The organism is Streptomyces endophytica, assembly GCF_026153355.1.
GTDB lineage: Bacteria > Actinomycetota > Actinomycetes > Streptomycetales > Streptomycetaceae > Streptomyces > Streptomyces endophytica.
The window spans coordinates 692058-1153430 of the sequence record NZ_CP110636.1 but is presented as its reverse complement, the minus strand read 5'-3'; the positions used below and the strand labels follow the sequence as shown (position 1 = coordinate 1153430).

At 72.4% G+C, this 461373-nt stretch carries 353 protein-coding genes, 2 tRNA genes, 82 pseudogenes and 2 riboswitches (1 of these 439 cut by a window edge); of the genes and pseudogenes, 241 read left to right on the top strand and 196 right to left on the bottom strand.

The annotated features are described in order from the left end of the window. From OJ254_RS05230 to OJ254_RS05210, 5 genes are all read left to right on the top strand, one after another. On the top strand, positions 1-102 hold the final stretch of the coding sequence (locus OJ254_RS05230; RefSeq protein WP_265361438.1) for a helix-turn-helix domain-containing protein. Its footprint begins 810 nt before the window's first position; 102 of the gene's 912 nt are visible here — the last part of the coding sequence; its start codon lies off the left edge, out of view; the stop codon is at positions 100-102. Further along, positions 44-178, top strand: a complete 135-nt coding sequence (locus tag OJ254_RS05225; RefSeq protein WP_265365055.1) for a DUF397 domain-containing protein — start codon at positions 44-46, stop codon at positions 176-178. The genes OJ254_RS05230 and OJ254_RS05225 overlap by 59 nt, the downstream gene beginning before the upstream one ends. A 76-nt stretch (positions 179-254) precedes the next feature. Then, on the top strand, positions 255-2045 hold the full coding sequence (locus OJ254_RS05220; protein WP_265361437.1) for a hypothetical protein: 1791 nt from the start codon (positions 255-257) through the stop codon (positions 2043-2045). Beyond that, the gene (locus OJ254_RS05215; RefSeq protein ID WP_265361436.1) at positions 2032-2406 is read left to right on the top strand and encodes a hypothetical protein; all 375 of its coding nucleotides are present in this window, start codon (positions 2032-2034) and stop codon (positions 2404-2406) included. Before OJ254_RS05220 ends, OJ254_RS05215 begins: the two co-directional genes overlap by 14 nt. 349 nt (positions 2407-2755) lie before the next feature. Further along, a complete protein-coding gene (locus OJ254_RS05210; RefSeq protein ID WP_265361435.1) occupies positions 2756-3331 on the top strand; it encodes a hypothetical protein in 576 nt (191 codons plus the stop codon). Positions 3332-3365: 34 nt separating this feature from the next. Here the strand turns inward: OJ254_RS05210 and OJ254_RS05205 are convergent, their stop codons facing one another. The 3 genes from OJ254_RS05205 to OJ254_RS05195 form a co-directional block, all read right to left on the bottom strand. Further along, a complete protein-coding gene (locus OJ254_RS05205; protein ID WP_261956089.1) occupies positions 3366-3575 on the bottom strand; it encodes a DUF5988 family protein in 210 nt (69 codons plus the stop codon). A gap of 43 nt (positions 3576-3618) precedes the next feature. Next, the gene (locus OJ254_RS05200; RefSeq protein ID WP_265361434.1) at positions 3619-4233 is read right to left on the bottom strand and encodes a Uma2 family endonuclease; all 615 of its coding nucleotides are present in this window, start codon (positions 4231-4233) and stop codon (positions 3619-3621) included. Between the two features lie 95 nt (positions 4234-4328). Continuing rightward, positions 4329-5129 carry a hypothetical protein gene (locus tag OJ254_RS05195; protein ID WP_265361433.1) on the bottom strand — a complete coding sequence of 267 codons (801 nt, stop codon included), beginning with the start codon at positions 5127-5129 and terminating at the stop codon, positions 4329-4331. A 276-nt stretch (positions 5130-5405) separates the two neighbouring features. On the opposite strand from OJ254_RS05195, the gene OJ254_RS05190 reads away from it, so the two are divergent. From OJ254_RS05190 to OJ254_RS05165, 6 genes are all read left to right on the top strand, one after another. Continuing rightward, positions 5406-6914, top strand: coding sequence for an aldehyde dehydrogenase family protein (locus tag OJ254_RS05190; protein ID WP_261956086.1), 1509 nt, complete (start codon positions 5406-5408; stop codon positions 6912-6914). 76 nt (positions 6915-6990) lie between these two features. Beyond that, positions 6991-8532: a GMC family oxidoreductase gene (locus OJ254_RS05185; protein ID WP_265361432.1), complete on the top strand. Its 1542-nt coding sequence runs from the start codon at positions 6991-6993 to the stop codon at positions 8530-8532. Further along, positions 8532-9653 carry a quaternary amine ABC transporter ATP-binding protein gene (locus OJ254_RS05180; protein WP_265361431.1) on the top strand — a complete coding sequence of 374 codons (1122 nt, stop codon included), beginning with the start codon at positions 8532-8534 and terminating at the stop codon, positions 9651-9653. The genes OJ254_RS05185 and OJ254_RS05180 overlap by 1 nt, the downstream gene beginning before the upstream one ends. Beyond that, positions 9653-9826 carry a hypothetical protein gene (locus OJ254_RS05175; RefSeq protein WP_261956083.1) on the top strand — a complete coding sequence of 58 codons (174 nt, stop codon included), beginning with the start codon at positions 9653-9655 and terminating at the stop codon, positions 9824-9826. The genes OJ254_RS05180 and OJ254_RS05175 overlap by 1 nt, the downstream gene beginning before the upstream one ends. After that, positions 9823-11832 carry an ABC transporter permease gene (locus OJ254_RS05170; protein ID WP_265361430.1) on the top strand — a complete coding sequence of 670 codons (2010 nt, stop codon included), beginning with the start codon at positions 9823-9825 and terminating at the stop codon, positions 11830-11832. The genes OJ254_RS05175 and OJ254_RS05170 overlap by 4 nt, the downstream gene beginning before the upstream one ends. A 2-nt stretch (positions 11833-11834) precedes the next feature. Beyond that, positions 11835-12830 (top strand): ABC transporter substrate-binding protein, encoded by a 996-nt coding sequence (locus OJ254_RS05165; RefSeq protein WP_265361429.1) that lies wholly within the window; start codon positions 11835-11837, stop codon positions 12828-12830. 84 nt (positions 12831-12914) lie between these two features. On the opposite strand, the gene OJ254_RS05160 is transcribed toward OJ254_RS05165, so the two are convergent. Together OJ254_RS05160 and OJ254_RS05155 are read right to left on the bottom strand one after the other, a co-directional pair. Further along, on the bottom strand, positions 12915-13874 hold the full coding sequence (locus OJ254_RS05160) for a hypothetical protein (RefSeq protein ID WP_265361428.1): 960 nt from the start codon (positions 13872-13874) through the stop codon (positions 12915-12917). A gap of 423 nt (positions 13875-14297) precedes the next feature. Then, entirely contained in the window at positions 14298-15035 is a 738-nt protein-coding gene (locus OJ254_RS05155) for a hypothetical protein (protein WP_265361427.1), read from the bottom strand. A gap of 482 nt (positions 15036-15517) precedes the next feature. Between OJ254_RS05155 and OJ254_RS05150 the strand changes: the two genes are divergently transcribed. The 3 genes from OJ254_RS05150 to OJ254_RS05140 all read left to right on the top strand — a co-directional run bounded on the left by OJ254_RS05150 (position 15518) and on the right by OJ254_RS05140 (position 17949). Further along, on the top strand, positions 15518-15799 hold the full coding sequence (locus OJ254_RS05150) for a response regulator transcription factor (protein WP_261956078.1): 282 nt from the start codon (positions 15518-15520) through the stop codon (positions 15797-15799). Positions 15800-16036: 237 nt separating this feature from the next. Then, entirely contained in the window at positions 16037-16462 is a 426-nt protein-coding gene (locus tag OJ254_RS05145; protein WP_265361426.1) for a hypothetical protein, read from the top strand. Between the two features lie 320 nt (positions 16463-16782). Next, the gene (locus tag OJ254_RS05140; protein WP_265361425.1) at positions 16783-17949 is read left to right on the top strand and encodes a trypsin-like serine peptidase; all 1167 of its coding nucleotides are present in this window, start codon (positions 16783-16785) and stop codon (positions 17947-17949) included. A gap of 35 nt (positions 17950-17984) precedes the next feature. On the opposite strand, the pseudogene pdxR (OJ254_RS05135) reads toward OJ254_RS05140, so the two are convergent. Further along, positions 17985-19411, bottom strand: a pseudogene (pdxR, locus tag OJ254_RS05135) (MocR-like pyridoxine biosynthesis transcription factor PdxR). A gap of 46 nt (positions 19412-19457) precedes the next feature. On the opposite strand from pdxR (OJ254_RS05135), the gene OJ254_RS05130 reads away from it, so the two are divergent. Beyond that, a complete protein-coding gene (locus OJ254_RS05130; protein WP_265361424.1) occupies positions 19458-19979 on the top strand; it encodes a carboxymuconolactone decarboxylase family protein in 522 nt (173 codons plus the stop codon). A gap of 100 nt (positions 19980-20079) precedes the next feature. On the opposite strand, the gene OJ254_RS05125 is transcribed toward OJ254_RS05130, so the two are convergent. The 3 genes from OJ254_RS05125 to OJ254_RS05115 are packed head-to-tail and all read right to left on the bottom strand — an operon-like array spanning position 20080 to position 21732. After that, entirely contained in the window at positions 20080-20823 is a 744-nt protein-coding gene (locus OJ254_RS05125) for an isocitrate lyase/PEP mutase family protein (RefSeq protein WP_265361423.1), read from the bottom strand. Then, positions 20820-21269, bottom strand: coding sequence for a carboxymuconolactone decarboxylase family protein (locus OJ254_RS05120; protein WP_265361422.1), 450 nt, complete (start codon positions 21267-21269; stop codon positions 20820-20822). The genes OJ254_RS05125 and OJ254_RS05120 overlap by 4 nt, the downstream gene beginning before the upstream one ends. Positions 21270-21273: 4 nt before the next feature. Continuing rightward, a complete protein-coding gene (locus tag OJ254_RS05115; protein WP_265361421.1) occupies positions 21274-21732 on the bottom strand; it encodes a carboxymuconolactone decarboxylase family protein in 459 nt (152 codons plus the stop codon). A gap of 47 nt (positions 21733-21779) precedes the next feature. Here OJ254_RS05115 and pdxR (OJ254_RS05110) point away from each other — a divergent pair. Continuing rightward, a pseudogene (gene pdxR / locus OJ254_RS05110) lies at positions 21780-23192 on the top strand (MocR-like pyridoxine biosynthesis transcription factor PdxR). A 45-nt stretch (positions 23193-23237) separates the two neighbouring features. Here the strand turns inward: pdxR (OJ254_RS05110) and OJ254_RS31410 are convergent. The 5 genes and pseudogenes from OJ254_RS31410 to OJ254_RS05090 form a co-directional block, all read right to left on the bottom strand. Then, positions 23238-23519 (bottom strand): CPCC family cysteine-rich protein, encoded by a 282-nt coding sequence (locus OJ254_RS31410; protein WP_423835832.1) that lies wholly within the window; start codon positions 23517-23519, stop codon positions 23238-23240. Between the two features lie 96 nt (positions 23520-23615). Next, on the bottom strand, positions 23616-24044 hold the full coding sequence (locus OJ254_RS05105; protein WP_265361420.1) for a hypothetical protein: 429 nt from the start codon (positions 24042-24044) through the stop codon (positions 23616-23618). A gap of 352 nt (positions 24045-24396) precedes the next feature. Beyond that, positions 24397-24579, bottom strand: a pseudogene (locus OJ254_RS31405) (RHS repeat-associated core domain-containing protein); the annotation flags it as partial. A 68-nt stretch (positions 24580-24647) separates the two neighbouring features. Continuing rightward, positions 24648-25190, bottom strand: a complete 543-nt coding sequence (locus OJ254_RS05095) for a GNAT family N-acetyltransferase (protein ID WP_265361419.1) — start codon at positions 25188-25190, stop codon at positions 24648-24650. A gap of 68 nt (positions 25191-25258) precedes the next feature. Beyond that, complete coding sequence (locus OJ254_RS05090) at positions 25259-26131, bottom strand: hypothetical protein (RefSeq protein WP_265361418.1); 873 nt, start codon at positions 26129-26131, stop codon at positions 25259-25261. Positions 26132-26283: 152 nt separating this feature from the next. On the opposite strand from OJ254_RS05090, the gene OJ254_RS05085 reads away from it, so the two are divergent. After that, positions 26284-26688: a hypothetical protein gene (locus tag OJ254_RS05085; RefSeq protein WP_265361417.1), complete on the top strand. Its 405-nt coding sequence runs from the start codon at positions 26284-26286 to the stop codon at positions 26686-26688. Positions 26689-26705: 17 nt separating this feature from the next. After that, positions 26706-27894, top strand: a pseudogene (locus tag OJ254_RS05080) (glutathionylspermidine synthase family protein). A 230-nt stretch (positions 27895-28124) separates the two neighbouring features. Here OJ254_RS05080 and rocD read toward each other — a convergent pair. After that, a pseudogene (gene rocD, locus OJ254_RS05075) lies at positions 28125-29392 on the bottom strand (ornithine--oxo-acid transaminase). Positions 29393-29589: 197 nt separating this feature from the next. Continuing rightward, a riboswitch (ZMP/ZTP riboswitch) is annotated at positions 29590-29681 on the top strand. Between the two features lie 41 nt (positions 29682-29722). On the opposite strand from rocD, the pseudogene OJ254_RS05070 reads away from it, so the two are divergent. From OJ254_RS05070 to OJ254_RS05055, 4 genes and pseudogenes are all read left to right on the top strand, one after another. Next, positions 29723-31008 (top strand): annotated as a pseudogene (locus OJ254_RS05070) (serine hydroxymethyltransferase). 246 nt (positions 31009-31254) lie between these two features. Beyond that, positions 31255-32268, top strand: a complete 1014-nt coding sequence (gene trpS / locus OJ254_RS05065; RefSeq protein WP_265361416.1) for a tryptophan--tRNA ligase — start codon at positions 31255-31257, stop codon at positions 32266-32268. Between the two features lie 184 nt (positions 32269-32452). Beyond that, complete coding sequence (locus OJ254_RS05060) at positions 32453-33118, top strand: 2'-5' RNA ligase family protein (protein ID WP_265361415.1); 666 nt, start codon at positions 32453-32455, stop codon at positions 33116-33118. Between the two features lie 56 nt (positions 33119-33174). Continuing rightward, complete coding sequence (locus tag OJ254_RS05055; protein ID WP_265361414.1) at positions 33175-34095, top strand: YihY/virulence factor BrkB family protein; 921 nt, start codon at positions 33175-33177, stop codon at positions 34093-34095. 14 nt (positions 34096-34109) lie between these two features. On the opposite strand, the pseudogene OJ254_RS05050 reads toward OJ254_RS05055, so the two are convergent. Then, a pseudogene (locus OJ254_RS05050) lies at positions 34110-35633 on the bottom strand (D-alanyl-D-alanine carboxypeptidase family protein). A gap of 10 nt (positions 35634-35643) precedes the next feature. On the opposite strand from OJ254_RS05050, the gene OJ254_RS05045 reads away from it, so the two are divergent. The 9 genes and pseudogenes from OJ254_RS05045 (at position 35644) to OJ254_RS05005 (ending at position 43191) form a co-directional block, all read left to right on the top strand. Then, positions 35644-35895: an SCO4848 family membrane protein gene (locus OJ254_RS05045; protein ID WP_261956059.1), complete on the top strand. Its 252-nt coding sequence runs from the start codon at positions 35644-35646 to the stop codon at positions 35893-35895. 356 nt (positions 35896-36251) lie between these two features. Continuing rightward, the gene (gene gntA, locus OJ254_RS05040) at positions 36252-36971 is read left to right on the top strand and encodes a guanitoxin biosynthesis heme-dependent pre-guanitoxin N-hydroxylase GntA (RefSeq protein ID WP_265361413.1); all 720 of its coding nucleotides are present in this window, start codon (positions 36252-36254) and stop codon (positions 36969-36971) included. A gap of 322 nt (positions 36972-37293) precedes the next feature. Then, positions 37294-38657 (top strand): annotated as a pseudogene (locus OJ254_RS05035) (metallophosphoesterase). Between the two features lie 222 nt (positions 38658-38879). Further along, the gene (locus OJ254_RS05030; RefSeq protein WP_030417123.1) at positions 38880-39191 is read left to right on the top strand and encodes a hypothetical protein; all 312 of its coding nucleotides are present in this window, start codon (positions 38880-38882) and stop codon (positions 39189-39191) included. 56 nt (positions 39192-39247) lie between these two features. Next, complete coding sequence (locus tag OJ254_RS05025) at positions 39248-40660, top strand: hypothetical protein (protein ID WP_265361412.1); 1413 nt, start codon at positions 39248-39250, stop codon at positions 40658-40660. Between the two features lie 114 nt (positions 40661-40774). Next, positions 40775-41638 (top strand): annotated as a pseudogene (locus OJ254_RS05020) (S8 family serine peptidase); the annotation flags it as partial. A gap of 125 nt (positions 41639-41763) precedes the next feature. Further along, positions 41764-41955, top strand: a complete 192-nt coding sequence (locus tag OJ254_RS05015; RefSeq protein WP_265365390.1) for a hypothetical protein — start codon at positions 41764-41766, stop codon at positions 41953-41955. Positions 41956-42276: 321 nt separating this feature from the next. Then, positions 42277-42621, top strand: coding sequence for a hypothetical protein (locus tag OJ254_RS05010; protein ID WP_265365389.1), 345 nt, complete (start codon positions 42277-42279; stop codon positions 42619-42621). A 69-nt stretch (positions 42622-42690) separates the two neighbouring features. Then, a complete protein-coding gene (locus OJ254_RS05005) occupies positions 42691-43191 on the top strand; it encodes an FBP domain-containing protein (RefSeq protein ID WP_265361411.1) in 501 nt (166 codons plus the stop codon). A 61-nt stretch (positions 43192-43252) separates the two neighbouring features. Here OJ254_RS05005 and OJ254_RS05000 read toward each other — a convergent pair. After that, a pseudogene (locus tag OJ254_RS05000) lies at positions 43253-44477 on the bottom strand (alpha/beta hydrolase family protein). Positions 44478-44706: 229 nt separating this feature from the next. Next, positions 44707-45519 (bottom strand): alpha/beta fold hydrolase, encoded by an 813-nt coding sequence (locus OJ254_RS04995; protein ID WP_265361410.1) that lies wholly within the window; start codon positions 45517-45519, stop codon positions 44707-44709. 147 nt (positions 45520-45666) lie between these two features. Between OJ254_RS04995 and OJ254_RS04990 the strand changes: the two genes are divergently transcribed. Beyond that, on the top strand, positions 45667-46065 hold the full coding sequence (locus OJ254_RS04990) for a MerR family transcriptional regulator (RefSeq protein WP_265361409.1): 399 nt from the start codon (positions 45667-45669) through the stop codon (positions 46063-46065). 307 nt (positions 46066-46372) lie between these two features. After that, a complete protein-coding gene (locus OJ254_RS04985) occupies positions 46373-47221 on the top strand; it encodes a hypothetical protein (protein ID WP_265361408.1) in 849 nt (282 codons plus the stop codon). Positions 47222-47230: 9 nt separating this feature from the next. Here OJ254_RS04985 and OJ254_RS04980 read toward each other — a convergent pair whose 3' ends face one another. The 5 genes and pseudogenes from OJ254_RS04980 to OJ254_RS04960 form a co-directional block, all read right to left on the bottom strand. Further along, positions 47231-48007 carry a succinate dehydrogenase iron-sulfur subunit gene (locus tag OJ254_RS04980; protein WP_265361407.1) on the bottom strand — a complete coding sequence of 259 codons (777 nt, stop codon included), beginning with the start codon at positions 48005-48007 and terminating at the stop codon, positions 47231-47233. Further along, a pseudogene (gene sdhA, locus OJ254_RS04975) lies at positions 48007-49760 on the bottom strand (succinate dehydrogenase flavoprotein subunit). The gene OJ254_RS04980 and the pseudogene sdhA overlap by 1 nt, the downstream one beginning before the upstream one ends. Before the next feature lie 20 nt (positions 49761-49780). Continuing rightward, positions 49781-50257 (bottom strand): succinate dehydrogenase hydrophobic membrane anchor subunit, encoded by a 477-nt coding sequence (locus OJ254_RS04970; protein WP_261956048.1) that lies wholly within the window; start codon positions 50255-50257, stop codon positions 49781-49783. Between the two features lie 6 nt (positions 50258-50263). Further along, positions 50264-50644 (bottom strand): succinate dehydrogenase, cytochrome b556 subunit, encoded by a 381-nt coding sequence (gene sdhC / locus OJ254_RS04965; protein ID WP_261956047.1) that lies wholly within the window; start codon positions 50642-50644, stop codon positions 50264-50266. 244 nt (positions 50645-50888) lie between these two features. Beyond that, the gene (locus OJ254_RS04960) at positions 50889-51377 is read right to left on the bottom strand and encodes a 2-oxo-4-hydroxy-4-carboxy-5-ureidoimidazoline decarboxylase (protein WP_265361406.1); all 489 of its coding nucleotides are present in this window, start codon (positions 51375-51377) and stop codon (positions 50889-50891) included. Between the two features lie 425 nt (positions 51378-51802). On the opposite strand from OJ254_RS04960, the gene OJ254_RS04955 reads away from it, so the two are divergent. The 3 genes from OJ254_RS04955 to OJ254_RS04945 all read left to right on the top strand — a co-directional run bounded on the left by OJ254_RS04955 (position 51803) and on the right by OJ254_RS04945 (position 55653). Then, positions 51803-53464: a beta-N-acetylhexosaminidase gene (locus OJ254_RS04955; protein ID WP_265361405.1), complete on the top strand. Its 1662-nt coding sequence runs from the start codon at positions 51803-51805 to the stop codon at positions 53462-53464. Positions 53465-53939: 475 nt separating this feature from the next. Continuing rightward, positions 53940-54611, top strand: coding sequence for an RNA polymerase sigma factor (locus tag OJ254_RS04950; RefSeq protein WP_423835830.1), 672 nt, complete (start codon positions 53940-53942; stop codon positions 54609-54611). A 442-nt stretch (positions 54612-55053) separates the two neighbouring features. Continuing rightward, complete coding sequence (locus OJ254_RS04945; RefSeq protein WP_265361404.1) at positions 55054-55653, top strand: hypothetical protein; 600 nt, start codon at positions 55054-55056, stop codon at positions 55651-55653. Positions 55654-55824: 171 nt separating this feature from the next. Here the strand turns inward: OJ254_RS04945 and OJ254_RS04940 are convergent, their stop codons facing one another. Beyond that, positions 55825-56439, bottom strand: coding sequence for a L,D-transpeptidase family protein (locus OJ254_RS04940; protein ID WP_423835829.1), 615 nt, complete (start codon positions 56437-56439; stop codon positions 55825-55827). A 5-nt stretch (positions 56440-56444) separates the two neighbouring features. After that, positions 56445-56696 carry a hypothetical protein gene (locus tag OJ254_RS04935; protein ID WP_265361403.1) on the bottom strand — a complete coding sequence of 84 codons (252 nt, stop codon included), beginning with the start codon at positions 56694-56696 and terminating at the stop codon, positions 56445-56447. Between the two features lie 172 nt (positions 56697-56868). On the opposite strand from OJ254_RS04935, the gene OJ254_RS04930 reads away from it, so the two are divergent. After that, on the top strand, positions 56869-58467 hold the full coding sequence (locus OJ254_RS04930; RefSeq protein ID WP_265361402.1) for an acyl-CoA mutase large subunit family protein: 1599 nt from the start codon (positions 56869-56871) through the stop codon (positions 58465-58467). Positions 58468-58560: 93 nt separating this feature from the next. Next, positions 58561-58773, top strand: a complete 213-nt coding sequence (locus OJ254_RS04925) for a hypothetical protein (protein ID WP_265361401.1) — start codon at positions 58561-58563, stop codon at positions 58771-58773. 52 nt (positions 58774-58825) lie between these two features. On the opposite strand, the gene OJ254_RS04920 is transcribed toward OJ254_RS04925, so the two are convergent. Next, entirely contained in the window at positions 58826-59527 is a 702-nt protein-coding gene (locus tag OJ254_RS04920) for a FadR/GntR family transcriptional regulator (RefSeq protein WP_265361400.1), read from the bottom strand. A gap of 132 nt (positions 59528-59659) precedes the next feature. Here OJ254_RS04920 and OJ254_RS04915 point away from each other — a divergent pair, with 132 nt between their 5' ends. Beyond that, complete coding sequence (locus OJ254_RS04915; protein ID WP_265361399.1) at positions 59660-60190, top strand: gluconokinase; 531 nt, start codon at positions 59660-59662, stop codon at positions 60188-60190. Positions 60191-60250: 60 nt separating this feature from the next. Next, positions 60251-61647: pseudogene (locus tag OJ254_RS04910) on the top strand (GntT/GntP/DsdX family permease). Between the two features lie 136 nt (positions 61648-61783). Here OJ254_RS04910 and OJ254_RS04905 read toward each other — a convergent pair. Beyond that, a pseudogene (locus tag OJ254_RS04905) lies at positions 61784-63360 on the bottom strand (FAD-dependent monooxygenase). 38 nt (positions 63361-63398) lie between these two features. Between OJ254_RS04905 and OJ254_RS04900 the strand changes: the two are divergent. Next, entirely contained in the window at positions 63399-64082 is a 684-nt protein-coding gene (locus OJ254_RS04900) for a TetR/AcrR family transcriptional regulator C-terminal domain-containing protein (protein WP_265361398.1), read from the top strand. Here OJ254_RS04900 and OJ254_RS04895 read toward each other — a convergent pair whose 3' ends face one another. From OJ254_RS04895 to OJ254_RS04885, 3 genes are read right to left on the bottom strand one after another with little or no spacing between them, the layout of a single operon-like run. Then, positions 64083-65246: an acyltransferase family protein gene (locus tag OJ254_RS04895; RefSeq protein WP_265361397.1), complete on the bottom strand. Its 1164-nt coding sequence runs from the start codon at positions 65244-65246 to the stop codon at positions 64083-64085. It lies immediately after the preceding gene. Further along, a complete protein-coding gene (locus tag OJ254_RS04890; RefSeq protein WP_265361396.1) occupies positions 65243-66598 on the bottom strand; it encodes an alpha-2,8-polysialyltransferase family protein in 1356 nt (451 codons plus the stop codon). Before OJ254_RS04890 ends, OJ254_RS04895 begins: the two co-directional genes overlap by 4 nt. Then, positions 66598-67575, bottom strand: a complete 978-nt coding sequence (locus OJ254_RS04885) for a glycosyltransferase family 2 protein (RefSeq protein WP_265361395.1) — start codon at positions 67573-67575, stop codon at positions 66598-66600. Before OJ254_RS04885 ends, OJ254_RS04890 begins: the two co-directional genes overlap by 1 nt. A 187-nt stretch (positions 67576-67762) precedes the next feature. Here OJ254_RS04885 and OJ254_RS04880 point away from each other — a divergent pair, with 187 nt between their 5' ends. The 12 genes and pseudogenes from OJ254_RS04880 (at position 67763) to OJ254_RS04825 (ending at position 80596) form a co-directional block, all read left to right on the top strand. After that, positions 67763-69082 carry a DUF6716 putative glycosyltransferase gene (locus OJ254_RS04880; protein WP_423835828.1) on the top strand — a complete coding sequence of 440 codons (1320 nt, stop codon included), beginning with the start codon at positions 67763-67765 and terminating at the stop codon, positions 69080-69082. Positions 69083-69120: 38 nt separating this feature from the next. Continuing rightward, a complete protein-coding gene (locus OJ254_RS04875) occupies positions 69121-70323 on the top strand; it encodes an acylneuraminate cytidylyltransferase (RefSeq protein ID WP_265361394.1) in 1203 nt (400 codons plus the stop codon). Between the two features lie 64 nt (positions 70324-70387). Further along, positions 70388-71319: pseudogene (locus tag OJ254_RS04870) on the top strand (N-acetylneuraminate synthase family protein). Positions 71320-71348: 29 nt separating this feature from the next. Beyond that, positions 71349-72680: a hypothetical protein gene (locus tag OJ254_RS04865; protein ID WP_423835827.1), complete on the top strand. Its 1332-nt coding sequence runs from the start codon at positions 71349-71351 to the stop codon at positions 72678-72680. Between the two features lie 174 nt (positions 72681-72854). Next, positions 72855-74096 (top strand): amidohydrolase, encoded by a 1242-nt coding sequence (locus OJ254_RS04860; RefSeq protein ID WP_265361393.1) that lies wholly within the window; start codon positions 72855-72857, stop codon positions 74094-74096. Between the two features lie 189 nt (positions 74097-74285). Further along, positions 74286-75320: a BMP family lipoprotein gene (locus OJ254_RS04855; RefSeq protein WP_265361392.1), complete on the top strand. Its 1035-nt coding sequence runs from the start codon at positions 74286-74288 to the stop codon at positions 75318-75320. 237 nt (positions 75321-75557) lie between these two features. Further along, positions 75558-77130 (top strand): annotated as a pseudogene (locus tag OJ254_RS04850) (ABC transporter ATP-binding protein). Further along, a pseudogene (locus OJ254_RS04845) lies at positions 77127-78232 on the top strand (ABC transporter permease). The pseudogenes OJ254_RS04850 and OJ254_RS04845 overlap by 4 nt, the downstream one beginning before the upstream one ends. After that, positions 78229-79518 carry an ABC transporter permease gene (locus OJ254_RS04840; protein WP_265361391.1) on the top strand — a complete coding sequence of 430 codons (1290 nt, stop codon included), beginning with the start codon at positions 78229-78231 and terminating at the stop codon, positions 79516-79518. The pseudogene OJ254_RS04845 and the gene OJ254_RS04840 overlap by 4 nt, the downstream one beginning before the upstream one ends. Then, a pseudogene (locus tag OJ254_RS04835) lies at positions 79515-79909 on the top strand (cytidine deaminase). Before OJ254_RS04840 ends, OJ254_RS04835 begins: the two are co-directional and overlap by 4 nt. A gap of 56 nt (positions 79910-79965) precedes the next feature. Next, positions 79966-80222: pseudogene (locus OJ254_RS04830) on the top strand (hypothetical protein). Between the two features lie 5 nt (positions 80223-80227). Then, positions 80228-80596 carry a PIN domain-containing protein gene (locus tag OJ254_RS04825; RefSeq protein WP_265365051.1) on the top strand — a complete coding sequence of 123 codons (369 nt, stop codon included), beginning with the start codon at positions 80228-80230 and terminating at the stop codon, positions 80594-80596. A gap of 389 nt (positions 80597-80985) precedes the next feature. Here OJ254_RS04825 and OJ254_RS04820 read toward each other — a convergent pair whose 3' ends face one another. Both OJ254_RS04820 and OJ254_RS04815 read right to left on the bottom strand, forming a co-directional pair. Beyond that, entirely contained in the window at positions 80986-81519 is a 534-nt protein-coding gene (locus OJ254_RS04820) for an NUDIX domain-containing protein (RefSeq protein WP_265365050.1), read from the bottom strand. A gap of 1 nt (position 81520) precedes the next feature. Continuing rightward, entirely contained in the window at positions 81521-82894 is a 1374-nt protein-coding gene (locus tag OJ254_RS04815; RefSeq protein ID WP_423835826.1) for an NsdA family TPR-like regulatory protein, read from the bottom strand. Between the two features lie 632 nt (positions 82895-83526). On the opposite strand from OJ254_RS04815, the gene OJ254_RS04810 reads away from it, so the two are divergent. From OJ254_RS04810 to OJ254_RS04785, 6 genes and pseudogenes are all read left to right on the top strand, one after another. After that, positions 83527-83889 (top strand): hypothetical protein, encoded by a 363-nt coding sequence (locus OJ254_RS04810; RefSeq protein WP_265361389.1) that lies wholly within the window; start codon positions 83527-83529, stop codon positions 83887-83889. A gap of 255 nt (positions 83890-84144) precedes the next feature. Continuing rightward, positions 84145-84480 carry a hypothetical protein gene (locus OJ254_RS04805; RefSeq protein WP_265361388.1) on the top strand — a complete coding sequence of 112 codons (336 nt, stop codon included), beginning with the start codon at positions 84145-84147 and terminating at the stop codon, positions 84478-84480. After that, entirely contained in the window at positions 84480-85448 is a 969-nt protein-coding gene (gene tgmB, locus OJ254_RS04800; RefSeq protein ID WP_265361387.1) for an ATP-grasp ribosomal peptide maturase, read from the top strand. The genes OJ254_RS04805 and tgmB overlap by 1 nt, the downstream gene beginning before the upstream one ends. Continuing rightward, complete coding sequence (locus OJ254_RS04795) at positions 85445-86620, top strand: methyltransferase domain-containing protein (protein WP_265361386.1); 1176 nt, start codon at positions 85445-85447, stop codon at positions 86618-86620. The genes tgmB and OJ254_RS04795 overlap by 4 nt, the downstream gene beginning before the upstream one ends. Positions 86621-86767: 147 nt before the next feature. Next, positions 86768-88044: pseudogene (locus tag OJ254_RS04790) on the top strand (thymidine phosphorylase). A 97-nt stretch (positions 88045-88141) separates the two neighbouring features. Next, entirely contained in the window at positions 88142-88735 is a 594-nt protein-coding gene (locus OJ254_RS04785) for a Uma2 family endonuclease (protein WP_265361385.1), read from the top strand. Positions 88736-88837: 102 nt separating this feature from the next. Here OJ254_RS04785 and OJ254_RS04780 read toward each other — a convergent pair whose 3' ends face one another. Next, positions 88838-90157 (bottom strand): MFS transporter, encoded by a 1320-nt coding sequence (locus OJ254_RS04780; protein WP_265361384.1) that lies wholly within the window; start codon positions 90155-90157, stop codon positions 88838-88840. A gap of 35 nt (positions 90158-90192) precedes the next feature. Between OJ254_RS04780 and OJ254_RS04775 the strand changes: the two are divergent. Continuing rightward, positions 90193-91274: pseudogene (locus tag OJ254_RS04775) on the top strand (LysR family transcriptional regulator). Positions 91275-91280: 6 nt separating this feature from the next. Here OJ254_RS04775 and OJ254_RS04770 read toward each other — a convergent pair. From OJ254_RS04770 to OJ254_RS04755, 4 genes are all read right to left on the bottom strand, one after another. Further along, positions 91281-92297 (bottom strand): aminoglycoside phosphotransferase family protein, encoded by a 1017-nt coding sequence (locus tag OJ254_RS04770; RefSeq protein ID WP_265361383.1) that lies wholly within the window; start codon positions 92295-92297, stop codon positions 91281-91283. 19 nt (positions 92298-92316) lie between these two features. After that, entirely contained in the window at positions 92317-93324 is a 1008-nt protein-coding gene (locus tag OJ254_RS04765; protein ID WP_265361382.1) for a phosphotransferase family protein, read from the bottom strand. After that, positions 93321-95810 carry a hypothetical protein gene (locus OJ254_RS04760; protein ID WP_265361381.1) on the bottom strand — a complete coding sequence of 830 codons (2490 nt, stop codon included), beginning with the start codon at positions 95808-95810 and terminating at the stop codon, positions 93321-93323. The genes OJ254_RS04765 and OJ254_RS04760 overlap by 4 nt, the downstream gene beginning before the upstream one ends. An 82-nt stretch (positions 95811-95892) precedes the next feature. Next, positions 95893-96708: an alpha/beta hydrolase gene (locus OJ254_RS04755; RefSeq protein WP_265361380.1), complete on the bottom strand. Its 816-nt coding sequence runs from the start codon at positions 96706-96708 to the stop codon at positions 95893-95895. A 103-nt stretch (positions 96709-96811) separates the two neighbouring features. Here OJ254_RS04755 and OJ254_RS04750 point away from each other — a divergent pair, with 103 nt between their 5' ends. Both OJ254_RS04750 and OJ254_RS04745 read left to right on the top strand, forming a co-directional pair. After that, complete coding sequence (locus tag OJ254_RS04750) at positions 96812-97936, top strand: adenosine deaminase (RefSeq protein ID WP_265361379.1); 1125 nt, start codon at positions 96812-96814, stop codon at positions 97934-97936. A gap of 180 nt (positions 97937-98116) precedes the next feature. Then, positions 98117-98404 (top strand): hypothetical protein, encoded by a 288-nt coding sequence (locus OJ254_RS04745; RefSeq protein WP_265361378.1) that lies wholly within the window; start codon positions 98117-98119, stop codon positions 98402-98404. 168 nt (positions 98405-98572) lie between these two features. On the opposite strand, the gene OJ254_RS04740 is transcribed toward OJ254_RS04745, so the two are convergent. The 5 genes from OJ254_RS04740 to afsQ1 all read right to left on the bottom strand — a co-directional run bounded on the left by OJ254_RS04740 (position 98573) and on the right by afsQ1 (position 103242). Further along, entirely contained in the window at positions 98573-98797 is a 225-nt protein-coding gene (locus OJ254_RS04740) for a PspC domain-containing protein (RefSeq protein WP_265361377.1), read from the bottom strand. A 45-nt stretch (positions 98798-98842) separates the two neighbouring features. Then, positions 98843-99358 (bottom strand): VanZ family protein, encoded by a 516-nt coding sequence (locus OJ254_RS04735; protein WP_265361376.1) that lies wholly within the window; start codon positions 99356-99358, stop codon positions 98843-98845. Between the two features lie 538 nt (positions 99359-99896). Continuing rightward, the gene (locus OJ254_RS04730; RefSeq protein WP_265361375.1) at positions 99897-100646 is read right to left on the bottom strand and encodes a hypothetical protein; all 750 of its coding nucleotides are present in this window, start codon (positions 100644-100646) and stop codon (positions 99897-99899) included. An 86-nt stretch (positions 100647-100732) separates the two neighbouring features. Next, a complete protein-coding gene (locus OJ254_RS04725; protein ID WP_279349825.1) occupies positions 100733-102568 on the bottom strand; it encodes an ATP-binding protein in 1836 nt (611 codons plus the stop codon). Beyond that, on the bottom strand, positions 102565-103242 hold the full coding sequence (afsQ1, locus tag OJ254_RS04720) for a two-component system response regulator AfsQ1 (protein ID WP_026169550.1): 678 nt from the start codon (positions 103240-103242) through the stop codon (positions 102565-102567). The genes OJ254_RS04725 and afsQ1 overlap by 4 nt, the downstream gene beginning before the upstream one ends. Before the next feature lie 342 nt (positions 103243-103584). On the opposite strand from afsQ1, the gene OJ254_RS04715 reads away from it, so the two are divergent. After that, positions 103585-104286 (top strand): SigE family RNA polymerase sigma factor, encoded by a 702-nt coding sequence (locus OJ254_RS04715; protein WP_265361374.1) that lies wholly within the window; start codon positions 103585-103587, stop codon positions 104284-104286. Between the two features lie 206 nt (positions 104287-104492). Here the strand turns inward: OJ254_RS04715 and OJ254_RS04710 are convergent, their stop codons facing one another. Together OJ254_RS04710 and OJ254_RS04705 are read right to left on the bottom strand one after the other, a co-directional pair. Then, positions 104493-104969 carry an OsmC family protein gene (locus OJ254_RS04710; RefSeq protein ID WP_265361373.1) on the bottom strand — a complete coding sequence of 159 codons (477 nt, stop codon included), beginning with the start codon at positions 104967-104969 and terminating at the stop codon, positions 104493-104495. Between the two features lie 51 nt (positions 104970-105020). Further along, entirely contained in the window at positions 105021-105629 is a 609-nt protein-coding gene (locus OJ254_RS04705) for a nucleoside/nucleotide kinase family protein (protein ID WP_265365048.1), read from the bottom strand. Between the two features lie 245 nt (positions 105630-105874). On the opposite strand from OJ254_RS04705, the gene OJ254_RS04700 reads away from it, so the two are divergent. Beyond that, positions 105875-106327, top strand: coding sequence for a hypothetical protein (locus OJ254_RS04700; protein ID WP_423835825.1), 453 nt, complete (start codon positions 105875-105877; stop codon positions 106325-106327). 90 nt (positions 106328-106417) lie between these two features. On the opposite strand, the gene OJ254_RS04695 is transcribed toward OJ254_RS04700, so the two are convergent. The 3 genes and pseudogenes from OJ254_RS04695 to deoC all read right to left on the bottom strand — a co-directional run bounded on the left by OJ254_RS04695 (position 106418) and on the right by deoC (position 109706). After that, positions 106418-107281 carry an aldehyde dehydrogenase family protein gene (locus OJ254_RS04695; protein ID WP_265361372.1) on the bottom strand — a complete coding sequence of 288 codons (864 nt, stop codon included), beginning with the start codon at positions 107279-107281 and terminating at the stop codon, positions 106418-106420. Next, positions 107274-108704 carry an aldehyde dehydrogenase family protein gene (locus tag OJ254_RS04690; RefSeq protein WP_265361371.1) on the bottom strand — a complete coding sequence of 477 codons (1431 nt, stop codon included), beginning with the start codon at positions 108702-108704 and terminating at the stop codon, positions 107274-107276. Before OJ254_RS04690 ends, OJ254_RS04695 begins: the two co-directional genes overlap by 8 nt. A 7-nt stretch (positions 108705-108711) precedes the next feature. Further along, positions 108712-109706, bottom strand: a pseudogene (deoC, locus tag OJ254_RS04685) (deoxyribose-phosphate aldolase). A 131-nt stretch (positions 109707-109837) separates the two neighbouring features. On the opposite strand from deoC, the gene OJ254_RS04680 reads away from it, so the two are divergent. Then, the gene (locus OJ254_RS04680; protein ID WP_265361370.1) at positions 109838-110464 is read left to right on the top strand and encodes a PH domain-containing protein; all 627 of its coding nucleotides are present in this window, start codon (positions 109838-109840) and stop codon (positions 110462-110464) included. Between the two features lie 147 nt (positions 110465-110611). Here the strand turns inward: OJ254_RS04680 and OJ254_RS04675 are convergent, their stop codons facing one another. From OJ254_RS04675 to OJ254_RS04665, 3 genes are all read right to left on the bottom strand, one after another. After that, positions 110612-112291 carry a phospho-sugar mutase gene (locus OJ254_RS04675; protein WP_265361369.1) on the bottom strand — a complete coding sequence of 560 codons (1680 nt, stop codon included), beginning with the start codon at positions 112289-112291 and terminating at the stop codon, positions 110612-110614. 126 nt (positions 112292-112417) lie between these two features. After that, positions 112418-113239: a purine-nucleoside phosphorylase gene (locus OJ254_RS04670; RefSeq protein ID WP_265361368.1), complete on the bottom strand. Its 822-nt coding sequence runs from the start codon at positions 113237-113239 to the stop codon at positions 112418-112420. Positions 113240-113395: 156 nt separating this feature from the next. Beyond that, positions 113396-113833, bottom strand: a complete 438-nt coding sequence (locus OJ254_RS04665; protein ID WP_261956004.1) for a gamma-glutamylcyclotransferase family protein — start codon at positions 113831-113833, stop codon at positions 113396-113398. 138 nt (positions 113834-113971) lie between these two features. On the opposite strand from OJ254_RS04665, the gene OJ254_RS04660 reads away from it, so the two are divergent. Together OJ254_RS04660 and OJ254_RS04655 are read left to right on the top strand one after the other, a co-directional pair. Beyond that, complete coding sequence (locus tag OJ254_RS04660; protein WP_265361367.1) at positions 113972-115417, top strand: NAD(P)H-quinone dehydrogenase; 1446 nt, start codon at positions 113972-113974, stop codon at positions 115415-115417. A 380-nt stretch (positions 115418-115797) separates the two neighbouring features. Next, positions 115798-116741, top strand: a pseudogene (locus OJ254_RS04655) (DeoR/GlpR family DNA-binding transcription regulator). 45 nt (positions 116742-116786) lie between these two features. Here OJ254_RS04655 and OJ254_RS04650 read toward each other — a convergent pair. After that, positions 116787-117332 (bottom strand): TetR/AcrR family transcriptional regulator, encoded by a 546-nt coding sequence (locus tag OJ254_RS04650; protein WP_265365047.1) that lies wholly within the window; start codon positions 117330-117332, stop codon positions 116787-116789. A gap of 490 nt (positions 117333-117822) precedes the next feature. Between OJ254_RS04650 and OJ254_RS04645 the strand changes: the two genes are divergently transcribed. Further along, entirely contained in the window at positions 117823-119007 is a 1185-nt protein-coding gene (locus OJ254_RS04645; RefSeq protein WP_265361366.1) for an alpha/beta hydrolase, read from the top strand. 80 nt (positions 119008-119087) lie between these two features. Here the strand turns inward: OJ254_RS04645 and OJ254_RS04640 are convergent, their stop codons facing one another. Then, positions 119088-120857 (bottom strand): acetyl/propionyl/methylcrotonyl-CoA carboxylase subunit alpha, encoded by a 1770-nt coding sequence (locus OJ254_RS04640; RefSeq protein WP_265361365.1) that lies wholly within the window; start codon positions 120855-120857, stop codon positions 119088-119090. Between the two features lie 476 nt (positions 120858-121333). On the opposite strand from OJ254_RS04640, the gene OJ254_RS04635 reads away from it, so the two are divergent. From OJ254_RS04635 to OJ254_RS04615, 5 genes are all read left to right on the top strand, one after another. Then, a complete protein-coding gene (locus tag OJ254_RS04635; RefSeq protein ID WP_265361364.1) occupies positions 121334-121813 on the top strand; it encodes a hypothetical protein in 480 nt (159 codons plus the stop codon). A gap of 107 nt (positions 121814-121920) precedes the next feature. Continuing rightward, positions 121921-122901 carry a protein kinase family protein gene (locus OJ254_RS04630; protein ID WP_265361363.1) on the top strand — a complete coding sequence of 327 codons (981 nt, stop codon included), beginning with the start codon at positions 121921-121923 and terminating at the stop codon, positions 122899-122901. 7 nt (positions 122902-122908) lie between these two features. Continuing rightward, complete coding sequence (locus OJ254_RS04625) at positions 122909-125134, top strand: protein kinase domain-containing protein (RefSeq protein WP_265361362.1); 2226 nt, start codon at positions 122909-122911, stop codon at positions 125132-125134. A gap of 37 nt (positions 125135-125171) precedes the next feature. Then, positions 125172-127289, top strand: coding sequence for a protein kinase domain-containing protein (locus tag OJ254_RS04620; RefSeq protein ID WP_265361361.1), 2118 nt, complete (start codon positions 125172-125174; stop codon positions 127287-127289). A 65-nt stretch (positions 127290-127354) separates the two neighbouring features. Further along, positions 127355-127714, top strand: a complete 360-nt coding sequence (locus tag OJ254_RS04615) for an SH3 domain-containing protein (RefSeq protein ID WP_265361360.1) — start codon at positions 127355-127357, stop codon at positions 127712-127714. 129 nt (positions 127715-127843) lie between these two features. Here OJ254_RS04615 and OJ254_RS04610 read toward each other — a convergent pair. From OJ254_RS04610 to OJ254_RS04580, 7 genes and pseudogenes are all read right to left on the bottom strand, one after another. After that, positions 127844-128409 (bottom strand): annotated as a pseudogene (locus OJ254_RS04610) (DJ-1/PfpI family protein). Positions 128410-128466: 57 nt separating this feature from the next. Next, positions 128467-129297: an MOSC domain-containing protein gene (locus OJ254_RS04605; protein WP_265361359.1), complete on the bottom strand. Its 831-nt coding sequence runs from the start codon at positions 129295-129297 to the stop codon at positions 128467-128469. 99 nt (positions 129298-129396) lie between these two features. Continuing rightward, complete coding sequence (locus OJ254_RS04600; protein WP_265361358.1) at positions 129397-130011, bottom strand: nucleoside triphosphate pyrophosphatase; 615 nt, start codon at positions 130009-130011, stop codon at positions 129397-129399. Positions 130012-130054: 43 nt separating this feature from the next. Next, entirely contained in the window at positions 130055-131539 is a 1485-nt protein-coding gene (locus OJ254_RS04595) for a peptidoglycan D,D-transpeptidase FtsI family protein (RefSeq protein WP_265361357.1), read from the bottom strand. Between the two features lie 161 nt (positions 131540-131700). Next, complete coding sequence (mmpB, locus tag OJ254_RS04590; RefSeq protein WP_265361356.1) at positions 131701-131829, bottom strand: morphogenic membrane protein MmpB; 129 nt, start codon at positions 131827-131829, stop codon at positions 131701-131703. A gap of 135 nt (positions 131830-131964) precedes the next feature. Beyond that, positions 131965-132180, bottom strand: a complete 216-nt coding sequence (locus OJ254_RS04585; RefSeq protein WP_261955989.1) for an acyl-CoA carboxylase epsilon subunit — start codon at positions 132178-132180, stop codon at positions 131965-131967. 62 nt (positions 132181-132242) lie between these two features. Next, positions 132243-133831 (bottom strand): annotated as a pseudogene (locus OJ254_RS04580) (acyl-CoA carboxylase subunit beta). A 131-nt stretch (positions 133832-133962) separates the two neighbouring features. Between OJ254_RS04580 and OJ254_RS04575 the strand changes: the two are divergent. The 5 genes and pseudogenes from OJ254_RS04575 (at position 133963) to hutH (ending at position 140232) form a co-directional block, all read left to right on the top strand. Then, positions 133963-134873: pseudogene (locus OJ254_RS04575) on the top strand (biotin--[acetyl-CoA-carboxylase] ligase). 228 nt (positions 134874-135101) lie between these two features. Further along, positions 135102-136268, top strand: a complete 1167-nt coding sequence (locus OJ254_RS04570) for an adenylate/guanylate cyclase domain-containing protein (protein WP_265361355.1) — start codon at positions 135102-135104, stop codon at positions 136266-136268. Between the two features lie 142 nt (positions 136269-136410). Next, positions 136411-137223: an enoyl-CoA hydratase/isomerase family protein gene (locus OJ254_RS04565; protein WP_265361354.1), complete on the top strand. Its 813-nt coding sequence runs from the start codon at positions 136411-136413 to the stop codon at positions 137221-137223. 233 nt (positions 137224-137456) lie between these two features. After that, complete coding sequence (locus tag OJ254_RS04560; RefSeq protein WP_265365046.1) at positions 137457-138563, top strand: GGDEF domain-containing protein; 1107 nt, start codon at positions 137457-137459, stop codon at positions 138561-138563. Between the two features lie 130 nt (positions 138564-138693). Beyond that, positions 138694-140232, top strand: coding sequence for a histidine ammonia-lyase (gene hutH, locus OJ254_RS04555; RefSeq protein WP_265365045.1), 1539 nt, complete (start codon positions 138694-138696; stop codon positions 140230-140232). Between the two features lie 72 nt (positions 140233-140304). Here the strand turns inward: hutH and OJ254_RS04550 are convergent, their stop codons facing one another. After that, positions 140305-140655, bottom strand: a complete 351-nt coding sequence (locus tag OJ254_RS04550; protein WP_265361353.1) for a hypothetical protein — start codon at positions 140653-140655, stop codon at positions 140305-140307. A gap of 110 nt (positions 140656-140765) precedes the next feature. Between OJ254_RS04550 and OJ254_RS04545 the strand changes: the two genes are divergently transcribed. Then, positions 140766-141104, top strand: coding sequence for a hypothetical protein (locus OJ254_RS04545; protein WP_265361352.1), 339 nt, complete (start codon positions 140766-140768; stop codon positions 141102-141104). Between the two features lie 315 nt (positions 141105-141419). Beyond that, positions 141420-142688, top strand: a complete 1269-nt coding sequence (locus tag OJ254_RS04540) for a L,D-transpeptidase (protein ID WP_265361351.1) — start codon at positions 141420-141422, stop codon at positions 142686-142688. A 122-nt stretch (positions 142689-142810) separates the two neighbouring features. Here the strand turns inward: OJ254_RS04540 and OJ254_RS04535 are convergent, their stop codons facing one another. Then, the gene (locus OJ254_RS04535) at positions 142811-143230 is read right to left on the bottom strand and encodes a YybH family protein (RefSeq protein ID WP_265361350.1); all 420 of its coding nucleotides are present in this window, start codon (positions 143228-143230) and stop codon (positions 142811-142813) included. Positions 143231-143476: 246 nt separating this feature from the next. On the opposite strand from OJ254_RS04535, the gene OJ254_RS04530 reads away from it, so the two are divergent. Next, the gene (locus OJ254_RS04530) at positions 143477-143881 is read left to right on the top strand and encodes a winged helix-turn-helix transcriptional regulator (protein ID WP_265361349.1); all 405 of its coding nucleotides are present in this window, start codon (positions 143477-143479) and stop codon (positions 143879-143881) included. Between the two features lie 73 nt (positions 143882-143954). Next, positions 143955-145346: a DUF2786 domain-containing protein gene (locus OJ254_RS04525; protein ID WP_423835999.1), complete on the top strand. Its 1392-nt coding sequence runs from the start codon at positions 143955-143957 to the stop codon at positions 145344-145346. A gap of 128 nt (positions 145347-145474) precedes the next feature. Here OJ254_RS04525 and OJ254_RS04520 read toward each other — a convergent pair whose 3' ends face one another. Then, positions 145475-146380, bottom strand: coding sequence for a phosphorothioated DNA-binding restriction endonuclease (locus OJ254_RS04520; protein WP_265361347.1), 906 nt, complete (start codon positions 146378-146380; stop codon positions 145475-145477). 161 nt (positions 146381-146541) lie between these two features. Continuing rightward, entirely contained in the window at positions 146542-147279 is a 738-nt protein-coding gene (locus tag OJ254_RS04515) for an SDR family oxidoreductase (protein ID WP_265361346.1), read from the bottom strand. Between the two features lie 389 nt (positions 147280-147668). On the opposite strand from OJ254_RS04515, the gene OJ254_RS04510 reads away from it, so the two are divergent. From OJ254_RS04510 to OJ254_RS04500, 3 genes are all read left to right on the top strand, one after another. Beyond that, a complete protein-coding gene (locus OJ254_RS04510) occupies positions 147669-148508 on the top strand; it encodes a helix-turn-helix transcriptional regulator (RefSeq protein ID WP_265361345.1) in 840 nt (279 codons plus the stop codon). 203 nt (positions 148509-148711) lie between these two features. Then, the gene (locus tag OJ254_RS04505; RefSeq protein ID WP_265361344.1) at positions 148712-149365 is read left to right on the top strand and encodes a maleylpyruvate isomerase N-terminal domain-containing protein; all 654 of its coding nucleotides are present in this window, start codon (positions 148712-148714) and stop codon (positions 149363-149365) included. A gap of 234 nt (positions 149366-149599) precedes the next feature. Beyond that, a complete protein-coding gene (locus OJ254_RS04500) occupies positions 149600-149794 on the top strand; it encodes a DUF5958 family protein (RefSeq protein WP_341483563.1) in 195 nt (64 codons plus the stop codon). A 107-nt stretch (positions 149795-149901) separates the two neighbouring features. Here the strand turns inward: OJ254_RS04500 and OJ254_RS04495 are convergent, their stop codons facing one another. From OJ254_RS04495 to OJ254_RS04455, 9 genes are all read right to left on the bottom strand, one after another. Continuing rightward, positions 149902-150174, bottom strand: coding sequence for a hypothetical protein (locus tag OJ254_RS04495; protein ID WP_265361343.1), 273 nt, complete (start codon positions 150172-150174; stop codon positions 149902-149904). Then, positions 150171-150524 (bottom strand): DUF6247 family protein, encoded by a 354-nt coding sequence (locus OJ254_RS04490; RefSeq protein WP_265365043.1) that lies wholly within the window; start codon positions 150522-150524, stop codon positions 150171-150173. The genes OJ254_RS04495 and OJ254_RS04490 overlap by 4 nt, the downstream gene beginning before the upstream one ends. Before the next feature lie 366 nt (positions 150525-150890). Further along, on the bottom strand, positions 150891-151145 hold the full coding sequence (locus tag OJ254_RS04485; RefSeq protein ID WP_423835998.1) for a DUF7683 domain-containing protein: 255 nt from the start codon (positions 151143-151145) through the stop codon (positions 150891-150893). After that, complete coding sequence (locus tag OJ254_RS04480; protein ID WP_265361341.1) at positions 151145-151723, bottom strand: colicin E3/pyocin S6 family cytotoxin; 579 nt, start codon at positions 151721-151723, stop codon at positions 151145-151147. Before OJ254_RS04480 ends, OJ254_RS04485 begins: the two co-directional genes overlap by 1 nt. 83 nt (positions 151724-151806) lie before the next feature. After that, positions 151807-152478 (bottom strand): hypothetical protein, encoded by a 672-nt coding sequence (locus tag OJ254_RS04475; protein WP_265361340.1) that lies wholly within the window; start codon positions 152476-152478, stop codon positions 151807-151809. Then, positions 152475-152759 (bottom strand): WXG100 family type VII secretion target, encoded by a 285-nt coding sequence (locus tag OJ254_RS04470; RefSeq protein ID WP_265361339.1) that lies wholly within the window; start codon positions 152757-152759, stop codon positions 152475-152477. The genes OJ254_RS04475 and OJ254_RS04470 overlap by 4 nt, the downstream gene beginning before the upstream one ends. A 539-nt stretch (positions 152760-153298) precedes the next feature. After that, a complete protein-coding gene (locus tag OJ254_RS04465) occupies positions 153299-153892 on the bottom strand; it encodes a DUF3885 domain-containing protein (RefSeq protein ID WP_265361338.1) in 594 nt (197 codons plus the stop codon). Further along, complete coding sequence (msrA, locus tag OJ254_RS04460; RefSeq protein ID WP_265361337.1) at positions 153889-154557, bottom strand: peptide-methionine (S)-S-oxide reductase MsrA; 669 nt, start codon at positions 154555-154557, stop codon at positions 153889-153891. The genes OJ254_RS04465 and msrA overlap by 4 nt, the downstream gene beginning before the upstream one ends. A gap of 271 nt (positions 154558-154828) precedes the next feature. Continuing rightward, positions 154829-155959, bottom strand: coding sequence for a hypothetical protein (locus tag OJ254_RS04455; protein ID WP_265361336.1), 1131 nt, complete (start codon positions 155957-155959; stop codon positions 154829-154831). 216 nt (positions 155960-156175) lie between these two features. Here OJ254_RS04455 and OJ254_RS04450 point away from each other — a divergent pair, with 216 nt between their 5' ends. Continuing rightward, on the top strand, positions 156176-157336 hold the full coding sequence (locus OJ254_RS04450) for a cystathionine gamma-synthase (protein WP_261955972.1): 1161 nt from the start codon (positions 156176-156178) through the stop codon (positions 157334-157336). 48 nt (positions 157337-157384) lie between these two features. Here the strand turns inward: OJ254_RS04450 and OJ254_RS04445 are convergent, their stop codons facing one another. From OJ254_RS04445 to OJ254_RS04435, 3 genes are all read right to left on the bottom strand, one after another. Continuing rightward, the gene (locus tag OJ254_RS04445; RefSeq protein WP_265361335.1) at positions 157385-157669 is read right to left on the bottom strand and encodes a hypothetical protein; all 285 of its coding nucleotides are present in this window, start codon (positions 157667-157669) and stop codon (positions 157385-157387) included. Then, entirely contained in the window at positions 157666-158139 is a 474-nt protein-coding gene (locus OJ254_RS04440; RefSeq protein ID WP_265361334.1) for a sigma factor-like helix-turn-helix DNA-binding protein, read from the bottom strand. The genes OJ254_RS04445 and OJ254_RS04440 overlap by 4 nt, the downstream gene beginning before the upstream one ends. Before the next feature lie 202 nt (positions 158140-158341). Next, positions 158342-158842, bottom strand: a complete 501-nt coding sequence (locus OJ254_RS04435; RefSeq protein WP_265361333.1) for a MarR family winged helix-turn-helix transcriptional regulator — start codon at positions 158840-158842, stop codon at positions 158342-158344. Positions 158843-159006: 164 nt separating this feature from the next. Between OJ254_RS04435 and ilvA the strand changes: the two genes are divergently transcribed. The 3 genes from ilvA to OJ254_RS04420 all read left to right on the top strand — a co-directional run bounded on the left by ilvA (position 159007) and on the right by OJ254_RS04420 (position 162507). Further along, entirely contained in the window at positions 159007-160311 is a 1305-nt protein-coding gene (ilvA, locus tag OJ254_RS04430) for a threonine ammonia-lyase (RefSeq protein ID WP_423835824.1), read from the top strand. Between the two features lie 235 nt (positions 160312-160546). Next, a complete protein-coding gene (locus OJ254_RS04425; protein ID WP_265361332.1) occupies positions 160547-161614 on the top strand; it encodes an ATP-binding cassette domain-containing protein in 1068 nt (355 codons plus the stop codon). Then, positions 161611-162507, top strand: a complete 897-nt coding sequence (locus OJ254_RS04420; protein WP_265361331.1) for an ABC transporter permease — start codon at positions 161611-161613, stop codon at positions 162505-162507. Before OJ254_RS04425 ends, OJ254_RS04420 begins: the two co-directional genes overlap by 4 nt. A 128-nt stretch (positions 162508-162635) precedes the next feature. Here OJ254_RS04420 and greA read toward each other — a convergent pair whose 3' ends face one another. Together greA and OJ254_RS04410 are read right to left on the bottom strand one after the other, a co-directional pair. Beyond that, on the bottom strand, positions 162636-163133 hold the full coding sequence (gene greA / locus OJ254_RS04415) for a transcription elongation factor GreA (RefSeq protein WP_030414702.1): 498 nt from the start codon (positions 163131-163133) through the stop codon (positions 162636-162638). Between the two features lie 336 nt (positions 163134-163469). Next, the gene (locus OJ254_RS04410) at positions 163470-163889 is read right to left on the bottom strand and encodes a DUF4307 domain-containing protein (protein WP_265361330.1); all 420 of its coding nucleotides are present in this window, start codon (positions 163887-163889) and stop codon (positions 163470-163472) included. Between the two features lie 138 nt (positions 163890-164027). Between OJ254_RS04410 and mca the strand changes: the two genes are divergently transcribed. Beyond that, positions 164028-164900 carry a mycothiol conjugate amidase Mca gene (mca, locus tag OJ254_RS04405; protein ID WP_265361329.1) on the top strand — a complete coding sequence of 291 codons (873 nt, stop codon included), beginning with the start codon at positions 164028-164030 and terminating at the stop codon, positions 164898-164900. A 4-nt stretch (positions 164901-164904) separates the two neighbouring features. After that, a complete protein-coding gene (locus tag OJ254_RS04400) occupies positions 164905-165156 on the top strand; it encodes an RAMP4 family protein (RefSeq protein WP_261955964.1) in 252 nt (83 codons plus the stop codon). 209 nt (positions 165157-165365) lie between these two features. On the opposite strand, the gene OJ254_RS04395 is transcribed toward OJ254_RS04400, so the two are convergent. Beyond that, a complete protein-coding gene (locus OJ254_RS04395; protein ID WP_265361328.1) occupies positions 165366-168689 on the bottom strand; it encodes a tetratricopeptide repeat protein in 3324 nt (1107 codons plus the stop codon). A 145-nt stretch (positions 168690-168834) separates the two neighbouring features. Between OJ254_RS04395 and OJ254_RS04390 the strand changes: the two genes are divergently transcribed. The 4 genes and pseudogenes from OJ254_RS04390 to OJ254_RS04375 all read left to right on the top strand — a co-directional run bounded on the left by OJ254_RS04390 (position 168835) and on the right by OJ254_RS04375 (position 173991). Next, positions 168835-170880, top strand: coding sequence for a thioredoxin domain-containing protein (locus OJ254_RS04390; protein ID WP_265361327.1), 2046 nt, complete (start codon positions 168835-168837; stop codon positions 170878-170880). Positions 170881-171016: 136 nt separating this feature from the next. Next, positions 171017-172024: an MDR family NADP-dependent oxidoreductase gene (locus OJ254_RS04385; RefSeq protein WP_265361326.1), complete on the top strand. Its 1008-nt coding sequence runs from the start codon at positions 171017-171019 to the stop codon at positions 172022-172024. A gap of 85 nt (positions 172025-172109) precedes the next feature. Beyond that, positions 172110-173473: pseudogene (locus tag OJ254_RS04380) on the top strand (amidase). 89 nt (positions 173474-173562) lie between these two features. Beyond that, positions 173563-173991: a MerR family transcriptional regulator gene (locus tag OJ254_RS04375; RefSeq protein ID WP_265361325.1), complete on the top strand. Its 429-nt coding sequence runs from the start codon at positions 173563-173565 to the stop codon at positions 173989-173991. Here OJ254_RS04375 and OJ254_RS04370 read toward each other — a convergent pair. Together OJ254_RS04370 and trhA are read right to left on the bottom strand one after the other, a co-directional pair. Next, positions 173981-174649: a TetR/AcrR family transcriptional regulator gene (locus OJ254_RS04370; RefSeq protein ID WP_265361324.1), complete on the bottom strand. Its 669-nt coding sequence runs from the start codon at positions 174647-174649 to the stop codon at positions 173981-173983. The two genes, OJ254_RS04375 and OJ254_RS04370, sit on opposite strands and share 11 nt — an antisense overlap. 196 nt (positions 174650-174845) lie before the next feature. Next, positions 174846-175562, bottom strand: a complete 717-nt coding sequence (gene trhA, locus OJ254_RS04365; protein WP_265361323.1) for a PAQR family membrane homeostasis protein TrhA — start codon at positions 175560-175562, stop codon at positions 174846-174848. A 238-nt stretch (positions 175563-175800) separates the two neighbouring features. On the opposite strand from trhA, the gene OJ254_RS04360 reads away from it, so the two are divergent. After that, complete coding sequence (locus OJ254_RS04360) at positions 175801-177630, top strand: phosphoenolpyruvate carboxykinase (GTP) (protein ID WP_265361322.1); 1830 nt, start codon at positions 175801-175803, stop codon at positions 177628-177630. A 239-nt stretch (positions 177631-177869) separates the two neighbouring features. On the opposite strand, the gene OJ254_RS04355 is transcribed toward OJ254_RS04360, so the two are convergent. Together OJ254_RS04355 and OJ254_RS04350 are read right to left on the bottom strand one after the other, a co-directional pair. Then, positions 177870-178331, bottom strand: a complete 462-nt coding sequence (locus tag OJ254_RS04355; RefSeq protein WP_265361321.1) for an SCO4983 family protein — start codon at positions 178329-178331, stop codon at positions 177870-177872. 85 nt (positions 178332-178416) lie between these two features. Beyond that, positions 178417-179628, bottom strand: a complete 1212-nt coding sequence (locus tag OJ254_RS04350) for a pyridoxal phosphate-dependent aminotransferase (protein ID WP_030414689.1) — start codon at positions 179626-179628, stop codon at positions 178417-178419. Positions 179629-179838: 210 nt separating this feature from the next. On the opposite strand from OJ254_RS04350, the gene OJ254_RS04345 reads away from it, so the two are divergent. Beyond that, complete coding sequence (locus tag OJ254_RS04345) at positions 179839-182061, top strand: P-loop NTPase fold protein (protein ID WP_265361320.1); 2223 nt, start codon at positions 179839-179841, stop codon at positions 182059-182061. On the opposite strand, the gene OJ254_RS04340 is transcribed toward OJ254_RS04345, so the two are convergent. Both OJ254_RS04340 and OJ254_RS04335 read right to left on the bottom strand, forming a co-directional pair. Further along, positions 181957-183576, bottom strand: a complete 1620-nt coding sequence (locus tag OJ254_RS04340) for an N-acyl-D-amino-acid deacylase family protein (RefSeq protein WP_265361319.1) — start codon at positions 183574-183576, stop codon at positions 181957-181959. The two genes, OJ254_RS04345 and OJ254_RS04340, sit on opposite strands and share 105 nt — an antisense overlap. Before the next feature lie 57 nt (positions 183577-183633). Beyond that, on the bottom strand, positions 183634-184923 hold the full coding sequence (locus OJ254_RS04335) for an amino acid deaminase (protein WP_265361318.1): 1290 nt from the start codon (positions 184921-184923) through the stop codon (positions 183634-183636). A gap of 223 nt (positions 184924-185146) precedes the next feature. Between OJ254_RS04335 and OJ254_RS04330 the strand changes: the two genes are divergently transcribed. The 4 genes from OJ254_RS04330 to OJ254_RS04315 all read left to right on the top strand — a co-directional run bounded on the left by OJ254_RS04330 (position 185147) and on the right by OJ254_RS04315 (position 189160). Continuing rightward, complete coding sequence (locus OJ254_RS04330) at positions 185147-186316, top strand: sugar kinase (RefSeq protein ID WP_265361317.1); 1170 nt, start codon at positions 185147-185149, stop codon at positions 186314-186316. Positions 186317-186389: 73 nt separating this feature from the next. Further along, positions 186390-187148 (top strand): IclR family transcriptional regulator, encoded by a 759-nt coding sequence (locus OJ254_RS04325; protein WP_265361316.1) that lies wholly within the window; start codon positions 186390-186392, stop codon positions 187146-187148. A gap of 2 nt (positions 187149-187150) precedes the next feature. Next, the gene (locus OJ254_RS04320; protein WP_265361315.1) at positions 187151-187561 is read left to right on the top strand and encodes a RidA family protein; all 411 of its coding nucleotides are present in this window, start codon (positions 187151-187153) and stop codon (positions 187559-187561) included. A 114-nt stretch (positions 187562-187675) separates the two neighbouring features. Then, entirely contained in the window at positions 187676-189160 is a 1485-nt protein-coding gene (locus OJ254_RS04315) for a GntP family permease (protein ID WP_265361314.1), read from the top strand. A gap of 83 nt (positions 189161-189243) precedes the next feature. On the opposite strand, the gene OJ254_RS04310 is transcribed toward OJ254_RS04315, so the two are convergent. Next, the gene (locus tag OJ254_RS04310; protein WP_265361313.1) at positions 189244-190608 is read right to left on the bottom strand and encodes a M14 family metallopeptidase; all 1365 of its coding nucleotides are present in this window, start codon (positions 190606-190608) and stop codon (positions 189244-189246) included. A 245-nt stretch (positions 190609-190853) separates the two neighbouring features. Between OJ254_RS04310 and OJ254_RS04305 the strand changes: the two genes are divergently transcribed. Next, positions 190854-191729: a S1 family peptidase gene (locus tag OJ254_RS04305; RefSeq protein WP_265361312.1), complete on the top strand. Its 876-nt coding sequence runs from the start codon at positions 190854-190856 to the stop codon at positions 191727-191729. Between the two features lie 124 nt (positions 191730-191853). On the opposite strand, the pseudogene OJ254_RS04300 reads toward OJ254_RS04305, so the two are convergent. Then, positions 191854-192866, bottom strand: a pseudogene (locus OJ254_RS04300) (chitinase). Between the two features lie 198 nt (positions 192867-193064). Beyond that, positions 193065-193205, bottom strand: coding sequence for a hypothetical protein (locus tag OJ254_RS04295; protein WP_265361311.1), 141 nt, complete (start codon positions 193203-193205; stop codon positions 193065-193067). A 186-nt stretch (positions 193206-193391) separates the two neighbouring features. Here OJ254_RS04295 and OJ254_RS30910 point away from each other — a divergent pair, with 186 nt between their 5' ends. The 13 genes and pseudogenes from OJ254_RS30910 (at position 193392) to OJ254_RS04235 (ending at position 203876) form a co-directional block, all read left to right on the top strand. Continuing rightward, positions 193392-193817 carry a hypothetical protein gene (locus tag OJ254_RS30910; protein WP_341483562.1) on the top strand — a complete coding sequence of 142 codons (426 nt, stop codon included), beginning with the start codon at positions 193392-193394 and terminating at the stop codon, positions 193815-193817. After that, a complete protein-coding gene (locus tag OJ254_RS30905; protein ID WP_341483561.1) occupies positions 193814-194806 on the top strand; it encodes a hypothetical protein in 993 nt (330 codons plus the stop codon). The genes OJ254_RS30910 and OJ254_RS30905 overlap by 4 nt, the downstream gene beginning before the upstream one ends. A gap of 131 nt (positions 194807-194937) precedes the next feature. Beyond that, positions 194938-195656: pseudogene (cpaB, locus tag OJ254_RS04285) on the top strand (Flp pilus assembly protein CpaB). Between the two features lie 63 nt (positions 195657-195719). Further along, a complete protein-coding gene (locus OJ254_RS04280; protein WP_423835823.1) occupies positions 195720-196913 on the top strand; it encodes a CpaE/TadZ family protein in 1194 nt (397 codons plus the stop codon). A 196-nt stretch (positions 196914-197109) separates the two neighbouring features. Next, positions 197110-197208, top strand: a pseudogene (locus OJ254_RS31400) (pilus assembly protein); the annotation flags it as partial. 307 nt (positions 197209-197515) lie between these two features. Then, on the top strand, positions 197516-197995 hold the full coding sequence (locus OJ254_RS04270) for a TadE family protein (protein ID WP_265361310.1): 480 nt from the start codon (positions 197516-197518) through the stop codon (positions 197993-197995). Beyond that, positions 197992-199314: pseudogene (locus OJ254_RS04265) on the top strand (TadA family conjugal transfer-associated ATPase); the annotation flags it as partial. The gene OJ254_RS04270 and the pseudogene OJ254_RS04265, both read left to right, overlap by 4 nt. A gap of 98 nt (positions 199315-199412) precedes the next feature. Beyond that, the gene (locus OJ254_RS04260; protein ID WP_265365041.1) at positions 199413-200315 is read left to right on the top strand and encodes a type II secretion system F family protein; all 903 of its coding nucleotides are present in this window, start codon (positions 199413-199415) and stop codon (positions 200313-200315) included. Between the two features lie 19 nt (positions 200316-200334). Next, positions 200335-201228 (top strand): DUF5936 domain-containing protein, encoded by an 894-nt coding sequence (locus OJ254_RS04255; RefSeq protein WP_265361309.1) that lies wholly within the window; start codon positions 200335-200337, stop codon positions 201226-201228. Between the two features lie 448 nt (positions 201229-201676). After that, positions 201677-201841 (top strand): hypothetical protein, encoded by a 165-nt coding sequence (locus tag OJ254_RS04250; protein ID WP_006603411.1) that lies wholly within the window; start codon positions 201677-201679, stop codon positions 201839-201841. Between the two features lie 20 nt (positions 201842-201861). Next, positions 201862-202530, top strand: coding sequence for a pilus assembly protein TadG-related protein (locus OJ254_RS04245; protein ID WP_265361308.1), 669 nt, complete (start codon positions 201862-201864; stop codon positions 202528-202530). A 111-nt stretch (positions 202531-202641) separates the two neighbouring features. Continuing rightward, on the top strand, positions 202642-203226 hold the full coding sequence (locus tag OJ254_RS04240) for a hypothetical protein (protein ID WP_261955934.1): 585 nt from the start codon (positions 202642-202644) through the stop codon (positions 203224-203226). Next, positions 203223-203876 (top strand): OmpA family protein, encoded by a 654-nt coding sequence (locus OJ254_RS04235; RefSeq protein WP_265365040.1) that lies wholly within the window; start codon positions 203223-203225, stop codon positions 203874-203876. Before OJ254_RS04240 ends, OJ254_RS04235 begins: the two co-directional genes overlap by 4 nt. On the opposite strand, the gene OJ254_RS04230 is transcribed toward OJ254_RS04235, so the two are convergent. After that, positions 203851-204411, bottom strand: a complete 561-nt coding sequence (locus OJ254_RS04230) for an RDD family protein (RefSeq protein WP_265361307.1) — start codon at positions 204409-204411, stop codon at positions 203851-203853. The genes OJ254_RS04235 and OJ254_RS04230 overlap by 26 nt on opposite strands. 102 nt (positions 204412-204513) lie before the next feature. On the opposite strand from OJ254_RS04230, the gene OJ254_RS04225 reads away from it, so the two are divergent. After that, complete coding sequence (locus OJ254_RS04225) at positions 204514-205095, top strand: TetR/AcrR family transcriptional regulator (RefSeq protein ID WP_265361306.1); 582 nt, start codon at positions 204514-204516, stop codon at positions 205093-205095. Between the two features lie 49 nt (positions 205096-205144). On the opposite strand, the gene OJ254_RS04220 is transcribed toward OJ254_RS04225, so the two are convergent. Further along, positions 205145-206392: an MFS transporter gene (locus OJ254_RS04220; protein ID WP_265361305.1), complete on the bottom strand. Its 1248-nt coding sequence runs from the start codon at positions 206390-206392 to the stop codon at positions 205145-205147. A gap of 175 nt (positions 206393-206567) precedes the next feature. Here OJ254_RS04220 and OJ254_RS04215 point away from each other — a divergent pair, with 175 nt between their 5' ends. After that, on the top strand, positions 206568-206939 hold the full coding sequence (locus OJ254_RS04215) for a helix-turn-helix domain-containing protein (RefSeq protein ID WP_265361304.1): 372 nt from the start codon (positions 206568-206570) through the stop codon (positions 206937-206939). A 15-nt stretch (positions 206940-206954) separates the two neighbouring features. On the opposite strand, the gene OJ254_RS04210 is transcribed toward OJ254_RS04215, so the two are convergent. Beyond that, entirely contained in the window at positions 206955-207329 is a 375-nt protein-coding gene (locus tag OJ254_RS04210) for a DUF192 domain-containing protein (RefSeq protein WP_265361303.1), read from the bottom strand. A gap of 67 nt (positions 207330-207396) precedes the next feature. On the opposite strand from OJ254_RS04210, the gene OJ254_RS04205 reads away from it, so the two are divergent. Further along, complete coding sequence (locus tag OJ254_RS04205; RefSeq protein WP_423835997.1) at positions 207397-208122, top strand: prepilin peptidase; 726 nt, start codon at positions 207397-207399, stop codon at positions 208120-208122. Between the two features lie 266 nt (positions 208123-208388). Here OJ254_RS04205 and mgrA read toward each other — a convergent pair whose 3' ends face one another. Continuing rightward, positions 208389-209423: an L-glyceraldehyde 3-phosphate reductase gene (gene mgrA, locus OJ254_RS04200; protein WP_265361301.1), complete on the bottom strand. Its 1035-nt coding sequence runs from the start codon at positions 209421-209423 to the stop codon at positions 208389-208391. Between the two features lie 141 nt (positions 209424-209564). Here mgrA and OJ254_RS04195 point away from each other — a divergent pair, with 141 nt between their 5' ends. The 4 genes and pseudogenes from OJ254_RS04195 (at position 209565) to OJ254_RS04180 (ending at position 214960) form a co-directional block, all read left to right on the top strand. Next, positions 209565-210344 carry an isoprenyl transferase gene (locus tag OJ254_RS04195; protein WP_265365039.1) on the top strand — a complete coding sequence of 260 codons (780 nt, stop codon included), beginning with the start codon at positions 209565-209567 and terminating at the stop codon, positions 210342-210344. Positions 210345-210847: 503 nt separating this feature from the next. Next, positions 210848-212184, top strand: a pseudogene (locus OJ254_RS04190) (PhoH family protein). A gap of 452 nt (positions 212185-212636) precedes the next feature. Then, positions 212637-213335 carry an aggregation-promoting factor C-terminal-like domain-containing protein gene (locus OJ254_RS04185; RefSeq protein ID WP_265361300.1) on the top strand — a complete coding sequence of 233 codons (699 nt, stop codon included), beginning with the start codon at positions 212637-212639 and terminating at the stop codon, positions 213333-213335. A 123-nt stretch (positions 213336-213458) separates the two neighbouring features. After that, positions 213459-214960, top strand: a pseudogene (locus OJ254_RS04180) (AI-2E family transporter). Between the two features lie 80 nt (positions 214961-215040). Here the strand turns inward: OJ254_RS04180 and OJ254_RS04175 are convergent. Both OJ254_RS04175 and OJ254_RS04170 read right to left on the bottom strand, forming a co-directional pair. Further along, positions 215041-215574, bottom strand: a complete 534-nt coding sequence (locus OJ254_RS04175) for an alkyl hydroperoxide reductase (protein ID WP_265361299.1) — start codon at positions 215572-215574, stop codon at positions 215041-215043. A 5-nt stretch (positions 215575-215579) separates the two neighbouring features. Beyond that, on the bottom strand, positions 215580-216134 hold the full coding sequence (locus OJ254_RS04170; RefSeq protein WP_265361298.1) for a peroxiredoxin: 555 nt from the start codon (positions 216132-216134) through the stop codon (positions 215580-215582). Between the two features lie 132 nt (positions 216135-216266). Between OJ254_RS04170 and OJ254_RS04165 the strand changes: the two genes are divergently transcribed. Then, positions 216267-217226 carry a hydrogen peroxide-inducible genes activator gene (locus OJ254_RS04165; RefSeq protein ID WP_265361297.1) on the top strand — a complete coding sequence of 320 codons (960 nt, stop codon included), beginning with the start codon at positions 216267-216269 and terminating at the stop codon, positions 217224-217226. 3 nt (positions 217227-217229) lie between these two features. Here the strand turns inward: OJ254_RS04165 and OJ254_RS04160 are convergent, their stop codons facing one another. From OJ254_RS04160 to OJ254_RS04140, 5 genes and pseudogenes are all read right to left on the bottom strand, one after another. Next, positions 217230-217856, bottom strand: coding sequence for a Uma2 family endonuclease (locus tag OJ254_RS04160; protein ID WP_265361296.1), 627 nt, complete (start codon positions 217854-217856; stop codon positions 217230-217232). 166 nt (positions 217857-218022) lie between these two features. Continuing rightward, positions 218023-218196, bottom strand: a pseudogene (locus OJ254_RS04155) (ATP-binding cassette domain-containing protein); the annotation flags it as partial. Next, complete coding sequence (locus OJ254_RS04150; protein ID WP_265361295.1) at positions 218193-218717, bottom strand: PadR family transcriptional regulator; 525 nt, start codon at positions 218715-218717, stop codon at positions 218193-218195. The pseudogene OJ254_RS04155 and the gene OJ254_RS04150, both read right to left, overlap by 4 nt. An 88-nt stretch (positions 218718-218805) precedes the next feature. Next, a pseudogene (locus tag OJ254_RS04145) lies at positions 218806-219074 on the bottom strand (type II toxin-antitoxin system antitoxin). Further along, a complete protein-coding gene (locus OJ254_RS04140) occupies positions 219071-220048 on the bottom strand; it encodes an SPFH domain-containing protein (RefSeq protein ID WP_265361294.1) in 978 nt (325 codons plus the stop codon). The pseudogene OJ254_RS04145 and the gene OJ254_RS04140 overlap by 4 nt, the downstream one beginning before the upstream one ends. A gap of 309 nt (positions 220049-220357) precedes the next feature. Here OJ254_RS04140 and OJ254_RS04135 point away from each other — a divergent pair. Beyond that, positions 220358-222650, top strand: a pseudogene (locus OJ254_RS04135) (transglycosylase domain-containing protein). Here the strand turns inward: OJ254_RS04135 and OJ254_RS04130 are convergent. From OJ254_RS04130 to OJ254_RS04110, 5 genes and pseudogenes are all read right to left on the bottom strand, one after another. Next, positions 222643-224680, bottom strand: a pseudogene (locus OJ254_RS04130) (SpoIIE family protein phosphatase). The pseudogenes OJ254_RS04135 and OJ254_RS04130 overlap by 8 nt on opposite strands. A 624-nt stretch (positions 224681-225304) precedes the next feature. Then, positions 225305-225984: pseudogene (locus tag OJ254_RS04125) on the bottom strand (class I SAM-dependent DNA methyltransferase). A gap of 221 nt (positions 225985-226205) precedes the next feature. Continuing rightward, positions 226206-226874, bottom strand: coding sequence for a cytidylyl-2-hydroxypropylphosphonate hydrolase (gene fomD, locus OJ254_RS04120; RefSeq protein WP_265361293.1), 669 nt, complete (start codon positions 226872-226874; stop codon positions 226206-226208). Positions 226875-227080: 206 nt separating this feature from the next. Further along, positions 227081-228492: pseudogene (locus OJ254_RS04115) on the bottom strand (class II fumarate hydratase). A gap of 111 nt (positions 228493-228603) precedes the next feature. Beyond that, positions 228604-230277: a fumarate hydratase gene (locus OJ254_RS04110; RefSeq protein ID WP_265361292.1), complete on the bottom strand. Its 1674-nt coding sequence runs from the start codon at positions 230275-230277 to the stop codon at positions 228604-228606. A gap of 263 nt (positions 230278-230540) precedes the next feature. On the opposite strand from OJ254_RS04110, the gene OJ254_RS04105 reads away from it, so the two are divergent. Then, on the top strand, positions 230541-231329 hold the full coding sequence (locus OJ254_RS04105) for a DUF1707 SHOCT-like domain-containing protein (RefSeq protein WP_423835996.1): 789 nt from the start codon (positions 230541-230543) through the stop codon (positions 231327-231329). Positions 231330-231537: 208 nt separating this feature from the next. Continuing rightward, on the top strand, positions 231538-231897 hold the full coding sequence (locus tag OJ254_RS04100) for a WhiB family transcriptional regulator (RefSeq protein ID WP_261955911.1): 360 nt from the start codon (positions 231538-231540) through the stop codon (positions 231895-231897). An 87-nt stretch (positions 231898-231984) separates the two neighbouring features. On the opposite strand, the gene glpX is transcribed toward OJ254_RS04100, so the two are convergent. Further along, positions 231985-233016: a class II fructose-bisphosphatase gene (gene glpX / locus OJ254_RS04095; RefSeq protein ID WP_265361291.1), complete on the bottom strand. Its 1032-nt coding sequence runs from the start codon at positions 233014-233016 to the stop codon at positions 231985-231987. A gap of 235 nt (positions 233017-233251) precedes the next feature. Between glpX and OJ254_RS04090 the strand changes: the two genes are divergently transcribed. Further along, positions 233252-233782 (top strand): DUF4245 domain-containing protein, encoded by a 531-nt coding sequence (locus OJ254_RS04090; protein ID WP_265365037.1) that lies wholly within the window; start codon positions 233252-233254, stop codon positions 233780-233782. Between the two features lie 78 nt (positions 233783-233860). Here OJ254_RS04090 and OJ254_RS04085 read toward each other — a convergent pair whose 3' ends face one another. The 4 genes and pseudogenes from OJ254_RS04085 to OJ254_RS04070 form a co-directional block, all read right to left on the bottom strand. Then, on the bottom strand, positions 233861-234454 hold the full coding sequence (locus OJ254_RS04085; RefSeq protein ID WP_265361290.1) for a malonic semialdehyde reductase: 594 nt from the start codon (positions 234452-234454) through the stop codon (positions 233861-233863). Positions 234455-234709: 255 nt separating this feature from the next. Continuing rightward, on the bottom strand, positions 234710-234913 hold the full coding sequence (locus OJ254_RS04080) for an exodeoxyribonuclease VII small subunit (protein WP_265365036.1): 204 nt from the start codon (positions 234911-234913) through the stop codon (positions 234710-234712). Between the two features lie 169 nt (positions 234914-235082). Next, positions 235083-236318, bottom strand: a complete 1236-nt coding sequence (gene xseA, locus OJ254_RS04075) for an exodeoxyribonuclease VII large subunit (RefSeq protein ID WP_265361289.1) — start codon at positions 236316-236318, stop codon at positions 235083-235085. 47 nt (positions 236319-236365) lie between these two features. Continuing rightward, positions 236366-237663: pseudogene (locus OJ254_RS04070) on the bottom strand (APC family permease). Between the two features lie 195 nt (positions 237664-237858). Between OJ254_RS04070 and OJ254_RS04065 the strand changes: the two are divergent. Both OJ254_RS04065 and ppgK read left to right on the top strand, forming a co-directional pair. Further along, positions 237859-238903: pseudogene (locus OJ254_RS04065) on the top strand (4-hydroxy-3-methylbut-2-enyl diphosphate reductase). Positions 238904-239002: 99 nt separating this feature from the next. Next, positions 239003-239896: a polyphosphate--glucose phosphotransferase gene (gene ppgK / locus OJ254_RS04060; protein WP_265361288.1), complete on the top strand. Its 894-nt coding sequence runs from the start codon at positions 239003-239005 to the stop codon at positions 239894-239896. A 61-nt stretch (positions 239897-239957) separates the two neighbouring features. Here the strand turns inward: ppgK and OJ254_RS30900 are convergent. After that, a pseudogene (locus OJ254_RS30900) lies at positions 239958-240248 on the bottom strand (DUF6542 domain-containing protein); the annotation flags it as partial. A 632-nt stretch (positions 240249-240880) separates the two neighbouring features. Between OJ254_RS30900 and ychF the strand changes: the two are divergent. Then, a complete protein-coding gene (gene ychF, locus OJ254_RS04050; protein WP_261955904.1) occupies positions 240881-241969 on the top strand; it encodes a redox-regulated ATPase YchF in 1089 nt (362 codons plus the stop codon). A 143-nt stretch (positions 241970-242112) separates the two neighbouring features. Here ychF and glpK read toward each other — a convergent pair whose 3' ends face one another. After that, the gene (glpK, locus tag OJ254_RS04045) at positions 242113-243627 is read right to left on the bottom strand and encodes a glycerol kinase GlpK (protein WP_265361286.1); all 1515 of its coding nucleotides are present in this window, start codon (positions 243625-243627) and stop codon (positions 242113-242115) included. A 37-nt stretch (positions 243628-243664) separates the two neighbouring features. Continuing rightward, positions 243665-244432, bottom strand: coding sequence for an IclR family transcriptional regulator (locus tag OJ254_RS04040; RefSeq protein ID WP_261955894.1), 768 nt, complete (start codon positions 244430-244432; stop codon positions 243665-243667). Between the two features lie 164 nt (positions 244433-244596). Here OJ254_RS04040 and OJ254_RS04035 point away from each other — a divergent pair, with 164 nt between their 5' ends. Both OJ254_RS04035 and OJ254_RS04030 read left to right on the top strand, forming a co-directional pair. Next, positions 244597-245016: an ATP-binding protein gene (locus OJ254_RS04035; RefSeq protein ID WP_265361285.1), complete on the top strand. Its 420-nt coding sequence runs from the start codon at positions 244597-244599 to the stop codon at positions 245014-245016. 207 nt (positions 245017-245223) lie between these two features. Then, positions 245224-246168, top strand: coding sequence for an alpha/beta fold hydrolase (locus OJ254_RS04030; protein ID WP_265361284.1), 945 nt, complete (start codon positions 245224-245226; stop codon positions 246166-246168). 48 nt (positions 246169-246216) lie between these two features. On the opposite strand, the gene OJ254_RS04025 is transcribed toward OJ254_RS04030, so the two are convergent. Next, entirely contained in the window at positions 246217-246966 is a 750-nt protein-coding gene (locus tag OJ254_RS04025; RefSeq protein WP_265361283.1) for a PIG-L deacetylase family protein, read from the bottom strand. Between the two features lie 441 nt (positions 246967-247407). Between OJ254_RS04025 and OJ254_RS04020 the strand changes: the two genes are divergently transcribed. The 6 genes and pseudogenes from OJ254_RS04020 to OJ254_RS03995 all read left to right on the top strand — a co-directional run bounded on the left by OJ254_RS04020 (position 247408) and on the right by OJ254_RS03995 (position 254981). Then, complete coding sequence (locus tag OJ254_RS04020; protein ID WP_265361282.1) at positions 247408-248160, top strand: GntR family transcriptional regulator; 753 nt, start codon at positions 247408-247410, stop codon at positions 248158-248160. A 589-nt stretch (positions 248161-248749) separates the two neighbouring features. Beyond that, positions 248750-250465, top strand: a complete 1716-nt coding sequence (locus OJ254_RS04015) for an APC family permease (protein WP_265361281.1) — start codon at positions 248750-248752, stop codon at positions 250463-250465. A 263-nt stretch (positions 250466-250728) separates the two neighbouring features. Beyond that, positions 250729-250908: an SPOR domain-containing protein gene (locus OJ254_RS04010; protein ID WP_265361280.1), complete on the top strand. Its 180-nt coding sequence runs from the start codon at positions 250729-250731 to the stop codon at positions 250906-250908. Positions 250909-250958: 50 nt separating this feature from the next. Next, positions 250959-251383, top strand: a pseudogene (locus OJ254_RS04005) ((deoxy)nucleoside triphosphate pyrophosphohydrolase). 291 nt (positions 251384-251674) lie between these two features. Then, a complete protein-coding gene (locus tag OJ254_RS04000) occupies positions 251675-252136 on the top strand; it encodes an ATP-binding protein (protein ID WP_423835822.1) in 462 nt (153 codons plus the stop codon). A 171-nt stretch (positions 252137-252307) separates the two neighbouring features. Next, positions 252308-254981, top strand: a pseudogene (locus OJ254_RS03995) (SpoIIE family protein phosphatase). Positions 254982-255034: 53 nt separating this feature from the next. Here the strand turns inward: OJ254_RS03995 and OJ254_RS03990 are convergent. The 5 genes from OJ254_RS03990 to OJ254_RS03970 form a co-directional block, all read right to left on the bottom strand. Next, a complete protein-coding gene (locus tag OJ254_RS03990) occupies positions 255035-256468 on the bottom strand; it encodes an amidohydrolase family protein (protein WP_265361279.1) in 1434 nt (477 codons plus the stop codon). 139 nt (positions 256469-256607) lie between these two features. Next, complete coding sequence (locus OJ254_RS03985; protein ID WP_423835821.1) at positions 256608-257426, bottom strand: succinate dehydrogenase/fumarate reductase iron-sulfur subunit; 819 nt, start codon at positions 257424-257426, stop codon at positions 256608-256610. Then, positions 257423-259390 carry a fumarate reductase/succinate dehydrogenase flavoprotein subunit gene (locus tag OJ254_RS03980; RefSeq protein ID WP_265361278.1) on the bottom strand — a complete coding sequence of 656 codons (1968 nt, stop codon included), beginning with the start codon at positions 259388-259390 and terminating at the stop codon, positions 257423-257425. Before OJ254_RS03980 ends, OJ254_RS03985 begins: the two co-directional genes overlap by 4 nt. 91 nt (positions 259391-259481) lie before the next feature. Further along, a complete protein-coding gene (locus OJ254_RS03975) occupies positions 259482-260309 on the bottom strand; it encodes a hypothetical protein (protein WP_265361277.1) in 828 nt (275 codons plus the stop codon). 101 nt (positions 260310-260410) lie between these two features. Beyond that, positions 260411-260710, bottom strand: coding sequence for a hypothetical protein (locus tag OJ254_RS03970; RefSeq protein ID WP_261955882.1), 300 nt, complete (start codon positions 260708-260710; stop codon positions 260411-260413). 407 nt (positions 260711-261117) lie between these two features. Here OJ254_RS03970 and OJ254_RS03965 point away from each other — a divergent pair, with 407 nt between their 5' ends. The 7 genes and pseudogenes from OJ254_RS03965 (at position 261118) to OJ254_RS03935 (ending at position 271517) form a co-directional block, all read left to right on the top strand. After that, positions 261118-263514, top strand: a complete 2397-nt coding sequence (locus tag OJ254_RS03965; RefSeq protein WP_265361276.1) for an ABC transporter family substrate-binding protein — start codon at positions 261118-261120, stop codon at positions 263512-263514. A gap of 183 nt (positions 263515-263697) precedes the next feature. Then, a complete protein-coding gene (gene typA, locus OJ254_RS03960; RefSeq protein ID WP_265361275.1) occupies positions 263698-265602 on the top strand; it encodes a translational GTPase TypA in 1905 nt (634 codons plus the stop codon). A gap of 311 nt (positions 265603-265913) precedes the next feature. After that, entirely contained in the window at positions 265914-267536 is a 1623-nt protein-coding gene (locus tag OJ254_RS03955; RefSeq protein ID WP_265361274.1) for a peptide ABC transporter substrate-binding protein, read from the top strand. A 24-nt stretch (positions 267537-267560) separates the two neighbouring features. Beyond that, on the top strand, positions 267561-268484 hold the full coding sequence (locus OJ254_RS03950; protein WP_265361273.1) for an ABC transporter permease: 924 nt from the start codon (positions 267561-267563) through the stop codon (positions 268482-268484). Continuing rightward, a pseudogene (locus OJ254_RS03945) lies at positions 268477-269465 on the top strand (ABC transporter permease). The gene OJ254_RS03950 and the pseudogene OJ254_RS03945 overlap by 8 nt, the downstream one beginning before the upstream one ends. A gap of 11 nt (positions 269466-269476) precedes the next feature. Next, on the top strand, positions 269477-270496 hold the full coding sequence (locus OJ254_RS03940; RefSeq protein ID WP_265361272.1) for an ABC transporter ATP-binding protein: 1020 nt from the start codon (positions 269477-269479) through the stop codon (positions 270494-270496). Beyond that, positions 270483-271517 carry an ABC transporter ATP-binding protein gene (locus tag OJ254_RS03935; protein ID WP_265361271.1) on the top strand — a complete coding sequence of 345 codons (1035 nt, stop codon included), beginning with the start codon at positions 270483-270485 and terminating at the stop codon, positions 271515-271517. The genes OJ254_RS03940 and OJ254_RS03935 overlap by 14 nt, the downstream gene beginning before the upstream one ends. 8 nt (positions 271518-271525) lie before the next feature. On the opposite strand, the pseudogene OJ254_RS03930 reads toward OJ254_RS03935, so the two are convergent. The 6 genes and pseudogenes from OJ254_RS03930 to OJ254_RS03905 form a co-directional block, all read right to left on the bottom strand. Then, positions 271526-271893, bottom strand: a pseudogene (locus OJ254_RS03930) (MerR family transcriptional regulator). A gap of 84 nt (positions 271894-271977) precedes the next feature. Beyond that, positions 271978-273111, bottom strand: coding sequence for an ABC transporter ATP-binding protein (locus OJ254_RS03925; protein ID WP_265361270.1), 1134 nt, complete (start codon positions 273109-273111; stop codon positions 271978-271980). Between the two features lie 12 nt (positions 273112-273123). Continuing rightward, positions 273124-274185, bottom strand: a complete 1062-nt coding sequence (locus tag OJ254_RS03920; RefSeq protein WP_265361269.1) for an ABC transporter ATP-binding protein — start codon at positions 274183-274185, stop codon at positions 273124-273126. A gap of 11 nt (positions 274186-274196) precedes the next feature. Further along, positions 274197-275168: an ABC transporter permease gene (locus OJ254_RS03915; RefSeq protein WP_265361268.1), complete on the bottom strand. Its 972-nt coding sequence runs from the start codon at positions 275166-275168 to the stop codon at positions 274197-274199. A gap of 141 nt (positions 275169-275309) precedes the next feature. Then, positions 275310-277109 carry an ABC transporter substrate-binding protein gene (locus OJ254_RS03910; protein WP_265361267.1) on the bottom strand — a complete coding sequence of 600 codons (1800 nt, stop codon included), beginning with the start codon at positions 277107-277109 and terminating at the stop codon, positions 275310-275312. A gap of 109 nt (positions 277110-277218) precedes the next feature. Continuing rightward, entirely contained in the window at positions 277219-278253 is a 1035-nt protein-coding gene (locus tag OJ254_RS03905; protein WP_261955869.1) for an ABC transporter permease, read from the bottom strand. 506 nt (positions 278254-278759) lie between these two features. Here OJ254_RS03905 and OJ254_RS03900 point away from each other — a divergent pair. After that, positions 278760-279881 carry a hypothetical protein gene (locus OJ254_RS03900; protein WP_265361266.1) on the top strand — a complete coding sequence of 374 codons (1122 nt, stop codon included), beginning with the start codon at positions 278760-278762 and terminating at the stop codon, positions 279879-279881. Between the two features lie 157 nt (positions 279882-280038). On the opposite strand, the gene OJ254_RS03895 is transcribed toward OJ254_RS03900, so the two are convergent. Next, positions 280039-282207, bottom strand: a complete 2169-nt coding sequence (locus OJ254_RS03895; protein ID WP_265361265.1) for a S9 family peptidase — start codon at positions 282205-282207, stop codon at positions 280039-280041. A 268-nt stretch (positions 282208-282475) separates the two neighbouring features. On the opposite strand from OJ254_RS03895, the gene OJ254_RS03890 reads away from it, so the two are divergent. From OJ254_RS03890 to OJ254_RS03850, 9 genes and pseudogenes are all read left to right on the top strand, one after another. Further along, positions 282476-282670, top strand: a complete 195-nt coding sequence (locus tag OJ254_RS03890) for a hypothetical protein (RefSeq protein WP_030804865.1) — start codon at positions 282476-282478, stop codon at positions 282668-282670. A 122-nt stretch (positions 282671-282792) separates the two neighbouring features. Further along, positions 282793-283734 carry an N-acetyl-1-D-myo-inositol-2-amino-2-deoxy-alpha-D-glucopyranoside deacetylase gene (gene mshB / locus OJ254_RS03885; RefSeq protein WP_265361264.1) on the top strand — a complete coding sequence of 314 codons (942 nt, stop codon included), beginning with the start codon at positions 282793-282795 and terminating at the stop codon, positions 283732-283734. Further along, positions 283731-284276: a DUF6113 family protein gene (locus OJ254_RS03880; RefSeq protein WP_265361263.1), complete on the top strand. Its 546-nt coding sequence runs from the start codon at positions 283731-283733 to the stop codon at positions 284274-284276. The genes mshB and OJ254_RS03880 overlap by 4 nt, the downstream gene beginning before the upstream one ends. A 217-nt stretch (positions 284277-284493) precedes the next feature. Continuing rightward, on the top strand, positions 284494-286638 hold the full coding sequence (locus OJ254_RS03875; RefSeq protein ID WP_265361262.1) for a hypothetical protein: 2145 nt from the start codon (positions 284494-284496) through the stop codon (positions 286636-286638). A 159-nt stretch (positions 286639-286797) separates the two neighbouring features. Beyond that, positions 286798-287792 (top strand): annotated as a pseudogene (locus tag OJ254_RS03870) (ABC transporter ATP-binding protein). Beyond that, positions 287789-288526 carry an ABC transporter permease gene (locus tag OJ254_RS03865; protein WP_265361261.1) on the top strand — a complete coding sequence of 246 codons (738 nt, stop codon included), beginning with the start codon at positions 287789-287791 and terminating at the stop codon, positions 288524-288526. The pseudogene OJ254_RS03870 and the gene OJ254_RS03865 overlap by 4 nt, the downstream one beginning before the upstream one ends. Further along, positions 288523-289764 carry a sensor histidine kinase gene (locus tag OJ254_RS03860; protein WP_265361260.1) on the top strand — a complete coding sequence of 414 codons (1242 nt, stop codon included), beginning with the start codon at positions 288523-288525 and terminating at the stop codon, positions 289762-289764. Before OJ254_RS03865 ends, OJ254_RS03860 begins: the two co-directional genes overlap by 4 nt. 54 nt (positions 289765-289818) lie before the next feature. Next, positions 289819-290424 (top strand): response regulator transcription factor, encoded by a 606-nt coding sequence (locus OJ254_RS03855; protein WP_265361259.1) that lies wholly within the window; start codon positions 289819-289821, stop codon positions 290422-290424. Positions 290425-290504: 80 nt separating this feature from the next. Then, positions 290505-291638 (top strand): PP2C family protein-serine/threonine phosphatase, encoded by a 1134-nt coding sequence (locus OJ254_RS03850; RefSeq protein WP_265361258.1) that lies wholly within the window; start codon positions 290505-290507, stop codon positions 291636-291638. Here the strand turns inward: OJ254_RS03850 and OJ254_RS03845 are convergent. Next, on the bottom strand, positions 291605-292474 hold the full coding sequence (locus tag OJ254_RS03845; RefSeq protein ID WP_265361257.1) for a transglutaminase-like domain-containing protein: 870 nt from the start codon (positions 292472-292474) through the stop codon (positions 291605-291607). The genes OJ254_RS03850 and OJ254_RS03845 overlap by 34 nt on opposite strands. Before the next feature lie 18 nt (positions 292475-292492). Then, positions 292493-293562, bottom strand: a pseudogene (locus tag OJ254_RS03840) (GNAT family N-acetyltransferase). Between the two features lie 140 nt (positions 293563-293702). Between OJ254_RS03840 and fdxA the strand changes: the two are divergent. Both fdxA and OJ254_RS03830 read left to right on the top strand, forming a co-directional pair. Next, positions 293703-294023 carry a ferredoxin gene (gene fdxA, locus OJ254_RS03835; protein ID WP_018089397.1) on the top strand — a complete coding sequence of 107 codons (321 nt, stop codon included), beginning with the start codon at positions 293703-293705 and terminating at the stop codon, positions 294021-294023. A 156-nt stretch (positions 294024-294179) separates the two neighbouring features. After that, positions 294180-295315, top strand: a pseudogene (locus OJ254_RS03830) (bifunctional succinyldiaminopimelate transaminase/glutamate-prephenate aminotransferase). 78 nt (positions 295316-295393) lie between these two features. On the opposite strand, the gene OJ254_RS03825 reads toward OJ254_RS03830, so the two are convergent. Together OJ254_RS03825 and OJ254_RS03820 are read right to left on the bottom strand one after the other, a co-directional pair. Further along, positions 295394-295975: an ATP-binding protein gene (locus OJ254_RS03825; RefSeq protein ID WP_265361256.1), complete on the bottom strand. Its 582-nt coding sequence runs from the start codon at positions 295973-295975 to the stop codon at positions 295394-295396. Positions 295976-296293: 318 nt separating this feature from the next. Continuing rightward, a pseudogene (locus OJ254_RS03820) lies at positions 296294-297227 on the bottom strand (VldE C-terminal domain-containing protein). Between the two features lie 40 nt (positions 297228-297267). Here OJ254_RS03820 and dapE point away from each other — a divergent pair. Together dapE and OJ254_RS03810 are read left to right on the top strand one after the other, a co-directional pair. Further along, a complete protein-coding gene (dapE, locus tag OJ254_RS03815; RefSeq protein WP_265361255.1) occupies positions 297268-298359 on the top strand; it encodes a succinyl-diaminopimelate desuccinylase in 1092 nt (363 codons plus the stop codon). A 124-nt stretch (positions 298360-298483) separates the two neighbouring features. Further along, positions 298484-299239, top strand: coding sequence for an LOG family protein (locus OJ254_RS03810; RefSeq protein WP_265361254.1), 756 nt, complete (start codon positions 298484-298486; stop codon positions 299237-299239). Positions 299240-299291: 52 nt separating this feature from the next. On the opposite strand, the pseudogene folP reads toward OJ254_RS03810, so the two are convergent. Next, positions 299292-300151, bottom strand: a pseudogene (gene folP / locus OJ254_RS03805) (dihydropteroate synthase). A gap of 90 nt (positions 300152-300241) precedes the next feature. Between folP and OJ254_RS03800 the strand changes: the two are divergent. Both OJ254_RS03800 and OJ254_RS03795 read left to right on the top strand, forming a co-directional pair. Beyond that, positions 300242-300681 (top strand): annotated as a pseudogene (locus tag OJ254_RS03800) (DivIVA domain-containing protein). Continuing rightward, positions 300678-301283 (top strand): DNA-3-methyladenine glycosylase I, encoded by a 606-nt coding sequence (locus OJ254_RS03795; protein WP_279349754.1) that lies wholly within the window; start codon positions 300678-300680, stop codon positions 301281-301283. The pseudogene OJ254_RS03800 and the gene OJ254_RS03795 overlap by 4 nt, the downstream one beginning before the upstream one ends. A 57-nt stretch (positions 301284-301340) precedes the next feature. Here the strand turns inward: OJ254_RS03795 and chcB are convergent, their stop codons facing one another. Next, positions 301341-302141 (bottom strand): 2-cyclohexenylcarbonyl CoA isomerase, encoded by an 801-nt coding sequence (gene chcB / locus OJ254_RS03790; protein ID WP_261955848.1) that lies wholly within the window; start codon positions 302139-302141, stop codon positions 301341-301343. A gap of 326 nt (positions 302142-302467) precedes the next feature. On the opposite strand from chcB, the gene OJ254_RS03785 reads away from it, so the two are divergent. Then, complete coding sequence (locus OJ254_RS03785) at positions 302468-302635, top strand: DUF3117 domain-containing protein (RefSeq protein WP_003985072.1); 168 nt, start codon at positions 302468-302470, stop codon at positions 302633-302635. Positions 302636-302875: 240 nt separating this feature from the next. Here the strand turns inward: OJ254_RS03785 and OJ254_RS03780 are convergent, their stop codons facing one another. Beyond that, entirely contained in the window at positions 302876-303559 is a 684-nt protein-coding gene (locus OJ254_RS03780; protein WP_261955847.1) for an O-methyltransferase, read from the bottom strand. A 175-nt stretch (positions 303560-303734) separates the two neighbouring features. Here OJ254_RS03780 and sigE point away from each other — a divergent pair, with 175 nt between their 5' ends. The 5 genes from sigE (at position 303735) to OJ254_RS03755 (ending at position 309190) form a co-directional block, all read left to right on the top strand. Further along, positions 303735-304502, top strand: a complete 768-nt coding sequence (sigE, locus tag OJ254_RS03775; RefSeq protein WP_261955846.1) for an RNA polymerase sigma factor SigE — start codon at positions 303735-303737, stop codon at positions 304500-304502. Further along, the gene (locus tag OJ254_RS03770; RefSeq protein WP_265361253.1) at positions 304499-305440 is read left to right on the top strand and encodes a zf-HC2 domain-containing protein; all 942 of its coding nucleotides are present in this window, start codon (positions 304499-304501) and stop codon (positions 305438-305440) included. The genes sigE and OJ254_RS03770 overlap by 4 nt, the downstream gene beginning before the upstream one ends. Before the next feature lie 250 nt (positions 305441-305690). Then, positions 305691-307826, top strand: coding sequence for a S1C family serine protease (locus tag OJ254_RS03765; RefSeq protein WP_265361252.1), 2136 nt, complete (start codon positions 305691-305693; stop codon positions 307824-307826). Positions 307827-307942: 116 nt separating this feature from the next. After that, the gene (locus tag OJ254_RS03760) at positions 307943-308425 is read left to right on the top strand and encodes a sec-independent translocase (protein WP_265361251.1); all 483 of its coding nucleotides are present in this window, start codon (positions 307943-307945) and stop codon (positions 308423-308425) included. A gap of 120 nt (positions 308426-308545) precedes the next feature. After that, complete coding sequence (locus tag OJ254_RS03755; RefSeq protein WP_265361250.1) at positions 308546-309190, top strand: hypothetical protein; 645 nt, start codon at positions 308546-308548, stop codon at positions 309188-309190. Positions 309191-309302: 112 nt separating this feature from the next. Here OJ254_RS03755 and OJ254_RS03750 read toward each other — a convergent pair. The 3 genes and pseudogenes from OJ254_RS03750 to OJ254_RS03740 form a co-directional block, all read right to left on the bottom strand. Beyond that, a pseudogene (locus OJ254_RS03750) lies at positions 309303-310459 on the bottom strand (Mrp/NBP35 family ATP-binding protein). Between the two features lie 58 nt (positions 310460-310517). Beyond that, positions 310518-311084 carry a DUF1003 domain-containing protein gene (locus OJ254_RS03745; protein WP_261955840.1) on the bottom strand — a complete coding sequence of 189 codons (567 nt, stop codon included), beginning with the start codon at positions 311082-311084 and terminating at the stop codon, positions 310518-310520. Then, positions 311074-312387, bottom strand: coding sequence for a magnesium transporter MgtE N-terminal domain-containing protein (locus OJ254_RS03740; protein WP_265361248.1), 1314 nt, complete (start codon positions 312385-312387; stop codon positions 311074-311076). Before OJ254_RS03740 ends, OJ254_RS03745 begins: the two co-directional genes overlap by 11 nt. Positions 312388-312621: 234 nt before the next feature. Here OJ254_RS03740 and OJ254_RS03735 point away from each other — a divergent pair, with 234 nt between their 5' ends. After that, entirely contained in the window at positions 312622-313356 is a 735-nt protein-coding gene (locus OJ254_RS03735; protein ID WP_265365033.1) for a hypothetical protein, read from the top strand. A 35-nt stretch (positions 313357-313391) separates the two neighbouring features. Here OJ254_RS03735 and OJ254_RS03730 read toward each other — a convergent pair. Together OJ254_RS03730 and OJ254_RS03725 are read right to left on the bottom strand one after the other, a co-directional pair. Further along, positions 313392-313933, bottom strand: a pseudogene (locus tag OJ254_RS03730) (hypothetical protein). A 177-nt stretch (positions 313934-314110) separates the two neighbouring features. Further along, positions 314111-315238, bottom strand: a complete 1128-nt coding sequence (locus OJ254_RS03725) for a magnesium and cobalt transport protein CorA (RefSeq protein ID WP_265361246.1) — start codon at positions 315236-315238, stop codon at positions 314111-314113. Between the two features lie 488 nt (positions 315239-315726). Between OJ254_RS03725 and OJ254_RS03720 the strand changes: the two genes are divergently transcribed. After that, positions 315727-316311, top strand: coding sequence for a suppressor of fused domain protein (locus OJ254_RS03720; protein ID WP_265361245.1), 585 nt, complete (start codon positions 315727-315729; stop codon positions 316309-316311). A gap of 140 nt (positions 316312-316451) precedes the next feature. Here OJ254_RS03720 and OJ254_RS03715 read toward each other — a convergent pair whose 3' ends face one another. After that, positions 316452-317762: an RNA-guided endonuclease InsQ/TnpB family protein gene (locus tag OJ254_RS03715; protein WP_265361243.1), complete on the bottom strand. Its 1311-nt coding sequence runs from the start codon at positions 317760-317762 to the stop codon at positions 316452-316454. Between the two features lie 146 nt (positions 317763-317908). Between OJ254_RS03715 and OJ254_RS03710 the strand changes: the two are divergent. The 3 pseudogenes from OJ254_RS03710 (at position 317909) to OJ254_RS03700 (ending at position 320319) form a co-directional block, all read left to right on the top strand. Then, positions 317909-318547: pseudogene (locus tag OJ254_RS03710) on the top strand (DUF6758 family protein). A gap of 115 nt (positions 318548-318662) precedes the next feature. Continuing rightward, positions 318663-319511 (top strand): annotated as a pseudogene (locus tag OJ254_RS03705) (PHP domain-containing protein). A 203-nt stretch (positions 319512-319714) separates the two neighbouring features. After that, positions 319715-320319 (top strand): annotated as a pseudogene (locus OJ254_RS03700) (MarC family protein). 63 nt (positions 320320-320382) lie between these two features. On the opposite strand, the gene OJ254_RS03695 reads toward OJ254_RS03700, so the two are convergent. Next, positions 320383-320613, bottom strand: coding sequence for a hypothetical protein (locus OJ254_RS03695; RefSeq protein WP_265365388.1), 231 nt, complete (start codon positions 320611-320613; stop codon positions 320383-320385). 203 nt (positions 320614-320816) lie between these two features. On the opposite strand from OJ254_RS03695, the pseudogene OJ254_RS03690 reads away from it, so the two are divergent. After that, positions 320817-321739, top strand: a pseudogene (locus OJ254_RS03690) (NYN domain-containing protein). A gap of 44 nt (positions 321740-321783) precedes the next feature. On the opposite strand, the gene OJ254_RS03685 reads toward OJ254_RS03690, so the two are convergent. From OJ254_RS03685 to OJ254_RS03675, 3 genes and pseudogenes are all read right to left on the bottom strand, one after another. After that, complete coding sequence (locus OJ254_RS03685) at positions 321784-322245, bottom strand: SRPBCC family protein (RefSeq protein WP_265361241.1); 462 nt, start codon at positions 322243-322245, stop codon at positions 321784-321786. A 108-nt stretch (positions 322246-322353) separates the two neighbouring features. Next, positions 322354-323219, bottom strand: a pseudogene (locus tag OJ254_RS03680) (alpha/beta fold hydrolase). A 107-nt stretch (positions 323220-323326) separates the two neighbouring features. After that, entirely contained in the window at positions 323327-325696 is a 2370-nt protein-coding gene (locus OJ254_RS03675) for a DEAD/DEAH box helicase (RefSeq protein ID WP_341483560.1), read from the bottom strand. Positions 325697-325865: 169 nt separating this feature from the next. Here OJ254_RS03675 and OJ254_RS03670 point away from each other — a divergent pair, with 169 nt between their 5' ends. Then, a complete protein-coding gene (locus OJ254_RS03670; protein WP_261955829.1) occupies positions 325866-326603 on the top strand; it encodes a ferritin-like fold-containing protein in 738 nt (245 codons plus the stop codon). A 43-nt stretch (positions 326604-326646) separates the two neighbouring features. Here the strand turns inward: OJ254_RS03670 and OJ254_RS03665 are convergent, their stop codons facing one another. From OJ254_RS03665 to OJ254_RS03650, 4 genes and pseudogenes are all read right to left on the bottom strand, one after another. Further along, complete coding sequence (locus tag OJ254_RS03665) at positions 326647-326937, bottom strand: hypothetical protein (protein ID WP_261955828.1); 291 nt, start codon at positions 326935-326937, stop codon at positions 326647-326649. A gap of 269 nt (positions 326938-327206) precedes the next feature. Next, positions 327207-327433, bottom strand: a pseudogene (locus OJ254_RS03660) (DUF3107 domain-containing protein). A 140-nt stretch (positions 327434-327573) separates the two neighbouring features. Next, the gene (locus OJ254_RS03655) at positions 327574-328215 is read right to left on the bottom strand and encodes a TetR/AcrR family transcriptional regulator (protein ID WP_265361239.1); all 642 of its coding nucleotides are present in this window, start codon (positions 328213-328215) and stop codon (positions 327574-327576) included. A 147-nt stretch (positions 328216-328362) separates the two neighbouring features. Beyond that, the gene (locus OJ254_RS03650) at positions 328363-328581 is read right to left on the bottom strand and encodes a hypothetical protein (RefSeq protein ID WP_265361238.1); all 219 of its coding nucleotides are present in this window, start codon (positions 328579-328581) and stop codon (positions 328363-328365) included. A gap of 181 nt (positions 328582-328762) precedes the next feature. Here OJ254_RS03650 and OJ254_RS31395 point away from each other — a divergent pair, with 181 nt between their 5' ends. The 13 genes and pseudogenes from OJ254_RS31395 (at position 328763) to moeZ (ending at position 344013) form a co-directional block, all read left to right on the top strand. After that, positions 328763-329410, top strand: coding sequence for an alpha/beta fold hydrolase (locus OJ254_RS31395; RefSeq protein ID WP_423835818.1), 648 nt, complete (start codon positions 328763-328765; stop codon positions 329408-329410). Then, positions 329346-329678, top strand: a pseudogene (locus tag OJ254_RS31390) (hypothetical protein); the annotation flags it as partial. The gene OJ254_RS31395 and the pseudogene OJ254_RS31390, both read left to right, overlap by 65 nt. Before the next feature lie 415 nt (positions 329679-330093). Further along, positions 330094-331239, top strand: a complete 1146-nt coding sequence (locus OJ254_RS03640) for a DUF3152 domain-containing protein (protein ID WP_341483559.1) — start codon at positions 330094-330096, stop codon at positions 331237-331239. Positions 331240-331350: 111 nt separating this feature from the next. Further along, entirely contained in the window at positions 331351-331443 is a 93-nt protein-coding gene (locus OJ254_RS30895; protein WP_341483558.1) for an Ms4533A family Cys-rich leader peptide, read from the top strand. A 241-nt stretch (positions 331444-331684) separates the two neighbouring features. Then, the gene (locus OJ254_RS03635; protein ID WP_265361235.1) at positions 331685-332176 is read left to right on the top strand and encodes an ABC transporter substrate-binding protein; all 492 of its coding nucleotides are present in this window, start codon (positions 331685-331687) and stop codon (positions 332174-332176) included. Positions 332177-332233: 57 nt separating this feature from the next. Then, entirely contained in the window at positions 332234-333373 is a 1140-nt protein-coding gene (locus tag OJ254_RS03630) for an ABC transporter substrate-binding protein (RefSeq protein ID WP_265361234.1), read from the top strand. Continuing rightward, positions 333370-334358: pseudogene (locus tag OJ254_RS03625) on the top strand (ABC transporter permease). Before OJ254_RS03630 ends, OJ254_RS03625 begins: the two are co-directional and overlap by 4 nt. Next, complete coding sequence (locus OJ254_RS03620; protein ID WP_265361232.1) at positions 334355-335353, top strand: ABC transporter permease; 999 nt, start codon at positions 334355-334357, stop codon at positions 335351-335353. The pseudogene OJ254_RS03625 and the gene OJ254_RS03620 overlap by 4 nt, the downstream one beginning before the upstream one ends. Then, positions 335350-337022: pseudogene (locus OJ254_RS03615) on the top strand (dipeptide ABC transporter ATP-binding protein). Before OJ254_RS03620 ends, OJ254_RS03615 begins: the two are co-directional and overlap by 4 nt. 183 nt (positions 337023-337205) lie before the next feature. Continuing rightward, the gene (locus OJ254_RS03610) at positions 337206-338912 is read left to right on the top strand and encodes a DUF3492 domain-containing protein (RefSeq protein ID WP_265361230.1); all 1707 of its coding nucleotides are present in this window, start codon (positions 337206-337208) and stop codon (positions 338910-338912) included. A 300-nt stretch (positions 338913-339212) separates the two neighbouring features. After that, positions 339213-339554: pseudogene (locus tag OJ254_RS03605) on the top strand (hypothetical protein); the annotation flags it as partial. A gap of 1502 nt (positions 339555-341056) precedes the next feature. Continuing rightward, positions 341057-342012: pseudogene (locus tag OJ254_RS03600) on the top strand (NAD-dependent epimerase/dehydratase family protein). A 55-nt stretch (positions 342013-342067) separates the two neighbouring features. Continuing rightward, positions 342068-344013, top strand: a pseudogene (moeZ, locus tag OJ254_RS30890) (adenylyltransferase/sulfurtransferase MoeZ). 144 nt (positions 344014-344157) lie between these two features. Here moeZ and OJ254_RS31385 read toward each other — a convergent pair. Continuing rightward, positions 344158-345939 carry a lysylphosphatidylglycerol synthase transmembrane domain-containing protein gene (locus tag OJ254_RS31385; protein ID WP_423835817.1) on the bottom strand — a complete coding sequence of 594 codons (1782 nt, stop codon included), beginning with the start codon at positions 345937-345939 and terminating at the stop codon, positions 344158-344160. 1357 nt (positions 345940-347296) lie between these two features. On the opposite strand from OJ254_RS31385, the pseudogene OJ254_RS03580 reads away from it, so the two are divergent. The 6 genes and pseudogenes from OJ254_RS03580 (at position 347297) to nudC (ending at position 357945) form a co-directional block, all read left to right on the top strand. Continuing rightward, positions 347297-347685: pseudogene (locus OJ254_RS03580) on the top strand (MGMT family protein). 359 nt (positions 347686-348044) lie between these two features. Then, a pseudogene (locus OJ254_RS03575) lies at positions 348045-351314 on the top strand (ATP-dependent helicase). 545 nt (positions 351315-351859) lie between these two features. After that, entirely contained in the window at positions 351860-355207 is a 3348-nt protein-coding gene (locus OJ254_RS03570) for an ATP-dependent helicase (protein ID WP_423835816.1), read from the top strand. Positions 355208-355221: 14 nt separating this feature from the next. Next, the gene (locus tag OJ254_RS31380) at positions 355222-355515 is read left to right on the top strand and encodes a PD-(D/E)XK nuclease family protein (RefSeq protein ID WP_423835815.1); all 294 of its coding nucleotides are present in this window, start codon (positions 355222-355224) and stop codon (positions 355513-355515) included. Between the two features lie 10 nt (positions 355516-355525). Beyond that, complete coding sequence (locus tag OJ254_RS03565) at positions 355526-356932, top strand: dipeptidase (RefSeq protein ID WP_265361229.1); 1407 nt, start codon at positions 355526-355528, stop codon at positions 356930-356932. A 77-nt stretch (positions 356933-357009) separates the two neighbouring features. Continuing rightward, the gene (gene nudC / locus OJ254_RS03560; RefSeq protein WP_261955810.1) at positions 357010-357945 is read left to right on the top strand and encodes an NAD(+) diphosphatase; all 936 of its coding nucleotides are present in this window, start codon (positions 357010-357012) and stop codon (positions 357943-357945) included. A gap of 327 nt (positions 357946-358272) precedes the next feature. On the opposite strand, the gene OJ254_RS03555 is transcribed toward nudC, so the two are convergent. Continuing rightward, positions 358273-358518, bottom strand: coding sequence for a mycoredoxin (locus OJ254_RS03555; protein WP_030417138.1), 246 nt, complete (start codon positions 358516-358518; stop codon positions 358273-358275). Positions 358519-359152: 634 nt separating this feature from the next. Here OJ254_RS03555 and OJ254_RS03550 point away from each other — a divergent pair. The 5 genes from OJ254_RS03550 (at position 359153) to OJ254_RS03530 (ending at position 362967) form a co-directional block, all read left to right on the top strand. Continuing rightward, a complete protein-coding gene (locus OJ254_RS03550) occupies positions 359153-361381 on the top strand; it encodes an ATP-dependent DNA helicase UvrD2 (RefSeq protein WP_265361227.1) in 2229 nt (742 codons plus the stop codon). A gap of 145 nt (positions 361382-361526) precedes the next feature. Further along, on the top strand, positions 361527-361856 hold the full coding sequence (locus tag OJ254_RS03545) for a hypothetical protein (RefSeq protein ID WP_265361225.1): 330 nt from the start codon (positions 361527-361529) through the stop codon (positions 361854-361856). A 116-nt stretch (positions 361857-361972) separates the two neighbouring features. Continuing rightward, the gene (locus OJ254_RS03540; protein WP_265361224.1) at positions 361973-362326 is read left to right on the top strand and encodes a WhiB family transcriptional regulator; all 354 of its coding nucleotides are present in this window, start codon (positions 361973-361975) and stop codon (positions 362324-362326) included. Beyond that, positions 362323-362640 (top strand): hypothetical protein, encoded by a 318-nt coding sequence (locus tag OJ254_RS03535; protein ID WP_265361222.1) that lies wholly within the window; start codon positions 362323-362325, stop codon positions 362638-362640. Before OJ254_RS03540 ends, OJ254_RS03535 begins: the two co-directional genes overlap by 4 nt. A 126-nt stretch (positions 362641-362766) precedes the next feature. Continuing rightward, entirely contained in the window at positions 362767-362967 is a 201-nt protein-coding gene (locus tag OJ254_RS03530; protein ID WP_265361220.1) for a hypothetical protein, read from the top strand. A gap of 18 nt (positions 362968-362985) precedes the next feature. Here the strand turns inward: OJ254_RS03530 and OJ254_RS03525 are convergent, their stop codons facing one another. Together OJ254_RS03525 and OJ254_RS03520 are read right to left on the bottom strand one after the other, a co-directional pair. After that, a complete protein-coding gene (locus OJ254_RS03525) occupies positions 362986-364434 on the bottom strand; it encodes an ABC1 kinase family protein (protein WP_265361219.1) in 1449 nt (482 codons plus the stop codon). A 56-nt stretch (positions 364435-364490) separates the two neighbouring features. Beyond that, positions 364491-365609 (bottom strand): ThiF family adenylyltransferase, encoded by a 1119-nt coding sequence (locus OJ254_RS03520; protein WP_265365032.1) that lies wholly within the window; start codon positions 365607-365609, stop codon positions 364491-364493. A gap of 193 nt (positions 365610-365802) precedes the next feature. On the opposite strand from OJ254_RS03520, the gene OJ254_RS03515 reads away from it, so the two are divergent. The 4 genes from OJ254_RS03515 to OJ254_RS03500 all read left to right on the top strand — a co-directional run bounded on the left by OJ254_RS03515 (position 365803) and on the right by OJ254_RS03500 (position 369734). Further along, the gene (locus tag OJ254_RS03515; protein ID WP_265361218.1) at positions 365803-366429 is read left to right on the top strand and encodes a M48 metallopeptidase family protein; all 627 of its coding nucleotides are present in this window, start codon (positions 365803-365805) and stop codon (positions 366427-366429) included. 111 nt (positions 366430-366540) lie between these two features. Next, positions 366541-368256, top strand: a complete 1716-nt coding sequence (locus OJ254_RS03510; RefSeq protein ID WP_265361217.1) for a TerD family protein — start codon at positions 366541-366543, stop codon at positions 368254-368256. A gap of 15 nt (positions 368257-368271) precedes the next feature. Continuing rightward, positions 368272-368955: an AIM24 family protein gene (locus OJ254_RS03505; protein ID WP_030806226.1), complete on the top strand. Its 684-nt coding sequence runs from the start codon at positions 368272-368274 to the stop codon at positions 368953-368955. A 20-nt stretch (positions 368956-368975) separates the two neighbouring features. Further along, positions 368976-369734, top strand: a complete 759-nt coding sequence (locus OJ254_RS03500; protein ID WP_265361215.1) for an AIM24 family protein — start codon at positions 368976-368978, stop codon at positions 369732-369734. Positions 369735-369806: 72 nt separating this feature from the next. Here the strand turns inward: OJ254_RS03500 and OJ254_RS03495 are convergent, their stop codons facing one another. Further along, a complete protein-coding gene (locus OJ254_RS03495) occupies positions 369807-370337 on the bottom strand; it encodes an NUDIX hydrolase (protein ID WP_265361214.1) in 531 nt (176 codons plus the stop codon). Beyond that, positions 370334-371797, bottom strand: coding sequence for a zinc-dependent metalloprotease (locus tag OJ254_RS03490; protein ID WP_265361212.1), 1464 nt, complete (start codon positions 371795-371797; stop codon positions 370334-370336). The genes OJ254_RS03495 and OJ254_RS03490 overlap by 4 nt, the downstream gene beginning before the upstream one ends. Positions 371798-371989: 192 nt before the next feature. On the opposite strand from OJ254_RS03490, the gene OJ254_RS03485 reads away from it, so the two are divergent. The 4 genes from OJ254_RS03485 (at position 371990) to OJ254_RS03470 (ending at position 375303) form a co-directional block, all read left to right on the top strand. Beyond that, a complete protein-coding gene (locus OJ254_RS03485; RefSeq protein WP_265361211.1) occupies positions 371990-373141 on the top strand; it encodes an SDR family oxidoreductase in 1152 nt (383 codons plus the stop codon). 109 nt (positions 373142-373250) lie between these two features. Beyond that, complete coding sequence (locus tag OJ254_RS03480; RefSeq protein WP_261955798.1) at positions 373251-373733, top strand: molybdenum cofactor biosynthesis protein MoaE; 483 nt, start codon at positions 373251-373253, stop codon at positions 373731-373733. Between the two features lie 155 nt (positions 373734-373888). Then, positions 373889-374080 carry a hypothetical protein gene (locus OJ254_RS03475; protein WP_265361210.1) on the top strand — a complete coding sequence of 64 codons (192 nt, stop codon included), beginning with the start codon at positions 373889-373891 and terminating at the stop codon, positions 374078-374080. Between the two features lie 125 nt (positions 374081-374205). Further along, positions 374206-375303 carry a YlbL family protein gene (locus OJ254_RS03470; RefSeq protein WP_265361208.1) on the top strand — a complete coding sequence of 366 codons (1098 nt, stop codon included), beginning with the start codon at positions 374206-374208 and terminating at the stop codon, positions 375301-375303. Between the two features lie 28 nt (positions 375304-375331). Here OJ254_RS03470 and OJ254_RS03465 read toward each other — a convergent pair whose 3' ends face one another. Further along, complete coding sequence (locus tag OJ254_RS03465) at positions 375332-375904, bottom strand: PPA1309 family protein (protein WP_423835814.1); 573 nt, start codon at positions 375902-375904, stop codon at positions 375332-375334. Between the two features lie 128 nt (positions 375905-376032). On the opposite strand from OJ254_RS03465, the gene OJ254_RS03460 reads away from it, so the two are divergent. The 4 genes from OJ254_RS03460 to OJ254_RS03445 all read left to right on the top strand — a co-directional run bounded on the left by OJ254_RS03460 (position 376033) and on the right by OJ254_RS03445 (position 381340). Further along, positions 376033-378924 (top strand): UPF0182 family membrane protein, encoded by a 2892-nt coding sequence (locus tag OJ254_RS03460; RefSeq protein ID WP_265365031.1) that lies wholly within the window; start codon positions 376033-376035, stop codon positions 378922-378924. Positions 378925-379046: 122 nt separating this feature from the next. After that, positions 379047-379120, top strand: a tRNA-Met gene (locus OJ254_RS03455). 209 nt (positions 379121-379329) lie between these two features. Further along, on the top strand, positions 379330-381180 hold the full coding sequence (locus OJ254_RS03450; protein ID WP_265361206.1) for a tetratricopeptide repeat protein: 1851 nt from the start codon (positions 379330-379332) through the stop codon (positions 381178-381180). 86 nt (positions 381181-381266) lie between these two features. Further along, positions 381267-381340: transfer RNA gene (locus OJ254_RS03445), tRNA-Met, on the top strand. 113 nt (positions 381341-381453) lie between these two features. On the opposite strand, the gene OJ254_RS03440 is transcribed toward OJ254_RS03445, so the two are convergent. Then, positions 381454-381876: a Fur family transcriptional regulator gene (locus OJ254_RS03440; protein WP_265361205.1), complete on the bottom strand. Its 423-nt coding sequence runs from the start codon at positions 381874-381876 to the stop codon at positions 381454-381456. A gap of 159 nt (positions 381877-382035) precedes the next feature. Between OJ254_RS03440 and OJ254_RS03435 the strand changes: the two genes are divergently transcribed. Beyond that, on the top strand, positions 382036-383499 hold the full coding sequence (locus tag OJ254_RS03435) for a catalase (RefSeq protein WP_265361204.1): 1464 nt from the start codon (positions 382036-382038) through the stop codon (positions 383497-383499). Positions 383500-383637: 138 nt separating this feature from the next. On the opposite strand, the gene OJ254_RS03430 is transcribed toward OJ254_RS03435, so the two are convergent. Together OJ254_RS03430 and hisN are read right to left on the bottom strand one after the other, a co-directional pair. Continuing rightward, entirely contained in the window at positions 383638-384039 is a 402-nt protein-coding gene (locus OJ254_RS03430) for a CBS domain-containing protein (RefSeq protein WP_265365030.1), read from the bottom strand. 219 nt (positions 384040-384258) lie between these two features. Beyond that, positions 384259-385062: a histidinol-phosphatase gene (gene hisN, locus OJ254_RS03425; RefSeq protein WP_265361203.1), complete on the bottom strand. Its 804-nt coding sequence runs from the start codon at positions 385060-385062 to the stop codon at positions 384259-384261. 231 nt (positions 385063-385293) lie between these two features. On the opposite strand from hisN, the gene OJ254_RS03420 reads away from it, so the two are divergent. After that, positions 385294-385968 carry a TetR/AcrR family transcriptional regulator gene (locus OJ254_RS03420; RefSeq protein WP_265361202.1) on the top strand — a complete coding sequence of 225 codons (675 nt, stop codon included), beginning with the start codon at positions 385294-385296 and terminating at the stop codon, positions 385966-385968. A 24-nt stretch (positions 385969-385992) separates the two neighbouring features. Here OJ254_RS03420 and OJ254_RS03415 read toward each other — a convergent pair whose 3' ends face one another. The 4 genes from OJ254_RS03415 to OJ254_RS03400 form a co-directional block, all read right to left on the bottom strand. Further along, a complete protein-coding gene (locus tag OJ254_RS03415) occupies positions 385993-386316 on the bottom strand; it encodes a DMT family transporter (RefSeq protein WP_265361201.1) in 324 nt (107 codons plus the stop codon). Between the two features lie 151 nt (positions 386317-386467). Continuing rightward, entirely contained in the window at positions 386468-387475 is a 1008-nt protein-coding gene (gene rsgA, locus OJ254_RS03410; protein ID WP_265361200.1) for a ribosome small subunit-dependent GTPase A, read from the bottom strand. A 13-nt stretch (positions 387476-387488) separates the two neighbouring features. Next, positions 387489-388862, bottom strand: coding sequence for a 3-phosphoshikimate 1-carboxyvinyltransferase (aroA, locus tag OJ254_RS03405; protein ID WP_265361199.1), 1374 nt, complete (start codon positions 388860-388862; stop codon positions 387489-387491). Positions 388863-389073: 211 nt separating this feature from the next. Next, positions 389074-389787, bottom strand: coding sequence for a M50 family metallopeptidase (locus tag OJ254_RS03400; RefSeq protein WP_265361197.1), 714 nt, complete (start codon positions 389785-389787; stop codon positions 389074-389076). Between the two features lie 35 nt (positions 389788-389822). On the opposite strand from OJ254_RS03400, the gene OJ254_RS03395 reads away from it, so the two are divergent. Then, positions 389823-390644 (top strand): SOS response-associated peptidase, encoded by an 822-nt coding sequence (locus OJ254_RS03395; RefSeq protein ID WP_265361195.1) that lies wholly within the window; start codon positions 389823-389825, stop codon positions 390642-390644. A gap of 91 nt (positions 390645-390735) precedes the next feature. Further along, positions 390736-391382: pseudogene (locus OJ254_RS03390) on the top strand (alpha/beta hydrolase family protein). Positions 391383-391442: 60 nt separating this feature from the next. Here OJ254_RS03390 and OJ254_RS03385 read toward each other — a convergent pair. Then, positions 391443-391994, bottom strand: coding sequence for a helix-turn-helix domain-containing protein (locus OJ254_RS03385; RefSeq protein ID WP_265365029.1), 552 nt, complete (start codon positions 391992-391994; stop codon positions 391443-391445). 438 nt (positions 391995-392432) lie between these two features. On the opposite strand from OJ254_RS03385, the gene OJ254_RS03380 reads away from it, so the two are divergent. The 6 genes from OJ254_RS03380 (at position 392433) to def (ending at position 398642) form a co-directional block, all read left to right on the top strand. Continuing rightward, entirely contained in the window at positions 392433-393137 is a 705-nt protein-coding gene (locus OJ254_RS03380; protein ID WP_265361194.1) for a sigma-70 family RNA polymerase sigma factor, read from the top strand. Then, the gene (rsrA, locus tag OJ254_RS03375; RefSeq protein ID WP_265361193.1) at positions 393134-393523 is read left to right on the top strand and encodes a mycothiol system anti-sigma-R factor; all 390 of its coding nucleotides are present in this window, start codon (positions 393134-393136) and stop codon (positions 393521-393523) included. Before OJ254_RS03380 ends, rsrA begins: the two co-directional genes overlap by 4 nt. Before the next feature lie 278 nt (positions 393524-393801). After that, complete coding sequence (locus OJ254_RS03370; RefSeq protein WP_265361192.1) at positions 393802-395274, top strand: HD-GYP domain-containing protein; 1473 nt, start codon at positions 393802-393804, stop codon at positions 395272-395274. 151 nt (positions 395275-395425) lie between these two features. After that, positions 395426-396640, top strand: coding sequence for an HD-GYP domain-containing protein (locus OJ254_RS03365; RefSeq protein WP_265365028.1), 1215 nt, complete (start codon positions 395426-395428; stop codon positions 396638-396640). A 319-nt stretch (positions 396641-396959) separates the two neighbouring features. Continuing rightward, positions 396960-397946: a tetratricopeptide repeat protein gene (locus OJ254_RS03360; protein ID WP_265361191.1), complete on the top strand. Its 987-nt coding sequence runs from the start codon at positions 396960-396962 to the stop codon at positions 397944-397946. 66 nt (positions 397947-398012) lie between these two features. Then, entirely contained in the window at positions 398013-398642 is a 630-nt protein-coding gene (def, locus tag OJ254_RS03355) for a peptide deformylase (RefSeq protein WP_265361189.1), read from the top strand. Positions 398643-398738: 96 nt separating this feature from the next. On the opposite strand, the pseudogene OJ254_RS31375 reads toward def, so the two are convergent. From OJ254_RS31375 to OJ254_RS03325, 6 genes and pseudogenes are all read right to left on the bottom strand, one after another. Next, positions 398739-400711: pseudogene (locus OJ254_RS31375) on the bottom strand (transglycosylase domain-containing protein). Positions 400712-400821: 110 nt separating this feature from the next. Then, complete coding sequence (locus tag OJ254_RS03345; protein WP_265361187.1) at positions 400822-401844, bottom strand: ribonucleotide-diphosphate reductase subunit beta; 1023 nt, start codon at positions 401842-401844, stop codon at positions 400822-400824. Then, a pseudogene (locus OJ254_RS03340) lies at positions 401844-404273 on the bottom strand (ribonucleoside-diphosphate reductase subunit alpha). The gene OJ254_RS03345 and the pseudogene OJ254_RS03340 overlap by 1 nt, the downstream one beginning before the upstream one ends. Before the next feature lie 182 nt (positions 404274-404455). Then, a riboswitch (cobalamin riboswitch) is annotated at positions 404456-404554 on the bottom strand. A gap of 244 nt (positions 404555-404798) precedes the next feature. Beyond that, a complete protein-coding gene (gene mctP, locus OJ254_RS03335) occupies positions 404799-406475 on the bottom strand; it encodes a monocarboxylate uptake permease MctP (protein WP_423835995.1) in 1677 nt (558 codons plus the stop codon). Between the two features lie 8 nt (positions 406476-406483). Continuing rightward, on the bottom strand, positions 406484-406741 hold the full coding sequence (locus OJ254_RS03330) for a DUF3311 domain-containing protein (RefSeq protein WP_265361186.1): 258 nt from the start codon (positions 406739-406741) through the stop codon (positions 406484-406486). Positions 406742-406969: 228 nt separating this feature from the next. Further along, positions 406970-407728 carry a GntR family transcriptional regulator gene (locus tag OJ254_RS03325; RefSeq protein WP_261957438.1) on the bottom strand — a complete coding sequence of 253 codons (759 nt, stop codon included), beginning with the start codon at positions 407726-407728 and terminating at the stop codon, positions 406970-406972. 241 nt (positions 407729-407969) lie between these two features. Between OJ254_RS03325 and OJ254_RS03320 the strand changes: the two genes are divergently transcribed. The 4 genes and pseudogenes from OJ254_RS03320 (at position 407970) to OJ254_RS03305 (ending at position 412821) form a co-directional block, all read left to right on the top strand. Next, the gene (locus OJ254_RS03320; protein WP_265361185.1) at positions 407970-409238 is read left to right on the top strand and encodes an extracellular solute-binding protein; all 1269 of its coding nucleotides are present in this window, start codon (positions 407970-407972) and stop codon (positions 409236-409238) included. 109 nt (positions 409239-409347) lie between these two features. Next, positions 409348-410409 carry a carbohydrate ABC transporter permease gene (locus OJ254_RS03315; RefSeq protein WP_265361184.1) on the top strand — a complete coding sequence of 354 codons (1062 nt, stop codon included), beginning with the start codon at positions 409348-409350 and terminating at the stop codon, positions 410407-410409. After that, positions 410406-411245, top strand: coding sequence for a carbohydrate ABC transporter permease (locus OJ254_RS03310; protein WP_265361182.1), 840 nt, complete (start codon positions 410406-410408; stop codon positions 411243-411245). Before OJ254_RS03315 ends, OJ254_RS03310 begins: the two co-directional genes overlap by 4 nt. Before the next feature lie 8 nt (positions 411246-411253). Next, positions 411254-412821 (top strand): annotated as a pseudogene (locus OJ254_RS03305) (glycoside hydrolase family 3 protein). A 206-nt stretch (positions 412822-413027) separates the two neighbouring features. On the opposite strand, the gene nagB reads toward OJ254_RS03305, so the two are convergent. Together nagB and OJ254_RS03295 are read right to left on the bottom strand one after the other, a co-directional pair. After that, positions 413028-413810 carry a glucosamine-6-phosphate deaminase gene (nagB, locus tag OJ254_RS03300; protein ID WP_265361181.1) on the bottom strand — a complete coding sequence of 261 codons (783 nt, stop codon included), beginning with the start codon at positions 413808-413810 and terminating at the stop codon, positions 413028-413030. A gap of 143 nt (positions 413811-413953) precedes the next feature. Next, positions 413954-414727: an SDR family oxidoreductase gene (locus OJ254_RS03295; RefSeq protein ID WP_265361179.1), complete on the bottom strand. Its 774-nt coding sequence runs from the start codon at positions 414725-414727 to the stop codon at positions 413954-413956. A 516-nt stretch (positions 414728-415243) separates the two neighbouring features. Here OJ254_RS03295 and OJ254_RS03290 point away from each other — a divergent pair. Beyond that, positions 415244-416710: a sensor histidine kinase gene (locus OJ254_RS03290; RefSeq protein WP_265365026.1), complete on the top strand. Its 1467-nt coding sequence runs from the start codon at positions 415244-415246 to the stop codon at positions 416708-416710. Positions 416711-416983: 273 nt separating this feature from the next. Here the strand turns inward: OJ254_RS03290 and OJ254_RS03285 are convergent, their stop codons facing one another. Beyond that, positions 416984-417241 (bottom strand): WhiB family transcriptional regulator, encoded by a 258-nt coding sequence (locus OJ254_RS03285; protein WP_003983230.1) that lies wholly within the window; start codon positions 417239-417241, stop codon positions 416984-416986. Positions 417242-417560: 319 nt separating this feature from the next. Beyond that, positions 417561-418552: pseudogene (locus tag OJ254_RS03280) on the bottom strand (diacylglycerol/lipid kinase family protein). Between the two features lie 96 nt (positions 418553-418648). Between OJ254_RS03280 and OJ254_RS03275 the strand changes: the two are divergent. Beyond that, entirely contained in the window at positions 418649-419104 is a 456-nt protein-coding gene (locus OJ254_RS03275; RefSeq protein WP_265361172.1) for a hypothetical protein, read from the top strand. A 423-nt stretch (positions 419105-419527) separates the two neighbouring features. On the opposite strand, the gene OJ254_RS03270 is transcribed toward OJ254_RS03275, so the two are convergent. From OJ254_RS03270 to OJ254_RS03255, 4 genes are all read right to left on the bottom strand, one after another. Beyond that, the gene (locus tag OJ254_RS03270; RefSeq protein WP_261957436.1) at positions 419528-420487 is read right to left on the bottom strand and encodes an RNA polymerase sigma factor SigF; all 960 of its coding nucleotides are present in this window, start codon (positions 420485-420487) and stop codon (positions 419528-419530) included. 43 nt (positions 420488-420530) lie between these two features. Then, positions 420531-420944 carry an ATP-binding protein gene (locus OJ254_RS03265; protein WP_030413515.1) on the bottom strand — a complete coding sequence of 138 codons (414 nt, stop codon included), beginning with the start codon at positions 420942-420944 and terminating at the stop codon, positions 420531-420533. Positions 420945-421235: 291 nt separating this feature from the next. Continuing rightward, positions 421236-421724, bottom strand: a complete 489-nt coding sequence (locus tag OJ254_RS03260) for a GNAT family N-acetyltransferase (protein WP_265361170.1) — start codon at positions 421722-421724, stop codon at positions 421236-421238. A 64-nt stretch (positions 421725-421788) separates the two neighbouring features. After that, positions 421789-422049, bottom strand: coding sequence for a UBP-type zinc finger domain-containing protein (locus OJ254_RS03255; RefSeq protein ID WP_265361169.1), 261 nt, complete (start codon positions 422047-422049; stop codon positions 421789-421791). A gap of 59 nt (positions 422050-422108) precedes the next feature. Here OJ254_RS03255 and OJ254_RS03250 point away from each other — a divergent pair, with 59 nt between their 5' ends. Continuing rightward, the gene (locus OJ254_RS03250) at positions 422109-423710 is read left to right on the top strand and encodes a Na+/H+ antiporter (protein ID WP_265361168.1); all 1602 of its coding nucleotides are present in this window, start codon (positions 422109-422111) and stop codon (positions 423708-423710) included. 19 nt (positions 423711-423729) lie between these two features. Here OJ254_RS03250 and OJ254_RS03245 read toward each other — a convergent pair. The 3 genes and pseudogenes from OJ254_RS03245 to OJ254_RS03235 form a co-directional block, all read right to left on the bottom strand. Then, positions 423730-424660: pseudogene (locus OJ254_RS03245) on the bottom strand (1-aminocyclopropane-1-carboxylate deaminase/D-cysteine desulfhydrase). 87 nt (positions 424661-424747) lie between these two features. Then, positions 424748-425337: pseudogene (locus OJ254_RS03240) on the bottom strand (N-acetylmuramoyl-L-alanine amidase). Between the two features lie 239 nt (positions 425338-425576). Beyond that, positions 425577-425810: a hypothetical protein gene (locus OJ254_RS03235; protein ID WP_265361167.1), complete on the bottom strand. Its 234-nt coding sequence runs from the start codon at positions 425808-425810 to the stop codon at positions 425577-425579. 176 nt (positions 425811-425986) lie between these two features. Between OJ254_RS03235 and OJ254_RS03230 the strand changes: the two are divergent. The 3 genes and pseudogenes from OJ254_RS03230 (at position 425987) to OJ254_RS03220 (ending at position 428022) form a co-directional block, all read left to right on the top strand. Further along, positions 425987-426675 (top strand): annotated as a pseudogene (locus tag OJ254_RS03230) (helix-turn-helix transcriptional regulator). 9 nt (positions 426676-426684) lie between these two features. Then, the gene (locus OJ254_RS03225; RefSeq protein ID WP_265361166.1) at positions 426685-427683 is read left to right on the top strand and encodes a glutaminase; all 999 of its coding nucleotides are present in this window, start codon (positions 426685-426687) and stop codon (positions 427681-427683) included. A gap of 111 nt (positions 427684-427794) precedes the next feature. Beyond that, positions 427795-428022 (top strand): hypothetical protein, encoded by a 228-nt coding sequence (locus tag OJ254_RS03220; RefSeq protein ID WP_261955759.1) that lies wholly within the window; start codon positions 427795-427797, stop codon positions 428020-428022. A gap of 16 nt (positions 428023-428038) precedes the next feature. Here the strand turns inward: OJ254_RS03220 and OJ254_RS03215 are convergent, their stop codons facing one another. The 4 genes from OJ254_RS03215 to OJ254_RS03200 form a co-directional block, all read right to left on the bottom strand. Further along, positions 428039-428431, bottom strand: a complete 393-nt coding sequence (locus OJ254_RS03215; protein WP_265361164.1) for a VOC family protein — start codon at positions 428429-428431, stop codon at positions 428039-428041. 151 nt (positions 428432-428582) lie between these two features. Further along, positions 428583-429521, bottom strand: coding sequence for a beta-ketoacyl-ACP synthase III (locus OJ254_RS03210; protein WP_265361162.1), 939 nt, complete (start codon positions 429519-429521; stop codon positions 428583-428585). Positions 429522-429788: 267 nt separating this feature from the next. Next, positions 429789-432086 (bottom strand): heavy metal translocating P-type ATPase, encoded by a 2298-nt coding sequence (locus OJ254_RS03205; RefSeq protein WP_265361161.1) that lies wholly within the window; start codon positions 432084-432086, stop codon positions 429789-429791. 97 nt (positions 432087-432183) lie between these two features. After that, positions 432184-433215, bottom strand: coding sequence for a helix-turn-helix transcriptional regulator (locus OJ254_RS03200; RefSeq protein ID WP_265361160.1), 1032 nt, complete (start codon positions 433213-433215; stop codon positions 432184-432186). 124 nt (positions 433216-433339) lie between these two features. Here OJ254_RS03200 and OJ254_RS03195 point away from each other — a divergent pair. After that, a pseudogene (locus OJ254_RS03195) lies at positions 433340-434861 on the top strand (MFS transporter). Positions 434862-434957: 96 nt separating this feature from the next. Continuing rightward, positions 434958-436043 (top strand): magnesium and cobalt transport protein CorA, encoded by a 1086-nt coding sequence (locus OJ254_RS03190; protein WP_265365025.1) that lies wholly within the window; start codon positions 434958-434960, stop codon positions 436041-436043. A gap of 198 nt (positions 436044-436241) precedes the next feature. Here OJ254_RS03190 and OJ254_RS03185 read toward each other — a convergent pair whose 3' ends face one another. The 4 genes from OJ254_RS03185 to snpA all read right to left on the bottom strand — a co-directional run bounded on the left by OJ254_RS03185 (position 436242) and on the right by snpA (position 439302). Then, positions 436242-437033, bottom strand: coding sequence for an MFS transporter (locus OJ254_RS03185; protein ID WP_265361159.1), 792 nt, complete (start codon positions 437031-437033; stop codon positions 436242-436244). A 32-nt stretch (positions 437034-437065) separates the two neighbouring features. Then, positions 437066-437491 (bottom strand): MFS transporter, encoded by a 426-nt coding sequence (locus tag OJ254_RS03180; RefSeq protein WP_265361157.1) that lies wholly within the window; start codon positions 437489-437491, stop codon positions 437066-437068. Continuing rightward, on the bottom strand, positions 437488-438216 hold the full coding sequence (locus OJ254_RS03175) for a FadR/GntR family transcriptional regulator (RefSeq protein ID WP_265361156.1): 729 nt from the start codon (positions 438214-438216) through the stop codon (positions 437488-437490). The genes OJ254_RS03180 and OJ254_RS03175 overlap by 4 nt, the downstream gene beginning before the upstream one ends. Before the next feature lie 417 nt (positions 438217-438633). Continuing rightward, positions 438634-439302 (bottom strand): snapalysin, encoded by a 669-nt coding sequence (snpA, locus tag OJ254_RS03170; RefSeq protein ID WP_265361155.1) that lies wholly within the window; start codon positions 439300-439302, stop codon positions 438634-438636. A gap of 218 nt (positions 439303-439520) precedes the next feature. On the opposite strand from snpA, the gene OJ254_RS03165 reads away from it, so the two are divergent. After that, the gene (locus tag OJ254_RS03165) at positions 439521-440480 is read left to right on the top strand and encodes a LysR family transcriptional regulator (RefSeq protein WP_265361154.1); all 960 of its coding nucleotides are present in this window, start codon (positions 439521-439523) and stop codon (positions 440478-440480) included. Positions 440481-440496: 16 nt separating this feature from the next. On the opposite strand, the gene OJ254_RS03160 is transcribed toward OJ254_RS03165, so the two are convergent. Then, a complete protein-coding gene (locus OJ254_RS03160; RefSeq protein ID WP_265361153.1) occupies positions 440497-440865 on the bottom strand; it encodes a YciI family protein in 369 nt (122 codons plus the stop codon). Between the two features lie 255 nt (positions 440866-441120). Continuing rightward, positions 441121-441516, bottom strand: coding sequence for a superoxide dismutase, Ni (gene sodN, locus OJ254_RS03155; protein ID WP_265361152.1), 396 nt, complete (start codon positions 441514-441516; stop codon positions 441121-441123). A gap of 203 nt (positions 441517-441719) precedes the next feature. Here sodN and sodX point away from each other — a divergent pair, with 203 nt between their 5' ends. Beyond that, entirely contained in the window at positions 441720-442190 is a 471-nt protein-coding gene (gene sodX / locus OJ254_RS03150) for a nickel-type superoxide dismutase maturation protease (RefSeq protein WP_265361151.1), read from the top strand. On the opposite strand, the gene OJ254_RS03145 is transcribed toward sodX, so the two are convergent. Then, on the bottom strand, positions 442094-442723 hold the full coding sequence (locus OJ254_RS03145; protein ID WP_265361150.1) for a CGNR zinc finger domain-containing protein: 630 nt from the start codon (positions 442721-442723) through the stop codon (positions 442094-442096). The genes sodX and OJ254_RS03145 overlap by 97 nt on opposite strands. Positions 442724-442817: 94 nt before the next feature. Here OJ254_RS03145 and OJ254_RS03140 point away from each other — a divergent pair. Further along, positions 442818-443578: pseudogene (locus OJ254_RS03140) on the top strand (class I SAM-dependent methyltransferase). Between the two features lie 81 nt (positions 443579-443659). Here OJ254_RS03140 and OJ254_RS03135 read toward each other — a convergent pair. The 3 genes and pseudogenes from OJ254_RS03135 to OJ254_RS03125 all read right to left on the bottom strand — a co-directional run bounded on the left by OJ254_RS03135 (position 443660) and on the right by OJ254_RS03125 (position 446430). Next, positions 443660-444409, bottom strand: a pseudogene (locus OJ254_RS03135) (amino acid ABC transporter ATP-binding protein). A 44-nt stretch (positions 444410-444453) separates the two neighbouring features. Beyond that, a complete protein-coding gene (locus OJ254_RS03130; protein ID WP_030811320.1) occupies positions 444454-445395 on the bottom strand; it encodes an amino acid ABC transporter permease in 942 nt (313 codons plus the stop codon). Positions 445396-445455: 60 nt separating this feature from the next. After that, entirely contained in the window at positions 445456-446430 is a 975-nt protein-coding gene (locus OJ254_RS03125) for an ABC transporter substrate-binding protein (RefSeq protein ID WP_265361149.1), read from the bottom strand. 539 nt (positions 446431-446969) lie between these two features. On the opposite strand from OJ254_RS03125, the pseudogene OJ254_RS03120 reads away from it, so the two are divergent. Next, positions 446970-448198, top strand: a pseudogene (locus tag OJ254_RS03120) (NAD(P)-dependent malic enzyme). A gap of 192 nt (positions 448199-448390) precedes the next feature. Beyond that, positions 448391-449352 (top strand): annotated as a pseudogene (locus tag OJ254_RS03115) (zinc-binding dehydrogenase). Between the two features lie 513 nt (positions 449353-449865). Here OJ254_RS03115 and OJ254_RS03110 read toward each other — a convergent pair. The 4 genes and pseudogenes from OJ254_RS03110 to OJ254_RS03095 form a co-directional block, all read right to left on the bottom strand. After that, complete coding sequence (locus OJ254_RS03110) at positions 449866-450702, bottom strand: SCO6745 family protein (protein WP_265361148.1); 837 nt, start codon at positions 450700-450702, stop codon at positions 449866-449868. A gap of 371 nt (positions 450703-451073) precedes the next feature. Continuing rightward, on the bottom strand, positions 451074-452228 hold the full coding sequence (locus OJ254_RS03105; protein ID WP_265361147.1) for a PadR family transcriptional regulator: 1155 nt from the start codon (positions 452226-452228) through the stop codon (positions 451074-451076). 2 nt (positions 452229-452230) lie between these two features. Then, positions 452231-453105, bottom strand: a pseudogene (locus OJ254_RS03100) (DUF4097 family beta strand repeat-containing protein). A gap of 262 nt (positions 453106-453367) precedes the next feature. After that, positions 453368-453547 carry a DUF6104 family protein gene (locus OJ254_RS03095; RefSeq protein WP_030415955.1) on the bottom strand — a complete coding sequence of 60 codons (180 nt, stop codon included), beginning with the start codon at positions 453545-453547 and terminating at the stop codon, positions 453368-453370. A 152-nt stretch (positions 453548-453699) separates the two neighbouring features. Here OJ254_RS03095 and OJ254_RS03090 point away from each other — a divergent pair, with 152 nt between their 5' ends. From OJ254_RS03090 to OJ254_RS03080, 3 genes and pseudogenes are all read left to right on the top strand, one after another. Further along, positions 453700-454161: a CU044_2847 family protein gene (locus OJ254_RS03090; protein ID WP_265361146.1), complete on the top strand. Its 462-nt coding sequence runs from the start codon at positions 453700-453702 to the stop codon at positions 454159-454161. Further along, entirely contained in the window at positions 454161-456341 is a 2181-nt protein-coding gene (locus OJ254_RS03085) for a VMAP-C domain-containing protein (RefSeq protein ID WP_265361145.1), read from the top strand. Before OJ254_RS03090 ends, OJ254_RS03085 begins: the two co-directional genes overlap by 1 nt. Before the next feature lie 324 nt (positions 456342-456665). Beyond that, a pseudogene (locus OJ254_RS03080) lies at positions 456666-457728 on the top strand (AAA family ATPase). 269 nt (positions 457729-457997) lie between these two features. On the opposite strand, the gene OJ254_RS03075 reads toward OJ254_RS03080, so the two are convergent. Beyond that, the gene (locus OJ254_RS03075; RefSeq protein WP_265365387.1) at positions 457998-458495 is read right to left on the bottom strand and encodes a hypothetical protein; all 498 of its coding nucleotides are present in this window, start codon (positions 458493-458495) and stop codon (positions 457998-458000) included. Here OJ254_RS03075 and OJ254_RS03070 point away from each other — a divergent pair. Next, positions 458408-461269 (top strand): SAV_2336 N-terminal domain-related protein, encoded by a 2862-nt coding sequence (locus tag OJ254_RS03070; protein ID WP_265361144.1) that lies wholly within the window; start codon positions 458408-458410, stop codon positions 461267-461269. The two genes, OJ254_RS03075 and OJ254_RS03070, sit on opposite strands and share 88 nt — an antisense overlap. Positions 461270-461373: the final 104 nt, after the last annotated feature.

The window sequence follows — 461373 nt, the reverse complement described above, 5'->3', positions numbered from 1 at the left end:
CTGGATCAAGAGCAGCCACAGCGGCGACAACGGCGGCAACTGCATCGAAGTAGCCCCCGGTATCCCCGGCGTCGTCCCCGTCCGGGACAGCAAGGACGCTGACGGGCCCGTGCTGTTCTTCCCGGTGGGTGACTGGTCGTCCTTTGTGACTGCCGTCAAGAAAATGACCCTGTCGTGACCTTGCGTTAACTCCCTGACACGGAGTGCTTCCCTGGCCTATGCTGCGGCTTCCGCGAGGCTTTTGGGGGAGGCCGATGGACCGGACGAACGTACCCGCGCAGTTCACGAAGCCCGCACCGCTCACTCCCGTCCCGCCCGGTGCCAGTGAGGCCACCAGGCTGCTGTGCGCCGGGACGTACCTGGACGAGGGGTTCCGGGACGCGGTCATCGACGAGCTCTACGTCCACGAAGAACGGTTCGCCGCGCCCTCGTTGGGCATCGACGCGGCCCGGGTGCTGGCGCACGCGCTGCGTGCCCGGTGGCTGGAGCTGGGCTGGGCGGCGGCGATCCTCGGCTTATGGATCGTGGCGATCCCGCTGTCCGGCGGGATGGTGACGTTCTACATCCTGCCCGTCGTCCTCATCGGACTGTCCCGCCTGGTCCGCCGGGCGCCCCTGCCGCAGTGGCTGGCCCGCTCGGCGTCCTTCGTGCTCCGTTGGTACGGCCGGCTGTCCCTGATCTTCTTCATGCTGGGGATGCTGGCCGCCGGATTCGCGGTCAGCCTCTGGTCGTCGCTGATCGGCCCACTGATCCCCAACCTGCTGTCCTTCGTCCTGCCCGGCAGCGGCGGGAGCGACAGCGGCGACTGGGGCGGCTCCTCGTACGGCTCCTCCTACGACAGTGGCAGCGACTCCGGCGTTTCGTCGGCCCTCGCGGCCTTCCCGTTCTGGGTCACGCTGCTGCTGCCGGTCGCGCTGGCCGTCCTGGTCGGGTTGCAGCGCGGGCAGTTCGCCCGTTCGCTGGCCCGGGAACTGTCCAAGGAGCGGTTCCCCGACGTGATGGCCGATCCGGCGGAGCGGGCCGAGGGCTTCCGGTTCCGGCGGCTGCGGGACCGGGTGCGGATCGAGCAGCACGGGCCGCTGGTGATGTACCGCGCGGCCAACCCGTTCTGCGGCGCCGGGTACCCGTACAAGACCTGGTCGCTGTCGGTGGAGCTGGTCCCGCATCCGGACCGGGAGACCGAGCCGCTGGACAACGGCGCGATCCTGGCCCGGATCGTGCCGCTGGTGGAGGCGCTGCGGGAGCCGTCGCCGCACGGCTCACCGCAGGCGGCGGCCGCGGTCCGCGACCGGCTGCGCGCCCTGGAACTCGACGAGTGCGTCTTCCTGCCGGCCGAGGGGCTGCCCGACCGGGCCGCGGCGCCGTACGCGCCGGAGGCGTTCGAGGCGCACCGGGCGGCCTCGGTCGAGGAGGGCGGCGAGACCCGGCGGCACTTCCTGCGGATCCGGGTCGGCGGCTGGAACGAGGGCATCGTCACCACGGTCTTCGTCCGGGTCCACACCCAGGGCGGGATGCTGATGCTGGAGGTCGCGCCGCACGTGCTGTGGCCGCTGCGGCAGCTCTTCCAGGACGCCGACCGGCTCGCCCACCAGTACCGGCACCACCACCACTTCGGCAAGGCGGTCTGGGCGCTGGCCCAGACGCCGCGCTCGGCCGGGAACGCGCTGCTCACCCTGGGGCGCGGGCTGCGCTCCGCGTGGCGGCTGGCCACCGCCGGGAACGGGGCGGCGCTCCCGGAGGGCCCCGGCGTCTCCGTCCGCGAACTGGGGTCGTACGGCGAGGCGTCGCTGTTCCAGGACATGGACGTGGCGCGGTACCTGAAGACCGTGCAGCAGCGGGTGACGGCCGGGGTGACCACCGCGCTGCGCGAGGCCGGTTACCAGACCGACGAGTTCGAGCAGCGCATCGTGCACGTCGCCGAGGGCGGCGTCTACGTGGAGTCCGCCCAGGGGGCCGTCGGCATCGGCGACCACAACACGATCACGCAGAACACCACCGCGGGTGGCACCGCCCCGAAGGGAAGGAAGAACAGTGGCAACGGCTGACGCGCGCGGCAACGGCATCCACATCGGCAGCGTCCGGGGAGCCTTCGCCATCGGCGACCACAACACCGTGACGCAGAACGAAGGCGGCGGCGCACCGGCCGCCGATCCGGCGCAGGAGGAACTGCTGCGTGCGGTACGGGAGTTGCGGGCCGATCTGGCCCGGGCGGTGCAAAGTCCCGAGGTGACCGCCCTGGACGAGGAACTCGCCGGAACGGAAGGCGAGATCGCCGAGGGCGGGGCGGCCGGGCCCGGGCGGCTGGCGCGGCTGCGTACGGCGCTGACCGACGCCGGCGCGGTGGTCGGGCTGCTGGCGTCCGGTGCCGCGGTGACCCAGGCGGTCGCGGCCCTGGTGGGTGGGTGACGATGCCGCGCGGCGGGCCGGCCCGCTGGAACGACGAGACGCAGAGCTGGGAGGACGGCAGGCCGGCGCCCGCCCCGTACAGCGGCCCGATGCCGCCCCGGCCGACCTTCGCCCCGAGCGCGGGCGCACCACCGCAGCCGCCCTTCGGCCCGTTACCCGACGCCTCCCTCACCGTCCCCGGTTCCGCACCCGGTCCCGGTCCCGCACCAGGTCCCTTCACCGGCGTCCCCGGTGCCGCACCCGGTGCCGCACCCGGTGCCGGCCCCGGTCCCCGGCGCCGTACCGCTGCCCTGATCGCCGGGGCGGCCGTGGTGGTGATCGCCGCCGGGGCCGGCGGCGGCTATCTGCTGTGGGGCCGCGACGGCGACGCGCCGCCCGCCGCCCGTACCCGGGCCTCCGCCCCGCACACGCCCACCGCCGCCACCACCCCGTCCGGCGTCGACAGCACGCCGCCCATGGACCCGGCCTCGTCGCCCGCCGTGCCCGCCGGCTACCGCCTCGTCCACGACGCCAAGGGCTTCACCCTCGCGGTGCCGGACGGCTGGGAGCGCAGCGAGCGCAAGACCGGGGTGTTCTACACCGCGCCGGACGACCGCGGGCTGCTGCAGATCTTCGAGATCACCGAACCGGACATCGCGCCGCGCGAGGCGCTGGAACAGGCGTCGAAGGGCTGGCCGGCAACCCCGGCTTCGAGCAGATCAGCCTCGGCGCGTTCGACGGCCCGGCGCCGGGCTCGGACGCCGCCCAACTGGTCTACGCCTATGACAGCGAGCGGCTCGGGACCCGCGTCAAGGTCGTCGACTGCGCCTTCACCACCGACGACGGCCGGCAGTTCGCCGTCCTGGTCCTGGGCACCGAGGCCGACTGGCCGCTCCAGCAGGAGACCCAGCGGATCGCCCTCCAGGCGTTCTCCCCGGAAGGCTGACGGCGCGCCCGCCCCGCCTGCTCGCCCGTCCCGCCTACTCGGCGATCTCGGTGCGCTCCCACCACTCGTACACCGGCAGCGCCCCCTCGGGGGTGTACTGCTGGCGGGTGGTGGGCCGGAAGTGTTCGTAGCCGCCGCGGAAGGGGATCTTCAGCTCGCTGCCGTGCGGATCGGCCGGCACGATCCGCTCGGGCAGTTCCGCGGGACCGCCCTCAAGCACTGCTTTCGCCGCTGTCTGCACCATGTCTGCATTCTCACTCCGCGGGGTGCGTCGCGCGCGCCGCGGATCAGTCGCGGGGGAAATTCTCCGTGGAGATGCTGAAACCGGGGAATGCGTGTGTGAGGTCGACCGGCTCGCCGTACTTGAGGGTGAGATCGCGCAGGTACTCGCCGTCCTGGGGGTGCGTGAAGACCCGGCAGCGGCCGAGATAGGGATCGGCGATGACATAGACCGGAATACCGGCTTCGGCGTAGATCGCCTTCTTCGGGCCGTAGTCGTTCACGGCGGTCCCCTGGGAGATGACCTCGGCGATGAGCTCGATGTCCTGATACCGCCAGCGTCCCAGTGCGTTCTTCTTGGCGCCGTCGGCGAATTTGGCGATGTCGGGGCAGAAGCCGTTCTCCTTGCCGGGGAAATCGATCCGGACGTCCGACAGCACCAGGACGTCCACCCCGAAGCGGTCCTCCAGCGCCCGCAAGAGCTGGCGGATGGTCAGCCAATGCGCGTCCCGCTGCGGCGACATGAAGATTGTCCCCCCGATGATCTCGGTCTTGTAGCCCTCGGGGGAGGCTCCCTCCAGCCGCGCGAACAGGTCGTCCAAGCGCTGTTGGTTTTCGGTGGGCTCTGCCATCTCCATCCCGTCGGTCGCGATCGCTTCGGTCCGCTCAAGGCTGATGGTCATCGTGGCGCTCCTCCCCGCTGCCACGTCGTACGGGCAGCCGCACGGTCCAACGATAGGGACCCGAGCCGGTCACGCGCTGTAGCGGCATATGCCATTCACGCGGTGTGTGTCCCCTGGAACAGGTCCTCCAGTGCCGAGATGTCGACGGTGTCGCCGGGGGGCGGGGTCGTGGTGGGGACCGGGGTGCCGTAGTTGCTCAGGAGGACGGTGCCCTTCTGGTCGTCGGCCTCGGCGGTGAGCTTGAGGGGGTAGTGGGTGCCCTTGATCGCGACGTAGAGGGTCTCGGTGACGCCGTCGGTGTGTTTGACGACGGGGAGGACGGGGGTGCCCTCGTGGGTCGTGGGGTGGCCCTTGGTGAGCTTGGCGGTGGGGGTGGGCTCGCCGGACGGGGGCGGCTCGCCGGGGCCGGCGGCGGACTCCTGGAAGGCGCTGAGGTCGCAGGCCGTGGCGAGGTTCTTCAGGAAGGCGTCGTGGTCGGCGGTGCCGTGCAGGAACGTGTTGCGGTACTTCGCGGCCGCCCGGGCGCCCTCCTCGCCGGGCAGCTGGCTCTTCCAGAACGCCGCGTCCGGCTTCATCCACACCTGGTTGCCGCGCTTGATGATCTCCACGCGGCCGAGCGCGCCCTTGCTGATCGCGCCGGCGCAGTTGCCGGCCTTGTCGAGGGTGATGTCGAGCTTGGTGGGGTCGGCGGTGGTCTCGGTGCGCAGCCGCAGGGACTTCGCGGTCACGAGCTGGTGCAGGGCGTCGTCGGAGATCTGCTGGGCCGATTTCCCCGCGAGGTCGCCCTCACCGTCGGGATCGCCGGCCGCCGCGGCGCCCGTACAGGCGGCCCCGGCGAGCAGGGCCGCTCCGCAGCCCAGGGCGGTGGCGGTGACGGCACGCCGTCTGGTGGTCATCTCGATACCTCCGGGCGGAGGGGGCGGAGGGGCGTATGAGGGACGGCCGCACGGACCACCTGCTGCCGGCGGGACGTACGGCACGATCTTCCCGCTTGGACATACGGCTATTCAGGTTACGTTCTGGGACATTTCTCTGCACGACGAGTGAGTCGGCTCACTTTCCGCGAATGTTTGGGCATAGGTGGGGCGCTTCCGGGGAGGGGTCCCCGTTGCTGGTGACGCCACTGGTTGCACCAGTGGGAACACAACGAAGACCGGAAGGCAGAAAAAATCGTGTCGGCAAGCGAGACCATTCACGTAGACGGGGTGTGGCGGGACGCCGCGTCCGGGGCCACCCGAGAGGTCCTCGACCCCGCCGACGCGACGACCCTCCAGGTGGTGGCCGAGGGCGGTGCCGAGGACGCGGACGCCGCGGTCGCGGCCGCCGCCCGGGCCTTCGACGGCGGCGCGGGCGCCTGGCCCCGTACGCCGGTCGCCGAGCGCTCCGCGCTGCTGCGCCGGGTCGCCGACCTGCTCCAGCGCGACCGCGAGGAGATCGCGCTCATCGAGAGCCGGGACACCGGCAAGACCCTGGAGGAGGGCCGGGTCGACGTCGACGACGTCACCAACGCCTTCCGGTACTTCGCCGACGTGGTGATGAACGAGAGCGGCGGCCGGGTCGTCGACGCCGGTTCCGCCGACGTGCACAGCGTGGTCGTGCACGAGCCGGTCGGCGTCTGCGCGCTCATCACGCCGTGGAACTACCCGCTGCTGCAGGCCAGTTGGAAGATCGCGCCGGCCCTCGCGGCCGGCAACACTTTTGTGATCAAGCCCAGCGAGGTCACCCCGCTGTCGACCGTGCACCTGGTCAAGCTGCTCGTCGAGGCCGGGCTGCCGGCCGGGGTCGCCAACATCGTCACCGGCGCCGGTCTGCCGGTCGGCCAGCGGCTGGCCGAGCACCCGGACGTCGACCTGTTCTCCTTCACCGGTGGCCTGGTCAGCGGCACGAAGGCCGGTGCGGCCGCGGTCTCCGGCGCCAAGAAGATCGCGCTGGAGCTCGGCGGCAAGAACCCGAACGTGGTCTTCGCCGACGCCTGCGCCACCGAGGAGGGCTTCGACACCGCCGTCGACCAGGCGCTCAACGCCGCGTTCATCCACAGCGGGCAGGTCTGCTCCGCCGGCGCCCGGCTGATCATCGAGGAGTCGGTGCGCGACCGCTTCGTGGCCGAACTCGCCCGCCGCGCCGAGCGGATCAAGCTCGGCCGGGGCACCGAGGACGGCGTGGAGTGCGGCCCCCTGGTCTCCCAGCAGCAGCTCGACAAGGTCGAGGCGTACGTCGCCTCCGCGCTGGCCGAGGGTGCCCAGCTGCGGTGCGGCGGGGCCCGGCCCGAGCCGTCCGCCGTCCGCCCGGCCACCGGCTACTTCTACGCGCCGACCGTGCTGGACGGCTGCCACCGCGAGATGAAGGTCGTCCGCGAGGAGACCTTCGGGCCGATCCTCACGGTCGAGACCTTCGGCACCGAGGACGAGGCCGTCGCGCTCGCCAACGACACCGAGTACGGCCTGGCCGGCGCGGTCTTCTCCGCCGACACCGCGCGCGCCCGCCGGGTCGCCGCGCGGCTGCGGCACGGCACGGTCTGGATCAACGACTACCACCCCTACCTCCCGCAGGCGGAGTGGGGCGGCTTCGGCAAGTCCGGCATCGGGCGGGAACTCGGCCCCACGGGTCTGGACGAGTACCGCGAGAGCAAGCACATTTACGAGAACCTCCGGCCCGAGCCGGTGCGGTGGTTCGCGGGCTGACCGGTCCCCCACCGGACCGCCCGCCTCCCCTCAACCCCCGCACCACCTGAGAACGTTGCAAGAAGGAGCACCCTCCATGCCCGTGTACGACTACGTCGTGGTCGGCGGTGGTACCGCCGGTTCCGTCATCGCCTCCCGCCTCACCGAGGACCCGGACGTCACGGTCGCCGTCATCGAGGGCGGCCCGTCCGACATCGACCGCGAGGACGTGCTGACGCTGCGCAAGTGGCTCGGCCTCCTCGGCGGCGAGCTGGACTACGAGTACACGACCACCGAGCAGCCCCGCGGCAACTCGCACATCCTGCACAGCCGGGCCAAGGTGCTCGGCGGCTGCTCGTCGCACAACACCCTGATCTCCTTCAAGCCGCTGCCGTCCGACTGGGACGAGTGGGAGGCGGCCGGCGCCACCGGCTGGGGTGCGAAGGAGATGGACCCCTACTTCGGCAAGCTGCGCAACAACATCGTGCGGGTGGCGAAGAAGGACCAGAACCAGATCGCCACGGACTGGATCGAGGCCGCCAAGACGGCGCTCGGCGTCCCGGAGGTCGTCGGGTTCAACGACCAGCCCTTCGACGAGGGCGTCGGCTTCTTCGACCTCTCCTACCACCCCGAGAACAACAAGCGGTCGTCCGCCTCGGTCGCCTACCTGCACCCGCACATCGAGGCCGGCGACCGGCCGAACCTCACGCTGATGCTGGAGACCTGGGCGCACAAGCTGGAGCTGGACGGCACCACCGCCAAGGGCGTCCACGTCCGCACGAAGGACGGCGCCGAGGTCTACGTCGAGGCCGCCCGCGAGGTGCTGGTGTGCGCCGGCGCCGTCGACACCCCGCGGCTGCTGATGCACTCCGGCATCGGGCCGAAGAAGGACCTGGAGGCGCTCGGCATCCCCGTCGTGCACGACCTGCCGGGCGTCGGCGAGAACCTGATCGACCACCCCGAGTCGGTGATCGTCTGGGAGACCAACGGGCCGATCCCGGGCAACTCCGCGATGGACTCGGACGCGGGTCTGTTCGTCAAGCGGGACCCGGAGCACAAGGGCCCCGACCTGATGTTCCACTTCTACCAGATCCCGTTCACCGACAACCCCGAGCGGCTGGGCTACGAGCGTCCCGAACACGGCGTCTCGATGACCCCGAACATCCCCAAGTCCCGCTCCCGCGGCCGCCTCTACCTCACCTCCGCGGACCCCGAGGTCAAGCCCGCCCTCGACTTCAAGTACTTCGAGGACGAGGACGACTACGACGGGCAGACCCTCGTCGACGGCATCAAGCTGGCCCGCGAGGTCGCCCAGGCGGAGCCGTTCAAGAAGTGGCTCAAGCGCGAGGTCTTCCCCGGTCCCCACGTGACCGACGACGCGGAGATCAGCGAGCTGGTGCGCAAGGCCGCGCACACCGTCTACCACCCCGCCGGCACCTGCAAGATGGGTGCCCCCAATGATGAACTCGCCGTCGTCGACCCGGAGTTGAAGATCCGCGGTCTGCACGGCATCCGGATCGCCGACGCCTCGGTCTTCCCGACGATGCCGGCCGTCAACCCGATGCTGGGCGTGCTCATGGTGGGGGAGAAGTGCGCCGAACTGCTCCACAAGGCTCCTACCAAGGGAGGTGATGCGTGATGGCTACCACCTCCGCCGGCGCATCCGAGATACCCAACGCCCGTAAAGCCGCCGACGCCGCGGAGGACGCCCGCGAGGTCGTCTTCTCCGTCCGGCACCTGTGGAAGGTCTTCGGCCCCAAGGCCGACAAGATCCCCGACGACACCTCCGTCACCGGACTGAGCGCCCAGGAACTGCGCGAGCAGACCGGCTGCACCGCCGCCGTCCGCGACGTCTCCTTCGACGTCCACAAGGGCGAGGTCTTCGTCGTCATGGGCCTGTCCGGCTCCGGCAAGTCCACCCTCGTCCGGTGCCTGACCCGGCTGATCGAACCGACCGCCGGCGACCTGGAGATGGACGGCGAGGACGTCCGCGCCATGGACCGCACCGCACTGCGCGAACTGCGCCGCCGCCGCGCCGCCATGGTCTTCCAGCACTTCGGCCTGCTGCCGCACCGCACCGTCGTCGACAACGTCGCCTACGGCCTGGAGATCCAGGGCGTCGGCAAGACCGAACGGCGCGAGAAGGCCAACGAGATGGTCGACAAGGTGGGCCTGGCCGGACTGGAGAAGCGCCGCCCCGGGCAGCTCTCCGGCGGTCAGCAGCAGCGCGTCGGACTCGCCCGCGCGCTCGCCGTCGACCCCGAGGTCCTGCTCTTCGACGAGCCGTTCAGCGCGCTCGACCCGCTCATCCGCCGCGACATGCAGGAAGAGGTCGTTCGCCTGCACCGCGAGGAGGGCCGCACCATGGTCTTCATCACCCACGACCTCGCCGAGGCGCTGCGGGTCGGCGACCGGATCGCCCTGATGCGCGACGGCGAGATCGTCCAGCTCGGCACCCCCGAGGAGATCGTCGGCTCCCCGGCCGACGACTACGTCCGCGACTTCGTCCGGGACGTCCCCCGCGAGCAGGTGCTGACCGTCCGCCGCGCGATGCGCCCGGCCGAGGACGGCGAGGCCGACCAGGGTCCGGCGCTGGCCGCCGACACCCTGATCTCGGACGCCATCGAGGCGGTGGCCCGCTCCGGCGGCGCCGCCCGGGTCGTCGACGGCGGCCGCTGCCTGGGCGTCGTCGACCACGCCTGCCTGCTCAACGTGGTCGCCCGGATCGACGAGGACCGGCCCGGCGAGGTGGCTGCCTGATGATGTACGCCGCCACCCCCCGCCACGGCGCCGTCCGCGCCGTCGGCTCCAGAGCCCCCGTCGCCTCCCGCCGCTCCCGGCTGCGCGCCGCGCTGCTGCGCCGCTGGCGCGAGGCCCAGCGCGCCGCCGCCCTGGGCGTGCCGACCGGCACCGTGAAGCGGGGGCGCGCATGAGTACCGCGTCCGCACCCCCCGCCACTCAGCGCGGCCTCGGCGCCGACGCACCCAAGGCCAACCCGGCCCGCGCCCTGCTGGCCCGCCGCGGCGTCGCCAAGCTCCTGCTGCTCGCCGTCGCCGCGGCCGTCCTGGTCCCCGTGGTGCACGCCGCCTGGCCCGGCGCCGCCTGGCCGTCCGCGCTCACCGTCGACCTGTCCGGGCCGCTCGGCAAGACCAGCGACTGGATCATCAACAACCGCGACAACCACTGGCTGTTCGTCTACTTCCTCGGCCACCTCTCCAACGCCGTGGTCATCTCCGTCCGCGCGGTCTATCTGCTGCTGCTCGCCCTCGGCTGGGCCGGCGTGACCACCGGCGTCACGCTGATCGCCTGGCGGGTGGCCGGCTGGCGGATCGCCGCCACTGCGCTGGTCTCCCTCCTCGTCAGCGGGGCGCTCGGGATGTGGGTCCCGACCATGCAGACGCTGGCGCTGATGGTCGTGGCGGTCGCCGTCTCGGTCGCCGTCGGCGCCCTGCTCGGACTGGGCGCCGGCCTCTCCGAGCGGCTGTTCCGGATCCTGCGCCCGGTCCTCGACACCATGCAGGTGCTGCCGGCCTTCGCCTATCTGCTGCCCGTCGTGCTGATCTTCGGCATCGGCGTGCCCGCCGCGCTGCTGGCCACCGTCATCTACGCGGCCCCGCCGATGGCCCGGCTCACCGCGCTCGGACTGCGCGGCGCCGACCCCGGCGTACTGGAGGCGGTCTCCTCGCTCGGTGCCACCGGACGGCAGCGGCTGCTGACCGCCCGCCTTCCGCTGGCCCGCAAGGAACTGCTGCTCGGCGTCAACCAGACGATCATGATGGCGCTGTCCATGGCCGTGATCGCCTCGGTGATCGGCGCGGCCGGCCTCGGTGACCGCGTCTACCAGGCGCTCGCCTCCGTCGACGTCGGCGCCGCGCTCTCCGCCGCCATCCCGATCGTGCTGCTGGCCATCGTCATGGACCGCACCACCGCCGCGGCCGGCGCCCGGATCGGCGCGGCCGACAACACCGCCACCGCCGGCCCGGCGTGGCTGCGCGGCTGGCAGGTCTGGACCGGCGTGGCCGCGCTCACCGCCCTGCTGGCCCTGGCCGGCCGGCTGACCGGCTCCGCGGTCTGGCCCGGTGCCTGGTCCGTGGACATCGCCCACCCGGTCAACGACTTCAAGGAGTGGATGGTCAACCACCTCTACTCCGGCGTCCCGCTCATCGGCGGTACCGCCGACTGGGCCGCGCACTTCACCAACTGGGTGCTCAACCCGCTGCGCGACGGCCTGACCGCGCTGCCCTGGTACGGCACGCTGCTCATCGTCGCCGCGCTGGCCTGGCTCATCGGCACCTGGCGCACCGCCCTGACCGCCGTCCTCGCGATGGCCGCCATCGGTGTGCTGGGCGTGTGGAAGCCGTCCATGAACACCCTCTCCCAGGTGCTCGCCGCCCTGATCGTGACCCTGGTACTGGGCTTCGGCACCGGTGTCCTGGCGGCCGGCAGCAAGCGGTTCGAGGCGATCCTCCGCCCGGTCCTGGACGTCATGCAGACCATGCCGCAGTTCGTGTACCTGATCCCGGTCGTCGCCCTGTTCGCCGTGGGCCGCGCCCCGGCCGCCGCGGCCGCGGTCGTCTACGCGCTGCCCGCGGTCATCCGCATCACCACCCAGGGCCTGCGCCAGGTCGACCCCGCCGCGATGGAGTCGGCCCGCTCGCTGGGCGCCACCCGCTGGCAGATGCTCCGCCAGGTGCAGCTGCCGCTGGCCCGGCCGGCCCTGCTGCTCGCCGTCAACCAGGGCGTGGTCCTGGTCCTCGCCGTGGTCATCATCGGCGGCCTGGTCGGCGGCGGTGCCCTCGGCTACGACGTGGTCACCGGCCTGGCCACCGGAGACCTGGCCCTCGGCCTGGTCGCGGGCGTGGCCATCGTGTGCCTGGGCCTGATGCTCGACCGGGTCACCCAGCCCACGGAACGCCGTACGACGGGGAAGGGAGCCTGATCATGTCCCGTACGCGCAAAGCCTTCCTCGGTACGACCGTGCTCGCCGGCACGGTGGCGCTCTCGCTGTCCCTGTCCGCCTGCGGCAAGGCCGACATGACCAAGCAGACCTCGCCGTTCGCCGCGGCCAAGGGCTCGAAGTCGGTCACACTGTCCGTGCAGACCTGGGTCGGCGCGCAGTCCAATGTGGCCGTCGCCAAGTACCTGCTGGAACACCAGCTGGGCTACCACGTCGACACCGTCCAGGTGGACGAGATCCCCGCCTGGGACGCCCTCAGCCAGGGCCGGGTCGACGCGATCCTGGAGGACTGGGGCCACCCGGACCAGGAGAAGCGGTACGTCAAGGACAAGAAGACGATCACCGCGGGCGGCGGCAACGGTGTCACCGGCCACATCGGCTGGTACGTCCCCAAGTACTGGGCCGACAAGCACCCCGAGGTCACCAACTGGAAGAACCTCAACAAGTTCGCCAAGCAGCTGCGCACGTCCGAGAGCGGCAACAAGGGCCAGCTGATGGACGGTTCGCCGTCCTACGTCACCAACGACAAGGCGCTGGTGAAGAACCTCCACCTCAACTACGAGGTGGTGTTCGCCGGCTCCGAGGCGGCCCAGATCACCCAGATCCAGCAGTTCGCCAAGGAGAAGAAGCCCTTCCTCACGTACTGGTACGAGCCGCAGTGGCTCTTCAACCAGGTGCCGATGGTGGAGGTCAAGCTCCCCAAGTACACCGACGCCTGTGCGGAGAAGGGCACCAAGGACCCGCAGTCCATCGACTGCGCGTACCCCACCACCCCGCTCCAGAAGTACTTCAACACCAACTTCGCCAAGAGCGGCGGCAGCGCCGCGGCGTTCCTGAAGAACTTCAAGTGGACCAAGGACGACCAGAACGAGGTCTCCGAATCCATCGCCTCAAGCGGCCTGTCCGCCGATGAGGCGGCCAAGCGGTGGGTGGACAAGCACCCGGACGTCTGGAAGGCCTGGCTGCCGAAGAAGAAGTAGGCGGTCGCCGGCCGGACGTCGGACGAAGGGGGTGCGGGCCCGTGGGCCCGCACCCCCTTTCTCGTGCGCCGGGCGGGCCCTTGCCTACGGGCCGTCCGGGCGGCACAGCCGCACGGTGCGTTCCGGCTCGGTCCGGTACGAGTGGTCGAGCCGCCACCCCTGCTCGGCGGCCACCCGCAGCACCGTCTGGGCGCCGGCCGCGCGGTAGTGCCGGCTGCTGACGGTGACCCGGCGCAGGATCCGGCCGTCGTCGTCGGCGGTGTAGTGGCCGCGCCGGTCGCGGGCCTGCTCCGTGGCGAACCGCTTGGCCAGATACTTCCGCAGAGGGGCCGCGTACGCCTCCGGGTCGCGGCGCAGCTCCAGCGTGCGCAGCCGCGGCAGGAAGACGAACGTCAGCAGCGGCATCGCGAGCCGGGCGGGCAGCGGCCCCCAGGGCGCGCCGGGCGGCGCCGGCGGGCCGTGCGGGTCGGGCACCCCGGTGTGCGCCGGGGGCGGCAGCAGCCGGAAGAGGTGCACCTTCTGCGTGCCGGCGCGGTGCCGGGACCAGTCCACCGACCAGCCGTGGCGCCGGGCCAGTTGCTCGACGCCGCCCGCGCCCAGTCCGCGGTAGTGGCGCAGCGGCAGCTGTGCGGTGGCCCGCCGGACGCCGCTCGGCGGGAGCAGGGCCGGCGCCCAGCCGCTGTTCTCCTCCGCCTTGGCGAACCGTTCCCGCAGCAGTTCCTCGGTGAACGGCGCCCAGTCCTCGGCCCGGCCGTGCCACTCGATGCGCAGCCGCCGCCAGGAGAGCGCGGCCTTCGAGAAGCTGAACACCCCCGGCGGCGGGCCGACATTGGCGTTGCCGGCGCCGTCGAGCCAGATCGCGAGGACGACCAGCCCGACCGCGACCAGGACCCACAGCGGGAGGTAGACGAACTGCAGCACGAACTGCGCCACCAGCCCGGTCCGGGACCGCCGCGGCGCCGGCCCGGCACCGCGCCCGGGCCCCTGCGGCGGCTTGCTGAACGACGGGGCCGCGGGCCCGGGTCCGGGGCCGGGTGGGGACATGGGTCTCCTCATCGGATGGCGCGTGGCGGGGTGTTGTCCGAAAGGAGCCTAGAACCCATCGGACCGGCCCTGCTGCGCCGGGTGGGGGCTCACCCGTTCGGATGGTGGCCGGGAGGTTCGGCCCGGCGCACGGGCCGGGACGCCCGAGGATGCCACCATGCCGCTTCCCCCGAAATGCCCACGACCGACTGTGACGACTGGTTGTGGAAGGACACCACCCAGACCAGTACCGACTGGGACAACTGGCGCTGGTGGTGCTGCCGTTGCCAGAAACAGTGGTACCCCACGGCGGAACAACTCGGGGAGTTCCGCCATGGGGCATCAGGAGGACCGGGCGGACCGGGACGGCAGCCGCGCGCCGCCGCGTACCGGGACCCGAGGGTGCCCGCCGCCCGTCCGTGACGCGCGGCGGTCCGCACCGGCTCAGGCGTTGTGCAGGCTCGCCCGCCAGTAGCCCTGCACACCGGCGTCGAGGGCCTGGAGCTTGTCGATCCCCTTGCCGAAGGAGGCGTGGCGCGGGGTGGCCTTCCAGGTGGCGGAGAGGGTGGCCGCCCCACGGACCAGGCGCGGCGTGCCGCCGCCCTTGATGTCCACCGCCGCGTTGACGTTGGTCACCGTCGCGCCGCCGCCCTTGAGCTGGGTGGCCCGGCCGCCCTTGGCCAGGTACTGCACCCACACCTTCTCGGTGGTGACCGGGATGCCGAAGATCTCCTCCGACATCGCGAAGCCGACCCGGGTGTTCACCGCACCGGCGACCTTTCCCTTGGCCTCGACCCGCACCTCCTTCACGAAGGACACATCCGGGTTGTACGGAGTGGCCCTGCGCAGGCCGCCGGGCCGGGTGGTGCCCTTCAGCGACGCGGTGAGCGCCTGGTAGACCTTGCGGTTCTGCAGGTAGCCGACGAACTTCTGCTGCTTGGCCTTCGGCAGCGCGCGGAACGCCGTGAGGGTCCGCTTCGCCTCGGGGGTGTGCCGGGACGCCAGGTACTGCAGGTAGCCCGTGACCGTCAGCTTGCTCATGAGCGAGTGCTGCACGGCGCCCACGGGCGCCGGCGGCGCCGGCCGGCCGGCGGCCGAGGCCGTGGGTGCCAGCACCGCGAGCGCCGCCGCGCCGGCCACGGCGGCTGACCCGATCCGGCGCATGGTGGAACCGCTGCTCATGAAATCTCCTCTTGCTCAGTTCCGGGGTACGGAGGGGAGACCGAGCGTACGAACGGGGCCGCCGGGGCGGTATTGACCCTTTGGCCGGTGCCCCTCGGGACAGGCCGGGGCCGGGGAGATCCACTTCCCAAACACGTACCGGCGGTTTAGGAACCCTTTAAGATCTGCGGTAAGTGCTCTTTCCGGCCATGTGGCCTCGCTTTGCTGGGCAGTTACCGACCGTGACGCCGCTCATGCCGGGCCGAGGTCGCGTCGGGCGGTCACCGCGCCCGCCTCCCGGAATGCCGGGGCGGACCGCGGACCGCAGCGCACGATGACCGCACGCCCATGTTCGTCCGCCGGAACCCCGACTCGACCAACCGGGGAGAAAGCGGGTCGACCGTGCCCAGCAGGACTCATAAGCAGAATACGGGGAAGGTAGAACTGCTTTGCCTCAGAGTCATACGTGCAACAAAAGTGACCTATCGGCTGCGCGGATAACCGTGGCGTACCCCACGAGCCCGCGCCCGACACCGGGAGACCCCTCCAGAATCCCTCATCTGACGCCGCGCGAACGCCAAGTGCTCATCCTCATCGGGAAAGCCGCGTCCAATCGGGAGATCGGGCAGCAACTCGGCATCACCGAACGCACCGTCAAGGCTCACCTGGCCAATCTCATGACCAAGATTGAGGTGGCCACCCGTATCGAAGCGGCCATCTTCGCCTACGCGCACCATCACGACATCAGCCCGCCGGACGGCAGTCTCCCGGTGGACCGTTCGTAATCCCGGCAGGCCGCCGGAAACCTCCTCGCCCTCGGGACGGGCGAGGAGGTTCCTTTACCTTCGGCCGAAATCCTCAATTCCCCTCGGTGGCCGTCCCTTTCGGTCAATGGCCGGAAGTCCGTTGGCCATCCGTCCGATGCCCGAAGAGGCAATAGCGGAATGCCGGGCGGCGGCGGAAGACTCTTTCCGGGCGATCACCGACAACCGGTGCGCCGCGAGAGAGAGAAGAGGAGTTCCATGCGCAAGACGATGCGGATGGCCGCCACCGCCCTCGCCGCCGCGGTCACGCTGGGTGTCGCGGCACCCATGGCCAGTGCGGCCCAGCACTCCCGGACGCCGGTCGTCTCCTCGGTCCAGGTGGGCGCGGTCCGCTCGGCCGGTGACGTGAACACCCTCACCGCGGTGACCTACGCGGCCGGCCTCGACAAGGCCCAGGCGCCGGGCATTTCGGGCAAGGACGCCAAGGACCGCGCCAAGGCGATCGTGAAGTTCCTCAAGAAGGTGCTCGGCAAGCACTACAAGGAGGCCAGGGCCGCCGCGAAGAAGGGCGTCGCCGCCTTCCGGAAGTGGGTGAAGACCCTCAAGCCGTCGAGCCCGGTCCGGATCGTCCTGGAGAAGGTCGACAAGTACGTGCTGGAGCTGATCGTCAAGCTCCTGCGGTAACCACCCGCCACCGGCCCACCTCCAGGAGAGGCTCAGGACCACCCCCGAGGTCCTGGGCCTCTCCGTCTTTCGTCCCCCGACCGCTGCCTGCCTCCTGTGGGGGGAGCGTGGGCGGCACTCGGCCCCGCACCGCTGCCGCCGGTGCGGGGCCGTCCGACGTGCGGTGACCCCTCCCGTTATGTCCCCGGGCCTCTCGGCCCTGGCCGTCTCCCGGGCCCTGAGGGGCGGCATAGTAGGGCGCAGTCCGAGACGGGACATGACACAGCACACCATGGCGCCGCGTGCCGCGGCCGCCACGCACCGGGGGGACTTCCGCTTCCATGCCTGCCATCCGCCGTTCCACCGCCGCGGCCGTCGCCGTGGCCGCTTTGCTCGCGGTCACCGCCACCGGGTGCGGCCCCAGCGACGACAAGGCCGCCGCGCCCGGCAGTTCGGCCGCCGCCGACCAGAAGGGCCCGGGCGACGGGGGCCTGAAGCTGCCCAAGGGCATGCCGACCAGCATCGACGGCCTGAAGAAGTGGAAGGACGGCGGCTGGAACGACTGGGGTGACTGGGCCCGCAAGGCCTCGGACTTCGCCAACCCGATCATCAAGGACCACTGGAAGGCCGACCGGCTGGCCAAGGCCAAGGCCGCCCCGGAGATCGGGGTGAACGCCACCGGCGCGGGCAGCGGATCCGCCTCCGACCCCGAGCCGCGGCCGGTCACCGCCGAGCAGGTCGCCCGCCCGTACCACCAGCACATGGCGCCGGTCGGCAAGATCTTCTTCGACAGCCCCAAGGGCCCGATGGTCTGCTCCGGCACGATCGTCGAGGACCCCGCGCACCCGGGGAAGTCCAACCTGGTGTGGACCGCCGGCCACTGCGTGCACTCCGGCAAGCAGGGCGGCTGGATGCGCAACATCGTCTTCGTCCCGTCGTACAACGACAACGGCGTCCCGATGAACCAGGTCGGCGCCACCCCCGCCCAGCAGGTCACCCCCTACGGCCGCTTCTGGGCGGACTGGATCACCACGTCCGGTGAGTGGATCAACATGGGCAGCGAGGAGACCGGCAACGGCGGCTCGGCCTACGACTTCGCGGTGCTGCACGTGAAGCCGGAGAACGGCAGCGGCAAGTCGCTCCAGGAGACCGTCGGCGCCGCCGCCCAGGTGTGGTTCAACGCCCCCTCCGCCGACGGCATCAGCTCGCTCGACGCGTTCGGCTACCCGGCCGCGCCCCCGTACGACGGCGCGCGGATGATGAACTGCCCGGCCCGCCCCGGCCGGCTGGTCATGCAGCAGGGCACGCCCGCCATGCACCGCATCGGCTGCACGATGACCGGCGGCACCTCCGGCGGCGGCTGGTTCGTCAACCGCGGTGGCAAGCTGACCCTGGTCTCCAACACCTCCATCAGCTCCAACGCGCACACCTGGCTGGCCGGCCCGCACCTCGGCCCCGAGGCGCAGCGGGTCTTCGACGGCATCAGCCGCAAGTTCGCCGGCCAGTAGCCGGCCCCGCCCGCTCCCTGCGGCGGAACGTCCTCCTACGGCCCCGGCGGCAGCGCCCGGCACAGCGCCGCCAGGGCCGCCGGGAAGGCACTCTCGGACGGGGTGGCATAGCCGACGACCAGGCCGTGCCGGGGCGGCGTCGATGCCTCCGGATGGCGGTACTCCGACAGTCCGTCGAGGGCCAGGCCCTGCCAGCGGGCGGCCCGCAGCGCGGCCCGCTCGTCCGACTCGCCCGAACCGTCCGGGAGTTGGAGGACGGCGTGCAGCCCGGCGGCGATGCCGGTGACGCGCAGCCCCGGCGCATGGCCGGCCACCGCGTCGACCAGCTGGTCCCGGCGCCGCCGGTAGCGCTGCCGCATCCGGCGGACGTGCCGGTCGTAGGCGCCGGACGTCAGGAACTCCGCGAGGGTGAGCTGGTCGGTGACCCCGGCCCAGGCCTCCCGTTCGCCCTTGGCCGCGAGGACCGCGTCGACCAGCCGGCCGGGCAGCACCATCCAGCCCAGCCGCACCGCGGGCGACAGGCTCTTGCTGACCGAGCCGAGGTGGATCACCCGCTTCGGGTCCAGGCCCTGCAGGGCGCCGACCGGCCGGCGGTCATAGCGGAACTCGCCGTCGTAGTCGTCCTCGATGACGTAACCACCGCCGGACCGCGCCCAGTTGATGGCGGCGGCCCGGCGGTCGGGGTGCAGCGGGACGCCGGTGGGGAACTGGTGGGCCGGCGTGAGCAGCACCGCCCGCACCTCGTCCAGGTCGGCCAACTCCCGGTGTCCGCGCCGAGTTCGTCGACCGCCAGGGGGCGGGTGAGCGTGCCGGCCGCGGCCAGGAGCTGCCGGTGGAAGGGCAGGCCGTACGACTCGACGGCGAGCGGGCCGGGCAGGACGGCCGGGAACAGCAGCCGCAGGGCGTGCGCGAAACCGGAGCAGATGACGATCCGGCCGGGGTCGGTGCGGACGCCGCGGGTGCGCGCCAGATAGTCGGTCAGCGCGCGGCGCAGTTCCGGGCGGCCGCGCGGATCACCGGGCCCGAACGCGTCGTCGGGGGCGGCGGTCAGCGCCCGGCGGGCGGCGGCGACCCAGGCCGTGCGGGGGAACGCGGCGGCGTCCGGCTGCCCCTGGAGGAGGTTGTGCCGGGGGCGGGCCGCCGGGACGCGGTGGGCCGGGGCCCGGGTGGGCGTCAGCGGCTGCGCCCGGTGTGCCACACGGGTGCCGGAGCCCTGGCGGGCGGTGAGCCAGCCCTCCGCGACGAGTTCGGCGTAGGCGTCGGCGACGGTGTTGCGGGCGAGGCCCAGGTCCGCGGCGAGCGAGCGGTACGGCGGCAGGCGGGTGCCGGGGGCCAGTCGCCCGGACCGTACGGCCTCGCGGAGCGCGCCGAGCAGGGCGGCGCGGCGGCCGCCCGGACCGGTCAGTTCCAGATGCAGATCGGCGCCCAGCCCCGTGGCGGAATTGACCCATGATTCCGGCATGGAAATGCACCCTACAGCCGGTCGCCCGGACTCATAGATTCACAGCATGACGAACACCGCAGGGCATGAGACGACGAACACCGCAGCCGCCCACGAAGCAACCGGAGCCACCGAACTCCGCGCCCCCCGGGTCAATTTCGCCAAGGCCGCTCCCAAGGCCTTCCGGGCGCTGATCGGCTTCGACGCCGCGGCTCGCGAGGGGCTGGACCCGGCCCTGGTCGAACTGGTCCAGATCCGGTCCTCGCAGCTCAACAAGTGTGCCTACTGCCTGCACATGCACACCACCGACGCCCGCAAGGCGGGGGAGAGCGAGGAGCGGCTGCACATGGTCGCCGTCTGGGAGGAGGCGGCGCACTTCTTCACCGACCGGGAGCGGGCGGCGCTGGCGCTCACCGAGGCCGTCACGCTGGTCGCGCACGGCGGGGTGCCGGACGCGGTGTACGAGCGGGCCGCCCGGCACTTCGCGGAGGACGAGCTGGCCCGGCTGCTGGCGCTGATCTTCACCATCAACACCTGGAACCGGATCGCGCTCAGCACCGGCAAGGTCGCCGGGACCGACGAACGCTGACGCTGACGCGGGGCCGGGCGGGGCCGACGAACGCTGACGCGGGGCCGGGCGGGGCGGGCGACCCCTGTACGCCCGCCCCACCGCGTCCCGTCCGTGGCGGCTAGCCCTCCGCGGGCCGCCCGCCCCGCAGCCGTTCGGCCACCTCCGCCAGCGTCGCCATCGCCGCGCGCTGCAGCCCGCCGCCGAAGGTGATCCGGGCCGCGCCCAGCGCGCCCAGCTCCTCCGGGTCGGGCCCGCCGGGCACCGCGAGGGCGTTCACCGGGCGGCCGATGGCGGCGGCCAGAGCGGACAGCAGCGCGGGCGGGGCGAGGATCGGGTAGACGCAGTCGGCGCCCGCCGCCGCGTAGAGCAGACCGCGGCGCACCGTCTCCGCCGTCTCCCGCTCGCCCTCGACGCCCCGCAGGTACGTGTCGATCCGCGCATTGATCACCAGCGCGTCACCGGCCTCGGCCCGTACCTCCGCCAGCCAGGCGGCCTGCTCCTCGGCGTCGCGCAGGGCGCCGGCGGCGTGGTCGCTGTCCTCCAGATTGCAGCCGGCCGCCCCGGCGTCCAGCAGCCGGCCCACCAGTTCCCTCGCGGACAGCCCGTACCCGGCCTCCACGTCCGCCGTGACGGGCACGTCCACCGCCCGTACGATCCGGGCGATCGCGGCGAACATCTCGGCCGGCGGCGTCCGGCCGTCCTCGTGGCCGAGGGCGGCGGCGATGCCCGCGCTGGGCGTGGCCAGCGCCGGGAAGCCGGCGTCGGCGAAGACCCGGGCGGCGGCCGCGTCCCACGGGCCGGGCAGGACCAGCGGCAGCCGCGGGCCGTGGTGCAGCGCGCGCAGCGTCGCGGCCGCGCTCACAGCTCCTGCCCCGGCGGCTGGCGGACCGTGACGTTGACCCGGTTCCAGTTGTTGATCGCGACGATCACCGCGAGCAGATGGGCCAGTTCGCGCTCGTCGAAGTGGGCCGCGGCCCGCTCGTAGACCGCGTCCGGGACGTGGCCCTCGGTCAGGACGGTGACGGCCTCGGTGAACGCCAGCGCGGCCCGTTCCCGCGCCGAGTAGAGGTCACCCGCCTCCTCCCACGCCGGCAACAGATCGATCCGCTGCCGGCTCACCCCGGCCTGACGCAGGTTCTTCACATGCATGTCGATGCAGAACGCGCACCGGTTGAGCTGCGAGGCGCGCAGCACCACCAGCTCGGCCAGGACCGGGTCGCCCAGGCCCTTCTTGGCGGCCGTGGTCAGTGCCAGCTGCGCCTGGTAGAAGGCGGGCTGCCGGCCCCAGAACTTCATACGGGCGGACATCGGTTCAGGCCCTCCCCGGGGTCATGCGGGTGGTCACGCCGAAGCGGTTCCAGGCGTTGATGGTGGTGATCAGGGCGATCAGCTGGGCGAGCTCGGGCTCCTCGAAGTGGGCCGCGGCCCGCTCGTACACCTCGTCCGGGACGAAGCCCTCGGTCACCACGGTCACGGCCTCGGTCAGCGCCAGCGCCGCCCGCTCCTTGCCGGTGTAGTACTCCTCGGCCTCCGCCCAGGCGCCGAGCAGGTAGATCCGCTCCTCGGTCTCCCCGGCCTCGCGGGCGTCCCTGATGTGCATGTCGAGGCAGAAGGCGCACTTGTTGAGCTGGGACGCCCGGATCTTGACCAGCTCGACCAGCACCGGGTCCAGGTCCTTCTTCGCCGCCGCGTCCAGCGCGATCATGGCCTTGTAGACCTCGGGCGCGAGCTTGGCCCAGTGCATCCGGGGGCCGGTTGATGTCGTCGTCATGGCCACGACGCTACGACCGTAATGGCGCACCGGTATGGTCCACTTCCATGGGGAATTCATGGGCCACTTTCGGCCGTGACCTGCATCTGGACCTCACCGGCCCCGGCGGGCTGCGGGCCGCCCTGATCCGCGCGCTGCGGGACGCCGTACGGACCGGACGGCTGACCCCGGCACCCGGCTGCCCTCCTCCCGCTCGCTCGCCGCGGACCTCGGCATCGCCCGCAACACCGTCGCCGACGCCTACGCCGAACTCGTCGCGGAGGGCTGGCTGAGCGCCCGCCAGGGCTCCGGCACCCGGGTCGCCGACCGCGTACTGCCGCGCACCGCCCCGCCGTGCGCCGCCCGCCCGGCCCGGCCGCCCGCCCCGGCCGGCCGCGCTTCGACCTCACCCCGGGCACCCCGGACGTCTCCGCCTTCCCCCGCACCGCCTGGCTCGCCGCCGCCGCCGCGCGCTGACCGCCGCGCCCAGCGAGGCGTTCGGCTACGGCGACCCGGCCGGCCGCCCCGAACTGCGCACCGTCCTCGCCGACTACCTCGCCCGCGCCCGCGGGGTCCGCGCCGACCCCGACCGGATCGTCGTCTGCACCGGCTTCATGCAGGGCCTGGCGCTGCTCGCCCGCACCCTGGGCACCGGCCGGCTGGCCGTCGAGTCGTACGGGCTGGACTTCCACCGCGACGTCCTCACCCGCGCGGGGCTGCGCACCGTCCCGCTCGTCGTCGACGCGCACGGCGCCCGCACCGAGGATTTGGCCGGGCTCGACGACGTCCGCGCGGCCCTGCTCACCCCCGCCCACCAGTTCCCCACCGGCGTCCCGCTGCACCCCGACCGGCGCGCCGCCGCCGTCAACTGGGCCCGGGCCACCGGCGGTTACGTCCTGGAGGACGACTACGACGGCGAGTTCCGCTACGACCGGCAGCCCGTCGGCGCCCTCCAGGGCCTCGACCCCGACCACGTGGTCTACCTGGGCACCGCCAGCAAGAGCCTGGCCCCCGCCCTGCGGCTGGCCTGGATGGTGCTGCCGGACCGCCTCGTCGACCCGCTGCTGGCCGTCAAGCGCACCGGCGAATGGCAGTCCGGCCAGCTGGAGCAGCTCACCCTCGCCGAGTTCCTCTCCTCCGGCGCCTACGACCGGCATCTGCGCGGGATGCGGCTGCGCTACCGGCGCCGCCGCGACCAGCTCGTCGCGGCCCTCGCCGAACGGGCACCCCACGTCCACGTCTCCGGCATCGCCGCCGGCCTGCACGCCGTCCTCGAACTCCCGCCCGGCACCGAGCAGTCCATCATCCAGGCCGCCCGCTGGCAGGCCCTCGCCCTCGAAGGCCTCACCCGCTTCCACGACCCCACCGCCCCCGACACCCCACGCGACGGCCTGGTGGTCGCTTACGGCACACCGCCGGAGCACGCGTTCGCGAGCACGCTGGACGCGCTGCTGGCGGTGTTGCCCGAGCCTCAGGGCTGAGGTCCGGCCCGGTCCGCCGTAGTGCCGGTGCGCCGGCGCGCCGTTCTACTGCGAGGACTTGTTCGGGAACTCCTCCGGGCGGGGAGGGCGCACTCGCTGACGGTCCCTTTCCTCCGCGGCGCCGAAACTCGCGTAATTCCTTCGAGCTTCCGTCAACGAGACGCGATTGGGTCCGCCAATGTACTCGTCTGCGTTGTGGTCGTCCTGTCCGTCGTCCTCCCATCCGCAGACCGGGCAAATCTCATAGAATCCTCTTTGCTCCAGGGTGAGAAATCCACAACAAGGGCAGGGGAGTTTTCCCGATGCGAACTCCTGACTGTCCTCCACAGCCCTTCCTTCATGGTGCTTCTTGATTCCCGTCGAGGGGATGTTGATTCCGCCGTGGTCCTCACCATCGGACTCGTCAGGTTTGCACTCGACCGACTACGTGGACACGGAACGCAGCGGATCGTTGATATCCACCGTGATCGACACACCGGAAGTGGAATTGAACACGGCGATATCTCCTGACACCTGAACCTCAGTGAAGGGGTTTGAGACTTGGAAGAAGATTACCCAGACGAGCGTGAGATCCGCATTCAGCCTTGCGCAGAAGCCATTGGATCCATGGGCTCCCTCGCCTCCCCAGAGAACCCCACCGTCCGTCAAAGGAACCGATCGCTGCCCGTCGACCGGGGTGACCCAGCCCGGTTCCTCCTCCAGAAACTCTTCGAGATCGAAAGCCTCCACGAGCTTCATTCCGCTGGGCGCAGCGGAGTCCATCTCCACCTCGTAAGAGCGGCCGTCCGGAAAGTGCAACGCATCCAGGGTCGGCAGGTTGTAATCCGTCCAGAGGCGTTCGATCGCACTCATTTATTCTTGCATCCCTTCCGCCTCCTCCGCTTTGCCACGTACGTATGCGGCGGCCGCTCCGTAAGGCCCTGGAGAGGAACAGGATTTCCGCGGCTATCCCTATTTTCCGACTTGGTCCTGCGGCGTTCGAACTCTTCGCCCCAGGTGCGACCAGTGGTCGAGGCCGGGTAGAGATCATTTGGATTGACCCGGTTGATGGTAACAGGCTCCCCATTTCACGCGCCGCATCAAGCCTTCGGTTGTCATGGCTGATGAGCTGACCGTCGACTTCCATCACTGAGCGCTGCCCCGGCCGTTTCCAATCCCATTCCCCGGCCCGCATTCTATCGGCGTAGTCGTGGGGGGAAACCGAACGCTGAGAGAAATTGATATCCGCTGGGTCAGCCCATTCGTGCTCACTCTCCGGGGAGAGTCCGAGTGGGTCGGCCCAGGTGAGCGGGTTGACGACGTAGGCCGCCGGGTGGGGCGCAGCTTCGAGCCCGAGTGGGTCCGGGGTGAGGAAGCGGCCGGTCTCGGGATCGTAGGCCCTGAAGTGGTACGTCTACTGGGCGGGATTGGCCGGAAATCGCCCTCTGTCGCCAACTGTCATGAGGGATACGGGAGTTACAGCTCCCGCAGGAACGAGACCCGGTCCAGTCCCGGGCCGTCGTAGTCCGTGTGGACCGGGGTGCCGTGCTCGTCGGAGTGATCGCCCGGCTCCAGGTGGAAACCCATGCGGGTGTGGTACGCGAGGGAGGCGCGGTTGTTGGGGCTGGTGATGCAGCGGACCCGGGTGCGGCCGGCCTCGTGCGCGAGGGCGAAGAAGCGTTCGTACAGGGCCCTGCCCACGCCGCCCCGCTTGCCGTCCGGGCAGACGCCGGCGAAGTGGATGTACGCCGTCGCCGGGTCGGTCTGGGAGAGGAAGCCGATCAGGAAGGCGTGCAGGGTGCCGTCGGGGCGTTCGACGAGGAAGCTGGTGTCGGCGAAGTGCTGCAGGAAGAGGCGGGGGACGAGCAACTTCCGTTGCAGTGCGCCGGCTTCACCGCCCAGGCCGCCCCACCAGTCGGCGAGTGCCGTCTGGAGGCGGGGGTGGTCCGGCGGTACGGGGTGGCGCAGCGACAGGTCCCCGGGGAGCGGGGCGGGAGAGGGGCGGCCGGCCTGCGTCATGGGTGCGTCATCCTTCGAACGGAGCGGAGGCGGTGAACTCACCCTAGGCACGCCGTGGTTGTCGCGCCCTAGCAGTCGGCCGCCGGCACCGCTTCCGGGGCCCGGTCCCGTTCCGCCGGCGCCTCCCCGAAGCGGGTCAGGAGGAGTGCGCCGGCGATGGCCAGGGCGAAACCCAGCACCGCCAGCGGGGCCAGGCCCTCGCGGGTGCGGTCGCCGAGCCAGGCGACGCCGACCAGGGCCGGGCCGATCGTCTCGCCGATCACCATGCCCGCGGTGGCGGTGGTCACCGAGCCGCGCTGGAAGGCGGTGGTCAGCAGCAGGAACGCCGCGCCGCCGCCGATCAGCAGGGCGTACGCGGCGGGGTTGGTGAGCAGGGCGAGCGGCGCGAAGTCGTCCAGCAGGCGGACCGCGACCTCCACCACGCCGAAACCGAAACCGGCGCCCAGACCGAGCGCCGCGGCCCGGGACCGTTCCGGCAACCGCCCCGCCAGCGCGCCGGCCGCCAGCAGCGCCACCGCGAACACCAGCGTCGCGATCCGCAGGCCCGGGGTGCCCCGCAGATGGCCCTCCGCGCCGGAGGCCAGCGCCAGCATCGCCAGCCCGCCGCAGACCACCGCCACCGCGGCCCACTCGCCGGGGCGCAGCCGGGTGTGCAGCACCGGCGCGGCGACCACGGCCGTCACCGCGAGGGTCGCCGCGAGCGCCGCCCCGACCGTGTAGATCGGCAGTGCCCGCAGCGCGACCAGCTCCAGCACGAAGCCCAGCCCGTCCAGGGCCAGACCGGCCAGATACCGCCACTGCCCGAGCACCCGCAGCAGCAGCCGCGGATCGACGCCGGAGTCCGTACCCGGCGCGGTGGAGCGCGCGGCGACGGCCTGGAAGACGGAGGCGGTGCCGAAGCACACCGCGGAGGCGAGGGCACAGACCATCCCAAGGAGCATGAAGCGACTGTAGGGGGCCAAGCCGGGAACCGGACGGGGGCCCTCCCGGACAGCGGGCGGGCCCCTTCTAGGCTGACGGGCGCACAGCACGTTCGTTCCCGTTGACGCGCACACCTGAGTCCGTCCACGGGAGATCACGGGGGAGACGGAAAATGGCCGAGAAAGCACGCCGCCGACTGCGGTCGAGCACGGTGATCCTGGGCGGCATGGGCGCCCTGGCCGCCGCCCTGACGTCCTGCGGCTCGGACCCGGACAAGCGCTGCGTGGACCGCAACAGCTACGACGTCGTCAAGGGCTACCGCGTCGTCGACGCCAAGAACTGCTCGGCGGGCGGCGGCTCGTCCACCGGCGGCTCGGGGACCGGCGGCGCCGGATCCGGTACGTCGGGCCGCGGCAAGCGCCCGGCCGACGCCCAGTGGTACTACGACCCGGACAGCGGCGGCGGCAAGTACGCCGACAACGGCACCTTCAGCCGGACCACGGCCGTCAACCGCGGCGGCTTCGGCTGCTCGGGAGGCCACGGCGGGCACGGGGGCCACGGCTCCTTCGGCGGCTGACCGGACACCGTACGGCCATGGAACGCCACACCATCGAGCCCCGCCCCGGCTGGCAGCAGACCGTCGAGGCGCAGGGCCTGATCTACCCCCTCACCCGCTACCCGGACGACTCGCTGCGCCCTACTGGGACGAGAGCGCGTACTACTCCTTCACCCTCCCGGAGATCGAGGCGCTGGAGGAGGTCGTCGAGGAGCTGCACGGCATGTGCCTGGCCGCCGCCGAGCACATCGTCGCCGCGACCGCTTCGCCGACCTCGGGATCACCGACCCCCGCCTGGCCGCGCTGGTCGCCGAGTCCTGGCGCCGGCGCGCCGAACTCCCCTCCCTCTACGGGCGGTTCGACCTGCACTACGACGGCACCGGCCCGGCCAAGATGCTGGAGTACAACGCCGATACGCCGACCTCGCTGGTCGAGGCCGCCAGCCCCCAGTGGTTCTGGATGGAGGAGCGCTTCCCCGGCGCCGACCAGTGGAACTCGCTGCACGAGCGGCTGGTCGCGGCCTGGAAGCGGCAGGCCCCGCTGCTGCCGCCCGGCGCTCCGGTGCACTTCGCGCACTCCGCGGGCGACGAGCTCGGCGAGGACCTGATGACCGTCGCCTACCTGGAGGAGACGGCCCAGCAGGCGGGCCTTCCGACCGTCAGCATCCCCGTGGAGGAGATCGGCTGGGACCGGCTCTCGGGCCGGTTCGTCGACCAGCGGCTGCGCTTCGTGCGGGCCTGCTTCAAGCTCTACCCGTGGGAGTGGCTGGCCACCGACGACTTCGGCCCGCACGTCCTGGACACCCTCGACAACGGCGGCGGCACCGGCTCCACCCTCTGGATCGAACCCGCCTGGAAGATGCTGCTCTCCAACAAGGCGCTGCTGGCGATCCTGTGGGAGCTCTACCCCGGCCACCCGAACCTGCTGCCCGCCTACCTGGACGGGCCGCGCGAGCTGGCGCACACCCGCGGCTACGCCGCCAAACCGCTGCTGGGCCGGGAGGGCGCCGGCGTAACCCTGCACCGGCCGGGCGACGAGCCGGCGCCGCGCGGCCCCGACGACCCGTGCTGCTACCAGGAGTTGGCGCCGCTGCCGGACTTCGACGGCAACCGGGTGGTGCTGGGCGCCTGGGTCGTCGAGGACGAGGCGGCCGGCCTCGGCATCCGCGAGTCGGCGGGACCGGTCACGGACGAGTACGCCCGTTTCCTCCCGCATGTGATCCGCTGACCCCGGCTGACCCCGGCTGACCCCGGCTGACCCGGGCTGACCCCGGCTGACCCCGGCTGACCCCGGCTGACCCGGGCGGATCCCGGCGGACGGGATGCGTACGGGTACGCGGACGTACGCGGTACGGGGCTGGCACAGCGGGCGGCCAGGGCCTCGCACCCGCCGCCGGCCGCCCGCTGCACGTCCGCGGCCCCCGTACGCCCCCGGCGAGCCGCCCGCACGCCCGCTTCTCACCCCTCCAGGACGTCCCTCAGCCGTTCCAGCCCCCAGTCCAGGTCCTCCTTGCTGATCATCAGGGGCGGCGCGAGCCGGATCGTCGCGCCGTGGGTGTCCTTGACCAGGACGCCGCGTGTCATCAGCTGCTCGGAGACCGCGCGTCCGGTGCCGCGGGACGGATTGACGTCCACCCCGCCCACAGTCCGCGGCCGCGCACCGCGTCCACCGTCCCGCCGCCCACCAGAAGCCCCAGCTCGCTGTGCAGATGCTCGCCCAACTCCGTTGCCCGCTGCTGGTATTCGCCGGTCCGCAGCATCGCGATGACCTCCAGCGCCACCGCGCAGGCGAGCGGGTTCCCGCCGAAGGTCGAGCCGTGCTCGCCCGGCGCGAAGACGCCCAGCACCTCGCGCGAGGACACCACCGCCGACACCGGCACCACCCCGCCGCCCAGCGCCTTGCCGAGCACGTACACGTCCGGGACCACGCCCTCGTGCTCGCAGGCGAAGGTCCGGCCCGTGCGGCCCAGCCCGGACTGGATCTCGTCAGCGACGAACAGCACGTTCCGGCGCCGGGTCAGCTCCCGCACGCCCGCCAGATAGCCGGGCGGCGGCACCCGTACGCCCGCCTCGCCCTGGATCGGCTCCAGCAGGACCGCGACGGTCCGCTCGTCGACCGCCGCCTCCATCGCGGCCAGGTCGCCGTAGGGGACGACCTCGAAACCGGGGGTGTACGGGCCGAAGCCGGCGCGGGCCTCGGGGTCGGTGGAGAACGAGACGATGGTGGTGGTCCGGCCGTGGAAGTTGCCGTCCGCGACGACGATCTTCGCCCGGCCGTCCGGGACGCCCTTGACCTGGTAGCCCCACTTGCGGGCGGTCTTCAGCGCGGTCTCCACGGCCTCGGCGCCGGTGTTCATCGGCAGCACCAGTTCCATCCCGCACAGCTCGGCCAGCTGGGCGCAGAAGTCGGCGAACCGGTCGTGGTGGAAGGCGCGGGAGGTGAGGGTGACCCGTTCCAGCTGGGCCCGGGCGGCCGCCAGCAGCCGCGGGTGGCCGTGCCCGAAGTTCAGCGCGGAGTACCCGGCGAGCATGTCCAGGTAGCGCCGGCCCGTCACATCCGTCATCCAGGCGCCCTCGGCGGTCGCCACGACCACGGGGAGCGGGTGGTAGTTGTGCGCGCTGTGGGCCTCGGCGGCGGCGAGGGCGGCTGCGATGCCGGGTTCCGTGGACGTCACCGTGACTCCGTTCCGGTAGACCGTACGGGGCGTGTGGAGTGAGGTGCCCATATGCCCCTCTATATTGCTCCTCAGGTCGTTCGTCCGGAAGCCGCCGGGGTGACCGGGGCGGCCGGGCGGTGCGGGCAGCGGGCCGTGAGGCGTTCCCGGCGCCGGGCCGTAGGGCGGAACGGGCGTTCCCGGCGCCGCGCGGTGGGACGGAACGGGTGTTCCCGGCACCGGGCCGCGCGCGGCCGTCTAGACTCGGCGGTGCGCATCGCGACTGGCGTACGGGGAAACGACCCCGAGGGAGCGCTGCGTGGCCACCACCACGAGGTGTCGCCCCGCCTGGGCACCCCGGGACCACGACCGGACCACCGATCGACCGCCCCGGAGGACGCCATGTCACTTCCGCAGTCCGCATCCCTCTCCCATCCCGCGCTGAGCGCCGCCGACCCCGAACTGGCCGCGCTGGTCGGCGCCGAGGAGCAGCTCCAGGCCGACACGCTGCGACTGATCCCCAGCGAGAACTACGTCTCCGCCGCCGTCCTGGAAGCCACCGGCACGGTCCTGCAGAACAAGTACAGCGAGGGATACCCGGGCCGTCGCTACTACGAAGGCCAGCAGAACATCGACCGCGTCGAGACCCTGGCCGTCGAGCGCGCCAAGGCCGTCTTCGGCGTCGAACACGCCAATGTCCAGCCGTACTCGGGCTCGCCGGCCAACCTCGCCGCCTACCTCGCGTTCGCCGAACCGGGCGACACCGTGCTCGGCATGGCGCTGCCGATGGGCGGCCACCTCACGCACGGCTGGGGCGTCTCGGCGACCGGCACGTGGTTCCGCGGGGTCCAGTACGGGGTGCGCGCCGACACCGCGCTCATCGACTTCGACGAGGTGCGCGAGCTCGCCCGCAAGGAACGCCCGAAGATCATCTTCTGTGGCGGTACGGCCGTCCCGCGCACCATCGACTTCGCCGCGTTCGGCGAGATCGCCCGCGAGGTCGACGCCGTCCTCGTCGCGGACATCGCGCACATCGCCGGGCTGGTCGCGGGCGGCGCCCACCCGTCGCCCGTCCCGCACGCGGACGTCATCTCCACCACCACGCACAAGACCCTGCGCGGCCGCGCGGCGCGATGCTGATGTCCCGGGCGAGCCACGCCAAGGCCGTCGACAAGGCGGTCTTCCCCGGTCTGCAGGGCGGCCCGCACAACCACACCACGGCCGCCATCGCGGTCGCCCTGCACGAGGCCGCCGCCCCGTCCTTCCGGGAGTACGCGCAGGCCGTCGTCGCCAACGCCAAGGCGCTCGCCGAGGCGCTGCTGGCCCGCGGCTACGACCTGGTCTCCGGCGGCACCGACAACCACCTGGTGCTGATCGACCTCACCTCGAAGGACGTCCCCGGCAAGGTCGCGGCCAAGGCCCTGGACCGGGCCGGCATCGTCGTCAACTACAACACGGTCCCCTTCGACCCCCGTAAGCCCTTCGACCCCTCCGGCATCCGCATCGGCACCCCCGCCCTCACCTCCCGGGGCCTGGGCACGGACCGGATGCCGCAGGTCGCGGAGTGGATCGACCGCGGCGTCCGGGCCGCGGCGAAGGGCGACGAGGACGCCCTCACGATGATCCGCAACGAGGTCGCCGAGCTGATGGCCGCCTACCCGGCGCCGGGGCTGGCTGTCGGGGAATAGCGGCCCCCACCTGCACGTTGTGGCCCCGCAGGGGGCCTCGCCATCCCCTACGGGATGCGTTCGACCACCCCCTGCGGGCCACCGCCCACGTGCCCCCGCCCCGCCCGACGCCGCGGGGGTCCCCCGCACGCCGCGGGGCTTTGCCCCGGCCCCCTGGTGCCCCCGCCCCGGCCCCTGGCGCCCCCGCCCCGCCCTCCCCACCCACCGGACGCCCTACCGCCCCCCGCGACCTGAGACAATCGGTCCATGGCTCTCGATCGTCCTCGTGTGCTCTCCGGTATCCAGCCCACCGCCGGCTCCTTCCACCTCGGCAACTACCTCGGCGCGGTGCGCCAGTGGGTGGACCTCCAGGAGTCCCACGACGCCTTCTACATGGTCGTCGACCTCCACGCGATCACCGTTCCGCAGGACCCGGCGGAACTGCGCCGCAACACCCGGATCGCGGCCGCCCAGCTGCTCGCGGCCGGCCTCGACCCGGAGCGCTGCACACTCTTCGTCCAGAGCCATGTGCCCGAGCACGCCCAGCTCGCCTGGGTCATGAACTGCGTCACCGGCTTCGGTGAGGCCTCCCGGATGACCCAGTTCAAGGACAAGTCGGCCAAGCAGGGCGCCGACCGCACCACCGTCGGCCTGTTCACCTACCCCGTGCTGATGGTGGCCGACATCCTCCTCTACCAGGCCGATCAGGTCCCGGTCGGCGAGGACCAGCGCCAGCACCTGGAGCTGACCCGCGACCTCGCGGACCGCTTCAACACCCGCTACGGCGACACCTTCGCCATCCCCAACCCGTACATCCTCAAGGAGACGGCGAAGATCTTCGATCTTCAGGACCCGTCGATCAAGATGAGCAAGTCGGCGTCCTCGCCCAAGGGCATCATCGACCTGCTCGACGACCCCAAGGTCACCGCGAAGAAGGTCAAGAGCGCCGTGACGGACACCGACACGGTGATCCGCTTCGACCGCGAGGCCAAGCCCGGTGTCAGCAACCTCCTCAGCATCCTCTCCACCCTCACCGGCACCTCCGTCCCGGACCTGGAGAAGTCCTACGAGGGCAAGATGTACGGCGCCCTCAAGACGGATCTCGCCGAGGTGATGGTCGATTTCGTCACACCGTTCCGGGACCGTACGCGGGAATTCCTCGACGACCCCGAGACGCTGGACTCCCTGCTGGCCAAGGGCGCGGAGAAGGCCCGCGCGGTCGCCGCGGAGACCCTCGCCACCACCTACGACCGGCTCGGACTCCTGCCGGCCAAGCACTGACGGAACGGTCCGCGCGGCCCGCCCCGGCTGGCCGCGCGGGCCCCGCCAGGGCCGCCGCCCCCACTCACGTGGGCACAACGGCCCGGCCGTCCGAGGGCCGGGGACGCTCCCCGTCCGGGGTGCGCACCCGGCACACTAAGAGGGTGCGCGAGCGCGCCGCACACACGTCAGGAGGGAGAAGCCAGTGGGGACCGTAACGCTGGGCGTTTCGATCGCGGTCCCGGAGCCGTACGGCAGCTTCCTCCAGCGGAAGCGCGCGAGCTTCGGGGACCCCGCCGCACACGGCATCCCCACCCACATCACCCTCCTCCCGCCCACGGAGGTCCAGGCCGACGCGCTGCCCGCCATCGAGCGCCACCTGGCCGGCGTCGCGGCCTCCTCCCGCGCCTTCCCGCTCCGGCTGGAGGGCACCGACACCTTCCGCCCGCTCTCCCCGGTCGTCTTCGTGAAGGTCACCGAGGGCGCGGCCGGCTGCACCGCCCTCCAGGCACGGGTCCGCGTCCCCTCCGGCCCGTGCGCCCGCGACCTGCAGTTCCCGTACCACCCGCATGTGACGGTCGCGCACGGCATCGCCGAGGACGCCATGGACCGTGCCCGGGCCGAGCTCGCGGACTTCTCCGCGACCTGGACGATCGCCGGGTTCGCCCTCTACCAGCAGGGCGCGGACGCCGTCTGGCGCCTGGAGCGCGAGTACCCCTTCGGCCCGCAGCCCCCCGCCGTCCCCCGCCAGGCCGCCGACCTCTCCCGCCCCCGGCCCCTTCCTGCTGATCCCGGCGCACGGGCCGCGGCCGGCCGTCCCCTTGGTGTGAGGCGGCCATCGTCCGGATGTCCGGAGGCCGTTACGGGGTAGTCGGACCTTAGGGTTCCGGATCACCGGGCGACCGACTGCCGTACGAGGGGAGCGCCGTGGACTGGTTGAGGAAACTGCCGGTGGTCGGGCCGGCCGTCGGCTGGCTGATGACCACTCACCTCTGGCACGCCTATGAACGCATGCTCCGGGTGCACTGGACCCGGCTCGCCGCCGCGATCACCTTCACCAGCTTCGTCGCCCTCTTCCCGCTGCTCACCGTGGCCGCCGCGATCGGCGCCGCCCTGCTCAGCGACCGCGACCTGCACAAGCTGCAGAGCAAGTTCGCCGAGCAGATCCCCGGCATCTCCGGGCAGCTCGATCTCGCCGGGCTCGTCGAGAACGCCGCCACGATCGGGCTGGTGGCCGGTGCCGCGCTGCTGCTCACCGGCATCGGCTGGGTCGACTCGCTGCGCGACTGCCTGCGCGCCGTATGGGAGAAGGGCGACGAGGACACCAACTTCCTCCTCGGCAAGCTCCGGGACGGCGCGCTGCTGCTGGGACTCGGCGGGGTCGCGCTGCTCTCGTTCGCCTGCTCGGCCTTCGCGTCCGCGGCGGTCGGCAAGGCGGCACACGCGCTCGGCCTGGCGGAGGGCGGCATCGGCACCGTCCTGCTGTCCGCCGCCGGCTTCTGCACCGCCGTCCTCGCGGACTTCCTGCTCCTCGTCTACGTCCTGACGAAACTGCCCGGTGCCCACCCGCCGCGCAGCGCCGTGGTGATCGCCGGCCTCCTCGGCGCGATCGGCTTCGAAGTGCTGAAGCTGCTGCTCAGCGGCTATCTCCAGGGCGTCGCCTCGCGCAGCATGTACGGCGCCTTCGGCACCCCGATCGCGCTGCTGTTGTGGATCAACTTCACCGCGAAGCTGCTGGTGTACTGCGCCTCGTGGACCGCCACGGCGGGGGAGGAGAGGACGAACGGGGCGGAGGAGACCGGCGCCGCGGGGCCCGGGACCGCCGAAGCGGGGGCGGAGGCCACCTAGCCCCCGCCCCCGCCTCACCCGCCGTCCCGTGCGGCCGCCGCCCGGTTCACTCGCCGTCCCGTGCGGCCGCCGCCCGGTTCACTTCGCGGCGCGGCGCCGGCGTAGCACCAGTGCCACCGCGCCCAGCACCACCACCGCACCGCCGGTGATCCCCACCGCGGTCCAGGTGCCGCCCGAGCCGGTGCTGTCCAGCGCCGCCTGGGTGCTGCCGTGCCCGCCCTTGTGGCGCTTGCCCTGGGCGGCCACCGCGCCGGTGCCGTCGTCCTCGCTGCGCGGCCCGACCAGCCGGCCGACCGGCTCGACCTTGTCGGCCGCCGCGAAACCCCAGTCGAGCAGCTTGGCGGCCTCGCGGTAGGCCTCGTTGTGCACCTTCTTCTCCGGGTTCATGACCGTGACCAGCAGCTTGCGGTCACCGCGCTGCGCCAGCCCGGTGAAGGTCGACCCGGCGTTGGTGGTCGAGCCGTTCTTCACGCCCTCGATCCCGGGATACGGCTTCATGTCGTAGTCCCCGCTCAGCAGGCGGTTGGTGTTCTGGATCCCGAACGTCGCCCGCTTGCCGTCCTTGCCCTTGTCCCCGGGGAACTGGGCGCTCGCGGTCGAGCAGTACTCGCGGAAGTCGGGGTTCTGCAGCCCGGCCCGGGCGAACAGGCTCAGGTCGTACGCGCTGGAGACCTGCCCGGCGCGTCGTAGCCGTCCGGCGTGACGACGTGCGTGTCGTTGGCGTTCAGTTCCTTCGCGTGCCGCTGCATCTGCGTGACGGTGGCCTTCGTCCCGCCGTTCATCGCGGAGAGCGTGTGCACCGCGTCGTTCCCGGAGCGCAGGAACACCCCGAGCCACAGGTCGTGGACCGTGTAGGTCAGGTTCTCCTTTATCCCGACCAGGCTGCTGCCCACGCCCATGCCCGCGAGGTCGGCGGGCTTGACCGTGTGCTTCTGGTTCTTCGGGAACTTCGGCATGACGGTGTCCGCGAACAGCATCTTCAGCGTGCTGGCGGGCGCCAGCTGCCAGTGCGGGTTCTTCGCGGCCAGCACCTTGCCGGACGCGGCGTCCGAGATGATCCAGGACCGGGCGGTCAGCGCGTCCGGCCCCGGCAGCTTCGGCGCACCGGGCTTCGGCTGCACGTGGACGCCGGGCGCGCCCAGCAGCTCCCCGCCGATCTGCGACATCTTGGCCGGCGGCGCGGGGGCCTTGGGGTCCTTCTGGTCGGCGTACGCGGTGCCGGCCAGCAGCGGGGAGGCCAGCAGCCCGGAGACGGCCAGTGCGGCGGCGGCCGACAGGGACCGGCCGCGACGCAGCGCCGCGCGCCCGGCAGCACCGGCGGCACGGGATGCTCCGGCGGCGCCGGCCGGACCGGACGTGCCGGACGCCTCAAGAGCGTCCGGGGCGCCGGGGGACGTGGAGGGGCGGGCAGGGACGGAAGCCGTGAAAGCACTGAAGGTCGTCGGCACGTCGCTGAACGTACCCCTCTTCGCCCCGGTCGCCGACATCACCCCACGGAAGAGTGCCCCTCCCGACGGCCGGATGGAGCCGCTGCCCATACTGGAACCCATGAAGCTCTCTCGCCCCGTGTCCTGGTTCCTGCTCGCCTTCGGGGTCTGGAGCTGGTTCATCTGGATCACTTTCGTCAAAAACCTCTGCAAGGACGGGAGCGGTCTGGCCTTCAACGACGCCGGCGACCCGACGGCGTACTTCTGGGTCCATCTGCTGCTGGCCGTGACGTCCTTTCTCTTGGGGACGGCAATCGGCGTGATCGGGTTCCGTGGCGTGCGGGCCCTGCGCCGCGAGGCGGCGGACAAGTAACGGACGAGCGGCGGCCGGCCAACGGGCGGGCAGGGGGCGGTCCGCGGCCCTGGGCGGGAAGCGGCCCCGCCCCGCGGGCTTCCTCACCCTCCGTGAACCGCCGTAATCGTCCCGGATTGTGAGCGATTCGTCGCGAGGAATTTTGCTGCGGGGTTTTCCCAGATCCGCTTCGGCCGGTCACAATCACCGAGCGACTTCCCCCGTCCTTCCGCGGACCCGGCGCTGCCCGGGTGCGGTCACGGCTGCCGTGTGCCGTCCCCGGCCCCGGGTGCCGTCGGAGCGGGGTGGGTGCTATCGGATGCGTGAAGGAGATGATCTCCCGTCGAGGAGGCATGTAGGTGGAAGGAAGGCTGACCATGACGTCAAACGCGCGTGGTGAGGTCGAGGCGTTCATCCTGGGAGACCGGTTCTCCTGTCTGGCGGGCCGTTCGGCCTGGCGCCAGGGCGGCATCACACACCGGCACTACGACGTGCTGGGGAGCGAGGAGGCCGCCCGGCTGATGGCGCTCGATCTCGCGGAATTCGTCGGCTCGGCGGATTGGAGCGCCCGGTCCTTCACCAGTTTCATCGCCACCTTTGAGCAACCCCGCGGCGTGGACGAACTGCGCTTCGAGGAACTCCTCTGGCAGCAGCTCCAGCTCCTCCACGAACAGGACGCGGAGAACCACCAGTGGGCGACGGGCTACGCCTCGGACCCGCAGGCCCAGGAATTCGCATACAGCGTGGCCGGGCACCCGTTCTTCGTGATCGGCCTGCACGAGACCCACCGCCGCTGGGGCCGCCGCCCGCCTTTCCCGATGCTCGCCTTCAACTCCCACGAGCAGTTCACCCGGATCAAGGGCGCCGGAATGTGGGACCGCCTGGCGGAGAAGATACGCAAGCAGGACATCAAGCTGCAGGGCGACATCAATCCGAATCTGCAGGAATACGAGGAGCTTTCCGAGGCCCGCCGCTATTCCGGCCGCCCCAAGCCCGCCGAATGGCAGTGCCCGTTCGTCCCCGTCCCCGCGAAGCGGGCCAGGACGGCGGAGGGGAGCGGGAACTGGACCGGGAGCGGGACCTGGACCGGGCACTGACCCCCTCGGGGGCCTGAGCGAAGCGTGCGGGGGCGGGCCGCCGGATATCCGGTCGGCCCGCCCCCACCGCTGAGCGCCGCGTTCCCGTCCCGCCCCCACCGCCGGGCGCCGCTTCCCTCTCTCTGGCCGCCCGCCCGATAGCGTGCTCGTCCGGGACTTCTGGAGCTCCCGGGACTTCCGGGGCTCCCGGGACACCTGGAGCTTTCGGGACGTCGGGAGCTGTCAGAACGCCTGGAGCTGTCGGAACACCTGGAGCTGCCAGGACGTCAGGAACTCCTGGGACACCTGAAGTTCCCGGTACAACTGGAGCTAGGGAGACGCGGTGGTCTTTGCCCTGATCGCGGTGCCGGTCCTCGGCCTGTTCTTCGGCGTGCACCGCTACGTCTGGTGCCGCCTGGTCCGCGACACCACGGCACGCGGCAGCCGCACCCGCCGCGCCGGCACCGTCGCCGCCTTCGCCCTCCCGCTGCTCTCCCTCGGCGCCCTCCTCGCCGGGCGGGCCGGCGTCCCGTTCGTGCTCCAGCAGGTGCTGGCCTGGCCCGGGTACCTCTGGCTGGCCCTGCTGCTGTACCTCGTCCTGGCACTGCTGGCCGGCGAGGTCGTACGAGCGGTGGCCCTGCGGCTCCTCCGGGAACGGGAGGCACCGGCGACTCCGGCCCCCGCCACGCTCCCGGTCCCGTCCCCCTCCCGCTCACCGGAAGGGCCCGCAGGACCCGAAGGCGCCGCAGGACCCGAAGGGCCCGAGGGCCGCGCTGCCCCCGACGGCCCCCGCGGGGCCACCCCGTCGCCCCCCGTACCCACCCCGTCCTCCGCCCCCACCCTCCTGCCGCCCCGCACCCCGCGCTGCCCCCGCTCCCCACCCCGCCCCGGCGGCTCTTCCTCGCCCGGGCGGTGGCCGCCGGGGCGTCCCTGGCCGCCACGGCCGCCGTCGGGTACGGGACCGCGACCACCTTCCGCGGCCCGTCCGTGAAGCGCGTGACCGTGCCGCTGGCCAAACTGCCGCGGGCGGCCCACGGCTTCCGCATCGCCGTGGTCAGCGACATCCACCTGGGTCCGATCCTCGGCCGCGCCCACACCCGGCGCGTCGTCGACACGGTCAACCGGACCTCTCCGGACCTGATCGCCGTCGTCGGCGACCTGGTCGACGGCAGCGTCGCCGACCTCGGCCCGGCCGCGGAGCCCCTGCGCGAGCTGCGCGCCCGCCACGGCGCGTACTTCGTCACCGGCAACCACGAGTACTACTCGGGCGCCGCCCAATGGGTGGATCACGTAAGGGAGTTGGGCATCCACCCGCTGGAGAACGCGCGGACCGCGCTGCCCGGCTTCGACCTCGCGGGCGTCAACGACCTCGCCGGTGCGACCGAACACGCCGGTCCCGACTACGACCTGGCGCTGGGCGACCGCGACCCGGCCCGCGCCGTCGTCCTCCTGGCGCACCAGCCGGTCACCATCCACGACACCGTGCGGTACGGGGTGGACCTCCAGCTCTCCGGCCACACCCACGGCGGCCAGATGTGGCCCTTCACGTACGTCGCCGAGGCCACGAACCCGACCATCGCGGGCCTGGAACGCTACGGCGACACCCAGCTGTACGTGACCCGCGGCGCGGGTGCCTGGGGGCCGCCCGTACGGCTGGGCGCGCCCCCGGACGTCACGGTGGTCGAACTCGCCTCCCTGCGCGCATGATCGCCTTAGGGTAGGGGACGAGCAGGTTGCGCCCGCAGGTAACAACCCCTCTACAAAGTGCGGCACCATCCTGCGCTAAATCGGACAGATCATGACTTTCGATCTTGCATCGAAGGTGCCCAACTCCCTAGTATTTATTGACTTTATGTTGCCCTTACCGACGGCTTCACGGGGCGGTGCGTGGGGGAACGGGCCGGGGCAGACGGGGAACGGGGAGAAGGAATGAGCGAGCGCTTCAGGGTCGATCTCGACGAACTGGACAGCGTGGTGCGCCAACTCCGCCACCTTCGCGGCGACATGGACGAACCCAGCCAGAAGGTGAAATACAGCACGACCATTCCGAAGTCGGCCTTCGGCGTCAATTTCCTTGAGGCGGGCGACCTCGCGAAGGCCCATGACGACATGCAGTCGTACATGTCGCAGGTCATCGACGCGCTCCAGGACCTCATCCACAAGTTCGGCGAGAAGACGGAAGCCAGCCGCGGTGCGTACGAGGACCAGGAGCACCAGACGAAGACCTCGATGAATGGCTGAGCACCACACGGCGACGCGCGCACGAAGGGCGGAGATGGAGATGAAGGGGGGCCTGCATGGTTGACGCCAAGCAGGAGTACGACAGCGCCAAGGCGATGGAGCAGCAGCGCAAGAACCATGAGCGGGAAGAGCGGCTGAAGTCGTTCAAGGGCCAGCACCTCACCCCTCGGTCTGCGTCCGACTTCCATCACCACGGCCTCAATGCCCTCCGGGCGATGATCGAGCACGCCAGCCCAGAGGCGGTTGAGACCTCCGGCCACCACTGGCGCGCCTCCGCCGACCGCCTGGGCGGCGAGGACGGCCGTGGCGGCATCCGCAAGGCCTTCATGGATGCGGTCGACCATGCCTCCGCGCACTGGGAGGGCTCGGCGGCGCAGGCGTTCCGCAGGGAAGCCGGCAAGGTGCTGGAGAAGATCGACAAGACGTACCAGCACTCGCGAAACGTCGAGTCCACGCTGATCGGTACTCGTTCCTCGGGGCCGGAGGCCGGCGTCGCGCACAATCTCCGCGAGGCCAAGAAGGCCATGTCGAAGATCCACGACCCGGGAGTCGTGGACCGGGCGACCGACGAGAGCGGCGACGACAGCCAGTTCAAGCGGGACATGGCGAACCCCAAGATGGACACTCGCATGGCCCTGGAGCTCAACAGGGACAGCCTGTCCCTGACCAAGGAGCGTCAGGTCGAAGCGGTCATCGTGATGGACGAGTTGGCCGCTCACTACAACGGGCAGGGCAAGCGGCTCCGTGAAGGGACCGGGCCGGGTACCGGGGGCGGCGACTGGCCCGTGGACCCGTCGACCACCCCGCCTCCGCCTCCGGTGCGCATGCCCGTGACGGGCGGCACCCATCCCCACCAGTCCACCGCACCGAAGATGCCGAACGGTGCGGGCGGTGGCGCCGTACCGGAAGGGTTCGACGCCCCCAAGCTGCACCGTCCCGACCTGCCCGTGACCACCGGTCTCGACAGCGTGCAGGGCGGCACCCTCGCCCCGCCGACGGGCGGCGGCACCTTCAGCGGCGGGACGACCGGTGGCAGCCACGGCGTGACCGGCGGCACGGGGGGCTTCCCCGGGGGCGCGGTCCCGCCCGGTGTCATCGGCATGCCCGGTGGCATGGGCGGATCCCGGGGCGCCGGTGGTGCCGGCGGGATGCGCGGCGGCATGCCGGGCGCCGGAGCGGCCGGCAAGGCAGGCGGTGTCAAGGGCGCGGCCGGGCGCAGCGGTCCGCAGGCGCGTACCCGCGGCGGACTGGTCGGCAAGCCGGGCGGCCCCGCGGGCGGTGCGAAGCAGGGCGGCTCGGGCCTGCACCGCAGCCGCGGCGGCAAGCAGGCGGGCATGATGGGCGCCGCCGGAGCGAAGGGCAAGGGCAAGGAGAAGGAGCGCACCACAGGGCAGCGCCCCGACTACCTCGTCGAGGACGAGGAGACCTGGAACCCGCAACGTAACGTTGCCCCTCGCGTCATCGAGTAGGCCGACGATAACGTCGCATGCGGCCAATGAGGAAAGGCCCCGCACTCTCATGTGTGCGGGGCCTTTCCTCAGGCGGAAAAGGCCGCCGGACAGCACGGCAAGAAGGAGCGAAGGATGAGGGTCACCCGAACACTGCGCGCGACGGTGGGTGCTGCGCTGACCGGAGCACTGCTGCTGTCCGCGGGCGGCACCGCCTCCGCGGACCAGGTGCGGAAGGCCGAGTGGCCGCTGGAGGCGTTCGGGGCCCAGCAGCTCTGGAAGGAGGCCACCGGCAAGGGCGTGACGGTCGCCGTGCTCGACAGTGGTTTCCGTACGACCCACCAGGACCTGACAGGGCAGTTCCTTCCCGGGCCGGACTTCGGAAAGGCGACGGAGGCCGAGGGCGCCAAGTACCTCAAGCCGAACGAGGACATCCGCGACCACGGCACCGCGATGGCCGGGATCATCGCGGGGCACGGCCACGGGCCGGGCGGCTCCGAAGGCGTCAAGGGCCTCGCGCCCGACGCCAAGATCCTCCCCGTTCCCGAGTACAAGAACAGCGGGCAGGCCACGCGTTGGGCGGTGGAGCACGGCGCGGACGTGATCAACATGTCCTACGGCGGCGACCTGGAGGGCGACACCTGCGAATCCATCCACTACGCCCTCGACAAGGGTGTGGTGGTCGTGGCTGCCATGGGCAACGACGGCCTGACTCGCAGGACGTATCCGGTGGGCTGCCCCGGTGTCATCGGGGTCGGCTCGGTCGACCAGTACGGCAAGGCGGCCGACGCCAACGACTACAACGCGGACACCGACCTGCTCGCGCCCGGTGAGAAGGTCGCCGTCGCCATGGGCAAGAGCGACCACGACTACGACACCGCAGCGAACGGCAGTTCCGCCGCCACCGCCTACGTGTCCGCCGCCGCGGCCCTGCTCAAGCAGAAGTTCCCCGATCTCACCCCCGGCCAGATCGCCAACCGCCTGGTGAAGACCGCCGGTCTCGCGCAGACCGAGAAGGACAAGCACCTCAAGCTCCCGGACGCCCACTACGGCTACGGTTTCATCCAGCCGGGCCCCGCCCTGCGCCGTGACATCGCGGCAGGTCCGGCGGCCGGCCGCTGCCGATGCCGAAGGGCAAGTACTCCGACACGGCCGCCGACAAGGGCTCCGACCCCAACCCGCCCATGGGCGCCAAGGACAAGGCCCTGCTCATCGGTGGCATCGCCCTCGGCGTGCTGGTCGTCGCCGGCATCATCATCGGCGTCGTCGTCGCGACCCGCCGTCGCAACAACCGCGGCAACCAGGCTTGGGGCTGAGCCGAGCCCTGCCGGCGGACGGGCTGACGGACGGGCTGACGGACGGGCCGGCGGACGGTGCAGTGGACGTGGCGCGGGTGGTGAGGCGCACCTACGCGGCTCTCGTACGGCTGCTCGTGCTGCGTCTCGTGCTCGCCCTCGGGCTGTGCGCGCTGCCCGTAGTGCTGGTCCGTCTCGGTGTCCCGAACGTCTTCGCCGTGTGGCTGTTGACGGTCGCCGGGATGTTCGTGGCCGCCTTCACTTTCTACCGGGTCGGGTATGGAATTCGGGTCACCCGTTGCGCGCGCGTACTGCGCCACTACCCCTCGAATTCCATACCGGGTGTCCAAGAAGGGCGAGAAATGGACCCGGTACGGCACTGTCTTCACCGTGCGGGTCTCCACCCGGGGCCGGCACGGGGCGCCCTTGATGAAGGCCGTCAACGCGGCGGGGCGGCGCCGCTGGCCGCAGGGGCTGGACGGTGGTGTCTGGGTCGCCGGTGATCTGCCGTTCGGTGGCGTCATGGTGGCGCCCGACGGTGGTGCGATGCTGTTCCTGAAGCCGGCGGACTGGGACAAGCTGGCGCCGCAGCGTGCGCAGGCCGGTGCCGAACGGGCGGGGCGGGCGGAGCGGGCCGGGCTCGCGCGGAAGACGACCCGGGCGTGGATGATGAGGCCGGGGGCCTGATCGTCATCTGCTCGCGCGGCAAGAAATTCGGGCGACGGGACCGGACCACCGCTGTTAACTTCGGGCGTTATGGACCCCGTAGGTGAAAAAGCGATACGTGCCTCCTTTGTGAATTGCTCGAAGGGGGAGGCGAGTCGGATCAATCTGCCGGTGGGGCTGGCCGGGCTGCCGTGGGAGGACCTGGACTTTCTGGGGTGGCGGGACCCCGGGGCGCCGGACCGGAGCTATCTGGTGGCGCCGCGGGGCGACGGGCTCGTCGGCGTCACTCTCAGGGTGCCCCAGGGGGTGCGGCGGAGTTTCACCAAGACGACGGTCTGCTCGGTCTGCATGACCGGGCACCCGGGGTCGGGGGTCAGTCTGCTGGCCGCGCGGCGGGCCGGGCCGTCCGGGCGGCAGGGAAACACCGTCGGGACGTACCTCTGCGCCGACCTCGCGTGTTCGCTGTACGTACGCGGGCGCAAGCAGTCCCAGCTCGCCGGGCGGCACGAGGAGACGCTGCCGGTGGAGGCGCGGATCGAGCGCACGGTGCGGAACCTGGACGAGTTTCTCGACAAGGTGCTGGAAGGCTGAGCGCGGGACGAGCGAGGGCGTGTGAGGGGCTGGCCCCTCGCGCGCCCTCGCGTCATTTTCCTCACGGGTTCTGGAACAGCACCTCCGGGTCGGCCGCGGACGGGCCGTCCAGCAGCGGGCGCGGGAGGCCGCGCAGGTGCTGGTCGAAGAAGGCGGTGACGTAGTCGCGGGTGATCTCGCCGGAGCGCTTGCCGGGGAGCGGGGCGGTGGGGTCGGTGACGCCGAGCTGGCCGCCCAGGACCGGGATGTCGATGAAGCTGAAGTGACCGGCGTCGCGGACCGTGAGCCAGCGCTTCCAGCCGTCCAGCCGCCGCCAGTCGCGCAGCCAGCTGGTGTCCTCGTCGTGCGGTGAGTGGCCGTTGAGCGCGCCGAGCATCAGGAACGGGCGGCCGTCGAGCCCGCCGCGGGGGACGGGTGCGAAGAACGTGCCGTCCATGTTGATGCCGGCGCGGATACGGGGATCGGCCGCCATGGCGGCCGCGGCGCTGTTGCCGCCGATGGAGTGCCCGGCGACGCCGATCCGCCGGGTGTCGATCACGGCGGAGTACCGCCAGGCGGGGTGCGTCCCGCGGAGCTCGTGCTTCCCGTGCCGACCCGTCCTCGTCAGGGCGTCGAGGACGAAGCGGATGTCGGCGGCGCGGCCGGTGGCGACCTTGGCCATCAGCCGCCTCCGTACGTCCCCTGGTGCCTTCTCGACCGTGTCGCAGGCGACGCAGGTGAGGGTGCGGCCGCCGGGGAAGGCCGTGCCGAAGGATTCGTAGGCGTGGTCGAGGAGGGCGACCACGTAGCCGTGCGAGGCGAGTTCCTCGGAGAGCAGGGAGAGCGTGGCGCGATTGAGGGAGAAGCCGGGGAGAGCACCACCAGCGGGTGCCTGCCGGGGGCCGGCCGGGCGTCGGTGCGGGCGTGGGTACGGGTGGCGGCGAGCATCTCGGCCGGCAGATTGGCGCGGTGGATGCCCTGGAGGAGGAGCTGGGCCTCCCTGGTGTTCATGTACGGGGCGCGGTGGTGGCCGGTGCCGGGCGGGCCGGGTAGTACAGCGAGGCCATCACCTCCCGTGCGCCCGCGGAGGGCACCCAGGGGTCCCGGCGCTGCGGGTCGGTGAGGTGCAGGGTGTCGCGCCCGATGGCGTAGGGGCCGGTGGGGCGCGGGAGGTGGAGCGTGGTGGCCGCCGGGGGAGGCGGGGGAGCCGGGGCGACGGCCGGCGCCGCCTGGGCCGCCTGGGTCGCCTGGGCCGCCTGGGTCGCCTGGGGGGCGGCGAGGGCGGCGCCGGCGAGCGGCAGCGGCAACGTAGCGGCGAGGACTAACGCGACCGCACCGCGGCGGAGTTGATCCCGGAAGTGCTTCACGTGCTTCACGTGCTGAACATGCTTCACGCGCTTCACGGCTGTCGTGGCTGTCGTGGCTGTCGTGGCTGTCGTGGGTGTCATAGGGGCGAGCGTAAGCAGGGCGGTGTGCGGGCGGTACTGACGAACGTCAGGGGACGACGGAGACGTTCGTCAGTACCGGACCGCCGCCTCACAGCCCGTGCTTGGCCAGGAAGGTGTGGATCAACTCCTGCCACTCCTCCGGCCGTTCGACGAACGGGAGGTGACCGGTGGCGATCTCCGCGTACTCGGCGCCGGGGATGTGGTCGGCCAGGTAACGGGAGTGGGACGGGTGCAGCAGGGTGTCCAGAGTGGTGGCGATGACCAGCGTGGGCACGGTGAGGGTGGGCAGGTCGGCGGTGGTGTCCAGGACGCGTACCAGCGCGGCCTGTTCGGCGGAGCCGGCGGGCGGCAGGGACGGGTCGGGGTCCAGGACGGCCGCGCGCTCGGCGGGGGAGAGGGCGTTGAACCTCTCGGGGGCCAGGCCGCCGAGGGCCCGCACCTGGGCGAAGCCGACGTGATCCCCGCGCTCCAGGAGGCGCAGCCAGAGGTCGAGCCAGACCGTGGTCCGGGCGTCCGCCTTGGCGAGACCGGCGGTCAGGATCAGGCCACGGGCCCGCTCGGGGTGCCGGGCCGCGGCCCGTACGGCCACGGCGGTGCCCATGGAGTAGCCGATCAGGGTGAAGGTGTCCATGCCGGCCGCGGTGGCCTCGGCGACCAGGGCGTCGGCCAGGGCGTCCAGCTCCAACGGGCCGGTTGCGCGCGGGGTGTTGCCGGAGCCGGGGTAGTCGGGGGCCACGACGTGGTGGCCGGTGGCGGTCAGGGTCGGTATGAGGCCGCCGTAGTTGCTGACGACGCTGCCGGTCGCGCCGTGGGCCAGCAGGAGGCCGGGCCCGGCGGGGTCACCGGCGACGGTGGTGGCCAGCTTCGGAAGGGTGGTCGAGGATGCGGGAATCTGCGTCATGCGGAAGAGGTTGCAGTGTGACACCGGTGTCAGGGTCAAGTCGGCAGCCAGTGACGGAAGGTGGTGGCCGGCGCGGGCCGCTGGGCCGGTACGCGGATGCGGTACGAGCATTCGTACGAGGATTCGGCACGAAGAGGGGTCGGTCGGATGCGGATCGGTGAGCTGGCGCGGCGTACGGGGGTCAGTGCGCGGGTGCTGCGCTACTACGAGCAGCAGGGGTTGCTGAGTGCCGAGCGGGATGCGAACGGCTATCGGCGCTATTGCGGCGAGGAGGCGGTGGAGAGCGTCCGGCGGGTCCGGGAGATGCTCGCCGCGGGGCTGAACACCGACGAGATCCGCGGCCTGCTGCCCTGCGCCCAGGGCGGCCCCGGGCTGGTGCCGTGCACCCACTCCAACGGGGTGGTGCAGCGCCGGATGGCCCAACTCGACGCGGAGATAGGTGAGTTGGTGCGACGCAGGGCCGCCCTGGAGGCGTACGCACGGACCATGCAGCAGCGGCGGGCCGAGGACGAGGCGCTGGCGTCCCTGGCCCTGCGCTCGGCCTGAGCACCCGCCCCGGACGGCGGCCGGCGCCCCGCGCCCGCCCCACACGGCCCGTTCGCCCACCCACACGGCGAAGGAGCACCCGCCCACCCGCCAAGGACGCGCCCGTCCACCCGCCAACGACGCGCCCGTCCACCTCCGACGACGCGCCCGCCCACCTCCGACGACGCACCCGTCCACACCGCGATGACGCGCCCGCCCCAAGAAGGCCGTAAAGCTTCTTGCGCTTTCCGCTTGCCATGACCCGCCCACCCGGCCGATCCTCTTGTGCACGCCGTTCGGGGGAGCGGTGGGGGAGCAGGGGGCTGCCGTGTTACGAGTGCACTTCACCGGGCAGGATCTGGCGCGTACCAGGGTGGCGGAGGGCGCCGACCCGCTCTGGGAGACCGCGCTGAGCCTGCAGATCCTGCGGGAGGACCGCGGCGAGCCGGCGCTGGCCGCCTGGCGCCAGCATGCGGTGCGGCACGGCCCCGGGCCGGTGCGGACCCTGTTCCCGCTGGTGCCGCTGCGCGGCTACTTCCCGGATTTCCTCACGCCCTACGCGGCGCTGGAGGGCGTCGAACCGGGGCTGGAAGCGGTGATGCGCACCCCGCGCGCGCGGCTGCGCGCCGAGGTGGCGCTGCTGGCCGGGCACCGGGCGCTGCCGGGCGAGGCGCGCGGCATCGGGGAGGGCGAACCGGCCGCGCTGCGCCAACTGGCGCGCAGCCTGCGGACGTACCACCACCTGGCGGTCGCGCCGGCCTGGCCGCGGATCGCCGGGCGGGTGGGCGCGGACCGGGCGTTGCGGGTGCACGCCCTGGCGCAGTCCGGGGCGGAGGCGATGCTGCGGACGTTCGGGCCGGTGATGCGCTGGCGGCCGCCGGTGCTGGAGGTGGCGTACCCGGTGGAGCGCGAGCTGTTCCTCCAGGGGCGGGGGCTGGTGTTCGTGCCCTCGTACTTCTGCCGGGGCGTGCCCATCGCGCTGGTGGACGACGCGCTGCCGCCGGTGCTGGTCTACCCGGCGGCGGAACGGGAGCCGGCCGGGGCCGCCGGAGGGCCCCGCTCCGCGGGCGGGCACGCCGAAGGGCCCCGCTCCCGTGCGTACGGGGGCGGGGCCCTCGGGGACGTTCCGGTCCCGGCCGGCGTCCGGGCCACGGCCCGGGCCGCCGTCCGGCGCTGAACGGCGGTACTAGAAGCGCCGCGTGATCAGCGCCCGCTTGACCTCCTGGATGGCCTTGGTGACCTCGATGCCACGCGGGCACGCCTCGGAGCAGTTGAAGGTCGTCCGGCAGCGCCAGACGCCGTCCTTGTCGTTGAGGATCTCCAGGCGCTGCTCGCCGCCCTCGTCGCGCGAGTCGAAGATGAAGCGGTGCGCGTTGACGATCGCCGCCGGGCCGAAGTACTGGCCGTCGTTCCAGAACACCGGGCACGAGGACGTGCAGGCGGCGCACAGGATGCACTTGGTGGTGTCGTCGAAGCGCTCGCGGTCCTCGGCGGACTGCCGGCGCTCACGGGTCGGCTCGTTGCCGGTCGTGATGAGGAACGGCATCACGTCCCGGTACGCCTGGAAGAAGGGCTCCATGTCGACGACAAGGTCCTTCAGCACCGTCAGGCCCTTGATGGCCTCGACCGTGATCGGCTTCTCCGGGTTGATGTCCTTGATCAGCGTCTTGCAGGCGAGACGGTTGCGGCCGTTGATCCGCATGGCGTCCGAACCGCAGATGCCGTGGGCGCAGGAACGGCGGAAGGTCAGCGACCCGTCCAGCTCCCACTTGATCTTGTGGAGGGCGTCCAGGACGCGCTCCTTGGGGTCGATCTCCAGCTGGAAGTCCTGCCAGCTGGCCTCCTCGGAGACCTCCGGGTTGAACCGGCGGATCCGGAAGGTGACCGTGATGTACGGGGAGTCGGCGAAGCCGGGCTCGGGCTGGCCGGCCTCGGCCGCCTTCTCCAGGGTCGGGGTAGCCATCAGTACTTACGCTCCATCGGCTGGTAGCGGGTCTGCACGACCGGCTTGTAGTCGAGACGGATCGACTCGGCGCCGTCGTCGCCCACCTCGCGGTACGCCATGGTGTGCCGCATGAAGTTGACGTCGTCGCGGTTGGGGTAGTCCTCGCGGTAGTGACCGCCGCGGGACTCCTTGCGGGCCAGCGCGGACACGGCCATGACCTCGGCCAGGTCGAGCAGGTTGCCCAGCTCGATGGCCTCCAGCAGGTCGGTGTTGAACCGCTTGCCCTTGTCCTGGATGGACACGTTCAGGTACCGCTCGCGCAGCTCGCCGATCTTCTCGACCGCGGTCTTGATCGTCTGCTCGGTGCGGAACACCATCACGTTGGCGTCCATGGTCTCCTGCAGCTCCTTGCGGATCTCGGTGACCCGCTCGCTGCCGGTGGCCGCGCGCAGCCGCTCGACCTGCTCCTGGACCAGCTTCGCCGGGTCCTCGGGGAGCTCGACGTACTCGGCGGTGGCCGAGTACTCCGCCGCCGCGATGCCGGCCCGGCGGCCGAAGACGTTGATGTCCAGCAGCGAGTTGGTGCCGAGGCGGTTGGCGCCGTGCACGGAGACGCAGGCGACCTCGCCGGCCGCGTACAGGCCCGGGACGACCGTGGTGTTGTCCGCCAGGACCTCACCCTCGACGTTGGTCGGGATGCCGCCCATGGCGTAGTGCGCGGTGGGCTGGATCGGGATCGGGTCCGTGTAGGGCTCGATGCCGAGGTACGTGCGCGCGAACTCGGTGATGTCCGGGAGCTTGGCGTCCAGCTGCTCCGGCGGAAGGTGCGTCAGGTCGAGGTAGACGTGGTCGCCCTCGGGACCGCAGCCGCGGCCCTCGCGGATCTCGGTGTAGATGGAGCGCGAGACGACGTCACGGGACGCGAGGTCCTTCATGACCGGCGCGTACTTCTCCATGAAGCGCTCGCCGTCCTTGTTGCGGAGGATGCCGCCCTCACCGCGGGCGCCCTCCGTCAGCAGGATGCCCATCCGCCAGATGCCGGTCGGGTGGAACTGGAAGAACTCCATGTCCTCCAGCGGCAGCCCGCGGCGGTAGACGGCGGCCTGGCCGTCACCGGTCAGGGTGTGCGCGTTGGAGGTCACCTTGAAGAACTTGCCGCAGCCGCCGGAGGCGTAGATGACGGCCTTCGCCTGGAAGACGTGGATCTCGCCGGTGGCGAGCTCGTACGCCACCACACCGGCCGACTTCTTGACGCCATCGACCTCGGTGATCAGCTGGTCCAGGACGTAGAACTCGTTGAAGAACTCCACGCCCTCCTTGACGCAGTTCTGGTACAGCGTCTGGAGGATCATGTGGCCGGTGCGGTCCGCGGCGTAGCAGGACCGGCGGACCGGGGCTCACCGTGGTTGCGGGAGTGACCGCCGAAGCGGCGCTGGTCGATCGTGCCGTCCGGCGTGCGGTTGAACGGCAGGCCCATCTTCTCCAGGTCGAGGACCGAGTCGATGGCCTCCTTCGCCAGGATCTCGGCGGCGTCCTGGTCGACCAGGTAGTCACCGCCCTTGACCGTGTCGAAGGTGTGCCACTCCCAGTTGTCCTCCTCGACGTTCGCGAGGGCGGCGGCCATACCGCCCTGGGCGGCGCCGGTGTGGGAGCGGGTCGGGTAGAGCTTCGTCAGGACCGCGGTGCGGCTGCGCTTGGTCGCCTCGATGGCGGCACGCATGCCCGCGCCGCCGGCGCCGACGATGACGGTGTCGTACTTGTGGATCTTCATGGTTCCAGTCAGCCCCGGCTTCAGGAGATGTTCGGGTCGAAGGTGAAGATCACCAGCGTGCCCAGCAGGACGGTGAACACCGTCGCGGTGTACAGCAGCATCTTCAGCCAGAAGCGGGTGTTGTCCCGCTGCGCGTAGTCGTTGATGACGGTGCGCAGGCCGTTGGCGCCGTGCAGCATGGCCAGCCACAGCATCAGCAGGTCCCAGACCTGCCAGAACGGCGAGGCCCAGCGGCCGGCGACGAAGGCGAAGCCGATCTTGGAGACACCGCCGTCGAGCACGAGCTGGATCAGCAGGTGGCCCAGGACCAGGACGACCAGCACGATGCCGGACAGCCGCATGAACAGCCAGGCCTGCATCTCGAAGTTGCCCCGGGAGGCGCGACCGGTCTTCTTGGTGCGCTTGCGCGGCGGCTCGATGACCGGGGCCGGGTTGTCCACGTCGTAGAGGCGGACGTCGCTCGCGGTGGCGTCTGCGGAAGTGGTTTCAGCGGACATCTCGCGTCAGCTCCCGAACAGCGTGCGCAGCGTGTGCTGCAGCACGGGGTAGAAGGCACCGGCCATCAGCACGACCCAGACACCCACGACGGTCCACAGCATCTGCTTCTGGTACCTCGGGCCCTTCGACCAGAAGTCGACCAGGACGACCCGCAGGCCGTTGAGAGCGTGGAAGAGGATGGCGGCCACCAGGCCGTACTCCATCACATTGACGATCGGCGTCTTGTAGGTCGCAACGACGTTGTCGTACGCGTCGGGAGAGACGCGGACGAGAGCGGTGTCGAGGACGTGTACGAACAGGAAGAAGAAGATGAGGACGCCGGTGACTCGGTGAGCCACCCAGGACCACATGCCTTCCCGGCCGCGGTACAGCGTTCCAGCCGGCACGGAAAAACCCTCCGGGAGCGGGGATTGGGGCGCCAGCCGGCTTCTCTGTCGGTCGGGCCCGGCCGGGTACGGTCCACCGGCCGCTCGTCATCGTATCGACGAGCTGTCGGTTCCTCGCGCGGGGGTCCTTAGGTGTGATCAAACAGGCACCAACGGGCTATCACACAAGGACGAACCGGGGCCTTACGGGTCGTACGGCGTGATTGCTGCGAGCTCGGGCCCGTGCCGGTGGCGGGCGCCGGTCTCAGGCCGCCAGGCGGCGCAGCCGGCCGCGGGCCACCCGCCGGAGCTGCTCCGCGGTGGCCGCCCGCTCCTCGTCCGGGCCGTTGCCCAGCCGTATGCGGATGCCGAAAAGGATCTGGTCGAGCGCCTCCTCCTCCCGGCAGCCGTCCAGGCAGATCACGAAAGCGTGACGGAAGCGCTGCTCGTATGCGGCGTATGCGGCATTCAGGGCGGTACGGGCGGTCGGTGTGCCGGCTCCGTGGGCGCCGGCCGGGGGCCGCGGCGGGGACTCGGCGGCGAGTGCCTCGTCCAGGCCGGCCGCCGGGAGGCCGGCGAACGCCCGGTCGGCGGCGGCGAGCAGGGCCTCCGGATCCCGGTACGGGCGCCGGTCGGCGACCTGGCCGGCCCACTCGCGGCTGCCGCAGCAGCGCAGCAGCGCGGCCAGGGCACCGTCCCGGTCCAGGGCGTTGAGGCGGCGCAGCCCCGTGCCGTCGGGGCGGGGTCGCGGCACGGCGGCGGAGGGGACCTGTGAAGGTATGCCGCACCGTGCGGGCTGGGGGCGCAGCGTCGGCCGGGCGGCCGGGGTGTCACCGGACAGCGTGGGCTCCTCGGACGGATGCGATCGGGTCTGTTCGACAGGTGCGGGGCGGGCGACTGACGGAAGCTGAGGGAAGCGGACCGACGCCGGGACGCGGAACGAAGCGGCGACGGGTGTGGCGGTGGTGCGTGGAACACGACACCCCGGCGGTATCCGGTGGTTCCAGGAGAGCCCTGGGAAAGGGGTGACGAACGAGGACGCCACGCTAACGACGCCTGTCGACAGCTGTCCGACGGATGCGCGAATTTCACTCGGAGGGGAGAGCCCCAGCGCATCCGGTGGACGACCGGCCCCGCACACCTGGCAATGCCTTCGCCCCGAAAAGTGAGGATTGCACGATGTCGAACCCGATGCGGCCGTCGCGCGCCGCGCTGCCGGCCGCGGCGCTCACCGGCGCGCTGCTGCTCACCGGCTGCTCCCACTCCGCCGAGACCGAGTCCCCCGGCAGCACCAGCGCCAAGGTGAACCCCGCAGTGACCCCCAGTTGGGCGCCGGTCACGGGAACGCCGCAGGTCATCCCGGCCGTACGCGATTTCCGCCGGGCCGAGGGGCCCGGCTGGCGCCCCTCCAAGGGAGCCCGGGTGGTGGTCCCGGCCGGCAAGGGGAGCAACGTCGCCGACGAGGCCGCCCTGATGGCCCGTGACCTGGGCGGCCTGACCGTTGTCTACGGCGACGAGCCGGTACGCCCCGGAGACATCGAGGTGAAGCTCTCCGGGAAGAACGGCGGAAAACAGGGCAACAACCTGCCCGTCCAGGGTGCCGCCGACGAGGCCTACACCCTCACCGCCAAAGGGACCCGGCTCACTCTCACGGCCCCCACCGACGCCGGAATTTTCTACGGCACCCGCACGATCAAGCAGGCCGTCCGCGCCGCCGGCGGGCTCCCCGAGGGCACCGTCAACGACCGCCCGGGCCGGCCGCAGCGCGGCATGTCGCTGGACAACGCGCGCAAGCCGTTCACCGAGGACTGGATCAACGCCCGGCTGCGGGAGATCGCCGACCTCAAGCTCAACCAGTTCCAGCTGCACTTCTCCGACGACCAGGGCTTCCGCATCCAGAGCGACACCCACCCCGAGGTGGTCTCCGCCGACCACCTCACCAAGGCCCAGGTCCGCCGGATCATCGCGCTCGCCCGGAGCCTGCACATCTCCGTCGTCCCGGAACTGGACTCGCCCGGCCACCTCGGCGCCGTGCTGGACCACTATCCCGACCTCCAGCTGCGCAACGCCTCGGGCCGGGTGATCCGGGGCGCGATCGACATCTCCAACCCCAAGGCCGGTCCGCTGATCGACTCGCTGCTGCGCGAGATGAGCCAGCTGTTCACCAACCCCAAGGGCGCCCCCGCCTACTGGCACCTGGGCGGTGACGAGTACCAGGCGCTGATGTCGTCCTCGCCGTCCACCTCGTACCCGCAGCTGGCCCGGGCCGCGCGGGAGAAGTACGGGAACAACGGCACCATCGAGGACCTGACCACCGGCTGGCTCAACGACCGGCAGAAGACCGTCGAGGGCCAGGGCAAGAACCGGATCGAGGCCTGGAACGACGGCTTCTTCACCGGCGGGGTGGTCTCCGCCGACAAGAACCGGACGGTCGCGTACTGGACCGGCAAGGAGATCGGCAAGCGGCCCCCCGAGGCCTTCCTGAAGGAGGGCCGCAACGTGCTGAACTTCAACGACGAGTACCTCTATTACGTCCTCGGCCAGCCCAACCAGTTCACCTATCCCACCGGCGAGCGCATCTACCGGGACTGGACGCCGATGGTCATCCGTGGAACGAGGGCGGTGAACGTCCCCGCCGCCATGACCGGCCCGGACCGGATCCCCGGCGCGCGCTTCGCGATCTGGTGCGACCGGTCCCAGGCGCAGACCGCGCCGCAGGTGGCCGCCGGGATCCGGATGCCGCTGGCGGCACTGGCGCAGAAGACCTGGGACCCGCGGACGCCGGCCCTGTCCTGGACGGCCTTCACGGCCCTGGCCAAGAAGGCGGGGTTGTCCGGTTGATGAGGAACGCGGCCGCCGAGCGGGCCGCCACCCGGTAAGAAACGGGTGAGAGAACTCAGCCTCCGTAACGGGACGGCCTGAGTCCACGAGGACGGCCGGGGCCGCCACCCCCCACAGGAGAGGCCCCGGCCGTCGTTCGTGGAGGGCCGTGTCGGCCCTCTATCCGGTACAGCGCCGGACGGCCCGAAAGCGTCACACGGGGTGCGGGCGGTGGTACGGCCAGTGGTCTGGACGCGGGCCCGGCCAGGCCCGTAACGTGCGCATCCGCGCCGGTGGGCGCACGGTCTCCCGTTTTCCGGTCCCGTGCGGCCCGCATTCCGGCCCGGGTGCGGAGCGGGTGTGCGCACGGGTTACGGTCAGCAGGAACGGCGGGGTTACCGGGGTTTTCCCCCCAGCGCCCCGATCGACGGCGAAGCGAAGCACTGAACCAGCAAGGACCGGGCGGCGGACATTCCACGTGCGACAGGATGGACCCGTGCGAGGGGACGACATTCAGCCGGACGACCGCCGGCTGACGGTGGCCGTACAGGCGGCGCAGGACGGCGACGAGGCAGCGTTCCGTACCGTCTACCGCGCCGTACACCCCCGACTTCTGGGGTATGTGCGGACGTTGGTGAGCGAAGCGGATGTTGAGGACGTCACCTCCGAGGCCTGGCTGCAGATAACCCGCGACCTCGCCCGCTTCAGCGGCGACGCCGACCGCTTCCGCGGCTGGGCCGCCCGGATCGCCCGCAACCGCGCCCTGGACCACATCCGGATGCGCGGCCGGCGCCCGGCGATCGGCGGCGACGAGAGCGAACTGGCCGACACCCCGGCGACGTCCGACACCGCCGGTGAGGCCCTGGAGGCCCTCGGCACCGGCCGCACCATGCAGCTGATATCCCGGCTGCCGCAGGACCAGGCCGAGGCCGTGGTGCTCCGGGTGGTGGTCGGGCTCGACGCCAAGAGCGCGGCCGAGGTGCTCGGCAAACGGCCCGGTGCGGTACGCACCGCCGCACACCGCGGACTCCGGAAGCTCGCCGAACTGATCGGCGACCCGCAGCGCGCCGGGGACCACCTCCCCGAACAGCAGCGCCCCGGGGACGTGGCGGATTCCCGCCTACGGGGTGTGACGGAATCGGCCGCACGAACGCAGAAGGACATGTGATGGCCGACGATCGGTACGACTGGCTCGACAAGGACACCGCGGAGCGGATGCTGCGTGGTGAACGGGTCGGTTCCCCGTACGGCGCCGGCGCACAGGAACTCGAACAGCTGCTGGCGGCCGCCGCCGCGGTCGGCGCCCGGGCCCCCGAGGCCGCGCCGCTGCCCGGCGAAGAGGCCGCCGTCGCCGCGTTCCGCACGGCTCCGGCGCCCGTTCGGCGGGCCGCGGCTCCGACGCCGCCGCGCCGACGGTCCATGCCACCGCCGTCACCGAACGCACCCGGTTCGCCCGCCCCTTCCGGCGCGGCTTCGCCGTCGCGCTCGCGGCCTGCGCCATCGGCGGGGTCGCCGTCGCGGCCGGAGCGGGAGTCCTGCCCGGCCCTTTCCGTGGTGGCGGCGGTCCCGAACCGGGATCCAGCGCCTCGTCCGCCGAGACGCCCGGCCCGGTGGCCACCACTGAGCCCGGCGAGGCCCAGACCGACGGCACCACGGGCAGCACGCCCGACGCCACGCACGGCGGGACGTCCACCGCGCCCTCCGACACCGGGACGCCCGGGGCCAGCCCCGGCGCGACCGGCGTGCCGGGCAGCGGTACGCCCGGCCGGCACGGCGACCAGGGCGGCAAGAAGGGCGACCCCGGCCAGGGCGCCAAGAAGAAGCTTTTGCTCACGCTCTGTCAGCAGTACGAGTCCGGCAACCGGGACCGCATGGACCGCGAGACGCGGCAGCGCCTCGAACGCCGGGCCGGTGGCGCGGAGAAGGTGCACGCCTTCTGCCGCGCGTATCTGGCGCGCTATCAGTCCGGCGGCGGCTCGGGTGACAACGATGGCTTCGGCAGCGGCCTCACCGGCACCGCACCCACCGGCGGCACCGGCGAGAGCGCCGGCTCCGGCGACGAGGAGGGCGACCAGCCCGCCCAGTCCCCCGGGCGCCTCCACCCCCGCCCCCACCCCGTCCGTGACCGGCACGGATCCCGCCGGGGCGACCCCGAGCGCCACCGCCTCCGGCGGGGTGTGACGTTTTTCGAGCCGGTGACGCAGTACTGAGTGAAGCCGACTGGTCATCGGCTGCGCGACGAGCCGGGGTTCCCCCCGTACCCACGGCTCAGCGCATTTGGCGCGGGCGGGGCACGTTCCCCCGGCCCTGCCCGCGCCCTTCTCCTTCTTCTCGGTGATCCGCCCCTAGGGCCTCTCTGATGGGTCAGGGTCGGACAGGCCCTAGCGGTAGACGACCACCTTGGTCCCCTTGTGCACCGCGGCGAACAGCGCCGCGATCTTGTCCTTGTCCCGGACGTTGACGCAGCCGTGCGAGGCGCCGCCGTAGCCGCGGGCCGCGAAGTCGGCGGAATAGTGGACCGCCTGGCCCCCGCTGAAGAACATCGCGTACGGCATGGCCGTGTGATAGAGCGTCGAGACGTGGCGCCGGCTCTTGAAGGCGATGGCGAAGGTGCCTTCCCGGGTCGGGGTGTACTGCGAGCCGAACCGCACGTCCATCGCGGACACCACCCGCCCGTCGACCACCCAGGCCAGGGTGTTGCTCCGCTTGCTGATGCAGATCACCCGGCCCCGCAGGCAGCGCGCGTCCGGGACGCCGACCGGCCTGGTCGTCGGCGGATAGAGCTCCGTGCGCGACGGCTCACGGGTCCGGGCCCGCAGCGCACGCCAGGCCGCGGGCTGCACCGTGCCCGTACGCGGCAGCCGCTGCTGCTTCTGGAACGTACGGACCGCGGCGGCGGTGACCGAGGCGTAATAGCCCGTCGGGGCGCGGTCGAACAGACCCAGCTGGGTCAATCGCGCCTGGAGTTCACGGACCTGCCCGCCGTGTGCGCCCACCGCCATCACCGTGCGCGGGCCCGCGGCGCCGGATGCCCGGTGCGGGGCGGGCGGGCCGGGGCGGTGTGCCGGGCCGCGGGCGCGGTACGCGCGGTCAGCGGCGGGGGAGCGGGCGTGGTCGGGGCGTAGCGGACGCCCTTGCTGTCCGGCGCGCCGGTCCTCGTCACCGTCACCGGCCGGCAGCCCACCGCGAGCGCGGCCACCGCCAGCACCGCGGCCGCCACCGGCGCCGTACGTCTTCCGCTGCTCCGCCTCATGCGCTACCCCCGGATCTGGGCGGCCCGACCGGCCAGTGGTGATGCTTCCCAGCGCTGCGGCGTGGCGAACCTGCGGGCATGCTGTGAGCAAGGCGTAAAACCGTGACGACGGTGCACCGACCGTCGGAAAAGAACCACCGGATCGCGGTCACCCAGGCGGAGGCGTACTTCCATGGCGCAGGAACCGGGCAGTGTGCGGCACAACGAGAGCGGGCTGCCCGTCGAGCCGGTGTACGGGCCGGAGGCGCTGGCCGGCTGGGACCCGGAACGCCGCCTCGGCGCGCCCGGCAGCTACCCCTACACCCGCGGCATCCACCCGACGATGTACGCCGGACGGCCCTGGACGATGCGCCAGTACGCGGGCTTCGGCACCGCCCGGGAGTCCAACGCCCGCTACCGCCGCCTGATCGCCCACGGCACCACCGGCCTGTCGGTCGCCTTCGACCTGCCGACCCAGATGGGCCACGACTCCGACACCCCGATCGCCTCCGGCGAGGTCGGCAAGGTGGGGGTGGCCATCGACTCCGTCGAGGACATGCGGGTGCTGTTCGGCGGCATCCCGCTGGACAAGGTGTCCACGTCCATGACGATCAACGCCCCCGCGGCGCTGCTGCTGCTCCTCTACCAACTGGTCGGCGAGGAAGAAGGGGTGCCGCCCGGCCACCTCACCGGCACCGTCCAGAACGACATCCTGAAGGAGTACATCGCCCGCGGCACGTACATCTTCCCGCCGGCGCCCTCGCTGCGGCTGGTCTCGGACGTGTTCCAGTACTGCCGCACCGAGATCCCCCGCTGGAACACCATCTCGATCTCCGGCTACCACATGGCGGAGGCCGGTGCCTCCCCCGCTCAGGAGATCGCGTTCACCCTCGCCAACGGCATCGAGTACGTCCGGACCGCCCTCGCCGCCGGCATGGACGTCGACGGCTTCGCCCCCCGGCTGTCCTTCTTCTTCGTCTCCCGCACCACCCTCCTCGAAGAGGTCGCCAAATTCCGTGCCGCACGGCGCATCTGGGCCCGCGTCATGCGCGAGGAATTCGGCGCCCGGAATCCCAAATCCCTCATGCTGCGCTTCCACACCCAGACGGCCGGCGTGCAACTCACCGCCCAGCAGCCGGAGGTGAACCTCGCCCGGGTCACGGTCCAGGCCCTGGCCGCGGTGCTCGGCGGCACCCAGTCGCTGCACACCAACTCCTTCGACGAGGCGATCGCCCTGCCGACCGACAAGGCGGCCCGGCTCGCCCTCCGCACCCAGCAGGTGCTGGCCCACGAGACCGATGTGACCGCCACCGTCGACCCGTTCGCCGGCTCCTACGCGGTCGAGTCGATGACCGACGACGTGGAGGAGGCCGCCCTCGCGCTGATGCGGCGGGTCGAGGAGATGGGCGGCGCGGTCGCCGCCATCGAACACGGATTCCAGAAGGAGGAGATCGAGCGCAACGCGTACCGCATCGCGCAGGAGACGGACGCCGGTGAGCGGATCGTCGTCGGCGTCAACCGCTTCCTCCTCGACGAGGAGGAACCGTACGAGCCGCTGCGCGTCGACCCCGCGATCGAGACCCAGCAGGTCGAACGCCTCGCCCAGCTGCGGTCCCGCCGCGACGCCCGCGCCGTGACCGCCGCCCTCGACACCCTCCGCAAGACCGCGGAGTCCCCGGACAACGTCCTCCCCCCGATGCGGGACGCGCTCCGCGCGCGGGCGACGGTGGGCGAGGTGTGCGACGCGCTTCGGGGTGTCTGGGGCACGTACGTCCCGCCGGCCGGGGTGTGACCCACGTACCTGTCCGTCCCCTCCGGCGAGGGGGGAAGTCAGGGCCGGTGGGGGTGGTCCCTCGCCGGCAGGCGCGCGGGGAACAATGGACGCATGTCCAGTCCGCGTCGTGCGTGCCCCGTCTGTACTCGAGAGATCGCCGTTGTCGGCGGCCGCTTCGCGCGGCATGACCCGCCGGGGCGGCGGACGGGGCTGGAGCTGATCTCCTGTCCGGGGTCGCGGCGGATCGCCCCGCTGATGGCCCCCGCCGAGCCGCTCTTCGACCCCGAGGAGCCGCCCTTCCCCGGCCAGCAGCCGCTGTTCTGACGTGCACCCCACCGGCCTCGACGGCGGGACGGACGAGTGCGTGGCGGCCCAACTAGGGTGCCAAAACGTCCAGTTCGGCCATCGCGCCCGTCGTGATCTCACGGGTCAGCCGCTCCGCGGCACTCGCGTCGCCCGTGCGGACCGCCTCCGCGACCTGGACGTGAAGGGTGACCGCGGCCGGGTCGGGGTCGGTGAACATGACGTGGTGGTGGGTGCGGCCGGTCAGGACGGCCGCGACGACGTCCGCGAGGCGGGCGAACATCTCGTTGCCGGAGGCGGTGAGGATCACGCGGTGGAAGGCCACGTCGTGGACCAGATACGCGTCGAGCTGCTGGCCGCGGGAGGTGGCGACCATGCCCATCGCGTGCTCGGTGAGCTCGGCGCACTGCGCGGGGGTGGCGTGCTCGGCGGCGAGCCCCGCGGCGACCGGCTCGACCGCCGAGCGCAGAACGGTCAGTGAGCGCAGCTGGCGGGGGCGGTCCCGGCCGGTCAGCCGCCAGCCGATGACCCGCGGGTCGTAGACGTTCCACTCCTCGGTGGGGCGGACGGTCACCCCCACCCGGCGCCGGGAGGCGACCAGCTGCATGGATTCCAGGACCCGGACCGCCTCGCGGATGACCGTGCGCGAGACGTCGAAGCGCTGCGCCAGTTCGTCGGTGCGCAGGACCGTGCCCGGAGGGTGGTCGCCCGCGGTGATCTCGGGCCCGAGGGCCTCCAGCACGCGGCCGTGCAGGCCCTTCCCCTCGTTCTCCATGGAGTAAGGGTACGTTCCCGCATCCCGGCCAATTAAGTATGACGTTTGCATCACAGACTCTTGAATACGTCGTACCTAATGGGTTTCAGTGGGGCATGCACGGGGTCAAGGAAGACAGCGAGGTAACCCGGGATGAGCACTCCCGACGCCGCCCCTGACGTCATCGTCGTGATGGGCGTGGCCGGCACCGGCAAGACCACGATCGGCCCGCTGGTGGCCGCCGAACTGGGCGTCCCGTACGCCGAGGGCGACGACTTCCATCCCCCGGCCAACATCGCCAAGATGACGGCCGGCGTCCCGCTGGACGACGCCGACCGCGGCCCCTGGCTGGATGCGATCGGTGCCTGGGCGCACGACCGGGCCGGTCACGGCGGGGTGGTCAGCAGCTCCGCGCTGAAGCGGGCCTACCGCGACCGGCTGCGGGCCGCCGCCCCCGGCCTCGTCTTCCTGCACCTGACCGGTGACCGCGCGCTGATCCAGGCGCGGATGGCCGAGCGCAAGGGCCACTTCATGCCGACCGCGCTGCTCGACTCGCAGTTCGCCACGCTCGAACCCCTCGGGCCGGACGAGGCGGGCGTCGCGGTCGACGTCTCCGGAACCCCGCAGCAGATCGCCGGGCGGGCGGTGGCCGCATTGCGCGCGCTGGCCGCATCCGCCGGGTAACCCCCTTCTCCCCCACCCGTCCACCCAAGTCCTCCCTCCCGTCCAACCAAGGGAAGCGCCGTGACCCATCTCAGCGTCGAGATGCTCGCAGCGGACGCGACCGTGCCGATCACCTCGGCCGGTCACGCCCAGCTGGGCATCGCCGTCCTGGCCGGCATCGCCGTCATCGTCCTGCTCATCACCCAGTTCAAGCTGCACGCCTTCCTGTCGCTGATCATCGGTTCGCTGGTGCTCGGCGCGGTGGCCGGGGCGCCGCTCGACAAGGTCATCGCCAGCTTCTCGACGGGGCTGGGGACGACCGTCGCGGGGACCGGGGTGCTGATCGCGCTGGGCGCGATCCTCGGCCGGCTGCTCGCCGACTCCGGCGGCGCGGACCAGATCGTCGACACGATCCTGGCGCGGTCCAGCAGGCGGGCGATGCCCTGGGCGATGGTGCTGATCGCCGGGATAGTCGGGCTGCCGATCTTCTTCGAGGTCGGCATCGTGCTGCTGATCCCGGTGGTCCTGCTGGTCGCCAAGCGCGGCAACTTCTCGCTGATGCGGATCGGGATCCCGGCGCTGGCCGGACTGTCCGTCATGCACGGGCTGATCCCGCCGCACCCGGCCCGCTGGTGGCGATCGACGCGGTCGGCGCGAACCTCGGCATCACCCTGGCGCTCGGCGTGGTCGTCGCGGTGCCGACCGCGATCATCGCGGGCCCGCTGTTCTCCCGCTACGCGGCCCGCTGGGTGGACATTTGCCCGCCGGAGAAGATGATCCCCCAACGGGCCTCGGAAGACCTGGAGAAGCGGCCGGGGTTCGCGATCACCGTGGCCACCGTGCTGCTGCCGGTCGTGATGATGCTGGCCAAGGCGCTGGTGGACGTCGTCGTCGACGATCCCACGGCCGGTGTGCAGCGGGTCTTCGACGTGGTCGGGTCGCCGCTGATCGCGCTGCTGACCGCGGTGATCGTCGCGATGTTCACGCTCGGCCGGGCGGCCGGTTTCAGCCGCGGGCGGACCGCGGCCACGGTGGAGAGGTCGCTCGCCCCGATCGCCGGCGTGGTACTGATCGTCGGCGCGGGCGGCGGCTTCAAGCAGACGCTGGTGGACTGCGGCGTGGGCCAGATGATCATGGACGTCTCCAAGGGCTGGCATCTGTCGGCGCTGCTGCTGGCCTGGCTGATCGCGGTCGCCATCCGGCTCGCGACCGGCTCGGCGACGGTGGCCACCATCTCGGCCGCCGGTCTGGTGGCCCCGCTCGCCGCGGGTATGAGCACCACTCATGTGGCGCTGCTGGTGCTGGCGATCGGCTCCGGCTCGCTGTTCTTCAGCCATGTCAACGACGCCGGCTTCTGGCTGGTCAAGGAGTACTTCGGGATGAGCGTCGGCCAGACGCTGAAGACCTGGTCGGTGATGGAGACGCTGATCTCGGTGGTCGGCATCGGGTGCGTGCTGCTGCTCTCCCTGGTCGTGTAGCCCCGGTTCGCGGACCTTCCGGGCGGACCCCCGCCGCCCCGGGCGCCTCAACCCCCCTCAGGCGCCCGTTCCCGGCGCGAGGCCGTACGAGCGGACATTCCCGCTCGTACGGCCTCGCGCGCTTCTTGAGCCCGGGTCAGGCGGCCGGCTGCGGGGCGGGCGCGCCGGTGTACGCGGCCAGGGCGGCGGCCACCGCGGTGGTGGCGCCGGTGGCCGGGGCGGCGAGGGCGAGGTAGCCGTCCGGGCGGACGAGGAGGACGGCGGGGCCGTCCCCGTAGGCGGCGCGGAGGTGGCCGTCGGTGTCGATCAGGTCGGGGTCCGGGCCACCGGCGCGGACGATCCGCAGCAGGGCCGGGTCGGCGTCGAGCGCGGCGGCGTCGAGGTCGGTGTCGCCGAGGACGAGCAGGGTGAAGTGCGGGCCCCGGTAGGCGTCGAAGAGCCGGACGGCCTTGCCGTCGGGGGTGTGGCAGGGGCGTCGGGCGCCCGGTCGCCGGCCCGCAGCGCGCCCTCGGGCAGGCCGGTGCGCAGCTCCCGGGTCAGCGGGCTCTCCGGGTAGCCGATGTCGAGCTGGTGCAGGTCGCGGCCGCGGCGCAGCGTGCGCGAGCGGTGCAGCCGGGTGCTGGTGTCGAGGATGCGCTCGGCTATCGGGCGGCGCTCGGCCTGGTAGCTGTCGAGCAGGGTGTCGGGTGCGCCGTGCCGCAGGACCAGGCCGAGCTTCCAGCCGAGGTTGTAGCCGTCCTGGACGCTGGTGTTGAGGCCCTGGCCGCCGGCCGGGGAGTGGATGTGCGCGGCGTCGCCGGCGAGGAAGACCCGGCCGGTGCGGAAGGTGTCGGCCAGGCCCACCTTGGGCCGGAAGACGGAGGTCCAGACGACGTCGGTGACCTGCTCGGCGGTGAGGTGGGTGTGCGCCGCGATCGCCGCGCGGACGGTCTCGGGTGAGGGGTCCGGGACCTCGCTGAAGGCCGCGATCATGCTCTGGAAGAGGTCGGTGCCGGCCAGCGGCAGCAGGCCGATGAAACCGCCCTGCGGCAGCTCCCAGCGGTGCCAGTGGTCGCGGTCGAGACCGCTGATCCGGACGTCCGCGAGCAGCGCGGCACCGGGCTCCAACTGCAGGTGCCCCGGCCCGCTCATCCCGGTGCCGAGCGCCCGCCGGACCGTGCTGCGCCCGCCGTCGGCGGCGACCAGATAGGCGGCGCGCACGGTGTGCGGCGTGCCGTCGGCGGTGCGCAGGCGGGCCGTCACACCGTCCGCGTCCTGGGTGAAATCGGTGAGTTCGGTGGAGAGGAGCACGCTGCCGCCGAGCTCGGTGAGCCGTTCGTGGAGCACCTCCACGTTACGGAACTGCGGCACCATCATCGCGTTCGAGTGCGGTGCGGCGGGCGTCGGATCGACCCGCTCGATCATCACCTCGGTGCCGGTGATCCGGCCGTCCTCCCAGCGGGCCGTGACCGGGTAGTCGCCGCCGACCGCGCGGATCGCGTCCAGCACCCCGAGGTCCTCGTAGACCTCCTGGGTGCGCGGCTGCAGGCCGGTGCCGCGGGCGCCGGGGGAGAGGCGGTCCTGGCGCTCGACGAGCAGGGCGCGCACACCGCGGCGGGCGAGGTCGATGCCCAGCGCGAGGCCGGTCGGGCCCGCGCCGGCGATCAGTACGTCCACGGCCGCAGGAAGGGTGTCCGGCTGACCGCTCATGTCCTTAACGCTGTTAAGTTCCATGTTTCCGAGGATGGCCTTAACGGTGTTAAGTTGTCAACATGGTTTCGCGCATCGACCGGAAACAAGTGGTCACCACCGCCCTGCGGCTGCTGAACGAGGTCGGCCTCGACGGCCTGAGCCTGCGCCGGATCGCCACGGAGCTGGACGTCAAGGCGCCCGCGCTCTACTGGCACTTCAAGAACAAGCAGGAACTGCTCGACGAGATGGCCACCGAGATCTTCCGGCGGATGGCCGCGCCGCTCACCGGCCAGGGGCCGGACGGGGCGGTCTTCGAAGGGACCTGGCAGGAGCTGCTGCTCACCGCCTGCCGTGGGCTGCGCCAGGCACTGCTCGGCTACCGCGACGGAGGGAAGGTCTTCAGCGGGACGCGGATGACGGACACCAGCTACGCCGGGCCGCTCGACGGCTTCCTGCGCCGGCTCACCACGGCCGGCTTCACGCTGGGCGAGGCGGCGCACGCATGGTGGACCGCGTACAACTTCACCATCGGGCTGGTGATAGAGGAGCAGTCGGTGTACCCGGAGCCCGGCCGGCCGGAGAACCGGGACCCGGCCTACGACCTGGACCAGCGCGAGGCGCACCTGGGGGAGCGCTATCCGCTCGCGGCGCAGGCCGGCCGGGAGATGTTCGGCGACCTCGACCGCAGCTTCGAGGCCGGCCTGCGGATCATCCTCGCGGGCATCGAGGCGACGGCCGGCCCGGAGGCCCGGGCCGGCCGCTGATCAGCGGCGTGGATCCAGCGCCCGCTTCAGACGGGGCGTCAGCGGCCGCTCCACGCAGCGGTACAGCAGCCACGCCAGCAGCAGCATCAGCACGGTCGTCAGGACCAGCGTGACGGCGGACGGCACACCGAGGCCGCGGTGCAGGGCGCGCACCACGACCCAGCCCAGGTGCTCGTGGACCAGGTAGAAGGGGTAGGTGAGCGCGCCGGCGACGGTCAGCCAGCGCCAGTCCGCCCACCGCAGGGCGCCCAGGGCGACCGCCCCGACCAGGACGAAGCCGAGGGTGACGACGGCGATGATGCCGGCCGTCGAACGGTAGGAGAAGGCGTGCACCGTCGGGGCGTGCCAGAGCCCGGCGACCGCGAAGTGCTGCCCGATGAGCCAGCTGACCAGGACGATCGCCCAGGCGACCGGGTCGCGGGGGCCGTAGCGGTGCAGCAGGTACAGCCCGATGCCGCCGATGAAGAACGGCGCGTACTCCGGCATCAGGACGACGTCCAGCAGTGGCTGGTGCGCGGCCTGGGCCAGCGCGGCGGCCAGCGTCCAGCCGGCGCAGAACAGGACCACCCGGCCGCGGGTGGCGCCCGGCAGGACCACGCAGAGCGCGAAGAGCGCGTAGAACCGCATCTCCGCCCAGAGGGTCCAGCACACGCCGAGGACGCGGTGCACGCCGAGCGGCTGCTGGAGCATGGTGAGGTTGGTCAGGACCTCGCTGGGCGCGAGCGCCTTGTAGGCGACGAAGGGGAGCGCGAACACCGCGGTGACCAGCAGGATCGCGGCCCAGTAGGCGGGATAGAGGCGGGAGATGCGGGAGGCGACGAAGGCCCGCAGGGTCCGGCCCCAGCCGGACAGGCAGATCACGAACCCGCTGATCACGAAGAAGATCTGGACGCCCAGGCAGCCGTACGCGAACAGCGGTGCCAGGGTGGGGAATTGATGGGCCGGGGAGCCGCCCCAGGCCCCGGCTATCTCACCGCCGCGCCCGCCGTAGTGGTACGCGGCGACCATCAGGGCGGCCAGCAGCCGCAGCCCGTCGAGGGCGCGCAGCCGGGACGGTGCTCCGTCGCGGCTGCGCCGACGTATCAGACGCTGCGGGGCGGGGGTGGCGAGGCCCGGCGCGACGGGTGGCGCGCCGGTCGTCGCCAGCGGCGGGGTCGTCGTCATCCGAAGACGGCCCGCTTCTTCAGCCGCCGCTGCACCGCCCGGGCCCGGCGCGCGACCCGGCGGACCGTGGCGTTGCGCGGGATGAACGACAGCTGCGAGGGGATCGCGCCGGGCAGCGCCAGCGCGGTCAGCCGGCGGCGCTTGAAGTAGCGCCAGGTCCGCGCGTCGAGGTGGGTGGCGAGATAGCGCTCGGCGTCCGGCCGCAGACCGGGGTAGATCTGGTGCTGCATGGCGTAGCCGACCGCGGCGACCAGCCCCTCGACGGACGCCGCGGTGGCGACCGTGCCCGGCCGCTCGCGAGTGTCCTCCAGGTCCGGGACCAGGGCGTCCACCAGCGTCACCGGGATGCGGTTGCTGTTCTGATACGGCGTGAGCCGCTCCAGCAGCAGATCGGTCCCGGTGCGGGCGACCGGCAGGCCGTAGAAGGTGGCCGCGGTCAGCAGCGCGGTGGAGAAGCAGCCGACGACCAGCGCGGGCCGCATCCGCTGGTAGAGCACCTCGGCCAGCACCGGACTGTCCAGCACCGTCAGGGCCACGTCCAGCTTCTCCGCCTCCCGCTCCAGCAGCCGCGACCAGCGGGCCGGTGCGGACGGGTGCGGCTTGAAGACGATCTCGCGGTGCCCGCGCCCGGCGGCGCCGCGCACCATCCGCACGTGCAGCTCCTCCTCCTCTTCCGGGGTGAGGATGCCCAGCGCGGAGAGGTACTGCCCGAGGAGCAGCGCCCCGCCCTCCGGGACGTCCAACGGGCCGCTGACGTCGGCGAGTTCGGACAGCACCTTGGTGAAGGCGTCGGTCGGGACCGTCTCCGCGGGCACCTCGAACTCGGTGAGCAGCAGCGGTGACAGGCCCGGCACCAGGTCCAGGTGCAGCAGCCGGCCGATTCGGGTGCCGACCAGCGGGTCGAGCTTGTTGCGGGTCGGGCCGTAGCTCATCAGGCCGTCCGCGTAGACCTCGACCGGCGCGTCCGGGAAGAGCTGGGCGATCGCCAGCGCCGGGTTGACCTGGATGGACTCCACGATCAGCTCGACCTGGTCGTCACCCAGGCCCCACAGCAGCCGCAGGTACCGCTCCCACAGCGGGACGTCGTCCGCGCGGGGGGACCAGCCGCCCGGGTGGAAGGGGCTGATCGTCTCGTTCCACGACAGCACCCGGTCGAAGCGGCCGCGCAGCCGCTCGAAGCCGGGCATGGTGTCCAGCGACGCGGTGGTCTCCGGGGTCGTGGCGTTGTTGCTGAGCAGCAGCAGCCGGCGGTCGGCCGGCGTGAACCGGTCGGCGTCCAGTGCCGCGGCGAGCGTCGCCGCGCCGTACAGCGTGGACGCCACGAAGATCTGGGTGCGGGCTCGGGTGGGCATCAGGCGGCCACCTCGGCAGGGACAGGGCGACGGCGCAGCCGCCGCAGCCGGGACGCGCGCTGCACATCCATCGATTCCAGTGCTTCCTTCAGTACGTCCTGCGGCATGCGCTTCATGGCCGCGGCACTCATCGAACGCAATTTACGAGCCACCTGCGGTTCAAACCTTTCGATCGAACCGAGATGGTGGGAAATGATCGCGCAATAGGTCCGGACCGCTTTCGGAAGCAGTTGGTCCGCATCGCGATCCTGTGCGGTTTCCTCGATCACCTGGTCGAATGCCCGGATGAAATCCAATTGCCGCACGTCACCGATCTGGGTCAGCGACGAGGCCACCCCGCGCCGGTAGAAAACACCGAGCAGACCGACCACCGCCATGGACTTCGCCTCGCGGTGCAGCCGCCAGATCCACGGCCGGTCCTCGGCGGTGCGCAGACCGTCCTTGAAATGCAGCACCCCGTCGTCCAGCAGCCGGCGGTGGTACATCCCGGCCCAGGCGTACGCATAGTCGACCGAGGTGGAGCGGTCCGCGGGCAGGATCACCTCGCGCGGATCCATCACCACCCCGCGCCGGCCGTGCGGGACGCGGTGCACGGTGCGCGCCCTGGCGGTGCACTGGACGTGGTCGGTGCGCACGAAGTCGCACCCGAACTCCTCTATCGCACCGAGGAGTTCGGCGAAGTAGCCGGGCGCCAGCCAGTCGTCGCCGTCGAGGAAGGTGAGGTACTCCCCGCGGGCCTGGTCCAGACCCGTGTTGCGGGCGGTGGCCAGGCCGCCGTTCCGCTCGTGCCGCAGCAGTCTGGCGCCCGGCAGCTCGCGCTCGGCACGCGCGAGGATCTCCGGGGTCTCGTCGCGCGAGCAGTCGTCGACGAGCAGGAATTCAAAGTCGTCGCGGGCATTGGCCGCGAGGCTTTTCAGGGTGTCGGGCGCGTATGTCTGCACGTTGTAGAACGGCACGATGACGGAGAGCTTAACCACCCGGGTGACGTTAGGTGCCGGTCCGGCATTCGTCTTTACGCGGTGTGGACACCGGGGTGAACGAAGAATGGCGGGATGGTTAACCGGGCCGGTAATCGGGCCGGTTCGCCATTCGTCGACCCGCTGTTAACCCTTTGTTGCGACCCAGTTGGCCCGACAAACGGAATGCCTTCCTAGCGTCTTCGACGTGCCATCACGTACCGCTTCCTCGCCGCGAGTCGCCGTGCTCGCCGACTCGGATACCCGATGGAAATGGGGCGCTTTGACAGCGTACCGAATCCAATCGGACATCCGGCTCGACGGGTATCTGCTCCGCGGCCGCGCCACTCCCACGGTCCGCCAGCTCGACGAGGTCGGGGCCCGGGCGGACGCGCTGCGCGAGATCCGGGGCGTCGACTTCGTGCGCTCCATCGACCGCACCCGCTACGACGTGGTCGTGCTGGCCTGCGTCGGCGGCGCGGTACAGGCGATGCTGCACGGCCTCGCCCGCACCTGGGAGAGCGCAGCGCACCGCCCCGTGGTCGTCACCGGCTACGTCGGGGTGGTCTACGAGAAGCTCGCCGACGGGCTGCTGCTGCGGCACGGCGCGGACGTCGTCCTCGCCAACTCCCGGCACGACGCCGACCGGTTCCGCGCCGTTTACCGCGGGGTCGGCGCCGACGACGACAGCGTCGTCGAGTGCGCCCTGCCGTTCCTCGGCGGCGACCGCTACACGGCCGAACACGACCCCTACACCGTGGTGTTCGCCGCCCAGCCCTCGGTCCCGGAGAACCGCGCCGACCGGACGTACCTGCTGCGCCGGGCCGTCGAGCACGCCCGCCGGCACCCCGGCCGCGAAGTGCTGATCAAGCTCCGCAGCAAGCCCGGCGAACACACCACGCACATCGAGGAACTGCCCTACCAGAAGCTCGCCGCCAAGATCCCCGGCGGACTGCCCGCCAACTGCCGCCTGGTGTACGGCAACATGGGCGAGGTCCTGGACCGCACCGACCTGCTGGTGACGGTCAGCTCCACCGCCGCCCTGGAATCCCTGCACCGCGGCATCCCCACCGCCGTCCTCACCGACCTCGGCATCCGCGAGGTCCTCGGCAACCACCACTTCCTCGGCTCCGGCTGCCTGGCCTCCTGGGACGAACTGGACGCCGGCCACCGCCCGGAGCCCGACCCGGACTGGCTGGCCCGCCAGGGAGTCGCCGCCGAGGGTGAGTACGGAAGCGCCTTCGACGCCGCCCGCGCCCGGGTCACCGCACTCCGCGAGGCCGCGAGCCTGCCGCCGCTGCGCCCGTACTACACACCGCGCACCGCCCCCGGCTACCTGCCCGGCATCCTCGCCCGGCACGGCCTGGACCCGCAGGGTGCCCCGCTCCCCGGCCACACCGACGCCACCGAGGAGACCGGCGGACTGCGCCGGATCGCCCGCGAGACGGTCCGCGAGGCCGCCCGCGGCGCCTACCGCCACGGCGTCCAGCGCGTCGCCCCCGCCATCCGCCGCTGGGGGCAGCTGTGAACCCCGCTGCCGCCCCCGGCCCGACCAAGGAGCCCGCAATGCCACCCACCGTGGTTGCCGTCATCCCCGCCCGCGGCGGATCCAAGGGCGTGCCCGCCAAGAACCTCGCCGCCGTCGGGGGCGTGCCCCTGGTGGCCCGCGCGGTCCGCGAATGCCGCGCCGCCCGCCTGGTCACCGACGTCGTGGTCTCCACCGACGACGCCGGGATCGCGGCCGCCGCGCGCAGTGCCGGAGCCGTCGTCGTCCGGCGCCCCGGCGACATCGCGGGCGACACCGCCACCAGCGAGGCCGCCGTCCTGCACGCCATGGACGCGTACGAGGCCGAGCAGGGCACCACCGTCGACGCGGTGCTGCTGGTCCAGTGCACCAGCCCGTTCCTGGTCCGCGAGGACGTCGACGGGGTGGCCGCCGCGGTCGTCGAGGACGGCGCCGACAGCGCGCTGACCGTGGCGCCCTTCCACGGCTTCGTCTGGCGCGACGCCGAGCCCGCGGTGGGCGGGGCGACCGCCACCGACGGCGGCCACGGCGTCAACCACGACAAGTCCTTCCGGCCCCGCCGCCAGGACCGCCCCCAGGACCTGCTGGAGACCGGCGCCGCCTACGCCATGGACGCGGCCGGCTTCCGCGCCAGCGGCCACCGCTTCTTCGGCCGCACCGAACTCGTCCGCACCGACCCGGCCCGGGTGCTGGAGGTCGACGACCCGCACGACCTCGCCCGCGCCCGCGCGCTGGCCCCGCTGCTGGACGCCCCGCGCCCCGGTTCCCTGCCGACCCGCGACGACATCGACGCCGTCGTCCTCGACTTCGACGGCACCCAGACCGACGACCGGGTGCTGATCGACGCCGACGGACGGGAGATCGTCGCGGTGCACCGCGGCGACGGCCTCGGCATCGCCGCCCTGCGCCGGGCCGAGCTCAAACTGCTGATCCTCTCCACCGAGACCAACCCGGTCGTCGCCGCCCGGGCCCGCAAGCTGCGGGTGCCCGTCCTGCACGGCATCGACCGCAAGGACCTCGCCCTCAAGCAGTGGTGCGAGGAGGCCGGAGTCGCGCCCGAGCGCGTGCTCTACGTCGGCAACGACGTCAACGACCTCCCGTGCTTCGACCTCGTCGGCTGGCCGGTGGCGGTCGCCGGGGCGCACGACGTGGTGCGCGGCGCGGCCCGCGCCGTCACCGCCACGCCCGGAGGCAGCGGCGCGATCCGCGAGATCGCCGGCTGGCTGCTGGGCCCCTCCCTCTAGCCCACCCGACCCCACCCCCTGAACCCCACCCCGCACACCCTTATCCACACGAAGGAATCTCCCCATGAGCACCAACTCCCGCCTCCGCAAGCTCGGTGCCCGCGAGGCCGGCCCCGGCCGCCCCGTCTACGTCACCGGTGAGATCGGCATCAACCACAACGGCGACCTGGAGAACGCCTTCGCGCTGATCGACGCCGCCGCCGACGCCGGCTGTGACGCGGTGAAGTTCCAGAAGCGGACCCCGGAGGTCTGCACCCCGCGCGACCAGTGGGACATCGAGCGCGACACCCCCTGGGGCCGGATGACCTACATCGACTACCGCCACCGCGTGGAGTTCGACGAGGACGGCTACCGCGCCATCGACGAGTACTGCAAGAAGCGCGGCATCGCGTGGTTCGCCTCCCCCTGGGACGTCGAGTCCGTCGCCTTCCTGGAGAAGTTCGACGTGCCCTGCTACAAGGTGGCCTCCGCCTCCCTCACCGACGACGAGCTGCTGCGCGCCATGCGCGCCACCGGCCGCACCGTCATCCTCTCCACCGGCATGTCCACCCCCAAGCAGATCCGGCACGCCGTCGAGGTCCTGGGCAGCGAGAACATCCTGCTCTGCCACGCCACCAGCACCTACCCGGCCAAGGCCGAGGAGCTCAACCTGCGGATGATCAACACCCTGCAGGAGGAGTACCCGAACGTCCCGATCGGCTACAGCGGCCACGAGACCGGTCTGCAGACCACCCTCGCCGCGGTCGCCCTCGGCGCCACCTTCATCGAGCGCCACATCACCCTCGACCGCGCCATGTGGGCTCCGACCAGGCCGCCTCCGTCGAGCCCGGCGGCCTGTCCCGCCTCGTGCGCGACATCCGCACCATCGAGGAGTCCCTCGGTGACGGCGTCAAGAAGGTCTACGAGTCCGAGCTCGGCCCGATGAAGAAGCTGCGCCGGGTCGCCGGCGTGGTCGCCGAGACGGAGGCCGCCGAGGCCCAGCCCGCGGCAGTCTGACACCGGCCGACCAGCCGACGGGAGACAAGGTGAGCTCACCTGAAGGGACCCGCGCCGCGCCCTCCACGCCCGGCGCAGAGGTCCCGCCCCAGGAGACGGCGGGTACTCCCGCCCGTCGTCTCCTGGGGGTGCCGCGGCAGCGCCACCGCACCCGCACCGCAGCCGGTGCCACGGCCCGCGCCGCCGCCCCCGGCACCGGCACCCTCGCCTTCGTCGAGAGCCCGGTGCAGCTGCTCAACGTCCTGGAATGGGCCCACGCGGCATCCCTGGAGGCCACCGGACCGGAAGCCACCGGACCGGAGGCCGACGCGCCGAAGGCCGCCGCGCCGGACGCCGACGCGCCGGACGGCAGCGCACCGGACGGCGGGCGTCCCGAGCGGCCGGCCACCGAGGTCACCATCGTCGTGCTCTCCCCGCACGACCCGATGACCCGCGGCCAGCTGCGCCGGATGGCCGAACTCGCCCGCGACGAAGGGCACACCGTGCGCTGGGAGGAGGCCCGCGGCGGCCCCACCGCGCCGCTGCGCACCATCGGCGGCCTCACCCCGCTGCTGCGCCGGGCCCGCCGGATCGTCATCGGCGACCCGTTCTCCCGCTACGTCCAGCTGCTGCTCGCCCTCACCGGCGCCCCCGACCTGGTCGTGGTCGACGACGGCACCGCCACCATGGAGTTCATCTCCCAACTCGCCCGCGGTGAACGGCTGGTGCGCTGGCACCGCAGCGGCGGCGGACGCGGCGCCCGGGACCTGGTCTTCGCCCCGTTCTCCGCCACCGCGCGCCGCCGGCTCACCCCGCGGCCCGAGGGCGGCCGGCGCACCGTCGGCGTGTTCAGCTCGATGCCCGTCGAGGCGCCGCCCGGTGTGCGCCTCGTCAGGAACGACTTCGCCTGGACCCGGGCGCGGTTCGGCCCGCCCCGCGTGATGGGCGCCGCCGACATCGTCGGCACCTCGCTCGTGGAGACCGGCGTCGTCGACGCCGACCGCTATCTGGCGGCCGTCGGCACCCTGGCCCGTACGCACGGCGCCACCCGCTACTTCGCCCACCGCCGCGAGAGCACCGACAAGCTGCACCGCCTCGCCGCCGCGACCGGACTGGAGATCGTCCGCCCCGACCTGCCGCTCGAACTGATCGCCCGCCGCGGCCCCGTCGGCCGGCTGATCGTCAGCTTCCCCTCGACCGTCGTGCACACCCTGCCGCTCGCCCTGGCCGGTACGGAGGTCCGGGTCGCGGTCTGTGATATCGACCCGGAGTGGCTGACGGCCAACGCTTCACCGCGCGCACAGGGTTTCCTCGACGGGGTCACCGGGACCGCCCGCGACGTGCAGCGACTTCCGTTCGGGCAGCGGGTGGCCACCGGTTGAGCGGAGCGCGGGGCATGGCGAGGGCCGTGGCGGGAAGCCGTACTTCATACCCCTCCCATAAACCGTCCATGCGCCGAGCGGCCTAGATTTTCTTCCCCTAAGGGGCTGAACTTTTGTTGATCGAGGGACAGTTGCCCCATCGGTGGCCCTAACCTTCAACAGGTGAACCAACTGATGTCCCGCGATTCCGACGACGCCGACGCCCCCGCCGACACCGCCGCCGGGGCCCCGCTGCCCGGCACGCTGCCCGAGGCGCTCGGTGCCGAACTCATCGACTTCCGCCGCGACTTGCACCGCCACCCCGAGCTCGGAAACCAGGAGTTCCGTACCACCGCGGCGATCAAGGAGCGGCTGGAGCAGGCCGGACTGCGCCCCCGGGTGCTCGCCACCGGCACCGGCCTGATGTGCGACATCGGCACGGACACCGCGTACGGCGACGGAACCGCCCCGCTGCTCGCCCTCCGCGCGGACATCGACGCCCTCCCCATCCCGGACACCAAGACCGTGGACTACGCCTCCGCGGTCCCCGGCCGGGCGCACGCCTGCGGCCACGACGTGCACACCACCGTCGTGCTCGGCGCCGGGCTGGTGCTGGCCGCGCTGGCCCGCAACGGCGCGCTGCCCCGCCCGGTGCGGCTGATCTTCCAGCCCGCCGAGGAGGTGCTGCCGGGCGGCGCCGCGGACGCCATCGAGTCCGGGGTGCTGGACGGCGTCGGCCAGATCCTCGCCGTGCACTGCGACCCGCGGGTGGACGCCGGCAAGATCGGGCTGCGGACCGGCGCGATCACCTCGGCCTGCGACCGGCTGGAGGTCGAGCTGGACGGCCCCGGCGGGCACACCGCCCGCCCGCACCTGACCACCGACATGGTCACCGCCGCCGCCCGGATCGCCCTCGACGTGCCGGCGCTGATCGCCCGCCGGGTCGACGCCCGGGCCGGGCTCGCCGTCACCTGGGGCCGGCTGTCGTCCGGCCACATCTGCAACGTGATCCCGCAGCGCGCCGAGCTGTCCGGCACGGTCCGGTGCCTTGATCTCGACGCCTGGCGCAAGGCCCCGGACATGGTGCACGCCGCCATCGACGAGATCGCGACGCTGTACGGCGCCAAATCGCAGATCAACTACGTGCGCGGGGTGCCGCCGGTGGTCAACGAGGCCGGCAGCGTGACGCTGCTCAAGGACGCGATGACCGCCCGGCGCGGCACCCACAGCGTGGAGGACACCGAGCAGTCCCTGGGCGGCGAGGACTTCTCCTGGTACCTGGAGGAGGTCCCCGGCGCCATGGCCCGCCTCGGCGTCCGCCGCCCCGGCGACCTCGGCCGGTACGACCTGCACCGCGGCGATTTCGACGTCGACGAGCGCGCCATCCAGGTCGGCGTGGAGCTCTTCACCGCCGCCGCCCTCCTGCCCCGCGGCTGAGGTAAATCCGACAGAACTCAACAATTCCGGCCGTCGTCAATCGCCGCGACGGCGGCTGTGAAGATCGTCCGGGCCCCGTACGCCTCGAATCGATAACGGCTTTCCACCTGCCCTTTACCTGACATCTACGCGCGTTACGATTCCGCGGAATCAGCGCCAATGGAGGCGCTACGAGTCGAAGGGGCCCTCGTGCACCGGGTAACCAAGATCGCTGCCGCGGGCATAGCCACCGCGGCCCTCACGCTCTCGCTGAGCGCCTGCGGCGCCTCGTCCACCGAGTCCGGTGGCAAGGACAAGGGCCTCGGCCTCGCCTTCGACGTCGGCGGCCGGGACGACCACTCGTTCAACGAGGCGGCGGCTCGTGGCGCGGACAAGGCCGAGAAGGACCTCGGCGTGAAGTCCAAGATGATGACCGCCAAGAACGGCGAGACCGAGGCGGACCGCGAGCAGCGGCTGTCCTCGCTGGCCGAGGCGGGCTACAACCCCGTCATCGGCGTCGGCTTCAACTACGGCAAGTCCGTCAACAAGGTCGCCAAGCAGTTCCCGAAGACCACCTTCGGCGTCGTCGACTCCGCCTCCCAGGCCAAGAACGTCTACGGCATGGTCTTCGCCGAGAACGAGGCTTCCTACCTCGCCGGTGTCGCCGCCGCGCTGAAGAGCAAGACCCACAAGGTCGGCTTCATCGGCGGTGTGAACAACGCGCTGATCCAGAAGTTCCAGGCCGGCTTCGAGCAGGGCGTCAAGGACACCGACGCCAAGGCGAAGGTCACCTCCGAGTACCTCTACGCCAACGACGACAAGGGCTTCAACGACCCGGCCGCCGCGAAGGGCAAGGCCAAGGGCATGCTCGACGCCGGTATCGACGTGATCTACACCGCGGCCGGCCAGTCCGGCAACGGCTCGATCGAGACGGTCGCCGGCAAGAAGGGCACCTGGGCGATCGGCGTCGACTCCGACCAGTACCTCCAGCCGGGTCTGGCGCAGTACAAGAACTCGATCCTCACGTCGGTCATGAAGAACGTCGACGTGGCGGTGTACGACCTGGTCAAGAGCGTGCACGACAAGAAGCCGCTGACCGGCAACAAGAGCTACACGCTCAAGGACGACGGCGTGCGGCTGTCCACGTCGGGCGGCTTCATCAAGGACATCCAGGCCAAGATCGACGCGGCGAAGAAGAAGATCGCGTCGGGCCAGGTGAAGGTCAGCGACACCCCGGCCAAGTAGCAGGTTCTCCTCGGTCCGGCGCGGCGGCCAGCACGCCGCCGCGCCGGGTCCGTCGGCCGGAGAGCCCCGGCAGGTTTCGGCTTTTTTCGGCGTCAACACTACGCGCGTAGCGCGGAGTTGGCGCGATATCTTCACCTCTTCGCTCCTTCGTACCACTCCCTGTCCCCCCGAGGAGAGTGCGCCATCAAAGCGTCCAGCAGCCCCCAGGCAGACAGCGCCCCCGCCGCGGCACCAGCGGTGGAACTCCGCGGGATCACCAAGCGGTTCCCGGGAGTCGTCGCCAACCACGACATCGACATCACCATCGGCCGCGGCACCGTGCACGCCCTGGTCGGCGAGAACGGCGCGGGCAAGTCCACGCTGATGAAGATCCTCTACGGCATGCAGAAGCCGGACGAGGGCACGATCGGCATCGACGGCGAACAGGTCAGCTTCCACAGCCCGGCCGACGCCATCGCCCGCGGCATCGGCATGGTGCACCAGCACTTCATGCTCGCCGACAACCTCACCGTCCTGGAGAACGTCGTTCTCGGCGGTGAGAAGCTGCACGGCATCGGAGGCAAGGCCCGCGCCGAGATCCTCAAGATCTCCGACCGCTACGGCCTCGGCGTCCGCCCCGACGTCCTCGTCGAGGACCTCGGCGTCGCCGACCGCCAGCGCGTGGAGATCCTCAAGGTCCTCTACCGCGGCGCCCGCACCCTGATCCTCGACGAGCCGACCGCGGTGCTGGTCCCGCAGGAGGTCGACGCGCTCTTCGACAACCTGCGCGAGCTCAAGTCCGAGGGCCTGACCGTCATCTTCATCTCCCACAAGCTGGGCGAGGTGCTCTCGGTCGCCGATGACATCACCGTCATCCGGCGCGGCACCACCGTCGCCTCCGTCGTCCCCAGCGAGACCACGCCCAAGCAGCTCGCCGAGCTGATGGTCGGCAGCGAACTGCCCTCGCCGCAGACCCGTGAGTCCACCGTCACGGACGTGGAGATGCTCAAGGTCGAGGGGCTGCGGCTGGCCACCGCCGACGCGGAGGGCGTCGAGCGCACCGTCCTGAACGATGTGTCGCTGACCATCCGCAAGGGCGAAGTCCTGGGCATCGCGGGTGTGGAGGCAACGGCCAGGCCGAACTGGTCGAGGCGATCATGGGCATGCGCGACCCCGACAGCGGCACCATCACGCTGGACGGCATCGACATCAGCCATCTGCCCACCCGCACCAGGCGTGAGGACGGCATCGGCTACATCCCCGAGGACCGCCACCGGCACGGCCTGCTGCTGGAGGCCCCCTGTGGGAGAACCGCATCCTGGGCCATGTCACGCAGAAGCCCAACGCCAAGGGCCGGCTGCTCGACCTGAAGGCCGCCCGCGCCGACACCGAGCGGATCGTCGCCGAGTACGACGTCCGCACGCCCGGCATCGAGGTCACCGCGGCCTCGCTCTCCGGCGGCAACCAGCAGAAGCTGATCTTCGGCCGGGAGATGAGCCACCATCCCAAGCTGCTGATCGCCGCGCACCCGACCCGGGGCGTGGACGTCGGCGCGCAGGCGCAGATCTGGGACCAAATACGCACCGCCCGCCGCGAGGGCCTCGCCGTGCTGCTGATCTCCGCCGACCTGGACGAGCTGATCGGCCTGTCCGACGGCCTGCGGGTGATGTACCGCGGCCGGCTCGTCGCGGATGCGGACCCCGCCACCATCACCCCGGAGGAGCTGGGTTCGGCCATGACCGGCGCCGCCAGCGGCCATCTGACCCACTCCGACAGCGACACCGCCGCAGACTCGGAGCCGCGCTCGTCCCAGGAGGGAGAGTCCGAGTGAAGAAGCTCGACAAGAACAAGCTGATCCTGGGCATCGCCGCGCCCGTCCTGGCGATCGTCGCGGCACTGGCCATCACCTCGGTGATCATCCTGGCCACCGGCAAGGACCCGATCCACGCCTACCTGGTGATGCTCGACTTCGGCTCCAAGAGCGACAGCCAGGTCTGGATCATCAACAAGGCGGTCCCGTACTACCTGTCCGCGCTGGCCGTCGCCATCGGCTTCCGGATGAACCTCTTCAACATCGGCGTCGACGGCCAGTACCGCATCGCGGCGTTCTTCGCCGCGGTGGTCGGCGGTGCGCTGACGCTCCCCGGCTTCCTCCAGATCCCGCTGATCATCCTCGTCGCGATGCTGGTCGGCTCGGTCTGGGCGGGTATCGCGGCCTGCTGAAGACCACCCGCGGCGTCAGCGAGGTGATCACCACGATCATGCTGAACGCCATCGCTGCCGCGGTCATCGGCTACTTCCTCCAGGACGGCCGGCTCGCGGTCAAGGACGGCAACCTCTTCCACACGCCGAACCTCCCGGCCTCCAGCCACTTCTTCACCATCCCCACCCAGCCCGCTCCCCTCGACGGCTTCCTCGTCGTCGCCGTCGTCGTCGGCTTCGCGTACTGGTTCGTGCTCAACCGCACCCGCTTCGGCTTCGACCTGCGTACGGTCGGCCAGTCCGAGTCCGCGGCCGAGGCCGGCGGCGTCAACGTCAAGCGGATGATCGTCACCTCCATGCTGCTCTCCGGCGGTGCGGCGGGACTGATCGGCATGCCGACGCTGCTCGGCGAGTCGTACAACTACGGCACCGACTTCCCCATCGGCATCGGCTTCACCGGCATCGCCATCGCGCTGCTGGGCCGCAACCACCCGGTCGGCATGGCCGCCGCCGCCCTGCTGTGGGGCTTCCTCGAACGGACCGGCACCCAGCTGGAATTCGAGGACTACCAGCAGGAGATCGTCGGCGTGATGCAGGGCGTCATCGTGCTGTGCGTCGTCGTCGCCTACGAACTCGTGCGGCGCTACGGCCTCAGACTCCAGCAGCGGCAGGTCGGCGCGGAGCTCGCCGCCCAGGCCCGTAAGACCGAGAAGGCGGAGGTGTCCGCGTGAGTACGAACCTCACGGCTCCGGTCGACCAGAGCCCCCAGCAGCAGAAGCCCAAGAGCCCCCGGGCCAAGCTCAGCTACCCCAAGGTCCTGCTGCTCGTCGCGGGCGGCCTGATCCTGCTGTCCCTGCTGCGGGTGATCACCGGCGCCACCAACCTGACCGAATCCGGCCAGTACATCGCCGCGCTCAACGCCGCCGTGCCGATCGGCCTGGCCGGCCTCGGAGGTCTGTGGGCCGAGCGCTCCGGCGTCATCAACATCGGCCTCGAAGGCATGATGATGCTCGGCGCCTTCTCCGCCGGCGTGGTCGGCTGGGAGCACGGCCCCTGGGCCGCGGCGCTGGCCGGTGTCGTCGGAGGCGCGCTCGGCGGCCTGCTGCACGCCGTCGTCACCGTCACCTTCGGCGTCGACCACATCATCTCCGGCGTCGCCATCAACATCATGGCGCTCGGCGTGACCCAGTTCCTCGCCAAGCTGTGGTTCGGCGCGGACGGCAGCGCGGCAGCGACCGCCGGCGGCAACGACAAGCAGTCGCCGCCGATGCCCGACATGCCGACGTTCACCGTCCCCGGCCTGTCCGACTGGCTCCACTCCATCGAGCAGCACCACTGGTTCCTGGTCTCCGACGTGGCCGGCATCCTCGGCTCCCTGGTCACCAACGTCTCCTGGCTGACCCTGCTGACCGTCGTCATCTTCGTGCTCAGCGCCTTCGTCCTGTGGCGTTCCGCCTTCGGCCTGCGGCTGCGCTCCTGCGGCGAGGGCCCGATCGCGGCCGAGTCGCTGGGCGTCAACGTCTACCGCTACAAGTACGCGGCGGTGACCGTCTCCGGCGCGCTGGCGGGCCTCGGCGGTGCGTTCCTCGCGATCTACGTGCACATCTACCAGGACGGCCAGACCGGCGGCCGCGGCTACATCGGCCTCGCCACCATGATCTTCGGCAACTGGCGGCCGGGCGGTGTCGCCATGGGCGCCGGCCTGTTCGGCTTCATGGACGCCCTCCAGCTGCGCGGTGGCGGCCCCACCGTCCACGCGCTGCTGCTCCTGCTCGCCGTACTGCTGATCGGCCTCGCGGTGTGGAAGGTGCGCGCCGGGCAGCGCACCCAGGCGGTGATCAGCCTGGCCGCCGCCGTGTTGCTCACCGTCTGGTACACCACCACGGATACGGTTCCGCTGGAGATCGTCGGCGTCGCCCCGTACATCGCCACGCTGCTGGTGCTGTCGCTGGCCGCGCAGCGGCTGCGGGCACCGAAGGCGATCGGCAAGATCTACCGAAGAGGCCAGGGCAAGTGACCGAAGCTCCCGACTGGGAGTCACTGCGCGCGCAGGCCCGGACGCGATGTCCCGGGCCTACGCCCCGTACTCCGGCTACCCCGTGGGCGCGGCCGCCCTGGTCGACGACGGCCGCACCGTCACCGGCTGCAACGTCGAGAACGCCTCCTACGGCCTCGGCCTGTGCGCCGAATGCGGCCTGATCTCCGCCCTCTTCGCCACCGGCGGCGGCCGCCTGACCGCCTTCACGTGCGTGGACGGCGCGGGCGAACCGTTGGTCCCCTGCGGCCGCTGCCGCCAACTGCTGTGGGAACACGGCGGCCCGGAACTGCTGGTGGACACCCGAGCGGGCATCCGCCCCCTGTCGGAGCTGCTGCCGGACGCGTTCGGGGCGGGCCATCTGACGGGGTGAGATGGACGGGTACGGGTACATACCCGTACCCTTCGGGGATGGGAAGGAGCACGACGATGTCCGATGCCAATATCCGCCTCCCCGAAGAGGCCAAGGACCGGCTTGCCGCGATCGCGGCAGCCGAGGGTCTGTCGCTGCGCGCCTACCTGGCCCGCCTGGCCGAAACCCTGCTGACCCGGCCGAGCGCGCCGAGCGCGCGGAGAAGGCCCTGGCCACGCTGAAGAAGTGGAACGGCTACGCCCCGACGCCGGCCGAGCAGGAGGACCTGGACAGTGAGTTGGACCGGCGCCTGGCCGGGGTGACCGGCCCGTGAGCGAGATGCACATCGTGCTGGATGAGACAGCGATGGCCGCAGCCGGCCAGGGAAACGTCCTCGCCTCCCGTCTCATCCACCGTGCGCACGCCGAGACCGGCTGGTTCCTCTACGCGCCTTCCTGCGCGCTGGTGGAAGCGGACCGGGCCCGGCCGGGAACGGCCGAGCACCTGGCGGCACTGCAGGGCATCACCGTGCTGGACTTGGACCTGCCCGCCGCGCTGGCGGTCGCCCAGCAGAAGACGTGGGCCGCGGCGCACAGTCGGTTCGCCGCACAGCCGACTCCCGAGCGGCCCGATGGGGCGATCATTGCGACCATCACTCCCAAGCGGTGGGAAGGCCAGCCGGTTCGGGTACTGGACCTCACCCCCTGACATGCTGGACCCGGTCTGCTGTGGCCCCGCGTACGGCGGGGCCACAGTGCGTCATGGAGCCGCGCCGGTGGCCGCTGTACGGGAGAGTCGTGGTGCCGATGCTCTACGAACACGGCGGCCCCGGACCTGCTGGTGGACACCCTCGCCGGCATTCGCGCCCCGTCGGAGCTGCTGCCGGATGCGTTCGGGGCCGGGACATCTGGCGGGATGACGGCGGGCTGACGGGCGACAGCCCTTGTTGTACGGCCCCAGGGGTGCCATCGCCCCCTTAGGGCACGGCACCCCCGCCACCCACTCCCGCCACCCACTCCCGCCACCCACCCCCGCTCAGCCCCCACCGTGCAGGTGAGCTAGCGGCGGCTGTGAACTGCGGGTCGGCGACCCGGTTTCTACCTCCAGCCGTCCAGCGAGACCTGTTCCCCGTCGGCCAGGTAGCGACGAAGAGCGCTGGCGGTGGTGTCGACGAACTCTTCGGGGAGGGCGTCGGCGTCGACCCAGCACACGTGGTCGTGCTTCCGCGGTTCCCGGTTCTCGGGTTCGCCGGTCCATTCGTGGGCGGCGAAGACGACGGTGAGGAAGCCGTTGGGGGCCTCGACGCCCCAGGCACCGTGGATGATGTGGGCGACCTTCAGTGCTTCGGGCTTCACGGTCAGGCCGGTCTCCTCGTACAGCTCGCGTACGGCGGTTTCGGTGATCGGCTCGCCGGGCTCGCTCTTGCCGACGGGGAGGTCCCACATCCCCTGTGCGAACTTGGCGTTCCGGCTGCGTTGAAGGAGGACGACGCGGTTGGCGGCCGTGTCGTGGACGATGACGGCGGCGACCAGAAGGGTCATGGCTTCGAGGGCGGGCTTGAGCGCTTTGGGCTGGTCGTCGGTATTCGGCTGAGCCACGGTGCATCCCTTCGTCGGCCGGTTGATCGGCAGCTTAGGCCAGCGCTTCCCGTGCGCGGCGGGCGAGCTCGGTGGCGCCCGGTACTTTGCGCCGCTGGTAGACGGCAAGGATTGATCTGAGCGATGTGATCGCCTTGCGCGTCCGGTCGGAGGTCATGCCTTCCATGAGGATCAGGGCCTGGGACCAAGCGGCGACGGCTTCGTCGGCGCGTGCCTGGGCGGCGAGACTGTCACCGAGGTCGGCATAGGTGAGGGCGTGGACACGTTTGTACTTCTGAGGGTCCCAACGGATGAGGGCGTCGCGGTGCTGCTGCTCGGTGCCGATGTGGTCGGCTAGGTCGGTCAGGGTGCGGGCGGTGTGGCTGGCGACGGTGCCGGCGGCCGGGCCGCTGACGCGGGAGTAGCTGGGCTGAGGTCCGTCGTAGCGGAGGAGGGCGTCTTCAGCGGCGAGGAGGGCGCGGGCTGCAGCGGGCTTCTCACCAATAGCGGCGTACGCGCGGGCGTGGGTGATGTGGAGGAGGGCTTCGGTCCGGCCATCGATGTGGTTGAGGCCGCGGGCGAGCGCGGCGGCGGCGAGATCGACGCAATAGTGGGGTTGTTTGAGACTGAGGGCCTGGTGAGCGAGGGCGCGCATCATCCAGGCCGCATGACCGTGGGGGTCGGCTTCGCAGGCGAGTTGGTAGCCGACCTGGTAGTAGCGCTGGGCGGCGCCTTCCTGGCCGAGGTCGTGGTGCTTCCAGCCGGCCAGATAGGCGAGTTCGGCGACCGCACCGAAGGCGGCTCGGCGTAAGGCATCGCCGGGGAAGCGTCCGCGGAGCATGGGGGCTGCGGTGTCGGCGAGATAGGCAGTGACGGTGGTCAAGCCGTGGCCACCGCCGAGGCGTTCGTCGGCCGCGCTGAAGGCGGTGGTGATCTGGCGCACGACATCCACGTCCTCCAGGCCGACCATGGCCGCTCCGGTGCGTGCGCGGAGCATGCGGGAGGTGGCCTCGTGGTCGTAGGCAAGCGGCATGGCCACGCCGGCGGTGGTGAAGGCGGCTACCGCGAGGAAGCGGCGGCGCTCTACATCGGCGCGGCCAAGGTCGGTGGCTGCGAGGACCGGGTCCGATTCCATTTCCGTTGCATCGTGGGCTCCGGCTGGGCCCAGGCCGATCTCGGTCTGGGTGATGGTGCGGCCTGCTCGACGAGACAGCGCCTCGGCGAGGTATTGGCCGGTGCGGCCAGTGGGCTGACGGGTGCCGTTCACCCAGTGGGAGACGGCCGACTTGTTGGTCTGGAGGATCTCACCGTTCTCCGCGGCGACGCGCCGCACGTCCTTGGCCAGGGCCTCGTAGGTGCAGCCGCTCGCATCGATGGTCTCGCGCAGGCGGGAGTTGGGCGCTTTCTGCCCTGCCACCCTCGCCTCCAATCCGGGGCGTGTAAACCACGTATACCGATTCAACTGCCTCTCACCGTACCCACTGTGCGTGACGGAAGGTTCACTAATCACCAGCCGCCCGGAACGGGCGCGACCGGGATCCAGGCTTTCCCTCGGTCCGGGCGGCTTCCTGAAGTGACGTAGATCTACGCCTAGTTCGGGCCGCCTGTGACTAGTCCCGGCCGATCAGATTCAGGCCGACGGTCGGCCGCACTCGTCACCGCGTGGCGATGGCGACATGCAGGACCCCCGCGATCGCGCGAACGATCCGGGGGCATGGCCATCAACTACCAAGGAGTTGACAACATGACCAACGCTACAGCGAGGTTCTTACTCCCGCTGCTGCGGCTGCTGCTTCCAGCGCGGGGCCGCCACCGGACGGACCGTACGCAGCCGGAGGCGAGGTGCGAGGACGCGCCGACGCTCGCCCTTCCTCGTGTGCCCGTTCGGCAGCCTGGGCTCCTGCGCGGCGAGGACTCGGCCCTGATCCGCCCATACGCCCTGACGACCGAAGAGCTGTACGCGCGCCGCTTGCAGAGCCCGCCGGGACGGGGGTTGTGGCTGGCCGTTCGCGGCGTCGACGCGGGGCCGCGCCGGATTCGCGGAGTTGAGGTGGCGGCGTGATGAATCCCGTGGAGAAACTGCGGTTGCTGCCGTGGTCCAGCCCCGACGGGAAGCCCTGCTACCTGGCAGGCGATGGCAACGGATACGTGTCCCGTCTGGCCGACGAGATCGAAACCGCGCAGCTCGCCTCGGCTGCCGAACTCATCGAGGAAGCACGCCGCACCCTTGACGCTCGTACGTGGACGTCCGGAGAACTTCGCCTGCTGGCCGTCGTGACCGCATCCCTGGCCGATGTGCACCGGGTAGCGGAAAGCAGGGGCGCGCGACTGCCTGTGCCGGACGATGACGAACCCGACGCTGAGGCAACTCCGGGAAACGGCGATGACGGCGGGCCCCGCCATCCGGCCCGGGCGTGCGGATGATCTGGGCACGGTGTGCGGACGCATGGTCGCGGCTGCGCTACGGGGCGGAAGAGACCTGGGGACGGCATGTGAGCCAACGGGAGCTGTACCGGCAGCTCGATCAGATGCGTGCGGCGTCCAACGCCGGTACCGCGTGGGTTGATGAGCTGACCGAGGAAGACGGAGCGGCGTTTGTGCGCAGGCTCGCTGAGCGGGGCGGGGACGTACGAGCACTTCCCATCCATCGCGAAAACATCCATCGAGAAAGGGGAAGCAATGCCCATCACAGTTGAGGGGCGTCGGCCTTCCGGGCTGGCACTCGACGCACCGGAGCTGCGGCTCCCGTTGAGCACCGACGGGCCCGTGTCCATGCCGGAGCTGTCGGACGGGGAGGGACCGGCGCCGTTCGCATTCCGGTTTCTCACTCCGGTCTCGGCAACGGGCGGCATCCTGCCGAGCAAGGTCGAGTACGACGAGGAGTCGCAGACCGGCCTCTACGAGGCAATGCCACCGGGCGTCTACATGACCAAGAATCCGCCGAAGACCTACGGGCCGACGGCTCCCACGGGCCAGATGGACGCGCCGGACGACCCCGGACCGAGCGACGACTGATGACAGGCGCCGGACAGGTTCTCATCCTGGCGGGTCGGTTCGACCCGACCTGCGATCTGGTGGTTGAGGAATTGAACCGGCGCGCCGTGCCCGTCTTCCGGGCCGATATGGCCGAGTTCCCGCTGAGGCTCACGCTTGCCGCGAGCCTCAGCGGGAACCACTGGCACGGCACGCTGAACAACGACCGCCGCACGCTCAACCTCGCGTCCGTACGCTCCGTCTACTACCGTCGCCCGACCCGCCCGAAGTTCTCCGAGCAGATGACCGCCGCAGCCCGCAAGGTCGCCGAGACCGAGGCTCGGTGGGGCTTCGGTGGATTGCTGACGGCATTGCCCTGTCGCTGGCTCCCCCCGCCTGGCAGGGCGGCGGATGCCGAGTACAAGCCGCTGCAACTGCGCGTCGCGGCCGACGTGGGACTGAGCGTTCCCCGCACTCTCATCACCAACGACCCGGACGCGGCGAAGGACTTCGCCGACTCGTTCGGCGGGCCTCTCATGTACAAGCCGTTCTTTCACGTGCGAGGGACCGTACACGGGCGGACTGCTGCCGTGTACGCGAGCATCGTCGACCCCGACGGCTTGCCCCACGCGGACATTGCCACCACCGCGCACATGTTCCAGGAGTGGGTACCGAAGGCGTACGAGGTACGGGTCACCGCCGTGGACGGCCGGATCTTCGCGGCGGAGATCCACGCGGGCTCGGACGCTGGTCACATCGACTGGCGCAGTGACTACGACAGCCACACCTACACGGTCTGCGACCTGCCGCCCGAGACGGCTGCCGGAGTGCTGCGGATGCTGGACCGGCTCGGCCTGCCGTACGGCGCGTTCGACTTCGTGGTGACGCCGGACGGGGAGTGGCGCTTTCTGGAGGTGAACCCGAGTGGTCAGTACGGGTTCATCGAGCAGGCGACCGGACTGCCGATCACCGCTGCGATCTGTGACTACTTGGAAGGGACCGGTCAGTGACGGACATCCTCGACGACGAACAGCGCTTGCTCCGGGCACGCGTCTCGCTCACCCAGCAGATCGACCGCGGCAGCGTGGTGCTGTCCTCCCAGTTGGCGGGAGCGTTCCTCAACGTTCCCCGGCATCCTTTCGTCCCCGTCTTCTACCGGCGTGAAGGGGAACGCTTCGTCCCTTGGAGGATCACCGACCGCGACGCAGATGCGTGGCTCGATGCCGTGTACACGGACGACTCTCTCATCACCGAAGTGGACGGCGTACACGCTGAGCAGGCTGGTGCCAGAGGAGTGACCGGCGTACCCACGTCATCCTCGACCGCGCCGAGCCTCATGGCGGACATGCTCGACGCCCTCGACGTGAACGAAGGCGACGAGGTGTACGAGGCCGGTGCCGGCAGCGGCTACAACGCCGCGATGCTCTGCCACCTAGCCGGGGACGCCCACGTCACGACCGTTGACCGCTCCGGCACCCTCGCGAGCCTGGCCCGCGAACGGCTCAATGCCATCGGGTTCGACCCACTCGTGATTCACGGCGACGGTGCGCATGACGTCCCGCACGATGCGATGTACGACCGGATCATCGCTACGGCCTCTGTGCGCCGCATCCCGCCCTTGTGGCTGGAACGATGCCGCGTCGGCGGCATCCTGGTCGTCCCCATCAAGGGCACCCTCGCCGGGGGAATGATCGCCCGGCTCACGAAGCGGCCGGACGGCACGGCAGTCGGCCGCATCCTGCACACCCCCGCTGCCTTCATGCCGCTCGACACCGGCACCGAATCGGAGGTGCGGGTACCGGAGATCCCCGAGGGCCCATGTGGTGCTGCCGAGCTCTCCGGGCGTGTACTGGATGACTGGACGTTCTCGTTCTTCGCTCAGCTTCACATGCCGCACGGCCTCCTCCGTACGTACGGTCAGAGCGCTGACGGCCTGCACGTGACGACGCTGTACGACCCCGCGGACGGATCGGCAACCCGCGTCGAGGACCTACCCGAGGGGGCCCCGCTGGTGACCTCCACCGGACCGCGCGACCTGTGGCGGCCGATCGAAGAGGCCCACCGGCGGTGGCGGCGACTCAACCGGCCACGTCGCGAGTGGTTCGGCATCGAAGCCACCCCCGCTGAGCAGACCGTGACGTACACGACACCGGACGGTCAGATCCACCGCTGGACGACGTAGCCGACCTCGGCGACAGGCCCGTCGGGCCCCAGCGCCCTGCGTCCTCGGGCCCAACGGACCCGCCCCCGTCCCCACCTCCCCGCCCTCCCTGGCCACCCCCGCGTCTATGCGTGTAGAACGGACCTACTCGTTCGAAAGGAACCGTCCATGGACGCCATCTCCGTCATCCGTACCAAGCGCGACCGCGGCGAACTGACCCCCGATCAGATCGACTGGGTCATCGACGCCTACACCCGCGGCGAGGTCGCCCACGAACAGATGTCGTCCCTGGCGATGGCGATCTTCCTCAACGGCATGAACCGCACGGAGATCGCCCGCTGGACCGCCGCCATGATCGCCTCCGGCGAGCGGATGGACTTCTCCTCGCTGCCCCGCCCCACCGCCGACAAGCACTCCACCGGCGGCGTCGGCGACAAGATCACCCTGCCGCTCGCCCCGCTCGTCGCCGCCTGTGGCGCCGCCGTACCCCAGCTCTCCGGCCGCGGCCTCGGCCACACCGGCGGCACCCTCGACAAGCTGGAGTCCATCCCCGGCTGGCGCGCGCACCTCAGCAACGCCGAGATGCTGGACGTCCTCCGCGACGTCGGCTCGGTGATCTGTGCCGCCGGCGACGGCCTCGCCCCCGCCGACAAGAAGCTCTACGCGCTGCGCGACGTCACCGGCACCGTCGAGTCCATCCCGCTGATCGCCTCCTCGATCATGTCCAAGAAGATCGCCGAGGGCACCGGTTCCCTCGTCCTCGACGTCAAGGTCGGCTCCGGCGCGTTCATGAAGCACCTCGACGACGCCCGGGAACTCGCCTCCACCATGGTCGAGTTGGGCACCGACCACGGCGTGCGGACGGTCGCCCTGCTCACCGACATGGCCACCCCGCTCGGCCGCACCGCCGGTAACGCCCTCGAAGTCCGCGAGTCCGTCGAGGTACTGGCCGGCGGCGGCCCCCAGGACGTCATCGACCTCACCCTCGCCCTCGCCCGCGAGATGCTCGACGCGGCCGGGCTGCCGGACGCCGACCCGGCCAAGGCGCTCGCCGACGGCTCCGCCATGGACCACTGGCGCCGCATGATCAGCGCCCAGGGCGGCGACCCGGACGCCGCGCTTCCGGTCGCCCGCGAACAGCACACCGTCACCGCCGCCACTACCGGCACCCTCACCACCCTCGACGCGTACGCCGTCGGCCTCGCCGCCTGGCGCCTGGGCGCCGGGCGCGCCCGCAAGGAGGACCCGGTCCAGGCCGCCGCCGGCATCGAACTCCACGCCAAGCCCGGCGACCGCGTCACCGCCGGCCAGCCCCTCCTCACCCTCCACACCGACACCCCGAAAAGCTCCCCTACGCCCTGGAGGCCCTGGACGGCGCCGTGCTCGTCGGCCCCTCGGACGCCACCTTCACGGCGGGCCCGGTCGTCCTCGAACGCATCGGCTGACCTGCGGTTTTCCCGTACGGGTGAACGGGATCGGTGGACCGGCGCCGGTCCCGTTCGGCATGCTGGGATCGGTGACGTACCGATAGAGGAGACCGCCATGAGCGCACTCACCGTCGACCACGCCGCGGGCAACGGCCCCGAGTGGGACGACCTCGTCCGCATCTGGGAACAGGCGGACGCACGCGAGGGCTGGAAGGTGGAGATCATCGAGGGGATCGTCACCGTGTCACCGCCGCCCGACAACAACCACAACTTCATCGCTGAGAAGGTCCAGCGCCGGCTGTACTCCGTGCTCCCGGAGGACTGGGGTATCTATCAGACGCTCGGGACGGGCATTCCCCTGCGCAAGGGCCTTTACATCCCGGACCTCGCGGTGGTCCCGGTCGATGTCGTGCTCGAGGAGACCGGTGAGTACGTCTCGGCATCCACCGCCAAGCTGATCGTCGAGGTCACCTCGAAGTCCAACGCGAGCAACGACCGGATCGCGAAGGCGGCGGGCTACGCCCGGGCCGGTGTCCCGCTGTATCTGCTCGTCGACCGGTTCGCCCCCGCCGGGCCCACGATCACCTTGTTCGGTGAGCCCACGGGCGACGTCTACCGGGTGCTGCATACCGTGAAGTTCGGCGACGAACTGGCGCTCCCGGCGCCCTTCGGCCTCACCTTGGACACCGCGATCTTCCCCGCCGTCTGACGGCAACGACGACGAAGGACCCGCCCCACCAGGACAGGTGGTGGGACGGGCCCTTCGGACCGAGGGGCGGGCGGGGCGTACAGCGGCCCCGGCCGCCAGCGGTTACGCCGCCCGGGCCAGGTGGAGCAGGCGTTGTTCCGCTACGGCCTTGCGGGTGGCGTAGAGGGTGATCGACGCGGCGCCGAGCATCGCGGCGAGGCCGAGGAGGACGGTGCCCTGCCAGCCGACCGCGTGGAAGGCGGCGGCACCCAGCGCGCCGCCCAGGCTGCTGCCGACGTAGTACGCGCACTGGTAGAGGGCCGACGCCTGGGCGCGGGCCGTCTTGGCGGTGCGGCTGACCGACGACGAGGCGACCGCGTGGCCCGCGAAGAAGCCGGCGGTGATCAGGACCAGGCCCGCGAGCACCGCGGCGATCGAGTCGGCGAGGGTGAGCAGCAGGCCCGCCGAGGTGGTGCCGACGGCCAGGTAGAGGGCGCCGCGACGGCCCACCCGGGCGACCAGCTGGCCGGCCGCCGCCGAGGAGACCGTACCGACGAGGTAGATCACGAAGACCGAACCGACGATGCCCTGCGGGAGGTTGAACGGATCGGCGACCAGGCGGTAGCCGATGACCGTGTAGACCGCGCCGAAGACCGTCATGAACAGCGCGCCGATGCCGTAGAGCCGGCGGAGCAGCGGATCGGCGAGGTGGCCGCCGAGCGTACGGGCCAGCGCCCGCGGGCCGACCGAACGGGGCACGAAGTGCCGGGCCTTGGGCACCAGCAGCCGGAACGTCACCGCGCACACCACGGCCATCAGCCCGACCGCGCCGAGCGCGGCCCGCCAGCCCCAGGCCTGGGCGACCCAGCCGGTCACGATCCGGCCGGACATCCCGCCGATGCTGTTGCCGGCCACGAACAGTCCGATGGCCGCCACCAGTGCCTTGGCGCGTACCTCCTCGGCCAGGAAGGCCATCGCCGACGCCGGCAGCCCGGCCAGCGCCACGCCCTGGACGGCGCGCAGGGCGATCAGGACGCCGAGCGACGGCGCGAACGGCACCAGCAGGGCGATCACCGCGGCGACCGCGAGCGACGCGGTCATGAGCGTGCGCCGCCCGAAGCGTTCGGACACCGCGCTCAGCGGGATCACGCCGAGGGCCAGCCCGAAGGTGGCCGCCGAGACGGTCCAGCTCGCCTGGTCCGGGGAGACCCCGAGGTCGCCGGAGATGGCGGGCAGCAGTGCCTGGGTGGAATACAGGAGGGCGAAGGTGGCCACTCCGGCGGCGAAGAGGGCGAAGCTCATCCGGCGGTAACCGGGGCCGCCCGGCCGCAGCTTGCCCGCCTCGGGGTCGGGCGCGGCGGCGGAGGAAGAGGAGCTGGTGGACGACTGGGGAGAGGCGGCCGCACGGTCGGTGACGGACGCCCCGGTATCAGCGGGAGGCATGCTTCGACCGTAGGACCCGACAGTTCATGCGTCCAATGCATGGAAACGGCATAATCGATTCCGTGCAGCATGAGCAGAGGTCAGAGGGGTCCCTGTTGCAAGGTCGCAACAGAAAAGATATTGCAGCGGGCGGACGCGGCCGGAGTGGGGCGGCGCTCCGGGGCAGGGGCGGGGCGGCCGGTGCGGAGTCCGGCGAGGCGGCCGAGCTCGGTGTCGGGTCGTGGGCGGCGGTGCTCGCCCCGCGGCTCGCCCAGTTCACCGCCGTCGCCCGGCACGAACACGTCACCCGGGCCGCGCAGGAACTCGGCGTGCCGCAGCCGACCCTCAGCCGCGCCATCGTCCGGCTGGAGGACGACCTCGGCGTCGCGCTCTTCGCCCGGCACGGCCGTACGCTCTCCCTCACCCCGGCCGGCCGGTCCTTCCTCGCCTCCGCCGAGCGGGCGTTGACGGACCTGGAGCGGGCCACCGAGTCGGTACGCGCCGACGTCGACCCGGCCGCCGGCAAGGTCGCCTTCGGCTTCCTGCACACCCTCGGGTCGGAGACCGTACCGGGGCTGATCCGCAGCTTCCGCGCCGACCACCCCCGCGTCCGCTTCCAGCTCGTGCAGAACTACGGCGAGGCGATGATCGAACGGCTCCGCGCCGGCGACCTCGACCTGTGCCTGACCTCGCCGGTGCCGGACTACCCGGACCTGGTCGCCCGCCGGCTCGACGAGCAGAAGCTGCGGCTGGTCGTCCCGGACGACCACCCGCTGGCCGCCCGCAAACGCATCCGGCTCGCGGAGGCCGCCGGCGAGTTGTTCGTGACCCTCGAACCGGGCTACGGGCTGCGCCGGATCACCGACGCGCTGTGCGCCGAGGCGGGCTTCACCCCGCGGGTGGCGTTCGAGGGCGAGGAGGCCGAGACGCTCCGCGGACTGGTCGCGGCCGGCCTCGGCGTGGCCCTGCTGCCGCCACCCGCCGTACCCCGCCCGGGAGTTGCCGAACTGACCGTGACCGCCCGCGCGCGGTCCGCGAGATCGGCGTGGCCTGGCTGGACGGCCACCCCGACACCCCACCGGTCGCCGCCTTCAAGAAGTTCCTGCTGAGCAGACGGGGACGGCTGCTGCCGCGGTGACGGGGCCTAGCCCTGCGTTCCCCGGCGGCCGGTCCAGCGCTCCACCGCGCGCTCGATGTCCGCCGGGGAACGGCCGGCGCGGGCGTCCGCCGGCCAGAAGGGCCGGGCGGCCCGGAGCTTGTCCGCGAGTTCGCGGGCGAGCCCCCGGCGCTCGCCCGCCGTGGGGGCGGCGGCGATCCGCCGGGCCCAGCGGACGGTGTCCACCACCGCGGACTTCATGCGCTCGAAGGCCAGGTAGAAGGCGAGCGCGTCCTCCCACCCCACCCGGCACTCCGCGGGTGCCACCCGCTGCCAGGCGGCGACCGTCCGGTCCCGCTCGACGGGCAGGTAGGACATCTTGTGCAGATGGTCCGCCAGGTCGTAGACCGGGTCGCCCCACAGCGCGAGCTCCCAGTCGAGGAAGACCGTGCGATGACGATGGGTGATCACGTTGCGCCGGTGGATGTCCGCGTGCAGGAGGCGGAAGGGCCGCGACCGCAGTGTGCCGGCCCGTTGTTCCAGGAGCGCACACGGGTCTTCCGGCACGCCCAGGTCGCGGTAGAGCTGCCCGGTCGCCTCATCGCCGTCGGCACGGATGGTCCGCACCAGGCGCAGGAGCAGCGCCACGAAACCGGCCGTGTCGCCGTCCGCGGGCCAGTCGGCGGGCACGCCCGGCAGCTTGGCGGCGGGCACCCGCAGCAGCTGGGAGAAGAGGGTGCCGATGTCGCGGAGCACGCCGGCGGGGAGGGCGGTTCCGGCCGGGCAGACCTCGTCGAGGCAGGCCCCCGCGATGAACTCGTGGATCTGGAACGGGGGCTCCGCCTGTGCGTGGAGCAACTGCGGCGCCGAGGTGACGTAGGGGCGGATGGCTTCGAGGACCGCGTGCTCGGGCCACATCGTCAGGTCCATCGTCGGCGCCCCGCCGGACGGGATGCGGACCATCACGGGCCCGTCGGGGGAGTCCACGCGGACATTGCTGTTGTAGTACCCGGAAAGCGCGTCCTGTCGTACGCGCGCTTCCTGATACAAGGCGATCGCGTCCATCCGCCTGTCCACCGCCCTTTCAGGGGCCTGGGTGCGTCGGTCCGTAGCGCAGTCCGGAGCGGATCCGCGCCGGAGTCGTGTCGGGAACATGTCCCCACACCACGCGCGCGGCATTCACCTTCTTCGCCAGACGTGCGATGAGGCCGTCCCGGGTGGCCGGATCGATTCCGGGAGCGGCCACCTGCTTGGAGTACCGGACCGTGTCCACGATGGCCGACTTGATCCGCTCGTGCCACAGGTACGTCTCCAGATCGCGCCGCCAGCCGGCGGTGGTCTCCGGGGGAAGGGCCCGGCGCCATTGGCACAGCAGGTCCTCGCGCTGGCCCTGTGGGTAGTCCATCTTGTGGAGGTGGAGGGCCACTTCGTAGACCGGGTCGCCCCACAGGGCGAGTTCCCAGTCGATGAACCACGTCGAACCGGCGGTCACGATCATGTTCTTGCGGTGCAGATCGGCGTGCAGGACGGCGAACGGCCGCGGGGTCAGGGCTCTCCACCGCTCGTTGACCGGGGCGAGCGGATCCGCCGGGAACCCGAAGTGGTCGAAGACCCTGCCGTACTCCGCCAGGTGGTCCGCGTGGATCGTCCGCGTCAGCTGCGCCAGCCGCTGCCCGAAGACCGGTGAGTTCCCCGACGCGGGCCAGCCGTCCGGGAGTGGCGGCATCTTCCCCTGGGGGATCGCCGCCAGCTGCTCCATGAGCCCGACCGTATCGCCGATCACATGGTCCGGTACGGCGCTTCCCCGTGGGGAGAAGTCGTTGAGGATGTCACCCGCGATGAAGCTCTGGACCTGGAAGCGCGGGGCGTGGGAAACATGGCGGAGCTCCGGCGCGTAGTCCACGTACGGGCGGACGGCGGCCAGCACCTCCTCCTCGCGCCACACCCGTACGTCCATCACGTCGGCGGCCGCGAGCGGAATGCGGACGTTGACCCTGCCGTCGGGGGTGTCCAGCGCGGCGTTGCGGTTGTAGTAGCCCGCCGCCGCGTCGGGCTTCCGGAGAGCCGCGTCGTAGAGCGCGTGCCAGTTCATGCGGCTGCCCCGAGGAACAGGGACAGGATCTCGTCCGTGCGGTGTTCCAGCGCGTCCAGCGTGCCCAGCGGCCGGAGGCCGGCCCGGGCGCGCAGGGCGGCGCCGGCCAGTTGGCCGTCCTCCTCGCCGAGCCGGACGGCTGCCCGGTGGATGGTCATGACCAGGGACGGATAGACGTCGCAGGCCTCGAACTCGGCCACCGCCCGGCGCCACGTCGACAGTGCCTCGCTCCGGTCGCCCTGCTGCAGCAGCAGGAAGGCCCGGTACATGTCCGCGCGCGCCCGCCCGGAGCGGTAGCCGGCCCGGTCGAGGGCCGCGTACGCGCTGAGGAAGGACGAGGAGGCGCGCTCGGGCTGCCCGAGCCGGATCTGCGCCATCGCCATGGCGGTGTACGCCTTGCCGATCTCGTGCTGGGCGCCCAGCTCCCGCTGGACGGTCAGCGCCGCGGCGGCCTCCGCCACGGCCGCCTCCGGGTCGGTGAAGACCAGCAGCTCGGCGCGGTTGGTCCGGATGTTCGCGAGGCCGAACGGATCCTCGGCGCGCCGGTACTCCGCCTCGGCCTCCGCCAGCAGGTCGGCCGCCGCGTCGAAGGAGAGGAGGAACCGGTGGCCGAGGTGCAGCAGCCGCTTCACATCGGCCCGGACGACGGGTTTGTCCGCCCGGCTCATCCCGTACACGGCCTCGGCGAGCTCGAACGCCTCGGCGAAGTCCCCCTGCCACATCCTGATGTCGGCCAGACAGAACCCCGCGGAGACCCGCACGGAACCGGACTGTTCCTCCCACACCTGCTGGAAGATACGGGCCGCCGTGCGGCTCTCGCCGGCGATCCTGCGGGCGTTGGCGGCGGCGAGGGAGAGCCGCGCCGAGACGGCGGTGCCGGCCCTGCGGTCCACCTCGGGAGCCAGCTCGATCACCGCCCGGGCATTGCCCAGCGACAGCAGCGACTCGGCTTCGAGGCAGTCGGCGGCCTCCCGGACGGAACCCTCACCTCCGGGCCGGGCCGCCAGATAGTCCCGCAGGTCCTTCACGATGCCGTCGACCACCTGCCGGCCGCCCATGGCCATCCCGCGGTCGGCGTACTCGTGGATCCGCTCCGCGGTGATCGCTTCCGCGTGCAGACCGTGGTAGACGGCCTCGCGCAGGGGTGACGAACGGGAGACACCGCCACGGTCGGGGCTGCCTTCCAGACGGTCGGCCACCTCCTCCCAGTAGGCGCGCAGCCGGTCGTGGACCGCCCGCTTCACCGCGGGGGAGAGGTGGGACTGCAGCGCGGCCACCATGAGCTGGTGCAGCCGGTACCAGCCCTGGGAGAGCGGATAGGCGAACGAATAGGCGGTGAGCGACTCCCAGGTCAGCAGGTGCGCCGGCAGGTTGAACGCCCGACCGAGTGCTCGAAAGGCCCCGAAGTCGAAGGTGCGGGCCACGCTGAGCAGTTCGAGGATCCGCACCTCGTCCGGCGGCACGTGTTGCAGGAACCGCTGCACGATGTGCTCGGAGGTGATCGTCGTCTCCAGCCGGGCGGGGTTCTGCAGGTAGGTGTCGATGGCGAGGTGCAGATAGAACGGCACGCCCGCGCTGGCCTCGGCGATCGACCGCTGCCTGCCGCCCTCGGTGATCCCCGCGGCGGACAGCAGATCGATCCGGGCGTCCATCGGCAGGCCCTCGACCGGGACGTGCTGGATCACGGCGGCCCAGTCCTCGTCGTACGCCGCCCACTGCAGCGGCTCGCGGCTGGCCACGACGGTGAGTCCGCCCTGCAACTGGCCCAGCAGATCACGCAGCCAGGCATCGGCGCCGAAGCTCTTGCCACCGGGTAACGGCGTGGGGACCAGCGCCTCGTAGGCGTCCACATAGAGCACGAAGGGCCGGTCACCGCTCGCCTCCCGCAGTTCCTCGGCGAGCAAGTACGAAACGGCGTAACCGAGCTCGGCGTTGGAGAGGTTGTCGAGGTCCTGCAGAGTGGGGTCGGACTTGATGTGCTGCTTGCGCTGCCGGTTGGACAGGGCCCGGTCCGTCAGCCGGACCAGCCCCGCCGCCGTTCCGAACACCGGGAACCCCATGGCGTCGTCGAGGATCTTCGACAGGACGTCGCTCTGCTCCGCGAACGGCGTACTGGAACGGTCCATGCGCAGTTGCGGGTGGACGCGCTGCCACAGGACCGCGTACGCGATGTCGAACCGGTCGAACTTCACGCCCTGCGCGCCGAACTCCGTACGCAGCACGGCCAGCGCGTCCTCCTGCTGCCGCAGCGCCGGGACCTGCAGGTCGAGGCGGGCCGTACGGTAGCTCTCTCCGGTCCGGTTCCGCAGCTCCTGCAGCAGCCGCGACTTTCCGATCCCCCCGATTCCCACGACGTTGAAGACCTGCGGGTCCGGGCCGGCGGGCAGCCGGTCCAACGCCGCCTCATAGGCGGCCAGCACCGACTCTCGGTCGAAGAACTGCCGTTGCAGTGCGGAAACCCGTCGGTATCGCGGCCCGATCGGCATGCCGTATCCCCCCGGTCACTGGTGCTGCCGCCAGGGAGGCTACCCGCAACCCGCCGCACCGGCACCCGAGTTGGAGCACCGCTCAGTGCCGCAGCGACGCCCCGAAGCCGGTGGCCAGGGGCATGCGGAGGCCGAGGGGTGGGGGTGCGGCGAGGGCGTCCTTGACGGGGCGGGCGTAGTCGTGGGCGAAGAGGGAGCCGAGGAGGAAGTCGGTGGCCAGTGCGAGGACTTCGGCGCGGTGCTGGTGGAGGGAGTGGCCGTCGGAGTGCACCTCGAAGCGGCAGGTGTCGCGGTTGATCTTCTTGGCGCGCTCGGCGTAGCGGTAGGACAGGTCGGGGGCGTGGCGCTCGTCGTTGGTGCCGTGCACGAGCAGGACCTGACGGCCGACGAGCTGCTTCACCGGGTCGGGTTGCTCGCCGGTGGCGCGGTGGTCGGGCAGCCACGGCGCGATGGCCAGTACGGAGTGGACGGCGGGGTGGCCGGCGGCGTGCAGGGCGGCGCGGGCGCCCATGCCCGTACCGACGAGGCAGACCGGCACGTCGCCGTAGCGGCGCACCACCTCTTCCAGGGCCCAGGTGGCGTCGCGCGCGGGGTGGGCGGCGGAACCGTTCCAGCCGCGGCAGCGGTAGTGCACGACATGGGTGGCCAGCCCCTCGGGGCGGCCCGCCCGGGCCAGCCGGAGAGCGAGGGGGCGTACCGCGAGCGCGGTCACCGGCGACGGTCGGCGGATCCCGGTCGGTCCGCCCCCCGGCAGTAACAGGGCGACCCCGCTGACCGGGCCGGCCCCTCGCCCGCCACCACCCTTCCGCCGGAGCGCTTCGCGCGCCCCTTCTTTGCCGTTCGCTCCCAGCGGTTTTCCCAGCCGGGCCTCGCGCACCGGCAGCGCTTGCTGAGCCATGACCAGAACGATGGCAGAAGGAGACCGGCACGCCACCCTGTGGACGGGTCACTGTTACGTATCGTTCGGTGAGATCTACGCGCGTAGGGGCTACAGTGCCGAAATGACGAGCGAGACCACCACCCTTCCGAGCAGTGAACAGATCCGCCGCGCCCCCAAGGTGCTGCTGCACGATCACCTCGACGGCGGCCTGCGCCCCGCCACGGTCGTCGACCTGGCCCGCGAGACCGGATACAGCGGTCTGCCCGAGACCGATGCCGAGAAGCTGGGCATCTGGTTCCGCGAAGCCGCCGACTCCGGCTCGCTGGAGCGCTACCTGGAGACCTTCGCGCACACCTGCGCCGTCATGCAGACCCGCGACGCACTGGCCCGGGTGGCCGCCGAGTGCGCCGAGGACCTGGCCGCCGACGGCGTGGTCTACGCCGAGGTCCGCTACGCGCCCGAGCAGCACCTGGAGCAGGGGCTGACCCTCGAAGAGGTCGTCGAGGCCGTCAACGAGGGCTTCCGCGAGGGCGAGCGGCGGGCCCGCGAGAACGGCCACCGCATCCGCGTCGGCGCCCTGCTGACCGCCATGCGGCACGCCGCCCGCGCTCTGGAGATCGCCGAACTCGCCAACCGCTACCGCGACTCCGGCGTCGTCGGCTTCGACATCGCGGGCGCCGAGGCCGGCTACCCGCCCACCCGCCACCTCGACGCGTTCGAGTACCTCAAGCGGGAGAACAACCACTTCACCATCCACGCGGGAGAGGCCTTCGGGCTGCCCTCCATCTGGCAGGCGCTCCAGTGGTGCGGCGCCGACCGCCTCGGCCACGGCGTCCGGATCATCGACGACATCGAGGTCGCCGACGACGGCACCGTCAAGCTCGGCCGGCTCGCCTCCTACGTGCGCGACAAGCGGATCCCGCTGGAGATGTGCCCCACCTCCAACCTCCAGACCGGCGCCGCCCCCTCCTACGCCGAGCACCCCATCGGCCTGCTGCGCCGGCTGCAATTCCGCCTCACCGTCAACACCGACAACCGGCTGATGAGCGGTACGAACATGTCCCGGGAATTCGAGCACCTGGTCAAGACATTTCGCTACACGCTCGATGACATGCAGTGGTTTACAGTCAATGCGATGAAATCAGCATTCATTCCTTTCGATGAACGTCTGGCGATGATCAATGACGTCATCAAGCCCGGATACGCGGAACTGCGGGCCGAGTGGCTGTTCCGCACAACGGGCTGAACATCCGCTCCCAGCAGCGCTTCTGACCGTACGTAACGGAGGCGCTGCGAGCATATAGCGCAACGGCCGGTGGAATGTCCACCGGCCGTTTTTTGTTTCCTTGTGGCTGTTTGCGGCGCCGGTTGCCGCATCACTAGGTTGATGGGCCGGTCAAGCCCCCATCAATGAGGACGTAATTCGATGAAGCAGGGAACGATCAAGACTCTCGGTGTCGCCGCGCTCGGTGCCGCCTTTGCCGTCACCGCCGCGGGCGCCGCCTCGGCCGCCCCGGCAGGCGCGGCCGACGCCGCCGGCGGTCTGCTGCACCGCGCCACCGACACCGTCTCGGGGGCCACCAAGAGCGTCAACAGCGGCACCAACGCCAAGCCGGGCAACAACGACATCAAGACGCCCCTGAACTCCAAGGGCAACAAGCTCCTCGGCGGCCTGCCCACCGGCGCCGTCAGCAAGGCCCTCCCGCTGGGCTGAGCCCCGCACACCCCGCCGCCCTCAGGGGCGCGCGGCGCATCGTTCCCGGCCCGTATGCCTCCGCAGGCGTACGGGCCGGTGGCTTGCCGGGGCGCGGTGGCTCATCCGGCGCGGCGGCTCATCGGGCGGTGGGGCTCACCGGGCGGGGGGCGGCCGGGCGTGGTGGGCCTACCAGGCGGCGGCGCCGTGGGCCTTCTCCCCGTGGGCCTTCACCTCCGAGGGGAGGAGTATCCAGAGCGCGAGGTAGACGAGGAACTGCGGGCCGGGAAGCAGACACGACACCAGGAAGATCACGCGCATCGTGGTCGGTGTCGTACCGAAGCGACGGGCCAGGCCCGCGCACACTCCGGCGATCATTCGGTTGTTGCGGGGACGGACCAGTGCGGCGGCCATGAGAGGCGACTCCTTTGCGACTACGTGGGGCGTTTGCCCGATGTCTCAAAGGTAGGTCCGGCTGCCCGAGAGCACGTCAGCCTGTGGTGTGAGGCCGACCCTGGGGATCTTCGGGGTCACAGCCCCGAGGTGCTCGTACCGCCGGCGGAGCCGGCACCGGGCCCCGGGGACGACCGCCAGGTGCACCACCGCCACGCCCAGGGTGCTCAGCAGCACCGAGTCGACATCGGGGACCCGTCCGGGGATCCCTGACTGCAGCAGCTCGATGGCCAGCGCGATCATCGCGCCGGCGAAGACGGTACGGGTGAAGGAGACCAGCGGCGAAACGTTCAGGCGGCCGGCGGAGAGGGGCAGCAGCACACCCAGCGGCGCCAGCAGCAGCACCGAGCCGCCCAGGTGCTGCACGGCCTCCCACGACGCACCGTGCGCCAGCTCGGCCCGGATCGTCGCGAGCGGTTCGAGGTTGGCCGCCGGCACCCAGGGCACGGTCCGGGGACGCAGCGTGAGCCAGCCGACGATCAGCAGATGCGCCACAAGGAGAAGAAGTCCGGTGACGCGCATTCGGGGGGAGGCGGTGGTGCCGTGGCCATGACGCTGCACAAAGCCCAGGACGCCAGGACCGGTGGCTATGGTTCCGCCCTATTGCACCCGGCTTGGGGTGGGGGGGAGCGGGGCGTCGTTCTCGGGGCGGGCGGGGTTGTCGTGCGGGGCGGGCGGCGTGCGGGGCGTGGGGGTGGGGGCTGGGGCGGGGTGCGGTGGCCGGGGTGCGGGCTCGGAGGGGCAGCCGCGGGCCAGTTCGGCCGCGCGCGCGAGGGCCGCATCCCCCCACCCCCGAACCCACCCCCCGCCCCCTCCCCCGAAGGGGGAGAGGGGGAGGGGGCGGGGGAAGCCCCGGCGCGGCGGGCGAAGCCTGTCGCGTGCTGCGCGAAGCCCGTCGCGTGCCGCGCGAAGCCTGTCGCGTGCTGCGCGAAGCCCGTCGGGCGTGCCTCGCGAAGCCCGTCGCGTGCCCCATGAAGCCTGTCGCGAACCTCGCGAAGCCCATCGCGTGCCGCGCGAAGTCCTCAGGTCCTGCCGCTCAGGACCTGGCAGGCCCTGTCCCTCAGCCCCGCCCCGTCAAGGTGTCGCCCCAGCCCGCGTGTTCGGCGATGTCCGGGTTGGAGAGGACGTCGGCGGAGCAGTCGTAGCGGTGGGGGGTGGTGTGGTCGGGGCCGGAGAGGACGGCGGCGTGGGTGCGGCCGAGGGCGGGGCTGGCGCCGAAGGTGCACACCAGTTGGGCCAGGGCGAAGGACGGGAGGTCGTCCGGGGGGAGGCTCAGGCGGAGGGCGTCCGCCGGGTCTCCCGGGTGCGGGCCCTCGACCTTCAGGTCGGCGGGCAGCGCACTGCTGAAGCCCGCCTTCTCCTCGTCGGGGGAGGGCGGCTGCTGCAGGGACCGGAGGAGGGCACGGGCGGTCCGCAGGCGGACGTCGGTGCCGGCCGCGCCCTTGGCGGGTGTGACCGTCCGCTGCACCTGGGCCAGCGCCGAGCCGCACACCAGGTACAGGGTGGCCTGGGTGCCCTCGCCCGGCGCGGCTTCGCCGGCCGGCGCCTTGCAGCTGACCCGCGCGGGCGCCCCGCCCGCGTCCACCGGCACGGACGTACCGCGGATCCCGCAGCCGGTCGCCGCCAGCGTCAGCAGCGCCACCGCCCCGGCGGCACGCCGCCACCCGCGTCCCGCTCGACGCCCGGCCGGGCGCCCCGTCGGGCCCTCGTCCAGGCGCCCCACCGGCTCCCGGTCCAGCCGCCCCACCAGCTGCCCGTCCAGGTGCCCGACCGGCTCCCGGTCCAGGCACCCCACAGGCTCCCCGTCCAAGTGCCCGACCGGCTCCCGGTCCAGGCACCCCACAGGCTCCCCGTCCAAGTGCCCAGCCGAGTACCCCATAGGTCCTCCCCGCCCCGTCATCGCTCGCCCTCCGTGCCGTTGTTGCCGGGGCCCGGCCCGGGCCTGTCGGGGGAGCCGTTGCGTCGGGTGTCGTCGGCCAGGGGGGACGCGTCCATCGGGAGCCGCAGCGTGAAGACCGCGCCGCCCTCGGGGAGGTTGGCCGCGGTGATCTCGCCGCCGTGGATGTGCGCGTTCTCCAGGGCGATGGACAGGCCCAGGCCGCTGCCCTCGGAGCGGGGGCGGGAGGCGCTCGCCTTGTAGAAGCGGTCGAAGACGTGCGGCAGGACTTCTTCGGGGATGCCGGGGCCGTGGTCCCGTACGCGGATCACCAGCCGGCCGCCACCGGGACGGTCGCCGCCCGCCGGCTCTCCGGCCCGCTCGGGCGCGTCGGCGGCCTCTTCCGGCCCGCCCGCGGTACGGCAGGCCCCCGCCGCGCCGGTCCCTGCCGCGGGGCCCTCCTGGTCGGCGCCGTCCGGCGTCTCCGTGCGGGCCGTGCCGTCCGGCTCCTCGCCGGTCGTGTCCTCGGTGCGCACCGACACCCGGACCGGCGAGCCGCCGTGTTTGAGGGCGTTGCCGATCAGATTGGCCAGGATGACGTCGAGCCGCCTCGGGTCCAGCCGGGCCACGATGCCGCGGTCCGCGTCCAGGTCCACCGCGTCCAGCCAGGCGCGGGCGTCGATGCACGCCGTGACCTGGTCCGCGACGTCGACGTCGTCGAGCACCAGCCGGGCCGTCCCCGCGTCGAAGCGGGTGACCTCCATCAGGTTCTCCACCAGGTCGTTCAGCCGCCGGGTTTCGCTCACCACCAGCTGGACCGCGGGCGCGATCATCGGGTCGAGGGACTCGGCCTCCTCCTCCAGCACCTCGGACACCGCGGTGATCGCCGTCAGGGGCGTGCGCAGCTCGTGCGACATGTCCGCGACGAAGCGGCGGGAGGCCGCCTCCCGGGCGCTGAGCTCCTCGACCCGCTGTTCCAGTCGCTCCGCCGTCCGGTTGAACGTCCGGGAGAGATCGGCGAGTTCGTCGGTGCCGGTGACCCGCAGCCGGGTGTCCAGCCGTCCCTCGCCGAGCTGCCGCGCCGCGTGCCCCAGCCGCTGTACGGGCCGCAGTACGGTCGTCGCGGCGGCCTGCGCCAGCAGCGCCGAGCCGACCAGCGCGAGCGCCGTCGCGATCCCCAGCGACCAGGCCAGCGAGTTGAGGTCCTGCCGCTCGGTGGCCAGCGACTTCATCATGTAGCCGGTCGGCCCGCCGCCGATCACCTTCGCCCCGGCGACCAGGTACGGGGTGTCCCCGATCTGCTTGCGCTGCCAGTACAGGTGGTGCGCGTAGCGGTTGGATTCGTCGACCGGACGGACCTCGTTCACCGCCTTGCGCAGCGAGTCCGGCACCGTCGTCAGCGTCAGCAGGTCCTTGTCCGTGGTGGCTGCGCAGGGCTTGCCCGACCGGTCCACGCCGATCAGCAGCACCGCGTAGTTCTGCGGTCCGGCCGCCATCTGCCGTGCCGCGTCCTGCAGTTCGGCGCACCGCGGACGCAGCGGCAGTGACCGCGTGCTGTCCTCCAGCGACTTGCGGAAGTCCTTGAGCACGGCGTTCTGCGTGCGGTCCAGCACGGTGTTGCGGTTCAGCCAGTACGCGATGCCGGACGCGGACACCGCCGCGGTCAGCGCGACCAGTGCGAAGACCACCACCAGCCGCAGCCGCAGGCTCGTCCAGCGCAGCAGTCCCGGCGCCCGGCCGAGGAGCCGCAGCAGCCGGCTGCCCGACCCGGGCGCGGACGCGGGCGCGTCGGGTCCGCCGGCCGGGCCCCGCGCGCTCTCCTGCGCCGTCCCGCCGTCCCTGGTGCCCTTTCTCACTGCGGTGAGTCCAGTCGGTAGCCGACACCGCGGACCGTACGGATCAGCGTCGGCGAGGACGGCACGTCCTCCACCTTCGCCCGCAGTCGCTGCACGCAGGCGTCCACCAGGCGCGAGTCGCCGAGGTAGTCGTGCTCCCACACCAGCCGCAGCAGCTGCTGGCGGGACAGCGCCTGGCCGGGCCGCCGGCTCAGCTCCAGCAGCAACCGCAGCTCGGTCGGTGTCAGTTGCAGGTCCTCGCCGTTCTTGGTGACGGTCATCGCCGACCGGTCGATCACCAGAGAACCGAAGGTCGCCGAGTCACTGGACTCGCGCTCCCCGCGGCGCAGCACGGCCCGGATCCGGGCGTCCAGCACCCGCCCCTGGACCGGTTTGACGACGTAGTCGTCCGCCCCGGACTCCAGCCCCACCACGACGTCGATGTCGTCGTTGCGCGCGGTGAGCAGGATGATGGGCAGCTGGTCCGTACGCCGGATCCGGCGGCACACCTCGAAACCGTCGATGCCCGGCAGCATCACATCCAGCACGATCAGGTCCGGGCGCTGCTCGCGCAGCAGCTTCAGACCGTCCTCGCCCGTCGCCGCGGTCACCACACGGTGACCCTGGCGGGACAGCGAGAGTTCGAGGGCCGTGCGGATGGCGTCGTCGTCCTCGATCAGCAACAGGAAAGGCACGGCAGCCATTCTGGCCCATGGGACGGCGGGACATCGACCAGTGACCCCGGCGTACCCGGGCCGCCGCCTCCGTGAACCGCCCGGCGCACCGAACCTGCCCCTGTGACAGGTCTGTGACAGTCGGCGGACAACGTGATGAAACTGGGTTGGCAGGCTTTGGGGCACCGGGAGAGATCAACACCGATCGCCACCCGGGACACCGAAAACGGACCGAACGAGCCGGCTCTACGACGGGGGGCGCGAGATGACCACACTGCACGGCACCACTTCCAGCGCAGTTATCACGCGACTCCACGACGTCGTGCGGACGCCGGAGAAGTCCGGTGCCGCGGGCCTGCGGGGGTGTGCTCGCGGCATCGGGCGTCAGCGGCCGCCGTACATGGTGGCCATCGACGCGACGACGGTGGAGATCAACGGGGGAACGGGACGGCACGGGGGAAGCGCCGTCCACGGGGGAACAACGGGGGAGCGGAGTACGGGGAGGCCACGGGGGAACGGCGTTCCGCGTCGGAGGCGGCCGAGGCCGAAGCGGCCTTCACCGCCTACGTCCAGGAGCGCCGCGCCTCCCTGTACGCCACCGCCTACCACCTGACCGGCGACCGCTTCGAGGCCGAGGACCTGCTGCAGAGCGCGCTGTTCTCGACGTACAAGGCGTGGGACCGGATCAGTGACAAGGCGGCGCTCGGCGGCTACCTGCGCCGCACCATGACCAACCTGCACATCAGCGCCTGGCGCCGGCGCAAGCTCAACGAGTACCCGACCGAGGAGCTGCCGGAGACCGCCGGCGACGTGGACGCGATGCGCGGCACCGAGCTGCGCGCCGTGCTGTGGCAGGCGCTGGCCCGGCTGCCCGAGACGCAGCGCACCATGCTGGTGCTGCGCTACTACGAGGGCCGCACGGACCCGGAGATCGCGGACATCCTCAACATCAGTGTCGGCACGGTGAAGTCGAGCATCTGGCGCGCGCTGCGACGGCTGCGCGACGACGAGGTGCTCAGCTTCGGCCGTGACGAGGAAGAGTCCTTCGGCGAGCTGGTGGCCTGAAGGAACGGCGCGGCCCGACGGGGAACGGGCCGCGCCACGGGGGGAAACACCCGGGGGCGCCTGAAGGTGGGCGTCCGAGGGGGAAAGGCCCGAGGGGGATCTCGGGGATACGGGGGAACACGGGGGAAGTACGGGGGAATGAGCGGGTTCGGGTGGCCGGGGGGTCTGCCCGAGCCCGCTTCCGTGCGTCCGCGGCCCGCGCGCGGTCAGGCGCCCCGCACCGTCACGACCGGCTCGTGGTGGACCGGGAAGTTCACCGAGTTGGCGATGAAGCACTTCTCGTGGGCGTCGCCGTGCAGTGCCCGGGCCCGTTCGAGATCGTCCGCCGACGCCACCTCGACGCGCGGCCGCAGCACCACCTCCGTGAACTTGCCGCCGCCCTTGCCGTCCTCCGCCATCGTGCCCGCCGCGTCGTCGGTGTACCCGGTCACCACCACGCCGGCCAGGGCGCACAGCGCCAGATAAGACAGCATGTGGCACTGCGCCAGAGAGGCGAGCAGCAACTGCTCGGGGTTCCAGCGGTCGGCCGTCCCGCGGAACGCCGGGTCCGCGGTGCCCGGCAGCGGCGGCAGGCCCTCGGCGCTCACCTCGTGGTCCCGCCCGTACGCCCGGTAGTTGCTGGTCCCCGTGCCGTTGTTACCGGTCCAGGTGACCGTCGTGCGGTAGTGGTGCTCCCTCGGCATCGGTACGTCCTCCCCTGAGTCGCCGGGGCACCCGACGTGCCCGGCCGGTGGTCAGGAGCCTACGGCCGCACGTTCCGCACCCGTGGCACGGGCCGTACCCGCGGCGGAAATACGGGTCAGCGCCTCCGGCCCCGCGCACAGGTGGGCGCCCAGCGCCGTGTGGCGGGCCACCACCGACCGCTCGGCGCGCAGCAGCCGCAGCCCCCGGCGGATCAGGTACGGGACCGGTTTGCGGGCCTCGCGCAGGTCCCGTTGCAGCCGGCGGCGGAAGGTGGTGACCGGATGCCCGCGCAGGCACAGCGCGTCGGCCAGCAGGCCCGCCGCCCGGCACGCCGCGATCACATCGGCGGCGAAGATGCCCTCGGCGATGAACAGCGGGGCACCCCGGAGGTCGAGTTCGGCGGCACCGACCCGGGCGCTGAGGGAGATGTCGTACACCGGGACGTCCGTCCGTCCCGTACGGCACAGCGCCTCGATCGCCGCGACGGCGGCACCGGCGTCCCAGGAGAGCGGCGAGTCCCAGTCCGCGCCGCCGCCGTCCGGCAGTTGGGGCAGCGTGGGGTCCGTCCCCTCCTTGTAGAAGTCGTCGAGACGCAGGACGGGCAGACCGCTCTGGGCGGCCAGTGAGGTCTTGCCGGTGCCGGACGGGCCGGTCAGCAGGACGACGCGGGTGCGGGCACCTTCCGGCTCGACGGGGGTCGAGGGCTCGGGGGAGGGCGGCCGGGTGGCGGAGTCGGTGGTCACGGACAGCCATTGTCCCGCATTGCGCCGTGTGGGCTACCCCTGGCGCGCGAGCTGGCCCGCCCGCCCGCAGCTCAACTACGCTACGCGGTCAGACGATTACCCGACGCCCCTGGAACGCCGCACGCTTCCGACGCATTCCGACGCTTCCGAACCACAGGCAGGTGGCAGATGCCCTCCCACGCACGTCCCAAGCCCAGCCGCGTCCCGCGCACCCTGCTGCGGGCCGGGCTGGTGGTCTCCGCGGCCGGCGCCGCGCTCGCGGGGGCGGTGCGGCGACGGCGGGCGCGGCCCCCGCGTCGGCCCCGCACCACAGTCCGGACCACGGCCCCGGCCGGCCCGGTGCCGACCGGCACGGCACCGACACCGGCGCCACCGCCTCCGCGCTGACCGGCGCGTTGCTGAACTCCGCGTCCGGCGGCGTCGGGCCGCTGAAGAACATCCAGGTGGACCCGCTGGCCAAGACCCCGGTCGACCCGCTCGCCAACGCCGTCGGCACCCAGGTCGCCGACTTCAAGCCGCTCAGCACCACCCTGGTGACCGGCAGCCTCTCGCGCGGCGCGGCGGTCCGCGACGTCCCGCTGGTCAACAAGGTCGAACGGATCCTGCCCGGCTGACCGCGAACTCCCGTCCCCTTCCGGACAGACCACCGCCCCGGGTGCCGCGGCACCCGGGGCGGTCGTGTGTCCGGAAGGGGACGCGCCGGATCAGACACCCATCGGGTGCCAGACCGTCTTCGTCTCCAGGAAGGCCAGCAGCCGGTCCGTGCCCGGGTCGGCGCTCCAGTCCTCCGTGCGCGGGCGCAGCACCCGCTTGAGGTTGTCGGCCGCCGCGGTCTCCAGCTCCTTGGCCAGTCCGGCGTCCGCACCCGCGAGATCGAGCGCGTTGACGTCCTGGTGGGCGGCGAGCGGCGCGGCGATCTCCGCCGTACGGCCCGAGAGGACGTTGACCACACCGCCCGGCAGGTCGGACGTGGCCAGCACCTCGCCCAGCGACAGGGCCGGCAGCGGGGAGTTCTCCGAGGCGACCACCACGACGGTGTTGCCGGTGACGATGGCCGGCGCGATCACCGAGACCAGGCCCAGGAACGACGACTCCTGCGGGGCCAGGGCCGCGACCACACCGGTCGGCTCGGGCGAGGAGAGGTTGAAGTACGGGCCCGCGACCGGGTTGGCGCCGCCGGCGATCTGGGCGACCTTGTCGGACCAGCCCGCGTACCAGACCCAGCGGTCGATCGCCGCGTCCACCTGGGCGGTGGCCTTGGACTTCGAGCGCCCCTCGGCGTCGGCGACCTCGGCGACGAACTGCTCGCGGCGGCCCTCCAGCATCTCGGCGACGCGGTAGAGGATCTGCCCGCGGTTGTACGCCGTGGCGCCCGACCAGCCGCCGAACGCCTTTCGGGCGGCGACCACCGCGTCCCGCGCGTCCTTGCGGGAGGACAGCGGCGCGTTGGCGAGCCAGTTGCCCTTGCTGTCGGTCACCTCGTACACCCGCCCGCTCTCGGACCGGGGGAACTTGCCCCCGACGTACAGCTTGTAGGTCTTGAAGACACTGAGCCTTGCGTCAGACATCGAGGTAAGCCTCCAGACCGTGCCGGCCGCCCTCGCGGCCGAAGCCCGACTCCTTGTAGCCGCCGAACGGCGATGCCGGGTCGAACTTGTTGAACGTGTTGGACCAGATGACACCGGCACGGAGCTTGTTCGCCATCCACAGGATGCGCGAGCCCTTCTCCGTCCAGATGCCCGCGGAGAGGCCGTACGGGGTGTTGTTGGCCTTCTCCACGGCCTCGGCCGGGGTGCGGAAGGTCAGCACGGACAGCACCGGGCCGAAGATCTCCTCCCGGGCGATCCGGTGGGCCTGGGTGACGCCGGTGAAGAGCGTCGGCGCGAACCAGTAGCCGGAGGAGGGGAGTTCACAGGCCGGGGCCCAGCGCTCGGCGCCCTCGGCCTCGCCCGCGTCGGCCAGCTCGGTGATCCGGGCCAGCTGCTCGGCGGAGTTGATCGCGCCGACGTCGGTGTTCTTGTCCAGCGGGTCGCCCACGCGCAGGGTCTGCATCCGCCGCTTGAGCGCGTCCAGCAGCTCGTCCTGGACCGACTCCTGCACCAGGAGGCGGGAGCCGGCGCAGCAGACGTGGCCCTGGTTGAAGAAGATGCCGTTGACGATGCCCTCGACGGCCTGGTCGATGGGGGCGTCGTCGAAGACGATGTTCGCCGCCTTGCCGCCCAGTTCGAGGGTGAGCTTCTTGTCCGTGCCGGCGACCGTACGGGCGATCGCCTTGCCGACCTCGGTGGAGCCGGTGAAGGCCACCTTGTTGACGTCGGGGTGGGCCACCAGCGCCGCGCCCGTCGAGCCGTCTCCGGTGAGGATGTTGACGACGCCCTTGGGCAGGCCCGCCTGGCGGCAGACGTCCGCGAAGAACAGGGCGGACAGCGGGGTGGTCTCGGCCGGCTTCAGCACGACCGTGTTGCCGGTCGCCAGCGCCGGGGCGATCTTCCACGCCAGCATCAGCAGCGGGAAGTTCCACGGGATGACCTGGCCCGCGACGCCCAGGGGGCGCGGGTTCGGGCCGTAGCCGGCGTGGTCGAGCTTGTCGGCCCAGCCCGCGTAGTAGAAGAAGTGCGCGGCGACCAGCGGCAGGTCGGCGTCGCGGGACTCGCGGATCGGCTTGCCGTTGTCCAGCGACTCCAGGACGGCCAGCTCGCGCGAGCGCTCCTGGATGATCCGGGCGATCCGGAACAGGTACTTGGCGCGCTCGGCGCCCGGCAGCGCCGACCACTTCTCGAACGCCTTGCGGGCGGCCCGCACGGCCCGGTCGACGTCGTCCGAGGTCGCCTGGGCGACCTCGGAGAGGACCTCCTCGGACGACGGGGAGACGGTCTTGAAGACCTTGCCGTCGGCCGCCGGGGCGAACTCGCCGTCGATGAAGAGCCCGTAGGACGGCGCGATGTCGACGACCGAGCGGGACTCGGGTGCGGGTGCGTAATCGAAGGTCATGGGTGCCTCAGTCCACCGTGACGTAGTCGGGGCCGGAGTAGCGGCCGGTGCTGAGCTTCTGGCGCTGCATCAGCAGGTCGTTCAGGAGGCTGGAGGCGCCGAAGCGGAACCAGTCGGCGGTCAGCCAGGACTCGCCGAGCGTCTCGTTGACCATCACCAGGTACTTGATCGCGTCCTTGGTGGTGCGGATCCCGCCGGCCGGCTTCACGCCGACCTGCACGCCGGTGGCGGCGTGGAAGTCGCGCACCGCCTCCAGCATCAGCAGCGTGACGGGCGGGGTGGCGTTCACGGCCACCTTGCCGGTGGAGGTCTTGATGAAGTCGGCGCCGGCCAGCATCGACAGCCAGGAGACCCGGCGGACGTTGTCGTAGGTCTGGAGTTCGCCGGTCTCGAAGATGACCTTCAGGTGGGCGGCGGTCCCGTCGGGCCGGGCGCAGGCCTCCTTGACGGCCTTGATCTCCTCGAAGACCTGCAGGTAGCGGCCGGAGAGGAAGGCGCCCCGGTCGATCACCATGTCGATCTCGTCGGCGCCGGCCGCGACCGCGTCCCGGGTGTCGGCCAGCTTGACCGGCAGCGCGGCGCGGCCGGCCGGGAACGCGGTGGCGACGGACGCGACGTGGATGCCGGAGTCGCCGAGCGCCTCCTTGGCCGTCGCGACCATGTCGGGGTAGACGCAGATCGCCGCGACCTTGGGGTGGTGCGGTCGGTGGGGTCCGGGTTGATGCCCTTGGCGCACAGCGCCCGGACCTTGCCCGGGGTGTCCGCGCCTTCGAGGGTCGTCAGGTCGATCATCGTGAGGGCGAGGTCGATGGCGTACGCCTTCGCCGTGGTCTTGATCGAGCGGGTGCCGAGGGTGGCGGCGCGGGCCTCGAGGCCGACCGCGTCGACGCCGGGGAGGCCGTGGAGGAAGCGGCGCAGCGCACCGTCGTCGGCGGTCACGTCCGCCATTGACGCCAGACGCCCCGCGGCTTCCTTGCCGTATGCGGGAACAGTGATGGGCATGGTCACGAGGGGAGCATATCTACGCGCGTAGCGCAATGTCATCCCCCTGGAGGCCGCCATTCCGGCCACTCCGCCTGAATGATGCCGTAACGCAATGTCCGGCATCCGGACGGTCAGGCAGAATCGGCGGCATGACGCGCCAGGACCGGACCACCCCGCCACCGCAGCAGTACGCCGAGCGCAGCTACCGCTCGCCCGCGGCCCTCGTCGGCGGCGTCCTGCTCCTGCTGCTCGGCGGCTGGCTCGGCGCCGACGCCCTGCTGCGCGGCGCCCCGCACGCCAAGCTGACCGCGGTGTTCGCCCTGCTCCTCGGCGTCCCGCTGGTGGCCGCCTTCACCCTGCGGCCGCTGGTGCGGGCCGGCGACGAGCGGCTGACCGTGCGCAACCCGTTCCGCACCATCACGCTGCCCTGGGGCGCGGTCGAGGAACTGCGCGCGTCGTTCTCGACGGAGGTGTTCACCACCGCCGGGAAATTCCAGCTCTGGGCCATCCCGGTCTCCCTGCGGCAGCGCAAGAAGGCGAACCAGCAGGCCCTGCGGGGCGCCGGCGCGGACACCCCCCGGTTCGGCCGGGACGCGGGCGCCGGACCGGCCCCGCGCGCCATGGCCGACCAGGCCCTCGACGAACTGCGCGAGATCAAGGAACGCGTCGCGGGCCGGGCGGACGCCCAGGGCGAGCCGGTGGTCCGCTGGTCGTACGCGATCCTCGCGCCCCTGGTGGCGGGCGCGGTCGGCCTGGTCGTGATGATCGCCCTCTGACGGACCGGGCCGAGGGGCTCGCGCCGGGCGACGGGTGACGGGCGGGCCCGCGCCTACGGGGCGCCTACGCCACGCGTACGCGGAAGGCCCCGCGCCGCTGTGGGCGAGGGGCCTCACCAGCCGTCAGCCGACGGGCCGCGGCGACCGTCAGATCCCGGCCGCCGCCGACACGTCCTCCTTGATGGCGGCCAGGGTGGCGGCCGCCTTCGTACGCGCCGCGTCGAGCGCCTCAGGGGCGGACACCGGCGCGACGACCTCCAGGTAGCACTTCAGCTTGGGCTCGGTGCCGCTGGGGCGCACGACGACGCGGGCGGACTCGATACCGCCCTCCGGGGAGCCGGAGAGGTAGTAGCGCAGCCCGTCGGTCGGCGGGAGGGCCTCGGTGCCCTGGTTCAGGTCGTCCGCCCGGGTCACCGTCAGACCGGCCAGCGCGGCCGGCGGCTGCTCGCGGAGCCTGCGCATCGCGTCGGCGATCAGCGTCAGGTCCTCGACCCGCACCGACAGCTGGTCCGTCGCGTGCACCCCGAACTCCACCGCGAGGTCGTCCAGCAGGTCGGCGAGCGTCCGGCCGGCCCGCTTGAGCTCCGCGGCCAGCTCGGTGACCAGCAGGGCGGCGGTGATGCCGTCCTTGTCGCGGACGCCCTCCGGGTCGACGCAGTAGCCGAGCGCCTCCTCGTAGGCGTACCGCAGACCGTCCACCCGGGCCAGCCACTTGAAGCCGGTCAGGGTCTCCTCGTAGGGCAGCGAGGAGGCGGCGGCGATGCGGGACATCAGCTGCGAGGAGACGATGGTCGTCGCGAACGTGCCGGCCGCCTGCTTGCTGACGAGGTGCGCGGCGAGCAGCGCGCCGACCTCGTCGCCGCGCAGCATCCGCCAGCCCTCGGGGGTGCCGGGGGCCGGGACGGCGACGGCGCAGCGGTCCGCGTCCGGGTCGTTGGCGATCACCAGGTCCACGTCCGCGCCCCGCGCCCGGGCGGTGGCGAACGCGAGGTCCATCGCGCCCGGCTCCTCCGGGTTGGGGAACGCCACCGTCGGGAAGTCCGGGTCCGGCTCGGCCTGCTCCTGGACGACCACGGGGGCCGGGAAGCCGGCCCGGGCGAAGGCGGCGACGAGCACGTCCCGGCCGACGCCGTGCATCGGCGTGTAGACGACGTCGAGGTCCCGGGCCGAGCCGGGCGTCAGCACCGCGTCGGTACGCGCCAGGTAGGCGTCCAGGACCGCGTCGTCGAGGGTCTCCCAGCCGGACTCGGGCCGCGGCACGTCGGCCAGCGAGCGCACCGCGGCGATCTCCGCGGCGATCTCGCCGTCGGCCGGCGGCACGATCTGCGAACCGTCGCCCAGGTACACCTTGTAGCCGTTGTCGCGCGGCGGGTTGTGGCTGGCGGTGACCTCGACGCCGGCCACCGCGCCCAGGTGCCGGATCGCGAAGGCCAGCACGGGGGTGGGCAGCGGACGCGGCAGCAGCGCGGCGCGCAGACCGGCGCCGACCATGACGGCCGCGGTGTCCCGCGCGAAGTCGGCGCTCTTGTGGCGCGCGTCGTAGCCGATGACGACCAGGCCGGAACCCTCGCCCTTCGCCCGGAGGTACGCGGCGAGGCCGGCCGCGGCCCGGATGACCACCGAACGGTTCATCCGCATCGGGCCCGCGCCCAGTTCCCCGCGCAGCCCGGCCGTGCCGAACTGCAGGGTGCCGGCGAACCGGGCCGCCAGCTCGTCGGTGTCCTCGGCCGCGATCAGCTTGGCCAACTCGTCCCGGGTCTCCGGGTCGGGGTCCTCGGCCAGCCAGGCCCGGGCCCGGTCGATCAGCTCCGCGGTTTCGGTAGCCACGTCATGCTCCTGCCTGTGGATGCGGTGGGTGAGGTGGGTGCGGGGCGCCGGCCCGGCCACGGCCGGCCCCTCGGTGGTCCGGCCATGGCGGCGGCGTCCGGCCACGGCCGGGCCCTCGGCCGGGTCTCAGATCTTGCTGAGGACCTGTCCGAGCAGGGTGCCCATCCGGGTCGCGGAGTCGCGGCCGGCCTGCAGGACCTCTTCGTGGTTGAGCGGCTCACCCGTCATGCCGGCGGCGAGGTTGGTCACCAGCGACAGCCCGAGCACCTCCGCACCGGCCTCGCGGGCCGCGATGGCCTCCAGGACGGTGGACATGCCGACCAGGTCGGCGCCCAGGGTCCGGATCATCTTGATCTCGGCCGGGGTCTCGTAGTGCGGGCCGGGGAACTGGGCGTAGACGCCCTCCTCCAGGCTCGGGTCGATCTCCTTGCACAGCGCGCGCAGCCGCGGCGAGTACAGGTCCGTGAGGTCGACGAAGTTCGCGCCGACGATCGGGGAGGTGGCGGTGAGGTTGAGGTGGTCGCTGATGAGGACCGGCTGGCCCGGGCGCATGCCCGCGCGCAGGCCACCGCACCCGTTGGTGAGCACGACGGTCTTGCAGCCGGCGGCGACGGCGGTGCGGACGCCGTGCGCGACGGCGGCGACGCCCCGGCCCTCGTAGTAGTGCGTGCGGCCCAGGAAGACCAGGGCGCGCTTCTCGCCGACCTGGTAGGAGCGGATCTTGCCGCCGTGGCCGGCGACGGCCGGGGGCGGGAAGCCGGGCAGCTCGGTGACGGGGAATTCGTGCTCGGGCGCGCCCAGTGCCTCGGCTGCCGGCGCCCAGCCGGAGCCCATCACCAGGGCGACGTCGTGGGTCTCGGCGCCGGTCAGCTCGCGCAGGCGGGCGGCGGCGGCGTCGGCGGCGCCCTGGGGGTCGCGCGCGATGTCCGGGGTAACAGATGCGTTCACGCGGACGAGGGTAGCCGGTAATCCCCTACGCGCGTAGATGTCACTGCTCACGGTGCTGAGGACGTTGTCTTGTGGCTTTCGACGAACGGTGTGCCGGCGCGCGTCGCCGGCGCGCCCCACAGGCCCGTGCACGGGCCCGTGCACGGGCCCGTCCGCTCAGCAAGGCCGCTTGCGGAGTTCCATGACGTAGTCGTGGGGGGCGCCGGCGGATTCCGCGGCGTCGGCGATCTCGCCCAGGTAGCGGGCGGAGGGGAGGCCGCCCTCGTAGCCGTTGAGGACGTAGATCCAGGCGGTCTCGTCGCCTTCGAGGGTGTGTGCCCGGACCCGCATCCGGCGGTAGATGCCCATGCCGACGCCCTCCCAGCGGTCCATGGACTCCTCGTCCATCGGAGCGATGTCGTAGAGCGCGACGAAGAGCTGGGAGTCCGGGTCCTCGACGACCGTCGCGAGGGCACCCTCCCAGCCCATCTGCTCGCCGCCGAAGGTGAGCCGCCAGCCGCTGAGCCAGCCCGTGCCGCGCAGCGGCGAGTGCGGTGCGCGGCGGGACATCAGCCGCGCGTCGAGGTTGCCGGCGTATGCGGCGTAGAGCGACATGGTTCCGAGGGTACGGGAGGATGCCCGTCGGGCTCGTGGTACCGGAGGTTCGCACAAGGGCGGGGCAGCGCGCGCCGCGGCGCACGTAGGGGCCACACTCCGCCCCCGGGCGCGAGGGACGTTCGGGCGTGCGGGACAATGGAGTACGTGACTCGGATCGTGATCATCGGTGGCGGACCCGGCGGATACGAAGCGGCCCTGGTGGGGGCCTCTCTCGGCGCGGAGGTGACCGTCGTCGACTGCGACGGTCTGGGCGGGGCGTCGGTGCTCACCGACTGCGTGCCGTCGAAGACCCTGATCGCGACGGCCGAGGTGATGACGACCTTCGACTCGTCGTACGAAGAGCTCGGCATCATCGTCGAGGACGACACCCCGTACAACGAGCGGCCGGCCCGCGTCGTGGGCGTTGACCTGGGGAAGGTCAACCGACGGGTGAAGCGGCTCGCGCTCGCCCAGTCGCATGACATCACGGCCTCGGTGACCCGCGCCGGCGGCCGGGTCATGCGCGGCCGCGGCCGGCTGGAGCCGGGCCAGGCGCCGGACGGTTCGCGCAAGGTGACGGTGACCGCGGCGGACGGCACGACCGAGGGCCTGATCGCGGACGCGGTGCTGATCGCCACCGGCGCGCACCCCCGTGAGATCCCGGACGCGCTGCCCGACGGCGAGCGGATCCTGAACTGGACGCAGGTCTACGACCTCGACGAGCTGCCCGAGGAGCTCATCGTGGTCGGGTCGGGTGTCACGGGTGCCGAGTTCGCCGGCGCCTACCAGGCGCTCGGCTCGCGGGTCACGCTGGTCTCGTCCCGGGACCGGGTGCTGCCGGGTGAGGACCCGGACGCGGCCGCGGTCCTGGAGGACGTCTTCCGGCGGCGCGGCATGAACGTCATGGCGCGTTCGCGGGCGCAGTCGGCCAAGCGGGTGGGCGACCGGGTCGAGGTGACGCTGGCCGACGGCCGGACGATCTCCGGTACGCACTGCCTGATGGCGGTCGGTTCGATCCCCAACACCGAGGGCATGGGCCTGGAGGGCGCCGGGGTCAAGCTGAAGGAGTCCGGCCACGTCTGGACGGACAAGGTCTCGCGGACCAGCGCGCCGGGCGTGTACGCGGCGGGTGACTGCACCGGCGTCTTCGCGCTGGCGTCGGTCGCGGCGATGCAGGGCCGGATCGCGATGTACCACTTCCTCGGTGACGCGGTCGCGCCGCTGAACCTCAAGACGGTCTCCGCGAACGTCTTCACCGACCCGGAGATCGCCACGGTCGGCTATTCGCAGGCCGATGTCGACTCCGGGAAGATCGACGCCCGGGTCGTGAAGCTTCCGCTGCTGCGTAATCCGCGGGCGAAGATGCAGGGCATTCGGGACGGTTTCGTGAAGCTGTTCTGCCGTCCCGGTACGGGCATCGTGGTCGGCGGTGTGGTCGTTTCCCCGCGCGCCAGCGAGCTCATCCACCCGATCTCGATCGCGGTCGACAACAATCTGACCGTCGAGCAGATCGCCAGCGCTTTCACTGTGTACCCGTCGCTGTCCGGTTCGATCGCCGAGGTCGCCCGGCAGCTGCACGCGCGGAAGACGGGCAGCGAGTAGGCAGGGCGGCGCCCGGCCGGGCCGCGTGGCGAACAACCGATAAAGCGCCGATATGCGGCCGGCCGACGGCGATTGAAAACTTTGTGCCCTCGGTGAGCACTTGGGATGAAACGTCCCTGCAGTCCGCTCCGGCGAGGGTGGCCACGGGCTCGTCGTCCCGTTCCGTCGCGCTCCGGCCGGCACGCCGGTTGACCAGGCAGCAAGCGGTCCGCGGCGCAAGGGGGTTCGACGCACGCGCGACATATGCACCGCGCATACCACGTCACGCTGCGCCGCGTGAACAACTTCCGTTAATTGGTGCAACCTGCTGAAAACAGACGGTCGTTGGCGTTACTGTCAGTTTCGTGTTCGCTGCAGAACGTCGCCAATTGATCCTTGAAATGGTGCGCGCCAACGGGGCGGTTTCGCTCCGGGAGCTCGCCCGCGTCGTCCAGACCTCCGAAGTGACCGTACGGCGGGACGTGCGGGCGCTGGAGGCAGAGGGACTGCTCGACCGCCGGCACGGCGGCGCGGTCCTCCCGGGAGGCTTTACCCGCGAATCCGGATTCCCGCAGAAATCCCATCTAGCGACCGCGGAGAAAACGGCCATCGCCGATCTCGCGGCCGGTCTCGTCGACGAGGGCGAGGCCATCGTCGTCGGCGCCGGAACGACCACCCAGGAACTGGCCCGCCGGCTCGCCCGGGTGCCCGGGCTGACCGTCGTCACCAACTCCCTGCTGGTCGCCCAGGCGTTGGCGCACGCCAACCGCGTCGAGGTGGTGATGACCGGGGGCACCCTGCGCGGCTCCAACTACGCGCTGGTCGGCAGCGGCGCCGAGCAGTCCCTCCAGGGCCTGCGGGTGTCCCGCGCCTTCCTGTCGGGCAGCGGGCTGACCGCCGAGCGCGGGCTGTCCACGTCCAACATGCTCTCCGCGAGCGTCGACCGGGCGCTGGTGCAGGCGGCGGGGGAGGTGGTGGTGCTCGCCGACCACACCAAGCTCGGTTCCGACACGATGTTCCAGACCGTGCCGACGGACGTGATCACGCGTCTGGTGACGGACGAGCCGCCGGCTCACGACGACCGTGCCGCGACGGAGCTCCAGGCGCTGGCCGACCAGGGCGTCCAGATCGCCGTCGCCGGGGGTACGGGGGCCGGGCAGGGCCCCGGCCAGCCGGGCCTGGACGGCGGGGCGGGTGACCGCCGGGGCCCCCGGCGGGACGTCCCGCTGCCGGGCCAGCGGCGCAGCCACGGGCCGGGCGGGGGAGGGGGCCGCAGCTGCGGTCGGCCCCGTCGCTGTCCGAGGCGCCCGGCCGGGTCGCGGACCTCGCCCCACGGCGGCGCTGAGGGCCGTGGGGCCGGGGTTCCGGCCCGGTCGGCACGCCTGCCGGGTCAGGGCTTCAGGCCGGTCAGGGTCAGGGTCAGCAGCCGGTCGGCGAGTTGCGGGTCGTCCGGGGACTCCTCGACGGCCAGCGCGATGCCGTTGGTCAGCTGCATCAGATCGCTGATGTTCACCTCGGGCCGGACCGCCCCGGCCTGCTGGGCGCGGGCCAGCAGCGCGCCGCCGGCCTCCCGCATCGGCACGCTGCACCGCGCCATCCCCGAGCTCTCGTCCGCCGACGCCGTCATCAGGGCGCGGGACAGTCCGCGGTAGGTGCTGGCGTGGGTGATGATCGCGCGCAGCCAGTCGACCAGCGCGGCGCACGGCTGCGGGGCGTCGGCGAGCTCCCTGGCGTAGCCGAGCAGGGCGTCGACCTCGCTCTGGAAGACCGCGCCCATCAGGGCGGTGCGGTTGGGGAAGTGCCGGTAGAGGGTGCCGATGCCGACGCCGGCGCGGCGCGCGATGTCCTCCAGCGAGGTGTCCGTGCCGTGCTCGGTGAAGGCCGTACGGGCCTCGGTCAGCAGCCGTTCGTAGTTGCGGCGGGCGTCGGCCCGCATCGGTCGCACGTCCGGTGTCCGCACCGCCGCGGTCGCCGGCGGGCCGCCCACCTGCCGCTGCCCTGCCGTCTCGGTCGCCATCGCCGTCCTCCCTCGACCCGGCCGGTTGCGGCCCGGTGGCTCCAGCATGCCATTGCCGGATTGCGGGGTGATCCGGTGCGGTGGGCAAGGAATTCCGGTCCGGGACGGGGGGGCTCCTCCGGGCCGGGTCGGAGGGTGCCTCCGGTTGCCGTCGCACGGCCCGCGCCGGCCCTCCCGCCGCCTTCGCGCGCCCGCCCCCGTGGCCACCCGGCGGCCTGCGCGTGAATCCCCGGCGTACCGCGGTGGTCGCGCGGCCGAACTCCTGCGGGGGCCCGCAACGCCGGGGCGTCAAGGGACATCAAACCTGGCGCAATGAGGTCTTCCGGGCTCTTCCGGAGGACCGCGGAATACGCCGTGGCGGGCCGCCTGGGGAGTGGCGCACGGCGCGGGACGTCTGGGGAAATACGTCATGGGACTGACCAGCCGGTCGCTGTTGTACGCCATGGCCGCGGTCGCCGTGGTCTGTGTGGCGCTCACGCTCTGGCTGTGGCCGCGGTTCGCCGGGCGCGGCCCGCGGGCGCTGCTGGGGCGGCTCGGTTCGATCGTGATGACCCAGCTGGCCGTCGTCTCGGCACTCGGCCTGGCGGTGAACGCCAACTTCCAGTTCTACGCGTCGTGGCACGAACTGCTCGGCCTGTACGACGACGCGCCGGCCGCGGTCGGAAAGTGGGGCGACGGCGGTGCGGCGGGACCGGCCGGCGACCCGTCGAAGGGGCTGGTGCAGACGTCCGGCCCGGACGGCCTGGACAAGGTGCACGGGCTGCCGAAGGGCCGGCCGGAGCTGGTGGGCCGGGTCGAGTCGGTGCGGATCGTCGGGCGGCGGACCCGGGCGGTGGACCCGGCGTACGTCTATCTGCCGCCGCAGTACTTCCAGCCGCAGTACGCCCGCCAGCGCTTCCCCGTCATCGTCGCGCTGAGCGGCTACCCGGGCGGGACGTTCCTGCTGGGGCAGCACCTGCGGCTGCCGCAGACCGCCGCCGCGATGATCCGCTCCGGCCGGATGCAGCCGACCGTCATCGTGATGCTGCGGCCCACGATCGCGCCGCCGCGCGACACCCAGTGCGTCGACGTGCCCGGCGGTCCGCAGGCCGAGACGTTCTTCGCGCGGGACGTGCCGGAGGCGCTGAAGTCGCACTACCGGGTCGGCCACGACCCGGGCGGCTGGGGCGTCCTGGGCTACTCCTCGGGCGGCAGCTGCGCCCTGCAGCTGGCCATGCGGCACGACCGCACGTACACCTCGGCGGCCGCCCTCTCGCCCGACTACAAGGTCAGCAACGACCCGACCACCGGCAACCTCTTCGGTGACGGGCGGGACCGGGCCCGGCGGCGCCAGGAGCACGATCTGATGTGGCGGCTGCGGCACCTGCCCGCGCCGGAGGTGAACGTGCTGATCGGCACGAGCCGCACCGGCGAGAAGAACTACCCGGCCGCGCGGGCCTTCCTGGCCGCGGTGCGCCCGCCGATGAAGGCGGACTCGGTCGTGCTCGACCACGGCAGCCACAACTTCGCCACCTGGCGGCGCGAACTGCCCGCCGCGCTCACCTGGATGAACGAGCAGCTGACGTTCCCGGAGGACGTGGTGGGGAACTCGTAACGGCACGGCACGGACGCGTGAGGGGCTCCCGGCGGTGATGCCGGGAGCCCCTCACGCGTGGTGCGTACCGCTGCCGCGGATCAGTCCTTGATCTCGCAGATCACCGCGCCGGACGTGAGCGCGGCGCCGACCTCGGCGGTCAGGCCCTTGACCGTGCCGGTGCGGTGGGCGTTGATCGGCTGCTCCATCTTCATGGCCTCCAGGACGACGACCAGTTCGCCCTCGGTGACCTGCTGGCCCTCCTCGACGGCGACCTTGACGATGGTGCCCTGCATCGGGGAGGCGAGGGCGTCTCCGGAGGCGGCGCTGCCAGCCTTCTTGGCGGCCTTCCGCTTGGGCTTGGCGCCACCGGCGACCGCGGCCCGGGCCAGCGGCATCCCCAGCGAGGACGGCAGCGAGACCTCCAGGCGCTTGCCGCCGACCTCGACGACGACCGTCTCGCGGGTGTCGGCCTCGGCCTCGTCGGCGCCGGGCGCGGCGAACGGCGGGATCTCGTTGACGAACTCGGTCTCGATCCAGCGGGTGTGTACCGTGAACGGGTCGGCGGAGCCGGTGAGTTCGGGCGCGAAGGCGGGGTCCCGGACGACCGCGCGGTGGAACGGGATGGCGGTGGCCATGCCCTCGACGGTGAACTCCGCCAGGGCGCGGGCGGCCCGCTGCAGGGCCTGCTCGCGGGTGGCGCCGGTGACGACCAGCTTGGCCAGCAGGGAGTCCCAGGCCGGGCCGATGACCGAACCGGACTCGACACCGGCGTCCAGGCGGACACCGGGGCCGGTCGGCGCGTCGAACCGGGTGACCGTGCCGGGCGCGGGGAGGAAGTTGCGGCCCGGGTCCTCGCCGTTGATGCGGAACTCGAAGGAGTGGCCGCGCAGCGCCGGGTCGTCGTAGCCGAGCTCCTCGCCGTCGGCGATCCGGAACATCTCGCGGACCAGGTCGATGCCGGTGACCTCCTCGGTGACCGGGTGCTCGACCTGGAGGCGGGTGTTGACCTCCAGGAAGGAGATGGTGCCGTCCTGGCCGACGAGGAATTCGCAGGTGCCGGCGCCCTCGTAGCCGGCCTCCTTGAGGATGGCCTTGGACGCGCGGTACAGCTCGGCGTTCTGTTCGGCCGTCAGGAACGGCGCGGGGGCCTCCTCCACCAGCTTCTGGTGGCGGCGCTGGAGCGAGCAGTCACGGGTCGAGACCACGACGACGTTGCCGTGCTTGTCGGCCAGGCACTGGGTCTCGACGTGCCGCGGGCGGTCCAGGTAGCGCTCGACGAAGCACTCGCCGCGGCCGAAGGCGGCGACCGCCTCGCGCACCGCCGAGTCGTACAGCTCCGGGACCTCGTCGAGGGTACGGGCGACCTTCAGGCCGCGGCCGCCGCCGCCGAAGGCCGCCTTGATCGCGATCGGCAGGCCGTGCTCCTTGGCGAAGGTGACGACCTCCTCCGCGCCGGAGACCGGGTCGGGGGTGCCGGCGACCAGCGGGGCGCCGGCGCGCTGGGCGATGTGCCGGGCCGCGACCTTGTCGCCGAGGTCGCGGATGGCCTGCGGGGGCGGGCCGATCCAGGTCAGCCCCGCGTCGAGCACCGCCTGCGCGAACTCGGCGTTCTCGGAGAGGAAGCCGTAACCGGGGTGGATGGCGTCCGCGCCCGAATCGGCGGCCGCAGCCAGGACCTTGGCGATGTCCAGGTAGCTGGTGGCAGGAGTGTCACCGCCCAGGGCGTATGCCTCGTCTGCCGCGCGGACGTGCAGTGCGTCCCGGTCGGGGTCGGCATAGACAGCGACGCTGCCGATCCCCGCGTCCCGGCATGCACGGGCAACGCGAACAGCGATTTCGCCACGGTTGGCGATGAGCACCTTGCGCACGATGGGTCCTTCCTTGGCGCTTCGCCGCAACAAAGGGATGCGGCGATTTTAGGGACTGGCGACACCGCGTGCCGACCCGTTCCCTGGGGTGAGCTTTCCCACACGGAGTGTGCTCGGGGCGCCAGTGAGGGACCTAAGTCCCCTGGTATCCCAGGGTAGGCCCGGATTCCCGGGCTCCGGCGCGGGACGCGGTGTGGCCTAGATCTCGAACGTTCCGCATCCAGCGGATCGTCAATTCTTTGTGGAGTCCCTACGAATGGGCGAAGGAAACTTTGCGGGCCGCTCCGTCCGCCGGGCGCGCCGGGAGCGACCGGGAGGCGGTGGCCCGCGCGGCGTCCCGCACCCGCCCGTGCAGAACCCTTGCCCCGGCTATTACCCATTAGTAGCGTGCGCGATGCCCTTCTTGGACTCCGGGCGGCGGCTGTGCGTGCGGCACCGGCATCGGGCCCGGCACTTGGCGGAAGTGGGTGGATGTGGTGGCGCGACGACCGGTGGCCCTGGTCGCGGCGGTGGTACTGGTCCTGGAGGCGGGCGGGATCGTGCTGCTCAACTGGATCCTGAGCATCGTCGTGGACCGGCAGCAGATGTCGCTGGCCGGCCTCGACCCGCGGGCGATGTCCGCCGGCTCCTGGATAGCCGGTGCCGTCTTCGGCCTCTATCTCCTGTTCTGCGCGGGCATCCTGGTCCGCACGGGTGTCCGCGACCGGGCCCCCGGCGGCTTCGCCCGGATCGTCCTCATCAGTGCGGCGGTGGTGCACGGCATCGTCGGCGCCTTCTCCGTCGGCCTGGCCGGCTGGCCCGCGTTCCTCGGGCTGATGGTGGTGCTGGCGCTGCTGGTGCTGACGCTGGTGGCGTACGGGGAGGGGCGGGCCCCCGCGAACGGCGAGGCGGCCGGTGAACCGTCCGCCGGCGGTGCCCCGAACGGACCGCGTCCGGCGGCACCGGGCGCGCTCTGAGTCCCGCGAACTGCCGCCGCCCGGGCGCCCGTCGACGTGCCGCCGGGCGCCGCGACACGCCCGGGTAGGCTCTCCGGGCGGTGTCGTCGACGGGGGATGGTGCGCGGATGCAGGCGCCGGTTGCGGGCGCGGGAGAAGCGGCACAAGAGGTGCGCGGCGGGCGGATCGGCCCGTACGCGGTGCTCCGCCGGCTGGACGACGAGACGCGCGGCCTTCCCGTCCCCGAACGCCGGTTCATCGGGCGGAGCGCGGACGGCGACCGTACGGTCCTCCTCGGCGTGCCGCTGCCGGGGGCCGACCCGGTGCGCTTCCTCGCCGAGGCGGAGGCCTCGCGCTATCTCCTCGGGCCCTGGTCCGCGCCGGCCGCCGAGGTCGCCGCGCCGGGCGGGGCCCCCTGGCACGCCCGCCCGTACGTCCCGGTGATCCCGCTGCCCGGTGCGCTCGCCGTACACGGCGGGCCGCTGCCCGAGCGCACCGTACGGGCGCTCGGTGCGGCCCTGGTGGAAACCCTCGTCATCGGCCACGGACAGGGCCTCGCGCATGCCGGGGTGTCGCCCGGGGCGGTGCTGCTGGCGGCCGACGGGCCCCGGCTCACCTGTTTCGGCGCGGTACGGGCCGCCGCCCCGGACGGCGCCGCGCGCTCCGGGCTGCCCGGGCTGGAGTCCGGCAGCCTGCCGCCCGAACAGGCCGACGGCGGGCCCCCGCAGCCGATGGGTGACGTCTACGCCCTCGGCGCGACGCTGGCGTACGCCGCCACCGGCCATACCGTCCCGGAACGGGAGGAACTACCGGCCGCCCTGCGTTCGGTCCTCACCGCCTGCCTGTCCCGCGACCCGGCGGCCCGGCCGCGCCCCGCCGAGCTGCTGGACGCGCTCGCGCCCCGTACGGCGGAGCCGGCTTCCGGCGGCCCGGCGGACCAGGGCCGGCCCGCGCTCGGGCCCGAGGCCCACGGTGACCCGGCCGGGCGGGCCGCCGCCGCGCTCGGCCCGGGCTGGCTGCCCGGCCGGATCATCGCCGCGCTCGCCCGCCAGTCGGCCGAACTGCTCGCCACGAACGCCCCGGTCCCGCCCGCCGCACCCCAGGACTGACGCCGCCATGCCTTCCCCCCTCACCCATGACGACCCGGCCGCCCTCGGCCCGTACCGCCTCATCGCCCGGCTCGGCAGCGGCGGGATGGGCACCGTCTACCTGGGGCGCTCCCCGGGCGGCCGGACCCTGGCGCTCAAGACGATGCACGCCCGGATCGCCACGCAGGCCGAGTTCCGCACCCGCTTCCGGCTGGAGTCGGACGCCGCCCGGGTCATCGGCGGCCGCCACGGCGCACAGGTCGTCGACGCCGATCCGCTCGCCGAAACCCCCTGGATGGCCACCGAGTACGTGATCGGCCCGCCGCTCGACGAGGCGGTGGCGCTGGCCGGCCCGCTGCCCGAGACGACGGTCCGCGCCCTCGGGGCGGCGCTGTGCGGGGCACTCGGCCAGCTGCACCGCTCCGACGTCGTCCACCGCGACCTCAAGCCGTCGAACATCATGGTCACCGCGTACGGCCCGAAGGTCATCGACTTCGGCATCGCCCGGGCCCTCGGTGACGACCGGCTGACCCACACGGGCGCCGCGGTCGGCACCCCGGCGTTCATGTCGCCGGAGCAGGCCACCGGCCAGGAGCACACCCCGGCCGGTGACGTCTTCGCGCTCGCCGGAGTCCTGGTCTTCGCCGCCACCGGCCGCGGCCCGTTCGGCGACGGCCGGCCCGCCGACCTCCTCTACCGCGTCCGCTACGCCGAACCGGACCTCACCGGCGTCCCCGCCGCCCTGGCCGGCGTCCTCGCCCGCTGCCTGGCCAAGGACCCCGCCGACCGCCCCGACACGGAGCGGCTCGCCACCCAACTCCAGGACGGAACCGGCGACTTCGCCGACCGGCTGCCCGACCCCGTCCTCGCCGAGATCGGCCGGCGGGCGAACGAGGTCTGGCAGGTCGTCCCGCAGCGGCTGCCCGCCCCGCCCGACCAGCCGGCGACCGTCCCGTCCGCCGAGGTGCCCGCCCCGCCCGGCCTCTCCCGCCGGGGGCTGCTGATGGCGGGCGCGGGCTCGGTGCTCGGCGTGGCGGGTGCCGGAGCAGGAGTGTGGGCATGGCTGAGCGGCGGCGCGTCGGCACCGGGGCCGACGGGCCCGTACGAGAAGCCGAAGCCGGGCCCGAGCGTGGGCGCGCTCAAGAAGAAGAAGCTGGACTCGCTGTGGCAGATCCAGACCGGCGGCACGGAGGACGAGGAATCGCCCGAGGCCCCCTTCATGCTGGGTGACGCGGCCGTCCTGCTCGCCCCCACGCAGCTGTACCGCATCGATCCGGCGTCGGGCGCGGTGACGTGGACGGCCGACATCGACGACACCTGGCAGGTCGCCTCGGACGGCAGGAACGTCTACCGGAACGTGCGGGTCGCGCACTACGAGCACGGCAGTGCCTTCCCCAGCACCGTCTCGCGGTTCCTCGCCCGGGTCGACCTCGCCACCGGCAAGGCCGGCAAGCACCTCGCCGAGGTGACGGATCCCCAATTCGGCGGTATCGACAGCCAGTTGCTGGCCGTCGCCGGCGGCACCGCCTACCTGGCGATCTCGCTCGGCAAGGTCAAGGAGTACCTGCGCCAGAACCCCTGGGCGGTGACCGCCGTGGACCTCGCCACGGGACGCCGCCGGTGGACCGAGCGGCTCGCGTTCCGGTCGCAGAAGTCGGACCAGGACCACTTCCTCGCGGCCAGGGTCGTCGGCAACCGGCTGCTGCTCCTGGAGGAGAGCAACGACGGCACGGTCCGGATCGTCGCCCGGGACACCCGTACCGGCAAGGTCGACTGGGACCAGCCGTGGGAGGGCATGGAGCCTGCCGCCGCCCGCCGGCCGCTCACGGCCGACGGCAGCCACCTCTACCTGGGCAGCGGACGACTGCGGGCACTGCGGCTGAGCGACGGCCGGCAGGCGTGGGCGGCGCCCGCCGGAACGGTGCACGGCGTGCCGCTGCTGAAGGACGGTGTGGTGTACGCGGTGCAGCAGGGCCGCGGCCTGGTCGGGACCGATGCCCGCAGCGGGAAGCCGCGCTGGACGGAGAAGGGCGGCGACGGCGCGCAGGCGTCCCTCACCTCCCGCCCCGTCATCGGCACCCGCTGCGCGTACACGTACCACGAGGACGAGGGCGCGCTCCGGGCGATCGACCGCGCCGCGCGCACCACCGCCCGCCTCTACAAGGCCAACGGCGACCGCTTCACCGCGCAGGACCGCGGCAAGGTGATCCTCGCGTCCGGGAAGCACTTCCTCGCCGCCTTCCCCCTCCAGTAGCCCGCCCCGGACCCCGACCGCAGAAAGCTTCCTGCCCATGAACCCCCTCGGCACCGGCGACCCCCTCCGTCTCGGCCCGTACCGCCTGCTCGGCGTGCTCGGCGAAGGCGGCATGGGCAAGGTCTACGTCGGCCAGGACGGCGCCGGGACCATCGCCGCGGTCAAGGTGCTCCGGCCCGAACTCACCCACGAGACCAACCTCGTGCAGCGCTTCGTCCGCGAGGCGCAGGCGGCGCAGGCCGTGACGAGCGGGGGCGTGGCGCGGGTGCTCGGCGCGCAGACCGAGGGCGGCCGGCCGTGGATCGCCACCGAGTTCCTCGCCGGGCCGACCCTCGACGAGGCCGTCGAGGCGTACGGCCCGTTCGACGAACCGGCCGTCCGCGCCCTCGCCGCATCGATCGCCCGGACCCTGACGGACATCCACGCCGCGGGCCTGATCCACCGCGACCTCAAGCCCCCGAACGTCGTCCTGACCTCGACCGGCCCGCGCGTCATCGACTTCGGCATCGCCCGCCCGGAGCACGGCCTCACCCTCACCTCCACCGGACAGGTCCCGGTCACGCCCGGCTACGGCGCGCCCGAACAGGTCCTGGGCCGCCGGGTGGCACCGCCCGCCGACGTGTTCTCCCTCGGCGCGCTCCTCATCTACGCGGCCGGCGGCCGGCGGGCCTTCGACGCCAGCCACATCGCCGCGCTCCAGTACAAGGTCGTCCACGACGAACCCGACCTCACCGGCGTCCCGGAGCCCCTGCGTCCGCTGATCCTCCCGCTCCTCGCCAAGGACCCGGCCGCCCGGCCCACCCCGGCTCAGATCGCCGCGGCCCTCGCACCGCCCAAGGGGGCCGAACGGGCCTGGCGGCGCGGCAAGGTGGCGGACGCGATCAAGGAGCGGGAAACCAGGATCCACGACCTGACCACCGTCGCCGTGGCGCTCACCCCCGGCGCCCCCGGTGCGCCGCCGCCGGTGGTGACGCGGCGCCGGCTGCTCACCGGACTGGCCGTCGGCGGGGTCGTCCTCGCGGGGGCCGGCGGCGCGGCCGCGGCGCTCTGGCCGCGTACCGGGGCCCCGCCCCGCGAGAAGCCCGACCTCTTCGCCTTCCCGCCGGCCGTCAAGACGCCCATGGCGCACGTCCTCGACGCCGACGACGGCGACTACCTCGTCGGCGGCTCACCGAAGCCGCTGTGGGGCCCGATCGACGTGCTCGCCGAGGACACCCCGGCACCGCTGCCGGTACGGGACGTCATCGTCGTCGGCGCGGCCGGCGGCGGCATCGCGGCGTACAACGTCGTGGACGGCAAACGCCGTTGGGCCGCGAAGGGCATCCGGGGCCAGGGCCGCTACCTCTCCCTCTCCGACCGCCTGATCGCCGCGGTCGACACCAAGGGGACGCTGCGCACCTACGTCGCCTCGACGGGCGAACCCCGCTGGACCGCCGACGCCGACGCCGACCAACTCCTCGCCGCGGACGACGAGTCCGTCTACCTCGTCACCAAGGACCACCGGCTCCGCGCCGTGGGCCGCTCGGACGCGAAGGTCCGCTGGACGGTGCGGCTCACCAGCGAATTCCGGGGCACTCTCACCCCGCCGGGTGTCGCCGCCGAGGGCCGGCTGGTGGTCTCCACCGACAAGGGTGACGTACTGGCTTTCGCCACCTCTGATGGGCGCCAGGTCTGGGAACTGCGTAAGCAGTGGGACGGTCTGATCCGGCCGGCAGTTCATGGCTCCACGGTCTACCTCAACGGCAGCACCCTCACGGCCCGGAGACTGGCCGACGGCAAGGAGCTGTGGAAGGTTGAGGCGCGGGACGCGGCATGGCACAAACACCAGGACTGGGGGCCTGCGACCCCGTACGACGGCGATCTGCTCTATGCGACGCATGGAAACTGGGCCCGCAAGATCAAGCGCAGCGACGGAAGTAAGATCATGGAATGCCGTGGAACGGCAGACCTCAGCCGCCCGGTACTCCTTCAGGGGAAGGGCGTCTGGTTCATCGACGAGGACATCTGGAACCAGGTCAACGCGGTGGACCAGCGGAGCGGCTATCCCGTCTGGTCCTTCAAGCTGTCCAAGGCGGACCGCCGCTGGCTGGTGGCCGACGGTAATCGGGTCTTCATCATGAACGGCACATTGCTGTATGCCCTACCGGTGTTCTGAGGTCGGTCCGTCTTTCTGAAACCGCTGAGCTGCGGGATTCAGCAAGTTATTTATCAGGGGGACGCATGACGAAGACACGTGTGAGAGTTGCCGCGGTCGCCTTGGCACTGACCGGCGCTACCTTGACCAGCGGTTTCGCGACGGCGAGCGCTCTTACGCCGACGGCCGCGCGCGGTACTCATGTCGCGCCGACGGGCTGGGGAAGGACCCTGGAGGCGGTGACGGTGCGAAAGGAGCCGTCGTCTCGTTCCACTGCCCTGGCGGTTCTCGGCAAGGGTGTGAAAGTCACCATCTACGAAGGTGCGATCCACGGGAAGTACAAGGCTTGTGGGAAACAAGGAAACCTGTGGCTGCACGTGGCGAAGGACGGCACCAATATTGCGGGGTGGGTCGTCCGCACATGCCTGAAGGCCCCGGGCTGGTAATGCTCGTGGTGCCGGCGGCGCGCCATGAGTAGCTGTTGCCAGCTGCCTCACCGGCCCCTCCCGGTCTGACGTGAGCAGCCGATGGACCGGGCTCCGGAGCGTTCCGACGCCCCGGAGCCCGCGGGCTTGTTACCCCTTCACCGGCGCGTGCTCCCGCAGGACCTCCATGAACGCGCGCATCCATTCCGGGTGGTCGTTCCAGGCGCGGGCGGAGACGATCTTGCCGTCGACGACTGCGGAGGCGTCGACGAAGGTGCCGCCGCCGAGGGCCACGTCGGGGGCGCAGGCGGGGTAGGCGGCGGTGCGGCGGTCCTTGAGGACGCCGAGGGGGGCCAGGGTGATGGCCGCGTGGCAGATGTGGGCGACGGGCTTGTCGGCGTCGAAGAAGTGGGTGACGACGCGGCGGTAGTCGGTGTCATTGCGGAGGTACTCGGGGCCCGGCCGCCGGGCAGGACCAGCGCGGCGTACTCGGCCGGGTCGACCTCGGAGAGCGCCACGTCGGACGGCCAGGAGTGGCCCTCGCGTTCGACGTAGGTGTCGAAGTCGTCGACGAAGTCGTGCACGACGAACCGCAGCTTCTTGCGGGACGGGGCCGCGACGTGGACCTCGTAGCCCTCCTCCAGCAGCCGCTGGTACGGGTAGAAGAACTCCAGGTCTTCGGTGGCGTCACCGGCGACGAGCAGGATCCGGGGCATCTGCGCACTCCTTGGGTGGACGTACCCGGCCCGGTCCGGCCGACCGGGCTTATCGGGTCAATCGGTTCCCCAAGCGGTGACCTGGAATGCGTCGCCGACCGCCAGCTTTCCGGTGGCCGTCACGGAGAACTTCGCGCCCAGGGCGACGCCGCCCTCGGGCACCCGGCGGTAGCCGGCGAGGGTGCGCAGGGGCTCGGGGCCCGCCTTGGTGCCGGTCGCCGGGTCGACGAGGGTGACCGCGCAGCGGATGGCGAGCTTGGTGAAGCCCAGCTCGCCGCCGCCGACCGTGGCCCGCCGGACGCGGTCCTCGGTCTGCGGGACGTCCCAGCCGTCCACCACGATGTTGGGGCGGAAGCGCGTCATCGGGACCGGTGCGCGGCCGGCGGCGATGATACGGGAGTTGAGGTCGTCGAGGGAGGCGCGGGACATGACGTGGACGGCGCTGGAGTCGGCGAAGCCGGAGGTGCCGGGGGTGAGGCCGTCGGTGACCCGGCCGTGCTCCGGCGGTACGCGGACGAGCCGGCTGGGCGCGCCGAGGACCTCGGACAGCCACCCGGCGGCCGCCTCGCCCTGGTCGACGGCCCGGTAGGGCGCGCCGAACATGGTCACGTCCGCCCTGGCGGGCGAGGCGGTGCCGTCCTCGATGCGGTGGTGCAGCGGCTCGGCGCCCGGGGCGGAGAGCGTGAGGTGGGTGCCGTCGGCGCTGACCTCCGGGCGGATCACGGCCAGGCCGGGGTCGGTGCGCTGGCTGCGGAAGACGCCGTCCGCGCCGACGACCAGGAAGCTGCGGTCGTGGGCGAGTCCGGCCTCGGTGAGTTCCATCTCGTCCGCCGGCACACCGGCGCAGCCCTTGACGGGGTAGCTGATCAGTTCGACGACAGTTGCCATAGGGGCAGAGTAGAGGCCGGACGGCCGCCGGGCGTCGGGATCTCCGCGCCCGGTGACGTCAGGCCCCCGGGCCACCGGTCAGGTCTCGGATCCGGTGGTTCAGGTCCACAAGTCGGTGATGCGGACGTCCAGTTCGGCCAGCAGCCGGCGCAGCAGGGGCAGGGACAGGCCGATGACGTTGCCGGGGTCGCCGTCGATGCCGTCGATGAAGGGTGCGGAGCGGCCGTCGAGGGTGAAGGCGCCGGCGACGAAGAGCGGCTCACCGCTCGCGACGTAGGCGGCGATCTCCGCGTCGCTCGGCTCGCCGAAGCGGACCGTGGTCGAGGCGGTGGCGGAGGCCCGGCGGCCGCCCGCCGCGGTGTCGATGACGCAGTGGCCGGTCTGCAGCACGCCGGACCGGCCGCGCATCGACTTCCAGCGGGCGGTGGCATCCTCGGCGTCGGCCGGCTTGCCCAGCGCCCGGCCGTCCAGCTCCAGGACCGAGTCGCAGCCCACGACCAGCGCACCGGCCGCCTCCGGGCGGGCGGCGACCGCGGCGGCCTTGGCCTCGGCCAGGACCCGGGCCAGCTCGGCGGGGGTGTCGGCGCTGACCGCGTCCTCGTCGACGCCGCTGACGATGACCTCCGGTGCCAGTCCGGCCTGGCGCAGCAGGCCCAGCCGGGCGGGGGACTGGGAGGCGAGGACGAGACGGCGGGGGAGCGGCTGTTCGGTCATGCCCGCCATCGTACGGAGCCGGGCCGGGCCGGGAGCGGGCGGACTACTTGCCGAGGACGGCCTGCATGACCTGCTTGGCGATCGGGCCGCCGAGCTTGCCGCCGGCGATCTCGGAGCGCGGGATGTCCATGTCCTTGGGGTCGACGAAGACGGCGACCGCGACCGGGGAGGAGCCGTCGCTCTGCTTGGCGTAGGAGACGAACCAGGCGTAGGGCCGCTCGTCGTTGACGTTCGCGCCGTGCTGGGCGGTGCCGGTCTTGCCGCCGACCGTCACGCCGTCGATCTTGGCCTTGTCGGCGGTGCCCTCCGCGACGGTGTACTCCATCATCTCCTGCACCTTCTTCGCGGTGCCGGCGGAGACGGCCTGGGACATCATCTTCGGCTCGAACTTCTGGATCGTGGTCAGGTCGGGACCGCGCAGCTCGTCGACGATGTGCGGCGTCATCAGCTTGCCGTCGTTGGCGATCGCCGCGGCGACCATCGCCATCTGCATCGGGGTGCTGGTCAGGCTGCCCTGGCCCATGCCGGTGAGCGCGGTCTGCGGCTTGTCGAGCTTGTCCGGGTAGAGGCTCTTGGTGGCCAGCAGGTCGCCGAGCTCCTTGTCGTAGACGTCGGAGTTGAAGCCGAACTTCTCGGCGGTCTCGCGCATCTTGTCCTTCCCGACCTTCAGCGCGGTGTCGAGGAAGACGTTGTTGCAGGACCACTGCATGCCGGTCTTCAGGGATGCCTTGTCGCAGGGCGCACCGGCCACGTCGTTGCCGATCTTGGTGGTGCTGAGCGGCAGCTGGTACGGGGCGGGGGCGCCGGTGTGGGCGTCGATGTCGGTGATCACGCCGTGCTCCAGGGCCGCGGCGGCGGTGACGATCTTGAAGGTGGAGCCGGGGGCGTAGGTCTCGCGCAGCGCCCGGTTGCTGAGCGGCTTGGCCTTGTCGGCGTCCAGTGCCTTGAACTTCCGGCTCTCGGAGTTGGAGATGCCCGCGAACACCGAGGGGTCGTAGGAGGGGGTGGAGGCCAGTGCGAGGACCCGGCCGTTGCGCGGGTCGAGGGCGACCACCGCGCCCTTGGCGTTCAGCTCGGTCAGCCCCTTGTAGGCGGCCTTCTGTGCCTTGGGGTCGATGGTGGTGATGACGTCGCCGCCGCGGGGCTTCTCGCCGGTCAGGATGGCCTGGGCCCGCTTGAGGGCGAGCTTGTCGTCCTTGCCGCTGAGCAGCTTGTTGTAGATGCCTTCGAGGAAGGTGGAGCCCTGGGCCTGGGAGGCGAAGCCGGTGACCGGGGCGTACATCAGGCCGTCGGTGTAGGTCCGCTTGTACTTGAAGTCGCCGGAGGTCGCCACGGAGCCGGTGATCGGCTTGCCGCCCACGATGATGTTGCCGCGCGGGTAGGAGAACGCCTCGATCTTCACGCGGCGGTTGTTCGGGTCATTGGCCAGGTCATCGCCCTGGACGTACTGGACCCAGGTCGCCCGTACCAGCAGAGCCAGCACCAGTACCCCGCAGAAGACGGCTATGTGTCTCAGCGGCCTGTTCATCGCTCTCCCACTCCCCGTCGGCGGCCGACCGGAGGCCGGGCGTCCGAATTGCACTGTCAGGAGGGAAAGATGCGAAAGGCGGGGAGATGGTTGCGGTCGGGAACGGTCGGGGGGTGTGAGCGTTACCTCCCCGGGGCGGCCGTCCGCGGCACCGGCCCGGTTCAGCGATCCGCGAGCATGACCATCAGCAGCACCGCGGTGACGGCCAGCACGATGCCCAGCCGGCGGAGCTTGGCCTGCGCGTCGCGCAGCTCCTCGGGCGGTTCATCGGGCGGATCGGACCACAGCATGTAACGATCCTGTGCCCATGACGCTCGTGGCGCCTGAGTACGCGTACTCAGGCGCCACGGTCCGAGGGACTAGTCAATGCATCATGCATCGATCAGCCGGAGGGGCCGGCCGGCACCAACCGGCCGGTGGGCCGGTCAGCGCGGCCAGTAACTGGTCCGCCAGGCCCGCGGCCCCGGGTGCGGCAGCCGTGACCGCGCCGGGACCGTGGCCGCCGGATCGGCCCATTCGGTCCTGCCCGCCTCGCCGTCCCCGGGCCCGGCGGCAGCGGCCGCCGCGGCCCGGGCCTGCACCACCGCCAGTGCGGCGGCCAGCTCCTCGGGTGTCGGATTGCCCCGTACGACCTTGATCATCGAGACGGCTCCTTTCGCCGGTCTTCGCCGGTCCTCGCCGGTCCTCGCCGTGTACCGGCCGGTCAGAGCGGGATGTTGCCGTGCTTCTTCGGCGGCAGCGACTCGCGCTTGTTGCGCAGCGTGCGCAGCCCCCGGACGATGTGCCGGCGGGTCTCGGACGGCATGATCACCGCGTCGATGTAGCCGCGCTCGGCCGCCACGTACGGGTTGAGCAGCGCGTTCTCGTACTCCTGGATCAGCTCCTGACGCCGCTCCTCCTGCGCCGCGGGCTCCTCGATCGCGGCGAGCGTGCGGCGGTGCAGGATGTTGACCGCGCCCTGGGCGCCCATGACCGCGATCTGCGCGGTCGGCCAGGCCAGGTTCAGGTCGGCGCCCAGGTGCTTGGAGCCCATGACGTCGTACGCGCCGCCGAACGCCTTGCGGGTGATGACGGTGATCAGCGGGACCGTCGCCTCGGCGTAGGCGTAGATCAGCTTGGCGCCGCGCCGGATGATCCCGTCGTACTCCTGGTCCGTGCCCGGCAGGAAGCCCGGCACGTCGACGAAGGTCAGCACCGGGATGTTGTACGCGTCGCAGGTCCGCACGAACCGCGCGGCCTTCTCGCTGGCCTTGATGTCCAGGGTGCCCGCGTACTGCATCGGCTGGTTGGCGACCACGCCGACCGAGTGGCCCTCGACCCGCCCGAAGCCGGTGACGATGTTCGGCGCGAAGAGCGCCTGGGTCTCCAGGAACTCGCCGTCGTCCAGGACGTGCTCGATGGCCGTGAGCATGTCGTACGGCTGGTTGGCCGAGTCCGGGATCAGCGCGTCCAGTTCGCGGTCGGCGTCCGAGGTCTCCAGGTCCGCCTCCTCCGGGAAGACCGGCGGGTCGGAGAGGTTGTTGGACGGCAGGTACGACAGCAGGCCCTTGACGTACTCGATGGCGTCCTTCTCGTCGCCCGCCATGTGGTGCGCCACTCCGGAAGTGGTGTTGTGCGTCCGCGCCCCGCCCAGCTCCTCGAAGCCCACGTCCTCGCCGGTGACCGTCTTGATGACGTCCGGTCCGGTGATGAACATGTGCGAGGTCTGATCGACCATGACGGTGAAGTCGGTGATCGCGGGGAGTAGACCGCGCCGCCCGCGCACGGGCCGACGATCAGGCTGATCTGCGGGATCACGCCCGAGGCATGGGTGTTGCGGCGGAAGATCTCGCCGTACATGCCGAGCGAGACCACGCCCTCCTGGATGCGCGCGCCGCCGGAGTCGTTGATGCCGATGACCGGGCAGCCGGTCTTCAGGGCGAAGTCCATCACCTTGACGATCTTCTCGCCGAAGACCCCGCCGAGGGCCCCGCCGAAGACCGTGAAGTCTTGCGAGAAGACCGCCACCGGGCGGCCGTCGACGGTGCCGTAGCCGGTCACCACGCCGTCGCCGTACGGGCGGCTCTGCTCCATCCCGAAATTGGTCGAACGGTGCCGCGCGAACTCGTCCAGCTCGACGAACGAGCCCTCGTCCAGCAGCAGATCGATGCGCTCACGCGCCGTCAACTTGCCCTTGGCGTGCTGCTTTTCCACCGCGCGGGCGGAACCGGCGTGGGTGGCCTCTTCGATCCGCCGCTGCAGATCCGCCAATTTGCCCGCGGTGGTGTGGATGTTTGCTTCCGGCTCGGACATCGGGATGCGGCTCCTGCTCGTCCTGGACTGGTGCTCGTACTGAGGGTGGTACGTGTGTGGCTACCAATCCGTAGCGTATCGGCGGGACTGCTCAGCGGCACTGCGTCGTTGACCACACCTAGGCTGGTGCCATGACGCCTCAACCACCGGGAAACCGGGACAAAGATGCCGGCCGCTGGAGTGATCTGGGCCGGCCCCGCTGAACGCCACTGCGCTGCGCCGGGCCCTGGTCCGGCCCGACGGCCTGTGGACCGGTCTGGACGTCGTGCCCGCCACCGGCTCCACCAACACCGACCTGGCCGCCCGGGCCGCCAAGGGTGAGGACGAGGGCGCCGTCCTGGTGGCCGAGGAGCAGTCCGCCGGCCGCGGCCGGCTCGACCGCAGCTGGTCGGCGCCCCCGCGCTCCGGCCTCTTCTTCTCCGTCTTCCTCACCCCCCGCGTCCCCCTGGAGCGCTGGGGCTGGCTGCCGCTGCTCGCCGGCGTCGCCACCGCAACGGCCCTGTCCCGCACGGCCGGCGTCGACACCGCACTCAAGTGGCCCAACGACCTGCTCGTCACCGTCCCCAAGGACTCCGACAAGCTCCGTCCAGGGGAGACCTCAATCGGCCAGGAGCGCAAGACCGGCGGCATCCTCGCCGAACGGGCCGGCCCCGGCGTCGTCATCGGCATCGGCCTCAACGTCTCCCTGACCGCCGAGGAACTCCCGGTCCCGACGGCGGGCTCGCTGGCCCTGGCCGGCGCGCAGAACACCGACCGCGACACGCTGCTGCGCGCCGTGCTGCGCTCCCTGGAGCAGTGGTACGGCCGGTGGCAGGACGCCGACGGCGACCCGGTCCGCAGCCGTCTGCAGGAGACCTACGCGGCCGGCTGCGCCACGCTGGGCCGTTCGGTGCGCGCCGAACTGCCGGGCGATCAGGAGATCACCGGTGAGGCGGTCGCGATCGACGGTGACGGGCGGCTGGTGCTGGCCACCGCCGACGCGGTGCAGCAGCCCGTGGGGGCGGGTGACATCATCCATCTGCGCCCGGCGGACGGCTCCTGATGAGCCCCCTCCCGGACCCCGATGTGCGCCCCCTGGTGTGCCCCCGCGCCGGGCGGGCCGACCGGCCCCACCGGGCGGCGTGTCCACACCTCTTCCGTGGTCAGGGCGGACATGTGAGAGTGAGCCAGAGCACACCTGCCGTATCGTTGAGGCGGTCCGCCGGGGAGCGGACCACGGGCGAGCAGTGATCGGAAGGGCAGTGCGCAGGGATCGGACAGGGAGCGGCCGGTGAGTGCCGACGACTCGGGCGTCACCCCGCGCGATGTGGCCACCGAGGGCGATGCCGTACGCGACGTCCCGGCCGGCGACCCCCCGGGGGCCGGCAACGACGGCGACGGCATCGGCGACGAGAACAACATCGCCGTCCGCCTCGAACAGCTCATCCTCGGCGCCGACCGCCGGTACACGCCGTTCCAGGCGGCCCGCAGCGCCGGGGTCTCGATGGACCTCGCGTCCCGCTTCTGGCGGGCCATGGGATTCGCCGACATCGGCCAGGTCAAGGCGCTCACCGAGGCCGATGTGCTGGCCCTGCGCCGGCTCGCCGGCCTGGTCGAGGCCGGCCTGCTCAGCGAGGCGATGGCCATCCAGGTCGCCCGTTCCACGGGCCAGACCACCGCCCGGCTGGCCGACTGGCAGATCGATTCCTTCCTGGAGGGCCTCACCGAGCCCCAGGACTCCGGCCTGACCCGCACCGAGATCACCTACCCGCTGGTCGAGCTGCTCCTCCCCGAGCTGGAGGAGTTCCTGGTCTACGTCTGGCGGCGCCAGCTCGCCGCCGCGACGGGCCGGGTCGTCCGGGCCCAGGACGACGCCGAAATGGTCGACCGGCGGCTGGCCGTGGGCTTCGCGGACCTGGTGGGCTTCACCCGGCTGACCCGGCGCCTGGAGGAGGAGGAACTCGGCGAGCTGGTCGAGGCGTTCGAGACCACCTGCTCGGACCTGGTGGCGGCGCACGGCGGCCGGCTGATCAAGACCCTCGGTGACGAGGTGCTGTTCTCCGCCGACGACGCCGGGGTCGCCGCCGAGATCGGGCTGCGGCTGATCGAGACCATGACCCACGACGAGACCATGCCGGAGCTGCGGGTCGGCATCGCCTTCGGCACGGTCACGACCCGGATGGGCGACGTCTTCGGTACGACCGTCAATCTGGCCAGCCGGCTCACCTCGATAGCGCCGAAGGACACCGTGCTGGTGGACGAGGCGTTCGCCGAGGAGCTGGGCCGGATCGGTGACGCCCCGGTGTCCGAGGCGGACGCCGCGGCCGCGGAGAAGGCCGCCGAGGAGGGCACCGGCGAGCCGCCGCCGTCGTACCGCTTCGCGCTCCAGCCGATGTGGCAGCGCCCGGTGCGCGGACTGGGCGTCGTCGAGCCCTGGCTGCTGACCCGCCGCGGCTGAGCCCGCCGTTCCCCGCCGCGCCCGTTCCGCGGCGCTCGTCCCGGCATGCCCCCTGCGCGCGCTCGGCCCTGTTCCGCGGAGCGCCCGCCTGGCATGATCGCAGCAGTCCGTCAGGTCAACGCTCGTTAACAGGGAGGGCCGGATGCAGGGGCAGGAAGAGGAGCGGCGGTTCGGCGCGGACGGCTGGGTCGCCGTCCGGCGCCACGGTTTCGCGGCGGAACTGGTCATGGACCGGCCCAAGGCGATGAACGCGGTGTCCACGGCCATGGCCGACGCGCTGGCCGAGGCGTGCGCCGAACTGGCCGCGGACCGCTCGGTACGGGCCGTGGTGCTCAGCTCCACCCATGAGCGGGCGTTCTGCGTGGGCGCCGACCTCAAGGAGCGCAATTCCTTCACCGACGCGGATCTGATGCGCCAGCGCCCGCACACCCGCGCCGCCTACACCGGCGTACTGGACCTGCCGGTGCCCACCATCGCCGCGGTGCACGGCTTCGCGCTCGGCGGCGGCTTCGAGCTGGCGCTGGCCTGCGATCTGATCGTCGCGGACGGCACCGCGGTGGTCGGCCTGCCGGAGGTCTCGGTGGGCGTCATCCCGGGCGGCGGCGGGACGCAGCTGCTGCCGCGCCGGGTGGGCGCCGCGCGCGCCGCCGAGCTGGTGTTCACCGCCCGGCGGGTGCCGGCGCCGGAGGCCGCGGAGCTGGGGCTGGTCGACCGGCTGGTCGCGGACGGGCGGGACCGGGCCGAGGCGCTGGAGCTGGCGGCCCGGATCGCCCGTAACTCCCCGGTCGGGCTGCGCGCCGCCAAGCGCGCCCTGCGCCTGGGGCACGGGCTGGACCTGCGGGCCGGACTGGAGGTGGAGGACGGCGCCTGGCGCAGCGTGGCCTTCTCGGGGGACCGCACGGAGGGCGTCGCGGCCTTCAACGAGAAGCGGGATCCGGAGTGGCCCGGGGAGTAGCCCGACAGTAACTCTGCGTAGTCGCATGACTCTCGTTCGTGCCCCTGGCCATCACCAGCCACGACGCGGATAACGCCCAGGTGTTGCTCGCACACTTAAAGGGGGCGAAACGGGTTAAACATTCCTACGCTGTAGTACAGAGCGTGCGCACAGTGACGGAATGTGAGGGTCCGGTGGCGGCTGAGGGCGAGGGCGATGCGAGGCTGCGGGCCGTGGTGGAGCTGGCGCAGGCGATGGCGGCCGCGCACACGCCGCGCGAATCGGCACACGCCGCGGCACAGGGCGTGCGCCAGGCCCTGGCCGGGTCGTTCGCCGCGATCTCGAAATGGGAGCGCGAGCTGGGGCAGCTGCGGGTGCTCGTCAACGTCGGTGAACTCGCCGACGACGAGGAGGAGTTCCCGGACGACGAGAGCTACCCCGTCCATGAGTTCCCGGAGATCGTCGGCTTCCTGCACGAACAGTGGGCCGGCGGCGGCGAACCCAGCGCCTGGGTGGAGACCGCCGACCCGCCGCCCGGCGCCCCGGTGGACTGCGGGGGCGGCGCCGCCAACCGGCAGCGGGTGGCCGCGCTGCGCCGCCGGGGCCGCGGTGCGTGCGTGGTCGCCCCGATCGTGCTGCACGGCCGGGCGTGGGGCGAGCTGTACGTCGCCCGGCCCGCCGGCGCACCGGTCTTCGACCGGGGGGACGCCGACTTCGCGAGCGTGCTGGCCGCCGTCACGGCCGCCGGGATCGCCCAGACCGAGCGGCTGGCCGAGGCCCGCCGGCTGGCCTTCACCGACGCCCTGACCGGCCTGGCCAACCGTCGTGCCGTCGACATGCGGCTGGACGAGGGGCTGGAGCTGCACCGCACCGAGCGGACGGTGGTGAGCCTGGTGGTCTGCGACCTCAACGGGCTCAAGCGGGTCAACGACTCCCGCGGGCACGCGGTCGGCGACCGGCTGCTGGAACGGTTCGGCTCGGTGCTGTCGCTGTGCGGGGCGATGCTGCCCGGCACCCTCGCGGCCCGGCTCGGCGGCGACGAGTTCTGTCTGCTCGCGGTGGGGCCGCCGGCCGACGAGGTGGTCAAGGTGGCCGGTGAACTCTGCGAGCGCGCCGGGGAGTTGGAGCTCGGCGAAGGGGTCGCGGTGGGGGTCGCCTCGACCGGCGACCCGATCGGCCCGGTGCGCAGCGCCCGCCGGCTCTTCCGGCTCGCGGACGCCGCGCAGTACAAGGCCAAGGCGGCGCGGTCGGGCGAGCCGGTGGTCGCCGGCCGGCACGGCGGCAAGGACGACCCGGTGGTCCGCCTCGCGGACGCCCCGGACCGGCGGCCGGGCCCGGAGCGCCGCCGCTTCCGGAGGTGATCCGACGGAGGTGATCCAACAGCCCGGGCCGGGCGGATGCGCGGCCGGGGCGCGAAGATCCGTAAGGGGTGCTTGCGAAACTCGGTGGTGACATTCAGCGATTCAGTCTCTAGGGTGCCTGAATATGGATATGCACACTGTGGTGCTGGGGACGTCCGGCACGACCGCACAGGACGTCATCGCGGTAGCCCGCGGCGCGGCCCGGATCGAGCTGTCCGAGGAGGCCCTCGCCGCCGTCACCGCCTCCCGCGCCTTCATCGACGAACTCGCCGCCAAGCCCGACCCGGTCTACGGCGTCTCCACCGGCTTCGGCGCCCTCGCCGTCCGCCACATCAGCCCCGAGCTGCGCGTCCAGCTCCAGCGCAACATCGTCCGGTCGCACGCGGCCGGCATGGGCCCGCGGGTCGAGCGCGAGGTCGTCCGGGCGCTGATGTTCCTCCGCCTCAAGACCCTGGCCAGCGGCCACACCGGCGTCCGCCCCCTGGTCGTCGAGACCATGACCGCGATACTCAACGCCGGCATCACGCCCGTCGTGCACGAATACGGCTCGCTCGGCTGCTCCGGCGACCTCGCCCCGCTCTCGCACTGCGCGCTGACGCTGATGGGCGAGGGCGACGCCGAGGGCCCGGACGGCGTGGTCCGGCCGGCCGGCGAACTGCTGGCCGCGCACGGCATCGAGCCCGTCGAACTCCGCGAGAAGGAGGGCCTGGCGCTGCTCAACGGCACCGACGGCATGCTCGGCATGCTCGTCATGGCCTGCGCCGACCTCGCCCGGCTGTTCACCTCCGCGGACATCACCGCCGCCCTCTCCCTGGAGGCGCTGCTCGGCACGGACAAGGTCCTCGCCCCGGAGCTGCACGCCATCCGCCCGCACCCCGGCCAGGCCGCCTCGGCCGCCAACATGCACAAGGTGCTGGCGGGTTCGGAGCTCACCGGCCACCACCAGGACGACGCCCCGCGGGTCCAGGACGCCTACTCCATCCGCTGCGCCCCGCAGGTCGCCGGTGCCGGCCGGGACACCCTCGCGCACGCCCGGCTGGTCGCCGACCGCGAGCTGGCCGCCGCGGTCGACAACCCCGTCGTGCTGCCCGACGGCCGGGTCGAGTCCAACGGCAACTTCCACGGCGCCCCGGTCGCCTACGTCCTGGACTTCCTCGCCATCGCCGCGGCCGACCTCGGCTCGATCGCCGAGCGCCGCACCGACCGCCTGCTCGACAAGAACCGCTCGCACGGCCTGCCCGCCTTCCTGGCCGGCGACCCGGGCGTCGACTCGGGCCTGATGATCGCCCAGTACACCCAGGCCGCGCTGGTCAGCGAGCTGAAGCGGCTGGCCGCCCCCGCCTCGGTGGACTCCATCCCGTCCTCGGCCATGCAGGAGGACCACGTCTCGATGGGCTGGTCGGCGGCGCGCAAGCTGCGCACCGCCGTCGACAACCTGACCCGGGTCGTCGCCGTCGAGCTGTTCGCCGCGACCCGCGCCGTCGAACTGCGGGAGGGCCTGACCCCGGCGCCCGCCACCCGCGCGGTGCTGGACGCGGTGCGCGCCGCGGGCATCCAGGGCCCCGGCGAGGACCGCTTCCTGGCGCCGGACCTGGAGGCCGCGTACGCGTTCGTCCGGGACGGGAAGCTGGTGGCGGCCGCGGAGGCGGTCACCGGAGAACTGGCCTGACACGGCGCGGGGCGCCCGGCGCGGGGTCCTTCCCGCACCGGGCGCCCCGTGGCGTTTCCGGGGTCGCCCCGCTCAGAAGGCTCCGCCGTGGCCGCGGCGCACGGAGTAGCTGACCAGGCCCGCCCCGAGGGCGAGACAGGCGGCGCCGCCGATCACGTACGGCGTGGTGTCCGGGGTACCGGTGTCGGCGAGGGAGTGCGCCGGAGCCGTGGCGGCCCCGGGTTCTTGGCCCGGCCGCGGAGCGCCGGCCGCCGCCGGCTTCGCCGGCACGGACTGGGTCCGTACCTCCCGGGCCGTCGTGGAATTCTTCGTTCCGTCCGGCCCCGAGGCGCCGACGATCGCGTGCGCGGAGGGGACGAACCACAGGGCGAACAGCACCGATCCCGCGGCTGCGGCGGTCAGCAGTGGTCGTCGTGCGGTCACGGCGAACGATCCCCCTTGTGGGTTCGGTGAATTGGCCGTTGACCTCAGATGTTAATGACCGCCGCGGGTCGCGGGGAAGTCCGGAGCCGGTCATGCCTAACCTCCGTGCTATGAGCAATGGTGAGACATCACGTTTTGTGCGGCTTCATGTCGAACTGATCATGGAAGTCACCGACGCCGACCTGCTGACCGGCGCCGCCCTCACGCGCATCGACGGCGACCCGTCGTTGCCCGAGGAGGAGCGCCGGCAGTCCCAGGAGACCGTCCGGGAGGAGCCGGCCGAGGCGCTGGCCCAGCTGGTCGACCCGTTCGACCTGGTCGCCGCCGTACCGGGCGCCGAGCTCGCCCAGGCGTCCTGGAGCAGCGAGGAGCTGACCGATTACGACCCGGACGCCGAGTGGGAGGCCGCGGAGTGGGACCTGGCGGACGACACGGAGGGAGCCGGCTGACATCCCGGACCACCCGCCGCCCACCGTCCCGCTCCCTCTCCTTCCTTCCGCCCCATACGGCCCCCGTACGAGATGTTTCGTACGGGGGTCGCCCTTCTGTCCCGACTGCACGGGTTCTGTGATGTTGCACGGGTTCTGTAATGGTTCCAGGCCGAAAGTGTCCTACCCCACACTTTGCGGAGGAATGGAACGGGTGAAACCGAAAAGGCGTTTCAATGGCGTCGGCCGGAATGCCTGCGTCCAGATATGCCTGCGTTCAGTTGGCGCCTCGCTCGGGGAAAACGTGCGAAACCGGTAGCAATGGAGATGCGTGTGATGACGGACAGCAAGCGCCGCAAGGGCCTCATAGCCAGTGCCGCGCTGCTCGGGGGCGTACTCACGCTGGCAGCGTGTGGCGGCAGCAATGCGGCTGACGGAGGCGGTGGCGGTGCGGGCAGCACCCGTCACGAGAATGCCCAGCAGGTGGACGAGGCGGCCGCCAAGGACGCCTCCGACGCCAGGATCACCGTCACGCCCCAGGACGGGGCCACCGACGCGGGCATCAACAGCAATGACTCCAGGGTCACGGTCAGTGGCGGCAAGCTCACCGACGTCACCATGACCGCGGTCGACTCCCAGCGCACCGTCGACGGCACGCTCTCCGCCGACGGCACCTCCTGGCAGCCGAACCAGCCGCTGCAGCGCTCCACCACGTACAAGGTCACCGCCCACGCGGTCGACCCGCAGGGCCGCACGGCGGTGGAGAACACCCGCTTCACCACGGTCGCCCCGGCGCACAGCTTCATCGGGAACTTCACGCCGGAGGACGGTTCGACCGTCGGCGTCGGCATGCCGGTGTCGCTCAACTTCGACAAGCCGGTCAAGAACAAGGCCGCCGTGGAATCCGCGATCAAGGTCTCGTCGAGCAGCAACCAGCAGGTCGTCGGCCACTGGTTCAGCGACACCCGCCTGGACTTCCGCCCCCAGGAGTACTGGAAGGCCCACTCCAAGGTCACCATGACCCTCGGCCTGGACGGCGTCCAGGCGTCCCCGGGCGTCACCGGCATCCAGAACAAGACCGTCAGCTTCACCGTCGGCCACTCGCAGATCAGCACCGTGGACACCAAGAGCCACGAGATGACCGTGGTGCGTGACGGCCGGCCGATCAAGACCATCCCGATCTCGTCCGGCAGCGCCGAGCACCCGACGTACAACGGCCAGATGGTCATCTCCGAGCGCTTCAAGCAGACCCGGATGGACGGCTCGACCGTCGGCTTCAAGAAGAAGGGCGGCAAGGGCGAGTACGACATCCCCGACGTCCCGCACGCCCAGCGCCTGACCTCCTCCGGCACCTTCATCCACGGCAACTACTGGGGCAAGGGCATCTTCGGCACCGCCAACACCAGCCACGGCTGCATAGGCCTGGAGGACGTCAAGGGCGCCGACGACCCGAAGACGGACGGCGCCTGGTTCTTCACCCACTCCCAGACCGGCGACGTCGTCCGGGTGATCAACTCCCCGGACCGCACCATCAAGCCGGACAACGGCCTGAACGGCTGGAACATGGACTGGTCGCAGTGGGTGGCGGGCAGCGCGGTGAAGTGACCCGCCACCGCAGTCGTAGCGGGGCCTGACCAGGTCGGGGGGCTCCTGGCTGGGCCGGGGGGCTCCTGGCTGTGGCTGTGGCTGGGTCGGCGGGCTCCTGACCAGGCCGACGGGCTCCCTGGCTAGGCCGGTGACTGGGCCGGGCTGCCGCCGAAGGGGCTGTCGATCAGATAGCGCCAGTGGCCGTCCGGCCCCCGCCGGGCCACGTCCGTGGCCGTCCCGCGCACCGGGCCGGCCACGGCGCTGTGCGCCCCGCCGCCGTCGCCGCCCTTCCCCTCCCCGTTCCGCTCCCCCTTCCCCTCCCCGGTGCCGAGCTCCCAGTCGACGACGAGGAGCGCGGTGTCGCCGGCGACCCGCACCTGGCGCGGCCGCACGGTGATCGGCAGGCCGAGCGCGAGGAAGGCGGCGTTGGCCCGGCGGATCTCCTCCGGCGTGGTGGCCGGCACGCCGTCCGGCGGCACGAAGACCGCGTCCGGCGCGTACATCTCCTGCACCGCGTCCGGATCCCCCGCGTTGAACCGCGCCGCGAAGACGTACGGCACGTCATGCGCCGTACGCGGCAGCCCGGGCGGCGTGCCCGGCGTGCCCGGCGCGGTCGGGGACGCGGCGGTCGGAGACGTGGTGGTCGGGGACGCGGTGGTCGGAGACGTGGTGCTCGGGGACGCGGCGGCCGGGGCGCGGGCGTCGGGGACATGGCGGGCTGAGCAGAATGGTGGGGCATGGGCACGGTCGTCGCCTCCTCGGTGGTGGTCCGTGCGATCGCGGGCGCAACCCTAGGAGGCCCCCTCGTGACTCACCGAACGGTTCGGCACGTGCCCGGCCTGCCCGACGACGCCCGGGCAGCGGTGCGTGCGCCGTCGCCCGACTGCCCCGTGGAGATCGCGCTCGGCGCGCTCCGCGGCCGCTGGACCACGCTCGTCCTCCGCGAACTGCTGCGCGGCCCGCACACCTACAGCGAGCTCGCCGCCGCCCTCCCCGCGCTCTCCGACAAGGTGCTCACCGACCGCCTCGGCCAGCTCGTCGCCGACGGCGTGGCACACCGCGACCGCACGCCCGGCTGGCCGTCCACCGTCCGCTACGAACTCACCGAGCGCGGCCGCGCGTTGGGCCCCGTCCTGCAGTCCCTCTGGGACTGGGGAGCGGCCACCGCCGGCCACCGGGGCACGGCGCCGCCCGGCACCTCCGTAGAGTGAACGGGTGAGCGAGCGCGGAAACAGAGGGCGCGGCGGGCCGCGGCCCCCGGCGGCCGAAGAGCTGGTCGCCGAGGTGCTGGGCCGGGTCCGTTACGCGCCCGACGGCACCGCGGCCGAGGACGCCATCGAGGCGGGCGCCTCGATCCTGGCCGCCGCCGAGTCCGCACCGCAGGCAGGAGCGCAGGCAGGACCGCCGTCAGGAGCACAGGCAGGACCGCCGGCAGGAGGGAAACCTGGGCCGGAGGCGGGAGCGGAGTCAGGCCCGGAGGCGGGAGCGGAGTCAGGCCCGGAGGCGGGAGCGGAGTCAGGCCCGGAGGCGGTGAGCGCGGCGCTGGTCGCGGCCGCCGTCGCGGCCGTACGGCAGTGCTGGGCGGGCGGCTGGCACCCCGCCGACCTGGAACGCATCGTCCGCCGCGAGGCCGACGGCCCCACCCCCGTCGCGATCGTCGTGGACGCCATCGCGGCCGAGGCCGCCCGGCCGGTCCGCGGCCGCGGTGGCAACACGCCCGGGACCGGTCCCGCCCGCGACCCCCGCTGGCAGGAACAGCTGAGCCGGCTCGGCGCCGACGTCTGGTGGGACGGCGACCGCGGCTACCTGGACGCCCTCGCCCGGCGCGGCCGCACCTCCCGCTTCGAGGCCGCCTACGCCGTCCTGGCGGCGCTGCGCCTGCTCGCCCGACTGCCCCGCATCACCCCGCTGCCGGCGCCCCCGCCACCGGCCGGGCCGCCCGCCGGCTCCCCGTCGGGCACCGCCCGCACCGCCGCCTCCCGGGCGCTCGGCCGGATCCGCGCCCTGCTGGCCAAGGCCGAGGCGACGACCTACGCCGAGGAGGCCGAGGCGCTCTCCGCCAAGGCGCAGGAGCTGATGGCCCGGCACAGCATCGACGAGGCGCTGCTGGCCGGCGGACACGGCACCGCGGGCGGCCCGGCCGGCGGCCCGTCGGCGGTCCGCATCGGCATCGAGGGCCCGTACGAACAGGCCAAGGCGCTGCTCCTGGACGCGGTCGCGGCCGCCAACCGCTGCCAGGCCGTCTGGGCCGCCGAGGCCGGCTTCTCCACGGTCGTCGGCTTCCCGCCCGACCTGGAGGCGGCCGAACTGCTCTACACCTCGCTGCTGTTGCAGGCCACCACGGCCATGAACCGCGCCGGCGACGACCACCACGCCCGCGGCCGCGCCCGCCGTACCCGGGACTTCCGCCAGACCTTCCTCGTGGCGTACGCGGACCGCATCCGCGACCGGCTCGCCGCGGCGACCGCGGCCGCCACGGCAGCCGCCACCGCCGAGTCCGCCACCACCGCCCCGGATCTCCTCCCGGTCCTCGCCGCCCGCGAACTCGCCGTCGAGGAAACCACCGGCGCCCTCTTCCCGGACACCGCCCCGGTCCGCCTCCGCGGCATCCGCGACGCGGCAGGCTGGCACCAGGGACGAGCGGCGGCGGACCGGGCACGGCTGCAGGGGGAGTGAGGGCCACTGCCTCACGCCTGGGCCCCACTCCCGCACACCTGAGACCCACTGCCGCAGGTCCACTGCCTCACGGGGGCATGCTCCGCTCGCGCACGCCCCCCACGCGCACGCCCCTCACACATCCCCCCTCACACACACTCCGGGACGCGCGGCCGGCCACGAAAAACCTGCGCCGTGTGCCACGCGATGTGTTCGCCCGCGACCCGCTCACTCCCGCCCTGCGGACCGATCAGCGTCTGCCCCGTGAGGTCCAGCACCTGCCCCTTCGCCGCGTCGCTCCGCCCGACGAACTCCCGGGAAACGGTGATCCGCCGCCCCGGGTCCAACCCCAGCACCCCCCGGTCGAACAGCTTGTGGTGCAGCGAGCACAGACACAGGCAGTTCGCGAGGTCATCCGGCCCCTGGAACGCCCACCACCGCACATGGGCCGCCTCCAGCCCCACCGGCACCCGCCCCATCGCCCCGTCGAACCCGCAGAAGGCGCAACGGTATTCGTAGGCGATCAGCACCTGCCTGCGCAGCTCCTCCGCCCGTCGCCGGCCGGGCCCCGCACCGCCGCCGGGCAGCACCGCCCCACCACCCGTCTCCAGATCGAGCCCCACCGCGGCCGCGATGTCCCCATGAAGCGACGGCGGAAAATGAACCTCCAGCAACACCTGCGCCAGCCGCCCGAGCAGAGCGGGATCCTCGGACAACGCGGACCGCAACCCGGGCACGAACTGCCCCCGCGCCCCGCTCTCCCGCAACACCTGCACCCCGGTCCCCGGACTCCCCGCCCCGCTGTCCGTCCGGACCTCCCACACCCCGTCACTCACCAGATGGTGAAACGGATACGCCGGCGACGTCTGATGCGCCGGCCCGTAGTCCGCCAGCAGATCCCGCAGATCCTGCTCCACGTCCGAGTACCGCATGACCCCGTCGGGCTGCCGCCGGAACCGCCCCAGCGCGTACAACATCAACAACGGCTTGTGCGGCGCCCGAGCCCCGTTCCGCGACCACTGCCGCAGTTTCCCCACCCGCTCGATCCAGTCCATGCAGCCGACTGTAGGACGCGTCCAACCGCTGCCCCGGAGGCATACACGAGAACTCCGGCGAAGTCGGCCTATGCAGCGGTGAGTTGGCCCCCGTGCGTGTCCCCAGCACACGTCCCCAAGCCCCTCCACGGACGCTAGCCCTGCGCGATGGGGCACGGACGCTAACCCTGCGCGGTGGGCCGCACCACGACCTCGTTCACGTCGACGTCCGCAGGCTGCTCGATGGCGAACGCGATGGCCCGGGCGATCGCGTCGGGCGGGATGGCGAGACGGTCCCGCATCGCCGTGATCTCGGCCCGTACCCGGCTGTTGGTCGACGCCTCGGCGAAGTCGGTCGAGATGGCGCCAGGGGAGACGGTGGTCACCCGCAGCGCCTCGCCCGCTTCCTGGCGCAGCCCCTCGCAGATCGCCCGGACCGCGAACTTGGTACCGGCGTAGACCGCCATGGCCGGCACGATGCGAAAGGCGGCCGTGGAGGCGGTGGTGACGAAGTGCCCGCTGCCCTGCGCCCGGAAGACCGGGAGCGCGGCGCCGATCCCGTGCAGCACCCCCTTCACATTCACATCGACCATGTGATCCCATTCCTCGACCCGTAGATCGTCGAGCGGCGAGATCGTCCCGACCCCGGCATTGCCGACGAGTACGTCGAGCCGCCCGAAGCGCTCAACTGCCAGCGCGACCAAGGCCTTCAGATCCTCCCGCCGGGTCACGTCGGTACGGATCTGCACGGCCACACCCCCCGCCGCCGTAATCCGTCCCACGAGCTCCGCCAGGCGCTCCGACCGGCGCGCCCCCAACACGAGCCGCGCCCCGCGCTCGGCAAGCAGCAATGCTGTCGCCTCCCCGATGCCGCTGCTGGCCCCCGTGATCGCCACGACTTTCCCCTCGATACCGGACATGGTCTCCTCCTCTGCCGTACGGGCCCGGACCCGTTGCCCGACCGCCACGTCAGTCTGAAAGCCCCTCACCCTGGTATCCAGAACGCATTTATTCTGGAACCAGCGGTGCCATGCGAGGGCGAGAGACGATCGGTGCCACGCGAGCGACGAGGGGCGCTGCACGATGGGCGCTGCACGAGAGGCGCTGTACGAGGAGCGCTGCACGAGAGGCGCGGTACGAGGGGCGCTGCACGAAGGGCAGGTGCCGGTAACGGAGAGGCGCCCGTCACGGAGAGGTGCCCGTCACGGAGAGACGCCCGCAACCGAGACGCGCCCACAACCGAGACGCGCCCACAGTCGACACGCGCCCCCAACCGAGACGCGCCCGCAAACCGAGAGGTGCCACACCCATGCCGAAACAGCAGCCCGACCCGCAACGCCGCCAACTCGGCACGTTCCTGCGCACCCGCCGGGAGCGCCTCACACCCGACGAGGTCGGCCTGCCGCGGACCGGCCGCCGGCGAACCCCGGGACTCCGCCGGGAAGAACTCGCCCTGCTCGCCGGTATCAGCGCCACCTGGTACACGTACCTGGAGCAAGGCCGCAAGATCCGCGCCTCCGAACAGGTCCTGCACGCCCTCGCCGCGGCACTACGGCTCGACCGGCACGAGCGTGACCACCTCTTCCACCTCGCCGGTCACACCCCCGCCCCCGAGGCCGGGCACCCCGAACCCCTCACCGCCGAGGCGGCGGCCGTCCCCCTCCTCCTCCAGCCACACCCGGCGTACCTCATCGCCGGCAACTACGACGTGCTCAGCCACAACCAGGCCGCCGCCCAGCTCTTCCCCCACCTCTTCTCCCCTCACCCCACCACCGAAGCCAATCGCCCGCCCAACCTCGTCCGTTGGGTCTTCCTCGAACCCGCGGCCCGCGAGGTCCTGGTCGACTGGGAACCCGAGGCCCGCGCCCTCCTCGCCCGCCTCCGCACCCTCTCCACCCACCACCCCGACGACCCGCGCTACACCCACCTGATAGACGACCTGCACGAACGAAGCCCGGAAGCCCGCACCTGGTGGCCCCACTACGAGCTACAACCCCGCCACAGCGGCCACAAACGCCTCCGCCACCCCACCCGCGGAACGGTCGACTACCACTACACCGCCTTCCACCTGGCAGAACAGCCGGAACAAACCCTCGTGATCTACTTCGACGGCAGCCCAACGACCGACCAGGCACCGCCACCGCCGTAGCGACCGGGCCAGGGGAACCGCTGCTGCTGCTCCTCCTACTACTGCTGGTGCCCTTGCTCAACGGACAAGGCAATTCGGCCTGGCGCCGAACCGGCCAACGAGCCGTCCCCACACACGACTTGCACAGTCCGCAGTGCTCGTCGCAATCCTCGTGAGAGCCGGGCTCCTGGGGCGCTGTCAGCCCGGCCTTGTAGGCTTCCCGCATGCCACCCTCCGTCGAACCGCACGTGCTGGTGAGCGGGAGCCATGTGCGCCGGGCCGTCGCCCACTGCGTCGATACCCTCACCGGCGTCCCCGCGGCCCAATGGCAGGGCAGGGCCGGCAGCTTGGAGTGGACGTGCTGGGAGACCCTGGAACACCTCGCGGACGATCTGCTCACCTACGCACTGCGGTTCGGCCTCGCGCAGCCGATGGACGTCCCACGCGTCCCACTGCGCATCTCCCGTGATCGTCCCGACGGCCCGGCCAATGTCATCTTCGGCGACGAGGACGCGGGACCCGAGGGACTCCTGACCGTAGTGACGGCTTGCGGCGGCCTGCTCGCAGCCGCCGTCGACACCGCGGCTCCCACGACCTTGGCCCCGCATGTCTTCGGCGCCTCCGACCCGGAGGGATTCGCGGCGATGGGTGTCGTCGAGACCCTCGTCCACACCCACGACATCGCCCAGGGCGTGCACCGCGCGTACGAGCCCCCGCAGGACTTGAGCGAGCGAGCTCTCGCACGCCTCTTCCCCGACGTACCCTCCACAGGCACCCCGTGGTCGACCCTGCTGTGGGCCACCGGCCGCCTCGAAACCCCCGGCCACCCCCGCCGAACGGACTGGCGCTGGCACGGCGCACCACGTGGCAGCAACTGACCACGCGTCACGCACACCGCAGCGGTCCCCGGACGCCTGCAAACTGCTCAGCTTGGGAACCCGGCCCTGGCTGAATCGCAGAGGGCATGGCATGGTTCGCCGGCTGTCCGGAAGCCGAGCAACGCCTGGTCGTCGGGGAGCTGGTGCATTCCTGCGTCCAGGCGCGCGCGTCGGAGGAGGACGGCCCAGGAGACCATCGCGCGCTCCTGCATACGCCCGACGTACACACCGGCTGTGATGCTGACCCGATGGCGGCTCCAGATGTCCGGACTCCCGCCGTACGACCTACCCAGAGCGTTTCGGCTGTTGATCGCGCTGCTGGCCATCGCCGACACCCGCCGACGTGAGCGCTACTGCGCTGGCGGGTGTGGGCACGAATGGCATCAGCTGGCTCGCCGTACGGACGAGGGGACGCCTCCTGCTACCTGATCAGCCTTCGGCCGGGGACACGCCGACCGGGCAGCTCACCCCGGGCCCCGCCTCCGCGGGTCGCGTGCCAGGTAACCCCTGGCACGCGAGATGGTCAGTGATGACGGCTACAGCGCGTCGAACGGTGGCACGATGCGGACGACGACGATCAGCTGCGCACGGGGTGCCACCAGGAAGTAGAACCAGCCGCCGGCGGCGTCCATGCGGCGCAGACCGCCCGGTCGGGGACCGTTGCCGAAGCCGCTGAGGTCGACGCCCGTACTTGCCAGATCGACGAGCTGGCCGGTCAGACGTTCCACCTCCGCCACCACGCGAACAGGGATGCCGCCTGCTACATGCTCGTGGTCGGGGTCGTACTCCCAGCGCCAGTCGGCGCTCACCGGGCCGAGAGGCCGATGGCGGCGTGGGCTTCGTCCAGGATCCGGCCGATCTCGGAGGCGGCCTTCCGGGCCTGAGCCGCGTCGCCCGATTCGGCAGCGTCCTCCCAGCGGCGGAGGTCCGCTGCCGCGTCGGGGCGACGCTGGATGTGGACGTAGACGGCCCACTGGGCGATGAACCGCTGGAGCGGTGCCAGATCGGAGCCCTGCCGGGACTGGTCGGCCGCTTGGTCGAGCTCCCGCGTGAAGGCCGGCAACGCCGCCGGCGCGATCTGACTGATGGCCTGCCGGAGCGCGGCAACCGTGGCAGGGGGCTGCGGAATGAGTGGCTGCCCAGCGGCGGAGGTGGTCATGGCTACTCCCATGGGCGTGATTCTGGTCCCGTTGGTCAGCGTATCGGGCATGGGTGCTCTCTCTCCGCTCGAACGAGTGAGGGAGAGGCCGGACGGCCACCGGCCCGGCCCGGACCTGCGGGACCACCTCCGCCTGGAGCTTTCTGCTGCTCGGTGACGTCGGGGGCGGGTGCGATCCCCGTCGGGCACGACCGACCCCAGTTCGTCTCCGACGGTGGCACTCAGTTTGACGCCCGTGCCACCGAGACACGATGGCACGACTTGACGACGAGTAGCCGTGCGGTGGGCTCAGTGCTGGACCGGGCCCACCGCAGTCAAGCCCTGGGACTGTGCAGCGCCGAGTAGCTGTTGTGCGACCCGGTTGTTTCAGCCAGCCTCTGGATCGTCGTCCCCGAGCGTCGTCAGCTGATAGTCGAAGCGCGCCAGATCGAGAGACTTTCCAGTGAGCCGCTCCAGAAACAAAGCCTGAGCAGGACCGATGTCGTGCACGTAATCGACATTCTCCACATTTACTTGAAAAACATCGGCCAGAATCTGTGGAGAAACATCCGGAACCTGAATTTCATTCACAAAAGACTCGTCTTCTTTGCTGAATGCGTAGATTTTCCTGTTGGCCATCATCACTTCTCTACGTGTCGCGACGGATCGCCGGGCTTCGTTTGCTCACCGGTTGTGGCATCGAACTCGCCCAGATGCTTCTTGCCGGTCTTATCGTACATCTCGACCGTGCCGTGCTGAAAATCCCACTCGAAGATTTGCCCCTTCTTGTTTACCCAACGCGGCCTCTTTCCCCCTCCGCTTTGCACGGAAGTTTTTGCGCGTCCCGGTTTCGCGTCTGGGAAAGCCGGCAGACTTCCATTGCGACCGTTTGGAGGCATGATCCGAGTGGCGGGAGGTGGAGATGACCCCCCGCCGCCCTTTCCTTTGGGCCGGGAACTCGCCTCGGCCATCTCGCGTTCAAGGACCTGGGTTACCTCGGTGGTCTCAGCTTCAGCCGCCTCAAGCTCGGGAACCGCTTCCGCTGCTATTTCCAACAAGGATGCGAGTTCGCCAACCACATCGCCAGCGATTGCGGACACCGCAACATCAAGAATCGATTCAACGCTGGCGAATATTGCCGCTGCCTCGGCACTGTCTAGGGCGGCTCCGGCCGCATCGGAACCACCTCCAGTGACAGGAGTCAGAATAACTGCAATCACCCGTGGTGGCGGTAATTGCAATTCCAGCCTCTGTCATCTTGGTCTCGAACTCGCTCCGGGCGTGATCGATGGACGAGGCCAGTTCATCGCAGGCATGAGCCAACGTCACACGCGCTCTTTGCCATAGAAAGAGGCGCCCGTTCTGCCGCGGCGCCGTCTTGCCATATGTTGGCCCAGAAAGTGGCCATGCCGTGGACCGATTCGCTGGAGTTGTTGTCAGTCAGAGCCTTTACGTAGAGGTGAAGATCCCGGCTGATTCTATCCAGCCCTTGAGAAGCCAGGCGGTAGGCATTCGCGGCCGCACGAAGCTTGTCCTGGTGGCCGGACGGCCAGTAGTCATCCAGCGGCGTGTGGGCGAACGGGTGGTCACCAGGACCCACGGCCGACTCAGGATCGGGGTAGATGACGTCCGTAAAAACCGGAGGGAGGCTGTATTGCTTAGGCCCACCTCCTCCAGTCTTGGCGTTGGAGTGGTGATCGGCCTTTAGATAGTTATTGGCCGTGACCACCAGGCACGTTGACGCCTGGCCGACCGCTCGCACGGCTGCAGAGAGCGCAGTGAAGAGCGCCCGCGCGGCACTGTCATACTTCTTTGCGAACTGCTTCGCATACTCATCGTCACCAGCCATACCACCCGCATTTTGCAACGAGGCGTTGAGCTGGCTAGCCGCCGAGTCAAGAAGTTCCTGACCATATGCGAAGCGTAATGAGACCTTATGCAGGTCATCAGGGGTGATTTTGAAGTCTGCACTCATGCCCGCCCCCACATTTTCAAATTCGCAGCCTGCGCAGCGGAGTAGTTACCATGCGCCGTATGCGTAATCTTTTGCAGGTTCCGCAAATCACGATGCAGATTGGCAGATTTGGAGCGCCACTGATCATAGTAGCTTCGGAAATTTATGTGAGCGTCACCGGTCCACGCTTCAGCTATGCTCTTGACCGCGTCGTCCAGAGTTGTCAGCTCTTCTTGAAGGTCGACGCTGGCCGGCCAGACATTCCACTTCCGCCACCACGTGACCGGGGTGCCGCCCGCCACATTGCCGTGGTCTGGGCCGTACTCCCAGCGCCTGTCAGCGCCTCACTGGGGCGGGATGCCGATGGCGGCATGGGTCTTGTCCAGGATCCGGCCGATCTCGGAGGCGGCCGGCCTGAGCCCGCGTCTCCCGACTCGGCGGTGGCCTCCCAGCGGCGGAGTTCCCCTGCCGCGTCGGGTCGACGCTGGATGTGAAGACTGATGGCCTGGCGCAGTGCGGCAATCGTGGAAGGGGGCTGTGGAATGAGTGGTTGCCCAGCGGCGGAGGTGGTCATGGCTACTGTCCTTGGGCGTTCTGCTGTTCCGTGCCTTCCGGCGCAGGCGCGATGCCCGTCGGGCACGACCGACCCCAGTTCGTCTCTGACGGGGCACTTAGCTTGACGCCCGTCCCGCCGATGCCGCAGTACCCGTCCGGGTTTTGGCGTCCGAAAGGTACTGCTGATGTCTCTAATCGCTTGCGACACAGAGATGTCCGACCCCGCCCGAAGCCGCGAGATTGCGTGATCGTGCAGATCTTTGCGGGCTGTTTCCCGAGTCGGGGGTTACAGGCCGGTCGGATGTTGCGAGAGCCAGTCCGTATGACGGTTCCGGAGCTCGTCGCGCTCCTCGGGAGTCGTCAGGATGATGTCCGCACCGCCGTCGTAGGGGTGGTGGATGTGTTGGAGCCCGGTGTCGGTGATGATCACGCCGCTGAGTGCGTCGTGTGCGACTTCCCGAAGGATGCTGTCGAGGCTGCCTCGTTGCCAGGGGCGCCGGTCGGCGTAGAGGTGTGTGTACGTGTGGAACTCGGGATCGGGGTCGGCTTCGTTGGCGATGGTCATCCAGGAGGATCCGGCAGCGTGGACCTTGCGCCGCCGTGTGGGGCGCTCCGGGCCGTTCGGTTCGCTGGACCAGGCCGTGGTTACCACGTACACGTCGGTGCCGGCGAAAAGCTCATCCAGGACCGTGTTGTTCCGGTCCAGGACCACGGCGTATTCGTCCTCTGTCTCCGGGTGGCGCTTCGAGCCGGGGAGGTTGTGGAAGCGCACCCAGCGGTCGCTGTAGGCAGCGCGTAGTTCGTGGGCGATGGGCGGTCCCATGGGCCACTGGCGCTGCCACAGCGTGGTGAGCTCCTCGCGGTCGAGACCGAGGCTCATTCGCCGGCGGGTGCCACGCCTACCGGGCAGCTCACCCCCGTGCCCCCGATCCCGCAGTACCCGCCCGGGTTCTTGTCCAAGTACTGCTGGTGGTACGCCTCCGCCGGGTAGAAGGGGCGGGTGGGGGCGGCGGGGAGGATTTCGGTGGTGATGTCGGTGTAGCCGGAGTTGTGGAGGACGGTGCGGTAGGCGTCGCGGGAGGCTTCGGCGGCCTGTTGTTGGGCGGGGGAGTGGGTGTAGATGGCGGAGCGGTACTGGGTGCCGACGTCGTTGCCCTGGCGGAAGCCCTGGGTGGGGTCGTGGGACTCCCAGAAGAGCTTCAGGAGGGACGTGTAGGGGACCACTGCCGGGTCGTAGACGACGCGGACGGCCTCGGTGTGGCCGGTGTGGCCGCTGCAGACCTCTTCGTAGGTGGGGTTCGGGGTGTGGCCGCCCTGGTAGCCGACGAGGGTGGTCCAGACGCCCGCGGTCTGCCAGAACTTCCGCTCGGCGCCCCAGAAGCAGCCCAGGCCGAAGTCGGCGATCTCCAGGCCCTCCGGGTACGGGCCCAGGAGCGGGTTGCCGAGGACGGTGTGCCGCTCGGGGACGGCGAAGACCGGCTCGGGGCGGCCTTCGAGCGCTTCCTCGGGGGTCGGGAGCTGGTTCTTGAAGCGGGAGAAGAGCATGGGAGCGGCTCCAGGGAGGGCGGGAGGAAGCAGTTCGGGAGGAAGGGAGCAGTTCGGGGGAGGGAGCGGTGGCGGGCAGTTGTCGGCAGTGGTGGCCCTTGCGTCAACGTCGGCGGGCGCGGTCGCATTCCGGGGCGGGCGAGGGGTGCGGGGAGTGCCGGGTGCCTCGCGGCGTCCCCGGGCGGCCGGGGGGCGCCCGGTCGCCGTCGCGGGCGGGGCCGGGCGTCCCGCGGGCGCGTTTCCGGCCTCCCCCGGGCCACCCCGTTTGCGCCTACGGGCGGTCCTGGGGGAAGCCCGTCGATGTGCCGCCCAGTTGTTCCCAGCCGGCGATGGCCAGGGCGCGGTAGGCGGCGTACTCGGCGGCGGGGCTGCGGCCGTACGACCACGGCACGGCGCCCACGTGGCCGTCGACCAGGCGCAGCTGCTCCATGGCCTCGGCGTAGCGCTCGGCGCGTACCAGGAACCAGATCAGCAGGTGCCGGACGTGCGGGGCCATGGGGTGGTCGGCCGGGGCCTCGCGGAGTGCGAAGTGGGCGCCCTCGATGGCGCGCTCGATGACCGCGCTCTGGTACAGGCTGCGGACCATGTTGGCCTCGGGCAGGTGCTCGTAGACCGCGAAGAGCGGGAGGGCCGGGAGGAGGGAGCCGGTGGGTGCGTCGGCCGCGGAGCGTTCGGCGAACGCCTCGGCCTCCGTGCGGGAGCCGTGCCACTTCTGGGACCAGTACGGGAGGGCCGCGAGGTGGGCGCCCATGTGGTGCGGGGCGCGCCGGGCGGCCTCGGACCACAGCTCCTCGTAGTCGGCGGGCCGGTCGTGCAGGCCGCGGGCCACGGCCAGCTCGATGACGTACGGGATCGGGCTGCCCGGTGCCAGCAGGCCGGCCTCCCGGCAGACCGTACGGGCCTCCTCCAGGATCATCCGGAAGTCCTGCGAGCCGGGGTCCCGCAGCGCCTGGACGACGAGGAACTGGGCGTGCGTCTCGGCGCCGCCGGGGTCCTTCGGCGCCTCCGAGCGCCAGGTGCGCAGCCAGATGCCGCCGGTCCGCCGCCCGCCCTCCTGCGCCGGCCCGCCCGCGGCCAGCTCGAACGCGGCCGCGCCGGCCAGCGTCTGCACCCGCTGCCAGCGGCGCTCCCAGTCGTCACCGGTGGACTTCAGCAGCTCGGCCGCCGGGCGCCAGTCGTGCGTACGCCGGACCGCGTCCAGCGCGTCCTCCAGCTCCCGGTCCGGGCCGGGCAGCCGTACGTCGAGCTCCTCCAGCGGGACGAAGCCGTAGCCCGCCATCGGGTCGGAGGCCACCGCGAGCCCCTGCCGGGTCTGCTGGACGGCCCGCCGGCGGCGCATCCAGGGCAGGAAGACGAGGCCGCCCAGCGCGAGCGCGGCGAGGAGAACCAGCAGAGCGTCCATGGGGTGTGTCCTGTGTCCTGTACCTGTGGTGAACGACGGGTGAGGGGGGCTGTGGCTGTGGCTGTGGCGGGGGCGGTTCGGGGGCGTCGGGTGGGGTCGGGCGGGGCGGAGGGGACGTGGCGGGAACCAGTGTGCGACCCCTCGTACGTATCCACTAACAAGCGAACCAGAAAGTTCCGGGAACGCCGGCCGCGCGGCCGACTACCCTCGGCAGGCATGAGCGATCAGCGCGAACAGCGCCACCAGCATTTCGAAACCCTTGCCATCCACGCAGGTCAGGAACCCGACCCCACGACCGGCGCGGTGGTTCCGCCCATCTACCAGGTATCCACTTACAAGCAGGACGGTGTAGGCGGGCTGCGCGGCGGTTACGAATACAGCCGCAGCGCCAACCCGACCCGTACCGCCCTGGAGGAAAACCTCGCGGCGCTCGACGGCGGCCGCCGCGGGCTCGCCTTCGCCTCCGGCCTCGCGGCCGAGGACACCCTGCTGCGCACCCTGCTGGTCCCCGGTGACCACATCATCATCCCCAACGACGCCTATGGCGGAACGTTCCGGCTGATCTCCAAGGTCGTCGAGCGGTGGGGCGTGGAGTGGTCGGTGGCCGACACCTCCGACCCGCGGGCGGTGCGCGAGGCCCTGCGCCCCCGTACGAAGCTGATCTGGGTGGAGACGCCCAGCAACCCGCTGCTCGGCATCAGCGACATCGAGGCGCTGGCCGCCGTCTCGCGGGACGCCGGGGTCCGGCTCGTCGTCGACAACACCTTCGCCAGCCCCTACCTCCAGCAGCCGCTCGCCCTCGGCGCGGACGTGGTGGTCTACTCCACGACCAAGTACATGGGCGGCCACTCGGACGTGGTCGGCGGCGCCCTGGTCGTCAACGACGACACCCTCGGTGAGGAACTCGCCTACCACCAGAACGCGATGGGCGCGGTCGCCGGCCCGTTCGACTCGTGGCTGGTGATGCGCGGCATCAAGACCCTCGCCGTACGGATGGACCGGCACAGCTCCAACGCCGAGCGGATCGCGGAGCTGCTGACCTCGCACAACAAGGTGACCCGGGTCTATTACCCGGGCCTGTCGGAGCACCCGGGGCACGAGGTCGCGGCCAAGCAGATGCGGTCGTTCGGCGGCATGGTGTCGTTCCAGGTCGCGGGCGGCGAGCAGGCCGCCATCGAGGTCTGCAACCGGTCGCAGCTGTTCACCCTCGGTGAGTCGCTGGGCGGCGTCGAGTCGCTGATCGAGCACCCGGGGCGGATGACGCACGCGTCGACGGCCGGCTCGCAGCTGGAGGTCCCCAACGACCTCGTACGCCTCTCGGTCGGCATCGAGTCCGCCGAGGACCTGCTGGCCGACCTGGCGCAGGCGCTGGGCTGACCCCTGCCGACAGCTGCCGCCCGCTGCCTCGTGACGGCCGCTCGCCCGTCACCACCCCTCGACCGGAGGGGTGGTGCGGGACGGCGGCGGGACCCAGGGCTGGGCCGCGGCCGTCCAGGTCAGCGCCGCCACGGCGAGCAGCGCCAGCAGCCAGCCGAGGCGGCGCCGCAGCCGGCGGTGTGCGCGCAGTCGCCGGCCGCGGGCGAGGGCCCGGGCGGCCAGGTCCGGCGGCACGGGCGGCAGCGGCAGCCCGGCCAGCATCCGCCGGGCCTCGGTCTCCTTGCGGTCGGGGACGCCCGGGTCCGGCACGGCGGCCTCGGGGTAGAGGTTCATGGCGCCCCGCCGCCGCGGGCCCGGCCGGCCGGCCGATGGCTGCGGAGCGCGGCGACGGCGTGCCGGCACAGCGTGCGTATCCGCTCGGTGGGCAGGCCGAGTTGGGCCGCGGTCTGCTCCTCGGCCACCCCTTCGTGCAGCCGCAGCACGAGGACCAGGCGCTCCTGCGGGGTCAGCCGGTCCAGCGGCCCGCCGCGCGGCCGTCGGTGCCGCCGGGCGGTGCGGGCGAAACGGTCGGCGAGCTCCCGGCGGGTGCGCTCGTACGGGTCCTCGCCGCGCAGCCGGTCCCAGTCGGCGTACGTCCGGGCCAGCGCGCGGACCAGCAATTCCTCGGCGGCCGGGGCGGGATGGGCGGCGGGCTCGCCGGTCAGGAGGGTGGCGGCGCGGAACAGCCGTCCGGCCGCGCCCGCCACGAACGACTCGAACTCCCGGGCGTGGCGGCGCTGCTGCACCGGCCGCCGCTCTCGCACCGCGCCTCCCGGATGACGGACGCCCGACCCCCTGGGCTCCTATAGCACGGCAGCGCGGCCACCCGGTCAAGAGGCGTGACGACTTACCCGGGTCCGGGCCGGGGCGCGTCACCGGCCGCCGGGCCGCGGAATGTCACCGGCCGGTACGCGGCGGGCCGCCGGCCGGGTCGTAGCGTGCCACCGGCCGGAGCTGCCGGTGGTGTCAGGACGTCGGACCCGTGGGCGTCAGGGACGCGGTGATGTCGGAGAGGGAGACGTTGAAGCGGGTCAGCAGCGTGGTGAACGCCTCGCGCTCCTCGTCGGTCCACTTCTCCGTGACCAGCGCCATCAGCGCACGGCGCGAGGCCCGCACCTCGTCCAGCCGGGCGTGGCCGCGCTCGGACAGTTCGAGCACCACGGCGCGGCCGTCCTCCGGGTGGGTGGCCCGGCTGACGAGCCCGGAGTCGACCAGCGGGGCGACCTGCCGGGTGACCGTCGAGGAGTCGATGCCCATGCCGGCGGCCAGGGCCTTGACGCCCATCGGGCCTTCCTGGTCGAGGCGGTTGAGCAGCAGGTAGGCGGCGCGGTCCATGGAATTGCGCGCCTGCCCCACGCCGCCGAGCCGGCTCTGTTCGGCGCGGCGGGCGAAGACGGCCACTTGGTGCTGCAGCGCGTCGAGGAGAGCGGGGTCGGTGTGGGTCGTCATGTCCGAAGAGGTGGGCATGGCCGGGAGCTCGCTTCGATGGAAGTGCGTATGGATGGGAGGACAGCGTACGCGGACCCGGCGCACGGCGTACCTGCGCCGTCCATTCCGACAACGCGCCGCCCTCCTCGTTGGTGCCCGTGGGCGGGCGGGCCCGCGCACCGTCGAACTGCGAGACTGGCGGTATGGCTGCTCATACGCCTCATCCGCCGCGTCCGTCGCACGAGCCCCGCCCCGACTCCGGACAGCCCGACGCCGAACGACCCCCTGTCACGACCCCCGTCGCGCTCCCGGTCACGATCGAGGACGTCCGGGAGGCGCACAAGATGCTCTCGGGCGTGGCACGGGCCACCGCGATGGAGGGCAGCCGCTATCTGTCCGGGCTGGTCGGCGCGCCCGTTCACCTCAAGTGCGAGAACCTCCAGCGCACCGGTTCGTTCAAGATCCGCGGCGCCTACGTCCGGATCGCCGGGCTCTCCGCGGAGGAACGGGCGGCCGGCGTGGTGGCCGCGAGCGCCGGTAACCACGCCCAGGGGGTGGCCCTCGCGGCGTCCCTGCTCGGCGTGCGGTCCACGGTGTTCATGCCGGTCGGCGCCCCGTTGCCGAAGGTCGCGGCGACCCGCGAATACGGTGCCGAGGTGCGGCTGCACGGCCATGTGGTGGACGAGACGCTGGCCGCCGCCGAGGAGTACGCACGGGAGACCGGTGCGGTCTTCATCCACCCCTTCGACCACCGCGACATCATCGCCGGTCAGGGCACGGTCGGGCTGGAGATCCTGGAGCAGTGCCCGGAGGTGCGCACCATCGTCGTCGGCATCGGCGGCGGCGGGCTGGCCGCGGGGATCGCGCTGGCGGTCAAGGCGCTGCGGCCGGACGTGAAGGTCGTCGGGGTGCAGGCGGCGGGCGCGGCCTGCTACCCGCCGTCGCTGGCGGCCGGGCATCCGGTGGCGATCGAGGGGCTGTCGACGATGGCGGACGGCATCAAGGTCGGCCGGCCCGGCGACGTGCCCTTCGGGATCATCGAGCGGCTGGTGGACGAGGTCCGGACGGTCAGCGAGGACGACCTCTCCAGTGCCCTGCTGCTGTGCCTGGAGCGGGCGAAGCTGGTGGTGGAGCCGGCCGGGGCGAGCCCGGTGGCGGCGCTGCTCGCCGATCCGCGGTCGTTCGAGGGGCCGGTGGTGGCGGTGCTGTCCGGCGGGAACGTCGATCCGCTGCTGATGCAGCGCATCCTGCGGTTCGGCATGGCCGCCGGGGGCCGCTACCTCTCGCTGCGGCTGCGGCTGACGGACCGGCCGGGGGCGCTGGAGAACCTGCTCGGGGTGCTGACGGTGGTGGACGCGAACATCCTCGACGTGGGCCACGTACGGACCGATCCGCGGCTCGGGCTGACCGAGGTCGAGGTGGAACTGCATCTGGAGACCAAGGGCCCGGAACACTGCGGCGAGGTGCGCACGGCACTCGCGGAGGCGGGTTACGTCGTTCTGGAGTGACCGGAGGGGCTGGAGCGAGGCGGGCGCGGGCCGGTCGGGGGCCGGAAGTCGGATCTGCTTATTTGTATCGCGATGTATCGCGTTACGGAGTAGCATCCCGGATGCGGGGTACCGGCGTGCCGTGCGCGCCCTGACGTCCCGCTGCGGACAAATGCCCTGAAGCGGGCTCTGTCCGTCGAACGTAACATTCGACATATTTCGACCTGGAACTCACCCAAGCCATGGGGGTACCCATATGCCAGGCGCCATTTACGCCGAAGGGCTGGTGAAGACCTTCGGCGACGTGAGGGCGCTGGACGGCGTCGACCTGGACGTTCCCGAAGGAACCGTCCTCGGCATGCTTGGCCCGAACGGTGCCGGCAAGACCACCGCCGTACGCGTCCTGACGACCCTGCTCCGACCCGACCGCGGCAAGGCGGAGGTTGCCGGGATCGACGTGCTCGCCCATCCCGACAAGGTACGCCGGTCCATCGGTCTCTCGGGCCAATTCGCCGCTGTGGACGAGTACTTGACCGGCCGGGAGAACCTGACGATGGTCGGGCAGCTCTACCAGATGAGTGGCCGGGACGCCAAGCGCCGGGCCGCCGAGCTGCTGGAGCGCTTCCACCTCAACGATGCGGCGGACCGTACCGCCAAGACCTACTCCGGCGGGATGCGCCGCCGGCTCGACCTCGCGGCCGCGCTGGTCGTCAGCCCCCCGGTGATGTTCATGGACGAGCCGACCACGGGCCTGGACCCGCGCAACCGCCAGGCGCTGTGGGACGTCATCCAGGAGCTCGTCGCGGGCGGTACGACCCTGCTGCTCACCACCCAGTACCTGGAGGAGGCCGACCGCCTCGCGCACGACATCTGCGTCGTCGACCACGGCAAGGTCATCGCCCGCGGCACCTCCGACCAGCTCAAGGCGCGCACCGGCGGCGAGCGCGTCGAGGTCGTGGTGCACGCGCCCGAGCACCTCACCGTCGCCGACGAGGTGCTGCGCGGCTTCGCCAAGGGGGAGGGCACGGTCGAGCCGCACATCCGCAAGCTGACGATCCCGGTCGCCGGCGGCGCCAAGCTGCTCGCCGAGGTGATCCGCGAACTGGACGTCCGCGGTGTGGAGATCGACGACATCGGCCTGCGCCGCCCGACCCTCGACGACGTCTTCATCGCGCTGACCGGGCACACCGCGGAGTCCGCGGACGGCGACGGTGCCGGTGGCGGCGACGGCGGAGGCGGTGCCGCCGGTACGGAACGGAGCGGGACCACGGGCGACGGGCGGCCGGCGAGCGCCGCCGGGCACCGGAAGGAGGGCGTGCGATGACCACGGCGAGTACGGCGGGCACGGCGACCGGGGACGCCGGCGGCAGGCCGCTCGGACCCCCGCCGGCGCGCGGCGGCATCAGCCGGCTGGTGCGCGACTCCCTGGTCGTGGCCAAGCGGAACCTGATCCGGATGGTGCGGATCCCCGAGGTGGTGATCTTCGGGCTGATCCAGCCGATCATGTTCGTGGTGCTGTTCACCTACGTCTTCGGCGGCTCGATCAACATCCCCGGCGCCCCGGTGGGCGACGCCCAGGCGTACCGGGAGTTCCTGATGGCCGGCATCTTCGCCCAGACCGTCACGTTCGCCACGGCGGGCGCCGGCGCCGGGATCGCCGACGACATGCACAAGGGGCTCATCGACCGCTTCCGGTCGCTGCCGATGTCCCGGGGCGCGGTGCTCACCGGCCGGACCCTGGCCGACCTCGTACAGACCGCGCTGACCCTGGTCGTGCTGGCGGTCGTCGCGGTGCTGATCGGCTGGCGCACCCACGAGAACCTCGCCGAGGTCCTGGCCGGCTTCGCCCTGCTGCTCCTGCTCGGCTACGCCTTCTCCTGGATCGGCGCGCTGATCGGCCTCTCGGTGCGCACGCCCGAGGCGGCCACCTCCGGCGGGCTGATCTGGCTCTTCCCGCTGACCTTCATCTCCAACGCGTTCGTGCCGGTCGACGGCATGCCGGCGTTCCTCCAGCACGTCGCGGAGTGGAACCCGTTCAGTGCGACGGTGGCCGCGGCCCGCGAGCTGTTCGGCAACACGATCGACGGGGTGCCCAAGTCGGTGACCGGCGCCTGGCCGATGGAGCACCCGGTGCTGGCCTCGGTGATCTGGTCGATCCTGATCATCGCGGTGTTCCGGACGCTGGCGGTCCGCAAGTACCGCTCGGCGACCGCCTGAGCGGAGCCGGCGGCCCCGGGGCAGGGGCCCGGGAGAGCTCCCCCAGCCGGGGCAGGCCGCACACACGCGAAGCGGCCCGGAGCGCGAGGCTCCGGGCCGCTTCGTGGTGTCTGCGGGCGTCCCGTGGCTCAGCCGGTGTACGGCTTGGCGTCGAGGATCTTCACGCTCGCCTTCTTGCCGTTGGGGAGCTCGTACTCCGCATCGGCGCCGATCTTCTTGCCGTTCACGCCCGTGCCCAGCGGGGACTGCGGGGAGTAGGTCTCGATGTCCGAGCTCGCGTACTCCCGCGAGGCCAGGAGGAACGACAGCGTGTCGTCCGGGTCCCCGTCGAACGCGATGGTGACGACCATGCCGGGAGCGACGACGCCGTTGGCGGCGGGGGCCTCGCCGACCTTCGCGGACTGCAGCAGCTGGGTGAGCTGCCGGACCCGAAGCTCCTGCTTGCCCTGCTCTTCCTTGGCCGCGTGGTACCCGGCGTTCTCCTTCAGGTCACCTTCCTCGCGGGCCGCCTGGATCTTCTCGGTGATCTCGGCGCGTGCGGGACCAGACAGGTACTCCAGCTCGGCCTTGAGCTGGTCATACGCCTCCTGGGTCAGCCAGGTGACGTTCTCGCTGGTCTGGGTCACAGGTGCTCCTCGTCGGTACTGGGGATAAATCAAACGCCCTACCAGGAAGGTTTGCGCCTTCACGGGTGGGCGAAACCACGAGCCTAACAATTCCGGCACAAAACGGGGAAGAGGAAATTCACAGTGACCGCACAGGAACGCATCATCGCTGATCAGAGGCGGTCACGACACGCCATGCCGGAATGGGGCGCGCGAGGCACCCGAGGGGCGGACGGTGGCGGAGGGTAGCCGCGGCGGTACGGATGCACCCCGCGCGTGCCTCGGCCCGCCCCTGGACGGGCAGGGATTCCGGATCCATGACGCGCTACGACACTACGACGCTGCGACGCTGCGACGCTACGAGGACGAGGATACGGACGAGGACGTGCAGCCGACGAGCACCGCGTTGGTCGCGCGCTTCGTCGTCCGTAGCGTGACCTCGGTGTCAACCTGGCTCGTTCGCTGGTCGATGGTGACGTCCTTGCGGCCGACCTCGGAACCGTCCGCCGCCTGCGAGCGCAGGGTGCACACGCCCTTGTCGTCGGCGCCCTTGACGACCTCCAGATGGACCTTGACGGCGTGGTCGGACACCGCGTCCCAGGTGATCACCCGGCCGCTGAGGTCCTGTCCGGAGATGTACGACACGCCGGCCCAGCCGACCGCGCCCAGGAGGCCGGCACCGAGCACCGCCCCGATGATCTTGAGCTTGCGGTCCGCGCGCCGGTCCGCGGAGCGGCCGTAGCGTCCGTCCGGGAGCCCTTCGCGCACCGCGGCCATCGATCCATCCTCCTGGTACGGGGACCTGGAGCCGGCTCGGGAACCCCCCGGGGGGTCCCCGCCCCAGGGAATACAGCGCCCCCTCGCTTCGGTCACTATAGGAGGCATCTTCTCCGGCCCTTAACTGAGGATCGAGTCTTGACTGAGCAGCTGCGTTTGATGGCGGTGCACGCCCACCCCGACGACGAGTCGAGCAAGGGTGCGGCCACCATGGCCAAGTACGTGTCCGAGGGGGTGGACGTGCTGGTCGCCACCTGCACAGGCGGAGAGCGAGGTTCCATCCTCAACCCGAAGCTCCAGGGGGACCCGTACATCGAGGAGCACATCCACGAGGTACGCAGGAAGGAGATGGACGAGGCCCGGGAGATCCTCGGCGTCAAGCAGGAGTGGCTGGGCTTCGTCGACTCCGGGCTGCCCGAGGGCGATCCGCTGCCGCCGCTCCCCGAGGGCTGCTTCGCCCTGCAGGACGTCGACGAGGCGGCCGGGCGGCTGGTCAAGCTGATCCGGGACTTCAAGCCGCAGGTCATCACGACCTACGACGAGAACGGCGGCTACCCGCACCCGGACCACATCATGACGCACAAGATCACGATGGTGGCCTTCGAGGCGGCCGGCGACCCGGAGAAGTACCCGGAGGCCGGTGAGCCCTGGCAGCCGCAGAAGCTCTACTACAACCAGGGCTTCAACAAGCCGCGGACCATCGCGCTGCACGAGGCGCTGCTGGCCCGCGGCATGGAGTCGCCGTACGGCGAGTGGCTGGAGCGCTGGAAGCAGTTCGAGCGCCGCGAGCGCACGCTGACCACCTACATTCCGTGTGACGAGTTCTTCGAGATCCGCGACAAGGCGCTGATCGCGCACGCCACCCAGATCGACCCCGACGGCGGGTGGTTCCGGGTGCCGATGGACATCCAGCGCGAGGTCTGGCCGACGGAGGAGTACGAGCTCGCGAAGTCGCTCGTGGACACTTCCCTCCCCGAGGACGACCTCTTCGCGGGCATCCGCAACAATTGACCCCATGATGAGCGCGACCAGCACCCTCGCCCTGACGCACTTCGTCACCCTTGCCGACAGCTTCGACAAGGACAAGGTGACCCCCGGCGTCCTCGGCTTCATCGTCTTCGCGGTCATCGGCGGCGCCGTGTGGCTGCTGATGAAGTCCATGAACAAGCAGATGAAGAAGGTCAACTTCGAGGAGCAGCCGGAGGAGGGTGAGGCGGGCACCACCGCCTCCGCCGCCCCGGCCGCCGCGAAGCCGAAGACCGGCTGAGGACGGCCGAAGACCGGGCGCGGTCGACGGCCGGTCTCCTGGCAGCGACCGGCTGACCGCCCCGGCGGCTCGCCGGCCCGAGCGGCCGGCGAGTCGTTGCGTGTCTCCATGAGCTGCTCCGGTACGGCCGCGGGCCATGGCCAGGTGGTCGCCCGCGCGCGGGCGGCACCGGAAGCCGGGGCCGCGGGTCGCCGTTCCCGGCGGGCCCGTCAGTCCCCGACCGACGGGCCGGCCAGGACGCCCATGACCTCGCGGGTGTGGCGGTCCGGGACCATGCCGAGCCGCCATGCCTGCCAGCCCGTTTCCGGCTCCACGCCGCGCTCCAGCAGGATGGCGAACGCCTCCGCGCAGTCCTCCAGCTTCGCGTCGCGGGCCGGGTGCTTGTCCCGTATGAGGCGGTCCAGCTCTTCCTGCGCGACGGCCGCGCCCACCACGGAACCGCCCGCCGAGGCGAACGGCAGCAGCGTGCAGCGCAGGAAGCGCGCCCAGTCCTCGCCGCGCCGGTCGCCGTAGCCGGCGAACGTCCCGGCCGCCTCGTCGGCCAGCTCCAGCGCCTGGGCCGCCCGCCCGTTACCGGCGTCGATGATCACCAGCTCCAGGCAGGACCACGCCTCACCGTGCGGCACCCCGATCCGCGCGAAGTCCTTGCGGGCGTCCTGCAGCAGCTGCCGGGCGAAGCCGCTGTTGCGCAGCGAACCGGTCTGCTCGGCCCGCAGATCGCGGGTGACCCGCCCGGAGTGGTGCCGGGCGCAGGCCAGGCCGTAGCCGTCCTGCATCCGGCTGAACATCGTCCGCGAGCGCTCCAATTGCCGCAGTGCCGCGTCCCGTTCGCCGCGCTCCTCCAAGGCCTGCCCGAGGTAGTACATCGTCCACGCCTCACCACGGGGGTCCTCGTGCTGGCGGTGCAGCGGCAGCGCCTGCCGCAGCCGGTCGGCCGCCGGCCCCGGCTCGCCGGCCACCAGCCGGGCCCGGGCCAGCTGGGTCATCGCCCAGGCCGCGCCGCGCTCGTCCTGGGTACGGCCGTACAGCTCCAGCGCCGCGTGCAGCGCCTGCTCGGCCCGCGGCACCTCGCCCGTCCGCAGATACACCTGGCCGAGCTGGAAGTGCGCCCACGCCTGGCCGTGCACGCTCTCGCTCTCCTCGTGCAGCTCCAGGGACTCCCGCAGCATGGCGAGGGCCTCGGCGAGCTGCGCCCGGTCCCGCTCCACGGCCGCCAGGGCGTGCAGCGTCCAGGCGCGGTCGCCGTGCATGTCCGGGCCGGACTGCAGCTCCAGCGCCTCCCGGAGCTTGACCGCGGCCTCCTGGAGGTTGCCCTGCTGCTGGAGGGTGATGCCCAGATCGCGCAACGCCCGCGCGGCGCCCGCCGGATGCTGCGCCTCGAAGTAGAGATCCACCACCGACGACAGGGTCGTCCGCGCCTTGTCCAGCTCGCCGAGCTGCCGGGCCGCCACACCCGTGCGCCACTGCACCGAGCGGACCAGCAGCCCCTGGCCGACGGCCCGGGTGAGCTCGCTCAGCTCCCCGAGGCGGTAGAGGTCACCGCGCAGCAGGCAGTAGTCGGCCAGCGCGCCCAGCAGGTGCGAGACCGTGGCCTGGTCGACGTCCTGGTCGGCGTGGCGCAGCGCGGCCGTGATGAAGCTGGACTCGTCGTCCAGCCACTGCAGGGCCGCGTCCAGGGACGTGAAGCCGTGCGAACCGAAGCGGTCGGCGCGGGTCGAGGTACGGCCGTCGACCAGCCGGATGACCGAGTCGGCGAGCTCCGCATAGCCGCGGATCAGCCGCTCCTGGGCCGCGCCGCGCTCCCCGGGCTCCTCCTCGTCCACCAGCCGGGCGTGCGCGAAGGCGTGCACCAGGGAGTGCAGGCGGTAGCGCTCGCCGCGGACGTGCTCGATGAGGCCGGCCCGGGCCAGGGCCGTCAGCTGCCGTTCGGCCTCGGAGGTCTCGACGCCGAGCAGCGCCGCGGCGGCCGCCGCCCCCAGGCTGGCCCGGCCCACCAGCGCCAGCCGGCGCAGCAGCCGCCGGGCCGGCTCGGGGCGGTCGGCGTAGCCCAGGGCCAGCGCCTGGTCCACCGGCGGGGCCGGGGGACCGGCCGCCAGCGCGGTGGCCAGCTCGGCGGGGGTGCGCGCGCCGAGCGAGGAACCCACCACCCGCAGCGCCAGCGGCAGGCCTCCGCACAGCCCGGAGATCTCGTCGAGCGCCCGGGCGTCGTACGGCTCCGCCGGGGCGTCCGCCGGCCGGGGCCGGGACTCCCGCCCGCCCGCACCGCCCGCGGTCCCCTCGCCGGCCGCCGCGGCGGCGCGCAGCAGCTCCTCGGTGCCCGCGGCGTCCAGCGGCCCCACCGGCAGGTGGTGCACCCACGCCTCCAGGTCCTCGGGAAGCTTCAACGGCTCCCGGGACGTCACCAGCACCAGGCTGTCGGACCGCTCGGGCACCAGCGTGCGCACCTGCTCCGGGTCCGCGGCGTCGTCCAGCAGGACCGTCACCGGCAGGCCCGTCAGATGCTGGTGGTACAGCTCGGTGAGCCGCTTGACGTGCTGCTCCTGGGAGGGGCGCTCGCGGAACAGCAGCTGCTCGCGGGGCGCGCCGAGTCGGTTGAGCAGATGCAGCAGCGCGTCCCGGGTCGGCAGTGGCACCTCGCCCGGGGTGTCGCCGCGCAGGTCCACCACACAGGCGCCGCGGAACTGGTCGCGCAGCTGATGGGTGGCCCGCACCGCCAGCGCCGTACGCCCCGATCCCGGCTCGCCGTGCAGCACCACCACCGTCGGCCGGGTCTCCGTGGACGCGCGGGCCGCCTGCACCCACTGCGCGATCCGGGCCAGCTCGGCCCGCCGGCCGGCGAACGGGCCGTCGGCCTGCGGCAGTTGGGAGAAGGAGTGCTCCAGTACGGACCGCTGCCGGGCCGCCGCGCTCCGGTCGGCGCCGCGCAGCTGCGGCCCCCGGGTGGTCTTCGTGGTCGTCGCGCCGTCCTTCGCGCCGCCGCTCCGGGCCGCCGCCGTCAGCATCCGCTGCTGGTCCAGGAACGGCCGGATGCCCCGCACCTCCAGTGCCGTCAGCCACTGCAGCCGCAGCTGCTCCGCACCGCCGGGCTGCCCCCGCCGCCCCGCCTCACGGTGCGCGGCCGGCCAGTGGCCCGCGGTCAGCTTCACGACCGTCGCCGCCGCGCCCGCCACCAGCACCGCGGCCCCGACCCCCAGCGCCGCGCCGCCGCCCGAGCCGTACGCGAGGTCCGTGCCGAACGCCGCCACCGCCGCGACGCCGGTCGCGACCGCGGGCGTGCCCAGCTCCTTCGGCGCCAGCCGCCGCCCCAGCGACGGCCGGCCGGCGGCCGCCTCGTCCAGCGCCCGGACGTAGGCGGTGTACTCCTCGGCGGCGCTGTCCGCCAGCCCGTCCAGCGCCGCCCGCGCTCTGCCGAGCAGCGCCGCCCCGTCCAGCCGCCCGCCCGAGCGGCGCACCTCCTCCTCGACGGCCCTGGTCAACAGGGCCTCCGCGTCCGCACGATGGTCCTCGCGCAGCGCAGCCAGTGAGACCGGCATGACGTCCCCCTCCGCAGTTACCGCAGTCTCCGGCGTCGATCTTCGCCGTACGCACAGTGTTCCGCCTCCGCGCGGATTCCGGCAGGCTTGTGGATAACTCCCTCCGCTCCCGTCACGGCGGGCCTCGGTGGGAGAGGATGGACCCATGCCGAACCGCCTGGCCCATGAGACTTCCCCGTATCTGCTCCAGCACGCCGACAACCCCGTCGACTGGTGGCCGTGGTCCGCCGAGGCGTTCGACGAGGCCCGCCGGCGCGGTGTGCCGGTGCTGCTGAGCGTCGGCTACAGCTCCTGCCACTGGTGTCACGTCATGGCCCACGAGAGCTTCGAGGACGCGGACACCGCCGCCCTGCTCAACGAGCACTTCGTCGCGGTCAAGGTCGACCGCGAGGAGCGGCCGGACGTGGACGCGGTGTACATGGAGGCCGTGCAGGCCGCCACCGGCCAGGGCGGCTGGCCCATGACCGTCTTCCTCACCCCCGACGCCGAGCCGTTCTACTTCGGCACGTACTTCCCGCCCGAGCCGCGGCACGGCATGCCGTCGTTCGGGCAGATCCTCGAAGGGGTGCGAGCCGCCTGGACGGACCGCCGGGACGAGGTCGGCGAGGTCGCCGGGCGGATCGTGGCCGACCTGGCGGGCCGTTCGCTGACCGAGTCGCTGCCCGCCGACCGCCGCCCGCCCCGGCCCGAGGAGCTGCACGCCGCCCTGATGGGCCTGACCCGCGACTTCGACGCGGTGCGCGGCGGATTCGGCGGAGCGCCCAAGTTCCCGCCGTCCATGGTGCTGGAGTTCCTGCTGCGCCACCACGCCCGCACCGGTTCGGCGGGGGCCCTGGAGATGGTGCAGGCGACCGGCGCGGCGATGGCCCGCGGCGGCATCTACGACCAGCTCGGCGGCGGCTTCGCGCGCTACGCGGTGGACGCCACCTGGACCGTGCCGCACTTCGAGAAGATGCTCTACGACAACGCCCTGCTGTGCCGGACCTACGCGCACCTGTGGCGGACCACCGGCTCGGACCTGGCCCGCCGGATCGCCGTGGAGACCGCCGACTTCATGGTCCGCGAACTCCGCACCGGCCAGGGCGGCTTCGCCTCGGCCCTGGACGCGGACAGCGACGACGGCACGGGCCGGCACGTCGAGGGCGCCTACTACGTATGGACGCCGGAGCAGCTGCGCGCCGTACTGGGGGAGAAAGACGCGGAGTTCGCCGCCACGTACTTCGGCGTCACCGAGGAAGGCACCTTCGAGGAGGGCGCCTCGGTGCTCCAACTCCCCGACACGGACATGCCGGCCGACGCCGAGCGGGTGGTCTCCGTCAAGCAGCGGCTGCTGGCGGCGCGCGAGCAGCGGCCGCGCCCCGGCCGGGACGACAAGGTCGTCGCCGCCTGGAACGGCCTGGCCATCGCCGCGCTCGCCGAGACCGGCGCCTACTTCGACCGCCCCGATCTCGTCCAGGCCGCCACCGACGCCGCCGACCTGCTGGTCCGCGTCCACATGGACTGGCAGGCCCGGCTGCACCGCACCTCCCGCGACGGGGTGCCCGGCGGCAACTCCGGGGTCCTGGAGGACTACGCCGACGTCGCCGAGGGCTTCCTCACCCTCGCCTCGGTCACCGGCGAAGGCGTCTGGGTGGACTTCGCGGGCTTCCTGTTGGACACCGTGCTGCTCCAGTTCACCACCGAGGACGGCGCGCTCTACGACACCGCCGCGGACGCCGAGTCGCTGATCCGCCGCCCCCAGGACCCCACCGACAACGCGTCGCCCTCCGGGTGGACCGCGGCGGCCGGTGCGCTCCTGTCGTACGGCGCGCTGACCGGCAGCGACCTCCACCGGAGCGCGGCGGAACGCGCCCTGGGCATCGTCACGGCGCTCGGTGGCCGGGCCCCGCGCTTCATCGGCTGGGGGCTCGCGGTCGCCGAGGCGGCGCTGGACGGGCCGCGGGAGATCGCGGTCGTCGGTCCGCAGGGCGATCCGGCCACCGCCGCCCTGCACCGCGCCGCGCTGCTCGGCACGGCACCGGGCGCGGTCGTCGCACTGGGCACCCCCGGGACCGAGGAGGCCGACGCGGTGCCGCTCCTCAAGGACCGCCCGCTGGTCGACGGCGAACCCGCCGCCTACGTGTGCCGCCACTTCACCTGTGAGCGGCCCACGACGGACCCCGAGGAGCTGGCGGAGCGCCTCCGGGGGTGACGGCAGGGACCGGGGCCTCCCAGGGGCGGCCCCGGGGCCGGGTCGTTCGGCGCACGCCCCTGGAAACACCGTCCCAAGTCCTAGGACCAATGACCGGTTTGACCTTGACGTGCGCGTCAAGTTTTAGCCTCGGGTCATGACGAACCGCACATACCGCGAAGTCCGCCTGGCCGCCCGTCCCACGGGGCCGGTCACCGATGACCTCTTCGAGATCGTGGAGGTCCCGGTCCCCGAACCCGGGCCCGGCCAGGTGCTGGTCCGCAACACCCACATGGGCCTCGGCGCCGTGATGCGCAGCCTGATGGACGAGCACAACGACGTGCCCATCCCCTCCTACGAGGTCGGGGCGCCGCTGCACGGCCATGCGATCGGCGAGGTCGTGGCCGCCCCCGGTACCGACCTCAACCCCGGTGACCTGGTGGAACACCAACTCGGCTGGCGTGAGTACGCGCTGCTCGATGCCGACGCGGCCACCCGCCTCGATCCGGACCTGATGCCCGACCCCGCCGCGTACCTCTCCCAGGGCGCCACCGCCCTGATGGGCATCGAGCGCGGCGCCGAAGTACGCCCCGGCGACACGGTGTTCGTCACCGGCGCGGCCGGCGGCGTGGGCACCCTGGCCGGCCAGGTCGCCCGCCAGTTCGGCGCGGCCCGGGTCATCGGCAGCACCGGGTCACAGCAGAAGGCCGACCGCCTGATCAAGGAACTGGGCTATGACGCGGTGGTCATCCGCGGCGCCGGCCCCATCGAGGAGCAGCTGCGCGAGGCGGCCCCGGACGGCATCGACGCGGTCTTCGACAACGTCGGCGGCGAGCAGCTGGAGGCCGCCCTCGCCCTCGCCAACCGCGACGCCCGGGTCGCCATCGTGGGCGCCCTGGCCAGCCAGCTCTCCCCGGACGGCACGACCGCCAAGGTGGCGGTCGACAGCCTCTCGCTGCTCATCCGGAGCATCACCCTGCGCGGCATCGCCCTCTACAAGCACCTGGACCTGATCCCCCAGTGGAACCGGCGGTTCGCCGCGGGCCTCCGGGACGGCACCCTCACCTTCCCGCACGCCCGGCTGCAGGGCCTCGAACAGGCGCCCCGGGCGCTGCGCGAGCTCACCGAGGGCCGCCATCTGGGCGCGGTCGTCGTGGAGTTGTGAGGCGGGGGTAGCGGTCCGGGTGCGGACGATGGCCGTGGTCGTCGCCCAACCGGCCGTTGTCAGGGGGCGGTTGTAGCCTGCAGGCGTGACGACCTTGCTGGGGCACCGGCCCCTTGTCCAGGAGGCCGCGGCGCTGCGGTCCGGCGCGGACGACCCCGTCGACGCGGTGCGGCGCACCTGCGACCGCATCGACGCCGTCGATCCGCGGGTGCGGGCGTTCGTGCCCGAGGACGGGCGGCGTACGCGGCTCCTGGAGGCGGCGCGGGAGCTGGCGGCGGCCGGTCCGCCGGGCCCCGCCGGGCGGCCCGCGCTCTACGGCGTACCGGTCGGCATCAAGGACATCGTGCGGGTGGACGGCCTGCCCACCCGCGCCGGATCGGCCCTGCCGCCCGAGGCGCTGGCCGGTGCGCAGGCCGTCGTGGTGGACCGGCTGCGCGCGGCCGGCGCCCTGGTGGCGGGCAAGACCGTCACCGCGGAGTTCGCCGTCACGGCCCCCGGCCCGACCCGCAACCCGCACCACCCCGCCCATACGCCCGGGGTTCCAGCAGCGGTTCGGCGGCCGCGGTCGCCGCCGGCATGGTGCCGCTGGCCCTCGGGACGCAGACCGTCGGCTCGATGATCCGGCCCGCCGCCTACTGCGGCGTGGTCGGCTTCAAGCCCACGTACGGGCGGATACCGCTCGACGGCGTGATCCCCAACGCCCTCAGCTTCGACACCCTGGGGTGGTACGCCACGGACGTGGCGGGCGTCGCGCTGGCCGCCTCGGTGCTGCTCGACGGCTGGCGCGGCGGGCGCGGCGGCCCGGAGCGTCCGGAGCGGGTCCCGGGCCGGCCCTCGCGCCCGGTGCTGGGCGTGCCGGTGGGTCCCTATCTGGAGCGCGCCGGCGAGGAGGCGCTGCGCGCCTTCAAGGAGCAGCGCGAGCTGTTGGGCGCCGCCGGGTACGAGGTCCGCGAGGTCCCGGTGATGGACGATTTCGACGCGGTGGTGGAGCAGTTGTTCACGATGAACCGCTACGAGGTCGCGCGGGCCCACGCCGACTGGTTCGCGCGCTTCGGCGACCGCTACCGCGAGCAGACCACGGCGGCCATCCGGCAGGGACAGGCGATCGGGGACGCCGCCTACGAAGCGGCCCGGACGCGCCGGGCCGCGTTCCGCACACGGCTCGCCGCCGCGTCGGCCGGGGCCGGCATCGACCTGTGGCTCGCCCCGGCGGCCACCGGCCCGGCCCCCGCCGACCTCACCACCACCGGCACCTCGATCATGTGCCTGCCCTGGAGCAACGCCGGTCTGCCGTCCCTCAGCCTGCCTGCCGGACGGGCCGCCGACGGGCTGCCGCTGGGGCTCCAACTCGTCGCCATCGAGGGCGCGGACGAGGCCCTGCTGGAGGCGGCGACCGGCATCGAACGCATCCTGAACGGGGCGGGTGGCGAGGGGGCGAGCGGGCGCTGAACGACAGGACGGGGGACCGCGAGGGAGCGGAGAACCGGGGGAACCCGCCGGGCGAGGGGCAGCGGGCCGTCCCGCCACGGGAGGCGCCGATGCGGATCGGGGACGCCGCGGCGGCCGCGGGGATGACACCAAGGGCGCTGCGCTACTACGAACAGCAGGGCCTGGTGACGGCCCGGAGGACCCCTTCCGGGCACCGGGTCTACGACGCCGAGGACATCCGCCGGCTCCGGGCGGTCCGCGAACTGCGCGAGGCCGGACTGACGGTGGGCGACGTACGGGCCTTCGCGCACCTGCTGCGCACCATGCCGCCCGAGGGCGTGCCCGCGCTGATCCCCAAGGACCCGCGCGCGGAGCGGTGTTCGACGGCGGAAGCGGTGGCCCGGCGCCGGCTCGCGGACCTGGACGACCGCATCGAGCGGCTCTCCCAACTACGGGCGCGGCTCGCGGCACGCCTGGGCGAGCCGGCGGACGGTCCGGGCGCCGCGCCGCCCCCGGAGGCCCCCGCCGCTACGGCGTGAGCCCGCGCGCCAGCACGTCCATCGTCTGGTGGGTCAGCCGGACCAGCTCCTCCAGACCGGGCGTCCGGTCCTCCCCGGGCGTCCCGCCTTCCCCGGGTGCCCCGGCCCCCGCCACCCAGGCCAGCATCGCCTCCTGGAGGGCGGCCAGGACGGCCGCGCTGACGACCCGTAGCTCCAGGTCGTCGGCCGGGCGCCCGGTGCGCTCGGCCAGCACGGCGCAGATCGTGGCGGTGTTCCGGGCGGTGTTCTCCGCCGTGCGGCCGCGGATCGCGGGCACTTCGCGGACCAGCCGGATGCGCTGGACGAGGTCGGTGCGGTCCTCCGGGGACAGGCCGTGCAGGGCCTCGACGGTGACCCGGCGGACCGACTCGACGATCGGCTCGTCGGCGGGCCGGGACCGCAGTCCGGTGGCCAGCACGGTGTCGTACTCGTCGGTGAGCACGAGGTCTTCCTTGGTGGGGAAGTAGCGGAAGACCGTGCTCGGCGAGACGTCGGCGGCCTCGGCGATCCGGTCCACGGGGGTCGCGTCGTAGCCCCGCTCCGCGAAGAGCCGGTACGCGGCCCGCCGGATCGCCTGCCGGGTCTTGACCTTCTTCCGTTCCCGCAGCCCGGGCTTCGGCGTTCCGGTGCGGGTGGCGGAGGTGCGTGCGGAGACCATGCACAGCATTCTCGGGCACCGGTCGTCCGGCGGGCCACGGTCGCGTCCGGGCCCGCGAACCGGCCGGGCCGCCGCCGTTGTCAGTGGTGTCTGTCACTCTGTGAAGCAGGATGATTCACAGAGCGTGAAAAGTGGGGAGGGTGAGCTCCGTGAAATGCCGGTGCTGCGTTGGGGATCCGGTATCTCAGGCGTGATCTCAGGCGTGCGTGTAGGCCACCAGCGAGATGCCGACGTAGTGGACGACGAAGGCGGCGAGCGTGAAGGAGTGGAAGACCTCGTGGAAGCCGAACCAGCGGGGGGAGGGGTTGGGGCGCTTGATGCCGTAGATGACGCCGCCGGCGCTGTAGAGCAGACCGCCGACGACGACGAGCACGAGGACGGCGATCCCGCCGGTGCGCAGGAAGTCGGGGAGGAAGAAGACGGCGGCCCAGCCCATGGCGAGGTAGCAGGGGGTGTAGAGCCAGCGGGGCGCGCCGACCCAGAAGACGCGGAAGGCGATTCCGGCGAGCGCGGCCGCCCAGATCGCCCAGAGGAGTACCTGCCCGCGTGATCCGGGCACGAGCAGCATGGTGAAGGGGGTGTAGGTGCCGGCGATGATCAGGAAGATGTTGGCGTGATCGAGGCGGCGCAGTACGCGGTCCGCGCGCGGGCCCCAATTGCCGCGGTGGTAAAGGGCGCTGACGCCGAACAGCAGGCAGGCGGTCAGGGTGTAGATGGCGCAGGCCAGGCGGCCCCGGGGACTGTCGGCGAAGGCGGTGAGGAACACCCCGGAGAGCAGGGCGGCGGGGAACATCCCGGCATGCAGCCAGCCGCGGAGTTTGGGTTTGAGCGGCGCGGTGGCGGCGGCGACCGCCGCGATCGCGGGGGACGCGGTGGCGGGCCGGTTCTCGGCGGCGTCGGGCGCGGAAGTCATGGCGCAATGCTAGCTACGCGACCGTAGGTTACCGGTTCGTCCACGAGTGGTGACGGTCACGAAGGCGCCCTCTGGACAGATCGGTATTCGGGTCGGATGATCAAATGAGTGCGGACGGCACCGGATGAGCGGTCACGAAGCATCCGGGTCGCGGCCCCCAAGGGGCAACAACCAAAAGAAGCGGATTTTCCCGGCACACCGGGCATATATCCGTCCACACCCTCATCTAGGAGCGATCGTGGCGCGCGACAACGCGGCTCCCACCGTCCCGACCCGTCACCAGGGCCTCATTGCCTGGGTCGACGAAATTGCAGCGATCACCCAGCCCGACCGGGTCGTCTGGTGCGACGGCTCCGAGGCCGAGTACGAGCGGCTCGCCGAGGAGCTCGTCGCCAAGGGGACGTTCAAGAAGCTCGACCCGATCAAGCGCCCCAACTCGTACTACGCCGCTTCCGACCCCTCGGACGTGGCCCGCGTCGAGGACCGCACCTTCATCTGCTCCGAGAAGGAGGCGGACGCCGGCCCGACCAACCACTGGAAGGCCCCCGCCGAGATGCGGGAGATCTTCACCGGCGTGGGCGGCGAGGGCGGCATCTTCCGCGGCGCGATGAAGGGGCGGACGATGTACGTCGTTCCGTTCTGCATGGGCCCGCTGGGTTCGCCGCTGTCCGCCCTCGGCGTGGAGATCACCGACTCCGCGTACGTCGCGGTCTCCATGCGCACCATGACGCGCATGGGGCAGCCGGTCCTCGAGGAACTCGGTGAGGACGGCTTCTTCGTCAAGGCGGTGCACACCCTCGGCGCCCCGCTGGCGGAGGGCGAGGCCGACGTTCCGTGGCCGTGCAACTCCACCAAGTACATCTCGCACTTCCCCGAGGACCGCGAGATCTGGTCCTACGGCTCCGGCTACGGCGGCAACGCCCTGCTCGGCAAGAAGTGCTACGCGCTGCGCATCGCGTCGGTGATGGCCCGTGACGAGGGCTGGCTGGCCGAGCACATGCTGATCCTCAAGCTCACCCCGCCGCAGGGCGAGTCGAAGTACGTGGCCGCCGCCTTCCCGTCCGCCTGCGGCAAGACCAACCTCGCCATGCTGGAGCCCACGATCTCCGGCTGGACGGTCGAGACCATCGGCGACGACATCGCCTGGATGCGCTTCGGTGAGGACGGCCGCCTCTACGCGATCAACCCCGAGGCCGGCTTCTTCGGCGTCGCGCCCGGTACCGGCGAACACACCAACGCCAACGCCATGAAGACCCTGTGGGGCAACTCCGTCTTCACCAACGTCGCGCTGACGGACGACGGCGACGTGTGGTGGGAGGGCATGACCCAGGAGCAGCCCGAGCACCTCACGGACTGGAAGGGCAACGACTGGACCCCCGAGTCCGGGACGCCGGCCGCGCACCCCAACGCCCGGTTCACCGTCCCGGCCGGCCAGTGCCCGATCATCGCGCCCGAGTGGGAGGACCCGCGGGGCGTGCCGATCTCGGCGATCCTCTTCGGTGGCCGCCGGGCCAGCGCCGTACCGCTGGTGACCGAGTCGCTGAGCTGGCAGCACGGCGTCTTCCTCGGCGCGAACGTGGCGTCGGAGAAGACCGCCGCGGCCGAGGGCAAGGTCGGCGAGCTGCGCCGCGACCCGTTCGCCATGCTGCCGTTCTGCGGCTACAACATGGGCGACTACATGGCCCACTGGGTCGACGTGGCCAAGGACAAGGACCAGTCCAAGCTGCCGAAGATCTACTACGTCAACTGGTTCCGCAAGGACGACGCGGGCCGCTTCGTGTGGCCGGGCTTCGGCGAGAACAGCCGGGTGCTCAAGTGGATCGTCGAGCGGCTGGACGGCAAGGCCGAGGGCGTGGAGACCCCCATCGGCGTGCTGCCCGCCAAGGGTTCGCTGGACACCGAGGGGCTCGACCTCAGCGACAGCGACCTCGACTTCCTGCTCACCGTCGACAAGGACGTGTGGCGCGAGGAGGCGGCGCTGGTTCCCGAGCACCTCAACACCTTCGGTGACCACACGCCGAAGGAACTGTGGGACGAGTACCGCGCGTTGGTGCAGCGCCTCGGCTGACCGCCGCCGCTGCCGCTGCCGCCGGGCATCCGGCCGGGGCCCCGCACCGAGGGTGCGGGGCCCCGGCCTTGTTCGCTGCGGAGCACCGGGCCGTGGTGACGGAGCGCGAGGCGGAGGCGGTCGCGGGCGGCCGCCCGGGCGGGCCGGGGCCGATGGGCCGGTGGAGTGAACGGGTCGCGGCGGCCGGGGCGGGGAGCGGTGGCTCCGTAAGCCCCGTCTCAGGCTCCGGCACAAGCCCCTCAGGCGCTGGCCAGGTCCCTTATCGGGCCCGTGTGGGCCTCCATCCGCTCGGCCGCCAGGGCGATCACCGCGGTGTCGCCGCGGGAGGTGGCGACCGCCAGGGCGTTGCCGGCCAGGGTGCGGGCGCGCTGCTGGAGCGCCGCCGCGCGGGACGGGCTGCCGGCGTCCGAGGGCTCGGCGCGCAGCGGGTAGTGGCCGCCGCTCAGCCGCGCGACCTGCTCGGCGATGCGGTCGGCGGCCTCGGCCAGCGCGATGGCGTCCGGGGCCGGTCCGGCGCCGGGATCCCCGGCCGGACGGGCGTCCTGGCGCCGGGCCAGGGCGTGCAGCTCGTCGGTGACGGTGAGCAGCGCGGTCAGCTGTCCGGCGAGCCGGATGTCCAGCTCCTCCTCGCGGGAGCGGTGCGGGATCTCCGGGGCGGCGGCCATGGTGTGGACCGACTTGGTGCGGATCGGTTCGTACATGGGACGGCCTCCTGAAAAATGTCCAGGAAGCCATCCTAGCTTAGACGCTGTCTAAAGTTGTGGGTCGTATAGAAGTCGGCCCGGCTCAGTACTGTCCGTAACCGTCGAGGAAGGTGCCGATCCGGGTCACCGCGTCCGCCAGATCGTCCTTGCTGGGCAGGGTGACCAGCCGGAAGTGGTCCGGCTCGGGCCAGTTGAAGCCGGTGCCGTGCACGATCATGATCTTCTCGGCGCGCAGCAGGTCCAGCACCATCTGCCGGTCGTCCTTGATCTTGTACACCTTGGGGTCCAGCCGCGGGAAGGCGTAGAGCGCGCCCTTCGGCTTCACACAGCTGACGCCGGGGATCTGTGTCAGCAGCTCGTACGCGGTGTCGCGCTGCTCCAGCAGCCGGCCGCCGGGCAGCACCAGGTCGTTGATCGACTGCCGGCCGCCGAGCGCCGTGGCGACCGCGTGCTGGGCCGGCATGTTGGCGCACAGCCGCATGTTGGCGAGGATCGTCAGCCCCTCGATGTACGAGGAGGCGTGCGCCTTGGGGCCGCAGACCGCCAGCCAGCCGCTGCGGTAGCCGGCGACCCGGTACGCCTTGGACAGGCCGTTGAAGGTCAGGGTCAGCAGGTCCGGGGCGAGCGCGGCGAACGGGGTGTGGGTGACCCCGTCGAAGAGGATCTTGTCGTAGATCTCGTCGGCGCAGACGATCAGGTTGTGCCGCCGGGCGATCTCCGCGATGCCCTGGAGCAGCGCGTCGTCGTACACCGCGCCGGTCGGGTTGTTGGGGTTGATGACGACGATGGCCTTGGTGCGGTCGGTGACCTTGCGCTCGATGTCGGCCAGGTCGGGCATCCAGTCGGCCTGCTCGTCGCAGCGGTAGTGCACGGCGGTGCCGCCGGACAGCGAGACCGAGGCGGTCCACAGCGGGTAGTCCGGGGCCGGCACGAGCACCTCGTCGCCGTCGTCCAGCAGCGCCTGCATCGACATCTGGATCAGCTCGGAGACACCGTTGCCCAGGTAGATGTCGTCGACCGAGAGCTCGATGCCCTTGGTCTGGTAGTGCTGCATCACCGCGCGGCGGGCGGACAGCAGGCCCTTCGCGTCGCCGTAGCCGTGCGCCGTCCCGACCGTGCGGAGGATGTCCTCCAGGATCTCGGGCGGGCACTCGAAGCCGAACGCCGCCGGGTTGCCGGTGTTCAGCTTGAGGATGCGGTGACCCGCCGCCTCCAGCCGCATGGCCTCCTCAAGCACCGGGCCACGGATTTCGTAGCAGACGTTGGCGAGCTTCGTTGACTGGATCACCTGCATGTCCGCCACCTTACGGGCGTGTTTCGCCGCCCGCCCGGTGTTTTTCCCCACGTTGATCAGCGCAGGGTGTGGGGTTCCTCACCTTCGGTGACGGCTGTGGCTCCGGGCGGCGCGCCCGACGCCGCCGGCCGGCAGGGCAGCCGGCAGGGTCGCTGCTGATTTCGCGGCGGGGTGCGCGGGCGCACGGTCGTCCCGGTACGCTCCGGGCGCATGCCCACCTCGGCCCCGTTACCTCCCACCGTGCCCGCGCCGGCCGTCACCGCGCCCCCGTCGCACGGCCCGTTCGCGCTCCTCAACGACGAGCCGGTGGCCGAGTCCGGCGCGGATCTGCTCGGCGCCGGACGCGCCGCCCGCCAGCTCGCCGGCCTGCTCGTCGCCTCCCGCGGGTCCACCCCCTTCACCCTCGCCGTCGACGCCGGCTGGGGCATGGGCAAGAGCAGCCTGATGCGGCTGGTCGACGCGGACCTGGCGCACGCCCCCGACGTCCACACGGTCTGGTACAACGCCTGGACCTCGACCGGCGCCGACGCGCTGGAAGGGCTGATCAAGTCCGTCCTGATGCGCTTCGACCGGCGGGTGCTGCGCCGCGGTCTGGCGCGGGTCAGCGAGCGGCGCGCCCTGCTGCGGGCGGCCCGGGCCCTGACCACCGTCGTCGCGGGACCGCTCGGCATGGCCGGTCTCGTCGACGAGCTGTGGAAGGGCCTGTCGGTCAACTCCCAGGCGCGCAACGAGATGCGCGGGGCGATCGGCGAGCTGGTGCAGGAGTGGTCGCAGAACACCGAGTTCCGGCCGCGCCGGCTCCTGGTGGTCTTCATCGACGACCTCGACCGCTGCTCGGAGGAGACGGTGCTCGCGGTCTGCGAGGCGGTGAAGGTCTACCTGGACGTGCCCGGGCTGGCGTTCATGATCGGCTGCGACCGGTCGGCGCTGGGGCCCAACGGGCTGCTGCGCGACCTGTCGCCGGCCGGTTCGGCGTTCCTGGAGAAGATCTTCCAGACCAGCTACCGGATTCCGGCCCCCGACAACCACGGCGTCAAGGACTACATCCGGTGGTGCGCCCGGACCGCCGGCATCGAGCCGCTGCTCGACGACGCCCTGGTGGATCTGCTGGTCCAGCGCTCGGACCGCAACCCGCGCCGCATCAAACGCCTGGTCAACGGCTTCGTGCTGGAAGCGACCCTGAACCCGGTCTGGCGTGACTTCGGCCCCGACGCGGTGATCAGGACGCTGCTGCTGCAGTACTTCTATCCCGACTTCTACCGGATGATGACCGGCCCGTCCGGCACGGTGGACGGCGATGTGGTGGCCGAGTTCCGTACCTACCGCGAGGTGCGGCGCACGCTGCTGTCCGCGGCCGCGGTCCCGCCCCCGGACCACGAACTCACCCGGGTGCGGACCTTCCTCGCCTCGTACGACCTGCTGGCGCCGGCTCCGCTCGGGTCGTCGGGCGAGGCGGTGCTGACCGCGCTGGAGCGTCAACTCCCCACGGAATTCCCCACCTTGGTGATCAATCCGGCGTTCACCTCGCTGGTCGACGAGCTGACCGCCCGCCCGGACGCGGACCGGCTGCTGCAACGGCTGCGCGAGGGCCCGCAGGGGTCGGGCGACGAGCCGACCCGGATGTCCCAGGAGTGGGCCCCGATGTGGCAGAGCCTGCCGGACGTCCGGGCGGACGGCTACGGCGTCGGGTTCGGCCCGCCGCTGGCTTGGCCGGGCGAGGAGCCGTACGCCGGAGTGGGCGGCTACGGGGTGCCGCAGCAGCCGGCGCCGGCGGCCCGGCAGCAGCCCGTCTCCCCGTACCCGCAGCCGGGGCAGCAGGACGGTGGCTACCCGCAGCAGCCGCAACCCGCCTACCCGCCGCAGGTGCAGCAGGCCGGGTATCCGCAGCAGGGCCGCGTGTACCAGGCATCGCAGGGCGGGTATCTGCAGCAGAGCCCGTACCCGTCACTGCCGCCGTTCCACGTCCTGTGGGTCGACGACCAGCCGGAGCGCAAGGCCGCGGTGCGCACGGTGCTGGAGGGCCTCGGGGCGCAGGTGACGCATGTGGAGAACAGCGTCGACGCCGTGCGGGCGCTCCGCACCCACACCCCCGACCTGCTGATCTCCGACATCAGCCGGGGGCGGGACCACACCGCGGGCTTCGTCATGGTGGAACGGCTCAAGGAGGACGGGCAGTACGACGGGCCGGTGGTCTTCTTCACCATCCGCCGGTCCCCGGACCGCGAGGAGCGCGCCACGGCCCTGGGCGCCTCGCTCACCAACAACGAGCAGGAGCTGGGCGACCTGGCCCTGACCGCCGTCCGGGACCGGGCCCGCTCCGAGGCGCACCTATGGAGTGCGCCGCACCGCCCGCCCCGCCAGGACGTCCGTCCGGCGGCCGTCCTCGATGACGAAGCGCCCGTCGATCAGGACGTGCGGGATGCCGACGGGTAGCGTCCGCGGGGCCTCGAACGTCGAGCCCGCCGCCACCGTGTCCGGGTCGAAGAGGACCAGGTCGGCGCGGTAGCCCTCGCGGACGAGGCCGCGGTCGGGCAGCCGCAGCCGGGCCGCCGGACGGCCCGTCAGATGGGCCACGCACTCCTCCAGGGAGAGCACCCCCAACTCCCGGGCGTAGTGGCCGAGGTAGTGCGGGAAGGTGCCGTACGCGCGCGGGTGCGGCTTGTCGCCCTGGAGGATGCCGTCGCTGCCGCCGGTGTGCACCGGGTGCCGCATGATCGCGCGGACGTTCTCCTCGTGGCCGACGTGCTGGAGGATCGTCGAGCCGAGGCGGTCGTCGAGGAGGAGGCGGCGGGCGGTGGCCCAGGGGGCCTCGGCGCGCTCGGCGGCGGCCCGGGCGACGGTCTTGCCGACGCCGGAGGCGAGCGCGGGGTCGGCGACGCCGGAGATCTCGATGGTGTCCCACTCGATCGGTACGCCGTGGCAGCCGTCGGAGCCGAGCTCCTCGACGTGGTGGCGGATGCGCTCGGCGGTCTCGTCGTCGCGGAGCCGGGCGAGGGTGGCCTCCGGGCCGCCCTCGTTGGCCCAACTCGGCAGCATCGCCACGAGGGTCGTGGAGCCGGGGGTGTACGGGTAGGTGTCGAGACTGATGTCCGCGCCCGCCGCGATCGCGTCGTCGAGGAGGGCGAGGAGGTCGGCGGCCCGGCCCTTGTTCACGCCGAAGTTCATGGTGGCGTGGGCGAGATGGAGGGCGCAGCCGGCGGTGCGCGTGAGGTCGATCATCTCCTCGTACGCGTCCAGGGCGCCCGCCCCGTAACTGCGGTGGTGGGGACAGTAGTAGCCGTCGTACGAGGCCACCACCCGGCACAGCTCGGTGAGTTCGGCGTCCTTGGCGTACATGCCGGGGGTGTAGGTGAGGCCGGACGACATGCCGACGGCGCCCTGTTCCAGGCCCTCGGCGACCAGGCGCTTCATGCGGGCGAGCTCGGCCGGGGTCGCGTCCCGGTCGTCCCAGCCGACCGCGTACATCCGGACCGTGCCCTGCGGGACGAGGTAGGCGGCGTTGACCGCGATGCCCTGTCCGTCGAAGCCGTGGTCCAGGCGGTCGAGGTACCCGCCGACCGTCCGCCAGTCGAAGTCGAGGGAGGTGTCCCCGGGGCCGCCGCCGTTCCAGCCGGTGATGGCCTGGCGGACCTGGGCGAGGGTGCGGTCGTCGACCGGTGCGTACGACAGGCCGTCCTGGCCGAGGACTTCGAGGGTGACGCCCTGGGCGGCCTTGGCCTCGTGCGCCGGGTCGCGCAGCAGCGCCAGGTCGCTGTGCGCGTGCATGTCGATGAAGCCGGGGGAGAGGGCGAGGCCGCCGGCGTCCAGGGTGCGGCGGGCGGTGGGGCGGCGGCCGCCGCCCTCGCGCACGACGGCGGCGATCCGGCCGCCGTCGAGCGACACGTCCGCCCGGTAGGAGGCGCCGCCGGTGCCGTCGAGGACGCGTACGTCGCGGATGACCAGGTCCATGGCGGGTCCTCTCGGGGCGGGCGGAAGGGGACAGCAGAGGCCGGGCGGACGCGGGGGTCAGAAGAAGGTGCGGACGAAGTCGACGACCGTGCCGTCCCGTTCGACCAGCGGGATCAGCTGCCACTTGTCGAACGACGTGCACGGGTGGGACAGGCCCAGCCCGACCCAGTCGCCGACCTCGACGTCGCCGGCGCGCTCCGTCGCCAGCCAGGCGTGCTGGTCGGACAGCCCGGTGACGGTGATCCCGTCCGCCGGCCGCTCGCTGCCGTCCCGGCCGGACCGCACGACCTGGGCCCGCGGCAGGTCCAGGTCGTGGGCCGCGTCGCGCTTGCCCGCGTTGAGGAACGCCTGGCCGGGCGTGGGGCGGGAGACGACCTGCGCCCACAGCCGGAAGGCGGGCTGCAGATCGCCCTCGTCCGGGACGCGGTTGAAGGGGGTCAGTCGGCGGTAGTGGCCGTCGTCGTGCGAGACGTACGCGCCCGAGCGCAGCAGCTTGAGGACCGGTGCCGACAGGGCGGGGATCTCCTCGAAGACCTCGGCGACCGCGTCGAACCAGGCGCTGCCGCCGGCGCTGACGATGATCCGGTCCAGGTCGGCGAACCGGCCGGCCTTGTCGAACTCCACGGCCAGGGCCACCAGCCGGCGCAGCCAGGCGTGCACCCGCTCGCCGTCGGCGTCCGGCACCTCGCCCTCGTACCCGGCGACGCCCACCAGCCGGAGGGTGTCCACGCCCGCGATGGCGTCGGCGAGTTCGAGGCACTCGGCCTCGGTGCGGACGCCGGTGCGCGCGCCCTCGCCCGCGCCCAGTTCGATGACCACGTCGACCGGGCGGGTGGCGCCGGCCTCCCGCAGCGCGGCGTCCATCAGCGCGATGCCGGGCAGCGAGTCGACGTAGCAGACGAAGCGGAAGTCGGGGTCGGCGGCCAGCTCACCGGCCAGCCAGCGCAGCGCGGCGGCGTCCACCAGCTCGTTGGCCAGGAAGATCCGCTGGATGCCGTACGTGCGGTAGACCCGGGCCTGGTGCGGGACGGCCGCGGTGATGCCCCAGGCGCCGTGCTCCAGCTGGCGGGCGAAGAGCTGCGGGGCCATACAGGTCTTGCCGTGCGGGGCGAAGGCCAGGCCGTGCCGGGTGGAGTAGGTCTCCAGGGCGGCCAGGTTGTGCTCGACGGCCTCCGCGGAGAGGGCCAGGACGGGGGTGGTGAACCCGCCGTCGAAGAGGTTGCGGCGCTCGGCGGCCAGCTCGCCGACGGTCAGCCCCTCGGCGTCCGGGGGAAGCCCCTTGAAGCGGTGATCGACACGTTCGTCCGCGAGTTCCGCAAGTCCCTGCGCGAGCCGCTCCCCCGTCATGGGGCCTCCTCAAAGATCATGTTGCATGCTCTGCAACGACCATTGCGCATATCGCTGACAGCTGTCTAACATCCGGGCCATCGCCCGGTCAATGGTGGGAAACACGGCGGGGAACGCGGCGGGAAACCGCAGGAAATGGCGGACCTCGCCGGGAAAGAACTCCAGGGACGGCGGGCCGCGCACGGCCCGCCCGGGCCGGCCCAGCGAAGGAGCGCACACGACCGTGACCACGACCCCGGACGTCAGCGGCACCCACGGCCCGGGCGGCACCCCCGCCCCGGCCGCCGAGGTCGTCTGCCTCGGCGAGTCCATGGTCACCTTCCTGCCCGGCCGGCCCGGACGGCTCGCCGACGTCCCCTCCTTCGACCGCGCCATCGGCGGTGCCGAGTCCAACGTCGCCTGCATGCTCGCCGCCGCCGGCCACCGCACGAAGTGGGTCAGCCGGGTCGGCGCCGACGGCTTCGGCGACCACCTCGTCGACACCATCGCCGGGTACGGCGTCGACACCTCCGCGGTGCGCCGCGACCGCGACCGCCCCACCGGCATCTACTTCCGCACCGCCGGCGACCGCGCCACCGACGCCCACGAGGTCGCCTACTACCGCGCCGGTTCCGCGGCCTCCGCCATGTCCGTGACCACCCTGGACACCGGCGCCCTCCAGGACGGCCGGATCCTGCACCTGTCCGGCATCACCGCGGCCCTCTCCGCCGACTGCCTCGACCTGCTGCGCACCCTGACCGCGCGCCGCCCCGGCCGCCGCCCCCTCGTCTCCTTCGACGTCAACCACCGGCCCGGCCTGTGGCGCGGCTCCCCCACGCTCCCGGCTCCGCCCCCACTCTCCGCTTCGTTCGAGCGGGGGCGCCCCCAGGAGCAGGGAGGTACCCCCGTCGGCCCGCGGGTCCTGCTCGACCTCGCGCGCGGGGCCGACCTGGTCTTCGTCGGTGAGGACGAGGCCCGGGACGCCTGGGGTCTGCACGGCGACCGGGCGATCCGCGAGGCCCTGCCCGAGCCGGAGCTCCTCGTGGTCAAGCGGGGTGCGAGCGGGGCCGTCGTCTTCCACGGCGGGGACCGGGCCGAGGGGCACGGCGGCGAACGCCTGGCCGTCCGCGCCCCGGACGTGGACGTCGTCGCCGCCGTCGGCGCCGGTGACGCGTTCGCCGCCGGCTTCCTCTCCGCCACCCTCCGCGGCCTGCCGCTGCGCACCCGCGTCCGCCACGGCCACCTCTTCGCCGCCGCCGCCCTCACCGTCCCCGGCGACCTCGCGGCCCCGCCCGGCCGGGCCCTCGCCGACCGGCTGGCCGCGCTCGACGCGGACGCCTGGGAGAAACTGCACCTCGGCCCCGGCTGGATCGCAGCCACTCAGGAGGCCGTCGAGGAGGTACACACGCCGTGAACGAGCGAAGCGAGAGCGCCGTCGAGAGGTGCGTCCCTGGCGAAGACAGGGCCGAGCGAAGCGGGGCACGAGCATGAGCCAGACCGTCGACCGCGCGCTCAGCATCCTGCCGCTGCTCGCCGAGGGACCCGCCGACCTCGGCCAGGTCGCCGACCGGCTCGGCGTGCACAAGTCCACCGCCCTCCGGCTGCTGCGCACCCTGCACGAACACGGCCTGGTCTACCGGCAGGCCGACCAGCGCTACCGCCTCGGCGCCCGCCTCTTCGCGCTCGCCCAGGAAGCCGTCGAGAACCTCGACGTACGCGAGATCGCCCACCCGCACCTCGTCGCACTCAACGAGCAGTGCGGACACACGGTCCACCTCGCCGTCCACGAGGAGAACGAGGTCCTCTACATCGACAAGGTCGAGAGCCGCTACCCGGTCCGGATGTACTCCCGGATCGGCAAGCCCGTCGCGATCACCGTCGCCGCGGTCGCCAAACTGCTCCTCGCCGACCTCCCGGAAGCCGAGCGCCGCACCCTCGCCTCGACGCTCGACTACCCCCGCTACACGGCCCGTTCGACCCCCGACGCCACGGCCTTCCTCGCCGAACTGGCCAAGGTCCGCGAACAGGGCTGGGCCACCGACCTCGGTGGCCACGAGGAGTCCATCAACTGCGTCGCGGCTCCCGTCCGCGGCGCGGACGGCCGCGTCGTCGCCGCCATGTCGGTCTCCGCACCGAACGTCGTCGTCTCCGCCGAGGAACTCCTCACCCTGCTCCCACTGGTGCGCCGCACCGCCGACGCCATCAGCAGGGAGTACTCCGGCAGTACACCGACCAAGGAAGCATGAGCATGAGCGAGAAGACCGCCCTCACCCCGGCCACCCACACCACCCCGCCCGCGAAGTTCTCCCACGGCGTGAAGAAGGGCAACATCCTCCAGGTCGCGGGTCAGGTCGGCTTCCTCCCCGCGGTCCCGGGCCAGGCCCCCACCCCGGCCGGCCCCACCCTGCGCGAGCAGACCCTGCAGACCTTCGCCAACGTCCGGGCGATCCTCGAAGAGGGCGGCGCGACCTGGGACGACGTGATGATGATGCGCGTCTACCTCACGGACACCGACCACTTCGCCGAGATGAACGAGATCTACAACCAGTACTTCGAGGAGCAGGGCCTCAAGGAGGCCCCGGCCGCCCGCACGACCGTCTACGTCGGTCTGCCCAAGGGCCTGCTCATCGAGATCGACGCGCTCGCCGTCCTGAGCTGAGCGTCCCCCACACCACCAGCAAGCCGTACGTCGTCACGGCGCGGCACACCAGTGCGGTGTGCCGTGCCGCGATCCCTCCTGCCCTGAAAGTCTCATGCACTTACGAGGTCAACGATGTCCCCCTTCGCCCCGCTCGCGGCCGCCACCCCTGCCGAACCACCACCCCACACCGGCGGCATCCTCCCCCTCATCGGCGGCACCGCCGGACTGCTGACCGTCGCCGCGCTCGGCATCGTGCTGCTGCTCTTCCTGATCATCAAGATCAGGCTCCAGCCGTTCGTGGCCCTCCTGGCGGTCTCGGTCGCCGTCGGACTCGGCGCCGGCCTCTCCGTCACCGAACTCTTCGGCACCGTCCAGAAGTCCGACGCCGTCTCGCTCATCGAGTCCGGCATGGGCGGCACCCTCGGCCACGTCGCGATCATCATCGGCCTCGGCACCATGCTCGGGGCGGTGCTCGAAGTCTCCGGCGGCGCCGAGGTGCTGGCCTCCCGCCTGCTCCACCTCTTCGGCGAGCGGCGGGCGCCGCTCGCCATGGGCCTGACCGGCCTGATCTTCGGCATACCGGTCTTCTTCGACGTCGGCATCTTCGTCCTCGCGCCGATCGTCTACGCGGCCGCCAAGCGGGGTGGCAAGTCGATCGTCCTCTACTGCATGCCGCTGCTCGCCGGCCTGTCCATGACCCACGCCTTCCTGCCGCCGCACCCGGGACCGGTGGCGGCGGCGGGCCTGCTCCACGTCGACCTCGGCTGGGTCATCCTCATGGGCATCGTCTGCGGTATCCCCGCCGTGCTCGCCGCCTGGGGCTGGGCCGCCTGGATCGGCCGGCGGATCTTCGTGCCCGTACCGCAGGACATGGTCGAGGCCGCGGCGGAGGCGAAGGCCGCGCTCGCCGAGGAACAGCACAAGGCCGGCGTCACCCCGACGGAGAGGCCGGTCCCGCTCGGCACCGTCCTCGCCATCATCGGCACCCCGCTCGTCCTGATCCTCCTCGCCACCTTCTCCTCCATCGCCCTCGCGCCCTCCACCGCCCGCTCGGTCGTCGAGTTCTTCGGCCACCCCTTCGTCGCCCTGACCCTCGCGCTGCTGCTCGCGTACTACCTGCTCGGCATCCGCCGCGGCTGGTCCCGCAGGTCCCTGGAGACGGTGTCCACCGCCGCCCTGAAGCCGGTCGGCAACATCCTGCTGGTCGTCGGCGCCGGTGGGATCTTCGGCGCGGTCCTCAAGGGCAGCGGCGTCGCCCAGGCGCTCTCCGACACCTTCAAGGGCATCGGCCTGCCGGTGATCGTCCTCGCCTACCTGATCTCCCTCGTCCTGCGCGTGGCCCAGGGCTCGGCGACCGTCGCGATCGTCACCACGGCCGGCATCGTCTGGCCACTGATCGAGGCGGGCCACCACTCGCAGCCCTTCGTCGCACTCGTCATCATGGCGATCTCGGCGGGCTCGATCTTCGCCTCGCACGTGAACGACGGCGGCTTCTGGATGGTCAGCAAGTACTTCGGCATCACCGAACGCGACACGCTGAAGACCTGGACGGTGCTGGAATCCGTCCTCTCCGTCGCGGGGTTCGCGGTGGCGGCGCTGGTGAGCCTGCTGGTGTGACGGGCGCGGGCCGCCGCCTCCCCGCGGTGACGCGGCGAAGCGGCGGCCCGTACCTCCGTGCGGGTCCGCAATCCACCCGCGACTCAACTGCCCTTGCAGTACTGCCCTTCCTTGCCGATCACGCGGTACACGCAGTCCGCGGTCTCCAGCAGCTGGAGCACCGCCTCCCGGTTGCGTGCGGTCTCCTTCGCGATCACCGAGTCCTTCGGGTAGAAGCCGCCGTGCCCGGACGACGGGAACATCTCGAAGGTGTAGGCGAAGATCTTCTGGTCCCCCCACAGCCAGTCGTCGATGGCGCCGTCGGTGATGTAGAGCTCGCTGGACTGCTCCGGGGTGTAGCCGTTGGTGGCGGCCATCTTCTTGCCGAGGGTGGCGAAGGTGTCGTGCTCGTCCTGCGTCATGCCGGGGCCGGTGGGGTCGTTGGTGAACCCGAAGGGCCACAGGACGAGTTCGCTGTACGTGTGGAAGTCGATGGCGGCCTTGATCTGCTGCACACCGCCCACGATGCGGCTGCGCACGAACTTCGAGACGACCTGCACCTCGGGCGCGGAGGCGGGGGAGGGACCGCGGTAGGTCTCGTCGCCCGGGTCGTCGGAGGAGCCGTTGCAGCAGCCCCACTTGAAGTCCCAGTTGCGGTTCAGGTCCGTGCCGACCTCGCTGCTCCCGGCGTTGGGCTGCCGGTTCTTCCGCCAGCTGCGGAACGACCCGGAAGCGATGTCGTACTCCCCGCCGTCCGGGTTGAGGTCCGGCACGATCCAGACCTCCCGCGAATCGAGGATCTTCGTCACGCGCGGATCCGCACCGTACTTCGAGGTCAGCTCATTGAGGAGGTAGAGGGCCATCTCCACGGTGAGGTGTTCCCGGGCGTGCTGATGGGCCGTGAAGAGCACCTCGGGCTCGTTCTCGTCCTTGGTGACGTTCTTGCTGAGCTTGAGGGCGAGGATGTCGCGGCCCTCGTGGGACCTGCCGATGACCTGCTTGGACAGGATCGCCGGGTACTTGGCGACGAGGGCGTCGATCTCCTTCGTGGCCTCGGCGTAGGTGTGGTAGCCGGTGTAGCCGGGCGGGAAGTCCTTGACGCGGGTTCCGGGAGCGGCCGGCGCGGCCCCCGGACTGTCGGGCAACTGCCGCAGTTCGTAACCGAGGTGACGCACGGCGGCGGCCTGGGTCCGGTCGGCCGTGATGACGACGGCCCGGGCGTGCACCTCGTCGATGCTGACGCCGGTCGCCGCGAGCGCGGTACGGGCCGCCGGCGTGGCCGGCCCGGTCACCTCGTACTGATGGGGCTGCCGGTCCTGGGTCCGGCCCCCGCCGTCCGCCGCGGCGGCACCGACGGCGGCTCCGGCCGGAGAGCCCAGGGCCTGTGCGGCGGTGATCGGGGCGGCGAGCGCGAGGGAGAGCAGCGCGGCGAGGACGGTCGACCGTCCGCCGCGTATCCGTGGTCGCATGCGGTCTCCTGTGGGGTGTGAGTCGAAGCGACGCCGCCAGTGTTTGGGGTTGGCATGGGCGGGTCAAGGTGCGGGACGGCCAGATGTGGCGGGGGCGGGAGAGTCCGGGGCGGCCACCGCGGCCGTCAACTTCCCATCGATTTCGGTGGATTGGTTGCCCCGGTGGGGTGTGGCGCTGACAATGCGCACGACAAAACCGAGAGTTCGTGCGGACTCTCGGTGACAGAAGCTGAGAGGACCCCCACATGAACAGACCTCTCGTCGGCACCCTGGCCACGGCCGTGCTGGGAGCCGCAGCCCTGGTGGGCACCGTCGGAACGGCGCAGGCGGCGCCCGGTGCGGCGGCGTCGCACCACGGGCAGCACAAGACCAAGGCGGTGGACTTCGCAGGCACCGTGGCGCTGAGCAACTGCTCCGGCTCGGTGGTGCGGATGCCCACCTCGCAGGCGAACGACCCGGCGCTGGTGATGTCCAACGGCCACTGTCTGGAAAGCGGTATGCCCGGCGCGGGCGAGGTGATCGTCGACCAGCCGTCCAGCCGCCGCTTCACCCTGCTCGACAAGTCGGCGCGCGGCGTGGGCACGATCCGGGCCACCAAGGTCGCCTACGCGACGATGACCGACACCGACGTCACGATCTACCAGACCGGCTCCACGTACGCCCAGATCGAGCAGAAGTACGGGATCAAGCCGCTGGAACTGGCCACCGAACACCCGGCCAAGGGCGCCGGGATCAGTGTGGTCTCCGGCTATTGGAAGAAGATCTACACCTGCAGCATCGACGGGTTCGTACCCACCCTCAAGGAGGGCGACTGGACCTGGAAGGACTCGGTCCGCTACACCCCGGAGTGCAAGACCATAGGTGGCACGTCCGGTTCGCCGGTGGTCGACACCACGACGGGCAAGGTCGCGGCCATCAACAACACGGGCAACGAGGACGGCGAGAAGTGCACCGTCAACAACCCGTGCGAGGTCGACGAGAACGGCAACGTCACGGTGCACCAGGGCACCAACTACGCCGAGGAGACCTACGGGATCCCGAAGTGCTTCGGCGCCGGCAACAAGCTGGACCTGAGCGCCGCGGGCTGTGCGCTGCCGAAGCCGGCGGGCGTGCGGAGGTGACGACCCGGCGGAGTTAGCGCCGCTCCTCCCTGTCGCGGTCCCGGACAGGGCGCCAGGTCCCGTGCACCGTGTGCGCGGGACCTGGCAGTAGGGGGCGGCGGCTCCGGGCGTCCTCAGGGATCCCCTACGGGAGGCCGTGGACGTGGCTGCCCACCTGGTGGGCGAACTCGTTGCCGTTGGCGGCGTCCCAGTTGGTGGACCAGGTCATCGCGCCGCGCAGCCCCGGGTACGTCTTCGCCGGCTTGAACGCGCCGCAGCCCGTGCCCTTGGTCAGGCAGTCGAGCGCGTCGTTGACGACGGACGGGGCGATGTGGCCGCTGCCGGCCGCGCGGTCGGACGCCGGGACGCCGATGCCGACCTGTGACGGGTCCAGGCCGTTCTCCAGCTGGATGCAGGCGAGCGAGGTCAGGAAGTCCACCGAGCCCTGGGCGTAGACCTTGCCGTCACAGCCGTTCATGGCACCGCTGTTGTAGTACTGCATGTTGACGGCGGTCAGGAAGTCCTTGATGCCGAGCGCCGTCTTGAAGTACTCGTTCTGCGGTGACTGCATGTCGATGGTCTGCGGGGCCATGGTCACCACGACGCCGCCGTGCGCGGCGTGCACCGCCTTCAGGGCCTGGGTCATGTACGTCGCGTCGAGGCCGTTCTCCAGGTCGATGTCGACGCCGTCGAAGCCGTACTCGTCCATGAGCGTGCCGACCGAGTCGGCGAAGTTCTTCGCGGAGGCGTCGTCGTTGACCGAGATCGCCCCCTTTCGCCGCCGACCGAGAGGACCACGGACTTGCCGGCCGCCTGCTTGGCCTTGATGTCCGCCTTGAAGTCGTCGACGGAGCCGTAGCCGACGGCCGGGTCGAGGTGGAACGTGACCGCCCCGGGCCGGTCGGTGGCCTCGGCGAACGACACCGCGATGATGTCGTAGGCGTCGTCGACGTCCTTGAGTTTCTGCACCGTGGCGCCGTTGTTGAAGTTCTGCCAGTAGCCGGTGAGGGCGTGCGCGGGGACGGCGGCGGGGTGCGCAGCGGAGCCGGTGGCCGGGGCGGCGGCGGCCGCGGCCGGGTGTCCCACCGAGGCCTGGGCGGTGCCGGCGGCGACGAGACCGGCCGAGGTCAGTGCCGCGGCGGCCAGCCCGGCGAGCAGCCTCCTCCTGACCTTGCGTACGTCCGGAACCGACCGTGCGCCGAACGAACCTGAACCTGCGCGAACCGCATCTGATCGTGCGCGAACCACGACTGCCTCCGTGGGGGAGTGGGGGAAGGTGAGAGCGGTGGTGCGGATGCGCGTTCAGGGGCCCCTGTGCGTGCGTGCCGTACAACGTGGTCCAGACCAATGCTCCTGTCAAGGGCCCTGTCGGAAGCGGGAGTTGCCGTCCTCGCCGTTCGGGGCGGTATGCGCGGATTCCCTCCGGTCGAAGGTCATCGCGGAGGTCATCGCGCGGGTCGTGACGGCGGCGGTGACTCCGACCGTCGCGATGGTCATGACGAGTAGCCCAGAACGTGTTCTCCGGGACGTATCTCTGTGGATAAAGTGCTGAGCGTATGGCGCCGATGGCGCAGAGCTGTGCCGATCCGCGGTCCCGGGACCCCCGGCGGCCGGAGGGAGTGGGGGAGCGACGTGCCGACCGCGATTGCAGTCACCAGCCCTGACCTCACGCTGCCTTCCCCCTTGCGCGCAACTCCGTTCGCGCAGGGAGGTGCCGCCGTCGGCGGGCGAACACCTGCCGCCGTCGTCCTGCCCGCACCGCATCTGGCGCCCCTGGACGACGCGCTGACGGAGACCAGCGCGGTGCTGGAACACCACGGCCACCTCGTCGCGCTGTACTCCTCCGCCTGCCCGCCCGAGCACGTCCGGCGGCTGCACACCCTCCGGGCCGTCCTGGAGAGCGACCGGATCGCCATCGTCCCGGTGTCCCTGCCGCCGCTCGGCGTCGCCCTGCTGGCGCGCCAGCTGCGGCAGTTGTCCCTGTACGACTTCAGCCCCGGTGTGCTGGCCAGCGCGGCCCGGCTGCTGACCCATTACATCCATGCCGGGGCCCTGCTGGGCAGCGTCACCGGCTGGACCGCATCGAGGTCGATCTGCGCGCCCATGTGAAGTCCTGGCTGCCCGGCGCCCACTTCGCCGTCCTGGCGCACCCCGAACCGCAGTTGGTGCACCTGGACCGGCACGCCACCGAGGCCGGGCTGCGGCCGCCCGGATTCGCCACCGAACTCGCGGTCGCCCGCGGCCAGCTCACCACGGACTGGGTCACCGGCGCCCTCGCCCCGGCCTGGCAGGTGCAGGGGGCCTACGAGGCGCGGCTGCCAGCCGAGTCCGCGCGGTGGTGGGGCACCCAGAAGCTGATCGAATTCGCCGCGGGCATCCCGGACCCGGCGATCCTCCGCCAACTGGTCGCGTCGGTACGGCGCGAGGAGTGCGGCTGGTGCGGGCTGGAAGTGCTCGGCGACCGGTGCGCGTTCTGCACGGCACCGCTGGCCAGGGACCGGGCGCCACGGGGCGGCGGCCAGGCCGGGTGCGGCCCCGCGGCCATAGCGGGGCCGGGAGCGGAGGCGGCGAACGCCCCGCGCTCGGCGGCGGACCAGCTCCCGGCCGGGGGCCCGGACCCGCAGGCGCTGCCGGCCCCTGGTCCGGACGGCGAGGCGCCCGCGGCCCGGCCCCGTCCCCGGCTCCCGACCCCTCCGCCACCCCTTCACCCGCCCCGCACCCCGCCCCGGCACCGCAGTCCGGCCCGCCGCCGTCCGCGCCCTGGGCCGAGCGGGGGCTGGCACCGGTGGCGCCGTCGGGCGTGCCCGGCGGCCGGGGATGCCGGACGGATACGGTGGCGCGCCCGCCGGCCGGGGCGTACCGGGGGAGGTGGATGTCCGCGGGCCGGGCCTCCCGAACGGCGTCCCCGGGCCCGGAGTTCCGGGGAACCCCTACGGGTCGGGCCGCCCCGTCCCGGGGAACCCGTACGCGACCGACGTCCCGTGCGCCGCGCCCGGCCGCAACCACCTCCCCGGCCACCCGACTTCGCCGGCGAGCCGGACGTGCCCGGCGCCTCCGGCGTCCCCGGCACCCCACGGACGGTGGCCCGCGCCCGCTGACACCCCGACCGAGCCGGCCACCCCGAACCGCCCCCGCCGCACCGGCCCACCGGCCGACCGCCCCACCGAACCACCGCCGCCGACCTGACCGCCCCGCGCCCCGCCCCCGTCCCGATCGAGGTCCCTCCCCCATGAACTCACGCCAGCGCCGCGGAGTGATCCTGCTGCTCCTGTCGGTTCTCTGTGCGGTCGGCGCGTTCGTCGGCGTGCTGTCGGTGATCAGGAACGTCGAGTCCAAGGTCGGTCCCGAGAAGACCGCGTACCGGCTGAAGACGGACGTCGCGGCCTATAAAGCGCTGGATCCGGGGCAGTTCGAGAAGGTGAAGATGCCGCAGCGCTGGCTGCCGCCCACCGCCGTGACCGATCTGGACCAGGTCAGCGGCAAGATCGCGGTGACCCCGCTGAAGAAGGGGTCGCTGCTCCAGGACGACATGATCGTCGAGCGGCCGGCGCTGAAGGCCGGGCAGCAGGAGATCGCCATCATGATCGACGCCGCGACCGGTGTGGCCGGCAAGATCAACCCCGGTGCCCGGGTGAACATCTACGCCACCTTCGAGGGCAAGCGCCCCGAGGACAAGCCGGTCTCCAAGGTCATCGTGGCCGGCGCCCAGGTCATCGACGTCGGCAAGCTGACGCCCCTGGAGGCCAAGGACCCCGGCGACACGAACGCGGCCAACCGGCAGGCCGGCGAGGCCGTGCCGATCACCTTCGCGCTCAACACCCAGGACGCCAGCGGGTCGCGTACGCCGAGTCGTTCGCCTCCCACGTACGGCTGGCGCTGCTCGCGCCCGGCAGCGAGGCCACCATCCCGCCGAGCCAGCGCACCTACACCCTCGACGGCGACAAGTGACCCGGAGGCCCAGGTGACCATCCGTATCCTTCCGGCGATCGGCGACCCGGACGCCGCCGCGCGGTGACCTCGCTGCTCAACCAGCTGCCGGACGCCGAACCGGCGCCCGCGGTCGCCGACGGCACCGCACTGCTCGACGCCCTGGCCGGGGCCGCGGCACACCCCGCCGCGGACACCGGTCCGGGCCCCGCCGTCGAGGCGCTGCCCGAGGTCGTCCTGGTCCACGAGCGGATCGGGCCGACACCGGCGCTGGAACTGATCCGGGAGATCGCGCTCCGCTTCCCCGCCGTCGGCGTCGTCCTGATCACCACCGACGCCGGGCCCGCGCTGTTCTCCGCGGCGATGGACGCCGGCGCCCGGGGCATCGTCGGACTGCCGCTCGGCTACGACGAGTTGGCCGCCCGGGTACAGGCCGCCGCCCAGTGGGCCGCCGGCGTACGGGTGCACCTGGGGGGAAACCCGGAGGCGCGGCCCGGCCCGGCCGGCCGGCTGGTGACCGTGACCGGCGCCAAGGGCGGGGTCGGCACCACCGTCGCCGCCGTCCAACTGGCGCTGGCCGCCCGGGCCGCGGGCCGCAGCGTCGCGCTGGTCGACCTCGACCTGCAGTCCGGGGACGTCGCCTCCTACCTGGACGTCCAGTTCCGCCGCTCGATCGTCGACCTGGCCGGCATCCAGGACCTGTCCGTACGGGTCCTGCAGGACGCGGTGCACGACCACCACACCGGGCTGGCACTGCTGCTGGCGCCGGAGGAGGGTGAGCGCGGCGAGGAGGTCGACGACCGGGCGGCCCGGCAGATCCTCGGCGCACTGCGCTCCCGCTACGAGGTCGTGGTGGTCGACTGCGGCTCCCAGATGCAGTCGGCGAACGCCGCGGCCGTCGAACTCGCCGACGTCGCCCTGCTCGTGACCACCCGGACGTGGTGGCCGTACGGGCCGCCAAGCGGCAGGTACGGCTGTGGGACCGGCTGCAGATCCGCAAGGCCGAGGACACCACCACGGTCGTCAACCGGCTCACCCGCAGCACCGAGATCCAGCCGCCGGTGGTCGCCAAGGCCACCGGCACCCGGACGGCCCGGGCCCACGTCCCGGCGGCGTACAAGGAACTCCAGCCGTGTGTGGACGCCGGCCGGATGCAGGACCTGGACGCCCGGTCGACGGTCAAGCAGGCGCTCTGGGCGCTCGCCGCTGAGCTGGGGCTGGTCGAGTCACCGGCCGCGCGGCAGGGCCGGGGCAGCCACCGGGCGCGCCCGTCGCTGACGGGGCGCAAGCGCAAGGCGCTCACGACGGGGGCGGCTTCCGGTTCCGGGACGGGTCCGGGTACGGCCTCCGGGGCCCGCGCCGGGTCGGGATCGGGGTCGGGTGCCGGGCGGTTCGGCGTCCGGCGGGGGCAGGCGACGGCGGCCGGCGGGCCCGGGCCGTTCGACCCGGCCGGCCGTACGAGGAGGGCTGAGCGGTGCGGCGCCCGCTGGGCGGCGACGACCGCGGACAGGTCTCCGTGGAGTTCCTGGGACTGCTGCCGCTGATCCTGGTGGTCCTCGTGCTGCTCTGGCAGTTCGTGCTGGTCGGGTACGCCTACTCGCTCGCCGCGCACGCCGCCGACCGGGGCGCGCGGGCGGCCACCGCCACCCGGACGGCGGCGCCGGCGCCTGCCGCACCGCCGCTGAGGACCAGCTGCCGCCCGCCTGGCAGGCGGGCTCCTCGGCCTCCTGCACCACCGAGGCCGGCCTGTGGAAGGCCACCGTCCGGATCAGTGTCCCGGTGCTCTTCCCCGGCGTGGCCAGCTTCCCGGGGCACATCACCGGCTCGGCCGGCGCCGCGAAGGAGGACAGCCGATGAGGACGGTGTGCCGCCCCGGAGCCATGTCCCGTCGCCGTGCCGCCGGGGCCCGGGAGGGTTCCGCAGTCCGCGCGGTCCCGCCCGGCGGCCGCCCCGGCCGCGACCGCGGGCAGGCCTCCATCGAGTTCCTCGGCTTCCTGCCGATCCTGCTGATCGTCGCGCTGGCCGTGGTCCAGCTCGGCCTGGCGGCCTACACCGTCCAGCAGGCCGGCACCGGCGCGCGCGCCGCGGCCCGTACCGCCTCGATGGACCGGGCCGACCGCGAGACCGATCCGCGGTCCGCCGGCCGGGCCGCGATGAGCGGCTGGGTCGCCGACCGCGCGACGATCTCGGTCAGCGAGGGCGGCGACGAGGTCAGCGCCACGGCCCGGGTCACGATCCCCTCGATCATCCCCGGCGTCGACGACTTCGGCTCCGCCAGCCGCAGCGCCACCATGCCCCGCCCCCGACGCCGGCGCGCAGGGCGCGGCCGCGAGCACGTACGAAGGAGCACCCCGCGATGAGCCTGAAAGCCCGGATCGTCGCGCCCGAGCCGGCCGGCGAGCCGCGCCACGACAGCCACCTGGTCGCCACCTACCGCGCCAAGCTGCTGGAGGAGATCGACCTCGCCGAGATGTCGTCGCTGGCCGCGGCCGAGCGCCGGTCCCGGCTGGAGCGCGTCCTCGGCCACATCATCAGCCGCGAGGGCCCGGTGCTCTCCACCGCCGAACGCGCCCAGCTGATCCGCCGGGTGGTCGACGAGGCGCTGGGCCTGGGTGTGCTGGAGCCGCTGCTGGAAGACGCCTCGATCACCGAGATCATGGTCAACGGGCCCGACCAGGTCTACGTCGAACGCGCCGGCCGGGTCGAACTCGTCCCGGTCCGCTTCGCCTCGCACGAACAGCTGATGCAGACCATCGAGCGGATCGTCTCCACCGTCAACCGCCGCGTCGACGAGTCCAATCCGATGGTCGACGCCCGCCTCCCCTCCGGGGAGCGCGTCAACGTCATCATCCCGCCGCTCGCCCTGAACGGCGCCACGCTCACCATCCGCCGCTTCCCGCGCGCCTACACCCTCGCCGAACTCATCGGCAGGGGCACGCTCGACGAGCAGATGCTGATGCTGCTGGCCGGGCTGGTGCGCGCCAAGTTCAACGTGGTGGTCTCCGGTGCCACCGGTGCCGGCAAGACCACCCTGCTCAACGCCCTGTCCGGCCTCATCCCGGAGGGCGAGCGGATCATCACCGTCGAGGACGCCGCCGAACTCCAGCTCCAGCAGACCCACGTCATCCGGCTGGAGGCCCGGCCGCCCAACGTGGAGGGCAAGGGCCGGATCACCATCCGCGACCTCGTACGCAACTCCCTGCGCATGCGCCCCGACCGCATCATCGTCGGTGAGGTGCGCGGCGGGGAGACCCTCGACATGCTCCAGGCGATGTCCACCGGCCACGACGGCTCGCTCGCCACCGTGCACGCCAACAGCGCCGAGGACGCCCTGATGCGGCTGCAGACGCTGGCCTCCATGTCGGACGTCAAGATCCCCTTCGAGGCGCTGCGGGACCAGATCAACAGCGCCGTCGACTGCATCGTCCAGCTCACCCGGCACGCCGACGGCTCCCGCCGGATCAGCGAGATCGCCATCCTCGACTCGCGCGGCCACGAGGACTACCGGATCGCGACGGTCTGCCGGTTCGACGCCGAACCGATGGGCGCCGACCGGATCGTGCACGGCCGCTTCCGCTACTTCCCGCTGCCCCGACGGGTGGCCGAACGCCTCTTCATGGCGAGCGAGCCCACCCCGCCCGCCTTCGGGGTGGCGGCCACCGACGACCAACTCGCCACCGGAAGGCCACCTCATGACCGGCTGGGCCCTGACCACTGCCGCCGGGGGGCTGGACACGGCCTCCACGCACCCCTCGTCCAGCTCACCATCGGGCCACGCTGCTGTGCGCGGTGCTCGCCGTCGCCGGCGTCCGCACCTTCGCGACCGGGCGGGCCCAGCGCCAGGCCGTCGTCGACCGCCTGGCCGACGAGCACGGGCTGCCGGCGACCGGGAAGCGCCGCCGCTTCCCGTCCGTGGACCGCGCCCTGCGCGGCACCCGCTTCGGCCGCCGTCTGGAACTCCGGCTGGCCGCCACCGGCCTGGACGTCACCCCCGGCGAGTTCTTCGTCGGCATGCTCGTCGCGGTCGTCGCCCTGTGGCTGGTCGCCCATGCCGTCCTGGCGCCCTTCTTCGGGCCGATCGCCGCGCTGGTCGCCGTCTGGGCGGCGTTCGCGTTCCTCAACTGGCAGCGCCAGAAACGCATCGAGAAGTTCATCAACCAACTCCCCGAACTCTCCCGGATCCTGGCCAACGCCACCCAGGCCGGACTGGCGCTGCGCACGGCCCTGGGGATGGCCGCCGAGGAACTGGAGGCCCCGGCCGGCGAGGAACTGGCCAAGGTGGCGGCGAAGCTCGCCGTCGGCCACTCCATCGACGAGGCCCTGGGCGAACTCGCCGAACGCCTGCCCTCCCGCGAGCTGGTGGTCCTCGTCACCACCCTCGTCCTGTCGAACCGCGCCGGCGGCACCGTCGTCGGCTCGCTGCGCAACCTCACCACGACGCTGGAGGAGCGCAAGGAGACCCGTCGCGAGGTCCGCACCCAGCTCTCCCAGGTCACCGTCACCGCCTACGTCGTCCCGCTGCTCGGCGTCGGCACCCTGCTGCTGATGAACCGCATCGCCCCCGGCGCCATCGACCGCATGACGTCCTCCTTCCTCGGCCAGCTCGCGGTCGTCGTCGCCTTCGTCCTCTACGGGCTGGGCTTCTTCTTCATCCGCCGACTGTCCAAGATCGACGTCTGAGGACCGGAGGGGAAACCGGATGGGAATCGGAATTCTGCTGGCCGCGGCCTTCGCCCTCTCGGTCGTCGGCATCTGCTGCGGTGTGGCCCTCTACCGCCGCGAGGCCCGGCTGCCGCCCGATCTGGCGCTTTCCCTGGAGGTCGGCGCGACCCGGACGACGGCCGTCGGCTCGGCCGTGGACCGCCTCGGCATGCGCTACGCCCCGCTCGTCCTGCGCCTGATGGGCGACAAGCGCACCGCCCGCATCCGCCGCCGGATCGACCTGGCGGGCAACCCGGGCGGCCTCACCGTCGACCGCTACGCCGCCCGCCGGGCCGTCTACGGCGCCCTCGGCTTCACCGGCGCGCTGGTGATGTTCCTGCGCGGTCAGCCGGTTCTCGGCGTCCTGATGGTGCTCTTCGGCCTCTTCTGGAACGAGGTCGGCATCTGGGCCGCGATCCGCCAGCGCAAGGACACGATCGAGCGGACCCTGCCGGACTTCCTGGACGTGCTCGCGGTCGTCGTGAGCGCCGGGCTGAGTTTCCGCCAGGCACTCGACCGGGTCGCGGACAAATACGAAGGACCGTGGGCCGATGAACTCCGGATCACCCTGCGGCAGATGGACATGGGGGTCAGCCGCCGGGCCGCCTTCGAGGAACTGCGCAAACGCAACGACTCGGAACAGGTCGCCCAGTTCGTCACCGCCCTCCAGCAGGGTGAGGAGCTCGGCTCGCCCATCGTCGACACCCTCATCCAGATCGCCAACGACATGCGCCGGACCGACGCCCAGAACGCCCGCCGGCGCGCTGCCCGGGCCGTTCCCAAGGCCACCATGGTCGTCACCACGTTCATGGTTCCGGCGACGATGATCCTGCTCATCGCGGGTTTCTTCCTCGGCTCGGGCACCAACTTCGGCTCGCTGATGGGAGAGTGAGGGCGCGCCCGCGCGGTGCCGCGGGGAGTGGGTGGGCCGGGCGCACGGCGGTCGCCGGGGTTCCGTGCCGGGCCCGGCCGGATGCGTACGGTGCACCGCCCGCTTTCCCGTCAACGCCTTCGCAACAGCAACGAGTTGTGTCACAGTGGGTGGACCGGCGGTCACCACCGTGCTCGGACGCGGGGAGGCCGGCCGGTCCGCATGGGCATCGGCGCAGGGACGCGGTCCGGAGGGGGAGCGGGGGTGGACGAGGTGCGCAGCACTGGCCGAAACGCGCCGTTGTATCTTCCGCCCGTGTCCCCGAAAGAGGATTGGGTACGGAATCCCTGTCCGGGGAACACCGTTCCGGCGTACTTTTCTGGTGTCATGAGCGCGGCCGACCGCGCCGACACCACGGGGGCAGACCAGCCGGACCAGAGCGGTGCGGCCGCCCATGGAGGGGAAGACGATGGCGAAGCGGTTTTTGGGGAACGACCGGGGACAGACCTCGATCGAGTACCTCGGCATCATCGCGGTGGTCGTGGCGATCGTCCTGGTCCTGTCGACCACGGACTTCGGCAGCCAGATCGCCAACGCCATCGCCAACAAGATCTCCGACGTCGTCGGCATCTAGGGCACCGGGCCGCCACCGCCATGACGGTCGCCGAACCGCGCCGCGGCGCGCGTGACGCCGGGCAGGCCTTCCCGCTCTACCTCGTGGCGGTCGCGGGCCTGCTCTTCCTCGCGCTCGCCTTCTTCGCCGTCGGGCAGGCGGCGGCCACCCGCAACGGTGCCCAGACCGCCGCCGACGCGGCCGCGCTCGCCGCCGGGCAGAAGTACCGCGACCTGCTGGCCAAGGGCGTGCTCGACGGCGTCCGCGACGGCAGTTACGAGAGCGACCAGGCCGCCTGGGAGGACCTGCTGAGCGGGCGCGGTGTCCCCTCCGATGCGGCCTGCGAGAACGCCGACTGGTTCGCCGGACGCAACGACGCCGAGGTCTCCGGCTGCGTTCCGGACTCCTGGCCGACCTCGTTCGCGGTGACCGTCCGGACCCGGAACACCGTGGGGGCTTCGGTCATCCCCGGCACCGCGGGCAAACACGCGTCGGCCGAGGCGACCTCGGTGGTCGGCCCGCGCTGCGCCCCCGCACCGGCCGGGAGCGACGACGGCGGCAAGGGCGGCAAGGACGGCAAGGACGGCAAGGGGGCAAGGGCGGCAAGGACGGGGGAGGGGGCAAGGGCGGCGGCAAGGACGACCCCGGGCCCGCTGTCGTCACGATCACCTGCGACGGCAAGGAATGGACCCTCGGCGCCGGCGACCTGACGCACCTCCCCGACGCCTCCGACCTCTTCTCCGTACGGCTGGCCCACTGACCGCCCACCGACCACCACACCGACCCGCACCGGGCACCCGACGATCGAAGGAAACGCATCCATGAGCATTCGGCGCACCACGAAGGCCGCCAGGGGAGCGGTCGCCATGGCGAGCGCTGTCGGCCTGGCTCTCGTCGTGGCCGGCTGCGGTGGCGGCGGGGACGGCGGCGCGCGGGCGGACGACAAGAAGCCGCCGGCCCGCAGCAGCACGCCCAAGGACGGCGGCCCCGGCACCCCGGCGGCCGACTCCAGCAAGGTGATCGGCGAGATGAAGGGCCCGGACGGCGTCGTGGTCACCCTGAACTCCGTGGTCCGCGACTCCGGGGGCTTCGTCACCGTCAACGGCACGGTCACCAACCACGGCAGCCGCGCCTTCAACGCCATCGACTGGCGCTCCAACGAGACGGAGCTGCGGTCCCGTTCGTCCATCTCGGGCGCCACCCTCGTCGACAAGGCGGGCAAGAAGCGCTATCTGGTGCTGCGGGACACCAACGGCGAGTGCCTGTGCACGACGGGCCTGAGCGGGCTGATGCCGGGCGCGAGCCGCCCGATATTCGCGCAGTTCCCGGCGCCGCCGGCCAAGGTGACCGAGGTCGACTTCCAGTTGCCGACCATGCCGCCGGCGACCGTGCAGATCACGGACTGAGCGGGCCGCCCGATGACCGTGAACCCCGTGTCCGCTTCCCCCGTTCGCGCCGGGCGTCCCGTGGCGCCGTCCCGGCCGCCGTCGCGCTGCTGCTGGCCGCCGCGCTGCCGGCACCCCCCGCCCATGCCGATCCGCCGGGGGTGACCGAGGACTCCAGCCCGCCGGTCCGCATCGACCCCCACGACCCCGATCTGCGGATGGTGCAGGGGGCCAAGCTGGCGCCGGCCAAGGTGCTCAACATCAAGTCGATCGTGGAGACCGACGACGGCTCGGAGCGGCGGCAGGACACCAACGACAACGTGACGTTCGCGCTGCAGGCCGAGGTGCTGTTCGGGAAGGACAGCGCCGAGCTGAGCTCGGACGCGCTGTCCCGGATCGGCGCCATCGCCGACGAGGTCAGGAAGCAGCACGCCACCAGCCTGCGGGTCTTCGGGTTCACCGACAACCTCGGCTCGGCGAGCCACGGCCTGGTGCTGTCCAAGAAGCGGGCCACCGCCGTCCAGGAGGAGCTGGCCAAGGACCTGGGCTCGGAGGTCGGCTTCCAGATCCGCGGCTACGGGGAGCAGTACCCGATCGCGGACAACAGCACCGAGGAAGGCCGCAAGAAGAACCGCAGGGTCGAGGTCAGCTTCCCGCGGGCGGGTTCGTAGCCGCGGGCGGCACGGGCGCCGGGGGCGGGTAGCCGCCCGGCGGAGGGTAGTTGCCCGGGGGCGGGTACGGCGGCGGGAACGCCGGGGCGGGCACCCGGGTGCGCAGGACCAGGGTGCCCACGGCCTTGTCGTGCAGGCACTGCCGGTACGGCCGGTCCCAGAGGCAGAACAGCGCGTCGAGCTGGCTGAGCACCGGCACCGCCCACATCCCCAGGTGCGCGAGGTGCCGCGCCAGGGCCGTCCCGTAGGGCAGCCGGCGGCCGTCGGCCACCCGGACGACGGTCAGGCCGCAGATCAGCTTGCCCACCGTGCCCCCGCAGGTGGCCGTCAGCAGCGGTGAGTAGAGGAACACCATCGCCACCGCCGCCACCAGGGTCAGGTAGAAGGGCGAGTTGTCCGCCGAGCCGCCGACGGTGACGACCACGCCGATGACGGCCGATATGACGGACAGTGCGACGGCGGCGATCACCACGTCGATCACGACGGCGAGCAGCCGCCGGCCCGGGTTGGCGAGGACGGGAGGGGGTGCGTTCATGCCGCGCATGTGATCACTCGGGGACGGGGGACGGCAAGCCGCCCGGAGGGGCCGGCCGGACAATATTGGATCGAGCGATTCAAATCGTGCTACGTTGGTGTCATGGCGCGACCCAGGCAGTTCGACGAGGACCGGGCGCTGGACGCCGCGATGGAAGCGTTCTGGATCACCGGCTACGAGGCGACGTCCACCCAGGACCTCTGTGACGCCACCGGGCTGGGACGCAGCAGCATCTACAACACCTTCAAGAGCAAGCACGACCTGTTCGAACGGGCCCTGGCCCGTTACATGGAGCGCAAGAACGCCGAGATGCACGCGCTGCTGGAGAGCGAGCTGCCGGCCCGGGAGAAGGTCCGCGCGCTGTTCCAGCGGACGATCGACGACGAGTGCGCGGCCGGTGCGGACGGCCGCGGCTGTCTGGTCGTCAACACCTGCATCGAGGTGTCGGCGCACGACCCCTCGGTCGCGGCCGCGCTGGAACGGGACTACGGCGCACGGCTGGCGGCGGTCCGGGCGATGATCGAATCGGGCCAGCGGGCCGGCGACATCACCGCGCGGACGGACGCCGGCACGCTCGCCCACCTCCTCATCGCCACGATCGGCGGGCTGCGGGTCTCGGCCCGCGCCGGGCTCGGCCGCGCGGCGCTGGAGGGCGTGGCGGACGCGGCGATGGGCGGGTTCTGACCGGACGGTGCGGGGCGGTACGGGTCGGGGGTCCGGGCCGCCCCTCCCGCTAGCCCGCCTGGCCGCCCCGTAGGGCCACCAGCACCGCACCCCCCGCGGCGAGTGCGGCGACCGCGAGGCCGAAGGTGGTGGCGGCCGCCGGCAGGCCGATGGCGTCGCTGAGGTAGCCGTCGGCGACCGGCAGGACGCCCGCCAGGAGGTAACCGCCCGCGTTCAGCGCGGCGTTGGCCTCCGCGCGGCGGGCCGCCGGGACCTCGCGGCTCAGCAGGGTCAGCCCGCCCAGCTGGCCCGCTCCCTGGCCCGCCCCGGCCAGCAGCACCGCGACGACCAGCGGCGCCAGGGAGCCGGTGCGGACCGCGGTGACCAGGGCGAGCGTGCCGGTGACGGTGGCCGCCCCGGAAGCCAGCAGGACCGTGCGGACCGCGAAGCGGCGCAGCGCGAACTGCACGCCGGTGGCGGACAGGAACATCGCCAGCGCCAGCCCGCCCGCCAGCGCGCGGTCGGTCGTGCCGAGGAGTCCGGCGAGCAGCGACGGGCCGAGCGACAGGACGAACGCGGTGGCGCTGATGCCCGGGGCGAACGCGGCCAGTCCCAGGGCGAGATGGCGGCGGTTGGCACGCGGGACGGCGGGCAGCCGCACCCAGGCACCCGGCGCGGCGCCGGCCGTCCCGCCGCGCGCCGGCAGCGGCATCCGGACCACCGTCGCCAGCGCCGTGACCAGCAGGACGCCCTCGACGACGAAGACCGTGACGGTCGGCGCGGGCGCGGTCTCCGAGAGCACCCCGGCCAGTACGGGGCCGATCCCCGCGCCCAGCACCATGGCGGTGGAGGCCAGCAGCGGGCCGATCCGGCGGCCGGCGGCCAGGTCGGTGACCGCGGCCATCCCGGCCGAGACGGCGGCGCCGGTGGCCACGCCGGTCAGCAGCCGGGCGACGGCGAGCGCGGCCACCGAGGGCGCGGTGGCGTAGACCAGGCAGGCGACGAGGGCCAGCAGCAGCGCCGGGACCAGCACCGGCTTGCGGCCCAGCCGGTCCGAGGCGACGCCCGCCACCAGCAGCGCGCCCAGCAGGCCGACCACGTACGCGGCGTAGACCAGCGTCAACGTGCCGGAGCTGAAGCCGAGTTGGCGCTGCCAGACCGCGTACAGCGGCATCGCCGCGTTCGACAGCACGAAGATCGCGACCACCGGCCAGGCGGCGAACCACACCTCCCGTACGGGCGGTGGGGCGGTGGCCGCGGCCGGCGCCGGGCTCGCGGCGGGCCTGGTCTCGGGCCGCACGGTGGGTGTTCCGGGCATGGGTGTCCCCTCCTCATCCGGCCTGTACGGGTGGAGTCGTACAAGCAGTACGAAGAGATTCGTACAGCCATTCCGCAGTACGATGCAAGTCGTACTGTGAAAAGGGGCTGTGCAGGGGCGGCGCAGCGCCCGCCCTCAACTGCCGCCCGACCGCCCCGAATCGGAGGAGCGCCGGATGTCGTCCACCCCACGTGCCTGGACCGAGCGAGCACAGCGACCGGTGCCGGCCGGTGCGCCCGAACCGCTGCCGGAACCGGCGCGGGACGCGCTGCGGCTGGAGGTCGTCATGGGCGCGCTGAGCGATCCGCTGCGCATGCACATCGTGCGCACGCTGCTGCTGGAGGCCGAGGAGTTCGACCACACCTGCGGCTGGTTCGGCCTGGACCGGCCCAAGTCCTCGCTCACCCACCACTTCCGCACCCTGCGGGAGGCCGGCCTGATCCGGCAGCGGCAGTACGGGCTGGAGCGGCGCAGCCACGTCCGGGTGGACGACCTCCAGGCGCGCTTCCCCGGCCTGCTGGCGCTGGTGGCCGACTGGCGGCCGTGACCGCGGCCGCGGAGGTCAGCGCCCGGCGGCCTCCGGCGCGGGCGTCGGCTCGACGCGCAGCGGCATCCCCGGACGCAGGCCCCAGTCCGTCATCGCACCGGCCGCCGCCTCCAGGACGTGCCGGGCACGCAACCGCGGGCGGCCCAGCCGGCCCGGCGGCATGGTGCGGACCGCCAGCACCCTGAAGTCCCGGCCCAGATAGGCCACATCGATGGCGAACCGCATCCGGAAGGTGTGCACCCCGCTCGCCGGGGTCAGCAGCAGCGCCCCCTCGATGCCGTCCCGGCCCAGCAGACCGCGGGCGCGGGCCCGGTACGAGGCCGCGATCTCCACCGGCACCGCACGGTCCGCGCCGTACAGCATCCCCGGTCCGTTCCTCCAACGCGCCATGTCCCGCGTTCTATCAGCTCCCGGCGTGCCGGGGGAGGGACCCCCGTAGGGTCGACGCGTGCCAGTGATGCTGATGGTGCTCGCCGCCGCCTACGGGGCCGCGGCCGGGCTGCTCATACCCCGGCCCGCCCACCGGATGGCCGTCGGCCCCGAGGAGGAGTGGCGCGCCACGTGTCCTGGGGGACACCCGATCACCGGGGCGGCCCGCGGCTGGCTGGGGCCGGGGCGCTGCCCGGCCTGCGGGGCGTACGGGCCCGCCGGGGTGCCGACCGCGGCGGTCACCGCGCTGGTCTGCGCGGCCCTGGCGGCGGCCACCGGTCCGCGGCCGGAACTCGCCGCCTGGCTGCTGGCGGCGCCGGCCGCGGTGCTGCTGGTGATCGTCGACTGGCGGGTGCGGCGGCTGCCGGACGTGCTGACCCTGCCGCTGGCCGCCGTCCTCGCGGCGGCACTGGGGCTCGCCGGCCGGTTCACCGGCGACACCGGCGCCTGGTGGCGCGCCCTCCCGGCCGGCCTCGTCCTCGCCGCCTGCTACCTGATCCTGCACCTCGTCAACCCGGCGGGACTCGGGCTGGGTGACGTCAAGCTGGCACTCGGACTGGGGGTCGCCCTTGGGTGGTACGGCTGGCGCACCCTGGTCACGGGCGGTGCGGCCGGGGTGCTGCTGGGCGGGCTCTACGGCGCCGGGCTGCTGATCCTCCGGCGCGGCGCCCGGAAAACCGCCGTGCCACTGGGGCCTTTCCTGATCGCCGGGGCGTTCTGCGGCCTGCTGCCGGCCGCGCTGGCGGCCCGCTGACCCGCCCGCCGGGGCGCCTCGGGGCCCCTGCGCCCGCGCGGGCGCAGGGGCGTACGGCCCGCTCTCCGCCCCCGTCGCCGCGCCGGAGCCACGCCGCCGCGCGCGCCGGTGCACACAGCACCCCTTCCGCGGGGTTATGGTGGAAACCCCCCCTCGGGCCGGTCCGTATCCCCCCACGGACCGGCCCGCTTTTTTTGCGGCCCGTGGGAGGGCGTACGGGCCGCCGCGGAGATGGCCGGAAACCGGCGCTCCGGGCCCGGCCCGGGTCAGCCCCGGCGGGCCCAGATGTTGACCCCGTCCGTGGTGGTGGCGAACTGATCGATCTCGGCGAGCTCGGCGTCCGTGAGGGCCGGGGCGTCGAGGGCCGCGACATTGGACTCCAGCTGGGCGACGCTGCTGGCGCCGATCAGCGCGGAGGTCATCCGCTCGTCACGCAGCACCCAGCCCAGGGCCAACTGGGCCAGCGACTGCCCGCGCCGGCCGGCGATCTCGTTGAGGCCGCGCAGCCGGCGGACGACCTCCTCGGAGAGCAGGTTCGGGTCCAGGGACTTGCCCTGGGAGGCGCGGGAGCCCTCGGGAATGCCGTCGAGGTACTTGTCCGTGAGCATGCCCTGGGCCAGCGGCGCGAAGGAGATGCAGCCCATGCCCTCGTCCTCGAGGGTGTCCAGCAGCAGGTCGTCCTCGGTCCAGCGGTTGATCATCGAGTACGAGGGCTGGTGGATCAGCGGCCGTACGCCCATCTCGCGCAGTATGCGGGCGGCGTCCCGGGTCTGCTCGGCGTTGTAGGAGGAGACGCCGACGTAGAGCGCCTTGCCCTGCTGGACGGCGGAGGCCAGCGCGCCCATCGTCTCTTCCAGCGGGGTGTCCGGATCGAAGCGGTGCGAGTAGAAGATATCGACGTAATCGACACCCATCCGCTTCAGTGACGCATCCAACGACGAGAGGAGATATTTCCGCGAACCCCATTCGCCGTAGGGGCCCGGATGCATCAGATATCCGGCCTTGGTGGAGAGAATCATCTCGTCGCGGTAGCCGCGGAAGTCCTGCGCGAAGATCTTTCCGAAGTTCAGCTCCGCGGAGCCGGGCGGCGGGCCGTAGTTGTTGGCCAGATCGAAGTGGGTGACACCCAGGTCGAAGGCGCGACGCAGGATGGCCCGCTGGGAGCTCAGGGTGCGGTCGTCCCCGAAGTTGTGCCACAGTCCAAGGGAGATAGCGGGGAGTTTGAGTCCGCTGCGGCCCGTTCGCCGGTACTTCATCGAGTCGTAGCGGGAATCCGCGGCGCGGTAGTCGGTGCCAGTCATGCTCATCTCCCTATCACGTACCTGTGACCTACCTGATGGGGCTGTCTCGACAGCCGAGAAGTTAAAGTTGCCCACTTGAGGCGACGGGGCGACCGCGATTGGCACGGAGGGGCTGGACCATACATGCTGCGATCTTCCGGGATGCGCATCCCGTATCCGCCTGCACTGCGGAATCTGGTTTACCGGCTTTACGCGCGGCGGGTGGAGGGTCGCCTGGATCACACCCAGGTGCCCAAGCACATCGGCGTCATCCTCGACGGCAACCGGCGCTGGGCGCGGGCCGACGGGCGGACGACCGAGCAGGGCCACCAGGCGGGCGCGGCCAAGATCGGCGAGCTGCTCGGCTGGTGCGCGGAGACCGATGTGGAGGTCGTCACGCTCTGGCTGCTGTCGACGGACAACCTCGACCGGCCCGAGGCCGAGCTGAAGCCGCTGCTGGGCATCATCGAGAACACCGTGCGGGACCTGGCCGCCGACGGCCGCTGGCGGGTGCACCACGTCGGCAACCGTGACCTGCTGCCCGAGGCCACCCAGACGGTCCTCAAGGAGGCCGAGGCGACCACCCTCGACAACAAGGGCATCCTGGTCAACGTCGCGGTCGGCTACGGCGGCCGGCAGGAGATCGCGGACGCGGTGCGCTCGCTGCTGCTGGAGCACGCCGAGCGCGGCACCTCCTTCGAGGAACTGGCCGAGATCGTCGACATCGACCTGATCTCGGAGCACCTCTACACCCGCGGCCAGCCCGACCCGGACCTGGTGATCCGGACCAGCGGCGAGCAGCGGCTGTCGGGCTTCATGCTCTGGCAGAGCGCCCATTCGGAGTACTACTTCTGCGAGGTCTTCTGGCCGGCGTTCCGGAAGGTCGACTTCCTGCGCGCGCTGCGCGACTACGCGGCCCGGCACCGCCGCTACGGCTTCTAACAGGCAGCGCCGTCCTCGCGACGAAGCCCCCGCCGGACCCGAACGGGCCCCGGCGGGGCTTTTCTGACGTCGTCTTCGCCGGGAACCACCCGGTCGGCCCCGCTCACCCCCCCGTTCCGGCCGGCCCGGCGGAGCGATCACGCGTAACCAAAGGTTCATCGACCGTGCGTCATATGCCGTGGCATGGCGACGGGGGTTCGAGGGAATATCCCATCCAGGTCGGCGTCCGGAACAAGCCATCGGGCGCCGCATCTCAGCGGACGGCATGGGGCCGTCCGCCCGGGAGGCCCTTTGCACATCACGGAGATCCGTGCGCACCGCACGGGCGACGCGAGGGGCCGGCGCTCGGCCCGTGCATCGTGGCCTGAGCCCGGTCCGGTCATCAGATGGCCGGGGGTCCCAAGGACGCTGCCCAGCAGCAGCTGGGCGCACCACGTCCCCGGGAGCACATCGCCCCGCGACGCCGTCGCACCCCAACCTCATCCGAGGGGGTTCGTCCACCCGTGGTGAACAGCAAGCAGCGCCGTGACAACGACCGGCGCACTTATGTCCTCGACACCAGTGTGCTGCTGGCCGATCCAGGCGCCATGGCCCGCTTCGACGAGCACGAGGTCGTGCTGCCGGTCGTGGTGGTCACGGAACTGGAGGCCAAGCGGCACCATCCCGAGCTCGGCTACTTCGCCCGGCAGGCGCTGCGCCGGCTGGACGAGTACCGGGTGCAGCACGGCCGGCTGGACTCGCCCATCCCATCGGAGAGCTCGGCGGGACGCTCCGGGTCGAACTGAACCACTCCGACACCGGCATCCTGCCCCCGGGCTTCCTCAACGGGCACAGCCGGCTGGGTGACAACGACTCGCGGATCCTCGCCGTCGCCCGCAACCTCCAGGCCGAGGGGTTCGACGTCACGGTCGTCTCCAAGGACCTGCCGATGCGCATCAAGGCGTCCTCGGTGGGCCTGCTGGCCGAGGAGTACCGCGCCGAACTCGCCATCACCGACTCCGGGTGGACCGGGATGGCCGAGGTGACCGTCCCCGCCGACCAGGTCGACGACCTGTTCTCCGCCGAGACCGCGTACGTACCGGAGGCGGCCGGGCTGCCCGTGCACACCGGCCTGGTGCTGCAGTCCGAGCGGGGCAAGGCGCTCGGCCGGGTCACCGCGGACGGCACGGTCCGGCTGGTCCGGGGCGACCGGGAGGCGTTCGGCATCCACGGGCGCAGCGCCGAACAGCGGATCGCGCTGGACCTGCTGCTCGACCCGGACGTCGGCATCGTGTCGATGGGCGGGCGGGCCGGCACCGGCAAGTCGGCGCTGGCGCTGTGCGCGGGTCTGGAGGCGGTGCTGGAGCGCCGGCAGCACCGCAAGGTGATGGTGTTCCGCCCGCTGTACGCGGTCGGCGGGCAGGAACTGGGCTATCTGCCGGGCAGCGAGGCGGAGAAGATGAGCCCCTGGGCGCAGGCCGTCTTCGACACGCTGTCCGCGGTGACCACCAAGGACGTCATCGAAGAGGTGGTGGGCCGCGGCATGTTGGAGGTGCTGCCGCTGACCCACATCCGCGGGCGGTCGCTGCACGACGCGTTCGTCATCGTGGACGAGGCCCAGTCCCTGGAGCGCAATGTCCTTTTGACGGTTCTGTCCCGTATCGGGGCCAACTCCCGGGTCGTGCTCACCCATGACGTCGCCCAGCGGGACAACCTCCGGGTCGGGCGCTACGACGGAGTGGTCGCGGTCGTCGAGAAGCTGAAAGGACATCCGCTTTTCGCCCATGTCACCCTGAACCGCTCGGAACGGTCGCCGATTGCGGCACTGGTGACCGAAATGCTGGAGGACGGCAGGGTCTGACCCGTCCGCCCTGGACAACCGCTTGGATCCGGCCAGTTGTCCGGATCTGACCCGCTGTAAAGCGGCGCCGCCCGGCGAAGCGAAGGAGCTTAGCCGGGCGGCGTTCTGCTGCGCGCCGATATCCGAAAATACTCTGGGGTAAACGAGGTGTGAGCTTTCACACCCGGCCGGGAATTGATTCCCGGTGTGTCGTTCGGGCAGAGTCTGGGTCCTGTCAGGCCCCGCATACGGCATCCGCACCCCCAGCGGTGCAGAACAACCGAACTTCATAGTGAGTAGCCGTATGCCGCCCGAGCACCACGCGGACCCCGAGGGGGACGTACCGGGCCAGTGCCTCCCGTGACCAGCCGGTCCCGCCCGCTCAACAGGGCCCGGAACAAGGGGAGGCCAGCGTCAGGGGCACGATTGCGCCCGCGAGGTCACCTAAGCGGGCGACGCTGGAAGGAAATCGTGTGAGCCGGATCTCGGTCCGGGGATTCGCCGTGGCATCCGCCACCGCGGTCACCACCGTCGGCGCCGTCGTCGGCGTCGCTGCAGGGCAGCCCGCCACGGTCAACGCCGAGGCCACCGCTGCCGATGCGACGACCATTGCCGACATCCCCGCGGGCGCCCAGGCCCAGGTGCAGACGGCTTCCCTGACGCAGCAGGCGGACGACGCGTCCACCCAGGCGGACACGTCAGCCCTCAAGTCTGCCCAGGAGGCCGCGCGCAAGGCCGCCGCGGAGACCGCGCAGAGCAAGAAGGACGCCGCGGACCAGCAGGCCAAGAAGGAAGCCGACGCGCGCAAGAAGAAGGAGCTGGCCGCGTCCCGCTCCTCCTCGCGCACCGACCTCGGCGACCTGGTCGGCAAGAGCTCGTACAGCATCGCGGAGACGCAGGCCATCGCGCGCCAGATGATGGCCGGCGACCAGTTCCAGTGCTTCAGCAACATCGTGAGCCACGAGTCCGGCTGGAACTACCGTGCCACCAACGCCGGCTCGGGCGCCTACGGCCTCGTCCAGGCGCTGCCCGGCTCGAAGATGGCCTCCGCGGGCTCCGACTGGCAGACGAACCCGGCGACCCAGATCAAGTGGGGCCTGAACTACATGAACGACCGCTACGGCAGCCCCTGCGGCGCCTGGTCGTTCTGGCAGGCGAACAGCTGGTACTAGGCTCATCGGCCGCACTCAGCGCCTCTCGAAACCCCCGAACGCACCGCGTCGGGGGTTTCGTGCGTCGCGCACGGGTAACGTCGTGCCCGTCAACGTGGCCACGGGAGGGGAAGAGGAAGGCAGATGTCCAGATTGCCTCAGTGGGTCGGTGGCCTCGGCGCCGGTCTGACGCGGCTCTCGCAGCGGCTGGAGGAACAGCGCCGCCGTGCCGAGGCCGCCGCGGCAGAAGCGGGTGACCCGGACGACGAGCTGAGGCGCGGCGAGCACACGGTGACGCCGGTGCCCGCCGGGTCGGCGGCCGCCGGGCCGGTGGCCACGCTCGCCGTGCCCCGTACGCAGCTGCCGGGGGCCGGGGACGGCGTACCGCATCCGGGCACGGCCGCGGAGAGCGCACCGCCGGCCGCCCCGCGGGTGCCGGACTCCGTGCCCGCGCCGCCCTCGTACGCGCCGGCCGTGGCGGCCCGGCCCGATCCGGTCGACGCCGTGCCGTGGGGCGTACGGGTCGCCGCGGAGGCGGGCTGGCGACTGCTGGTGCTGGCCGCCACGCTCTGGGTGCTGGCGCAAGTGATCACCAGCATCCAGCTGGTCGTGCTGTCCTTCATCGCGGCGATGCTGATCACCGCGCTGCTCCAGCCGACGGTCGGCTGGCTGCGGCGGCGCGGGCTGCCGCGCGGGCCGGCCACCGCGCTGACCTTCATCGGCGGCTTCGTGGTCATGGGCCTGGTCGGCTGGTTCGTCGTGTGGCAGGTCCAGGACAACATCGACTCGGTCTCCAGTCGCATCCAGGAGGGCATCAGCGAGCTCAAGGGCTGGCTGCTGAAGAGCCCGTTCCATGTGACCGAGAGTCAGATCAACAGCATCGCCAAGAACCTGCAGGACGCCATCGGCGCCAACACCGAGGCGATCACCTCGGCCGGCCTGGAGGGCGTCACCGTCGTCCTGGAGGTCTTCACCGGCATCCTGCTGGCCATGTTCACCACCCTGTTCCTGCTCTACGACGGGCGGCGGATCTGGGAGTGGGTGCTCAAGCTCGTCCCGGGCGCGGCCCGGGAGGGCGTGGCGGGCGCCGGGCCGCGGGCCTGGCGCACCCTGACCGCCTATGTGCGCGGCACGGTCATCGTGGCGCTCATCGACGCCATCTTCATCGGCATCGGGCTGTACTTCCTCAATGTGCCGCTGGCCGTCCCGCTCGCCGTCTTCATCTTCCTGTTCGCCTTCATCCCGCTGGTCGGCGCGGTCGTCTCGGGTGCGCTGGCGTGCGTGGTCGCGCTGGTCACCCAGGGCGTGTTCACGGGGCTGATGGTGCTGGCGGTGGTGCTGGCCGTGCAGCAGATCGAGGGTCATGTGCTGCAGCCGTTCATCCTGGGCCGGGCGGTCCGGGTCCACCCGCTCGCGGTGATCCTCTCGGTCGCGGCCGGCGGACTGATCGCCGGGATCGGCGGTGCGGTCGTCGCGGTGCCCCTGGTGGCGGTCACCAACACGGCCGTCGGGTATCTGCGGTCGTACTCCCGGGAGCAGGCGGTGCGGATGTCGGTGGCCCGCGCGGTGCCACCGCGATCGGGGTGGCACCGACCCCGCCGCCGGTCCGGCGGACCCGGAGCGACGACGAGGAGGACCGGGGCTAGCACCCGGCAACGCGAGAACCCCGCGGACGACGCAACGTCCGCGGGGTTCTGCGTGTTTCGGGCGCCGTACGGCTACCGGGTCACTCGGCGAGTGCGGCCTCGGCGTCCAGGGTGGCGCCGACGGCCTGCAGGACGGAGGCGATCTTGACCGCCTCCTGGATCGTCTCGCGCTCCACACCGGCCTTGCGCAGCACCTGCTCGTGCGAGTCCAGGCACATGCCGCAGCCGTTGATGGCCGAGACGGCCAGCGACCACAGCTCGAAGTCGACCTTGTCGACGCCCGGGTTGCCGATGACGTTCATCCGCAGGCCGGCGCGCAGGGTGCCGTACTCCGGGTCCGACAGCAGGTGCCGGGTCCGGTAGAAGACGTTGTTCATCGCCATGATGGCGGCGGCCGACTTGGCGGCGGTGTACGCCTCGGCGGAGAGGTTCGCCTTCGCCTCGGGCTCCAGCTCGCGCAGCACCTTCGGCGAACGGGAGGCGATCGCGCAGGCCAGGACCGTGCCCCACAGCTGCTGCTGCGGCAGGTCGCTGTTGCCGATCACCGAACCGAGGTTCAGCTTGAGGTCCTTGGCGTAGTCCGGGACCGCGGACTTCAGGTCATCGAGGGCCATGGGTCTCACTCACCAGCCAGCAGCGAGACCGGGTCCAGGGTGTCCTCGCCCTTGCTCCAGTTGCACGGGCACAGCTCGTCCGTCTGGAGGGCGTCGAGGACCCGCAGGACCTCCTTGGGGTTACGGCCGACGGAGCCGGCGGTCACCATCGTGAACTGGATCTCGTTGTTCTGGTCGACGATGAAGACGGCGCGCTGCGCGAAGCCGTCCTCGCCCTCGATGCCGAGGTCGCGCATGAGCTCGTGCTTCGAGTCGGCGAGCATCGGGAAGGGCAGGTCGGTCAGGTCCGGGTGGTCCTTGCGCCAGGCGTGGTGCACGAACTCGGAGTCACCGGAGAAGCCGAGGACCTGCGCGTCACGGTCGGCGAACTCCTCGTTCAGCTTGCCGAACGCGGCGATCTCGGTCGGGCACACGAAGGTGAAGTCCTTGGGCCACGCGAAGACGATCTTCCACTTGCCCTCGTAGGTCTTGTGGTTGATCTGCTCGAACTCCTTGCCCTTCTCCAGCGAGACACAGGCAGTCAGGTCGAACTCGGGGAACTTGTCACCGACAGTGAGCACGCGCTCTCCTTGTTGCGTAGAAATTCCCTTTTGGGGTCTTTCCTTGAGGCTTGGACGGAACTCACAGTGCCACACGAGGCATTGATCAGGGAAATAGCTAGACTGGTGAATGTTGATCGGAGGTGGTTATCAGTGGTGTCGCCAGCCAGTCAGAACGGACGGCCCCGCCAGCCCAGCCTGGCCCAGCTGCGCGCGTTCGCGGCGGTGGCCGAGCATCTGCATTTCCGCGAGGCGGCGGCCGAGATCGGCATGAGCCAGCCCGCGCTGTCCGGCGCGGTCTCCGCGCTGGAGGAGGCCCTCGGGGTGCAGCTGCTGGAGCGTACGACGCGCAAGGTGCTGCTGTCGCCCGCGGGGGAGCGGGTGGCGGCCCGGGCCCGTACGGTCCTGGAGGCCGTCGGCGATCTGATGGAGGAGGCCGAGGCGGCCCGCGCGCCCTTCACCGGCGTCCTCCGGCTCGGCGTCATCCCGACCGTGGCGCCGTACCTCCTGCCGGCCGTGCTCCGCCTGGTCCACGAGACCTACCCCGACCTCGACCTCCAGGTCCACGAGGAACAGACCGCGTCGCTGCTCGACGGCCTGGCGCACGGACGCCTCGATCTGCTCCTGCTCGCCGTCCCGCTCGGCGTCCCCCAGGTCACCGAACTCCCGCTCTTCGACGAGGACTTCGTGCTCGTCGCGCCCAAGGAGCACTGGCTCGGCGGCCGCGGCGACATCCCCCGCCAGGCGCTCCAGGAACTCGACCTGCTGCTCCTCGACGAGGGCCACTGCCTGCGCGACCAGGCCCTGGACATCTGCCGGGAGGCCGGCCGCGACGAGAACACCCCGGTCACGACGAGCGCGGCGGGCCTCTCCACCCTCGTCCAACTCGTGGCCGGCGGCCTCGGCGTGACCCTGCTGCCGCGCACCGCCCTCCGGGTCGAGACCGGCCGCAACGACCAGCTCACCACCGGCTACTTCGCCGACCCGGCCCCGTCCCGCCGGATCGCCCTGGCCATGCGCACGGGCGCGGCCCGCCAGGAGGAGTTCGAGCAGTTCGCCGAGGCCCTGCGGGGGGCGCTGCGGGGGTTGCCGGTGCGGATCGTGAAGGGGTGAGGGTCAGCTACGGCGAGCCGGCGGCCGGGCGTCGTCCAGCACCTGCCCCACATCCAGCACGACTTCGGCGCCGATCGACTCGGGCAGGGTGACTTTCTCCCCGGCCAGGTGAATTCGGTGCACGGAGTACCCGTCCGCCATGGGTTCGGTGAGTACGTGCACCCGCTCATGCCTGCGGTCGACGATCACGTACACCGGGACCCGCGCGCCGCCGTAGGCGGCCACCTTGGTGCGCAGGTCGTTCGCGTAGTTCCCGGATGTGACCTCAAGCACCATACGGAAGACCGCCGGGTCGCAACACCCGTACTCGACGACGTGATCCTGGAAGTCGGCGTCCACCACGGAGAGGTCGGGAACGGCGAAATCGTCCGGGCCGTCCGGAAGCCACATGCCGAGACCTTCCAGTACCTCCGTCCGGCCGCCGTCCAGCCCCGCCGAGACGAAGGGACGCCGGAGGCGGGAGAGCCCCTTGGCGTGGGCAGGGTCGGGGGGTGGGGTCACGGTGAGGACGCCTCCGAGGATCTCGACGCGGTGGCCCGGGAGCTGCTTCATGAGCTGGTCGGCCTGTTCGAGGAGTGTCAGAGGCTCGCGGCCGTGCGCGTAGGGACCCTCGACAGCTGCTGCGGACATGCATGCCTCCCGTTGGCTTGTGCCGAGGCCATCATCGTAGGCAGAACCGGCCTTACGCGTCCCGTACGGCGGCGTTCACCCGTTCGGGCACGCCACCCTCCTCACTCCGTCCGCAGCCCCTCCGGTCGCATCATGCGCCACAGCGGCGGCAGGCTCAGGGCGGTGACGTGATGATCCCGGCCAGGCAGTGCAGCAGGGTCGACTTGCCGGAGCCGGAGGGGCCCGTCACGACGACGACCTCACCGGGGTGGATCGAGAAGTCCGCGCCGACCAGGGCCGGGGTGCGGCCGTAGGTCTTGTGCAGGCCCTCGGCGGCGAGCAGGGATCCCTCGGGCGTCACGCCCGGACCGCTTCCGCCAGTTTGCCGAGCCGGGCGGCGGTCAGCTCCAGCCAGCGCAGATCGGCCTCCAGATGGAACAGCGCGTGGTCGCAGATCAGTTGGTCGGCGAGGTCGCCGGTGCGCTTGCGCTCGGTCAGTCCGCGCATCAGCCGCAGGTGCTCGGTGCGCTGGGTGTCGAGGAGTTCGGCGGCGTCGCGGTCGGTCAGCAGGGCCAGGACGATCTTGGTGTAGAGCGTCGACTGCAGGTAGGGCTCGGGCTTCTCCGGGCGGGCCAGCCACTGGGCGACATCGGTGACGCCGGCTTCGGTGATCGCGTACCGCTTGCGCTCCGGGCCGGCGCCGGGCTCCACGGCGTCCACCTCGACCAGGCCGTTCTTCAGCAGCCGGGACATCGTGGAGTAGACCTGCCCGTAGTGCAGCGGGCGGTCCTGGCCGAAGTGCTCGTCGAAGGCCCGCTTGAGGTCGTAGCCGTGGCGGGGACCGGACTCCAGAAGGCCCAGCAGCGTATGACCGATTGACATGCCGACCACCTACTCGGGAGTGTACCGGCAGTGTATACGTGGGGTGTATAGGCGGAGGGGGCAGGGGCCGCCGTCGCGACGTGCGGCGTTATCGCTGGTCGTCCGGCTTCTTCGGCGGGCGGCCACGGCGCGGGATCGCCCCCGCGCCCCGGGGCAGCCGCCCCGCCTCGGAGAGCGCCTTGCGGAGCAGGAACTCGATCTGCGCGTTGGCGCTGCGCAGTTCGTCGTCCGCCCAGCGGGCCAGTGCGTCGTGGATCAACGGGTCCAGCCGCAGCAGCACCTGCTTGCGCTGCTGCGGCCGTCGCGCGGGGGCCGTCCGCCTTCGGCGCCGGGCTCCTCCGGGTTTCCGGTGCTCACTGGTACAGCGAGCCCGTGTTCAGTACCGGCTGGGCGGCCCGGTCGCCGCACAGCACCACCATCAGATTGCTGACCATGGCAGCCTTCCGTTCCTCGTCCAGTTCGACGATGCCCTGCTCGCTGATCCGCACCAGCGCCTGCTCCACCATGCCGACCGCGCCCTCGACGATCTGCTGGCGGGCCGCGACCACCGCGCCGGCCTGCTGGCGCTGGAGCATCGCCGAGGCGATCTCGGGAGCGTAGGCGAGGTGACTGAAGCGGGACTCGATGATCCGTACACCGGCCGCCTGGACCCGCGCGGTCAGCTCCAGGGCGAGCTTCTCGGTGATCTCCTCGGCGTTGCCGCGCAGCGACAGGGCGTTCTCGTCGTGCGCGTCATAGGGGTACTCGATCGCGATGTGCCGGACCGCCGCCTCGGCCTGGGTGGCGACGAACTCCAGGAAGTCGTCGACCTCGAACAGTGCCTGGGCGGTGTCCTCCACCTGCCAGACCACGACCGAGGCCAGCTCGATCGGGTTGCCGTAGGCGTCGTTGACCTTCAGGACCGCGGTCTCGTGGTTGCGCACCCGGGTGGAGATGCTGCGGGCCGTGGTCAGCGGGTTGACCCAGCGCAGGCCGTCGGTGCGGATGGTGCCGACGTACCGCCCGAAGAGCTGGATGACCCGGGCCTCGCCGGGCGCGACCATCTTCACGCCGGTCATGCAGAAGAGCGAGCCGAGGAGGATCGCCGCGCCGGCGAGGATCAGCGGTATGCCGACCGCCTTGTTGCCGCCGTCGGCGAGGAAGCCGCCGACGGCGATCGCGCCGACGCCCAGGGCCACGCCGAGCACGGTCAGCAGCAGGGCGAGCCCGCCCGCGATGCTGTGCGCCCTGACCTCGCGGATCTGCGGGCGGGGCATCTCGGGGGCGGTCACGGCGAGGTCGTCGCCGGAGGCGGGGCCGGTGAGGTGGTCGGCCGTGGGTTGGTCGGACATGAAGATCCCCGTTTCTCCCGATGCGGCGCGTGATGTCCGCCGCATTCGATGATTGCGCTGGTCTAGCAAAGTGATAGCAGATTAATGGACGGGAGGCCGGGCCGTCCAGTCCCGGAGCCGGGCCCGATTTACGACAAGTGCGCAGGTGAGCGCCGGGCGACGCAGAAAACCCACCCCATGGTTCCGTCGGGCCGGGTGCTGTTTGTCACGTCAGGAAAAGCCTTGATCGATGAGTATTTGTTGACAGATGCGGTGTTAGCTTCAACAGCTGAGTTAGCTGGGGGCGGAACGACTGGAGTTGTCGAAGCGATGGGCCGAGCGGAAGCGAGACGGGCGCAGCAGGGGAGCGCCCGCCGGGCCAAAACGAAGCAGAAGAAGTCCGGCATACGCCGCCTCTTCACCTGGAAGAAGATCCTCGGAACCTTCCTCGGGGTGTGCCTGCTGGGCATCCTCGGCTTCATCGGGCTGTACCTGTACGTGGACATCCCCAATGACGGCAACAAGCAGGCCCAGCTCCAGAGCAACGTCTACAAGTACGCCGACGGCAAGGTCATGGCCCGGGTCGGCCAGGTCAACCGCGAGAACGTCTCCCTCGACCGGATCCCCTGGGCGGTGCAGCGCACCTTCGTCGCCGCCGAGAACAAGAACTTCTACCACGACTCCGGCGTCGACCTGATGGGCACCGCGCGCGGCATCCTCAACACCCTGATGGGCAAGGGGAAGCAGGGCGGCTCGACGATCACCCAGCAGTACGTCAAGAACTACTACCTGACGCAGGAGCAGACGGTCAGCCGCAAGCTCCAGGAGATCGTCATCTCGCTGAAGGTGGACAACAAGCTGGGCAAGGACAAGATCCTCGCCGGCTACCTCAACACCAGCTACTACGGCCGAGGCGCCTACGGCATCCAGGCCGCCGCCCGCGCCTACTACGGCGTGGACGTCGACAAGCTCACCGTCTCGCAGGGCGCCTACCTCGCCTCGCTGCTCCAGGCGCCGAACCAGTACGACTGGTCCCTCGCGACCAAGGACGGCAAGAAGCGGGTCCAGGAGCGCTGGGCGTACACGCTGAACAACATGGTCGAGATGCACTGGCTCTCGCCGCAGCAGCGCGCCAAGCAGAAGTTCCAGCGGCCGAAGGACCCCAAGCCGCTGCCCGGCGTCAGCGGGCAGACCAGCTACATCGTCGCGGAGGCCAAGCGGGAGCTGATGGCCCAGGGCGTCGACGGCAAGCAGTTCGACGCCGGTGGCTGGACGATCACCCTCGGCATCCAGAAGGACAAGCAGAAGGCGCTGGAGCGGGCGGTCAAGCACAAGCTGACCGCCGACCTGAACCCAAGACCCGCAAGGTCGACGCGGACGCCCAGCTGGGCGCGACCTCGGTCGACCCGAAGACCGGGCACGTCGTGGCGATGTACGGCGGTGCGGGCTATCCCAAGCACTACACCAACAACGCGACCCGCTCCGACTACCAGCCGGCCTCCACGTTCAAGCCGCTGATCCTCGCCTCGGCGATGGAGCACAACGCGACCACGCATGACGGCGTGCCGATCACCCCGAACACGATCTACGACGGCCGCAACCGCCGTCCGGTCGTCGGCGGCACCATCCCCTTCGCGCCGCCCAACGAGGACGAGCGCAACTACGACAAGATCACCGTCCAGACGGCCACCAACAACTCCGTCAACTCGGTCTTCGCACAGATGGGCGCGGACGTCGGCCTGGACAACGTGAAGAAGACCGCGGTCAGCCTCGGCATGGACGGCTCCAAGATGGACGTCAAGCCGGCCATGACCCTGGGCACCATGGGCGCCAGCCCGCTCCAGATGGCCGGCGCGTACGCCACGTTCGACAACCACGGCAAGAAGGTCACGCCCGCGGTGGTGACCAAGGCCGTGCACACCGTCAACGGCGTGGACAACGATCTGCCGCTGAAGGACCCGATCGGCCCGGACGTCCTCAGCCGCCGGACCGCCGACACCCTGACCTCCGTCCTCACCGGCGTGGTCAACGACGGCACCGCCTCGGAGTCCGTCAAGAACACCGCCTACCAGGCGGCCGGCAAGACCGGTACCTCCGACGACAACAAGTCGGCGTGGTTCGTGGGCTACACGCCCAAGCTGGTCACCGCGGTCGGCATGTTCGGCGAGTCGCCCAAGGGCGGTGCCCAGGTGACCCTCAAGGGCACCGGTGGCGGCGGCCGGGTCAACGGCGGCGGCTACCCGGCCAAGGTGTGGGCGGACTACACCCAGAACGCGCTCGGCGGCAACACCGGCGGCGACTTCGACCTGGAGACGGACATGGGCGCCGCGATCCCGCCGACCACCAGCCCGACGCCGACCGCCACCCCGTCGACGACCCCGTCGCCGACCGGCACCCCGAGCAGCACGCCCAGCGGCACCCCGTCGTCCCCGTCCGGCCGGCCGTCGCACACCCGAGCGGCCGCCCGAGCAGCCCGACCACCCCGAGCGACACGGCCTCCCCGCCGGACGGCGGCGTGGACGGCGGTGACACCAGCGGCACCACCAGCGGCGCCGACGGCGGCACCACCGGCAACGACAACGGCGGCACCAAGGGCGCCAACAGCCTGCCCGGCTTCAACTGACGCTGGGCAGCGGTCCGGAACGACAACACCGCGGCCCCCGCCGGATCCGGCGGGGGCCGCGGTGTTGCCGTACGGGCCGGAGCCCGCGGGCCGGGCTCTCAGCGGCGCGGTGTCCCGGCGGCATGGTCAGCTCGAACCAGACCACCTTGCCCATGCTCAGCCGGGTCGCGCCCCAGCGCCGGGCCATCCGGTTGACGAGGTAGAGCCCCCCCGCCCTCGTCCGACGGCCGGGCCTGCCGCAGCCGCGGCAACTGCGGCACGTCGTCCCCGACCTCGCAGCGCAGCACGTCCGTGCGCAGCAGCCGCAGCGTGATCGGCCGCTCGGCGTACCGCACCGCGTTCGTCACCACCTCACTGACCAGCAGCTCCAGCTGATCGGTGAGGTCGTCCAGACCCCAGCGCGCCAGCGCCCGGCGGGCCAGCCGGCGGGCCTGCCCGGCGGTCTGCGCCTTCGGGTCCAGGTACCAGTACGCGACGTCGCTCGGCGCGATCCCGTCGAACCGGGCCGCCAGCAGCGCGATGTCGTCGTCCCGGTCGCCCGGCCCGAGCATGTCCAGCACCTCGTCGCACAGCGGCTCCAGCGGCGGCGGATGCGGGCCCGTCAGCCGGGCCGTCTCCGCCAGCCGCTCCCGCAGCTGCTCGATTCCGGTCCACACGTCCCGGATCCGCGACTCCACCAGACCGTCGGTGTACAGCACGAGCGTGGCCCCGCCGGCGCGTCCAGCTCCACCGCCTCGAAGTCCACCCCGCCGACACCGATCGGCGCGCCCGGCGGCACCCGCAGCACCTCCGCGCCGCCGCGGTGCAGCATCAGCGGCGGCGGATGGCCCGCGTTGGCGATCGTGATCCGGTGCGCGACCGGGTCGTACACCGCGTACAGGCACGTCGCCATCCGGTCCGAACCGAGCCGCTGGGCCTGCTCGTCGAGGTGGTGCAGCACCTCCTGCGGCGGCAGGTCGAGACCGGCCAGGGTCTGCGCGGTGGCGCGCAGTTGGCCCATGATCGCCGCCGAGGTCATCGAATGCCCCATGACGTCACCGACCACCAGCGCCACCCGGCTGCCCGGCAGCGGGATCGCGTCGTACCAGTCACCGCCGACCCGGGCCGTCTCCGCGGCCGGCAGATAGCGGCTGGCCAGCCGCACCCCGGTCGGCTGCGGCAGCGAGTCCGGCAGCATCGTGCGCTGCAGCGCGTCGGCGATGTACGCCTCCCGGCCGTACAGCACCGCCTTGTCGACGCCCAGCGCGGTGTGCGTCGCCAACTGCGCCGCCACCAGCAGATCGTCCGGCTCGAACGCCGGCCGGTCGGGCCGGCGCAGGAACACCGCCGCACCGATCACCCGCCGCCGGCCGCGCAGCGGCGCCAGGATCACCGGTGGCCGCCGGGCAGCCGCGGATCGGGCCCCAGCAGCTCGGGCAGCGCGGTCCGGGCCGCCTGCGCCTCGCCGAACAGCGGCCGCACGCCCCGCAGTACCTCCGCCAGCGGACCGCCGGGCCGCACCTCGGCCAGCTCCGCGGCGCTGCCGCCCATCGCCGGCCCAGATCGGGCTGCGCGGGCAGCACCGGCAGCCGCCCGCCGTTGGTGTCCGGCTCCTCCGGGATCCGGTCGGTGCGCCGCAGCCGCAGCACCACCGGCCCGGTGGGCCGCTCGTCGCCCACCGGCAGCGGATCGCGCAGATACACCAGGATCGCGTCGGCGAAGGTCGGCACCGTCGCCCGGCACAGCCCCAGCACGATCTCGTCGAGGTCGATGCCGCGGGCGATCCGCCGGGTCGCCGCACCGATGAACCGCAGCCGGTCACCGCCCGCCTGCCGGGCCGCCGCGACCTCACCGCTCTCGCCCGGATGCGCCGAGCGCGCCGGGCCGGCGGGCGGCAGCGGAGCGGGCGGCGGACCCGACGGCGGCCCGGCCGGCGCCGGCACCTGCGCACCGGTCGCCTCCCCGGCCGGCGCCCGGCCGGGCACCGCCCCGCCGGCCTCCCCGCCGCGTGGCCGGGACCGTCCGGCGCCGCCGTCCCGCGGCCGCCCGATGCCCTCGCCGCCGGGCCGCGTACGCTCCCGCGGTGCGGCTCCTCGCCCGGATCCGGCGTGCCCGCGCGGCCCACCGCGCCCTGTGCCACCCGCCGCCGCGCCGGGGCCGTCTCGCGCTCCCCGTCCGGTGCGCGCCCGGCCGCCCGCTCGCCGGCATGGCCACCTCCCCGTATGAGTCGGCGCCCCAGGGGTCGCCGCCGTAAGTGTCCGCGCCGCCATAGGCGTTCGCGCCGCTGTACCTGCTCGCGCCACGGTACGCGCCCGCGCCGCCGAAGGTGTCCCCGTACGCCTCCCCGTACGGAATCGCCGCGTCGTCCCGGGCCGCGCCGTGGTCCGCGGGCGGCTCGCGGTCGGCCCGGCCGGCCGGCGGCCCCGCCGGGACGAAGCCGGCCGTGGCGGGGCGCTGCAGGGCGCCGCGCGGGTCCGGGACGGCGCCCAGCGGCGGCGTCCGGCCCGGCCCCGCGCAGGGGACGCCGAGGGCGCGGCGGTCGGGGCCGACCGCCGCGATTCGTGGGAGGTGGGATGCTCCGTCACGCGTGGGATTCCATCCGTCCGGGGCTGCGCGTCCGACGCGCCGCGTTCCGGGCGCGCAGCCCGTACGGGACGCGCCCGACGCGCTGCGTTTCAGGCGCGTCGCAGGTGCAGAAAGAGCTGGATCTCGGGTGGTACGTCCGTGCTCGCCGGGGCGTAGGCGTAGGCGTCCTCCCGACGACGTCGAAACCGGCGTCGTGCACGACCCGGCGCAGGTCGTCCCGCAGGTAACCCGATACCCGGATCGTGTTGCCCAGGAACGGGATCGGGAAGTCGTCCACGTCCGCCTCGACCATCGACAGGGCCAGCAGCCACCGGGTCGTAGCAGATCATGCAGCAGGCCCAGTGCGTAAGGGATTTCCGCACGGGGCAGCATCAACAGCGAGAAATAAGCGGCGACACCGTCGAAGGAGCCGGGGCCGCCGAGCCGGCCGCCGCGCAGATCGGCGATGTCCAGCCGGTGGAACTCCGCGCCCGGGGCGTTGTCCGGGCCAGCTTGACCATGGAGGGGGAGAGATCGATACCGACCACGCGGTGCCCGGCGTCGGAGAGCTGACGGGCGGTCGGCAGGCCCGAACCACACCCGACGTCCAGGACACGGCGCCCGCGGGCAGGGCACCGGCCAGCCAGGTGCCGGAGGCCAGCTGGCCCTCCTTGTGCGGAAAGGCGTCGTTGTAGCGGTCGCCGATGGCGTCGAACGCCTCGGCCTGCCCGGCCCGGTCCAGCGCTAACCGGTTCAGGCCCTCGTACTCGTCGTAGCTCTTCGCGCTCACGACCTCGCCCCTCCTGCGACCGCGGTCAAGTTCGTTTTCCAGTTCTGGAGTTGCGCCTGTGCAGTCTTGCGGAGGACGATCCTACGTTTGAAGACCCGGGCGCAGCAAGGGGGCTCGGACCGGCTCCTCGCCCCGCGGGGAACAGCTTTGCCCAAAGGCGCACCTTTCCACGGTCCGCCCCCTTCACTCCCACTTCCGGTACCCCTTTTCACTTCACTCCCTCACGACCGCAAACGATCCGGTGCGCGGTCCCAGTCCTCCGGGAGCCGGGGGACGTCCCAGGCCGGGTCGGGCCGCCAGTCCTCCCAGCCGTCCGAGTACGGTCCGCGCCAGGCCGAGATCTGTGCGATCGCGGCCCGTCCGGCGGACCGGACCTCCGCGGCCCGCGCGTGCGTCATCAGCCCGTCCCGCTGCGCCTGTGCGAATTCGTCCTCGTCCCGCCACTCCCAGTGCCGGTCCGGATAGACGCAGATGTCGAGGAAATGGTCCTCGGAGTCAATTCCCCCTGACCAACGACGGCGCGGCTGCTCCAGGTTGACGTACCAGTTCTTGAACTGCCAGCCCTGCTCCCAGAAGAGCCAGACCGACCAGGGGTCGCCGGGCCGCGCGAGCTTCAGCACGCCGGTGCCGAACCAGTGGTCGTGGGTGGTCCGGCGCGGTTTGGTGTAGCGGGTCGCGAGCGGCTCGCGGTGCACCGGCGTGCCGTCGGCCAGCACCGGCTTGATGCACGCGGTCCCCGGCGCCATCCACACCGCCAGCAGCTCCTCGGTGTCCTGGACGACGGTCATCGGCCGGCAGATGTGGAAGCGCCCCGGATCGGCGTTGTCGCGGTAGCGCCACAGGATGTGGTCGCCCGGCGCCCAGCGGCCCGCCGCGCCCTCCGCCGCCACCTGCCGCACCCCGGACGTCCCGCGCCGCCGGCCGCCTCGCCTTCCGCCGTGTCCACCATGTCCGCTGTCATGGGCAGATTTTTAGGGGTGCCGTGTGACGCCCGCCGTGACATGAGACGCAGCGGGCGTTACGGGAGCGGTAACGTACCTTCCTTGCGGTGTTACGGGCGGGTCATGGCCATGGCGGCACGGCTACCGGGACATGGTCACGGGTGGGTCATGCGCAGCACGTCCAGCGCCTCGTCCAGCTGCTCCTCGGTGAGCAGCCGCGCTCCACGTACCCCTCGTCCAGGACCACCTGACGGATCGTCCTCCGTTCGGCGAGCGATTTCTTCGCCACCTTCGCCGCCTCTTCGTAACCGAGGTACTTGTTCAGCGGGGTGACCACGGACGGCGACGATTCGGCGTATTCGCGGGCCCGTTCCGCATTGGCCGTGATGCCGTCGACCGTGCGGTCCGCCAGCAGCCGCGCCACATTCCCGAGCAGCCGGATCGATTCGAGGACGTTCCGCGCGATCACCGGGAGCATCACATTGAGCTCGAAATTGCCGGCCGCGCCGGCCGCGGCCACCGTCGCGTCATTCCCGGTGACCTGTGCGGCGACCATCAGCACCGCCTCCGGAATCACCGGATTGACCTTCCCCGGCATGATCGACGAACCGGGCTGGAGGTCCGGCAGATTGATCTCGGCGAGACCGGTGCGCGGCCCCGACGCCATCCACCGCAGGTCATTGGCGATCTTCGTCAGCCCGACCGCGATCGTCCGCAGCTGCCCGCTGGTCTCGACGATGCCGTCCCGCGCGCCCTGCGCCTCGAAATGATTGCGCGCCTCGGTCAGCGGCAGCCCGGTCGCCCGGGCCACTTCCGCGATCACCGCCGCGGAGAATCCCGGCGGCGTATTGATGCCCGTCCCGACGGCCGTACCGCCGAGCGGCAGCTCCGCCAGCCGCGGCACCGCACTCCGCAGCCGCTCCACGCCGTACCGCACCTGGGCGGCGTATCCGCCGAATTCCTGTCCCAGCGTCACCGGCGTGGCATCCATCAAATGCGTCCGCCCCGACTTCACGACGTCCGCGAATTCCTCCGCCTTCCGCTCGAACGCCGCCGCCAGATGCTCCAGCGCCGGAATCAGATCGTTCAGCACCGCCGAAGTGGCCGCGATGTGGATCGACGACGGAAAGACGTCGTTCGACGACTGGCTCGCGTTGACGTGGTCGTTCGGGTGGACGTCCCGCCCCAGCCGCTCGCTCGCGAGGGTGGCGATGACCTCGTTGGTGTTCATGTTCGACGACGTCCCGGAGCCGGTCTGGAACACGTCGACCGGGAAGTGCGCGTCCCACTCGCCGCCGGCGACCGCCGCGGCCGCCTCCTGCACCGCCTCCGCGATGTCCTTGTCCAGTACCCCCAGCCGGGCGTTCACCGTGGCGGCCGCGCCCTTGATCCGTGCCAGCGCCTCGATGTGCGCCCGCTCCAGCCGCTGCCCGGAAACGGGGAAGTTCTCCACCGCCCGCTGCGTCTGCGCCCGCCACTTGGCCCCCGCGGGCACCCGGACCTCGCCCATCGAGTCGTGCTCCACCCGGAAGCCGTCGCCGTCACCCACTGCACTCGTGTCACTCATACCTATGACAGTGCCCGGGGAAGGGGATCTGTTCCCGCCCGACGCCACCGTCCCGCCGGCGGTTCGCTCGGCGGGACGGTGGGGTGCGGCGGGCCGGGTGGGCCGGACGGGTCAGGCGCCCTGGCGGACCGGGATGCTGGTGAACGTCGGGGCCGGGGAGGGGTCCTGGAAGAAGTCGTTGCCCTTGTCGTCGACGACGATGAAGGCGGGGAAGTCCTCGACCTCGATCTTCCAGACGGCCTCCATGCCGAGCTCCTCGTATTCGAGGACCTCGACCTTCTTGATGCAGTCCTGGGCCAGGCGGGCGGCCGGGCCGCCGATGGAGCCGAGGTAGAAGCCACCGTGGGCGGCGCAGGCGTCGGTGACCTGCTGGGAGCGGTTGCCCTTGGCGAGCATGACCTTCGAGCCGCCGGCGGCCTGGAACTGCTCGACGTAGGCGTCCATCCGGCCCGCGGTCGTCGGGCCGAACGAGCCGGAGGCGTAGCCCTCGGGGGTCTTGGCCGGGCCCGCGTAGTAGACCGGGTGGTCCTTGAGGTACTGCGGCATCTCCTCGCCGGCGTCCAGACGCTCCTTGATCTTGGCGTGCGCGATGTCGCGGGCGACGACCAGCGTGCCGGTCAGGGACAGCCGGGTCTTGACCGGGTGCTTGGTCAGCTCGGCGAGGACCTCGTCCATGGGGCGGTTGAGGTCGACGGCGACCGCGTCGAGGTCGGGGCCGGCGCCCTCGGTCAGTTCCTCGTCCGTGGTCTCCGGCAGGAAGCGGGCCGGGTCGGTCTCCAGCTGCTCCAGGAAGACGCCCTCGGCGGTGATCTTGGCGACGGCCTGGCGGTCGGCCGAGCAGGAGACGGCGATGGCGACCGGGCAGGAGGCGCCGTGCCGGGGGAGGCGGACCACGCGGACGTCGTGGCAGAAGTACTTGCCGCCGAACTGCGCGCCGATGCCGATCTTCTGCGTCAGCTCGAAGACCTTGTCCTCCAGCTCCTTGTCGCGGAAGCCGTGGCCGGTGGCGGAGCCCTCGGCGGGCAGCTCGTCCAGGTAGTGCGCGGAGGCGTACTTGGCGGTCTTGAGCGCGTACTCGGCCGAGGTGCCGCCGACGACGATCGCGAGGTGGTACGGCGGGCAGGCGGCCGTACCGAGCGAGCGGATCTTCTGCTCCAGGAACTTCATCATGGAGGCCTCGTTGAGGACCGCCTTGGTCTCCTGGTAGAGGAACGACTTGTTGGCGCTGCCGCCGCCCTTGGCCATGAAGAGGAACTTGTAGGCGCCGCCGTCGGTCGCGTACAGCTCGATCTGCGCCGGGAGGTTGGAGCCGGTGTTCTTCTCCTCCCACATGGTCAGCGGGGCCATCTGCGAGTAGCGCAGGTTCAGCCGGGTGTACGCGTCGAAGATGCCGCGGGAGAGCGCTTCGGAGTCGCCGCCCTCGGTGAGCACGTTCTGGCCGCGCTTGCCCATCACGATCGCGGTGCCGGTGTCCTGGCACATGGGCAGCACGCCGGCGGCCGCGATGTTGGCGTTCTTCAGCAGGTCGAGGGCGACGAACTTGTCGTTGGCCGAGGCCTCGGGGTCGTCGATGATCTTCCGGAGCTGCCCGAGGTGCTCGGGGCGCAGGTAGTGCTGGATGTCATGGATCGCCGCTTCGGCCAGCTTGCGCAGCGCCTCCGGCTCGACCTTGAGGAACGTCCGGCCGTCGGCCTCGAAGGTGCTGACACCTTCCTTCGTGATGAGGCGGTACGGGGTCTTGTCCTCGCCGGTGGGGAGCAGGTCGGTGTAGGCGAATTCCGGCATGGTGGCGGTTCATCCTTACTCGGAGGGGTCTGGCTGGCTTCTACGGCAGCGCCCCAACAGCGTAGAACCCCGGCGCGCGGGCGCGGCTGTGAGGTGAGGCTCAGTCGGCGGCAGGCTCCGGTTCGGGCGGCGGTGCCGACTCCGGTTCGGGCGGATGTGCGGTCCGGTCCTGCGATACCTAGTCGCGATCTATCGCGTTTCGGTACGCTGGGGCGGTGGATGCAGACAACGGGGGACGAGTGGGCCCCGAGACCCCCCAAACGGTGGACCTGACGAAGGCCGGGACCAGGCCCGCGGGCGCGCCCGTGGCCGAGGCGGACATCCGGGCGTCCGACGCGGACCGCGACCGGATCGCCGCGATCCTCCGGGAGGCGCTGGCCGAGGGCCGCCTCGATCCCGAGGAGCACGCCGAGCGGATCGACACGGTCTACCGCGCCAAGACCCTGGGCGAGCTGGAGCCGGTCGTCCGCGACCTGCCGGCGGCCGGCGGCCGTCCGCGGCCGGGACCGGACGCGTCGGCGACCGCGTACGGCACCGGAGCGCCGCAGCCGGACCAGAACCTCGTCGCGATCTTCAGCGCCGCCACCCGCAAGGGGCGCTGGCACGTCCCGGCGCGGATCAACGCCGTGGCGATCTTCGGTTCCGTCGAGATCGACCTGACCGAGGCGGTCTTCCCGCAGCAGCAGGTCCAGATCACCGTCACCTCCCTCTTCGGGAGCGTGGAGATCCGGGTGCCGGAGAACGTCACGCTGCGCAGCAGCGGCTCCGGGATCCTGGGCGCCTTCGAGATCGACACCCATGAGGCGGAGGACGGCGACGCCCCGCAGATCCAGGTCAACGGCTACGCGATCCTGGGCAGCGTGGAGGCCCGGCCCAAGCGCGGGGCGCTGATCGGCGACCTGCGCGACCGGCTGCGCGAGAACCACCGCGAACTGCGCCGGCAGCTCCGCGACGAGCACCGCGAGCGGCACCGCGAGTGGCACGAACGGCATCGCCTGGAGCGGCAGGAGCGCCGGGACCGCTTCCGCAGGAGGCACGACGGCGGCCGCTGAGGTGCGTATGTCCCGGGGTGCGGTGCGACTTTTCGCGTTGTCGCGTGATCTCGTTTCCGCACGATCGCCACGGTGTGCATAAGCGTGCGCACAGCGGGTAGGGCTGGTGCATCGTCTCTCGTACGGCTGCGGGGTGCGGAAAGAGGCCGTGCGCAGCGAGACGGGCAAGGGTGATTTCTCTCGCCGAAGCCGTCGTCAGGAGTAGACCGTGCTGCTACCGCATCAGCCCCTGCAGGATGCCGCTGTCGTTCCGTCCCCGCGAGTGCCTGCGCGCGACGAGGCCGGTCCCTGGCATTCCGAGGCGGTGTGCCGCCGGGACGAAGCCGGGCTGTTCTTCGCCCCGTCGAAGGAGCCGACCGCCGCGCGACTGGCCAGGGAAGAGGCCGCGAAGCGGGTCTGCGCCCGCTGCCCGGTCATGGTCGAGTGCCGGGAACACGCGCTGCTCCAGCCGGAGCCGTACGGCGTCTGGGGCGGGCTCACCGCGGCCGAGCGCCGGGTCGTGCTGACCCGGCGCCGGCGCCGGGAGTCCGAACTGCAGCGTGCGGCCCATATGCCCGCGGCCGGCTGAACAGACCGCGCGTATGGGCCACTTCGCCCCCGCCGGAGCCTCTCCGGCGGGGGCGAAGTGCGTCCGCGGTCGTCCCGGCGGGAGCCGTCAGCTGGGGCGCTCGAAGTCCACGGAGCTGTAGGCGCGCAGCTTCGACAGCCGGTGCTGGGAGTCGATCTGCCGGATCGTGCCGGACTTGGACCGCATCACCAGGGACTGGGTGTAGGCGGTCTCGGCGCGGTAGCGCACGCCGCGCAGCAGCTCGCCGTCGGTGATGCCGGTGGCGACGAAGAAGACGTTGTCGCTGCGGACCAGGTCGTCGATCTCCAGGACCTTGTCCAGGTCGTGACCGGCGTCCAGGGCGCGCTGCCGCTCCTCGTCGTCCTTGGGCCACAGCTTGGCCTGCAGGGTGCCGCCCAGACACTTCATGGCACAGGCCGTGATGATGCCCTCGGGCGTACCGCCGATGCCCAGCAGCAGGTCGACGCCGGTGCCCTCACGCGCCGCCATGATCGCGCCGGCGACGTCGCCGTCGGCGATGAACTTGATCCGGGCGCCCGCCTCCCGGACCTCCTTGACCAGGCCCTCGTGGCGCGGCCGGTCCAGGATGACCACGGTGACGTCCTCGACCGCGGACTTCTTCGCCTTGGCGATCCGCTTGATGTTCACCGCCACCGGGGCGGTGATGTCGACGAAGTCCGCCGCCTCCGGGCCGGTGGCCAGCTTGTCCATGTAGAAGACCGCGGACGGGTCGAACATCGCGCCGCGCTCGGCGACCGCCATCACGGAGACCGCGTTGGCCATGCCCTTGGCGGTCAGCGTCGTACCGTCCACCGGGTCCACGGCCACGTCGCACTCCGGGCCGGTCCCGTCCCCGACGCGTTCGCCGTTGTACAGCATCGGCGCGTGGTCCTTCTCGCCCTCCCCGATGACCACGACCCCGTTCATGGACACGGTGTGGATCAGGGCGCGCATGGCCTTGACCGCCGCGCCGTCCGCGCCGTTCTTGTCACCTCGCCCCACCCAGCGGCCCGACGCCATGGCACCGGCCTCGGTGACCCGGACGAGTTCCAGGGCGAGGTTGCGGTCCGGGGCCTCGGGGCTGACCTCGAGTTGGGACGGGAGATGATGCTCGGTCATCGAGCGCACCTTTCTGTACGGCGACGGCCGCGGAGGAGTGAGGGTGGCTGTGCGGGGGCGCGGGGGACTCCCCCTGAGGTTCACAGTATCTGCACGTCGCCAAAATGAGCAGTGGGCCCTTCGCATGAGCGGCCGGCCGGGGAATGCGCGGCGCGGTGTTTACGCAGGTGACAGGCGTCACCGGGGGCCTGTCGGGGCTGGCGCCGGGATGGGGGACCATAGGGGCGTGGCAGGTATGCGAGGCAGGCAAACGGTGCGGGACATGGTCCTGTCGCTGGCAGTGATCGGCGTCCTGGTCGGGGCGATCTACATCTTCATTCCGCACGACGAGAGCGCGGACGCGGCGAAGAACGCGGTGAAGACGGTCGACTACCGCGTCGAGCTGATCACCGCCCGGCGGGCGGCGCCCTATCCGGTCGCCGCGCCCCAGGGGCTCCCCAAGACCTGGCGCGCCACCTCCGTCTCCTACAAGGTGAGCGACGACGGCAAGGGCGGCGCCTGGCACCTGGGCATGCTCGACCCGGAGGAGCAGTACGCGGCGGTCGAGCAGAGTGACGCGCCGGCGCGGAAGTTCATCCAGGAGGTCACGCTCGGCGCCACCAGGACCGCGGGCAAGCAGGCCGTCGGCAGCAAGAAGTGGGACCGCTACGAGGGCGACAGGTACAAGGCGCTGGTCCGCGAGGAGAAGGGCGTGACCACGGTCGTCACCGGCACCGCTCCGTACGGACGGCTGGCGGACCTGGCGGCCGCGCTGGTGGCGAAGTAGGGCCGACGGACCGAAGCGCGAAGGGGCCGCCGCACCCGGGCTGGGTGCGGCGGCCCCTTGGCGTTTCCGCTACGGCCGTCAGACGGTGGTGACGGCGTCGTCGAAGGTCAGGCGCGGCGAGCGCGGGAAGAAGGCGTCCGGGCCCGGCTTGCCGATGTTGAGGACCAGGAAGGACTTCTGCTTGCCGTCGCCGAAGAACTCCTTGTCGATGCCGGTGAAGTCGAAGCCGGTCATCGGGCCGGCGGCCAGGCCGGCGGCGCGGACGCCGACGATGAAGTAGCCGGCCTGCAGGGTGGCGTTCTGGGTGCCGGCGACCTCGCGGACGGCGGCCTCGGCGAAGAAGGCGTCCTTGATGCCGGGGGCGTGCGGGAAGAGCTCCGGCAGCTTCTCGTGGAAGTCCAGGTCGACGGAGAGGATCGCGGTCAGCGGCGCGGTCAGGGTCTTCGGGCCGTTGGCGCCCATGGCGTGGTTGACCAGGCGCTGCCGGGCCTCGGGGGTGCGGACCAGGGTTATCCGCAGCGGCGACTGGTTGAAGGCGGTCGGGCCGAACTTCACCAGGTCGTAGATCGCCTGGACCTGCTCGTCCGTCACCGGCTCGTCCGTGAACGTGTTGGCGGTCTGGGCCTCACGGAAGAGGAGGTCCTGGGCGGCGGAGTCAAGGGCGAGAGACATAAAGGGCACCTCGGTGGTCAGCTCGGTGTTCAACGGGTCTGCGGCAGCCGCCGCGAATGCGGCGAGTACCACGATGCGGATACCGCAGTCCACATACTGCACGGTTCTCCGTGCTCTCCACTGTAAAGCAGATAGATTAATGTTCAACTAAATCGAGGGCGTTGTGAGCCGGTTCACATGATTCCCGTGGTTCCTGAGAACGGGTGCGCCGTGGACGCCCGTCCGCGCGCGGTGCGCGGACCGGCCTCGCCGCGCCTAGCGCTCCTCGGCCAGCGCCGCGTCCAGGCGCTCCCGGGCGCCGTCCAGCCAGCGGCGGCAGACCTTCGCCAGCGCCTCGCCGCGCTCCCACAGCGCCAGCGACTCCTCCAGCGTCGTCCCGCCCGCCTCCAGGCTGCGGACGACCTCGATCAGCTCGTCCCGCGCCTGCTCGTAGCCGAGCGTGGACTCCACCGGGGGCACCGCGGCCGGCTCCGGTCCGGCGGCGTCCGGACCGGGCTCCGCGGCGGGCTCCGCGCTCTCCGCGGCCCGCGCGCCGGTGTTCGCGCCGGCCGCCGGGCCCTGCTCCGTCTCCGCCACGCCGTCCGTCTCCCGCTCCGTCTTCGCCTGCGCCTTCGCCATGTCTCCCACCCTATTCGGGGTCACTGACAGCGCCCTGGACGCCGCCGACCCGGACCCGGAACTCGCCCGCGGACACCCGGGCCCGCAGCTCCTCGCCGTTCTCGACCTCCCCGGGGGAGCGCACCGCCGCCCCGTCCGCCTTCTGCAGCACCGCATAGCCGCGCTCCAGCGTCGCCCTGGGGGAGAGCGCGACCACCCGCGCGAGGGTGTGCGACAGCTCGGAGTCGGCCCGGTCCAGCAGATGCCCCAGCGTCCGCCGGCCGCGCTCCACCAGGGCCGTGACCTGCTCCTCGCGCTCCTCCACCATCCGCTGCGGACGCTCCATGCACGGCCGCTGCAGCGCCGCCGCCAGCCCCCGCTGCTCCCGCTGCAGGAAGCCCTCGACCGCGCGCAGCGCCCGCTCGCGCAGCTGCTGCACCCGGGCCAGCTCCTCACCCACGTCCGGCACCACCTTCTTCGCCGCGTCCGTCGGCGTCGAGGCGCGCAGATCGGCCACCAGATCCAGCAGCGGGGTGTCCGGCTCGTGCCCGATCGCCGAGACGACCGGTGTCACCGCCGCGCTCACCGCCCGGACCAACTGCTCGTCGGAGAACGGCAGCAGATCCTCCACGCTGCCGCCGCCGCGGGCCACGATGATCACGTCCACCTCGGGCAGCGCGTCCAGCTCCTGCACCGCCGCGATCACCTGCGGCACCGCATGCACGCCCTGCACCGGTACGTTGCGCACCTCGAAGCGGACGGCCGGCCAGCGGTGCCGGGCGTTCTCCAGCACGTCCCGCTCCGCGGCGCTGGCCCGCCCGCAGACCAGCCCGATCAGCTGCGGCAGGAACGGCAGCGGCCGCTTGCGGTCCGCCGCGAACAGCCCCTCCGCCGCCAGCGACTTCTTCAACTGCTCCAGCCGCGCCAGCAGCTCGCCGACCCCGACCGGCCGGATCTCCGCGGCCCGCAGCGACAGCTGACCGCGCGGGGCGTACCACTCCGGTTTGGCGTGCACCACCACCCGGGCGCCCTCGCTGATCACGTCCGCGACCTTGTCGAAGACCTGGCGGTAGCACGTCACGCGCAGCGAGATGTCGTGGGACGGATCGCGCAGCGTCAGGAAGACCACGCCCGCGCCGGGGCGGCGGGAGAGCTGGGTGATCTGCCCCTCGACCCAGACCGCGCCGAGCCGGTCGATCCAGCCGCCGATGAGCCGGGACACCTCGCCGACCGGGATCGGCGTTTCGGGGGACGTGGAGACAGCCATACGAGCGAGCGTAGCGGCGACCACCGACAGTGCCGGCCGCCTCGCCCTCAGCCCGCCGCCCCGCCCTCCCCGGGCCCCGCACCACCGGCCCGCGACCGTCGCCCGTACTGCACCGCCAGCCACACCAGCCCCACCGCCAGCCAGCAGCCGCCCACGGCCCGCGCCGTCGGCGACGCCGCCACGAGCACGGCGACCACCACCGCGAGCCCCAGCAGTGGCACCACCACGTGCCGCAGCACGCCTGGCACCCCGGCCCGCTCCCGCGCCCGGAAGCGGAACCAGCCGATCACCGAGGCGTGCAGCAGCCCGAACGCGGTCAGCGCCCCCACGTTCACGACCGACGACAGCTGGTCCAGCCCGTCGTCCCGGCGCGCCGCCCACACCGCCGCCACCAGCGTCACCACCGCCGCGCCCAGCAGCGCCCGGCGCGGCACCCCGTGGCGGGCGTCCACCTCGGCCATCGCCCCCGGCAGCCGCCGGTCCCGGGCCATCGCGAACAGCAGCCGCCCGGCCGCCGCCTGCCCCGCCAGCGCCGCGAACGCCGCCCCGATCGCCTTGCTGGCCGCCACCAACTGCCCCAGCCACGGCCCGGCGGCCGACTCCGCCGTCGCGTAGAAGGCGGCACCCTGCTCACCCGGTCTGGCCGCCAGCTCGGCCGCGGACACCGGGCGAGCAGCGCCGCGAGATACGTCTGCACGGCGAACAGCACCCCCGCCACCACCAGACAGGCCAGCACCGCCCGCGCCACCCTCGACACGCCACCCGCCGACTCCTCCGCGAACGACGCGATCGCGTCGAAGCCCAGGAACGACAGGACCGCGACCGACACCGCCGCGAGCACCGCCACCGGGGAGAAGGCGCCCGCACCGCGGAACGGCTCGCTCCAGTCCCGCCGCGCCCCCTCCGTGACCAGCACGTACCCGGCCGCGCCGACGAAGACCAGCAGCACCGCGAGCTCCATCGCCAGCACCACGAAGCCGACCACCGCCGCGGTCCGCACGCCCCACAGGTTCAGCAGCGTCGTCACCACCACGGCCAGCGCCGTCCACACCCACTGGTGCACCGACGGCACCAGGGCGTGCAGCGCGATCCCGGAGAACAGATACGCCACCGCCGGGATCAGCAGGTAGTCCAGCATCGCCATCCACCCGGCGACGAACCCGGCGCCGTCCCCCAGCCCCACCCGCGCGTAGGTGTAGACCGAACCGGCCCGCGGCGCGACCCGCACCATCTGGGCGTACGAGTACGCCGTGAACGCCATCGCGGCCGTCGCCACCAGGTAGACCAGGGTGATCGCGCCGTGCGACTTCGCCTGCAGGGTGCCGAAGATCCCGACCGGCGCCATCGGGGCGATGAACAGCAGCCCGTAGACGACCAGGTCCCGGAACGTCAGCGTCCGCCGCAGCGCCGCCGGCCCCGCCTCCTCGCCCGCCCCGGCCCGCCGCCCGACTCCATCCCGGCCTCCTCGGTAGTTCCGACCTCCCAGTCTGGGCCAGCGGCCGATCTTCGGGCGCCGGGCACGGCCCTTACGATGGACGACATGACTTCCCGCCCGTCGCCCACCGCCGCCCCCAGTGGAGACGCTGCGCGTCCCAGTGACACCCAGCCCGCCGGCCGCAAGGTCCTGCTCGCCGCCCCCGTGGCTACTGCGCGGGCGTGGACCGTGCCGTGATCGCCGTCGAGAAAGCCCTGGAGCAGTACGGCGCCCCGTCTACGTGCGCCACGAGATCGTGCACAACAAGTACGTCGTGAAGACCCTGGAGAAGAAGGGCGCGATCTTCGTCGAGCGCACGGAGGAGGTCCCGCCGGGCAACATCGTGATGTTCTCGGCGCACGGCGTCGCCCCCGTCGTCCACGAGGAGGCCAAGCAGGGCCGCCTCGCCACCATCGACGCGACCTGCCCCCTGGTGACCAAGGTCCACAAGGAAGCCGTCCGCTACGCCAGCGAGGACTACGACATCCTCCTGATCGGCCACGAGGGCCACGAAGAGGTCATCGGCACCTCCGGCGAGGCCCCCGACCACATCCAGCTCGTCGACGGTCCCGGCGACGTCGCCAAGGTCGAGGTCCGCGACCCGTCGAAGATCGTCTGGCTCTCCCAGACCACCCTCTCCGTCGACGAGACCATGGAGACCGTCGACGCGCTGAAGGAGAAGTTCCCGCAGCTGATCTCCCCGCCCAGCGACGACATCTGCTACGCCACCCAGAACCGCCAGCTCGCCGTGAAGCAGATGGGCGCCGACGCGGACCTGGTCATCGTGGTCGGCTCCCGCAACTCCTCCAACTCCAAGCGGCTTGTCGAGGTCGCCAAGCTCGCCGGCGCCCGCGAGGCCTACCTCGTGGACTTCGCCAGCGAGATCGACGAGGCCTGGCTGGAGGGCGTGACCACGGTCGGCGTCACCTCCGGCGCCTCCGTCCCGGAGGTCCTGGTCGAGCAGGTCCTGGAATGGCTCGCCGAGCGCGGCTACGGCGACGTCGAGATCGTCAAGGCGGCCGAGGAGTCCATCACCTTCTCGCTGCCCAAGGAACTCCGCCGCGATCTGCGCGCGGAGGCCAAGGCGGCGACCGAGGACACCGACGCCTGACACCCGGTCCCGACGGCGAGCGCGGCCCCGGCGGACGACAGTGCCGCCGGTTCCGCGTTCCCTGGGCGGCCGGGCCCGTCCGCGCCTAGCCTTTTCCCCATGAGGGTCTTCGGTGTGGACATCGGCGGATCGGGCATCAAGGGCGCCCCGGTGGATCTCGAACGCGGCGACCTCGTCGAGGAGCGCCACAAGGTACTGACCCCGCATCCGGCCACCCCGGACGCCGTCGCGGACTGCGTCCGCGAGGTGGTCGCGCACTTCGGCTGGACCGGCCCGGTCGGCGTGACCTTCCCCGGAGTGGTCACCGGCGGCATCACCCGCACCGCCGCCAACGTCGACAGACGATGGATCGGCACCGACGCCGCCGCCCTGATCACCGACCGCCTCGGCGGCGAGGCCGGCGGCTGCGCGGTGACCCTCCTCAACGACGCGGACGCGGCCGGCCTGGCCGAGATGCGCTTCGGCGCCGGCCGCGGCCGGGGCGGCACCGTCATCGTCCTCACCCTCGGCACCGGCATCGGCAGCGCCGTCTTCACCGACGGCCGGCTCCTCGCGAACACCGAGCTCGGCCACCTCGAACTGCACGGCCACGACGCCGAGAAACGCGCCTCCACCAAGGCCAAGGAGGACGAGGAGCTCAGCTGGCAGCGCTGGGCGCGCCGGGTCCAGAAGTACCTCGCCCATGTGGAGATGCTGTTCTCGCCCGAGCTGTTCGTGATCGGCGGCGGGGTGAGCCGCAAGGCCGAGAAGTTCCTGCCGCTGATCGAGGGCATCAGGGCCGAGATCGTGCCGGCTCAGCTTCAGAACAACGCGGGGATCGTGGGGGCTGCGATGGCCGCGTACGCCGCTCGGGCTGGCGCGCCACCTGCCGCGGCCGCGTCCCCGGCCGTGGCCGCGACCGGTCAGCCTTCCGGGCCGCCGCCCGGTCCGCCGGCCCGGGCTCCCCGCTCCGCGGTCGCGTCACCGGTCGGCTGGCCCGACGTCGCGCGCTGACCGCCGCCCGCCGGACGACCGCGATCAGCGCGCAGACCAGCGTGCCCGCGTAGAGCCAGCCGGCGTTCAGCGCGAGGACGGTGAAGACGCCCATCAGCAGCCCGCCGAAACCGTCCCCGCCGCGGTGGATCGGCACCGCCCCGAGCGTGAACGCGATCGGCAGCGTGACCGGCGCGCAGATCAGGTCGTACGGCCGCACCCACACCGCCGCGCCGACGCCCACCAGCAGGAAGAACACGCCGTACGGGGTCTGCGCGCCGCCGAGCAGCAGCTGGTCCAGGCCGGCGAAGGCGAACAGCGCGAGCGTCGCCAGCAGCCAGCAGCCCAGGCCGGTGAGCTTCGCCGCGGGCATCCGGCGCCGCAGGTTCTCCGGCGCCGCGGGCAGCGGACGCTGCGGACGCGCCCGGTAGACGGCCGAGGATTCCATCCCTGCCGGGGGCGGCACGGCCGGCCGCTCACCCACGGGTCCCGCCAGGGCCGCCGGGGTGGGCCCCGGGCGGCCCACGCCTGCGCCGGGCCGCGCGCCGTGGCCCGTACGGGCGCGGGCGCCGCGATCGGGACGGACGCGAAGCCGGAGGCCCGCATCGCGGAGAGGAAGTCGTCGTCGGGGTCGGGGGCCACGGCCTCCGCCGGGCGCGGGAGCCGGGCGTCCTGGTCCGCGGCCGGGCGTCCGGACCACGGCGGGCCGTGCTGGGGGGTGCGCGCTTCGTGTTGCTCCACTCGCCAACGGTAGGCCGCTAAGTGGTATTAACCGGTTACGGGACACGCGCTTTGGCCGAGCTTGGGACTGCGTTCGACACGAGCGGGTGCGGGGCCGGTGCGGGACGGGCCAGGACGGGACCGGGAAGGGGACGCGGCAGCCGGGGCGCCGGCCCGGGCCTGGGGCGGCCGGGCGCCGCCGCCCGCCCCGTAGACTGGTGGATCGGCCCCTCACGAGGCCGTTGCCCACCCCACCGCTCTCCCTTCGGAAGTCGAGTCGCCACCGTGTCGCTCACGATCGGAATCGTCGGTCTGCCGAATGTCGGCAAGTCGACCCTGTTCAACGCCCTGACCAAGAACGACGTGCTGGCGGCCAACTACCCGTTCGCCACCATCGAGCCGAACGTCGGCGTCGTCGGCGTCCCCGACCCCCGCCTGGCCAAGCTCGCCGAGATCTTCGCCTCCCAGAAGGTCCTCCCGGCCACCGTCGACTTCGTCGACATCGCCGGCATCGTCCGCGGCGCCTCCGAGGGCGAGGGCCTGGGCAACAAGTTCCTCGCGAACATCCGCGAGTCCGACGCGATCTGCCAGGTCATCCGCGCCTTCAAGGACGAGAACGTCGTCCACGTCGACGGCAAGGTCTCGCCCAAGGACGACATCGAGACGATCAACACCGAGCTGATCCTCGCCGACCTGCAGACCATCGAGAAGGTCCTGCCGCGCCTGGTGAAGGAGTCGCGGATCAAGAAGGACGTGGCCCCCAAGGTCAAGGCCGTCGAGGAGGCCAAGGCCATCCTGGAGAAGGGCGACACCCTCTTCGCCCACGGCATCGTCCAGGGCAGCGAGCGCAACGAGCTCCTCCACGACCTCCACCTCCTCACCACCAAGCCGTTCCTCTACGTCTTCAACGTCGACGAGGACGAGCTCACCGACGAGGACTTCAAGAACGAGCAGCGCGAGCTGGTCGCCCCCGCCGAGGCGATCTTCCTCAACGCCAAGCTGGAGGCCGACCTCGCCGAGCTGGACGAGGACGAGGCCCTCGAACTCCTCCAGTCCGTCGGCCAGGAGGAGCCCGGCCTCGCCACCCTCGCCCACGTCGGCTTCCGCACCCTCGGCCTGCAGACCTACCTGACGGCCGGCCCCAAGGAAACCCGCGCCTGGACCATCAAGCAGGGCGCCACCGCCCCCGAGGCCGCCGGCGTCATCCACACCGACTTCCAGAAGGGCTTCATCAAGGCCGAGGTCATCTCCTTCGCCGACCTGGTGGAGACCGGCTCGGTCGCCGACGCCCGCTCCGCGGGCAAGGCCCGCATGGAGGGCAAGGAGTATGTGATGCAGGACGGGGATGTGGTGGAGTTCCGCTTCAACGTCTAGCGCCCGCCGCGGCATTGATCGAACGATGCCGAAAGCATGCAGGTGAAGCGGGGTCGGTTCCCTCCGGGGTCCGGCCCCGCCGGCGTGCCTGGCGGCGGGGCCGGGCTGTCCGTCGGTGGTCGGTTCGGCCGCGCGCCGGGGTGTCAGGGCGGGGCCGGCGGGGCGATCCAGCCGAGCGAGCGCTCGACCGCGCGCTTCCAGTCCGCGTACTCCGCCTGCCGCCGCTCGGGGGCCATGTCCGGCAGCCACTGGGCGGCCCGGTGCCAATTGCGGCGCAGGACCTCCAGGTCGGGCCAGTAGCCGGCGGCGAGCCCGGCGGCGTAGGCGGCGCCCAGGGAGACCGTCTCCACGGCCATGGGGCGCACCACGGGCACGTCGAGCACATCGGCCAGGAACTGCATGAGCAGGTTGTCCGACGTCATCCCGCCGTCCACCTTGAGCACCTTCAGGGCGAGCGAGGAGTCGGCGTTCATGGCGTCGACCACCTCCCGGGTCTGCCAGCCGGTGGCCTCCAGCACCGCCCGGGCCAGGTGCCCCTTGGTGATGTACGAGGTGAGGCCGACGATGACCCCGCGGGCGTCGCTGCGCCAGTGCGGCGCGTACAGGCCGGAGAACGCCGGGACGATGTAGCAGCCGCCGTTGTTCTCGACGGTGCGCGCGAGGGTCTCGATCTCGGGGGCGCTGCTGATCAGCCCCAGCCGGTCGCGGAACCACTGGACCAGCGCGCCGGTGACGGCGATCGGGCCTTCGAGCGCGTAGACCGCGGGCTGGTCCTCGATCTTGTAGGCGACGGTGGTGAGCAGCCCGTGCCGGGACCGTACGAGGTCGGTGCCGGTGTTGAGCAGCAGGAAGCTGCCGGTCCCGTAGGTGCACTTCGCCTCGCCCGGGGAGAAGCAGGTCTGCCCGAACAGCGCCGCCTGCTGGTCACCCAGTGCCGCGGCGATACGGACGCCCGGGATGACGGAACGGGCGGTCCCGTAGGTCTCGGCCGAGGGGCGGATCTCCGGGAGCATCGAGCGGGGAACCTCGAAGAACTCCAGCAGCTCCTCGTCCCAGTCGAGGGTGCTGATGTTCATGAGCATGGTGCGGCTGGCGTTGGTGACGTCGGTCAGGTGCAAGCCGCCGGCCGGCCCGCCGGTGAGGTTCCAGATCAGCCAGCTCTCCATCGTGCCGAACAGCACCCCGCCGTCCTCGGCGCGTCGCTGCAGCCCGTCGACGTGGTCGAACAGCCAGCGGATCCGGGGGGCCGAGAAGTACGTGGAAGGGGCCAGGCAGCAGCGCCGGAGGAAGAACTCGTCCCCGGGCCGGCTCCTGAGGTCCTCGACCAGCGAACCCGTGCGGGTGTCCTGCCAGACGATCGCCCTGCCCAGCGGGACGCCGGTACGCGGGTCCCACAGCACGGTCGTCTCGCGCTGGTTGGCGATGCCGACGGCGGCGACCTCATCGGGGCCGACGTCGGCATGGGAGAGCGCCTGCGGCACCACGCGCTGCAGGGTGTGCCAGATCTCGACCGCGTCGTGCTCGACCCACCCGGGCCGGGGGAAGTGCTGCTGGTGCTCCCGCTGGACGACCGACACCAGCCGCCCCTGGTGGTCGAACAGGATGCATCGGGTGGAGGTGGTGCCCTGATCGATGGACATCACATACCGCTCAACCATGATCAGCCTTCCGTTGCGGGGCATGAGGCGGCGGGACTCACCAGCGGGCGGCCCCCAGATCCCTGGAGATCGCCTGGGCGGCGTGGCGGACCTGGCTGACCAGCGCCGACTGGGGAACCCCTTTGGAGTCGCAGATCCGCTCGACCGTCCCGGAGGCGCCGATGGCGCCCACCACGAGGCCGCCGTGGCCCCGGATCGGCGCGGCGACGCCGGCGTCGCCCATGACCATTTCTTGCACTTCGGCGGCCCACCCGAGCTCCCGGACCTCGTTGAGCGCCCGGGTGAGGTGCCCGGGGTCGACCAGGGTGTGGCGGGTGTACGCCTCCAGTCCGGCCTCCACGGCCGGCTCCAGGGGCACACTGCCGAACGCCAGCAGCACCTTGCCGAGCGAGGAGGCGTGCAGGGGCAGCAGCGCGCCCACGTCCAGCGTCTGCAGGGTGTCGTCGGGGCGGAAGACGTGGTGGACGATGAGCACCTTGCCCTCCAGGGGCGCGCCCAGCCGGACCGCCTCCCCGCTGCGGGCGGCGAGCGCGTCGGCCCAGTTGATGGAGCGGGACCGCAGCTCGTTCACGTCGAGGTAGCTGGTGCCCAGGTGCAGCAGCGCCGCCCCGAGCTGGTACTTCCCGGTCGCGGGGTCCTGCTCGACGAAGTCGATGTTCTGCAGGGTGCGCAGGATGCCGTGGGTGGTGCCCTTCGCCAGCCCGAGCGACACGGCCACCTCACCCAGCCCGAGCCGACGGGGCCCACTGGCGAGCAGACGCAGGATTGCCGCCGCCCGTTCGATCGACTGGACCGGGCCGGCCATGAGGCCATCGTAGTCCCGCGGTCGGCATCCGCCGGGGAGACGGCCCTCCGCGGGCGAGCGTTCGGTAATGCCGACCGGTGTTCATTGACCGCCCCCCTCGTGCCTCATAGCGTCCCCCTCAAGCCCGGCGTTCCAGCCGGTACGGGGGCCTCGGAGGAGGCGGCATGACGGCACAGCTTGACGCGGCGGTTCGGGAGGCGTCCGAACATGTCTTTCCGCTGCCGCACATCCCCGAGTCCGTCTCGGTCGTCCGCCGGCGGGCGCGTACGGTCCTGGCCGACTGGAACCTGGCACCGGACCTCGCCGAGGACGCGCTCCTGGTGATCTCGGAGCTCATCACCAACGCGGTCGTCCATGCCCTGCCGCCGGCGGTGCTGCGGCTGTCACGGGTCGTCGACGGGGGCCACGGCCTGCGGGTCGAGGTGACCGACGCCGGGGCCGGGGCGGCCGGCCGGCCGACCGTGGAGCCCTGCCCGGGCGAGCACGGACGCGGGCTCGGCATCGTCACCGCCCTGGCGACCGGGTGCGGCACACGGGTCCACGCGGGCGGCATCACATGGTGGGCGGAACTCCGCGCCGCGTGAACCACCGCCGACCCCCGCAGGCCGGGGCGGCGCACGCCCGAGGACGGCCGTTCCGGCAGCCCGTACCGCGCCGTCCCGGCGCCGGGACGAGGGCGGGCGGCGGCGCGCCGGGTGGAGGGGGATGATCCATTCTCTCCCGGAAAGGGGCCCCGGCGCATCGACTTCCCGGATGATCTTGAACGCGTGCGGCGGCCCTAGCGTGGACGCATGACGCGAAGCGCGAGGGATACGGGCCGGGACCTGGTGTGCGAGGCCGGCGACGGGGCGGAGCTGGCGGTGCGGGACCACGGCGGGGCCGGGACGGCGCTGCTGTTGCTGCACGGGGCCGGACGGACGCTCATGGACTGGGAACGGGTGGCGCCGCTGCTGGCCACCGGGCACCGCGTGCTGGCGCTGGACCTGCGGGGGCACGGGCGGTCGGGGGACGGCGCGGTGCCGTGGACCTTCGAGACGGCCGTCGAGGACGTACGGGCCGTGCTGACGGCGTGCGGGATACCGCGGGCCGTGGTGGTCGGGCACTCCCTGGGCGGGATGGTGGCCGTACGGTGCCTGGAGGCCCTGGCGGACCTCGTGCCCGCGGCGGTGAACCTCGACGGGCACGGGATGGGACGGCCGGAGCAGTACGCCGGGCTGGACCCGGATCGGGTGCGGGAACGGCTCGCCGAGGCACGGCAGTTCGCCGAGGAGGCGGGCGGACGACCCTTCGACGCCGCGGCGTTGGCGGGCGTGATCGGCTATCAGACCGGCATGGCCGCCGAGTTGGGGATTCCCGCCGACGTGATGGAGGCGGGCGTGCGCCGGTCCTTGGCGGAGGCCGGGGACGGGCGGCTCTTCCTGCGGCCCGGGCGGCGGCAGGCCGGGGAGGTGCAGACGGCGATGGCCGGGCTCGACCTGTTCGGTCGGTACCGGAACGTTTCCCGGCCGCTGCTGATCGCCCGGGCGCTGCGCCCCAACCCGCCGGTGCCGGGCGTGCCGTCGTGGTTCGACGACCTGATGGCGGCCTATACGGAGGGCCTGCGGCACGATCTGGCGGAGCTGGCCCGGACGCAGCCGCACGTCACCGTCGCCGGGGTGGACGCGACCCATGCGATGGTGCTGGAACGGCCGGTGGAGATCGCGGAGTTGGTGGCCACGTTCGCAGCGGGACGGTGAACGGGCGCCCGGGGCCCGGAACTTGGGGTTCCGGGCCCTACGGCGGGCCTAGCGCGGGAACAGCTCGAACAGGGTCGCCGGGCGGCCCCGGTGGCGTTCCCCGCCGGTGCGGAGGGTCTGCTCGATGAAGGCGCGGGCGTAGGACTGCGCGTCCTGCCCGTGGCCGCGCAGGCCGTTGATGTACGTACCGTGCGCCGCCAGGGAGGCCACCGCGCGGTCGATGCCGGGGCCGACCTCGGCGGCGTGCGTGGGATACGGCGAGCCCGCCACGGCGACCCAGCGGACGCCGTTCCAGGGGGCGAGGCCGGCGGCGTCGGCGAGCTCCGGGAAGATCCAGCGGTTGCCGGCGTCGCCCGCCGCGTCCAGGACCGCCCGGCCGACCACCCGGTGGTCCGGGGTGTTCCAGTGCCCTCCGGGCCAGGTGTCGTGGTGGTTGAGGGTGATCAGGAGCTCCGGGCGGTGGCGGCGGATGGCCGCGGAGAGGTCGCGGCGCAGCGCCGTTCCGCCGTCGATCGTGCCGTCCCGGTGGTGGTCGAGGAATTCCACGGTGTGGACGCCGACGAGCGCGGCGCCGGCCCGCTGTTCGACCTCCCGCACCCGGGCGCACTCCGCCGGGGCCAGCCCGTCGATACCGGCCTCGCCACGGGTGACCAGGAGGTAGCTGACCTCGCGCCCGGCGGCGGTCCATTCGGCGATGGCCGCGGCGGCACCGTATTCGAGGTCGTCGGGGTGGGCGGCGACGGCGAGGGCCCGCTGCCAGTCCTTGGGCATGGGGGAGAGGTGGGGCTCGGCGGGCATGGGGCGCCTTCCTTCCTGCTCCGGGCCGGTCGTTTCCGTTCCGGGGTGGTCCGGGCCGTTCCCCGGGTGGTCCGGTCCGTTCCCCGGGTGGTCCGGTCCGTTCCCGGGTGGTCCGGAACGGTCGCTTTTCGGTCGCGTTTCGGGGCGGTCGTCCGGCCGTCCCGTCGGGGCGTCGTCGGGCCGCCCGTTTGGCGTGGTCGTCATCGTGCCCGCCCCTGTGGGTGGGCCATGTGGACGATCGTGACATGACGAGGTGGCGCGTGCGGGTGTGACGCCGGAGGTGGGCGAGGCGGAAGATGCGCACGGCCAGTGCGGGCGCGGACGGTCCCCAGGTGGCTGAGCTGGGTTTCATCACAACAGGTGAATATCTGGCCCGAGGTTGCGGTCGACCACGCGCGGTTGCCACGCTGTTGCTGACTGTCAAGCTGTTGGGAGGGGCACGTGCCTTTCGGTGAGCAGCCCGCGTACCTACGCGTCGCCGGTGACCTGCGCCAGAAGATCGTCGACGGCGTGCTGCCGCCGCACACCCGCCTCCCCTCCCAGGCCCGGATCCGCGAGGAGTACGGCGTCTCGGACACCGTCGCCCTGGAGGCCCGCAAGGTCCTGATGGCGGAGGGGCTCGTCGAGGGCCGCTCGGGGTCGGGGACGTACGTGCGCGAGCAGCCCGTGCCGCGGCGGATCGCGCGGGTCGGGTTCCATGCGGTGGGTGGATGTACGCCCTTCCGGCAGGAGCAGACGGACGAGCGGGTGCGCGGCACCTGGGAGTCCAGCAGCGAGCAGGAGGCGGCCAGTTCGGCGGTCGCCGCCCGGCTGCGGATCCCGCCGGGCGGCAGGGTGATGCGGACCCGCTACCTCTTCCGTGCGGAGGGTGAGCCGGCGATGCTCTCGACCTCCTGGGAGCCGCTGGAGGTGACCGGCCGGTCTCCGGTGATGCTGCCCGAGGAGGGGCCGCTGGCCGGGCGCGGCGTCGTCGAGCGGATGGCGGCCATCGACGTCGTGGTGGACAACGTCATCGAGGAGGTCGGCGCGCGCCCCGCGCTGGCCGAGGAGGCCATGGCGCTGGGCGGGGTCCCGGGCCATGCGGTGCTGGTGATCTCGCGGACGTACTTCGCGGGCGGCCGCCCGGTCGAGACGGCCGACGTCATCACCCTCGCGGACCGCTACCGGGTCGCGTACCACCTGCCGGTGAAGTAGGGGGCGGGGGCGGGGCTGGGGGCCTCTGGTTCGCAGGGCCGCTGGCCCCGTTCCATGGAGCCGTCGGCCCTGCCTCGTTAAGTAGCCGACCCCTAGGGCGGGTGCGAACGGATCCCGTAGGGGTTGCGCGCGCCCCCTGTGGGCCCACAACGGGCCGGGAGGAGACGGTATTCCCGAGGGGCGGCACCTCTGAGGGGCGGCATCCCTGAGGGCGGTGTTCCCGACGGGGCGGCATCTCTGGCGGTGGTTTTCCCGACGGGGCGGCACCCCTCAGGGACGGCCTTCCCGACGGGCCGCCGCCCCCGAGGACACGGTCTTCCCGAAGCTCGGTGTTCCCCACGGGACGGTCTTCCCCCGTGCGCGCCCGAGGCTGCGTCCCCTGCGGGATCCGTAGTTACTTTCGGCCTCAAGTCCGGTGTCCGTTTCGTCCTTATGTGTGGGCAAACGTTGGCCGGATCTTGGTGTGGCAAACCTCACAGACCCTCAACTGGGCGGCTGTTTTGGCCGGGTGCGGGAATCCGATCTTCGGATTCGCTCTTACGATGGCGAAGTTTGTGCACGGCACGGGGGAAGACCAGGAGACCAGCACGTGAGCACGACGAAAACCCCGGGTGCGGAGCAGGGTTCGCACTCGCATTACCGTCGGTCCCTCGGGACCATCGCCCTGACCGCCACGGGTCTCGGGTCCATCATCGGTTCCGGCTGGCTCTTCGGGGCCGAGCGGGCCGCCGCCATCGCGGGACCGGCCGCGATCGTCGCCTGGATCATCGGCGCGCTGGTCGCACTCACCATCGCCCTGACCTACTCCGAGCTCGGCGCGATGTTCCCGAAGGCCGGCGGCATGGTCCGTTACGGCCAGTACTCGCACGGCTCGCTCGCCGGCTATCTCGCCGCGTGGGCCAACTGGATCGCCATCGTCTCGGTCATCCCCGGCGAGGCCACCGCCTCCGTCCAGTACATGAGCTCGTGGGACTTCGGCTGGGCGCAGGCGCTCTACGACGGCAAGGAGCTGACCGGCTCCGGCGTCGGGCTCGCCAGCATCCTGCTGATCTTCTACTTCTTCCTCAACTGGTTCGCGATCTCGCTGTTCGCGAAGACCAACACCGCGATCACGGTCTTCAAGGTCGTCGTCCCGGTGCTGACCGCCAGCGCCCTGATGCTGGCGCACTTCGACACCGGCAACATCGTGCACCACGGCGGCTTCACCCCCAACGGCTGGAGCTCGGTCTTCACCGCCGTCGCGGTCTCCGGCATCGTCTGGGCCTACAACGGCTTCCAGTCCCCGCTGAACCTCGCCGCCGAGGCCCGCAACCCCGGCAAGTCGCTGCCCAAGGCCGTCGTTTCGTCGATCATCATCGCGCTGGTCATCTACGTGGCGCTGCAGGTCGCGTTCCTGATGGCGGTCCCCGGCGACAAGCTGGGCGCCACCGGCGGCTGGGCCGGTCTCGGCTTCAACTCCCCGCTCGCCGACCTGGCCGTGGCCTGGGGCCTGAACTGGCTCGCGCTGCTGCTCTACGCGGACGCCTTCGTCTCGCCGTCCGGCACCGGCATGATCTACGCCGCCACCACCTCGCGCATGATCCAGGGCGTGCAGGAGAACGGCCACCTGCCCGGCGTCTTCGGCAAGGTGGACAAGAAGACCGGTGTGCCGCGCCCGGCACTGCTGCTCAACCTCGTGATCGCGTTCCTCTTCCTCGCGGTCTTCCGCGGCTGGGGCTCGCTGGCCGAGATCGTTTCGGTCGCCACGGTCATCTCGTACATCACCGGCCCGGTCGCCGTGATGTCGCTGCGCCGGCTGTCGCCGGACCTCAAGCGCCCGGTCAAGCTGCGCGCCATGCCGGTCATCGCCCCGATCGCGATGATCTTCGGCTCGCTGGTCCTCTACTGGGGCCGCTGGCCGCTGACCGGCAAGGTCATCCTGATCATGGCCGTCGGCCTGCCCGTCTGGGCCTGGTACGAGATCGGCAAGCCGCTCACCCAGGGCCGCAAGCCGTGGGCCGGGCTGCTCCCGCACCTGAAGGCCGGTGCCTGGATGGTGGCGTATCTGCTGGTCATGGCCGCCGTCTCCTACCTGGGCGGCAAGGACTTCGGCGGCAAGGGCTACCTGCCCGAGGGCTGGGACATCCTCCTGGTCGCCGTGATCGCGCTCGCCTTCTACTACTGGGGCGTGCGCAGCGCCTGGCGCAACCCGTCCCTGGTGACGGTCGAGGACGAGCTCGCCGCCGAGAGCCGTGCGGCCGACGAGGCCGGAGAGGCCGACGGGACGGGAGCGGCCGAAGGGACCAAGGCGCCCGTGGGGGCGTAAGGGATCCGCTTCCCTCGGGGTGGCCCGCGCCGGGTCACCCCCTCCCCACCACACGTGCCCGAGTCGTTCGGGCCGCACCGGCCACTCGCGGGCCGCCTCCGGTACGCCGGGGCCCGCGGGTGGCCGGTTCGGTATCTCTTTGTGTAATTCCATATCCGGTGCGTAAAGGTCGGGCGTACGCTCGGGCATATGCGGATTGCGATTTCGGCATCAGCAGACGAGGGGCGCGTCACGGCGCGCTGTGCGGCGGACGGAGGGGCGCAATGACCGACAACGGGGCCGTGCTGCCCTGGCTCGTCATCCGCCAGGACGAAGGCGGCAACCGGTATCGCGTGGGCCGTTATGCCACCCGAGCGGAGGCGGAGCGGGTGGCCGATCGGCTCGATACCCGGGGCAACCAGCGGCTTTACGTGGTCGAGAAGGTCGATCGCGCGGCGACCTGAGGGACGCCGCGCAGAAGCGGGACGAGGACGGGGGACGTAGGCTGCCGCGCATGACGACGGTGCGCGTAGTGGTGGGCGGAGCGGTGTGCGAAGGCGGACGGCTGCTGGCCGCCCGACGCAGCGCACCGCCCGCGCTGGCCGGCCGCTGGGAGCTGCCCGGCGGCAAGGTCGAGGACGGCGAGACGCCCGAGCGGGCGCTGGAGCGCGAGCTGCGCGAGGAGCTCGGCGTCGAGACCGAGATCGGGGACCGCATCCCGGGGGAGTGGGTACTGCGGCCCGGCTACGTCCTCCAGGTGTGGACGGCGCGGCTGGTGTCCGGGGTGCCGCAGCCGCTTGAGGACCACGACGAGCTGCGCTGGCTGCGGCCCGGGAGGAAGAGCAGGTCGACTGGCTGGACCAGGACCGGCCGGCGGTCGCCGAGGCGATGCGACGGCTGGCCGCCACGGCTGCCGGGGTGCCGGGCGTACGCCGCTGAGCGCGGACCGGACCCCGCGCCGTACGCCGCTGGGCGGGCCCCTGAGGGACGCCGCCGAGCGGGCCCCTGAGGGCGTGCGGTCGTCCGTCCGCCGCCCGGTGCGCCCGGCGTAGCGCGGCCCCTCCGCTGCGCACGCATGCCCGCCCACCAGGCCTCTCTCACATCACTGCAGACATATGCGCCATTTGCGGCACAGTGCACGGTTGCGGGCGGTACTCGACCCCCGATATCGGGTATGTCCTGATTGAGCCCTTGAATGCGGGTACTCCGACTGGATGCCTCGGCTGGGATGTGATCGGCGTGAGCGACAGCGCAGCGGAAGGCGCCCCGGCACCCGGCACCGACCACGTCCGCAAGCGCGGCAGGGCCACCGGCTCACCGATCGCCGAATGGAGCTTCCCGGCCGATCCGGGCGCCGTGCGCACCGCCCGCACCGTCGTCCGCCGGGTGCTCAACGACTGGGGCCTGAACGGCGCCGCCGACATGGCCGTACTCCTCGTCAGCGAGCTCGTCACCAACTCCCTGCGCCATGCCACCGGACCGATCGGGGTGCGCATGGTCCTGCTGAGCGCCGGCGAGCTCCTCGTCGAGGTCTCCGATCCGCTGCCCGACCCGCCGCAGGAGCGCACCGCCGCCCCCGACGACGAGGGGGGACGCGGATTGCAGCTGGTCGCCTGCAGTTCGCGGCGCTGGGGGACCCGTCGCGGAAAGAGTGGCAAGACAGTGTGGTTCGAGCTGTCGGTGGCTGGTTAGGAGACAGGTGGGGTCCTGATCGTTGCCATTTCATCGACATTTTGTCGATGGCCTGCGATCGAGACTGTGCTGTGATCGTGAAGACCGTGTTCCGGATAGCCGAGGTGCTGGATACTCAGGGTGGTCCGGTCCGGGCACGATGAGCTGGAGGGGACGGGGCTCGTGAGCGAGATGTCATCTGGCGGGGCAGAACCCGCGCAGGCCGAGGGTCGGGGCGGTGTGGACGGCCCCGGCGACCCAGGTGCCCGCCCGCACGCGCGCGAAACGCAGGGCCCGCCCGTCTGGCAGAGCAGCCGCCCCGGATCGATCTACGACTACATCCGGGTGGCCTCCTTCTCCCTCGGACCCGACGGACGCATCGACCAGTGGAGCGAGCGCGCCGAGCAGATGCTCGGCATCCCGCCCGCTACGCCCTCGGCAAGGACCCCGTAGCGGCCTTCGTACCCAGCGAGTTGCGGGAAACCGGGCGCCGCAAGGTCTCCGAGATCCTCGACGGCCGGGAGTGGACCGGCCTGGTGCCCTACCACCGGAACGAGGACGGACCGGCCGACGGGCTCGCCGAGATCTACGTCATGCCCTCCCGCAACGAGGAGGGCGAACGCGCCGCGGTCTGCGTCGTCGTCGACGTCCGGGCACTGCGCGGCATCGAGACCGACCTCGCCGCCTCGCAGGCCGTTTTCGGTCAATCCCCCATGGGCTTCACCCTGTTCGGCACGGACCTGAAGCTGCTGCGCGTCAACGAACGCTTCGCCACGGTCTTCGGCGGCCCGGCGAGCAAGTACCGCGGCTGCACCCCGTACGACTTCCTGCCCCGCCCGGAGGCCGAGCGGATGACCGTGGCACTGCGCCGCGTCCTGGACACCGGCGAACCGGTCACCGAAATGCAACTGGTCGGCGCGGTACCCGGCGAGGACGAGCGCCGCCGCTGGTCGATCTCGCTCTACCGGCTGCACGGCGCCAGCGGCCGCCCCATCGGCGTCGCCGCGCTCGCCGCCGACGTCACCGGCCGGCGCCGGGCCGAGCGCGAGGCCGCCAACGCCCGCCGCAACCTCGCCCTGCTGAACGAGGCCGGCGCCCGGATAGGCAACTCCCTCGACCTGGAGACCACCGCCCGCACCCTCCTCGACGTCGCCGTCCCCCAGTTCTGCGACCTGGCCTCCGTGGACCTCTACCAGGGCCTGCTCTCCGGCGACGAGGCACCACCCGGCACCAGCGACGGCAGCGCCGAGCTCCGCCGGGTCGCCTTCGCCAGCGCCGTCTCCGACGCCCCGCTCGCCGGGGCCCCTGCTGCGATTCGCAGGACGCACCGGGCCCGGTCGCGGTCGGCGCCGTTCACCGCTACCCGTTCAACTCCCCCTGCGCCGGAGCCCTGCGCACCGCCCGGGCCCAGATCGTCCCCGGCCGGGAGAGCGACGACGGGCCGGGGATGGGCGCCGTGGTGCACTCCACCCTCGCCGTTCCGATGGTCGCCCGGGACACCGTCGTCGGGCTGGTGCAGTTCTCCCGCACGAAGGGCAGCGAACCGTTCGGCGAACGCGACACCGCACTCGCCGTCGAACTCGCCGCGCGCGCCGCGGTCTGCATCGACAACGCCCGCCTCTACCGCCGCGAACACGAACGCGCCCTGATATTGCAGCGCAGTCTGCTGCCGCCGGGCGATCCGGAGGCGGCCGGCCTCGACATCGCCTGCCGCTACCTCCCCGGCACCACCGCCACCGAAGTCGGCGGCGACTGGTTCGACGTCATCGAACTCCCCGGTCACCGCACCGCGTTGGTTGTCGGCGACGTCATGGGCCGCGGACTGCGCGCCGCCGTGGCCATGGGCGAACTCCGCACCGCCGTACGGACGCTGGCCCTGCTGGACCTGGAACCGGCCGAGGTGCTCTCCGCGCTGGACGAGATCGCCCGCGGGCTCGGCGGCGGCGGCGACGGCCGCACCAAGGGCCGGGACCCGCGGGGCCGTTCGGGCGCCGCCGCCTCCGCCCCGGAGCCGAGGCGCTCCGCCCGTACCGCCGACCTCTCCGAGGTCTACCTCGCCACCTGCGTCTACGCCGTCTACGACCCGGTCACCCGGCGCGCCACGTTCGCCAACGCCGGGCACCTGCCGCCCGTGGTCGTCGAGGAGGGCGAGGACGCGCTGCTGCTCGACGTACCGCCGGGGATGCCGCTGGGGGTGGGCGGCGAACCGTTCGAGGAGATCGAGGTCGAACTGCCGGACGGGGCGCTGCTCGCGCTGTACACCGACGGCCTGGTCGAGTCCCGCGAACACCCGCTGGACGAGGGGCTGCAGGCGTTCCGCCGGGCGCTGTCGGGCGCCGACCGCCCGCTGGAGGACGCCTGCGACCACGTGCTCAGCGCCCTGGACACCTCGCACGGCGAGGACGACATCGCGCTGCTGATGGCGCGGGTGCACGGGCTGCCCAAGGACGCGGTGGGCGACTGGAGCCTCGCGCCGGAGGCCCGCTCGGTGGCCCGGGCCCGCGAACTGGCCCGCGACCAGCTGACCGACTGGGGCCTGCAGGACCTGGTCGACACCACGGAACTACTGGTCAGCGAGCTGGTGACCAATGCGCTGCGGCACGGCCACGGCGAGATCCGGGTGCGGCTGCTGCTGGACCGCACGCTGGTCTGCGAGGTCTGGGACGCCGACCTCGCCCAGCCGCGCCGCCGCCGCGCCCGCGACACCGACGAGGGCGGCCGCGGGCTGCAGCTCGTCGGCCTGCTGAGCGAGGGCTGGGGCAGCCGCCGCACCCCGCGCGGCAAGACGGTCTGGTTCGAACTCGCCCTGCCCGACGGCGAATCCACGGCGATCGACCCGACGGAGGCGTTGCTGAGCCTCTTCTGAGGGGCGTACGCACCCCCGGGGCCGGGGCGGGGGGTACGTTCACCGCCACCCGCTCAGGCCGCCCCCTGCGCGTGGGTCGCCGCCCGTACGCGGGCCGCCGCCCGTTCCGCCTCCTGGACGACGTGGGACGGGTCGACGTGGACCAGCCGGCCCCGGTGTTTGCGGAGGTGGCCGTCGACGAAGACCTCGCTGACGTTCGGCGGCTGGCCGTTGAGCACGATCTGGCTGGTCCAGTCGAAGCGCGGGGCGAAGTTGAGCGTGCCGGGGTCCAGGACGACGACGTCGGCGCGCTTGCCCGGTGTCAGCGACCCGACCCGGTCCGCCATGCCGATGCACTCCGCGCCGCCCAGCGTCGCCATCCGCAGCACCGCCGGGATCGTCGGGTGGACCGACGCGTCCTCGTGCCGGGCCCGCTGGAGGCCGACCGCCGCCTTCATCACGTTGAACATGTCCGAGGTGTCGTTGGTGCCGCCGTCGTGCCCCAGCCCGGCCCGTACGCCGTGCCGGTGCAGGGCCGGCAGCGGCATGATGCCGGACGCCAGCCGCATGTTGCTGAGCGGGCAGTGGGCGACCCGGACGTCGTGGGCGCCGGTCAGCGCGATCTCCTCGTCGGTGAGGTGGATCGCGTGGTTCATCAGCAGGTCCGGCCCGAACGCACCGGTCTCGCGCAGCGCGCGGATCGGGTCGTCCTTGCGGTCGCCGCGGTGTTCCAGGACGTGGGAGTTGAGCATCACCCCGAGGTCCCGGGCGAGCTCGTGGAACTGCCTCAGCTCCTTGCGGGCGGACATCCCGGCGTGCACCGACACCTGCGCGGAGGCCAGCGGCAGCGGGTCCAGGAAGTCCTTCTTGACCCGGGGGACGAGGTCGAGGTCGGCGGCGCCCTGGGTGGCGGCGTAGACGAACCGCAGGCCGGCGTCGTCCAGCGCCCGGACGTAGCGCTCGCTGGTGTCGTACGGGATGGGGTGGACCCAGTCGACGAGCGTGGTGACGCCCGCCTGGAGGGCGTCGAGGGCGGCGAGGTGGACGAAGCGGTACATGTCCTGGGCGTCGATCTTCGGCAGGGCGGCGCGGTTGCAGCCGGCCAGCCAGCCGTACAGGTCCTGGGCCGAGCAGCCGCCGCGGATGCTCGACTGCCACAGGTGGTTGTGCAGATCGACGAAGCCGGGCAGAACGAGCTTCCCGCCGGCGTCCATGACCCGGGCGCCGGCGGGCGCGTCGAGCGTCCGGCCGACCGCGGCGACCGCGCCGTCCTGGAGCAGGACGTCGACGCCGTCCTCCAGCGTGCCCAGCGGGCCGTCGCCGAGCTCCGGGTCCATGGTCAGCACCAGGTCGGCGCCGCGCAGCAGGGTGGTCCGCCGGCCGCCCGGCTCCTGACCCGGTGCTCCGGGACCCTCCCGGCCGCGCGCCGGCACCCCTGCCGCGGCCGCCAGCGGCACGCTGCCGAGACCGGCGAGGACCCGGCGCCGGCTCCATTTCGGAAAATTCATTCCGTTTTTATATCGCGTTGACAAGAGCATGCCGAGAGGCGAGATCAAGCCATTTGATACTCCGTCAGAAAGTCTTGACGTAGCGGGAGTTGGGGGGACATGTCGGGTCGCACGGGAGGCGTGTCCGGTCGGGAGGCGGTCATTCGGTGCGGCGCCGGATCTTGTTGCCGAGCCACACCAGCGGGTCGTACTTCCGGTCCGCGGCGCGTTCCTTGAGCGGGATCAGCGCATTGTCGGTGATCTTGATGTGCTCGGGGCAGACCTCGGTGCAGCACTTGGTGATGTTGCAGTAGCCCAGCCCGTGCTCGTCCTGCGCGGTGCGCTTGCGGTCCACCCCGGACTCCGATGCCGCGTCCAGCGGATGCATGTCCAGCTCGGCGATCCGCATCAGGAACCGCGGCCCGGCGAACGCCGCCTTGTTCTCCTCGTGATCACGGACCACATGGCAGGTGTCCTGACACAGGAAGCACTCGATGCACTTGCGGAACTCCTGCGAGCGCCCGACGTCCTCCTGCCGCATGCGGTACTCGCCCGGCCCCAGCTCCGGCGGCGGCACGAACGCCGGGATCTCCCGGGCCTTGGCGTAGTTGAAGGACACATCGGTGACCAGGTCCCGGACCACCGGGAACGCCCGCATCGGCGTCACCGTGATGGTCTCCGTACGGTCGAACACCGACATCCGGGTCATGCACATCAGCCGCGGCCGGCCGTTGATCTCCGCGCTGCACGAACCGCACTTGCCCGCCTTGCAGTTCCAGCGGACCGCGAGGTCCGGGGCCTGGGTGGCCTGCAACCGGTGGATGATGTCGAGTACCACCTCGCCCTCGTGCACCTCGACCGTGAAGTCGGAGAGGCTCCCGCCGTCCGTGTCACCCCGCCACACCCGGAAGTGCGCCTGGTAGGCGCCGGCCGCCGCCGGCTGCTCCGCCACGTGCTGCGCTGTCTGCTGCTCGGTCACCGGGTCAGCTCCTCGTCGGTCAGGTACTTCGCCAGCTCGTCCTTCTCGAACAGCTCCAGCAGGTCGCGGCGGATCGGCGGGGTCTCCCGCCGGGCCAGCCGGATCTGGCCCAGCGACGGGTCCGCGGCCCGGGCGTCGCCCTGCGGATCGGCCAGTTCGCAGACGAGGTTGATGTTGCGCCAGCTCCGGTCCATCGCCGGGTGGTCGTCGCGGGTGTGCCCGCCGCGGCTCTCCTCGCGCTCCAGCGCCGCCCGCGCCACGCACTCGCTGACCAGCAGCATGTTCCGCAGGTCGATGGCCAGGTGCCAGCCGGGGTTGTACTGCCGGTGGCCCTCGACGCCGGCCCGCCGGGCCCGCACCCGCAGATCGGCCAGCCGCTTGAGCGCCTCGAACATCTCGCTCTCCTTGCGGATGATGCCGACCAGGTCGTTCATCGCCTGCTGGAGCTCCTGGTGCAGGGTGTACGGGTTCTCCGCCGGGCCGCGGTCGGCGTCGTCGTCCCGCCCCGCGTCCTCGGCGCTGAACGGACGGAGCGCCTCCGCCTCCGCGGCGTCGATCTGCAGCGGATCGGCCGTCGGCCGCACGGCCAGCCCGCTCACGTACTCGGCCGCGTGCAGTCCCGCCCGGCGGCCGAAGACCAGCAGGTCGGAGAGGGAATTGCCGCCCAGGCGGTTGGAGCCGTGCATGCCGCCGGCCACCTCACCGGCGGCGAACAGGCCCGGCACGCCGGTCGCCGCCGCGGTGTCCGGGTCCACGTCCACCCCGCCCATCACGTAGTGGCAGGTCGGCCCGACCTCCATCGGCTCCGCCGTGATGTCGACGTCCGCCAGCTCCTTGAACTGGTGGTGCATCGACGGCAGCCGGCGCTTGATCACCTCGGCCGGCATCCGGGTCGAGACGTCCAGGAAGACGCCACCGTGCGGGGAGCCGCGGCCCGCCTTGACCTCGGCGTTGATGGCCCGGGCGACCTCGTCGCGGGGCAGCAGCTCGGGCGGGCGGCGGTTGTGGTCCGGGTCCTCGTACCAGCGGTCGCCCTCGTCCTCGGTCTCGGCGTACTTCTCCTTGAAGACGTCCGGGATGTAGTCGAACATGAAGCGCTTGCCGTCGCTGTTGCGCAGCACCCCGCCGTCACCGCGCACCGACTCGGTGACCAGGATGCCCTTGACCGACGGCGGCCAGACCATGCCGGTCGGATGGAACTGCACGAACTCCATGTTGATCAGCGGCGCCCCGGCCAGCAGCGCCAGCGCGTGCCCGTCGCCGGTGTACTCCCAGGAGTTCGACGTCACCTTGAAGGACTTGCCGATGCCGCCGGTGGCCAGCACCACCGCGGGCGCCTCCAGCACGAAGAACCGGCCGGACTCCCGCTCGTAGCAGAAGGTGCCGGACACCTTGCCGGAGCCCGCGGCGGCGCCGCTCTTCGACTCCGTGAGGACCCGGGTGACCGTGCACTCCTGGAAGACCTTCAGCCGGGCGTCGTACGCGCCGAACTCCTTCTCGTCCTCCTGCTGGAGGGAGACGATCTTCTGCTGGAGGGTGCGGATCAGTTCCAGGCCGGTACGGTCGCCGACGTGCGCCAGCCGCGGGTACTCATGGCCGCCGAAGTTGCGCTGGGAGATCCGGCCGTCGGGCGTACGGTCGAACAGCGCGCCCCAGGTCTCCAGTTCCCAGACCCGGTCCGGCGCCTCCCGGGCGTGCAGCTCGGCCATCCGCCAGTGGTTGAGGAACTTGCCGCCGCGCATGGTGTCGCGGAAGTGGACCTGCCAGTTGTCGTGCTCGTTGGCGTTGCCCATGCTGGCCGCGATACCGCCCTCGGCCATCACCGTATGGGCCTTGCCGAACAGGGACTTGCAGATCACGGCCGTCCGCATGCCTGCCTCGCGGGCCTCGATGGCGGCGCGCAGCCCGGCGCCTCCCGCGCCCACCACGACCACGTCCCATGTCTGCCGGTCCACATGCGCCATCGGGGGGCACAACCTTCCTTGGAGAACTGTCGTAGGAACAGGAGTTGTTGAGGGGGAGAGGGGGAGCCGCGGGGCTTGCGGGGACGCCGCGTCAGAAGAAGCGCGGGTCCGCGAACGCCCCGCTGGCCAGCAGGAAGACGTAGAAGTCCGCCAGCGCCACGCTGATCAGCGACGACCAGGCGAGCAGCATGTGCCGCTCGTTGAGCTTGCCGATCCAGCCCCAGAGCCGGTAGCGCACCGGGTGCTTCGAGAAGTGCCGCAGCCGCCCGCCGACGATGTGCCGGCAGGAGTGGCAGGAGAGGGTGTACGCCCAGATCAGCACGATGTTGGCGAGGAACACCAGGGTGCCCAGGCCCATGTGGCCCCAGGCGTAGTGCTCGTCGCGGAAGGTGAGCGCGGTGTCGTAGGTCAGCACGCCGGCCACCAGCACCGCGAAGTAGAAGAAGTAGCGGTGGATGTTCTGCAGGATCAGCGGGAAGCGGGTCTCGCCGGTGTACTTCTTGTGCGGCTCGGCGACCGCGCAGGCCGGTGGCGAGGCCCAGAAACCGCGGTAGTAGGCCTTGCGGTAGTAGTAGCAGGTGAGCCGGAAGCCCAGCGGGAAGATCAGGATCAGCAGGGACGGGGACAGGCCCCACCAGGGCCCGAAGATCTCCCAGTTGGGGCCGCCGTGCATGGTCTGGCAGTTCTGGGCCAGGCACGGCGAGTAGAACGGCGAGACATAGGGCGCGCTGTAGTAGTCGGCGTTCGCGAACGCCCGCCAGGTCGAGTAGACGATGAACGCGAGCAGCCCGGCGGCGGTGATGGCTGGTGCCAGCCACCAGCGGTCGGTCCGCAGGTGGCGGGCCGGGATGGCGGCGCGCGACGGGGTGTGCACGCCGGTCGTGCCCGTTTGTGAGGTGGGTTCGGTGCCAGTGGCCAACGTCGGTCTCCGTGAAGGGCGCTCCGTCGGGGCGCGGCGGGGTGGGATGGGGGCGGACGGGGGTGTGTCCAGGGGGAGGTCTCCTCCTGCGGCCCGGTCCGTCAGGGGGCGTGCCCGTGTCGCGACCCGAGGCCCTCGTCGTCGGCACCGGCCCACAGCGCGGAGTTGTAGGGCGCGTCGGAGATCGTGACCATCTCGGCCTGGACGGCCTGCCCGCGGGCGGCCGGTCCGCAGGCCGCGCTCTGCTTGAGCAGGGCGAGGCTCTGCCGCAGGTGGTCGGTGTCGCTCCGGACCCGGCGGACGTCCAGGCCGCCGCCGAGCCGCACCTCAAGCCTGCCCACCGACCGGACCAGGTCGTCCAGGCTGCGTTCAACCGCCGTCAATTCGTCCTGAAGGGACATAACGTGCCCTCACTTTTGAAGGTGTGCTGGGCGATCTCATGCGCCCGAGAGTGTCGCGCGTCACAGTAGGGGTTGGGAAGGGGTCCGGCGCGATTACGACTCGAACCGGTGCGTTTCGGCACTCATGCGCCGCGGCGGGGGTCGAACGCCATTGCGGGAAACGGCGCATACGGCACCCCGCGCGCCCCCCTCGTGCGCTGGCCTCCACTCCGCCGTACGGGCCTGATGTTGGGCCGGGCGGGTGGCCTTGGCGCGGCAGTCGCCGTGTCGGGATGCCGGTCCGTCCCCGGTCGCCTTCAGTAGGGATGCCATAGATGTGATGAGCCGCAAAGTCGGCCGAACGTGGTGCGCCGGTCCGGCACCAGGCAGTGCTCGGCGCGGCGCGGGCGAGCCCGGAGGTAACCGTCATGACCGACCACGACCACCCCTCAGGCCGCCGCTCGGCGGGCCGCAGACGCCGCTGTGCCGCGCTCGTCGCGGCGGGGGTGCTGCTCCCCCTGCCGGCCCTGGCCGGATGCAGCACCGACGACCGGGAGGCGTCCGCCGAGGCGTCCCAGGACATCGCCCCGGCGCCGCGCGGCGAGCTCAAGGACGGCGGCACCCTGCGCTGGGCCGTCGACGCGATGCCCGGCACCTTCAACGCCTTCCAGGCCGACGCCGACGCCACCACCGCCCGGATCACCGGCGCGGTGCTGCCCAGCATGTTCACCGTCGACGCCGAGGGCACCCCGCAGCGCAACGCCGACTACCTCGACGCCGCCGACGTCAGCGCCCGCGACCCCAAGCAGGTCGTCACGTACAAGATCAACCCCAAGGCGCGGTGGAGCGACGGCAAGCCGATCACCGCCGCGGACTTCATCGCCCAGTGGACCGCGCTGCGCGGCAAGGACAACGCCTTCTGGACCGCCCGCAACGCCGGCTACGACCGGATCGGCAAGGTCGAGCAGGGCGCCGGCGCCCACGAGGTCAAGGTCACCTTCGCCCGCCCCTACGCGGACTGGCGCTCGCTGTTCACCCCGCTCTACCCGCGGAGCGTGATGGGCAGCCCGAACGCCTTCAACGACGGGGTGCGCGAGCAGCTCAAGGTCGGCGCCGGCCCGTTCCTGGTGCGGAAGCGGGACGCCGACGAGGGGTGGGTCGTCCTGGTCCGCAACCCCTCGTGGTGGGGCGCCCGCGCCAAGCTGCAGAAGATCGTGCTGCAGGCGCTGCCCGCGGAGAAGCGGGCCGCGGCGCTGGCCGCGGGCTCCATCGACGTCGCCGCGGTCGACCGGCCCGCCGCCGAGCGGGTCGAGGCGGCCGGGAAGACGGACGGCGGCAACGCGGGCCCGCAGTCGGGCCGGGCCGGCTCCGGCACCAAGGCCGCCGCCGGGAGCAGGGCGCTGCGCGGGTACGTCATCCACAAGGCCCTGGAACCCGCCTACACCCAGCTCGCCCTCAACGGCAGCAGCGGCCCGCTGGCCGACGACCGGGTGCGCCGTGCGGTGGCCCGCGCCATCGACCGGCAGGCCCTCGCCGACACCGTGCTGAAGCCGCTCGACCTGCCGTCCAAGCCGCTCGGCAGCCATCTGCTGATGGCCGGGCAGCCCGGCTACGAGGACCACAGCGACGCGCTCGGCGACCAGGACGCCGGCGCCGCCAAGGCGCTGCTCGCCGACGCCGGCTGGAAGCCCGACGGCGCCGGCCACCAGCAGGCCGGCGAGAAGGCCGGCGCCCCCGCGCCCGGTGGCTGGCTCGGCGCCCGCGACTACGGCGACGAGGACGAGGACGAGCGCTCCGGCGACCGCGCGGACAACGGGTACGACGACGGCGACGCGGGCGGCTACGACCCGGACGCCGACGGTGCCGCCGACGGCCGCAACCCCGGCCGCCCGGTCCCCGCCCAGGCCGTCCGGCCCGCCAAGGGCGACCACGGGGCGGGCGCCCGGCCCGCCGCGGCCGAGGCCCCGCTGTCCTTCACCGGCGCGGTCGGCTCCGAGGTCCAGCAGGCCGCCCTGCTGCGGCAGAGCGCCGCCTTCTACAAGGACGCGGCCGCCGCCGAGAAGAAGAACGCCGACGGCGACACCGGGTCCGACGCCTACGCCAAGTACAAGCGGTACAAGAAGCACGCCGCCCAGGCCCTGAGCGCGGCCGAGGTGATCGAGACCGGACAGGCCCCCGACCTGCCCGGATCCGGCGGCCACCCGGGCTCCCGGCACGCCGCCGTCCCGCGCTCCTACGACGCCCCGCTCACCGCCGTCTCACCGGCCGGCGACAAGGCCGGGCGCGCTCCCGCCCTGAAGAAGGACGGCAAGCCGCTCACCCTGCGCTTCGTGCTCCCCGACGGCGCGGCCTCCGAGCAGCTGCGCACCGTGGGCACCCGGATCGCCGCGATGCTCGCCAAGATCGGCGTGCAGACCTCCCTCCAGCGGGTCTCCGACGCCAGCTACTTCCAGGACCACGTGGCCTCCGGCGACTACGACCTGGCGCTGTACTCCTGGCCCGGCACCGCCTACCCGGCCACCGACGCCCGGCCGATCTACGCCAAGCCGCAGCCCGCGCCGGACGGCTCGCTGACCGTCGAGCAGAACTACACCCGGGTCGGCACCGACCACATCGACCAGCTGTTCGATCAGGCCGCCTCCGAGCTGGACGAGGACGCCGCGCGCACCCTCGTGGAGCAGACCGACGCCCGGATCTGGGCGGCCGCCGGCTCGATCCCGCTCTACCAGCGGCCCGAGCTGGTGGCCACGAAGAAGTCGCTCGCCAACGTCGGCGCCTTCGGTTTCGCCACCCCCCGCTTCCAGGACATCGGCTACCAGAAATAGGACCCCGCGCAAGCCCTTTTTTCGAAGGGAAAGCGCAGGTCAGCGGTGCTGTGTACGGGCTGGGGCGGCCTTTGTCGCCCCGGCCCCGTACCATGGGGTGAGGCCGTGGCGTCTTCATGCCCGGCGGGCGCGCGTACCGGTCCGTACGCGCTGCCATCCACGATTCCGGGAGAAGCACCGCTAGTGCCCACGCGCCACGACATTCGTAACGTCGCCATCGTCGCCCACGTCGACCACGGCAAGACGACCCTCGTCGACGCCATGCTGAAGCAGGCCGGCGCGTTCGCCGAGCACGCCGCCGAGAAGCTCGACGACCGGATGATGGATTCCAACGACCTGGAGCGTGAGAAGGGCATCACGATCCTCGCCAAGAACACGGCGGTGAAGTATCACCCCAAGGACGGCGGGGAGCCCATCACGATCAACATCATCGACACCCCCGGCCACGCCGACTTCGGCGGTGAGGTCGAGCGCGGCCTGTCGATGGTCGACGCGGTCGTCCTGCTGGTCGACGCCTCCGAGGGCCCGCTGCCCCAGACCCGCTTCGTGCTCCGCAAGGCGCTCGCCGCCCGGATGCCGGTCATCCTGTGCATCAACAAGACCGACCGCCCGGACTCCCGCATCGACGAGGTCGTCAACGAGACCTACGACCTCTTCCTCGACCTCGACGCGGACGAGGACCAGATCGAGTTCCCGATCGTCTACGCCTGCGCCCGCGACGGCGTCGCCTCGCTGACCAAGCCGGAGGACGGCACGGTCCCGGCCGACAGCACCAACCTGGAGCCGTTCTTCTCCACGCTGCTGGAGCACGTCCCGGCGCCCGAGTACGACGACGCCGCCCCGCTGCAGGCGCACGTCACCAACCTCGACGCGGACAACTTCCTCGGCCGCATCGCGCTGCTCCGCGTCGAGCAGGGCGAGCTGCGCAAGGGCCAGAACGTCGCCTGGATCAAGCGCGACGGCACCATCTCCAACGTCCGCATCACCGAGCTGATGATGACCGAGGCGCTCACCCGCAAGCCCGCCGAGAAGGCCGGCCCGGGCGACATCTGCGCGGTCGCCGGTATCCCCGACATCATGATCGGCGAGACGCTGGCCGACCCGGAGAACCCGATCGCGCTGCCGCTGATCACGGTCGACGAGCCCGCGATCTCGATGACCATCGGTACCAACACCTCGCCGCTGGTCGGCCGCGGCGGCACCGGCAAGGGCGCGGACGCCAAGGCCGCGGTCAAGGACCGCAAGGTCACCGCCCGCCAGGTCAAGGACCGCCTCGACCGCGAGCTGATCGGTAACGTCTCGCTCCGCGTCCTGGACACCGAGCGCCCCGACGCCTGGGAGGTGCAGGGCCGCGGTGAGCTGGCGCTGGCCATCCTGGTCGAGCAGATGCGCCGCGAGGGCTTCGAGATGACGATCGGCAAGCCGCAGGTCGTCACCAAGCAGGTCGACGGCAAGACCTACGAGCCCGTCGAGCGCATGACCATCGACGTGCCCGAGGAGCACATGGGTGCCGTCACCCAGCTCATGGGCGTCCGCAAGGGCCGGATGGACAACATGTCCAACCACGGCTCCGGCTGGGTCCGCATGGAGTTCGTCGTCCCCTCCCGCGGTCTGATCGGCTTCCGTACGGAGTTCCTGACCAACACCCGCGGCACCGGCATCGCGCACTCCATCCACGAGGGCCACGAGCCGTGGTTCGGCGCGCTGCAGACCCGCAACAACGGCTCCCTGGTCGCCGACCGCTCCGGTTCCGTCACCGCCTTCGCGATGACGAACCTCCAGGAGCGCGGCGTGCTCTTCACCGACCCGGGCACCGAGGTGTACGAGGGCATGATCGTCGGCGAGAACTCCCGCGCCGACGACATGGACGTCAACATCACCAAGGAGAAGAAGCTCACCAACATGCGCTCCTCCTCGGCCGACTCCTTCGAGGCGATCGTGCCGCCGCGGAAGCTGTCGCTGGAGCAGTCGCTGGAGTTCTGCCGCGACGACGAGTGCGTCGAGGTGACCCCGGAGGCCGTGCGCATCCGCAAGGTCGTCCTGGACCAGAAGGAGCGCGGGCGCACGGCGTCGCGCGCGAAGCGGTAACCCGTCTTCCACACGTACTCGGCTCTCCCGCCGCGGTGGTACCTCGGCGGGCGTCGAGTGTCGGGTGCGGTGCCGCTCCTCCGGACTTCGTCCTGCGGCGCGGCCCCTCCCCGTGAGTGGGTGAAGTGAGGCCGGTGGGGGTGCATGTGATCACTTGCGTGCACCCCCACCGGCCTTTTCCTTGCCTCCGATGGCGAGACGGTCGAAGGCGTGGCGGCAATCGGAGTAGCGATGACCGCCGCCGACGTGCGCTACATCCCGGTTTGCGATCTTATGTGGGCTAGGCCTGATCGCGGATCTGAGGAGGCGTCATGCGCGGACGCGGGCGCGTGCAGTGGGGGGCCTGCGCCCTCGCCGCGGCCGTCGCGCTGACGGCCACCGCCTGCGGGGGCGGAGGCGCCGGCCAGGCCGGTGTGGTCAGTGCTTCCTGGGGGGATCCGCAGAACCCGCTGGAGCCGGCGAACACCAATGAGGTCCAGGGCGGGAAGGTCCTGGAGATGCTGTTCCGGGGGCTCAAGCGGTACAACCCGAAGACCGGCGCGGCGGAGAACGTGCTCGCGGAGCGGATCGAGACGCCGGATTCGCAGAACTTCACGGTGACCCTGAAACCGGGCTGGACCTTCAGCAACGGGGAGAAGGTCACCGCCAAGTCCTTTGTCGACGCCTGGAATTACGGGGCGTTCATCGGAAACAAGCAGAAGAACGCGCCGTTCTTCCAGTACATCGACGGCTTCGACCGGGTGCATCCGGAGAACGGGAAGCCCACCGCCCGGACGCTGTTGGGGCTGGTGGTCAAGGACGACAAGACCTTCACCGTCCGGCTGAACCAGAAATTCTCCAGCTGGCCGGACACCCTCGGCTATTCCGCGTTCATGCCGCTGCCCCGGGCGTTCTTCACCGACCATGACGGCTGGCTGCACCAACCGGTGGGGGACGGGCCGTATCTGGTGGACTCCTACGAGAAGGGGTCCGTCATGCGGATGCGGAAATGGGGGAAGTACCCGGGAAGTGATCCGGCGCGCAACGGCGGGATCGATCTCCGGGTCTACACGGACAACAACACCGCGTACACGGATCTGCAGGCGGGGAACCTCGATCTCGTGGACGATGTGCCGGCCTCGCAATTGCGGCACGTGAAGTCGGATCTGGGCGGGAGATACCTCAACCAGCCGGCCGGGATCATTCAGACGCTCACCTTTCCGATGTACCGGAAGGAGTGGTCGCGGCCGGGGTCGGACAAGGTGCGGCGGGGGCTGTCGATGGCCATCGACCGGAAGCAGATCACGAAGGAGATCTTCGAGAACACCCGCACCCCGGCGACCGACTGGACCTCGCCCGTACTGGGCGCCGACGGCGGCTACCGGGCCGGGCTGTGCGGTGCGGCCTGCGAGTTCGACCCGGCCGGGGCACGGCGGCTGATCAAGGAGGGCGGGGGACTGCCGGGCGGCCGGATGACCCTCACGTACAACGCGGACACCGGGTCGCACAAGGACTGGATCGACGCGATCTGCAACAGCATCAACCGGACGCTGGGCAACGACCGGGCCTGTGTGGGCGATCCGGTCGGTACCTTCGCCGACTTCCGGAACAAGATTTCGGCGAAGGCGATGACCGGGCCGTTCCGGGCCGGCTGGCAGATGGACTACCCGCTGATCCAGAACTTCCTGCAGCCGTTGTATTACACCAACGGCTCCGCCAACGACGGAAAGTTCAGCGACCGGCGGTTCGACAAGCTGGTCGACGCGGCGAACGCGGCGACGGACCGGGCAAAGGCCGTGGCGACGTTCCAGGACGCGGAGAAGATCCTCGCGCAGCAGATGCCGGCGATCCCGCTGTGGTACCAGAACGGCAGTGGCGGCTATTCGGAACGGATCAGCCATGTCGCGCTGAATCCGTTCAGCGTGCCGGTCTACAACGCGATCACGGTCAACTGAGCGGAAAAGAGAGGCGGGGCGCGTATGGGACGTTATGTGGTCCGACGGCTGCTGCAGATGATCCCGGTGTTCATCGGCAGCACCTTCCTCATCTTCTTCATGGTGTACGCCCTGGGTGATCCGGTCGCGGCCATGTTCGGCGACCGGGCACCGGACCCCGCCACCGCCGCGCAGATCCGCCGCGACCTCTATCTCGACCAGCCACTGGGAAAGCAGTACCTGCACTACATGGGCCAGATCTTCCAGGGGAATTTCGGCACCGCGTTCAACGGGCAGTCGGTCACCGAACTCATGGCGTCCGCCTTCCCCGTGACGCTCCGGCTGACCCTGGTCGCCATCGTGCTGGAAATGCTGGTGGGCATCACGCTGGGGGTGTTCAGCGGGCTGCGGCGCGGCCGGGGCACCGACACCAGCGTGCTGCTGCTGTCGCTGATCGTGGTCTCCGTCCCGACGTTCGTCAGCGGCTATCTGCTGCAGTTCGTGTTCGGTGTGCGGTGGGCCTGGGCGGCGCCCTCCGTCGCCCCGGAGGCGCCGCTGAACGAACTGCTGCTGCCCGGACTGGTGCTGGCGCTGGTCTCGCTCGCCTACGTGACCCGGCTGACCCGTACCTCCATCGCCGAGAACGTCCGCGCCGACTACGTCCGCACCGCGCACGCCAAGGGCCTGCCCCGACACCGCGTCATCACCCGGCACCTGCTGCGCAATTCGCTGATCCCGGTCGTCACCTTCATCGGCACCGACATCGGCGCCCTGATGGGCGGCGCGATCGTCACCGAACGGATCTTCAACATCCACGGCGTCGGATTCCAGCTCTACCAGGGAATCCTGCGGCAGAACTCGCCGACCGTGGTGGGCTTCGTGACGATCCTGGTGCTGGTCTTCCTGCTCGCCAACCTCCTCGTCGACCTGCTGTACGCCGTCCTCGACCCGAGGATCCGCTATGCCTGATCCCTACGTCCCCAAGGAAGCCATCGGCCACGGCGACGGCGGTACCGCCGCGCTGGCCATCGGCGAGGCGGAGTCGCTGGAGCGCCGCCCGTCCGCCGCACCGCCGTTCGCCGGCCCGCCCGGCGCCCCCGTCGGCAAACCCCGCAGCCTGTGGAGCGACGCCTGGCACGATCTGCGCCGCAACCCGGTCTTCGTGCTCTCCGCGCTGGTCATCGTCTTCCTGGTGGTCATCGCGATCTGGCCGCAGCTGATCGCCACCGGCAACCCCTACCGCGCCGACCTCGCCAAGGCCCAGCAGGGCTCCCAGCCCGGCCACCCCTTCGGCTTCGACACCCAGGGCCGGGACGTCTACACCCGGGTCGTCTACGGCGCCCGGGCCTCCATCACCGTCGGCGTCTGCGCCACCGCCGGCGCGGCCCTGCTCGGCAGCCTGCTCGGCGGGCTGGCCGGGTTCTTCGGCGGCTGGGGCGACACCCTGCTCTCCCGGCTCGCCGACATCTTCTTCGGCATCCCGGTGATCCTCGGCGGCCTGGTCTTCCTCTCCGTCGTCACCAGCACCACCGTCTGGCCGGTGGTCGGCTTCATCGTGCTGCTCGGCTGGCCGCAGGTCTCCCGGATCGCCGCGGCTCGGTCGTCACCGCGAAGCAGAACGACTACGTCCAGGCCGCGCGGGCACTCGGCGCCGGCAACGGGCGGCTGCTGCTGCGGCACATCGCGCCCAACGCGGTGGCGCCCGTCATCGTCGTCGCCACCATCGCGCTCGGGACGTACATCGCGCTGGAGGCGACGCTGTCCTATCTGGGCGCGGGCCTGAAGCCGCCGACCGTCTCCTGGGGCATCGACATCTCCACGGCCTCCGCCTACATCCGCAGCGCCCCGCACATGCTGCTGTGGCCCGCGGGCGCGCTGAGCATCACCGTCCTGGCCTTCATCATGCTCGGCGACGCGGTGCGCGACGCCCTCGACCCCAAGTTGCGCTGAGGAGACGGCAGATGACGAACGACGGGCACGGCGGGGAGGGCGGCGGGACGGCCCTGCTGGACGTACGGGACCTGACGGTGGAGTTCCGGACCCGGGACGGGGTGGCGCACGCCGTGAACGGCGTCAGCTACCGCGTGGCGGCGGGGGAGACCCTGGCGGTGCTCGGCGAGTCCGGCTCCGGCAAGTCCGTCACCGCACAGGCCGTGATGGGCATCCTCGACTCCCCGCCCGGCCGGGTGACCGGCGGGCAGGTGCTCTTCCACGGCCGGGACCTGCTGACGCTGCGCAGGGAGGAGCGGCGCCGGATCCGCGGCGCCAAGATGGCGATGATCTTCCAGGACGCGCTGTCCGCGCTGAACCCGGTCCTCAGCGTCGGGGCCCAGCTCGCGGAGATGTTCCGGGTCCACGAGGGGACGTCCCGCAAGGAGGCCCGCGGCCGGGCCGTGGACCTGATGGAGCGGGTCGGCATCCCCGCCGCCCGGGCGCGGGTGGACGACTACCCGCACCAGTTCTCCGGCGGGATGCGCCAGCGCATCATGATCGCCATGGCGCTGGCCCTCGGCCCGGACCTGATCATCGCGGACGAGCCGACCACCGCGCTGGACGTCACCGTGCAGGCCCAGGTGATGGACCTGCTCGCCGAGCTGCAGCGCGAGCTCACCATGGGACTGATCCTGATCACCCACGACCTCGGGGTGGTCGCGGACGTCGCCGACACCATCGCGGTGATGTACGCGGGCCGGATCGTCGAGACCGCGCCCGTCCACGCCCTCTACCGCGCGCCCGCCCACCCGTACACCCGCGGCCTGCTGGAGTCCATCCCGCGGCTGGACCACAAGGGCCGCCGGCTGCACGCCATCAAGGGCCTGCCGCCCAGCCTGACCGCCATCCCGCCGGGCTGCCCCTTCCACCCGCGCTGCCCGCTGGCCCAGGACATCTGCCGCACCGACCCGCCGCCGCTGTACGACGCCGGACCCGGCCGGGCCAGCGCCTGCCACTTCTGGAAGGAGACCCTCGATGGCGCCCGGTGAACCCCTCCTCGAAGTGCGCGACCTGGTCAAGCACTTCCCGCTCACCCGGGGCGTGCTCTTCCGGAAGCAGATCGGCGCGGTCAAGGCCGTCGACGGGGTCTCCATCGACCTCCGAAAGGGCGAAACGCTCGGCGTGGTCGGCGAATCGGGGTGCGGGAAGTCCACCCTCGCCCGGCTGCTGGTCGGCCTGGAGCGCCCGACGTCCGGCCGGATCCACTACCGCGGCGAGGACATCACCGCCCTCTCCGGCCGCGCCCTCACCTCCGTGCGCCGCAACATCCAGATGGTCTTCCAGGACCCCTACACCTCCCTCAACCCCCGGATGACGGTCGGCGACATCGTCGGCGAACCGTACGAGATCCACCCGGAGGCCGCCCCCAAGGCAGACCGCCGCAGGCGGGTCCAGGAACTCCTCGAAGTCGTCGGGCTCAACCCGGAGTTCGTCAACCGCTACCCGCACCAGTTCTCCGGCGGCCAGCGCCAGCGCATCGGCATCGCCCGCGGCCTGGCACTGCGCCCGGAGATCATCGTCGCCGACGAACCGGTCTCCGCGCTGGACGTCTCCGTCCAGGCCCAAGTGGTCAACCTCCTGGAGCAGTTGCAGGACGAGTTCGACCTCTCCTACGTCTTCATCGCGCACGACCTGTCCGTCGTCCGGCACATCTCCGACCGGATCGCCGTGATGTACCTGGGCCGGATCGCCGAGACCGGCACCGACGAGCAGATCTACGACCACCCCACCCACCCCTACACCCAGGCCCTGCTCTCCGCCGTCCCGGTCCCCGACCCGGAGGCCCGCGCGCACCGCGACCGCATCCTGCTCAGCGGCGACGTCCCCTCACCCGCCGACCCGCCGTCCGGCTGCCCCTTCCGCACCCGCTGCTGGAAGGCCCGCCAGCGCTGCGCCGAGGTCGTCCCGCCGCTCGACGTCCCGCCGGAATTCCGGGAGTCGACCGGACCGGCACACCACGCCTCGGCCTGCCACTTCGCGGAGGAACGGCACGTCGTGCCGAGCGAGTAGCCGGCGCCTCAGGCCCGGACGCCGCCGCGCACGACGGCCAGATACGCGCCGATGGCGTCACGGTTGCGGCACAGGGTCTCGATGCGTTCGGTCATCCGGTCCCGCTCGTGCTCCAGCGTGGCGAGCATCTCCGGGGTCGCGTCCGGGAAGTGGATCGCCCGGGACCGTTCAGACAGGGCAGGATCTGCCGGATGATCCGGGTCGGCAGCCCGGCGTCCAGCAGGCCCCGGATCTGTAGCACCCGGTCGACGGTCGGCTCGTCGTAGGCGCGGTAGCCGTTGGCGCAGCGGTCCGAGACGATCAGCCCCTGCTCCTCGTAATAGCGCAACAGCCGCCGGGGCGTGCCCGTGCGCTGCGAAAGCTCCCCGATCCGCATCGGCCCCCACCTCCTGTGGAAACGACAGCGCCGCCGTGGCGGGGATCATTCCCGCCACGGCGGCGCAGGGCCGTCGCGTCCGCGTTACTCGGAGCTCTCCGACTCCGCCGCGGCCTCCTCGATGGCCGCCAGCGCCGGGTCCAGGACGATGTCCTCGTCACGGGCCGCGGTGGTCGGCTCCTCGGGGAAGTGGCAGGCCGTCAGGTGACCGTCGGCGTTGCCGTCGAGCTGGAGCAGCGGCGGCTCCTCCGTCGCGCACTTCTCCTGCGCCTTCCAGCACCGGGTGCGGAAGCGGCAGCCCGAGGGCGGGTTGACCGGCGAGGGCACGTCACCGGCGAGGCGGATGCGCTCGCGCTCCTCCTCCTCGCTCTCCACGAACTTGGCCTCGGGCACGGCCGAGAGCAGCGCGTGGGTGTACGGGTGGCGCGGCCGGTTGTAGATCTCGTCCCGGCTGCCCACCTCGACGATCTTGCCGAGGTACATGACCGCGACCCGCTCGCTGAAGTGCCGCACGATCGCCAGGTCGTGGGCGATGAACAGGAACGCGATGCCCAGCTCGCGCTGGAGGTCCTGGAGCAGGTTGACGACCTGCGCCTGGATGGACACGTCGAGCGCGGAGACCGGCTCGTCGGCGACGATCAGCTTCGGCTCCAGGGCGAGCGCCCGGGCGACGCCGATGCGCTGCCGCTGGCCGCCGGAGAACTCGTGCGGGAAGCGGTTGTAGTGCTCCGGGTTCAGGCCCACGGTCTCCAGGAGTTCGCGGATCCGCTTCTCCCGGCCACCGGGCGGGTTGATCCCGTTGATCTCCATCGGGCCGCCGATGATCGTGCCGACCGTCTGCCGCGGGTTGAGCGAGGCGTACGGGTCCTGGAAGATCATCTGGATCTCGGAGCGGATCGGCTCCAGCTGCTTGCGGCCGGCGTGGGTGATGTCCTGGCCCTGGTAGGTGATCTTGCCGGAGGTCGGCTCCATCAGCCGGGTGAGCAGCCGTCCGGTGGTGGACTTGCCGCAGCCGGACTCGCCGACCAGGCCGAAGCTCTCCCCGGCGTGCACGGTCAGGTCGACGCCGTCGACGGCCTGCACCGCGCCGACCTTCCGCTTGAACGGGAAGCCGCCGTAGATCGGGAAGTGCTTGGTCAGGCCCTCGGCGGTGAGCAGCGGCTCGCCCTTCGCGGGCACGGCGTCACGGGGCGCGGGGAGGGTGACGTTGTCGGTCATGGTGGTCGCTCCCTAGCCCAGCCGGGGCTTGATCTGCTCGATGAAGAAGGTCTGCTTCTGCTCGGCGCTCAGGTGGCACGCGGCGGCGCGGCCCGGCGCCAGCGGCGGCCGCTCGTCGGTGCAGCTGCTGCCGCCGACCTCGCCGGTGAAGGCGCAGCGGGGGTTGAACGGGCAGCCGGACGGCGGGTTCAGCAGGCTCGGCGGGGAGCCCGGGATCGGGTGCAGTGCCTCGCTGACGTCCGAGGAGAGCCGCGGCATCGAGCTGAGCAGGCCCCAGGTGTACGGGTGCCGGGGCTCGGTGAGGATCTCCTTGACGGAGCCCCGCTCGACCGCCCGGCCCGCGTACATCACCAGGAGCTTGTCCGCCGTGTTGGCGACCACGCCGAGGTCGTGGGTGATCAGGATGATCGCGGAGCCGAACTCCTGCTGGAGGTCCTTGAGCAGGTCGAGGATCTGCGCCTGGACGGTGACGTCGAGGGCGGTGGTCGGCTCGTCGGCGATCAGCAGCTGGGGGTTGCAGACCAGCGCCATGGCGATCATGGCGCGCTGGCGCATACCGCCGGAGAACTGGTGCGGGTAGTCGTCCACCCGCAGGTTGGGCTGCGGGATGCCGACCTTGGTCAGCATCTCGATGGCGCGCTGCCGGCCCTCGCGCTTGCTGGCGCCGGTGTGCTTCATGAACGGCTCGGCGATCTGCCGGCCGACCGTGTAGTACGGCGACAGCGCGGTCAGCGCGTCCTGGAAGATCATCGCCATCTTGTTGCCGCGGAGCTTCTCCAGGGTCCGCTCCTTGGCCCCGGTCAGCTCCTGGCCGTCCAGCATGATCTCGCCACCGATCTCGGTGGCCTTGGGGTTGTGCAGGCCCAGGATCGCCAGGTTGGTCACCGACTTGCCGGAGCCCGACTCGCCGACGATTCCGAGCGTTTCGCCGCGTTCCAGATCGAAGGAGAGACCGTCGACCGCCTTGACGATGCCGTCCTCGGTGGAGAACCGCACGTGCAGATCACGGACGGACAGGAAGGGGTCGGACCCGGCCGGCACGGTGGTGCCTTCGGTCTTGGTGAGTGTGGTCACTTCAGGCTCTCCTAGGACAGGCGCACGCGCGGGTCGATGAAGGCGTACGTCGCATCCACGATGATGTTGAACACCAGGATCAGGGCGGCGCTGAAGACCAGCACGCCCAGGACCATGGGCAGATCAAGGGTGATGACGGAGTCGATCGCGAGCCGGCCGACGCCGGCCAGCTGGAAGGTGAACTCGGTGATCATCGCGCCGCCGAACAGCGAGCTGAGGTCCATGCCGAGGATCGTCACGATCGGGATCAGCGAACCGCGCCAGGCGTAGCGCAGGAAGACGTAACTGCTGGACATGCCCTTGGCCTTGGCCGTCCGGACGTGTTCCTCCTGCAGCTGCTCGATCATCGTCGAGCGGGACATACGGGTGTACTGCGCGGTGAAGATGGTCGCCATCACGACCCACGGGAGCAGCAGGCCCATGAACCAGCCGGCGGGGTCCGAGGTGAAGTTCACGTACTTGGGCGAGTCCATGAGGCCGCTGTACACGAACAGACCGAGCGCGATCGGGCCGAGGATGTAGATCTGCGCCGAGCTCAGCACCATCGAGATCGAGGTGAGCACCTTGTCGATCAGCGAGCCGCGCTTGTAGGCGGCGAGCAGGCCGGTGCCCAGACCGACGGTCAGGAACACCGCGGCACCGCCGATGGCCAGCGAGGCGGTGGTGGGGAGCCGGTCGATCAGGGTGGACCAGACGTCCTGCTTGGTGGCGAAGGAGTAGCCGAAGCAGGGGGCGCTGCAGTGGCCGATGGAGTAGTCCCGGCCGGCGAAGATGCCGACCAGCCAGTCCCAGTACTGGGTGGTCAGCGGCTTGTCGAGGCCGAGGTTCTGGTGGATCAGCGCGATGTTGTCCGCGGTGCAGTTCTTGCCGCAGGACATCGCCGCCGGGTCACCGGCGCCGAAGAACACGAAAAAGGTGAAGGCACTGAGCAGGACGAGGATGACAACAGCGCCGAACGTCCGGCGAAGTAGGAATTGAAGCATGGCAGTTCGCTGCTCTCAGGACGGCGGCGGCAGTGGGCGTGAGGGGTGGCGGACGAAGACCCCGGAGGGCGCGCGTTCCGCCGTGTGCGCGCTCTCCGGAGTGCCTTCGTCAGGCGATTGCCTGCAGGGCAATCACTCCTGTTACTTCTTCAGGAACAGCGTGTTCGGGTCGAGGTAGCTGACATCCAGGTTGTAGCGGATGCCACCGACGTTCGAGCCGTACAGCTGGAGCACCTTGGTGTAGAAGGCCGGCGCGGCCGGGTTGACCTTCTCCACGATGTACTGGTGCAGCTTCTGCCACTCCTCGGTCGCCTTCTTGACGTCGGTGATCTCGGAGATGCGGGCGATCTCGGAGTTCACGTGCTTGTCGTTGACGTGGGAGTAGTTCGAGGCGCCGTCCTGGATCGTGGTGCCGTCGTACGACGGCGGGATCACGGTCGAGGCGTCCGGCCAGTCCTGGCCCCAGCCGGTCATGTAGATGTCGAAGCCGTTGTCGACCTTGCCCATCTGCTCGTACCAGGAGGCCGCGTCGACCTCCTTCTTCTGCACGTTGAAGCCGGCCTTGGTCAGCGCGTCCTCGATGGCGACGGCTTCCTTCTGGCGGGACTCGGTGTTGGAGTAGGCGTAGACGAGCTTCATGCCCGTCTTGCCGGCCTCCTTGAGGAGCTTCTTGGCCTTCTCCGGCTCACCGTTGGGGTGCGAGAGCTTGCCGTAGGGGTCGTAGCCCTTCTTGTAGCCCGCGACGGTCGGGGCGAGCAGACCGCCGGCGATCTCACCGCCGTAGCTGCCGCCGTTGAGGCGGACGAGCTGCTGGTCCGGCAGCGCGTAGGTGATCGCGTCACGGATCCGCTTGTCCTTCAGGCGGTCCATGTTGAAGTTCATCTGCCAGACGTAGGGCTGGTAGCCCTGCACCATGCGCTTGCTGGCGCTGGCGTTGTTCAGCACGTCCTTGGTCAGCGTGGGGTCCACCGCGTTGGTGAAGCTCACCGCGTTCTTGGCCTCACCCTGGTCGGCCATCAGGCGCTTGGTGGAGTCCGACGCCTGGTGGTTGAAGGTGATGTTGAAGCCGTCCGGGTACTGGTGGTGGACCGGGTCGGTCTTCCCGTCCCAGTTCTTGTTGCGCACCAGCTGCATGGACTTGCCGGACTTGAACGACGCGATCTTGTACGGACCGGAGCACACCGGCGCCACGTCGTAGGCGTCCTTGGTGTCCTTGGCGCTGTCCGGGACCACGCTGTAGCCGGGCATCGTCAGCGCGTACGGCAGCTGCGACTGCGGCTTCTTGAAGTGGAAGATGACGGTCTTGTCGTCCGGCGTGTCCAGGACGCTCTTGGGCAGGTGGTCGCCCTTGTACGGACCGTCCGGCAGCGCCTTGCGGTAGGTGGTGCCGGCGCCCGACAGCCAGGTCTGGACGTAGGTCGGGCCGTCGGTGATGAACTTGGCGTACAGACGCTCTATGGAGTGGCGGATGTCCTTCGAGGTGATCGGCTTGCCGTCCTCGAACTTGATGCCGTCCTTGAGCGTGTACTTCCAGGTCTTGCCGCCGTCGGACATCTGGCCGGCGTCGGTGGCGAGGTCACCGACGACCTTGGCGTTGCCCTTGTCGTCCTGCTTGAAGGCGGTCAGCCCGCGGAAGATCAGCTGCGACAGCGCCTTCATGTCGCTGACGTACATCTGACCCGGGTCCAGGTGGTTGTAGCTGTCACGCTGGTACACGCGGATGGTGCCGCCGTTGCGGGCACCCTTGACGGCGACGGCCGGGCCGGTGGAGTCGGCGGCGGTGCCCATCGGGATCGTCTTGGCCTGGGCCGCGGCGTCCGCGTCGGTCTGCGCCTTGTCCTTGTTGTTGTTGCTGCCGCCGCTGCAGCCGGTGAGCGCGAGCGATCCGGCCGCGAGGGCCACGATCGCCGCGCGTGCTCTGCGCGTAGAAAGTGCGTTCATGGGGTTCCAAGCACCTGCCTGTCAGTTGGTGGGTCCAGATGTGCTGTCTGACGCATCCCGGGACAGGCCCGGACGGGTGGGGTGACAGCAAGCCCCCTCAAGCGGACGATCAGCGCCCGGACTTGGGATCGAAGGCGTCGCGTACCGAGTCTCCGAGCAGGTTGAAGCAGAGCACGAAGACCACCATGGCCACGGCGGGGATGAGCAGGAAGGTCGGGTCGTTCTCGTAGAAGCGCGCGCCCGCCTGGAACAGCGCACCCCAGTCCGGGGTGGGCTCGACGATGCCGACGCCCAGGAAGGACAGGCCCGCCTCCGCGGTCACGAAGAGGGGCAGCATGTAGGTGCCCTGCACCAGCACCGGAGTGACGACGTTCGGCAGCAGTTCCTTGCGGATGATCCGCCAGGGTGAGGCGCCGGTGATCTTCGCGGCCTCGACGAACTCCCGCTCGCGCAGGGAGAGCACCTGGCCTCGGAGCAGTCGGGCCAGACCCATCCAGCCCAGGGACCACTGCACGATGATCAGGGCGCAGACCCGCACATAGGTCGGGGTCTCGTCACCCGGCGGCACGAAGAGCGCCACCACGACCGGCATGAAGGCCACGAAGGTCAGCTGGCTCGGGAACGCCAGCAGGAAGTCGATCACGCGGCTGAGGAAATAGTCGGTCTTGCCGCCGATGTAGCCGGCGGTGATGCCGATGATGATGCCGGTGACCACGGTCAGCAGGGTCACCGCGACGGAGATGCCGAGCGACATCCGCATGCCGTAGACCAGCCGCATGAACACATCGCGGCCCAGCTGCGGCTCGATGCCGAACCAATGCTCCGGGGAGATCCCACCGTTGGGGCCGGCCGGATAGCCGAATTCATCGAGGAGATTCGGGTCGTCGCTGCCGTAGAGGGTGTACGGGTCCTTGCCGTACAGCGCACTGATCACCGGGGCCAGTGCCGCGATGACGAAGAAGGCGAGTACGACGATCGCGCAGATCATGCCGGTGCGGTCGCGCTTGAAGCGCGTCCACATCAATTGGCCGGGGGAACGGCCGACGAGCTCACCGCCCTTGCCCTTCTTTTCCTTCTTCAGGCCGCCGGATCCAAGTCCTGGGGTGTCGGACCTGTCAGCGGCGGTCTGGGATGGACTAGTCATCGCGAAGTGCCCCCGCGCCGAGTTCTCTTGGAACGTGAAGCGGTGTCGATTCGCACCGCTGGATGAGCGGACTTTCGCAAGTGATTTATGGCGGAGTCAAGGGGATCGGGTGTGCTCGCGAACAGGTCGTCTACTTCTTGAGCGAAGATTGCGCAGATTGACGCCAGTGCGTGCTTGACAACGGATTGTGATATACGACATGAGGGACAAATGCCCACCAAACGCTTTTACTTGAAGGTAACTTGACTGTCGCAACACCGATATACGGACGCGCCATGATGAACAACGTACGGCCGTGCGGGTGCCGTGTACCGGCCGGGACGCCAGGTGGCGGCCCGGCCGGTTGCCGTTTCGGGGCATTTCGTCCCCGCGGAGCGGCGGCCCGTCGCCGCACCTCGTCCCGGTCTGTTGTGCCCGCGCCGGTAGTGGAGTAGATCTGCGGTGGACGTCGCGTCCCCGCGGCGCCCGAGGCCACCCGGCACACCGACACGGACGGGGGACGGGTCGTGTCCACGGAGCGGGACAGCTTTCTCACCAACGGCAGGCGCCGCACGGCCACTTGGCTCTGCGTACTGCTCGCGCTGTCCGGCGCCGGCTGGATCGTCCGGGACCTCACCGTCGCCGGGCAGGGCGCGGACCTGTGGCGGCACTGGTGCGGCGCGGCCCTCCGCCCGGGCGGGGACACCGTCTGGGCCACCTCGGCCCTGGACCCGCTGCTGGTGCTCGGCGCGCCGGCGGCCGCGGCGGCCGTACGGCGCCGGGCCCCCGCCCCGGCCGTGGCCGCCGGCGCCCTGGGCTCCCTCGCGGCCGGCACCGCCCTGCTGCGGCTGCCGGTGCTGTGGACGGCGGCGGCCCGGCTGCCTGTTCCGGACGACCGGCTGCTGACCTGGACCCGGGCGACCGCCGCGGCTCAGCTCGTGGTGGCGGCGGTGCTGTGCGCGGTGGCGGCCGGTGCGGTCCGGCGGCGCGGGCGCCCGGGCCGGCCCGGCGGACGCCGTAGCGACGCCCTGCCGGAGGTGGCGTCCTCGGCGTACGGGGTCGTGCACGCGGTGCCGTACGGGGCGGACCCCGGCCCGGCGGGCCGCCCGTACAAAGGGCCGGCGGCCGTCGCCGGCCTCCTCCTGGCCGCCGCCGGACTGGCCCTGACGGCCCGGGAGGTCCACCACTGGGTACGGCTCGGCGGCGAGGCGTACGGCAGGCGGCTGACCGGCGGGACGGGCGCCGTACGGGCCCTGCTGGAGCCCCCGGCCGACTGGCAGACGGCGGTGCTGGCAGTGCTGGCGCTGGCCGTCGCGGCGGCCGCGTTCCGCCGGGCCGCCTGGGCCCGGCCCGCGGCGGCCGCCGTCGGGGCACTGCTGGCCGTGCACGGCGCGGTGGCGCTCGCCCTCGCCGTGCGCGCGGGGCAGTTCGGGCGGCTGGCGGTGCTGCCGGGCGGGGCCCAGCTCGGGCTCGCCGCGGCGGCCCTGTCGGCGGCCGCGGGCCCGCTCGTGCTGATCGCCGCGGCCCGGCCCGGCCTGCCGCCGCCCGCCGCGGACCCGGACGAGGTACGCGCCTACGGCTCCGCCCCGGGCGAGGCCCGGCCCCCGCACGCCCCGCCCCCGCCGACCATCCTCCCGCCGGGCTGGTGAACCACGGGGCGGGGCGGGGCGGGTGGGGCGAGCGGGACCTTAGGGGACGGCCGAACAGATCCCGTAGGGGACGCGTGCGCCCCTTCGGGGCCACAACGGGGCGGGGGTGCGGGGGTATTCCCGCGTCAAGGCGCCGACGGCGGAGCGGCGACCTCGGTCAGGTCCGCATCCCCAGTGACCGCTTGAGGAAGTCGACCTGGAGGAGCAGCAGGTTTTCGGTCACCTGTTCCTGGGGCGTCATGTGGGTCACGCCGGACAGCGGCAGGACCTCGTGCGGCCGGCCGGCGGCCAGCAGGGCCGAGGACAGCCGCAGTGAGTGGGCGACGACCACGTTGTCGTCGGCCAGGCCGTGCACGATCAGCATCGGGCGGTGCGGTTCCTTCGCCCCGGCCAGCCCCTCGTCCGTGACCAGCGAGTTCTCCGCGTAGACGGCCGGTTCCTCGTCCGGGTGGCCGAGGTACCGCTCCTGGTAGTGGGTGTCGTACAGCCGGAGGTCGGTCACCGGGGCGCCGACCACCGCGGCATGGAAGACATCGGGCCGGCGCAGCGCGGCCAGCCCCGCCAGATAGCCGCCGAAGGACCAGCCGCGGATCGCCACCCGCCCGAGGTCCAGAGGAAAGGATCCGGCCAGCGCCTGCAGCGCGTGCACCTGGTCGTCCAGGGTGATCTCGGCCAGCCGCCGGGAGACCGCCTTCTCCCAGCCGGGGGAGCGGCCCGGGGTGCCCCGGCCGTCCGCGACGATCACCGCGAACCCCTGGTCGGCGAACCACTGCGACGTCAGGTGCGCGTTGTGCGCGGCGACCACCCGCTGGCCGTGCGGACCGCCGTACGGGTCCAGCAGCACCGGCAGCGGACCGTCGCCCTCCGCGTAGCCGTCGGGCAGCAGCACCGCGCACGGGATCTCCCGTTCGCCGGCCAGGACCAGCCGGGGCCGGGCGGTGAGCGCCGGCTCCTCGGCGTACGAGCCGATCGTGGCGAGGGTCTTCTCGCCGCCGTCCGGATCCAGCCGGACCACGTCCACCTGGGTGCCGGGGCGCTCCAGCGACGTCTGGGAGAGCACCGTCAGCTCGCCGCCGCGCACCGCCGAGGACACCGTCGGGTACGGCCGGTCGCCCACCCGCTCCCAGCCGCCCTGGTCGCCGCTGCCGCGGAACCAGGCGCGGTAGACGCCGATGTCGTGCATGTCGGCGCCGCTCGCGGAGAACAGCACGTCCTCCTCGCCGATGTCCAGCACCGCCCGTACGTGCAGCGGCGCCCCGGTCAGCGGCCGGGCGCCGACGAACAGCTTGCGCGCGCCGCCCTCGTCGGCGATCCGCACCAGCCGGCCGTCCGGCGTCCAGGCCGGCACCCCGGGGAACGGCTCGACCCACGCCTCGTCCTCGTCCTCGTGCACCGTCCGGGTCGCGCCGGTCGCGGTGTCGACCGTCAGGTAGCGCTGGTCGCGCTGGTCCCGGGCCTGGACGAGGAGCAGCGGCGGGCCGGCCGCGGACCAGTGGACGCGGGCGAGATAGGGGTAGCGCGCGCGGTCCCAGTCGATGTCGGTGCGCGAGCCGTCCAGGCCGAACAGGGACAGCGAGACCTCGGCGTTGGCGGTGCCGGCGGCCGGGTACGCGATCCGGGCGGGCTCGCGGTCCGGGTGCGCCGGGTCGGAGATCCACCAGCGGCTCACCGGCGCCTCGTCCACCCGCGCGGCCAGCACCGCGTCGCTGTCCGGGGACCACCAGAAGCCCCGGTACCGCCCCATCTCCTCGGCCGCGATGAACTCCGCGAGGCCCCAGGTCACCTCGGGCCCGTCCGGCTCGGCCAGCACCCGGTCCGCCGCCCCGCCGCCGTCCGCCGTCGTCGCGCCGTCCACGGCGACCACCCGCAGCCGGCCCTCCGCCACGAAGGCGACGTGCCGGCCGTCCGGGGACGGCCGGGGGTCCACCACCGGGCCCGGCACCGGGAGTTCACGCGTGGTCCCGGCCCGCAGCTCGGAGACGAACAGCCGGCCGGAGAGCGGGAACGCCGCCAACTCCACGGCGGCGTCCGTGGCATAGCCCACGATGCCCGCCGAACTCTCCCGGCTGCGCTCGCGGCGGGCCCGCTCCTGCGGGGAGAGGTCCTCCTCGGCACCGGCCAGCAGGGCCTCGGGATCGGCGGCGGTGAACTCCCGCCCCTCGTCCAGGTCCAGCACCCACAGCCGCTGGCTGCGCTCGGTGCCCGAGGGAGAACGGAGGAAGACGATCCGCGCGGCGTCGGGGGAGACGGTGTAGCTGCGCGGGGCGCCCAGGGTGAAGCGCTGCGTACGGGCGTACTGCCGCGGAAACGAAGGCTGTCCGGTCATGGGCCGAGCCTAGGCGAGGTGTCCCCGGATCGGGCCGGTTCGGGAGCGAGGGATTGTCCGGCTCACCGCGTCGCGCTCGTGAAGATCGTGTGCGCCCCCGGTCTGCTTCCGTGCTCCGACTTATGCGCTTGGACGGAAAGTTATGATCCCTTGCGCGTAGTGGGTACGGGGTAAAGAGCCCTTGGCATACCCCGGTGTACGGGTCCGCGGCCGCGGTCCGTGCACCATCAACTCTGTTCGGGCCGTGGATACTTGGAGGTGAGCCGCCGTGGCACTCTCGATTTCGGCGGTGGTGCTGCTGGCGATCATCGTCTTCTTGCTCGTCAAGAAGTCCGGGCTGAAGGCCGTGCATGCCTTCGTCTGTATGTTGCTGGGCTTCTATCTGGCCAGCTCGTCCATCGCACCGTCGGTCAAGCAGCTGACGACGAACGTCGCCAGCATGATCGGCGGCATCAAGTTCTGAGCGGCGGGTCCTGAGCAGCGTGCCGGGCGGCACGTCCTGAGCGGTGCGTTCCGGCCGGTCCCCGGCCGGCGGGGCCCGAGCGTGGGGTGAGGGTGTCGGCGGCGGCTCGTAGGCTTGTCCGCATGACCGCGCACCCTCCCTCCGCCCGTCGTCTCCTGCTGGTCCACGCCCATCCGGACGACGAGTCGATCAACAACGGCGTGACCATGGCCAAGTACGCGGCCGAGGGCGCGCTGGTCACCCTCGTCACCTGCACGCGCGGCGAGGAGGGCGAGGTGATCCCGCCCGAGCTCGCGCATCTCGCGCCGGACCGGGACGACACCCTCGGCCCGCACCGCGACGGTGAGCTGGCCGCCGCCATGGCCGAGCTGGGCGTCACCGACCACCGCTTCCTCGGCGCGCCGGGCCGGTACCGCGACTCCGGCATGATGGGCGCCCCGCAGAACGACCGGCCCGACTCCTTCTGGCAGGCCCCGCTCGACGCGGCGGCCGCCGATCTGGTGGCCGTCATCCGCGAGGTCCGGCCGCAGGTCCTGGTCACCTATGACCCGAACGGCGGATACGGCCACCCCGACCACATCAAGGCGCACCGCGTGGCCATGCGCGGCGCCGAGCTGGCCGCGCAGGCGGATTTCCGGCCGGAGCTGGGCGGCGCGTACGCGATCGGGAAGATTTACTGGAACTGCAACCCCCGTTCCGTGGTCGAGGAGGGCTTCGCGCGGCTGCGGGCGGCCGGGCACAGCTTCCCCGGCGTGGCCACCGTCGACGACGTACCGGGGGTGGTGCCGGACTCCGAGGTCACCGCCTCGATTTCCGGCGGCCCGGAGCACGCCGCCGCCAAGGCCGCGGCGATGCGCGCCCACTACACCCAGATCGCGGTCGACGGGCCGTTCTTCGCGCTCTCCAACGACTTGGGGCAGCCGCTGTTCGGCACGGAGCACTATCGGCTGGTGCACGGCGTTCCGGGGGCGGTGGCCGGGGACCGGGAGGACGACCTCTTCGCGGGTATCGGCGAAATGGTGGGTATGGAGGAGAGTGCCCGGATTGAGGAGGCGGCGGAATGAGCACGGCGAAGGGCGGCAACGGCGGCGCGGCCGCTGACGGCGGCAAGGGCGGCAACGGCGGCAAGGGGGGCGCGGCCGAGGGGCAGCGGTCCCGCGCGGCGTCCGGCGGCGGGTCCGGGGTCCGCGGGGGGTCCGGCGCGCTCGCCGCATCCGCGGCCGGACCGGCACCGCTCACCCCCGGACGGATCGGCATATACGTACTGCTCCTGGTCGCGGGTGTGCTGGTGGCGCTGGCCGGGACGCTGGTGCAAGCCGCCTGGTTCCCGGGCGGATTGGTGCTGGCGCTGGCGGCCGTCGGCGGCCTCTTCTACGGCGGCACCCGGGCGAGTGGCACCACCGCCGGCGCGCTGGTGCCCGGCGCGGCCTGGCTGGTGACGGTGTTCCTGCTGCTGAGCGACGTCCGGCCGGAAGGCGACTTCCTCTTCGGTCCGGGCGCCGGCTCCTACGTCTTCCTGCTGGGCGGCATCCTGGTGGCTGTGATCTGTGCCACCGCGGCCCAGATGCGCACGACGGGCGTCCGGCCCGGCCGAGTTGGCGGATGACGTGGTGCATACCGGGACGAATGCCGCGCGGGTCCGGGTGAACGGCCCCGGCGCGGGGGGTTCGCCCATGGTGGCGGTGTTCGTAAGCTCCCCGGGTGTCCGCCCCGGCGGACAGTATGGTGGTGCGCGCCGTCGCGCCGCCCTGGGGGCACCCTCCGGTCCTGAGGCCGGGGATCATCTCTGACGAGCGGCGGAGCGCCAACCGGGAGAACCTGCTTTGAGTCGTGAATCTGACAGTTCGTCCTCCGGCCCGCGGGGCCGTGGCGGAGCCGCGTACCCGTCAGGGACGCCGCCGTACGGCTCGCCCAGGGGAGACGCCGACGAGGCGCTGGCGCCCGGTGCCGCGGCGCAGCCGGAGGAGCCCAAGACCGAGACCACGCTGACGACGCGGATCAAGATCAACATTCCGGGCTCCCGCCCGATCCCGCCGGTCGTCGTGCGCAAGCCCGTCGGTGAGGAGTCCGGCATGAACGGATCGGCCGCGTCCGGCGGTTCCCGCGGCGCCCCGCGCCCGGCGCGCGGTGCCGAGCGCGGTGCCGAACGCACCGGCAGCACCCCCCGCCCGGAGGCCACCGCGGACGACGCCACCACGGGCGGCCGCGGCGAGAAGACCAGCGACTGGTTCGCGCCGCGCAAGCCGCAGGCCGGGCCGCCCCCGGCGGCCGGCTCGTCGTCGAGCACCGGATCGCACCCCGCGCCGCCCGCCCCGGGCGGTACGACCCCGCCGCGCGGCCCGTCGGGCACCGGTACGCCCCAGCGCCCCGACCTGCCGTACTTCTCCGACGCCCCGGCGGCGCAGGGCGGCGGCTCGCCGTTCGACGAGGGCGCCCGGTCCGGTGGCCCCTCGCCGTTCGACGGCGGGCAGCGGGACGCCGGTTCGCCCTTCGACGGCGGCCCGCGGGACGCCGGTTCGCCGTTCGACGGCGCGGGCCACGGCAGCCCCTCGCCGTTCGACGCGCCCACCGGCGTGCCCCGGGACCACAGCCCCTTCGACGCCCCGGCGGCCGGCCCGAACGGCCCCGCCGGTCCCACCACGGGGCCGGCCACCGGCGACTCGGCGCTCAACCTCCCGCCCGGCTTCAACAGCCCGGCACCGAAGATCGACGACACCGCCGAACTCACCCCGCAGGCCCCCGGTCCGCTGACCGGCCCGGGCAGCGGCCGCGGCGCCGGCGGCGTCTCGGGCGGTCTGCCCGGCTCCCAGGCCGGCCCGGCGTCCGGCGGCCCGAAGGGCGGCACCCGCGGCCAGGCACCCGGCCGTCGCGACCGGGTGTCCGGCGACACCCTGGTCAGCGGCATCCCGGCGACCCCCGACGGCCCGTCGGCCCCCTCGCCGTTCGCCTCCGCACCGGGTGACGGCGACAGCGCGGCCCCCAAGCCGCGGCCCAAGATCCCCGAGCCGATCAACCCGCCCAAGAAGGGCCGCAACAAGCTGGTCCTGGCCGGCGTCGCGGTCGTCGTCCTGGCCGGCGTCGCCTACGGCGCGGGCCTGCTGCTCGACCACGCCGACGTGCCCAACGGCACCACCGCGCTCGGCGTGGACATCGGCGGCACCACCAAGGACGAGGCCGTCAAGAAGCTGGAGTCGGCGCTCAAGGACCGCCGCACCGCGCCGCTCAAGCTCACCGTCGACGGCAAGGCCGAGACCCTGCTGCCCGCCAAGGCGGGCCTGGACATCGACCCGCAGGCGACGGTCCGCAACGCGGCCGGCCGGGACTACAACCCGGTCTCCGTCATCGGCTCGCTGTTCGGTGTCGACCGAACGGCCAAGCCCGCCATGGTCGTCGACGACGAGAAGCTGGCCGTCGCGCTGGAGAACGTCGCCGGTCCCGGCGGCGCCGCCGAGGACGGCGGGATCACCTTCGAGAACGGCAAGGCGGTGCCCCACTACGGCGTCCCGCACAAGGCGATCGACGTCAAGGCGTCCCGCCAGAAGGTCACCGACGCCTACCGCGAGCGGGTCACCAACGGCACCGACACCCCCGTCGTGCTCGCCGCCGGCACCCAGCAGCCGCGGGTGAGCAAGGCCGCGGTGGACCGGGCGATGAAGCAGTACGCCGAGCCCGCGATGTCCGGCCTGGTGACGGTCCGTTCGGGCGCCCACACGGTCTCGTTCAGCCCGCAGAAGTCCATCCCGAAGTTCCTGTCGTTCAAGATCGGCAGCAACGGCGAGCTGGTGCCGTACTACGACCGCACGGCCCTGAAGGAGCTCTACGGCGACACCTTCAACGGCGTGCTGCTCACCAAGGGCGACGGCTCGAAGAAGCCGGTCACCGTCGAGGACGTGGCCAGCGCGGTCGCCAAGGCGCTGCTCGGCCGCACCTCCGCCGAGCGGGTCCAGACCGTCGGCGCGGACGGCTGACCGCGGACCGTACGACCACCGGCCCGAGGCCCCCTGGAGGCACTCCCGGCGCACCGCCCCGGGAGAACCCCTAGGGGGCCTCCCCCATGACAGATGTCATGCCGGAGTGCGTACGTCCGACACTGCCGGACACCGGGGCGCGACCGGGAAGCTGACAGCATGACGACGACAGCGACCAGCACAGCCACCGCCGCCCAGGAGGCGGGCCGGGCACCGGTGGTCAGCTTCCGTCAGGTCAGCAAGAGCTACGGCGCGGTGCGCGCGGTCGCCGACCTGAACCTGGAGCTGCACCCCGGCGAGACCGTCGCCCTCCTCGGCCCGAACGGCGCCGGCAAGTCCTCCACCCTCGACCTGCTGCTCGGCCTGCGCAGTGCGGACGCCGGCACGGTGACCCTCTTCGGCACGACCCGCAGCACGCCATCGAGCAGGGCAGGGTCGGCGCCATGCTGCAGAGCGGCGGCCTGATGGAGGGCGTCAAGGTCCGGGAACTGGTGAAGCTCGCCCGCGATCTGCACCCGCGCGGCTACCCGCTCGACGACATCATGGCCACCGCCGGCATCACCGAGATCGCCGACCGCATGGTCGACAAGCTCTCCGGCGGCCAGGAGCAGCGGGTCCGCTTCGCGCTCGCCACCGCCGGCGCCAACGACCTGATCGTGCTGGACGAGCCGACCACCGGCATGGACGTCTCGGCCCGGCAGACCTTCTGGGGCGCGATGCGCGGGCAGGCCGAGCAGGGCCGAACGGTGCTGTTCGCCACCCACTACCTCGAAGAGGCCGACGCGATCGCCGACCGGGTGATCGTGCTGCACCGCGGCCGGGTGCTGGCCGACGGCACCGCCGCCGAGATCAAGGCCCGGGCCGGCGCCCGTCGCGTCACCTTCGACCTCGACGAGCCGGTCGACCACGACGCGCTGCACGGCCTGCCGCACCTGACCTCGCTGACCGTGTCCCACAGCGGCTCCGCCGCGGGCTCCGGGCGCACCGTCCGGATCCAGTCCCAGGACGCCGACGCCACCGTGCACGCCGTCTACCAACTCGGCCTCTACCCGCACAACCTGGAGGTCGCCGGCCTCGGCCTGGAGCAGGCCTTCATCGCCCTCACCACCGCGTCCGACCAGAGCCCCGCCACCGCCGAGGAGGCGGCCCGATGACCACCCTGATCAAGCTGGAGATCGTCCGCGCGCTGCGCAACAAGAAGTTCATGTTCTTCTCGGTGATCTACCCGCCGGCGCTGTACCTGATCATCGCCGGCGGCGCGGACAGCTCGCCGATCCCCGGCATGAAACTGAACATGGGGCTGTACTTCATGGTGTCCATGGCAGCATTCGGTGCCATGACCGCCGTGCTGCTGGGCAACAGCGAGCGCATCGCCAAGGAGCGCGAGAAGGGGTGGGTGCGGCAGCTGCGGCTGACCGCCCTGCCGGGCCGCGGCTACGTCGCCGCCAAGATGGCCGCCGCCGCGACCGTCAGCCTGCCGTCGATCGTGCTGGTCATGCTCGCCGCCGCCCTCGTCAAGGGCGTCCGGCTGGAGGCCTGGCAGTGGCTGGCGATCGCCGCCGGCACCTGGCTCGGCAGCTTCGTCTTCGCCGCCCTGGGCGTCGCCATCGGCTATCTGGCCACCGGTGACGCGGTCCGCCCGATCGCCATGCTGATCTACTTCGGCCTGGCGTTCCTCGGCGGCCTGTGGATGCCGCTGACGATCCTGCCCCAGTGGGTGCAGGACATCGCCGAATGGCTGCCCACCCACGCGTACACGGCGCTCGGCACCGCCGTCGAGGCCGGCGCCGCGCCACACGTGAAGGACATCGCCCTCCTCGCCGGCTACCTGGTGCTGTTCGCCGGCGGCGCGGCCTGGCTCTACCGGAAGGACACCCGCAGGGCATGAGCGGAGCGGAGACCGACGACAACCCGGTGATGATCGGCGCCCCGCCGCGCACCCGCCGCCAGGCACTGGTGAAGTCCGTATGGATCGCCATCTGGTTCGGGTACCTCGCGGGCCCCGTCGGGAGCCTCGCCGAGGGCGGGATGTCCCCGGCCCACGAGGCGCTGGGCTGGGTCGGTTTCTGTACGTTCGTCGCCGTCTACTTCGCCCTGGTCTTCCGGCACATGGCCCACCGGCCGATGCCCTCGGTCGCGCTCCGGGCGGGCGTGGCCTTCCTCGCGGCACTGGCCGTGCTGCTGTCCTGGACGCTCGGCCCGAACTGGCTGGTGCTCTTCACGTTCGTGTCCGTCGCGGTCGCGGTCACCCAGCCCTTCCGGACGTCCCGGTGGGCCATCCCGGCGCTGACCGCCACCCTCGTCCTGATCGGCACGCGCTACCCGGACGTCCGGTCCTACCTCTTCGCGTACGCCCTGCCCTGCCTGCTCAGCGGGTTCGCGATGGTCGGCGTGCAGCACCTGATCCGTACGACCCAGGAGCTGCGCGCCGCCCGCCAGGAGGTCGCCCGGCTCGCCGCCAACGAAGAGCGGCTGCGGCTCGCCCGCGACCTGCACGACCTCCTCGGCCACTCGCTCTCCCTGATCACGCTCAAGAGCGAGCTGGCCGGCCGGATGCTGCCGGACCGCCCGGACGACGCCGCCCACCAGGTCGCCGACATCGAACGGGTCAGCCGGCAGGCCCTGGTCGACGTGCGGGAGGCGGTCACCGGCTACCGCCGCCCCCGGATCGCCGTCGAGCTGGCCGGGGTCCGGGCCGCGCTGCGCACCGCCGGCATCACCGCCGCCGTCGACCCGGCACTGGACGACGAGCACCGGGGCCTGGCGGCAGACGAGGAGGGCGCCCTGGCCTGGGCGCTGCGCGAGGCCGTCACCAACGTCGTCCGGCACAGCGGCGCCCACCGCTGCGAGCTGCTGCTGACCGAGGAGTGGGAGGCCGACGAGCGGCGCTACCTGTGCCTCGCGGTCATCGACGACGGCATCGGGCCGCCGCGCGGCGGCGGCCACGACGGCAACGGCCTGACCGGCCTGCGCGAGCGCCTGGCCCTGACCGACGGCCGCCTGGAGACCGGCCCGGCCCCGCGCGGCCGCGGCTTCGCGCTGCGCGCGTACGTGCCCCTGGCCGCCCCGGCCCCCTCGCCGCCCGTCACCGAGGCCGCCCCGGAGCCGCTGCCGGGCCAGGCGTAGCCAGCGGCCGTACGCCCGCCCGAAGGCCCCCGCCCACGCTCTAAGCTGACCGGCATGATCAGGGTGTTGCTGGCCGAGGACCAGTCGATGGTCCGGGAGGCGCTGGCCGCGCTGCTGTCGCTGGAGGCGGACCTGGAGGTCGTCGCACAGGCGGCGCGCGGTGACGAGGTGGTGGCCACCGCCCGGGCGCACGACGTGGACGTCGCCCTGCTGGACATCGAGATGCCGGGCCTCACCGGCCTGGACGCGGCGGCCGCGCTGCGCCGCGAACTGCCCGGCGTGAAGATCGTCATCCTCACCACCTTCGGCCGCCCCGGCTATCTGCGCCGCGCCATGGAGGCCGGCGCGGACGCCTTCCTGGTCAAGGACGCCCCGGCGGCCCGGCTCGCGGACGCGGTGCGCCGGGTGCTGCGCGGCGAGCGGGTCATCGACCCGGCGCTGGCGGCGGCCGCGCTGGCCGACGGCGCCAGCCCGCTCACCGAGCGCGAACGGGAGGTGCTGCGGACCGCCGCGGACGGCGCCACCAACGCCGAGATCGCCGCCGCCCTCCACCTGTCCCAGGGCACGGTCCGCAACTACCTCTCCACCGCCATCCAGAAGACCGGCGCCCGCAACCGCGCCGAGGCGGTCCGCACGGCCCGCGACAAGGGCTGGCTGTAAGCATCCCCGGTGCCGGCCGCCGGCCCCGGGGACCTTCGCCCTGTGCGCCGTCGGGCCCCGTCCCGCAGGCTTGAAGTGTTATGCCCCTCAACCGTGTCCCGGAAGGCGGCCGCGGCACCACCGTGGTGCTGATCCTCGTGATCGTCGGCGTCACGGTCCTGGACGCGGTCGACATCGGCCCCGAACTGCACCAGTCCGCCTTCCTGGGCATCGCCCCGCTGTACGCCGCGCTGCGCTGCTCCCTCCGGCGGACCGTCCTGGTCGCGGCGGTCTACCTGGTGTGCCTGACGTACGTCGACCTCTTCACCGTCGCCGACTGGGCCCCGGTCAGCCGGATCACCGCCGTCTTCGGGGCCTGCCTGGCGGCGGCCTTCTCCGTGATGCTGTGCCGCGTCCGCCTCCAGCGGGAGGCGCTGCACGCCCGGACCAGCCTGGTGGCCGACACCGTGCAGCGGGCCATGCTGCGCGAGCTGCCGCTGCGCGCCGGCCCGATCGAGGCGTACGGCTTCTACGTCTCCGCCCAGGAGGGCGCCCGGGTCGGCGGCGACATCTACGAGGCCGTCGACACCCCGCACGGGCTGCGGCTGATGATCGGCGACGTGCAGGGCAAGGGCATGCCGGCGATCGGCGCCGGCCTGGAGGTGCTGGCGGCGTTCCGGGAGGCCGCGCACTACCACGACGCCCTGGAGACGGTGGCCGACCGGATGGAGCAGGCACTGGGCCGCTACAACACGCGCTCGGCCGAGCAGGGCACCGACGAGCGGTTCGTCACCGCGCTGCTGATGGAGGTGCGGGACGGCGGGACCGCGCCGCCGCGCGGCCGGGTGCTCTCCTGCGGCCACATCCCGTACTACCTGATCCGCGACGGCGCGGTGTACGAGCGCCGGGACGGCGAGGGCGGGCTGCCGCTGGGCCTGGGCACGCTCGGCGGCGAACCGCGGCGCGGCGCACCGGTCCGCCCGGAGCCCGGCGACCGCATCCTGCTGTGCACGGACGGCGTGACCGAGGCGCGCGGCCCGGACGGCACCTTCTACCCCCTGGGCGAGCGGCTGGCCGGCTGGACCCGGCTGGAACCGCCCGAGCTGGCCCGCACCCTCCGGGCCGACCTGGAGGGCTTCACCGGCGGCGACCTCAAGGACGACGCCACCGTCCTGATCGTCGGCCGCCGGGCCGAGGCGGCTCAGTTGAGCATCGCGCGGGCCGCCGCGGCCTGACGGCGGATCGCCTCCGCACCGGCCGGGTCGACCGCCGCCACCACCTCGGCGTACTCCGTCAGCTCCGCCGCCCCTTCGAGGAACTCCCCACGCCGGACCAGGAGTTGGGCCCGCTCATGGCGCAATCGCGCGGGATGGCTGGGCAGCAGCAGCGACAGGTCCAGCGCCCACAGCTGCACCGCGCTGTGCTCGGGCCGGGCCTCGGCCCAGGCCCGGATGTTGTTGAGCACCCGCAGCACGATCTCCCGCGGATCGGCCGGGGCCGTCATCGGCCGGGTCAGCTGCCCGCCGGTCGCCCCCGCGACCAGCAGCGCCGCGTCCTCGTCGGTGAGCGGCCGCCCGCCGGCGAACGGATCGGCGAGCACGTGCGCCCCGGCCGGATCGCCGAACCCGACGACGAAATGGCCCGGCAGCGCCACCCCGTACACCGGTGCGCCGGCCCGCCGGGCGACCTCCATCCACACGATCGACAGCAGGATCGGCAGACCCCGGCGGCGCCGCAGCACCTCGTGCAGCAGCGAGGACTCCAGCCGCCGGTAGTCGGCGGGCGAGCCGCCGAAGCCGCAGCGGGTGCCGAGCAGCTCGGCCAGATTGCGGGCCCACGCCCCCGGTCCGCCCGCCGGGGCGTACGGCAGCAGCCCGGCCAGCCGGTCCAGCTCGATCTGGGCCGCGTCCATGCCCGCCTCGTCCAGCCCGGGATCGGCCTCGGCCGCCACCAGCAGACAGAGCAGGGACAGATCGGGCCGCTCCTCGCGGGCGGCCGCGGCGAACCGGCGCCGCCGCGCGGCCCGCGCGTCCGGCTCCGGCCCGGGTTCCTCAGGCGTACGGGATGCCATACCTGACCGGTACCCCGTTCAGTGCCCGCCGGGCAGGGCCCGCCGGTAGTGGTAGCCGTGGTGGTCGGTGAAGCCGAGCCGCTCGTAGAGCGCCAGCGCGCCCGCGTTGTCCGCCTCGACCTGGAGGTACGCCGCGGAGGCGCCCTCGTCCAGCGCCCGTTCGGCGAGCGCCGCCATGACCAGCGAGGCCAGCCCCCGCCGCCGCTCGGCCGGGGCCACCTCCACCGCCGCGAAGCCCGCCCAGCGACCGTCCACGACCAGCCGCCCGATGGCCGCCGTCCCGCCGTCCTCGCCCCGCACCGTCGCGAACCACACCGACGGGCCGCCGGTCAGCACCTTCAGCGCCGCCGTGCCGGGGCCGCCGGCGTCGCCGGTCCGGTTGTAGCGGGCCAGCCAGGCCTCGTCCGGCTCCCGGGACAGCGTGACCCGGGAGAGGTCCGCGTCGGTGTCGGCCAGCGGGGCCAGCGCCGAGATCAGGACCCGGGTGTGCGCTTCGCCCTGCCAGCCGCGCCGCTCCAGCTCGGCGGCGAGCGCCTCGTCGGTGTCCGCGCGCCCGGTGGCGACCACGATCACCGGCGGCAGCCCGCGCGCCGCGTACCACTGCGCGATCCGCTCCAGCGCGGTGTCCAGCGGAACCCGGGATCGCCGATCGGCAGCACGGAATTGCCCCGCCTGCTGAAGCCCACCCGTCGCCCGGCCACCACCCCTCCAGGACGGGCTTCTCCCGGCACCTCCTGCACGCTGGCCCGCAGCGTCCATTCCCCGAGGCGCTCGGTCTCCGTGGCGGGCCAGCCGCGCGCCGCGACCTCCTGGAGCTCGCGCGCGCCGGCGGAGGGGACCTTCCTGCGGGGCCGGGCCGCGGGCACGACCTTGGCGGCGACCAGTGCGGACTCCTCGATCCGTACGCACTCACCGGAGCGGCGTGTGATGCTCAGCACACCCTCGTCCCACGATGTGAGCACCCCGACCGCGTCCGTGAACGCCGCTCCCCCCTCCCGGTCCCCGGTGAGGCGCCGGACGGATACCCTTTTGCCCACGTCAGCACGGGTGATGCGGACCTCCGCGCGACCGCCGGCCAGGAATTCCATCGCTCAAACCGCCCCTCTTGTTCGTCTCGTGCCCGGGAACGGAGATACTAGGTGGCGGGCATCGACGACGCCGCGCTCCCGCGCGCCCTGCGGCGGTACCGCCAATCGGTCCGCCGGCCCTAACGAGGAGGAACGACAGCGTGACCTACGTCATCGCGCAGCCTTGTGTCGACGTCAAGGACAAGGCGTGCATCGAGGAGTGCCCGGTCGACTGCATCTACGAGGGCTCCCGGTCCTTGTACATCCACCCGGACGAATGCGTCGACTGTGGCGCCTGTGAGCCGGTCTGCCCGGTTGAGGCCATCTTCTACGAGGACGACACCCCGGAGGAGTGGAAGGACTACTACAAGGCGAACGTCGAGTTCTTCGACGAGCTGGGCTCGCCCGGTGGCGCCAGCAAGCTCGGCCTGATCGAGCGCGACCACCCCTTCATCGCAGCGCTGCCGCCGCAGAACCAGTAACCGCCCGGGCGGAGGGAGCCGGCCGGCTCCCCCTCCCCGGCGTCTCAGCGGCCGCACGGCGCCGCCCCGGTCCCGTACGGCCCGATCGCCTTGATCGCCGCCGTACGGGACCGAGGCGTTTGCCGCACCGAGGAAAGTGAGCCACCCGTGTCCGCAGTGTCCGAACGCCCACCCGTCGCCCACCACCACCCTTCCACGGCGTCGCTTCGCGACCGTCTGCCGGTCTTCCCCTGGGACAAGCTGGAGCCGTACAAGAAGACGGCCGCAGCCCACCCCGACGGGATCGTCGACCTCTCCGTCGGCACCCCGGTCGACCCGGTCCCCGAGCTGGTCCAGAAGGCGCTGATCGACGCGGCGGACTCCCCGGGCTATCCGACGGTCTGGGGCACCCCGGCCCTGCGTGACGCGATCACCGGCTGGCTGGAGCGCCGGCTGGGCGCCCGCGGGTCACCCACCACCACGTCCTGCCGATCGTCGGCTCCAAGGAGCTGGTGGCCTGGCTGCCGACGCAGCTGGGCCTGGGCCCCGGTGACAAGGTCGCCTACCCGCGCCTGGCCTACCCGACCTACGAGGTCGGCGCCCGCCTGGCCCGCGCCGACCACGAGGTCTACGACGACCCGCGCGACCTGGACCCGGCGCACCTGAAGCTGCTCTGGCTGAACTCGCCGTCCAACCCGACCGGCAGGGTCCTGTCCCAGGACGAGCTGACCGGCATCGTCGCCTGGGCCCGCGAGCACGGCGTGCTCCTCGTCTCCGACGAGTGCTACCTCGAACTGGGCTGGGAGGCCGACCCGGTCTCGGTCCTGCACCCGGACGTCAACGGCGGCTCGTACGAGGGCCTGGTCGCGGTCCACTCGCTCTCCAAGCGCTCCAACCTGGCGGGCTACCGCGCGGCCTTCCTGGCCGGCGACCCGGCCGTCCTCGGCCCGCTGCTGGAGATCCGCAAGCACGGCGGCATGATGACCTCGGCGCCCACCCAGGCGGCGGTGGTGGCGGCGCTCGGCGACGACACGCACGTCCGGGAACAGCGCGAGCGCTACGCCGCCCGCCGCACGGCGCTGCGCGAGGCGCTCCTGCACCACGGCTTCCGCATCGAGCACAGCGAGGCGTCGCTCTACCTGTGGGCGACCCGCGACGAGCCCTGCTGGGACACCGTCGGCGCCCTCGCCGAACGCGGCATCCTGGTCGCCCCCGGCGAGTTCTACGGCGCCGCGGGCGAGCGGTTCGTCCGGATCGCCTTCACGGCCACCGACGAGCGGGTGGCCGCCGCGGTGCGCCGCCTGGCGGGATGAGCCGCGCCGGCTGAACGCACACGCGCGGGGGCCCGGGGAGACACCCTCCCCGGGCCCCCGCGCGTCGTTCGCGCGTCGTTACGCCTCAGCCGCCGAGCGGCAGCCCGCCGAGCAGCCCGCCCGGCGCCTTCCCGCCGACCAGCCCGGTGGCCTTCCCGGCCAGCGCGTCGGGCGCGCCGAGCAGCCCGGCGGCCTTTCCGGCCAGCGCGTCCGGCGCGCCGAGCAGCCCGGTGGCCTTCCGGCCAGCGCGTCCGGCGCCCGGAGCAGACCGCCGGCCGCCTTGGCCGGCAGCGAGTTGGTCGAGACCCCGTCCTTGGCGACCGGGCGCACCACGTCCTCGGCCTTGTTCGCCGCGCCCTGGGTGAGCGGCATGGCCTTCTTGACGACCGGGCCGGCGGTCTCGACCAGCGCCGGGGCGAGCTTCGTCGCCGCCTTGTTGCCGGCCTCGTTCAGCACGCCGACGCCGTGGTGCGTGGCGCGGTCGAGGGTGTCGCCCGTCTTGTGGGAGTCCAGGGGCGCCGTGAGTCCGCCGACCAGGTCGGGTGCCTTGACAGGCAGGGTCGCTGCGCTCGCGGTACCGGCCGCAGCGACCACGGGAGCGGCGCCTGCTGCGACGAGCAGGGCGGCTCGGGCGATCCGACGCGTAACGGGGAGGGACATGGTGCTCCTTTTACGGAGAAGGACTCGGACTTCTGACAGATGTGCTGTGCCATGTCCGCCGGGCGGACGCATTGACTACCGCGTCAGACCCCCGAAGGTTGCGGTGAACTCCGGTAAAGAGTTGGTAACGCATCACATAATCGGGCGTGCCGAAAGAAGGGCGATATGGACACGCCTCCGCGGGTGCGGAAACGTCACGGCCCTTGGCCCGCAAGGGAATTGACGGAAAGGACATTCCTCCGGGCGTCAACTCGCGCCCTTTCCAAGGGAATTACCGCTGTCCGTGCCCTGGGGAACCCTTACGGGCGATACCACAAACTATTGCGCGGTGATGATACGAACGTCGCGCCCGTCCGCCGCGGAACCGCCCGGCCGGTTCTGCCAGCCCTTCCCCGAATCGTCCGCCGTCCACGTCCGGCCGGCGTAAGAGATCTGTTCGATGCGCAGCTCCGCGGAGTGCGCCATCGCCCAGGTCGCCAGCTCCCACCCGCGCCGGGCGCCCTCGGACCCGGGGCGGCGCCCTGCCCGCCCTGTCCCACCGGTACCGTCACCCCGCGGTTGCCGCCCGCGCCACGGCCCCCGGCGGCGTCCGTCCGCGGCAGCACCCCGGCCCGAACTCCCGCACCAGCTTCTCCCGCACCGCCGCGGCACCGCCCGCCCGGCTGTCCTCCGGCCGGCTCTCGGTGCAGGTCATCGCGCCCGGGTCGCGTCCGGTCAGCGCGCCGGTCAGCCGCGCGGCGTTCACCTCGTGCTTCGCGTACGCCTGCGGATAGCCGCTGCGCTGCACCCGTTGCGCGGCGACGGTCAGCGGCAGCCGGGAGTAGCCGGGCACCTTCGCCAGATGCCGGTAGAACTCCCCGGCCGAATAGACCGGATCCATGATCTGCCGCACCGTGCCCCAGTCCTGGGACGGCCGCTGCTGGAAGAGCCCGACCGAGTCCCGGTCGCCGAATTCGATGTTGCGCAGCCCGGACTCCTGCATCGCGGTCGCCAGCGCGATGGTCACCGCACGCTCCGGCAGGCCCCGTGAGGACGCCACCGCCGAGATCGTCGCGGCGTTCGCGGCCTGCTCCGGCGACAGCTCGTACGCCTCCTCGTCCCCCTCGGCGCGCACCGTGCAGTGCGGCGCTCCGGGGCCGCCGGTGATGTACTGCACCAGGAGGTAGCCGGCCAGCCCGAGGAGTACGGCGAAGGCTGCGGCGAAACGCCACAGGCGCGTGCGGCGGACGGCAAAGGCGGGGCGGGCGGACACGAGCCCACCGTACTGGAGTGCTGCCGATAGGGTCGGAACCATGGAGCGCACCACACATCCCCCGGTCCTCGACCTGTCGCTCGACGCCGCCGCGCTCACCGCGCAGCTGGTCGACATCCCCTCCGAGAGCGGCAACGAGAAGGACCTCGCCGACGCGGTCGAGAACGCCCTGCGCGCCCTGCCGCACCTGACCGTCGACCGGTACGGCAACAACGTCGTGGCCCGTACGCAGCTGGGCCGCGACGAGCGGGTGGTGCTCGCCGGACACCTCGACACCGTGCCGATCGCGGACAACGTCCCGTCGCGGCTCGACGAGGACGGCGTCCTGTGGGGCTGCGGCACCTGCGACATGAAGTCCGGTGTCGCCGTCCAGCTGCGGATGGCCGCCACGGCCCCCGCGCCCAACCGGGACCTCACCTTCGTCTTCTACGACAACGAAGAGGTCGCCGCGCACCTCAACGGCCTCGGTCACGTCGCCGACGCCCACCCCGAGTGGCTCGCCGGTGACTTCGCCGTCCTCCTGGAGCCCTCCGACGCCCAGGTGGAGGGCGGCTGCCAGGGCACCCTCCGGGTCCTGCTGCGCACCACCGGGGAGCGCGCGCACTCCGCCCGCAGCTGGATGGGCGCCAACGCGATCCACGCCGCCGCCCCGATCCTGGCCCGGCTCGCCGCCTACGAGCCGCGCCGGCCGGTGATCGACGGCCTGGAATACCGCGAGGGCCTCAACGCCGTCCGCGTCGAGGGCGGGGTCGCCGGCAACGTCGTCCCCGACGCCTGCACGGTCACGGTCAACTTCCGCTACGCCCCCGACCGGACCCCGGAGGAGGCGATCGCCCACGTGCGGGAGGTCTTCGCGGACTGCCCGGTCGACGAGTTCGTCGTCGACGACCACTCCCCGGGCGCGCTGCCCGGGCTGTCGCACCCCGCGGCGAAGGCGTTCATGGCGGCCGTCGGCGGCACCGCGATGCCCAAGTTCGGCTGGACCGACGTCTCCCGTTTCAGCGCCCTGGGTGTCCCGGCCGTCAACTACGGCCCGGGCTACTCGCTGCTCGCGCACAAGAAGGACGAACGGGTCGAGACCGAGCGCATCCTGCACTGCGAGGAGCGGCTGCGCGCCTGGCTCACCGCCTGAGTACCGTGCCGTACCCCCTCGGGACCGGTGGCCGATCCCCGGCGGACCAGCGAAATTCCCCTGCGCTTCAGGCCGTCGGATCTACGCTGAAACGGCAAACGATCGTCAGCGGAGGGAGCATGTCATGGCCAGTCCCGAGGGAGCACCGGCCCCCGGTGAGCAGCGGCTGGGTCGCGTTCTGCGCCGCCACGACCAGGTGCAGGCCGGCACCACCGACCAGCGGCTGCTGGACTCCGCAGGCCCCTCCGAGTGGGTGCACACCGACCCCTGGCGCGTGATGCGCATCCAGTCGGAGTTCGTCGAGGGCTTCGGCGCGCTGGCCGAGCTGGGCCCGGCCGTCAGCGTCTTCGGCTCGGCCCGTACGCCGCGCGACTCCAAGGAGTACGAGATCGGCGTGCGGATCGGGCGGGCGCTGGTGGAGGCGGGCTTCGCGGTGATCACCGGGGGCGGCCCGGGTGCCATGGAGGCCGCCAACAAGGGCGCCCACGAGGCCGGTGGCACCTCCGTCGGACTGGGCATCGAGCTGCCCTTCGAGCAGGGCATGAACCCGTACGTGAACCTCGGCGTCGACTTCCGGTACTTCTTCGTCCGCAAGACGTGTTTTGTGAAGTACGCCCGGGGATTCGTGGTTTTGCCCGGCGGGCTGGGCACCCTCGACGAGCTCTTCGAGGCGCTCACCCTCGTCCAGACCCGCAAGGTCACCCGCTTCCCGATCGTGCTGTTCGGCACCGCCTACTGGGCCGGGCTGGTCGACTGGCTGCGCGACACCCTGATCGCCCAGGGCAAGGCGTCGATGCACGACCTGGAGCTGTTCCACCTCAGCGACGACGTGGACGAGGCGATCGCGCTGGTGACCAAGGAGGTCGGCATCCAGCCCTGAGCGGACCGGATCAGGGTGTCTCCCTGATCCGGCCTGATCAGGGAGGCGCCCCCTAGGCCAGGCCCCGGCGGGCGACCGCCGGGGGCCGGTGGCCGGCGATCGAGGAGACCATGTCGAGGACCTGGCGGGTCTCGGCGACCTCGTGGACCCGGTAGACCTGGGCGCCCAGCCAGGCCGACACCGCCGTGGTCGCGAGGGTGCCCAGCACCCGCTCCTTGACCGGCCGGTCGAGCGTCTCGCCGACGAAGTCCTTGTTGGACAGCGAGACCAGCACCGGCCAGCCGGTGGCGGTCATCTCGTCCAGCCGGCGGGTCGCCTCCAGGCTGTGCCGGGTGTTCTTCCCGAAGTCGTGCCCCGGGTCGATCAGGATCGCGTCCCGCCGCACGCCCAACTCCGCGGCCCGCTCCGCCAGTCCGAGCGTGACCTGCAGGATGTCGGCCATCACGTCGTCGTAGGTGACCCGGTGCGGGCGGTGCGCGGCTCGATCCCGCCGGCGTGGGTGCACACCAGGCCGACGCCGTACCGCGCCGCCACCTCGGCCAACAGCGGATCGACCCCGCCCCAGGCGTCGTTGAGGAGGTCCGCGCCGGCCTCGCAGACCGCCTCGCCGACCTCGTGCCGCCAGGTGTCGACGCTGATCACCACATCGGGGAACCGCTTGCGCACCTCGGCCACGAAACCGACCGTGCGGCGGGCCTCCTCCCCGGCGTCGACCTCCTCGCCGGGGCCCGCCTTGACGCCGCCGATGTCGATGATCGCGGCGCCCTCGGCCACCGCCTGCTCCACCCGCGCCAGCGCGGGCTCGTCACGGAAAGTGGCGCCCTGGTCGTAGAACGAGTCCGGAGTCCGGTTGACGATCGCCATGATCACCCGCTCGTCCGGTCCGAACTCGCGATTACCCAGCCGCAGCATTCCCTGACTTCCTCTCCATGGTCCGGGAGCGACCCTAACTGTCACACCCGCATGGCACGATCGGAGCAGGCACAAGTCCGGGAGTTGGTCGTGTTCTGGTTCTTGCTGATCGCGATGGTCGTGGTGGTCGCCGCGGTCACGCTCGTGGTCGTCGGCGGTGACGGCGGCGGCCTGCGGGACGCCGAGCCGGACCGGCTGTCCGACCCGCTGCCCGTCGACCGCCCGCTGGCCGTGCCGACGTGGACGCCGTCCGGCTGCCGGTGGGCGTGCGCGGCTACCGCATGGACGACGTCGACGGGGTCCTGGACCGGCTGGGTGCCGAGCTGGCCGAGCGGGACTCCCGGATCGCCGAGCTGGAGGCCGCGCTGGCCGGGGCGCACGCCGCGGCGATGGGCGGCCCGGGGCTCATACAGGACGGCCCGGCCGCACCCGGACCGGTGCCGGAGACACGGCCGGGGGCCGGCGGCCGTTCCGGGGACGCGGACGGGACCGGGGCGTCCGGCGGCCCGGAAGAGGGGGAGGACCGATGAGCGGTGTGGTGACGGAGCCGGACGGGATCCCGCGCTGCCCATGGGGCATGGAGTCCGCGCAGATGGCGGACTACCGCGCCTACCACGACACGGAATGGGGCCTGCCGGTCCACGGCGACGACGCGCTCTTCGAGCGGATGAGCCTGGAGGCGTTCCAGTCCGGCCTCTCGTGGATCACGATCCTGCGGCGCCGCCCCGGGTTCCGCGCCGCGTTCGCCGGGTTCGAGATCACGGCGGTGGCGCGGTTCACCGAGGCGGACGCCGAGCGGCTGCTCGCCGACCCCGGCATCATCCGTAACCGCGCCAAGATCGCCGCGACGATCAACAACGCCAAGGTCGCCGCCGCGCTGGCCCCCGGCGAGCTCGACGAGCTGATCTGGTCCTACGCCCCCGACCGGGCCGGCCGCCCGGTGCCGCGCACGGTCGGCGATGTGCAGCCGGTGACCCCGGAGTCCACGGCGCTCGCCAAGGACCTCAAGAAGCGCGGCTTCCGCTTCGTCGGCCCGACCACGGCGTACGCGATGATGCAGGCCTGCGGGCTGGTCAACGACCATCTGGCGGACTGCCACGTCCGGGCGACGGTGGAGGCGGCGGCGGGCTGACCCGGCCCGGCCGGTGGGCGGCCCGTGCGGCGGCCCCGTCCGGCCCGGCCGCCGCGGTCAGCGGCCGAGGAAGACCGGCTTCTCCTTCTTCACGAACGCCTCGACCGCGATGTGGTGGTCCTCCGACGCCCCGGCCCGGCCCTGCAGTTCGTCCTCCTTGCCGAGGGTCTCGGCGAGCGAGTGCCCCGCCCCGTAGGCCAGCGACTCCTTGATCGCGGCGTAGGCGGCGGTCGGCCCCTGGGCCAGCCGGCGGGCGACCGCCGCGGCCTCCTCGGCCAGTTCGGCGGCCGGGACGACCTTGTTGGCGATGCCCAGCTCGTACGCCTCCTGTGCGCTGATCGACCGCGGGAAGAGCAGCAGGTCGGCGGCGCGGCTGTGGCCGATCAGCCGGGGCAGGGTCCAGGAGACCCCGGAGTCCGCGGTCAGCGCGACGCCCGCGAAGGAGGTGTTGAAGGAGGCGGTGTCGGCGACGACGCGGTAGTCCGCGGCCAGCGCGAAGCCCGCCCCGGCGCCCGCGGCGACCCCGTTGACCCCGGCGACCACCGGCTTGGCCATCTCGGTCAGCGCGGTCACGATCGGGTTGTAGTGCTCACGCACGGTGTTCATGGTGCCGCCGGAGCCGGTGGCCCGGTCCTCGGCCAGCAGACCGATGTGCTCCTTGAGGTCCTGCCCGACGCAGAACGCCCGCCCGGTGGCGGTCAGCAGCACCGCCCGGACCGCCGGATCGGCCGCGGCCTCCTGGAGCGTGTCCCGCAGGAGCACCTTCGCCTCGACGTTCAGTGCGTTCATCGCGTCCGGGCGGTTGAGCGTGATCGTCGCGAGTCCGTCGGTCACGTCGTAGAGCACGGTGTCGGCCATAGTTGGGAATCCCCTCCGTCGCGGCTCGGCACTGCCCGGTGGCGGGCAGTCAGCGCTCAGGATGCCGGAGATCATCGGCGGTGCGCATGTGACGTACATCAAAGATCGCGGGCGCGTCGGGAGTCGGCGGGCGGAGAAGTATCGCAGCCCGCTCCCCGAATTGGGTGGGTTTGCGGGTGCGAGTTGCCGAAGGGATGCTGCCCGATGTTGGTCATCGGGTCGTTCGATGCGGGATAATGGCCTGGAAGCAATGTGTTCGATGCCGGTGACACGTGCCTATCCGGGCCGTCGGCTGAGATGAGCTGGTTTCAGGAAGGGGAACGAGCATGGCGGCCATGAAGCCGCGGACGGGTGACGGCCCGCTCGAGGTGACCAAGGAGGGGCGGGGCATCGTCATGCGCGTTCCGCTCGAAGGCGGCGGGCGGCTCGTCGTCGAGCTGACCCCCGACGAAGCCAAGGCCCTCGGAGAGGCCCTGGAGAAGGTCACCGTCTGACAAGGGTGAGACACCGGCGGATGCCCGGGCCCGACTGGGCCCGGTACCCCAGCCGAGACCCCGGCCCCGGCAGGCGGCGCGCAGTGACGGCGCGCCGCGTGCCGGGGCCGTTCGCATGTCCGGGTCGTTGGGATGGCGGGGGCCGCGCGCCGGGGCATGCGCGTGCGGCCGGTCAAGCCGGGGCATGCGTGTGCGGCCGGTGAAAGGGGCCGGTGGCCCGGAGTTCCGTGGGGCGGGCGCTCAGCCGCGCTTGACCGCGCAGAGCAGGCCGTCGCCGACCGGCAGCAGGGACGGCACCAGCGTGGTGCTCTCCCGCACCGCCCGCAGCAGTTCGCGCAGCCGCAGCACCTCCGCGGGCTGCACGGCAGAGTCCACCGTCCGGCCGTCGGCGAAGACGCCCTCGAAGCACACCAGGCCGCCGGGGCGCAGCAGCCGCAACGATTCAGCGAGGTATTCCAGGCACTCCATCAGGTCGCCGTCGCAGAAGACGAGGTCGTACCCGCCGTCCGCCAGCCGCGGCAGGACGTCCAGGGCGCGGCCCGGGATGAAGCGGGCGCGGTTGCCGGCGAAGCCCGCGGCGCGGAACGCCTGCTTGGCGAAGGTCTGCCGCTCGGGCTCGCAGTCCACGGTGGTCAGCACGCCGTCCGGCCGCATGCCGTGCAGGAGGTAGATGCCCGACACGCCCGTGCCGGTGCCGATCTCGGCGACGGCCTTGGCGTCGACGGTGGCGGCGAGCAGCCGCAGGGCCGCGCCGGTGCCGGTGGTCACCGTGCGGATGCCGGCCTCGCGTGCGCGGTCACGGGACCAGCGCAGGGCGGCCTCGGTGGTGCCGTCGATGGTCCCGGCGCCGTACGCCTCGGCGAATGCCAAGCTCGTCTGCCGGTTGCCGGTAATGGCCCTCTCCTGTCCCCGTAGTTGACGCAACCGTGACTGTATCCGCTGCGTGCGGGAACCCGCAGATGGGACCGGGCGTTAAAGAGGGGGAGGAGGAAGACGGGGGGACGCAGTGGTGAAGACCGCGCGAGACACGAATCAAGGCCAGAAGCATGACCAAATGCAGGTCAAATCTGCTTATCCGGAGCTAACGGGCGAGGTGGATATGGTAGGGGCCCTACTGGACACCACCAGAGCCACCAGGGGAGGTGCGGCTGCGACGGGTGACCGAGGAGTGCTGAGGCGCTTCAAAAGGTCGTTCGCCGAGCCGAAATCCGTGACAAACACTGCTGACCGTTTCCGCACTGACTCCGCACGCACCGCGACCTTCGCCGCAGACGCGGATGCGGAGGCGTGGACTCCGCCCACCTGGGAGGAGATCGTCAGCACGCACAGCGCTCGGGTCTATCGCCTCGCCTACCGTCTCTCCGGCAATCAGCACGACGCCGAGGACCTCACCCAGGAGGTGTTCGTCCGCGTCTTCCGCTCGCTGTCGACGTACACCCCCGGCACCTTCGAGGGCTGGCTGCACCGCATCACGACCAACCTCTTCCTGGACATGGTCCGCCGCCGGCAGCGTATCCGCTTCGACGCGCTCGGTGACGACGCGGCCGAGAAGCTCCCCAGCAAGGAGCCCGCGCCGCAGGAGCACTTCGACGACACCCACTTCGACGCGGACGTCCAGCAGGCGCTGGACACCCTCGCGCCCGAGTTCCGCGCCGCCGTCGTGCTGTGCGACATCGAGGGGCTGTCCTACGAGGAGATCGCCGCGACCCTCGGGGTCAAGCTCGGTACGGTCCGCAGCCGGATCCACCGCGGCCGCTCGCACCTGCGCAAGGCCCTCAAGCACCGCGCCCCCGCGCTGCGCGCCGAGGAGCGCGAGCAGCGCCGGGCGCTGGCCGTGGTGCCCACGGGGGAGGTCGGGATCGCGTGAGCCTCAGTGGCGGTCCGTCCCCCGCCGAGCAGCATCTCGGCGACCGCCTCGCGGCCCTGGTCGACGGCGAGTTGGGGCATGACGCGCGCGAGCGGGTGCTCGCGCATCTTGCGACATGCGCGAAGTGCAAGGCGGAGGCCGACGCCCAGCGTCGGCTGAAAAGTGTGTTCGCCCAGGCGGCGCCGCCCGGTCCCTCCGAGGGACTGCTGGCCCGCCTCGTGCAGCTGCCCGGCGGTGACCCCGACGGTCCCGGCAGCCGGTTGGGCAACGGCGCTCTCGGACGTACCGAATTCGCCCGCGGCGGCGGCGCGTTCGGCTACGTCCCCACCGATGAACACTCCCGTCGGGCCATGGCCGCGCTGCCCCCGCAGCCCCGGACGCGCGGCTTCCGTGTCCAGGAGGACGGGCGGCCCGCGCAGCGCCGCCGGTTCGCCTTCGCGGCGGCCGGTGCGGTCTCGCTCGCGGCGTTCGCGCTCGGCGGTGCCCTGCCGCTGGAGGCGGCCGTCGACGCGACCGGCGGACGGACCGACGGCGGCGGCACGGCCGTCACCCCGCTCACCGGCAGCCCCGCGGCGGACGGTGCCGCCCTGCTGCGCGGCGCGGAGTTCGTCCCCACCGCCCGGTCCCGGCCGGCCACCTGGCCGCCGTCCGGTGCGCCGACCCTGGCCCCGGCGCCCAGCGCGATGAGCCTGGACGGTGCCGGCGCCGCGACCGCCTCCCCGTCGGTGTCGTGGACGCCGGACCAGCCCGCCGGCCACTTCGGCCTGTCGCCGCTGATCGCCGCGACCGGCCCGGCCCCGGCGTACCGCCTCTCGCCGCTGGCCGCCGCGGCCGGCGGCGGCCCGGCGCGCAAGAACCCGCCACCGCTTCCCCCGCTGGAGCCGATGCGTCCGCTGCACGGCTCCGCCGCGAACGGCCCCGCCGCCGACCGCCGCTGACCGCCCGCTGCACGGCCCCGGGCGGAACTGGTTGAATCCCCCTGGGGCGGCGCACCCCTGACCGGGCGCGTGCCGCGAGGTGGTGGTGGCCCGCGGGGTCGCGGGCGAAGTAGGGGAGAGCATGGACGACGGTAAGGCCGCCGGGCCGAAGCTGAAGTGGTGGAGCCGCCCGGGAAATCCCCCGAGCCCGGAGCGACCCGCCGAGTCCGGCCCGCCGGCGGTGCCGTCGGATGCCGGGGAGCCGTCCGGGATGCCCGGAATGTCCGACGGGTCCGGTGAAACCGCGGAGCGGGAGCCGGAGGACTGGATCGTGCGGCCACCGGAGCGGCCCGCGGCCGCGCAGGCGGCGGACGCGTCGGAGACCACCACGGTCCCGTCGGCCGAACGCCCCGACAGCGCCGCCGAGTTGACCTCGGCCGCGCCGCCGGCGACCGGGCCGGCCCAGGCCCGTACCGGCGCCGAGCCCACCGCGCCCAGCGGGGCTGCTGTGCCCACCGGGAACGCCGTACCCACCGGGGCCAGTGGGGACGCTGTGCCCACCGGGGACGCCGTGCCCGCCGAGGCCACCGTGCCCGCGCCGCCCGGTGGAGCGCCGTCCGGCGCCGCCACCGTGACCCTCGGTCAGGTCCCCCCGGCCGGGGCGCCCGAGAGCGCCCAGGCGCCGGCCGGCGCGGCGCCTCCCGCGTCCGCTCCCGCCCCCGCCACGGCATCCGTCTCCGCCGAGCCCCCCAGCGCACCGCCGCAGCGTCGGCCGTTGCATGCCGAGGACCCGTACGGCACCCCGCCGTACGGCGGGCCCGGGCCCTGGGCGCCCGCGCCGCCCGTGCAGCGGCCGGTGACGACCCCCGCGCACGGCACCGTGCTCCCGTCGTCCGCCGGGCCGATGCCCCCGTACGGCGCCCCGGCCACCCAGCCCGCCCCGGGTGCCGGCTACCCCGGCCCACAGCAGTCCCCGCCGCCCGCCGCGCCGCCGGGAGCCGCCCGCGCCGACCAGCCGTATCCCGCCGCACCGGACGGGACCGTGCCCGCGCACCCAGGCCCGTCCGCCGGTCTGTCCGCCGGTCCGCCCGCCGGCCCCGCCGCCCGTCGGGCCGCCGAGTCCGGTGTGCCGGTGCAGCCGGACGGCGCGCCCGTGCAGCCGGATCCCTCCGCCCTGCCGCCGGGCCCGGCGCCCGCGCACGACCACCCCGGTGCCCCGCAGGGGGCCTGGCAGCAGTACGACCCGTGGCGCGCGCCCCTGCAGGGCGGCCCCCTGCCGCCGCCCGCCGCCCGGCGGACCCCGCGCGGGGTGCTGGTGGCCGGCGCGGTGGCGCTGGCGCTGCTCGCGGGCGGCGTCGGCGGTGGCATCGGCGCGTACGTCGAGCGGTACGGCGGGATCAACGACATCAAGCTGCCGCAGGCCGCCGGGGACTCCGGCGGCCGCAAGCCGGACAGCGTCGCCGGGATCGCCCGGGCCGCGCTGCCCGGCGTCGTCACGATCCACGTCCGCGGCAACGCCGAGCAGGGCACCGGCACCGGCTTCGTCCTCGACCGCGAGGGCCACATCCTCACCAACAACCACGTCGTCGAACCGGCCGGGTCCGGCGGCGAGATATCGGTCACGTTCAGCGGCGGGCAGACCGCCAAGGCCAAGGTCGTCGGCCAGGACGGCGGCTACGACCTCGCGGTGGTGCAGGTCGAGGGCGTCACCGGCCTGCGGCCGCTGCCGCTCGGCAACTCGGACTCGGTGCAGGTCGGCGACCCGGTCGTGGCCATCGGCGCACCCTTCGACCTGGCCAACACGGTCACCGCCGGGATCATCAGCGCCAAGCAGCGCCCGATCACCGCGGGCGGCCAGAAGGGCGACGGCAGCGACATCTCGTACGTCGACGCGCTGCAGACCGACGCCCCCATCAACCCCGGCAACTCCGGCGGCCCGCTGGTGGACGCCCGGGCCCGCGTCATCGGCATCAACAGCGCCATCCGCGCGGCCGACAGCAATGGCGGGCCGGACGGCGGCGGCCAGGGCGGCAGCATAGGGCTGGGCTTCGCCATACCGATCAACCAGGCCAAGCGGGTGGCCGAGGAGCTGATCAACACCGGCCGGGCGACCCATCCGGTCATCGGCGTCACCCTGGAGATGGAGTACGCCGGCGACGGGGCGCGGGTCAGTGCGCACAGCAAGAACGGCAAAGCGCCGGTCGTCCCGGGCGGGCCCGGGGCCAAGGCGGGCATCCGGCCCGGTGACGTGATCACCCAGGTGGACGGCGCCCCGGTGCACAGCGGTGAGGAGCTGATCGTCAAGATCCGCAGCCACCGGCCGGGCGACACCCTGGCGCTCACCGTCCAAAGGGACGGCAAGGAGCGGTCCGTTCGGCTCAGGCTGGGTTCCTCCACCACGGGCTGATCGTTTGCACGGTGTTGGCACGGTCGACTCCCGTCCGACGTGCGGGGCCAGGTACGGTGAGAGGCGGCCTGGCCCATAGGCCGACGAAGGCCGCGGATGACCCAAGGAGCTGCAAGGTGTTCTTCGACATAGGACCCCTAGAGCTGGTAGCGATCGTGGTCCTGGCGGTGCTCGTCTTCGGTCCGGACAAGCTCCCCAAGGTCATCCAGGACGTGATGGGGGTCATCCGCAAGATCCGGGAGTTCTCCGACAGCGCCAAGCAGGACATCCGCAACGAGCTCGGCCCGGACTTCAAGGACTTCGAGTTCGAGGACCTCAAGCCCAAGAACTTCGTCCGCAAGCACGTCCTGGAGAAGGACGAGTACGGCCTCAAGGACCTCCAGGAGATCCGTAACGGCTTCGATTTCCGCAAGGAGATGGCCGAGGTCACCGACGCCGTGCACAGCCGCGAGAGCGGCTCCGCGGCCGCGCACTCGAACGGCTCAGGGATCTCCCTCTCCAAGGAGTCGCCGGCCTCTTCCGGCGGTCCGGACCTGCTCAAGAAGCCCGCGAACGCGCAGCCGGACGAGCGTCCGCCGTTCGACGCCGACGCCACCTGACACACTCCGGTATGCCCGGGCTGTATTGACCCCTATGGCTATGCTCCGGGTGTCCGGGGTTTGGTCGCCTGAGGGGGGCGGGCCGCCCACGACGCAGGGCAACAAGGAGGCTCCGCTCAGATGGAGACGACGAGTCGGACAGCGGAACAACAGGCGCCCGCCGCGGTCGGCCGGAAGGCCGACGGCTATCTGCTGGCCGCGTTCCCGTGGTACGGCCTCGACGAGGCGTTCACCGGTCCGCGCTGGCTGATGCAGGTCGGCGCGGCCGCGGACGGCACCGTCGAGCACGGCGCGACCGGGCACGGTGAGGAGCCCACCATCAAGGTGGAGTCCCCGCAGGACGAGCGGTTCGCGGTGGTGGTAACGGTCGCCAGCCGCCCCGTACGGCGCAGCGCCGACGGCACCGGCGTACTGGAGGCCACCTCGGTCTCCACGGCCGCCTGGCTCGCCGGGTCCGGCCTGCTCAACCACACCTGGCCGACCCAGATGGACCGCACGCTGCGCCAGGCCTGGCTGGACCAGCAGACGATGCTGGCCTGGGAACTGGCCGACGACCTCGGGGGCGGGGCCTGGAGCGAGCTGATGCTGCCGGTCGACGGCGTCCCGACCTCCTTCGCCTACCGCGAGTCCGAGTACGGCTGGGTCCTGGCCGGCTCGGCGGGCGAAGGCCCGGAGCCGGTACACCTGGGCGCCTATGGGCGGGGGATGAGCGCCTATGGCCTGGGCTTCTCCGTCGTCGAGGACATTCGCTCGTACGCCGGCTGAGCGCGCCGCTGCATGCGGAAGGGGGCGGGCCCGCCGGGGCCCGCCCCCTTCTTCGCATCAACTGGCGCCAATGAGCCCCCGAGGCTCCCGTACGAGCCCGGGGGCACCACTCTCAGAACTTGTTGCGCGGGGTGATCCCCAGGGACATGCCGGCCAGGCCGCGCTGGCGGCCGCCGAGCTTGCCGGCGATCGCGCGGATGGCCGCGCCGGCGGGGGAGTCCGGGTCGGTCAGCACGACCGGCTTGCCCTCGTCGCCGCCCTCGCGGAGCCGGACGTCGATCGGGATGGCGCCGAGCACCGGCACCTGCGTACCGGTGGTCTTCGTCAGGCCCTCGGCGACCCGCTCGCCGCCGCCGGTGCCGAAGACGTCGACCATCTCGTCGCAGTGCGGGCAGGGCAGCCCGGACATGTTCTCGACCACGCCGACGATCTTCTGGTGGGTCTGGACGGCGATGGAGCCCGCGCGCTCGGCGACCTCGGCCGCCGCCTGCTGCGGGGTGGTGACGACCAGGATCTCCGCGTTCGGGACGAGCTGCGCCACCGAGATCGCGATGTCACCGGTGCCCGGCGGCAGGTCCAGGAGCAGCACGTCCAGGTCGCCCCAGTACACGTCGGCGAGGAACTGCTGGAGGGCGCGGTGCAGCATCGGGCCGCGCCAGACGACCGGCGCGTTGCCGGGCGTGAACATGCCGATCGAGATGACCTTCACGCCGTTGGCCGACGGGGGCATGATCATGTTCTCGACCTGGGTGGGCTTGCCGTCGGCGCCCAGCATCCGGGCACGGAGTGGCCGTAGATGTCGGCGTCCACGACGCCGACCTTCAGGCCGTCGGCCGCCATCGCCGCGGCGAGGTTCACCGTCACCGACGACTTGCCGACGCCGCCCTTGCCGGAGGCGACCGCGTAGACCCGGGTCAGCGAGCCGGGCTGGGCGAACGGGACCTCGCGCTCGGCGGTGCCGCCGCGCAGCGACGACGCCAGCTCCTTGCGCTGCTCGTCGCTCATCACCTCCAGGTCGACCCGGACGCCGGTGACGCCCTCGACCCCGGCGACCGCGTCGCGCACGTTGTTGGTGATCGTCTCGCGCATCGGGCAGCCGGAGACGGTGAGGTAGACCACGACCGCCACCGCGCCGTCCGCCGCGATGTCCACCGATTTGACCATCCCCAGTTCGGTGATGGGGCGGTGGATCTCGGGGTCGTTCACCGTCGCGAGCGCGGCGCGGATCGCGTCCTCGCTCGGGGTGCCTGGGGCAGTTTCGTGAGCCATGACCCGATGGTACGGCGCATGAGGCGGCCTCCGGAAAGGCCGTCGGCGGTCGTGTTCGTCACTCCCCGCGGCGGCCCTCCGGCACGGCCTCCAGGTCCCGCAGCAGGTCCTGCAGTTCGGAGCGGATCCAGTCGCGGGTGGCGACCTCGCCCAGCCCCAGCCGCAGCGCCGCGATCTCCCGGGTCAGGTACTCCGTGTCGGCGATCGACCGCTCGTTGCGCTGGCGGTCCTGCTCGTGGGTGACCCGGTCCCGGTCGGCCTGGCGGTTCTGCGCCAGCAGGATCAGCGGCGCCGCGTACGAGGCCTGCAGCGACAGCGCCAGGGTCAGGAAGATGAACGGGTAGCCGTCGAAGCGCAGGTGGTCCGGCGCGGTCACGTTCCAGGTGATCCACAGGATGATGGCGACGGTCATCCAGACGATGAAGCGACCGGTCCCCAGGAACCGGGCGATCTTCTCCGACAGCCGCCCGAACGCCTCCGGGTCGTACTCCGGCAGGAACGTCCGGCGCGGCGTGCGCGGCACGTCCAGCCGCACCCGGGACCGCTCGGCGGTGCCGCGCCGCACCGCCGAGGCGCCGTTCGCCCGGGCGCGTTCGCGCGCGCTCTCCCGCTCCTCAGCGCCCATCCGGTGCCTCCGCCCGGCTCCCGGCGCCGGTCAGGCCGGCCGGCCCGCCGGCGGGCAGCTCGGACTCCCGCCAGTCGTCCGGCAGCAGGTGGTCCAGTACGTCGTCGACGGTCACCGCGCCGAGCAGGGCGCCGCTCTCGTCCACGACCGGCGCGGCGACCATGTTGTACGCCGCCAGATAGCTGGTCACCTCGGTCAGCGCGGTGTCCGGGGGCAGCGGCGGCAGATCGGTGTCGACGATCGAGCTGACGAGGGTGAACGGCGGGTCGCGCAGCAGCCGTTGGAAGTGCACCAGGCCCAGGTACTTGCCGGTCGGGGTCTCATCGGGCGGCCGGCACACGTAGACCTGGGCGGCGAGCGCGGGGGAGAGGTCCGGGTCGCGGACCCGGGCCAGCGCGTCGGCGACCGTGGCGTCCGGGCGCAGCACGATCGGCTCGGTGGTCATCAACCCGCCCGCGGTGCGCTCCTCGTAGGACATCAGCCGCCGCACGTCCGCGGCCTCCTCCGGCCGCATCAGGTCCAGCAGCCGCTCCTTGTCCTCGTCCGGCAGCTCGGAGAGCAGGTCGGCGGCGTCGTCCGGGTCCATCGCCTCCAGGACGTCGGCGACCCGTTCGTCCTTCAGCTTGCCGATGATCTCCAGCTGGTCGTCCTCCGGCAGCTCCTCCAGGACGTCGGCGAGCCGGGCGTCGTCCAGCGCCGCGGCGACCTCACCGCGCCGTTTGGCGGACAGGTGGTGCAGCACGCCGGCGAGGTCGGCCGGCCGCAGCTGCTCGAAGGTGGCCAGCAGGCTCTCCGCGCCCTGGCCGTGCTCCTCCAGCGAGAAGCCGGTCACCGCCGACCACTCGACGGTCAGCGTCTCGCCCTTGCGGCGCAGCGCCCCGCCCCGGCCCTTCCCCTTGCGGACGAAGACCTTCTCGATCTCCCAGTCGCGGCGGGCCGGCAGCCGGGTGATGCCGATGTCGAGGACGGTGGCCTCCTCGTCGGTCTCCACCAGCCGCACCCGCCGGTCCAGCAGCTCGCCGAGCACCAGCGTCTCCGACGTCCGCTGCTCGAACCGCCGCATGTTGATCACTCCGGTGATCACGATCTGCCCGGACTCGATACCGGTCACCCGGGTCATCGGCACGAAGATCCGGCGTCGGCTGATCACCTCGACGACCAGCCCGAGCAGCCGCGGCGGGCGGGCGCCGACCCGCAGCAGCGCGACGAGGTCCCGCAGCCGGCCGACCGGGTCGCCGTTGGGGTCGAAGACGGCACTGCCGGAGAGGTGGGAGACGAAGACCCGGGGAGTCACCACTGCCATGCAGAGCGCCACCCTTTCTCTCCCGTTTTCGCCGGAAACGAGGCATCAATTCGGGTTCAGGCTAACGCGCCCCGGCCCGCGCCGCCCCGGTGGAGGACGCCGTAGGGTGACCGCCACGCATCCCCCCGACGCGCCCGTACGTCCCAGGTACGCTGCCGTACTGCTGTCGAGGTCACCCGCATCAGGAGGCAGAGCCGACGTGAGCGCAATCCCCCGGGGGCCCGTCCCCGACGCCTGCCCGGAGCCCGCCGTACGGGGCGCGCCGCGCTCGCGGGGGCGGTCTGCGCGGCGCTGGCCGCGGGGCTGGCCGGCTGCGGCGCGGACGAGGACCCGGACGCCGGTACCAACGGCGTGGGGAAGCTGCCCCCGGCGAAGATCCAGGCCAGGACGCGGGCCGCCGCCGAACACGCCGACACCGTCCACCTCACCGGCAACGTCGTCAGCAAGAGCCTCACGTACAAGCTCGACATGAGCCTGGCCGAGCACGGCGCCAAGGGCGAACTGACCACCAAGGCGGCCGCCTTCCAGCTGCTGCGGGTCGGCAACGCGCTCTATCTGAAGGCGGACGCGGCCTTCTGGGCGGGCGAGAAGAGCGGCGCCTCCGGTGCGGCGCAGAAACTCGGCGGCAAATACGTCAAGGTGCCCGCCTCCGACCCGGTCTACCGGAAGTTCAGCGGCTTCACCGACAAGGACACCCTGCTCGCCAGCCTGCTCGGGCTGCACGGCAAGCTGACGGCCAAGGACCGCTCCACCGTCGGCGGCGTCCGCACCGTCCGGCTGGCCGCCGGGGCCGGCGCCGGCGGCGTCCTGGACGTCTCCCTGGAGGGCACGCCGTACCCGCTGCGGCTGCAGCGCGCGGGCGGCGCGGGCGTGGTCCGGCTGGGCGACTGGGGCCGGCCGGTGGACCTCAAGCCACCGGCGAAGGACCAGGTCGTCGACTACGGGTCGCGGATCTCCGGCGCGCACTGAGCGGCCGGGTCCGGGGCGCCGCCGGTGGCGTCCGGTCAGCCCTTGCGGCCGCGGCGCAGCAGCTTCGGCAGCGCCGCCGGGATCGGCCGGCGGGTGATCGCGGGGCTCGCCAGCGGCGGCGCGGCGTGCGAGTCCTCGGGCATCAGGCCCGGCCGCTGCACGGCCCGGGCGCCGGCCGGCTCCAGCCGCAGCACTCGGCACTCGCGCGCCCAGCGCTCGGTGAGGGTGTCCGCGTCCGGTGCGTTGAGCCGCTTGCCCTTCAGCTCCTCGACGGCGGACCGCCAGGCGTCGCTCTCCGGTGCGGCCTCGACGACCGTGGCCTGCCAGGCGACCAGCCGGCCGCCTTGTCCTTGCTGCGTACGGTGACCGTCGCCGGGCCGCCGTCGGTCAGCCCGAGGTCCGCCAGCGGCTGCTCACCGCTGCCGTCGCCCACGAGGCAGGCCGCGCCGTCGTGCCAGACGTGCCACAGCGCCCGGGCCGGGCCCGTCGTACCCCGCACCCAGATGAGGCCGGACTTCTTCGTGGCCTCCTCGATGAGCGTCCGATCCTGCAGGGCCTGCGACACGGTCTCCGTCATACGGCTCAGCCTAATGGGCCGGTCCCCAGGCCCCGGGGGCCGCCCGTCCGCTGAGACGGGCGGCCGGACCCCCGGCCGGATCCGCCGCGCACCCGCCGTCACAACCACCCGTTGCGCTTGCTGTGTCCCCCGGGGGGCAACCCCGGACCCCCGGCCGGATCCGCCGCGCACCCGCCGTCACAACCACCCGTTGCGCTTGAAGCCGCGGTGGATGCCGACGCAGATCGCGACGGTGACGACCAGCACCGCCGGGTAGCCGTACTTCCACTTCAGCTCGGGCATGTAGGTGAAGTTCATGCCGTAGATCCCGGCGATCATCGTGGGCACCGCGAAGATCGCCGCCCAGGCCGTGATCTTGCGCATGTCCTCGTTCTGCGCCACCGCCGCCTGCGCGAGGTTGGCCTGCAGGATCGAGTTGAGCAGGTCGTCGAAGGACAGCACCTGCTCGTTGACCCGCGCGAGGTGGTCGGCGACGTCCCGGAAGTACTTCTGGATGTCGGAGTCGACCAGCCGCATCGGCCGCTCGCTGAGCAGCTGCATCGGCCGCAGCAGCGGCGACACCGCGCGCTTGAACTCCAGTACCTCGCGCTTGAGTTGGTAGATCCGCCCGGCGTCGCCGCCCTTCGCGGAGCTCTTGGTGCCGTTGCCCTTGCCGTTGGTGCCCGAGCTGAAGACTTCGATCTCCACCTCGTCGATGTCGTCCTGGACCGCGCCGGCCACCGCCATGTAGCCGTCGACCACCTGGTCGGCGATGGCGTGCAGAACCGCGGACGGCCCCTTGGCCAGCAGCTCCGGGTCGTCCTGCAGCCGGTGCCGGAGCGCCCGCAGCGAGCCCTGGCCGCCGTGCCGCACGGTCACGATGAAGTCCCGGCCGGTGAAGCACATCACCTCGCCGGTCTCCACGACCTCGCTGGTGGCGGTCAGCTCGGCGTGCTCGACGTAGTGGACGGTCTTGAAGACGGTGAACAGCGTGTCGTCGTAGCGCTCCAGCTTGGGCCGCTGGTGGGCGTGCACGGCGTCCTCGACGGCGAGCGGGTGCAGCCCGAACTCCTTGGCGATACCGGCGAATTCGGCCTCGGTGGGCTCGTGCAGCCCGACCCAGATGAAGCCGCCGTCGGCGCGTACGGAGGCCATCGCCTCGGCCGGGGTGACGTGGTCGCTCACCCGGCGGCCCTCGCGGTACACACCGCAGTCGACGATGGCGCTGTTGGTGCAGGCCGGGGCGTTGCTCTCGGAGCGGTACGGGGCGTCGTCGCGGCGCCGGGACGGGCGGACGGCGGCGCGCAGGTCACGGATCATCGACATGGCGGGCTCCTTCACGGGCCGGCCGTCAGCGCGGGCGCGGGGCGTAACGCTGCCCGGAACGTGGACGTACCGGGCGTCATCGGCGGTACGTCCGCAAAGCGGGCGGCGCTCCGTGCGGGATGCTGACGGCGATTCGCAGAACACGGAACAAAGAGGCGAAGGCGCTCTTCCGTCATCTACATCCGGCGCAAAGGTGCTTCCATGGTTTCGCCGATCAGCGGCGGGGTACGGAAGCTCTCGATCAGGAGAGTGGCTGCGCGAGGGGGATGACGGGAGAGCTATCGGTACTGCACGGTCGACTCGGATCCACCGCAGCCCCACCTCCTCCGGCCGGTCCCCGCTGGGGGACGAACGTCATTCCCTGACCAGACGGCAAGGCTATCAGCCGCCTGGAGCTGAACCGCGCCGCTTTGCCTGTTCCATACGAACAACAAAGCTGCCGCGCAGCGCAATCAGGGGCGACGGCGGACCGGCCATATGCTCGCGGCATGTCTGATGTTCTTGAGCTGGTCGAAGCCCGGTTGCGGACGAGCCTGGGCGAGCCGGAGGCGCGTGCCGCCGTCACCTTCCTCGGTACCGACCGTATCGAGGTGCTCCGCTTCGTGGACGACCAGGTGGTGCGCTACGCCACGCTCGGGATGTCCGCCCGGCCGATGGCCGATCCCACCGCGGTGGTCGCGGACCCGCTGAAGGGGCCGCGCGCCGAGCTCGTGCTGTCGGTGAAGGCGGGCCGCGCCGACACCGACAAGGCGCTCCGCCCGCTCGCCGTGCTCGCCGCGTCCCCGCAGGTGGAGGGCGTGGTCGTGGCCCCCGGCGCCTCCCTCGACGTGGGTGAGCCGCTGTGGCCGGGCGCGCCCTTCACCTCGGTCCTGGTGGGCGAGCCGGGCGGGCTCGTCGAGGATCTGGAGCTGGACGCCCCGATGGACCCCGTACGGTTCCTGCCGCTGCTGCCGATGACGCCGAACGAGGCCGCCTGGAAGCGGGTGCACGGCGCCCAGGCCCTCCAGGAGCGCTGGCTGGCGAACGGGATGGACCTGCGGGACCCGCTGCGCGGCGGGGTGCCGCTATCGTGAACGACACGCGAAGAACGTGTAGTTGTGAAGTCTCCCTGGGACGGCGTCCAGGGCTCCCACCGCGGCGCCGCGTGTCATGCGGGTCTGTCGCGGTTCGGTTGACGATTCGGCCACAGCAGTTGCCGCGGCCTGCGCCTCCGTCATGCGGGGACGCGGCGTCCGTCCACCCTGCTTCCCAGGGCGGCCGAGCTGGCCGATCCATTCGGCCGGGAAGCCGCGTGGAGGGCATCGGTCTCGATGTTGTATGCGGAGTTCACGTCGGCGTTGACCGGTCCGTACCCGCACTCCGGGTTCGTGCAGGCGAAGACCGCTTGGCTCTTGCGGTTCCTCGCATCCACGTGCCCGCATGCGGAGCACCGGCGTGAGGTGTTGGCAGCCGGCACAGGAACGAGCAGGCCGCCGCGCTCGCGCGACGTGTACTCCAGCATCTCTTGCAGACGGCCCCAGCCTTCCCGCCGGATGGCAAGGTTCAGGCCGGACTTCTGGGCAACGGCCCTGCCGGGCTGGACGGCGCTCCCTCGCGCGGAGGCCGTCATGGCCGCCACGTGGAGTTTCTCGATCCCGATCAGGCCGTAGCGATCGGCGAGCGTCGTGGTGATTTTGTGTTGCCAGTCCGACCGGCGCCGCTTCTCCCGGGCATGCAGGGCCGCGATCTGCCTGCAAGTGCGTTGCTGTCGTCGCGACACCGGTTTCCCGGGAGGCGCGGATCGCCGTTGCCGGGCCACCTTCCGCTCCAGACGGAGAAGTCGCTCCGCTTCCTTCGGCTGCAGCCACGGCCCGTGCCGGAGATACGGGTGATCCCGATCGGACGTGGCCAGGGGGACCGCCACGCCCCTGTCAATGCCTACTGCCGGGCCAGGATGCGATCCCGGGGCCGGTGAGGTTCGGATGCACTCGCATCGGAAGACGAGGTACCAGCCGTCCGCTTCGCGGACGAGACGGGCGCCCGTAGTCCTACCCTCGGGTGCACCCCTGTCGAGCCCCGGCAGCTCCCGGGAATACCGGAACCGGACGCGTCCGATCAGCGGCAGACTGACCTCGCCCCACTTGCGGTTGAGACGAACGGTTTTCAGCGCACTCGCTTGCGGGACGTCCACCGACAGTTTGGTGCGACTGCGGGCGCGGTAGCGCGGGCGTCCGCGCGAGCCGCCCAAGTGGCTCTGCCACGCCTGGGCGTACTGCTTGAGGACCTGCTGGCACGCCTGCGCTGGTAGCACTGCCAGCCAGGCCAGTTCCCGGCGTCCTTGTCTGATCGCCTCGTCCGCTTCCTTGAACGAAGACCATCTCGACGGGGCGTGGAAGTCGTACCACTCGTGCAGGACGTTCCACAGTGCCCGGGCCGCATGCCCCTGATCGGCAAGTGCGGACGCCTGGGACGGTGTCGGATACATCCGCAGCTTGACCATGCGCCGTGTGACGGGCCGTTTCGCTTCCCCCATGCGGTACAGCATGCCGCGCGACCTCCCTCTCCGGGCGGTGACGGCGACTACACCACTCGAACGAGCGAACGATGACTAGGAGCTCGCAGCCTCGGGCTTCGTACGGGTCGGGTGATCGTCCTTGACGCGGCGGCGGGCCTGGAGGACCGTTGGTCCTTATGAGGGGCGAACCCAGTTGCCCGAAGTGCGGAGGCCGGGTACGGGCGCCCGGTCTCTTCTCCGACACCTGGCAGTGTGCCGTGCACGGCGCCGTGCATCCGCTCCAGCCGGTCGTCCCGCCGAGCGTCGAGGCGCTCGGCGTCGTCGTGCACCGTGCGCAGGTCCCCGTCTGGATGCCCTGGCCGCTGCCGGTCGGCTGGCTGTTCACCGGCGTGGCCTGCGCGGGCGACGACCGCAGCGGCGGCCGGGCGACCGCGGTGGCCTGCTCGGGCCCCGGCCCGCTCGGCGGCCCCCGGTGAACTCCTCCTGGTCGCCGAGGAACTGGGCGTCGGACTCGGCGCGCGCTACGCCGGCATCGACGGCCCCGACCCCGGCCCCCACATGTCCGACGGCAAACCCGCGCACGGCAAGGTGCTGGCCGCCGGCCGCCCCACCCGCTCTGGCACGTCGACGGTGCGCCGCCGGACCGCGCGGTCTTCGCCGGTGAGGCGCGCGGGCTGTGGCTGTGGGCGATCGCCTGGCCCGAGCAGTCCGGGCTGCTGATGTACGACGAACTCGTGCTGACGGACCTGCGCGAGGCGGGCGCCGAGGTGGACCTGCTGCCGTGCGGGGCGCTCTCCCCGCGCATCCTGAGCTGACCGGGCGGGCCGTCCGGCGAGGGGTGCCGCCCGGCGGCGCGGGCCTGGGCGTCCGGCGGCCGGTTATCCTTCTGAGGTCCCCCGTCCGTCCCGCAGCCGTCTGGAGTCCCGCGTCGTGCGCATCGATCTGCACACCCACTCCACGGCTTCCGACGGTACGGACACCCCGGCCGAGCTGGTGCGCGGCGCCGCGGCCGCCGGGCTGGACGTCGTCGCGCTGACCGACCACGACACCGTCGCCGGGCACGCCGAGGCGCGGGCCGCGCTGCCCGAGGGCCTGACGCTGGTCACCGGCGCCGAACTCTCCTGCCGGCTCGACGGCGTGAGCCTCCACATGCTCGCTACCTCTTCGACCCGGAGGAGCCCGAACTCGCCCGCGAGCGGGAGCTGGTCCGCGACGACCGCGTGCCGCGGGCCCGGGCATGATCGACAAGCTGCGCGAGCACGACATCCCGGTCACCTGGGAGCAGGTCGCACGGATCGCCGGCGACGGCGCCGTGGGCCGTCCGCACATCGCCACCGCCCTCATGGAGCTGGGCGTCGTCGACTCGGTGAACGACGCCTTCGCGTCCTGGCTCGCCAGCGACGGCCCGGCCTACGTGGAGAAGCACGAGCTCGACCCGTTCGACGCGATCCGGCTGGTCAAGGCCGCGGGCGGGGTCACCGTCTTCGCGCACCCGCTGGCCGTCAAGCGCGGCGCCTGTGTACCGGAGAGCGCGGTGGCCGAACTCGCCGCGGCCGGCCTGGACGGCATCGAGGTCGACCACATGGACCACGACGCGCCGACCCGCGCCCGGCTGCGCGGGATGGCCGCGACCTCGGCCTGCTGGCCACCGGTTCCAGCGACTACCACGGCAGCCGCAAGACCTGCCGCCTCGGTGAGTACACCACCGACCCGAGATCTACGGGGAGATCGTGCGCCGCGCCAACCGGCGCCTTCCCGGTCCCCGGCGCGGGCGGCTGAGCCCGCCGCGGGCCGCCGGCCGCCGCGTCGTACCGACCGCGCGCTGACCGCCCGCCGGTCCGCGCCGCACCCGCCGCGCGCCGCTCCGGCTCCTCCCTCCTCGCTCTCCCTTCCGTCCTCACTCCCGGGCCCGCGCGCGTCCCGCGCCGGCCCGTGACCGTACCGATCCGTTCGTCCGTACCACCTCTCGCAAGGCCAGCACCATGTTCGACGTCGCCCGTCTTCAGCACCCTTTTCGTCACGCTTTTCGTGATCATGGACCCCCGGGGATCACCCCGATCTTCCTCGCCCTCACCTCCGGCCGGCCGGCCAAGGTCCAGCGCCGGATGGCCTGGCAGGCCGCGGCCGTCGCCTTCGGCGTGATCGCCGTCTTCGGGCTCTTCGGCCGGCAGATCCTGGGCCGGCTGCACATCTCGACGCCCGCGCTGATGATCGCGGGCGGGCTGCTGCTCCTGCTGGTCGCGCTGGACCTGCTGACCGGGAAGTCGGAGGAGCCGACCCAGACCAAGACGTCAATGTGGCGCTGGTGCCGCTGGGCATGCCGCTGCTGGCCGGGCCCGGCGCGATCGTGTCGGTGATCCTCGCGGTGCAGCACGCCCACGGCTTCGCGGCCCAGCTCTCCGTGTGGGCGGCGATCGCGGCGATCCATGTGGTGCTGTATCTGGTGATGCGCTTCTCGCTGGTGATCATCCGCGTGATCAAGGACGGCGGGGTCGTCCTGGTGACCCGGCTGGCGGGCATGATGCTCTCCGCGCTGGCCGTGCAGCAGATCATCAACGGTGTGCTGCAGGTCATTCAGGCGGCCTGAGCGCCCGCCAGGGCCGTACGGGAGGTCCGCCGCCTGTGGACGGCAGAGCCTCCCTCGGCGGCCCTACCTATACGGCAGTGCCCCCGTACGGCGTGTTCCGTACGGGGGCACTGCGGCATCGGTGGCCTCTCGGCGGCCAGGATTAACGGGCGACGGTGTCGGCCGGGCGATGTAGATGCGCTGGCCGGTTGCGGCGGCCTGCTGCACGATCCGGTTGACGGAGGCGGCGTCCACGACGGTGCTGTCCACGGCCGTGCCGTCGACGTCGTCCAGGCGCATGATCTCGAAGCGCATCAGGCTTCTCCTTCGTCGGAATCCTCCTGCGGAGAACGTGAGTGGTGCGGATCACCGGGCCTCGTCGCCCGCCGTTCCGTACAGGTACAACGGACCGCACCCTGCAATCATTCCCTACGCTAAAGAAATTTTTTCGACGGTCTAAATACTCGCAGGTAGAGCGGTTGTGTCCGCCGAGCCGACGCCCGGACAATGGGTCCGGTATGAACGACCTCCAGCCCCCGGGCCCCACCGACCTCGCCGCGCTCGCCGCCGGGATGGCGCGCACCAACGAGCTGCTCGCCCGGGTCCTCACCAAGGTCGGCACGACACCCTCGGTGCACGCCGCCTTCGTCGACGCCGGCTACGTCTACGCCGCCGCCGGGAAGCTCGTCGCCGGCACCGAGGACCGCAAGGGCTTCGAGCTGGACGCCGAGGGGATCATCGAGGCTTCATCGACCGAGCCCGGACGATCTTCCCGGACAGCCGCTGCTGCGGGTCTACTGGTACGACGGCGCCCGCCGCGCCTCCACACCGCCGAGCAGCAGCGGATCGCCGAGCTGCCCGAGTGAAGGTCAGGCTCGGCAACCTCAACGCCAACAACCAGCAGAAGGGTGTCGATTCCCTGATCCGCTCGGACCTGGAGTCGCTGGCCCGCACCGTGCGATCACCGACGCGGTGCTCATCGGCGGTGACGAGGACCTGGTCTCCGCGGTCGAGGCGGCCCAGGGCTACGGCGCCCGGGTCCACCTGTGGGGCATCGAGGCGCCGGCCGGCCGCAACCAGGCCGAACCCCTGCTGTGGGAGGCCGACAGCACCCGCGTCTTCGACCTGGACTTCTGCAAGCCCTACGTCACCCGGCGGACCGGCGTCGAAGGCCCCGAGCAGGCCGGCGGCGAGGGCCCGGCGCCCGGCCGGGAGGACGTCCGCTTCGTCGGGGCGCGGGTCGCCGCCCAGTGGCTCTCGGAGCGCGGCCGGGAATGGGCGGCCGGACTGCTGCCCGGGCACCCGTACCTCCCCGGCCCCGTCGAACCAGGAGCTGCTGACCGCCGCCGAGGCCCTGCTGCACCACTCCCTGCGCGGCCACGCCGACCTGCGCCGGGTGCTGCGGGACGGCTTCTGGGAGCACGTACAGGGACAGCTCTAGAGGGCTCCGGGTCTCAGGGTCCCCGCGGGGCGGCCGAGGGCGGTTCAGGCCCGGGCGAGGAGTCCCTCCAGCCGGTCGAAGAAGCTCGTCCAGCCCGCCTCCGCCTGCTGGTACTGCTCCGGTGTGAGGTTGCCGCCGAGCTGCCGGAAGGCCATCTCCGTCCGGTCCCCGAGATCGCTCAGGGTCACCCTGATCAGCTCACCCTCCGAACTGCTCGGCGCATAGGCGTCGTTGAGCGTGAACTCCAGCGTCTCCGGCGGCACGACCTCCCGGTACACCCCGGAGAACGGCAGCTCGCTGCCGTCCGGGGAGTGCATGACCAAGGACCACGACCGCCCGGCCGGACGTCCATCGTCATTCCGCTCGACCGGCACCGTCAGCTCCCCGCCGAACCAGTACGCGAAGTGCGCGGGCGTGGTCCAGGCCTCGAAGACCAGGTCGCGGCGCGCGTCGAAGGTGCGGGTGAGCGCGATGCCGTGCGGGTCGTCCTGGGGGTTCTCGGTCATGTCGGGCCCTTCGTCGGCAGCCGGTGCCGGACGGGCCGCACGGGCCCGGCCGTTTCCTTTCGATGCTCGCCGAACCATCGGGCGCTGTCCCGGCGACACCCCGGGGCGCTACCCCACCCCGCTCCAGAACCCGGTCAGCGCCTCGGCGGTCTTCTCCGGGCGTTCGACGTTGGGGGAGTGCTCGGCGCCCTCGATGACGGTGCGCCGGGCGGACAGCCGGCGCGCCATGTCGTCGATCGACGGCACCGGCCAGGCGTAGTCCAGCGACCCGGAGACGACGTGCACGGGGAGTCCGGTGCGGGCCAGCGGCGCCACCCGGTCGGGCTCCGCCAGCATCTGCCGGCCGGTCGCGATCAGCTGCTCGGGGACGGTGTTCAGCCAACGGCGGTGCAGGAACGCGCCGATCTCCGGCGGGGTCTCGGCGTCCGCCGCCTCCGGCGGGTCCAGCTCGCGCATCGCCCGCCAGACGTCCTCCATGCCGAGCGAGCCGAGCGCGTCGATCAGCATCCGCACCCGGGCCTGCTGGGACGTCTCGATGGCCGCCGGACCGGAGCTGAGCACGGTGAGTGAACGGAACGGGGCGGCGTCGAGCAGCACCGCGGCCCGGGTGATCAGCCCGCCCAGCGAATGCCCGAGCAGATGCAGCGGACCGTTCCCGGCCCGCTGCACGGCCCGTGCCTGGGCCAGTACGTCGAGCGCCAACTCCCGCTGTGCGTAAGCCCGTTCGTCGCGCGGGCCGGGGACTCGTGCTGGCCGCGGCCGTCCACCGCGACCGCCCGGAACCCGGCCGCGGCGAGCGGCGCCAGCAAGGCGATGAAGTCCTCCTTGCTGCCGGTGAAGCCGGGCACCAGCAGCGCGGTCCCGATCGGCGCACCGTCGGGCCGGGCGTCGTGCACGGCGAACTCGCCGCGGTCGGTGTCGAGTCGGTACGCGCGGGCGCACGGGGGCAGCGTGAGGGTGGGCGGCCTGCTCATGGGGTGAGGTTAACCGGGCCGGGCGGGAAAACCGGGCCGGGACGCCGGACGACCCGGCACCCGCGGGGAGCGGGGCCGGGTCGTCCGGTCGATCGGGCCGTCGGGCGTCAGTCGGCCGGCTGGGCGGCCGCGGCCTTCCGGGTCCGGGTGCGCTTCGGCTTGGCCGGAGCCTCCTCGCCGTCCGCGGCGGCGGGGGCCGCGGCCACGGTCTTCTTGGCGGCAGCGGTCTTCGCCGCCGTCTTGCGCGTCCGCTTCGGCTTGGCCGGCGCCTCCTCCGCGACCTCGACGGACACCGCCGCGGCCGCGGGGGCCTCGGTGGCGGCCGGCTCGGCGGCGGCGGTCTTGCGGGTGCGGGTGCGCTTCGGCTTGGCCGGAGCCTCCTCGGCGCCCTCGGCGGTGGCCACCGCGGCCTCGGCGGCCTCGGTGGTGGTGGCCTTGGCGGCGGTCTTCCGGGTCCGGGTGCGCTTCGGCTTGGCCGGAGCCTCCTCGGCGGCCTCGACGGTGTCCAGCACCGCCTCCGCCGCCGCGGCGGCTTCCGGCGCGGCCGGTTCGGCAGCGGCGGCCTTGCGGGTCCGGGTGCGGGTCCGCTTCGGCTTGGCCGGGGCCTCGGTCACCTCGGCGGCCGGGGCGGCCTCGGCCACCACGTCGGCGGCCTCCGCGGCCTGCGCCGGGGCGGCGCCCGCCACCGGGATCGTCGCCGCGGCCGACCCGCTGCGGGTCCGCCGGCGCCGGCGCGGCTGCCGCGGTCCCGCGGCCTCCTCGGTGCCCTCGGCGGCGTCGAGCGACCCGGTCGCCTTCGCCTCGGAAGCAGCCGGGCCGTCCAGCGGTGTGCCGCCGCGGGTACGGCGGCGCTGCCGCGGTGCACGGGTGCGCTGGGGACGCTCCTCCTCGACGGCCGCGCCCCGGCGGGGACCGCGGCCGCGGCCGCCGGTCTCGCCCAGGTCCTCGAGCTCTTCCGCGGCGAGCCCGGCCCGGGTGCGCTCGGCGCGCGGCAGCACGCCCTTGGTGCCCTCGGGGATGTTGAGCTGCTCGTAGAGGTGCGGCGAGGTGGAGTAGGTCTCCTCCGGCTCGTCGAACGGCAGGTCCAGCGCCTTGTTGATCAGCTTCCAGCGCGGGATGTCGTCCCAGTCGACGAGGGTGATCGCGGTGCCCTTGGCGCCCGCCCGGCCGGTGCGGCCGATGCGGTGCAGGTAGGTCTTCTCGTCCTCGGGCGACTGGTAGTTGACGACGTGGGTCACACCCTCGACGTCGATACCGCGGGCGGCGACGTCGGTGCAGACCAGGACGTCGACCTTGCCGTTGCGGAAGGCGCGCAGCGCCTGCTCGCGGGCGCCCTGGCCGAGGTCGCCGTGGACCGCGCCGGACGCGAAGCCGCGCCGGGCGAGCTGGTCGGCGATGTCGGCGGCGGTCCGCTTCGTCCGGCAGAACAGCATCGCCAGACCGCGGCCCTCGGCCTGCAGGATCCGCGAGACCATCTCCGGCTTGTCCATGGAGTGCGCGCGGTAGACGTGCTGGGTGATGTTGGCGACCGTCGCGCCCTCGTCGTCCGGCGCGGTGGCGCGGATGTGGGTCGGCTGCGACATGTAGCGGCGGGCCAGCGAGATGACCTGGCCGGGCATGGTCGCGGAGAACAGCATGGTCTGCCGCTTGGCCGGCAGCAGCTGGATGATCTTCTCGACGTCCGGCAGGAAGCCCAGGTCGAGCATCTCGTCGGCCTCGTCCAGGACGAGGGTGCGCACCTGCGAGAGGTTCAGCTTCTTCTGGCCCGCGAGGTCCAGCAGCCGGCCGGGCGTGCCGACGACCACGTCGACGCCCTTCTTCAGCGCCTCGACCTGGGGCTCGTAGGCCCGGCCGCCGTAGATCGCCAGCACCCGCACGTTGCGGACCTTGCCGGCGGTGAGCAGGTCGTTGGTGACCTGCTGGCACAGCTCACGGGTGGGGACGACGACGAGGGCCTGCGGCGCCTCGGTCAGCTGCTCGGGCTGCGCCCGGCCCGCCTCGACGTCCGCCGGGACGGTGACCCGCTCGATGAGCGGAAGCCCGAAGCCCAGGGTCTTGCCGGTGCCGGTCTTGGCCTGGCCGATGACGTCGTTGCCGGAGAGGGCGACGGGGAGCGTCAGCTCCTGGATGGGAAAGGGGGAAACGATGCCGACGGCTTCCAGGGCCTCAGCGGTCTCGGGGAAAATCCCGAGGTCTCGGAACGTAGACAGAATCTTGCCTCTTCTGTGAGACGCGGCGTGAGGCGGCGAAGGGGGTCGTACCGCACCGTCGCACGGTTTCGTACGGGGCCGGCCAGATGGGGCCGGTGGCGCGGGACCACTGCCAACGCTCAGGCGCTCCTGCCGCGAGCGGTGTGCCTCCTGCTGTGCGTACGTCTCGTACGCGCCGCGGGGGAGGGCGGTCGGTTTGGAGCCGATCGGGCCACCGACCGGGCATCCGCTTCGTGGAACGACCCACCGAGTACTCGGCAGGTCCAATACCACTGTACCCCGGATACGGCGCCCCCATCCGAAGGCTTGTATGAGTGAGGAATACGTCACGTCCCCGCGCACCGCCCGGACGCCGGTCCGGCGGACTGATCGAACGGGTGAACGGAACTGGCTGACCAGGGCCTTCCCGGACCGCCGAGCGGGCTATTGTGCCGCCATGGGAACGCCTGACAACGCCGCGGCTGACGCGCAAGAACACACCGGGATCGCCGCCCAGGACTGGGCGCAGGCATCCGCCGACCCGCACTACCGGGCCGCCGTGATCGATCTGCTCGGCGCGCTCGCGTACGGCGAGCTGTCCGCCTTCGAGCGCCTGGCGGAGGACGCCAAGCTCGCGCCGACGATGGACGACAAGGCCGAGCTGGCCAAGATGGCCTCGGCCGAGTTCCACCACTTCGAGCGGCTGCGGGAGCGGCTCTCGCAGATCGAGGCCGAGCCGAACGAGGCGATGGAGCCGTTCGCCGCCGCACTGGACGAGTTCCACCGCCAGACCGCGCCGTCGGACTGGCTGGAGGGCCTGGTCAAGGCGTACGTGGGCGACTCGATCGCCAGTGACTTCTACCGCGAGGTCGCGGCACGGCTGGACGCCGACACCCGCGATCTGGTGCTGGCCGTGCTGGACGACACCGGGCACGCCTCCTTCGCCGTGGAGAAGGTGCGGGCGGCCATCGAGGCCGAGCCGCGGGTCGGCGGGCGGCTCGCACTGTGGGCCCGCCGTCTGATGGGCGAGGCGCTCTCGCAGGCCCAGCGGGTCGTCGCGGACCGCGACGCGCTCTCCACGATGCTGGTGGGCGGGGTCGCCGACGGCTTCGACCTGGCCGAGGTGGGCCGGATGTTCTCCCGGATCACCGAGGCGCACACCAAGCGGATGGCGGCGCTGGGCCTGGCGGCCTGACGGTCGGCGTACGAAGAAGACGAAGGAGGGGTAGCCGGGCGCTTCAGGCCGTCCGGTGCCCCTTCAGCGTCGCGGCCGGCCGCCGAAGACGGCTGCGCGGCGGGCGCACCAGGACCGACAGCAGCGCCGCGCTCACGGCGACCGCGGCGAGCATCACCTGGACGGGATGCCCGGGGCCGAGGATCGAGCGGGTCAGCAGCGCGCCGAGCAGGGCCGCGACCGGGCCGGTCGCCAGGGTGAGACCGCGCGCGGGGAAGCGATCGGGCAGCCGTCGCATGGCGAAGACCGCGATGGCGAGGCCGATGGCCACGGCTCCGAGCGCTTCGAAAATCATGCTCTTCCCTCCCACATTCCGTGCAGACTCCGGGCAGCGCGCCGGTGGCGCGCCGCGCCGATCCGTCGGGTGAACAAATCGGTCGTAGGCGGTCGTACCCAAGGGGCAGCGGTAGCAACCCTCGACGCGCCACCCCGCTGCCCGATCAGCGCAGCGGTCCGGGCGCCGGGCGCGACCAGGACGAACGGGAAAAGGCGGCGGCCCGGGGGAACGCGTCCCCCGGGCCGCCGCCCTCGTGCTCCGCGGGCGCCGCGCGCGGCGCCCGTCGATCAGAGCGCGCCGAACCCGACCTTGCGGCCGGCCGGCTCGCCGATCTCCACATAGGCCACCCGGTCCGCCGGGACCAGGATCTTGCGGCCGTGTTCGTCCGCCAGCTTCAGCAGCTCCGACTTGCCGGCCAGCGCGTCGGCAACCGCCCGCTCGACCCTTCGGCAGACTGCCCGCTCTCCAGAACGATCTCGCGGGGTGCGTGCTGCACGCCGATCTTGACCTCCACGGCTTTTGTCCCTCCGACGATCTGGGGGTCCCCCAGCACCGCTGGGGGAGGATGCGCGGTCATCCGCGCCGTACGCAGCACACATTAGCCCGGTACGGGGACGCACAGGACGCCGTGGACCACGCCCGCAGCGAACAGGGTCAGTGCGTGTCGCTGCCGTGCAGCGGGAAGCCGGCGATGCCCTTCCAGGCGAGCGACGTCAGCAGGGCCACCGCGGTGTCCCGCGGGACCGTGCTCCCGGAGGAGAGCCAGTACCGCGCCACCACCTGGGAGACCCCGCCCAGGCCCACCGCGAGCAGCATCGACTCGTCCTGCGACAGGCCGGTGTCCTCGGCGATCACCGCGCTTATGGCCTCGGCGCACTCCAGCGACACCTTGTCCACCCGCTCGCGGACCGCCGGCTCGTTGGTCAGGTCCGACTCGAAGACCAGCCGGAAGGCGCCGCCCGGGTCCTCGACGTACGCGAAGTAGGCGTCCATCGTCGCCGCGACCCGCTGCTTGTTGTCGGTGGTCGACGCGAGCGCCGAACGCACCGAGTGCAGCAGCGCCTCGCAGTGCTGGTCCAGCAGCGCGAGGTAGAGCTCCAGCTTCCCGGGGAAGTGCTGGTAGAGCACCGGCTTGCTGACGCCGGCCCGCTCGGCGATGTCGTCCATGGCCGCGGCGTGGTAGCCCTGTGCGACGAAAACCTCCTGGGCCGCGCCCAGAAGTTGGTTCCGCCGGGCGCGGCGTGGCAGGCGTGTGCCCCGCGGGCGCGCCGCCTCGGTCTGCTCGATGGCGCTCACGCTGCCTCCCAGAAATCGTTCCCTACGCGGCCAGTACAAGGTGGTGCACCGCGCCCGCCATCGTACTTTTGGGTAACCCGGCTGTGCGCGGTCCGGGCCGAGAATTTCTCTCCGGCCCGCCGCGCCAATGCGACATAACGCCCCAGGTCATCGGTATTCGTCTTCGTTCAGCTCGACGACCCGGGCCTGCTCGGCGAGGTCCGCCTCGTTCGCGGTGGTCGGGTCGATGCCGTTCAGCGCCTCGTCGCGCTGCGGTGCGAGATCGGCGTACTGCTCCTGGGCGTCCGCCTCCGGCGCCTCCACGTCCAATTCGGCGGTGTCGCTGTCGTCCACGAAAGTGTCCGGGTCGGTCGGGTCGACACGCATGATCGCTGCCTTTCTCGGTGCTTCCTCGCGTGCTCGCTGGGTCGGCTGGTGCCTGGCAGGAAAGCAGCCGGGGCGGCCGCCCCCCTGCCTACGAGCGTAGGAGAGCGGCCGCGACGGCGCGATGCGGTGTGTGACCGCGAACACACGATCGGGGGTGTGATCGTCTCGTAACATCGACCCCATGTCTTCGACCGAGTCGCCGGACACCGCGACCACCGCCCTCCCGGTGCCCCCGGCCGGCCCTGGTCGGCCCGGCACGGCGGAGACGGTGCGCACCGTGCACCTCCCGGGCCTGACGCTCACCGTAAGGGCGCCGGAGGGGCGGCCCGAAGTGCGCCGCGACGGCGCGGCGGGGGCACCCCGGGACCGCGAGCCCGCGCTCTACGTCCACGGCCTCGGCGGCTCCTCGCGGAACTGGTCGGAGCTGATGCCGCTGCTCGCCGACCGGCTGGACGGCGAGGCGCTGGACCTGCCCGGCTTCGGGCACTCCCCGCCGCCGGGCGACGGCAACTACTCCGTCTCCGCGCAGGCCCGCGCGGTGATCCGGCACCTCGACGCGGCCGGCCGCGGCCCGGTCCACCTCATCGGCAACTCCATGGGCGGCACGACGGCCACCCGCGTGGCGGCCGCCCGGCCGGACCTGGTCCGCTCCCTGACGCTGATCTCGCCGGCCCTGCCCGAGCTGCGGCCGCAGCGCACGGCCGTGCCCACCGCACTGCTCGCCGTCCCCGGCGTGGCCCCCTCTTCGCCCGGCTCACCCAGGACTGGACCGCCGAGCGCCGCACCCGCGAGGTGCTGTCGCTCTGTTACGGCGATCCCGCAAGGGTGACTCCGGAAGGGTTCGACACCGCGGCCGCGGAGTACGCCCGGCGGCTCGAACTCCCTTATTTCTGGGAGGTGATGGAGCGTTCGGCGCGGGCGCTGGTGAACGCGTACACGCTCGGCGGGCAGCACAATTTGTGGCGTCAGGCCGAACGCGTGCTCGCCCCACCCTTCTCGTCTACGGTGGACGCGACCGCCTGGTCTCCCTCCGGATGGCCCGGCGGGCGGCCGCGGCGTTCCGCGGCTCGCGGCTGCTGACACTGCCGGAGGCGGGGCATGTGGCGATGATGGAATACCCGGAGGCGGTGGCGCGCGCCGTCCGCGAGCTGCTCGATGCCAAGATGACCGAAGTGACCGCTGATCCGGGCAGGAGCTGACACGCCCCGTGGGACGTCATAGCCGCCGAGACCGGCCGGAGGCCGAAGACCCCTCGCAGTCCGCGGCGCCGCCCGGCCGCGTTCCGCCGGCCGGCCGGGCACCCGCCCGGGCCCCGGTCCGGGGCGCCGCCGACGCGAGCCGGCCGGGGGCGACACGGTCCGCGGCGGCCACCCCGAACAGCACGAACCGGGCGGTGCCTGGGGCGCGTTCCCGGGGGTGCCGGCGTCCCCGATGACGCCCGGGGCGCCCGGCCGGACCGCGCCCGGGATGCCCGGGCAGGCCGCGCCGCGGATTCCCCGCCCGCGTGCGGAGATGGGCGGCGCACCGCCGATGGCCGTACCGGGCGCCGGGTCCGGCCCGCGGCGGGACTACGTGGACGCCTTCGACGCGCGGTCGTTCCCCCGGCGGTCGGACGGTCCCGGTGACGCATCCGACGTGGACGGCGCCGACGACGATGTGTTCCGGGCCGGTGCGCCCGGCGCCGTCCGTACGCCCGCCGGATCCGTGGCGTACGGCCGGGCGGAGGCGGTCGGCGCACGGGTGCCGGAGCCCGCCGGGCCGGCGGGCCACGCCCCCGACGAGGACTTCGGGGACGACGACTTCCCGGCGGGCGCGGACGCCGCCTTCGACGAGGCGCGGCACGGTGCCCGGAAGGGCGGCAAGGGCCGGGCGTTCACGGGTGCGGCGGCCGCCGCGGTCACCACCGTGCTCGCCGTCGTCATCGCCGGCCAGGTCGCCGAGCAGCACAAGGACGGCGGCGATCCGCAGCCGCGCAGCGGCAACGACCGTACCGACGCGGCCGGTGACGAGGCCTCGCGGTCGCATGCCCGGCCCACCCAGGACGCCAAGCCCGCCGGCTACGACGAGCAGATGGCGCAGGCCTTCCCGCTGGACGCGCACCTCACCGCGAGCGGACGCTTCAAGCCGGTCGGCGGGGCCGCCGCGGCGCCCGGCCACGGCAAGGTGATGCGCTACCGCGTCGACATCGAGGACGGTCTGCCGCTGGACGGCGCGCTGTTCGCCGAGGCGGTGCACAAGACCCTCAACGACGACCGGAGTTGGGCGCACGGCGGGCAGCGGACGTTCCAGCGCGTGGCCTCCGGCCCGGCCGACTTCGTGATCACCCTCGCCAGCCCCGGGACCACCGCGAAGTGGTGCGCCAAGTCCGGTCTCGACACGTACGAGGAGAACGTCTCCTGCGACTCGGCGGCCACCGACCGGGTCATGATCAACGCCTACCGGTGGGCGCAGGGCGCCAAGACCTACGGGCCCGACAAGATGCACGCCTACCGCCAGATGCTGATCAACCACGAGGTCGGCCACCGGCTCGGGCACAACCACGAGGCCTGCACCCGGCAGGGCGCGCTCGCCCCGGTGATGATGCAGCAGACGAAGTTCCTGACCACGGACGGCGTGACCTGCCGGCCCAACTCCTGGCCGTATCCCACCGCGCGCTGAGCGGGTGCGCGGGACGGCCGGGCGGGGTGCGCCGGCCGTTCCGCTGAGACGCGGTGTCTCTCATCGTGAGACACCTTGCCAGGATGCGAACTTCCGTTCCATCATCTGCGCATGCCGCACCGCCACATCACCGACCACGCCGCCATCGAGCTGGCGCTGATCGGCGTGTCCGTGCAGTCCGTGGCCGACATCGACTGTCGCTGAGGCCCACCCGGTTCCGTAGAGGCGCTGCCTCCGGACCGGGGCACTTCCCCGCGTGAACGCGTCCTTTCACGGCATGCCCCCATGTCCGCATGCCGTGAGCACCTCCCGTAACGCATCCGCAGGGGCGGCCTCGTGCGCCCGCATACCCCGGCCGCCGCCCCTGCGGGTGCCCCGCTGCGAAAGGCACCCCCGCCATGGCCGAGCCGGCCCGTTCCCGTCGTCTTCCCCTCCCGCCCGCCAAGTGGCCGCGGCCGCGGCCGTCGTCCTCCTCGCCGGCGGCGTGACCGCCTGCGGGCCCAAGGACAGCAGCGCCGACGGCGGAGCCGGGGCCACCCCGCACAAGGGCGGCACCCTCACCGTCCTCAACTCCGAACCGCAGACCAACTTCGACCCGGCGCGGCTCTACACCTCCGGCGGCGGCAAGGTCCCCAGCCTGGTCTTCCGCACGCTGACCACCCGCAACCGCGAGAACGGCGCGGCCGGCGCCAAGGCCGTACCGGACCTCGCCACCGACACCGGCCGCCCCAGCAAGAACGCCACGGTGTGGACCTACACCCTCAAGGACGGCCTGAAGTTCGAGGACGGCTCCCCGATCACCAGCGCCGACATCAAATACGGCATCGAGCGGTCCTTCGCCCCGGAACTCTCCGGCGGCGCGCCCTATTTGCGGGACTGGCTGGTCGGCGGCGAGAAATACCAGGGCCCGTACAAGGACAAGTCCCGGACGGCCTGAAGTCCATCGAGACGCCCGACGCGAAAACCCTCGTCTTCCACCTCCGCAAGCCCGAGGGTGAATTCCCGCTGCTGGCCACGCAGACCCAGTTCGCCCCGTGCCGCGCAAGAAGGACACCGGCACGAAATACGAGGAACACCCGTCTCCTCAGGCCCGTACAAGGTGGTCAAGAACACCGGGGACGGCGAACACGTCGTTCTCGCGCGCAACGAGAACTGGTCGGAGAAGACCGACAAGGAACGCCACGCCTACCCCGACACCGTCGACGTGCGCTCCGGACTCGACTCCTCGGTCATCAACCAGCGGCTGTCCACCGGCTCGGGCGCGGACGCCGCCGCGGTCACCACCGACACCAATCTCGGACCGGCCGAACTCGCCCAGATCGGCAACGACCAGGAACTCCGGAAGCGGGTCGGCACCGGCCACTTCGGCTACACCACCTACCTCGCCTTCAACCCGAAGGTGAAGCCCTTCGGCAATCCCAAGGTGCGCCAGGCGATTTCCTATGCCATCAACCGGCAGAGCGTCATCAACGCGGCCGGCGGCTCCTCCCTCGCCGAACCCGCCACCACCTTCCTGCCGCCCCAGAAATCCTTCGGCTACACGCCCTACGACTTGTTCCCGGCCGGAAAGACCGGAAATCCGGCAAAGGCCAAGGAACTGCTGAAGGAAGCGGGCTACAAGAACGGGCTCACGCTCACCCTCACCCACTCCACCGCCAAGAACTTCGAGACCAGCCCCGACGTCGCCACCGCCGTCCAGGAAGCGCTTGCGAAGGCCGGCATCACCGTCAAGCTGGCCGGCCTGGAGGACAACGACTACAAGGACAAGACCCACAGCATCAAGGACGAGCCCGGCCTGTTCATCGGCCACTGGGGCGCCGACTGGCCCTCCGGCGGCCCGTTCCTCGCGCCGATCTTCGACGGCCGGCAGATCGTCAAGGACGCCTACAACTTCAACCACGCCCAGCTCGACGACCCCGCCGTCAACCACGAGATCGACGAGATCAACAAGCTCACCGACCTCGACGCGGCGGCCCGGCGCTGGGGCGCCCTGGACAAGAAGATCGGCGAGCAGGCGCTGTCCGTCCCGCTGTTCCACCCCGTCTACAAGCGGCTCTACGGCAAGGACGTCAAGAACATCGTGATCAGCGACTGGGACGGCGTGCTCGACATCTCGCAGGTCGCGGTCAAGTGACACAGCGACGAACCACCCGGGAAACCGGTGTGTGGCGGCGGCTGCGCGCCCGCCCGTCGGCCGTCGCGGCCGCCGCCGTCCTCACCGTCCTCGTCCTGCTCGCCCTCGGCGCGCCGCTGCTCGCGGCGCTCGAAGGCCAGGACGCCACCACGTACCACGACGCACTGATCGACTCGGCCCGCGGCGGCGTGCCCACCGGCGCGTACGGCGGGATCAGCGCCGACCACTGGCTCGGCGTCGAACCGGGCACCGGCCGCGACCTGTTCGTCCGGCTCCTCCACGGCGCGCAGATCTCCCTGCTCGTCGCCCTCGGCGCCACCGCCGTCCAGGTCCTGACCGGCGTCACGATCGGTCTGGCCGCCGGCTTCGGCAGCCGGCTCCTCGACACCGTGCTGTCCCGCCTCACCGACGTCATGGTCGCGCTGCCGATGCTCGTCCTCGGCGTCGCGCTGACCGCCGTCGTCCGGCCGGCTTCCCCCGCCCGCTGCTGCTGATCATCGTCATCGGCCTGCTCAACTGGGGCGGCACCGCACGGGTCGTGCGCGCCCAGACGCTGTCGCTGAAGAAGCTCGACCACGTCGCCGCCGCCCGGCTGGCCGGCTGGCGGCCCGCCCGGGTCGCCCGCCGGGAACTCCTCCCCGCGCTCGCCGCACCCGTGATCACCTACGCCGCGATCCTCTTCCCCACCAACATCGTCGCCGAGGCGTCCCTGTCCTTCCTGGGCATCGGCGTCAAACCGCCCACCGCCTCCTGGGGACAGATGCTCTCCACCGCCACCACCTGGTTCCGCGCCGACCCGCTGTACGTCCTGCTCCCCGCGGCCTGCCTGTTCGTGACCGTCCTCGCCTTCACCGTGCTCGGCGACGCGGTCCGCGCCGCACTCGACCCCCGCGAACGCTCCCGCCTGCGGGTCGGCACCCGCGACGGCTCCCGCGGCACACCGGCGGCCCCCGCCGGACGGACCCCGAAGGGAGCCGCCGCATGACCGGCACCACCGGCTACCTGCTGCGCAAACTCGGCGGCGCGCTGATCGTCCTGTTCCTGCTCTCCGTCCTGGTCTACCTGCTCTTCTACGTCGCGCCCGGCGACCCCGCGAAACTCGCCTGCGGACCGCGCTGCAACGCCGAACAGCTCCACCAGGTACGCGGCCAACTCGGCCTGGACGAACCCCTCCTGGCCCAGTACCTGCACTTCCTCACGGGCCTGGTCACCGGCCGCGACTACTCCACCGGCACCGGCGTGCTGCACTGCCCCGCCCCCTGCTTCGGGCTCTCCTACCAGAACGACCAGCCGGTCACCGCACTGCTCGCGGCCCGACTCCCGGTCACCGCCTCGCTCGCCCTCGGCTCGATGGTGCTGTGGCTGCTGCTCGGCGTCGGCACCGGACTGCTGTCCGCGCTGCGCCGCGGCGGCACCACCGAACGCGTGCTGACCGTACTCACCCTCACCGGCACCGCCACTCCGGTCTTCATCACCGGCCTGTTGCTGCTGATGCTCTTCTGCGCGACCCTGCAGTGGCTGCCGTTCCCGTCCTACGTCCCGCTGACCGAGGACCCCGAGCAGTGGGCCTGGAACCTGCTGCTGCCCTGGACCACGCTGGCCCTGCTGGAGTCCGCCAAATACGCCCGGCTGACCCGCTCCTCGACCCTGGAGACCCTGGCCGAGGACCACATCCGCACCTTCCGCGCCTACGGCCTGCCCGAACGGACGGTCATCGGCCGGCACGCGCTGCGCGGCGCACTCCCACCGGTCATCGCGCTCAACGCCATCGACCTCGGCACGATGTTCGGCGGCGCGATGCTCACCGAGACGCTGTTCGGCCTGCCCGGCATCGGCCAGCTGCTGGTCCACTCCGTCCGCACCGTGGACCTGCCCGTGGTCGTCGGCGCCGTCCTCGGCATCGGCACCGCCGTGGTCCTCGCCAACGCCCTCGCCGACGTCCTCTACGCCCTCGCCGACCGAAGGGTCACCCTGACATGACCGGCACCCTGGTCGAGGTCACCGACCTCGCCGTCACCTTCCCGGCCGGCGCCGGCCCGGCCGGCCGGGCCGGCGTCCGTGCCGTCGACGGGATCTCCTTCTCCCTCGCGCCCGGCCGCGCCCTCGGCATCGTCGGCGAGTCCGGCTCCGGCAAGTCCACCGTCGCCGCCGCCCTGCTCGACCTGCACCGGGGCACCGGCGCCCGGGTCGAGGGCACCGTACGGGTCGACGGGCACGACGTCCTGGCCGCCTCCGAGGCGGAGTTGCGGCGGCTGCGCGGCGGCACCGCGGCCATGATCTTCCAGGACCCGCTGTCCGCCCTCGACCCGTACCACGCCATCGGCGACCAGATCGCCGAGGTCCACCGGGTGCACCGGCCGGACGCCTCCCGCCGCACCGCCCGGGCCCGTGCCGTCGCCGCGCTGGACCGGGTCGGCATCGCGGACGCCGCCCGCCGCGCCCGCTCCCGGCCGCACGAATTCAGCGGCGGGATGCGGCAGCGGGCGCTGCTCGCGATGGCGCTGGCCTGCGAACCCCGGCTGCTGATCGCCGACGAGCCGACCACCGCACTGGACGTCACCGTCCAGGCCCAGATCCTCGACCTGCTGCACGAACTGCGCACCGAGACCGGCACCGGACTGATCCTGGTCACCCACGACCTCGGGGTGGTCGCCGGCGGTGTGGACGAGGTGCTGGTCATGCGCGCCGGACGGGCCGTCGAACACGGCCCCGTCGGCGCGGTGCTCGGCGCGCCCACCGCGCCCTACACCAAGGAACTGCTCGCCGCGGTGCCCCGGGTGGACGCCGTACGGCCCCGGCCCGCCGTCCCGGCACCCCGCACGCCCGGCCCGCCCGCGGGCGAACCGCCGCTCCTCGAAGCGGTCGGGCTGCGCCGGGAGTTCGGCCCGCGCCGGGCCCGCACCACCGCCGTCGACGACGTCTCGCTGACCGTACGGGCCGGCGAAACCCTCGGCCTGGTCGGCGAGTCCGGCAGCGGCAAGACCACGCTCGGCCGGATGCTGGTCCGCCTCCTGGACCCCACCGCCGGCACGCTGCGCTACCGGGGACGCGAGATCGGCTCCCTCGGCGAACGCGCACTGCGCCCGGTCCGGCGGGAGGTGCAGATGGTCTTCCAGGACCCGGCCTCCTCGCTCAACCCCCGCCGCACGATCGGCGAATCGGTGGCCGACCCGCTCCGCGCCGCCGGCGGGCAGGACGGCCCGGCGATCGTCCGGCGCGTCCGCGAGCTGCTGGAACGGGTCGGGCTCGACCCCGACTGGTACCACCGCTATCCGCACGAGCTGAGCGGCGGCCAGCGCCAGCGCGTCGGCATCGCCCGCGCGCTGGCCCCCGGCCCGCGGCTGCTGGTCTGCGACGAACCGGTCTCCGCCCTGGACGTCACCACGCAGGCACAGGTGATGGAGCTGCTCGGCGAACTCCGCCGGGAACTGGGCCTGTCGCTGGTCTTCATCGCCCACGACCTGGCGGTCGTCCGGGCGGTCAGCGACCGGGTCGCGGTGATGCGGTCCGGCCGGATCGTCGAGGAGGGACCGGTCGACTCCGTGTACGAGAACCCCCAACACCCCTACACCCGGGGCTGCTGGCGGCCGTTCCGGTGCTCGATCCGCAGGCCGCGGCGGACCGGCGGATGGTGCGCGCCGCAGCGTAGCGATCACATAGCGCGTCGAAACGCCCCAAGAGGCGGAAAGTTACGTGCTTTCACCCCTTCCGGTGGCGCGACGGACAACCGTCCATCGCGCCACCGGGCCTTTTGCATAGCGTCTTCCTGCAGGTCGACGGCCGTACGGCTGTCGCGTCAGGGAAGCCGACATGGGAGGACGGGGGTGCCGCCGTGCGCATTGGGCTCCTCACCGAAGGTGGCTATCCGTACGCGCCGGGTGAGTCGTACGCCTGGTGCGACCGGCTCGTACGCGGGCTCACCGGCCACGACTTCGAGATCTACGCCCTGCGCGCCGACCCCCGCCGGGAACGCGGCCGGCCCGTCCTGCCCGGGCACGTCCGGGTGCACCACGCCCCCCTCTGGGGCGACCTCCCCGCCGGGCACCGCCGGGCCGCGGACGAGCGCCGCGGCCGCGCGCCCGGACGGCGGGCCCGGCGCCGCTTCGCCGAGCACTTCGGCGACCTGGTGACCGCCGTCGCCTCGACACCCCCCGAAAACGCCCTGACCAGGAAGGCGGACCGTTTCGCCAGCGGTCTCTACGGACTCGCCGAACAGGCCCGCGACGGCGGCGGACTGCCCGCCCTGCTGCGCTCCGAGGACGCCGTGCGCCGACTGGAATCGGTCTGCCACGGCCCCCGGGCCCTGCCCGCCGCGCACGGCGCCCAGGTGGGCGACCTGCTGACGGTCGTCGACCGGCTCGAACGCACCCTGCGCCCGCTGTCGCTGGACTGGTACGGCGACGGGGACACCCCCGGCCTCGACGGCGCCGACCTCTGCCACGCCACCTCCGGCGGCGCGGCCGCCCTCCCCGGCCTGCTGGCCAAGCGCTTCTTCGGTACCCCCCTCCTGGTCACCGAGTACGGCGTACGGCTGCGCGAGCACTACCTCGCGCGCGCCGCGGCACCCTTGAGTGCCCCGGTGCGCGCCCTGCTCGCCGCCTTCCAGGGCGCACTGACCGCCGAGACCTACGCCCAGGCAGCCCTGATCACCCCCGGCAACACCCACGCCCGCCGCTGGCAGGAGCGCTGCGGCGCGGACCGGGAGCGGCTGCGCACGGTCTACCCGGGCATGGACGCCGCGCCGTTCGCCGCCGTCGCGGACGCCGCGGCCGACGACTCCAAGACCCTGGTGTGGGTCGGCGCGGTCGAGCCCGCCAAGGACCTCATCGCGCTGCTGCACGCCTTCGCCGAGGTCCGCCGGTCCGAACCCGACGCCACCTTGCGGATCATCGGCGGCCTCGGCCGGGACCCCCGGGCGGCCGGCTACCTCGCCCACTGCCGGGCGCTGGCCGCCCAGCTCTTCCCCGACGAGGCGGCCGACGCGGTCACCGTCGGCGAGAACCCGGTCAGCTTCGAGGAGATCGGCAGCCCCGACGCGCCCACCCCGGCCGACGCCTACGCCTCCGCCTCCGTAGTGGTGCTCTCCAGCGTCGTCGAGGGTTTCCCGCGCTCCCTGGTGGAGGCGATGTTCTGCGGCCGCGCCACGGTCTCGACCGACGCCGGTGCGGTCTGCGAAGTCATCGGCGGCACCGGGCTGGTGGTCCCGCCGCGCAACCCCCGCGCGCTCGCCGAGGCCTGCGGTGCGCTGCTCGGCGACCCGGACCGCAGGGCGCGGCTGGGCGCGGCCGCCCGGTCCCGGGCGCTCGAATTGTTCACCGTCGAGCAGAACACCGCGGCATTTCGTGGCATCTACCTGGAGCTGATCTCGCACGCCCCGGCCCGCCCGGACGGCGCCCGGGACCGGGACGCGCACGGCGTTCCGCAGCCGTTCGCCCACCCCGCCGAATCGCATGTCCCCGGCCGCTGGGCCGGTACCGGCACGGCCACCCGGCCCGGCCCCGCACCGGCCGGCCGGACGCCGAGCTGGGCGGTGCCATGAGGCGGCGAGGGACGGGGGCGAAGCGGCCCGCGGACCAAGAGGGCGAGAGGCAGCCGGTGGGCGTGACGGAGCGGAAGGGGTGTCGGCAGTGGTGACAGGTGTGCTGGACGTGATGTGCGCGATGGGAGTGGTGGGTGTGGCCCTGGTGACGGGCATGGCCGATGTGGCCCACGCCGGCAACCGGGACGGCCTCCGCCGCCGCGGCCGCCCGCCCCGGGAGCACGCCCCGGGCATCCGTTCCGCAGGCGGTCCCGTAGGCGGCGCCCACGCGCCGGCGGTCCCCGTGAGGGGGGACGAACGATGACCACACCGGACCGCGGCACCCCCGGTGCCCTCCGGAACAGCGCGGCCGACGGCCCCGCGGAGCCCGCCCCCGCGCCCCGCAAGGCCGCCACCGCGCGCGCCGCCCGCCGCGGCCCCGCCGACCCCGTGCGCGCCCTGATGCACCGTCACCAGGCGCTCTGCGCCCACGCCGTCGACCCGCTGGAGATCGCCGCCGGTCTGGAGGCCCACGGCGTCACCGACCGCACCGCCGCCCGCTTCCGGCACCGGGACGTCTTCTCCCTCGCTGAGGAGCTCTACGCCCGCGTACCGCGCGCGGAACCCGGCACGCCGGGCACGGCGGCCCGCCCGGTCCCGAGCGCGGCAGAGCGAGCCCCGGACGGCGCGGCGGGGGAGTGGGGGGCGGACGGCGGGGCGGACCGCGGGGCGGGGGGCCATCCCCTGACGGGGGGCCATCTCCTGGACGACGCGGACGGAACGCCGTACGGCCGCGGGGACGGAACGCCGTACGCCGGCGGGGACGGAACGCCGTACGTGGGCGGCCTGACCGGGCAGTCCTACGGCGGTGGGGCGGCGGGCCCGCCGTACGCCGGCGGGGCGGCGGGGTGGACGTACTCCGAGGGTGCCGGCAGGCCGCGGATCTTCTCCCCCGCCCCCTCCCCCCTCTCCCCCTTCGGGGGAGGGGGCGGGGGGTGGGTTCGGGGGTGGGGGGGACGCTGCGCCGCCTCGCTGCACCTCCTCCCCGGCGCCCTCTGCGCCGCCACGCTCGCCGCCCTCGCCTCCCTGGGCGGCACCGCAACACCCCAGGCCCGTACGGCCGTTGGCGTCACCGGGCTGGTGCTGACCGCCCTCGCCGTCCGGCTGGCCGTACGCTCCGGACCGCTCCGCCCCCGCCACCCCGGCACCGGCCCCCGCGCCGCCACCCTGTGGACCTGCTGGACCGTCGGCTACGCGCTCGGCGGCGACCGGCTGCTCGCCCGACTGCTGCCGGGCGGCCCCGACCCGGCGGCCGCCCACCCCCGCCCCGCCCTCGCCGCCGCCGTCGCCCTCACCCTCGCCGTGCTCCCCGCGGCCGGCTGCGCCCGCTGGTTCGCCGTGCGCGGCCGCCGGGCCCTGGCCGCCAGCCGCGGCCTGGGCGAGTTCGCGGCCCGCATCCGGCCGCTGCTGCTCGGCACCACCTTGCTCTTCCTGACCACGCTGACCGCGCTGCTCCTCGGCGCCCGGGCGGCCCTCGACGCGAGCGACGGCGGCGCCCTCCCGGTGGTGGCCCCCCTCGCCCTCGGGCTGCTGCTCTTCCTCGCCCGGCTGCTCACCGTCCACGGCTTCCCCCGGCCCGCCGCCCGCGGCCTGGCCGCGGGCGCCGCCCTGGAGGCGCTCGCCCCCGCCCTCGCCCTGCTCGCCCGGCTCCCCGGCGCGCCCCCGCTCGACGCCCCGGTCCGGGAGCTGGCCGCCGCCGTCGGACCGGCCGCGGTCCCCGCCCTGGCCTGCACCGCCGCCGCCCTCGGCCTCCTCGCGTACGGCCTGCGGGCGCTCACCGGCGCCTGCGCGCACTCACCGCCCCCGCCCGCCCGCGAAGGCGCCCCGGCCGTGACCCTCCCGACGGCCACCGGCCCGTACCCCCAGCCCGCCCCACCCGGGCGCCCGCACCACGCACCACCGTCGCGGAGGCACCCGGCAACGGCCTCCCCGGCACCTCCGGCCGCTGCGGCCCGCCCGCTGCGGACCACGCCCCCCACGCGGCCCCCGTCCCCACGACGGACGCCGACCCGGCCGGAGCGCACGCACTTCCCACCATCCTCCTTAGGAGCACGACACATGAACGTCCAGCCGACCGAAGCGCGACGGCACCGGGGGGTCGCACGATGAGGGTGCTGCTCATCGGCGCCAACGGCTACCTCGGCCGTTACGTCGCCGACCGCCTGCTCGCCGACCCCGCCGTCCAGCTCACCGCCCTCGGCCGGGGCGACGACGCCGACGTCCGCTTCGACCTGGCCACCGGCAGCCCCGGGGCGCTCACCCGCTTCCTCGACGCGGTCCACCCCGGCGTGGTCATCAACTGCGCCGGCGCCACCCGCGGCGGCGCCCGCGAGCTGACCCGGCACAACACCGTCGCGGTCGCCACCATCTGCGAATCGCTGCGCCGCAGCGGCTGCGGCGCCCGCCTGGTCCACCTCGGCTGCGCCTCCGAGTACGGTCCCTCGCAGCCCGGTTCGTCGACCGCCGAGGACGCCGTACCGCGCCCCGGCGGTCCGTACGGCGTCAGCAAACTGGCCGCCACCGAACTCGTCCTGGGCTCCGGCCTCGACGCGGTCGTGCTCCGGGTCTTCTCACCGGTCGGCCCCGGTACCCCGGCCGGCTCCCCGCTCGGCCGGCTCGCCGAGGCCATGCGCCGTGCCATGCAGTCCGGCGACAACGAACTCAAGCTCGGCGGGCTCGGCGTGCAGCGGGACTTCGTCGACGTCCGCGACGTCGCCCGCGCGGTGCACGCCGCCTCGCTGTCCGCCGCGCAGGGCGTGGTCAACATCGGGACCGGCCGCGCGGTACGGCTGCGCGAGGCCGCCTCGGTGCTCGCCCGGGTCGCCGGCTTCGGCGGCGCGCTGCACGAGCTCGACTCCCCGCCGGCCCGTCTCGTCATCCCCGGCCCGGCGGGCGACCACCCGGTCGGTTCGCCGCCCGCCACCTACCCGTACCCGGACGGCTGCGGCACCTGGCAGCAGGCCGACGTCCGCACCGCCCGCGACCGGCTCGGCTGGCGCCCCGGATCGTCCTGGAGGAGTCCCTCGCCGACATCTGGATGGAGGCCGCGTGTCGCATCTGACCACCCCCGCCGGCCCCACCCGCGCCCCGACCGGCGCCGCCCCGCTCGGCTGGGCGTGCCCGGCTTCGCCCATCCGCTGCTCGCGCCCGCCGAATGGGCCGGACTGCTCGGCTGCGGGCCGGGCCTGGTGCACTGGGCGGTGCTCGACGTGTCCAACGGGCCCGGCGCCCGGCCCGACCCGCACTGCGCCCCGGCCGCCGCCCGCCTGCGTGAGACGGGTGTCCGAGTACTGGGACACCTGGACCTCGGCCGGGGCACCCGCCCCTTCGGCGAGCTGCTCTCCGACGCCCACCGCTACCTGGAGTGGTACCGAGTCGACGGCTTCTGGCTGGACCGCACCCCCACGGACCGGGCCCTGCTGCCCGCCACGCGGCGGATCGCCGCCGCCCTGCGCGTCCTGTGCCCGGACGGCCACCTCGTTCTCGGGCACGGCAGCCACCCGCACCCCGGCTACGCCGAATCCGCCGACCAGCTGGTCACCTTCGCCGGCCGATGGGCGGACTACCGCTGGTCACAGGTGGCGGAGTGGACCGCCGACCACCCTCCGGAGCGGTTCTGTCACCTCGTACACAGCGTGCCGCGGACACACCTGGACGAAGCGCTGCGGATCGCCCGCTGGCAAGGTGCGGGCACCGTGTACCTCACCGACCGCCGGGGCGGGGCCGCCGACGCGGTCGGAACCGCCTGGAATCCCTGCCCGGCTACTGGGACGAATTCGTCTCGCGCATCGGACCGGGTGTCTCGGAATGAAGAAGGGCGTGGCAGTGTTACGGGAAGACAACCAGTCCTCAGATACCGACCAACCCCCTTGATGAGGTCATCCGTGTCGCTGCCACCCCTGGTCGAGCCCGCTTCGGAGCTCACCGTCGACGAGGTCCGCAGGTACTCCCGCCACCTGATCATTCCCGATGTCGGAATGGACGGGCAGAAGCGGCTGAAGAACGCCAAGGTGCTCTGTGTCGGCGCCGGCGGCCTGGGCTCGCCCGCGCTGATGTACCTGGCCGCGGCCGGCGTCGGCACCCTCGGCATCGTGGAGTTCGACGAGGTCGACGAGTCGAACCTGCAGCGCCAGATCATCCACAGCCAGGCGGACATCGGCCGCTCCAAGGCCGCGTCCGCCAAGGACACGGTGCTGGGCATCAACCCGTACGTCACGGTCAACCTCCACGAAGAGCGCCTCGACTCCACGAACGTCATGGAGCTCTTCGCCCAGTACGACCTGATCGTGGACGGCACCGACAACTTCGCCACCCGCTATCTCGTCAACGACGCCTGCGTGCTGCTGAACAAGCCGTACGTCTGGGGCTCGATCTACCGCTTCGACGGTCAGGCCTCGGTCTTCTGGTCCGAGCACGGCCCCTGCTACCGCTGCCTGTACCCGGAGCCCCCGCCGCCGGGCATGGTGCCCTCCTGCGCCGAGGGCGGCGTCCTCGGTGTGCTGTGCGCCTCCATCGGCTCCATCCAGGTCAACGAGGCCATCAAGCTGCTCGCCGGCATCGGCGACCCGCTCGTCGGCCGTCTGATGATCTACGACGCGCTGGAGATGACGTACCGTCAGGTAAAGGTCCGCAAGGACCCCAACTGCGCGGTCTGCGGCGAGAACCCGACCGTCACCGAGCTCATCGACTACGAGGCGTTCTGCGGCGTGGTCTCCGAGGAGGCCCAGGAGGCGGCGGCCGGCTCGACGATCACTCCGCAGCAGCTCAAGGAGTGGATCGACGCCGATGAGAAGATCGACATCATCGACGTCCGCGAGCCGAACGAGTACGAGATCGTCTCCATCCCCGGCGCCCGGCTGATCCCCAAGAACGAGTTCCTGATGGGCACCGCACTCCAGGACCTCCCCAGGACCGCAAGATCGTCCTGCACTGCAAGACGGGCGTCCGCTCCGCCGAGGTGCTCGCCGTCCTGAAGTCCGCGGGCTTCGCCGACGCGGTCCACGTGGGCGGCGGCGTCATCGGCTGGGTCAACACCGTCGAGCCGGAGAAGCCGGTTTACTGATCGAGCCGGCCCACTGATCGAGCCGGTGGGCTGATCACCGCGCCCTGCACAGCGCCGAAGGCGCCGGTCCGTACGTCACGGACCGGCGCCTTCGAGTTACCCGGCTGTGCCCGGCCGCCCCAGGCCGGGGGCGCCCCCGGCGGGTCAGATCTCGCCCTTGCGCGTCAGATACGTGAAGGCCAGCCAGCCCGGCAGGACCGGCAGCCAGAAGACCATCAGCCGGAACAGCAGCACCGCCGGGAACGCGGTGTCGCCGGGCAGGCCCGCGATGGTCAGCGCGGTGATCAGCGCACCTTCGACGGCGCCCACACCGCCCGGTGTCGGAGCGGCCGAACCCAGCGCGTTGCCGGCGAGGAAGGCGACCGCGATGCTCGCGTAACTGATCTTGTCGCCGCCGCCGAACGCCCGGATCGAGGCGTCCAGGCACATCACGTTCGCCGCCGTCAGCAGCAGCATCCCGCCGATGCCGGTGACCAGCTTCCGCGGCCGCTGCAGGATGTCCAGCATCCGCGGCACCACACCGGCGAACAGCGACCGCACCCGCGTCGAGACGAACTTCCGCAGCACCGGCACGGCCGTGACGACCAGCACCAGCACGGCCACGGTCAGCAGCCCGGCGATGACCGTACGGGACGGCGAGATGTCCTGGGTCTGCTCGGTGCCGGTCAGATAGCCGAAGGCCAGCAGCAGCAAGATGTGGCTGCCCAGCCCGAACAGCTGCGAGGCGCCGACGCTCGCCACCGCCAGCCCGGGCCGGACCCCGGCACGCTGCAGGAAGCGGGTGTTGAGCGCCACCCCGCCGATCGCGGCGGGCGCCACCAGCTTCACGAAGTTGCCGGCGATCTGCGCGATCATGGTCCGGACGAACGACACCTTCTCCGTGACGAAACCCAGAAGGCTCATCGCCGCCGCGATGTACGTCGTCGCCGAGAAGAACATCGCCACCAGCACCCACACCCACTGGGCCTCGCTGACGACGTCGCCGAGGTTGAAGTTGGTGAGCTGGGACAGCAGCAGGTACACCGCGAAGGCACCGGCGATCCAGCTGATGAGGATCCGCGGGCTGAGCCGCTCCAGCTTCGCCGGCTCGATCACCGCGGTGGGCCGGATCAGCAGCACCTGCCGGCGGATCTGGGCCAGCAGGTCCTCCTCGCGGGCCTCCTCGCTCGCCTCGTCCAGGGCCCGCTTCTCGGCGTTCTTCTCCGCGTGCCGCTCGGCCCGCAGCGTCCTGCGGTCCTTCGGGGCCGCCTCCCGGGCCTCCCGCGCCTCCTTGGCGGCCTGCGATGCCGCCAGCACCGCCTCCCGCTCCCGCTTGGCACGCTCGCGGGCCAGCTGGCGCAGCGTGGCCCGGGTGGTACGGCTCAGCGCGATCGGCTGGAGCAGCGGCAGGCTGTCCGCGACCGCGTCCGGGCCGAGCACCTCGACGGCCGCCGCCACCGCCCGTTCCGCGCCGACCCGCAGACCCAGCGTGACCAGCAGCTGGGCGATGTCCATCCGCAGTACGAGGTCACCGGCCGCGATCTCCCCGCCGCGCAGCTCGGTCAGCACGATGTTGCCGGAACGATCCACCAGCAGCGCGTCGCCGACCAGCCGCCGGTGCGCGATCCGCCGCGACTGCAGCGCCTCGACCTGCCGCCAGGCGCTGTGCATCAGCGCGTCGGTGATCTCCTCGTCGGCCAGCGAGTCGAAGGTGCGGCCCCCGATGTGCTCGTAGACCAGCATCACCGCGTCCGGGCCGAGCTCGGAGGTGGCGATCAGCTTGGGGGCGTGGGCGCCGGCCGCGATCGCCGCGTACGCCAGCAGCGCCTCCTGCTCCAGGGCCTGGCGCAGCGACTGCAGGCTGCGGCGCTGGTTGATGCCGCGCAGCGACAGCCGGCGCCAGACCCGGTAGAAGAAGCCCTGCGCCTGCTGCTCGCGGTCGACCACGGTGACGTCGATCGGCGGGCCGTCCTCCAGGGTGACGAGGTAGCGGCGGCCGCGGTCGGCGTGCTCGGGGTTGGCGGTGTCCTCCGCGCGCAGCGCGCTGACCGGGCGGAAGCCGACCCGGCGCAGCCCGGCGAGGAGGTTCTGCCCGGTGGGCGGACGTTGGGGGAGCCGACGGCGTAGAGGGTGCCGAACGCCACGGTCCAGCCGATCAGCACCGTCGTGATGATCGCGAACGGTGTGGTGTAGCGGCCGACCAGCACCGCGAACGCGTCGAGCAGCAGCACGCCCCACATCGCGACCCGCCAGCGCGGCCGCCGGGACATGCCCACCGCCGTCATGTAGGCGATCACCGGCGCCAGATAGCTGTGCACCGGCGCGGAGAGCGAGCCGTTCGCCAGCGGCTGGGTCAGCGCCACCCTGATGGAGGCCGGGGCGGACTCGGCCACCCACAGGTCGGTGGCGAGCGACACCCCGTGCGCCAGGACGGCGGCGAGCACACCGTCCGCGATCCGCAGCCCGTCCCGCTTGACCAGCCGCTCGACGGCGAACGCCACCGGCACGATCAGCACCGCGACGCTGGCGGTCAGCCCGGCCAGATTGATCAGCAGCGGGGGAGTGGCCCGCGCACCGGTGCCGATGTCCCGGGCCAGGCCCGCGGTGGTGCCGTGCGCGAACGTGGCCAGACCGAGGACCAGGGCGATGCCGGCCATGCCGAGCAGCAGCCGCAGCAGGTCGGAGGGCCGGTGCACCCGGGCGGGCAGCAGCGGCTCGTCGCCCGAGACCCGGTCGACGTGGAACTCGCCGCACTCGTCGGCGGCCGCCCCGTCGCGGTGCGAACCCGTCCGGGACATGCCGCGGGCCGCGACCGGGCCCGGCTCGGCGCCCTTGCCGTGCTCCACGTGCGCGTCGTCCTCGGCCTGCTGGTGTTGCCGGTCGCTCCTCGGCTCCTCCTCATGTCCCTTGGGTGGTGCGGGCTCCTTGGGCCCTTCCGGCCTCTGGGACGCCCCCGGTCGTTCGGCCTTCTTGATCGTGCTCGCCTTTTCGGTAGCGGAAGCCGTGGCCGGCCTCCGTTGGTGCTTCCCCTCGACGGGCAGCGCTTCAGGGGCGCCCGCCTCCCGTGGAGGCGCCGCGCCCTGCTGCTCGGCCGTCTCTTCTTGATCTCGTATCACCAGTCACCGTCCGGAAGATGGTGGCACGGCCGACCGGTGGAGGGGGGCATCAGGGTGCATTTCGGGGTGACGGGAAGCGGAACCTCTGCCACCGTGCCGGGTCCGGTGGCGGCCGCCGCCGGTGTTCCGAAGGGTGGTGGACCGTGCGTCCGCTCCCATTGTCGGTGCCGTGCGGCAGGATGGACCGAATGAGTGGTACCGGAGACACGGCGCCCGGCGCCGACGCCGGGGAGCTGCCCGCCTATGCCGAGCGGGTGCTCTCCGTCGCCGAGCTGATCCCGGCCGGCCGGGTCATGACGTACGGCGATGTCGCGGAGTATCTGGACGAGGGAGGGCCCGGCAGGTCGGCAGGGTGATGGCGGTCTACGGCGGCGCGGTGCCCTGGTGGCGGGTGGTGCGCGCCGACGGGCGGCTGCTGCCCGGCAGCGAACTGCGCGCCCTGGCCCACTACCGCGACGAGGGCACCCCGCTGCGGGCCGCGTCGCAGGGGAGCGACGACCACATACCCAAGATCGATATGCGGCGCGCCCGTTGGGACGGCCGGCAGGACGAGCGGGACGCCCCATGGGACGACTGAGCCGCCCGGCGCCCGCACCGGCCGCCTCCCGGCCCGGCGGCCCACGGACCGGTCCGCGGCCCGGGCACCGACTGGCGTAGCGTCGGGCACTGCCCTCCCGGCGCCGGACGCCACCACGGCCCCGCCGCCCGGCCCCCGGCCACCCCGGCACCCCGCACGGCGGCGCGCCCCGCACCGCATCCGCACCACGACCAGCACCCTCCTCAGGACCGGCGATCCACGTGAGCTCCTCCTTCTCGGCCGTCCCGCCGACGCAGCCCCGCCGGGCGACGCGGCGGGACGCCTCCGGCGCGTACCGACTGGTCCGCACGCCGCCGGAACGGGTGGACCCTCCCACCTTGGACGCAGCCCAGCGCGCCGTGGTTGACCACCGCGACGGCCCGCTGCTGGTCCTCGCCGGGCCCGGCACCGGCAAGACCACCACCCTCGTCGAAGCCGTCGCCCGCCGGGTCCGGGACGGCGGCGACCCCGAGCGGATCCTCGTCCTCACCTTCAGCCGCAAGGCCGCCGTCGACCTCCGCGACCGCCTCGCACTCCGCCTGCGCACCCTGGACAAGCCGCGCCGCCGCCCCGGGAAACACGGCGACGGGCCGGGGACCCCGCCCGCACCCGCCGGCATCCCGCAGGCCACCACCTTCCACTCCTTCTGCTACGCCCTGGTCCGCGCCCACCAGGACGCCGACCTCTTCGCCGACCCGCTGCGGCTGCTCTCCGGCCCCGAACAGGACCTCGTCGTCCGCGAACTCCTCCAGGGCCAGGCCGACCTCGCCGGCGCGGGCCGGGCCGCGATCAGCTGGCCCGACGACCTCCGCGCCTGCCTGACCACCCGCGGCTTCGCCGACGAGGTCCGCGCCGTGCTCGCCCGCAGCCGCGAACTGGGCCTCGGCCCGGACGCCCTCGGCGCCTTCGCCCGCCGCACCGGCCGCCCCGACTGGCACGCCGCCGCCGGCTTCCTCGCCGAATACCTCGACGTCCTCGACGGCCAGGGCGTCCTCGACTACGCCGAACTCGTCCACCGCGCCGTGCTCCTGGCCGAACGCCCCGATGTCGCCGCCGAACTGGCCACCGCCTACGACGCCGTCTACGTCGACGAGTACCAGGACACCGACGCCGCCCAGGTACGGCTGCTGCGCGCGCTCGCCGGCAACCACACGGCGGCCGCCGCCCCCGGCACCCCCGGCCGCACCCTCGTCGCCCTCGGAGACCCCGACCAGTCGATCTACGCCTTCCGCGGCTCGGACGTCAACGGCATCCTCGACTTCCCCGAAACCTTCCGCCGCGGCGACGGCACCCCGCCCCCGTCGCCGTCCTCGGCACCTCCCGCCGCTCCGGCGCCACCCTGCTCACCGCCACCCGGCAGCTCACCCACCGGATGCCGCTCACCCGACTCCCGGCCGCCAAGGTCCGCGCCCACCGCGAACCCACGCCCCTACGGGACGGCGGCCGCGTCGAGGCGTACACCTACCCCACACCCGGCGCCGAACTGGACAACGTCGCCGACATCCTGCGCCGCGCCCACCTGGAGGACGGCGTGCCCTGGCGCGACATGGCCGTCCTCGTCCGCGCCGGCGGCCGCTCCATCCCCGCCGTCCGCCGCGCCCTCACCTCCGCCGGCGTCCCCCTCGACATCGACGGCGACGAACTCCCGCTGCGCCACGAACCCGCCGTCGCCCCCTGCTCAGCGCCCTCCGCGCCGCGGCCCACGCCGCCCTCGGCCAGGAACCGGACACCCCCGACGCCACCACACCGGGCTGGCTCGACGCCGACACCGCCCTCGACCTGCTCGCCTCCCCCCTCGGCGGCATGGACGCCGCCGACCTGCGCCGCCTCGGCCGCGCCCTGCGCGAGGAGGAACGCGCCGCCGGCACACCCCTGCCGCCCCCCTCCGACGCACTGATCGCCCGGGCCCTCGCCCACCCCCAGCGCCTGGTCGCCCACGACCCCGGCTACGCCCGCGGCGCCCAACGGCTCGGCCTGCTGCTGCGCAAGGCCCGCGAACTCCTCGCCGGCGGCGGCACCGCCGAACAGGCCCTGTGGGAACTGTGGGACGGCACCCCCTGGCCGCAGCGCCTGGAACGCGCCGCCCGCCGCGGCGGCGCCGCCGGCCGCAACGCCGACCGCGACCTCGACGCCGTCGTCGCCCTCTTCGAGACCGCCGCCCGCGCCGAGGAACGCACCGGCGGCCGCGGCGCCCTCAACTTCCTGGAGGAACTCGACGCCCAGGACATCGCCGCCGACACCCTCACCCGCCGCACCGTCCGCCCCGACGCCGTCCGGCTGATGACCGCCCACCGCGCCAAGGGCCTGGAATGGCGGCTGGTCGTCGTCGCCGGCGTCCAGGAAGGACTCTGGCCCGACCTGCGCCGCCGCGGCTCCCTCCTCGAAGCCGACCGGATCGGCCGCGACGGCCTCGCCGAACCCCTCACCCCCGGCGCCCTGCTCGCCGAGGAACGCCGGCTGTTCTACGTGGCCGCGACCCGCGCCCGCGACCGCCTCGTCGTCACCGCCGTCAAGGCCGCCGCCGACGACGGCGACCAGCCCTCCCGGTTCCTCACCGAACTGGGCGTCACCCCCCAGGACGTCACCGGCCGCCCCCGCCGCCCCCTCTCCGTCGCCGCACTGGTCGCCGAACTCCGCGCCACCACCGTCGATCCCGCGGCGAGCCCCGCCCTGCGCGACGCCGCCGCCCAGCGGCTCGCCCGGCTCGCCGCGCTGCACGACGACGACCACCGCCCCCTGGTGCCCGCCGCCCACCCCGACACCTGGTGGGGCATGAACGACCCCACCCACAGCCGGGTCCCGCTGCGCGACCGCGACCTGCCCGTCGTCCTCTCCGGCAGCGCCCTCGACCAGCTCGCCAACACCTGCGCCCTCCAGTGGTTCCTCGGCCGCGAGGTCAAGGCGGACAGCCCCGCCACCGCCGCCCAGGGCTTCGGCAACGTCGTCCACGTCCTCGCCGACGAAGTCGCCTCCGGACGCACCCCCGCCGACCTCACCGTCCTCATGGAACGCCTGGACTCCGTATGGGACGCGCTCGCCTTCGACGCCCCTGGAAGTCCCGCCAGGAGAAGGACCACGCCCGCGCCGCCCTCGAACGCTTCCTGCGCTGGCACGTCATGGAACGCGACGCCCTCGGCCGCGACCCCGTCGCCACCGAGCACCCCTTCGACGTCACCCTCCGGGCCGGCACCTACGAGGTCCGCATCCGCGGCAGCATGGACCACATCGCCACGGACGAACAGGGCAGGGCCTACGTCGTCGACTTCAAGACCGGCAAGCAGAAACCGACCGGCCCCGAGGTCGCCCGCCACCCCCAGCTCGCCGTCTACCAGCTCGCGGTCCGCGAAGGCGCGGTCGACGACGTCTTCGACGGCCGCACCCCCGAACCCGGCGGCGCCGAACTGGTCCACCTGCGCATCGGCGCCCCCCAGAAGGAGGGCGGCGACGCCCTCCCCGCCGTACAGGCCCAGCCGCCGCCGGACGGCGACTGGGTCGGCGACCTCCTCGCCACCGCCGCCGGCCGCGTCCTGGAGGAACGCTTCACGCCGGCCACGGGCACGCACTGCACGCATTGCGCGTTCCGCGCGTCGTGCAGTGCGCAGCCGGAGGGGCGCCACGTTGTGGAGTGACCCCACGTACCTGTCTGCGGCGCCGCGGGTGTTCTCGCCGTTGCGCGCTTTGCGGCGCCCCGCACGTACCTGTCTGTCCCGCCGCGGTTGTTGTTCGCCGTTGCGCCTGCGGCGGGCTGGGTGGTTGTCGGGTGCGGTGACGGGCCTCCGGGGCCGGTTGTGTGGACTGCTGACGCTTTACGTCCACACAACCGGCCCCTCCGGCCCGTCCCCTCCCGTGAGGGGAAAGTTTTGGCCGGTGGGGGTGCACGTAATGCCCACGTGCCCGCAGGCAACAGATCAGGCCCGCCCCCAACCAGCTGAGAAACTCCCCACCACGGGAGGGGCTGGACCGGAGGACGAAGTCTGGAGGGCCGGCACCGCACCCGACAAAACAACGCCCGCCGCCAGGCGCAACGGCGAGCAAGCCCCGCGGCGGGAGAGACGGGTACGTGCGGGGCGCCGCAAAGCGCAACGGCGAACAAGCCCCCCGGCGGGACAGCCAGGTACGTGGGAGGCCCGCCAAGCGCAGCGGATTGTCAGTGGGGACCGTTACCGTCTTTCACGTGGCATCGCGTATCACCGACCCCGAGCAGCTCAAGGAGCTGCTCGGGATTCCGTTCACCCCGGAGCAGACGGCGTGCATCATCGCGCCGCCCGCGCCGCAGGTCATCGTGGCCGGGGCCGGGTCCGGTAAGACCACGGTGATGGCCGCGCGGGTGGTGTGGCTGGTCGGCACGGGGCAGGTCGCCCCCGAGCAGGTGCTCGGGCTGACCTTCACCAACAAGGCCGCCGGCGAGCTCGCCGAGCGGGTCCGCACCGCCCTCGTCCGGGCCGGGGTGACCGACCCGGAGCCCGGGCCCGGGAGCGCCGAGGCCGATCCCGGCGAGCCGCGCATCTCGACGTACCACGCCTTCGCCGGCCAGCTCCTCAAGGACCACGGCCTGCGCATCGGCCTCGAACCCAGCGCCCGGCTGCTCGCCGACGCCACCCGCTTCCAGCTCGCCGCCCGCACCCTGCGCACCGCCCCCGGCCCCTACCCGGCGCTCACCACCTCCCTGCCCTCCCTCGTGGAGGACCTCCTCGCCCTGGACGCCGAGCTCGCCGAGCACCTCGTCGACCCGGCCGAGCTCCGCGCGTACGACACCGGACTGCTCGCCGCCCTCGACGGCGTCAAGCTCACCAACGCCGACCTGCGCAAGGTCCCCGACACCGCCCGCGCCCGGCTGGAGCTCCTCGACCTCGTCACCGCCCACCGCGCCGAGAAGAGCCGCCGCGACCTGCTCGACTTCGGTGATCAGATCGCCCGGTCGGCGACCCTCGCCACCACCCGCCCCGAGGTCGGCCGGATCCTGCGCGACGAATTCCGGGTCGTCCTGCTCGACGAGTACCAGGACACCTCCGTCGCCCAGCGACTGCTGCTCTCCGGACTCTTCGGCGCCGCGAACGGCACCCCCACCGGGCACGCCGTCACCGCCGTCGGCGACCCCTGCCAGGCCATCTACGGCTGGCGCGGCGCCTCCGTCGCCAACCTCGACGACTTCCCCGCCCACTTCCCCTTCGCGGACGGCACCCCCGCCCACCGCTACGCCCTCAGCGAGAACCGCCGCAGCGGCGGCCGCCTCCTCGACCTCGCCAACGGCCTCGCCGCCCCGCTCCGCCGCATGCACGAAGGCGTCGAAGCGCTCCGCCCCGCCCCCGGCGCCGAACGCGACGGCACGGTCCGCTGCGCCCTGCTGCCCACCCACACCGAAGAACTCCGCTGGCTCGCCGACTCCCTCGCCCACCTCGTCCGCACCGGCACCCCGCCCGGCGAGATCGCCGTCCTGTGCCGCACCGCCGGCGACTTCGCCCACATCCAGGGCGAACTCGTCGCCCGCGACATCCCCGTCGAGGTCGTCGGCCTCTCCGGACTGCTGCACCTCCCCGAGATCGCCGACCTCGTCGCCGTCTGCGACGTCCTCCAGGACCCGACCGCCAACGCCTCCCTCGTCCGCCTCCTGACCGGCCCCCGCTGGCGGATCGGCCCCCGCGACCTCGCCCTCCTCGGGCGGCGCGCCCGCACCCTCGTCCACCACGGCGGCCCGTCCGACGACCCCGCACAACGCCTCGCCGAGGCCGTCGAAGGCACCGACCCCGCCGAGACCCTCTCCCTCGCCGACGCCCTCGACACCTTCCTGGAGGCCGACGGCACCGACGACGGCCTGCCGTTCTCCCCCGAGGCCCGGGTGCGCTTCGCCCACCTCGCAGCCGAGCTCCGCGACCTCCGGCGCTCCCTGGGCGACCCCCTCATGGACGTCCTCCACCGGGTGCTCGCCACCACCGGCCTCGAAGTCGAACTCTCCGCGTCCCCGCACGCCCTCGCCGCCCGCCGCCGCGAAACCCTCGGCACCTTCCTCGACATCGCCGCCGGATTCGCTGCCAAACAGGGCGGCGAATCCCTCGACGGCGACGCCACCCTCCTCGCCTTCCTCGGCTTCCTGCGCACCGCCGTCCAGTACGAGAAGGGCCTCGACAGCTCCCTCCCCGGCGGCGACAACACCGTCAAGGTGCTCACCGCCCACAAGTCCAAGGGCCTCGAATGGGACGTCGTCGCCGTCCCCGGCCTCGTCGCCAAGCAGTTCCCCAGCGAACAGTCCCGCGAGTCCTGGACCAGCCGCGCCAAGGTCCTGCCGCACGCCCTCCGCGGCGACGCCGCCACCCTCCCCGACGTCGAGGAATGGACCGCCCGCGGCCTCAAGGACTTCAAGGAGGCGATGAAGCACCACCAGCAGACCGAGGAACTCCGCCTCGGCTACGTCACCTTCACCCGCCCCCGCTCCCTGCTGCTCGGCTCCGGCCACTGGTGGGGCCCCCATCAGAAGCGGCCGCGCGGCCCGTCCGCCTTCCTGGAGGCACTGCGCGAACACTGCGAGGCCGGCCACGGCGAGATCGAGCACTGGGCCGACCCGCCCGAGGAGGACGCCGAGAACCCCACCCTCGCCGAGGCCGCCGCCGAACAGGCCTGGCCGCTGCCGCTCGACCCCGCCGCCCTGACCCGCCGCCGCACCGCGGCGGCCGCGGTGCGCACCCACCTCGCCCGCCATCGGACCGCCCAGCCGCCCGCCGCCGTCGCCCCCTCCGTCCCCGCACCGTCCCCGGCGTACGACCCGGAGTGGCCGCCGGCCCCACCGGAGGAGGAGTGGGAGGACGACCCGTACGGCATGCCGGAGGACGACCCGTACGGGTTGCCGGAGGACGACGAGGCGTACGGCGTGCCCGAGGCCGACCCGTTCGAGGAACCGGACCCGTTCGCGACCGCCGAGGCGGACCCGTTCGACGACATGACGGGTATGGAGGACGTTCCGGGCGTCGAGGACGGCCCCGGTGCGGCCGCCCCGCCCCCGCGGCCCCGTATCGGCGCCCAGCGCACCACCGAACCGGACCTCACCACTCCGGACCCCGCCCACCAGGCCGAGGACGAAGGGGACAACGAGGCCACCGGCCCGCACGCACTGCTCCCCGAGGAGCGCCGCATCCTCGGCTCCTGGGACCGCGACCTGGAGGCGCTCGCCGACGAGCTGCGCCGCTCCCGCGCCACCGTCCGCGAGGTCCCGCTGCCCGCCGCACTCAGCGCCACCCAGCTGCTCCGCCTCGCCGCCGACCCGGACGGCTTCGCCCGCGAGCTGGCCCGCCCCATGCCGCGCCCGCCCCAGCCCGGCGCCCGCCGCGGCACCCGCTTCCACGCCTGGGTCGAGTCCCGCTTCGAAGAGCTCGCCCTGCCGCTGCTCGGCCCCGACGAGCTGCCGGGCGCCGACGAGCCCGACGCCGACCGGATCACCGACGAACACGACCTGGAAGCCCTCAAGGAGGCGTTCGCCCGCACCCCCTACGCCCACCGCACCCCCACCGCGTCGAGGCGCCCTTCCAGCTGATCCTCGCCGGACGGGTGATCCGCGGCCGGATCGACGCCGTCTACAAGGAGCGTGGCCCCGACGGCGACCGCTACGAGATCATCGACTGGAAGACCGGCCGCACCCAGACCGCCGACCCCCTCCAGCTCGCCGTCTACCGCCTCGCCTGGGCCGAACGGCACGGCCTGCCCCCGTCCGCCGTCCGCGCCGCCTTCCTCTACGTCCGCACCGGCGAGATCGTCCGGCCCGCCCGCCTCCCCGGCCGCGCCGGACTCGAACGCATCCTGCGGGGCGAGACCGACGACCGGCGTCCCCCGGAAGGCCGATAGGCTCGGTCGTATGAGCACAACCCCGGACAGCGCCGTCCGCGCGTACCTCGACAGCCACCGCGACGCCTTCCTCGACGACCTCGCCGAGTGGCTGCGCATCCCCTCCGTGTCCGCCGACCCGGACCGCGCCCCCGACGTACGCCGCAGCGCCGAATGGCTCGCCGCCAAGCTCACCGGCACCGGCTTCCCCACCGCCGAGATCTGGGAGACCGAGGGCGACGGCCTGCCCGCCGTCTTCGCCGAATGGCCCTCCGGCGACCCGTCCGCCCCCACCGTGCTCGTCTACGGCCACCACGACGTGCAGCCCGCCGCCCGCGAGGACGGCTGGCACACCGACCCCTTCGCGCCGCAGATCGTCGACGGCAAGCTCTACGCCCGCGGCGCCGCCGACGACAAGGGCCAGGTGTTCTTCCACACCCTCGGCGTCCGCGCCCACCTCGCCGCCGCCGGCCGCACCGCGCCCGCCGTCAACCTCAAGCTGCTCATCGAGGGCGAGGAGGAGTCCGGCTCCCCGAACTTCCCCGCCCTGATCGAGAAGCACGCCGACCGCCTCGCCTGCGACGCCGTGATCGTCTCCGACACCGGCATGTGGTCCAGGGACACCCCCACCGTCTGCACCGGCATGCGCGGACTGACGGACTGCCAGATCGACCTGTACGGCCCCGACCAGGACATCCACTCCGGCTCCTTCGGCGGCGCGGTGCCCAACCCCGCCACCGAGGCCGCCCGGCTGGCCGCCGCCCTCCACGACGCCGACCGCCGGGTCGCCGTCCCCGGCTTCTACGACGGCGTGATCGAACTCACCGACCGCGAACGGGAACTCTTCGCCGAGCTGCCCTTCGACGAGGAGGAATGGCTGCGCACCGCGCACTCCCACGCCACCCTCGGCGAGGCCGGCACCACCACCCTGGAACGCCTCTGGGCCCGTCCCACCGCCGAGGTCAACGGCATCGGCGGCGGCTACCAGGGCCCCGGCGGCAAAACCATCGTGCCGTCCACCGCCCAGCTGAAGCTCTCGTTCCGGCTGGTCGCCGGCCAGGACCCGGCCGCCGTCCAGCAGGCCGTACGCGACTGGGTCGCAGCCCAGCTCCCGCCCGGCATCCGGCACGAGATCACGTTCTGGGGCGCCACCCGGCCCTGCCTCACCCCGCTCGACCACCCCGCGCTCCAGTCCGTCGTCCGTGCCATGGGACGCGCCTTCGGCCAGAAGATCCGCTTCACCCGCGAGGGCGGCTCCGGCCCGGCCGCCGACCTCCAGGACGTCCTCGGCGCCCCGGTCCTCTTCCTCGGCATCTCCGTCCCCTCCGACGGCTGGCACGCGCCGAACGAAAAGGTCGAACTCGACCTGCTGATGAAGGGCGTCGAAACCGCCGCCCACCTGTGGGGCGACCTGGCGGAGACCTGGCAGCGGACCTGACCGCCCCGCGCCCCGCCGCACCGTTCCGCGCCCGTACGCAGCAATCACCCACGCCACAGGGGGAGTTGGAAACAGCAGTGACCACCTGGACCGAGCACACCGCCGACCGGCCGATCACGTTCAGCGCGCCGAGCGGCATCGACCGCTCCGCCCACCACCGCCTCGACGAGGCATGGCTGGCGGCGGCCTGGAGCCACCCGACGACGCGCGTCTTCGTGGTGTCCGGCGGCCAGGCACTGATCGACGACACCCCCGACGGCCGCACCGAACTGATCATGACGCCGTCCTTCGAGGCGCCGCTGACCGAGGCGCACCGCTACTACCTCGGCACCGACGACGAGGGCGTCAGCTACTTCGCCCTCCAGAAGGACAGCCTCCCCGGCCGCATCGACCAGTCCGCGCGCCCGGCCGGCCTGCGCGAGGCGGGCCTCCTGCTGTCCCCCCGCGACGCCGGCCTGCTCGTCCACGCCGTCGCCCTGGAGAACTGGCAGCGGCTGCACCGCTTCTGCTCCCGCTGCGGCGAACGCACCGTGATCGCCGCCGCCGGCCACATCCGCCGCTGCCCCGCCTGCGGCGCCGAGCACTACCCCCGTACCGACCCGGCCGTGATCATGCTCGTCACCGACGAGGAGGACCGCGCCCTGCTCGGCCGCCAGGTCCACTGGCCCGAGGGCCGCTTCTCCACCCTCGCCGGCTTCGTCGAGCCGGGGGAGTCCATCGAGCAGTCGGTGGCCCGTGAGGTCTACGAGGAGGCCGGCGTCGTCGTCGGGGACGTGGAGTACGTGGCCAGCCAGCCCTGGCCCTTCCCCTCCAGCCTGATGCTGGGCTTCATGGCCCGCGCCACCTCCTCCGAGATCCAGGTGGACGGCGAGGAGATCGAAGAGGCCCGCTGGTTCTCCCGCGAGGACCTCCGCGCCGCCTTCGAATCCGGCGAGGTCCTGCCGCCCTACGGCATCTCCATCGCCGCCCGCCTGATCGAGCTCTGGTACGGCAAGCCGCTGCCGAAGCCGTGACGGGGTGCGGCGGGCGAGGCCGCACGCGCGCAGGATGATGCAGGCGCGCAGGTAGCCGCGTGGGCGCGGGATGACGCAGGGGCGCAGAAAGCCGCAGGGGCATGGCAAAGGGCCGTCGTCCGGTTCCATCGATTGCTCGACGGAACCGGACGACGGCCCTTGACGGTGGTGCACGTACACCTCGGTCCCTCACCGGCATCCGAGGTGCACGTCGGTCCCTCACCGGGACCTGGGGTGCACGTCGGTCCGTCACCGGGACCTGGGGTGCACGTCGGTCGCTCCCCGGGCCAGGGGGTGGCGGGCCTCAGGCGGCCCGCCGGGTGGCCGTCAGGCCACGCCCACCTTCTGCTTGACCTGCGCCAGGGACGGGTTCGTCAGCGTCGTACCGTCGGCGAAGAGCACGGTCGGCACCGTCTGGTTGCCGCCGTTGGCCTTCTCCACGAACGCCGCGGACTCCGGGTCCTGCTCGATGTTGATCTCGGTGTACGCGATTCCCTCACGGTCCATCTGGCTCTTCAGCCGACGGCAATAACCGCACCAGGTGGTGCTGTACATCGTCACAGTGCCCGCCATGCGCCCCGCGCTCCTTCGTCAGTCGTGTTCCTCGTACCGCCCACTCGGCGCGGCCATGGGACACAACGCACGAGGTGGGCGAGCAATTCCCGGGGGGCTTCGCCGGGGGCCCGGGGGCTGCCCCTGCCCCGCCCCGCCCCGCCTCGTCCCGCCTAGCCTCGCCCCACCCCTGCCCCACCCCTGCCTCGCCCCACCCCTGGCCCCACCTCTCAGCCGAGCCGAGCCCACAACCTGGTGGGGGCCCCGGGGGCGCCCCCACCCCCACCCCCCCTCCCCTCACCCCCAACAGCAGCGCTCTCAGGCCGGCACCGCTCTCAGGCCGGCAGCGCTCTCAGGCCCGCAGCCCCCTCACGTCGGCCACGCCCGCACGCCTCCGCCGGCCGTCACCTCAGCCCGGCCCCGGCCTCCGACCCCGGCCTCCGACCCCAACCCCCGGCACCCAGCCCCCCGACCCTTGCTCGGCTGCTCGGCTGCTCGGCTGCTCGGTTGCCTGGCCCGGCCGTTGGATCAAGCAAAGCACTCATCGGCGGAACGCGTCGGGGGCTGTCCACAGCGGCGGTGATGCGTACGACAGGGAGCGGAAGGCTGTGGACAGGCTTCCCGGCCATCCCGGTGGACCTGGCAGCATGGCGGGGTGACAGCAGCAACGGACTCCTCTCTCTTCCCGTCGGCCCCGGACTCGGCCGACGGGGTGCTGGACGGGCTCGACCCGGAGCAGCGGGAGGTCGCGACGGCGCTGCACGGTCCGGTGTGTGTGCTGGCCGGTGCCGGTACGGGCAAGACGCGGGCGATCACCCATCGGATCGCGTACGGGGTGCGGGCCGGGATCCTGCAGCCCGCGAGTGTGCTCGCCGTCACGTTCACCGCGCGTGCGGCGGGCGAGATGCGGGGGCGGCTGCGGCAGCTCGGGGCGGGCGGGGTGCAGGCCCGTACGTTCCATTCCGCGGCGCTGCGGCAGCTGCAGTTCTTCTGGCCGAAGGCGGTGGGCGGCGAGCTGCCGCGGCTGCTGGAGCGGAAGGCGCAGCTCGTCGCGGAGGCGGGGGCGCGTTGCCGGATCCGGCTGGACCGCAATGAGCTGCGCGACGTCACGGCCGAGATCGAGTGGTCCAAGGTCACCCAGACCGTGCCGGCCGACTATCCGGCCGCGGTCGCCAAGGCGGGCCGGGAGGCGCCGCGTGACCCGGCCGAGACGGGGCAGATCTATGCCACCTACGAGCAGCTCAAGCGCGACCGGGGCGCCATCGACTTCGAGGATGTGCTGTTGCTCACGGTCGGGGTGCTGCAGGACCGGCACGACATCGCCGAGCAGGTCCGTGCGCAGTATCAGCACTTCGTCGTCGACGAGTACCAGGACGTCAGCCCGCTGCAGCAGCGGCTGCTGGACCTGTGGCTGGGGGACCGCGACAGCCTGTGCGTGGTGGGTGACGCCAGCCAGACGATCTACAGCTTCACCGGCGCCACCCCCGACCACCTCCTGAACTTCCGCACCCGCCATCCGCAGGCCACCGTCGTCCGGCTGGTCCGGGACTACCGTTCCACCCCGCAGGTCGTCCACCTCGCCAACGGCCTGCTCTCGCAGGCCAAGGGGCGCGCGGCCGAGCACCGCCTGGAGCTGGTCTCGCAGCGCGAGTCCGGTCCGGAGCCGGTGTACACGGAGTACGCCGACGAGCCCGCGGAGGCCGAGGGCACCGCCCGCCGGATCCGGGATCTGATCGCGTCGGGGGTGCCGGCCAGTGAGATCGCGGTGCTGTTCCGGGTCAACGCCCAGTCGGAGGTCTACGAGCAGGCGCTGGCGGACGTCGGCGTGCCGTATCAGCTGCGGGGCGCGGAGCGGTTCTTCGAGCGGCCGGAGGTGCGTGAGGCCGGTATCAAGCTGCGCGGCGCGGCCCGTTTCGGGGCGAACGACGCGCTGCTCGACGATGCGCTGGACCTGCCCGCGGAGGTGCGGGCGGTGCTCAGCCACATGGGCTGGACGAGCGAGCCGCCGGCCGGTTCGGGGGCGGTGCGGGATCGCTGGGAGTCGCTGGCGGCACTGGTGCGGCTCGCCGAGGAGTTCGCCCGGGCCCGCTCCGGGGCGTCGCTGGCGGATTTCGTCGCCGAGCTGGACGAACGGGCCAACGCGCAGCACGCGCCGACGGTCGAGGGGGTGACGCTGGCCTCGCTGCATGCCGCGAAGGGCCTGGAGTGGGACGCCGTGTTCCTGGTGGGGCTGACCGAGGGCATGATGCCGATCACGTACGCCCGGACGGACGAGCAGATAGAGGAGGAGCGCCGGCTGCTCTATGTGGGCGTCACCCGTGCGCGGCATCATCTGGCGCTGTCGTGGTCGCTGGCGCGGTCCCCGGGGGGCCGGGCTTCGCGGAGCGCCAGTCGCTTCCTGACCGGGCTGCGGCCAGGTTCGGGGGCGGTGGCCGGGCGCCGTACGCAGGGCGCGGTCCTGCGGGGCGTGGAGCGCGGCGGGGCGGCGGCTGCGGTGCCGCGGCGCCCCCGGCACCGCGCTCCGGCCCGGTGCCGGGTGTGCAACCGGACGCTGACGGACGCGGGCGAGATGAAGCTGATGCGGTGTGAGGACTGCCCGGCCGAGCTCGACGAGGCGCTGTACGAGCGGCTGCACGCGTGGCGGGCGGAGGAGGCGGCCCGGTCCCGGCAGCCGGCCTACTGCATCTTCACGGACAAGACGCTGATGGCCATTGCCGAGGCGGTGCCGGGAACCGAAGCGGAGCTCGCGGTCATCTCGGGTGTGGGGCGGCGCAAGTTCGACCGCTACGGCAGTGACGTGCTGGCGATCTGTGCCGGCGAGGAGCTCACAGGAGCCTCGGGCGACGGGTCCGCGGGCGCCGCGGAAAACTCGTCGGAAAAATAGTTTGCGCGCGCGGAGCGCATCCCCATAGCCTTCGGAAGCAACGGAGACAACGGAACTTTCCGAGATCCGATGGATCCGTGCTGTACTTGAACGCCCTGGAACGGGTTATCCCGTTCCACCGAGACGCCGAGAGGAGGCGAGCCCAGTGATCAGCTTCATCGAGACCAACAAAATGACCGATCGTTCGGTCGTCGCCACCTGCACGCTCGGCTCCTCGCTCCGTGGCACCGGTCTGTCCGGCTTCGGCCGCCTCTCCGGTACCGAGGTCGCGCGCCCCGAGTCCCTCGCTGTGCTGACCCGCAGTGAGCGCACCGCGCGACCGACCGAGGCACCTGCGGCAGTAGCAGTCGCGGCCAAGGCGAATGCCTTTGCCTTCGCGGCGGCGGCCAACGGTGCCGAATCCCGGAAGCAGTACCAGACGCAGCATGACATGTGGGCCTACCGCGGCCTCGAACCCTGGAGAGATCCAGCCTGATCGGCAGATCAGGTCGGCACCTTCCAGGGCCGCGGAACCCACACCGGGATCCGCGGCCCTTTTGTTTGCCCCACACGCCCGCCACCAGCGGGCCGAACAGACGAGGAACACACACCGTGCAACTGCAGACGCACACCCCGTCCGTAGCCACCGACCTGATCCCTCCGCCCGACCTCCAGGAGAACTCCTTGCTGCCCCTCACCGAGCTCGACGACGAGATCGACCGCCTCGGCGCCGCCGTACCGTGCCGCACCTACGACCCGGAGGTCTTCTTCGCGGAGTCCCCGGCCGACGTCGAGTACGCCAAGACGCTGTGCCAGTCCTGTCCGGTGCGTGAGGCCTGCCTCGCCGGTGCCAAGGACCGCCGTGAGCCCTGGGGTGTCTGGGGTGGCGAGCTCTTCGTCCAGGGCGTCGTGGTGCCGCGGAAGCGTCCGCGTGGCCGTCCGCGCAAGAACCCGGTCGCGGCATGAACACCACCGGCACAGGAACGATCGACCGTCCCGTCACACGGGATCCCAAGAAGCAGGACCACACGATGAACCCGATCTTCACCGACACCCCCGTCCCCGCGAACGCCGACGCCATCGAGTCGCGTCAGAACAGGAACCTCGCCATGCAACTCATCCCAGAAGCCCTGGCCCGTGCGCATATGCATGAACGCCTGCGGGAGGCCGAGTCCGAACGCAGGGGGCACCGGCTCGCCGCCGCGCGGCGGATGCAGCGGCGTGCCGAGCGCGCGTCGCTCCGGGCCCGCCGGGCGCTGGCCATCGCCGTGATGCAGTAAGGCGCCGGGCAGGTCCGGGCGGCCGGCAGGGCAGCGCTGACACCACCTTCCACGGGGTCCGTCCGACAGGGCGGGCCCCGTGGTGCGTTGCGCCCCGGTTCACGTGGTTGGCGGGGATATCGTCGGATGGTGAACCAGAAGACGCATCACGAGGCGGAGTTGGCCGACGGGCAGACGGTGTGTGCCGGCTGCGGCGCCGTCGCCGAGGACACACCGCCGACCTGGACCTGCTCCGTGGAGAACGGCGAGCGCCGTTACTTCTGCGACCGCTGCGCCCGGGAGAACATCCGGGCCATCGAGGGACGCCTGGACTCCAGCTGGTGGTGAGGTACGGCCGGCGGGAGCTCAGGCGGTGGTCTCTTCGACGGCCTCCTCGTCGATGTCCGTACCGGGGTCGGCCGGGTCCTCGTCCGGGCCGGGGGCGGTGCCGGTGAGGTCGGCGCCGGCCGGCTCGTGTTCGGGGACGAAGCCGGGCATCCATGCCTCCAGCTCGTCCCGCAGCCGTACGGTCGCGCCGAGCTGGCACAGCACGCCGATGGTGCTCAAGGTCACACGGTGGATCAGCAGGTACGCGGGCGGCAGGTTGAGCTGCTTGCCCAACTGGTGGGCGGGGGAGCGCGGATCGCCGACCCGGGCGGCCTGCCGGCGCATCCAGCCGCGGGTGAAGGTGAACGCGTCGACCTGCGCGGGCTCGATGATCGGCAGCAGATACTCCAGCACCGCGTCGGGGTCCAGCTCGATGGACTCCTTGACGAAGCCCTCCTCGCACAGCATCTGGTAGACCGCGTCCGCCTCGCCGTCCAGGGTCATCCGCAGCGAGGCGCCGATCGTGGCCGGCAGTCCGTCGGGCAGCCGGTCGACGGTGCCGAAGTCCAGCACGCCCAGCCGCCATTCCCCGGCAGGCCCGTCGGGGGAGTCGCCGGCCAGCAGCCGGAAGTTGCCCGGGTGCGGGTCGGCGTGCAGCAGCCCGGTGCGGGCCGGGCCGGAGAACAGGAAGCGGGCCAGCAGCTGGCCGGCGCGGTTCCGCTGCTCGTCCGTGCCGTCCGCGATCACCTCGGACAGCGGTACGCCGTCCATCCACTCCGTCACCAGCACCTGGTCGCGCTGGTGCACCACGGCCGGCACGACCACGTCCGGGTCGTCGGCGAACTCCTCGGCATGGGCCCGCTGGGCCTCCGCCTCCAGGGAGTAGTCCAGCTCCTCGGAGACCCGGTCGCGCAACTCGCTGATCAGCGGTTTGATGTCCATCCCGGGCACGAGCGGGCCCAGCAGCCGGGCGAACCGGCTCAGCTGCGCCAGGTCCGACAGCAGTGCCTTGCCGGCGCCGGGGTACTGCACCTTGACGGCCACCTCGCGGCCGTCGTGCCAGACGGCGCGGTGCACCTGGCCGATGGAGGCCGCCGCGGCGGGTTTGTCCTCGAACTCCTCGAAGAGCTCCCGCCAGTCCTCGCCGAGCCGCTCCGCGAGTACGGCGTGGACGGTGCTCGTCGGCATCGGCGGTGCCGCTTCCTGAAGCTTCGTCAGGGCGGCGCGGTACGGGCCGGCGATCTCCTCGGGGAGGGCCGACTCGAACACGGACAGCGCCTGCCCGAACTTCATCGCTCCGCCCTTCAGCTCACCGAGGACCTTGAAGAGCTGTTCCGCGGTGCGCTGTTGGAGCTCCCGGCCGACGATCTCGGCGGATCTGCCGCCGATCCGTTTGCCCAGGCCCCAGGTGGCGCGGCCGGCGAACCCCAGTGGCAGCGCGGCCAGCTTGGCGGTGCGGGTGACCGCCTTGCGGGGAAGATCAGACATGCGCCCCTCCAACTCACACTGTCCCCCAACCGGGGTTACTCCGTCATTGTGGCGTGTCATGGCCGAGGATCCGAGGCGCCTGCCGCACACAGCGAAGCGGCTGCCCCGCAGCCGCACTCCGGATGCGGTTCGATCCGCACCGTGCGCACGCCCGCACACGGCAGCGCCAGCTCCATCCGTGCCCCCGTGCACGGCGGGAGGTCCCCGTCGAGGAACGCCAGCGCCTGGACGGCGGCGAGCCCGGCGACCGTGGTGGCCAGCGCGGTGTCGCAGGCCGGCACCGCCGGGGCGGCCCGGCCCGACCGCCACTGGGCGAGCAGCCGCGGCCAGGCCGGCTCCGCGTCCGTGCGGCGCAGTTCGTCGCAGCGGGCGCAGGCCGTACCGCCGGGCAGTACCAGCGGACCCACCACACCCGTGCCCTCGATCACGCCCGCGTAAAGGTGCGGGATGCCGGCGCTCAGCAGCGGCTCGGACAGCACGGGGTCGGGGGCGTAGGCGCCGAGCCCGTCGCGTGGGGCGAGCACCACCAGGGACAGGCCGGGTTCGCCGGATTCGCTGACCGGGACGCCCGTCGGCCGCTGCCGCCGGGTCCACGGGGAGGCGTGGTGGACCAGCCGCTCCACGGCCTCCTTGCGCGGTTCGCCGATCCGCTCGGCGGGCAGGCCGCCGGGCGCCACGTCCCACGGCGCGACCTTGCCGCCGTCGAACACCTCGACCCGGCCGATGCCGGCGGCCGCGAGCTGCGCGGCCACCGCCGCGCCCACCTTCCCCAGCCCCTTGACCCGCGCCCGGACCGCCCGCCGCGCCCCCATCCGCCCCAGGGCGCCGGCCGGCTCCGGATGCTGTACCGACAGGGAGGCCAGATCGGCCCGCAGCCGTTCATGGGCGGGCCGGTCGGCGCGTACGGAGTCGGCCGCCGGGCCGCCCGCGGTGGGCGCCTCCAGCAGTCCGGCCGCACCGAGGCGCCCGACCACACCCCGCACATGATCCGGCGGGAGGTCCAGTAACGCGGCCTCGTCGATGAGTTGCCGCATGGTGCGGGTGCCGTCGATCAGGGTGAGGAAACTGCCGGTGGCCGTGTCGAGCGGCCCCAGCACCATCGCATGGGCCGGCGCCACGCCGAACCGCACTGTTTCCCGGTCCCGCCAGCCGCGCCGCAGCGCGGGCTTGAGCATCGGATGCATGTCATCCGCCCCCGTCCTTCGTCGTCCGGCCTTCAGCATGCGCCCTGTCGCGAATCGGGGCCGAAGTTATCCACAGGCCGGGGAAGGATTTGTCATACAAGCAGTGCCCGCCATGGAGTGGTTCGCCGGCGAACCGGACCGCGGGTCGGGACTTCCCGCCGGGCCAGCGGGTAACGTCGGGCGCGTGCCCGCCGACCCTTCCGCCCACGGCTCCGGGGAGACCCCCCTGCGCCGCGCCGCTGACGCCTCGCGCGGGGCTTCCCCGACCCCGAAGGCCCGCGGCTCGGGCACCAGCGCCGTCGAGGTGCGCCGCAGTTCCCGGCGGCGCAGGACGGTCTCCGCGTACCGCGAGGGGGACCGCACGGTCGTGCTGATCCCGGCCCGGATGTCCGAGGCCGAGGAGCAGCGCTGGGTGACGGTGATGCTGGACAAGCTCGCCGCCCAGGAGAGCAAGCGGATGCTCGGCGACCGCGAGCTCGCCGAGCGCGCCGGGCGGCTGTCGGAGCAGTTCCTCGGCGGCCGGGCCCGGCCCGCGTCGGTGCGCTGGGTGACCAACCAGAACACCCGCTGGGGATCGTGCACCCCGGCGGAGGGCAGCATCCGCCTGTCGCACCGCCTCCAGGGCATGCCGGAGTACGTCATCGACTACGTCCTGCTGCACGAGCTCGCGCATCTGCTCGTCCCCGGCCACGGCCCGGAGTTCTGGCGGCTGCTGGAGTCCTATCCGCGTACGGAACGGGCCCGCGGCTACCTCGAAGGAGTGGTCGCGGCCGACCGGCTGCCGCATCTGCCCGCCGCCCGCCGGGAATAGCGCCCCGGCGGGCGATATCCGCGCGCGCCCCGGCATCGCCCGCTGTCACCGCCAGCGGTTAGCCTTGGCCGCCCAGGATGTCACTGCGGGAGCGGGGGACGGGCGTTACGTATGGCCAGGGAATTCCAGCGGGGCCACAAGGCCAGGATCGGTGATCTCACGGCGGGGACGGACCTGTACGTCGGCGTGCAGATCGGCGGGCCCGGCCTGACCTTCGACATCAGCTGTTTCGGCCTGGACGCCGACGAACGGCTCTCCGACGACCGGTATTTCGTCTTCTTCAACCAGCCGAAGTCGCCCGAGGAGGCCATCCAGCTGCTCGGCGCGCAGGCCGGCGACGACGAGTCCTTCCGGGTCACCCTCGACAAGATCCCGTCGCACATCCGGAAGTTGTCGTTCACCGCCGCGCTCGACGGCCCGGGCCAGGTCTCCCGGATCGGCCCCGGCTACCTCAGGATCGTGGCCGGCGGCGAAGAGGTCGCCCGCTACTCCTTCACGGGCAGCGAGTTCAGCACCGAACGCGCCGTCATGCTCGGCGACTTCTACTTCAAGGACGTGTGGCGGTTCGCCGCGGTCGGCCAGGGCTTCGACGGTGGTCTGGAGGCGCTGCTGAAGAACTTCGGCGGAGAGGTCGCCGAAGAGGCGGAGGCGCCGCAGGCCGAGGCACCGGCGCAGGGTGCGCCCGGTTTCGCCCCGCCGTCCGGTCCCGCCGCCCCGGCGCCGTCCTTCGGCGCACCGGCCGCGGCCCCCGTGCCCGAACAGCCCGCCCCGTCCTTCGGTCCGCCCCAGGGCGCGGCCCCCGCCGCGCCGCCGGCCGCCCCGCAGCCGCCGCCCGCGCCGCAGGCCCCGCAGCCCGCGCACCCGCAGGTCCACAACGCGCCCACGATCGCCGCGCCGCTCGCCCCGCCCGCCGGCCCGGGTGTGCCGCCCGGTGTGCCCGCGCCGCCTCCCGCCCCCTACGGCCAGCCGGCGCCCGGCCAGCATCCGTACGGCCCGCCGCAGCCGCCGCCCGCCGGCTTCCCCGGTCAGCCGGCCCCGCCGGCGCCCCCGTACGGCGGCCAGGACCAGTTCCCCGGGCAGCCCGCCCCCTACGGCCAGCCCGGCATGCAGCCGCCGGGCGCCCCGTACGGCGGCGGGCAGGCACCGGCCGTCCCCCAGGGCGGCGGCCCCGGCCTCGGCGTCGTCCTGGAGAAGTACAAGGAAGCCCCCACCGGGCAGCGCTGGACGCCCCAGAACGGCAAGCTGATCCGCGCCGACCTCGGCGTCGACGGACAGCCGGTGCTCGCCCGCCAGGGCAGCATGGTGCTCTACCAGGGCAAGGTGGACTTCAGCTACAAGGGCGCCGGCTTCCGCGGCCGCATCGTTGGCAACGCCACCGGCCAGGAGATGCAACTGATGCGCTGCACGGGCCAGGGCCAGGTGTTCTTCGCGGAGAACAGCGCCCATGTCCACCCCATCGAGCTGCAGGGCGACGCGATCTGCGTGTCCGCCGAGTCCGTCCTCGCCTTCGATGAGTCGCTGCAGTACGAGGTCCGCCGGATCGAGGGCCACGGCATCCCCGGCGGCGCCCTGTTCACCATGCAGTTCCAGGGCACCGGCACCCTCGTCGTCACGACCCACGGCACCCCCGTCGTGCTGCCGGTCACCCCGACCACCTTCGCCGACGCCAACGCCGTCGTGGCCTGGTCCGCCGGCTCCCAGGTGATCATCTCCAGTCAGGTGAGCCTGCGCCGGCACGCCTATCCGGGCCACTCCGGCGAGACCGTGAACCTCCAGTTCCGCGGTGCGCCCGGCAATTTCATCGTCGTCCAGCCCTACGAGGTCTGAGGGAGCCCGCACGTCATGAACCAGCAGCAGCTGTCGGGCTACGTCCCGACCCCGCCCGCCGCCCGGATGGAGAACCACGGCAGCTCCATGGTGAAGATCGCCATGCAGAGCGGCCAGGATGTCTTCGCCCGCACCGGCTCGATGATCGCCTACGAGGGCTTCGTCCAGTACGAGCCCAACCCGCCCGCCGTCCGCCAGATGGCCTCCCAGTGGCTCACCGGCGAGGGCGCGCCCCTGATGAAGTGCTCCGGCGACGGCCTGCTCTACCTCGCCGACTACGGCGCCGACGTGGTCTGCATCAACCTCAACGGCGACTCGCTCTCCGTCAACGGCACCAACCTCCTCGCCTTCGACGCCCACCTCCAGTGGGGCGTGCAGCGCGTCAAGGGCATGGCGAAGTTCGCCGGCCAGGGCCTGTTCAACGTCGGGATCTCCGGCACCGGCTGGGTCGCGCTGACCTCCCGGGGCACGCCCGTCGTCGTCGACTGCGGCCGCGGCGAGGACGAGACCTACGTCGACCCGGACGCCCTGGTCGCCTGGTCGACGCACCTGAAGATGAAGGGCAAGCGCAGCTTCAAGGCGTCCTCGATGATCGGCCGCGGCAGCGGCGAGGCGTACCAACTCGGCTTCTCCGGCCAGGGGTTCGTCGTCGTCCAGCCCAGCGAGGACAGCACCGACCGGCTCCGGGCCCGGGGCTGAGGGGGAGGACCGAACACGCCATGCAGAGTCCGCTTTTCGCCTTCACCGAGGCACAGACCCAGGACCGCTACGCCCTGCAGAACAGCCAGCTGCTGCGGGTCGCCCTCACCGGCCACGACGACGTCCTCGCCCGTAAGGGCAGCATGGTCGCCTATCAGGGGCTGCTGGAATTCGACGGCAACTACACCACGCCCGGCCAGCAGCGGGCCCGCGCCCACTCCGGCGAGGGCCTCGACCTGATGCGGGTCTCCGGGCAGGGCACCGTCTATCTGGCCAACCTCGCCCAGTACGTGCACGTCGTCGACGTCGACCACGACGGCCTGACCGTCGACAGCGCCTACGTCCTGGCGCTGGACTCCGGCCTCCACTGGGAGGTCGTCTCGGTCGACAGCCAGTACGGCATCGCCGGCACCGGCAAGTACCAGCTCAACATCACCGGGCAGGGCAAGGTCGCCCTGATGACCTCCGGCCAGCCGCTGATGCTGCAGGTCACGCCCGACAAGTACGTCAACGCCGACGCCGACGCGGTGGTCGCCTGGTCCGCGTCACTGCGCGTCCAGATGCAGGCGCAGACGCACTCCTCGGGCGTCTGGCGGCGGCGCGGCAGCACCGGCGAGGGCTGGGAGCTGAGCTTCCTCGGGCAGGGGTACGCGCTGGTCCAGCCCAGCGAGCTGCTGCCGCCGCAGAACGCGGTCATCGGCTCGGGTCTGGCCGCCCAGTTCGGGATGGGCCAGCAGGGCGCCCGGGGCGTCAACCAGGGCAACATCTTCACCAACTGACGCCCCGGCGGACGACGATCCGGCGCCCGACCCCAGGGGCGGGCGCCGGCCGGAACGGTCCTTGACGGTCCGTCAGAGCAGCGCGCGGGCGCGCTCCACCAGGCGCACCACCGAGGTGTCGGCGACGGCGGGCACCTCGTCGTAGCCGAACCACCGCAGGTCCAGCGACTCGTCGCTGATCTCGGCCACCGCGCCCTCGGGCGCCACCGCCGCGTACTGGACGTCCAGATGCACCGCGCAGGGCGTCCGATGGCGGTCCAGCCGCACCGGGCCGCCGGGCAGGAGGGTGAGCCCGCGCGCGATGCCGGACTCCTCCCGCGCCTCACGCAGCGCCGCGTCCGCCAGCGAGGCGTCCTCCGGCTCGCAGTGGCCGCCCATCTGCAGCCACATCTCCAGCTTGCGGTGGAGGGTGAGCAGCACCCGGCCGCCCGCCGGGTCGATCACCAGCGCACTCGCGGTGAGGTGCCCGTCCTTGCAGGGCTTCCACATGCCGTCCCGATGGGCGGCGAGGTGGTCGAGGTAGGCAAGCCGCAGCTGCTCCTGATCGGGCGAGGGCGCGGGCCACTCCTTGAGCACCCGCGCCGCGTCGGCGTGCAGACTCACCGGTCGCCGTCACCCTTGCCCTCGCCGGGGGCGGCGTCCGGGCCGTCGCCCTTCTCGGGGGAGGCGCCCGGTTCGGTCTTCCCACCGCCGGCGGCCTCGCCGAGCATCTTGTCGAGCTCGGAGAAGTCCATCTGCTCGTGGTGGACGAAACCGTCCGGGTCGTCGAGGTCGGCCGCCGTCGGCAGCATGTCCGGGTGCTCCCACAGGCCGTCCCGGCCGTCCAGGCCGCGGGCGTCGGTGAGCGACGCCCACAGCCGCGAGGCGTCCCGCAGCCGGCGCGGACGCAGCTGCAGACCGATCAGCGTGGAGAACGTCTGCTCGGCCGGGCCACCGCTGGCCCGGCGCCGCCGCAGCGTCTCGCGGAGCCGGTCCGCCGACGGCAGATGCGGCTTGGCGGCGGAGTGCACCACCGCGTCCACCCAGCCCTCGACGAGCGCCAGCGCGGTCTCCAGACGGGCCAGCGCGGCCTTCTGCTCCGGGGTGTCCTCGGGCTGGAACATGCCCTGCTGGAGGGCGTTCTGCAGCTCCTCGGGGTGCTGCGGATCGATCTGCCCGACCACGTCCTCCAGCTTGGTCGTGTCGACCTTGATGCCGCGCGCATAGCCCTCGACGGCACCGAAGAGATGCGAGCGCAGCCACGGCACATGGGCGAAGAGCCGCTGGTGGGCGGCCTCCCGCAGGGCCAGGTAGAGCCGCACCTCCTCCTCGGGCACGCCGAGGCCCTCACCGAAGGAGGCGACGTTCTTCGGCAGCAGCGCCGCCTTGCCGGCCGGGCCCAGCGGCAGACCGACGTCCGTGGAACCCACGACCTCGCTCGCCAGGACGCCCAGCGCCTGCCCGATCTGGGTGCCGAACATCGCGCCGCCCATGGAGCGCATCATCCCGAGCAGCGGGCCCGCCATGGCCTGCATCTCCCCGGGCAGCACCTCGCCCATCGCCGACCCGACGCGCTCGGCGAGCGGATTGACCAGGTCCTTCCACACCGGCAGGGTCTCCTCGACCCACTCGGCGCGGCTCCAGGCCACCACCGAAGCGGAGCCCGACGGCAGGGACGTCACCCCGTCCAGCCACAGGTCCGCCAGCCGCACGGCCTCCTCGACGGCGGTCCGCTCGCCCGGCGCGACGCTCGCGTCCTTGCTGCCGTCCTCGGCGCCCTGCGCGACCGTCTGGCGCGCGATGTCCTTGGCCATGTCCCAGTTCACCGGGCCGCCCTCGTAGGAGAGCATCTGGCCCAGCCGCTGGAAGGCGGCGCCCAGGTCGCCGGGGTTCATCTCGCCGCCGGGGCCGCCCATGCCGCCGAAGAGCGCCGCGAACGGATTGTCCGCGCCGCCGCTCCCGCCGCCGAACCCGAACGGGTTCGCGGGGCCCTGGCTACCTCCCTGGCCGCCCTTCTGCTTGCCGTTGTCGCCGTCCTCCGGCTCCTCCGGCGGAAGGCCGAATCCGAATGGGGTGTCACTCACGGGTTTCCTCGGCTCGTAGGGCCGCCGGCCAGGTGACCGACGGCGACTGCCCGACATCACCTCCAGCGTAGACACCCGGACCGCTTCGGGGCTCGGTGCTTCGCTGTCCCGGTGGCTGGGGCAGGATGGACGCCACCTGGTGCGACCGCGTCAGCACGCGCCCGCACTGAAGACAACCGCTGGAGACGCCCGGTGAGTTCCCCAGATCCGACCGTTCGCGCAGCGCGAAACGCTGCCGCCCCGACCGAGAAGACGGACGACGCCCCCGGTGGCGCCGCGGACCGTCCGCTGCGCCGGCCCGTCGTCGCCGTCACCGGAGCCGCCTCCGGGGTCGGCGCGCTGCTCACCCGTGCCCTCGTCGCATCCGACGAGGTCAAGGAGGTGGTGGCGATCGACGAGCGGCGCGGCGACATCGCCGAGGCGCAGTGGCACGTCCTGGACGTCCGCGATCCGGCCATCGCGGACAAACTGCGCGGCGCGGACGTCGTCGTCCACCTGGCGCTCGACCTCGACCTGGAGACCGACGCCACCGCCCGCACCGCCTACAACGTGCGCGGCACCCAGACCGTGCTCACCGCCGCCGCGGCCGCCGGCATCCACCGGGTGGTGCTGTGCACCTCCGCCATGGTCTACGGGGCACTGCCCGACAACGACGTGCCGCTGGCCGAGGACGCCGAGCTGCGGGCCACGGCGGACGCCACCGGCGTCGGCGACCTCCTGGAGATCGAGCACCTGGCCCGCCGCGCGCCCCGCGCCCACCCCGGCCTGAACGTCACCGTGCTGCGCCCCGCCGTCCTGGTCGGCGGCACCGACACCGCGCTGACCCGGTACTTCGAATCGCCCCGCCTGCTGGTCGTCGCCGGATCGCGGCCCGCCTGGCAGTTCTGCCACGTCGAGGACCTGGTCAGCGCGCTGGAGTACGCCGCGCTGGAGAAGGTCGACGGCGAGCTGGCGGTGGGCTGCGACGGCTGGCTGGAACAGGAGGAGGTCGAGGAGCTCTCCGGTATCCGGCGCATGGAGCTGCCCTCCTCCGTGGCGCTGGGCGCCGCGGCCCGGCTGCACCGGATCGGGCTGACGCCGTCGCCGGCCGGGGACCTCGCGTACACCATGCACCCCTGGGTGGTCAGCGGCAGCCGGCTGCACGACGCGGGCTGGCGGCCGCAGTGGACGAACGAGCAGGTGCTCGCGGAGCTCCTCGAGGAGGTCGCGGGACGGCACACCGTCGCCGGCCGCCGGCTGGGCCGCAAGGACGCCACCGCCGCGGGGGCGGCCGGCGCCACCGTCGCCCTGCTGGGCACCGCCGCGCTGGTACGGCGCGCCCGCAAGGCCCGCCGCCGTATCTGACGGCGACGTCGGACCGGCCCGCGTACTGGAGGAGTCTCCATACCGGTGCCGGGACGACCGGCGGATCCGGCCATTCCCCGGTGCACCCCGGGTACGGCACGATGGGGGTATGTCTGGCACGCCCCTTCCCTCGACGCCCGGCCGCGACCACCCCGGTGAGCGCGCCGCGGCGGACCCGATCCGGCTCCTGGCGATCCGCGACACCCCGCTGTCCGTGGACGAGGTGTTCGCCGCCGTGGGCGATGCGGCGGCCGGCGGGACCGCGCTGTTCGTCGGCACGGTCCGCTCGCACGACAACGGCGCCGACGTCGACGCCCTGGGCTACTCCGCGCACCCGACCGCCGAGGCGGAGATGCGCCGGATCGCCGAGAAGGTGATCGCCGACTACCCGGTACGGGCACTGGCCGCCGTCCACCGGGTGGGCGATCTGCGGATCGGGGACCTGGCGGTGGTCGTCGCGGTGTCCTGCCCGCACCGGGGCGAGGCGTTCGACGCCTGCCGCAAGTTGATCGACGACCTCAAGCACGAGGTTCCCATCTGGAAACACCAATCGTTTGTGGATGGAACCGAGGAGTGGGTAGGCGCCTCTTAAGGAGCGCGAGGGTCCGGTCGTCCTCGAACGCGCGGGCGAACCGGTGCCGTGGATTCCGGTTGCGTAACCCGCCCCCTCGCGTGAGCGTTGACCTGGCAGATGGTTAATCTGCTTATTCGTCGATCGCGGTCGTGCAAGGGGTAGGGAGGTAGCTGATGGGTGCGCTCCTCTGGTTGCTGATTCCGGTGGGTGCCGGGCTGGTCGCCGCGGCGTGGAGCAGCTGGGCCCTGCGGAACCGCAAGACCGGGGACGTGGCGGAACTCGCGGGCTACGCCCGGTTCCGCGACGCGATGGAGAAGCAGCATTCCGTCCCCGACCCCGCGCCGACCGCCTCGGACTCGGCCTGAGGCCCCTCACCCGTACGCAGTAGCAAGCGCCGCCGAGCCCGCGGCCCCTGCGCACGGACGCGCGTTCGCTCTCGTACGGACGGCCCCGCGGGCCGGTTGTCATACTCGTCCCGTACTGTCGTTCCATGCCACGCCGCACCGCGACGCTGCTCGCCTCGATCCTGATGCTGATCGCGCTGCTCTGCGCGGGAGTGCTGATCCCCGTGCCGTACTCCGAGATGTCGCCCGGCCCGACGGTCAACACGCTCGGTGAGCACAACGGCGAGCCGGTGCTGCAGATAGCCGGGCGCAAGACGTACCAGACGACCGGTCACCTCAACATGACCACGGTCCGGGTCACCGGCCCCGACTACCGGATGAACCTCCTCGAGGCGGTCTACGGCTGGCTCGACCACGACAACGCCGTGGTCCCGCACAAGACGCTCTACCCCGAGGGACAGACGGCCGAGCAGGCCGACCAGGAGAACGCCGAGGAGTTCACCCAGTCCCAGGAGAGCGCCAAGACCGCCGCGCTGGGCCAACTGCACATCCCGGTCGCCACCCAGACCGTGGTCGCCTCCGTCGCCAAGGACAAGCCGGCCGACGGACGGCTGCACGCCGGCGACGTGATCAAGGCCGTGGACGGCACCGCGGTCAAGCAGACCGGCGACGTCGCCAAGCTCGTCACCCAGCACAAGCCGGGCGAGAAGGCCGTCTTCACGGTCATCCCCGCCAAGGAGGCGGCCGCGGCGGAGAAGCAGGGCAGGAAGCCCGCGACGGGCGCGCGGCAGATCACCATCCCGACGCAGAAGGCGGACGACGGCCGGGCCATCGTGGGCATCCAGGCCGGCGTCGACCACATCTTCCCGTTCCCGATCGACGTCAAGCTGGCCGACGTGGGCGGGCCGAGCGCCGGGCTGATGTTCGCGCTGGGCATCGTCGACAAGCTCACCCCGGGCAACATGACCGGCGGCCGGTTCGTGGCCGGCACGGGCACGATCGACGACAACGGCAAGGTCGGCCCGATCGGCGGCATTTCGATGAAGACGGTCGGCGCCCGCGACAAGGGCGCGGAGTTCTTCCTGACGCCCAAGGACAACTGCGCCACCGCCGCCAAGGACATCCCGGCGGGCCTGCGCCTGGTCAAGGTCGGCACGATAGGCGACGCCGTCAAGGCACTGCAGAAGATCAGCAAGGGCCAGACCGCCGGCCTGCCGAGCTGCAGCCCGGCAGGCCGGTCGTAGGGCGTTACGCCCCGGGCCGCCCCTCGGGTCAGCCCTCGAAGGTCGCGGCGAGCGCCTCGGCCAGGCCGGGCACCAGCGCCGAGCCGGTGAGCACCTCGGACGCGGAGTCCTTCGCGCGCAGCCGCAGCGCGGACTCGCGCCGGCCGTCGCGCAGCACGGCCACCGTCATCCGGACCTCCTCACGGTCCGGGTGCCGGGCGACCCACTTGGCGAGCTGCGCCTCGTCCATGCCCTCGGGCTCGGCGTCCTCGGCGGACGGCGGCAGCATCAGCCGTTCCACGGTCAGCGCGCAGCCGGTGACGGCGTCCGGCCAGGCGATGGTGGCGAGGAACTCGTCCAGCGGCACGTCCGCGGGGATCTCGTCCTGCTCCACGGGGGTCAGGGAAGCGGTGGTGGTGTCGTCGATGCCGAGCTGCTCGGCGAGCGAGGGCTCCTGTGCGCGCAGCTTGGCGGTGTCGACGAGGGCGAACAGCCGGGCGGGCTGGTCCCAGCCGAGCCCGGCGCTGTACTCGTCGATCTCGAGCACCGCGCGGGTCAGCGGGTCGGCGGCGAGGGGGGTGCCGGCGGCGGGAGAGCCGGGGATGTCAGTCATGCTCAACATCGTGCCTTGTCCACCCCCGAAATCGGGAACCGGGTAAAGCCTTCGTAAGTTGCATCACTGGGTCCTACTATCGCCGGGCCTGCTCCACACGACAGCGATACTTCGAGGTGCGCACCTTGGCTTTCCAGATGCCGGACCGCGGCGGAGGCCCGTCCGGGCCACGGATCAGAGTCGGCCGACCGTCGCGGCGGATCCGGACCCTGCTCATGACCTTGGGCGTGCTGGCCGTGCTGGCCATGCTCTTCGTGATGTTCGCGGGGTTCTGGACCGACTGGCTCTGGTACCGCTCGGTCCATTACTCCTCGGTCTTCACCACGACCCTGTGGACCAAGATCGGTCTGTTCTTCGCCTTCGGCGTCGTGATGGCGGTGGCCGTCGGCGTCAACATCTGGCTGGCGCACCGGCTGCGCCCGCCGCTCAGCGCGATGTCCATGGAGCAGCAGAGCCTGGACCGCTACCGCATGGGGGTCGCGCCCTTCAAGAAGTGGGCGCTGATCGCGATCGCGGCCGTGGTCGGTCTGATCGCCGGCGCGTCCGCTTCCGGTGAGTGGCAGACGTGGCTCCAGTGGGTCAACGGCGTGCCGTTCGGCAAGAAGGACCCGCAGTTCGGCATGGACGTCGCGTTCTACGCGTTCGATCTGCCGTGGTACCGCTTCCTGTTGAGCTTCGGCTTCGCCGCCGCGGTGCTGTCCCTGGTCGCCGCGGCGCTGACGCACTACCTCTACGGCGGGCTGCGGCTGACCAGCCCCGGCTCGCGGGCGACCGCCGCCGCCACCGGCCATCTGTCGGTGCTGCTGGGCATCTTCGTGTCGCTGAAGGCGATCGCGTACTGGCTCGACCGGTACGGCCTCGCGGTGAAGTCCAGCGGCCTGAAGTCGGCCGACAACTGGACGGGTCTGCGGTACGTCGACGCCAACGCCTATCTGCCGGCGAAGACGATCCTGTTCTTCATCGCGGCGATCTGCGCGGTGCTGTTCTTCGCGACCCTGTGGCGGCGTACGTGGCAGCTGCCGGTGATCGGCTTCGGTCTGATGGTGCTCTCCGCGATCCTGATCGGCGGGCTGTATCCGGCGATCGTGCAGAAGTTCCAGGTCCAGCCCAACGAGCAGGCCAAGGAAGCGCCGTACATCAAGCAGAACATCAAGGCGACCCGGGACGCGTACGACATCCAGGACTCGCAGGTCACGCCGTACAAGGGCAATTACAAGCCCACCGGCAAGGACGACAGCCAGCGGCTGCGCGACGACGCCGACGCCTCGGCCAGCATGCGGCTCCTGGACCCGAACGTGGTCTCGCCGGCCTTCCAGCAACAGCAGCAGGTCAAGGGGTACTACCAGTTCCCCTCCACGCTCGACGTCGACCGGTACAAGGACCAGGACGGCGCCGAGCAGGACACCGTCATCGGTCTGCGTGAGCTGAACATCGCCGGCATCCCCGAGCGCAACTGGATCAACGACCACTTCAAGTACACCCACGGCTACGGCGCGGTCGCCGCCAAGGGCACCGAGACCGCCGAGGGCGGCGGTCCCAAGTACACCGAGTCCGACCTGCCCGCCCAGGGGCAGCTCAGCGCGAAGCCGTACCAGCAGCGGGTGTACTACGGCGAGAAGACCTCGCAGTACTCCATCGTCGGCGGTCCGCAGAAGGAGCTGGACTACTCCGAGGACGGCAGCGAGAAGAGCTACAGCTACCAGGGCGGCAGCGGCGTCAGCCTCGCCAACCCGGTCAACCGCGCGGCCTACGCCGTGGCCTTCGGGGAGCCGCAGATCCTCTACTCCGGCGCGATCGGCGACGGCTCGCGGATCCTGTACAACCGCACGCCGAAGGAGCGCGTCGAGTCCGTCGCGCCCTGGCTGACCATCGACGGCGACGCCTATCCGGCGGTCATCGACGGCCGGATCAAGTGGATCGTGGACGCCTACACCACCAGCAACGGCTATCCGTACGCCTCGCGCACCACGCTCGGGGACACCACGGCCGATTCGCTCACCGACGGCCAGCGGGCGGTGGTGGCCCAGCAGAACCAGGTCAACTACATCCGCAACTCCGTCAAGGCGACGGTGGACGCCTACGACGGCTCGGTCAAGCTCTACCAGTGGGACGAGAAGGACCCGGTCCTCAAGACCTGGATGAAGTCGTTCCCCGGCACGGTCGAGAAGAAGAGCGCGATCAGCCCGGCGCTGAAGGAGCACCTGCGCTATCCGCAGGACCTGTTCAAGGTGCAGCGCCAGCTGCTGACCACGTACCACGTCACGGACCCGGGGACGTTCTACACCGGCTCCGAGCGCTGGCAGATCCCCAGCGACCCGACCACCAAGTCGGGCAACGCGGTACCGCCGTACTACCTGAGCATGAAGATGCCGGACCAGAAGGACCGGTCCTTCTCGCTGACGACCACCTTCACGCCCAACAAGCGGGAGAACCTGGGCGCGTTCATGGCGGTCGACGCCAATGCGACCAGCGGTGACTACGGCAAGATCAGACTGCTGAAGCTGCCGTCGGAGACACCGGTGCCCGGCCCGCAGCTGGTGCAGTCGAAGTTCAACTCCGACCCGGTCATCGCCAACGAGCTCAACATCCTCAAGAAGTTCGGCGACTCGGAGATCGAGTACGGCAATCTGCTGACCGTGCCCCTGGACGGCGGACTGCTCTACGTCGAACCGGTGTATCTGCGCGGTGCCAACACCAACTACCCGTTGCTGAAGAAGGTGTTGGTGAGCTACGGCGACAACAAGCCGGTCCTGGAGGACTCCCTGAAGGACGCGCTGGACGTGGTCTTCGGCAAGAAGGCGGCCAGCTCCGGGACGGAGAACCCGCCGGGCGGCGAGACGGGCAAGCAGAAGCCGTCCGACCAGACCGTGCAGCAGGCGCTGTCCGACGCCGAGAAGGCGTACGAGGAGGGCGAGAAGGCCCTCGGACAGCGTGACCTGGCCGGGTACGACGAGGCGAAGAAGAAGCTCAAGGCGGCGCTGGACCGGGCCGCCGAGGCCGCCCGGAAGGGCGGCAAGCCGGGCAGCTGACCTCCCGGCGGAGCACAGGGCCCCGCCGGCAGCCGGTACGCACCGGCTGCCGGCGGGGCCGCGCCGCTTCCGGGGGCCGCGCGGTGGCCCCGCGGGACCGTGGTAGATTGAGGGCACAACGACGCGGGGTGGAGCAGCTCGGTAGCTCGCTGGGCTCATAACCCAGAGGTCGCAGGTTCAAATCCTGTCCCCGCTACTGAAGGTCGAAGGCCTGGATCCTCAAAGGATCCGGGCCTTCGTCATGTGTTCACACCGATCCGGAAAGAAAGCCGGGTCGCGCGCCTCGTGTGGGGAACCTGTGTGCTTGAGTTTGACATGTCGTCGTGTCGGGAAGTCGACAAACCGCTGAAGTGACCTCACTGGCTGCGGTATACCAGGTGTACGCGGGTTACGGGTGATGCGACGATGGGTCTTATGGGGGACAAGGCAAGGTTGTTGGAGACGGACCGGTTTGTACCAGCGCCCGACGACGGGCGCGAATCCGAGCTGCAGATCGACGCGATGGAGGCCGCGGAGGCCGCCGAGGCGTCCGATGCCGTGACCGAGTCCGGCCACCGCCGGGCCGCCGAGGCGGGCGACCCGGCCGCGATGAGCGCCCTGGGCGCGATGCTGCTGCGCCGCGGTGACCTCGACGGCGCCGAGCCGCATCTGCGGTCCGCGGCCGCCACCGGCGACCGCGCCGCGGCCAACAACCTCGGCGTCCTGCTCCACCAGCGCGGCTACGGCGAGGAGGCGGCCGGCTGGTGGCGGATCGCCGCCGTCGCCGGTTCCGCCGCCGCCGCGCACGCCCTCGGCCGCCACTACCGCGAGCGCGGCGACGAGCCGGCCGCCGAGTACTGGCTGCGCCAGTCCGCCGAGTCTGGCCACTGCCTGGGTGCGTACGCCCTCGCCGACCTGCTCGAACACCGCGGTGACGACGGCGCCGAGCGCTGGTTCCGGGCGGCCGCCGAGCGCGGCCACCGCGAGGCCGCGTACCGCCTCGCCCGGCTCATCGAGGACGGCCGGGACGCCGACCGCCGGGCGGTGCCCGCGTACGGCGAGCTGACCCAGCAGGAGGAGGCCGAGCAGTGGTACCGCCAGGCCGCCGCCCGCGGCCACCGCAGGGCCGCGCTGCAGCTCGGCGCGCTCCTGGAGGACCGCGGCGACATCCAGGAGGCGGGCCGCTGGTACCTCTCCGCCGCCAAGGACGGTGAGGCGCGCGCCGCCTGCGCGCTGGGCTACCTGCTGCGCGACGCCGGTGACGAGGAGAGCGCCGCGGAGTGGTGGCGGCGGGCCGCCCAGGACGGCGACGGCAACGCCGCCAACGCGCTGGGTGCGCTCCACGCCGACCGGGGTGAACTGCAGACCGCCGAGCGCTGGTACCGCGCCGCCCTGGACGCCGGGGACGTCAACGGCGCCTACAACATCGGGCTGCTCTGCGCCGAGCAGGGCCGTCCGGACCGCGGCGAGCAGTGGTACCGCCGGGCCGCGTACGCCGGGCACCGGGAGGCCGCCAACGCGCTGGCGATCCTGCTGCTGCAGCGCGGCGACGCCTCGGGGGCCGAGCCCTGGTTCTCCAAGGCGGCCGAGGCGGGCAGCGTGGACGCCGCGTTCAACCTCGGCATCCTCTACGCGAGTCGCGGCGACGACCGGACCGCGCACACCTGGTACGAGCGGGCGGCCGCGGCCGGGCACACCGACGCGGCGCTCCAGGTCGCCATCGTGCAGCTGCGCGAGGGCCGGCTGCCGGACGCCGAGCGCAATCTGCGCTGCGCGGCCGGCGGCGGCAGCGCCGAGGCGGCCTTCCGGCTCGCCGACCTGCTGGACCGCCAGGCCTCGGCGGCCGGTGCGGGGCAGGCGGACGGCGACCGTACGGCCGAGGACGAGAGCACGCAGTGGTACGAGCGGGCGGCCCGGCAGGGGCACCGCCGCGCCCAGGTCCGGGTTGGCATGTTCGCGGCGGCTCGGGGGGACGTCGTCGAGGCCGCCGACTGGTACCGCACGGCGGCCGAGGCGGGCAGCCGGAACGGCGCGTTCAATCTCGGGCTGCTGCTGGCCCGTGAGGGGAGCCTGCCCGAGGCGGCGCTGTGGTGGCAGCGTGCCGCCGAGGCCGGGCACGGCCGGGCCGCGCTGCGGCTGGCACTGCTCGCGGCCCGCCGCGGTGCCCTCGCCGAGGCGCAGCGCTGGTGCGCGCACGCCGTCGAGATGGGGCCGCCGGAGGTCGCCGAGCGGGCGGCCCGGCTGCGTACGGCGCTCCAGGACGAGCTGACGGCGTAGCGACGGGGCGGTGGACCGGTGCGGACGGCCTGGTGAAAGGAATTTGCACCGGTCGTCGGGCGGGGGTTAGAGTAAGGGCACAACGACGCGGGGTGGAGCAGCTCGGTAGCTCGCTGGGCTCATAACCCAGAGGTCGCAGGTTCAAATCCTGTCCCCGCTACTGAAAGACGAAGGCCCGGATTCCCAGGAATCCGGGCCTTCGTCGTCTGTGTTTCCGTCCGGTGTGTCCGTCCGGTGGGCGGCCACCGGCAGAGCCGGCGGCCGCTCGGCGCGTCAGGACGAGGTGCCGCTGCAGTTGGGGCAGATGCCCCGGTACGTCACGGTGACCTCGGAGACCTGGAAGCCGTACCGCTCCGGCTCGGGGAGGGCGGTGAGCGGGTCGCCGTGGAGGTGCACGTCACGGATCGTGCCGCACCGCGAACAGACCAGGTGCTGGTGGTCGTGGTGGGCGTTCGGGTCGTAGCGCTTGGCGCGGCCGTCCGTGCTCACCTCGATGACCTCGCCGAGCGAGACCAGCTCGCCCAGGGTGTTGTACACCGTGGCGCGGGAGATCTCGGGAAGCCGGCCGGCCGCCAGGGCGTGCACCTCGTCGGCGGTGTAGTGGACGTGGTCCCCGTCGAGGACCTCGGCGACGACGCGTCGCTGCGCGGTCAGCCGCCAGCCGCGTCCCCGGAGTCGTTCCAGCAGGTCACTCATGCCAATCACCTATCAGTCAGATAGTGCAAGGGTACCAGCGGCCGTCCATCGCCGGATCAGGTATGAGTTTCGGGTTCTTCTTGACTTAGACATTGTCCAATGTAGGATCGGGTACGGCGCAAGCCCAGGGCAGGTGTAGAGACGTTTCAGGAGGCGCACGTGTCGGTAGAGAGCACCACCGGACCGCTGACCACGGAGGCCGGCGCTCCGGTCGCGGACAACCAGAACAGCGAGACGGCGGGCATCGGCGGCCCCGGCCTGATCCAGGACCAGCTCCTGATCGAGAAGCTCGCGCACTTCAACCGCGAGCGCATCCCGGAGCGCATCGTGCACGCCCGCGGCGCCGGCGCGTACGGCACGTTCACGGTCACCGCCGACGCGACGCCGTACACGCGCGCCGCGTTCCTCTCCGAGATCGGCAAGCAGACCGAGGTCTTCCTGCGGTTCTCCACCGTCGCGGGCAACCTCGGCGCGGCCGACGCGGTGCGCGACCCCCGTGGCTTCGCGCTGAAGTTCTACACGGAGGAGGGGAATTACGACCTCGTCGGGAACAACACCCCGGTCTTCTTCATCAAGGACGCCATCAAGTTCCCCGACTTCATCCACACCCAGAAGCGCGACCCGTACACCGGCTCGCAGGAGGCGGACAACGTCTGGGACTTCTGGGGTCTGAGCCCGGAGTCCACCCACCAGGTGACCTGGCTGTTCGGCGACCGCGGCATCCCGGCCTCGTACCGCCACATGGACGGCTTCGGCTCGCACACCTTCCAGTGGAACAACGCCGCCGGTGAGGTCTTCTGGGTCAAGTACCACTTCAAGACCGACCAGGGCATCGAGAACCTCACCCAGGACGAGGCCAACAAGCTCGCCGGTGAGGACCCGGACAGCCACCAGCGGGACCTGCGCGAGTCGATCGAGCGCGGGGACTTCCCGACCTGGACCGTCGGTGTGCAGATCATGCCCGCCGCCGAGGCCGCGAACTACCGCTTCAACCCGTTCGACCTGACCAAGGTGTGGCCGCACGCGGACTACCCGGTCATCGAGATCGGCAAGCTGGAGCTGAACCGCAACCCGGAGAACATCTTCGCCGAGGTCGAGCAGTCGGTCTTCTCCCCGCACCACTTCGTGCCGGGCATCGGCCCGTCCCCCGACAAGATGCTCCAGGGGCGGCTCTTCGCGTACGGCGACGCGCACCGCTACCGCGTCGGCATCAACGCCGACCACCTGCCGGTCAACCGCCCGCACGCCACCGAGGCGCGCAGCCACGGCCGGGACGGCGCGCTCTACGACGGCCGCCACGGCCGGCAGAAGAACTACGAGCCCAACAGCTTCGGCGGTCCCGCCCAGACCGGTCTGCCGCTGTGGCAGCCGGCTCCGGTCGCCGGGTCCACGGGTGAGCAGGCGGCGCCCTCGCACGCCGAGGACAACGACTTCGTCCAGGCCGGCAACCTCTACCGCCTGATGTCGGAGGACGAGAAGGGGCGCCTGATCGACAACCTGGCGGGCTTCCTCGCCAAGGTCTCCCGCGACGACATCGCCGCGCGGGCGATCGAGAACTTCCGCAACGCGGACGCGGACTACGGCAAGCGGCTGGAGGCCGCGGTCCAGGCCCTGCGCGGCTGATCACCGAACGGCCCCTCGGGGCCGCTCGGCGGCCGCTTGCCGTAACAGCCGAAGAGGCCGGACGCCAAGGGGCTCCGGCCTCTTCGTGCACCCGGCGCCAGGGGCCGGACGCCTCATCAGAGGACAGTTGACGAGGAGTCAGGCCGGGACGGCGCCGGCCCGTACGCCGGCCGTCGACCAGCAGCGGATGATGTCGCGGACGGAGACCACGCCGACCGGTCCGTGGTCGTTCAGCACGATCAGATGGCGGAAGCCGCCGCGCACCATGGCGTCCGCGGCGTCGTCGAGGGTCCAGTCCGGAGCGGCGAAGACCACGTCCGGGGTGGTGTGGGTCTGCACGGTTTCCCGGTCGGGATTCTCGCCCGCGCCGAGGGAGTTGAGGATGTCGCGCTCGGTCAGGATGCCGATGCCGCTGTTGTCGCTGTCGAGGACCACGGCCGAGCCGATGCGGCGGGCCGCCATCAGCTGGGCCGCCTGGCGGAGGGTGTGAGCGGGCCCGATGGTGAGGAGCACCGTGCTCATGGCGTCTTTGACGTACATGGGCATGGAGTGGAGCCACCTCCTTGGTGAATGCGCCTTGCGAACGGATTCACAAGTTCACAAACTTGGGGATTCTCATGTTCACATGCCGTCGCGCGCGGTAACAAGGGGCAAGTGCTGGACGGATGTCCGAACACCCGCCCCTGGAGGCGCTGCGTCACAGGTCAGCGCGGTGTGCGGCGGGGAAAAGCCGTCAGAAAAACGGACGTTCCCGGCGGGTCAGTGGGCGGCGTCGCCGAGATAGCTCAGCAGGTCCTCGTGCAGCAGGCCGTTGGAGGCCGCCGCATTGCCGCTGTGCGGGCCCGGCTTGCCGTCCAGCCCGGTGAACTGCCCGCCGGCCTCGTTGACCACCACCGCGCAGGCCGCCATGTCCCAGAGCGACAGCTCCGGCTCCGCGCAGATGTCCACCGCACCCTCGGCGACCAGCATGTACGGCCAGAAGTCGCCGTACGCCCGGGTGCGCCAGCAGTCCCGGCTCAGGTCGAGGAATCCGGACAGCTTGCCGCGCTCCTCCCACCCCGTGAGCGAGGAGTACGCGAACGACGCGTCCTGGACGCGGCCGACCTTCGACACCTGCAGCCGGCTCGCGGAGGTCAGGCTGCGGCCGGTGAACGCCCCCAGGCCCTCCGCCGCCCACCAGCGGCGGTTCAGCGCCGGCGCGGAGACGATGCCGACGACCGGGCGGTCACCGCCCTCGCCGCGCTCCATCAGCGCGATCAGCGTCGCCCAGACCGGCACGCCGCGGACGTAGTTCTTGGTGCCGTCGATCGGATCGATGATCCAGCGGCGCGGTCCGGCGCCCTCGCTGCCGAACTCCTCGCCGAGCACCGCGTCGCGCGGCCGGGCCCGCTGGAGCTGGCCGCGGATGAGCTCCTCGGCGGCCTTGTCGGCCTCGCTCACCGGGGTCATGTCCGGTTTGGTCTCGACCTTCAGGTCGAGCGCCTTGAAGCGCTCCATGGTGGCGGCGTCCGCGGCGTCGGCGAGGACGTGACCGAGGCGAAGATCATCGTGATAGTCGGGCATGTGCGAACAGTATCCATTGGTATACCTGCGGGCCACACGGCCATGCCCGGCGGGCGTGTGTCGCCCTCCGTCCGGCGGGTGCGGACCCGGCCGCGCCCCCGCGGACCCCGGCGGCGCACCGCTCACGGGACGCGCCGGCGAGGACGCTGCGACGCCCCTTGACAGCCCCTGACGCCGCCTCAATTCTGTGCGAAAACCGGCCACCTGGGCCGGCGGCCGGGGAGGCGACGGATGCCCGCAGCGCGTGACTCCTTGCTGGACGCCGCCTACACGGCGCTGACCGCCCGGGCCTGGTCGGACATCCGGATGGTCGAGGTGGCGGCCGCGGCCGGGGTGTCCCGGCAGACGCTCTACAACGAGTTCGGCAGCAAGGAGGGGCTCGCCCGGGCCCTGGTGCGCCGGGAGACCGACCACTACCTCGCCGGGGTCGCCAGGGCGCTCGCCCGGGGCGGCACCGGGAGCTCCCGGACGCGCCGCGACGGGGCCGCCCGGGTGGTGGCCGCGGCCGCCTGGACGCTCCGGACCGCACGGGTGAACCCCCTGGTCAGGGCGGCTCTCACGGGATGTTGGGGGGACCGGCTGCCGCCCCTTTCGCCGGCCGCCGGCCCGGCGCCCGCCGAGCTGGTCGGCCGGTTCTGCGCCCAGGCGGTCGCGGCCCTGGAGCCCGACTGGCCCGCGGAGGAACTGCCCGCCCTGGGCACCGCCTGCGAGACCGCGGCCCGGCTGACGCTGTCCTGTGTGGTGGCCCCGCCCGCCCCGGCTCCCCCGGAGGCGGCGCCGCCGGGACGCGTACCGGCTCAGCGGGCGCGGCGGGACCAGGAGGCCGAGGTGGTGTCGCGGCTCGTACGGGGGGCGTTCGGGCGGCTGGCCGGGGACGGTACGCAGACCGCGGCCGGCCGCGGCTGACGGCCCGTCACGAAAACCGCCGGGTCAGTGGGCGCTGCCCGACAGCTGGAGGCCGACGATGCCCACGATGACCAGGGTGATGGAGACGATCTTCAGGGTGGAGACCACGTCACCGAGGAAGACCATGCCGTAGACCGCCGTCCCGGCCGCGCCGAGGCCGGTCCACACCGCGTACGCCGGACCCACGTCGAGCTTGCGCAGGGCGAGGGTCAGCAGTCCGAAGCTGGCGAGCGCGAAGGAGGCGAAGGCGATGGTCGGCAGGAGGCGGGTGAAACCGTGCGAGAGCTTCAGGCAGACCGCGAAGCCGGTCTCCAGCAGCCCCGCCACCACGACCAGCAGCCACGCCATGTCCCATTGCCTCCGTCAGCCGGACGAGTGACGACGGGACTTCAGCTCCGCTCCGCTGGGCCCCGCCTGGCGGTCAGCGGCCGGTGACCGTGCGCCGGCCCTGGTGTGATTATGCAGTTGTTCCGGGCGGAGGGCAGCGAACTCCGGGAGATCAGTCGCCCTCGCGTCGTTCCCGGGTGGACAGCAGCCGGCGCAGCGAGTGCAGCCGGGCCGGATCGGCGTGGCCGTCGGCGACCCACTGATCCAGGGCGCAGTCCTGCTCGTCGTGGCTGCAGGCGCGCGGGCAGTCGACGGTGCCCGGCTCCAGGTCGGGGAAGGCGTGGATGACCCGGGACGGGTCGATGTGGGCCAGCCCGAAGGAGCGGACGCCGGGGGTGTCGATGACCCAGCCCGCGTCACCGGGCAGCGGCAGCGCCAGCGCGGAGGTCGTGGTGTGCCGGCCGCGGCCGGTGACCGCGTTGACGTTGCCGGTGGCCCGGCGGCGCTCCGGGACCAGCGCGTTGACCAGGGTCGTCTTGCCGACGCCGGAGTGCCCGACGAACGCCGTCATCCGGCCCTTGAGCGTCTCGCGGACCTGCTCGGCGGCGCTGCCGTCGGCGAGTTCGTCGCGGTTGGTGACGATGGCGGGGACGCCGAGCGTGCCGTACGACTCCAGCAGCGCGTCGGCGGACGCCAGGTCGGACTTGGTCAGCACCAGCAGCGGGTCCAGGCCCGCGTCGTAGGCGGCGACCAGGCAGCGGTCGATGAGCCGGGGACGCGGCTCGGGGTCGGCGAGCGCGGTGACGATGGCGAGCTGGTCGGCGTTGGCGACCACCACCCGCTCGTACGGGTCGTCGTCGTCGGCCGTCCGGCGCAGCGTGGACGTGCGCGGCTCGACCCGGACGATCCGGGCGAGGGTGTCCTTGGCGCCGCTCAGATCACCGACGACGGCGACCCGGTCGCCGACCACCGCGCTCTTGCGGCCCAGTTCGCGGGCCTTCATCGCGGTGACCGTGCGGCCCTCGATGAGGCAGGTCAGCCGGCCCCGGTCGACGGTCAGGACCAGGCCCTCGGCCGCGTCCTCGTGCTTGGGGCGGATGTTCGTACGGGGCCGGTTGCCCTTGCGGTTGGGGCGGACGCGGACGTCGTCCTCATCGGGGTTCTTGCCGTAGCGGCGCATGGCGGCCGGTCCCTCAGGCTCTCCGGGCCGGGCCGGGCGACGCGCTGAGCATGTCCGTCCACAGCGCGGGGAAGTCGGGCAGGGTCTTGGCCGTGGTGGCGACGTTCTCCACCTCCACGCCCTCGACCGCGAGGCCGATGACCGCGGCGGCGGTGGCCAGCCGGTGGTCGTCGTAGGTGTGGAAGATCCCGCCGTGCAGCGGGCGCGGCCGGATGTGCAGCCCGTCCGCGGTCTCGGTGACGTCGCCGCCGAGCTCGTTGAGCTCCTTGGTGAGCGCGGCCAGCCGGTCGGTCTCGTGCAGCCGCAGGTGGGCCACGCCGCGCAGCGTGGAGGGGGAGTCGGCGAGCGCGGCGACCGCGGCGATGCCGGGGGTCAGCTCGCCGACCTCGCTCAGATCGACGTCGATGCCGTGGATGCGGCCGCTGCCGGTGAAGGTCAGGCCCTGGTCGGTCAGCTCGCAGAAGCCGCCCATGGTGGTGAAGATCTCACGCAGCGCGTCACCGGGCTGGGTGGTGTGCTCGGGCCAGTCCGGGATGGTGACCCGCCCGCCGGTGACCAGGGCGGCGGCCAGGAACGGCTGGGCGTTGGACAGGTCGGGCTCGACGACCAGGTCGCGGCCGAGCAGTGCGCCCGGGGTGACCCGCCAGACGTTGGGCTCGCCGCCCGCCTCCGGGGTGTCCACCTGCGCGCCGACGCTGCGCAGCATGTCGACGGTCATCCGGATGTGCGGCATCGACGGCAGGGCCGCGCCGACGTGCCGGACCTCGACGCCCTGGTTGAAGCGCGGCGCGGACAGCAGCAGGGCGCTGACGAACTGCGAGGACGAGGAGGCGTCGATCTCCACCGCGCCGCCCTCCAGGGCGCCGCTGCCGAAGACCGTCATCGGGAGCGCGCCGCGGTTGTCGTCGTCGATCCGGGCGCCCAGGGCGCGCAGCGCGTCGATCACGCCGCCGAGCGGGCGCTCGTAGGAGCGCGGGTCGCCGTCGAAGCGGACCGGGCCGTCGGCGAGCGCGGCGACCGGCGGCAGGAAGCGCATGACCGTTCCGGCATTGCCGACGTCGACGACGGCCGGGCCGTGCAGACCGGCCGGGATGATCCGCCAGGCCTCACCGCCGCCGGGCCGGTCCCCGGCGTCCGCGGAGCCGGCGGAGCTGGAGGAGGCGGTCTCCTCGATGCCGACGCCCATGGTGCGCAGCGCCTCGGCCATCAGGAGGGTGTCGCGGGAGCGCAGCGGGCGGCGCAGCCAGCCGGGCTCGGAGGAGAGGGCGGCCAGCACCAGGCCGCGGTTGGTGACCGATTTGGAGCCGGGCACGGTGACGGTTGCATCGACGGCCCCGGGTGCGACGGGGGCGGGCCACAGGGCGGGATGTGCGGGGCTCTCGGTCATGCCCTTACTTTAATGGCTGGGCAAGGGTGCCGATCTTGATCAAAAGTGGCGCAACCCATCCGAAACATGGCACTGGTAATGCGCTCGCGTGCCGGAAGCGCGGAGAGGGTGGACGTACGGACCGCGCACGGCGGACGTACGAGGCGCGGCGGACATACCGGGCGGGAGTACGGGGCGTGCCGTCGTTGACGGCCGGGGTCCGCCGGCGCCCTCAGAGGCCGAGCAGCCAGCGTCCGCCGCCCATCAGGGAGCACAGCGTCACCACGTGGAAGAGGCCGAGCCACAGCGCCGCCGGGACGTGGGTCAGCCGCGCCAGCTGGTCCGGGTCGGAGTCCACGGCTCCACCCCGGCGCCGCTTGCCCATCAGCTCGAAGGGCGGCCGCACCCCGCCCAGCAGCAGGAACCACACCGCCGCGTACCCGAAACCGGCCTGCACGTCCGGTGTGGTCAGCCAGGAGACCAGCAGGAACGCGGCGCCGGCCAGGACGACGGTGAGCACGCCGTAGGCGTTGCGGATCATGACCAGCATCGCCAGCAGCAGGGCGGTCGCGCCCCACAGCAGGGCCGTGATGTGACCGGCCGCCAGGAGGGCGGCACCGGCCAGGCCGAGCAGGGACGGTGCCACGTAACCGGCCGCGGCGGTCAGCACCATGCCGAGACCGGTCGGTTTGCCGCGGGAAACGGTCAGTCCCGAGGTGTCGGAGTGCAGCCGGATGCCGTCCAGGCGGCGCCCGCTGACCAGTGCGATCAGGCCGTGCCCGCCCTCGTGCGCGATGGTGATCGCATTGCGCGAGAGCCGCCACGCGGTGTGCGGGACGACGACGGCCAGGGCGAGCACCGCCGTGGCGATCACCAGCCAGAGCGACGGGGCGGGCTGGGTCCCGGTGACCCGGCCCCATATGTCGGTGAGGTGGTCGGTCTCCATGTCTCCCCTTCGTGTGGCATGGCAGTGTGGCATGCATGTGCGGGAGGTATGCAGCGAGTCGTCGCCCCGAGGACCTGGTCGGCCTGTTCGGGGTGCAGCAGTGGGAGCCCGAGGAGACGCTGGCACCCAGTTGGAACGTGGCGCCGACGGCCACCGTGCACGCGGTGCTGGAGCGTCCGCTCAAAGGCGAGGGCGTCCCTGACGGGCCGGTGCGCCAGCTGCGGCCGCTGAAGTGGGGGCTGGTCCCGTCGTGGTCGACATCACCCGACGGCGCGGCAAGGATGATCAACGCGCGCTCGGAAACGGTCCACGAGAAGCCGTCGTTCCGGCGGGCCTTCGCGACCCGGCGCTGTCTGATCCCCGGTGACGGCTACTTCGAGTGGGTCACCGACGCGGCCGAGCGGGAGCTGGAGGAGCAGGGCCGGAAGAAGCGGCCCCGCAAGCAGCCGTACTTCGTGACGCCCGCGGACGGCTCCGTGATGGCGATGGCCGGGCTGTACGAGTTCTGGCGGGACCGCACGCTCCCCGGCGACCACCCGCTGGCCTGGTGGGTGACCTGCACGGTCGTCACCACCGCCGCCGAGACCACCCCGCTGGCCGGGGCGGACGGCGGCGCCGGCCCGCAGTCGCTGGCCGAGATCCACCCCAGGATGCCGCTGGTGCTGCCCCCGGACCGCTGGGACGCCTGGCTGGACCCGGGCCGGACCGACCCCGACGAGCTGCGGGAGCTGCTGGCGCCCCCGCCGCCCGGCCTGATGCGCGCCCATCCCGTACCGACCGACGTCAGCAACGTCCGCAACAACGGGCCCGAGCTGGTCACCGAGCTCGACGGGCCGGAGGTCGGCACGCTGTTCTGAGCCGGTGCGCGCCCGGTGGGGCCCGGCCCGGTGGCCGTCCGGCGGGCGTGGGGCGGTGCCGTTCGCGTCCCGGCGCGGGCAGGATGGGCATATGAGCACAGGGGCGAAGGAGACCGAGACGGTCGGGACGCCGGCGGGCGAGGCCCGGATCACCTGGTACCGCGCGGCGACGCCGGCGCGGGCCGTGGTGGCGGTGAGCCACGGCGCCGGCGGTGGTATCGAGGCGCGCGACCTGCGGGCCCTGGCGGCCGCGCTGCCGGCCCGCGGTTACCCGGTGGCGCTGGTCGAGCAGCCGTGGCGGGTGGCCGGCAAGAAGGTGGCGCCGGCGCCGAAGACCCTGGACGCGGCGTGGACGGCGCTGTGGCCCGCGCTGGAGAAGCCGGGACTGCCGGTGGTCGCCGGCGGCCGGAGCGCGGGCGCCCGGGTGGCCTGCCGTACGGCCCGCGAGCTGGGCGCCGAGGCCGTACTGGCACTGAGCTTCCCGCTGCACCCCCGGGCAGGCCGGAGAAGTCCCGGGTGGACGAGCTGACCGGCGCCGGGGTGCCGACGCTGGTCGTGCAGGGCGGCCGGGACCCCTTCGGCCGGCCCGACGAGTTCCCGCCGGGCACCGAGCTGGCCGAAGTGCCGCACGGCGACCACGGGTTCGCGGTCCCGAAGAAGGCCGGGGTCGGCGAGGCCGCGACGATGACCGGGCTCACCGACGCCGTACTCGCCTGGCTGGACGGGCTCTTCGGCTGAGCACCGCCGCGGGTGCCGGCAGCGGCCCGGGTACCCGCGGGGGTCCGCCGGCGCCGGGGCTCAGTCGCCCTGCCCGCGCGGCCGGGCCCGTACGTGCACCCGCTCGCCCTGCCGCCCGAAGAGGCTCAGCACCTCGACCGGTGTCCCGTCGGCGGGCCCGAACCAGTGCGGCAGCCGGGTGTCGAACTCCGCCGCCTCCCCGGCCCGCAGCACCACATCGCGGTCGGCCAGCAGCAGTCGCAGCCGTCCGGAGAGTACGTACAGCCACTCGTAGCCCTCGTGGACCCGCTGCTCCGGCGGGCCGGCGACGGCATCGATCACCAGCTTGAACGCCTGCAACGCGCCCGGCTGGCGGGTCAGCGGCACCACCGTCATACGGCCGCGCCGCTGCGGCACCGCGCGGATCCTGGGGTCGCCCACCTCCGGCGCGCCCACCAGCTCGTCCAGCGGCACCTGGTGCGCCTGGGCCAGCGGCAGCAGCAGTTCGAGGGTGGCCCGGCGGCCGCCGGACTCCAGGCGCGAGAGGGTGCTCACCGAGATGCCGGTCGCCTCGGACAGCGCGGCCAGGGTCACCCCGCGCTCCTGCCGGATCCGCCGCAGCCGCGGCCCCACCTCGGCGAGGACCCGGTCGTAGACCTGGTCCGGCGCCGGGGCGCGGTCGGGGGCGGCGCCGGTCGCCGGGGCGTGCGCGGTGCGGTCCGGCGGGGTGCCGGCGGTGTCGTCGTCCACGCTCCCATTGCCGAACCGGCAACCGCATTTGTCAACCCCGGGAAGCGAAACCGCCGGAAGAAGATCGCGCGGAGCGGGAATGCCCGGGCCGGGGCGGCTGTTGTCGCATCCGTACGGACGCGCGTACGTACCAGCGAAGCACGAGGAATGGGAGTCCGCCGCATGGGAATCGCTTGCCCGGCCCGCCCGGCCGCTGACCTGCCGTGGTCGCAGATGCAGGTGGCACAGCCCGCCCTGGCTGGAGCGGCGGCGGTACCGGATCGTCGTCTATTCTCCGAATCGAGTGGGTCCGCTTCCGGATCCGTGACGGTGTTGGAGGAGGTGGGTCCGGTCACCGGTACCGACGCAGGGACCGACGGCTCGGCCGAGGAGATGTCCGACCGCCGGCAGGAGAGTGCGGCCGAGCGCAACGCGCGCTTCGAGCGGGACGCGCTCACCTTCCTGGACCAGATGTACTCCGCCGCCCTGCGCATGACGCGCAACCCGGCCGATGCGGAGGACCTCGTCCAGGAGACGTACGCGAAGGCGTACGCGTCGTTCCACCAGTTCCGCGAGGGCACCAACCTCAAGGCGTGGCTGTACCGCATCCTCACGAACACCTTCATCAACTCCTACCGCAAGAAGCAGCGCGAGCCGCAGCGCAGCGCCGCGGAGGAGATCGAGGACTGGCAGCTGGCGCGCGCCGAGTCGCACATGTCGACGGGGCTGCGCTCCGCCGAGTCCCAGGCGCTGGACCACCTCCCCGACTCGGACGTGAAGGCCGCCCTGCAGGCCATCCCGGAGGAATTCCGCATCGCGGTCTACCTCGCCGATGTCGAGGGGTTTGCGTACAAGGAGATCGCGGACATCATGGGGACACCCATCGGCACGGTGATGTCCCGTCTGCACCGCGGCCGCCGCCAACTGCGCGGCATGCTGGAGGATTACGCCCGCGAACGCGGGCTGGTTCCGGCGGGTGCGGCCACTGCGGACCCGCAGGCCGCGCGGACGTCGGAGTCGCACGACCGGAAAGGCTCGGGATCATGAGCTGCGGAGAGCCGCACGAGAAGGACTGCTCAGAGGTCCTTGACCACCTCTACGAGTATCTCGACCGGGAGATGCCCGCCGGGGAGTGCGCGGAATTCCAGGTGCATCTCGACGAATGCTCCCCGTGCCTGGAGAAGTACGGCCTGGAGCAGGCCGTCAAGAAGCTCGTCAAGCGCTGCTGCGGCCATGACGACGTCCCCAGCGATCTGCGCTCCAAGGTCATGGGCCGGATCGACCTCATCCGGGCCGGCGAGGCCGTGCCCGAGGTGAGCGTCCTGGACCAGGCCCGGCACGAACAGGCCCAGCGGGAGCAGCAGGCGCGTGCGGCGGAGGCCGGCAACGGCGGCTCCGGCCCGGCGGCCGACACCCGTACCGCCGAGGCCTGAGGCCGTCGCCCGGCAGGGCCTCCCGGGCGACCGGCGCATGACCGGCACCGCCCGCCACGTTGCACGGACCGCGGCCGCGCGGGGCGAAGACCGCGGCACATCACCCCAATGAGTGAGGGGCGGGGCGATTCCTCCCGCCCGATCCGCTGATGCGCCTTCCCGGGCGCGCCAACCCCTCTATTCTCACCGACCCGAGCGCGCTGCGGACGCGGCGTGCCGAGGGCCGTCCCCGCTCCCCGAAACGGGGCGGAGCCGGCGGGCACGGTGAGGAGGGCGCGATGCGGGAGCTTCCGGCGGCCGCGCGAGGGTACATCGGCGGGACGGCCCTGGCCGCCGCGCTGTGCACCGCTCGGGCCTTGACGCTGGGCCCGGGCGCCCCCTGGGGCACCGCCCTCGCCCTGGCCGCCCTGTACGCACTGTGCGAACGGATCCCCTGCTGCCCGCTCGTCGGCCGCCGGCTGCCCGAACGGACGCGGTCCGTCGGCGGTACGGGCTGGACCAGCCCCCTGGTCCTCGCCGGCGTCTTCCTGCTGCCGCCGCCGCTGGCCGCGCTGGCCGCCGTCCCCGGGGCACTGCTCGCCCCGGTCCGTTCCCGGGCGGCCACCGCCCGCCGGATCTGGCACGCCGCCGAGCAGGCCCTCGCCTGCGGCGCGGCCGCCGCGGCCTTCCAAGCCCTGGACCACCCCGCGCTGTCGGCCCCGCGGTTCCCCCTCCTGCTGCTGCCGGCCCTGGCCGCCGCGGCCGTCTACTGCGCGGTGCTCGCGGCGCTGGACGGCGGCATCCTGATCGCCGCCGAACGGCACCCGGTGCGCACCGCCTGGCGCGGGCCGCTCGCCCAGGCCCGGTACCTCGTGCACGGCCTGGCCGGGCTGATGATGGCCGTCCTGTGGCGCAGCTCGTACGGACCGCCGGCGGCGCTGCTGGTGCTGCTGCCGATGTGCCTCTCGTGCTGGGTCTTCGACCGCTGCCACCGCGAACGCGCCGCCCACCAGGCCACCATCCGGGCGCTCGTCCAGGCCGTGGACATCAAGGACCGCTACACCCGCGGGCACGGCGAACGGGTCGGCCGCGCCTCGGTGATGATCGCCCGCGAGCTGGGCATGGCGGAGGACCGGACCGAGGCGCTCCGGTTCGCCGGCATCCTGCACGACGTCGGCAAACTCGGCGTACCCACCCGGCTGTTGCGCAAGGACGGGCCGCTGACCTCGGAGGAGCGCCGGGTGATCGAACTGCACCCGGAGTACGGGCACGAGATCGTCCGCGGCATCGGCTTCCTGGGGGAGGCGCGGGCGGCGATCCTGCACCACCACGAGCGGCTGGACGGGCGCGGCTACCCGTACGGTCTCCGCGGCCACCAGATCCCGGAGTTCGCCAGGGTGGTGGCGGTCGCGGACGCCTTCGATGCGATGACCTCCACCCGGTCCTACCGCCGGGCCCGGCCGGTGCCGGTGGCCGTCGCCGAGCTGCGCAAATGCGCCGGCACGCAGTTCGACCCGCGGATGGTGCGGGCGCTGGCGGCGGCGCTGCACCGGTACGGCTGGGACCCGGACCTGGTCACCGCGGCCGACGACGGGCCGGGCGCGACCCGGAGCGGAAACGTCACACCTTCGCGGACCGAGGGCCGTGCCGGGGACCCCCGGGGCACGGCGGTCCCCGCCCCGGAAGGCCGCGGTGACCGGCCGGCCGGCGCGGTGCCCGAGCCGGTGCCCGGAGCCGCCGGGCCGGCCGGGTGGGGCGGTGGTCCGCGATGACCGGCGCCCGTGCGGAACCCCGGATGCCCGGCGGACCGGCCCCCCGGCGTCCGACGGCCGGCCCACCGCCGTACCGGCCGGCACGCGGAGGGCCGCCCGCCACCGAGGCGGCCGCGCCGTCGTCGTCGCCGTCCACACCGCCGCCGCCGCGCTGGCCTGCTGGTCCCTCGGACGGACCCTGTGGGCCGGGCTCGACCGGCCGGCGATCGCGCTGGCCTTCGGGGTGCTGATCGCGGCCGGCGAGCTGGCCGCCTGCGGCCCCGCCCCCGCCACCGGGCCGGGACGGGCGCCGGACGACCGCACGGCGGCCCCGCTGGGCGCGGCCGGGGCGCTGGCGTACGCGCTGCTCGGCGAGGCGGGCGGCCGGCCGACGACGCACGGCGTCCCGCAGACCGTCGCCGTCGTCCTGGCGGCCGCCCTGATCGGCGCCGTCCCGCAGGTCGCGCGCGGCCGGCGCACCGCGCCGGACCGGCTCGCCCGCCGGGTGCTGACCACGGGATTCGCCGCCACCTGCTTCCAACCCCTCTACACCACCGGCACCTTGGGCGGCTGGGTGGCGAACGGGCCGGCCTACCCGTTCTTCCTGATCGGCCTGCTGGCGCTGACCACGCTGTGTGACGCGGTGCTCGCCGCCACCCTGGCGCACGCCCGCACCGGCTGGCCGTACGGGCCGCTGCTGTGCGACGAGTTGCGGGCGCTGCCCGGCATGGGCACCGCCGTCTGCGCCACCGGCGTGGTGATCGCGCTCGCCACCGCGGTCGTGGGCCTGTGGGCGCTGCCGGTGTTCTGTCTGCCGCTGCTGCTGACCCAGCTCGCCTTCGGCCGGTTCGCGGCGGTGCGCAGTACGTACCGCCAGACCATCGCCTCGCTGGCCCGCGCCACCGAGATCGCCGGGTACACCCCGCACGGCCACGCCCGCCGGGTGGCCGCGCTCAGCCGCGCGGTGGGCCGCGAACTGGGCCTGACCGAACCGGACTTGGACGTGCTGGAGTACGCCGCGCTGATGCACGACATCGGTCAGCTCTCCCTCCTGGACCCGGTGCCGGACGGTGCCACCGCCCCGCTGCCGCCCGCCGAACAGCGCCGGATCGCCCTGCTGGGCGGCGCCGTCGTCCGGCAGACCGGGGTGCCCGCCGAGGTCGCGACGATCGTCGAGCGGCAGGCCGACCCGTACCCGGACCAGCCGGTCACCGCGCGCATCGTCCGGACCGTCAACGCCTACGACGACCTGGCGGGCGGCGCCGGCGGGCCGGGCGGCCGGCTGCGCGCCCTGGAGCGGCTGCGACTGGCCACCGCGCAGGACCACGAGCCCCGCGTCGTCGAGGCGCTCGCCCGGGTCCTGGCCCGCGGCGGCCGGGAGGTGTGAGAAGGACCGCACCGGGGCGGCCCGGCCCCCGTGCCGCCCCATGGTTCCCTCCGCTTGCGGAATTCCGCCCGAAGTGCCAGAACCCATGGGTAATGAGCGGCCTCCGAGACGGGCATGGTTGGATGCGATGGAAGCCCCTGTGAGGAGAGTCCCAGGGGATTCAGGGGGTCGGTGAGGGGCATCAGCCGCAGGGGAGCAGCAAACCGGGCTGAGCTCGACGGCAATCTGTGGCAGGTTGTCGAGTGGGCCCCCGGAAGGGCCCCGGGAGCCGCCCGGGAGACCACCTGGCGGCAACGAGAGCAACCAGCAGGCGGGAATCGTGAGGATCTTCGGCAAGGTACGGCACCGGCCCTCCGCCTCGTGGCGGCAGGCGACCGACCGCGCTTTCACGCTGATCGGTGACGGCCGTTACGAGGACGCGGGGGCGTTGCTGACCCGGGCCGCGGACATGGAGCCGTGGCTGTCGGAGTCCTGGTTCAACCTCGCGCTGCTGCACAAGTTCCGGCACGACTGGGAGCAGGCCCGGGCCGCCGGGCTGCGCGCGGTGGCGCTGCTCGACCGCGAGACCGGTGCGCCCGACTGGTGGAACGTCGGCATCGCCGCCACCGCCCTCCAGGACTGGCCGCTGGCCCGCCGGGCCTGGCAGGCGTACGGCCTGAAGGTCCCCGGTGAGGGCTCGCCGTCCGGCGAACCGCTCGGCATGGCCCTGGGCAGCGCCGCGGTCCGGCTCTCCCCGGAGGGCGAGGCCGAGGTGGTCTGGGGCCGCCGGCTGGACCCGGCCCGCATCGAGGTGCTGTCGATCCCGCTGCCGTCCTCCGGGCGGCGCTGGGGCGAGGTCGTGCTGCACGACGGCGTCCCGCACGGCGAGCGGACGACGTCCGACGGGCAGGCGTACCCGGTCTTCGACGAGATCGAGCTGTGGGCGCCCTCCCCGGTCCCCACCTGGGTGGTGCTCCTGGAGGCCGCCACCGAGGCCGACCGGGACGCCCTGGAGCGGCTGGCGGCCGACGCCGGCTTCGCCGCCGAGGACTGGTCGTCCTCCGTCCGCCTGCTGTGCCGTACGTGCTCGGAGAGCCGGATGCCCAGCGACGAGGGCGACGGCGAGCACCTGGACCCGCACGACCACAGCGAACCGGGCCACCCCGGCCCGCTGGGCCACCGCACCGCGGGCTCGGGCTCGCTGTGGGTGCCGGAGCGCGAATGCGGTATCGCGGCGCCGTCCGCGCTGGTCCGCGGGCTGCTCGACGGCTGGGTCGCGGACAGCCCGGACACCCGCGAATGGCGTGATCTCGAAGAGGTCTGCTGAGCGCCGGGCCGTCCCCGTAGGCTGTACGACGTCCCATCAGGGTTTTGAGGAAGGCGTACGGCGGAGATGGCCCAGCAGGACAGTGATCAGCAGGACAGCGTCGAGTTCATCGTCGACACGGAGGACTGCGAGGAGCGCGAGACCGCCCACCGGGAGCGCGGCACCTCCCGCCCGATCACCGTGGTCGGTAACCCGGTGCTCCACAAGGAGTGCAAGGACGTCACGGAGTTCGACGACAGCCTGGCCCAGCTGATCGACGACATGTTCGCCAGCCAGCGCACCGCCGAGGGCGTGGGCCTGGCCGCCAACCAGATCGGTGTGGACCTGAAGGTCTTCGTCTACGACTGCCTGGACGACGAGGGCGTCCGGCACGTCGGCGCGGTCTGCAACCCCGTCCTGGACGAGCTGCCCGCCGAGCGCCGGGTGCTGGACGACTCCAACGAGGGCTGCCTGTCCGTGCCCGGCGCGTACGCCGAGCTGGCCCGCCCCGACTACGCCGTGGTCCGCGGCCAGAACGCCAAGGGCGAGCCGATCGCCGTGCAGGGCACCGGCTACTTCGCGCGCTGCCTGCAGCACGAGACCGACCACCTCTACGGCTACCTCTACATCGACCGGCTCTCCAAGCGGGACCGCAAGGACGCGCTGCGGCAGATGGCCGAGCGGGAGCCGCGCTACCCCGTCGTCGCCAACGACTGAGCGGACGCGAGACGACCGGCGCGCGGGCGCCCGTCCCCGGTGGGGGCGGGCGCCCGCGCGCGTCCACGAGGCGCCCGGCGGGCCGTCCGCGGCCGGCTACGAGGCGTTCTGGTAGGCGCTCCAGACCTTCGGCGGGAGGGACGTCCCCAGCCCGGTGCGGGGGCCGCCGACGCCTTGCAGGCCCAGCAGGTCGGGCGCGCCGGGCTGGTTGCGGAACATGGTGACGGCGGTGGTCGGCTCGTCACCGGTGCCGGGCGTGGCGCCGGGGCGGACGCCGCCCCAGTTCCCGCCGGTGCCGGGCCCGGTGCCGACCGGGGCGGGCGGCGGGCTGCCGATGAACCACGCCGACTTCATCCGGTCACCCGGCTCGGTACGGCCGGCCGCCACCGGCGGCCCGGCCGGCTTGGCGTCCGGCAGGCCCATCGTGCGCCAGCCCACGCCCTGCAGGGCGCCGGTCACCTGCTGGGCGACCCCGGCGTCGAGGACCTGCTGGGGCACCGCCCGCTCGAAGCCGGGAACCTTGCGGCCGTCGTGCGTCATGGCGGACACCGCGTACGGATCGGCGTGCAGCCCGCCGTTGGCGAACGTGGTGTAGGCGCTGGCCATCCGTATCGCGCTGGGCGCCGAGGTGCCGAGCGGGAAGGTCTGCTCCAGGCGCGCCATGCTCTCCTTGCGCAGCCCGGCGGCCACCGCGAGATCCCGGATGCGGGCCAGCCCGATCCGCTGCCCGGCCTGGACGAACGGCGCGCTCTCGGCCTTCACCAGGGCGCTGCCGAGGTCCGCGGCGGCCTGGCCCGGCCGCCAGTCCACCGGGACGGTCCGGCCGGCCCCCTCGGGGCGGTCGGAGGGCTGCGGGGTGGCGTCGACCTGCTGCTGGAGGGCGGCGGCGAGCACGAACGGTTTGAAGGCCGAGCCGGCCGGGACCGCCGTGGTGTCCGCGTTGTTGCTGAAGTGCCGGGTGGCGTCGGCACCGCCGTAGAGGGCGACGATCGCGCCGTCCCGGGGGCGCACCGAGGCCGCCCCGAATTCCACGAAGGTGTCGGCGGTCCGCTCCTTCGGGTCGAGGTTCTCCCGGCGGACGGTGTTCACGGCCGCCTCCAGGCGGCGGGTGCGGTTCTTGTCGAAGGTGGTGTGGACGCGGTAGCCGCCGCGGGCCAGGTCCTTGTCGGTGAGCCCGGTGTCGGCCTTGATGAATTTGTTGGCGATGTCGACGAGATAGCCGATCTGGCCGGCCTGGCTGGTGGGCTTGGACGGCGGCCGGGGCTCGGGGAAGGTGCGGTATTTCGCCCGTTCCTCCTCGCTCATCTTTCCGGTGGCGACCTGCCGGTCGAGGATCCACCGCCAACGCGCCACCGCCCGCCGGTGATTGGCCTTGCTCAGCCCGGGTCGTACTGGTCGGCGCCCTTCAGCGTGGCCGCGAGCAGGGCGCCCTGGCTGGGGCTGAGGTCCTTGGCGTCGATGCCGTAGTACGCGTGGGCGGCGGCCTGGATGCCGTACGAACCGCGGCCGAACCAGCTGGTGTTGAGATATCCGCGGAGGATGTCCCGCTTGGACTTCTGGTTGCTCACCTTCAGCGCGATGATGAATTCCCGCAGCTTGCGGGTGACCGTCTGGTCCTGCGAGAGATAGGTGTTCTTCACGTACTGCTGGGTGATGGTGGAGCCGCCCTGGGTCTCCTCGCCGGAGACCATGTTCACCACGGCCCGGCCGATTCCCTGGAGGGATATCCCGGGGTCGCTGTAGAACGTGGCGTTCTCCGCGGAGATCACCGCGTTCTCGACCGAGTCGGGGACCTTGTCGAGGGTGACGTTCTGCCGGTTGACGGCGCCCACGCTCACCATCTGGCTGCCGTCCGCCCAGTAGTAGACGGTGGCCTCCTTGCCGGCGAGCTCGTTCTCGTCCGGTATGTCGATCTTCGCGTACACGAACGCGAACAGCCCCGCCAGGGAGAGGATGCCGAACGAGAGGGTGCCGAGCCACAGCCGCCATGACGGCAGCCATCGGCGCAGCCCCTCCCGTCCCCGGCGCGGATAGTCGATGAACCGGCGACGCCCCTTCGTGCCCTTCATACCCGGATAGATGTGGCGGCCCCGGCCCCGGTTGCCGAGGTAACAGAACGCTCACAATCGCAGGTGACCGGGGCCAACGGGCGCCGCCGGCAGCGGCGTCGGGGCCCGGCCTAGAAGTCGTCGTCGAAGGAGACCGAGCCCTCGACGGCGACCTGGTAGGCGGAGGCCCGGCGCTCGAAGAAGTTGGTCAGCTCCTGGACGTTCTGCAGCTCCATGAAGGAGAACGGGTTCTCCGAGCCGTACACGGGCGCGAAGCCGAGCCGCTGCAGCCGCTGGTCCGCGACGCACTGCAGGTACGCGCGCATCGACTCGGTGTTCATCCCCGGCAGGCCGTCGCCGCACAGGTCACGGCCGAACTGCAGCTCGGCCTCGACGGCCTCCTTGAGCATCTCGGTGACCTGCAGCTCCAGCTTGTCGTCGAAGAGGTCGGGCTCCTCCTCGCGGACCGTGTCCACCACCGAGAACGCGAACTCCATGTGCATGGACTCGTCGCGGAAGACCCAGTTGGTGCCGGTGGCCAGGCCGTGCAGCAGCCCGCGCGAACGGAACCAGTAGACGTAGGCGAACGCGCCGTAAAAGAACAGGCCCTCGATGCAGGCCGCGAAGCAGATGAGGTTGAGGAGGAAGCGACGGCGGTCGGCCTTGGACTCCAGCCGGTCGATGCTCTCGACCGAGTCCATCCACTTGAAGCAGAACTGGGCCTTCTCCCGGATGGACGGGATGTTCTCCACCGCGGCGAAGGCGGCGGCGCGGTCCTCCGGGTCGGGCAGATAGGTGTCCAGCAGCGTCAGGTAGAACTGGACGTGCACCGCCTCCTCGAAGAGCTGACGGCTCAGATACAGCCGCGCCTCGGGGGAGTTGATGTGCTTGTACAGCGTCAGGACCAGGTTGTTGGCCACGATCGAGTCACCGGTCGCGAAGAACGCGACCAGCCGGCCGATCATGTGCTGCTCGCCCGGGGAGAGCTTGGCGAGGTCGGCCACGTCGGAGTGGAGGTCGACCTCCTCCACGGTCCAGGTGTTCTTGATCGCGTCGCGGTACCGGTCGTAGAACTCCGGGTACCGCATGGGACGCAGGGTGAGTTCGAAGCCCGGGTCGAGCAGGTTCTTGTTCGTGTTGGCGTCGGTCGACATTACTGGCAGGCCTCGCAGGACTCGGGGTTCTCAAGGGAGCAGGCGACCGCCTCGGGGTCGGCCACCGGCAGTTGCGGCGTTTGCTGGGCGGGCACGGACGCGGCGCGCGCCGACTGCGCGATCCGGGTCGCCGGGCGCGACCGCAGGTAGTACGTGGTCTTGATGCCGCGCTTCCAGGCGTACGCGTACATCGAGCTGAGCTTGCCGATGGTCGGCGACGCCATGAAGAGGTTCAGCGACTGGCTCTGGTCGAGGTACGGCGTACGGGCCGCGGCCATGTCGATCAGGGCCCGCTGCGGGACCTCCCAGGCCGTGCGGTAGAGCGCGCGGATCCGCTCGGGGATCCACGCCACGTCCTGCACCGAGCCGTTCGCCTCGCGCAGCGCGTCCCGGGTCCGCGCGTCCCACAGGCCCAGGGCCTTGAGCTCCTCGATCAGGTACGCGTTGACCTGCAGGAACTCGCCGCTCAGCGTCTCGCGCTTGAAGAGGTTGGACACCTGCGGCTCGATGCACTCGTACACGCCGGCGATGGAGGCGATGGTCGCGGTCGGCGCGATCGCGAGGAGGAGGGAGTTGCGCATCCCGGTCTTCGCGATCCGGGCGCGCAGCGCGGCCCAGCGGTCCGCCCAGCGCGGCTCGGCGTCCGGGTAGTGGTCGGGGTGCAGCACGCCGCGGGCGGTACGGGTCGCGGACCAGGCCGGGTGCGGGCCGTGCCGCTCGGCGAGGTCGGCGGACGCCTCGTAGGCGGCGAGCATGATCCGCTCGGAGATCCGGGTGGACAGCTACTTCGCCTCGGGGGAGTCGAAGGCCAGCCGCAGCCGGAAGAAGACGTCCTGGAGGCCCATCAGGCCCAGACCGACCGGGCGCCAGCGGGAGTTGGAGGCGCCGGCCTGCTCGGTCGGGTAGAAGTTGATGTCCACGACGCGGTCGAGGAAGGTGACGGCCGTACGGACCGTGGCGTCCAGCCGCTCCCAGTCCATCGCCTCCTCCCAGCCGCCGGCGTCGTTGCCCAGGTGGGCGGCGAGGTTGACCGACCCGAGGTTGCAGACCGCGGTCTCGCCGTCGTCGGTCACCTCCAGGATCTCCGTGCACAGGTTGGAGGAGTGCACGACCTTGCCGGGCTCGGCGGTCTGGTTGGCGGTGCGGTTGGCGGCGTCCTTGAACGTCATCCAGCCGTTGCCGGTCTGCGCCAGGGTGCGCATCATGCGGGAGTACAGCACCCGGGCGGGGATCTGCTTGAGCGCCCGGCCCTCGGCCTCGGCCTTGCGGTACGCGGCGTCGAACTCCTCGCCCCACAGGTCCACCAGCTCGGGGACGTCGGAGGGCGAGAACAGCGACCAGTCGGTGTCCGCCTCCACCCGGCGCATGAACTCGTCCGGGATCCAGTGCGCGATGTTCAGGTTGTGCGTCCGGCGGGCTTCCTCGCCGGTGTTGTCGCGGAGCTCCAGGAACTCCTCGATGTCCGCGTGCCAGGTCTCCAGGTAGACGCAGGCCGCGCCCTTGCGCCGGCCGCCCTGGTTCACCGCCGCGACCGAGGCGTCCAGCGTGCGCAGGAACGGCACGATGCCGTTGGAGTGCCCGTTGGTGCCGCGGATCAGCGAACCGCGGGCCCGGATCCGGGAGTACGACAGCCCGATGCCGCCGGCGTGCTTGGAGAGCCGGGCGACCTGGTGGTAGCGGTCGTAGATCGAGTCGAGCTCGTCCAGCGGGGAGTCCAGCAGGTAGCAGGACGACATCTGGGGGTGGCGGGTGCCGGAGTTGAAGAGGGTGGGGGAGGAGGGGAGGTACGACAGCGAGCTGGTGAGGCGGTACAGCTCGGCGACGTCGTCCAGGGCCCGCTCGCTGTGGTCTTCCGCGAGGCCGCAGGCCACCCGCAGCAGGAAGTGCTGGGGCGTCTCGATCACCTGACGGGTGGTGGGGTGCCGCAGCAGGTAGCGGGAGTGCAGGGTGCGCAGGCCGAAGTAGCCGAACCGGTCGTCCGCGCCGTCCGCGAGCGCCCGCTCGACCAGCGCGTCCAGCCGCGCCGCGTGCGCCCGGACGAACTCCGCGGTCCCGTCGGCGATCAGGCCCTCGCGGTGCCCGACCTCGATGGAGGCGGAGAAGGCGACCGCCCCCTGTTCGGCCGCCTCCTCCGAGATCGTGAGGGTGAGCAGCCGCGCGGCGAGCTTGGAGTACTCCGGCTCGTCACCGATCAGGCCGGCCGCGGCCTCGGTGGCCAGCGCGCGCAACTCGGCCTCGTCGGAACCCGCGTGCCGGCCGCGCAGGGCGGCGGCGGCCACCTTGCCGGGGTCGGTCGCGGTCAGGTCCGCGGTCAGGTCGGTGAGGGTGCGCAGCAGGGCGACGCCCGGGCCGTCGGAGGCGGCCGGCGTGGCCACCGCGGGCGGCACGACCTCGGCGGCTGACGCGGGTTCCGTTGGCGCGATGGTCACGTGATGCTCTCCCTCACTCGGCGGGGGCCGGGAGGGGCGGGGCGCGACGGGCGCACGCGGGCATGCGGCACCCCGTCAGGTCAGGGGTGCGCGGGCACACCGCGCGGCGTCCATCGGCCCATCCCTCGGGGCCCGGACGTATCGACGTCCGCACCGATGGCGGTGCGGGCGTGCCGTCGGCAGGTCCTCGGACTTCCGGGCGCACGGCGGCCCGTCAACAAGTGCGGGCGGGTGCGCGCGTACACCGTTGCGGGACAGTCCCGGATTCCCACCGGGTTCCCCTGCGGCGACAGCGAGGACGAGCATACATGTGGGGGTGACCCCTCGGGCGCACCCCCACATCTAGTGTGTCGCGAGTGATCAACGAGTGATCGGGCGGTGCCTGTCAGTGGCCTCGGCTATCGTCGGTTGTACGGTCCTTGCTCGAAACCGAGCCGCTCAAGGACCGGGTGAACCGACCGGGTGCACGAAAAGGGCCGCCGCCTCCCGGAGGAGGCGGCGGCCCGTTGCTTCGGACGCGGTGGGTCAGTGCCCCGCCGGAGCCCCCGCCGTCGCCGGCGGGAGGTCGGCCACGACGCCCTCGTCGCCCGCGTCGGCGGTGTAGTCCGCCGGGCTCGTCTCGTCCGTGCCGTCGGGGGCCTTGAAGGCCCGCAGGACGAAGGTGAGGACGACCGCGACGACGATGTTCAGGACGATCGCGGTCAGGCCGATGTAGCCGATCTCACCGATGCCGGGGATCTCCGCGCTGGAGCCGCCGAAGTGCTTCTGGGTGGGGCTGGCCACGCCGTACGCCGCGAGCGTGCCGTAGAGCATGCCGACCGCCCAGCCGGTCAGCAGCGCCCAGCGGTGGAACCAGCGGGTGAACAGGCCGCCGACCAGGGACGGCATGGTCTGCAGGATCCAGATCCCGCCCAGCAGCTGGAAATTGATCGCGACGGTCTTGTCCATGGTGAGGACGAAGACCAGGGCGCCGACCTTGACCAGCAGGGAGACCAGCTTGGCGACCTTGTGCTCCTGCTCGGGCGTGGCGTCCTGCCTGAGGAAGTCCTTGTAGACGTTCCGGGTGAAGAGGTTGGCGGCCGCGATGGACATGATGGCCGCCGGGACGAGGGCGCCGATGCCGATCGCGGCGAACGCGACGCCGGTGAACCAGCTGGGGAACATGTCCTCGAACAGCTGGGGGATGGCGAGTTGCGGGTTGCCCTGGATGTCCGTGCCGGCCTTGATCGCCATGAAGCCGAGCAGCGCCAGCAGGCCCAGCATCAGCGAGTAGACCGGCAGGATCGTGGTGTTGCGGCGGATCACGTTGCGGCTGCGCGAGGACAGCGTCGCGGTGATCGAGTGCGGGTACATGAACAGCGCCAGGGCCGAACCGAGCGCCAACGTGGCGTACGCCCACTGGGCGTTGGGGCCGCTGGTCAGTTCGCCGCGCGGTTTGCCGGGGACGGCGCCGGGCTGCGCGAGCGCCTTGCCCGCCGCGTGGAAGATGGCGTCGAAGCCGCCCAGTTTGATCGGGATGTAGATGATCGCCACGCCGATGACGAGGTAGATCAGGCCGTCCTTGACGAACGCGATCAGGGCGGGCGCGCGCAGGCCGGAGGAGTAGGTGTAGGCCGCCAGGACCGCGAAGGCGATCAGCAGCGGGAGGTCCTTGACGAACCAGTTGGTGTGCTCGCCGCCGCCGACGCCCATGACGTCCAGCACCGCCTGGATGCCCACCAGTTGGAGCGCGATGTACGGCATCGTGGCGAGGATGCCGGTGAGCGCCACCGCCAGCGACAGGCCCTTGGAGCCGAAGCGGCCGCGGACGAAGTCGGAGGTGGTGACGTAGCCGTGCTTGTGCGAGACCGACCAGAGGCGGGGCAGGAAGAGGAAGATGAACGGGTAGACCAGGATCGTGTACGGCACGGCGAAGAAGCCGGAGGCGCCCGCCGCGTAGACCGCCGCCGGGACGGCCACGAAGGTGTACGCGGTGTAGAGGTCACCGCCGAGCAGGAACCATGTGATCCAGGTGCCGAAGCTGCGGCCGCCCAGGCCCCATTCGTCCAGGTTGGCGGACTGCTCGGCCTTGCGCCAGCGGGCGGCCAGGAAGCCCATGACCGTCACGGCCAGGAAGAAGAACACGAAGACGGCGAGGGCCACGCCGTTGACGCCGTGGGTCTGGGAGGCGGCCAGCCGGACGGTCGCCGGGGCCGCGGTCACGAGGGCGCTCACCGGCCACCGTCCTTACGGAGGCGCTGCTCACGCCGGACGAGCTTGTACGCGACGGTGGTCAGCACCGTCGAGATCAGCACCCACAGCATCTGGTACCAGTAGAAGAACGGGATCCCGATCAGCGTCGGCTCGATCCTGGCGTACGAACTCACCCACAGCATCGAGACGAACGGAGCCAGCAGGCACAGTCCGGCCACTATGCGCGTCGGGGTGACGACCTGTCTTCCGGTCGGTGATTCGGCTGGCTCTGGCATCAGCGTGGCTCCGTCCCTGACTGTCTCCTGTGCAATCGGCTGGAAATCTATGGCAGGGCCGTGGCGCGCGTCACTAGGTGTCCGCATATCGGTATGGCAACTCCGCGCGGAGGAACGGCGGCGGGCGGCGGGAGTTGACCGCCCGCCGGCGCCGTTCGGTCCGCGGGGAGTACCCCGTCCGTAGGGCGTGTTCAGCCCGTAAGGCGGGCCCGGTCCGGGGGGAGTTGCTCAGTCCGTGGGGCGCTGCAGCCTGGCGACGAACTTGTAGCGGTCCCCGCGGTAGACCGAGCGCACCCACTCCACCGGCTGCCCCTGGGCGTCGAGGGAGTGGCGGGAGAGCATCAGCATCGGCAGGCCGACGTCGGTGCCCAGCAGTCCGGCCTCGCGCGGGGTGGCGAGCGAGGTCTCGATGGTCTCCTCGGCCTCGGCCGGCCGGACGTCGTAGACCTCGGCCAGCGCGGTGTACAGCGAGGTGTACTTGACCAGGTTGCGGCGGAGCGCGGGGAAGCGCTTGGCCGACAGGTGGGTGGTCTCGATCGCCATCGGCTCACCGCTGGCCAGCCGCAGCCGTTCGATGCGCAGCACCCGCCCGCCCGGCGCGATGTCCAGCAGCCCGGCCAGCCGGTCGTCGGCGGTGACATACCCGATGTCCAGCAGCTGGGAGGTCGGTTCCAGCCCCTGGGCGCGCATGTCCTCCGTGTAGGAGGTCAGTTGCAGGGCCTGGGAAACCTTGGGCTTGGCGACGAACGTGCCCTTGCCCTGGATGCGTTCCAGCCGGCCCTCGACGACCAGTTCCTGGAGCGCCTGGCGGACGGTGGTCCGCGAGGTGTCGAACTCCGCGGCGAGGGTGCGCTCGGGCGGGACCGGGGTGCCGGGCGGCAGGGTTTCGGTGATCTCCAGCAAGTGCCGCTTGAGGCGGTAGTACTTGGGCACCCGCGCGGTCCGCGTGCCGCCGCCGCTCTCGGCGCTGCCGCCCTCGGTCTCCATGACCCGCCTCTCCGACCCCTGTCCTGCTGCCGTCACCGGCTCCTCCGTACGTAGCGGCTCACATCGTGGCACGGAAGGGTTCCCCGCGCCCTCTCGCAGGTCCCGGCCCGCCAGATGTCGGTCCGGTAACGGACCTGACAGCGACTCTTATACACCCTTGACACCCCAAAAGGTCTAGGCCAAGCTGCGGGAACTGGTCTAAACCATTAAAGACCACACCCGGCCTTTAGGGGAGAGCGCAATGAAGCGTGGGCTCATAGCAGCGACGGCGGTCGCGGGAATGCTGGTGAGTGTCGCTGCCTGTGGGTCCAGCGACGGCGGGAAGACGGGGGCGGACGGCTTCAAGGGCCAGAAGCTGACCGTATGGGTGATGAGCGGGTCGAACCCGGAACAGTGGACCAAACAGGTCTCCGAGGAATTCAAGAAGAAGACCGGCGCCACCGTCGAGTTCAAGGTCCAGCAGTGGAACGGCATTCAGCAGAAGCTGAGCACCGCCCTTTCCGAGGACACCCCGCCGGACGTCGTCGAAATCGGCAACACCCAGACCGCCGCCTACGCCAAGGCGGGCGCCCTGGCCGACCTCGGTGACCTCAAGAAGGAGATCGGCGCCGACTGGAACGACGCGTTCAACAAGGCGTCGATCGTGGACGGAAAGCAGTACGCACTGCCCTGGTACGCCGGGAACCGCGTGGTGATGTACAACAAGAAGATCTGGGCGAAGGCCGGTATCAAGGGCATCCCGAAGACCCGCTCCGAGCTCTTCAAGGACTTCGACACCATCAAGCAGAAGACCGACGCCGAACCGCTCTACCTGCCCGGCCAGAACTGGTACTTCTTCGACGGGCTGACCCTCGGCACCGGCGCCGAACTGGTGAAGAAGCAGGGCGGCAAGTGGGTCTCCAACCTCGGCGACCCCAAGGTCTCCAAGGCCATGGACATCTACCGGCAGTACCAGTCCTTCAGCACCGCCCCGAAGAACAAGGACGAGGCCACCCCGCAGCAGGCCGAGGTCTTCGCCAAGGGCAAGACCGGCGCCGTCATCGCCATGGGCTACGAGGCCGCCACCGCCGTCAAGGCCAACCCGGACATCAAGCAGGACATCGGATTCTTCACCATTCCCGGTGAGACCGCGGACAAGCCCGAGGGAGTGTTCCTCGGCGGCTCCAACTTCGCGGTGGCCGGAATGGGCAAGAACCAGGAACTCGCCAAGGAATTCCTGAAGGTCGCCCTCTCCAAGGAGAACGACGGGCAGATGGTCAAGGAGGTCGGCTGGACCCCGAAGTCCCCCGACCTGGCCGGCGCCGCCAAGGAGAATCCGGCCGCCGCGGCCGCCGCCCCCGCGGCACAGAAGTCCGGCGGCACCACTCCGCTCATTCCGCAGTGGGCCGCCGTGGAGAACGTCCCGAATCCCCTCAAGAACTACATGACGGCCGTGCTGAACGGTAAGTCCCCGGCCGACGCCGCCAAGGACATCGAGTCCGAGATCAACGCGCGGCTCGCCAAGCAGTAACCACACCGGCTGCGTACGGGGCCGGCCGTCCCCGGCCCCGTACGCGCGTCAGCGGGTGCACACCGGCCTTCACGGCAACACGGCGACAACAAAGGGGGAGCAGGGGCCCATGGCAGCGCAGCACGACGCCGCGGTGGAGAAGACCGCGCCGCGCACCGGCAAGGGGGCAGCCCCGCCCGACCGCGGCACCGGCGGCACACGGCCCGCCCGCCGCACTCCTCGTCCTCCCGCCCGCCGCACTCCTCGTCCTCCCACCCCCCACACTCCTCGTCCTCCCACCCGCCACACCCCGTATCTCCTCCTGCTGCCCGCCCTGCTCGCGACCGCCGTCTTCCTCGGCTGGCCGCTGGTCCGCAACCTCCTGATCTCCTTCCAGAACCTCAACATGAAGGAGCTGATCCAGCACCTCACCGACTGGCGCGGGATCGGCAACTACCAGGAGGTCCTGGGCAGCGAGCAGTTCTGGCGGGTCACCCTCCGGACCGTCGTCTTCACCGCGGTCAACGTCGTCCTGATCATGGTCCTGGGCGTACTGATCGGCCTGCTGCTGGCCCGGCTCGGCAAGAGGATGCGGCTGACCCTGTCGCTCGCGCTGGTCCTGGCCTGGGCGATGCCGGTGGTCGCCGCCACCACCGTCTTCCAGTGGCTCTTCGACTCCCGCTACGGCGTCGTCAACTGGCTGCTCGACACACTCGGCTGGCACGCCATGGCCCACTACGACTGGGTCGGCACCCAGCTGTCGACCTTCTTCGTGATCACCGTGCTGATCGTCTGGCAGTCCCTGCCGTTCGTGGCCCTCAACCTCTACGCCGCCACCACGACCATCCCCCGGGAGCTCTACGAAGCCGCCCGGATGGACGGGGCCGGCACCTGGAAGGTCTTCACCTCCGTCACCTTCCCCTTCCTCAAGCCGTTCTTCCTGGCCACCACGTTCCTGGAGATCATCTGGGTCTTCAAGGCGTTCCCGCAGATCTTCGCGATCAACCAGGGCGGCCCGGACCGGCTCACCGAAACCCTGCCGATCTACGCCTTCACCGAGGGCGTCGGCAACCTCCACTTCGGCATGGGCGCCGCGATCTCCCTGCTGACCATCGCCGTGCTGCTCGTGCTGACCGCGTACTACCTGCGCCTGACGCTCAAGCAGGAACAGCAAGAGGAGAACGAGCTGTGAAGCGCACGGCCCTTTCGACAGCCGGCCGCATCTGGCCCAACGCCACGGCGGCCCTGCTCGCCCTCGGCTTCGCCTTCCCCGTCTACTGGATGTTCAGCACGGCCTTCAAACCGACCCGGGACATCATCACCGAGGACCCGGTGTGGTTCCCCTTCCACGGCACCGTCGAGCACTTCGCGACGGCCGTGAACGCCCCCCATTTCTGGGCCCTGGCCGGCAACTCGGCCGTCGTGACCGTCCTGGCCGTCGGGCTGTCCCTGGTCATCGCGCTCTGCGGGGCGTTCGCCCTCACCCGGATGCGCTTCAAGGGCCGCCGCGGCATCCTGCTGACCTTCATGGTCGCCCAGATGGCGCCCTGGGAGGTCATGGTGATCTCCATCTACCTGATCGTCCGGGACGCCGACCTGCTCAACAGCCTGGTACCGCTCACCTGCTTCTACACGCTGATGGTGCTGCCCTTCACCCTGCTGACGCTGCGCGGCTACGTCGCCGCGGTGCCCAGGGAACTGGAGGAGTCCGCGATGGTCGACGGCTGCTCCCGGCGGCAGGCGTTCCGCAAGGTCGTCTTCCCGCTGCTGGCACCCGGCCTGATGGCCACCTCGCTCTTCGGCTTCATCACCGCCTGGAACGAGTTCCCCCTGGTGCTGGTCCTCAACAAGGAGCCGGACGCGGGCACCTTGCCGCTGTGGCTCTCGCAGTTCCAGAGCCAGTTCGGCGACGACTGGGGCGCCACCATGGCCGCCGCCTCCCTCTTCGCCGTCCCGATCCTCGTCCTCTTCCTGTTCCTGCAACGCAAGGCGGTCGGCGGTCTCACCTCCGGCGCAGTGAAGGGATAACGCACGCCATGCCACCACTCGTCCGCCCGGTACGCCCCACCGACACCCTCACCCGCGACGCGCTCGCCGTCCTCCAGCCCGGCTTCACCGGCACCACCGCCCCCGACTGGCTGCTGCGCCGGCTCGACGAGGGCCTCACCTCGGTCGGCCTGTTCGGCCGCAATGTCGAGGACCCCGGCCAACTCGCCGCCCTGACCGCCCGGTTGCGCCGGGAACGCGAGGACGTCCTGGTCGCCGTCGACGAGGAGGGCGGCGACGTCACCCGCCTCGAAGTGCGCGGCGGCTCCTCCTTCCCCGGCAACCACGCGCTCGGCGCCGTCGACGACCCGGCCCTGACCCGCGCGGTCGCCCGGGAACTCGGCCGCCGGCTGGCCGAATGCGGCATCACCCTCAACTGGGCACCGTCCGCCGACGTCAACTCCAACCCGGACAACCCGGTCATCGGCGTCCGCTCCTTCGGCGCCGACCCGCGGCTGGTCGCCCGGCACACCGCCGCCTACGTGGAGGGCCTGCAGTCCGCCGGCGTGGCCGCCTGCACCAAGCACTTCCCCGGCCACGGCGACACCGCCGTCGACTCCCACCTCGACCTGCCGCGGATCGCCGCCGACCTGCCCACCCTCCGGGAACGCGAACTCGTCCCGTTCCACGCCGCGATCGCGGCCGGCACCCGCGCCGTGATGAGCGCGCACATCCTGCTGCCCGCCCTGGACGGCGAACGCCCCGCCACGCTCAGCCCGGCCGCCCTGCACGGCCTGCTGCGCGCCCCCGCCACCGAGGGCGGTCTCGGCTTCGACGGCCTGATCGTCACCGACGGCATGGAGATGCAGGCCATCTCCGCCACCTACGGCATCGAATGCGGCAGCGTGCTCGCCCTCGCGGCCGGCGCGGACGCGATCTGCGTGGGCGGCGGACTGGCCGACGAGGACACCGTGCTGCGGCTGCGCGACGCCCTGGTGGCGGCCGTGCGCGACGGCGAACTGCCGGAGGAGCGGCTGGCCGATGCCGCGGCACGGGTGCGCGCCCTGGCCCGCTGGACCCAGGCCGCGGACGCGGGGGAGGGGGCCGCGGGGGAGGGGGCCGCGGGGGAGGGGCCGCGCCCGCACCGGGCATCGGCCTCACCGCCGCCCGGCGTGCCCTGCGCCGCACCACCGGCGAGCGGCCCTACGCACCGCTGACCGCCGCCGCGTACGTCGCGGCCTTCACCCCGCTCGCCAACATCGCGGTCGGCGACGAGACGCCGTGGGGTGTGGCCGCCGAACTGGCCCGCCTGCTGCCGGGCACCGGCACCGGCACCTACACCGCGGACGTCGCCGCCGCGGCCGGCACCCCGGCCCTGGTCGAGGGCCTGCTCACCGCGGCCGCCGGCCGCCGGATCGTGGCCGTCGTCCGCGACGTCCACCGCCATCCCTGGATGGCCGACGCGCTGGCCGCCCTCCTGGCCGCCCGCCCCGACTCCGCCGTCGTCGAAATGGGCGTCCCCCAGGCCCCGCCCCAAGGCGCCCTGCACCTCGCCACCCACGGCGCCGCCCGGGTCTGCGGCCAGGCCGCGGCCGAGGCCCTCACCGGGCGCCGCTGAGGCCCGGGCCGGCTGAGGCCCGGACCGGCTGGGACCCGGACCGGCTGGGACCCGGACCGGCTGGGACCCGGACCGGCTGGGGCCCGGACCGGCTGGGACCCGGACCGGCCGAGACCCCGGGACCCGCCGAGAGACGAAACCGGCCGGGGCGCTCCCGTAGGAACGCCCCGGCCGGATCACCGGCGGGCGCCGGCCCGCCGGAAGGATCAGAGGCCCTGCCACTCCGGCTTCGCCGCGTACGTGGCGCGGAAGTAGTCGGCGAGCTTCAGCTTGCCGGCCGCGGCCTCGTCGACGACGACCGTGGCGTGCGGGTGCAACTGGAGCGCGGAGGCCGGGACCAGCGCGGCCACCGGGCCCTCCACCGCACGGGCCACCGCGTCCGCCTTGCCCTCGCCGGTGGCCAGCAGCACCAGGTGCCGGGCCTCCAGGATCGTGCCGATGCCCTGGGTGATGACGTGGTGCGGGACCTCGTCGAGGCTGTCGAAGAACCGGGCGTTGTCCTCCCGGGTCTGCCGGGTCAGCGTCTTGATGCGGGTCCGCGACGCCAGCGAGGAGCAGGGCTCGTTGAAGCCGATGTGCCCGTCGGTGCCGATGCCCAGCAGCTGGAGGTCCACCCCGCCGGCCTCACCCAGCGCCCGGTCGTACGCCTCACAGGCGGCCGGCACGTCCTCGGCCGTGCCGTCCGGACCCAGGAACGCGCCCTCGTCCAGACCGAGCGGCTCGACCACCTCGCGCAGCACCACCGAGCGGTAGGACTCGGGGTGCCCGGCCGGCAGTCCGACGTACTCGTCGAGCTGGCAGATCCGGGTCCGCGAGGCGTCCACCTCGCCGGCCCGCACCTTCGCCGCAAGCGCCTGGTAGATGGGCAGCGGGGTCGAGCCGGTGGCCACCCCCAGCAGCGCATGGGGCTTGCGCCGCACCAGGGTGGCGATGGCCTCCGCGATCAGCTCGCCGCCTGCCGTGGCGTCCGGAACGATGACAACTTCCACGCTTGGCCTGCCGTTCTGGAGAAGGGTCTATGGAGAGGTGGTATAGACCAATCTATCAGAGGGCGGCCGCCCGGACCGGGTGGCGGCGCGGAACGGCGGCCGGCGGCTTTCCGTCGGTACGGTGACGACCCGGTGAGGCGGCGTCAGAGCAGCCCGCCGCCCGTCGCGTCGATCCACTGCCCGGTCACCCACCGGCTGTCGTCCGAGGCCAGGAAGGCCACGATGTCAGCGATCTCCGCGCCGCCCGCGACCCGGCCCAGCGGCGACAGCCCGCGCAGCCGCTCCCGGGCCGCGGCGTTGCTCTCACCCCGCAGCCAGCCGGCGTTCATGTCGGTGTCCACCGCCCCGGGCGCCACCGCATTGACCGTGATGCCCCGCGGCCCCAGGTCCTTGGCGAGGGTCGAGGTGAAGACGTCGACCGCCCCCTTGGACATGGCGTACGCGATCAGCTCCGGCTTCGCGGCGCCGCGGGTCAGACCGGTGGAGACATTCACGATCCGCCCGCCGTCACGCAGCCGGGACAGCCCCCGCTGCACCAGGAAGAACGGCGCCTTGGTGTTGACCGCGAAGAGCCGGTCGAAGTCCTCCTCGGCGAGCTCGCCGATCCCCTTGAGCGTCCCGTCCACCGCCTTGTTGATCCCGGCGTTGTTGACCAGGACGTCCAGCCCGGCGGCCTGCTCGTCGAACGCGGCCCACAGCGCCTCCGCGTCGCCCGGCACGCCCAGTTCGGCCCGGACGGTGAAGGCCGTGCCGCCCGCGGCCTCGATCGCCGCGACCGTCTCCTTCGCCGCCGCCTCGTCGTGGCCGTAGTGGACGGCCACCCGGGCGCCGTCCCGCCCCAGCCGTTCCGAGATCGCCCGGCCGATCCCCCTGCCGCCGCCGGTGACCAGTGCCGTCCTGCCGCTGAGTGCACCCATGGAACGTGCCCCTCCCCATCCGTGTCCGGCGCCCCCGCCGCGCGGGCGCGCCCCTCCGTCCGCCGGGCGACATTTTGTATCGCTCGGTCCAGAACGAAGGTAGCATGCATCCCGGGTTGTGCCGTACGGAAACGTGGATCTTCGAGCCGGGCCGCCACCGGCCCCGGAAACACCCGCGGGCCGCCACCGGCCCCGGAAACACCCGCGGGCCGCGGCGCCGGGACAGGACCCTCAACCTGTCATCGGCACCGCAGCCCGGAGCTGACATCGGCCGGCCCCGCTGTGCGGACGGTGGGCTCCCCTGTGTGCGGTGGGGTCGCCGTCCCGTCCTGGGGTCGGTCGATCGGAGGCCTCCGCGCAGTCAGGGCAGAGAGCGCTTCTGGCCTCGTTCCGCCCTCCTGTGCGGGGAGAGCGGAGGTCTTTGCTGAATTCTGGACTAGACCATTCTCACTTGTCCATGCCCTTGCGGGGAGAACAGTCATACCGTACGCCGGTAGGCTCCAAGACGTGCCCTCCATGAACGATCTCGTACGACAGCACACCGCTCTGAGCGACTCCGACCTCGAGTGGCTCCACATGCTGGTCTCGGAGTGGCAGCTGCTCTCCGACCTGTCCTTCGCCGATCTCGTCCTCTGGGTCCCGACGCTCGACGGTACCCGTTACGTCTCGGTCGCCCAGATGCGTCCCAACACCGGACCCACCTCCTACCAGGACGACATGGTCGGCCACCTGGTGCCCCGGGGACGCCGGCCGATGCTGGATTCCGCTTTGGACGAGGGCCGCATCGTACGCGAGGGCGACCCGGAGTGGCGAGAGGAAGTTCCGGTCCGGGTCGAGTCCATCCCGGTACGGCGCGAGGGCCGGGTGCTCGGCGTGATCGCCCGGAACACCAACCTGCTGACCGTACGCACCCCCAGCCGGCTGGAGCTCACCTACCTCCAGAGCGCCTCCGACCTCGCCCAGATGATCGCTGCCGGAACGTTTCCCTTCCCCGGCCAGCAGGTCGACATGGACGCCTCCCCGCGCGCCGGCGACGGGCTGATCCGGCTCGACGCGGACGGCGTCGTCCAGTACGCCAGCCCCAACGCGCTCTCCGCCTACCACCGGCTCGGTCTCGCCGCGGACCTCGTGGGCCACCACCTCGGCCAGGCCACCGCCGAACTGGCCCCGGCCCGCGGCCCGGTGGACGAGGCACTGGTCAAGCTCGCCAGCGGCTGGGCGCCCCGGGAATTCGAGGTCGAGGGCAATGACGGCGTGATTCAATTGCGCGCCATTCCGCTCAAACCGAAGGGCACGCATATCGGATCCCTGGTGCTACTGCGGGACGTCACCGAACTGCGCCGCCGCGAACGGGAACTGATCACCAAGGACGCCACCATCCGGGAAATCCACCACCGGGTGAAGAACAATTTGCAGACAGTGGCCGCGCTGCTACGCCTGCAGTCCCGCCGGATGGATTCCGAGCAGGGCCGCGAGGCGCTCAACGAGGCCGTGCGCAGGGTCGGTTCGATCGCGATCGTGCACGAGACGCTGTCCCAGAACCTGGACGAACGGGTCGAGTTCGACGAGATCGCCGACCGGGTGCTGGCCATGGTCGCGGAGATCTCCCCGGGCAAGGTGACCACCCGCCGCACCGGGCGCTTCGGCATCCTCGACGCCGAGGTGGCCACCCCGCTGTCGATGGTCCTCACCGAAATCCTGCAGAACGCCCTGGAGCACGCCTTCGACCAGGCCGAGCACGGCATCGTCGAGGTGGGCGCGGTGCGCGGCGGCAGCCGTACCGACCCCCGGCTGATCGTCACCGTCCAGGACAACGGCCGCGGCCTGCCCGAGGACTTCGACCCGCAGCGCGCCGGAAACCTGGGGCTGCAGATCGTACGGACCCTGGTGGAGGGGGAGTTGGGCGGCACCTTCGACATGGTGCGGGCTCCCGAGCGCGGCACCCGGGTCCTCCTCGACATCCCGGTACGGCCGGAGAAGTAGCACTAGGCGGGACCGGGGGAGGCCCCCGAGGGGAAAGCCCCGAGGGGGAAGCCCCGCCGGCCGTGGCGCGGTGGGCCGGCCCGGGCCCGCCGCCGGTCCCGGAAACGGCAACAAGTGCCGGAAACAGCAACAAGGCCGGAAACAGCAACAAGCCCCGGACCAATCGGTCCGGGGCTCAAAGCTATTGCGATGCGATAACGACCGGGCTTCTCAGCGCCGTGAGTGCATCGGGGGTACTGCGCGCTGCGGCTCGGGGGCCACGGGGCGGCTGGCTCAGGCGCTGGCGTTGCGCGCCCGGTTGCGAGCTGCACGGCGCTTCATCGCGCGGCGCTCGTCCTCGCTCAGACCACCCCAGACGCCGGAGTCCTGGCCGGACTCAAGCGCCCACTGCAGGCACTGCTCCATGACGGGGCAGCGGCGGCAGACGGCCTTGGCTTCCTCGATCTGCAGCAGCGCAGGACCGGTGTTGCCGATAGGGAAGAAGAGCTCGGGGTCTTCCTCGCGGCAAACGGCGCGGTGACGCCAGTCCATGGCTGCTCCATCTCCTCGTGTGACGGGATCGTTGCTTGTGAATGTGAACGCTTTCACGAATCCCCCCGCAAGGGAAGGGCCGAACTCCAGTTGTGAACTGGTGCGGTCCTGGGAATGAGGAGGAGGATTCGGGCTCTCAAGGGGGCCGGTAAAGCGGCCGTCCCGATCGCCATGAAGAGACTCGCAAACCTCGGCTGCGGATACAACCCCTTCCGGAAACTTTTTTTTGATTCCTTGGTGTCGCCTCGGTCACAGCCGTCATTCCAGGGGGTGGGAACCAGCCTAAACGTTCGAGTGAAAGGACTTTGGGCCCTACTGCTCACACAATCACACGCAGTGCACGGCGAACGCCTGTGAACGTCACACTCGTGCGCAGGCCCAGGTGGTCACCGTCCATCTGGAAGGGCAGCGGCACCTGCGAATGCAAGGTGAAGTTCGTGAGGTCGTGAAGTGAGAGCGCGTGCTTGCCATGGGGGCCGCGCTCCGGGGTTGACGTGAGCAGCTGCGTGGCATAACGGGCCACCGCCGAGGGCGACAGCTTGCTCAGTGCGAACAGATCGAGGGCCGTGTCGAACGAAGCGTCCGGGGACGGATAGATCGGACGGTTGCCCAGGTAGGACCACGGAGCGGTGTTGCAGATTATGGCCAGCGCGAGGTTCTCGACGATCTCCGCCGTACCCTCCGCGCCGTCCTCGCCGCCCGGGCGTTCGAGGGTGATGACCCCCTGCCGGCGGTTCGCCTCTCCCAGGAACTGCCGTACGACCTGTCGCATGTACAGGGCATGCGTCGAACGCTTGCCGCGTTCCCGCTGCTGCTCGACCCGGCCGACGACCCCGGCGTCGAAACCGAAGCCCGCGCAGAAGGTGAACCAGCGCTCCGGTACGCCCTCGTCCTCCGTACCCGGGGTGCCCGCGGCGAGACCCAGGCCGATGGTGCGCTCGCTGCCGTCGCGCAGCGCGTCCAGGAGGGCGCCGGTGGCCTCCACGACGTCGTTGGGCAGCCCGAGGGCGCGGGCGAAGACATTGGTGGAGCCGCCGGGGACCACGGCCAGCCGGGGTGCGACTCGGGATCGGGGCCGTTCGCCAGCAGACCGTTGACGACCTCGTTGACCGTGCCGTCCCCGCCCAGCGCCACGACCAGCTCGGTCTCCCCGCCCTCGGTGGCCTGCCGGGCCAGATCCCGGGCGTGCCCGCGGTACCGGGTCTCGGCGACCTCCAGCTTCAGGTCGCTGGCGAGGGCATGGGTGAGGACCTCGCGGGTGCGCGCACTGGTGGTGGTAGCAGCGGGATTGACCACGAGGAGAGCGCGCATGTGCAGCAGCGTACCTACCTGCTGGTACCGGGCTCACGCCCCGTCCGCGTCCAGGGCGTTCCGGGGCGCGGGGGCCGCCGGCGCTACCCTGCTGGGGTGAGCAGTCAGCAGAAGCAGTCCGTGAAGCGCGCCGCCGGCGCCCCCGCCGCGACCGCACCGGCCGGCCCGCGGCCCGCCCGGCTGAGCGCCGCCGCGGCCCTCACCGGGATCGAGGGCCTGGCCCTGGCCGCCCTCGGCGCCTACATGCTGTTCATGGGGCTCACGGGCTCGCCGGACAGCCCGCAGCAGGCGGAGATGGGCGGGGTGACCGTGCTCGCGCTGGCGGTGCTGCCGCTGGTCGCCGCGCGCGGACTGTGGCTGCGCCGCCGCTGGAGCCGGGGCCCCTCCCTGATCACCCAGATCGTCGCCCTGCCGGTGGCGTGGACGCTGGTGCACGGCGGCGGCACGCTGGTCGCGGGCGGCGTCGCGCTGGCGCTGGTCGCGCTGGTCGTCCTCGTCCTGCTGGTCAATCCGACGGCTACGGAGGCGTTGGGGATCGGTCCGCGGGAGTAGGGGCTTCCCCACGTACTTGGCCGTCCCGCCGCGGTAGTTTCTCGCCGTTGTGTGCTTGCGGCGCCCCGTGCGTATCTGTCTTTCCCGCCGCGGTTGTTCTCGCGGTTGCTCCCCCAGCTAACGCTGGGAGGTGCCCCAGCGGCGGGCCGGGTGTTGTGGGGTGCGGTGACGGGCCTCCGGGGCCTTGTACGTGGACTGCTTCGCTTTACGTCCACGTACAAGGCCCCTCCGGCCCGCCCCCTCCCGTAGGGGATGTGGGGGAGGCCGGGTGGGGGTGGACGTAACGGGGGTGATCGCGGGCGGGCCACAGGGTGTGAAGAGGCCCCGTAGGGGAGAGGCGAACGGATTCCCTAGGGGGTCCGAGCGCCCCCTACGGGGCCTCAACGGGGTGGGGTGGGAGGGTATTCCCGTGGCTACCGTGGGTCACTCCTCCACGAGGAGCTTGTCGCGGAGTTGGGCCAGGGTGCGGGCCAGCAGGCGGGAGACGTGCATCTGGGAGATGCCGACCTCCTGGGCGATCTGGGACTGGGTCATGTTGCCGAAGAAGCGGAGGAGGAGGATCTTCTTCTCGCGCGGCGGGAGGTCCTCCAGCAGCGGCTTGAGGGACTCGCGGTACTCGACCCCCTCCAGCGCCTCGTCCTCCGCGCCGAGGGTGTCGGCGACGGCCGGCGACTCGTCGTCGGTGTCCGGGACGTCCAGGGAGAGCGTGCTGTAGGCGTTGGCCGACTCCAGGCCCTCCAGGACCTCTTCCTCGGAGATCGACAGGTGCTCGGCCAGCTCGTGCACCGTGGGCGCCCGGCCGTGCCGCTGGGAGAGCTCGGCGGTCGCCGTCGTCAGGGACAGCCGCAGCTCCTGGAGGCGACGCGGGACGCGGACCGCCCAGCCCTTGTCGCGGAAGTGCCGCTTGATCTCGCCGACGACCGTGGGCGTGGCGTACGTGGAGAACTCCACGCCGCGCTCCGGGTCGAACCGGTCCACCGACTTGATCAGGCCGATGGTGGCGACCTGGGTCAGGTCGTCGAGGGGCTCGCCGCGGTTGCGGAACCGTCGGGCCAGGTGCTCGACGAGCGGGAGGTGCATGCGGACGAGGGTGTTGCGCAGCTCCGCGCGCTCCGGTGAGCCGTCGGGCAGCTTGCGCAGCTCGTAGAACATCGCCCGGGCGCCGTTGCGGTCCTGTGGCTCCTGGGAATGCTGTGGTTCCTGCAGCGTGTCGTCGGGAGCCGGCGCATCATGCCGATGCGCCTGCTGCCCCTGCTGCTCGCTCTGGTCCATGTGGTCCGCCCGCTCTGCCTGCTCCGCCGCGTCCAACCGGCCGCCGTGGTCGTCTACGCCCACCGGATGCGGCCGGGCCTGCTGACCGGGGATGGTCGCACTGGACGCCATCCGCCCGCCGCGTTCGAGATCTTTCACGGGGCCCCCTGTTCGGTCATGACGGTCCGGGACCGGCGCCGCGCTCCTTGTACAGACTGATGGTGACCGTACGGTCCTCGGCGACGGTGGAATCGACCTTGCCGGCCAGTGCGGAGAGCACCGTCCAGGCGAAGGTGTCGCGCTCCGGGGCGCGGCCGTCGGTCGTCGGGGCGGACACGGTCACCTGCAGTGCGTCGTCGATCAGGCGGAAGACGCAGCTCAGCACACTGCCGGAGACGGCCTGTTGCAGCAGGATCGCGCAGGCCTCGTCGACCGCGATGCGCAGATCCTCGATCTCGTCGAGGGTGAAGTCCAAGCGGGCTGCGAGCCCGGCCGTGGCCGTACGCAGCACGGACAGGTAGGCACCCGCAGCGGGCAGACGGACTTCCACGAAGTCCTGAGTCCCGGGCTCGCCTGCGATCTGGGACACCCTCACCTCCAAGGTGGCACAAGCTGGTTGAGCTGGAATACGCGATATTCGCGTGGTTGGGGATATTTCGCGCCGGTCCTTTCTCCCCTCCGACGAAAGGAGAACGATCCGGCGCGGCACATGGTTCGGCTGTGACGCTATCGCGATCTGCGGGCCGATGTCGCCCGGAAGAGGCACGACCGCTCTCCGGGCGGCGAACGGCCCGCATCACCGGACCTCCCCGCTGTCACTGATTGTAAATCCACGGGTACGGACAGTGGCTAGGGGTGTGCACCGCCAAATCGTGGGCGATTACCCTCCGTTGACGCGTGACGCGCCCGCGAGGTTGTGCAGTGCCTCTCCAGTGAGCCGGAAGACCGTCCATTCGTCCATGGGTCGGGCACCGATCGACCGGTAAAAACCGATGGATGGTTCATTCCAATCCAGGACTGACCACTCGAAACGCTCATACCCGCGGGCCACGCAGATCTCCGCGAGGGCGGCCAGCAGCGCCTTGCCGTGGCCACCGCCGCGCGCCTCGGGACGCACGTAGAGGTCCTCCAGATAGACACCGTGCGTGCCCGTCCAGGTCGAGAAGTTCCGGAACCACAGGGCAAAGCCCACCGGAGCGCCATCGGCCTCGGCGATCAGCGCGAAGGCCGCCGGCTGCGACCCGAAGAGCGCCTCCTTCAGCTGCGGCTCGGTGGCCCGGGCGGCTTCGGGGACACGTTCGTAGGCGGCCAGCTCGCCGATCATGGCGAGGAGGACGGGGACGTCGTCGGGGGTCGCTTCGCGGATCATTCTTGAAGGCTAAACGGACGCCGGGGAACACCTCACGCCGTTTTTCCCACACCCCGCTCTCACCTCAGACCAGTACCTGGTCGACGAAACACCAGCGCCAGGAGTCGCCCGGCTCGAAGGTCCGCATCACCGGGTGCCCGGTCTCCTGGAAATGCCCCGTCGCATGCCGGTACGGCGAGGAATCGCAGCAGCCGACGTGCCCGCAGACCAGGCACAGCCGCAGCTGTACGGGATGGCTGCCGACCGCCTCGCACTCCCGGCAGGTGGCGCTCAGCGGCGTCGGTTCGGCGCGCGGAAGTCCGGCCACGTGCGTGCACTCGCTCATGATGGCCAGGTTAGATCGCCGGGACGGTCGGCGTCGGGGCGAGGGGACGGAACGGGCAGATGGCTGTGATGTCGCTGTTCTTGCTGGTCGCGGGGAGCGCGGCGGTCGCCGGGCTGGCGCGCCGGACGCCGGTGCCGGCACCCCTGCTGCTCGTGGCCGCCGGGCTCGCCGCGTCGTACATCCCCGGCCTGCCGAACTACACCCTCGATCCGCACATCGTGCTGCCGCTGGTGCTGCCCCCGCTGCTGCACACCGCGGCGCTGGACAGCTCCTATCTGGACCTGCGGGCCAATCTGCGGCCGGTGGCGCTGCTGTCGGTGGGCTACGTGCTGTTCGCGACGCTGGTGGTCGGGTACGCGGTCTACCTCCTCGTCCCGGACCTGCCGCTGACCTCGGCGCTGGTCCTGGGGGCGGTCGTCGCCCCGCCGGACGCCGTCGCGGCCACCGCCATCGCCCGCCGGCTCGGGCTGCCGCACCGGATCACCACGATCCTGCAGGGCGAATCGCTGGTCAACGACGCCACCGCGATCACCGCCTACAAGGTCGCGGTGGCCGCGGCCGTCGGCGCCGGCGCCACCTGGAGCGACGGGATCAAGGAGTTCGCCCTGGCGTCCCTGGGCGGCATCGGCATCGGGGTCGTCCTGATGGTGCCGCTGCACTGGCTGCGTGTGCGGCTGCGGGAGTCCGCGCTGCTGGAGAACACCCTCTCGCTGCTCATCCCGTTCGTCGCCTACGCGGCGGCCGAGCAGGTCGGCGCCTCCGGGGTGCTCGCCGTCGTCGTGGTGGGCCTCTACCTGGGGCACCGGTCCTGGCAGGTCGACTTCGAGACCCGGCTCCAGGAGGACGCCGTCTGGAAGGTGATCTCCTTCCTGTTGGAGTCCGCGGTCTTCGCGCTGATCGGGCTCCAGCTGCCGGTCGTGGCGCGCGGCCTGGGGGCGTACGGTGCGGGCCCGGCGCTGGCGTACGCGGCGGTGGTCTTCGTCGTCGTGGTCGGGGCCCGCTTCGTCTGGGTCTTCCCCGCGACCTTCCTGCCGCGGCTGCTGTCCGCCCGGATCCGCGCCCGCGAGCCCGGGGTGAACTGGACCGCGCCGGTGATCGTCGGCTGGGCCGGGATGCGCGGGGTGGTGTCGCTGGCCATCGCGTTCTCGGTGCCGGCCACCGTGCAGGACGGCGGGCCCTTCCCGGGGCGTGACCTGGTGCTCTTCCTGACCTTCACCACCGTCATCGGCACCCTCGTGATCCAGGGCCTGACACTGCCCGTACTGATCCGCGCCCTGCGGCTGCCCGGCCGGGACACGCAGGCCGAGACGCTGGCCGAGGCGCAGGCCCAGAACGAGGCGTCCCGGGCCGCCGAGGAACGCCTCACGGAACTGCTCAGGGACGAGCGCAACGCGCTGCCCGGCCCCCTCTCGGACCGGCTGCGCACCGTCATGGAACGGCGCCGCGACTCCGTGTGGGAGCGGCTCGGCGCGGTCAACGAGGTGACCGGGGAGTCCGCCGACGAGACCTACCGGCGGCTGGCCCGGGAAATGATCGACACCGAGCGGCGGGTCTTCGTCCGGCTGCGGGACGCCCGGCGGATCGACGACGAGATGCTGCGCACGCTGCTGCGCCGGCTCGACCTGGAGGAGGCCACGGCGTACCGGGAGGGCACCTCCTGACGCCGGCCGGCACGCGGCCTCACGGCGCGCCGGTGATCACCGCGGCGACCGTGCTGCCGGCCGGGAACGCGCCCTCCTCGGCCAGCGTGGTCAGTCCGTACAGCAGCTTCGCGACGTAGATCCGCTCCAGCGGCAGGTCGTGCCGCCGCTCGAAGGCGTCCGCGAACGCGTCCAGTTCGGGCGTGCGGCGGGCGTAACCGCCGCAGTGGAAGCGGTCCGCCAGCCGCCAGTCGCCGCGCGGCCCGCCGAACGCGGCCCGCTGCAGCTCCTCGACCGTCCCCTGGAGGAAGTGCGGGCGGCCGCCCTTCAGCACGGCGACGCCGAGAGCCCGCCGGTCCGGGCCCAGTCCCGCGGCGAGACCGGCCAGGGTGCCGCCCGTGCCGCAGGCCACCCCGACCGTGTCCGCCACACCGCGCAGCTCCCGGCCCAGCTCCGTACAGCCTTGTGCGGCAAGGGCGTTGCTGCCGCCCTCCGGGAGGACGTGGAACGCGCCGAACCGGTCGTGCAGGGCGGCCAGCACCGCGGGGTCGGACGTGCGGCGGTAGCTGTCCCGGTCGAGGAAGTGCAGCCGCATCCCGTCGGCGGCGCAGCGGGCCAGCGACGGATTGAGCGGGGCACCGGCCAGCTCGTCACCGCGGACCACACCGATGGTGCCGAACCCCAGCAGCCGGCCGGCCGCCGCGGTCGCCCGCAGATGGTTGGAGTAGGCCCCGCCGAACGTCAGCAACGTCCGCGCGCCCGCCGCGGCGGCCGCCCGCAGATTCGGCTCCAGCTTGCGCCACTTGTTTCCCGGCAGATCCGGGTGGATCAGATCGTCCCGCTTGAGCACCAACCGCCCCGCGCCGGGCGAACGCCCCGTCCTCGACCTCCTGGAGGGGGGAGGGCAGGCGGGGGTGGAGGGCCCGGAGGCCGGGCAGCGGGTCGGGGGCGGGGCCGGTCACAGGGCCCATTGTCGCTTGGGGGTGCGACACCGGCCCGGCCCCCCTGCTCGTACCGGCCGGGCACGCCGCTCGTGCCGGCCGGGCCCCGCCGGCCGGTCACTTCAGGCGGGCGGCGATGCGGTCGCGTAGGGAGGCCATGGTGAAGCCGTGGGGTCGATCTTGCCCGGTTGCCATTCCAGGTGGCCGATCACGGAGCGCTCGGTCCAGCCGTGGGCCCGGCAGACGGCCGCAGCGGCCTTTTCCAGGGCCGCCATCTGGGCCTCGGGCCAGGGGTCGTCGCCGTCGCCGAGGTTCTCGCACTCGAAGCCGTAGAAGACGCGGTTGCCGTCGGTGTTGCTCTCGTTGTCCGGGGGCAGCCGCTTCTCCGCGATCACCGCGCGCAGGACGTCATCGTCGCCCAGGCCCGCGTGATTGGCGCGGCCGTGGCCCACCAGGTGCACCGTGCCGTCCTTGGTGATCACGCCGTGGCAGAGCGGCCCCGGCAGGTCGGGCCGGCCGTCGTAGCAGAGCTTGACGGTGCGCTCGGCCCCGGACGTCGCGGTGTGGTGCACCATCACGCCGTGCACCGGACCCCACGGCCCCTTGCTGTTGCGGTTGTGCGTCTCCCAGCCGTCGACCTCGACGACCCGCACGCCCTCGGCCTTGAGCGCCGCGAGGAAGCGGGCGGCGGACAGCGGTTCGGACATGGCCACTCCGATACGGAACACGGCGGCCGCCGTCCGCGCACCGCCTGCTGTTTCGCTTGTACGGGATGGCGGCACGCAGGTGGAGGGGAACGCAAAAAAACGGATCGGTCGTTCGGTGGTTGTACGAGCGGTTTCGGCCGGGGCGGCGCGCCGCACCGGGCGGGCACCGCCTCCCGTGCCCCGCCGCTCGCGTTCGGCTCCGCGCCGTCCGCCGTCCGCCGACCCCCGGCCGCCGTCCGTTACCCGTGCAGGAACGCGTCGCCGTGTGCGCTGATGTGTGCTTCGAGGGCGGTGAGGGCCGACTGGGTCGCCTCGGGCGTACCGCTGCCCCGCTTCTCGGCGTAGTACGCGGCGCCCAGCTTCTTCAGCAGGTCGCCGCCGGCCCGGTGCTGCTGCACCTCTTCGACCTTCTGCTTGCCCTGGTTGAGCGCGCTCTGCGCCTGCTCCTTGGCGCGGTCCAGAAACCCTGACATCTGCCACCTCCGTGCGGTCCGTGTCGTAAGGGATCAACGGCGCGGACGGCCGTGGGGTTCCCGTGCCAGGCTGGGGGCGTGGGCGAACGGCGCGACACGGATGAGCCAGCCGGCGTAGTGGCCGGCGTCCTCGACGTGCCCGGGGCACCCCGGGGTACCGGGAGCGGGCGTCGCGGGTGGCCGGTGCGGTGCTGTGGACCACCACCACCGGGCCGTCGGCGCCCCGTACTCCCCGACGGCTGCACGGACCTGATCTGGAGTGCGGGCCGGCTGCTGGTGGCGGGTCCGGACACCGGGCCGTACCACCCCGGTGGTGTGCCACCCGGTACCGGCTGGACCGGGCTGCGGTTCGCGCCGGGCCAGGGCCCCGCCGTCTTCGGCGTCCCGGCGCACGAACTGCGCGACCGGCGCGTCCCGTTGGCGGACCTGTGGCCCGCGGCGCAGGTACGGGAGCTGACCGAGCGGGCGGCGGAGCAGGCGGCGGCTCCGGTGGCGACGGGGGGGCCGGGTGCTGGAGGAGGCCGCCGGGGGGCGGCTGCGGCAGGCCGCGGCGGCGCCCGGGGGTGACGCCCGGACCGCCGCCGTCGCCGCGGCGCTGGCCCGCGGCCGGCCGGTGGCCGAGGTCGCCCGGGCGGTCGCGCTCGGCGAACGCCAGCTGCACCGGCTGAGCCTGGACGCGTTCGGCTACGGTCCCAAGACGCTCGCCCGGGTGCTCCGCTTCGTGCGCGCCCTGGACCTGGCGCGCACCGGGATGCCGTACGCACAGGTCGCGGTGCGCGCGGGATACGCGGACCAGGCCCACCTCGCCCGCGAGGTGAAGTCGCTGGCGGGGGCCCCGATGGGGGTGCTGCTCGGCTCGGGTTAGCGTGTGCGCATGGACTACCAGGCCGTTCTCGAGGAGGTAGCGGCCCACGCCAGGCCGTACGTGGGACAGGGACAGGTCGCCGACTACATACCGGCGCTGGAGCGGGTGTCCGCGGACCGGTTCGGGATCGCGGTCGCCGACATACACGGCGCGGTGTACGGGGTCGGCGACTGGGAGGTCCCGTTCTCCGTGCAGTCCATCTCCAAGGCGTTCTCGCTGGCGCTGGTGATGGCCCAGAGCCACGGCAGCCAGGGCGGCGACGGCAACCACGGTGCTCCCGGCAACCACGGCGCTCCGGGCGGCAACGGCGCTCCCGGCGGTCCGGGCGCGGACGACATCTGGAAGCGGGTCGGCCGCGAGCCGTCGGGCACGCCGTTCAATTCGCTGGTCCAGCTGGAGGCGGAGAACGGCATTCCGCGCAATCCGTTCATCAACGCGGGCGCGCTGGTCGTCACCGACCGGCTGCAGACCCTCACCGGCGACGCCAGCACCTCGATGCTGCACTTCCTGCGGGAGGAGAGCGGCAACCCCGATCTGGCCTTCGACCAGGCGGTGGCCGACTCCGAGGCCGAGCACGGCGACCGCAACGCCGCCCTCGCGCACTTCATGGCGTCCTTCGGCAACCTGGAGAACCCGGTCCCCAGCGTCATCCAGCACTACTTCTGGCAGTGCTCCATCGAGATGAGCTGCCGCGACCTGGCCGTGGCCGGCGGCTTCCTGGCCCGCCACGGACTGCGCGCCGACGGCAGCCGGCTGCTGGACGCCCGGGAGGCCAAGCGGATCAACGCGGTGATGCTGACCTGCGGCACGTACGACGCGGCCGGGGAGTTCGCCTACCGGGTCGGGCTGCCCGCCAAGAGCGGCGTCGGCGGCGGCATCATCGCCGTGATCCCGGGCCGCTGCACGCTCTGCGTCTGGAGCCCGGCCCTGGACGCCCGCGGCAACTCCGTCGCGGGCGCCGCGGCGCTGGACCACTTCACCACGCTGACCGGCTGGTCGGTGTTCTGACCAGCGGGCGGATCGCGGGCCCCGGCCCGGCTCCGGGCACCGGCCGGCCGGGCCGGCTGCCGTTGTGGCCCCGACCCGCTGGCGCATCGTAAGGGTAGGAGGTGGACCGCCATGGAGCACGAGATCCGCGCCGAGTACGAGGAAGGTCTGCTGCCGCACGAGGACACGCCGGTCAAGCTCTGGCACATGACGCGCATCGGCACCACCACCGCGATGTGCGGACGGGACCTGGCTCCGGCCGCCGCCACCCAGTCGGCCGAATCCTGGGGCACACCGAAGGCCGAGCCGTTCTGCTTCCTGTGCGGCGCGCAGTACCTGCGGGAGCAGCCCGGGCACTAGCGGGCGGCTGGGGCCCCTACACCTCCGGCCCGTCGCCCGGCTGCTGCGGCAGCGGTGCGAACAGGTCCACCCCGTGGCCGTCCGGGTCCTGGACGACGGCGTAGCGCTGGCCCCAGAAGGCGTCCCACGGCGGCTTCTCGCCCCGGTAGCCGGCGGCGGTGAGGTCGGCGTAGAGCGCGTCGACGCCGGCCGGTCCGTCGCACTCGAAGGCCAGCCCCCTCGGGGTGCCGGCCGGCGGTGGCGTCCAGTCCGGGTCGACGGCGCGGGCGGTCGCGTACGAGTCCCACATCAGCCGCAGGCCGCCGGGCAGCTCGGCCTCGGCGTGCGGGGCGGTGTCCGATCCGGGCGGGATCACCAGGCCCAGCCGTCGGTAGAAGGCGAGGGCGGCGGCCATGTCGGCGACCACCATGCCGAAGGCGGCGCAGCGCGGGGAGCCGGGGAAGGGGGAGGAACAGTCGTCATGCGGCGAGCGTAGGGAGGCCGCCGGGCCGGGGTCTTGAACGAATCGGACGCCGGCCGGCGAGCCCTACGGCCGAAGCCTCCCGGCCGGCCGCCACCCCTCAGGGGCAGCGGATGATCTGCCCCGCGTACGAGAGGTTGCCGCCGAAGGCGAACAGCAGCACCGGGGCGCCGGCGGGGATCTCGCGGCGTTCGACCAGCTTGGACAGGGCCAGCGGGACGGACGCGGCGGAGGTGTTGCCGGAGTCGACGACGTCCTTGGCGACCACCGCGTTGACCGCGCCGAGCCGCTCCGCGACCGGCTCGATGATCCGCAGGTTCGCCTGGTGGAGCACCACCCCGGCGAGGTCGGCGGGCGCGATCCCGGACCGTTCGCAGACCTGGCGGGCGATGGCCGGCAGCTGGGTCGTCGCCCAGCGGTAGACGGTCTGGCCCTCCTGGGAGAACCGGCCGGGCTCGCCCTCGATGCGGACCGCACCGCCCATTTCGGGCACCGAGCCCCACAGCACCGGCCCGATCTCCGGCTCGTCCGCCGCGGTGACGACCGCGGCGCCCGCCCCGTCGCCGGCCAGCACGCAGGTCGTCCGGTCCGTCCAGTCGATCACATTGGTGAACTTCTCCGCGCCGATGACCAGGGCCGTGGTCGCGGAGCCGGCCCGGATGGCCTGGTCGGCCAGCGCCAGCGCGTGCGTGAAGCCGGAGCAGACGACGTTGACGTCCATCGTGGCGGGCGAGCCGAGGCCGAGCCGGGCGGCGACCCGGGCCGCGGCGTTCGGGCTGCGGTCGACGGCCGTGCAGGTGGCGACCAGCACCAGGTCGACGTCGGCGGGGGCGACCCCGCCGGCGGCCAGGGCCTTCGCCGCCGCGGCGGCCGCCATCGCGTCCACGGTCTCGTCCGGGGCCGCGACGTGCCGGGTGCGGATGCCGACCCGGCTGCGGATCCAGGCGTCGTCGGTCTCGACCATCGCGGCGAGGTCGTCGTTGGTGAGCACGCGGGAGGGCTGGTAATGGCCGAGAGCCAGGACGCGTGACCCGGTCATGAGGTCTCCCTGTACGTGGAGCGTTGATACGCGGATCGTGGGCACGCCGACGGTCGGGGCGCGGGCGGCCGGTGTGGACGGCCGGTGCGCGGACTGTCGGTACGTGGAGGTTCGTTTCCGCACCAGTCTCACCCGCCGGCGCCGGCCGGCGGGTGAGCGATCCGCCAATGTTCCGGCGCCAGAACTGGAGACTGGTGCCAGAACCGGGACGTCTGGGCAGGTCCGGGAGGCCGGGGCGGTCCCGGGACGACGCCGCGGGTCCGCCGGTCAGCCGCGGGCGGCCGCGCCGTCCAGGGCCCGGAAGCGGCGCAGCCGGAGGCTGTTGCCGACCACGAAGACCGAAGAGAAGGCCATCGCGGCACCGGCGATCATCGGGTTGAGCAGCCCGGCCGCGGCCAGCGGCAGCGCGGCGACGTTGTAGCCGAACGCCCAGAACAGGTTGGTGCGGATGGTGCCCAGGGTGGCCCGGGCCAGCCGGATCGCGTCGGCGGCGGTGCGCAGATCGCCGCGGACGAGGGTGAGGTCGCCGGCCTCGATGGCGGCGTCCGTGCCGGTGCCCATGGCCAGGCCCAGGTCGGCGCGGGCCAGGGCGGCCGCGTCGTTGACGCCGTCACCGACCATGGCGACCGAACGGCCCTCGGCCTGCAGCCGTGCGACCACCGCCACCTTGTCCTCGGGCAGCACCTCCGCGATCACCTCGTCGATGCCGACCTCGGCGGCGACCGACTCCGCGACCGCCCGGTGGTCGCCGGTCAGCAGCACCGGCGTCAGGCCCAGCGCCCGCAGCCGGCGGACCGCCTCCGCGCTGGTGGGCCGGACCGCGTCGGCGACCACCAGCACCGCCCGCGCCGCGCCGTCCCAGCCGACGGTGACGGCGGTACGGCCCCGCGCCTCGGCCGCGGCCTTCGCGGCGGCCAGCCCGTCCGGCAGCCCCGGGGACCATTCGGCCAGCAGCTGGGTGCGGCCCACCAGGACGGTGTGCCCCTCCACGACCCCGCGCACGCCGAGGCCGGGGACGCCGGTGAACTCCTCCGGGGTGGGCAGGGCCCCGACGCGGGCCGCGGCGCCGGCGGCGACGGCCCGGGCGATCGGGTGCTCGGAGGCGTGCTCCAGCGCACCGGCCAGCCGCAGCGCCTCGGTCTCCGTCACGCCCTCGGCGAGGTGCACCTCGCCGAGCGTCATCACGCCCGTGGTGACCGTGCCGGTCTTGTCCAGCACGATGGTGTCCACCGCGCGGGTCGACTCCAGCACCTCGGGCCCCTTCAGCAGGATGCCCAGCTGGGCGCCGCGCCCCGTGCCGACCATCAGCGCGGTCGGGGTGGCGAGTCCCAGGGCGCACGGGCAGGCGATGATCAGGACGGCGACCGCCGCGGTGAAGGCGGCCACCGCGCCCGCGCCGGTGGCGAGCCAGTAGCCGAGCGTGCCGGCGGCGAGCGCGATCACGACCGGGACGAACACGGCGGAGATCCGGTCGGCCAGCCGCTGCGCCGCGGCCTTCCCGTTCTGCGCCTCCTCCACCAGCCGCGCCATCCGGGCCAGCTGGGTGTCGGCACCGACCCGGGTGGCCTCGACGACCAGCCGGCCGCCCGCGTTGACCGTCGCGCCCGTGACGGTGTCGCCGGGGGAGACCTCGACCGGGACGGACTCGCCGGTGAGCATCGACGCGTCCACGGCGGAGGCACCCTCCACCACCTTCCCGTCGGTGGCGATCTTCTCGCCGGGCCGTACGACGAACCGGTCGCCGACGCTCAGCTCCGCCACCGCGACGCGCACCTCCCGGCCGTCCCGCAGGACCGCGACGTCCTTGGCGCCGAGCTCCATCAGGGCGCGCAGCGCCGCCCCGGCCTTCCGCTTGGACCGCGCCTCGAAATAGCGCCCGGCCAGGAGGAACGTGGTGACGCCGGCCGCGGCCTCCAGATAGATGGCGCTGCTGCCGCCGGTGCGGGTGACGGTGAGCGTGAAGGGGTGGGTCATCCCGGGCATCCCGGCGTCACCGAAGAACAGCGCCCACACCGACCAGCCGAGCGCCGCCAGGGTGCCCATCGAGATCAGGGTGTCCATCGTGGCGGCGCCGTGCCGCAGGTTCGTCCAGGCCGCCCGGTGGAACGGCCAGGCGCCGTAGGCCACCACCGGGGCGGCCAGGGTGAGCGAGAGCCACTGCCAGTTGGTGAACTGCAGCGGCGGCACCATCGCCATCAGGACCACCGGGACGGACAGCGCGAGCGAGACCAGCAGGCGGTGGCGGAGCAGGGCGAGGGCGTCGTCGGGCTCCCCGTCCGCCCCCGCCGGCCGCCCGTCCGGGCCCTCGGCCGGCGGCTCGGCGGCCGCCGGGGGCTCGGGGACCGTGGCGGTGTAGCCGGTCCGCTCCACGGTGGCGATCAGGTCCGCGGCGGTGACGGCGCTGCCCTCCGCGACCGCGACCCGCGCCTTCTCGGTGGCGTAGTTGACGGTGGCGGTGACCCCCTCCATGCGGTTGAGCTTCTTCTCGATGCGGGCGGCGCAGGACGCGCAGGTCATCCCGCCGATCTCCAGCTCGACGCCGTGCTCTCCGATCGCGGTGGTCATAGCTGCTCCTCGGTGTGCTGCGACTGCGTACCACGCCTGCGCGTTCCCCGTACCGAACGTTATACCCCCCTAGGGTATTCCGCCCCAGCGTATCCCCTCACGCCGCGCCCCCGTCCGCCGGGTTCCCGCCCGCGGCGCTCCCGTCCCCCGGGGCGCCGTCCGGCCCGTCCCCGTCCACCGACCGGCTCACCCGCTCGCCCATCGCCCGCAGGAACGCGGACAGCTCCGCCGGTTCGTGCACCGTGAACGGGCACCCCAGCAGCGCCAGCCGCATCGCCAGCCACTCCAGCGAATCGGGCGCGCTGTGCCAGCGGCACGACCCCTCGTCCAGCGGCACGACCTCGCCCGCCGCCGGCCCGCCCAGCCGCGCGGTCACCTCCCCGGCCGGTGCGTACACCGTGGCCACCGCCCGGTGCGCCGGGGCCATCCCCTGCATCCGCTCCCGCACGTACGCCCCCGCGTCGGCGGCCGGCAGCTCGCGCGGCGGGGTCCGCACGCCGGTGGCGAACGGCTCGCTCAGCCGGTCCACCCGGAAGATCCGCCAGTCCTCCCGGTCGTTGTCGTACGCGACCAGGTACCAGCGCCGGCCCGCCGCCACCAGCCGGTGCGGCTCCACCAGGCGCTTGCTCCGCTCCCCGGCGCCCGCCCGGTAGGCGAAGCGCAGCCGCTCGTGGTTGGCGATCGCCGCGGCGAGCACCGTCAGATGCTCCGGATCGACAGTCGGACCGTCCCCGGCCGGCATCGGGACGGTGGCCGTGCCCAGCGTGCCCACCCGGCGCCGCAGCCGGGCCGGCAGCACCTGCTCCAGCTTGGCCAGCGCCCGTACGGACGCCTCCTCGATGCCCGCGATGGTGTGGCCGGCCGCCGACCGCAGGCCCACCGCGATGGCCACCGCCTCCTCGTCGTCCAGCAGCAGCGGCGGCATCGCGGTCCCCGCCGCCAGCCGGTACCCGCCCACCGCACCCATCGTGGCGTGCACCGGATACCCCAGGTCCCGCAGCCGCTCGACGTCCCGCCGGATCGTACGGGAGGTCACCCCCAGCCGCTCCGCCAGCTCCGGCCCGGGCCATTCGCGTGGGGTCTGCAGCAGGGACAGCAGATTCAGCAGACGTGCCGATGTCTCACTCATGCCCCGATGATGCCGGAGGTAGTAGGACGGGCTCTGTCCTACATCGGCCCTAGTGTCGTCGAAGACGTCCACGCACCACCGCTCGCGGACGCCCGCACCACCGACCACGGACCCGGAGTACGCCATGCCCACGCCCGTCCCCGCCGCGCCCGACCGCAGACGCTGGACCGCGCTCGCCATCGTCCTCACGGCCGCCTTCATGGACCTGGTCGACGCGACCATCGTCAACATCGCGCTGCCGAGCATCCAGCAGGACACCGGCGCCACCTTCAGCGCCCTGCAGTGGGTGACCGCCGGCTACGCCCTGGCGTTCGCGCTCGGTCTGATCACCGGCGGCCGGCTCGGCGACATCCACGGCCGCAAGCGGCTGTTCCTGCTCGGCATGGCCGGCTTCACGCTCGCGTCCGCGCTGTGCGGCTGCGCCGCCGGCCCGGGCATGCTGATCGGCGCACGGGTGCTCCAGGGCGCGATGGCCGCGCTGATGGTGCCGCAGGTGCTCGCGATCATCCACGTCACCTTCCCCGCGCACGAACGCGGCAAGGTCTTCGGGATGTTCGGCGCGGTGATCGGCCTGGGCGCGGTCTGCGGGCCGCTGATCGGCGCGCTGCTCACCCAGGGCGACCTCTTCGGCCTGGAATGGCGCCCGATCTTCCTGATCAACCTCCCGGTCGGCGTCGCCGGCATCCTGCTCGGCCGCCGCTTCATCACCGAGTCCCGCTCCCCGGGCGCGCTCCGCCTCGACCTGGTCGGCACCGCCCTCGCCACCGTCGGCCTGCTGATGCTGCTCTACCCGCTCACCCAGGCCGGGAGTCCGGCTGGCCGCTGTGGGGCTTCGTCTCGATGGGCGCCGCCCCGCTCGTCCTGGCCGCCTTCGTCCGCTACGAGCGCGCCAAGGCCCGCAAGGACGGCTCACCGCTCGTCGAACTCTCCCTCTTCCGGGTGCGGTCCTTCGCGGCGGGCGCCGCCGTCCAGCTCACCTTCGGCGCGGTCAGCGGCCTGTTCTTCCTGATCTGGACGCTCTTCATGCAACTGGGGCTGGGCTGGGGCCCGCTGCACGCCGGGCTGACCGGGGTGCCGTTCTCGCTCGCCTGCTCGGTCGCGGCCGGGATGTCGGTGCAGAAGCTGGTGCCGCGCTTCGGCCGCGCGGTCCTGCAGGCCGGCGCGCTGATCATGCTGTCCGGCGCCCTGCTCTACATCTGGGAGGCCGACCACTACGGCACCGCCCTCACGTCCTGGCAGATGGCGCCGGCGATGCTGCTGATGGGCGCCGGCATGGGCCTGATCGTCGCGCCGGTCACCGACGTGGCGATCTCCGAGGTGCCGGCCGCGCACTCCGGTTCGGCGTCCGGCATCTTCAACACCACGGGCCAACTGGGCATGGCGCTCGGCCTGGGGCTCTCGTCGGTGGCGTTCTTCGGGGTCGTCGGCGGGACGGGGAGTCCGGCGGTGCGGCCGCGCCCGGTGCCGCGCACCCCGCGTTCATCGCGGCCACCACCCACGCCCTGTGGTGGGTCGCGGCCGGCCTGGTCCTCGTCCTGGCCCTGCTGTTCCTGCTCCCGCGCCGGGCCCGCACCCCGCAGGCGGAGCCGCAGGACGCACCGGAGCCCGCGGCGGAGGAGCGCCCGCAGCCGGTCCCGGTCTCCTGACGACGCACGGCCCGGGGGCGGCGTCCGCGGGGAGCAAAAACACCCGCTTTGGCATACCGTTCGCCGGCGCCCGCAGGCCATACTGGCCGGGTGTCGATGATCAGCAACCTCCGCAAGGCCGTCCGGCTGCCGCAGCCGCGTACGCGCGGGGTGGACCTCAGCCACCCCGCGCGCTCGCCGTTGGGCACCGCGGTGGTCAACTGCGCGGTGTACGTCGACGGCGTGCGGCAGGACGGCAACCAGCCGGCCGATGTGGCGATACGCCGGGTACGGGAGTCCGGCAGGGGATTCGTCTGGATCGGGCTGCATGAGCCCTCCGAGAAGGAATTCGCCGGAATTGTCGACCTGTTCGGGCTGCATCCGCTCGCCGTCGAGGACGCCGTGTACGCCCACCAGCGCCCCAAGCTGGAGCACTACGACGACTCGCTGTTCACCGTGCTGAAGACGGTCCGCTACGTCGAGCACGACCGGCTCACCGACAGCAGCGAGGTGGTGGAGACCGGCGAGATCATGGTCTTCACCGGCATCGACTTCGTGATCACCGTCCGGCACGGCGGGCACGGCTCGCTCGGGCCGCTGCGCGAGCAACTGGAGCGGGTGCCCGAGCAGTTGGCGCTCGGCCCGTCCGTCGTCCTGCACGCCGTCGCCGACCTCGTCGTGGACGACTACCTCGACGTCACGGCCGCCGTCCAGGACGACATCGACGACGTCGAGAGCGAGGTCTTCTCGGAACGCGGCAGCGGCGGCGCCGGCCGGATCTACCAGCTCAAGCGCGAGCTGCTGGAACTCAAGCGCGCGGTGGCCCCGTTGGACCGGCCGATGCGGGAGCTGGCGTCCCGCCCGATGCGGGAGGTCGACCCGCAGATCAAGACGTACTTCCGGGACGTCGCCGACCACCTCGCCCGGGTCACCGAGCAGATCACGGCCTTCGACGAACTGCTCAACTCCATACTCCAGGCCCATCTCGCCCAGGTCACCGTCGCGCAGAACGAGGACATGCGCAAGATCAGCGCCTGGGTCGCCATCCTCGCCGTACCGACCATGGTCTGCGGCATCTACGGCATGAACTTCGAGTACATGCCGGAAAAGCACTGGACGTTCGGCTATCCGCTGGTGATGGCCCTGACCGTGGTCATCTGCTGGGGGATCCACCGCGGGTTCAAACGAAACGGGTGGCTCTAACCGGGGCGCCCGGGGCAGGCATCCCCGGCAGCGCGCCCCCGGACCGCGCCCCGCTGGTCATCCCCGGCCACGGGAAAACCTTGCCGCGCCGCCCCGCCCGTCGGCCACGGGAATACCCTCCCGCCCCGCCCCGTTGTGGCCCCGTAGGGGGCGCTCGCATCCCCTACGGGATTCGGCGGCGAGTTCCGCGGGCCCCGTTCAGTGCCCCGCCACGTACCGGTGCCGGGCCGCGCCCCAGGCGGCCGCGATCTGCGGGAGCAGCAGGGCCAGCAGGACCGTCAGCGGGACCGTCCAGCTGCCGGAGGCGTCGTGTACGGCGCCCAGGACGGCCGGGCCGGTGGCGGCGAGCACGTAGCCGAAGCACTGCGCCATGCTGGAGAGCTGGGCGGTGTGCCGGGCGTCCGGGGCCCGCTGGACGATGAACAGCAGCGCCAGGCTGATCGCCGCGCCCTGGCCGAGCCCCAGCAGCACCATCCAGACGTACGCCCCGCCGACCGGCGCGGTCAGCACGCCGGTGAACGCCGCCGCGCACAGCAGCGCGCCCAGGGTGGCCAGCGTGCCGGCCGACAGCCGGCGGCCGACGATCACCGGCGCGAGGAACGACCCCGCGATGCCCAGCAGCGAGGAGAACGACAGCATCCAGCCGGCGTCGCCCGCGCTCGTCCCGGCGTCGGTGAGGATCGTCGGCAGCCAGGCGGCGGCCGCGTAGTAACTCAGCGACTGCAGGCCCATGTACGCGGTGACCTGCCAGGCCAGCGCGGAGCGCCACAGTCCGCGCACCGGCCGGGCGGCCTCCCGGGCCGCGGCCGCCGTCACCCGGGTACGGCTGCGCACCTGCGGCAGCCAGCAGACCAGGGCGACCAGCGCGAGCGCGCCCCAACACCCCAGCGTCGCCTGCCAGTTCAGGCCGGCGGCGTGCTGGACCGGGACCGTGACACCGGCCGCGAGCGCCGCGCCGCCGAAGAGCGACATCGAGTACAGACCGGTCATCAGCCCGGCCCGGGCCGGGAAGTCCCGCTTGATCAGGCCGGCAGCAGGACGTTGGCCACCGCGATCCCGGCCCCGATCACGACTGTCCCGGCGAACAGCGCCACCACCGAGTCCAGCAGTCGCAACGCGGTCCCCAGGCAGATCAGCGCCATCGTGCCGAGCAGCGACCGCTCCATGCCGAACCGGCGCCCCAGCCGCGGCGCGACCGGGGCCAGCAGCCCGAAGCAGAGCAGCGGCAGCGCGGTGAGCAGGCTCGTCGCGGCGGCCGACATCCCGCTGTCGTCCCGGATCGTGCCGGCGAGCGGGGAGACCGCGACCAGCGCGGGACGCAGGTTCAGCGCCAGCAGGACGACGCCGGCACCGAGGTGGAGGGCGCGGCGGCCGGTGGCTCCGGGGCCCGCGGCCGGCGGCGCGGGCGGCGCCGGGGCGGTGCGGGTGGCGGTCCGGTCGGTGGTCACTGCGGGGCGTCCTCCGTGCGGTCCGGGCCCGCGCCGGTGCCGTCGCGCAGGGCCGCCATGCCCTCGCTCAGATGCGCCAGCGCCGCCCGCTCGGCGGCCTCCGCGTCGCCCGCTTCGATGGCGTCGACGATGGCCTCGTGCGCGTCGTACTGGTTGCGGACGGAATCGGGGACCGGGGCGCCGACGACCGACTGGAGCGTGGCCCGCAGGGCGTCGCTGAGGTGGTCGTAGAGGTCGGCGAGGACGCTGTTGTGGGCCGCGGCGGCGATGGTGCGGTGGAAGTCCAGGTCCGCGTCGATGAAGGCGGGCAGGTCGCCGCCGCGCCAGGCCCGGTCGCGCTCGGCGAGGGCGGCGCGCAGCGCGGCGAGGTCCTCGTCGGTGCGGCGCAGTGCGGCGTACCGCGCGGCGTCCCGCTCCAGCGAGGCGCGCACCTCGAACGTCTCCAGGTCGCCGGCCCGCCGCAGCCGGCGCTGTACGGCGGCGCCGAAGCCGCTGCTGGCGCGGACGTAGGTCCCGTCGCCCTGGCGCGGCTCCAGCATCCCGGTGTGGACCAGGGCGCGCACCGCCTCGCGGACGGTGTTGCGTCCCACGTCGAGCTGCTCGACGAGCACGGGCTCGGCGGGGATCTTCGTCCCGACCGGCCACTCGCCGCCGGCGATCAGGCCCTCCATCTGCTCGATGACCAGGTCCACCAGGTTCGTCCGGGCGGTGCTGCGCAGCGGCATCGACGGCGTCCTTCCCCTCACGACCGGAGCGCGGTCCGGCCCCATTCCACCGGTGATGGGAACATCCCATGTTTGTGGGTGTCAAATGAGGACCATGCGATCGACGGGGGCGAGCCCGCCGGCCGGTGCCCTGGCGGGGGCGGGGGCAGTGCCCGGTGACCGGCGGGGTGGCGGTGGGCGGGGTGGGCGCGGAGGAAGGACCGGGTGACCGCGGCGGGGCCCGGGCACGAAAAATGCGGTGGGGCTCAGGAAGAGCCCCACCGCACGGGCGGCGCAGGAACTGCGAGGGCTGGTGGGGATACGAGGGCCGGCCGCCAGGTTCCGGTACTCGTCAGCCCCAGGCCGGGTGCGCGGACCGTCCATCGTGAGCACGGTACGGTCCGCCGGCCACCGCCGAACTCGTGGTGCGAGGCGGCGTCAGGAGGCCTTGCCGAAGTGGACGCCCGCCAGGCCGTTGGCCCACAGCTGCTCCACCTGGGCGCGCTCGTTCGCGTCCGGCTGGGTGTTCTGGCAGGACGTGCCGGGGCCGCCGCCGGACATCAGCTCGCTGCACGGACCCTCGTAGTGGTCCGGCAGGCCCAGCACATGGCCGGTCTCGTGGGCGGCCACGCGGGTGGAGTTGTACTCCTGGTTCTGCTGGTAGTCCAGGAACACATAGCCCTTGCCGTGGCCGTCGGTGCTGGCGTACGACCCCCGCGGGTCGTTGCCCTCGCGGTACTGGAAGTCGCCGCCGCTGCCCTCCTGCAGCTGCACGTTCTTGACGGCGCTGTTCCAGATCGACGCGGTCTCGGCTATCTGGCTCTTGAAGGTCGGTGCGGCACTCGCGTCATAGGTCACGGTGACCGATTCCGCGTGCGGGTGGGCCTTGAGCTTGGCCCGTGCCGACTTCATCACGGCCTCGAAGAATGCCTTGGTGTCCGCCTTCTCGGCCGCCGAGCCGTTGTAGGCGGCGATCGAGGCCGGGGTGCTGAGGTGGGAGGAGTGGGTGGAGGAGGGGGAAGCTGCCGAAACCGGCGCCGCGGCTGCGAGCGCGGCAGCGAGGCCCAGACCGAGCGCCGCCGACAGCGCCGTCTTGGGAGATCTCATGTGGGGGCTCCTTCATCTCCGAGGGCCGTACGGTCGCCGTGTGGGGCGGCGACCGGGGCCCTGCGGATTTCTTGGTGCCGTTGAGTCTGGACGGACTTCACCCGCAAGGCGGAGATGTTAGGTGGGGATAGCTTGGCCCAATACCCTCGCGAAAAAGTCGAGTTCCGGCGGGTTTGAGAGCCTGGTGTGACGGATGCTCTCGTCGTTATGCTCCCGGCGTGGAGCTAGAGGTACGGCATCTTCGCGCACTGTGCGCCATCGCGGACTCCGGCAGCGTACGCAAGGCGGCCCGGCAACTCGGCATGACCCAGCCCTCCTTGACGACACAGCTCCACCGCATCGAGAAGGCCCTCGGTGGCCAGCTCTTCTTCCGCGAACCGACCGGCAGCCGGCCCACCCCGCTGGGCCATGCGGTGCTGTGCCGGGCCCGGCCGATAGTGGCCGAAATGCGGGCGCTTGTCGACGAGGTCGCATCGGTCTCGCACCGCGCACAGGGCGCCCGGCTGCACATCGGCAGCACCAACAGCCCCGCGGTCGCCGGCTGGCTGCGCCGGCTACGGGTCCGGCTGCCCGAAACGGACACGACCATACGTACCGATGTGTCCGCCAACGCCCTGCTGCACATGGTCGTCACGGGCCAGCTCGACGCCGCGTTCGTGCACGAGGTCGAGGGTGCCCCGCTGCGTGTCCCGGACGGTCTGGTCGCGCACGAACTCATCGCCCGCGAGCCGCAGTTCATCGCCCTGGCCGACAGTCATCCGGCGGCCGCGCAGGACGTCGTTCGGGTCGCCGACCTCGCCGAGGACCAGTGGATGGTCGACCCGACGGTGGACGGCGAATGGGCCGGTTTGCGCCGTATATGGGCGGCGGCCGGAATCAACCCCCGGGTCGTGCACGGCGATTACCTCACCGCCGTGGACCTGGTCACGGCCGGCGAGGTGGTCACCCCCTGCCAGCCGACCGCCCGCTCCCGGCACGGCATGGCCATCCGCCCCCTGTACGGCGACCCGCTGGCGGTCCGGCTCTTCATGGCCTGCCGCCAGGACGGCACCCCGGCCGGCACCCCGGACGAGCTGTTCGCCGACCTGACCGCCGCGTACATGGAGATCGCCTGGGCGAGCGACGCCTACCGCGCCTGGCTCGCCCGGCACGACCCGCCGCTGCCGGTGGCCACATAGCGGGCCTCCCCGGGCGTCACACCCCGGCGCCCGCCGGTTCGTCCACCCGCCGGATCTCCGCGGTCAGCGTCCACGCGTCCCCGCGCACCCCCAGGAAGCGCTCGGCCCACCCGGCCGCCTCCTGCTGCGAGCCGGCCCGGATCAGCACGTATCCGCCGATCGCCGCCCCGGCCTCGTGGAACGGCCCGTCGGCCATGGTGATCCGCCCACCCGACAGCTGCAGCCGGGTGCCCTGTGCGCTCGTCGCCAGCCCCGCGGTGTCCAGCAGCACGCCGGCCGCGGTCATCTCGTCGAGGAGCGCGCCCATCCGCTCCATCAGCTCCGCGCCGGGCCCGTCGGCGGGCATCGCGTTCTCGTCGGTCCTGAGCGGCATCATGAAGCGCATGGCGGCCTCCCGTGTCCGTGTCGCGTCGCCCCTGCGGCGCCCGCCCGGCCGCTTTCCGGTGGCCGGATCGCACCCCTTACCAACCCGGCGAACGGCCCCATCGGTGGCCGACACCACCCGGAATGCGCATGTGGGGCAAAGAAGACCGCACCCGCCGCCGCCGGCCCGCGCGGGGCGGGTGGTGGCGGGACGGGTGCGGTCGTGCGACGCGGGCCGGGTTCCGCCGCGCGGGGGGGGAGCCGGCCGGGCCGTGAGTCAGGCCTTCTTGGTCTCCCAGAAGATGTTGGCGACCTGCTCGATGAGGTCGAGGGCCTTCTGGCCGGTCGCCGGGTCGTTGGAACCCTTGGCCGCGCTGAGGGCCTTGAGGGTGTCGTTCACGAGCTGGTGCAGCTCGGGGTGCTTCTCGAAGTGCGGGGGCTTGAAGTAGTCGCTCCACAGCACCGAGATGTGGTGCTTGGCCAGCTCCGCGCGCTGCTCCTTGATCAGGATGGCGCGGGTGCGGAAGTCCGGGTCCTCGTTGGCCTGGTACTTCTCCTGGACGGCCTTGACCGACTCGGCCTCGATGCGGGCCTGGGCCGGGTCGTAGACGCCGCAGGGCAGGTCGCAGTGGGCGCTGACCTTGACCTTGGGCGCGAACAGGCGGGAGAGCATGTGCAGTCCTTCCTCGTGATCGTCTTCTCAGGTGCGAGATTACTCGGTGCGGGAAGGCTTTTCTCGGGTGGCCCGGGGGTCTTAGGGCAAAAGTCCGGTGTCGGGCCGGGACTGTTGGAGGATGGACCCGAGCGAAGCGAGATGGGGGTGCCCCGGACGAGTCCGGGGGAGGGACGGACCGGGGCTGGACCGGGAGGTAAGGGATGCCGGAGCGGGTGGACGAGCGTGGGCCGGAGCAGGGCGAGGGCGCGGAGCCGGGGCAGGAGCGGGTCGGGCTGCTCCGTGCGTTCGGGCTGGCCGAGGTCTACAACCCGTCAATGGTGCCCACGCTGCACCCCGGTGACCAGCTGGTGGTGCAGTACGGCGCGGTGGTGCGGCCCGGTGACGTGGTCGTGCTGCGGCATCCGTTCCGGCAGGACCTGCTGATCGTCAAGCGGGCGGTGCGGCGGCAGGACGGCGGCTGGTGGGTCCAGGGGGACAATCCGTTCGTCGAGAACGACAGCCGGGAATTCGGTGTCGTTCCGGACGAACTGGTCATCGCCCGCGCCTGGCTGCGGCTGCGGTCGCCGCGCGGGGTTCAGCGGTCGCTGCCCGCACTGCTCTCCTGGGCGGCCTCCGCGGTCCGCCCGGTGCGTGCCGAGCGCTCGCTCTCCAGGCGCTTGCGGGCGCGGTAGGCGGCGACGTTGGCGCGGGTGGCGCAGCGGTCGGAGCAGTAGCGCCGGGAGCGGTTGGTCGAGGTGTCCAGGTAGACGTGGCGGCAGGGGGCCGCCTCGCAGATGCCCAGCCGGTCCACGCCCAGTTCGGTGAGGTGGAAGGCCAGGCCCATGCAGGCGGTCGCGGTGAAGCCGGCCGTCGCGTTGGCGGCCTGGTCGGCGATGTGCATGTGCCAGTTGGGCCGCCCGTCCTCGTCCCGGTACTCGTGGCCGGAAATCTGCGGGCTGACCGGGAACTCCATCATCAGCGCGTTGAGCAGGTCCACCGCCAGGACCTCGTCGCCGGCGGCGGCCGCCTCGAAGACCGCGCGCAGCCGGGCGCGCACCGTCCGCAGCCGGGTGACGTCGCTGTCGGTCGCCCGCCGGGCCGCCTGCTGGGCGGGGCCGAAGAGCTCGCGCACGGCCTCGACCGAGGTCAGGCTGTCGCTGCCGCGCTCGGGCTGCTCGGTGTTGACCAGTCGCACGGCATAGTCCGAGTAATAGGCCAGTTCCACTTGTAGTCCTTACGGGCGGCGGATAGGGTCCGGTGGTGTGGGCGCGGTAATGGGCAGACCCACTACTAGGGTATTACGGCCTGGAGGGGAAGCAATGACCGAGACCGTCGTCGGTGCCGATTGGCAGGCGTGGCAGGAGAGTTGGGACCGGCAGCAGGAGTGGTACCTCCCGGACCGTGAGGAGCGGTTCCGGGTGATGCTCGACATGGTCGAGGCGCTGGTGGGTCCCGCGCCCCGGGTGCTCGACCTCGCGTGCGGTACGGGCAGTATCACCGACCGGCTGCTGAAGCGTTTCCCGGACGCCGAGAGTGTGGGCGTCGACCTGGATCCCGCGCTGCTGGCCATCGCGGAAGGGTACTTCGAGAACGAGCGCCGGGTCAGGTTCGTACGGGCCGATCTGAAGGACCCCGACTGGACGGCGAAACTGCCGCACGACTCCTACGACGCGGTCCTCACCGCCACCGCGCTGCACTGGCTGCACACCGAGGACCTGCGGGCCCTCTACGGCCAGCTCGGCGCGCTGGTGCGGGACGGCGGGGTGTTCCTCAACGCCGACCGCATGCCGGAGGGCTCCACCCCGCGGATCAACGCCGCCGAGCGGGCCTTCCGGCACGGCCGGATGGACGAGGCCAAGGCCGCCGGCGCGGTCGACTGGGCCGAGTGGTGGCAGCTGGCCGCCGCCGACCCGCGGCTGGCCGGACCGACCGCCGAGCGCTTCGAGATCTACGGCGAGCACGCCGACGGCGACACCCCTCGGCGTCCTGGCACGCGGCGGCCCTGCGGGACTCGGGCTTCGCGGAGGCCCGGGCGGTGTGGTCCTCGCCGACCGACGCGCTGGTGCTGGGGCTCAAGTAGCGCCGCCCGTACACAGCGGTGGTGGGCCGCCCCCTCGGGGAGCGGCCCACCACGTCGTACCGGACCTCCGGCCGGAACGCCCTACAGCACCTTCGACAGGAACGACTTCGTCCGCTCGTGCTGCGGGTTGCCCAGGACCTCGCGCGGGTGGCCGGACTCGACGACCACGCCGTTGTCCATGAAGACAGCGAGTCGCCGACCTCGCGGGCGAAGCCCATCTCGTGGGTGACGACGATCATCGTCATGCCGTCGCCGCCAGGTCCTTCATGACGTCCAGGACGTCACCCACCAGCTCCGGTCGAGTGCCGAGGTCGGCTCGTCGAAGAGCATCAGCTTCGGCTCCATGGCCAGCGCCCGGGCGATCGCCACCCGCTGCTGCTGGCCGCCGGAGAGCTGGGAGGGGTAGTTCCCGGCCTTGTCGGCCAGCCCGACCCGGTCCAGGAGCTTGCCCGCGCGCTCCCGGGCCGCGGCCTTGGACTCGCCCTTGACCTGGACCGGCGCCTCCATGACGTTCTCGATCGCGGTCATGTGCGGGAAGAGGTTGAAGCGCTGGAAGACCATGCCGATGTCGCGACGGCGGGCGGCGACCTCGCGGTCGCGCAGCTCGTAGAGCTTGCCGTTGTGCTCGCGGTAGCCGACCAGTTCGCCGTCGACGGACAGCCGGCCGGCGTTGATCTTCTCCAGGTGGTTGATGCACCGCAGGAACGTCGACTTGCCGGAACCGGACGGACCGATCAGGCAGAAGACCTCCTGGGGCGCGACCTCCAGGTCGATGCCCTTGAGGATGTGCGCCGCGCCGAAGGACTTGTGGACGCCCTCGGCCTTGACCATCGGGCCGCCGCTGCTGCCGGCGGCCTTCGTCGTCAGCTTGCTGGTCATCCGACACCTCCGGCGGAGCGGTTGAAGCCGCCGGACAGCCGCGCCTTGGCGCGCTGGAGCGGAGTGGGCGGGAGCTGGCGGCTGGAGCCCCGTGCGTAGTAGCGCTCCAGGTAGTACTGGCCGATGCTCAGCACCGTGGTGGCGATCAGGTACCAGGTCGCGGCGAGGATCAGCATCTCGACCACGACACCGGAGTCCCGGCCGACGTTCTGCGCGGCCTGCAGGAGGTCGTAGTACTGCACGGCGATGACCAGCGAGGAGGTCTTCAGCATGTTGATGACCTCGTTGCCGGTCGGCGGCACGATCACCCGCATCGCCTGCGGCACGATGATCCGGCGCAGCGTCCGGCCGTGGCTCATGCCCAGCGCGTGCGCCGCCTCGGTCTGGCCCTCGTCGACGGCGTTCAGACCGGCCCGGCAGATCTCGGCCATGTACGCGGCCTCGTTGAGGCCGAGGCCGAGCAGGGCGCACAGGAACGGGGTCATGAAGTCCGACCACTCGTCCTTGTAGATCGGCATGATGTCGATGTACTGGAAGACCAGGCCCAGGTTGAACCAGAGGAACAGCTGGACGTACACCGGCGTGCCGCGGAAGAACCAGACGTAGAACCACGCGACGGTCGACGTCACCGGGTTCTTGGACTGGCGCATCACGGCCAGGATCACGCCGAGCACGATGCCGATGATCATCGACAGGACGGTGATCAGCAGGGTGTTGCGCAGGCCCTTGAGGATGTCCCCGTTGAACATGTACTGGGGGATGGCGCCCCAGTTGACGTTCCCGGAGGCGAAGGCCCGGAACAGCAGCGCGACCAGCCCGATGACGACGAGCGCCGCGACCCAGCGCCCGTAGTGGCGGACCGGGATGGCCTTGATGGACTCGGGCGGGGGCGGAGCGTCCGCCGGCGGCTGGGCCGGCTTGTCGACGTCAACTGACACGGAGGTTGCCTTTCAGCATTCGGCGGGAGGGCCGGAGGGGACGGGACGGCTGCCGGCGGCTCAGCTGCCGCCGTTGAGCTTCACTTCCTTGACCGCCGCGTCCTTGACGTCCCACTTGTCCAGGACCTTGGCGTACGAGCGATTCTTGATCGCGAGTTCCACGGCCGCCTTGAGGGCGTCGCGGAGCTTCTCCTGGCCCTTGGGGACCGCGATGCCGTACGGAGCCGCCTTGAGGGGCGCACCGCCGACCATCTGGAAGTCCTTGCCGTGCCCGGAGACCTTCACCGCGTACGCCGCGACCGGGTAGTCGCTGGAGACGGCGTCCACACCGGCGGTACGCAGCCGGGTCTGCGCCTCGGAGTCGTTGTCGAACGCCTCGATGGAGATCGGCTCCTCGCCGTTCTTCTGGCAGGCCTTCGACTTGTCCTTGGCCAGGTCGTGCGAGACCGTGCCGCGCTGTACCGCGATCTTCTTGCCGCACAGCGTTTCCCAGCCGTCGACGCCGTTGGTCTTGCCCTTCTGGGTGTACAGCGAGACGCCGACGTTGAGGTAGTCGATGAAGTCGACGCCCTGGCCGATCTTCTTGCCGGTGTTGCTGTCGATGCCCTCCTGGCGCTCCTTGGTGTCCGTCATCGCCGACATCGCGATGTCGTAGCGCTTGGACTTCAGGCCGCCCATGAGGGTGTCGAAGGTGGCGTTGTTGAAGTTGAGCTTGATGCCCAGCTCCTTGCTCATCGCCGCCGCGAGGTCCGGGTCGATGCCCTTGACCAGGCCGTTCGAGCGGAATTCCACCGGCTTGTAGGTGATGTCCGACCCGACCTGGAGGAAGCCCTTTTCCTGCACGTCCTTGGGCAGCAGCTTGAACAGCGGCGCATGAACGTTCCGGCTCTTCTGCGCCTCGCGCCGGGCGACCGCGGCGTCGGTCTGGTCGCCGCAGGCGCTGAGCACCATCAGCGAGGCGACGACCGCGGCCGCGGCGGCCACGGCTTTACGGTGCCTGCCGGCGGCCGGGCGGCGCGTGGTGCTTGCGGTCATGCTGATCCTCCTGCGGGTGGAGAAGCCGACGTGACAAAGACGTGACGAAGGGGCCGTGCACACCCTTCGAGCGTCGCGACCTCGGTTGGTGACGGAATCTTGCCATCCGGACTCCGGTATTCGGACTGTCGTACAGGTCAAAATCGGATAACGGACGGGGAAGTGGAGGTGACGGCCCTGTGGCAGATGTGAAACCAGCGCCCAGTGGAAGCGAGGGGCGTTAAGTTCGCTCCAGGCGTCTCGGAATCCGGACAGCAGGCTCGCGGCTCTTCTGCCTTTTTCGTCCATTTCGCCGTTATTGTCGGGCCTCTGAACCCGAGGGTAATGAATCTGACTCGTCGGGGCCCGCGCCCGTCGGGTAGAAAGGTGCGTTACACCCCTCATCCGGGGCTCAGGGCGCGTGTGCGGCGCGCCCGGCGTCCGTACCTCCCCCCGCGCGGCGGCCAACCGTCACGCAGGGCGCGGACGCGGTGCCCGCCCACCCCTTAACCAGGGAGTGGTCACCCTCAGCAGATTTACGAATAAAAGGGGTAAGACAAGTGGCAGCGGAGATCGTCAATCCCGCCAGCGACGGCAATACCGGCGCGGACGAAGGCACGGGCACGGCGCCCGACGGCACCTTCGATCCGGCATTCGCGCTGCATCGCGGCGGCAAGATGGCCATTCAGGCAACCGTCCCGGTGCGCGACAGGGACGACCTGTCCCTCGCGTACACGCCGGGCGTCGCCAAGGTGTGCAGCGCCATCGCCGAGCAGCCCGAGCTCGTGCACGACTACACCTGGAAGTCCCAGGTCGTCGCGGTCGTCACGGACGGCACCGCGGTGCTGGGCCTGGGTGACATCGGCCCGGAGGCCTCCCTCCCCGTGATGGAGGGCAAGGCCATCCTGTTCAAGCAGTTCGGCGGTGTGGACGCGGTGCCGATCGCGCTCGCCACCACCGACACCGACGAGATCGTCGAGACCGTCGTCCGGCTGGCCCCGTCCTTCGGCGGCGTCAACCTGGAGGACATCTCGGCGCCGCGGTGCTTCGAGATCGAGCGCCGGCTCCAGGACGCCCTGGACATCCCGGTCTTCCACGACGACCAGCACGGCACGGCCGTCGTCACGCTCGCCGCGCTGCGCAACGCCGCGAAGCTCACCGACCGCTCGCTGGGGCAGCTGCGCGCGGTCATCTCCGGCGCCGGCGCGGCCGGGGTCGCCATCGCCAAGATCCTCATCGAAGCGGGCATCGGCGACGTCGCGGTCTGCGACCGCAAGGGCGTGGTCTCCGCGGACCGCGAGGACCTCACCGACGTCAAGCGCGAGCTGGCCGGCTTCACCAACAAGGCCAAGCTGACCGGGTCGCTGGAGCAGGCGCTGGACGGCGCCGACGTCTTCATCGGCGTCTCCGGCGGCACGGTGCCGGAGGCGGCGGTGGCGAAGATGGCGAAGAACTCGCTGATCTTCGCGATGGCCAACCCCAACCCGGAGATCCACCCGACGTCGCGCACAAGTACGCGGCCGTGGTGGCCACCGGCCGCAGCGACTTCCCCAACCAGATCAACAACGTGCTCGCCTTCCCCGGTATCTTCGCCGGCGCCATGCAGGTGCGCGCGTCGCGGATCACGGAGGGCATGAAGCTCGCCGCCGCCGAGGCGCTGGCCGCCGTCGTCGCCGACGAACTGAGCGCCGACCGGGTCATCCCCTCGCCGTTCGACGAGCGGGTCGCCCCGGCCGTCACCGCCGCCGTGGCGGCCGCCGCCCGCGCCGAGGGCGTGGCGCGCCGCTGAACCCCGGGCGGGCCTTCCCGCCCCCCTGCGACGGGCCGGGCCCGCACCTCCCTCAGGGTGCGGGCCCGGCCCGTCGCGGTGTGCGTCCTGATGAGGTGCGCGGCCGTTGTGCCGGTTTGCGGCCGGGTGGCGCGGTGCGTGTCACACCCGTGCGCGGTACCGCGGGGCCCGCCCGCGGCCTACGTTGGGATCATGTTTGCTGCCTATGCCGCCCGCATCGACCGTGACCAGCCGCTGAACGGCCTCGAGTTGGGGGACCGCCCGGCCCCGACGTACGCCCCGGCTGGACGACCGTCAACGTCAAGGCCGCCTCGCTCAACCACCACGACCTGTGGACGCTGCGCGGGGTGGGCATCACCGAGGACACGCTGCCGATGACCCTCGGCTGCGACGCCGCCGGGATCGACGCGGACGGCAACGAGGTCGTCCTGCACTCCGTCATCGGCCAGACCGGTCACGGCGTCGGCCCCAAGGAGAAGCCCTCCATCCTCACCGAGCGGTACCAGGGCACCTTCGCCGAGCAGGTCACCGTCCCCACCTGGAACGTGCTGCCCAAGCCGAAGGAGCTCTCCTTCGAGGAGGCCGCCTGTCTGCCGACCGCCTGGCTGACCGCGTACCGGATGCTCTTCACCAACGGGGGCGTACGGCCCGGGGACAGCGTGCTGGTGCAGGGCGCGGGCGGCGGCGTGGCGACCGCCGCGATCGTGCTGGGCGCCGCGGCCGGACTGCGGGTCTTCGCCACCAGCCGGGACGAGGCCAAGCGCAAGCGCGCCCTGGAACTCGGCGCCGAGGCGGTGTTCGCCAGCGGGGAACGGCTGCCGCAGCGGGTGGACGCGGTGATCGAGACCGTCGGCGCCGCCACCTGGTCCCACTCCGTCAAGTCGCTGCGCCCCGGCGGGACGCTCGTCATCTCCGGCGCGACCAGCGGTTTCACCCCCAAGAGCGGGGAGCTCAACCGGATCTTCTTCCTGGAGCTGAAGGTCGTCGGCTCGACGATGGGCAGCAAGGAGGAACTGGCCGGCCTGCTCAGCTTCTGCGCCGCGAAGGGGATCCGCCCGGTGATCGACTCGACCCTGCCGCTCGACCGCGCCCGCGAGGGCTTCACGAAGATGGCGGAGGGCGACTTGTTCGGCAAGATCGTCCTCACGGTGTGAATTTTCGCCCACGTACCCGTCTGCGGCGCCGCGGGGCTCGCTCGCCGTTGCGCTTTGCGGCGCCCCGCACGTACCCGTCTCTCCCGCCGCGGGGCTTGCTCGCCGTTGCGCCTGGCGGCGGGCGTGGTGTTTTCGGGTGCGGTGCCGGCCCTCCAGACTTCGTCCTCCGGTCCAGCCCCTCCCGTGGTAGGGAGTTTCTCGTGGGGCTGACCTGGTCTGTTGCCTGCGCGCACGTGGACGTCACGTGCACCCCCACCGGCCCCAACTTTCCCCCTCCGGGAGGGGACGGGCCGGAGGGGCCGGTTGTGTGGACGTAAAGCGTCAGCAGTCCACACGACCGGTCCCGGAGGTCCGTCACCGCACCCAACAACACCCAGCCCGCCGCAGGCGCAACGGCGAACAACAACCGCGGCGGAACAGACGGGTACGTGGGAGGCGCCGCAAAGCGCACAACGGCGAGACGACCCGCGGCGGGAGAGACGGCTACGTGCGGGGCGCCGCAAAGCGCAACCGTCACGGCGCTGCAGCCGAGTACGTGGGCGGTGGAAGAGCAAGGCGCAGAAGGTGGGCCAAGCGGTCGGCGCGGGAGTGGCCCAGGGCGCGCCAGGGGCCGGCCGCAAGGCGGTCCGTCAGGCGCTCGATCGCCCCGTGCTCCTCGCGGCCGCGTTCCGTCGCGGTGCCGTCCGGGGCGATCCAGCCGCGCGCGGCGAGGCGATGGCGGGCGTCGCTCCATTCCCGTGCGCTCCAGCCGCGCCCGGCGAACTCGGTGTCGGTCGCGGCCCCGATCGCCGTGACCGACACCAGGGCTTCGCACGGGTCCAGCCCGCACGTCAGCAGCGCCGCCACATGGCCGTCGCCACGGTGCTCCCGGATGACGGTGGCCGCCTGCCAGAGGACCAGGTGGGGGGCCTCCGGCCAGGGCAGGTCGCGGTTGGCGGCGGCCAGCGGGCGGCCGGCCGGACCGGCGTTCTCGGCGGCCTGGCGGGCGAGCCGGGCCGCCTCCGTGAGCTGCGCGGTGTCCAGCCGGCCGTGGATGAGGGCGGTCAGTGCGCGGTCCATGGCCAGCAGCCGGGCATCCAGCACCTTGGCCGGTTCGGCGACCGTCCAGATCTGCGGGACGTGCCGGGCGACCAGGCGCGGGCTGAAGGTGTAGTACGTGGCGGTCACCAGCTCGGGTCCGGCGGCGCCGAGGGGAGCCGTCCGCCAGGCGAAGTAGCTGGGCCAGCGGGAGGCGACGTCGTATCCGAGGTCCGCCGCGACCTGACGGGCCTCGGGCGCGACGTACAGCATGGCGTGCAGTGGCTCCAGCAGATGCCACATCCGGCGGGCGACCGAAAGGTATTCCGACATCGCGTTACCTCATGGGCTACGGGTGCGCGCAGACAGGGAGTTGACCGGGGCCGGTCCGGAGGGGCCGGGGCGCGGCCGCCGGCCGGCGGCGTGGGGAGGGGTCCGTCGGAACCCCGTGCCGGACGAAAAGCCGTGCGAAATAGTGACTTCCCCGATTACGGCGCGTGAATCCAGCGCGCAGAAGGCAACTCTCTGTAGTTGTCGGTGAGTTGAGGACGTACTGCGGGCCTGGTGGGCCCGGTGGGTGGCGGTGTGCGGCGGGGGTCGCTTTCGGCCGTGGGTGGTAAGTGGGCGGCGGCGGGCTCCCGGGGCCGGTGTTCCGGCAAGCCTGGGCGCGCCGCCGCCGTGGGACTCGGGTGGGCGTCGGCGGGCTACCGCTCCGGGGCCGTGGTGGGCGGGTGCTGGTCCGGGTGCCGGAGCAGGGCGCCGATGTGGGCGGCGGCGGCCGACAGGCGGCGGCGCGACTCGCTGAACTGCTCCGGCGTGACGCCGTGGTCGCGGGCGGCGTCCCGCAGGTCGTCGCGGAAGCGGTCCAGCAGCCGGTCGAAGTCGCGGGCCGGGTCACCGCTGACCGGCTCCTTCGCCCACGCGGGGGCGGGGGGCGCCGCGGACGCGGTGGGCTCCTGGGGGTGCTCGGTGTCCTCCTTGGCGAGGTCGATCCGTTCGACCGTCACCTCGGCGCCGTCGCCGGGGGCGGCCGGTCCGGCGGGGCGGTCCCCGGCGGGCCGTTCGCCGGTGAACCGGCCGACCTCGCGGGACATCTCGGAGAGCGCCTCCCGGATCGCGCCCGACCAGTCGCCCGTCCGCACCGCGCCCTGGGCCTGGTCCTGGACGTGCTTGATGACCCGCTGGATCTCCTCGCGCGCGAAGACCTGTGCCTCCCGGGCCTGCTTACGGGCGCGCTGGGCGTCCTGCCGGGCCCGCTTGCTCTCCTCCTTGGCCCGCCGGGCCTGTTCCTTCCACTCCTCCTTGGCGCGCCGGAACTCCTCCTTCGCCTGCCGCCAGGCCTCCTTGTCGCCGAACGCGGCGTCGAAATAGTCCGAGGCCTCCGGGAACGGCCGTCCGGCGCCGCCGCGTCCGGCGCCCCCCGGGGTGCCGTTCTTCGCGCCGCCACGCCCGCCCCCCGCGGACGCGCCCGCGCGGGCCTGCTGGGCGGCCTCGCGCATCTCGCGGCGCAGGTCGCGCGCCGAGCCGTTCACGTCCTCGCGGATGTCGGAGGCCAGCGCGGCGACCGACTCCCTTATCTCCATTTCCAGATCGGCCAGTTCGCCGCCGCGGTCGGCGAGCTCGGCCCGTCCGGCGTCGGTGATCGAATAGACCTTGCGGCCGCCCTCGGTCGCGTGCGTCACCAGGCCCTCGGCCTCCAGCTTGGCCAGCCGCGGGTAGACCGTGCCGGCGGAGGGGGCGTAGAGGCCCTGGAAGCGCTCCTCCAGGAGGCGGATGATCTCGTAGCCGTGCCGCGGGGCCTCGTCCAGCAGCTTGAGGAGATACAGGCGCAGGCGGCCATGGGCGAAGACGGGGGGCATGCTCAGAGCACCTTCTTCTCGGCGGGCGGGTCGGCGGGGGAGTCCTCGTAGGCGGGGCGGCGCAGCAGGGCCAGTCCGCCGGAGATCGTGGTGACCTTGAGGCGGCCGGTGCCCGCGCCCAGCGAGCCGGTGATCCTCTTGGCGCCCCACTGGCCGCTGACCCGGAGGTCGTCGAAGGCGTTGGAGACCGTGCCGGTCGTGGTGTTGGCATCGACCCTGGCGTCGGCCGGGTCGGGCAGCCGGATGGCGACCTCGCCGGAGACCGTGGTGAGGGTGATGTCGGCGCCCTTGCCGGGGTCGAGGTCCAGGACCATGTCGCCGCTGACGGAGTCCGCGCGCACCGCCTCGCCCGCGCCGTCGATCACCGTCAGATCGCCCGAGACGGAGTTGAACCGCAGGTCCCCCTGGAGCGACTGCACCTCGACGTCGCCGGAGACCGTGTCGGCCCGCACCCGCCGGTCAGGCCGACCAGCGTGATGTCGCCGGAGATTCCGCGGACGTCCGTGCGCCCCGAGATCCCGGAGACCACCGCGCTGGCGCCGATCACCCCGACCTCGACCCGGGTGCCGGCCGGCACCGCCACCGAGACCACCGCGCTGCGCTGCCACCCCTTGCGGTCGAGGAACTTCATGAACCCCTTCCAGGGCAGGTCCTCGTACGCGACGGAGAGGGTGCCGTCGTCGAAGGAGACGGACAGGGGCGGGCCGTTCAGCTCGCTGACCTCCAGGCGCGGGGGGCTGCCGTCGGAGGTGCCGACGACGTTGACCGTGCCGCCCACCAGGCGGACGTTGAGCCCGCGGACGGAGTCCGGGATCTCCAGCGTGCGTGGGGCGGTCACCTCGATCGGGTTCTGCGACCACGCGGTCCGGGCTGACATTCCTGGCCTCCCCTGGATAGCCGTGCAACGCAACATATCGCGTCCTCAACAGACACGATATATCGCGGCTTCGGGAAGTCAAGCGGCCCCGACCCTGACCCGTCCCCTACTCGCCCCCTACGTCATCCCTGGTCTTCGACCCTGGTCATCGACCCGGTTCTTCGTCCCTTCGGCGTCCTCGCGCCGTACGGTCATGGCGGTCGTGCCCGTGCCGTACGGCGCCCCCGCCCCGCTGCTCCTCGCCGCTCCTCCTGCTCGTCCGCTACTCGTCGTCCTCGTCGTCCAGCCGCGCCAGCCAGGTGGCCAGCCGCTCCACCGGAACCTCGAAGTCCGGGTTCAGGTCGACGAACGTGCGCAGCTGATCGGCCACCCACGCGAGGGTGACCTCCTCCTCGCCGCGCCGGTTCTCCAGCTCCTCGATGCCACGGTCAGTGAAATACACGCGCTCTCCACCAGGGGTCATGGGTCATTCCCGGCCAGGATAGGCAGGCCCACGGACCTCTCGCGCCCCAGCCGCCCGGGGGCTAGCCTGATCACCTGTCAGCGGTCCTGCGGCAATCGGGGAATTGCCGTCCAGGGGGAGCGGAGGCCGTGATGCAAGATCGCGCACAGCGCATCGAACTGCCCGACGGGACGGAGGTCTGGGCCCGGGTCTCCCGGCTGGACGCCCCCGGGCTCGACGGGACGGACCCCCTGCACGGGGACGAGGACGGGGACTTCGAGGACGTCGGCGCCTGGGACGCGCTGGGCGCCCGGGTCGAGGGGCTCCGCGAGGTCATCGGCGGGGTCGCCGCCAGCGTCCGCCAGGCCACCGCACGGGTCGCGCCGCACGAGACCAGCGTGACCTTCGGCGTGGAACTGTCCGCGAAACCGGGCAAGGCGATCGCCCTGCTCGCCGACGGGGAGGCCAAGGCCAACCTCTCCGTCACCCTCACCTGGCGGCAGGACCGGCAGGACGGCCGGGACCGGCAGGACCACGACGGGGGCGCGCCGGCGGGCGCACCGCAGGCGGAACCTCCGGCCGGCCGCCGGGAGCCCGATGACGCGGGCCGCTGATGGCGGCCGCCGAGCAACGCACCGGTGACCGCGCCCGGTACGCCCAGCTCCTGGAGCACGCCGGCCGCACCACCGTCGCCCTGCGCGCGGCGCCGGGCGCGGCCGACGCCCGGCTGTGGGGCAGCGGGGTGCTGATCGCCCCTGGATGGGTGCTGACCTGCGCACACGTCCTCGCGGCGAGCGACGGGCGGCGCCGCGAAACCGGTCCGGAGGGGGTCTTCGGGGTGGCGTTCGGCGGCCGGGTGGAGCCCGCGCGCCTGGTGTACGACCTGAGCCGGCCCGCCCCGGAGGCAGGCCCCGGCGCGGCCCGCGCCGATCTCGCCCTGGTGCGGCTGCTCGACCCGGAGGCCGACCATCCGTGCGCCTGGCTGAGCGACCAGCCGGCGACGCTCCTGGAGGACGCCTACATCTTCCGCGGGCACGACCGGTCGGGCGGGGCGGACGGTCCGGACGTGCCGGGGGGCCGCGACCGGCCGGACGGACCCGAGCGGCCCGCCGCCGGGAAACGCGTACTACGTGAGTCGGCGGTGCGCGGGCCGGCCGGGGCGCCGGGCCCGTCGGCCGCCGTGGACCCGTTCATCGCCGTCCGCTTCGGTGCCCGGGACGCCCGGGGGCTCCAGTTCGGCAGCGATGTCCGGGTCAGCCCCGGGGCGTCCGGCGGGCCGCTGATCGACTGTGACCGCGGCGAGGTCGTCGGCATCGTCAAGGGCCGCCACCAGCAGGACCACGTCGGCCTCGCGGTGCCGGTCACCGCGCTGCGCGGGCTGGGCCCGGAGCATCTGGTGGCCGGCGCCGAAGGGCTCGGGCCCGAGCCGTACCACGCGCTGATGGGGCTGCACGACCGCTGGCACTGGACCGGACAGGACCTCGCCCGGGCCGGCGGGCCCACCTGGTTCGACGCCCAGCACGCCGTCATGGCGGGCCGCGGCCGCCTCTGGGGCGTCCAGGAACGGCTGCAGGCCCTGGACCTGCTCGCCCGGCTGCCGGCACCGCGCGACCCGCTGCTCGTCGAGGCGGCGGTCGACGAGGCGCTGGAGCGCGGTGCACGGCCCGGCGCCTGGTCGCTGCGCACCTGGCGGGACGGGCACGGCGCGCTCTATCAGGGCAGCGACCCGTACACGGAGCTGCGCGCCTTCGTGCACTACCTGCGGATCGTGGCCCAGCGGACCGCCGACGAGGTGCGGGACGTACCGGGCGAGGAGGCCGCCGCGGTCCGCGAAGGGACCGCCAGGCTCGCGGAGTTCGTCCAGGCCAAGGCGGTCGTCCTGCAGCCGCAGGACCGCCGCCGGATCGGCCCGGTGCGCCGCCGCCCGCGCTCCGTCCTCGTCGAGTTCGAGCCGCTCTTCTACGACGAGAACGGCCATGAGCTCTACAACTGGTCGGTCAGCGAGGGCTACGGCCGGGGGCAGTGGCTGCGGGTGGACGTCCAGGAGTCGGCCGGCGGGGTGCCGTTCGAGGAGGCGCGCGAGCAGGTGCTGCGCGGGCTCGGCGGCCGGCTGCTGCGGGCCGACGGGGACGCCGGGCCGGGCGCCCGGGTGCGCCTGGAGGTCGCCGTCCCCGAAGGGCGCTGGCACACCGCCGCCGGCCGGTGGGAGGTCGCCGCGTCGACCCGGCGCACCGCCCGGCGGCGGCCGGTGGGTCCCGGCCGTGCCGTGGTCCTGCGGGACCAGGGCCGGCGCGAGGAGGTCGATCCGGCCTGGCTGCGCCGCTGGCAGGGCATGACCGCCGCCCCCGCGCTGACGGCGTTGCGGATCCCGCCCACGGGCGCCGGCGTGCGCCCCGGTGGCTCCGCCGAAACGATCTGGCGGCTGTTGGAGACGGCGGAGGACGGGGCGCTGCCCGCACTGTGCCGGACGGTCGCCGACGGGTTCGGCCGGGACGCGGTCGGGGTGGCCCTGGACACCGGCTTCCCGGCCGGGCTGTGGCCGGCCCGCGGCCACGGCGAGGACCGGGAGTGCGACGCCGGCTGCGAGGAATTCCACCGCGGCGTACGGGAGTTGCTCCAGGGCTCGGGTGGTCTGGTCCGGCTCCCCGAACTCGTCCGGCAGCTGCGCGCCAAGGCCGCCGAGGCGGCGGAGGAGGGCAGTCACTGGGCCCGGGACCTGATCCTCCTCTACGACGACCCGGAGGACCCGCTGCCCCCGCTCTTCCCGGACCGGCCCCAGGTGTCCCCGGGGTGAGCGGGGGAGCGCACGACCGCGTGCGCCGGGCGGCTGATGCCGTGCCCCGGTTCCGTGCCCCCGCCCGGCGCGCAGCGCCCCGCCCGCGACCCGCGAGACCGGAAACCGCCCCGTGCGCTTCCGTAGGGATGGGTACTGTCATAGCTTCGTGGAAGACTTGTTCGTGGACGATGTGGCGCAACGACCCGACAGCGGACGGCAGTTCGGCGTGGCCGGGGTGCGTGCGCGTGACGATGTGAGCGGGACGACGTGAGGCGCGCCGCGCGGTGGGCGCGATGACGTGACCGAAGGTACCGACCCGGTCCGGCGACGAGGAGTTCCGACGTGAGCGACTGGCTCATCTACCGTGGCGCGGGAGCACCGCACGACGGCATTGAGCACCTTCCGCCGCCACCCCCTTGGCGTGATTTCGACGGCGGCCCCCTCGTGGCGCCGCCGGCCGCACTCGACCCCGCCTCCGAGCGCAGGCTCGGCGTGCAGTACCGCGAGGCCAGCCACCACCGCCCCGGCGAGACCGAGCGCGAGCTGGTCAACGCCGCGCTCTACCTGCGCCGGCCGCTGCTGGTGACCGGCGCCCCGGGCAGCGGCAAGAGCACCCTCGCGCATTCGGTCGCGTACGAACTCGGCCTCGGCCGGGTGCTCAGCTGGCCGGTGGTCAGCCGCAGCACGCTCCGCGACGGCCTGTACGACTACGACGCCATCGGCCGGCTCCAGGACCTCCAGATCGCCCGCGCCGCCCCGTCGCCCGCCGCGGACGGCGCCGCCGGAGGGCCGGCGACGAGGACGGCACCGGCGAACCGGGCGGCGGGATCGGCCGCTACATCCGCCTCGGCCCGCTGGGCACGGCCCTGTTGCCGGCCGCCCGGCCCCGGGTGCTGCTCGTCGACGAGCTCGACAAGAGCGACATCGACCTGCCCAACGACCTCCTCAACGTCCTGGAGGAAGGGGAGTTCCGGATTCCGGAGCTGGAGCGGCTGGCCGGATCCGCGCCCGAGGTGGAGGTGCTCACCGACGACGGTGCACGGGTGACGGTCCGCGGCGGCCGGGTGCGCTGCCACGCCTTCCCTTCATCGTCCTCACCAGCAACGGGGAGCGCGACTTCCCGGCGCCCCTGCTGCGCCGCTGCATCCACCTCCACATCCCGGCGCCCGACAAGGAGCGGCTGGCCGCCATGGTGCGGGCCCACTTCGGCGAGGGCGCGGCCGAGCGCTACGCATCCGTGATCGACCGCTTCCTGGACCGCGAGCCCGGTGACGTGCGCGCCGTCGACCAGCTCTTCAACGCCATCCACCTCACCCAGAAGGCCGGCTGGACGGACCAGGACGAGGAGGAGACCCGGCGGCGACTGACGGCGGAGCTGATGCGGCCGCTCGATCGGACGAGGTGAGTGCGGTGCCCCTCGGGGAGCCCGGTCCAGGTCCCCTCGACGAGCTCGTCGCCCGGCTGACCGCGGCGGGACTGCCGCCCGATGCCCGCGGCATGGCCGACGCCCTCTGGCTCGCCCAGTGGATCACCCCGGATCCGTCCCGTGCCGACGGGACGGACGGGGACGGCGGGACGGGAGGGGCCGACGGCGCCGACGGGGCCGGAGAGGCCCGTGCCGACGGCCGTCCCGACCGTGCGGATCCGGCCACTTTCCGGGTGGGTCCTCCCGCGTCACCGGGTCTGACGGGCGCGAAGGGAGCATCGTCCGAGGGCGACGGCTCCCCGGACCCGGCAGCCGACGGGGCCGCGTCCGCCGCCGCCCTCCGGGAGGCGGCCCGGCGCCGCGTCGCGGAGCTGCTGCCCGCCCGGCACGAGCACGGCACCGACCCGGACCACCACCGCCTCGGCGAGGTCGCGGTCCCGATCGCCTCCGCGTTCCCCGGACTCCTGCCGCTGCAGCGCGCCCTGCGGCCGGTCCAGCGGTACCGCCCGCCGGCCGCGCCGGTCCGCCGCAAGCTGGACGAGCGGGCCACCGCCGAACTCTCCGCGCACGCCGAGATGGTCATCCCGGTACTGCGCGGGGTGCACCGCCGCACGGCCGGGCTCCGGCTGCTGATGGACGGCTCGTCCTCGATGGCCGTATGGGAGCAGATGCTGCACGACCTGCGCCAGGTCTGCGAGCGGGTGGGCGCCTTCCGGGACGTCACGGTCCACTACCTCCATCCGCACGGCGCGGACGTCGGCGTCGCCGCGACCCCGGCCCCGGCCGTCCGCTGCGCCCCGCCGACCAGCTGCACGACCCGACGGGCCACCACCTCACCCTCGTCGTCAGCGACTGCGCCGGCCCCCTCTGGCGCGACGGCCGGATGCAGCGGCTGCTCTACCGCTGGGCGGCCGACGCCCCGCTCGCCGTGGTCCAGCCGCTGCCGCAGCGGATGTGGGGGCGGACGCTGCTGCCCGCCGTCGCCGGCACCCTGGTCCGGCGCCAGGGCCCGTACCAAGCCCTCGACTTCCGGCCCGCCCGGCGCCGTCGCCGGCCCGCTCCGCCACCGGGCACGGAGACCGAGCCGCCGCGCGAGCGGGCCGTCCCGGTGCTCGCCGCCACCCCGTCCGCGCTGGGCTCCTGGGCCCGGCTGGCCGCCGCGGAGCCCGGTCTCTCGCTGCGCGGCGCGGCCTCCGTCGTCCGCGCCGACCACGGCGCCGAACCGCGCTCCGGGCCGCCGCCCGCGCCCGGGAGCGGCGAACCCTCCCGGATGGTCCGGGAGTTCGACCAGCAGGCGTCGCCGGCCGCCCGGCTGCTCGCGGTGCACCTCTCCGCCGTGCCGCTCGCGCTGCCCGTCATCCAGCTCGTCCAGCGCGCGATGCTGCCCCAGACCGGGCCGGCCGAGCTGGCCGAGGTGCTGCTGAGCGGACTGGTCGTGCAGGTGCCGCCGGAGGACTTCCCGCCGGGGGAGCGCAGCCCGGGCGCCGGCCTCCCGGAGGAGCGGCTCGCGGCGACCGGCCCCTGGTACGACTTCGTGCCCGGTGTACGGGACGCACTGCTCGCCCGGCTGAGCGCGGGTGAGGCTGCGCTGGTGCTCAAGCACTGCTCGCTCTACATCGAGCGCACCTTCGGCCGCAGCGCGCGCAATTTTCCGGCGGTCGCGGTGGCCATGCTCTCCGGCAGCGGCCGGGAGCCGGAGACCGGACAGCGGGCGGTGCCCGAACCGTTCGCCCGGGTCTCCGAACGCGTCCTGCGCCGCTTCGAACCGGCGCTGCGCCCGCCCGACCGGCGGCCGTACGCCTCCGACGGACCGGCGGCGGACGGCGCCGCCCTCCTGGAGCGCTACGAACAGGACCGCGCCGTCCGCGACCTGATCGCGGCGGTCCGGCTGCTGCGGGCCGCCGCGGAACGCCTCCCGCCGGCCGGCACGGACCTCGCCCGGGCGCTGCTGCACGCCTGGGCGGAATGGCGCCAGCCGGACGCCCTGGAGGAGGCGGAACGGGCGGTGCGCGCGGCGGAACGCGCCCTGGGGGCGGCGGCCCCCGCGGACACCGCGGAAGGCGACGGCTCTCGGGACGGCACCGGGGGCGACGACGCCGCTGCGGCCGAGCGGACCCGGGTGCTGATCGTGCTCGGCCGGGTCGCCCACGCCCGCGCCCGGGAGCGCCGTGCCGCCGGTGACCCGGCCGGGGAGCGCACCGCGCTCGCCGAGGCCGCCCGCCGACTGGACGCCGCCTGCGGGCTGATGAGCCTGCTCGACCCCCGGGTCCTGGAGAGCATGGTGCTGCGCACCGAGGTCCTGCGCCGGCTGGCCGCCCTGCCGGAGACGGCCGTCCCGGAGCCCGCCGCGACCCCGTCGTCGGCCGGCAGCACCGGTCCGGACGGTCCCCCGGCACAGCCGCTCCCCCCGGACCCGCTCGACGAGGCGGAGCGCTCCCTCACCACACTCCTCGACCACTGGCCCAGCGGGGAGCAGGTCCCCGGCGAGGTCTACGCCGCCCGCGGCGGGGTGCTGCTCGACCAGGCCCGCCGGGCCGCCGCCGGCCGGCCCGAAGCGCCCGGCGCGGCCCGTCCCGCCGAGGTGCTCGCGGTGCGCGCCGCCGACGACCTCGACACCGCCACCGTCCTGCTGCGCCGCCGCGGCGGCGACGCCGACCGCCTGGTGTGCGAGACACTGCTCGACCTGGCGGCGGCCCGCCGGCTGGGCGGCGGCGCGGGGCTGCCGTCGGTGCTCCCCACCCTGGAGCGGGCCCGGGCGCTCGCGCGGTCCCTCGGCGACGCGGCGCTGGAGGCCGACAGCCTGCGCCGGATCGCCGCGGCCCAGCGCGCCGTTCATACCCGTACCGGCGCGCTCGCGGCCCTGGACGCGGCGATCGACGCGCTCGCCGCCGCGCTCCGGCTGACCGCCCCGGACACCCCCGCGCACAGCTCGCTGCTCGCCGAACGGGGTGCCGCGCTGCTGCTGCGGGCCCGCCAGGAGCCGGCCGAGGAGCCCGGCCGGCGGCTGGCCGACGAGGCGGTGCACGTCCTGCGCGAGGCGCTGGCCAGGGTCGCGCCGCAGGACCCCGATCTCGGCAGTCACCGGCTGCTGTTCGGGCGGGCGCTGCGGCTGCGCCACGAGCGCCGGCCCTCGGTCGCCGATCTGCACGAGGCCGACTGGATCCTGGAACTGGCCGCCCGGGGCGCCGGGGTGCCGGACGTAGTGTGTGCCGAGGCGTGGATCGAGGTCGGGGACGTGCAGCTGCTGCTGGACCGCCGGTTCGGCTCCCGCGAGCGCCACGACCGCGCCGCGGCCTGCTACCGCCGCGCCGCCGAGGCCGCCGGCCGGGCCGGCAGCGCCCTGCTGGCCGCCCGCGCCCACCACCGCCGGGGCGAGGTCCTCGAAGTCACCGCCGGCCCCCGCTCCGCGCTCCAGGCCTACCGCGAGAGCTGGGAACACTGGCAGCGCACCGCCGCCGACCCCGGCCCCGAGGCGCAGCGCACCCGCGCCCGCATGCGCGCCCTCGAATCCCCCGCCTGAGCCCCCGGCACCCCCGGCCGGCCGCCCGGCCGCCGCCGCCCGCACGTGTTTCCGTGGACAGGAGTCCGGGAACACCCCCGTCCAGCCGGCCAGAGGAGAGCAGC

Bases quoted from the DNA above. Each gene is read 5' to 3' on its own strand.
- OJ254_RS05220 (WP_265361437.1), top strand. From the start codon at position 255: ATGGACCGGACGAACGTACCCGCGCAGTTCACGAAGCCCGCACCGCTC.
- OJ254_RS05205 (WP_261956089.1), bottom strand. From the start codon at position 3,575: ATGGTGCAGACAGCGGCGAAAGCAGTGCTTGAGGGCGGTCCCGCGGAA.
- OJ254_RS05200 (WP_265361434.1), bottom strand. From the start codon at position 4,233: ATGACCATCAGCCTTGAGCGGACCGAAGCGATCGCGACCGACGGGATG.
- OJ254_RS05195 (WP_265361433.1), bottom strand. From the start codon at position 5,129: ATGACCACCAGACGGCGTGCCGTCACCGCCACCGCCCTGGGCTGCGGA.
- OJ254_RS05185 (WP_265361432.1), top strand. From the start codon at position 6,991: ATGCCCGTGTACGACTACGTCGTGGTCGGCGGTGGTACCGCCGGTTCC.
- OJ254_RS05180 (WP_265361431.1), top strand. From the start codon at position 8,532: ATGGCTACCACCTCCGCCGGCGCATCCGAGATACCCAACGCCCGTAAA.
- OJ254_RS05175 (WP_261956083.1), top strand. From the start codon at position 9,653: ATGATGTACGCCGCCACCCCCCGCCACGGCGCCGTCCGCGCCGTCGGC.
- OJ254_RS05170 (WP_265361430.1), top strand. From the start codon at position 9,823: ATGAGTACCGCGTCCGCACCCCCCGCCACTCAGCGCGGCCTCGGCGCC.
- OJ254_RS05165 (WP_265361429.1), top strand. From the start codon at position 11,835: ATGTCCCGTACGCGCAAAGCCTTCCTCGGTACGACCGTGCTCGCCGGC.
- OJ254_RS05160 (WP_265361428.1), bottom strand. From the start codon at position 13,874: ATGTCCCCACCCGGCCCCGGACCCGGGCCCGCGGCCCCGTCGTTCAGC.
- OJ254_RS05155 (WP_265361427.1), bottom strand. From the start codon at position 15,035: ATGAGCAGCGGTTCCACCATGCGCCGGATCGGGTCAGCCGCCGTGGCC.
- OJ254_RS05145 (WP_265361426.1), top strand. From the start codon at position 16,037: ATGCGCAAGACGATGCGGATGGCCGCCACCGCCCTCGCCGCCGCGGTC.
- OJ254_RS05140 (WP_265361425.1), top strand. From the start codon at position 16,783: ATGCCTGCCATCCGCCGTTCCACCGCCGCGGCCGTCGCCGTGGCCGCT.
- OJ254_RS05130 (WP_265361424.1), top strand. From the start codon at position 19,458: ATGACGAACACCGCAGGGCATGAGACGACGAACACCGCAGCCGCCCAC.
- OJ254_RS05120 (WP_265361422.1), bottom strand. From the start codon at position 21,269: ATGTCCGCCCGTATGAAGTTCTGGGGCCGGCAGCCCGCCTTCTACCAG.
- OJ254_RS05115 (WP_265361421.1), bottom strand. From the start codon at position 21,732: ATGACGACGACATCAACCGGCCCCCGGATGCACTGGGCCAAGCTCGCG.
- OJ254_RS05105 (WP_265361420.1), bottom strand. From the start codon at position 24,044: ATGAGTGCGATCGAACGCCTCTGGACGGATTACAACCTGCCGACCCTG.
- OJ254_RS05095 (WP_265361419.1), bottom strand. From the start codon at position 25,190: ATGACGCAGGCCGGCCGCCCCTCTCCCGCCCCGCTCCCCGGGGACCTG.
- OJ254_RS05090 (WP_265361418.1), bottom strand. From the start codon at position 26,131: ATGCTCCTTGGGATGGTCTGTGCCCTCGCCTCCGCGGTGTGCTTCGGC.
- OJ254_RS05085 (WP_265361417.1), top strand. From the start codon at position 26,284: ATGGCCGAGAAAGCACGCCGCCGACTGCGGTCGAGCACGGTGATCCTG.
- trpS (WP_265361416.1), top strand. From the start codon at position 31,255: ATGGCTCTCGATCGTCCTCGTGTGCTCTCCGGTATCCAGCCCACCGCC.
- OJ254_RS05045 (WP_261956059.1), top strand. From the start codon at position 35,644: ATGAAGCTCTCTCGCCCCGTGTCCTGGTTCCTGCTCGCCTTCGGGGTC.
- gntA (WP_265361413.1), top strand. From the start codon at position 36,252: ATGACGTCAAACGCGCGTGGTGAGGTCGAGGCGTTCATCCTGGGAGAC.
- OJ254_RS05030 (WP_030417123.1), top strand. From the start codon at position 38,880: ATGAGCGAGCGCTTCAGGGTCGATCTCGACGAACTGGACAGCGTGGTG.
- OJ254_RS05025 (WP_265361412.1), top strand. From the start codon at position 39,248: ATGGTTGACGCCAAGCAGGAGTACGACAGCGCCAAGGCGATGGAGCAG.
- OJ254_RS05015 (WP_265365390.1), top strand. From the start codon at position 41,764: ATGCCGAAGGGCAAGTACTCCGACACGGCCGCCGACAAGGGCTCCGAC.
- OJ254_RS05005 (WP_265361411.1), top strand. From the start codon at position 42,691: ATGGACCCCGTAGGTGAAAAAGCGATACGTGCCTCCTTTGTGAATTGC.
- OJ254_RS04995 (WP_265361410.1), bottom strand. From the start codon at position 45,519: ATGACGCAGATTCCCGCATCCTCGACCACCCTTCCGAAGCTGGCCACC.
- OJ254_RS04990 (WP_265361409.1), top strand. From the start codon at position 45,667: ATGCGGATCGGTGAGCTGGCGCGGCGTACGGGGGTCAGTGCGCGGGTG.
- OJ254_RS04980 (WP_265361407.1), bottom strand. From the start codon at position 48,007: ATGGCTACCCCGACCCTGGAGAAGGCGGCCGAGGCCGGCCAGCCCGAG.
- OJ254_RS04970 (WP_261956048.1), bottom strand. From the start codon at position 50,257: ATGTCCGCTGAAACCACTTCCGCAGACGCCACCGCGAGCGACGTCCGC.
- OJ254_RS04955 (WP_265361405.1), top strand. From the start codon at position 51,803: ATGTCGAACCCGATGCGGCCGTCGCGCGCCGCGCTGCCGGCCGCGGCG.
- OJ254_RS04935 (WP_265361403.1), bottom strand. From the start codon at position 56,696: ATGAGGCGGAGCAGCGGAAGACGTACGGCGCCGGTGGCGGCCGCGGTG.
- OJ254_RS04930 (WP_265361402.1), top strand. From the start codon at position 56,869: ATGGCGCAGGAACCGGGCAGTGTGCGGCACAACGAGAGCGGGCTGCCC.
- OJ254_RS04925 (WP_265361401.1), top strand. From the start codon at position 58,561: ATGTCCAGTCCGCGTCGTGCGTGCCCCGTCTGTACTCGAGAGATCGCC.
- OJ254_RS04920 (WP_265361400.1), bottom strand. From the start codon at position 59,527: ATGGAGAACGAGGGGAAGGGCCTGCACGGCCGCGTGCTGGAGGCCCTC.
- OJ254_RS04915 (WP_265361399.1), top strand. From the start codon at position 59,660: ATGAGCACTCCCGACGCCGCCCCTGACGTCATCGTCGTGATGGGCGTG.
- OJ254_RS04900 (WP_265361398.1), top strand. From the start codon at position 63,399: ATGGTTTCGCGCATCGACCGGAAACAAGTGGTCACCACCGCCCTGCGG.
- OJ254_RS04895 (WP_265361397.1), bottom strand. From the start codon at position 65,246: ATGACGACGACCCCGCCGCTGGCGACGACCGGCGCGCCACCCGTCGCG.
- OJ254_RS04890 (WP_265361396.1), bottom strand. From the start codon at position 66,598: ATGCCCACCCGAGCCCGCACCCAGATCTTCGTGGCGTCCACGCTGTAC.
- OJ254_RS04875 (WP_265361394.1), top strand. From the start codon at position 69,121: ATGCCACCCACCGTGGTTGCCGTCATCCCCGCCCGCGGCGGATCCAAG.
- OJ254_RS04860 (WP_265361393.1), top strand. From the start codon at position 72,855: ATGTCCCGCGATTCCGACGACGCCGACGCCCCCGCCGACACCGCCGCC.
- OJ254_RS04825 (WP_265365051.1), top strand. From the start codon at position 80,228: ATGCACATCGTGCTGGATGAGACAGCGATGGCCGCAGCCGGCCAGGGA.
- OJ254_RS04810 (WP_265361389.1), top strand. From the start codon at position 83,527: ATGAATCCCGTGGAGAAACTGCGGTTGCTGCCGTGGTCCAGCCCCGAC.
- OJ254_RS04805 (WP_265361388.1), top strand. From the start codon at position 84,145: ATGCCCATCACAGTTGAGGGGCGTCGGCCTTCCGGGCTGGCACTCGAC.
- tgmB (WP_265361387.1), top strand. From the start codon at position 84,480: ATGACAGGCGCCGGACAGGTTCTCATCCTGGCGGGTCGGTTCGACCCG.
- OJ254_RS04785 (WP_265361385.1), top strand. From the start codon at position 88,142: ATGAGCGCACTCACCGTCGACCACGCCGCGGGCAACGGCCCCGAGTGG.
- OJ254_RS04780 (WP_265361384.1), bottom strand. From the start codon at position 90,157: ATGCCTCCCGCTGATACCGGGGCGTCCGTCACCGACCGTGCGGCCGCC.
- OJ254_RS04770 (WP_265361383.1), bottom strand. From the start codon at position 92,297: ATGGACGCGATCGCCTTGTATCAGGAAGCGCGCGTACGACAGGACGCG.
- OJ254_RS04765 (WP_265361382.1), bottom strand. From the start codon at position 93,324: ATGAACTGGCACGCGCTCTACGACGCGGCTCTCCGGAAGCCCGACGCG.
- OJ254_RS04760 (WP_265361381.1), bottom strand. From the start codon at position 95,810: ATGCCGATCGGGCCGCGATACCGACGGGTTTCCGCACTGCAACGGCAG.
- OJ254_RS04755 (WP_265361380.1), bottom strand. From the start codon at position 96,708: ATGGCTCAGCAAGCGCTGCCGGTGCGCGAGGCCCGGCTGGGAAAACCG.
- OJ254_RS04750 (WP_265361379.1), top strand. From the start codon at position 96,812: ATGACGAGCGAGACCACCACCCTTCCGAGCAGTGAACAGATCCGCCGC.
- OJ254_RS04745 (WP_265361378.1), top strand. From the start codon at position 98,117: ATGAAGCAGGGAACGATCAAGACTCTCGGTGTCGCCGCGCTCGGTGCC.
- OJ254_RS04740 (WP_265361377.1), bottom strand. From the start codon at position 98,797: ATGGCCGCCGCACTGGTCCGTCCCCGCAACAACCGAATGATCGCCGGA.
- OJ254_RS04735 (WP_265361376.1), bottom strand. From the start codon at position 99,358: ATGCGCGTCACCGGACTTCTTCTCCTTGTGGCGCATCTGCTGATCGTC.
- OJ254_RS04710 (WP_265361373.1), bottom strand. From the start codon at position 104,969: ATGCCGAGGGAGCACCACTACCGCACGACGGTCACCTGGACCGGTAAC.
- OJ254_RS04695 (WP_265361372.1), bottom strand. From the start codon at position 107,281: ATGTCTGACGCAAGGCTCAGTGTCTTCAAGACCTACAAGCTGTACGTC.
- OJ254_RS04690 (WP_265361371.1), bottom strand. From the start codon at position 108,704: ATGACCTTCGATTACGCACCCGCACCCGAGTCCCGCTCGGTCGTCGAC.
- OJ254_RS04680 (WP_265361370.1), top strand. From the start codon at position 109,838: ATGACGCGCCAGGACCGGACCACCCCGCCACCGCAGCAGTACGCCGAG.
- OJ254_RS04665 (WP_261956004.1), bottom strand. From the start codon at position 113,833: ATGTCGCTCTACGCCGCATACGCCGGCAACCTCGACGCGCGGCTGATG.
- OJ254_RS04660 (WP_265361367.1), top strand. From the start codon at position 113,972: ATGGAGTACGTGACTCGGATCGTGATCATCGGTGGCGGACCCGGCGGA.
- OJ254_RS04650 (WP_265365047.1), bottom strand. From the start codon at position 117,332: ATGCGGGCCGACGCCCGCCGCAACTACGAACGGCTGCTGACCGAGGCC.
- OJ254_RS04645 (WP_265361366.1), top strand. From the start codon at position 117,823: ATGGGACTGACCAGCCGGTCGCTGTTGTACGCCATGGCCGCGGTCGCC.
- OJ254_RS04630 (WP_265361363.1), top strand. From the start codon at position 121,921: ATGCAGGCGCCGGTTGCGGGCGCGGGAGAAGCGGCACAAGAGGTGCGC.
- OJ254_RS04625 (WP_265361362.1), top strand. From the start codon at position 122,909: ATGCCTTCCCCCCTCACCCATGACGACCCGGCCGCCCTCGGCCCGTAC.
- OJ254_RS04620 (WP_265361361.1), top strand. From the start codon at position 125,172: ATGAACCCCCTCGGCACCGGCGACCCCCTCCGTCTCGGCCCGTACCGC.
- OJ254_RS04615 (WP_265361360.1), top strand. From the start codon at position 127,355: ATGACGAAGACACGTGTGAGAGTTGCCGCGGTCGCCTTGGCACTGACC.
- OJ254_RS04605 (WP_265361359.1), bottom strand. From the start codon at position 129,297: ATGGCAACTGTCGTCGAACTGATCAGCTACCCCGTCAAGGGCTGCGCC.
- OJ254_RS04600 (WP_265361358.1), bottom strand. From the start codon at position 130,011: ATGACCGAACAGCCGCTCCCCCGCCGTCTCGTCCTCGCCTCCCAGTCC.
- OJ254_RS04595 (WP_265361357.1), bottom strand. From the start codon at position 131,539: ATGAACAGGCCGCTGAGACACATAGCCGTCTTCTGCGGGGTACTGGTG.
- mmpB (WP_265361356.1), bottom strand. From the start codon at position 131,829: ATGCTGTGGTCCGATCCGCCCGATGAACCGCCCGAGGAGCTGCGCGAC.
- OJ254_RS04585 (WP_261955989.1), bottom strand. From the start codon at position 132,180: ATGATCAAGGTCGTACGGGGCAATCCGACACCCGAGGAGCTGGCCGCC.
- OJ254_RS04565 (WP_265361354.1), top strand. From the start codon at position 136,411: ATGCAGGGGCAGGAAGAGGAGCGGCGGTTCGGCGCGGACGGCTGGGTC.
- OJ254_RS04560 (WP_265365046.1), top strand. From the start codon at position 137,457: ATGGCGGCCGCGCACACGCCGCGCGAATCGGCACACGCCGCGGCACAG.
- hutH (WP_265365045.1), top strand. From the start codon at position 138,694: ATGCACACTGTGGTGCTGGGGACGTCCGGCACGACCGCACAGGACGTC.
- OJ254_RS04545 (WP_265361352.1), top strand. From the start codon at position 140,766: ATGAGCAATGGTGAGACATCACGTTTTGTGCGGCTTCATGTCGAACTG.
- OJ254_RS04540 (WP_265361351.1), top strand. From the start codon at position 141,420: ATGACGGACAGCAAGCGCCGCAAGGGCCTCATAGCCAGTGCCGCGCTG.
- OJ254_RS04520 (WP_265361347.1), bottom strand. From the start codon at position 146,380: ATGGACTGGATCGAGCGGGTGGGGAAACTGCGGCAGTGGTCGCGGAAC.
- OJ254_RS04515 (WP_265361346.1), bottom strand. From the start codon at position 147,279: ATGTCCGGTATCGAGGGGAAAGTCGTGGCGATCACGGGGGCCAGCAGC.
- OJ254_RS04510 (WP_265361345.1), top strand. From the start codon at position 147,669: ATGCCGAAACAGCAGCCCGACCCGCAACGCCGCCAACTCGGCACGTTC.
- OJ254_RS04505 (WP_265361344.1), top strand. From the start codon at position 148,712: ATGCCACCCTCCGTCGAACCGCACGTGCTGGTGAGCGGGAGCCATGTG.
- OJ254_RS04490 (WP_265365043.1), bottom strand. From the start codon at position 150,524: ATGACCACCTCCGCCGCTGGGCAGCCACTCATTCCGCAGCCCCCTGCC.
- OJ254_RS04485 (WP_423835998.1), bottom strand. From the start codon at position 151,145: ATGATGGCCAACAGGAAAATCTACGCATTCAGCAAAGAAGACGAGTCT.
- OJ254_RS04475 (WP_265361340.1), bottom strand. From the start codon at position 152,478: ATGAGTGCAGACTTCAAAATCACCCCTGATGACCTGCATAAGGTCTCA.
- OJ254_RS04465 (WP_265361338.1), bottom strand. From the start codon at position 153,892: ATGAGCCTCGGTCTCGACCGCGAGGAGCTCACCACGCTGTGGCAGCGC.
- msrA (WP_265361337.1), bottom strand. From the start codon at position 154,557: ATGCTCTTCTCCCGCTTCAAGAACCAGCTCCCGACCCCCGAGGAAGCG.
- OJ254_RS04455 (WP_265361336.1), bottom strand. From the start codon at position 155,959: ATGGACGCTCTGCTGGTTCTCCTCGCCGCGCTCGCGCTGGGCGGCCTC.
- OJ254_RS04450 (WP_261955972.1), top strand. From the start codon at position 156,176: ATGAGCGATCAGCGCGAACAGCGCCACCAGCATTTCGAAACCCTTGCC.
- OJ254_RS04445 (WP_265361335.1), bottom strand. From the start codon at position 157,669: ATGAACCTCTACCCCGAGGCCGCCGTGCCGGACCCGGGCGTCCCCGAC.
- OJ254_RS04435 (WP_265361333.1), bottom strand. From the start codon at position 158,842: ATGCCCACCTCTTCGGACATGACGACCCACACCGACCCCGCTCTCCTC.
- ilvA (WP_423835824.1), top strand. From the start codon at position 159,007: ATGGCTGCTCATACGCCTCATCCGCCGCGTCCGTCGCACGAGCCCCGC.
- OJ254_RS04425 (WP_265361332.1), top strand. From the start codon at position 160,547: ATGCCAGGCGCCATTTACGCCGAAGGGCTGGTGAAGACCTTCGGCGAC.
- OJ254_RS04420 (WP_265361331.1), top strand. From the start codon at position 161,611: ATGACCACGGCGAGTACGGCGGGCACGGCGACCGGGGACGCCGGCGGC.
- OJ254_RS04410 (WP_265361330.1), bottom strand. From the start codon at position 163,889: ATGGCCGCGGTGCGCGAAGGGCTCCCGGACGGACGCTACGGCCGCTCC.
- OJ254_RS04400 (WP_261955964.1), top strand. From the start codon at position 164,905: ATGATGAGCGCGACCAGCACCCTCGCCCTGACGCACTTCGTCACCCTT.
- OJ254_RS04395 (WP_265361328.1), bottom strand. From the start codon at position 168,689: ATGCCGGTCTCACTGGCTGCGCTGCGCGAGGACCATCGTGCGGACGCG.
- OJ254_RS04390 (WP_265361327.1), top strand. From the start codon at position 168,835: ATGCCGAACCGCCTGGCCCATGAGACTTCCCCGTATCTGCTCCAGCAC.
- OJ254_RS04385 (WP_265361326.1), top strand. From the start codon at position 171,017: ATGACGAACCGCACATACCGCGAAGTCCGCCTGGCCGCCCGTCCCACG.
- OJ254_RS04375 (WP_265361325.1), top strand. From the start codon at position 173,563: ATGCGGATCGGGGACGCCGCGGCGGCCGCGGGGATGACACCAAGGGCG.
- OJ254_RS04370 (WP_265361324.1), bottom strand. From the start codon at position 174,649: ATGGTCTCCGCACGCACCTCCGCCACCCGCACCGGAACGCCGAAGCCC.
- trhA (WP_265361323.1), bottom strand. From the start codon at position 175,562: ATGACTTCCGCGCCCGACGCCGCCGAGAACCGGCCCGCCACCGCGTCC.
- OJ254_RS04355 (WP_265361321.1), bottom strand. From the start codon at position 178,331: ATGTACGAACCGATCCGCACCAAGTCGGTCCACACCATGGCCGCCGCC.
- OJ254_RS04350 (WP_030414689.1), bottom strand. From the start codon at position 179,628: ATGCAGGTGATCCAGTCAACGAAGCTCGCCAACGTCTGCTACGAAATC.
- OJ254_RS04345 (WP_265361320.1), top strand. From the start codon at position 179,839: ATGCCCACCTCGGCCCCGTTACCTCCCACCGTGCCCGCGCCGGCCGTC.
- OJ254_RS04340 (WP_265361319.1), bottom strand. From the start codon at position 183,576: ATGGACCTGGTCATCCGCGACGTACGCGTCCTCGACGGCACCGGCGGC.
- OJ254_RS04335 (WP_265361318.1), bottom strand. From the start codon at position 184,923: ATGACGGGGGAGCGGCTCGCGCAGGGACTTGCGGAACTCGCGGACGAA.
- OJ254_RS04325 (WP_265361316.1), top strand. From the start codon at position 186,390: ATGAGCCAGACCGTCGACCGCGCGCTCAGCATCCTGCCGCTGCTCGCC.
- OJ254_RS04320 (WP_265361315.1), top strand. From the start codon at position 187,151: ATGAGCGAGAAGACCGCCCTCACCCCGGCCACCCACACCACCCCGCCC.
- OJ254_RS04315 (WP_265361314.1), top strand. From the start codon at position 187,676: ATGTCCCCCTTCGCCCCGCTCGCGGCCGCCACCCCTGCCGAACCACCA.
- OJ254_RS04310 (WP_265361313.1), bottom strand. From the start codon at position 190,608: ATGCGACCACGGATACGCGGCGGACGGTCGACCGTCCTCGCCGCGCTG.
- OJ254_RS04305 (WP_265361312.1), top strand. From the start codon at position 190,854: ATGAACAGACCTCTCGTCGGCACCCTGGCCACGGCCGTGCTGGGAGCC.
- OJ254_RS04295 (WP_265361311.1), bottom strand. From the start codon at position 193,205: ATGACCATCGCGACGGTCGGAGTCACCGCCGCCGTCACGACCCGCGCG.
- OJ254_RS04270 (WP_265361310.1), top strand. From the start codon at position 197,516: ATGTCCCGTCGCCGTGCCGCCGGGGCCCGGGAGGGTTCCGCAGTCCGC.
- OJ254_RS04255 (WP_265361309.1), top strand. From the start codon at position 200,335: ATGGGAATCGGAATTCTGCTGGCCGCGGCCTTCGCCCTCTCGGTCGTC.
- OJ254_RS04250 (WP_006603411.1), top strand. From the start codon at position 201,677: ATGGCGAAGCGGTTTTTGGGGAACGACCGGGGACAGACCTCGATCGAG.
- OJ254_RS04245 (WP_265361308.1), top strand. From the start codon at position 201,862: ATGACGGTCGCCGAACCGCGCCGCGGCGCGCGTGACGCCGGGCAGGCC.
- OJ254_RS04240 (WP_261955934.1), top strand. From the start codon at position 202,642: ATGAGCATTCGGCGCACCACGAAGGCCGCCAGGGGAGCGGTCGCCATG.
- OJ254_RS04230 (WP_265361307.1), bottom strand. From the start codon at position 204,411: ATGAACGCACCCCCTCCCGTCCTCGCCAACCCGGGCCGGCGGCTGCTC.
- OJ254_RS04225 (WP_265361306.1), top strand. From the start codon at position 204,514: ATGGCGCGACCCAGGCAGTTCGACGAGGACCGGGCGCTGGACGCCGCG.
- OJ254_RS04220 (WP_265361305.1), bottom strand. From the start codon at position 206,392: ATGCCCGGAACACCCACCGTGCGGCCCGAGACCAGGCCCGCCGCGAGC.
- OJ254_RS04215 (WP_265361304.1), top strand. From the start codon at position 206,568: ATGTCGTCCACCCCACGTGCCTGGACCGAGCGAGCACAGCGACCGGTG.
- OJ254_RS04210 (WP_265361303.1), bottom strand. From the start codon at position 207,329: ATGGCGCGTTGGAGGAACGGACCGGGGATGCTGTACGGCGCGGACCGT.
- OJ254_RS04205 (WP_423835997.1), top strand. From the start codon at position 207,397: ATGCTGATGGTGCTCGCCGCCGCCTACGGGGCCGCGGCCGGGCTGCTC.
- mgrA (WP_265361301.1), bottom strand. From the start codon at position 209,423: ATGACTGGCACCGACTACCGCGCCGCGGATTCCCGCTACGACTCGATG.
- OJ254_RS04195 (WP_265365039.1), top strand. From the start codon at position 209,565: ATGCGCATCCCGTATCCGCCTGCACTGCGGAATCTGGTTTACCGGCTT.
- OJ254_RS04175 (WP_265361299.1), bottom strand. From the start codon at position 215,574: ATGGCCCTCGATGACCTGAAGTCCGCGGTCCCGGACTACGCCAAGGAC.
- OJ254_RS04160 (WP_265361296.1), bottom strand. From the start codon at position 217,856: ATGTCCGCAGCAGCTGTCGAGGGTCCCTACGCGCACGGCCGCGAGCCT.
- OJ254_RS04150 (WP_265361295.1), bottom strand. From the start codon at position 218,717: ATGTCAATCGGTCATACGCTGCTGGGCCTTCTGGAGTCCGGTCCCCGC.
- OJ254_RS04140 (WP_265361294.1), bottom strand. From the start codon at position 220,048: ATGTCCGACCAACCCACGGCCGACCACCTCACCGGCCCCGCCTCCGGC.
- OJ254_RS04110 (WP_265361292.1), bottom strand. From the start codon at position 230,277: ATGCCGGAATTCGCCTACACCGACCTGCTCCCCACCGGCGAGGACAAG.
- glpX (WP_265361291.1), bottom strand. From the start codon at position 233,016: ATGACCGAGCATCATCTCCCGTCCCAACTCGAGGTCAGCCCCGAGGCC.
- OJ254_RS04090 (WP_265365037.1), top strand. From the start codon at position 233,252: ATGCGAGGCAGGCAAACGGTGCGGGACATGGTCCTGTCGCTGGCAGTG.
- OJ254_RS04085 (WP_265361290.1), bottom strand. From the start codon at position 234,454: ATGTCTCTCGCCCTTGACTCCGCCGCCCAGGACCTCCTCTTCCGTGAG.
- xseA (WP_265361289.1), bottom strand. From the start codon at position 236,318: ATGGCTGTCTCCACGTCCCCCGAAACGCCGATCCCGGTCGGCGAGGTG.
- ppgK (WP_265361288.1), top strand. From the start codon at position 239,003: ATGAGGGTCTTCGGTGTGGACATCGGCGGATCGGGCATCAAGGGCGCC.
- glpK (WP_265361286.1), bottom strand. From the start codon at position 243,627: ATGGTTGAGCGGTATGTGATGTCCATCGATCAGGGCACCACCTCCACC.
- OJ254_RS04040 (WP_261955894.1), bottom strand. From the start codon at position 244,432: ATGGCCGGCCCGGTCCAGTCGATCGAACGGGCGGCGGCAATCCTGCGT.
- OJ254_RS04035 (WP_265361285.1), top strand. From the start codon at position 244,597: ATGACGGCACAGCTTGACGCGGCGGTTCGGGAGGCGTCCGAACATGTC.
- OJ254_RS04030 (WP_265361284.1), top strand. From the start codon at position 245,224: ATGACGCGAAGCGCGAGGGATACGGGCCGGGACCTGGTGTGCGAGGCC.
- OJ254_RS04025 (WP_265361283.1), bottom strand. From the start codon at position 246,966: ATGCCCGCCGAGCCCCACCTCTCCCCCATGCCCAAGGACTGGCAGCGG.
- OJ254_RS04010 (WP_265361280.1), top strand. From the start codon at position 250,729: ATGACCGACAACGGGGCCGTGCTGCCCTGGCTCGTCATCCGCCAGGAC.
- OJ254_RS03990 (WP_265361279.1), bottom strand. From the start codon at position 256,468: ATGAATTTTCCGAAATGGAGCCGGCGCCGGGTCCTCGCCGGTCTCGGC.
- OJ254_RS03980 (WP_265361278.1), bottom strand. From the start codon at position 259,390: ATGGCGCATGTGGACCGGCAGACATGGGACGTGGTCGTGGTGGGCGCG.
- OJ254_RS03970 (WP_261955882.1), bottom strand. From the start codon at position 260,710: ATGTCCCTTCAGGACGAATTGACGGCGGTTGAACGCAGCCTGGACGAC.
- OJ254_RS03965 (WP_265361276.1), top strand. From the start codon at position 261,118: ATGACCGACCACGACCACCCCTCAGGCCGCCGCTCGGCGGGCCGCAGA.
- OJ254_RS03955 (WP_265361274.1), top strand. From the start codon at position 265,914: ATGCGCGGACGCGGGCGCGTGCAGTGGGGGGCCTGCGCCCTCGCCGCG.
- OJ254_RS03950 (WP_265361273.1), top strand. From the start codon at position 267,561: ATGGGACGTTATGTGGTCCGACGGCTGCTGCAGATGATCCCGGTGTTC.
- OJ254_RS03940 (WP_265361272.1), top strand. From the start codon at position 269,477: ATGACGAACGACGGGCACGGCGGGGAGGGCGGCGGGACGGCCCTGCTG.
- OJ254_RS03935 (WP_265361271.1), top strand. From the start codon at position 270,483: ATGGCGCCCGGTGAACCCCTCCTCGAAGTGCGCGACCTGGTCAAGCAC.
- OJ254_RS03925 (WP_265361270.1), bottom strand. From the start codon at position 273,111: ATGACCGACAACGTCACCCTCCCCGCGCCCCGTGACGCCGTGCCCGCG.
- OJ254_RS03915 (WP_265361268.1), bottom strand. From the start codon at position 275,168: ATGCTTCAATTCCTACTTCGCCGGACGTTCGGCGCTGTTGTCATCCTC.
- OJ254_RS03910 (WP_265361267.1), bottom strand. From the start codon at position 277,109: ATGAACGCACTTTCTACGCGCAGAGCACGCGCGGCGATCGTGGCCCTC.
- OJ254_RS03905 (WP_261955869.1), bottom strand. From the start codon at position 278,253: ATGACTAGTCCATCCCAGACCGCCGCTGACAGGTCCGACACCCCAGGA.
- OJ254_RS03895 (WP_265361265.1), bottom strand. From the start codon at position 282,207: ATGACCGGACAGCCTTCGTTTCCGCGGCAGTACGCCCGTACGCAGCGC.
- mshB (WP_265361264.1), top strand. From the start codon at position 282,793: ATGACCGCGCACCCTCCCTCCGCCCGTCGTCTCCTGCTGGTCCACGCC.
- OJ254_RS03880 (WP_265361263.1), top strand. From the start codon at position 283,731: ATGAGCACGGCGAAGGGCGGCAACGGCGGCGCGGCCGCTGACGGCGGC.
- OJ254_RS03865 (WP_265361261.1), top strand. From the start codon at position 287,789: ATGACCACCCTGATCAAGCTGGAGATCGTCCGCGCGCTGCGCAACAAG.
- OJ254_RS03860 (WP_265361260.1), top strand. From the start codon at position 288,523: ATGAGCGGAGCGGAGACCGACGACAACCCGGTGATGATCGGCGCCCCG.
- OJ254_RS03855 (WP_265361259.1), top strand. From the start codon at position 289,819: ATGATCAGGGTGTTGCTGGCCGAGGACCAGTCGATGGTCCGGGAGGCG.
- OJ254_RS03850 (WP_265361258.1), top strand. From the start codon at position 290,505: ATGCCCCTCAACCGTGTCCCGGAAGGCGGCCGCGGCACCACCGTGGTG.
- OJ254_RS03845 (WP_265361257.1), bottom strand. From the start codon at position 292,474: ATGGCATCCCGTACGCCTGAGGAACCCGGGCCGGAGCCGGACGCGCGG.
- OJ254_RS03825 (WP_265361256.1), bottom strand. From the start codon at position 295,975: ATGTCCCTCCCCGTTACGCGTCGGATCGCCCGAGCCGCCCTGCTCGTC.
- dapE (WP_265361255.1), top strand. From the start codon at position 297,268: ATGGAGCGCACCACACATCCCCCGGTCCTCGACCTGTCGCTCGACGCC.
- OJ254_RS03810 (WP_265361254.1), top strand. From the start codon at position 298,484: ATGGCCAGTCCCGAGGGAGCACCGGCCCCCGGTGAGCAGCGGCTGGGT.
- OJ254_RS03795 (WP_279349754.1), top strand. From the start codon at position 300,678: ATGAGCGGTGTGGTGACGGAGCCGGACGGGATCCCGCGCTGCCCATGG.
- chcB (WP_261955848.1), bottom strand. From the start codon at position 302,141: ATGGCCGACACCGTGCTCTACGACGTGACCGACGGACTCGCGACGATC.
- OJ254_RS03785 (WP_003985072.1), top strand. From the start codon at position 302,468: ATGGCGGCCATGAAGCCGCGGACGGGTGACGGCCCGCTCGAGGTGACC.
- sigE (WP_261955846.1), top strand. From the start codon at position 303,735: ATGGTAGGGGCCCTACTGGACACCACCAGAGCCACCAGGGGAGGTGCG.
- OJ254_RS03765 (WP_265361252.1), top strand. From the start codon at position 305,691: ATGCCCGGAATGTCCGACGGGTCCGGTGAAACCGCGGAGCGGGAGCCG.
- OJ254_RS03755 (WP_265361250.1), top strand. From the start codon at position 308,546: ATGGAGACGACGAGTCGGACAGCGGAACAACAGGCGCCCGCCGCGGTC.
- OJ254_RS03745 (WP_261955840.1), bottom strand. From the start codon at position 311,084: ATGGGCGCTGAGGAGCGGGAGAGCGCGCGCGAACGCGCCCGGGCGAAC.
- OJ254_RS03740 (WP_265361248.1), bottom strand. From the start codon at position 312,387: ATGGCAGTGGTGACTCCCCGGGTCTTCGTCTCCCACCTCTCCGGCAGT.
- OJ254_RS03725 (WP_265361246.1), bottom strand. From the start codon at position 315,238: ATGTCGATGATCCGTGACCTGCGCGCCGCCGTCCGCCCGTCCCGGCGC.
- OJ254_RS03720 (WP_265361245.1), top strand. From the start codon at position 315,727: ATGTCTGATGTTCTTGAGCTGGTCGAAGCCCGGTTGCGGACGAGCCTG.
- OJ254_RS03715 (WP_265361243.1), bottom strand. From the start codon at position 317,762: ATGCTGTACCGCATGGGGGAAGCGAAACGGCCCGTCACACGGCGCATG.
- OJ254_RS03695 (WP_265365388.1), bottom strand. From the start codon at position 320,613: ATGCGCTTCGAGATCATGCGCCTGGACGACGTCGACGGCACGGCCGTG.
- OJ254_RS03685 (WP_265361241.1), bottom strand. From the start codon at position 322,245: ATGACCGAGAACCCCCAGGACGACCCGCACGGCATCGCGCTCACCCGC.
- OJ254_RS03670 (WP_261955829.1), top strand. From the start codon at position 325,866: ATGGGAACGCCTGACAACGCCGCGGCTGACGCGCAAGAACACACCGGG.
- OJ254_RS03665 (WP_261955828.1), bottom strand. From the start codon at position 326,937: ATGATTTTCGAAGCGCTCGGAGCCGTGGCCATCGGCCTCGCCATCGCG.
- OJ254_RS03650 (WP_265361238.1), bottom strand. From the start codon at position 328,581: ATGCGTGTCGACCCGACCGACCCGGACACTTTCGTGGACGACAGCGAC.
- OJ254_RS31395 (WP_423835818.1), top strand. From the start codon at position 328,763: ATGTCTTCGACCGAGTCGCCGGACACCGCGACCACCGCCCTCCCGGTG.
- OJ254_RS03640 (WP_341483559.1), top strand. From the start codon at position 330,094: ATGGGCGGCGCACCGCCGATGGCCGTACCGGGCGCCGGGTCCGGCCCG.
- OJ254_RS30895 (WP_341483558.1), top strand. From the start codon at position 331,351: ATGCCGCACCGCCACATCACCGACCACGCCGCCATCGAGCTGGCGCTG.
- OJ254_RS03620 (WP_265361232.1), top strand. From the start codon at position 334,355: ATGACCGGCACCACCGGCTACCTGCTGCGCAAACTCGGCGGCGCGCTG.
- OJ254_RS03565 (WP_265361229.1), top strand. From the start codon at position 355,526: ATGAGCACAACCCCGGACAGCGCCGTCCGCGCGTACCTCGACAGCCAC.
- OJ254_RS03555 (WP_030417138.1), bottom strand. From the start codon at position 358,518: ATGGCGGGCACTGTGACGATGTACAGCACCACCTGGTGCGGTTATTGC.
- OJ254_RS03535 (WP_265361222.1), top strand. From the start codon at position 362,323: ATGAACACCACCGGCACAGGAACGATCGACCGTCCCGTCACACGGGAT.
- OJ254_RS03530 (WP_265361220.1), top strand. From the start codon at position 362,767: ATGGTGAACCAGAAGACGCATCACGAGGCGGAGTTGGCCGACGGGCAG.
- OJ254_RS03525 (WP_265361219.1), bottom strand. From the start codon at position 364,434: ATGTCTGATCTTCCCCGCAAGGCGGTCACCCGCACCGCCAAGCTGGCC.
- OJ254_RS03520 (WP_265365032.1), bottom strand. From the start codon at position 365,609: ATGCTCAAGCCCGCGCTGCGGCGCGGCTGGCGGGACCGGGAAACAGTG.
- OJ254_RS03510 (WP_265361217.1), top strand. From the start codon at position 366,541: ATGGCCAGGGAATTCCAGCGGGGCCACAAGGCCAGGATCGGTGATCTC.
- OJ254_RS03505 (WP_030806226.1), top strand. From the start codon at position 368,272: ATGAACCAGCAGCAGCTGTCGGGCTACGTCCCGACCCCGCCCGCCGCC.
- OJ254_RS03500 (WP_265361215.1), top strand. From the start codon at position 368,976: ATGCAGAGTCCGCTTTTCGCCTTCACCGAGGCACAGACCCAGGACCGC.
- OJ254_RS03480 (WP_261955798.1), top strand. From the start codon at position 373,251: ATGTCTGGCACGCCCCTTCCCTCGACGCCCGGCCGCGACCACCCCGGT.
- OJ254_RS03475 (WP_265361210.1), top strand. From the start codon at position 373,889: ATGGGTGCGCTCCTCTGGTTGCTGATTCCGGTGGGTGCCGGGCTGGTC.
- OJ254_RS03470 (WP_265361208.1), top strand. From the start codon at position 374,206: ATGCCACGCCGCACCGCGACGCTGCTCGCCTCGATCCTGATGCTGATC.
- OJ254_RS03465 (WP_423835814.1), bottom strand. From the start codon at position 375,904: ATGTTGAGCATGACTGACATCCCCGGCTCTCCCGCCGCCGGCACCCCC.
- OJ254_RS03460 (WP_265365031.1), top strand. From the start codon at position 376,033: ATGCCGGACCGCGGCGGAGGCCCGTCCGGGCCACGGATCAGAGTCGGC.
- OJ254_RS03450 (WP_265361206.1), top strand. From the start codon at position 379,330: ATGGGTCTTATGGGGGACAAGGCAAGGTTGTTGGAGACGGACCGGTTT.
- OJ254_RS03440 (WP_265361205.1), bottom strand. From the start codon at position 381,876: ATGAGTGACCTGCTGGAACGACTCCGGGGACGCGGCTGGCGGCTGACC.
- OJ254_RS03430 (WP_265365030.1), bottom strand. From the start codon at position 384,039: ATGTACGTCAAAGACGCCATGAGCACGGTGCTCCTCACCATCGGGCCC.
- hisN (WP_265361203.1), bottom strand. From the start codon at position 385,062: ATGCCCGACTATCACGATGATCTTCGCCTCGGTCACGTCCTCGCCGAC.
- OJ254_RS03420 (WP_265361202.1), top strand. From the start codon at position 385,294: ATGCCCGCAGCGCGTGACTCCTTGCTGGACGCCGCCTACACGGCGCTG.
- OJ254_RS03415 (WP_265361201.1), bottom strand. From the start codon at position 386,316: ATGGCGTGGCTGCTGGTCGTGGTGGCGGGGCTGCTGGAGACCGGCTTC.
- rsgA (WP_265361200.1), bottom strand. From the start codon at position 387,475: ATGCGCCGCTACGGCAAGAACCCCGATGAGGACGACGTCCGCGTCCGC.
- aroA (WP_265361199.1), bottom strand. From the start codon at position 388,862: ATGACCGAGAGCCCCGCACATCCCGCCCTGTGGCCCGCCCCCGTCGCA.
- OJ254_RS03400 (WP_265361197.1), bottom strand. From the start codon at position 389,787: ATGGAGACCGACCACCTCACCGACATATGGGGCCGGGTCACCGGGACC.
- OJ254_RS03395 (WP_265361195.1), top strand. From the start codon at position 389,823: ATGTGCGGGAGGTATGCAGCGAGTCGTCGCCCCGAGGACCTGGTCGGC.
- rsrA (WP_265361193.1), top strand. From the start codon at position 393,134: ATGAGCTGCGGAGAGCCGCACGAGAAGGACTGCTCAGAGGTCCTTGAC.
- OJ254_RS03370 (WP_265361192.1), top strand. From the start codon at position 393,802: ATGCGGGAGCTTCCGGCGGCCGCGCGAGGGTACATCGGCGGGACGGCC.
- def (WP_265361189.1), top strand. From the start codon at position 398,013: ATGGCCCAGCAGGACAGTGATCAGCAGGACAGCGTCGAGTTCATCGTC.
- OJ254_RS03345 (WP_265361187.1), bottom strand. From the start codon at position 401,844: ATGTCGACCGACGCCAACACGAACAAGAACCTGCTCGACCCGGGCTTC.
- OJ254_RS03330 (WP_265361186.1), bottom strand. From the start codon at position 406,741: ATGCCAGAGCCAGCCGAATCACCGACCGGAAGACAGGTCGTCACCCCG.
- OJ254_RS03325 (WP_261957438.1), bottom strand. From the start codon at position 407,728: ATGGAGACCGAGGGCGGCAGCGCCGAGAGCGGCGGCGGCACGCGGACC.
- OJ254_RS03320 (WP_265361185.1), top strand. From the start codon at position 407,970: ATGAAGCGTGGGCTCATAGCAGCGACGGCGGTCGCGGGAATGCTGGTG.
- OJ254_RS03315 (WP_265361184.1), top strand. From the start codon at position 409,348: ATGGCAGCGCAGCACGACGCCGCGGTGGAGAAGACCGCGCCGCGCACC.
- OJ254_RS03295 (WP_265361179.1), bottom strand. From the start codon at position 414,727: ATGGGTGCACTCAGCGGCAGGACGGCACTGGTCACCGGCGGCGGCAGG.
- OJ254_RS03290 (WP_265365026.1), top strand. From the start codon at position 415,244: ATGAACGATCTCGTACGACAGCACACCGCTCTGAGCGACTCCGACCTC.
- OJ254_RS03285 (WP_003983230.1), bottom strand. From the start codon at position 417,241: ATGGACTGGCGTCACCGCGCCGTTTGCCGCGAGGAAGACCCCGAGCTC.
- OJ254_RS03270 (WP_261957436.1), bottom strand. From the start codon at position 420,487: ATGGCGTCCAGTGCGACCATCCCCGGTCAGCAGGCCCGGCCGCATCCG.
- OJ254_RS03260 (WP_265361170.1), bottom strand. From the start codon at position 421,724: ATGATCCGCGAAGCGACCCCCGACGACGTCCCCGTCCTCCTCGCCATG.
- OJ254_RS03255 (WP_265361169.1), bottom strand. From the start codon at position 422,049: ATGAGCGAGTGCACGCACGTGGCCGGACTTCCGCGCGCCGAACCGACG.
- OJ254_RS03250 (WP_265361168.1), top strand. From the start codon at position 422,109: ATGGCTGTGATGTCGCTGTTCTTGCTGGTCGCGGGGAGCGCGGCGGTC.
- OJ254_RS03235 (WP_265361167.1), bottom strand. From the start codon at position 425,810: ATGTCAGGGTTTCTGGACCGCGCCAAGGAGCAGGCGCAGAGCGCGCTC.
- OJ254_RS03225 (WP_265361166.1), top strand. From the start codon at position 426,685: ATGGACTACCAGGCCGTTCTCGAGGAGGTAGCGGCCCACGCCAGGCCG.
- OJ254_RS03220 (WP_261955759.1), top strand. From the start codon at position 427,795: ATGGAGCACGAGATCCGCGCCGAGTACGAGGAAGGTCTGCTGCCGCAC.
- OJ254_RS03215 (WP_265361164.1), bottom strand. From the start codon at position 428,431: ATGGTGGTCGCCGACATGGCCGCCGCCCTCGCCTTCTACCGACGGCTG.
- OJ254_RS03210 (WP_265361162.1), bottom strand. From the start codon at position 429,521: ATGACCGGGTCACGCGTCCTGGCTCTCGGCCATTACCAGCCCTCCCGC.
- OJ254_RS03205 (WP_265361161.1), bottom strand. From the start codon at position 432,086: ATGACCACCGCGATCGGAGAGCACGGCGTCGAGCTGGAGATCGGCGGG.
- OJ254_RS03200 (WP_265361160.1), bottom strand. From the start codon at position 433,215: ATGAGTGAGACATCGGCACGTCTGCTGAATCTGCTGTCCCTGCTGCAG.
- OJ254_RS03190 (WP_265365025.1), top strand. From the start codon at position 434,958: ATGATCAGCAACCTCCGCAAGGCCGTCCGGCTGCCGCAGCCGCGTACG.
- OJ254_RS03185 (WP_265361159.1), bottom strand. From the start codon at position 437,033: ATGACCGGTCTGTACTCGATGTCGCTCTTCGGCGGCGCGGCGCTCGCG.
- OJ254_RS03175 (WP_265361156.1), bottom strand. From the start codon at position 438,216: ATGCCGCTGCGCAGCACCGCCCGGACGAACCTGGTGGACCTGGTCATC.
- snpA (WP_265361155.1), bottom strand. From the start codon at position 439,302: ATGAGATCTCCCAAGACGGCGCTGTCGGCGGCGCTCGGTCTGGGCCTC.
- OJ254_RS03160 (WP_265361153.1), bottom strand. From the start codon at position 440,865: ATGCGCTTCATGATGCCGCTCAGGACCGACGAGAACGCGATGCCCGCC.
- sodN (WP_265361152.1), bottom strand. From the start codon at position 441,516: ATGCTCTCCCGCCTGTTCGCGCCCAAGGTCAAGGTCAGCGCCCACTGC.
- sodX (WP_265361151.1), top strand. From the start codon at position 441,720: ATGCCGGAGCGGGTGGACGAGCGTGGGCCGGAGCAGGGCGAGGGCGCG.
- OJ254_RS03125 (WP_265361149.1), bottom strand. From the start codon at position 446,430: ATGACCGCAAGCACCACGCGCCGCCCGGCCGCCGGCAGGCACCGTAAA.
- OJ254_RS03110 (WP_265361148.1), bottom strand. From the start codon at position 450,702: ATGTCGGAATACCTTTCGGTCGCCCGCCGGATGTGGCATCTGCTGGAG.
- OJ254_RS03105 (WP_265361147.1), bottom strand. From the start codon at position 452,228: ATGCCCCCCGTCTTCGCCCATGGCCGCCTGCGCCTGTATCTCCTCAAG.
- OJ254_RS03090 (WP_265361146.1), top strand. From the start codon at position 453,700: ATGCAAGATCGCGCACAGCGCATCGAACTGCCCGACGGGACGGAGGTC.
- OJ254_RS03085 (WP_265361145.1), top strand. From the start codon at position 454,161: ATGGCGGCCGCCGAGCAACGCACCGGTGACCGCGCCCGGTACGCCCAG.
- OJ254_RS03070 (WP_265361144.1), top strand. From the start codon at position 458,408: ATGGGAGCAGATGCTGCACGACCTGCGCCAGGTCTGCGAGCGGGTGGG.